Origin of the sequence: Ralstonia mannitolilytica (assembly GCF_000954135.1) — a bacterium.
Taxonomy (GTDB): Bacteria; Pseudomonadota; Gammaproteobacteria; order Burkholderiales; family Burkholderiaceae; genus Ralstonia; species Ralstonia mannitolilytica.
In genome coordinates this window covers 678,670-1,140,042 of the sequence record NZ_CP010800.1, presented here as the reverse complement: position 1 = coordinate 1,140,042, position 461,373 = coordinate 678,670, and the positions used below count along the sequence as shown (strand labels likewise).

The 461,373-nt window shown below is 67.0% G+C and carries 386 protein-coding genes, 8 pseudogenes and 2 riboswitches (1 of these 396 only partly in view); of the genes and pseudogenes, 191 read left to right on the top strand and 203 right to left on the bottom strand.

Features of this window, described 5'->3' with window-relative positions; translation table 11 throughout:
- The 4 genes in view from TK49_RS21685 to TK49_RS21670 are tightly spaced (at most 48 nt apart) and all read right to left on the bottom strand, a layout consistent with a single transcriptional unit that may run on beyond the window.
- On the bottom strand, positions 1–445 hold the 5' end (the start) of the coding sequence (locus TK49_RS21685) for an FHA domain-containing protein (protein ID WP_082076377.1). The gene continues 749 nt to the left of window position 1, outside the view; 445 of the gene's 1,194 nt are visible here — the first part of the coding sequence; its start codon is at positions 443–445; its stop codon lies beyond the left edge, outside the window.
- Positions 408–2,285: a type III secretion system outer membrane ring subunit SctC gene (sctC, locus tag TK49_RS21680; protein WP_394372241.1), complete on the bottom strand. Its 1,878-nt coding sequence runs from the start codon at positions 2,283–2,285 to the stop codon at positions 408–410. Before sctC ends, TK49_RS21685 begins: the two co-directional genes overlap by 38 nt.
- Before the next feature lie 48 nt (positions 2,286–2,333).
- Complete coding sequence (gene sctS, locus TK49_RS21675; RefSeq protein WP_045220490.1) at positions 2,334–2,609, bottom strand: type III secretion system export apparatus subunit SctS; 276 nt, start codon at positions 2,607–2,609, stop codon at positions 2,334–2,336.
- Between the two features lie 32 nt (positions 2,610–2,641).
- Positions 2,642–4,597, bottom strand: a complete 1,956-nt coding sequence (locus tag TK49_RS21670; protein WP_052698646.1) for an FHIPEP family type III secretion protein — start codon at positions 4,595–4,597, stop codon at positions 2,642–2,644.
- A 286-nt stretch (positions 4,598–4,883) separates the two neighbouring features.
- On the opposite strand from TK49_RS21670, the gene TK49_RS21665 reads away from it, so the two are divergent.
- Genes TK49_RS21665 through TK49_RS21650 form a run of 4 tightly spaced genes read left to right on the top strand, consistent with a single transcriptional unit; the run spans position 4,884 to position 8,293 of the window.
- Positions 4,884–5,729: a helix-turn-helix transcriptional regulator gene (locus TK49_RS21665; RefSeq protein WP_157774029.1), complete on the top strand. Its 846-nt coding sequence runs from the start codon at positions 4,884–4,886 to the stop codon at positions 5,727–5,729.
- Positions 5,726–6,805 (top strand): FliM/FliN family flagellar motor switch protein, encoded by a 1,080-nt coding sequence (locus TK49_RS21660; RefSeq protein ID WP_045219944.1) that lies wholly within the window; start codon positions 5,726–5,728, stop codon positions 6,803–6,805. The genes TK49_RS21665 and TK49_RS21660 overlap by 4 nt, the downstream gene beginning before the upstream one ends.
- Positions 6,806–6,855: 50 nt before the next feature.
- Positions 6,856–7,515: a type III secretion system export apparatus subunit SctR gene (gene sctR, locus TK49_RS21655; protein ID WP_045220485.1), complete on the top strand. Its 660-nt coding sequence runs from the start codon at positions 6,856–6,858 to the stop codon at positions 7,513–7,515.
- Positions 7,516–7,525: 10 nt separating this feature from the next.
- Positions 7,526–8,293 (top strand): lytic transglycosylase domain-containing protein, encoded by a 768-nt coding sequence (locus TK49_RS21650; RefSeq protein ID WP_045219942.1) that lies wholly within the window; start codon positions 7,526–7,528, stop codon positions 8,291–8,293.
- A 25-nt stretch (positions 8,294–8,318) separates the two neighbouring features.
- Here the strand turns inward: TK49_RS21650 and TK49_RS21645 are convergent, their stop codons facing one another.
- Positions 8,319–9,323, bottom strand: a complete 1,005-nt coding sequence (locus TK49_RS21645) for a helix-turn-helix transcriptional regulator (RefSeq protein WP_164491324.1) — start codon at positions 9,321–9,323, stop codon at positions 8,319–8,321.
- 518 nt (positions 9,324–9,841) lie between these two features.
- On the opposite strand from TK49_RS21645, the gene modB reads away from it, so the two are divergent.
- Together modB and TK49_RS21635 are read left to right on the top strand one after the other, a co-directional pair.
- Positions 9,842–10,528 carry a molybdate ABC transporter permease subunit gene (gene modB, locus TK49_RS21640; RefSeq protein WP_045219937.1) on the top strand — a complete coding sequence of 229 codons (687 nt, stop codon included), beginning with the start codon at positions 9,842–9,844 and terminating at the stop codon, positions 10,526–10,528.
- Positions 10,525–11,274 carry a sulfate/molybdate ABC transporter ATP-binding protein gene (locus TK49_RS21635; protein WP_045219935.1) on the top strand — a complete coding sequence of 250 codons (750 nt, stop codon included), beginning with the start codon at positions 10,525–10,527 and terminating at the stop codon, positions 11,272–11,274. Before modB ends, TK49_RS21635 begins: the two co-directional genes overlap by 4 nt.
- Here TK49_RS21635 and TK49_RS21630 read toward each other — a convergent pair.
- The 4 genes from TK49_RS21630 to TK49_RS21615 form a co-directional block, all read right to left on the bottom strand.
- A complete protein-coding gene (locus tag TK49_RS21630) occupies positions 11,271–11,771 on the bottom strand; it encodes a flavodoxin family protein (RefSeq protein ID WP_045219932.1) in 501 nt (166 codons plus the stop codon). The genes TK49_RS21635 and TK49_RS21630 overlap by 4 nt on opposite strands.
- A gap of 6 nt (positions 11,772–11,777) precedes the next feature.
- A complete protein-coding gene (locus TK49_RS21625) occupies positions 11,778–12,587 on the bottom strand; it encodes a TOBE domain-containing protein (protein ID WP_045219930.1) in 810 nt (269 codons plus the stop codon).
- Between the two features lie 78 nt (positions 12,588–12,665).
- A complete protein-coding gene (locus tag TK49_RS21620) occupies positions 12,666–13,169 on the bottom strand; it encodes a DUF6622 family protein (RefSeq protein WP_045219928.1) in 504 nt (167 codons plus the stop codon).
- Positions 13,170–13,276: 107 nt separating this feature from the next.
- Entirely contained in the window at positions 13,277–16,030 is a 2,754-nt protein-coding gene (locus tag TK49_RS21615) for a sensor domain-containing protein (RefSeq protein WP_045219926.1), read from the bottom strand.
- Between the two features lie 693 nt (positions 16,031–16,723).
- On the opposite strand from TK49_RS21615, the gene TK49_RS21610 reads away from it, so the two are divergent.
- From TK49_RS21610 to TK49_RS21600, 3 genes are all read left to right on the top strand, one after another.
- Positions 16,724–17,089: a hypothetical protein gene (locus TK49_RS21610; protein ID WP_045220483.1), complete on the top strand. Its 366-nt coding sequence runs from the start codon at positions 16,724–16,726 to the stop codon at positions 17,087–17,089.
- Positions 17,090–17,177: 88 nt separating this feature from the next.
- Positions 17,178–18,047 (top strand): AraC family transcriptional regulator, encoded by an 870-nt coding sequence (locus tag TK49_RS21605; protein WP_045219923.1) that lies wholly within the window; start codon positions 17,178–17,180, stop codon positions 18,045–18,047.
- 123 nt (positions 18,048–18,170) lie between these two features.
- Complete coding sequence (locus TK49_RS21600; RefSeq protein ID WP_045219921.1) at positions 18,171–18,611, top strand: universal stress protein; 441 nt, start codon at positions 18,171–18,173, stop codon at positions 18,609–18,611.
- Positions 18,612–18,634: 23 nt separating this feature from the next.
- Here the strand turns inward: TK49_RS21600 and kdpE are convergent, their stop codons facing one another.
- The 3 genes from kdpE to TK49_RS21585 form a co-directional block, all read right to left on the bottom strand.
- On the bottom strand, positions 18,635–19,330 hold the full coding sequence (gene kdpE / locus TK49_RS21595) for a two-component system response regulator KdpE (RefSeq protein ID WP_045219919.1): 696 nt from the start codon (positions 19,328–19,330) through the stop codon (positions 18,635–18,637).
- Positions 19,331–19,363: 33 nt separating this feature from the next.
- On the bottom strand, positions 19,364–22,216 hold the full coding sequence (locus TK49_RS21590) for a sensor histidine kinase (protein ID WP_082076373.1): 2,853 nt from the start codon (positions 22,214–22,216) through the stop codon (positions 19,364–19,366).
- A 162-nt stretch (positions 22,217–22,378) separates the two neighbouring features.
- Positions 22,379–23,674 carry an ISL3 family transposase gene (locus tag TK49_RS21585; RefSeq protein ID WP_045219915.1) on the bottom strand — a complete coding sequence of 432 codons (1,296 nt, stop codon included), beginning with the start codon at positions 23,672–23,674 and terminating at the stop codon, positions 22,379–22,381.
- A gap of 581 nt (positions 23,675–24,255) precedes the next feature.
- Between TK49_RS21585 and TK49_RS21580 the strand changes: the two genes are divergently transcribed.
- The 8 genes from TK49_RS21580 (at position 24,256) to kdpC (ending at position 32,587) form a co-directional block, all read left to right on the top strand.
- The gene (locus TK49_RS21580; RefSeq protein ID WP_045219912.1) at positions 24,256–24,729 is read left to right on the top strand and encodes a hypothetical protein; all 474 of its coding nucleotides are present in this window, start codon (positions 24,256–24,258) and stop codon (positions 24,727–24,729) included.
- Between the two features lie 13 nt (positions 24,730–24,742).
- Complete coding sequence (locus TK49_RS21575) at positions 24,743–26,041, top strand: DUF6402 family protein (RefSeq protein ID WP_240480030.1); 1,299 nt, start codon at positions 24,743–24,745, stop codon at positions 26,039–26,041.
- An 808-nt stretch (positions 26,042–26,849) separates the two neighbouring features.
- Positions 26,850–27,647, top strand: a complete 798-nt coding sequence (locus TK49_RS21570; RefSeq protein ID WP_045219910.1) for a TorF family putative porin — start codon at positions 26,850–26,852, stop codon at positions 27,645–27,647.
- Positions 27,648–27,678: 31 nt separating this feature from the next.
- Positions 27,679–27,804 carry a hypothetical protein gene (locus TK49_RS25120; RefSeq protein WP_004628489.1) on the top strand — a complete coding sequence of 42 codons (126 nt, stop codon included), beginning with the start codon at positions 27,679–27,681 and terminating at the stop codon, positions 27,802–27,804.
- Positions 27,801–27,890: a K(+)-transporting ATPase subunit F gene (gene kdpF, locus TK49_RS21560; RefSeq protein ID WP_004628487.1), complete on the top strand. Its 90-nt coding sequence runs from the start codon at positions 27,801–27,803 to the stop codon at positions 27,888–27,890. The genes TK49_RS25120 and kdpF overlap by 4 nt, the downstream gene beginning before the upstream one ends.
- Positions 27,891–27,909: 19 nt before the next feature.
- Complete coding sequence (gene kdpA / locus TK49_RS21555; RefSeq protein WP_045219908.1) at positions 27,910–29,682, top strand: potassium-transporting ATPase subunit KdpA; 1,773 nt, start codon at positions 27,910–27,912, stop codon at positions 29,680–29,682.
- Between the two features lie 40 nt (positions 29,683–29,722).
- Positions 29,723–31,948, top strand: a complete 2,226-nt coding sequence (gene kdpB / locus TK49_RS21550) for a potassium-transporting ATPase subunit KdpB (RefSeq protein WP_045219906.1) — start codon at positions 29,723–29,725, stop codon at positions 31,946–31,948.
- Between the two features lie 15 nt (positions 31,949–31,963).
- On the top strand, positions 31,964–32,587 hold the full coding sequence (kdpC, locus tag TK49_RS21545; protein ID WP_045219905.1) for a potassium-transporting ATPase subunit KdpC: 624 nt from the start codon (positions 31,964–31,966) through the stop codon (positions 32,585–32,587).
- A gap of 18 nt (positions 32,588–32,605) precedes the next feature.
- On the opposite strand, the gene TK49_RS21540 is transcribed toward kdpC, so the two are convergent.
- From TK49_RS21540 to TK49_RS21530, 3 genes and pseudogenes are all read right to left on the bottom strand, one after another.
- Positions 32,606–33,136 carry a Spy/CpxP family protein refolding chaperone gene (locus tag TK49_RS21540; RefSeq protein WP_045219903.1) on the bottom strand — a complete coding sequence of 177 codons (531 nt, stop codon included), beginning with the start codon at positions 33,134–33,136 and terminating at the stop codon, positions 32,606–32,608.
- 106 nt (positions 33,137–33,242) lie between these two features.
- Positions 33,243–33,902, bottom strand: coding sequence for a response regulator (locus tag TK49_RS21535; protein ID WP_045219901.1), 660 nt, complete (start codon positions 33,900–33,902; stop codon positions 33,243–33,245).
- A pseudogene (locus TK49_RS21530) lies at positions 33,889–35,410 on the bottom strand (ATP-binding protein); the annotation flags it as partial. The gene TK49_RS21535 and the pseudogene TK49_RS21530, both read right to left, overlap by 14 nt.
- Positions 35,411–35,672: 262 nt before the next feature.
- On the opposite strand from TK49_RS21530, the gene TK49_RS21525 reads away from it, so the two are divergent.
- Positions 35,673–36,440, top strand: a complete 768-nt coding sequence (locus TK49_RS21525; RefSeq protein ID WP_045220480.1) for an AraC family transcriptional regulator — start codon at positions 35,673–35,675, stop codon at positions 36,438–36,440.
- An 86-nt stretch (positions 36,441–36,526) separates the two neighbouring features.
- Positions 36,527–37,444: a DMT family transporter gene (locus tag TK49_RS21520; protein WP_045219897.1), complete on the top strand. Its 918-nt coding sequence runs from the start codon at positions 36,527–36,529 to the stop codon at positions 37,442–37,444.
- Here the strand turns inward: TK49_RS21520 and TK49_RS21515 are convergent.
- Complete coding sequence (locus TK49_RS21515; RefSeq protein WP_045219894.1) at positions 37,441–39,021, bottom strand: TerC family protein; 1,581 nt, start codon at positions 39,019–39,021, stop codon at positions 37,441–37,443. The genes TK49_RS21520 and TK49_RS21515 overlap by 4 nt on opposite strands.
- A 107-nt stretch (positions 39,022–39,128) precedes the next feature.
- On the bottom strand, positions 39,129–40,451 hold the full coding sequence (locus tag TK49_RS21510) for a cytochrome-c peroxidase (RefSeq protein WP_045219892.1): 1,323 nt from the start codon (positions 40,449–40,451) through the stop codon (positions 39,129–39,131).
- Positions 40,452–40,725: 274 nt separating this feature from the next.
- Here TK49_RS21510 and acpA point away from each other — a divergent pair, with 274 nt between their 5' ends.
- Positions 40,726–42,879, top strand: coding sequence for an acid phosphatase (gene acpA / locus TK49_RS21505; RefSeq protein WP_045219890.1), 2,154 nt, complete (start codon positions 40,726–40,728; stop codon positions 42,877–42,879).
- 60 nt (positions 42,880–42,939) lie between these two features.
- Here the strand turns inward: acpA and TK49_RS21500 are convergent, their stop codons facing one another.
- Entirely contained in the window at positions 42,940–43,188 is a 249-nt protein-coding gene (locus TK49_RS21500) for a dodecin (RefSeq protein WP_045219888.1), read from the bottom strand.
- 333 nt (positions 43,189–43,521) lie between these two features.
- Between TK49_RS21500 and TK49_RS21495 the strand changes: the two genes are divergently transcribed.
- Positions 43,522–43,791, top strand: coding sequence for a hypothetical protein (locus TK49_RS21495; protein WP_045219886.1), 270 nt, complete (start codon positions 43,522–43,524; stop codon positions 43,789–43,791).
- A gap of 28 nt (positions 43,792–43,819) precedes the next feature.
- On the opposite strand, the gene TK49_RS21490 is transcribed toward TK49_RS21495, so the two are convergent.
- Positions 43,820–44,170, bottom strand: a complete 351-nt coding sequence (locus tag TK49_RS21490; RefSeq protein WP_045219884.1) for a DUF3175 domain-containing protein — start codon at positions 44,168–44,170, stop codon at positions 43,820–43,822.
- 143 nt (positions 44,171–44,313) lie between these two features.
- Here TK49_RS21490 and TK49_RS21485 point away from each other — a divergent pair, with 143 nt between their 5' ends.
- The 3 genes from TK49_RS21485 to TK49_RS21475 all read left to right on the top strand — a co-directional run bounded on the left by TK49_RS21485 (position 44,314) and on the right by TK49_RS21475 (position 50,513).
- Positions 44,314–45,597: an MFS transporter gene (locus TK49_RS21485; RefSeq protein ID WP_045219882.1), complete on the top strand. Its 1,284-nt coding sequence runs from the start codon at positions 44,314–44,316 to the stop codon at positions 45,595–45,597.
- 148 nt (positions 45,598–45,745) lie between these two features.
- A complete protein-coding gene (locus tag TK49_RS21480; protein ID WP_082062944.1) occupies positions 45,746–47,779 on the top strand; it encodes a hybrid sensor histidine kinase/response regulator in 2,034 nt (677 codons plus the stop codon).
- A 301-nt stretch (positions 47,780–48,080) separates the two neighbouring features.
- Positions 48,081–50,513, top strand: coding sequence for a penicillin acylase family protein (locus TK49_RS21475; protein WP_045219880.1), 2,433 nt, complete (start codon positions 48,081–48,083; stop codon positions 50,511–50,513).
- Positions 50,514–50,841: 328 nt separating this feature from the next.
- On the opposite strand, the gene TK49_RS21470 is transcribed toward TK49_RS21475, so the two are convergent.
- Positions 50,842–51,768: a sugar kinase gene (locus tag TK49_RS21470; RefSeq protein ID WP_045219877.1), complete on the bottom strand. Its 927-nt coding sequence runs from the start codon at positions 51,766–51,768 to the stop codon at positions 50,842–50,844.
- 13 nt (positions 51,769–51,781) lie between these two features.
- Positions 51,782–53,071 (bottom strand): amino acid deaminase, encoded by a 1,290-nt coding sequence (locus TK49_RS21465; protein WP_045219875.1) that lies wholly within the window; start codon positions 53,069–53,071, stop codon positions 51,782–51,784.
- A 138-nt stretch (positions 53,072–53,209) separates the two neighbouring features.
- On the opposite strand from TK49_RS21465, the gene TK49_RS21460 reads away from it, so the two are divergent.
- The 5 genes from TK49_RS21460 to TK49_RS21440 all read left to right on the top strand — a co-directional run bounded on the left by TK49_RS21460 (position 53,210) and on the right by TK49_RS21440 (position 58,093).
- Positions 53,210–54,079, top strand: coding sequence for a MurR/RpiR family transcriptional regulator (locus TK49_RS21460; protein WP_045219873.1), 870 nt, complete (start codon positions 53,210–53,212; stop codon positions 54,077–54,079).
- A 1-nt stretch (position 54,080) separates the two neighbouring features.
- Positions 54,081–55,565, top strand: a complete 1,485-nt coding sequence (locus TK49_RS21455; RefSeq protein WP_045220476.1) for a D-aminoacylase — start codon at positions 54,081–54,083, stop codon at positions 55,563–55,565.
- A 38-nt stretch (positions 55,566–55,603) separates the two neighbouring features.
- The gene (locus tag TK49_RS21450) at positions 55,604–55,990 is read left to right on the top strand and encodes a RidA family protein (RefSeq protein ID WP_045219871.1); all 387 of its coding nucleotides are present in this window, start codon (positions 55,604–55,606) and stop codon (positions 55,988–55,990) included.
- Positions 55,991–56,077: 87 nt separating this feature from the next.
- Positions 56,078–57,430: a GntT/GntP/DsdX family permease gene (locus tag TK49_RS21445; RefSeq protein ID WP_045219869.1), complete on the top strand. Its 1,353-nt coding sequence runs from the start codon at positions 56,078–56,080 to the stop codon at positions 57,428–57,430.
- Positions 57,431–57,466: 36 nt separating this feature from the next.
- Complete coding sequence (locus tag TK49_RS21440) at positions 57,467–58,093, top strand: bifunctional 4-hydroxy-2-oxoglutarate aldolase/2-dehydro-3-deoxy-phosphogluconate aldolase (RefSeq protein WP_045219867.1); 627 nt, start codon at positions 57,467–57,469, stop codon at positions 58,091–58,093.
- 34 nt (positions 58,094–58,127) lie between these two features.
- On the opposite strand, the gene ribB is transcribed toward TK49_RS21440, so the two are convergent.
- Both ribB and TK49_RS21430 read right to left on the bottom strand, forming a co-directional pair.
- The gene (ribB, locus tag TK49_RS21435) at positions 58,128–58,853 is read right to left on the bottom strand and encodes a 3,4-dihydroxy-2-butanone-4-phosphate synthase (protein WP_045219865.1); all 726 of its coding nucleotides are present in this window, start codon (positions 58,851–58,853) and stop codon (positions 58,128–58,130) included.
- Between the two features lie 121 nt (positions 58,854–58,974).
- Positions 58,975–59,136: riboswitch (FMN riboswitch) on the bottom strand.
- A 92-nt stretch (positions 59,137–59,228) separates the two neighbouring features.
- Positions 59,229–60,452 (bottom strand): Zn-dependent hydrolase, encoded by a 1,224-nt coding sequence (locus TK49_RS21430; RefSeq protein WP_238587586.1) that lies wholly within the window; start codon positions 60,450–60,452, stop codon positions 59,229–59,231.
- 429 nt (positions 60,453–60,881) lie between these two features.
- Between TK49_RS21430 and TK49_RS21425 the strand changes: the two genes are divergently transcribed.
- From TK49_RS21425 to TK49_RS21415, 3 genes are read left to right on the top strand one after another with little or no spacing between them, the layout of a single operon-like run.
- Positions 60,882–62,165, top strand: a complete 1,284-nt coding sequence (locus TK49_RS21425) for an MFS transporter (RefSeq protein WP_394372244.1) — start codon at positions 60,882–60,884, stop codon at positions 62,163–62,165.
- 23 nt (positions 62,166–62,188) lie between these two features.
- The gene (locus TK49_RS21420; RefSeq protein ID WP_045220474.1) at positions 62,189–62,989 is read left to right on the top strand and encodes a class II aldolase/adducin family protein; all 801 of its coding nucleotides are present in this window, start codon (positions 62,189–62,191) and stop codon (positions 62,987–62,989) included.
- 4 nt (positions 62,990–62,993) lie between these two features.
- On the top strand, positions 62,994–63,920 hold the full coding sequence (locus tag TK49_RS21415) for a 2-hydroxyacid dehydrogenase (RefSeq protein ID WP_045219859.1): 927 nt from the start codon (positions 62,994–62,996) through the stop codon (positions 63,918–63,920).
- On the opposite strand, the gene TK49_RS21410 is transcribed toward TK49_RS21415, so the two are convergent.
- Complete coding sequence (locus tag TK49_RS21410) at positions 63,914–64,873, bottom strand: LysR family transcriptional regulator (RefSeq protein WP_045219856.1); 960 nt, start codon at positions 64,871–64,873, stop codon at positions 63,914–63,916. The genes TK49_RS21415 and TK49_RS21410 overlap by 7 nt on opposite strands.
- Positions 64,874–65,033: 160 nt before the next feature.
- On the opposite strand from TK49_RS21410, the gene TK49_RS21405 reads away from it, so the two are divergent.
- Positions 65,034–66,689: an ArnT family glycosyltransferase gene (locus TK49_RS21405; protein WP_052698637.1), complete on the top strand. Its 1,656-nt coding sequence runs from the start codon at positions 65,034–65,036 to the stop codon at positions 66,687–66,689.
- Between the two features lie 229 nt (positions 66,690–66,918).
- On the opposite strand, the gene TK49_RS21400 is transcribed toward TK49_RS21405, so the two are convergent.
- The 3 genes from TK49_RS21400 to TK49_RS21390 form a co-directional block, all read right to left on the bottom strand.
- Positions 66,919–67,356, bottom strand: a complete 438-nt coding sequence (locus TK49_RS21400) for a putative hemolysin (RefSeq protein ID WP_045219851.1) — start codon at positions 67,354–67,356, stop codon at positions 66,919–66,921.
- 187 nt (positions 67,357–67,543) lie between these two features.
- Complete coding sequence (locus TK49_RS21395; RefSeq protein WP_045219849.1) at positions 67,544–68,830, bottom strand: ATP-binding protein; 1,287 nt, start codon at positions 68,828–68,830, stop codon at positions 67,544–67,546.
- Positions 68,814–69,554, bottom strand: a complete 741-nt coding sequence (locus TK49_RS21390) for a response regulator (RefSeq protein WP_045219847.1) — start codon at positions 69,552–69,554, stop codon at positions 68,814–68,816. The genes TK49_RS21395 and TK49_RS21390 overlap by 17 nt, the downstream gene beginning before the upstream one ends.
- A 242-nt stretch (positions 69,555–69,796) precedes the next feature.
- On the opposite strand from TK49_RS21390, the gene TK49_RS21385 reads away from it, so the two are divergent.
- From TK49_RS21385 to TK49_RS21365, 5 genes are all read left to right on the top strand, one after another.
- Positions 69,797–71,182: an MdtA/MuxA family multidrug efflux RND transporter periplasmic adaptor subunit gene (locus tag TK49_RS21385; protein ID WP_045219845.1), complete on the top strand. Its 1,386-nt coding sequence runs from the start codon at positions 69,797–69,799 to the stop codon at positions 71,180–71,182.
- Positions 71,183–71,229: 47 nt separating this feature from the next.
- Positions 71,230–74,364, top strand: a complete 3,135-nt coding sequence (locus TK49_RS21380; RefSeq protein WP_045219843.1) for an MdtB/MuxB family multidrug efflux RND transporter permease subunit — start codon at positions 71,230–71,232, stop codon at positions 74,362–74,364.
- A complete protein-coding gene (locus TK49_RS21375; protein WP_045219841.1) occupies positions 74,361–77,462 on the top strand; it encodes a multidrug efflux RND transporter permease subunit in 3,102 nt (1,033 codons plus the stop codon). Before TK49_RS21380 ends, TK49_RS21375 begins: the two co-directional genes overlap by 4 nt.
- Position 77,463: 1 nt before the next feature.
- On the top strand, positions 77,464–78,972 hold the full coding sequence (locus TK49_RS21370; RefSeq protein ID WP_045219839.1) for an efflux transporter outer membrane subunit: 1,509 nt from the start codon (positions 77,464–77,466) through the stop codon (positions 78,970–78,972).
- A 305-nt stretch (positions 78,973–79,277) separates the two neighbouring features.
- A complete protein-coding gene (locus TK49_RS21365; RefSeq protein WP_045219837.1) occupies positions 79,278–79,841 on the top strand; it encodes an acyloxyacyl hydrolase in 564 nt (187 codons plus the stop codon).
- Between the two features lie 64 nt (positions 79,842–79,905).
- On the opposite strand, the gene TK49_RS21360 is transcribed toward TK49_RS21365, so the two are convergent.
- On the bottom strand, positions 79,906–81,273 hold the full coding sequence (locus TK49_RS21360; RefSeq protein WP_045219835.1) for a sensor domain-containing diguanylate cyclase: 1,368 nt from the start codon (positions 81,271–81,273) through the stop codon (positions 79,906–79,908).
- A gap of 644 nt (positions 81,274–81,917) precedes the next feature.
- Here TK49_RS21360 and TK49_RS21355 point away from each other — a divergent pair.
- Entirely contained in the window at positions 81,918–82,400 is a 483-nt protein-coding gene (locus tag TK49_RS21355; protein WP_045219834.1) for a hypothetical protein, read from the top strand.
- Here TK49_RS21355 and TK49_RS21350 read toward each other — a convergent pair.
- Entirely contained in the window at positions 82,397–82,915 is a 519-nt protein-coding gene (locus TK49_RS21350) for a GtrA family protein (RefSeq protein WP_045219832.1), read from the bottom strand. The genes TK49_RS21355 and TK49_RS21350 overlap by 4 nt on opposite strands.
- 127 nt (positions 82,916–83,042) lie before the next feature.
- On the opposite strand from TK49_RS21350, the gene TK49_RS21345 reads away from it, so the two are divergent.
- Both TK49_RS21345 and TK49_RS21340 read left to right on the top strand, forming a co-directional pair.
- A complete protein-coding gene (locus TK49_RS21345) occupies positions 83,043–83,948 on the top strand; it encodes a flagellar brake protein (RefSeq protein WP_045219830.1) in 906 nt (301 codons plus the stop codon).
- Between the two features lie 224 nt (positions 83,949–84,172).
- Positions 84,173–85,585 (top strand): bifunctional diguanylate cyclase/phosphodiesterase, encoded by a 1,413-nt coding sequence (locus tag TK49_RS21340; RefSeq protein WP_045219828.1) that lies wholly within the window; start codon positions 84,173–84,175, stop codon positions 85,583–85,585.
- A 9-nt stretch (positions 85,586–85,594) separates the two neighbouring features.
- On the opposite strand, the gene TK49_RS21335 is transcribed toward TK49_RS21340, so the two are convergent.
- Positions 85,595–87,169: a methyl-accepting chemotaxis protein gene (locus tag TK49_RS21335; RefSeq protein WP_045219826.1), complete on the bottom strand. Its 1,575-nt coding sequence runs from the start codon at positions 87,167–87,169 to the stop codon at positions 85,595–85,597.
- A 297-nt stretch (positions 87,170–87,466) separates the two neighbouring features.
- Here TK49_RS21335 and TK49_RS21330 point away from each other — a divergent pair, with 297 nt between their 5' ends.
- On the top strand, positions 87,467–87,607 hold the full coding sequence (locus tag TK49_RS21330) for an entericidin A/B family lipoprotein (protein WP_045219824.1): 141 nt from the start codon (positions 87,467–87,469) through the stop codon (positions 87,605–87,607).
- Positions 87,608–87,709: 102 nt separating this feature from the next.
- On the opposite strand, the gene TK49_RS21325 is transcribed toward TK49_RS21330, so the two are convergent.
- On the bottom strand, positions 87,710–89,431 hold the full coding sequence (locus TK49_RS21325; protein ID WP_045219822.1) for a phospholipase D family protein: 1,722 nt from the start codon (positions 89,429–89,431) through the stop codon (positions 87,710–87,712).
- 185 nt (positions 89,432–89,616) lie between these two features.
- On the opposite strand from TK49_RS21325, the gene cls reads away from it, so the two are divergent.
- Together cls and TK49_RS21315 are read left to right on the top strand one after the other, a co-directional pair.
- On the top strand, positions 89,617–91,050 hold the full coding sequence (gene cls / locus TK49_RS21320) for a cardiolipin synthase (RefSeq protein ID WP_045219820.1): 1,434 nt from the start codon (positions 89,617–89,619) through the stop codon (positions 91,048–91,050).
- Positions 91,051–91,140: 90 nt separating this feature from the next.
- A complete protein-coding gene (locus TK49_RS21315) occupies positions 91,141–92,409 on the top strand; it encodes an MFS transporter (protein ID WP_045219818.1) in 1,269 nt (422 codons plus the stop codon).
- 12 nt (positions 92,410–92,421) lie between these two features.
- On the opposite strand, the gene TK49_RS21310 is transcribed toward TK49_RS21315, so the two are convergent.
- On the bottom strand, positions 92,422–93,789 hold the full coding sequence (locus TK49_RS21310; protein ID WP_045220472.1) for an MATE family efflux transporter: 1,368 nt from the start codon (positions 93,787–93,789) through the stop codon (positions 92,422–92,424).
- A 71-nt stretch (positions 93,790–93,860) separates the two neighbouring features.
- On the bottom strand, positions 93,861–94,472 hold the full coding sequence (locus TK49_RS21305) for a DUF2239 family protein (protein ID WP_045219815.1): 612 nt from the start codon (positions 94,470–94,472) through the stop codon (positions 93,861–93,863).
- Positions 94,473–94,757: 285 nt separating this feature from the next.
- Between TK49_RS21305 and TK49_RS21300 the strand changes: the two genes are divergently transcribed.
- The 3 genes from TK49_RS21300 to TK49_RS21290 all read left to right on the top strand — a co-directional run bounded on the left by TK49_RS21300 (position 94,758) and on the right by TK49_RS21290 (position 101,414).
- Entirely contained in the window at positions 94,758–97,340 is a 2,583-nt protein-coding gene (locus TK49_RS21300) for a type VI secretion system Vgr family protein (protein WP_045220470.1), read from the top strand.
- An 11-nt stretch (positions 97,341–97,351) separates the two neighbouring features.
- Positions 97,352–99,862, top strand: coding sequence for a T6SS effector phospholipase Tle3 domain-containing protein (locus TK49_RS21295; protein WP_052698636.1), 2,511 nt, complete (start codon positions 97,352–97,354; stop codon positions 99,860–99,862).
- 85 nt (positions 99,863–99,947) lie between these two features.
- Entirely contained in the window at positions 99,948–101,414 is a 1,467-nt protein-coding gene (locus tag TK49_RS21290) for a hypothetical protein (RefSeq protein WP_052698635.1), read from the top strand.
- Between the two features lie 259 nt (positions 101,415–101,673).
- Here TK49_RS21290 and TK49_RS21285 read toward each other — a convergent pair whose 3' ends face one another.
- The 8 genes from TK49_RS21285 to TK49_RS21250 all read right to left on the bottom strand — a co-directional run bounded on the left by TK49_RS21285 (position 101,674) and on the right by TK49_RS21250 (position 112,881).
- On the bottom strand, positions 101,674–104,409 hold the full coding sequence (locus tag TK49_RS21285) for a nitrate reductase (RefSeq protein WP_045219811.1): 2,736 nt from the start codon (positions 104,407–104,409) through the stop codon (positions 101,674–101,676).
- 303 nt (positions 104,410–104,712) lie between these two features.
- Complete coding sequence (locus tag TK49_RS21280) at positions 104,713–105,933, bottom strand: NAD(P)/FAD-dependent oxidoreductase (protein WP_052698634.1); 1,221 nt, start codon at positions 105,931–105,933, stop codon at positions 104,713–104,715.
- Complete coding sequence (nirD, locus tag TK49_RS21275) at positions 105,930–106,268, bottom strand: nitrite reductase small subunit NirD (RefSeq protein ID WP_045219809.1); 339 nt, start codon at positions 106,266–106,268, stop codon at positions 105,930–105,932. Before nirD ends, TK49_RS21280 begins: the two co-directional genes overlap by 4 nt.
- Before the next feature lie 14 nt (positions 106,269–106,282).
- The gene (gene nirB, locus TK49_RS21270; RefSeq protein WP_082076371.1) at positions 106,283–108,838 is read right to left on the bottom strand and encodes a nitrite reductase large subunit NirB; all 2,556 of its coding nucleotides are present in this window, start codon (positions 108,836–108,838) and stop codon (positions 106,283–106,285) included.
- Positions 108,839–108,852: 14 nt separating this feature from the next.
- Positions 108,853–110,175, bottom strand: a complete 1,323-nt coding sequence (locus tag TK49_RS21265; protein WP_045219807.1) for an MFS transporter — start codon at positions 110,173–110,175, stop codon at positions 108,853–108,855.
- Between the two features lie 331 nt (positions 110,176–110,506).
- Positions 110,507–110,797 carry a hypothetical protein gene (locus tag TK49_RS21260; RefSeq protein ID WP_045219805.1) on the bottom strand — a complete coding sequence of 97 codons (291 nt, stop codon included), beginning with the start codon at positions 110,795–110,797 and terminating at the stop codon, positions 110,507–110,509.
- 165 nt (positions 110,798–110,962) lie between these two features.
- Positions 110,963–111,217, bottom strand: a complete 255-nt coding sequence (locus tag TK49_RS21255) for a GlsB/YeaQ/YmgE family stress response membrane protein (protein WP_045220460.1) — start codon at positions 111,215–111,217, stop codon at positions 110,963–110,965.
- A gap of 119 nt (positions 111,218–111,336) precedes the next feature.
- Positions 111,337–112,881, bottom strand: coding sequence for a methyl-accepting chemotaxis protein (locus tag TK49_RS21250; RefSeq protein ID WP_045219803.1), 1,545 nt, complete (start codon positions 112,879–112,881; stop codon positions 111,337–111,339).
- 459 nt (positions 112,882–113,340) lie between these two features.
- Between TK49_RS21250 and TK49_RS21245 the strand changes: the two genes are divergently transcribed.
- The 3 genes from TK49_RS21245 to TK49_RS21235 are packed head-to-tail and all read left to right on the top strand — an operon-like array spanning position 113,341 to position 116,329.
- Positions 113,341–113,901, top strand: a complete 561-nt coding sequence (locus TK49_RS21245) for a GbsR/MarR family transcriptional regulator (protein WP_045219801.1) — start codon at positions 113,341–113,343, stop codon at positions 113,899–113,901.
- A gap of 26 nt (positions 113,902–113,927) precedes the next feature.
- Positions 113,928–115,301: a cytochrome ubiquinol oxidase subunit I gene (locus tag TK49_RS21240; protein WP_045219799.1), complete on the top strand. Its 1,374-nt coding sequence runs from the start codon at positions 113,928–113,930 to the stop codon at positions 115,299–115,301.
- Entirely contained in the window at positions 115,298–116,329 is a 1,032-nt protein-coding gene (locus tag TK49_RS21235; protein ID WP_045219797.1) for a cytochrome d ubiquinol oxidase subunit II, read from the top strand. Before TK49_RS21240 ends, TK49_RS21235 begins: the two co-directional genes overlap by 4 nt.
- Positions 116,330–116,520: 191 nt before the next feature.
- Here TK49_RS21235 and TK49_RS21230 read toward each other — a convergent pair whose 3' ends face one another.
- On the bottom strand, positions 116,521–117,642 hold the full coding sequence (locus TK49_RS21230; protein ID WP_045219795.1) for a helix-turn-helix transcriptional regulator: 1,122 nt from the start codon (positions 117,640–117,642) through the stop codon (positions 116,521–116,523).
- Between the two features lie 286 nt (positions 117,643–117,928).
- On the bottom strand, positions 117,929–119,581 hold the full coding sequence (locus tag TK49_RS21225) for a hypothetical protein (protein WP_045219793.1): 1,653 nt from the start codon (positions 119,579–119,581) through the stop codon (positions 117,929–117,931).
- 212 nt (positions 119,582–119,793) lie between these two features.
- Between TK49_RS21225 and TK49_RS21220 the strand changes: the two genes are divergently transcribed.
- Positions 119,794–120,225 carry a PGDYG domain-containing protein gene (locus TK49_RS21220; protein ID WP_045220458.1) on the top strand — a complete coding sequence of 144 codons (432 nt, stop codon included), beginning with the start codon at positions 119,794–119,796 and terminating at the stop codon, positions 120,223–120,225.
- A gap of 9 nt (positions 120,226–120,234) precedes the next feature.
- Here TK49_RS21220 and TK49_RS21215 read toward each other — a convergent pair whose 3' ends face one another.
- Positions 120,235–121,149, bottom strand: a complete 915-nt coding sequence (locus TK49_RS21215) for a hypothetical protein (RefSeq protein WP_045219791.1) — start codon at positions 121,147–121,149, stop codon at positions 120,235–120,237.
- 157 nt (positions 121,150–121,306) lie between these two features.
- On the opposite strand from TK49_RS21215, the gene TK49_RS21210 reads away from it, so the two are divergent.
- A complete protein-coding gene (locus TK49_RS21210) occupies positions 121,307–122,212 on the top strand; it encodes an oxygenase MpaB family protein (RefSeq protein WP_373994666.1) in 906 nt (301 codons plus the stop codon).
- A gap of 63 nt (positions 122,213–122,275) precedes the next feature.
- Here TK49_RS21210 and TK49_RS21205 read toward each other — a convergent pair whose 3' ends face one another.
- Positions 122,276–123,847: an MDR family MFS transporter gene (locus TK49_RS21205; RefSeq protein ID WP_045219789.1), complete on the bottom strand. Its 1,572-nt coding sequence runs from the start codon at positions 123,845–123,847 to the stop codon at positions 122,276–122,278.
- Positions 123,848–123,937: 90 nt separating this feature from the next.
- A complete protein-coding gene (locus TK49_RS21200; RefSeq protein ID WP_045219788.1) occupies positions 123,938–124,882 on the bottom strand; it encodes a LysR family transcriptional regulator in 945 nt (314 codons plus the stop codon).
- Positions 124,883–125,018: 136 nt separating this feature from the next.
- Here TK49_RS21200 and TK49_RS21195 point away from each other — a divergent pair, with 136 nt between their 5' ends.
- Both TK49_RS21195 and TK49_RS25115 read left to right on the top strand, forming a co-directional pair.
- Positions 125,019–125,633, top strand: coding sequence for an FMN-dependent NADH-azoreductase (locus TK49_RS21195; RefSeq protein ID WP_045219785.1), 615 nt, complete (start codon positions 125,019–125,021; stop codon positions 125,631–125,633).
- Positions 125,634–126,323: 690 nt separating this feature from the next.
- Positions 126,324–126,455, top strand: a complete 132-nt coding sequence (locus TK49_RS25115) for a hypothetical protein (RefSeq protein WP_045219783.1) — start codon at positions 126,324–126,326, stop codon at positions 126,453–126,455.
- A 19-nt stretch (positions 126,456–126,474) separates the two neighbouring features.
- Here the strand turns inward: TK49_RS25115 and TK49_RS21180 are convergent.
- The 3 genes and pseudogenes from TK49_RS21180 to TK49_RS21170 form a co-directional block, all read right to left on the bottom strand.
- Positions 126,475–128,052 (bottom strand): annotated as a pseudogene (locus TK49_RS21180) (S10 family peptidase); the annotation flags it as partial.
- Positions 128,053–128,076: 24 nt separating this feature from the next.
- On the bottom strand, positions 128,077–129,666 hold the full coding sequence (locus TK49_RS21175; protein ID WP_045219780.1) for a S53 family peptidase: 1,590 nt from the start codon (positions 129,664–129,666) through the stop codon (positions 128,077–128,079).
- Positions 129,667–129,773: 107 nt separating this feature from the next.
- Entirely contained in the window at positions 129,774–130,823 is a 1,050-nt protein-coding gene (locus TK49_RS21170) for a serine hydrolase family protein (protein ID WP_045219778.1), read from the bottom strand.
- Positions 130,824–131,222: 399 nt separating this feature from the next.
- Between TK49_RS21170 and TK49_RS24315 the strand changes: the two genes are divergently transcribed.
- Entirely contained in the window at positions 131,223–131,429 is a 207-nt protein-coding gene (locus TK49_RS24315) for a hypothetical protein (RefSeq protein ID WP_082062929.1), read from the top strand.
- A 271-nt stretch (positions 131,430–131,700) separates the two neighbouring features.
- Complete coding sequence (locus TK49_RS21165; RefSeq protein ID WP_045219776.1) at positions 131,701–132,042, top strand: DUF1488 family protein; 342 nt, start codon at positions 131,701–131,703, stop codon at positions 132,040–132,042.
- Positions 132,043–132,110: 68 nt separating this feature from the next.
- On the opposite strand, the gene TK49_RS21160 is transcribed toward TK49_RS21165, so the two are convergent.
- The 3 genes from TK49_RS21160 to TK49_RS21150 form a co-directional block, all read right to left on the bottom strand.
- A complete protein-coding gene (locus TK49_RS21160; RefSeq protein WP_045219773.1) occupies positions 132,111–133,799 on the bottom strand; it encodes an AMP-binding protein in 1,689 nt (562 codons plus the stop codon).
- 128 nt (positions 133,800–133,927) lie between these two features.
- Positions 133,928–134,437: a hypothetical protein gene (locus TK49_RS21155; protein ID WP_045220450.1), complete on the bottom strand. Its 510-nt coding sequence runs from the start codon at positions 134,435–134,437 to the stop codon at positions 133,928–133,930.
- Between the two features lie 141 nt (positions 134,438–134,578).
- On the bottom strand, positions 134,579–135,463 hold the full coding sequence (locus TK49_RS21150) for a LysR substrate-binding domain-containing protein (protein ID WP_045219771.1): 885 nt from the start codon (positions 135,461–135,463) through the stop codon (positions 134,579–134,581).
- Between the two features lie 130 nt (positions 135,464–135,593).
- Between TK49_RS21150 and TK49_RS21145 the strand changes: the two genes are divergently transcribed.
- Complete coding sequence (locus TK49_RS21145; RefSeq protein ID WP_045219769.1) at positions 135,594–136,352, top strand: sulfite exporter TauE/SafE family protein; 759 nt, start codon at positions 135,594–135,596, stop codon at positions 136,350–136,352.
- 571 nt (positions 136,353–136,923) lie between these two features.
- Here TK49_RS21145 and TK49_RS21140 read toward each other — a convergent pair.
- The 4 genes from TK49_RS21140 to TK49_RS21125 all read right to left on the bottom strand — a co-directional run bounded on the left by TK49_RS21140 (position 136,924) and on the right by TK49_RS21125 (position 141,484).
- Complete coding sequence (locus TK49_RS21140; protein WP_045219767.1) at positions 136,924–137,430, bottom strand: TlpA family protein disulfide reductase; 507 nt, start codon at positions 137,428–137,430, stop codon at positions 136,924–136,926.
- The gene (locus TK49_RS21135) at positions 137,427–138,692 is read right to left on the bottom strand and encodes an exo-alpha-sialidase (protein WP_394372239.1); all 1,266 of its coding nucleotides are present in this window, start codon (positions 138,690–138,692) and stop codon (positions 137,427–137,429) included. The genes TK49_RS21140 and TK49_RS21135 overlap by 4 nt, the downstream gene beginning before the upstream one ends.
- Positions 138,680–140,995, bottom strand: a complete 2,316-nt coding sequence (locus TK49_RS21130; RefSeq protein ID WP_045219764.1) for a TonB-dependent receptor — start codon at positions 140,993–140,995, stop codon at positions 138,680–138,682. The genes TK49_RS21135 and TK49_RS21130 overlap by 13 nt, the downstream gene beginning before the upstream one ends.
- A gap of 84 nt (positions 140,996–141,079) precedes the next feature.
- On the bottom strand, positions 141,080–141,484 hold the full coding sequence (locus tag TK49_RS21125; RefSeq protein WP_045219762.1) for a DUF2946 family protein: 405 nt from the start codon (positions 141,482–141,484) through the stop codon (positions 141,080–141,082).
- 174 nt (positions 141,485–141,658) lie between these two features.
- On the opposite strand from TK49_RS21125, the gene TK49_RS21120 reads away from it, so the two are divergent.
- Positions 141,659–142,840: an ATP-binding protein gene (locus TK49_RS21120; protein WP_045219760.1), complete on the top strand. Its 1,182-nt coding sequence runs from the start codon at positions 141,659–141,661 to the stop codon at positions 142,838–142,840.
- An 82-nt stretch (positions 142,841–142,922) separates the two neighbouring features.
- Positions 142,923–143,930: a TraB/GumN family protein gene (locus tag TK49_RS21115; RefSeq protein WP_052698633.1), complete on the top strand. Its 1,008-nt coding sequence runs from the start codon at positions 142,923–142,925 to the stop codon at positions 143,928–143,930.
- Positions 143,931–143,951: 21 nt separating this feature from the next.
- On the opposite strand, the gene TK49_RS21110 is transcribed toward TK49_RS21115, so the two are convergent.
- Positions 143,952–144,902: a sugar-binding transcriptional regulator gene (locus TK49_RS21110; RefSeq protein ID WP_045219758.1), complete on the bottom strand. Its 951-nt coding sequence runs from the start codon at positions 144,900–144,902 to the stop codon at positions 143,952–143,954.
- 193 nt (positions 144,903–145,095) lie between these two features.
- Here TK49_RS21110 and TK49_RS21105 point away from each other — a divergent pair, with 193 nt between their 5' ends.
- The 11 genes from TK49_RS21105 to TK49_RS21055 all read left to right on the top strand — a co-directional run bounded on the left by TK49_RS21105 (position 145,096) and on the right by TK49_RS21055 (position 157,093).
- Positions 145,096–146,454, top strand: a complete 1,359-nt coding sequence (locus tag TK49_RS21105) for an ABC transporter substrate-binding protein (protein ID WP_052698632.1) — start codon at positions 145,096–145,098, stop codon at positions 146,452–146,454.
- Positions 146,455–146,482: 28 nt separating this feature from the next.
- Complete coding sequence (locus TK49_RS21100; RefSeq protein ID WP_082076369.1) at positions 146,483–147,436, top strand: carbohydrate ABC transporter permease; 954 nt, start codon at positions 146,483–146,485, stop codon at positions 147,434–147,436.
- A complete protein-coding gene (locus TK49_RS21095) occupies positions 147,433–148,254 on the top strand; it encodes a carbohydrate ABC transporter permease (protein WP_045219756.1) in 822 nt (273 codons plus the stop codon). The genes TK49_RS21100 and TK49_RS21095 overlap by 4 nt, the downstream gene beginning before the upstream one ends.
- 2 nt (positions 148,255–148,256) lie before the next feature.
- Positions 148,257–148,958, top strand: coding sequence for an HAD family hydrolase (locus tag TK49_RS21090; RefSeq protein ID WP_045219754.1), 702 nt, complete (start codon positions 148,257–148,259; stop codon positions 148,956–148,958).
- Positions 148,959–149,012: 54 nt separating this feature from the next.
- Positions 149,013–150,113, top strand: coding sequence for an ABC transporter ATP-binding protein (locus TK49_RS21085; RefSeq protein ID WP_045219752.1), 1,101 nt, complete (start codon positions 149,013–149,015; stop codon positions 150,111–150,113).
- 25 nt (positions 150,114–150,138) lie between these two features.
- Positions 150,139–151,539 carry a D-arabinitol 4-dehydrogenase gene (gene dalD / locus TK49_RS21080; protein WP_045220444.1) on the top strand — a complete coding sequence of 467 codons (1,401 nt, stop codon included), beginning with the start codon at positions 150,139–150,141 and terminating at the stop codon, positions 151,537–151,539.
- A 56-nt stretch (positions 151,540–151,595) separates the two neighbouring features.
- Positions 151,596–153,095 (top strand): xylulokinase, encoded by a 1,500-nt coding sequence (xylB, locus tag TK49_RS21075; protein WP_045219749.1) that lies wholly within the window; start codon positions 151,596–151,598, stop codon positions 153,093–153,095.
- Entirely contained in the window at positions 153,092–154,051 is a 960-nt protein-coding gene (locus tag TK49_RS21070) for a carbohydrate kinase family protein (protein WP_045219747.1), read from the top strand. The genes xylB (TK49_RS21075) and TK49_RS21070 overlap by 4 nt, the downstream gene beginning before the upstream one ends.
- Before the next feature lie 24 nt (positions 154,052–154,075).
- Complete coding sequence (locus TK49_RS21065) at positions 154,076–154,408, top strand: YnfA family protein (RefSeq protein WP_045219746.1); 333 nt, start codon at positions 154,076–154,078, stop codon at positions 154,406–154,408.
- A 155-nt stretch (positions 154,409–154,563) separates the two neighbouring features.
- Complete coding sequence (locus TK49_RS21060) at positions 154,564–154,872, top strand: hypothetical protein (protein WP_045219744.1); 309 nt, start codon at positions 154,564–154,566, stop codon at positions 154,870–154,872.
- Between the two features lie 70 nt (positions 154,873–154,942).
- Entirely contained in the window at positions 154,943–157,093 is a 2,151-nt protein-coding gene (locus TK49_RS21055; RefSeq protein WP_045219741.1) for an ATP-dependent helicase, read from the top strand.
- 10 nt (positions 157,094–157,103) lie between these two features.
- Here TK49_RS21055 and mdtD read toward each other — a convergent pair whose 3' ends face one another.
- Positions 157,104–158,525 carry a multidrug transporter subunit MdtD gene (mdtD, locus tag TK49_RS21050; protein WP_045220443.1) on the bottom strand — a complete coding sequence of 474 codons (1,422 nt, stop codon included), beginning with the start codon at positions 158,523–158,525 and terminating at the stop codon, positions 157,104–157,106.
- A gap of 167 nt (positions 158,526–158,692) precedes the next feature.
- On the opposite strand from mdtD, the gene fumC reads away from it, so the two are divergent.
- Positions 158,693–160,078, top strand: coding sequence for a class II fumarate hydratase (fumC, locus tag TK49_RS21045; RefSeq protein ID WP_045219739.1), 1,386 nt, complete (start codon positions 158,693–158,695; stop codon positions 160,076–160,078).
- Positions 160,079–160,178: 100 nt separating this feature from the next.
- A complete protein-coding gene (locus TK49_RS21040) occupies positions 160,179–161,225 on the top strand; it encodes a sensor domain-containing diguanylate cyclase (protein WP_045219737.1) in 1,047 nt (348 codons plus the stop codon).
- A gap of 1 nt (position 161,226) precedes the next feature.
- Here TK49_RS21040 and speD read toward each other — a convergent pair whose 3' ends face one another.
- The 5 genes from speD to TK49_RS21015 form a co-directional block, all read right to left on the bottom strand.
- Positions 161,227–161,652, bottom strand: a complete 426-nt coding sequence (gene speD / locus TK49_RS21035; RefSeq protein WP_045219735.1) for an adenosylmethionine decarboxylase — start codon at positions 161,650–161,652, stop codon at positions 161,227–161,229.
- A complete protein-coding gene (locus TK49_RS21030; protein ID WP_027679205.1) occupies positions 161,649–161,837 on the bottom strand; it encodes a hypothetical protein in 189 nt (62 codons plus the stop codon). The genes speD and TK49_RS21030 overlap by 4 nt, the downstream gene beginning before the upstream one ends.
- Complete coding sequence (locus TK49_RS21025; RefSeq protein WP_045219734.1) at positions 161,834–163,282, bottom strand: DUF4178 domain-containing protein; 1,449 nt, start codon at positions 163,280–163,282, stop codon at positions 161,834–161,836. The genes TK49_RS21030 and TK49_RS21025 overlap by 4 nt, the downstream gene beginning before the upstream one ends.
- Before the next feature lie 88 nt (positions 163,283–163,370).
- The gene (locus TK49_RS21020) at positions 163,371–164,414 is read right to left on the bottom strand and encodes an SPFH domain-containing protein (RefSeq protein ID WP_045219733.1); all 1,044 of its coding nucleotides are present in this window, start codon (positions 164,412–164,414) and stop codon (positions 163,371–163,373) included.
- A gap of 49 nt (positions 164,415–164,463) precedes the next feature.
- Complete coding sequence (locus TK49_RS21015) at positions 164,464–164,862, bottom strand: DUF350 domain-containing protein (protein WP_009240530.1); 399 nt, start codon at positions 164,860–164,862, stop codon at positions 164,464–164,466.
- 177 nt (positions 164,863–165,039) lie between these two features.
- On the opposite strand from TK49_RS21015, the gene TK49_RS21010 reads away from it, so the two are divergent.
- Both TK49_RS21010 and TK49_RS21005 read left to right on the top strand, forming a co-directional pair.
- Positions 165,040–166,617, top strand: coding sequence for a polyamine aminopropyltransferase (locus TK49_RS21010; RefSeq protein ID WP_045219732.1), 1,578 nt, complete (start codon positions 165,040–165,042; stop codon positions 166,615–166,617).
- The gene (locus tag TK49_RS21005; RefSeq protein ID WP_045219731.1) at positions 166,617–168,239 is read left to right on the top strand and encodes an NAD(P)-binding protein; all 1,623 of its coding nucleotides are present in this window, start codon (positions 166,617–166,619) and stop codon (positions 168,237–168,239) included. Before TK49_RS21010 ends, TK49_RS21005 begins: the two co-directional genes overlap by 1 nt.
- 22 nt (positions 168,240–168,261) lie before the next feature.
- On the opposite strand, the gene TK49_RS21000 is transcribed toward TK49_RS21005, so the two are convergent.
- A complete protein-coding gene (locus tag TK49_RS21000) occupies positions 168,262–168,534 on the bottom strand; it encodes a hypothetical protein (RefSeq protein WP_045219730.1) in 273 nt (90 codons plus the stop codon).
- A gap of 429 nt (positions 168,535–168,963) precedes the next feature.
- Positions 168,964–169,674, bottom strand: a complete 711-nt coding sequence (locus TK49_RS20995; protein WP_045219729.1) for a dienelactone hydrolase family protein — start codon at positions 169,672–169,674, stop codon at positions 168,964–168,966.
- 136 nt (positions 169,675–169,810) lie between these two features.
- On the opposite strand from TK49_RS20995, the gene TK49_RS20990 reads away from it, so the two are divergent.
- Entirely contained in the window at positions 169,811–170,173 is a 363-nt protein-coding gene (locus TK49_RS20990; RefSeq protein WP_045220440.1) for a DUF1304 domain-containing protein, read from the top strand.
- A 54-nt stretch (positions 170,174–170,227) separates the two neighbouring features.
- Here TK49_RS20990 and TK49_RS25040 read toward each other — a convergent pair.
- The 4 genes and pseudogenes from TK49_RS25040 to TK49_RS20975 form a co-directional block, all read right to left on the bottom strand.
- Positions 170,228–170,743, bottom strand: a pseudogene (locus tag TK49_RS25040) (BON domain-containing protein); the annotation flags it as partial.
- A 90-nt stretch (positions 170,744–170,833) separates the two neighbouring features.
- Positions 170,834–171,997 (bottom strand): alkane 1-monooxygenase, encoded by a 1,164-nt coding sequence (locus tag TK49_RS20985; protein ID WP_045219728.1) that lies wholly within the window; start codon positions 171,995–171,997, stop codon positions 170,834–170,836.
- Positions 171,998–172,262: 265 nt separating this feature from the next.
- Positions 172,263–173,066 carry an alpha/beta fold hydrolase gene (locus TK49_RS20980; RefSeq protein ID WP_045219727.1) on the bottom strand — a complete coding sequence of 268 codons (804 nt, stop codon included), beginning with the start codon at positions 173,064–173,066 and terminating at the stop codon, positions 172,263–172,265.
- A 21-nt stretch (positions 173,067–173,087) separates the two neighbouring features.
- Entirely contained in the window at positions 173,088–174,188 is a 1,101-nt protein-coding gene (locus tag TK49_RS20975; protein WP_045219726.1) for a branched-chain amino acid aminotransferase, read from the bottom strand.
- A gap of 241 nt (positions 174,189–174,429) precedes the next feature.
- Here TK49_RS20975 and TK49_RS20970 point away from each other — a divergent pair, with 241 nt between their 5' ends.
- Positions 174,430–174,855: a hypothetical protein gene (locus TK49_RS20970; protein WP_045219725.1), complete on the top strand. Its 426-nt coding sequence runs from the start codon at positions 174,430–174,432 to the stop codon at positions 174,853–174,855.
- Between the two features lie 101 nt (positions 174,856–174,956).
- On the opposite strand, the gene TK49_RS20965 is transcribed toward TK49_RS20970, so the two are convergent.
- Positions 174,957–175,484, bottom strand: a complete 528-nt coding sequence (locus TK49_RS20965) for an Lrp/AsnC family transcriptional regulator (protein ID WP_045219724.1) — start codon at positions 175,482–175,484, stop codon at positions 174,957–174,959.
- Positions 175,485–175,622: 138 nt separating this feature from the next.
- On the opposite strand from TK49_RS20965, the gene TK49_RS20960 reads away from it, so the two are divergent.
- Positions 175,623–176,639: a 1-aminocyclopropane-1-carboxylate deaminase gene (locus TK49_RS20960; protein ID WP_045219723.1), complete on the top strand. Its 1,017-nt coding sequence runs from the start codon at positions 175,623–175,625 to the stop codon at positions 176,637–176,639.
- An 8-nt stretch (positions 176,640–176,647) separates the two neighbouring features.
- Here the strand turns inward: TK49_RS20960 and TK49_RS20955 are convergent, their stop codons facing one another.
- The 5 genes from TK49_RS20955 to TK49_RS20935 all read right to left on the bottom strand — a co-directional run bounded on the left by TK49_RS20955 (position 176,648) and on the right by TK49_RS20935 (position 182,506).
- On the bottom strand, positions 176,648–177,460 hold the full coding sequence (locus tag TK49_RS20955; RefSeq protein ID WP_045219722.1) for an arylamine N-acetyltransferase family protein: 813 nt from the start codon (positions 177,458–177,460) through the stop codon (positions 176,648–176,650).
- 259 nt (positions 177,461–177,719) lie between these two features.
- Complete coding sequence (yjfF, locus tag TK49_RS20950) at positions 177,720–178,793, bottom strand: galactofuranose ABC transporter, permease protein YjfF (protein WP_045219721.1); 1,074 nt, start codon at positions 178,791–178,793, stop codon at positions 177,720–177,722.
- Positions 178,790–179,836 carry an ABC transporter permease gene (locus TK49_RS20945; protein WP_082062925.1) on the bottom strand — a complete coding sequence of 349 codons (1,047 nt, stop codon included), beginning with the start codon at positions 179,834–179,836 and terminating at the stop codon, positions 178,790–178,792. The genes yjfF and TK49_RS20945 overlap by 4 nt, the downstream gene beginning before the upstream one ends.
- Positions 179,833–181,422, bottom strand: coding sequence for a sugar ABC transporter ATP-binding protein (locus TK49_RS20940; protein ID WP_045219720.1), 1,590 nt, complete (start codon positions 181,420–181,422; stop codon positions 179,833–179,835). Before TK49_RS20940 ends, TK49_RS20945 begins: the two co-directional genes overlap by 4 nt.
- 97 nt (positions 181,423–181,519) lie before the next feature.
- On the bottom strand, positions 181,520–182,506 hold the full coding sequence (locus tag TK49_RS20935) for an ABC transporter substrate-binding protein (protein WP_045219719.1): 987 nt from the start codon (positions 182,504–182,506) through the stop codon (positions 181,520–181,522).
- A 326-nt stretch (positions 182,507–182,832) separates the two neighbouring features.
- Between TK49_RS20935 and TK49_RS20930 the strand changes: the two genes are divergently transcribed.
- The 9 genes from TK49_RS20930 to TK49_RS20890 all read left to right on the top strand — a co-directional run bounded on the left by TK49_RS20930 (position 182,833) and on the right by TK49_RS20890 (position 191,108).
- Positions 182,833–183,621 carry a GntR family transcriptional regulator gene (locus TK49_RS20930; protein WP_045219718.1) on the top strand — a complete coding sequence of 263 codons (789 nt, stop codon included), beginning with the start codon at positions 182,833–182,835 and terminating at the stop codon, positions 183,619–183,621.
- Complete coding sequence (locus TK49_RS20925) at positions 183,618–185,342, top strand: fumarate reductase/succinate dehydrogenase flavoprotein subunit (protein ID WP_045219717.1); 1,725 nt, start codon at positions 183,618–183,620, stop codon at positions 185,340–185,342. Before TK49_RS20930 ends, TK49_RS20925 begins: the two co-directional genes overlap by 4 nt.
- A 9-nt stretch (positions 185,343–185,351) precedes the next feature.
- Positions 185,352–185,597, top strand: coding sequence for a 4Fe-4S dicluster domain-containing protein (locus tag TK49_RS20920; RefSeq protein WP_045219716.1), 246 nt, complete (start codon positions 185,352–185,354; stop codon positions 185,595–185,597).
- A 7-nt stretch (positions 185,598–185,604) separates the two neighbouring features.
- Positions 185,605–186,564 carry a HEAT repeat domain-containing protein gene (locus tag TK49_RS20915; protein ID WP_045219715.1) on the top strand — a complete coding sequence of 320 codons (960 nt, stop codon included), beginning with the start codon at positions 185,605–185,607 and terminating at the stop codon, positions 186,562–186,564.
- Positions 186,551–186,844, top strand: a complete 294-nt coding sequence (locus TK49_RS20910; RefSeq protein WP_045219714.1) for a DUF971 domain-containing protein — start codon at positions 186,551–186,553, stop codon at positions 186,842–186,844. Before TK49_RS20915 ends, TK49_RS20910 begins: the two co-directional genes overlap by 14 nt.
- Positions 186,845–186,941: 97 nt before the next feature.
- Complete coding sequence (locus tag TK49_RS20905) at positions 186,942–187,934, top strand: sulfonate ABC transporter substrate-binding protein (RefSeq protein ID WP_045219713.1); 993 nt, start codon at positions 186,942–186,944, stop codon at positions 187,932–187,934.
- Between the two features lie 323 nt (positions 187,935–188,257).
- Positions 188,258–188,815 (top strand): YggT family protein, encoded by a 558-nt coding sequence (locus TK49_RS20900; RefSeq protein WP_045219712.1) that lies wholly within the window; start codon positions 188,258–188,260, stop codon positions 188,813–188,815.
- Between the two features lie 71 nt (positions 188,816–188,886).
- On the top strand, positions 188,887–189,069 hold the full coding sequence (locus TK49_RS20895; RefSeq protein WP_045219711.1) for a glycine zipper 2TM domain-containing protein: 183 nt from the start codon (positions 188,887–188,889) through the stop codon (positions 189,067–189,069).
- A 254-nt stretch (positions 189,070–189,323) separates the two neighbouring features.
- Complete coding sequence (locus TK49_RS20890; protein ID WP_045219710.1) at positions 189,324–191,108, top strand: IlvD/Edd family dehydratase; 1,785 nt, start codon at positions 189,324–189,326, stop codon at positions 191,106–191,108.
- 21 nt (positions 191,109–191,129) lie between these two features.
- Here the strand turns inward: TK49_RS20890 and TK49_RS20885 are convergent.
- Positions 191,130–192,145, bottom strand: a pseudogene (locus TK49_RS20885) (LacI family DNA-binding transcriptional regulator).
- 85 nt (positions 192,146–192,230) lie between these two features.
- A complete protein-coding gene (locus TK49_RS20880) occupies positions 192,231–192,986 on the bottom strand; it encodes an IclR family transcriptional regulator (RefSeq protein ID WP_045219709.1) in 756 nt (251 codons plus the stop codon).
- Positions 192,987–193,125: 139 nt separating this feature from the next.
- On the opposite strand from TK49_RS20880, the gene TK49_RS20875 reads away from it, so the two are divergent.
- Positions 193,126–194,310 carry a fumarylacetoacetate hydrolase family protein gene (locus tag TK49_RS20875; RefSeq protein WP_045219708.1) on the top strand — a complete coding sequence of 395 codons (1,185 nt, stop codon included), beginning with the start codon at positions 193,126–193,128 and terminating at the stop codon, positions 194,308–194,310.
- Here the strand turns inward: TK49_RS20875 and TK49_RS20870 are convergent.
- The 5 genes from TK49_RS20870 to xylF all read right to left on the bottom strand — a co-directional run bounded on the left by TK49_RS20870 (position 194,301) and on the right by xylF (position 199,909).
- Entirely contained in the window at positions 194,301–195,206 is a 906-nt protein-coding gene (locus tag TK49_RS20870; RefSeq protein ID WP_045219707.1) for an SMP-30/gluconolactonase/LRE family protein, read from the bottom strand. The genes TK49_RS20875 and TK49_RS20870 overlap by 10 nt on opposite strands.
- Positions 195,203–195,970, bottom strand: coding sequence for a D-xylose 1-dehydrogenase (gene xylB / locus TK49_RS20865; RefSeq protein ID WP_045219706.1), 768 nt, complete (start codon positions 195,968–195,970; stop codon positions 195,203–195,205). Before xylB (TK49_RS20865) ends, TK49_RS20870 begins: the two co-directional genes overlap by 4 nt.
- Positions 195,971–196,016: 46 nt before the next feature.
- Positions 196,017–197,219: a sugar ABC transporter permease gene (locus TK49_RS20860; protein WP_045219705.1), complete on the bottom strand. Its 1,203-nt coding sequence runs from the start codon at positions 197,217–197,219 to the stop codon at positions 196,017–196,019.
- The gene (gene xylG, locus TK49_RS20855) at positions 197,216–198,799 is read right to left on the bottom strand and encodes a D-xylose ABC transporter ATP-binding protein (protein ID WP_045219704.1); all 1,584 of its coding nucleotides are present in this window, start codon (positions 198,797–198,799) and stop codon (positions 197,216–197,218) included. The genes TK49_RS20860 and xylG overlap by 4 nt, the downstream gene beginning before the upstream one ends.
- A gap of 81 nt (positions 198,800–198,880) precedes the next feature.
- Entirely contained in the window at positions 198,881–199,909 is a 1,029-nt protein-coding gene (gene xylF / locus TK49_RS20850; RefSeq protein WP_027679277.1) for a D-xylose ABC transporter substrate-binding protein, read from the bottom strand.
- 270 nt (positions 199,910–200,179) lie between these two features.
- Between xylF and TK49_RS20845 the strand changes: the two genes are divergently transcribed.
- Together TK49_RS20845 and TK49_RS20840 are read left to right on the top strand one after the other, a co-directional pair.
- Positions 200,180–201,403: a XylR family transcriptional regulator gene (locus TK49_RS20845; protein ID WP_045219703.1), complete on the top strand. Its 1,224-nt coding sequence runs from the start codon at positions 200,180–200,182 to the stop codon at positions 201,401–201,403.
- Positions 201,400–202,482, top strand: coding sequence for an aldose epimerase family protein (locus TK49_RS20840; protein WP_045219700.1), 1,083 nt, complete (start codon positions 201,400–201,402; stop codon positions 202,480–202,482). Before TK49_RS20845 ends, TK49_RS20840 begins: the two co-directional genes overlap by 4 nt.
- 27 nt (positions 202,483–202,509) lie before the next feature.
- Here TK49_RS20840 and TK49_RS20835 read toward each other — a convergent pair whose 3' ends face one another.
- The 6 genes from TK49_RS20835 to TK49_RS20810 all read right to left on the bottom strand — a co-directional run bounded on the left by TK49_RS20835 (position 202,510) and on the right by TK49_RS20810 (position 209,452).
- On the bottom strand, positions 202,510–203,925 hold the full coding sequence (locus TK49_RS20835) for a nucleobase:cation symporter-2 family protein (protein ID WP_045219698.1): 1,416 nt from the start codon (positions 203,923–203,925) through the stop codon (positions 202,510–202,512).
- A gap of 267 nt (positions 203,926–204,192) precedes the next feature.
- Positions 204,193–204,744: a DUF2894 domain-containing protein gene (locus tag TK49_RS20830; protein WP_045219696.1), complete on the bottom strand. Its 552-nt coding sequence runs from the start codon at positions 204,742–204,744 to the stop codon at positions 204,193–204,195.
- A complete protein-coding gene (locus tag TK49_RS20825; RefSeq protein ID WP_045219694.1) occupies positions 204,731–205,384 on the bottom strand; it encodes an OmpA family protein in 654 nt (217 codons plus the stop codon). The genes TK49_RS20830 and TK49_RS20825 overlap by 14 nt, the downstream gene beginning before the upstream one ends.
- Positions 205,381–207,480 (bottom strand): DUF802 domain-containing protein, encoded by a 2,100-nt coding sequence (locus TK49_RS20820; RefSeq protein WP_045219691.1) that lies wholly within the window; start codon positions 207,478–207,480, stop codon positions 205,381–205,383. Before TK49_RS20820 ends, TK49_RS20825 begins: the two co-directional genes overlap by 4 nt.
- A 9-nt stretch (positions 207,481–207,489) precedes the next feature.
- Complete coding sequence (locus TK49_RS20815; RefSeq protein WP_045219689.1) at positions 207,490–208,245, bottom strand: DUF3348 domain-containing protein; 756 nt, start codon at positions 208,243–208,245, stop codon at positions 207,490–207,492.
- A gap of 88 nt (positions 208,246–208,333) precedes the next feature.
- The gene (locus TK49_RS20810) at positions 208,334–209,452 is read right to left on the bottom strand and encodes a 3-deoxy-7-phosphoheptulonate synthase (RefSeq protein ID WP_045219687.1); all 1,119 of its coding nucleotides are present in this window, start codon (positions 209,450–209,452) and stop codon (positions 208,334–208,336) included.
- A 195-nt stretch (positions 209,453–209,647) separates the two neighbouring features.
- Between TK49_RS20810 and TK49_RS20805 the strand changes: the two genes are divergently transcribed.
- Positions 209,648–210,742, top strand: coding sequence for an MBL fold metallo-hydrolase (locus TK49_RS20805; RefSeq protein ID WP_045219685.1), 1,095 nt, complete (start codon positions 209,648–209,650; stop codon positions 210,740–210,742).
- An 18-nt stretch (positions 210,743–210,760) separates the two neighbouring features.
- Here TK49_RS20805 and TK49_RS20800 read toward each other — a convergent pair whose 3' ends face one another.
- Genes TK49_RS20800 through flhA form a run of 4 tightly spaced genes read right to left on the bottom strand, consistent with a single transcriptional unit; the run spans position 210,761 to position 216,213 of the window.
- Positions 210,761–211,522 (bottom strand): RNA polymerase sigma factor FliA, encoded by a 762-nt coding sequence (locus TK49_RS20800; RefSeq protein ID WP_045219683.1) that lies wholly within the window; start codon positions 211,520–211,522, stop codon positions 210,761–210,763.
- 8 nt (positions 211,523–211,530) lie between these two features.
- Positions 211,531–212,289, bottom strand: a complete 759-nt coding sequence (locus tag TK49_RS20795; RefSeq protein WP_045219681.1) for a MinD/ParA family ATP-binding protein — start codon at positions 212,287–212,289, stop codon at positions 211,531–211,533.
- A gap of 13 nt (positions 212,290–212,302) precedes the next feature.
- Positions 212,303–214,126, bottom strand: a complete 1,824-nt coding sequence (flhF, locus tag TK49_RS20790) for a flagellar biosynthesis GTPase FlhF (protein WP_045219679.1) — start codon at positions 214,124–214,126, stop codon at positions 212,303–212,305.
- On the bottom strand, positions 214,123–216,213 hold the full coding sequence (gene flhA, locus TK49_RS20785; protein WP_045219676.1) for a flagellar biosynthesis protein FlhA: 2,091 nt from the start codon (positions 216,211–216,213) through the stop codon (positions 214,123–214,125). The genes flhF and flhA overlap by 4 nt, the downstream gene beginning before the upstream one ends.
- A 464-nt stretch (positions 216,214–216,677) precedes the next feature.
- On the opposite strand from flhA, the gene TK49_RS20780 reads away from it, so the two are divergent.
- Entirely contained in the window at positions 216,678–217,370 is a 693-nt protein-coding gene (locus TK49_RS20780; RefSeq protein WP_238587576.1) for a YitT family protein, read from the top strand.
- A gap of 58 nt (positions 217,371–217,428) precedes the next feature.
- On the opposite strand, the gene flhB is transcribed toward TK49_RS20780, so the two are convergent.
- On the bottom strand, positions 217,429–218,604 hold the full coding sequence (gene flhB / locus TK49_RS20775) for a flagellar biosynthesis protein FlhB (protein WP_045219673.1): 1,176 nt from the start codon (positions 218,602–218,604) through the stop codon (positions 217,429–217,431).
- Positions 218,605–218,925: 321 nt separating this feature from the next.
- Between flhB and TK49_RS20770 the strand changes: the two genes are divergently transcribed.
- Both TK49_RS20770 and TK49_RS20765 read left to right on the top strand, forming a co-directional pair.
- Positions 218,926–220,899, top strand: a complete 1,974-nt coding sequence (locus TK49_RS20770; RefSeq protein ID WP_045220436.1) for an arylsulfatase — start codon at positions 218,926–218,928, stop codon at positions 220,897–220,899.
- A 35-nt stretch (positions 220,900–220,934) separates the two neighbouring features.
- Positions 220,935–222,002 (top strand): formylglycine-generating enzyme family protein, encoded by a 1,068-nt coding sequence (locus TK49_RS20765; RefSeq protein ID WP_045220435.1) that lies wholly within the window; start codon positions 220,935–220,937, stop codon positions 222,000–222,002.
- A 99-nt stretch (positions 222,003–222,101) separates the two neighbouring features.
- Here the strand turns inward: TK49_RS20765 and cheZ are convergent, their stop codons facing one another.
- The 21 genes from cheZ to TK49_RS20660 all read right to left on the bottom strand — a co-directional run bounded on the left by cheZ (position 222,102) and on the right by TK49_RS20660 (position 243,752).
- Entirely contained in the window at positions 222,102–222,761 is a 660-nt protein-coding gene (gene cheZ, locus TK49_RS20760) for a protein phosphatase CheZ (RefSeq protein ID WP_045219671.1), read from the bottom strand.
- Entirely contained in the window at positions 222,761–223,165 is a 405-nt protein-coding gene (cheY, locus tag TK49_RS20755) for a chemotaxis response regulator CheY (protein WP_045219669.1), read from the bottom strand. Before cheY ends, cheZ begins: the two co-directional genes overlap by 1 nt.
- A 171-nt stretch (positions 223,166–223,336) precedes the next feature.
- Positions 223,337–224,452: a protein-glutamate methylesterase/protein-glutamine glutaminase gene (locus TK49_RS20750; RefSeq protein ID WP_045219667.1), complete on the bottom strand. Its 1,116-nt coding sequence runs from the start codon at positions 224,450–224,452 to the stop codon at positions 223,337–223,339.
- A gap of 49 nt (positions 224,453–224,501) precedes the next feature.
- Positions 224,502–225,119 carry a chemoreceptor glutamine deamidase CheD gene (gene cheD, locus TK49_RS20745; protein WP_045220432.1) on the bottom strand — a complete coding sequence of 206 codons (618 nt, stop codon included), beginning with the start codon at positions 225,117–225,119 and terminating at the stop codon, positions 224,502–224,504.
- A gap of 77 nt (positions 225,120–225,196) precedes the next feature.
- On the bottom strand, positions 225,197–226,078 hold the full coding sequence (locus TK49_RS20740; protein ID WP_045219665.1) for a CheR family methyltransferase: 882 nt from the start codon (positions 226,076–226,078) through the stop codon (positions 225,197–225,199).
- Positions 226,079–226,185: 107 nt separating this feature from the next.
- On the bottom strand, positions 226,186–228,096 hold the full coding sequence (locus TK49_RS20735) for a methyl-accepting chemotaxis protein (protein WP_045219664.1): 1,911 nt from the start codon (positions 228,094–228,096) through the stop codon (positions 226,186–226,188).
- Between the two features lie 225 nt (positions 228,097–228,321).
- Entirely contained in the window at positions 228,322–230,169 is a 1,848-nt protein-coding gene (locus TK49_RS20730; protein WP_045219662.1) for a methyl-accepting chemotaxis protein, read from the bottom strand.
- Positions 230,170–230,291: 122 nt separating this feature from the next.
- Positions 230,292–230,783 carry a chemotaxis protein CheW gene (locus tag TK49_RS20725; protein ID WP_045219660.1) on the bottom strand — a complete coding sequence of 164 codons (492 nt, stop codon included), beginning with the start codon at positions 230,781–230,783 and terminating at the stop codon, positions 230,292–230,294.
- A 78-nt stretch (positions 230,784–230,861) separates the two neighbouring features.
- Complete coding sequence (gene cheA, locus TK49_RS20720) at positions 230,862–233,018, bottom strand: chemotaxis protein CheA (protein ID WP_045219658.1); 2,157 nt, start codon at positions 233,016–233,018, stop codon at positions 230,862–230,864.
- Between the two features lie 18 nt (positions 233,019–233,036).
- Complete coding sequence (locus TK49_RS20715) at positions 233,037–233,450, bottom strand: response regulator (protein WP_045219656.1); 414 nt, start codon at positions 233,448–233,450, stop codon at positions 233,037–233,039.
- Positions 233,447–234,421: a flagellar motor protein MotB gene (gene motB / locus TK49_RS20710; protein ID WP_045219654.1), complete on the bottom strand. Its 975-nt coding sequence runs from the start codon at positions 234,419–234,421 to the stop codon at positions 233,447–233,449. The genes TK49_RS20715 and motB overlap by 4 nt, the downstream gene beginning before the upstream one ends.
- A gap of 77 nt (positions 234,422–234,498) precedes the next feature.
- A complete protein-coding gene (motA, locus tag TK49_RS20705; protein WP_045219652.1) occupies positions 234,499–235,359 on the bottom strand; it encodes a flagellar motor stator protein MotA in 861 nt (286 codons plus the stop codon).
- Positions 235,360–235,902: 543 nt separating this feature from the next.
- Entirely contained in the window at positions 235,903–236,463 is a 561-nt protein-coding gene (gene flhC, locus TK49_RS20700) for a flagellar transcriptional regulator FlhC (RefSeq protein WP_045219651.1), read from the bottom strand.
- A 76-nt stretch (positions 236,464–236,539) separates the two neighbouring features.
- Positions 236,540–236,857, bottom strand: coding sequence for a flagellar transcriptional regulator FlhD (gene flhD / locus TK49_RS20695; protein WP_045219649.1), 318 nt, complete (start codon positions 236,855–236,857; stop codon positions 236,540–236,542).
- A 781-nt stretch (positions 236,858–237,638) separates the two neighbouring features.
- The gene (locus TK49_RS20690; RefSeq protein ID WP_240480025.1) at positions 237,639–238,157 is read right to left on the bottom strand and encodes an SMP-30/gluconolactonase/LRE family protein; all 519 of its coding nucleotides are present in this window, start codon (positions 238,155–238,157) and stop codon (positions 237,639–237,641) included.
- Positions 238,154–239,008: a citryl-CoA lyase gene (locus TK49_RS20685; RefSeq protein ID WP_045219646.1), complete on the bottom strand. Its 855-nt coding sequence runs from the start codon at positions 239,006–239,008 to the stop codon at positions 238,154–238,156. The genes TK49_RS20690 and TK49_RS20685 overlap by 4 nt, the downstream gene beginning before the upstream one ends.
- A gap of 2 nt (positions 239,009–239,010) precedes the next feature.
- Complete coding sequence (locus tag TK49_RS20680; RefSeq protein WP_045219644.1) at positions 239,011–240,198, bottom strand: CaiB/BaiF CoA transferase family protein; 1,188 nt, start codon at positions 240,196–240,198, stop codon at positions 239,011–239,013.
- 71 nt (positions 240,199–240,269) lie between these two features.
- Positions 240,270–241,064 (bottom strand): IclR family transcriptional regulator, encoded by a 795-nt coding sequence (locus TK49_RS20675; RefSeq protein WP_045219642.1) that lies wholly within the window; start codon positions 241,062–241,064, stop codon positions 240,270–240,272.
- 20 nt (positions 241,065–241,084) lie between these two features.
- On the bottom strand, positions 241,085–242,089 hold the full coding sequence (locus TK49_RS20670; protein ID WP_045219640.1) for an ABC transporter substrate-binding protein: 1,005 nt from the start codon (positions 242,087–242,089) through the stop codon (positions 241,085–241,087).
- A 27-nt stretch (positions 242,090–242,116) separates the two neighbouring features.
- Positions 242,117–242,947: an ABC transporter permease gene (locus TK49_RS20665; protein ID WP_082076365.1), complete on the bottom strand. Its 831-nt coding sequence runs from the start codon at positions 242,945–242,947 to the stop codon at positions 242,117–242,119.
- Positions 242,931–243,752 (bottom strand): ABC transporter ATP-binding protein, encoded by an 822-nt coding sequence (locus tag TK49_RS20660; RefSeq protein WP_045219636.1) that lies wholly within the window; start codon positions 243,750–243,752, stop codon positions 242,931–242,933. Before TK49_RS20660 ends, TK49_RS20665 begins: the two co-directional genes overlap by 17 nt.
- A gap of 116 nt (positions 243,753–243,868) precedes the next feature.
- On the opposite strand from TK49_RS20660, the gene TK49_RS20655 reads away from it, so the two are divergent.
- Positions 243,869–244,495, top strand: coding sequence for a FlxA-like family protein (locus TK49_RS20655; RefSeq protein WP_240480021.1), 627 nt, complete (start codon positions 243,869–243,871; stop codon positions 244,493–244,495).
- 49 nt (positions 244,496–244,544) lie between these two features.
- Here the strand turns inward: TK49_RS20655 and TK49_RS20650 are convergent, their stop codons facing one another.
- From TK49_RS20650 to TK49_RS20605, 12 genes are all read right to left on the bottom strand, one after another.
- The gene (locus TK49_RS20650) at positions 244,545–245,249 is read right to left on the bottom strand and encodes a GNAT family N-acetyltransferase (RefSeq protein ID WP_045219634.1); all 705 of its coding nucleotides are present in this window, start codon (positions 245,247–245,249) and stop codon (positions 244,545–244,547) included.
- Positions 245,250–245,280: 31 nt separating this feature from the next.
- Entirely contained in the window at positions 245,281–245,568 is a 288-nt protein-coding gene (locus TK49_RS24645) for a hypothetical protein (RefSeq protein WP_157774028.1), read from the bottom strand.
- The gene (locus TK49_RS25110) at positions 245,561–245,683 is read right to left on the bottom strand and encodes a hypothetical protein (protein ID WP_257983912.1); all 123 of its coding nucleotides are present in this window, start codon (positions 245,681–245,683) and stop codon (positions 245,561–245,563) included. Before TK49_RS25110 ends, TK49_RS24645 begins: the two co-directional genes overlap by 8 nt.
- 100 nt (positions 245,684–245,783) lie before the next feature.
- Positions 245,784–246,338: an NADPH-dependent FMN reductase gene (locus TK49_RS20645; RefSeq protein WP_045219631.1), complete on the bottom strand. Its 555-nt coding sequence runs from the start codon at positions 246,336–246,338 to the stop codon at positions 245,784–245,786.
- Between the two features lie 44 nt (positions 246,339–246,382).
- A complete protein-coding gene (locus TK49_RS20640) occupies positions 246,383–247,600 on the bottom strand; it encodes a cation:proton antiporter domain-containing protein (protein ID WP_082062920.1) in 1,218 nt (405 codons plus the stop codon).
- A gap of 244 nt (positions 247,601–247,844) precedes the next feature.
- Positions 247,845–249,095 (bottom strand): phenylacetate--CoA ligase family protein, encoded by a 1,251-nt coding sequence (locus tag TK49_RS20635; RefSeq protein ID WP_045219629.1) that lies wholly within the window; start codon positions 249,093–249,095, stop codon positions 247,845–247,847.
- A gap of 51 nt (positions 249,096–249,146) precedes the next feature.
- A complete protein-coding gene (locus TK49_RS20630; RefSeq protein WP_045219627.1) occupies positions 249,147–249,962 on the bottom strand; it encodes an ABC transporter ATP-binding protein in 816 nt (271 codons plus the stop codon).
- 84 nt (positions 249,963–250,046) lie between these two features.
- The gene (locus tag TK49_RS20625) at positions 250,047–251,384 is read right to left on the bottom strand and encodes an ABC transporter substrate-binding protein (RefSeq protein ID WP_045219625.1); all 1,338 of its coding nucleotides are present in this window, start codon (positions 251,382–251,384) and stop codon (positions 250,047–250,049) included.
- A gap of 55 nt (positions 251,385–251,439) precedes the next feature.
- On the bottom strand, positions 251,440–252,516 hold the full coding sequence (locus TK49_RS20620; protein ID WP_045219623.1) for a branched-chain amino acid ABC transporter permease: 1,077 nt from the start codon (positions 252,514–252,516) through the stop codon (positions 251,440–251,442).
- A 30-nt stretch (positions 252,517–252,546) separates the two neighbouring features.
- The gene (locus TK49_RS20615; protein ID WP_045219620.1) at positions 252,547–253,461 is read right to left on the bottom strand and encodes a branched-chain amino acid ABC transporter permease; all 915 of its coding nucleotides are present in this window, start codon (positions 253,459–253,461) and stop codon (positions 252,547–252,549) included.
- Between the two features lie 30 nt (positions 253,462–253,491).
- Positions 253,492–254,358 carry an ABC transporter ATP-binding protein gene (locus TK49_RS20610; protein ID WP_045219618.1) on the bottom strand — a complete coding sequence of 289 codons (867 nt, stop codon included), beginning with the start codon at positions 254,356–254,358 and terminating at the stop codon, positions 253,492–253,494.
- Between the two features lie 28 nt (positions 254,359–254,386).
- Positions 254,387–256,348, bottom strand: coding sequence for an AMP-dependent synthetase/ligase (locus TK49_RS20605; RefSeq protein ID WP_045219616.1), 1,962 nt, complete (start codon positions 256,346–256,348; stop codon positions 254,387–254,389).
- A 240-nt stretch (positions 256,349–256,588) separates the two neighbouring features.
- On the opposite strand from TK49_RS20605, the gene TK49_RS20600 reads away from it, so the two are divergent.
- The 10 genes from TK49_RS20600 to TK49_RS20555 all read left to right on the top strand — a co-directional run bounded on the left by TK49_RS20600 (position 256,589) and on the right by TK49_RS20555 (position 265,722).
- Positions 256,589–257,257 (top strand): Crp/Fnr family transcriptional regulator, encoded by a 669-nt coding sequence (locus TK49_RS20600; RefSeq protein ID WP_045219614.1) that lies wholly within the window; start codon positions 256,589–256,591, stop codon positions 257,255–257,257.
- 67 nt (positions 257,258–257,324) lie between these two features.
- On the top strand, positions 257,325–257,957 hold the full coding sequence (locus tag TK49_RS20595; protein ID WP_045219612.1) for a 2-hydroxychromene-2-carboxylate isomerase: 633 nt from the start codon (positions 257,325–257,327) through the stop codon (positions 257,955–257,957).
- Entirely contained in the window at positions 257,950–258,654 is a 705-nt protein-coding gene (locus TK49_RS20590; protein ID WP_082062919.1) for a Crp/Fnr family transcriptional regulator, read from the top strand. The genes TK49_RS20595 and TK49_RS20590 overlap by 8 nt, the downstream gene beginning before the upstream one ends.
- 158 nt (positions 258,655–258,812) lie before the next feature.
- Positions 258,813–259,799, top strand: a complete 987-nt coding sequence (locus tag TK49_RS20585) for a 3-oxoacyl-[acyl-carrier-protein] synthase III C-terminal domain-containing protein (protein ID WP_045219610.1) — start codon at positions 258,813–258,815, stop codon at positions 259,797–259,799.
- Entirely contained in the window at positions 259,796–260,809 is a 1,014-nt protein-coding gene (locus TK49_RS20580; RefSeq protein ID WP_045219609.1) for an NAD-dependent epimerase/dehydratase family protein, read from the top strand. Before TK49_RS20585 ends, TK49_RS20580 begins: the two co-directional genes overlap by 4 nt.
- Positions 260,787–261,593, top strand: coding sequence for an MBL fold metallo-hydrolase (locus tag TK49_RS20575; protein WP_045219607.1), 807 nt, complete (start codon positions 260,787–260,789; stop codon positions 261,591–261,593). The genes TK49_RS20580 and TK49_RS20575 overlap by 23 nt, the downstream gene beginning before the upstream one ends.
- Positions 261,590–262,900, top strand: coding sequence for a F390 synthetase-related protein (locus TK49_RS20570; protein ID WP_082076364.1), 1,311 nt, complete (start codon positions 261,590–261,592; stop codon positions 262,898–262,900). Before TK49_RS20575 ends, TK49_RS20570 begins: the two co-directional genes overlap by 4 nt.
- Complete coding sequence (locus TK49_RS20565) at positions 262,897–263,520, top strand: phosphatase PAP2 family protein (protein ID WP_045219604.1); 624 nt, start codon at positions 262,897–262,899, stop codon at positions 263,518–263,520. The genes TK49_RS20570 and TK49_RS20565 overlap by 4 nt, the downstream gene beginning before the upstream one ends.
- A complete protein-coding gene (locus tag TK49_RS20560; RefSeq protein ID WP_045219602.1) occupies positions 263,517–264,647 on the top strand; it encodes a sterol desaturase family protein in 1,131 nt (376 codons plus the stop codon). Before TK49_RS20565 ends, TK49_RS20560 begins: the two co-directional genes overlap by 4 nt.
- The gene (locus TK49_RS20555; protein ID WP_045219601.1) at positions 264,631–265,722 is read left to right on the top strand and encodes an acyl-CoA desaturase; all 1,092 of its coding nucleotides are present in this window, start codon (positions 264,631–264,633) and stop codon (positions 265,720–265,722) included. Before TK49_RS20560 ends, TK49_RS20555 begins: the two co-directional genes overlap by 17 nt.
- 24 nt (positions 265,723–265,746) lie before the next feature.
- On the opposite strand, the pseudogene TK49_RS20550 reads toward TK49_RS20555, so the two are convergent.
- The 3 genes and pseudogenes from TK49_RS20550 to TK49_RS20540 all read right to left on the bottom strand — a co-directional run bounded on the left by TK49_RS20550 (position 265,747) and on the right by TK49_RS20540 (position 269,271).
- A pseudogene (locus tag TK49_RS20550) lies at positions 265,747–266,483 on the bottom strand (alpha/beta fold hydrolase).
- A gap of 201 nt (positions 266,484–266,684) precedes the next feature.
- Positions 266,685–267,902 (bottom strand): acyl-CoA dehydrogenase family protein, encoded by a 1,218-nt coding sequence (locus TK49_RS20545; protein WP_045219599.1) that lies wholly within the window; start codon positions 267,900–267,902, stop codon positions 266,685–266,687.
- 22 nt (positions 267,903–267,924) lie between these two features.
- On the bottom strand, positions 267,925–269,271 hold the full coding sequence (locus tag TK49_RS20540; RefSeq protein ID WP_045219597.1) for an LLM class flavin-dependent oxidoreductase: 1,347 nt from the start codon (positions 269,269–269,271) through the stop codon (positions 267,925–267,927).
- Between the two features lie 195 nt (positions 269,272–269,466).
- On the opposite strand from TK49_RS20540, the gene TK49_RS20535 reads away from it, so the two are divergent.
- Genes TK49_RS20535 through TK49_RS20525 form a run of 3 tightly spaced genes read left to right on the top strand, consistent with a single transcriptional unit; the run spans position 269,467 to position 271,794 of the window.
- Positions 269,467–270,279: a MetQ/NlpA family ABC transporter substrate-binding protein gene (locus tag TK49_RS20535; RefSeq protein ID WP_045219596.1), complete on the top strand. Its 813-nt coding sequence runs from the start codon at positions 269,467–269,469 to the stop codon at positions 270,277–270,279.
- Between the two features lie 11 nt (positions 270,280–270,290).
- Positions 270,291–271,157 (top strand): methionine ABC transporter ATP-binding protein, encoded by an 867-nt coding sequence (locus tag TK49_RS20530; protein ID WP_082076363.1) that lies wholly within the window; start codon positions 270,291–270,293, stop codon positions 271,155–271,157.
- Positions 271,150–271,794: a methionine ABC transporter permease gene (locus TK49_RS20525; protein ID WP_045219594.1), complete on the top strand. Its 645-nt coding sequence runs from the start codon at positions 271,150–271,152 to the stop codon at positions 271,792–271,794. The genes TK49_RS20530 and TK49_RS20525 overlap by 8 nt, the downstream gene beginning before the upstream one ends.
- 28 nt (positions 271,795–271,822) lie before the next feature.
- On the opposite strand, the gene TK49_RS20520 is transcribed toward TK49_RS20525, so the two are convergent.
- The 4 genes from TK49_RS20520 to TK49_RS20505 are packed head-to-tail and all read right to left on the bottom strand — an operon-like array spanning position 271,823 to position 275,553.
- The gene (locus TK49_RS20520) at positions 271,823–272,773 is read right to left on the bottom strand and encodes a type 2 periplasmic-binding domain-containing protein (protein WP_157774027.1); all 951 of its coding nucleotides are present in this window, start codon (positions 272,771–272,773) and stop codon (positions 271,823–271,825) included.
- A 19-nt stretch (positions 272,774–272,792) separates the two neighbouring features.
- Positions 272,793–273,581 (bottom strand): ABC transporter permease, encoded by a 789-nt coding sequence (locus tag TK49_RS20515; protein ID WP_045219592.1) that lies wholly within the window; start codon positions 273,579–273,581, stop codon positions 272,793–272,795.
- A complete protein-coding gene (locus tag TK49_RS20510) occupies positions 273,578–274,492 on the bottom strand; it encodes an ABC transporter ATP-binding protein (RefSeq protein WP_045219590.1) in 915 nt (304 codons plus the stop codon). The genes TK49_RS20515 and TK49_RS20510 overlap by 4 nt, the downstream gene beginning before the upstream one ends.
- An 11-nt stretch (positions 274,493–274,503) precedes the next feature.
- Positions 274,504–275,553 carry an ABC transporter substrate-binding protein gene (locus TK49_RS20505; RefSeq protein ID WP_082062915.1) on the bottom strand — a complete coding sequence of 350 codons (1,050 nt, stop codon included), beginning with the start codon at positions 275,551–275,553 and terminating at the stop codon, positions 274,504–274,506.
- Positions 275,554–275,781: 228 nt separating this feature from the next.
- Between TK49_RS20505 and TK49_RS20500 the strand changes: the two genes are divergently transcribed.
- The 6 genes from TK49_RS20500 (at position 275,782) to TK49_RS20475 (ending at position 280,348) form a co-directional block, all read left to right on the top strand.
- Positions 275,782–276,504, top strand: a complete 723-nt coding sequence (locus TK49_RS20500; protein WP_027679354.1) for a GntR family transcriptional regulator — start codon at positions 275,782–275,784, stop codon at positions 276,502–276,504.
- Positions 276,505–276,557: 53 nt separating this feature from the next.
- Positions 276,558–277,352 (top strand): ABC transporter ATP-binding protein, encoded by a 795-nt coding sequence (locus TK49_RS20495; RefSeq protein ID WP_012430126.1) that lies wholly within the window; start codon positions 276,558–276,560, stop codon positions 277,350–277,352.
- Entirely contained in the window at positions 277,342–278,238 is an 897-nt protein-coding gene (locus tag TK49_RS20490; RefSeq protein ID WP_027679355.1) for an ABC transporter permease, read from the top strand. Before TK49_RS20495 ends, TK49_RS20490 begins: the two co-directional genes overlap by 11 nt.
- Positions 278,239–278,537: 299 nt before the next feature.
- On the top strand, positions 278,538–279,566 hold the full coding sequence (locus tag TK49_RS20485; protein WP_045219577.1) for an ABC transporter substrate-binding protein: 1,029 nt from the start codon (positions 278,538–278,540) through the stop codon (positions 279,564–279,566).
- Positions 279,567–279,601: 35 nt separating this feature from the next.
- A complete protein-coding gene (locus TK49_RS20480; protein WP_045219575.1) occupies positions 279,602–280,000 on the top strand; it encodes a DUF488 domain-containing protein in 399 nt (132 codons plus the stop codon).
- Positions 280,001–280,129: 129 nt separating this feature from the next.
- A complete protein-coding gene (locus tag TK49_RS20475) occupies positions 280,130–280,348 on the top strand; it encodes a DUF1059 domain-containing protein (protein WP_045219573.1) in 219 nt (72 codons plus the stop codon).
- 13 nt (positions 280,349–280,361) lie between these two features.
- Here the strand turns inward: TK49_RS20475 and TK49_RS20470 are convergent, their stop codons facing one another.
- Positions 280,362–281,003 (bottom strand): helix-turn-helix transcriptional regulator, encoded by a 642-nt coding sequence (locus TK49_RS20470; protein ID WP_045219571.1) that lies wholly within the window; start codon positions 281,001–281,003, stop codon positions 280,362–280,364.
- Positions 281,004–281,116: 113 nt separating this feature from the next.
- Entirely contained in the window at positions 281,117–281,554 is a 438-nt protein-coding gene (locus tag TK49_RS20465) for a multidrug/biocide efflux PACE transporter (protein WP_045219569.1), read from the bottom strand.
- Between the two features lie 114 nt (positions 281,555–281,668).
- Between TK49_RS20465 and TK49_RS20460 the strand changes: the two genes are divergently transcribed.
- Complete coding sequence (locus tag TK49_RS20460; protein ID WP_045219567.1) at positions 281,669–282,553, top strand: LysR family transcriptional regulator; 885 nt, start codon at positions 281,669–281,671, stop codon at positions 282,551–282,553.
- Positions 282,554–282,557: 4 nt separating this feature from the next.
- Here TK49_RS20460 and TK49_RS20455 read toward each other — a convergent pair whose 3' ends face one another.
- The 4 genes from TK49_RS20455 to TK49_RS20440 form a co-directional block, all read right to left on the bottom strand.
- On the bottom strand, positions 282,558–283,442 hold the full coding sequence (locus TK49_RS20455; protein ID WP_045220411.1) for a flagellar brake protein: 885 nt from the start codon (positions 283,440–283,442) through the stop codon (positions 282,558–282,560).
- Positions 283,443–283,589: 147 nt separating this feature from the next.
- Complete coding sequence (locus TK49_RS20450) at positions 283,590–283,988, bottom strand: RidA family protein (RefSeq protein ID WP_045219565.1); 399 nt, start codon at positions 283,986–283,988, stop codon at positions 283,590–283,592.
- A complete protein-coding gene (locus TK49_RS20445; protein ID WP_045219563.1) occupies positions 283,985–284,953 on the bottom strand; it encodes a threo-3-hydroxy-L-aspartate ammonia-lyase in 969 nt (322 codons plus the stop codon). Before TK49_RS20445 ends, TK49_RS20450 begins: the two co-directional genes overlap by 4 nt.
- Positions 284,950–285,600, bottom strand: a complete 651-nt coding sequence (locus TK49_RS20440; RefSeq protein ID WP_045219562.1) for a helix-turn-helix transcriptional regulator — start codon at positions 285,598–285,600, stop codon at positions 284,950–284,952. Before TK49_RS20440 ends, TK49_RS20445 begins: the two co-directional genes overlap by 4 nt.
- A gap of 214 nt (positions 285,601–285,814) precedes the next feature.
- On the opposite strand from TK49_RS20440, the gene TK49_RS20435 reads away from it, so the two are divergent.
- Together TK49_RS20435 and TK49_RS20430 are read left to right on the top strand one after the other, a co-directional pair.
- Complete coding sequence (locus tag TK49_RS20435; protein ID WP_045219559.1) at positions 285,815–286,357, top strand: alanine-rich signal peptide protein; 543 nt, start codon at positions 285,815–285,817, stop codon at positions 286,355–286,357.
- Between the two features lie 75 nt (positions 286,358–286,432).
- Positions 286,433–288,136 (top strand): SulP family inorganic anion transporter, encoded by a 1,704-nt coding sequence (locus TK49_RS20430; protein ID WP_045219557.1) that lies wholly within the window; start codon positions 286,433–286,435, stop codon positions 288,134–288,136.
- Positions 288,137–288,171: 35 nt separating this feature from the next.
- Here the strand turns inward: TK49_RS20430 and TK49_RS20425 are convergent, their stop codons facing one another.
- The 3 genes from TK49_RS20425 to TK49_RS20415 form a co-directional block, all read right to left on the bottom strand.
- Complete coding sequence (locus TK49_RS20425; protein ID WP_045219555.1) at positions 288,172–289,950, bottom strand: virulence factor family protein; 1,779 nt, start codon at positions 289,948–289,950, stop codon at positions 288,172–288,174.
- Positions 289,947–292,619: a bifunctional lysylphosphatidylglycerol flippase/synthetase MprF gene (gene mprF / locus TK49_RS20420; RefSeq protein ID WP_045219553.1), complete on the bottom strand. Its 2,673-nt coding sequence runs from the start codon at positions 292,617–292,619 to the stop codon at positions 289,947–289,949. The genes TK49_RS20425 and mprF overlap by 4 nt, the downstream gene beginning before the upstream one ends.
- 324 nt (positions 292,620–292,943) lie before the next feature.
- Positions 292,944–293,132, bottom strand: a complete 189-nt coding sequence (locus TK49_RS20415) for a hypothetical protein (protein ID WP_045219551.1) — start codon at positions 293,130–293,132, stop codon at positions 292,944–292,946.
- 256 nt (positions 293,133–293,388) lie between these two features.
- Between TK49_RS20415 and TK49_RS20410 the strand changes: the two genes are divergently transcribed.
- From TK49_RS20410 to TK49_RS20390, 6 genes are all read left to right on the top strand, one after another.
- Positions 293,389–294,906 (top strand): sensor domain-containing diguanylate cyclase, encoded by a 1,518-nt coding sequence (locus TK49_RS20410; protein ID WP_045219549.1) that lies wholly within the window; start codon positions 293,389–293,391, stop codon positions 294,904–294,906.
- An 88-nt stretch (positions 294,907–294,994) separates the two neighbouring features.
- A complete protein-coding gene (locus TK49_RS25035) occupies positions 294,995–295,432 on the top strand; it encodes an AraC-like ligand-binding domain-containing protein (RefSeq protein WP_240480020.1) in 438 nt (145 codons plus the stop codon).
- A gap of 2 nt (positions 295,433–295,434) precedes the next feature.
- Positions 295,435–296,010, top strand: a complete 576-nt coding sequence (locus tag TK49_RS25030; RefSeq protein ID WP_240480018.1) for a helix-turn-helix transcriptional regulator — start codon at positions 295,435–295,437, stop codon at positions 296,008–296,010.
- 322 nt (positions 296,011–296,332) lie between these two features.
- On the top strand, positions 296,333–298,243 hold the full coding sequence (locus TK49_RS20400) for a S8 family serine peptidase (protein WP_233902559.1): 1,911 nt from the start codon (positions 296,333–296,335) through the stop codon (positions 298,241–298,243).
- Between the two features lie 40 nt (positions 298,244–298,283).
- Positions 298,284–298,751 (top strand): hypothetical protein, encoded by a 468-nt coding sequence (locus TK49_RS20395; RefSeq protein WP_045219545.1) that lies wholly within the window; start codon positions 298,284–298,286, stop codon positions 298,749–298,751.
- Between the two features lie 98 nt (positions 298,752–298,849).
- Positions 298,850–300,226: an amino acid permease gene (locus tag TK49_RS20390; protein WP_045219543.1), complete on the top strand. Its 1,377-nt coding sequence runs from the start codon at positions 298,850–298,852 to the stop codon at positions 300,224–300,226.
- A 21-nt stretch (positions 300,227–300,247) separates the two neighbouring features.
- Here TK49_RS20390 and TK49_RS20385 read toward each other — a convergent pair whose 3' ends face one another.
- A complete protein-coding gene (locus tag TK49_RS20385) occupies positions 300,248–301,555 on the bottom strand; it encodes an O-acetylhomoserine aminocarboxypropyltransferase/cysteine synthase family protein (RefSeq protein WP_045219541.1) in 1,308 nt (435 codons plus the stop codon).
- A gap of 183 nt (positions 301,556–301,738) precedes the next feature.
- On the opposite strand from TK49_RS20385, the gene TK49_RS20380 reads away from it, so the two are divergent.
- Positions 301,739–303,283, top strand: a complete 1,545-nt coding sequence (locus tag TK49_RS20380) for an FAD-dependent oxidoreductase (RefSeq protein WP_045219540.1) — start codon at positions 301,739–301,741, stop codon at positions 303,281–303,283.
- A gap of 12 nt (positions 303,284–303,295) precedes the next feature.
- On the opposite strand, the gene TK49_RS20375 is transcribed toward TK49_RS20380, so the two are convergent.
- The gene (locus tag TK49_RS20375) at positions 303,296–303,673 is read right to left on the bottom strand and encodes an ABC transporter substrate-binding protein (protein ID WP_115044478.1); all 378 of its coding nucleotides are present in this window, start codon (positions 303,671–303,673) and stop codon (positions 303,296–303,298) included.
- Between the two features lie 84 nt (positions 303,674–303,757).
- The gene (locus TK49_RS20370; RefSeq protein ID WP_045219534.1) at positions 303,758–305,053 is read right to left on the bottom strand and encodes an Nramp family divalent metal transporter; all 1,296 of its coding nucleotides are present in this window, start codon (positions 305,051–305,053) and stop codon (positions 303,758–303,760) included.
- A gap of 167 nt (positions 305,054–305,220) precedes the next feature.
- On the opposite strand from TK49_RS20370, the gene TK49_RS20365 reads away from it, so the two are divergent.
- The 3 genes from TK49_RS20365 to TK49_RS20360 all read left to right on the top strand — a co-directional run bounded on the left by TK49_RS20365 (position 305,221) and on the right by TK49_RS20360 (position 306,628).
- A complete protein-coding gene (locus TK49_RS20365; protein ID WP_045219532.1) occupies positions 305,221–306,114 on the top strand; it encodes a manganese catalase family protein in 894 nt (297 codons plus the stop codon).
- A gap of 71 nt (positions 306,115–306,185) precedes the next feature.
- A complete protein-coding gene (locus TK49_RS24640; protein WP_157774026.1) occupies positions 306,186–306,347 on the top strand; it encodes a hypothetical protein in 162 nt (53 codons plus the stop codon).
- Positions 306,348–306,352: 5 nt separating this feature from the next.
- Complete coding sequence (locus TK49_RS20360; protein WP_157774025.1) at positions 306,353–306,628, top strand: DUF6566 family protein; 276 nt, start codon at positions 306,353–306,355, stop codon at positions 306,626–306,628.
- 202 nt (positions 306,629–306,830) lie between these two features.
- Here TK49_RS20360 and TK49_RS20355 read toward each other — a convergent pair whose 3' ends face one another.
- Entirely contained in the window at positions 306,831–307,343 is a 513-nt protein-coding gene (locus tag TK49_RS20355) for a ferritin-like domain-containing protein (RefSeq protein WP_045219528.1), read from the bottom strand.
- 148 nt (positions 307,344–307,491) lie between these two features.
- On the opposite strand from TK49_RS20355, the gene TK49_RS20350 reads away from it, so the two are divergent.
- Positions 307,492–307,680 carry a hypothetical protein gene (locus TK49_RS20350; protein ID WP_045219526.1) on the top strand — a complete coding sequence of 63 codons (189 nt, stop codon included), beginning with the start codon at positions 307,492–307,494 and terminating at the stop codon, positions 307,678–307,680.
- A 78-nt stretch (positions 307,681–307,758) separates the two neighbouring features.
- Positions 307,759–309,702, top strand: a complete 1,944-nt coding sequence (locus tag TK49_RS20345) for a S9 family peptidase (RefSeq protein ID WP_045219525.1) — start codon at positions 307,759–307,761, stop codon at positions 309,700–309,702.
- A 408-nt stretch (positions 309,703–310,110) separates the two neighbouring features.
- Here the strand turns inward: TK49_RS20345 and TK49_RS20335 are convergent, their stop codons facing one another.
- The gene (locus TK49_RS20335; RefSeq protein ID WP_045219522.1) at positions 310,111–310,326 is read right to left on the bottom strand and encodes a helix-turn-helix domain-containing protein; all 216 of its coding nucleotides are present in this window, start codon (positions 310,324–310,326) and stop codon (positions 310,111–310,113) included.
- A 162-nt stretch (positions 310,327–310,488) separates the two neighbouring features.
- Between TK49_RS20335 and TK49_RS20330 the strand changes: the two genes are divergently transcribed.
- The gene (locus tag TK49_RS20330; protein WP_045219521.1) at positions 310,489–311,982 is read left to right on the top strand and encodes an acyl-CoA synthetase; all 1,494 of its coding nucleotides are present in this window, start codon (positions 310,489–310,491) and stop codon (positions 311,980–311,982) included.
- A gap of 27 nt (positions 311,983–312,009) precedes the next feature.
- Here TK49_RS20330 and TK49_RS20325 read toward each other — a convergent pair whose 3' ends face one another.
- From TK49_RS20325 to TK49_RS20295, 7 genes are all read right to left on the bottom strand, one after another.
- Positions 312,010–313,779, bottom strand: a complete 1,770-nt coding sequence (locus TK49_RS20325) for a phospholipase D-like domain-containing protein (protein WP_045219519.1) — start codon at positions 313,777–313,779, stop codon at positions 312,010–312,012.
- A gap of 361 nt (positions 313,780–314,140) precedes the next feature.
- The gene (locus TK49_RS20320) at positions 314,141–315,292 is read right to left on the bottom strand and encodes an enoyl-CoA hydratase/isomerase family protein (protein WP_045219517.1); all 1,152 of its coding nucleotides are present in this window, start codon (positions 315,290–315,292) and stop codon (positions 314,141–314,143) included.
- A complete protein-coding gene (locus TK49_RS20315; RefSeq protein ID WP_045219514.1) occupies positions 315,289–316,086 on the bottom strand; it encodes an enoyl-CoA hydratase in 798 nt (265 codons plus the stop codon). Before TK49_RS20315 ends, TK49_RS20320 begins: the two co-directional genes overlap by 4 nt.
- On the bottom strand, positions 316,086–316,979 hold the full coding sequence (gene mmsB / locus TK49_RS20310) for a 3-hydroxyisobutyrate dehydrogenase (protein ID WP_045219511.1): 894 nt from the start codon (positions 316,977–316,979) through the stop codon (positions 316,086–316,088). Before mmsB ends, TK49_RS20315 begins: the two co-directional genes overlap by 1 nt.
- Before the next feature lie 19 nt (positions 316,980–316,998).
- Positions 316,999–318,546, bottom strand: coding sequence for a CoA-acylating methylmalonate-semialdehyde dehydrogenase (locus TK49_RS20305; protein ID WP_027679403.1), 1,548 nt, complete (start codon positions 318,544–318,546; stop codon positions 316,999–317,001).
- Between the two features lie 72 nt (positions 318,547–318,618).
- The gene (locus tag TK49_RS20300; protein WP_045219509.1) at positions 318,619–320,313 is read right to left on the bottom strand and encodes an AMP-binding protein; all 1,695 of its coding nucleotides are present in this window, start codon (positions 320,311–320,313) and stop codon (positions 318,619–318,621) included.
- Between the two features lie 61 nt (positions 320,314–320,374).
- Positions 320,375–321,508, bottom strand: a complete 1,134-nt coding sequence (locus tag TK49_RS20295) for an acyl-CoA dehydrogenase (RefSeq protein ID WP_045219507.1) — start codon at positions 321,506–321,508, stop codon at positions 320,375–320,377.
- Positions 321,509–321,679: 171 nt separating this feature from the next.
- On the opposite strand from TK49_RS20295, the gene TK49_RS20290 reads away from it, so the two are divergent.
- Entirely contained in the window at positions 321,680–322,696 is a 1,017-nt protein-coding gene (locus TK49_RS20290) for an AraC family transcriptional regulator (protein ID WP_181817438.1), read from the top strand.
- Here TK49_RS20290 and TK49_RS20285 read toward each other — a convergent pair.
- The 3 genes from TK49_RS20285 to TK49_RS20275 are packed head-to-tail and all read right to left on the bottom strand — an operon-like array spanning position 322,672 to position 326,278.
- Positions 322,672–323,601 carry a LysR family transcriptional regulator gene (locus TK49_RS20285; protein WP_045219505.1) on the bottom strand — a complete coding sequence of 310 codons (930 nt, stop codon included), beginning with the start codon at positions 323,599–323,601 and terminating at the stop codon, positions 322,672–322,674. The two genes, TK49_RS20290 and TK49_RS20285, sit on opposite strands and share 25 nt — an antisense overlap.
- Before the next feature lie 8 nt (positions 323,602–323,609).
- Positions 323,610–325,817: a xanthine dehydrogenase family protein molybdopterin-binding subunit gene (locus TK49_RS20280; protein ID WP_045219503.1), complete on the bottom strand. Its 2,208-nt coding sequence runs from the start codon at positions 325,815–325,817 to the stop codon at positions 323,610–323,612.
- A complete protein-coding gene (locus tag TK49_RS20275) occupies positions 325,814–326,278 on the bottom strand; it encodes a (2Fe-2S)-binding protein (RefSeq protein WP_045219501.1) in 465 nt (154 codons plus the stop codon). Before TK49_RS20275 ends, TK49_RS20280 begins: the two co-directional genes overlap by 4 nt.
- 134 nt (positions 326,279–326,412) lie before the next feature.
- On the opposite strand from TK49_RS20275, the gene TK49_RS20270 reads away from it, so the two are divergent.
- From TK49_RS20270 to TK49_RS20235, 8 genes are all read left to right on the top strand, one after another.
- Complete coding sequence (locus TK49_RS20270) at positions 326,413–327,306, top strand: LysR family transcriptional regulator (protein WP_045219499.1); 894 nt, start codon at positions 326,413–326,415, stop codon at positions 327,304–327,306.
- 264 nt (positions 327,307–327,570) lie between these two features.
- Positions 327,571–328,482: an amidohydrolase family protein gene (locus tag TK49_RS20265; protein WP_045219497.1), complete on the top strand. Its 912-nt coding sequence runs from the start codon at positions 327,571–327,573 to the stop codon at positions 328,480–328,482.
- Positions 328,483–328,511: 29 nt separating this feature from the next.
- Positions 328,512–329,435: an amidohydrolase family protein gene (locus tag TK49_RS20260; protein WP_027679411.1), complete on the top strand. Its 924-nt coding sequence runs from the start codon at positions 328,512–328,514 to the stop codon at positions 329,433–329,435.
- Positions 329,436–329,498: 63 nt separating this feature from the next.
- Positions 329,499–330,890, top strand: coding sequence for a UbiD family decarboxylase (locus tag TK49_RS20255; protein ID WP_045219495.1), 1,392 nt, complete (start codon positions 329,499–329,501; stop codon positions 330,888–330,890).
- Positions 330,887–331,528 (top strand): UbiX family flavin prenyltransferase, encoded by a 642-nt coding sequence (locus TK49_RS20250; RefSeq protein WP_197742997.1) that lies wholly within the window; start codon positions 330,887–330,889, stop codon positions 331,526–331,528. Before TK49_RS20255 ends, TK49_RS20250 begins: the two co-directional genes overlap by 4 nt.
- Entirely contained in the window at positions 331,525–332,637 is a 1,113-nt protein-coding gene (locus TK49_RS20245) for a CobW family GTP-binding protein (RefSeq protein ID WP_045219491.1), read from the top strand. The genes TK49_RS20250 and TK49_RS20245 overlap by 4 nt, the downstream gene beginning before the upstream one ends.
- A 79-nt stretch (positions 332,638–332,716) precedes the next feature.
- Positions 332,717–334,060, top strand: coding sequence for a nucleobase:cation symporter-2 family protein (locus TK49_RS20240; protein WP_045219489.1), 1,344 nt, complete (start codon positions 332,717–332,719; stop codon positions 334,058–334,060).
- A gap of 19 nt (positions 334,061–334,079) precedes the next feature.
- Complete coding sequence (locus TK49_RS20235) at positions 334,080–335,468, top strand: amidohydrolase family protein (protein ID WP_045220407.1); 1,389 nt, start codon at positions 334,080–334,082, stop codon at positions 335,466–335,468.
- Between the two features lie 4 nt (positions 335,469–335,472).
- Here the strand turns inward: TK49_RS20235 and TK49_RS20230 are convergent, their stop codons facing one another.
- The 4 genes from TK49_RS20230 to cphA (TK49_RS20215) all read right to left on the bottom strand — a co-directional run bounded on the left by TK49_RS20230 (position 335,473) and on the right by cphA (TK49_RS20215) (position 341,945).
- Positions 335,473–335,985, bottom strand: coding sequence for a GNAT family N-acetyltransferase (locus TK49_RS20230; protein ID WP_045219487.1), 513 nt, complete (start codon positions 335,983–335,985; stop codon positions 335,473–335,475).
- Positions 335,982–336,563, bottom strand: coding sequence for a flavin reductase family protein (locus TK49_RS20225; RefSeq protein ID WP_045219485.1), 582 nt, complete (start codon positions 336,561–336,563; stop codon positions 335,982–335,984). The genes TK49_RS20230 and TK49_RS20225 overlap by 4 nt, the downstream gene beginning before the upstream one ends.
- 126 nt (positions 336,564–336,689) lie before the next feature.
- Entirely contained in the window at positions 336,690–339,257 is a 2,568-nt protein-coding gene (gene cphA / locus TK49_RS20220; RefSeq protein WP_045219483.1) for a cyanophycin synthetase, read from the bottom strand.
- 27 nt (positions 339,258–339,284) lie between these two features.
- Positions 339,285–341,945: a cyanophycin synthetase gene (gene cphA, locus TK49_RS20215; RefSeq protein WP_045219481.1), complete on the bottom strand. Its 2,661-nt coding sequence runs from the start codon at positions 341,943–341,945 to the stop codon at positions 339,285–339,287.
- Between the two features lie 293 nt (positions 341,946–342,238).
- Between cphA (TK49_RS20215) and TK49_RS20210 the strand changes: the two genes are divergently transcribed.
- A complete protein-coding gene (locus TK49_RS20210; protein WP_045219479.1) occupies positions 342,239–344,536 on the top strand; it encodes a cyanophycin metabolism-associated ABC transporter in 2,298 nt (765 codons plus the stop codon).
- Positions 344,537–344,577: 41 nt separating this feature from the next.
- The gene (locus TK49_RS20205) at positions 344,578–345,048 is read left to right on the top strand and encodes a cyanophycin metabolism-associated DUF1854 family protein (protein ID WP_045219477.1); all 471 of its coding nucleotides are present in this window, start codon (positions 344,578–344,580) and stop codon (positions 345,046–345,048) included.
- Positions 345,049–345,060: 12 nt separating this feature from the next.
- On the opposite strand, the gene TK49_RS20200 is transcribed toward TK49_RS20205, so the two are convergent.
- Complete coding sequence (locus TK49_RS20200) at positions 345,061–346,272, bottom strand: serine hydrolase domain-containing protein (RefSeq protein WP_240480016.1); 1,212 nt, start codon at positions 346,270–346,272, stop codon at positions 345,061–345,063.
- 150 nt (positions 346,273–346,422) lie between these two features.
- Here TK49_RS20200 and TK49_RS20195 point away from each other — a divergent pair, with 150 nt between their 5' ends.
- The gene (locus TK49_RS20195; RefSeq protein WP_045219474.1) at positions 346,423–348,036 is read left to right on the top strand and encodes an OpgD/OpgG family glucan biosynthesis protein; all 1,614 of its coding nucleotides are present in this window, start codon (positions 346,423–346,425) and stop codon (positions 348,034–348,036) included.
- Positions 348,037–348,092: 56 nt separating this feature from the next.
- On the opposite strand, the gene TK49_RS20190 is transcribed toward TK49_RS20195, so the two are convergent.
- Both TK49_RS20190 and TK49_RS20185 read right to left on the bottom strand, forming a co-directional pair.
- On the bottom strand, positions 348,093–348,515 hold the full coding sequence (locus tag TK49_RS20190) for a hypothetical protein (protein WP_233902557.1): 423 nt from the start codon (positions 348,513–348,515) through the stop codon (positions 348,093–348,095).
- A gap of 176 nt (positions 348,516–348,691) precedes the next feature.
- A complete protein-coding gene (locus tag TK49_RS20185) occupies positions 348,692–349,507 on the bottom strand; it encodes an OXA-60 family carbapenem-hydrolyzing class D beta-lactamase OXA-444 (RefSeq protein ID WP_045219469.1) in 816 nt (271 codons plus the stop codon).
- Between the two features lie 183 nt (positions 349,508–349,690).
- Between TK49_RS20185 and TK49_RS20180 the strand changes: the two genes are divergently transcribed.
- Positions 349,691–351,292 carry a hypothetical protein gene (locus TK49_RS20180; RefSeq protein WP_045219465.1) on the top strand — a complete coding sequence of 534 codons (1,602 nt, stop codon included), beginning with the start codon at positions 349,691–349,693 and terminating at the stop codon, positions 351,290–351,292.
- Between the two features lie 7 nt (positions 351,293–351,299).
- On the opposite strand, the gene TK49_RS20175 is transcribed toward TK49_RS20180, so the two are convergent.
- From TK49_RS20175 to TK49_RS20165, 3 genes are read right to left on the bottom strand one after another with little or no spacing between them, the layout of a single operon-like run.
- Entirely contained in the window at positions 351,300–351,923 is a 624-nt protein-coding gene (locus TK49_RS20175) for an FMN-dependent NADH-azoreductase (protein ID WP_045219463.1), read from the bottom strand.
- A complete protein-coding gene (locus tag TK49_RS20170) occupies positions 351,920–352,381 on the bottom strand; it encodes a GNAT family N-acetyltransferase (RefSeq protein WP_045219461.1) in 462 nt (153 codons plus the stop codon). The genes TK49_RS20175 and TK49_RS20170 overlap by 4 nt, the downstream gene beginning before the upstream one ends.
- Positions 352,378–352,872 carry a carboxymuconolactone decarboxylase family protein gene (locus tag TK49_RS20165; protein WP_045219459.1) on the bottom strand — a complete coding sequence of 165 codons (495 nt, stop codon included), beginning with the start codon at positions 352,870–352,872 and terminating at the stop codon, positions 352,378–352,380. Before TK49_RS20165 ends, TK49_RS20170 begins: the two co-directional genes overlap by 4 nt.
- Before the next feature lie 79 nt (positions 352,873–352,951).
- Here TK49_RS20165 and TK49_RS20160 point away from each other — a divergent pair, with 79 nt between their 5' ends.
- From TK49_RS20160 to TK49_RS20150, 3 genes are all read left to right on the top strand, one after another.
- On the top strand, positions 352,952–353,458 hold the full coding sequence (locus TK49_RS20160) for a MarR family winged helix-turn-helix transcriptional regulator (RefSeq protein WP_045219457.1): 507 nt from the start codon (positions 352,952–352,954) through the stop codon (positions 353,456–353,458).
- A 105-nt stretch (positions 353,459–353,563) separates the two neighbouring features.
- Positions 353,564–354,232: a PadR family transcriptional regulator gene (locus tag TK49_RS20155; protein WP_045219455.1), complete on the top strand. Its 669-nt coding sequence runs from the start codon at positions 353,564–353,566 to the stop codon at positions 354,230–354,232.
- A 27-nt stretch (positions 354,233–354,259) separates the two neighbouring features.
- Positions 354,260–355,081 carry a siderophore-interacting protein gene (locus TK49_RS20150; RefSeq protein WP_045219453.1) on the top strand — a complete coding sequence of 274 codons (822 nt, stop codon included), beginning with the start codon at positions 354,260–354,262 and terminating at the stop codon, positions 355,079–355,081.
- A gap of 18 nt (positions 355,082–355,099) precedes the next feature.
- Here TK49_RS20150 and TK49_RS20145 read toward each other — a convergent pair whose 3' ends face one another.
- Positions 355,100–355,357: a hypothetical protein gene (locus tag TK49_RS20145; RefSeq protein WP_045219451.1), complete on the bottom strand. Its 258-nt coding sequence runs from the start codon at positions 355,355–355,357 to the stop codon at positions 355,100–355,102.
- Positions 355,358–355,565: 208 nt separating this feature from the next.
- On the opposite strand from TK49_RS20145, the gene TK49_RS20140 reads away from it, so the two are divergent.
- Positions 355,566–357,155, top strand: a complete 1,590-nt coding sequence (locus TK49_RS20140; protein ID WP_045219449.1) for a methyl-accepting chemotaxis protein — start codon at positions 355,566–355,568, stop codon at positions 357,153–357,155.
- A 17-nt stretch (positions 357,156–357,172) separates the two neighbouring features.
- Here the strand turns inward: TK49_RS20140 and TK49_RS20135 are convergent, their stop codons facing one another.
- The gene (locus TK49_RS20135; protein ID WP_045219447.1) at positions 357,173–360,715 is read right to left on the bottom strand and encodes an EAL domain-containing protein; all 3,543 of its coding nucleotides are present in this window, start codon (positions 360,713–360,715) and stop codon (positions 357,173–357,175) included.
- 293 nt (positions 360,716–361,008) lie between these two features.
- Positions 361,009–361,155, bottom strand: a complete 147-nt coding sequence (locus TK49_RS24635; RefSeq protein WP_157774024.1) for a hypothetical protein — start codon at positions 361,153–361,155, stop codon at positions 361,009–361,011.
- Between the two features lie 79 nt (positions 361,156–361,234).
- Between TK49_RS24635 and TK49_RS20130 the strand changes: the two genes are divergently transcribed.
- From TK49_RS20130 to TK49_RS20110, 5 genes are all read left to right on the top strand, one after another.
- On the top strand, positions 361,235–363,091 hold the full coding sequence (locus TK49_RS20130) for an ABC transporter ATP-binding protein (RefSeq protein ID WP_045219445.1): 1,857 nt from the start codon (positions 361,235–361,237) through the stop codon (positions 363,089–363,091).
- A gap of 381 nt (positions 363,092–363,472) precedes the next feature.
- Positions 363,473–363,784, top strand: a complete 312-nt coding sequence (locus tag TK49_RS20125) for a FeoA family protein (RefSeq protein ID WP_045219442.1) — start codon at positions 363,473–363,475, stop codon at positions 363,782–363,784.
- Positions 363,785–363,830: 46 nt separating this feature from the next.
- Positions 363,831–365,696, top strand: a complete 1,866-nt coding sequence (gene feoB, locus TK49_RS20120) for a ferrous iron transport protein B (RefSeq protein ID WP_045219440.1) — start codon at positions 363,831–363,833, stop codon at positions 365,694–365,696.
- Positions 365,693–366,013: a DUF6587 family protein gene (locus TK49_RS20115; RefSeq protein ID WP_045219438.1), complete on the top strand. Its 321-nt coding sequence runs from the start codon at positions 365,693–365,695 to the stop codon at positions 366,011–366,013. The genes feoB and TK49_RS20115 overlap by 4 nt, the downstream gene beginning before the upstream one ends.
- Before the next feature lie 108 nt (positions 366,014–366,121).
- Positions 366,122–366,427, top strand: coding sequence for a hypothetical protein (locus TK49_RS20110; RefSeq protein WP_045219436.1), 306 nt, complete (start codon positions 366,122–366,124; stop codon positions 366,425–366,427).
- Positions 366,428–366,431: 4 nt separating this feature from the next.
- Here TK49_RS20110 and TK49_RS20105 read toward each other — a convergent pair whose 3' ends face one another.
- The 5 genes and pseudogenes from TK49_RS20105 to TK49_RS20085 form a co-directional block, all read right to left on the bottom strand.
- On the bottom strand, positions 366,432–366,677 hold the full coding sequence (locus tag TK49_RS20105; RefSeq protein ID WP_045219434.1) for a hypothetical protein: 246 nt from the start codon (positions 366,675–366,677) through the stop codon (positions 366,432–366,434).
- Between the two features lie 98 nt (positions 366,678–366,775).
- The gene (gene fur, locus TK49_RS20100; protein WP_045219432.1) at positions 366,776–367,213 is read right to left on the bottom strand and encodes a ferric iron uptake transcriptional regulator; all 438 of its coding nucleotides are present in this window, start codon (positions 367,211–367,213) and stop codon (positions 366,776–366,778) included.
- A 440-nt stretch (positions 367,214–367,653) separates the two neighbouring features.
- Entirely contained in the window at positions 367,654–368,880 is a 1,227-nt protein-coding gene (locus TK49_RS20095; RefSeq protein WP_045219430.1) for a CynX/NimT family MFS transporter, read from the bottom strand.
- Positions 368,877–369,272 (bottom strand): annotated as a pseudogene (locus tag TK49_RS20090) (nucleoside deaminase); the annotation flags it as partial. The gene TK49_RS20095 and the pseudogene TK49_RS20090, both read right to left, overlap by 4 nt.
- A gap of 76 nt (positions 369,273–369,348) precedes the next feature.
- Positions 369,349–370,013 (bottom strand): annotated as a pseudogene (locus TK49_RS20085) (ankyrin repeat domain-containing protein).
- 99 nt (positions 370,014–370,112) lie between these two features.
- On the opposite strand from TK49_RS20085, the gene TK49_RS20080 reads away from it, so the two are divergent.
- Positions 370,113–371,000 carry a LysR family transcriptional regulator gene (locus TK49_RS20080; RefSeq protein WP_045219425.1) on the top strand — a complete coding sequence of 296 codons (888 nt, stop codon included), beginning with the start codon at positions 370,113–370,115 and terminating at the stop codon, positions 370,998–371,000.
- A gap of 64 nt (positions 371,001–371,064) precedes the next feature.
- Here the strand turns inward: TK49_RS20080 and ahpF are convergent, their stop codons facing one another.
- Both ahpF and ahpC read right to left on the bottom strand, forming a co-directional pair.
- Positions 371,065–372,639: an alkyl hydroperoxide reductase subunit F gene (gene ahpF, locus TK49_RS20075; protein ID WP_045219423.1), complete on the bottom strand. Its 1,575-nt coding sequence runs from the start codon at positions 372,637–372,639 to the stop codon at positions 371,065–371,067.
- Between the two features lie 124 nt (positions 372,640–372,763).
- On the bottom strand, positions 372,764–373,327 hold the full coding sequence (ahpC, locus tag TK49_RS20070) for an alkyl hydroperoxide reductase subunit C (protein ID WP_045219422.1): 564 nt from the start codon (positions 373,325–373,327) through the stop codon (positions 372,764–372,766).
- Positions 373,328–373,727: 400 nt separating this feature from the next.
- Here ahpC and glgA point away from each other — a divergent pair, with 400 nt between their 5' ends.
- The 12 genes from glgA (at position 373,728) to TK49_RS20010 (ending at position 399,061) form a co-directional block, all read left to right on the top strand.
- Positions 373,728–375,359 (top strand): glycogen synthase GlgA, encoded by a 1,632-nt coding sequence (glgA, locus tag TK49_RS20065; RefSeq protein WP_045219420.1) that lies wholly within the window; start codon positions 373,728–373,730, stop codon positions 375,357–375,359.
- A 30-nt stretch (positions 375,360–375,389) separates the two neighbouring features.
- Entirely contained in the window at positions 375,390–378,971 is a 3,582-nt protein-coding gene (locus TK49_RS20060) for a maltotransferase domain-containing protein (protein WP_052698630.1), read from the top strand.
- Positions 378,968–382,453 carry a maltose alpha-D-glucosyltransferase gene (gene treS / locus TK49_RS20055; RefSeq protein WP_045219418.1) on the top strand — a complete coding sequence of 1,162 codons (3,486 nt, stop codon included), beginning with the start codon at positions 378,968–378,970 and terminating at the stop codon, positions 382,451–382,453. The genes TK49_RS20060 and treS overlap by 4 nt, the downstream gene beginning before the upstream one ends.
- A complete protein-coding gene (glgB, locus tag TK49_RS20050) occupies positions 382,450–384,753 on the top strand; it encodes a 1,4-alpha-glucan branching protein GlgB (protein ID WP_045219416.1) in 2,304 nt (767 codons plus the stop codon). Before treS ends, glgB begins: the two co-directional genes overlap by 4 nt.
- Positions 384,754–385,036: 283 nt before the next feature.
- Entirely contained in the window at positions 385,037–387,322 is a 2,286-nt protein-coding gene (gene glgX, locus TK49_RS20045) for a glycogen debranching protein GlgX (protein ID WP_045219414.1), read from the top strand.
- Positions 387,319–389,160 carry a malto-oligosyltrehalose trehalohydrolase gene (gene treZ / locus TK49_RS20040; protein WP_045219412.1) on the top strand — a complete coding sequence of 614 codons (1,842 nt, stop codon included), beginning with the start codon at positions 387,319–387,321 and terminating at the stop codon, positions 389,158–389,160. The genes glgX and treZ overlap by 4 nt, the downstream gene beginning before the upstream one ends.
- A 16-nt stretch (positions 389,161–389,176) precedes the next feature.
- A complete protein-coding gene (gene malQ / locus TK49_RS20035) occupies positions 389,177–391,462 on the top strand; it encodes a 4-alpha-glucanotransferase (RefSeq protein WP_045219409.1) in 2,286 nt (761 codons plus the stop codon).
- The gene (gene treY, locus TK49_RS20030) at positions 391,459–394,272 is read left to right on the top strand and encodes a malto-oligosyltrehalose synthase (protein WP_045219407.1); all 2,814 of its coding nucleotides are present in this window, start codon (positions 391,459–391,461) and stop codon (positions 394,270–394,272) included. Before malQ ends, treY begins: the two co-directional genes overlap by 4 nt.
- Before the next feature lie 131 nt (positions 394,273–394,403).
- Positions 394,404–395,651, top strand: coding sequence for an MFS transporter (locus tag TK49_RS20025; protein ID WP_045219404.1), 1,248 nt, complete (start codon positions 394,404–394,406; stop codon positions 395,649–395,651).
- Positions 395,652–395,706: 55 nt separating this feature from the next.
- A complete protein-coding gene (locus TK49_RS20020) occupies positions 395,707–396,612 on the top strand; it encodes an amidohydrolase family protein (RefSeq protein ID WP_045219402.1) in 906 nt (301 codons plus the stop codon).
- A gap of 97 nt (positions 396,613–396,709) precedes the next feature.
- A complete protein-coding gene (locus TK49_RS20015) occupies positions 396,710–397,462 on the top strand; it encodes a class I SAM-dependent methyltransferase (RefSeq protein WP_045219400.1) in 753 nt (250 codons plus the stop codon).
- A gap of 207 nt (positions 397,463–397,669) precedes the next feature.
- On the top strand, positions 397,670–399,061 hold the full coding sequence (locus tag TK49_RS20010; RefSeq protein ID WP_045219397.1) for a sensor histidine kinase: 1,392 nt from the start codon (positions 397,670–397,672) through the stop codon (positions 399,059–399,061).
- A 6-nt stretch (positions 399,062–399,067) separates the two neighbouring features.
- On the opposite strand, the gene TK49_RS20005 is transcribed toward TK49_RS20010, so the two are convergent.
- Both TK49_RS20005 and TK49_RS20000 read right to left on the bottom strand, forming a co-directional pair.
- Positions 399,068–399,523 (bottom strand): acyl-CoA thioesterase, encoded by a 456-nt coding sequence (locus TK49_RS20005; RefSeq protein ID WP_082062937.1) that lies wholly within the window; start codon positions 399,521–399,523, stop codon positions 399,068–399,070.
- Positions 399,524–399,694: 171 nt separating this feature from the next.
- Complete coding sequence (locus tag TK49_RS20000) at positions 399,695–401,344, bottom strand: diguanylate cyclase domain-containing protein (RefSeq protein WP_045219393.1); 1,650 nt, start codon at positions 401,342–401,344, stop codon at positions 399,695–399,697.
- A 359-nt stretch (positions 401,345–401,703) separates the two neighbouring features.
- Between TK49_RS20000 and TK49_RS19995 the strand changes: the two genes are divergently transcribed.
- From TK49_RS19995 to TK49_RS19975, 5 genes are read left to right on the top strand one after another with little or no spacing between them, the layout of a single operon-like run.
- Positions 401,704–402,510 carry an ABC transporter substrate-binding protein gene (locus TK49_RS19995; RefSeq protein ID WP_373271729.1) on the top strand — a complete coding sequence of 269 codons (807 nt, stop codon included), beginning with the start codon at positions 401,704–401,706 and terminating at the stop codon, positions 402,508–402,510.
- A 53-nt stretch (positions 402,511–402,563) separates the two neighbouring features.
- Positions 402,564–403,274, top strand: coding sequence for an amino acid ABC transporter permease (locus tag TK49_RS19990; protein WP_082076382.1), 711 nt, complete (start codon positions 402,564–402,566; stop codon positions 403,272–403,274).
- Positions 403,271–404,044 carry an amino acid ABC transporter permease gene (locus TK49_RS19985; protein WP_045220401.1) on the top strand — a complete coding sequence of 258 codons (774 nt, stop codon included), beginning with the start codon at positions 403,271–403,273 and terminating at the stop codon, positions 404,042–404,044. Before TK49_RS19990 ends, TK49_RS19985 begins: the two co-directional genes overlap by 4 nt.
- 46 nt (positions 404,045–404,090) lie before the next feature.
- Positions 404,091–405,569, top strand: coding sequence for an AMP nucleosidase (locus tag TK49_RS19980; RefSeq protein ID WP_045219389.1), 1,479 nt, complete (start codon positions 404,091–404,093; stop codon positions 405,567–405,569).
- A 21-nt stretch (positions 405,570–405,590) separates the two neighbouring features.
- Positions 405,591–407,159 carry a M20/M25/M40 family metallo-hydrolase gene (locus TK49_RS19975; RefSeq protein WP_082076362.1) on the top strand — a complete coding sequence of 523 codons (1,569 nt, stop codon included), beginning with the start codon at positions 405,591–405,593 and terminating at the stop codon, positions 407,157–407,159.
- A gap of 150 nt (positions 407,160–407,309) precedes the next feature.
- Here the strand turns inward: TK49_RS19975 and TK49_RS19970 are convergent, their stop codons facing one another.
- The 8 genes from TK49_RS19970 to TK49_RS19935 form a co-directional block, all read right to left on the bottom strand.
- A complete protein-coding gene (locus TK49_RS19970) occupies positions 407,310–407,531 on the bottom strand; it encodes a hypothetical protein (protein WP_045219387.1) in 222 nt (73 codons plus the stop codon).
- A 118-nt stretch (positions 407,532–407,649) separates the two neighbouring features.
- A complete protein-coding gene (locus TK49_RS19965; RefSeq protein ID WP_045220397.1) occupies positions 407,650–408,441 on the bottom strand; it encodes a phytanoyl-CoA dioxygenase family protein in 792 nt (263 codons plus the stop codon).
- Positions 408,442–408,570: 129 nt separating this feature from the next.
- The gene (locus TK49_RS19960) at positions 408,571–408,939 is read right to left on the bottom strand and encodes a copper-binding protein (protein WP_045219385.1); all 369 of its coding nucleotides are present in this window, start codon (positions 408,937–408,939) and stop codon (positions 408,571–408,573) included.
- A 35-nt stretch (positions 408,940–408,974) separates the two neighbouring features.
- On the bottom strand, positions 408,975–409,463 hold the full coding sequence (locus TK49_RS19955) for a cupredoxin domain-containing protein (RefSeq protein ID WP_045219383.1): 489 nt from the start codon (positions 409,461–409,463) through the stop codon (positions 408,975–408,977).
- Between the two features lie 47 nt (positions 409,464–409,510).
- The gene (locus tag TK49_RS19950) at positions 409,511–410,809 is read right to left on the bottom strand and encodes a copper oxidase (RefSeq protein ID WP_045219381.1); all 1,299 of its coding nucleotides are present in this window, start codon (positions 410,807–410,809) and stop codon (positions 409,511–409,513) included.
- Between the two features lie 2 nt (positions 410,810–410,811).
- Positions 410,812–412,221, bottom strand: a complete 1,410-nt coding sequence (locus TK49_RS19945) for a TolC family protein (RefSeq protein ID WP_045219379.1) — start codon at positions 412,219–412,221, stop codon at positions 410,812–410,814.
- Between the two features lie 9 nt (positions 412,222–412,230).
- Complete coding sequence (locus tag TK49_RS19940; protein ID WP_045219378.1) at positions 412,231–412,572, bottom strand: hypothetical protein; 342 nt, start codon at positions 412,570–412,572, stop codon at positions 412,231–412,233.
- A 96-nt stretch (positions 412,573–412,668) separates the two neighbouring features.
- Positions 412,669–413,052 carry a hypothetical protein gene (locus tag TK49_RS19935; RefSeq protein ID WP_045219376.1) on the bottom strand — a complete coding sequence of 128 codons (384 nt, stop codon included), beginning with the start codon at positions 413,050–413,052 and terminating at the stop codon, positions 412,669–412,671.
- Between the two features lie 169 nt (positions 413,053–413,221).
- On the opposite strand from TK49_RS19935, the gene TK49_RS19930 reads away from it, so the two are divergent.
- Positions 413,222–413,734, top strand: a complete 513-nt coding sequence (locus tag TK49_RS19930; RefSeq protein ID WP_045220394.1) for an acyl-CoA thioesterase — start codon at positions 413,222–413,224, stop codon at positions 413,732–413,734.
- A gap of 155 nt (positions 413,735–413,889) precedes the next feature.
- On the opposite strand, the gene TK49_RS19925 is transcribed toward TK49_RS19930, so the two are convergent.
- The 3 genes from TK49_RS19925 to TK49_RS19915 all read right to left on the bottom strand — a co-directional run bounded on the left by TK49_RS19925 (position 413,890) and on the right by TK49_RS19915 (position 415,980).
- Positions 413,890–414,294: a carboxymuconolactone decarboxylase family protein gene (locus tag TK49_RS19925; RefSeq protein WP_045220392.1), complete on the bottom strand. Its 405-nt coding sequence runs from the start codon at positions 414,292–414,294 to the stop codon at positions 413,890–413,892.
- A 29-nt stretch (positions 414,295–414,323) separates the two neighbouring features.
- Positions 414,324–415,109, bottom strand: a complete 786-nt coding sequence (locus TK49_RS19920; RefSeq protein WP_045219374.1) for a sulfite exporter TauE/SafE family protein — start codon at positions 415,107–415,109, stop codon at positions 414,324–414,326.
- A 94-nt stretch (positions 415,110–415,203) separates the two neighbouring features.
- Positions 415,204–415,980: an NAD(P)H-dependent oxidoreductase gene (locus tag TK49_RS19915; RefSeq protein ID WP_045219372.1), complete on the bottom strand. Its 777-nt coding sequence runs from the start codon at positions 415,978–415,980 to the stop codon at positions 415,204–415,206.
- Between the two features lie 85 nt (positions 415,981–416,065).
- On the opposite strand from TK49_RS19915, the gene TK49_RS19910 reads away from it, so the two are divergent.
- The 3 genes from TK49_RS19910 (at position 416,066) to TK49_RS19900 (ending at position 419,324) form a co-directional block, all read left to right on the top strand.
- A complete protein-coding gene (locus tag TK49_RS19910; RefSeq protein ID WP_045219370.1) occupies positions 416,066–416,959 on the top strand; it encodes a LysR family transcriptional regulator in 894 nt (297 codons plus the stop codon).
- A gap of 161 nt (positions 416,960–417,120) precedes the next feature.
- Positions 417,121–417,202, top strand: a riboswitch (cyclic di-GMP riboswitch).
- A gap of 178 nt (positions 417,203–417,380) precedes the next feature.
- Positions 417,381–418,118, top strand: a complete 738-nt coding sequence (locus TK49_RS19905; protein ID WP_233902566.1) for a spherulation-specific family 4 protein — start codon at positions 417,381–417,383, stop codon at positions 418,116–418,118.
- Between the two features lie 123 nt (positions 418,119–418,241).
- Positions 418,242–419,324, top strand: coding sequence for a calcium:cation antiporter (locus TK49_RS19900; protein WP_045219365.1), 1,083 nt, complete (start codon positions 418,242–418,244; stop codon positions 419,322–419,324).
- 69 nt (positions 419,325–419,393) lie between these two features.
- Here the strand turns inward: TK49_RS19900 and TK49_RS19895 are convergent, their stop codons facing one another.
- Both TK49_RS19895 and TK49_RS19890 read right to left on the bottom strand, forming a co-directional pair.
- Positions 419,394–420,773: an FAD-containing oxidoreductase gene (locus tag TK49_RS19895; RefSeq protein ID WP_045219362.1), complete on the bottom strand. Its 1,380-nt coding sequence runs from the start codon at positions 420,771–420,773 to the stop codon at positions 419,394–419,396.
- Between the two features lie 176 nt (positions 420,774–420,949).
- Positions 420,950–421,378, bottom strand: coding sequence for a hypothetical protein (locus TK49_RS19890; RefSeq protein ID WP_045219360.1), 429 nt, complete (start codon positions 421,376–421,378; stop codon positions 420,950–420,952).
- Between the two features lie 316 nt (positions 421,379–421,694).
- Here TK49_RS19890 and TK49_RS19885 point away from each other — a divergent pair, with 316 nt between their 5' ends.
- A complete protein-coding gene (locus tag TK49_RS19885; RefSeq protein WP_045219358.1) occupies positions 421,695–422,204 on the top strand; it encodes a DUF1697 domain-containing protein in 510 nt (169 codons plus the stop codon).
- 27 nt (positions 422,205–422,231) lie between these two features.
- Here the strand turns inward: TK49_RS19885 and TK49_RS19880 are convergent, their stop codons facing one another.
- Both TK49_RS19880 and TK49_RS19875 read right to left on the bottom strand, forming a co-directional pair.
- Positions 422,232–423,080: a c-type cytochrome gene (locus TK49_RS19880; RefSeq protein WP_045219356.1), complete on the bottom strand. Its 849-nt coding sequence runs from the start codon at positions 423,078–423,080 to the stop codon at positions 422,232–422,234.
- A gap of 62 nt (positions 423,081–423,142) precedes the next feature.
- Entirely contained in the window at positions 423,143–424,480 is a 1,338-nt protein-coding gene (locus tag TK49_RS19875; protein ID WP_045219355.1) for an aminotransferase-like domain-containing protein, read from the bottom strand.
- Between the two features lie 83 nt (positions 424,481–424,563).
- Here TK49_RS19875 and TK49_RS19870 point away from each other — a divergent pair, with 83 nt between their 5' ends.
- Positions 424,564–425,166, top strand: a complete 603-nt coding sequence (locus tag TK49_RS19870; protein ID WP_045219352.1) for a DJ-1/PfpI family protein — start codon at positions 424,564–424,566, stop codon at positions 425,164–425,166.
- 72 nt (positions 425,167–425,238) lie between these two features.
- Positions 425,239–425,694 carry a lysozyme inhibitor LprI family protein gene (locus tag TK49_RS19865; RefSeq protein WP_045219350.1) on the top strand — a complete coding sequence of 152 codons (456 nt, stop codon included), beginning with the start codon at positions 425,239–425,241 and terminating at the stop codon, positions 425,692–425,694.
- Positions 425,695–425,709: 15 nt separating this feature from the next.
- Here the strand turns inward: TK49_RS19865 and TK49_RS19860 are convergent, their stop codons facing one another.
- On the bottom strand, positions 425,710–426,501 hold the full coding sequence (locus TK49_RS19860; protein ID WP_045219348.1) for a 5'-methylthioadenosine/adenosylhomocysteine nucleosidase: 792 nt from the start codon (positions 426,499–426,501) through the stop codon (positions 425,710–425,712).
- Positions 426,498–427,262, bottom strand: coding sequence for a DJ-1/PfpI family protein (locus TK49_RS19855; protein WP_082076361.1), 765 nt, complete (start codon positions 427,260–427,262; stop codon positions 426,498–426,500). The genes TK49_RS19860 and TK49_RS19855 overlap by 4 nt, the downstream gene beginning before the upstream one ends.
- Before the next feature lie 93 nt (positions 427,263–427,355).
- Here TK49_RS19855 and TK49_RS19850 point away from each other — a divergent pair, with 93 nt between their 5' ends.
- The 4 genes from TK49_RS19850 to TK49_RS19835 all read left to right on the top strand — a co-directional run bounded on the left by TK49_RS19850 (position 427,356) and on the right by TK49_RS19835 (position 430,357).
- Positions 427,356–428,291: a GlxA family transcriptional regulator gene (locus TK49_RS19850; RefSeq protein ID WP_045219346.1), complete on the top strand. Its 936-nt coding sequence runs from the start codon at positions 427,356–427,358 to the stop codon at positions 428,289–428,291.
- Positions 428,292–428,401: 110 nt separating this feature from the next.
- A complete protein-coding gene (locus tag TK49_RS24630) occupies positions 428,402–428,560 on the top strand; it encodes a hypothetical protein (protein ID WP_157774023.1) in 159 nt (52 codons plus the stop codon).
- Positions 428,561–428,564: 4 nt separating this feature from the next.
- A complete protein-coding gene (locus TK49_RS23785) occupies positions 428,565–429,485 on the top strand; it encodes an SIR2 family protein (RefSeq protein WP_052698629.1) in 921 nt (306 codons plus the stop codon).
- Complete coding sequence (locus tag TK49_RS19835; RefSeq protein WP_045219342.1) at positions 429,482–430,357, top strand: DUF72 domain-containing protein; 876 nt, start codon at positions 429,482–429,484, stop codon at positions 430,355–430,357. The genes TK49_RS23785 and TK49_RS19835 overlap by 4 nt, the downstream gene beginning before the upstream one ends.
- A gap of 28 nt (positions 430,358–430,385) precedes the next feature.
- Here TK49_RS19835 and TK49_RS19830 read toward each other — a convergent pair.
- Positions 430,386–430,601: pseudogene (locus TK49_RS19830) on the bottom strand (ATP-binding protein); the annotation flags it as partial.
- Positions 430,602–430,681: 80 nt separating this feature from the next.
- Complete coding sequence (locus TK49_RS19825; protein ID WP_045219338.1) at positions 430,682–431,494, bottom strand: enoyl-CoA hydratase; 813 nt, start codon at positions 431,492–431,494, stop codon at positions 430,682–430,684.
- A 245-nt stretch (positions 431,495–431,739) separates the two neighbouring features.
- On the opposite strand from TK49_RS19825, the gene TK49_RS19820 reads away from it, so the two are divergent.
- The 9 genes from TK49_RS19820 (at position 431,740) to TK49_RS19780 (ending at position 441,079) form a co-directional block, all read left to right on the top strand.
- On the top strand, positions 431,740–432,648 hold the full coding sequence (locus tag TK49_RS19820; protein ID WP_045219336.1) for an MASE4 domain-containing protein: 909 nt from the start codon (positions 431,740–431,742) through the stop codon (positions 432,646–432,648).
- 406 nt (positions 432,649–433,054) lie between these two features.
- Positions 433,055–433,573 (top strand): putative Ig domain-containing protein, encoded by a 519-nt coding sequence (locus tag TK49_RS19815; protein WP_158656335.1) that lies wholly within the window; start codon positions 433,055–433,057, stop codon positions 433,571–433,573.
- A 281-nt stretch (positions 433,574–433,854) separates the two neighbouring features.
- Positions 433,855–434,418: an FMN reductase gene (gene msuE / locus TK49_RS19810; RefSeq protein WP_045219332.1), complete on the top strand. Its 564-nt coding sequence runs from the start codon at positions 433,855–433,857 to the stop codon at positions 434,416–434,418.
- A 152-nt stretch (positions 434,419–434,570) separates the two neighbouring features.
- Positions 434,571–435,842, top strand: coding sequence for an SfnB family sulfur acquisition oxidoreductase (locus TK49_RS19805; RefSeq protein ID WP_045219330.1), 1,272 nt, complete (start codon positions 434,571–434,573; stop codon positions 435,840–435,842).
- Between the two features lies 1 nt (position 435,843).
- On the top strand, positions 435,844–437,094 hold the full coding sequence (locus TK49_RS19800) for an SfnB family sulfur acquisition oxidoreductase (RefSeq protein WP_045219328.1): 1,251 nt from the start codon (positions 435,844–435,846) through the stop codon (positions 437,092–437,094).
- A complete protein-coding gene (locus TK49_RS19795) occupies positions 437,094–438,449 on the top strand; it encodes an LLM class flavin-dependent oxidoreductase (RefSeq protein ID WP_045219326.1) in 1,356 nt (451 codons plus the stop codon). Before TK49_RS19800 ends, TK49_RS19795 begins: the two co-directional genes overlap by 1 nt.
- 30 nt (positions 438,450–438,479) lie before the next feature.
- Positions 438,480–439,295 carry a MetQ/NlpA family ABC transporter substrate-binding protein gene (locus TK49_RS19790; protein WP_045219324.1) on the top strand — a complete coding sequence of 272 codons (816 nt, stop codon included), beginning with the start codon at positions 438,480–438,482 and terminating at the stop codon, positions 439,293–439,295.
- A gap of 4 nt (positions 439,296–439,299) precedes the next feature.
- Positions 439,300–440,445, top strand: a complete 1,146-nt coding sequence (locus TK49_RS19785) for a methionine ABC transporter ATP-binding protein (protein WP_045219321.1) — start codon at positions 439,300–439,302, stop codon at positions 440,443–440,445.
- A complete protein-coding gene (locus tag TK49_RS19780; protein WP_045219319.1) occupies positions 440,426–441,079 on the top strand; it encodes a methionine ABC transporter permease in 654 nt (217 codons plus the stop codon). The genes TK49_RS19785 and TK49_RS19780 overlap by 20 nt, the downstream gene beginning before the upstream one ends.
- 12 nt (positions 441,080–441,091) lie before the next feature.
- On the opposite strand, the gene TK49_RS19775 is transcribed toward TK49_RS19780, so the two are convergent.
- Complete coding sequence (locus TK49_RS19775) at positions 441,092–452,413, bottom strand: LWXIA domain-containing protein (protein ID WP_045219317.1); 11,322 nt, start codon at positions 452,411–452,413, stop codon at positions 441,092–441,094.
- A gap of 624 nt (positions 452,414–453,037) precedes the next feature.
- Here TK49_RS19775 and TK49_RS19770 point away from each other — a divergent pair.
- On the top strand, positions 453,038–453,709 hold the full coding sequence (locus tag TK49_RS19770; protein ID WP_240480077.1) for a hypothetical protein: 672 nt from the start codon (positions 453,038–453,040) through the stop codon (positions 453,707–453,709).
- On the opposite strand, the gene TK49_RS19765 is transcribed toward TK49_RS19770, so the two are convergent.
- A complete protein-coding gene (locus TK49_RS19765; protein WP_045219315.1) occupies positions 453,710–455,881 on the bottom strand; it encodes a PTS sugar transporter subunit IIC/EAL domain-containing protein in 2,172 nt (723 codons plus the stop codon). It abuts the gene before it with no gap.
- Between the two features lie 263 nt (positions 455,882–456,144).
- Between TK49_RS19765 and TK49_RS19760 the strand changes: the two genes are divergently transcribed.
- Positions 456,145–457,221 (top strand): FUSC family protein, encoded by a 1,077-nt coding sequence (locus TK49_RS19760; RefSeq protein WP_045219312.1) that lies wholly within the window; start codon positions 456,145–456,147, stop codon positions 457,219–457,221.
- A gap of 357 nt (positions 457,222–457,578) precedes the next feature.
- On the opposite strand, the gene TK49_RS19755 is transcribed toward TK49_RS19760, so the two are convergent.
- Genes TK49_RS19755 through TK49_RS19745 form a run of 3 tightly spaced genes read right to left on the bottom strand, consistent with a single transcriptional unit; the run spans position 457,579 to position 460,935 of the window.
- A complete protein-coding gene (locus TK49_RS19755) occupies positions 457,579–458,829 on the bottom strand; it encodes an EAL and HDOD domain-containing protein (RefSeq protein ID WP_157774022.1) in 1,251 nt (416 codons plus the stop codon).
- A gap of 11 nt (positions 458,830–458,840) precedes the next feature.
- The gene (locus TK49_RS19750) at positions 458,841–459,356 is read right to left on the bottom strand and encodes a GAF domain-containing protein (protein ID WP_052698627.1); all 516 of its coding nucleotides are present in this window, start codon (positions 459,354–459,356) and stop codon (positions 458,841–458,843) included.
- A gap of 25 nt (positions 459,357–459,381) precedes the next feature.
- A complete protein-coding gene (locus TK49_RS19745) occupies positions 459,382–460,935 on the bottom strand; it encodes a methyl-accepting chemotaxis protein (protein ID WP_045219310.1) in 1,554 nt (517 codons plus the stop codon).
- Positions 460,936–461,373: the final 438 nt, after the last annotated feature.

Here is a 461,373-nt window from a genome sequence, read left to right as displayed (position 1 = left end):
AGAAGCGCGACAGCCACACCGCGGCAGCCATCGGCAGCCACGACGGCACGCGTTCGGCCAGTGCGGTGGTGCCCGCGCCTTCCACGGCCGCCGTCGGCATGCGGATCGTGCCGACCTTCTCGATGCCGACGCGGATGTCGCCCATGGCAATCACATCGCCGGGCACCACGCTGCGGCGCGTCTGCCCGAACGGCTGGCCGTTGAGCGTAGGCGTCGCCTCGTCGAGCCGGCGCGCCGACACCGCGATGCCGCCCACCTCGAACATCAGCTCGCGCGGCGCGACGCTGCTGTCGGGCACGATGATGTCGCACGTGGGCGCGGCGCCGACCACGTTGGCGCCCATGCGCAACGGCATCGATCTGCCGTACAGCGGCCCGCTCAGGAAGCACAGCTTCCAGGGCGACTTGTCAGCGTGCGGCGAGGGTGGAACGGCTGTCGGGTTCATGCAATCGAGACACAGGCGGCGTGGGCAGCGTGCCCGGCACGGCAGGCGCCGGAGCGATGGGCGACGGGCCCGGTTTCCAATCGGTCGCACCTGGCACCGGCACCCCGACGCCGGGAATCGACACCGCCGGCACGTCGTTCGGACTGGTGCTGGCGGCGGTGAGGATGCGCGGAGTCAGCAGGTAGAAGCGCTCCATGTGCTGGCCGGTCTTGTTGGTGTACTTGAACAGGTTGCCGATGAAGGGCACGTCCGACAGGAACGGAATGCCCGACTTGGTGTTGTTCACGCTGTCGGAGTTGAAGCCGGCAATCAGCAGGCTCTTGCCCTCCTCGATCATCGCCTTGGTGACGATGGAGCGCTCCTGCACCACCGGCAGTTGCGAGACGCGGTCGTTGGTGAGATTGCCGTCGTCGATGTCGATCGACATCATCACGCTCATCTGCCCGCCCTCGTTGACGATGAGGGGCGTGACCTTCACGCTCGTGCCCGTCGTGATGCCGTACAGCGATGCATCCTGGAAGCCCGACACGGGCACGTAGAAGTGGATGAGGTTCTCGAGGATGGCCTCGGTGTTGTCGAGCGCCAGCACCTTCGGCTTGGCCTGCAGCTGCGCATTGCCGGTCTGCGTGAGTGCGTTGATGCGCGCCAGCAGGTAGTTGCGCAGGCTGCCCCCGATCGATGCCGTAAGCGCCAGCCCCACCGGCGTGGTGGCGCCGGTCTGGCCCTCTTCCGTGGTGCCGAGGTTGAACGTCAGCGGCGGGTTGTTGCCGTTGCCGTACTGGAAATCGCCGTGCTTGGTGTGCAGGCGCCAATCCACGCCGAGGCTGTCGAGCGAATCGGTGCTGATGTCGATGATCGTGAGGTTGATCTCCACCAGCCGCGGCTTGGTGTCGAGCGAGGCGATCAGCCGCTCGTACTGCGCCATGTGCTCGGGCACGTCGCGGATGAGCACAGCGTTGATGCCGGCATCCGCCTCGATGCGGGGGAGGTCCGCCGGTGTGCCGCTGCTTGCCGGTGCCGGGGCTTGTGCTCCATAACCGGAGTCGCCTTGCGCGCCGGCCAGCGGAATCTCGATGCGCGGGACATTGATGCTGTCACCGGAGCTGAGCTTCATCTGCCGCGTCGGCCCCGTCAGTCGCATCGCGCGCGTGGGCGACGTGCCCGGGCTGCTGGCACCCGGGTTGGGGGCGCCGAGCAGGCGGCGCAGCATGGTCGCGATGCCGGGGATCGTCACCGGCTTGCCGGAACGGTTGATCTCCACGTCGCCCGCCCAGGCGTACTTGAGCGGAAACGCGCGGATTTCCGCGCGGTCCATGCCGCGCGACGGGTCTGCAATCGATGCAATGGCCTGGCGCACGAGCTCCACGTAGCGCTTCGGGCCCGAGGCGTAGACGGTGTTCTCCCTGTCGCTCACCACCAGCGGAAAGCGCTGGTCCGTGATCTGCATGGCGCGCAGGATCTGCGCGAGCTCGGGGCCGCTGCCCTTCGGGATCGGGAAGACCTGCGTTTGCGCATCATCGGCGCGGTCCACATAGATGAGCGAGCCGTCGTAGTACCACGTCAGCCCGTAGGTGGCGCACACGGTATTGAGCGTGTTGGCCGGCGGGCCAGAGAACTTGCCGCTGATGGTGCCTTCCACCTTGGGGTCCACCACGGCCGTCACGCCTTGCGAGGCGGCCAGCTCGCGGATGAAGTCGCTCACCTTCTTGCCCTCGGCCACCAGCGTGTACGACCGGTTGCGCCAGCGCAGCTCGGCCGCCTGCACCACAGCGGCGGTCGTCAGCAGCCACAGGCACACCGCCGACGCACTCCACCTCAGGAATCGATAGCGTTTGTTCACGCGTGTTCTCGCTCGGATATGTTGTTCATCGGCGCGCTCTCTCTGGGCTCAGAACGGCGCCGCACCGCCGTAAAACACCTGCTCCAGTGCCATGCGGGCAAAACGCAGCACCTCGCGCCCACCCCAGCCCGCCAGCACCACGATGGTGACCATCACCGCGATCAGCCGCACCGAAAGCCCGATGCTCTGGTCCTGGATCTGCGTCACGGCCTGCGCGATGGCAATCAGCAACGCCGACACCGTCGCTACCGCCACCACCGGCAAGGACACCAGCAGCACCAGCAGCAGCCCCTGGCGCGTGGCTTCGAGAAGGGTGGCGCTCATGTTCATCCGCTTGTCTCCTTCGCCCTGCGTGGTCAGGCCGGGTTGGTGACCCAGCCGACGGTGTTGAGCTCGATGGCCTCGTCGATCTCCTGGTACGACAGCACCGGCAGATCGCCAAACACGGGCTGCAGCATCGTCTTCACATAGCGCCGGCAGTTGAGCGAGACCATCACCGCCAGCGGGCGGCCGTTGCGGTCCTTCTCCAGCGGCCGCGTGCCGCCGAGGATCTTCACCACCTGGTCGGTGATCGCCTGCTTGACGTCGCGCGTGAGGCTCAGCACGCTGCCCTGCTTGGTGTGCACGACGGCCTGCTCGATGCGCTCCTGCAGCGACTGCTCGAACAGCACCACGTCAAGCACGCGGCTGGTGCCGCAGAACTGCTCGGTGATCTGGCGGTGCAGATCCACGCGCACGAGTTCCACCAGGCCGATCACGTCTTCGGGCTCCTTGGGCGACCACGTGATCAGGCTCTCGAAAATGGCGCGCAGGTTGCGGATCGACACGCCCTCCTGCACCAGCCGGCGCAGGACTTCGGTAATGCGCTGCGGCGGCACCAGGCGCGTGAGTTCCGCCACCAGCTCGCCGTGCTCGCGACGCATGATCTGGATGAGGTTCTGCGTCTCCTGGATGCCGATGAGCGACGCGGCGTTGCGCTCGATGAGCGTCTCCACCTCGGCGGCCAGGCGCGCTTCGCCGGGCAGCGCGCTGGCAGGGATGGCATCGCGCCCGGGCAGCGTCCCCTCGGCGGCCGGCACGTCCTGCACGAGCAGCGCGTAGCCGCGGGCCGGCAGAGCGGCATCCCAGTTCAGCTGCACGCGCGGAAACACGGCGCCGAGCTTGCGCTGCACGCGCGATTTGGCCTCCGCCAGGCGCGTCTGCAATGCAACGAGGTCGATTTCGCCCCGCAGGTCTTCGGCCAGACGCACGGCAATGGGCGCCGCAATGCCTTCCATGGGCGAGCCGGTTCCGGGCTCGTCCAGCCGCCGCGTATCGGTGCCCAGCACCAATAAATCCAGCGGCGGCGCTTGCCGGCGCTGCCGCATGCGCAGGAACGCCGCCCCGGCCGTGCCCACGGCCAGCAGCAGGAACGACCACTTGGGAAAGCCGGGCACCAGCAGGAATGCGAGCAGCACGCCGCTGGCCATCAGCATGCCGCGCGGGTGGGCCGTGATCTGCGCACCGATCTGCTGGCCGAGGTGCCGCGCATCGCGGTCGCGCGTGGCCACCCGGGTGGTGACGATGCCGGCGGCAATCGACACCAGCAGCGACGGAATCTGCGAGGCCATGCCATCGCCCACCGTCAGGATCGCGTACCGGTGCAGCGCGTCGCCGATCGACATGCCGTGCATCAACGCGCCCACGGCAATGCCGGCCAGGATGTTGATGACGGCGATGATGATGCCGGCAATGGCGTCGCCCTTGACGAATTTCATCGCGCCATCCATCGCGCCGTGCAGCTGCGACTCCTGCTCCAGCGCCTCGCGGCGGCGCTTGGCCTCATCCGACGTGATGATGCCGGCGCGCAGGTCCGCATCGATGCTCATCTGCTTGCCGGGCATCGCATCGAGCGAGAACCGCGCACCGACTTCCGCCACACGCTCAGAGCCCTTCGCGATCACGATGAACTGCACCACCGCAATCACGAGGAACACCACGCCGCCCACCACGAAGTTGTTGCCCACCACCAGCTTGCCGAAGGTGTCGATCACGTGGCCTGCATTAGCCTGCAGCAGGATCAGCTTGCACGAGGCGATGTTCAGCGACAGGCGGAACAGCGTCGTGAACAGCAGCACCGCCGGAAACGACGAGAACGCCAGCGCCGACGGCAGATAGATCGACACGCACAGCAGCACGATGCTGGCCGCCAGGTTGAGCGAGATCAGCCCGTCGAGCACAACGGTCGGCAGCGGCAGCACGAACAGCGCCACCACCGCCACCACGAACACGGCGATTGCAATGTCGTAGTTCACCAGCCGCGCCCAGCGCATGCCGGTGAGCGGAATGTCCAACGCTGCAGCAAGATTCCGAGGCTTTGCCATGGGGCGCCTTCGGGCCGTCGGCCCACGATTCTTCGTAGATGGCAGACGCGGCTGCGTCCGCTTTCCCTTGCGGAAAGTGTAGAAGTGGGAGGCAACCCGGCTCAACGCTGAAACTCGTAGTCGTGCAGCCAAACTCCCACGAAGTTCCGGGGGCGACTACGTTTTTCTGTAGTTCATCGCAACGCATGCGTGCCACTACATTAACTGCATCCATGTGCCACGCGAGGGGCGACGGTTGACTGCTTCCAATGTGGGTGCCGGCGATGCCCGCGCGCCAATCCTGTTTGGCGAAGAACACATCGTGGTGGACCCGGATGCCATCCGCGTCGGTCCATCGCATCCCGAGGCCTTCTCGGAAACCGCGCATGACCTGCGCACTGCGCATGGCCCGCAGGAACGTCAGTTGCTGCTGCGCGCCGCGCTGCGCAGCATCGGCTTCGACTGGCTGTGCTACTACCGCGTGACGCGCATCGGTGAATCGATTACGCGCGTGCTGTACTTCCGCGCATATTCCCCGCCCAGCTGGCCCAAGCGCTACGTAGACGAGCGCTATTACGAAGTCGACCCGCGCCTGGCCTTCGCACTGCGCTACGAATGGCCGCTGGTGTGGGACCTCACCGACCTGGGCGCCACGCCCACCGCACCGGCCGATGCCGAGCGTCTGCACCGCCTGCTGCAGGATGCCGAGCGCGCCGGCCTGCGCAGCGGCATCAGCTTTGGTGTGCTGAGCCCGCTCAGCCTCGAGCACAGCGTCATCTGCTTCGGCTCCGGCAACAATGCCAAGGGCTGGATTGCCGACAACGTGGTCGGCCAGGCGTATGCCGTGGGGCTTGGGTTGCACGAATTCCTCATGCAGCACGCCAAGCCGCTCCACGACGACACGCACGCCCGCGCCCTCACGCAGGTGCAGCGGCAGATTCTGGAGTTCATCACCAGCGGCCTGTCGGACAAGGCGATTGCCGAGCAGCTGAACATGTCGCCGCACAACGTCGACTACCACCTGCGCCAGCTCAAGAAGAAGTACGGCGCGCAGAACCGCGTGCAGCTTGCCTACATGGCCGGCCGCATGCTCATGACATGAACACACTGGACGCGCGCATGCTCTCGGCCGTCGATGCCGCGCTGGCGCGCGCGCTTTCGCGCCTCTACCTGGCGCGTGCGGCGTTGCCGTTTGCCGTGGGCGGAATCGCCTACGAAGCGCGCTGCGAAGCCCACGCGGTGCAAACCATGGCACAGGCGTACCGCTTCACGCTGGGCGACGCGCCGGGCTGGCTGCTGGTGGACGCCGCCGCAGAGCGCGCGTGGCTCGCCGACGCGGCGGACGCGCACGTGCCGCAAGCGCTGCGCTGCGCCGTACTGGCCGATGCGCTGGCCGCGCTCGCCCACCTGGTCGAGCAGCACAGCGGGCGCGCCCTCGCATGGCTGCCCGATCGCGCGCCGCCCGACGTGAGGCTTGAACGGCCCGACGTGCTGCAGCTCGTCATCACCCGCCGCGATGCCGCCCCGGCCGAGGACGGCACCACGCCATGGCAGGCGCGCGTCGGGCTGGTGTTCGATTCGCCGCAGATCCTGCCCGCGCTGTGCCCGCCCGACCTGGCGCCGGAGCCCATCCCGGTGGCGGTCTTCATGGGCGCACAGGTCGGCTTGCGCTTCGAGCTGGGCGCCACCTTCCTGTCGCGCCGGGATCTGGCCGGCATTGCGCTGGGCGACATCGTGCGCATCGAGAAATGGCTGCCCGCCGGCGACGCGCTGCGCTGCGTGGCGCGCGTGCGGGGCCGATTGCACCTGCTCGTGTTCGGCCACGTGCATGGCAACCGCATCGTCGTGGATAACGTGGAGGAGAAACCAATGACCACCGAAACCCCAGCCGCCGCCTCTGCCACGGAGCCCGCGGCCCGACCGCTCCCGACCGACAGCCTCGACGACATCGAACTCGTCACCACGTTCGAGCTGGAAGAGCGGCGCGTGTCGCTGGCCGAGCTGCGTGCGCTGCGGCCCGGCACGGTGATGGAACTGTCGCAGCCGCTGAACCAGGCCGTCATCCGCATCCTCGCCAACGGCACGCCGGTGGGCGAAGGCCATCTGATTGCGGTCGGCAACCGCCTGGGCGTGCGGGTCTCGCGCTTCATCGGGCAACCTTCGACGGCGCAGGGTTGAGCCAGCGCCCCGCCGACCAGAACAACGCATCCACAACACTCGACACGCCCATGGGAAACCTGCCCAATCCCGTCGCGATGATTGCCGTGGTGGCGGCACTGGGGATCGCGCCCTTTGCCGCGCTCATGGTCACGAGCTATACCAAGCTCGTCGTCGTGTTCGGCCTGCTGCGCTCGGCGCTGGGCATCCAGCAGGTGCCGCCCAACATCGTGCTCAACGGCATCGCGCTGATCCTGACGGTGTTCATCATGGCGCCCGTCGGCATGGAGATGGTCGACAACCTGCGCGGTCGCAACTTCAACCTCAGCAGCCAGATCAGCGTGGACGACGTGATCGCCATCCTCGATGCCGCACAGCCGCCGGTGAAGAAGTTCCTGCAGGCCCACACGCTGGAGTCGGAGCGCAATTTCTTCGTCAAGTCGGCCACCAGCATCTGGCCCAAGGAGCGTGCGGCCGAACTCAAGAACGATGACCTGACCGTGCTGGTGCCGAGCTTCACGCTCACCGAGCTGATCAAGGCGTTCCAGGTCGGCTTCGTCCTGTACATCGTCTTCGTGGTGGTGGACCTGATCGTCGCCAACCTGCTGCTGGCGCTGGGCATGCAGATGATCGCGCCGACCACCATCTCGGTGCCTTTCAAGCTGCTGCTGTTCGTGATGCTCGACGGGTGGTCGGTGCTGGTGCACGGGCTCGTGCTGTCTTATCGATGAGGGGGCGACCATGCGCGTAACCGCGTTGCTCGTGTGTGCCATCGTATTTGCCGGCGCAGCAGCCCCACCCGCGATGGCCGGCCCGCGGATCGATGCGCAGTCGTTCGCCAAGCTGGCCGCGACGTGCGCGCCCCACGTCGACCGCCTCACGCTGGAAGCCCTCGTGCGCACGGAATCGGCCTACAACCCGTATGCGATTGGCGTGGTGGGGGGCCGGCTGGTGCGCCAACCGGCCACACTGGAAGAAGCGTTGGCCACGGCGCGTGCGCTCGAGCGGCAGGGCTACAACTTCAGCGTCGGACTCGGGCAGGTCAACCGCTACAACCTCGCGCGCTTTGGCGAGACGCTCGACACCGCGTTCGACGCATGCCGCAACCTGCGCGCCGGGGGCACCATCCTCGCCGAGTGCTTTGCTCGCTCGCTGCCGCGCTACGGCGATCCGCAGCAGGCCCTGCGCGCCGCACTGTCGTGCTACTACAGCGGCAATTTCGAAACCGGCTTCCGCCACGGCTATGTGCAGAAGGTGGTTGCCAACGCGGGGCAGGTACCGGCCCTCGCGCCGGAGGCCGGCGCAGGCCGCGTGGAGCCGATTCCGGTGGTGCCGGCCGGTGGCAATGGCCCGGCACCCCGGCCCGCTCGCGCCGCACGGGCCGCTACGCAGCCGAACGTGCTGTCGGGCAGCGCCTGCACCGGGCAAAATGCGCGGCAGGTCATGATCGTTGCGTGCAACCGGGCCGATGGCAGCGCGTGCCTGCGTTGCGTGGCCCTGCCGCGTTGAACACCTCGCGCGGCAGCGGCGCCGTTCAAATCAGGTTGAGGCGGCCCGCGATATAGGCCAGCTGCGCGCGATTCGTGGCGCCATAGCGGCGGCGGACCAGGCGCAGGTGGTAATCCACGTTGTGCGCGGTGGTGTGCAGCTTGATGGCGATTTCCTTGTCGCTCATGCCCGCGGCCAGGCACGTGAGGATGCGCCGCTGCATGGCCGACAGCGGTGCCTCTTCGCTGCACTGCCGCGTGTGGCGCGCGAACGTTTGCATCGGCCCGCGCCAGACTTGGTGCAGCGCCATGCCAAACAGGATGGATTGCCCGATCACGCTGTCGCTGATCCAGTCACGCCCCGCATGCGACGACGTGAGACTGACCACCGCGTGGCCCGTGCCGTCGCCCGCGCCGAGGCTGAACATCACGCCGCTGCGCAAGCCATGCTCGTCCATTGCCTGCAGAAGCGTGCGCAGCGCGGGCTCCATGCGCGGCTGGCTGCGCGCCAGCGAGGCCAGGTCCCACACGAGCGGCATGCCGGTCGCGAACACCGCCGAGAGGCGCGGATCGACGGCAAACAGGCGCTCATCGCAATAGCGCTGCATGAAGCGCGGCGCCACGTAGTTCTTGAGCATGGCCACCGTGGGCGGCGCGTTCTCATGCCGCTCGGTCAGGGCGTAGGTGAGCGAGGCAAAGCCCATCAGCCCCATCAGCCCCGACACGATGCGCGCGCGTTCGGCCACGCCGCGCGCCGCCTGCAGTTCTGCAGCCAGGCGCAGGCGGCCGGGCTGCGCCGGTGCCGGGTCGAACGTCAGCGCGTGTTCGTCCACCGGCACAACCTCGGTGCCAGGCGGCAACGGCACGAAGAAGCGGTCGCCGTTGGCGGCGTCGTCGGCAGCAACACGGGAAGTGAGCGGATCGGCGTGCCCAGGTCGGGGCGCGGTGCGCTCGTGGGCGGGGAATGCGTCGAGGTCGATCCGGACGGAAGCGCCCGGGTGGGCGCAGACGCGGGCCTGCGCGCCATCCGCGTCCTGGAGCGTGGTGCGCATGTCCAGCAGGGGCGCCAGCTCTTCGGCGCGGGGAAAACGTACTGCCTGCAAACCATCTGAGCGATGTGCGGCGGCCATTGCCGTCCTCCGGTCATGTTGGAAACACCTGCTCGGCCGCCCGATCTTCGCCGGTCGTGGCCAAGGCTGTTTCCCCCCCGGGGGATGACTCATGCTGTGCGGTGACCCGTCTGCACCGCCGGGCGCGGATCGTGAAAAGCGACGTCCGGCCTACGTTTTGGCGCATTGTTGCAAAGCGGCGGCAACATTGTCCAACAAAACTTTTTAGTGCCCTACCATCGAAGGGGCTTATGTCGCGATGCAGCGAACGACACCCCTGCCACCGCGCGGTGCGAGGTGGCGCCATGCGCTGGGCGGCATGCCGGGCATCACGGTGTCAGGATTGACCTGGCGTTATATCCAACTCTATATTGCGTGTCATTCACCCAATCTGTCGCGAGGCGCCAACGAGGCAACAGGGTCCCCCTGCCGGCCGATGCCGCCTTCGTCGCGCTGCGCCCATGTCTGACTCCATCTGGACGCCTCTGCTGCTCTCCCTCAAGGTGGCCGGCTGGGCTACTGCCCTGAACCTCATCCTCGGCGTGGCCGCGGCCTACGCACTGGCGCGCACGCGCAGCCGGCTGCGCGATGTCGTCGATTCCATCCTGACGCTGCCGCTGGTGCTGCCGCCCACGGTGCTCGGCTATTACCTGCTGGTGCTGCTGGGCCGGCGCGGCACGATCGGCGGATGGCTCGACAGCCTTGGCGTCCAGCTCGTCTTTACGTGGCAGGGGGCGGTGATCGCGGCGACGGTGGTGGCGTTTCCGCTGGTCATGAAATCGGCGCGCGCCGCATTCGAAGGCGTGGATCACCAGCTGGAAAACGCAGCCCGCGTGCTGGGCCTGCCCGACGCGGCCGTGTTCTTTCGCGTCACGCTGCCGATGGCTGCGCGCGGGATCGCCGCCGGCGTGCTGCTGGCCTTTGCCCGCGCATTGGGCGAGTTTGGCGCCACGCTCATGATTGCCGGCAACCTGCCGGGCCGCACGCAGACGCTGTCCGTCGCCATCTACGAAGCCGTGCAGGCCGGTGACGACGCCACCGCCAACACGCTGGTGCTGATCGTCTCGCTGACGTGCATCGTGGTGCTGGTCGTGGCGAGCCGCCTGCTGCAGGGTCGCGCGCCGGGCCTGCAGGAGCAGCCGGCATGAGCGCCGTCATGGTCGACCTCGCGATACAGAAGACACTGGCCAGCGCGGCGCGCGTGTTCTCGCTCGACGTGGCCGTGCGCTCGGAGAGCCGCCGCGTGGTGCTGTACGGCCCGTCCGGCGCCGGGAAGAGCCTGACGTTGCGCGCCATCGCGGGCCTGATGACGCCCGATCGCGGCCGCATCGTGCTCAACGGCCGCACGCTGTTCGACCATGCAGACGGGGTGCATGTCAGCGCGCGGGACCGCGGCGTCGGCTATCTGTTCCAGGATTACGCGCTCTTCAACCATCTGACCGTGGCGCAGAACATCGCGTTCGGGCTGCAGCGCGGATGGTTCAATCCGCCCCGCCGCACACGGGACCCGCGCGTGCTGCAGTGGATCGACGCCTTCGAGCTGAGCGCCGTGGCCGCCAATTACCCGTCGCAGATCTCCGGCGGCCAGCGTCAGCGCGTGGCATTGGCCCGTGCGCTCATCGCCGAGCCTTCGATGCTGCTGCTCGACGAGCCGTTCGCGGCGCTGGATCCGGCCCTGCGCACCCGCATGCGCTCGGAGCTGTCCGCGCTGCAGGCCCGGCTGGACGTGCCCATGCTGATGATCACGCACGACCCCGCCGATGTGGAGATCTTTGGCGACCATGTGTTCGAGCTGCGCGACGGCCGTGTCGTGGCCGATGCGGTGCGCGCGCCGGGTGCGCCGCCTGTCTCACCGTATCCGCATCTGACGGTGGTGGCCGGCGGCCCGGTCTAGAACACGCCCAGCGCCAGCCCCGCCGACATCGCCTCGCCGAGCGCACGGCAGCGCTCGAGCTCGTCCGCCGCGAGGTGTTTGGGCGCCAGGATCGCCTCGGGCGTCTGCGCGCGTGTGCAGACCACGATCGGTTCAGCCACGCGCTTGAGCCGCCAGCCGGTGGCAATGCGTTCGATCTGCCGCACCGCGTTCTGCCCGTCGCTGCCGGCACAGACCAGGCACGCATACGGGCGGCCATTGATGCGGTCCAGCGCGGGGTAATAGCAGCGGTCAAAGAAATCCTTGAGCTGTCCGCTGATGGACGCGAGATTCTCCGGCGTCCCAAAGAGATAGCCGTCTGCGCCGAGCACGTCGTCGGGGCCGGCCTGCGCCGCGTGCAGCAGCCGCACCGCCACGCTGCCGTCCGCCTCGGCGCCGGCCTGGGCGGCTTCGGCCATCTGGCGCGTGCCGCCCGTCATCGAGTGGTAGACGATCAACAGGGTCCTGGGCGCAGCCATGGCGGCCTACCCCAGCCCCAGCATCACGCTCGACGCCTCGAACACCGCCACGGTTTCCACGCCCTCGGCCAGCGCCAGCGTTTCGACGGCCGTGCGCGAGAGCATCGCCACCAGCACGGTCTGCGCCGACGCAGCGCCTGCATCCTGCAAGCGCAGCCGCACTTCCGACTGCACCGCGCCCTCGCGGATCTCCGTGACGACACACGGCAGCTGGTTCTCGGCGGAGACGCGCCACTCGCCGGACGCGCGCAGCAGCATCACGGCCGGCGCCTTGATGAGCGCGACAGCCTGCACGCCGGGCGCGAGCCCCAGTGTCTGCGTGCTTTCCTGCGTGATGGTCGCCACGACCGCCTGGCCGCCCGGCAGGCGCAGCGTCACCACATCGTTGACCGCGCCCGACACGACGGACGCCACCGTGCCGAACAGCGCATTGCGTGCACTCGTGCGCAACATGAGGCGGCGCAGCAGCGTCGCATCTTCGCTGGCGGCGTGTGCAGCGGCATCCAGGCGTTCGACAAAGCGGCGGTGCTCGGTCTCGAGCACACGGAAGCTCTCGATCAACCGCAGCGCGCGCGGTGTCAGCACACTGCCGCCGCCGCCCTTGCCGCCGGTGGTGCGCACGACGAGCGGCTCGCCGGCGAGGTTGTTCATCGTGTCGATGGCATCCCACGCAGCCTTGTACGACAGGCCCACCGCCTTGGCCGCCGCGGTAATCGAGCCCGTCTGCCCGATGGCATCAAGCAAGGCGATGCGGCCGTGGCCGCCCCAGTTGTTGTCACCGGCGCGCAGCCAGATGGTGCCGTCGAGTTCCAGCATGTCGTCTCGTAGGGAATCGCGATTTGCAACATGCGGATGTTAGCGCCGATTGCGAGCCGATCGGCGGCGGCGCAGGTCTCAGGCAGCCACCAGACGCGGCGTACGCACGTGCAGCAGCACCGAGCGCGAGAGCAGCAGCCCGCCCAGGAAGCCGAACAGCGCACTGAACGCCGCCATGAAATTGCCTGAGTGGGAAACCTCCGGGTGCATCGCGAGCATCACGTTGTAGGCATAGCGGGTGGCGAAGAGCCCGACAATCACCACCATCGGCACCCAGCTGCCGGGCACGCGCACGGTGCCGGGCATCTCAGACACCGCGCCGTCGGGCGGCGACAGATACGTGAGCAGACATGCCATCAAGACCGCCACCACCCACATCGTGAGCGCAAGCGGGCTGCCGTGGCTTGCCGTCGCCACGCCGTAGAACGAATACGCGGCAATCAGCAGCGGCAGGACGATCAGGCGGCGGCGCGACACAACGCGCGGCTGCGTCTGGCGCAGGCCGATGGCGATGAGGCCGGCAAACAGCACGAACACCCAGGCGGGCGTATGCGACACGATCGAAGCGATGGATCCGGGCATGGCAGTCTCCGTGTTGGAATGACGCCAGCTTAGGTGCCGGCCCGCGCACGCGGGAGCGTTTTGCGACAAACGGCAGAAAGCCGGCCGCGAATGGTCGAAGCCCCGGATCAGCCCAGCGCAGCCCGCACGCCGGCATCCACCACCGACAGGTGCGCCCGCAGCAGCCGGTCAAAGCCCTCGGCCGTGACGGGCTTGCCGATGTAGTAGCCCTGGATCTCCTGGCACCCCGCCTTGGCGAGAAACTCCACCTGGTCGGCATCTTCCACGCCTTCGGCCGTGACGGTCATGCCCAGCGCCCGCGCCATGGCGACGATGGCCTCCGTCAGTGCCACCGAATCCGGGTCGCCCGGAATGCCGGTGATGAACGACCGGTCGATCTTCACGTTGCTGATCGGGAAGCGCTGCAGGTACGACAGCGACGAGTACCCCGTGCCGAAATCGTCGATGGAGATGCGGATGCCCTGCGCCGTGAGGGCGTCGAACATCTGTCGGATCTCGTCGGCGCCGCCCATCAGCAGGCTTTCCGTAATCTCGACTTCGAGCGCGGTGGGCGGCAGGCCGGTGTCGGCCAGCGTCTGCTCGATCATCGGCACGACCTCGCCCGCCTGGAACTGGCGCGCCGACAGGTTGACCGCCATGCGGAAGTCGTAGCCGAGCGCCTCGTACCAGATCACGGCCTGCTCGCACGCGCGGCGCAGCACCCATTCGCCGATCGGCACGATAAGGCCGGTCTCCTCCGCCACCGGAATGAACTCCACCGGCGAGATCGCCCCAAGCTTGGCGCTGTTCCAGCGCAGCAGGGCCTCCGCGCCCACGATGCGGTGGCTGGCGAGGTCGTACTTCGGTTGATAGACGAGCTGCAGCTCGTTGTTGTCGCGCGCGTCGCGCAGGGCGTTTTCGAGCAGGTAGCGGCGCTGCAGGCGCGCATTGAGCTCCGCCGTGTAGAACTGCGCGCGGTTGCGGCCGTTCTGCTTGGCGCGGTACATGGCGGCGTCGGCCGAGCGCAGCAGGTCGGAGCCCGAGATGCCGTCATGCGGATACAGCGCCACGCCGATCGACACGCCCAGGTAATAGCGCCCGTTGACGGTGTCGAACGGCTCGCGCATGGCCTGCAGGAGCCGTTCGGCCAGCAATGCGATGCGTTTGCCTTCGACACGCTGGTCGATGAGGATGACGAACTCGTCCCCCCCCAGGCGGGCGATCACGTCGCCGGGGCCGATGCAGTCGGTCAGCCGGGCAGCGGCGCTCTGCAGCAGCGTGTCGCCGCAGGCATGGCCGGCGGTGTCGTTCACGCTCTTGAAGCGGTCCAGGTCGAGAAAGAACAGCGCCAGTTCGCGGCTCTCGTCGCGCGCGCGTTCGATGGCGCCTTCGAGGTGGCTGATGAAGAAGCTGCGGTTGGTCAGGCCCGTGAGCGCATCGTGCGCGGCCAGGTGGCGCAGGCGCTGTTCCGCGCGCTTGATGTCGGTAATGTCGGCAAACGATAGCATCACGCTGCTGGGCAGCGGATCGCCATGCCGGCGGATCGGGATGACATTCTGGCGCAGCCACACCAGCTCACCCGTTTTGAGCAGCACGCCGTAGACGTGGCCCAGCATCGGCTCGCCGCTGCGCAGAACCTGCGCCGACGGCATCATGGTCGGCTCGACGTCGTTGCCGTCTTCGTCCATGACGCGCTGGATCGCATCGAGCCGGTTGCGGCCGACGAGTTGCCCCGGACGCACGCGCAGGATGCGCTCCGCACTGGCGTTGGCGGCCAGCACCACCCCGTCCAGCGACTGGATCACCACGCCTTCATGCAGGTTCGAGATGGCCAGCCGGTAGCGCTCCTCGCTTTCGGCAAGGCCCCGCTCGATGCTGTCTTTCTGAATGGCGACGCCGGCCAGGTGGGTGACGTCGTCCAGGAAATGCTGCTCTTCTTCCACCGGCAGGCACGGCTGTCGATAGAACAACGCCAGCACGCCCAGCTTGTCGCCGCGCGACGATCGAATGGGCAAGGCCCACGCCGCGGCAAAGCCGGCCGCCAGCGCCGCCGTGCGCTCGTGTTGCCAGCGCGGGTCGGCGGCGATGTTGTCGATGAGGACCGTGTCGCCGAGGTAGGCGGCGCAGCCGCACGCGCCGGCCTCGGGGCCGACGGGGGTATTCTCCAGCGTGGCCGCATAGGCCGCGGGCAGCGTGGGGGCCGCAGCCACGCGCAGCGTCGCAGTCTCGGCATCGAGCAGGAGCACGGCCGCCATGGCGTTCGGATAGACCTGTTCGACGTACAGGCACAGATGGCGCAGCACGCTCGACAGCGTTGCATTGGAGGCGAGTTGGGCGAGCACGGCGTTCTCGGAGGCAAGCAGGCGGCGCGCCTGCAGCGCCTCGGCACGAGCCTGCACGGCGTGCCGCTCCAGCGCATGCCGGGACACGGCTTCCCGGAGCACGAGCATGACGGCGGGCTGGCCTTCGTGCTCGCAGGCGGCCGCCTCGCTGGCGACCAGCACGTGGGTGTAATCGGCGCGCACCAGGCGATGCTCCACCGGCTGGGCGGGCGCACTGCGGCTCACCATGCCGGCCAGGCGTGGGATCGTCTGGGCAACGTCGTCGGGGTGGATCAACGCCGCCACCTGGGCGCCCACGAGCTGCACGGGATCCTGCGCCCCCATCAGGCGGGCGGCAGCCGGGTTCGCGCGCACGACACGCCCGTCCACCGTCAGCAGCACGGCATCGGACGACAGCCGCGCCAGCGCATCGAAATCGGTATCGGCCCGGCTTCGCGCGCCTGCCGCAACGGCGGCCGCTTCCCGATGCGGCGCGGCCCCGGGGCCGGGTGCGGCATCATCAGCAGGGGCCCCGGCATCGGCCGGCAGGAAACGGGTCATGGAAATTGCGATGGTTCTGGCAACGACAGCAACGGAATCACGAAAGACACGGCAAGCACAAGGCCGGCGCCTCGACCCTATCCACAACGGCGCGCTGGCCAAAAACTGAAGAGTGTCGCGTGATACCCATGACACGCGTGTGGCTGCACCGCCCACATTGGCGCAACCAAAGAAAAACCCGCGCTCAGTTGACGAGGCGCGGGTTGAAATCTCTGGACCGTGTCGATCTGTTCCAGAGAGGAGAACCGACCCATGAAGCGAGCGGCGCGTCGTGGCACCGCATCGCCTCCATGTTTTGAATCATAGTGTGCCGCTCCAAAAAACAAAGGGAGGAAAAGACGGGGTATCCCGTCCCATTTTTATTTTCGGTTGACCCATTTTCCTGTCACTGCTCGAACCCCTGTGCTGCTGGTCCCGTCCGCACGTGCGGGCCTTGTTGCTGGCCCGTCTGGCGATGCCGACAACGTCGAGAAAATCTCCCCGGCATATTGGGTGGATCAACGCGGCGCCGAGAATGTTCCGCACCGGCCGATTATGTTGCGTGGGCCTCGCATCTTGCCGCGGCAAACGCGCGCCCACGTGACCGATGAGGCAGATTGCCGCGTCAAGTTTCGCGCCCATGTGCCGTTACTGCATGAGAGCCCGCCTGCCCGTGATCCCGCAGGCGCATTGGATGCCCGTGTCTTGACCGTCATGCCATCTCTGTCCCGCCCATCCCGTTCCTCGCCCGTGGCGTTGCGCCCGCCCGTGCGGCTGCTGATTGCCGTGGCGGTGCTGGCCGCGCTCGTGGCCCTGCCGCGCGCGCACGCTGCCCCAACCCCGCCGGCGGCATCGTCCGCCAGTGTGCCGGCTGCGCCGTCCGCAACGTCCGCCAAGGGCAAGCCGCCGACCTGCCAGGCCATCATGCAGCGCCTGTCGGGCAGCCTTGCCGGCACACCGAGCACCGCCGACAAGCCCGGCGCCGTGCTGGTCGACGTGGACAAGGCCGGCGTCACCATGGCGTGCAGCCATTCCGACGCCGTGGCCATCCCCGTGCCGGGCGCGGGCAAGCCGAGGTAGCGCCGCTCTGGCTTCCGCGCGGCGGCGTGATCGTTGGTAACATCGCCGCGTGCACCCCGCTCCCACCCCCGCCTCGCCAGACCCACGCATGACCGCAGACGCCAGCGTCTTCGGCACGCTCGCACGCGGCTCGCGCGCCTCGCTGGAACGTGTCGCCAACCTGGGCGATGGCGTGACCGCCGCCATCTGGCGCAACGAACACGACGAGGCGCGCTACACGCAGCCGGGGCACCACACGCTGTCGGTCTATCTGCAAGGCGGCTACACCACGCACCGGCAGGACCTGCCCAACCTCTTTGGTGCGCCGGGGCGCGTGTGCATGCTGCCGGCCGAGCATGAGTCGGCATGGGTGATCGAACAGCCCATGCGCTTCGTCCATCTGTATTTCGCGCCCGAGGCGCTGGCCGGGCACGCCGTCCGCCTGCTCGACGCCGAGCCGCGCCTGTTCACCCTGCACGACCGCACCTTCATCGAAGACGTGCACCTCGCACAGGCCTGCGCCCGCATCGCCAAACTCGACTGGACCGACCTCGACGACCGCATGCGCGCCAACGCGCTGGCCAACGACACGCTGTCGTACCTGGTGCAGACGCAGGGCCGCACACGCGCGCTTGCCGTGCGCGGCGGGCTTGCGCCGCACGTGTGTCGCCGCCTTGCCGCCCGCATCGAGGCCGAACTGCATCTGGCGCCCTCGCTCGGTGAGCTTGCGGCGGAGGCCAACCTGTCGGCCTTTCATTTCGCGCGGATGTTCCGCGCGTCGTTCGGGGCGGCGCCGCATGACTGGGTGATGCAGCAGCGCATGACCCGCGCGCAGACACTGCTGCGCACGACCGCCCTGCCGCTGGCAACCATTGCCGAGCGCTGCGGCTTTGCCAGCGCGAGCCATTTCAGCCGGCGCTTCTCCATGCAACTGGGTGCATCGCCGTCACGCTATCGGCAGGCCTGGCAGGGCCGATAGGCAGCCCGCCGTGGGGCCCGCACACGCAGGATTGGCGGGACGTCGCAGCCCCTAGCGTTTTCCACGATAGAGGCGCCCGCACGGGCGCAGTAACGTGAACATGGGTTCCCCATGGAGACCGCCATGTTTGCCCATATCCTCCTGCCGACCGACGGCTCCGAGCAATGCCGCAAGGCCATCGACGGTGCCCTCAAGCTCGCGCGCGCCACGGGCTGCCGGCTCACCGCCTACACGTGCATCGAAGAATTTCCCAACATGGCCTACTCGGCCGGCGTGGGGGAATGCCCGCACGCGCACTACATGGAACAGGTGCAGGGCTACGCCAAGGATTGCATCGAGCGCATCGCCGAGCGTGCCCGTGAAGAAGGCATCGACTTCGACACCGACGTGTCGCAGTTTCCCGAGCCCTACCTCGGCATTCTCGACGCGGCAAAGCGGCATGGGTGCGACGTCATCTTCATGGCCTCGCACGGGCACCGCAGCCTGATGGGCCGCCTGCTGATCGGCAACGAGACGCGCAAGGTGCTCACCTATGCGCACGTGCCGGTGGTGGTGTATCGCTGAATGCGTGTGACGTGGGCGGGCGGCTAGCCGGCAAAGCGGTAGCCCACGCCCGTCTCCGTGAGCAGGTGCACGGGCTGCGCCGGGTCGGCTTCGAGCTTCTGCCGCAAGTGCCCCATGTAGACGCGCAGGTACTGGCTGCTCTGCGCCTGCGAAGGGCCCCACACCTGGCGCAGCAGTTCGCGGTGCGTCATCACCTTGCCCCGGTTGGCGAGCAGCACGGCCAGCAGGCGGTATTCGATGGGCGTCAGGTGCACGGTCTGGCCGGCGCGCGTGACGAGCCGGTTGGCGAGGTCGACCACCACATCGCCGAACGCCAGTTGCGACGTGCCCTGCGCATTGGCCTTGGCGTGCCGGCGCAGCAGCACGCGCAGGCGCGCAACCAGTTCGCCCACGCCAAACGGCTTGGTGAGGTAGTCGTCGGCACCGGCATCGAGCGCGACGATCTTGTCGCCTTCATCGGCGCGGGCCGAGAGCACCAGCACCGGCACCTCCGTCCACGTGCGCACTTCGCGGATCAGCGTCACGCCGTCGCCATCGGGCAAGCCGAGATCGAGGATGACGAGATCGGGCTTGCGCGTGCCGGCCTCGATCAGCCCGCGCTTGAGCGTTTCCGCCTCGTGCACGGTGCAGCCCTCGGCTTCCAGCGTGGTGCGCACGAACCGGCGGATATGGGGCTCGTCTTCAACGATCAGCACCGTGGGCGAAAACTCGAATGGCATGTGTGCCGCCTCTCTTACGTACTTGCTTGATGCCTAGGCCAGCTCGGCCGTCTCAGGCTCGATCCGGGGCGGATTGCCGCGCGGCAGCGCCACCACGAAGCGTGCGCCCGCCTGGGCGCTGGCCCCATCGGCGCGCTGCGCGGCTTCCACCCAGATCCGCCCGCCATGCGCTTGCACGATGGCCTCGCATACCGCCAGCCCCAGCCCCACACCAGCCAACGCCGACTCGCGCTCGCCGCGCGTGAACTTCTCGAAGATCCGCCGTTCCTTGCCGGGCGGCACGCCGGGGCCATCGTCTTCCACCGTCAGGCGCAGTTCATCGCCGTGCACCTGCGCGCCAATGCGGATTTCCGTGCCGGCGGGCGTGTACTTCGCGGCGTTCTCCAGCAGGTTGCAGACGACACGCTCCATCAGCACGGCGTCGCATTCCAGCAGCGGCAGCGCAGACAGGTTCGCCACCACCACGCGATGCTGCGCCAGCGCGCCGCGCATGGCGGCCAGCGCCCCGCCCACGATTTCCTCGACCGACTGCCATTCCTTGCGCATGGCGACATCGCGGCTTTGCAGGCGCGCCATGTCGAGCAGGTTGATCACCATGGTATGCATGCGCTGTGCCTGCTCGCGCATTGCCTGCACGGTGTCGGCCACCGGCGGCGCCAGCGGTGGATGGCTGCGCTGCAGCGTTTCCGCCATGCCGATGAGGCTGGTGAGCGGCGTGCGCAAATCATGCGACACCGCCGCCAGCAACGAACTGCGCAACCGCTCGGATTCCATCTGCAGCAACGCCTGCTGCGCCACGTCCACATAGTGCAGCCGCTCGACCGCAATCGCGATGAGCGTGCAGAACGCGTCCACCTGCCGGCGCACGGCCGGCTGGGCAAACGCGCGCCATGTGCGGGGCTCCACCGCCAGCACGCCGCGCACCTGCATCGGCGCCTTGAGCGGCAGATACAGGACGGAGCTGCCAGGCAAGGTATCGGTGCCGGTGCCGGCCGGCTGGCCGTGGTCGAACACCCATTGCGCCAGTACGCGGTCCACCGCATCGCCGTGCTCGGTCACGCTGCGCTCGCCGGTCTCGGATACCGGCGGCAACAGGCGCCCCTCTGCGCAGACAAAGAAGAACGCCGCATTGGCATCGAACGCGGCACGCAGGAAGCGGCTGCCGATCGCCACGATCTGCTCGTTCATGAGCGCGGCGGACAGCTCGCGTGCCAGCTCGTAGAGCGTGCGCGCCTCCGTCTCGCGCGCGACCGCCAGGTGCGCCTGCTCGCGCAGGCCGGCGGTCAACTGGCCGATCACCAACCCCACCGCCAGCAGCACCACGAACGTCACGAGGTACTGCACGTCGCTCACGGCAAACGAGAAGCGCGGCGGCACGAAGAAAAAGTCGAAGGCCGCCACCGCCAGCACCGAGGCAAACGCCGCGGGCCCGCGCCCGTGTCGCAACGCCACACCCACCACGGCCGCCAGGAACAGCATGGCGATGTTGACGAGATCGAACCACGGCCGCGTGAGCGCCGACAGCGCCGTCGCGCCGGCGCACCAGATGGCGGCCCAAGCGTAGTCTTTTCGACGTGCACCGTCGGTGCCAGCGGCATCGGCATCGGCGCGGCCGCTGTCGTGGCGCGGTTTGACGTCGACGCGCGTGGTGTCTGCCGCCACGCGGATCACGTCGATCTCCGGGCAGCCGGCGGCCAGCGCATCGGCAAAGCTGCGTCGCCCGAACAACCACCCCTGCGCGCCCAGGAACGGCGACAACGCAAGCGCCAGCAGCGCCCGGCCGCGCGCCGGCCACGAAGCACCGCCACGGCGCCAATCCGCCGGCGCGCGGCCCAGCACCACCTTGGTGAGATTGTGCCGGCGCACGTAAGCCACCACGGCCTGCACCATGTCGCTGCCGGCCAATGCCTCGGTGCGCGCGCCGAGCTGTTCGGCCAGCCGCATCGCCGCCTGCAGGCGCGCCTGTGCGGCGTCGGACGGCGGCGCCAGACGCGGCGTGGCGATGGTTACGACATGCCAGTCGCAATCGAGCTGCCCCGCCAGACGGCGCGCACTGCGCACGACCTGCTCGGCGTCGTCGCCGCTGCCAATGCAGGCCAGCACCGCCTCGCGCGTGCGCCACACCGGCTGCACGGATTCCTGCGTGCGCCACGCCCGCACATCGTTGTCCACGCGGTCCGCCGTGCGGCGCAACGCCAGTTCACGCAGCGCGATCAGGTTGCCCTTGCGGAAGAAGTTGCGGGCGGCGTGCCGGGCCTGTTCCGGCAGATAGACCTTGCCTTCGTGCAGCCGGCGCAGCAGTTCATCGGCGGGCAGATCGACGAGGATGACCTCGTCCGCCCCATCGAACACCGTGTCCGGCACGGTCTCCCACACGCGGATGCCGGTGATGCCGCCCACCGCCTCGTTCAGGCTGTCGAGGTGCTGCACGTTGACCGTCGTCCACACGTCGATGCCGGCCGCCTGCAGCTCCTGGATGTCTTGCCAGCGCTTGGGATGGCGGCTGCCGGGCGCGTTGGAATGCGCGAGTTCGTCCACCAGGATCAGCGCGGGCCGGCGCGCCAGGGCGCCATCGAGGTCGAATTCCCTGAGCACGCGCTCGCGGTAGGGCACGTCCTTCATCGGCAGCCGTTCGATGCCGTCGATAAGGGCTTCGGTCTCAGCCCGGCCGTGGGTTTCGACCACGCCCAGCACCACGTCCACCCCCTGCGCGCGCACCGCCCGCGCGGCGGTCAGCATGGCAAACGTCTTGCCCACGCCCGCCGACGCGCCAAAGTAGACGCGCAGCTTGCCCATGGCAGCACGTGCGCCCGCTTCCTGCACGCGTTGCAACAGGGCATCGGGGTCGGGGCGCGGCGCAGGATTGCGCGGGGTGGCGTCAGGCATGGTGGGCTGGGTGGCCCGTTGTGGCGGGTGTTGCGGATTGTGCCATGGGCGGATGGACGGCCCGGGTGTGGGGTGTGGCGGGCGGTGGGGAGCTTAGAGAGGGTGGTGTAAAAACGGCGTAAAAATCAGGCTCCATGTCGTTTCGTGTGGAAAGCAACACTGTCACTGGGGCATCGCCGGCGCGAACGGGCTGGCCGGCAGGTGCTTGAGCTTGGACATGCGCAGGTAGGCAATGGCGATGAAGTTCTGGCTCGTCCTGAAGCCGCGCGCGGCGCGCTTGGCCTGCTGCAGCAGCCCGTTCATCGCCTCGACGAAGGCGTTGCTGCGGTGATCGACCATGCCGCGCACCACCGCGTCGAACCGCTCCTTGAGCGTGGCGGCCAGCTTCTTGAACGGCTCGAGCCGACAGCGCCGTGCCCAGCTCAGCCAGGCCCTGAGGTCGGATGCGGCCTGTTCGATGCTGTTGTGCGCTGTGGCCCGCGCGTACACCGCGCGCAGCGCCATCTTCAGCCGCCACGCCCGCGCGCTCTTGAGCGTCGAGCGCTGCAGCCAGTGCATGGCATCGAGCTGGCGGGCGCTCCAGGTGCTGGGGTTGCGCCGCATGCCCCACAGCAGCTGCCTGAGCGTCTTGCGGCCGCCAGCGCCCAGCGCGGCTCGCACCGCCTGCGCGTCGGTGGCCATCTCCGCGCGGCGCACCTGGTCCATCGCCTCGATGGCCATCGAGACGACGTGAAAGCGGTCGTAGCTGATCTGCGCCTCGGGCAGCGCCAGCGCCACGCCCTTGGCGTAGGCCGCGCTCATGTCCATGCACACGTGCCGCACCTGGGCGGGATCGCCGCCATGGGCCTTCAGATCCTCGGCGAACTCCACCACCGTGCGGTGCTCGCGCCCCTCGGTGGCGAACAGCAGCCGCTTGCGATCCAGGTCGTGCACGACGGTGATGTAGTGCTGCCCGCGCCGCAGGCTGGTCTCGTCGATGCCCACCGTGCGCACGCCGGAGAAGTCTTCCAGCGCACGCGCCTGCTCGACGTAGAACTCGATGCGCCGCCACAGCCGCTTGTCCTTGCAGCGCAGCAACTCGGCGGCCTGGCGCACCGGCAGGTCCAGGCACAAGGTCAGCGCCAGCGCTTCGAACGCCGCGGTGAAGCCCGAGCCCGGACGCGCCCAGGGCACGGCCACCTGCGTGGTCTTGCCGCAGGCACCGCAGGCCACGCGCGGCACGTCGCAGTGCAGCCAGGCCTCGAACTGGAAGAAGTCCAGGTGCCGCCAGGATCGGCGCAGCCGGTCGTGCACCGGTTGCGTGGCCGCACCGCATGCCGGGCAGGCGAGCCTGCTGGTGTGGCAGCCGATCTCGAAGTCGATACGCCGCTTGGCGGTGTCGAGCCTGACGTCATCGACGACCCACGGCGGCTGCAAGCCCAGCGCGCTGGTGAACAGAGCTTCTACGGCAATGCCCATGGACTCATCCTCCTGATCAAACACGCCTCGTGGACATGTGCACAGGCCGGCCAGCGGCCTGCACACATGCCCACCGGGCTCGACGACCAGGAGTCATTGTGAGTGTTGTGTTCCACACGAAATGACGAAGGACCTAAAATCAGAGATATCGACGCGCGGAGGGTTTAGCCGATGCCTCGGACCGCCGCCGCAGCGCCGCTGAACAGCAAGCGAGGCGTTGATGACCGCATGCATGAGGCTCAGAACCCCACTTGCGGCGTTGAGAACCCTGTGTTTGAGGTTCAGAACCTGATGAAAAACGTTCGGAACGCCATGGTGTGAGGTTCCGAACGCCAAGCATGGGGTTCAGAACCTCATGCCTGCCGTTCGGAACGCTAACCGCGGGGTTCCAAACGCCACGTGTGGCGTTCCGAACCCGGGGGCCTCAGGTTCTGAACCGCATCCGCGGCGTTCCGGACGACATCCACATAGGTGTTTTCTGAAAAATGAGGGGCAGCATTGCAGATGGGCCGCGCAGCATCCACTCTCGCGCAGTCATGCCCTTCCGGCATGACGTTGCCAACCCGTAACAGAGGAATGCGATGTCGCAGAATTTGATCTCATTTCAGCTCAGCCCAACCGATCTGGCCGCCGTGGATGGCGCGCTGAAAACCCTGGAGGACAAGCTTGGTGGGCTGATCGACCTCACGGTCGAACAGCGGCGGTTTCTGACCAAGATGGGCGATAAATCTGAAGCGTTTGCCCGCAAGGCCGTCGAAGTGCTGGGCGCTAACCCCAACGTGCTGCCCGCCAACTTCAACATTGCTGAACTGCGTCGTGATCTGGCTGCGTTTGACCTGTTGCGCAGCCGTCTGACGCGCCTGGACCGCATTCATGAACGGATGACGGACTCGCAACTGGCGTTGGGTAGTGATGTGATGAATGCCGCGTTGGAGGGGTATGCCTTCCTCAAGGTGGCTGGCCATGGTGAGGGACTGGATGCGGCGCGGAAGGCGTTGTCGGTGCGGTTTGCCAAGGGGCCGAGGAAGAAGGAGGCAGCAGCAGCGGTCGAGTGACATTTCGTGCGCGATGAAAACCGCCGCAAGGCGGTTTTCTGCTAAATCCAAACAAGAAATACAAACAGAGACACGCCAGATGAGTACGTCAGACGAAAAGATGCAGTACCTGGAAAAAAGCATCCTGTGGAATCCGTGGTGGGTGCTCTCAAAGAACACTTGCACGGCGCTTGATGCAGAGGAATTTTCCTTGTCCATGGCAAAACCTGCGCCACCCCTGCGGGATCAGCCACCCCCACCACCGCCCCCACCCAAGCCGCCAGAACCAAAGCAGCCGCCGAAAGGCTTGATCGAGAGTTTTTATGACTTCAAGGATTGGCTTAATACACCGCCACCCCCGAAACCCAAAAAGGCTGCCACCAAGCCAGAAGTCAAAAAGCCCAGAGTGGCGCCGTTCGATATCCAGCAAATTCCAGATGCGATGGAGCGTATCGGCTGCCCGATGGCAGCGAAGCTACAAAGGAAGTGGTTTGCTGGTGAACTTAACTACATCACAAGCGATAAAGGCGAAAAACTTGGCCTAAATCAAGATGGGAAACAATTTCCACCAAGCATGATTGACACAACCATGTTTAAGATGGATTGGATTCTTAAATTTGAGCGAGCAAAAGAAAAATATGACGAACTTGTTAGGCGGCGCATATTTTCCGAAAACGCAAAAAAGACGCTTGTAAGCAAGGTTGTAAAAAGCGAGCCATCCCCATACATTGTTGATGTGTGGGATCTTTGCGGGAGGGATATGCAAAAACTCCATAATCATTGGCAATATCAGTTCATTGACGTTGACGCCAACGGAGGAGAGCAATTTGCGATGCTATTTAGAGGCGTCCAATGGAAGAGTGGTCGGTTCATGGACGATCTATATGGTGCGCTTGGCGCATTCGCCTTCTACTTGGCACTGGGAAGATATCGCTATACAACATACGTCACATATGAAAGGCGGCAGCGCGGGAGGCTCGAAATACATGAGGTTTTCGCGTATATGCGTGACATCTTCACATTTTACGACCGCCCTAGCGACGGGGGCAGTCAGTATTTAGGTCATTGGAACAAGGGCGGATTTATTGTTGTTCCAGCCGCCTTTGCTGCTGGAAGGATAACCAAGTCTCGCTGGGCCAGATTTCCTGTTGCAAAAAATGGGGCGCTTCAAGACTGGACAGTATATTATCCGGTCAGCAACGATGACTACAGGAATTGGCAAATCGAGCACAAACAGGGAGAAGATTTGATATTATACTCCGACATGAGAAAAATATATTTTCATCGCCCTATTATTATTGATTTTGACTTGCTAACGGGCGAGATTTCGTGAAATTGATACTGAAGGTTATTCTTTCCTTAATTGCGATAATTTGCGCGTCGCAATATTTCATGAGTGTTCGGCATCGGGAGCAAGCCTATGATTGCGAGCAGGAGAAAAGTTATTTCAATTATTATATTGGAGAAATATGTTATTTGCCTTATAGGAATGGCACGCTTTTTAGACTTTATAATGAAAAAACGCATGAACTTCTCGCGGAAAGGACGTATAGCGATCTGAGTCCGCAAATTGTATTTAGCAATGACCGGGTTATTTACAGTATTGATGCGGAGAAGCAAGATGCATATGTGCCATTGCCGCCCACATGGCTAGACCGCCTGAGAGCCAAGCTCCCGTGAGCAAACTCTGCATCGAATGGGGCCGCTACGGCGAGGTGTATGAGTAACGCCGACAACACCGGCAGGCTGACGCCGCCGCGTGGGGAGCGCGAGGAACGGGGAAGAGCGTGAGGCAAAGGCGGGGATGGGGGGCCTCAGCCTGAGCGGCACATGATCTGCACGGAGAGAGCCGCGACATGCGGCTCCTGTTGGTCGATGAGAATGCCTGCCGTGTTTTACGTCTGGACTGCTGCGCCCCGGCAGCAATGGCTCGCAAGGAAGCTCTCGCTAGCCGTTCAGCGATTTTTACACCCCGTTTACACCCCTCCCTCCAACCTTTACCCCGTTTTTACCCCCCTTTCCCTACTGTTGCACTGCACGCAGGCCCTGTGACGGGAGCCTGCCTGCACGCCGCATCCGGCCCCAGTTGACGCGCACCTGCGCCGGGCCGGGCGGCACCTAAAACAACAAGGGAAAGGTCCATGCAAGCCAAGGTTTCTTCGCACGCCACCGTCATGGGTGGCGTTGTCTTCTGTGCCGCAGCACTGTCGAGCGCGGCCGCTTTTGCGCAGTCCACTGACGCTGCGCCGGCCCCGGCCGCAGCACCCGCCAGCCCGTTGACGGCCAACGTCACGCTGGCCAGCCAATACCGCTATCGCGGTCTCATGCAGACCAACAACAAGCCGGCCATTCAGGGCGGTGTGGATTACGCGCTGCCCAACGGCTTCTACGTGGGCAACTGGAACTCGTCGATCAGCTGGCTTGGGGATTCCAACCCCAACGTCTCTGCCCCCATCGAGATGGATTTCTACGGCGGCTACAAGACCGAGCTGATGAAGGACGTGCCCATTGATGTGGGCGTGCTGCAGTACTACTACCCGGGCAGCTACCCCGACGGCTACACCCGCCCGCACACCACCGAAGGTTATGCACAGATCGGCTACGGGCCGGTCTCGTTCAAGTACTCGCATGCGTTCTCCAACCTGTTCGGTTTTGCGGATAGCCACCACAGCCAGTACTTCGATCTGTCGGGCAACTTCGACACCGGTTTCTGGGGCCTCACGCTGAACCTGCACGTGGGCTATCAGCAGGTGCCGCATCAGGTGGTGCGCACGTCGTATGCCGACTGGAAGGTGGGCGTGACGAAGGACTTCGGCAGCGGTTGGACGGCATCGCTTGCGTACATCGACACCAACGCTGCGCGCGCCGCGTACACCAACACGCGCGGCAACTACATGGGCAAGGCCACCGCGCTGCTGGCGGTGACCAAGACGTTCTGACCAACACGACCTGAAGGAAAGGGGAGCGCATATGGACCTCGTTTATCTCGCCGGCCTTGCGGTGCTGGCCCTGGCAGTGGGCGGCTTGCTCGCCCTCTCCGGCCGGCTTGCCACCAAAGACCAACCGACCACGCACGCGATGGAGAAACAGCAATGACCTGGCTCTATGTGCTGTCCGGGGCCATCACGGTGGTCCTGCTCGTCTACTTGTTCGTCGCCCTCTTGTGGCCCGAACGCTTCTAACAACACTGCGAGGCACACCATGAATGCGTTCCTCCTCCAGCTGGCGATCTACCTGGTCGTGCTGCTGGTTCTGGCCAGACCGCTGGGCGCGTATATGACCGGCGTGTTTGGCGACAAGCCTTCGCGCACCCATTGGCTTGGCCCCGTCGAGCGGCTGTTCTATCGCGTGGCCGGCGTCAACCCGCAGGCCGAGATGGGCTGGAAGCACTACGCGCTGGCCGTCATCGTCGTCAACGTGCTGGGCGCGCTGGCGGTGTATGCGCTGCAGCGCGTGCAGCAGTGGCTGCCGCTCAACCCACAGGGCTTTGGTGCCATCACGCCGGATTCGTCCTTCAACACGGCCATCAGCTTTGTGAGCAACACCAACTGGCAAGGCTATTCGGGCGAAAGCACGATGAGCTATCTCACGCAGATGCTCGGCCTGGCGGTGCAGAACTTCCTGTCTGCGGCCACCGGCATTGCGGTGGTGATTGCGCTCATCCGCGGCTTTGCGCGCCACTCGGCCAACACCATCGGCAACTTCTGGGTCGACTTCACGCGTGCCACGGTCTACGTGCTGCTGCCGCTGTCGATTCTGGTGTCGGTGTTCTTCGTGAGCCAGGGCGTGATCCAGAACTTCGATGGCTACAAGGAAGTGACCACCGTCACCGCCACCACGTACGACAACCCGAAGATGGACGCCAGCGGCCAGCCGCTCAAGGACGCACAAGGCAACCCCGTCACCGAGAAAGCCACCACGCAAACGCAGACCCTGCCGATGGGCCCGGTCGCGTCGCAAGAGGCGATCAAGATGCTCGGCACCAACGGTGGCGGCTTCTTCAACGCCAACTCCGCCCACCCGTACGAGAACCCCAACGCGCTGACCAACTTCGTGCAGATGCTGGCGATCTTCATCATCCCGGCGGCGCTGTGCTTTACGTTTGGCGGCATGGTGGGCGATGGCCGGCAAGGCTGGGCCGTGCTTGCGGCGATGACGGTGCTGTTTGCCGTGCTGGCCGTCTTCCTGGCATGGGCTGAGCTGCATGCCAACCCGATGCTCGCGAACCTCGGCATCGACCAGGCCGTGGGCAACATGGAAGGCAAGGAAACGCGCTTCGGCATCGTGGCCTCGTCGCTGTTTGCCACCATCACGACGGCAGCGTCGTGCGGGGCGGTGAATGCCATGCATGACTCGCTGACCGCGCTGGGCGGCTTCGTGCCGATGTTCCTGATGCAGCTGGGCGAAGTGGTGTTTGGCGGTGTGGGCTCGGGCCTGTACGGCATGCTGGTGTACGCCATCCTGGCCGTGTTCATTGCGGGCCTGATGATCGGCCGTACGCCGGAATACCTCGGCAAGAAGATCGAGGTGTTCGAGATGAAGATGACGTCCATCGCCATCCTCGTCACGCCGCTGCTGGTGCTGGTGGGCACGGCCATCGCCGTGGTCGTCACGCAGGGCAAGGCCGGCATCTTCAACCCCGGCACGCACGGCTTCTCTGAGGTGCTGTACGCCTTCTCATCGGCGGCCAACAACAACGGCAGCGCGTTTGCGGGCCTGTCTGCCAACACGCCGTTCTACAACATCGCGCTGGGCATTGCGATGTGGCTGGGCCGCTTCTGGATCATCGTGCCGGTGCTGGCGATGGCAGGCACGTTTGCCGCCAAGAAGCGCCTGCCCGTGACGGCCGGCACGCTGCCCACGCACGGCCCGCTGTTTGTGGTGCTGCTGATCGGCTCGGTGCTGCTGGTGGGCGCGCTCACGTACATCCCGGCGCTCGCACTGGGTCCGATTGCAGAACACCTCGCCCGCTAAGCGCACGGCGAGTCGTCTACCCAATATCAACAGGTGCCTTATGGCTATCCGTTATCCCGAATCCGAACCGGCTGTGCGTACGGTCAAGCACAAGCTTGAGCCGAGCGCCGGTACTGGTACTGCTGCAGCCGCCGAGCCGCAGGCACGCAGCACGCATACGACGCACACCACGCTGTCCGCCAAGGATGTGCGCAAGCTGTCGATGTTCTCGTCGGCGCTGGTCAAGCCCGCCATTGTCGACAGCTTCCGCAAGCTGTCGCCGCGCGCGCAGGCCAAGAACCCGGTGATGTTTGTCGTCTACGTCGGCAGCATCCTCACCACGATCCTGTGGATCATGGCGCTGCGCGGCCAGGCCGAAGCGCCGGCGGGCTTCATCCTCGCCGTGTCGGTGTGGCTGTGGTTCACGGTGTTGTTCGCCAACTTTGCCGAAGCGCTGGCCGAGGGCCGCAGCAAGCAGCAGGCCGCATCGCTGCGCGGCATCAAGACCACGGTGCAGGCCAAGGTGCTGGCAGACCCGCACCGCCGTGATCGTACGGAAGCACGCGCCGCCACCGCGCTGCGCCGTGGCGACATCGTGCTCATCGAAGCCGGCGACATGGTGCCCGGCGACGGCGAGGTCATCGAAGGCGTGGCCTCGGTGGACGAAAGCGCCATCACCGGCGAATCGGCACCGGTCATCCGCGAATCGGGCGGAGACTTCTCGTCCGTGACGGGCGGCACGCGCGTGCTGTCGGACTGGATCATCGTGCGCATCACCGCCAACCCCGGCGAGAGCTTCCTCGATCGGATGATCTCGATGGTGGAAGGCGCCAAGCGCCAGAAGACGCCCAACGAGCTGGCGCTGACGATCCTGCTGGTGAGCCTGACCATCATCCTGATGCTGGCGACCGTCACGCTGCTGCCGTACTCGATCTTCTCGGTGGACGCGATGAAGGCCGGTTCGCCGATCACGATTACCGTGCTCGTCGCGCTGCTGGTGTGTCTGATCCCGACCACCATCGGTGGTCTGCTCTCCGCCATTGGCGTGGCGGGCATGAGCCGCATGATGCAGGCCAACGTGATCGCCACCTCGGGCCGCGCCGTGGAAGCGGCCGGCGACGTGGATGTGCTGCTGCTCGACAAGACCGGCACGATCACGCACGGCAACCGCCAGGCTTCGCGCTTCATTCCCGCGCCTGGCGTGACCGCCAAGCAGTTGGCCGAGGCCGCATGGCTGTCGTCGCTGGCCGATGAAACGCCGGAAGGCCGCAGCATCGTCACGCTCGCGCGCAACCTGGGCGAGGCGTCCATCGATGAAGCCGCGCTGGCGAAGACGCAGCCGGTGTACGTCGCCTTCTCTGCGCAAACGCGCATGAGCGGTATCAACGTCTCCCATGCAGGCGACGCGCGCCAGATCCGCAAGGGCGCGGCCGATGCGATTCGCACGCATGTGACGCTGCTGGCCGGCAAGTTTCCCGATGCCGTGTCGACGGCCGTGGATGACGTGGCACGCGCAGGCGGCACGCCGCTGGTGGTGTCCGACAACGACCGCGTGCTCGGCGTGGTGGAACTGAAGGACATCGTGAAGGCCGGCATCCGCGAGCGCTTTGCCGAGCTGCGCCAGATGGGCATCAAGACGGTGATGATCACCGGCGACAACCGCCTGACCGCCGCGTCCATCGCCGCTGAAGCCGGCGTCGACGACTTCATCGCCGAAGCCACGCCCGAGACCAAGCTTGCGCTCATCCGCGAACAGCAGGCACAAGGCCGCCTCGTTGCCATGACCGGTGACGGCACCAACGATGCGCCCGCCCTGGCACAGGCCGACGTGGCCGTCGCCATGAACAGTGGCACGCAGGCTGCCAAGGAGGCCGGCAACATGGTCGACCTGGATTCCAGCCCGACCAAGCTGATCCAGATTGTCGAGATCGGCAAGCAGATGCTGATGACGCGCGGCTCGCTCACCACGTTCTCGATCGCCAACGATGTGGCGAAGTACTTCGCCATCATCCCGGCCGCGTTTGCGACGACGTATCCGCAGCTCGCCGCGCTGAACGTGATGCACCTGGCAACGCCGGCATCAGCCGTGATGAGCGCCGTGATCTTCAACGCGCTGATCATCGTGTTCCTGATCCCGCTGGCGCTCAAGGGCGTGAAGTACCGCGCGCTGGGCGCCGCCACGCTGCTGCGCCGCAATCTCTTGATCTACGGCCTGGGCGGCCTGCTGCTGCCCTTCCCGGGCATCAAGATCATCGACATGTTCCTGGCCGCGATGGGCTGGGTTTAAGGAAGGAGTGCATTCATGGCAACCACAACTCAAGCGCGTCAACCTGTTCAGGCCGATGTGCCGCAACAAGGTGGGCTGCTGCGTGCGGCGCTGGTGGTGTTCGTCGGGCTGTCGCTCATTACCGGGGTGCTGTATCCGGTGGTGGTGACGGGTGTCGGCAAGGCGCTGTTTCCGGCGCAGGCCGGGGGCTCGATCATCGAGCGTGGCGGCAAGGCTGTCGGGTCTTCGTTGATCGGGCAGAACTTTGACACCCCGGAGTATTTCTGGGGGCGGATCTCGGCGACTGCGCCGAATCCGTATAACGCGCAGGCATCAAGCGGATCGAACCTTGGGCCGAGCAATCCGGCGTTGACGGAGGCGGCCAAGGCCCGCATTGCGGCGCTCAAGGAAGCGGACCCGACGAACACTGCGCCGATTCCTGCTGATCTTGTGACCGCTTCTGCGAGTGGGCTGGACCCGGACATCAGCCCGGCGGCGGCGGCGTATCAACTGGAGCGGGTGGCGCGGGCGCGGCACATGTCGCCGGACCTGGTGAGGAAGGTGGTCGCCGAGCATACCAAGGGGCCGGTGCTTGGTGTGTTTGGGGAGCCTACCGTGAATGTGCTGGAACTCAACCTGGCGCTGGACGATCTGCGGTAGGCGCCCCCGATGTGCCGGCTACATCACCGGCAAGGGCTCCAGCCCGCCCTCGCCGTGTTCGAGTTCGGCCACGCGCTGCGCCTCGCGCTCGCCGATCTGCTTGCGCTGCTCCGGCGTGAGCACCTGCATGATCTTGGCACCCGCCTGTGCACGCAGTTGCGCTTCGCGGGCCACCGCCCTGCCGAGCGTCTCGGTCAGCGCGCGGGCACGCGCTTCGTCATACTGGCCGGACACGACCATCTGGTGCAATTCGCGGTGAGCCTGCGCGATGGCCTTGCGCTGTTCGCGCGCTTCCGGCATCTGCGCATATTCGATGGCGAAGACCTTGTCGCGCTGCGCTTCGGTCAGCTTCAGGCCACGCAGGAGCGGAATGCCGCCACGGTACGGGCCCATTTCCATGCCTGGGCCGCGGCCCATCATGCCGGGACCATGCGGCGGCATCGGCGACAGCGGAACCGCACCGGGTGCGGCGGTCTGCGCCAGCGCGGCGCACGAGAGCAAGAGCCCGGCGGCAAGCGCGGGCAGGCGGCGGGAAGTCACAACGGTCATGAATGAGGCTCCTGAAGGGTTCATCGGCCGGGCGCGCCGGCCATGCGCCCACTGTAGGCACTGAAGTTGCACCAACGGTGGGCAAACCGAGGAGTTTTCTTGAACCTCAGGCGTCGAGCCGGTAGCCCACACCGTAGACCGAATGGATGAGATCGGTGCCGGGGCTGGCCTGCTCCATCTTGCGGCGCAGGTTCTTGACATGCGTGTCGACCGTGCGATCGGTCACGATGCGGTGGTCGTCGTAGATCTGCTCGAGCAGGTTGGCGCGCGACAGGATGCGCCCGGGTGCGGCCGCGAGCGCCGACAGCAGACGAAACTCCACCGGCGTGAGATCGAGCCGCTGGCCGCGCAGCGTGGCGGTATAGGCGGTGCTGTCGATCACCAGGGCGCTGTCAGGCACGCCGCCCGCACGCTGCACCCGCCGCAGGATGGTCTTGATGCGCGCCACGAGTTCGCGCGGGCTGAAGGGCTTGCAGACGTAGTCGTCGGCGCCGAGCTCCAGGCCGAGGAGACGATCGATCTCCTCCACGCGCGCCGTCACCATGACGATCGGCACCTCGCTGAAGCCGCGCACCTCGCGGCAGATCTGCAGGCCGTCCTTGCCAGGCAGCATCAGGTCGAGCAACACGAGCTCGGGCGTGGTCTCGCGGATGCGCTGCACGGCGTCCGTGCCGTCGGGCAGACACTCGGTCTCGTAGTGGGCGGCGCGCAGGTAGTCGGTCATCAGCGCGGCCAGCTTCGGTTCGTCTTCGATGATGAGGATCATGGTCGGCTAGCGTGTCATGGCTGGGCGAGCAGCGGCAGGCGAATCGCAATCCACAGCCCGCCCAGCGGCGAAGGTTTGGCTTCAATGGTGCCGCCGTGCGCGGCAACGATGGTCTGGCACAGGCTGAGCCCAAGCCCGGCCCCGCCGTGCGCCCGGCTGCGCGACGCATCGGCACGGAACAGCCGATCGAACACGCGCGGCAACATCGCCTCGGGCACGCCCGGCGCGCTGTCCTGCACGTCGACCTGCTGCCACGCGCCGTCCTGGTGGACGCGCACACGCAGCGTGCCGCCATCGTCGGTATAGCGCAGCGTGTTCTCGAGCAGGTTGTGCATGACCTGGCGCAGGCGCTGCGCGTCGCCGCGGACCATCGTTGCATGCGTCGGCCCCTGCGGCACGTCGATCTGCAGGGCGATGCCCTTTTCCATCAGGCGCGGCGTGAAGCCCTGCACCGCGCTGCACACCGTGTCGGCCAGGTCCAGCGGCTCCATGTGGAATGCGAGCGCGCCCACGTCGGCCAGCGAGAGCTCGTACAAGTCGTCGATGAGCTTGCTGAGTATGGAAACCTCGGCCTGCAAAGACGCAAGCGACGTGGCCGTCAGCGGACGCACGCCGTCTTCCAGCGCTTCGAGTTCGCCCCGCAGGACGGCCAGCGGCGTACGCAGCTCGTGCGAGATGTCGGCGGTCAACTGGCGCCGCATCTTCTGGTTGGCCTCGAGCGACGCAGCGAGGTGGTTGAAATCCGCCGCCAGCCCGCCGAGTTCGTCGCGCGAATGGACGTCGACACGGGTGGCGTAGTCGCCGTCTGCCATGCGGCGTGCTGCGTCGGTCAGGCGGCGCATCGGGGCCAGCAACCCGCGCGCGAGCAGCACGGCCACCAGCGCCGCCAGCAGGACGGACAGGCCCGCGATGATCCACGTGGCACGCAGTTGCTGGGCCTGGAAAGCCTGGTCGGCGCCCTCAGGCACGCGCACACGCGGCGGCATGGCCAGCCAGCCGATCGTCTGGCCGTTGTGATGCAGCTCGTGCCAGCGCGCGTTCGGGCCAAGCGGTGGGCCATCGCCAATGACGACGTTGCGCGCGGCGTCCAGCAGCCAGATGGGCGAATGCGGCATCGGGGGCGGCTCGCCCGGCAGACGCGGTGGGCCCGGCGGCAGCGGCATGTCCGGCTCGAGGCCGGGCGGCGGCTCGAAGCGGTAGCCCGCCGAGGGTTCGAAGCGATCGGCGCCCATGCCGCTTGCCCGCGCACGTGCGCCCTCGCGGCGCAGCAGGCGGAACCACGCGGCGCGGTCGCTGCGCAGGAAATCCCAGTTGCCGTGCTGCGCGTAGGCGGCCTCGACGCCGTGCGCGATGGCGGCCATGCGCTCGGCCTCGCGGGCATTCACGTAGTCGAGAAAATTGGCGTCAAAGCGCCAGCGCACCGCCGCGCCCATGGCAAGCGCAACCACGATGCTCAGCGTGAACAGCGCAACGAACAGCTTGGAGGTGATACCGAAAGACAGGCGCATGAATCAATCAGGGCGGCTTGGCGCACCGCCGGCGGGAGCGGCTTGCGCAGTGCCCGGCAGGTGGGCCGCGCTCATCTTACCGGGCGTGCCAGCAGCCGTACGCGAGCATAGCAACGGCACGCGGCCAGAAAGTGAGCGAAATGCGAAGAAAGCGTATGCTGCTGCCACTTGGCGCCCCCGCGCGCCCACACGCTCTTCACCCACGGAGCCGCCTTTGCCGCGCCAGACGCCCCGCCCCGCGTTCTTCATGCCGCGCTGCGCCATGCCCGGCGTGGAGGCCGTCGCCGCAGACACGCCGCACAGCTTTCCGCGCCACACGCACGGGCAGTTCGGCATCGGCATCATCGAGCGCGGCGCGCAGAAATCGTTCAGCGGGCGCGGCATGGTGGAAGCCGGCGCCGGCGACGTCATCACCGTCAACCCGGCCGAGGTGCACGACGGCACACCGATCGGCGATACCGGACGGGCGTGGCGCATGCTCTACCTTGACGCCGACGTGGTGGCGGACCTTGCCAGCGACCTGCACGCCAGCGTGCCCGGCGCGGCGGAGTTCAGCCGCCCCGTCATCCGCGACGCCCGGCTGGCCCGCCAGGCGCGCCTGCTGTTTGCGCAAATGACGGCCTCGGGCGGGCGCGGCGATGCGCTGCTGCGCGAGCAACTGCTGCTGGCCGTCCTTGCCGATGCGCTGCACGCCCGCACCCATCGTGCCGACGATGCGCCCGATGCCATCCGCGCCGCGCGCAGCCGCATCGACGATGACCCGGCCGCCGCCGTCTCGCTGCACGATCTTGCCGCCGAGACCGGGCTGAGCCGATTCCAGGTCCTGCGCGGATTCGCACGCGTGACGGGCCTGACCCCGCACGCATATCAGCTGCAGCGGCGCGTGGCGCTGGCCCGCCGCCTCATCGCGCAAGGGCTGCCGCTGGCCGAGGTGGCCGCCGCCTGCGGCTTTGCCGACCAGAGCCACATGACGCGGCAGTTCGTGCGCAAGTACGGGGTCTCGCCCGGCATGGTGGCGGCGGCGCGCTAGGGCACACACCGCCGCGCTGCAATTTCGTTCAAGACGGCCGCCCAGCGCGGGGGCATCCTGCGGCTTTCATCTGCGCGGGGTGCGACATGTCGAAGCGGCTCGAAGGCTATCTCTATCTGGCGCTGGCGATGGTGCTGGTGGGCAGCACCGTGGCGGCCAGCAAGATCATCGCGGCGGGCCTGCCACCCTTCACGGCAACGGCGCTGCGTTTTGCGCTCGCGCTGCCGCTGTTTCTTCTCATCATGCGGGTCATGCGCACGCGCTGGCCGGTGCTCGCGCGGCGCGACTGGGCGCTGCTGGTGTTGCAGGCCGCAGCAGGCAGCGTCGGCTACACGACGCTGTTGATCTCGGGGCTGCGCTACACCTCCGCGGCAGATGCCGGCGTGATCATCGGCACGCTGCCTGTCATGTCTGCGCTCATTGCGATCCTGCTGCTGGGCGAGCGGCCGGGCCGCGCCGTCCTGGGCGCCATCGCACTGGCCACGGCCGGTGTGCTTGCCATCGCGTTCCAGCCGGGCAGCGACGCCGCGCACCCGCTGCTGGGCAATCTGCTGGTGCTCGGCGCCGTGCTATGCGAGGGGCTTTTCATCCTGCTCAACAAGCGGCTGCGTACGCCGGTGCCGCCACTGGCGCTGTCCGCCACGATGAGTGCGTTCGGCTTGCTGACGGCACTGCTGCCTGCACTGGGGGAATCGCCCTGGCAACTGCACGCATCGACGCAGGCAGCGCAGGCGCTGGTGGCCGTTGCCTACTATGCGGTCGTGCCGACGGTCGGCGGTTTCGTGGTGTGGTATGCCGGCGCAGCGCGCGTGAGTGGTGCAGAGGCAGCGCTGTTCACTGCGCTGGCGCCCGTCGCGGCGGTGGCGTTTGCGGCGGTGCTGCTTGGCGAATCCGTCAGCGTGCGCCAGGTGGGCGGCATTGCGTGCGTGCTGGCGGCGGTGGCGAGCCTCGCGCTGACACGCAGGCCCGCGCCTGCCGCATCGCCACCCGAAGAAGCCGTTTAGGCTTCGGCCTCTGGCGCCGTCACGTCTTCCATGCGCTCGATGCGCACGCGCACGATGCGGCGGCTGCCAGCTTCGAGGATGACGAACCGCAGGTCGTGGCGCACCAGTGTGTCGCCCACCTCGGGCAGGCGGTCCCACTGGTTGAAGAGGTAGCCGCCCAGGCTTGTCGCGCCGCCGCCTTCGTCGAGCAGCCAGTCGACTTGCAGCACGTCTTCGAGCTGGCGCAAGTCGGCCTCGCCGGCCACCTCCCAGCAGCCGTCGCTCACCTCGACCACGCCGGGGCGTTCGTCTTCGTCGGGAAACTCGCCGGCAATCGCTTCCAGCACGTCGATGGGTGTGACCACGCCCTGCACGACGTCAAGCGGGTCGGTCACGACGAGCATGCGCCCACGCGCACGTTTGAGCTGGTCCATCAGGCGCAGGATGCCCATGTTGTCGGACACCTTGAGCGCGGGCTTGACGGTGCGCTCGACGTCGATGGTGCCGCGTGTGTCGAGATCGCCCATCAGGTCTTTGGCGCGCGCCACGCCCACGAGGTCATCCAGCCCGCCGCGGCAGACCGGGAACTGGTTGTGCGGCACCGACAGCAGCAGCTTGCGCGTGACGGCCGCATCGGCCTCCAGGTCCACCCACGAAATATCGTGGCGCGGCGTCATGATGGAACGCACCGAACGCTCGGCCAGATCGAGCACGCCGCTGACCATGCTGCGCTCTTCCGGGCGGAACACGGCCTGCGGCTCGGGGTGGCCATCCTCGTGCGGCACTGCTTCATGCGATTCGGCATCCGCTGGCGTGCCGGGGCGGTCGCCCAGCAGGCTCAGCACGGCATCGGCGGTGCGCTCGCGCAGGGGGCGGCGGCGCTCGTAGCGCACGGTATTGCGCTGGGCCACCTGGTTGAAGAACTCGATCAGGATCGAGAAGCCGATGGCCGCATACAGATACCCCTTCGGAATATGAAAGCCCAGGCCCTCGGCCACCAGCGAGAAGCCAATCATCAGCAGGAAGCTCAGGCACAGCACCACCACCGTGCGGTGGGCGTTGACGAAGTGCGTCAGCGGGCGTGATGCAAACAGCATGGCGCCCATGGCGATGACCACCGCGGCCATCATCACCGGCAGGTCGTTGACCATGCCCACGGCCGTGATGACGGAGTCGATGGAGAACACCGCATCCAGGATCACCACCTGCGCGATCACGTTCCAGAACTTGCCATGGCCTGTGCCGTGGCTTTCGTCATGCGGCTGGCCGTCAAGGCGCTCGTGCAGCTCAGACGTGGCCTTGAACAGCAGGAAGAACCCGCCGAGCAGCAGGATGATCGACCGCCCGGACAGTTCCACCGGCCCCAGCGTGAGCAGCGGCCTGGTCAGTCCGATGAGCCACGACATGGTGGCCAGCAGCACCATGCGCATCACGAGCGCCAGGCCGAGGCCGATCATGCGCGCGCGGTCACGCTGCGCGGGCGGCAGCTTGTTGACCAGGATGGCGATGAAAACGAGGTTGTCGATGCCGAGAACGATCTCGAGCACCACGAGGGTGAACAGCCCGATCCAGACGGACGGGTCAGCAAGCCAGGTCATAGAGGGCAATCAAGACTGCGGGAAGACGATCTGCCGATGATAACCGGAGCGCACGCCCGGGCAGCCGCGCGTACGCTCCGGGGCGTTGCAACAAACGGGCCGCAGGCTCAGCGCCGGGCAACGTGTGGCGGTCGGTAGCCGTCGGTGAGGGTCTTGAGGAAGGCGACGATGTCGCGCACGTCGGCCTCGGACAGCGCCGACCTGTCGCCCGGCTTGCCGCCGAACGGCGGCTCCATGTTGACGTTGGCGTGGTACCGGGGCGGCAGGTCGTCGAACTTGTCGACCGTGCCGTCGGCCTTGCGCGGGTACCACTTCTGCGGCTGGGTATCGCGCTGGGCGTAGAAGCGCACCGCATCTTCGAGCGAGTGGATCGCGCCGTTGTGGAAGAACGTCTTGCGCAGCGCCACGTTGCGCAGCGATGGCGTGCGGAAGCGGCCGCAGTACTCGGCGTGATCCTTGAGGTCGGTGCGGTCGGGGCCGCACAGGCCGAGGTCGAAGAACGCCGGGTCCGCGTTGGCTTCGAGCTTGCGGTTGCGTGGCACGCCCACGGCAATGTGGCCGAAATCGGTGAAGGCCGGGAACGCGCCGTCCTGCTTGATCGCGCTGACGTGGCATGACGCGCAGTTGCCCTTGGCCGGATCGGAGAACGCCCGCAGGCCCCGCATTTCCTGCGGCGACAGCTTGACCTGGCGGCGCAGGAACGCGTCGTACTTGCTGTCGTACGGGTAGAACTCCGATGGCGTCTGCTGGAACACCTCCAGCGCCATCAGCGCGGCGCGGAAGGCCGTGTCTTCGTTGTCGAGGATGTCGTTGCCGAACACCTGGCGGAACGCCAGCGCATGGCTGCCATTGCGCAGCTTGGCCACCACGCTGGCCGGGGTGCCGTTCGCCATCTCGTGCGCGGAAAGCAGCGGAATGCGCGCCTGCTCGTGCGTGGACGACACGCGGCCGTCCCAGGTGTAGCCGCCGGTCGGGCCCTGGTCTTCTGAGTCGTTGCCGTCGTTCTCGAAGAAGTGCTCGCTAAACGGCGGCACGCTCTGCAGATAGCGCAGCGACGGCGCGGCGCGCACGCCGGTCTTGTCCATGCCGGGGCCGCCCAGCTGCACCGAGAGGTCATTCGGGGGGCCATAGGCGTGCGCCGGGCTATGGCAGCTCGCGCACGAGAGCTTGCCCGAGGCCGACATGGCCGGATCGAAGAACAGCGCCTTGCCCAGTGCCGCCATGGCCGGCACCGACGGGCGGCGCGTCGCCATCATCGTGTAGAAGGCCTTTTCGTACGCAGGGACGGACTTGGCCGCGGGTGCCGACGCACCGGCCGGCGCCGCGGCATGCGCCACCGCCGGTTCGCCGCGCCCGCAAGCGGCCAGCCCCAGCGCGAGCGCCGAAGCGGCAATCGCGCGAACAGTGGACAACGGCAGAAGACGAGGCATCGACGATGGGCGCAATGATGGAAGCCTTGCAACTTAGCACGGCCACCATGACACTTTGATGTCGTCAAACGCGCGTCACGTCAGTCCTTGGAGAGGTCCCATGGTGGCAAATGTCTTCAAACGTTCGGCGGTGCCCCTGCTCCTCCTGACGATGGTGTTCCTGCTGAGCTCGGCCCAGATCCGCTCCGCGCCTGCGTTTGCATCATCAACTTGTCACACACGAGGCACAGACTCCCGCTCGCTTTCGTCCCCCACACAACAATCAAGGGAAATCATGAGCCGAGCATTCCGTCTTTTGCCTCACCTTCCGCTCGCCGCGCTGGTGGCAGCCAGCATGACTGCCTGCGGCGGCAGCGATTCGAACAGCAGCGCCTCCACGCAATCGACCTCCGGCGTGGTGACCGGCAGCTACTTCGAGAACGCCAAGGTCTGTATCGACGCCAACAACAACGGCAAGTGCGACGCCGGTGAAACCAGCACGCGCACCGACAAGAACGGTGCGTACACGCTGGCCGGCACCGGTGCCATCACCGTGGAAATCGGCACGGATGCCAAGCGCAATGATCCGGACAAGAACACGAGCACGCCGGTCACGCAGCCGCTGGTGTTCCGCGCGCCGGCCGGCGCCAACGCTGTCGTGAGCGCCATCTCGACCGAACTTGCCGCGCTGATGGACAGCAACGGCGGCGACATCAATGCCGCCAAGACCGCGCTGGCCGCGCGCCTGGGCGTGACGGTCGACAAGCTGCTGGAAGACCACAACAAGGAAACCGACGCAGCCACCAAGACCGCGCTGCAGGCCGAGATCGACCAGGCCATCGCACTGATCGCCGATGCCGTGGCTAGCGGCGGCGACGTCGGCAAGACAATCCGCGACGGCGTGAGCAAGCGCATGGCGCTCGCTGACAACGTCAAGACCATCGTCGTCATCTACGCCGAGAACCGCGGCTTCGACAACCTGTACGGCCTGTTCCCGGGCGCCAACGGCATCCCCGGCGTGAACCCGACGTCCACCGGCACGGCTGTCGCGCAGAAGGACTTCGATGGCTCGGTGCTGCCGAGCCTGCCGCCCACCTGGGGCGGCCTGACCGCCGCCGGCCAGAGCGTGACCCTCACGCAGGCGCAGACCACCGGCTGGCCGAACAAGATGTTCCAGATCGACGATCCCAATGGCGTGAACGGCACGGGCGTCGTGGTGCCGCAGAGCGTGACCACGCGCGACCTCGTGCACCGCTTCTACAACAACCAGATGCAGATCAACGGCGGCAAGAACGACAAGTTCGCCGCGTACTCCGACGCGGGCGGCCTCTCGATGGGCTACTACGACGGCAGCAAGATGGCCATGTGGAAGATCGCCCAGCAATACACGCTCGCCGACAACTTCTTCATGGGCGCATTCGGGGGCTCGTTCCTGAACCACCAGTACCTGATCTGCGCCTGCGCGCCGATCTATCCGAACGCGAAGTCCTCGCCGGCGGCGGGCAGCATCTCGAAGGTCACGGTCAATGCCGACGGTGTGCCGGTGCTTGACGCGGGAACGGGCAACCCGAGCTCCGTGCTGTCGGGCAAGGCGGTCTACGCCAACGACAGCACGCTCACGGCCGACGATGGTTCGGGCGTGTTCTACGCCGTCAACACCATGCAGCCGCCGTTCCAGCCGTCGGGCAACGGCGTGGCCAGCGGCAATGCGACCTACGCAGACCCCACCAAGGCCTCGACGATGCCGGTGCAGTCCACCACCAACATCGGTGACCTGCTGAGCGCCAAGGGCGTGGACTGGGCCTGGTATGCCGGCGCGTGGAACGCCGCCATCGCCGACGCGCCGAACGCCACGCGCAGCGTGATCTACGCTGGCACCACGCAGTTCCAGCCGCACCACCAGCCGTTCAACTACTTCAGCCGCTTCGACCCGGCCACCGCCAGCGGTGCCGCCGAGCGCGCCGCGCACCTGAAGGATTACGACGCCGCCTTCCTGGCCGATGCCGCCGCCGGCAAGCTGCCCGCCGTCACGTTCTACAAGCCGCAGGGCAACCTGAACCAGCACGCCGGTTACGCCAACGTGGCCGACGGCGACGCCCACATCGCCAACGTGATTGCGCAGCTGCAGAAGAGCCCGCAATGGAAGAACATGGTGATCGTCGTGACGTATGACGAAAACGGCGGTTTCTACGACCACGCCACGGTGCCGAAGGCTGACCGCTGGGGCCCGGGCACCCGCATCCCGGCGATCATCGTCTCGCCGTTCGCCAAGAAGGGCTTCGTGGACCACACGCAGTACGACACGGCCTCGGTGCTGCGCCTGATCACGCACCGCTTTGCCCTGCCGACGCTGCCCGGCCTGAAGCAGCGCGACGACGCCCTCGTCGCCAACGGCAACAAACCGATGGGCGACCTGACCAACGCGCTCGATTTTTCGCAGGCGCAATAACGCCGGGCGCATCGGGAAAGGCGGCCGCGGACATGCGCGGCCGCCTTTCTTTCTTGGGCGCTATTTCCCTTTCTTCTTCCCGGCGGGCTTCTCGCTTTCCAGCGCCTCAAGCCGCATGCCGACCTTGAGCGTCACCTGCCAGTGCGCGATCTTCCCGTCGACCAGATGCCCGCGCGTCTCCAGCACCTCAAACCAGTCCAGATGGTTGAGCGTCTCGCCCGCCCGCGCGATGGCATTGCGGATGGCTGCATCGCTGGATTCGGGTGACGAGCCCACCAGCTCGATCATCTTGTAGGTATGAGAACCCATATCGCCTCCTTGTTGGCATGGTTGGACGCCGGCAGAACGCCCCGCACACGATATGCGCCGCGTCATTGACCAGCATGGCACCTGCGCCTCGCGCCTGATAGCCCGGATTTGCACGGGGCCCAAAAATCTTGGCGGTTAATTGCGTATTTGGCCGATTTACGAAAATGACAAATTTCGTCAGCGAAGCGACGCATGGCGTCAAGCCGAGCGTCGGTCCGACAGCCGATCCGGCGATGAAGTGCCACTTTTGGGGCGACACGGACTGCAGGGGCGCCAAACCCGGCTGGTACGGAACCTGCGTTGCGCCCCATACCTTCCTGAAGAGAAAGCGCCGTGCGCCGCCCCGAACAACCGACCCCAGCCAGCCCTGCGCCGCTGTCCATGCCGGCGCCCCATCCGGAAACCGTCCGGCTGGTGGCCGAGACCATCGGCTTCCATATCGAACGCGGCGGCCGCCGCATCGACGCGACCTACTCGGCGCGCAACGGCATCGTGACCGTGAATTACCGCGGCAAGACGCTGTCGACCTATTCGCCACAGGGTGACCCCGAGAGCTACCGGACCGTGGCGCGCCAGCTGCTGAGCGTCATGCTCGCCCTCTGACCCGCCATCCGCAGGGGCGCCGCCGCGCTCAATGCCGCGCCTTGGCAGCGCCGCGCGTGGGCCGGCCGAACTCGGCGCGCAGGCTGTCCTTGGCACGCTCCAGGATTTGCCGCCGCCCCGCACTGAGGTTGTGCCCCGCACGATTGATATAGAACGTCAGCATCGACATGGCCGACTGGAACGCCGTCCCTTTGCGCCGCCTGCTGTGCTCGGCCGATGCCTTGAGCGACGCGGCAATGCGCGATGGGCTGCGCGACTTGAAGATGTCGGGTTCAAGATCCAGTGCGTCGCTCGTCTCCATCACGTGGTGTGACCAGCGATGCGGCGCGCCCTTGCCCGGCTTGGCATCGGATTTCGGCTTGGCGTGCGATGTGGCCATGATGAAATCTCCCGTAATGATGTATGGGCAGTTTCGCAAGCCACGTACCTGTACGAGACGCTGCGGGCCGCCGACTTCCGTTACGATGACGGGCGTTCCGCTCACCCTTTCAGCAAGTCGCCGGGTTCCGGCGCGCATTCAACGTGTCTGGCGACGCCGGTCTTTCCCCCGCTTCTTCCGCGCCCCCTCCCGCGACAGCGCTGTCGCACGCGCCCTTCTCCTACCCCGCCTTCCGCCTGTTCTGGTTTGCCAGGCTGTCCACGACCTTTGCGTACCAGATGTTTGGCGTGGCTGTGGGCTGGCAGATCTACGACCTCACACGCAGCGCCTATGTGCTTGGGCTGGTGGGTCTGGCCCAGTTCCTGCCCTCAGTGGTGCTGGTGCTGGCGTCGGGCCATATCGCCGACCGCTACGACCGGCGCCGCGTCGTGCGCGCGTGCCAGGCCGTCGAGGCGCTGGTGGCGCTGTCGCTCTCGGTGATGGCGGCAATGGGGCACGCGAGCATCCAGCCCATCTTTCTGTGCGTGGTCGTCATCGGGGCGATGCGGGCCTTCGAGACGCCCACCCTGCAGGCGCTGCTGCCCTCGCTGGTGCCGCCCGAGGTGCTGCCGCGCGCGGTGGCGCTGTCAAGTTCAGCAGGCCAGACGGGCATCATCCTGGGGCCGGCGGTGGGCGGGTTCCTGTACGTGGCCGGCGCGCCGGTGGTCTATGCCACCGCGGCGGGGCTCTTCCTGCTGGCGCACGTGCTGATCGCGTGGGTGCGCATGGCGCGGGCGGCGCCGGTCAGCACGCCGGTGAGCCTGGAGTCGCTGTTTGCGGGCATCGTCTTCATCAAGGGGCGGCCCGTGGTGCTGGGCGCAATCTCGCTGGATCTGTTTGCGGTGCTGCTGGGCGGCGCCACGGCGCTGCTGCCGATCTACGCGCGCGACATCCTCGGCACGGGCGCGTGGGGGCTGGGGCTGCTGCGTTCGGCGCCGGCGGTGGGGGCGCTGGGGATGGCGCTCTTTCTCGCGCATCGTCCGCTGGACCGGCACGTGGGCCGCGTGATGTTTGCGGCCGTGGCGATATTTGGCATGGCGACGCTCGTGTTCGGGGTATCGCGCTGGCTGCCGCTGTCGATGCTGGCGCTGGTGGTGCTGGGCGCATCGGACATGATCAGCGTGGTGATCCGGACCTCCCTGGTGCAGCTCGATACGCCCGATGCGATGCGGGGCCGCGTGAGCGCGGTCAACTCGGTGTTCGTGGGAGCATCGAACCAGCTCGGCGAGTTCGAATCGGGCATGGTGGCCGGTCTGCTTGGGCCGGTGGCCTCGGTGGTGCTCGGTGGGCTGGGCACGCTGCTGGTGGTGGCGATCTGGATGCGGCTGTTTCCGGACCTCGTCCGGCGGGACAGGATGCGCGACCCGCACCCCTCGTCGGAAGGGTGATTGCAGCCGGGAGGCTATTGCCACGCACGAATCGGCGGCCGTCTTGCACGCGTGTCAGTGAAAATCCGATGGCAGCCACGCCGGCCAGTTCGTATGCTGAGTCACCTTTGCCCGCCCTGTCTGGTCGCGTCGGATACCGCGCCCGATCATGAAGTCCATTCCGCCTCGTCCATCCCGTCCGTCCGATACGCATACCGCTGAACCGCCCCGACCGGCAGACCCGGGCCCGTTCAGCAGCAGCGGCCTGAAGGCCGCGCCGGCCATCCGCCCATCGGCATGGCTGGTGGCCATCGGCGCAGCCGTGCTGGGCACGGCGGTGCGGGTCGCGCTCGAGGCGACCATGGGGATCCACCTGCCGTTCTACCTGGCGTTTCCGGTCGTGACCATCGCCGCATGGTACGGCGGCTTCTGGCCGGGCATGCTGGCCATCGGCGCCTACGGGACGCTGTTCCTGGCGGTAGCCGCCGTGCAGACCTGGGCCGGGCCGCCGCCGCCGACAACCGCGCAGGTGCTGGTCTTCAGTGTGGGCGCGCTGCTCATCTGCGTGCTCTGCGAGCAGTTGCGGCGTGCGCGCGCCGGCGCGGAACGCCGCGCGCTGGCCGAAACGCAGCAGCGCCTGTCACAGCAGCGCCTGGTGGCAGCGCTGCAGGCGTCGCCGATCTCGCTGTACGACGTCGACAACACGATGCACTTCACCTGGGTGCATAACGCCGTGTTCGGCCTGAAGCCGGAGCAATTGCTCGGGCGCACCGTGCGGGAAGTCTTCGGCCGTCGGGCCGCCGCGCGGCTGACCGAGGCCGGCCAGCGCGTGATTGCCACCGGCACGCCCACGCGCGTGGAGTTCGCCTTCCGCCGCCGGCACACGCAGCGCGTGGTCTACGACGTGGTTGTGACGCCGCTGCGCGACGATACCGGCGAGATCATCGGCCTGACCAACGCCGTCATCGACATCAGCGAGCGCCGCCAGGCCGAGGAGCGCCGCGCCCAGCTGCTCGAAGCCGAATCGCGGGCGCGGGAAGAAGCCGAACGGGCCAGCCGCCTGAAGGACGACTTTCTCGCGACCGTCAGCCACGAGCTGCGCACGCCGCTCAATGCGGTGCTGGGCTGGGCGCAGTTGCTGAACATGCGCCCGTACGAAGAGGGCTTGTTCAAGCGCGGCATCGAGGCCATCGAGCGCAGCGCGCGCACGCAGGTCCACCTTATCGACGATCTGCTCGACATGTCGGCCATCCTCTCGGGCAAGGTGCCGCTCGACATTGGTCCCGTCGATCTCGCCGACGTGCTGGAGCGCGCGCGAGAGACCATTGAGCCCATGGCGCGCCAGAAACAGATCACCATGGAGAGCGACTACCTGCCCGTGCCGCTGCTGCAGGGCGATGCGGGGCGGCTCAAGCAGGTGTTCTGGAACCTGCTGGCCAATGCCGTCAAGTTCACGCCCGAGGGCGGGCATATCAGGCTCTCGGTGCACCCGGCGCCGGAGGGTGTCGTGGCAACCGTGCGCGATACGGGCATCGGCATCGAGCCGGCGTTCCTGCCGCACATCTTTGACCGCTTCCAGCAGGCAGACCTGTCGAGCACGCGCCGCCACGGCGGGCTGGGGCTGGGCCTGGCGATTGCCAAGCAGCTCGTCGAGCTTCACCACGGCCGCATCACCGCCGCCAGCAGCGGTGCAAACCGTGGCACCACCATGGCCGTCACGCTGCCGCTGCACGCCGCGCAGCCCGGCGAGCAGGAAAATCGCGCGCCCGGCGTGGTGGCCGGCACGGGCATGCCGACGCTGGAGGGCATCCGCGTGCTGGCCGTGGACGACAACCCTGAGTCGCTTGGCGTGATTGCGCTGATGCTCGAGCGCTACGGCGCCGAGGTGACGACGGTCTCCAGCGGCGCGGCAGCACTCGACGCACTGAAGGCCGCGGCCGGCAACCACCCGTTCGACGCACTGGTCAGCGACCTCGCCATGCCGGGCATGGACGGCCTGCAGCTCATCCACGCCGTGCGCGCCAGCGGCATGACAGAGCTGCCCGCCATTGCCGTCACGGCGTTTGCCGATCCGATCCGCCTGAAGGCGGCCAAAGAGGCCGGCTACCAATCCGTCATTACCAAGCCCATCTTCCCGGGCGAGCTGGGCCACGTGCTGGCCGCCAACGTGCATCGCAAGGCCGGGCCCCCGACGTTGGCCTAGCGGTCACGCATGGCCGCGCCTGCGCCGCGCGCAAACCATGCCTTGACGGAATGGTTGACCGAACAAAAGTCATTGGCGCGCGTGATGGTGCATCCGCATACTTGTTGGTCTGTGCCGGTCGGTGGGCATCTCTCCCCTAGCAGTGCCCAGCACCCAGTTCACCGATCGGCCAGGCTGCCTTCCGAATCAGCCGCCGTCCGCCGCCGTGCAGCTGTCTGCCGTACCCATAAGAACGCCTGAACGCCGCCGCCCGCCTTGGGTTGCGCCGGCATTCCGGGCACAGAGAGGAGACCGCATCGCCATGCCCATCCGTTCCCTTCCCGTTCTGCTGTCTGCCGTTGCGCTTGGCGTGGCCACGCAGGTCGTCGCCAAGGAGTCGCCAACCCCCGCTGCCGCGCAGACGATCGCCGTGCCCGGCCTGTCCAAGCCCGCCGACATCCTGATCGACCGCTGGGGCGTGCCGCACATCTACGCCAAGAGCGAAGACGACGGCTTCTTCGCGCAGGGCTTCAATGCCGCGCGCGACCGCCTGTTCCAGATCGATCTGTGGCGCCGCCGCGGCCTGGGGCAGCTCTCGGAAGTGTTCGGCCCCGCCTATGTGGAACAGGATCGCGCCACGCGGCTGTTTCTCTATCGCGGCGACATGCAGACCGAATGGAACCGCTACAGCCCCGATGCGCAGCGCATCGCCACGCGCTTCGTCGCCGGCATCAACGCCTATGTCGACTGGCTGACCAGGCATCCGGAGCAGATGCCGTTCGAGTTCCGCAAGCTGAACTACACGCCCGCGCACTGGGCGCCCGAAGACGTGGTGCGCATCCGCAGCCACGGCCTGACGCGCAATCTGCAGTCGGAAGTGGCGCGCGCCAACGTGGCCTGCAAGGCCAACCTCGCCGACGACACGATCCGCTTCGGCCTGCAGCCGGCGTGGCAAACCCAGATGCCGGAGGGCCTGGACCCGTGCCTGCCGAAGGATCTGCTCAAGGTCTTCACGCTCGCCACGCAAGGCGTGAAGCTCGCGCCGGAATCGCTCAAGGGCGTGGACACTGACGGCACGCGGGTCGCCGCTGCGGCCAACCTCGAAGAGGCCATGGAGGGCAGCAACAACTGGGTGATCGCGCCGGGCAAGTCCACCACTGGCCGCGCCGTGATGGCCAACGACCCGCACCGCGCGTATTCCGCACCGGGCCTGCGCTACATCGCCCACGTCAGCACGCCGACGCTCGACATCATCGGCGCGGGCGAGCCGTCATTGCCGGCCGTGTCGATCGGCCACAACGGCCACGTCGCCTTCGGCCTCACGATCTTCAACATCGACCAGGAAGACCTCTACGTCTACGAGCTGAACCCGGCCAACCACACCGAGTACCGCTACAAGGACGGCTGGGAGCCGTTCAAGGTGCTGCACGAAACCGTGAAGGTGCGCGGCGGCGAGTCGCGCCCCATCGACCTCACCTTCACGCGCCACGGCCCCGTCATCTATATCGATGCCGAGAAGCACCGCGCGTATGCCGTGCGCTCGGCGTGGCTGTCGCCGGGCATGTCGCCGTATTTCGGCTCGGTCGGCTACATGCGCGCCCGCACGTTCGCACAGTTCAAGCAGGCGATGATGAACTGGGGCGCCCCCACCGAAAACCAGGTCTATGCCGACACGAAGGGCAACATCGGCTGGGTGCCGGGCGGCCTCGCCCCGATCCGCCCGAACTGGGACGGTCTGCTGCCCGTTCCCGGCGACGGCCGCTACGAATGGGCCGGATTCTGGCGCGGCGATCAGCTGCCCAGCACCTACAACCCGAAATCCGGCTACTTCACCTCGTCCAACGAGATGAACCTCCCGCCCGATTACCCGTACCGCGAACGCAAGCTCGGCTTCGAGTGGACCAACGGCTCGCGTCACGCGCGCATTGACGAAGTGCTGGCCAAGCTCGAGAAGGTATCGCTGGAAGACTCCATGCGCCTGCAGAACGACATGGTGTCGATCCCGGCACGCCGCCTCGTCGCGCTGCTGGCCCCGCTGTCGTCCAGCGATGCCGACACGCAGGCCGCGTTGAACCTCCTCAAGGGCTGGGACGCGACCATGCTGGCGGATTCTGCGCAGGCCGCGCTGCACGAGGTCTGGTTCACGCATCACCTGGGCCGCGCGTTCAAGAACGCGGTGCTCTCCAAGGCCGCCGAGGACGCCATGGGCGCGCCCGATACCGCCGTGATGCTCGACACGCTCGAACACCCCCAAGGCGCCGACCACAGGTTCGGCGAAGACCCGCAGCAAGCGGCCGCCAAGCGCGACGCCGTCCTGCTGGCCAGCCTGAAGGACGCATGGGCCGATATGGTCAAGCGCCAGGGCGCGAACCCGCAGGCATGGAACTGGGGCCAGCTGCACCACAACCTGAACGCCCATCCGTTCGCCGCCATCGTCGACGAAGCCACGCGTGCCAAGCTCAACGTCGGGCCCACACCCGAAGGCGGCAGCGCTTACACGCCCAACCAATCGACGTATCGCGCGAGCGACTTCCTGCAGACCAACGGCCCATCGTTCCGCACGGTGGTGGATGTCGGCAACTGGGACAACTCCCGCGCCGTCAACCTCCCCGGCCAGTCCGGCAATCCCGACAGCACGCACTACCGCGACCTCGCACCGCTGTGGCTCAAGGGCGAGTACTTCCCGCTGTTGTATTCGCGCAAGGCAGTGGAAGCCGCGACCGAGTCGCGCGTCCACCTGGTGCCGGGGAAGTAAGGACACGATGCGCAAGCAAAAACGCCACCGCAAATACGCGGTGGCGTTTTTTTCCAACAGCTGAAACATCGACGCTAGCAACCGATCCACGATGGTGTGGCCGTACCCTGCCCTAGATGGCGCCTTGGATTTTTGTCGCGGGGAGGAAAAAGGAAGGAGCCCTGTTTGAGCGCAGCGAGTTTGGCTCCTTCCCCTCCCCGTGACACAAATCCAAGGGGAAGTCGCCATCTCGGCCGCGCCTTTCTTTGCTTACTTTCTTTGGCAAGACAAAGAAAGTGAGTCAGCCCCGGCAGGGGATGAAACACAAAAGCCCACCCACAACGCCCATTCAAGCCGGCTGAGCCGAGGCCAACGCCGCCCGCACAACCTCCCCCCGCGGAATCGGCGCCACAGCGCTATACCCCGTCGTAGAAATCGCAGCCGCCACATTGGCATACCGCGCCGCCTCTGCAGGCGGATCTCCGGCAACAATCCGCGCCACAAACGCACCACCAAAACAGTCCCCCGCGCCGGTCGCATCGACGGCATTGACCGTATGACGCGGCACCAGCGTACGGGACTGCGGTGAGGCCACGTAGCACCCTTCCGCCCCCATCTTCAGCGCGACCAGCTTCACGCCCCAGCCAAGCAGCGTATCGACAATGCCATCACGGTCATGGCAATCGAGCAGCACCGTCACGTCGTCCCAGCTCGGCAGGCACAGGTCGCAGGTCTGCATCGCCTCGCGCATGACGGCCCGGGCACGGGCCAGCGGCCACAGACGCAAGCGCAGGTTCGTGTCGAACGACACCATCACGCCCGACGCCCGCGCATGCGCCATCGCCGCCAGACCGGCATCGCACGCGGTGTCGCTGATCGCGAGGCTGATGCCCGACAGGTGAAACGCCTTGGCCGCCGCAATCGCCTGCAGCGGCAGTTGCGCCGTCTGGAACCGGCTCGCCGCGGACCCCGCGCGCAGGTAATCGAAATGATGGCCGCGCGCATCGTGCGAGACAAAGTACAGGCCCGTGGGCGCCTGCGCGTCGGTGAGCACGTAGGTGTGATCGACGCCTTCGTCCTGCCACAGCGCGCGCAGCGCCTGGCCAAAGCGGTCGGCACCGACCGCGCTGATGTAGCCCGTGCGCGCGCCCTGCCGTGCCGCCGCAATGCAGAAGTTGGACGTATCGCCGCCAAAGCCGAACGTCCACGACGTGCTGCCGGGGTCCGCCTGGTTGAACTCGATCAGCGCTTCGCCGTAAGCGAGGATGTCTGCCATCGCCGCGTCCGACTCAGAAATAGGTCTGCACCACGTCGACGACGTTGTACGCATCGTCCACCACGGAGATCTGGCGCCACTTGTCGAACGTCAGGCACGGGTGCGAGATGTCGAAGGCGATCATGTCGCCGACCTTGATGTCGTCGCCAGCGGCGATCTTCAGGTAGGCGTGCTGGTCCATCATGCCGGTGACTTCCCAGTGCGCGGGCGTGGCGGAGGGCGCCAGCGAGGCGTCATCACGCCCCGGGCGGTAATGCAGCACCGGCAGCGGCAGACCGGCGTCGAATGCGGCGTCGCGCTTGCCCATCGCGATGATGGCGCGCCCGGGTTCGGGCACCGATTGCACATAGGCCCACAGTTGCAGCGCGGGCAGCAGGCTCGAGCGCATCTTGTGCGCGATGGGGTTGTTGGCGTCGATGCGCGCCTGCGCGGCCTTGTAGATGCCCACGTCGTGCGTGAGGTAGCAGCCCGGACGCAGCACCACATCCAGGGGCTGCCCGATGTCCGCCTTGGCAAACTCCTCGGCCACCACGTCGTACCACGCCGAGCCCGCGCCGGTCAGCACGGCAGGCGTGCGTTGCAGGCGGCCCGCGCGGGCCAGGTCGCCGAGCGTCTTGACGGCGCGTTGCAGGAAGGCGCGGATATCGGCTTCCTCCTTGATCACGCCCTCATACACTTCCACGCCGGCCAGCTTGACGCCGCCATTGGCGCGCGTGAGCGCGTCGAGCACGGATTGCAGCTGCGCATCGTCGCGCACGCCCGTGCGGCCGCCTTGCACGCCGAGCTCGATCAGCACCTGGATCGGCCGCCCGGCCTTGCCGAAGAACGTGGCAAGCTGCTCGACCTGGTCCGCCGCATCGACGAGGCAGAAGAACTCGAACGACGGATCGGCCAGCAGTTCCGCGAGGATGGCCATGTTGCGCTTGCCCACCAGCTGGTTGGCCATCAGCACGCGGCGCACACCGTGCGCGTAGGCCGCGCGCGTCTGATGCGCGGTCGCCAGCGTAATGCCCCACGCACCGCCGGCGAGCTGACGCTGGAACAGGCGCGGCGCCATGGTCGTCTTGCCATGCGGCGCGAGCTTGGCGCCGTACTCGTTCACGAAGCGCTGCATCCACGCCAGGTTGTGCTCGATGCGCGATTGCGAAAGCACCGCCGCCGGCAGACTCAGATCTTCCTTGAGGACATTCCAGCCTTGCGCAGCAATCTGCTCCGGCGCACAAGCGGCGTCCAGCGCACCCAGACCCTTGTCCAGCGGATCGACGACGGGGGTGGCATCTCCTTGGTACTTTGTATCACTCATGGGAATCGACTCGCGTTCCTGTGGGGGTAAACATCGGGTTGACACAATGATAGCGGCGAAATTATTCTCCGGGCCAGCCTGTTACAAAGTACCAAATCTAGTCGACTGCCGCTATCCGGACGGACCCGGGAGCCCCGAATGCGCGAACCCATGGACATCGTCACCCGCCTCTCCCAGCGTGCCGCCGAGTTGCGTCCCGCCGAGCGGAAGGTCGCGCAGACCGTCCTGAGCGACATTGCCGAAGCGGCGGCCGGCAGCATCCAGACGCTGGCCGAACGGGCCGGCGTGAGTGAGGCCAGCGTCACCCGATTTGCCAAGGCGATGGGCTGCCGCGACGTGCGGGAACTCAAGCTCAAGCTAGCCCAGGCGGCGGCAGTCGGCCAGCGGTTTCTGGATGGCGGCGCCGATCGCCCACCCTCCAGCGCCGACGGCATCCTGGCGGACATTTCGAACGTACTGGAAGCGAACCGCGCGCTGGTACGCCCCGAGGCGTTCCGCGCCGCCGCCGAGGCGCTGGCCGCGGCCCGCATGATCGCGGTGTTCGGCATGGGCGGCGGCTCGACCACCATGGCCGACGAGATGCGCTACCGCCTCGCGCGCCTGGGGCGGCCCGTCACCACCTATCATGATTCGATGCTGCAGCGGATGGTCGCGGCCACGCTGAGCCCCGAAGACGTTGTGGTCGTGTTCTCGGTGACGGGCCATGTGCCCGAGGTGATCGACAGCGTGAACATCTCGCGCGAGTACGGCGCAAAGGTCGTGGCCATCACCGCCATCGGTTCGCCACTGGCCGCGCTGGCCGATGTCTTGCTGCCGATCCAGGCCATGGAAACCGATTTCATCTTCAAGCCGTCGTCATCGCGCTACGCCATGATGATGATGATCGACCTGCTGGCCACCGAAGTCGCGCTGCAGCAGGCCGATCGCAGCAAGGAACTCTTACGGCGCATCAAGTACGTGCTCGATGCGCATCGCGGCGGCGGCAACCGCCAGCCGCTTGGAGATTGACATGGAGCAGTACGACACCGTCATCCGCCAGGTCCGCATCGTGGACGGCAGCGGCCACGAGCCCGAGGCCACGCTGTTCGACGTGGCCATCACCGATGGGCGCATCGCCGCCATCGCCACGTCGGACTCCACCGCCTGGCTGGGCGACAAGGAAATCGCCGGCGACGGCCGCGTGCTCGCTCCCGGCTTCATCGACGTGCACACGCACGACGACACCAACGTCATCCGCACGCCCGACATGCTGCCCAAGGTGTCGCAGGGCATTACCACGGTCATCGTCGGCAACTGCGGCATCAGCGCGTCGCCGGCCACGCTCAAGGGCGATCCGCCTGACCCGATGAACCTGCTCGGGCCGGCCAGCGCGTTCGCGTATCCGACCTTTGCGTCGTACGTGGAAGCCGTGGAACGCGCGCAGCCGGCGGTGAACGTGGCCGCGCTCGTTGGCCATACGGCGCTGCGCAACAACCACCTGGACCGCCTCGACCGGCCCGCCACCGCCGATGAGGTGGCAGGCATGCGCGCGCAGCTGCGCGAGGCGCTCGACAACGGCGCGCTCGGGCTTTCCACGGGACTGGCCTACGCCAACGCCTTCGCATCGACCACCGAAGAAGTGATGGGCCTGGCCGAGCCGCTCGCCGAGGCCGGCGCCATCTACACCACGCATCTGCGCACGGAGTTTGCGGCGATCCTCGACGCGATGGACGAGGCCTACCGCGTCGGCAAGCATGCGCGTGTGCCCATCGTGATCTCGCACCTGAAATGCGCAGGCGCTGCCAACTGGGGCCGCGCCGGCGAGGTGCTGGCCTCGATCGAAAGCGCGCAGCGCTACCAGCCGGTCGGCTGCGACTGCTATCCGTACACCGCGAGCTCGTCCACGCTCGACCTGAAGCAGGTGACCGACGAATTCGACATCTTCATCACGTGGTCGGAGCCGCATCCGGGCATGGCCGGGCAGACGCTCAAGGACATCGCCGCGGCATGGGGCACCGACCTGATGGAGGCCGCGCGCCGCCTGCAGCCGGCCGGCGCGGTCTATCACAACATGTCGGCGCAGGATCTCGACCGCATCATCACGCACCCGGCCACCGTCATCGGCTCCGACGGCCTGCCGAACGATCCGAAACCGCATCCGCGCCTGTGGGGCGCCTTCCCGCGCGTGCTCGGCTACTACAGCCGTGAGCGCAAGCTGCTGTCGCTGGCGGCAGCCGTGCGCAAGATGACGGGCCAGTCCGCCGAGCGCTTCGGCCTGGCCGAACGCGGCCTGGTGCGCGAAGGCTACTGGGCCGACCTCGTCCTGTTCGACCCGGACACGGTGCGCGACGTCGCCACCTTTACCGACCCGCAGCAGCCCGCGGCGGGCATTGTGGCGGTGTGGGTCAACGGCCATCTGTCGTATCGCGAAGGCGCCGTGCAGCCGCGCCGCGCCGGACGCTTCCTCAGGCGCGCGCTGCGTGCGCACGCCGCGCCCGCCACGGAAGCCCACTGACACTGCATCCAAGTTTTGTTTGAAAGAAGGAAGGAACCATGACGATTACGCGAATTGGCGTTGAAGGCGGCACCGGCACCGGTGGCCAGCACCTGCCCTTTGCCCGTGCGGCCGGCGCGGATGGCTGGCTCTTCGTCTCGGGCCAGACGCCCATGGTGAACGGCGAAGTGGTCGGCAACGGCATCGTCGAGCAATCGCACCAGACCCTCAAGAACCTGCTGGCCATCCTGGCCGAGGCCGGCTACGGCCCCGAGCACGTCGTGCGCTGCGGCGTGTGGCTGGATGATCCGCGCGACTTCCAGTCGTTCAACAAGGTGTTCAAGGAGTACTTTGGCGCCAACCCGCCGGCCCGCTCGTGCGTGGTGTCGAGCATGGTGATCGACTGCAAGGTCGAGGTCGACTGCGTGGCCTACAAGAAGCCCTGACAGAAGAAGCGAACCTTCAAAACGGGCGCCCTGCACAACGGGGCGCCTCACAACAAGAGCCGTGAAATCCCCTGAGGAGGAAACCCGATGGTCATGATGCAAGGCAACTCGCTGTTGCTGACCGCCGCACTGGCGGTGGTGGCGCTCATTTACCTGATCGCCGTCCAGAAACTGAACCCGTTCGTCACGCTGATCGTCGTCTCGCTTGTGCTGGGCGTGGTGGTCGGCATGCCGATGGGCAACATCGTCAAGGCGTTTGAAACCGGCGTGGGCAACACGCTCGGCCACATTGCCCTGGTGGTGGGCCTCGGCACGATGCTCGGCAAGATGATGGCCGAGTCCGGTGGCGCCGAGCGCATCGCCAAGACGCTCATCCAGGCGTTTGGCGAGAAGAACGCGCACTGGGCGATGATGGTGGTGGCGTTCATCATCGGTTTGCCGGTGTTCTTCGAAGTCGGCTTCGTGCTGCTGATCCCGATCGCCTTCAACGTGGCCAAGCGCACGGGCACGCCGATCCTGATGGTGGGCCTGCCGATGGTGGCGGGCCTGTCGGTGGTGCACGGTCTGATCCCGCCGCATCCGGCAGCGCTGCTGGCCGTGACGGCATATCAGGCAGACATCGGCAAGACCATCCTGTACGCGCTCATCGTCGGCCTGCCGACTGCCATCCTGGCCGGTCCGGTATGGGCGATGCTGGTGTCGCGCTACGTGAAGCCGGTGGAGGACAACCCCCTCGCCGCGCAATTCGTTGAAGCCGATCAGACGCGCGAGCTGCCGGGTTTCGGCATCACGCTGTTCACGATCCTGCTGCCGGTGGTGCTGATGCTGATCGGCAGCTGGGCCGATCTCTTCACCACGCCCAAGACGCTGGCCAACGACATCCTGAAGCTGGCCGGCAACTCCGTCATGGCGCTGCTCATTGCCGCGCTGGTGAGCTTCTACACGTTCGGCAAGGCGCGCGGCTTCAACCGCGACACCATCCTCAAGTTCACCAACGAGTGTCTGGCTCCCATCGCCACGATCACGCTGGTGGTGGGCGCAGGCGGCGGCTTCGGCCAGATCCTGCGCGACTCGGGTGTGTCGAAGGCGATCGTCGGCGTGGCCATGGGTGCGAACCTGTCGCCGCTGCTGCTGGGCTGGGTGGTGGCGGTGATGATCCGCATCGCCACGGGTTCGGCCACGGTCGCCATGACGACCGCCTGCGGCATCGTCGCCCCGATCGCCGCAGCTTCGGGCGCCGCCGTGCGGCCAGAGCTGATGGTGCTGGCCACCGGCGCCGGTTCGCTGATCCTGTCGCACGTCAACGATGGCGGCTTCTGGCTGGTGAAGGAGTACTTCAACCTGACCGTGCCGCAGACCTTCAAGACGTGGACGGTGCTGGAAACGATCATCTCGATCGTCGCGCTGCTGCTGACGCTGGCGCTGTCGACCGTGATCTGAGTCTGTTCTGTTGATGTGTTGATCTAGGAGAACGTTGTGGGTATCGATTCCGTCGTCAAGGCCGGCCCGGTGATCCCGGTGCTGCAGTTCCAATCCGTCGATGAAGGCGTCAAGGTGTGCCGCGCGCTGTACGAGGGCGGCATCCGCACGTTCGAGATCACCATGCGCACGCCGGTGGCCCTCGACACCATTGCGGCGGTGGCCAAGGACCTGGGCAGCGATGCCATCATCGGGGCCGGCACGCTCACGCGGCCCGAGCACTTTCAGCAGGCCAAGGACGCCGGCGCCGTGTTTGCCGTATCGCCTGGCGTCACGCCGATGCTGGCCGTGGCTCAAGCGAAGGCCGAGCTCGACTGGCTGCCCGGCATCGCCACGCCGTCCGAGCTGATCCTGGCGCTCGAGTTCGGGCTGACCACGCTGAAGTTCTTCCCGGCCGAAGCCGCCGGCGGCATCCCGATGCTCAAGTCGATCTACGGGCCGTTTGGCGATGTGCGTTTCTGCCCGACCGGCGGGATCACGCCGCAAAGCGCGCCAGACTATCTCGCATTGCCAAACGTGGTGTGCGTGGGCGGCTCGTGGATGGTTCCCAAGGACAAGGTCGCTGCCGGCGACTGGGCGGGCATCACGGCGCTGGCCAGGGAAGCGGCCACGCTCAAGCGGTAATCACGTCACCTCTCTCGCGCGGCCGGCTTTGGCGTCAAACGAAGCTGACCGCGCGCTCCATCTGCTCCCGATACTGGACGATGTCTTCGATGGTCAGCACCGGCAGGTTGTGCTGATCGGCGAAGCGCACCGCGTCATCACGGCGCGCCATGGTGCCGTCGGGCAGCATCAACTCACATAGCACGGCCGCCGGCTGCAAGCCGGCCAGGCGTGCCAGGTCGACCGAGCCCTCGGTATGACCGCGCCGCGTCAACACCCCACCGTCCTTTGCCACCAGCGGGAACACGTGCCCCGGGCTGACAACGGATTGCGTATCGGCATCCGCCGCAATGGCCGCGCGGATGGTCGTGATGCGGTCCGCCGCCGACACGCCGGTGCTCACGCCGGTACGCGCCTCGATCGACACCGTGAACGCCGTGCCGTACTGGCTGCGGTTCTCTTCCACCATTGGCCGCAGGCCCAGTGCGGCCGCCTTCTCGGCCGTCAGGCACAGGCACACGATGCCGCTGCATTCGCGGATCAGCATCGCCATGCTGGCCTGCGTAAGCTTGTCAGCGGCGACGATGAGGTCCGCCTCGTTCTCGCGGTCGGCATCGTCGAGCACGACAACCGGTACGCCCAGGCGCACCGCGTCGAGCGCGGCCGCCATGCGCGCCGGCATGTCGGCCGGGTCGAAGCGCGCTTCGACGGCATCAAGGGTCGCATGACCGGCAGGCAATGCGGGCGGATGAATGACGGGGGATTGCTGAGTGGACAACATGGAAACGCTCCTCGCTGAGATTGGCGACAAGACGTTCCAGGGCAAGCAGACAAACACGCCCGTGCAACGGCAACGCCCGGCAAAGCCGAAGCGCGCCCCGTCGGCGGGAGCATGTCGTTCCGCACATCTTCTTCCATCCGGACTCTGACCGTCGGCCCCGGCATCTCACCGGATCTGCTGACCCCGATATGCAGGCGCATACCGGGCGCTCGCGGGCTCACGGGCGCAAACACACTGCCCGCATACCGCCGGTGGGGAATTCCACCCCGCCCTGAAGACGTACTGAACCGGCAGGATTGCCGGCAGGCGCCATCCTACCGCAACAAGGTGCAGGACCTCCACCCTACTGATGAGTCGGACAAAGCGCAGCACGCGTCATCCGGCCCGCGCCAGCATGGCGTGCAACAGCACGTCGGCGCCGCGCGTGACGTCTTCGGGCAGGGCGTCCTCGGCTTCGTTGTGGCTCAGGCCGTTGACGCACGGGATGAAGATCATCGCCGTCGGGCAATGCCTGGCGATGTGAATGGCATCGTGCCCCGCGCCGCTCACGATGCGCTGATGCGGGTAGTCGAGCCGCTCCACCGCATCGGCGACGGCCTTGACGCACGCGGCATCGAACGGCGTGGCCGGGCTCACCCAATGCTGGTCGATCCGCACTGCCAGGCCGCGGCGCGCGGCGATCTCGGCAAAGCGCTCGCGCAGCGCGGCTTCCATCTGTGCGATGCGCGCGTCCTCGTGATGGCGCAAGTCCACCGCGAAGGCAAGGTCGGCGGCGATGGTGTTGCGCGAGGCGTTGCGGATGCCGATCTCGCCGATGGTCACGAGGCCGTGCGGCGCAAAGGCGTCGACCAGGACTTCGAGCGAACACGCCATCTCGGCAGCGGCAAACATCGCGTCGCGGCGAAAACGCATCGGCGTCGTCCCGGCATGCGCGGCCTGGCCCTGCACGCGCACGTCGAGCCAGCGGATGGCCTGCCCGCCCGTGACGACGCCAATCGGCACGCCGTTCTCCTCCAGGATCGGGCCCTGCTCGATATGCGCCTCGAAATACGCATCGAACGGCTCGCCCGGGACCGCGCGATCGCCTGCATAGCCTGTCGCATCCAGCGCCTCGGCGACGGAAACGCCCTGTACATCGCGCGAGGCCAGTGCCTGCTCCAGCGGCATCACGCCCGCAAACGCGGCGGAACCCAGCATGGCCGGCGTAAAGCGCGCGCCCTCCTCGTTCGTCCACACGGCGATCTCGATCGGCTTATCGGTTTCGATGCCCGCATCGTTGAGCGTGCGCACGACTTCCAGCGCGGCCAGCACGCCATACACGCCGTCGAAGCGGCCGCCTTCGGGCTGCGTGTCGAGATGGCTGCCGCTTGCCACCGGGCGAGCATCGGCGCGCTTGCCCGCCCGGCGCGCAAAGAGGTTGCCGATGCGGTCGGTGCTGAGCGTCATGCCGGCGTCCTGGCACCAGCGTGCAAACAGGGCGCGGCCCGCCGCATCGTCTTCCGTCAGCGCCAGGCGCCGCACGCCGCCCTTGGGCGTGCCGCCCACCGCTGCCATTTCCATCAGGCTCGACCACAGCCGCGCCCCGTTGACCTTCAGCATGTCTGCATTCCTCTGCATGCGCGCCGACCGGCTCGGCGCATTCAGGCGTCTTTATCTGGCAATCGCAAAATGCGCGTCAAATTGCGAATGTTTATCCGGGCTATAAGCGGGGCAAATATTCCCACCAACGCACCGATGCGAAACGCACGGGGGTGCTGCCCGACCGCACCGCCGTAGCGCAGATATCCCCGCCCGCGCCCCACTCCGATGCATAAGCCCGGCTAATACGGGGAATCAAAAATGCGAATTTGCCGGCATCCGCATCGGTGCGCATAAATGGCGGCGTCGGCTGACGACCGACAACCCGCTCTCGTGGCACAGACCGATGCACGAACATCGGCGGCGCGGCGGCGGGCCACGCCCAAAAGAGGAGGACGCCCCATGTCAGCATCACAGCCATCCACGGCCGCCACGGCCACGCACCAGCCCGTGCGCGCGGCCATGGCCGCCTTCATCGGCACGGCGGTCGAGTTCTACGACTACTACACCTATGCCACCGCCGCCGCGCTCGTCCTGGGTGAGGTGTTCTTCCCGAGCAGCAACCGTTTCCTGAGCACGATGGCGTCGTTTGCGACGTTCTTTGTGGGCTTCATTGCGCGGCCGCTTTCCGGCGCCGTGTTCGGCCACCTGGGAGATCGCATCGGCCGCAAGAAGATGCTGCTCGTGACAATGCTCCTGATGGGCATTGCCACCACGGGCATCGGCCTGCTGCCCGGCTACGCGACCATCGGCATCTGGGCGCCGATCCTGCTGGTGCTGCTGCGCGTGCTGCAGGGCATTGCGGTGGGCGGCGAATGGGGCGGCGCGGTGCTGATGGCGAGCGAGCACGCGCCAAAAGCGAAGCGCGTGTTCTTCGCATCGTTCCCGCAGATGGGCAGCCCGGCCGGGTTGATCCTGTCGCTGCTGTCGTTCCGGCTGGTGTCATCGCTCGACCACGACAGCTTCGTCACGTGGGGCTGGCGCCTGCCGTTCCTCGCGAGCTTCGTGCTGCTGCTCGTGGGCGTGGCGATCCGCATGGGCGTCAAGGAATCGCCCGAGTTCGAGCGCATGCAGAAGAACAACGAAGTGCTGAAGAACCCGGTGGGCGAAGTGCTGCGCACGGCGTGGCGCCCGATCGCGCTGGCGGCGATGGCCACGACGATCGGCTCGGCCGGCTTCTTCTTCACCAACACGTTCATGATTTCGTACGTCACCACGTATCTCGGCATGTCTAAGGCGCTGATTCTCGACTGCCTGTTCATCGTGACGATCCTGCAGTTGCTGTCGCAGCCGGTGTCGGCGCTGCTGGCACAGCGCTACGGCGACACGCGCTTCCTCACGTGGGCCGCGTTCGTCTCGATGTTCACGCCGTATCCGATGTTCCTGCTGGTGAGTACGCAGAACCCGGTGGCGATGGTGGCGGGCATCACGCTGGCAGTCGTCACGCTTTCTTCCGTGTATGCCGTGATTGCGGGCTTCATGACGCCGGCCTTCCCGGCGCGCGTGCGCTACTCCGGCATCTCGATCGCGTACCAGCTCTGCACCATGATCGCCGGCGGGACGACACCGCTGATCGGCACGATGCTCGCCGAGCGCTACAAGGGCGAATGGCTGCCGCTCGCGCTGTTCTTCACGGTGCTCTCCGCCATCTCGCTGGCCGGCATCATCGGCCTGGGCCGTTATCGCGACGGCAGGCAGCCCGCAGAAGAAGCCGCGGCGCTCGCCACGAATTGATGTCCACCTCCAATCGCATTTCCATGGAAGCCCAACACGGTTCGCTGCACACGCGCCGCCCGGCGGCGTTTTCCGAAGAGGAATGGCAGATCCGCACGGATCTTGCCGCGCTGTATCGGCTGGTCGATCACTTCCGCATGACTGACATGATCGACACGCACATCACCGCGCGCCTGCCCGATGAAAACGGCCGTCCGACGTTCCTCATCAACCGCTACGGCGTGCTGTTCGGCGAGATGCGCGCATCCGACCTCGTCAAGATCGATCTGGACGGCAACGTCGTCGACGCGCGGGCCGACGCCAATCCTGAACACTACGCCGTCAACGCGGCGGGCTTCACGATCCATTCGGCGGTTCATGCTGCGCGCGACGATCTGCATTTCGTGGTGCACACGCATACGGCGGCGGGCATCGCGGTGTCGGCACAGGAGCATGGGCTGCTGCCGATCAGCCAGCATGCGCTGAAGTTCTACGGCAAGCTCGCGTATCACGATTACGAAGGCATCGCGCTGGACCTGGGCGAGCGCCAACGCCTGGTGCGCGACTTCGGTCCGCACAAGGCGATGATCCTGCGCAACCACGGCCTGCTCGCGGGCGGTGCAACGGCGGCCGACGCATTACACGAGATCTACTTCCTGGAGCGCGCATGCCAGGCGCAGATCCAGGCGCTGGCCGGCGGCACGCCGCTGCGCTTCCCTCCAGAGGACATCCGGCAGCGCACGGCAGCACAGTTCAACCGCGAAGAATCGCCCGTCATCGCGCGGCGTGCATGGCTCGCTGCGCTGCGGCTGATCGACACCTCGCGCTCGGACTACCGGAGCTGAGCGCATGACCACGCTTGCCCTCGTCAGCCGCGACTACGACATGTCGCACCTGGTGCCGTCCATCCTGCGCGCAGCGCCCGAGCTGGACGTGCGCAGGTACGGCGAACCGGGTGCGCAAGAGGCGGAGGTCGCGGTCTGCTGGAACCCGCCGCCAGGAGCAATCGCCGCCATGCCGCGCGTGCGGCTTGTGCACAGCATCGCAGCCGGCGTCGACAACATCCTCGCCGATCCGACCCTGCCCGCCGTGCCGTTGTGTCGCGTGGTGGACCCGCAGCACGCGCGCGGCATGGCGGAGTTCGTCACGTGGGGCGTGCTGCATTTCCATCGCCAGCTGGACCGCGTGCTCGCCAACCAGCGCAGCGCCACGTGGTACCGGCCTGAGCAGCAGGCTCCGTCGACCTGCACCGTGGGCGTGATGGGCCTGGGCGAGATCGGCGCGCACGTGGCCGCAGAACTGCATCGCCTGGGCTTCAGCGTGCGCGGCTGGGCGCGGCAATCGCGTGAGCTGCCCGGCATCGGCGTGTACTGCGGTGAAGCTGGCCTGCCGATGTTTCTCGAAGGCGTCGACATCCTGGTCTGCCTGCTGCCGCTGACCGACGCCACACGCCGCCTGCTGAACGGCAACACCTTCGCGCGGCTCAGGCGCGGTGCCAAGTTGATCCACGTCGGGCGTGGCGAGCACCTTGTCGCCGCGGACCTGCTCGAAGCGCTGCACGGCGGCCAGCTCGGCGGCGCGATCGTGGACGTCTTTCCCAGCGAGCCGCTGCCGGCGGACGACCCGCTCTGGCGTGCACCGAACCTGATCGTCACGCCGCACATGGCGTCGGTCGCCAGTGCGGACACCATCGGCCTGCAGGTCGCGCAGAACGTGCGGCGCCTGCTCAAGGGCGAGGCGCTTGCCAACGTGGTCGACGTTTCGCGCGGTTACTGATGGCCGGCCGTTTCGGGATAGCGCGCATCGATGAAGCGGTGCAGCGCTTCCAGAAACGCTGCTTCGGCCGCGCTGAACTTGCGCTCGACCAGCCATAGCAGGTGCATGTCGACATCGGCCACGCCGCCTTCGGGCGGCAGGCGCTGCAGCCGGCCCTGCTCCACATCGTCCTGCGCCACGTGCTCGGGCAGGCAGCCGATGCCGAAGCCCGCCACGATCAGCCGCCGCACTTCCCACATGCTCGATGACGAGCCGACCACCGGGCCGGTCAGCCCCATTTCGTCGCGAAAGAACGTGAGCATCGACAGCGGATCGCCGAGCTTGTCGCCGGTGAAGGAGACGAACTTCTCGCCGGCCAGATCGGCGATCTGCACATCCGGCTTGCCGAACAGCGGGTGGTACTGCCCGCAGAACAAGGCGTAGCGCTGGCGCAGGAACAGCCTGTGCGCGATCTTCCTGGGTAGCGCGCGCTTGGGCGACAGGCCCAGCGTGGCGGTACGCAGCTCCAGGCTGCGCACGACATCGGCGCTGCGCATCTCCTGGCATTCGAGCTCGATGCGCGGGTAGTCGCGATGAAAGCGCCCGAGAAAGGCGTCGTATTCCGGGAAATCCAGCCCGCTGACGATGGCCACGCGCACCATGCCGGCAATCCCTTGCCCGCCCTCGCCGGTGGCCTGCGACAGCCGCGAGATGGTGCCGTAGACCTCTTCCGCGATCTGCCGCACTTCCTCGCCCGCGCGCGTGACGTCGATGGGGTTGGCCTGGCGGTCGATCAACTGCAGGCCGAGCTGGTCTTCGAGCCGCTTGAGCGCCTGGCTGACCGCCGGCTGCGTCAGGTGCAGGCGCGTGGCGGCGCGGCTGATGCTGCGTTCGCGCGCAATGGCGAGAAAGGTGCGCAGCAGATTCCAGTCGAGGCGGTCATTCAGGTAGGTATCGAGCTTGGCCTTGCTCATGCGATGGTCTGCGGTGGGGTCAAGTAGAGGGGCGCCAGGCCAATGCAAGCCATGTGCCATGCGGCATCGACTAAAATCCTAGCCTTTCCGACCGTGCCCGCGAAGTCTACCCCTCAGCATGGAATCCCGCATGGACCTCTCCCGACGCCGTTCCCCGTGGATGACGTTGATCATCGTTGCGCTCATTGCGGCATTTCTTGCGCTATGGATGGACGACCTCTTCCAGCGCTCCACGCTGTTCCGGCCCGATGAAGGCCGCTATGCGGAGATCCCGCGCGAGATGGTGGTTTCCGGCGATTGGGTCACGCCGCGGCTGAACGATCTCAAGTATTTCGAGAAGCCGCCCCTGCAGTACTGGACGACCGCGGCCACGTTCGAGACCTTCGGCGTCAGTGCCTGGGGAGCGCGGCTGTGGCCGATCCTGTTCGGCCTGGGCGGCATCGTCATGACGGCCTGGACGCTGGCGGCGTACCGCGGCGGCCGCGCGGCGGCAACGGGCGCGGCCATTCTCGCTTCGTCACTGCTGTACGTGCTGTTCGGGCAGGTCATCACGCTCGATATGGGCGTGGGCTTCTTCCTGACCGTGGGGGCGTGCGGGTTTGCGCTGGCGCAGCGCCCAGACGCATCGCGCCGCGCAAGACTCGGGTGGATGCTCGTGGTGTGGCTCGCGCTGGCCGGTGCCACGCTCACGAAGGGGCTGATCGGGCTGGTGCTGCCGGGCCTCATCGGCGCCGCGTATCTGCTGATGACGCGTGACTGGGCGCTGATCCGCCGCATGCACTGGCTGCCGGGCCTGGCGCTGTATCTGCTCGCCACGGTGCCGTGGTTCGTGCTCGTGCAGCAGCGCAATCCGGAGTTCTTCGACTTCTTCTTCGTCCACGAGCATTTCCAGCGCTTTCTGACCAACGAGCATCATCGCACCGGCAAGTGGTGGTACTTCGTCGCCGTGGGGGCAGCCGGCCTGCTGCCCTGGACGCCGCTCCTGTTTGCCGCCGCCGGCCGGCGCATCGGGCGCGTGGCCGATCTCTTGGTCGGCACGCATCGGTTTGACCTGATGCGCTGGTCGATGGCGTGGGCTGCGATGATCTTCCTGTTCTTCTCGGCGTCCAGCTCGAAACTGCCCGGCTATATCGTGCCGGCCTTTCCCGCCCTGGCGATCGTGCTGGCGCTGACCCTGGAAAAGATGCCGACGCGCACCCTTGCCTGGGCACTGGGCGTGAACCTGCTGATCGCCATCGGGCTGTGGCTGGCGGTGCCCGTGATCGGTGCCAAAGGCGGTGCCAAGATGCCCCCGGAACAGGTGGCGCAGGCCATGCCCGTGTTGCGCACGGTGCTGGCAATGCTGGGCGCCGGCACGGTCGCCGCGCTGGTGGCCCTGCGCTGGCAACGGCGCACGCTGGCGGTGATCGTACTGTCGCTCTCGGCGCTGTTCTGCTGGGACCGCGTGCTCAACGCCAGCGAGATCTTCCGCGATGCGCTATCCGCCCGCGACGTCATCGAGAAGACGCTGAATGCCACCGGCCCGATTCCGCCGGAAACGCCGTTCTACTCGGTGGAGTGGCTGGACCAGACCGCCATCTACTACCTGGGCCGACCGATGACGCTGGTGGCTGGCTTCGACGAACTCGAGATGGGCGCGGGCCTGGAGCCCGACAAGGTCGTCGCCACCACCGCTGAGTGGATCCGGCGCTGGACGGAAGGCCCGCCCGCCTACGCCTTCATGCGCCGCGTCACGTGGCAACACCTGCAGGAAGCCGGCGTACCGATGCGCCTGGTGGCGGAATCCGCAGACAAGGTCGTGGTAGCGCGGCGTTGAGACGATTTGGCGTCACGGGCCGCGCGGCGCCCGTGCATGGCGGCGTACCCGAAACTGGCTGAGCTCGCCGGCGGCCAGTCCGCAGGACTGTCAAGCTCGCACCCGTGGTGCATATGGCAGCGCACAGACCGCATCGCCGCCAAGCCCGGCACAGCCCACGCTGATTGCGTCGCCACATGGCAGAAGGGCCGCATCCCGCGGCCCTTTCTCTGACAGCCAATGACTTGGCTTACCACGTACAGCTGCCCCGCAGGAATGCCCACTGCTCGCACTCGTCCCCACGCGGGCTCACGCAGGTGCCCACCTCGGCCCCGCCGGCCCGGGTGGAGAACTCGAGTTCACCACCGCGCTGCAGGCAGTACGTCGACGCCGGATTCGGCATGCCGACCGCGGCTTGCGGCGGTGCGGCGCTCTCGGGCGCTGCCGGGTACGCAGGTGACGGCGGCGGCGGCGCGATCGGCTGCGCGGACGGCGCCGGGGGCAGCGTGGCGGCCGGTGCAGGTGGTGCAGGTGGGGGCGCCGGCTCGATGACGGTACGCGGCGGCTGCCACGGAGGCATCGGCGACGAGCAGGCTGCCAGGCCCACGGCCAAGACACAGGCGGCAATGGCGGCGGCGGCCCTGCGGCCCTGACGAGGATCCTTGACGAGGCAGACTGCACAATCCATGCGTTTTCCTCCATGAGTTCTGGTGGAACACACGCGACAAGCATGCTTGTCGCGCCAAGAGCCGCTCACAAAACCCGGTGAAGCGGCTCTGGCAGGCGGGCAACGCTGGCACGGCAGCGGCACAACGACGCCAGGCGGGTCTTGGTAGCGGCCCTTAGGATAGCTTAGGAAATCGCCCAGCCATGTGTCAGGCAGTCGCAGCCGCGTCTGGAAACCGCATGGTCACGCGGAAGCCGGGTGAAGGCGCATCGGCCGCAACCGGGCCGATCGTGAGCTCCCCGCCGAGGTGGCGCACGAGCCGGTCGACGATTGCCAGGCCCAGACCGCAATGAGCATTGCCGCCGCGCGCCGGGTCCAGGCGAACGAACGGGCGCGTGACGCGTTCCACGTCGGCGGCCGGAATGCCGGCACCATGGTCTTCCACCGTCAGCGTAAAACCGGCCTCGGTGGGGGCGGTGCGCACGTTGACCGGCTCGGCGCCATAGGCGAACGCGTTGTCGAGCAGGTTGACGACGATGCGCTGCAGATGCGTGGGCTTGAGCCGGAAGCGCTCTCCGGCCTGCAGGTCCAGCGCAACGTGCTTGCCCTGCTCGGCAAACGGCTGCACGAGCCCCCGCAGATGGCGATCGACCGAGACCTCGCGCGCCTCGGTGTCACCGCTTTGCGCGTAGGCGAGGAACTGCTCGACGATGGCCGACATCGATTCGACGTCGCGCTCGATGCCGGCGCCGGCCTTCTGGTCGACCAGCATCTCGGCGCGCAGCCGCAGGCGGGACAACGGCGTCTTCAGGTCGTGCGCGATGCCGGCCAGCATGGTGTTGCGCTCTTCATCGGCGGCGGACAGATCGGCGGCCATGTGGTTGAACTGATCGGTCAGCTGGCGCAGCTCGTATGGCCCGCGCTCCTTGAGCGGGGGCACGTAGCGGCGCCGGGCCAGCGCGCCGGCCGCGTCGGCCAGGGCACGCACGGGGCGCTGGATCTGCCACGCGGCGAACAGCGAGAATGCGATGGCAATGGCAAGCACCACCATCACGCCCGGCACCACGGCGGAGATCGTCGGCGGGGCATGCACCCACACGAGCGGCATGGCGATCCACTTGGTGCGCTGCGGAAAGCGCACGAACACGCGCGGGGTGGCGGCCGCCTCCAGCCGCAGCTCCGTGCCAGCCGGCAGGCGGCGTGCAAGCTGCCGCGCGAGCTCGGCCGACTTGTCTGACGTGGACAACGCCTCGCCGGCGGGCGCTTCCGTCGTTTCGGTCACGAGGTCGGGGAGGGTTACGTGCAGGCGGCCGTCCGCCACCGCCTGGAAGGCCTGCAGCTGGAAGGCCATCTGATCGACCGACGCCTGGAACTGCCGCTCGCGGCGTTCCGCGCGCAGCACGCCCAGCCACGAGAAATGGCTGAGCACCAGCACAACCACGATCAACACGGCCAGGCGGCCGAAGAGCGTGTCGAACCTAGCCTTGTACTTCATTGGCCCCTTCCCGTTCTTCCCGCTCGTCCGGCACGAAGGTATAGCCGCGCCCGCGCACCGTCTGGATATAGCGCGGGCGCTGGGCGTCTTCGTCGAGCACCCGGCGCAGGCGCCAGATCTGCACGTCGATGCCGCGGTCCGACACACCGCTGCCCGGCCCGTACATCAGCTCGACGATGTGCTCGCGCGTGAGCACTTGCATGGGGTGCGTGATCAGCAGCTTGAGCAGCGCAAATTCGGTATCGCTGATGGACAGCGCTCGCTCGCCGCGAAACAGCGTGCGCATGCGGAAGTTGAGCTTGAACGGCCCGAAGCTGAAGCTGTCGCGATCTTCCGGCGCCGAAGCCGGCACGGCGTGGCGGCGCCGCAGCACGGCGTTGATGCGGGCCAGCAGCTCGCGCGGCGAGAACGGCTTGCCGAGGTAGTCGTCCGCGCCGATCTCCAGGCCGATGATGCGGTCGATCTCGTCGCTGCGGGCGGTGAGCAGGATGACGGGCACATCGTCGTTGCGGGCCCGCAGATCGCGCAGGGCCGAGAGGCCATCGACCTTGGGCATCATCAGATCAAGTACGACCAGCGCCGGGCGCTCGCGCTCGAGGCGCGCGGCCAGGCCGTCACCGTCATGCAGCACCGACACGGCAAAGCCCTGCTGGGTCAGGTATTCGCGCAGCAGGTCGCGCAGTTCGACGTCGTCATCGACGACCAGGATCTTGGTGCCGCTCATCTTTCTGGGGGACGCTGGAAGGTGTGCTCATGATAGCGACTGCGGCCGCAGCGTCGCCCGCGCATGTCTTCCATATTGTTTCTCGCAGTAACAGCCCGCTCGGTTTGTAATGGGCCGTAATACAACCGGCGGTGCGGCTAATTCTGCGCAAAGACGATGCCTTTAAGCTGCGGGCTGACTGGTACGGGCGCCCAGTATCATGTGCGCTCGTCCCCATATTGCCAAGAAACAGGAACGCCAACATGTCCGACGCCCAGGACCAGAAACCCGGCTCACCGGATGCCGCACGCCCCACGCACGACGGGTCGCCGGGGCCCGATGCCGTCTCGCCAACGCTGCTGCCGCCGTCCCGTGAAGGCGGCAAGCGCCGGCGCTGGGCCATCTGGGTCGTGGTGATCATCCTGGCGCTCGTCGGCTATGCGATCTACCACGCGATGCACCGCAACAGCGGCGGCCCGGGCGGCGCCGGCGGCCGCGGGGGACGCGCCGCCATGGCTGGCAAGCCAATGCCGGTGATGGTCGCAGCGGCCACGCGGGGCGACATCAACGTGGTGCTTTCGGCGCTGGGCAACGTCACTCCGGTGAACAACGTGACCGTCAAGACGCGCGTGGACGGCCAGCTCGTGCGCCTGGCCTTTACCGAGGGCCAGACCGTCAAGGCCGGCGACCTGCTGGCGGAAATCGACCCGCGCACCTACCAGGCACAGCTCGCACAGGCCGAGGGCCAGCTCGCACGCGACCAGGCGCTGCTGCAGAACGCCCGGCTCGACCTGCAGCGTTACCAGACGCTGCTCGCGCAGGATTCGATCGCCAAGCAGCAGGTCGATACGCAGGCGGCGCTGGTGCGGCAATACGAAGGCACGGTCAAGCTGGACCAGGGCAACGTCGACAACGCGCGCGTGCAGCTTTCGTACACGCGCATCACCGCGCCGGCGTCGGGCCGCGTCGGCCTGCGTCAGGTGGACCCGGGCAACATCGTGCATGCGTCGGACACCAACGGCATCGTCGTCATCACGCAGGTCGATCCGATCAGCGTCATCTACACCATCCCGGAAGACAGCCTGCCGAAGGTCATGCCGCGCCTGCAGTCGGGCGACAAACTGCCGGTGGAAGCCTGGGACCGCGCCCAGACCACGGTGCTCGCACACGGCACGCTCATGACGGTGGACAACACCATCGACAACACCACCGGCACGGTCAAGCTGCGCGCCCAGTTCCCGAACCAGAACGCGATGCTGTTCCCGAACCAGTTCGTGAACGTGCGCATGCGCGTGGATACGCTGCGCGACCAGGTGATCGTGCCGGGCGCGGCCATCCAGCGCGGCACGCAGGGCACGTTCGTCTACGTGGTCGGCGAAGACAGCAAGGTGACGCTGCGTGTGGTGAAGCTGGGCGTGACGGAGGGCGAACGTGTATCGGTGGCGCAGGGCCTGAAGGCGGGCGAGCGCGTGGTCGTCGACGGCGCCGACAAGCTGCGCGACGGCGCGCCGGTGGAGGTGATCCAGCCCGGCGCCGGCCCGGCCAGCGCGCCGGCGGCCGGACAGGACGGCCAGCAGGGCCGCCGCCATCGCCGCGGCCAGGGCGGCGCATCGGCACCCGCTGCCAGCGCGCCGGCAGCCAAGCCGTAAACCGTGCACCGCGTGTATCCGCCTGACGACGTCTTCTCCGAGCTGGCATGAACCCCTCCCGAATCTTCATCCTCCGGCCCGTGGCGACCACCCTGCTGATGGTGGCCATCCTGCTGTCGGGCCTGGTGGCGTACCGGATGCTGCCGCTCTCCGCCCTGCCCGAGGTCGACTACCCGACCATCCAGGTGACGACGCTATACCCCGGCGCCAGCCCGGACGTGACGACGTCGTCCATCACGGCGCCGCTGGAGCGCCAGTTCGGCCAGATGCCGGGGCTCAAGCAGATGACGTCGTCGAGCTCGGGCGGCGCGTCGGTGATCACGCTGCAATTCGACCTGTCGCTTTCGCTCGACATCGCCGAGCAGGAAGTGCAGGCGGCCATCAACGCGGCCGGCAACCTGCTGCCGAACGACCTGCCGATGCCGCCGATCTACAGCAAGGTCAATCCGGCCGATGCGCCGATCCTCACGCTGGCGATCACCTCCAGGACGATGCCGTTGCCCAAGCTCGAAGACCTGGTCGACACGCGCATCGCGCAGAAGCTCTCTCAGCTGCCGGGCATCGGGCTCGTCAGCATCAGCGGCGGCCAGCGGCCGGCTGTGCGCATCCAGGCGAATACGTCGGCGCTTGCCGCGCTCGGGCTGTCGATCGACGACATCCGCACCGCCATCGGCACCGCCAACGTGAACGGCGCGAAGGGCAGCTTCGACGGCCCGATGCGCGCCTCCACCATCGACGCCAACGACCAGCTCCGCTCCGCCGCCGAGTACGGCAAGATGATCGTCGCCTACAAGAACGGCGCGCCCATCCGCCTGACCGACGTGGCACAGATCGTCGACGGCGCCGAGAACACCAAGCTCGCGGCGTGGGCCAACACCACACCGGCCATCATCCTGAACGTGCAGCGCCAGCCCGGCGCCAACGTGATCGAGGTTGTCAACCGCGCCAAGGCACTGCTGCCCACACTCAAGGACACCCTGCCCGGCAACGTGGAGGTGTCGCTGCTGACCGACCGCACCACCACCATCCGGGCATCCGTCTCCGACGTGCAGTTCGAGCTGATGCTGGCCATCGCGCTGGTGGTGATGGTGATCTTCCTGTTCCTGCGCAATGTGCCGGCCACGGTCATTCCGGCGGTGGCGGTGCCGCTGTCCCTGGTGGGCACGTTCGGCGTGATGTACCTGGCCGGCTTCTCGATCAACAACCTGACGCTGATGGCGCTGACCATTGCCACGGGCTTCGTGGTGGACGACGCCATCGTCATGATCGAGAACATCGCCCGCTACATCGAAGACGGCGATCCGCCCATGGAAGCCGCGCTCAAGGGTGCCAAGCAGATCGGCTTCACCATCATCTCGCTCACGTTCTCGCTGATTGCCGTGCTGATTCCGCTGCTGTTCATGGGTGACGTGGTCGGGCGCCTGTTCCGCGAGTTCGCGATCACGCTGGCGGTGTCGATCCTGATTTCGGCCGTGGTGTCGCTCACGCTCACGCCGATGATGTGCGCACGGTTGCTCAGGCACATTCCCGAGGCCGAGCAGTCGCGCTTCTACCACGCCGCGGGAGCGTTCTTCGACCGCGTCATCGCACGATACGGGCGCATGCTCGAGTGGGTGCTGGATCGCCAGAAGACCACGCTGCTGGTGGCGATCGGCACCTTGGTGCTGACGGGCCTGCTGTATGTGGTGGTGCCCAAGGGCTTCTTTCCGGTGCAGGACACGGGCGTGATCCAGGGCATTTCGGATGCCTCGCAGTCGATCTCGTTCTCGGCGATGGCCGAGCGCCAGCAGAAGCTCGCCGAGGTGGTGCTGAAAGACCCGGCGGTGGAGAGCCTCTCGTCGTTCATCGGCGTGGATGGGGTCAACACCACGCTCAACAGCGGCCGCATGCTGATCAACCTGAAGCCGAAGGATGAGCGCGACGCCAACGCCAGCGAGGTCATCCAGCGGCTGCAGCCCGAACTCGCCAAGGTGGCCGGCATCCAGCTGTACATGCAGCCGGTGCAGGATCTGACGATCGAAGACCGCGTGAGCCGCACGCAGTACCAGTTCACGGTAGAAGATCCGGACCCGAACAACCTGTCGAAATGGGTGCCCAGGCTGGTGGAACGCCTGCAGCAGACGCGCGAGCTGCGCGACGTGGCGAGCGACCTGCAGGACAACGGCCTGCGGGCCTACGTGCAGGTCGACCGCGACAAGGCGGCCGTCTACGGCATCACGATGGCCACGATCGACAGTGCGCTCTACAGCGCGTACGGCCAGCGCCTGGTGTCGACGATCTTCACGCAATCGAACCAGTACCGCGTGGTGCTGGAGGCCGATCCGAAGATGCAGCTCGGCCCGCATTCGCTATACGACCTGCATGTGCCGTCCAGCAGCGGGCAGCAGGTGCCGCTGGGCGCCTTTGCCACGGTGGTGGAGCAGCCCGGCTCGCTGGTGGTGAACCATCAGGGCCAGTTCCCGGCCGCGACGATCTCCTTCAACCTCGCGCCCGGTTCATCGCTGGGCGCGGCGGTGGACACCATCAACGCGGTGGAGCAGGAGCTCGGCCTGCCGGCCAGCATGCAGACGAGCTTCCAGGGTGCGGCACTGGCATTCCGTGCGTCGCTGTCCAACCAGTTGTGGCTGATCCTGGCGGCGGTGATCACGATGTACATCGTGCTGGGCGTGCTGTACGAGAGCACGATCCACCCGGTGACGATCCTGTCCACGCTGCCCTCAGCGGGGGTGGGCGCGCTGCTTTCCCTGCTGCTGTCGGGCAAGGACCTGGGCATCATCGCGATCATCGGCATCGTGCTGCTGATCGGGATCGTCAAGAAGAACGCGATCATGATGATCGACTTCGCGCTGGAGGCCGAGCGCGAGCAAGGCATGACCCCGCGCGATGCGATCTACCAGGCGTGCCTGCTGCGCTTCCGGCCGATTCTCATGACGACGATGGCGGCCCTGCTCGGCGCGCTGCCGCTGATGCTCGGCACGGGCGTCGGTTCGGAGCTGCGCCAGCCGCTGGGGATCACGATGGTGGGCGGCCTGCTGGTCAGCCAGGTGCTGACGCTCTTTACCACGCCCGTCATCTACCTGGCGTTCGACCGCCTCGGCCATCGCCTGCGTGACTGGCGCGCGCGCCGCTCGCCGGGCAGCCACGGCGCACCGGATGCGAACCGACCTGGCGGGCAACCATGAACCTGTCCGCCACCTTCATCGCGCGGCCGGTTGCCACGGCGCTGCTGACCATCGGCGTGGCCCTCGCCGGCATGGCGGCGTTCCGCCTGCTGCCGGTGTCGCCCCTGCCGCAGGTGGATTTTCCGACCATCTCCGTCAGCGCGTCGCTGCCCGGCGCCAGCCCCGAGACGATGGCTGCCACCGTGGCCACGCCGCTGGAGCGCTCGCTGGGCCGCATCGCGGGCATCACGGAGATGACGTCGTCGAGCTCGCTGGGCTCGTCGCGCATCACGCTGCAGTTCGACCTGTCGCGCGATATCGACGGCGCCGCGCGCGACGTGCAGGCTGCCATCAATGCCTCGCGCAGCCTGCTGCCTTCGGGGCTACCGAGCAATCCAACCTATCGCAAGGTCAACCCGGCCGATGCGCCGATCATGATCCTGGGGTTGACATCCGACACCATGTCGCGCGGCCAGCTGTACGACGCGGCGTCGACGATCCTTGCGCAGAAGCTCTCGCAGATCAACGGCGTGGGCCAGGTCAACATCGGCGGCGCATCGCTGCCGGCGGTGCGTGTGGAGCTGAACCCGACGGCGCTGAACAAGTACGGCATCTCGATGGAGACCGTGCGCACCGTCATCGCCAGCACCAACGCAAACAAGCCCAAGGGCATGCTGGAATCGGGCGACCGCGTGTGGACGATCTACGCCAACGACCAGGCGAAGAAGGCCGCCGAATACCGGCCACTCGTCATCGCCTGGCGCAACGGCTCGCCGGTGCGGCTGTCGGACGTGGCCGAAGTGACCGACAGCGTGCAGGACATCCGCAACTATGGCTCGGCCAACGGCAAGCCGTCGGTGCTGCTCATCATCAGCCGGCAGCCGGGCGCCAACATCATCGACACGGTCGATCGCATCAACGACGTGCTGCCCTATCTGCGCAACACCATCCCCGCGCAGATCAACCTCGACGTGATGATGGACCGCACGCCCACCATCCGCGCCTCGCTCAAGGATGTGGAACGCACGCTGGTGCTCTCGATCGCGCTGGTGATCATGGTGGTGTTCCTGTTCCTGCGCAACCTGCGGGCCACGCTCATCCCGAGCGTGGCGGTGCCGGTCTCGCTCATCGGCACGTTCGGGGTGATGTACCTGTGCGGCTACAGCCTCGACAACCTGTCGCTCATGGCGCTGACCGTCGCGACAGGCTTTGTGGTGGACGACGCCATCGTGGTACTGGAGAACGTCTCGCGCCATATCGAGAACGGCATGCGGCCCATGCAGGCAGCGCTCAAGGGCGCACGCGAGGTGGGCTTCACGGTGGTCTCGATGAGCTTCTCGCTGATCGCCGTGTTCATCCCGCTGCTGATGATGGGCGGCATCGTCGGGCGGCTGTTCCGCGAATTTGCCGTCACGCTGTCGGTGGCCATCCTGGTGTCGCTGGTGATCTCGCTCACCACCACGCCGATGATGTGCGCACGCCTGCTCAAGCCCGCCGCCGAGCAGGAGCACGGCTGGTTCCACCGCAAGACCGAAGGCTTCTTCACGTTCCTGCTCGACATGTACCGCAGCTCGCTCGCGTGGGCGCTGCGCCATCGCTGGCTGACGCTGCTGATCCTGCTTGCCACGGTGTGCCTGAACGTGTACCTGTACATCATCGTGCCGAAGGGATTCTTCCCCCAGCAGGACACGGGCCGTGTGATGGGCTTCATCCAGGCGGACCAGGCCATCTCGTTCCAGGCCATGCGCACCAAGCTGACGGATTTCATCCACATCGTCCAGCAGGACCCGGCGGTGGAAAACGTGGTCGGCTTCACGGGCGGCTCGCAGCGCAACAGCGGCTCGATGTTCATCCAGCTCAAGCCGCTGGCCGAGCGCAAGATTTCCGCCGACCAGGTCATCAACCGCCTGCGCGGCAAGCTTGCGCGCGAGCCCGGGGCGAGCCTCTTCCTGCAGGCGGTGCAGGACATCCGCGTTGGGGGGCGCGCCAGCAACGCGCAGTATCAGTACACGCTGCAGGCCGACAACCTCGATGAGTTGCGCACATGGGAGCCGAAGATCAAGCAGGCGCTCTCGCAGGTGAAGTCGCTCGCCGATGTGAACACCGACGCCCAGGACAAGGGCCTGCAGACGTCGCTGGTCATCGACCGTGACAAGGCCAAGGCGCTCGGCATCAACCCGAGCGATGTCGACAACGCACTGAACAACGCCTTCGGCCAGCGCCAGATCTCGACGATCTACAATCCGCTCAACCAGTACCGCGTGGTGATAGAAGCCGCGCCGCAGTACTGGCAGAACCCCGACGGCCTGCGCGACATCTACCTCATCACCTCGACCGGCGCGCAGGTGCCGCTGTCGACCTTCTCGCATTACGAGCCGACCAACACGCCACTGGCGGTCAACCACCAGGGCCAGTTCGCGGCCAGCACGATCTCGTTCAACCTGGCGCCGGGCGCGTCGCTGTCGGGCGCCACGCGCGACATCCAGGACGCCATGAACCGCATCGGCGTGCCGATCACGGTGCACGGCAGTTTCCAGGGCACCGCCAAGGCGTTCCAGGATTCGCTCTCAAGCCAGCCGGTGCTGATCCTGTTTGCGCTCATCACGATCTACATCGTGCTGGGCGTCCTGTACGAGAGCTACGTGCACCCGATCACCATCCTCTCGACGCTGCCTTCGGCCGGTGTGGGGGCGCTGCTGGCGCTGATCATTACGGACACGGATTTCTCGATCATCGCGCTGATCGGCGTGATCCTGCTCATCGGCATCGTGAAGAAGAACGCGATCATGATGATCGACTTCGCGCTGGAGGCCGAGCGCAGCCAGGGCATGAGCCCCGCGGACGCCATCTTCCACGCCTGCGTGCTGCGCTTCCGGCCGATCCTGATGACGACGATGGCCGCGCTGCTGGGCGCCCTGCCCCTGGCGCTGGGCCACGGCGACGGTGCGGAGTTGCGCACGCCGCTGGGCATCTCCATCGTGGGCGGGCTGCTGGTCAGCCAGATCCTCACGCTCTACACCACGCCGGTCGTCTACCTGGCGCTCGACCGGCTGCGCCTGCGCCGTGCCGGGCGCAGCAAGGACGCACCGTTGCCCGCACTGGATTCGCAAGGAAGCTGATATGAAAAGAGGCCACCAAGCCCTCCGCACCCCGTTGCTCGCGCTGGCTGCGTGCGCGCTTGTCTCTGCCTGCGCGGTGGGCCCCGACTACAAGCGCCCCGACGCGGAAGTCCCGCAGCAATACAAGGAAGCCGGCGACTGGAAGGTCGCCAGCCCCAACGACGCCATCGCGCGCGGCAAGTGGTGGGAGATCTTCAACGACCCGCAGCTGAATGCGCTGGAAGAACAGGTGGCCGCCGCCAACCAGAACATCCTCGTGGCCGAAGCGCAGTACCGGCAGGCCCAGGCGCTGGTGCAATCGGCGCGAGCCTCGTTCTTCCCAACGCTGGGCGCCAGCGCGTCGGCCACGCGCAGCCGCTCGGTGCGCACAACGGTGAACCCGGACGGCAGCCTGTCGACCGGCAACCCGAGCCTGCTGAACTCGCAGAGCCTGTCGCTGGACGCAAGCTGGGAGCTGGACCTGTGGGGCCGCATCCGCCGATCGGTGGAGTCCAACAGGGCCAGCGCCGAAGCGAGCGCAGGCGACCTGGCTTCTGCGCTGCTCTCGGCCCAGGCCACGCTTGCGCAGAATTATTTTCAATTGCGTGTCACGGATACCCAGAAGGCGGTGCTGCAACGCACGGTGGCCGACTACGAACGGTTCCTGAAGCTCACGCAAAACCAGTACGCCGTGGGCGTCGCGCAGCGCTCGGACGTGCTGACCGCGCAGACGCAACTGAAGCAGGCGCAGGCGCTGCTGCTCGATGCCGAGGTCACGCGCGCGCAGCTCGAGCACGCCATCGCCGTGCTGATCGGCAAGCCGCCCGCGGAGTTCTCGCTGGCGCCGACGACTGCGGCCACCGTGTACGACCTGCCCGCACTGCCTGACATTCCGCTGGAGATTCCGTCGGCCGTGCTGGAGCGCCGGCCCGACATTGCCGCGGCCGAGCGCCGCATGGCTGCGGCCAATGCGCAGATCGGCGTAGCCAAGGCCGCCTACTTCCCCACACTGACGCTGGGGGCATCTGCTGGGCTGGCCGCCAACACGCTGTCGCGCCTGGCCACGCTGCCGAGCCGCGTCTGGTCGATCGGGCCCTCGCTGGCGGCGACGCTGTTCGATGCGGGGGCGCGTTCGGCGGCCGTCGACAAGGCCGGCGCGGCCTACGACGCGGCTGTCGCGACGTATCGGCAAACCGTGCTGGGCGCCTTCCAGGACGTGGAGGACAACCTCGCCGCGCTGCGCTGGCAGGCCCGCGAGTTCGACGCCCAGGCCGATGCCGTCAAGGCGGCGCAGGAAGCCGCGCAGCTCGACCTGAACCGCTACCGCGCCGGCACGATCAGCTTCCTGGAGGTGATCACCGCGCAAGCCACGGCCTACAACGCCGAGCGCACGCTGCTCACGCTGCAAGGCAAGCGCTATTCGGCCGCGGTGCTGCTGGTCAAGGCGCTCGGCGGCGGCTGGCACGGCGAAGTGCCCGTGGTCGGCCAGGCGGCGATGCGGCCCGCTGCCTCGGCACCAGCCGCGCAGTAACGCGCTCCGTGTTCCCGGTGGCCGACGATATTTCGCCGCCGGCAATATCCCCTTGTGCGTAAGCACGCACGCAGTCCGATCGTTCCCCCTATAATCGTCGGAATTTGCTTCAGGCTGCCCTGATCGCGTGGGCATGCCGTGCGGGGCCGGGCGCGCAAATTGCTTCGCCCGGTGCCTTGCAGGTGTGTCGCCGTGCCATCCTGACCGTCTGTTTGCCTGCCGCCATGTCCGCCGCGCGCGTGGTTGGCCGACCCTGTTGCCTGGACCCACGCGCGCGGCTCAATTGATTTCTGGCGCTCTCTCTGATGATCCGATCCGCAATTTCCCGCCCCGCCAAGCTGCTGGCCGCCGCGCTCGGCGCCGCTACGCTCTTCGCCGCCGTGCCTGCCCAGGCCGACCCGTCCGTGCGCGTGATCTACGGCAAGGACAACCGCCACGGCATCGAGAAGTACGGCGTCGATATCGATTTCGACTCCGGTTTCCACTGGGGCAACCCGCAAGGCTGGTTCGTGAACCTGGACTGGGAGGTCGCGCTCGGCCAATGGCGCTCGACGCAGGGCACCAACCGCCAGAACCTGACCGAATTCGGCGTGACGCCGCTGTTCCGCATCGAAAAGCGCGGCAGCTCGTGGGTGCCGTTCGTGGAAGTGGGCATCGGCCCGCGCCTGCTGTCGCACACGCGCACGTCGGATGAGCACAACTTCAGCACGGCCTTCCAGTTCTCCGACATGATCGGCGTGGGCGTCGCCTTTGGCAGCAAGCAGCAGTTCCAGGTCGGCTATCGCTTCGAGCACCTGTCGAACGCCTCGATCAAGCGTCCGAACCCGGGGACGGACCTGAACGAGCTGTACCTGCGCTACACGTTCTGAACGGCTTCACCCCGAAGAAGACGGCCTGCCATTGCGGCGGGCCGTTTTGTTTTGCGCGCCGTGCTCAGCGCGCGCCGGCCTCGCCGTCGACATCGCGATCGCGATCACGGCCGCGCTCGCGCGATCGCATGCCCATCAGCCGCTCGTAATTGAGCGAGGCATGAAAGCCGAAGCCATTGCCGCCCGCGCGCTTGACTTCGTACATGGCCGCATCGGCATTGCGGATCAGCGTCTGCGCGTCGCGGCCGTCTGCGGGGTACAGCGCCACACCGGCGCTCACGCCCATCGACAGCACGTGGCCCTCCACGCGAAACGGCGTCTGCAACTGCTCGATCAGGCGTTCAATCGTCTGCGTGACGTCCTGCCGCGTGGCGCAATGCGTGAGGATAGCCACGAATTCGTCGCCGCCCAGGCGCGCCACCGTATCCGACGCACGCAGGGCGCTGCGCAGGCGCATTGCCGTGGCCTTGAGCACGAGGTCTCCCACGGCGTGGCCGTATTCGTCGTTGACGGGCTTGAACCGGTCCAGGTCGATGAAGACCACGGCCACCTGGCTGCGTGCGCGGCGTGCGGCCTGGATGGCAACGAACAGCCGGTCGCGCAGCAGGCGCGCGTTGGGAAGGTCGGTCAGCGGGTCATGCAGCGCCAGATGGTGCGCCTGGTCGAGTGCGGCGCGCCGCTTGGTGACGTCGAGCAGCGTGCCGCTCACACGCGTGGCCACGCCGCGCGCATCGCGCTCGGTCACGCGGCCGCGCGCCGCCACCCAGATCCACTGGCCGTGGCGGGCCCGCATGCGCTGCTCGACTTCAAAACTGTCTGCATCGCCACGCAGGTGCCGGTAAATGCGGCGCACGCTCAGCACGGCGTCCTGCGGATGCACCATCGCAAACCATGCATCCGGATCGGTGGGAAGGTCGGCCGGCTCGTAGCCCAGCATGTCGGCGGTGCGGCGGTTGAACGAGACGTGTCGCGCGCGCGTGGACCAGTCGAACGTACCCAGCCCCGCGCCGTCGAGCACATAGGCAAGACGCTGCTCCGATGCCCGCAGCGCCTCCAGCGCCAGGCGCCGCGCCGTCACATCCTGAAGCTGCACGATGAGGTGGCTGCCGCCGCTCCCGGTGTCGGTGCGCGCCACGGCGAGATCGGCCTGCACCCAGACGGTGCTGCCGTCCTGGCGCACCAGGCGGGTTTCCATCGAAAGCGCCTCGCGCTCGCCCGCGAGCAGCGCCTGCACACCGCGCCGCGTCCGCTCTGCATGGTCCGGATGGCAGAGGTCGAACAGCGCGCGCGAGCGCAGTGCCTGCGCTTCGTGGCCCGTCAGCGCGCACAGCGCACGATTGACGTCGAGGAAGCGACCCTCCGGCGCGCACAGGCCGATCCCTATCGGCGAATGTTCGATCGCAGCCTTGTACAAGTGGTGGTCCTCAAGCATGGCGATGCAGTTTCGCGAATGCGGCAGTCCAGGGAGCGACTGGCGTGATGGCCGTCCCGTCGCCGGGCTCCACGGTGCAATGGTTTGCGTGGGCTGGATGCGGCGGTGGTCGGCGGAGGTCCCCGTAACCGGTCTCGTAGTCTGCCGGGCCCGTTGACGGCTGGCGGTGGACAGACCTGTCGCGCGCAACCCATGCGCGCGAATCGAGGCGGACTATAGAAGCCGCGAGTTAACGGGGCAATCCCTTCCCGCGAGGGGCACAGATGCAGCATGCCCTCGAGTACAAGTCGACGCGAAGGAAACGCGCCCCGCGTCATCCCCGTCAGCGTTTTGTTGATGCCGATTGTCGGCAGGCGCCCGGCGGTCCCAGACGTGCGGCAACTGTACACCGCCGGCTCATCGGGCGGCAGCTAACCTTTCGGCTAGGTACGCAGACCCCCACGGTGGCAGCCGTTTGCCGCAGGCCGCGCCGCGCACACGGCTATGCGGATGTCTGCAGTTCGAAACAAGGCCACGGACGCTCCTCCGGACGCACGAAACGCTGCCACGACCGGCTGACTCCGTTACTATTCTTGAAAATCGCCTCGGGGGGGCGAGTCCAACACGGCGAGCCGCGGCACCAACACGCGGTTGCAGGAGGTCGTATGGAATTGAGCTTCGTTGCCCCCGGCACGCAAACGCACCGCTATGCCCTCAAGCTGGCGGGTCTGCCCGAAAGCACCCCGCCCGTCGATCCGGCCTGGATCGACGATGCCCTGACCGCCGCCGTGCGCGTGTTCGATGCACATCGCGTCCATTTTGCCGACGCCTATTTCGCCTACCGCGCGCGTGATGCGGCGCAGCGTTCCCACCGAACGGAGCACGGCCCCGCGCGCAGGCGGGTCGGCGGAGACCTGCACGACGACACACCGCTGCTCGCGGATACGTTTGCGATCGCGCAACTGGCGGCGCTCGTCTCGCTGGAAGCGGCAGGCCTGGCCGATGTGATCGACGTGCATCTCGTGGTGGAGCGTTTGCCCGATGACGACGGGCCCGGTACGCCCGCGACCCGCATCGATGACGTCATGTTGGCCACCGGCAGCCCGGCGATCCGGCCGACGGCCCGCCGCCCCGCCAGCCAGCACTAGGCATCCGGCTGCCTGCCGCGCGCGCGCCGCGGCGCGATGACCGGCTGCGGCTCGGTTGGCGCACCCACCGCCGCCGCATCGCGGAAAGTCCAGTGCCGGTGCACAAGAAAATTGAAGATCGCGGTGATGGCGGAGGCGAAGACCTGCGCGATGAGGTAGTACAGGCCGAGCCCCAGCCCGATCGCCATGATGGTGGCGTTGCAGCCCAGCGCCAGGAACGCGACGATCCCAAAGCGCACCATGGCGCCCATGTGGCCGCGCGTGCTGTTGAACACGGCCTGCCGGCTGATGAAGTAGTTCAATGTGGCGCCGAGCACGCTTCCCGTCACCGACGCCCGCCACGGCGAGACGCCTGCCTGCACGAGCCCGAAGAGCACCACGTAGTGGACCAATGTCGCGCCGAAGCCGATCACGACGTAGCGTGTGAACTGCTCCACCGCTGCCCAGAAATGCCGTCGATGGCCCATCGCCGCGCCAGCCCCATTCACGTTGGAATCGCCATTGTGCTCGATCATGAGGGCGCCGCCGCAACCCGCGTGCCATACCGGCCGCCGGCACCGCAAGTGCGCTTAAAGTTGTGCAAGATTTGGCCGTATAGACACGTGGGGCGCCGCGCTACCGCGGGCTCCACGCTGTCTTGCCATGCTCGAACTTCAACCTCTCGACATTCCGCTAGCGATTCCCCTGCCGTGGCCGATGCTGGACGCCGACGGACAGCTGCTCGTCCCGAAGGGAGACGTCATCCATTCGCCGGAAGAGATCGAGCTGCTCTTCACGCTGCATCGCCCGCATCGCCAGGCCGAGGGCGCGCCGGCGGCCGCGCCTGCATTTCCGAACACGGCGTTTCCGAACACGCTCTTCCCGGACATGGGCGGCGACACCGAGGCCGAGCGTACGGTCGCCATGGAACTGCTGGGGCTGCGCCCCGGCGGCATGCTCACCGTGCGCCTCACGGCCGGCGCCGGCCACACCAAGGGCGCCGCACGCGTCATGGGTTACAGCCCTCAGCGCCACCTCCTGATCACCATGCCCACCGACAACGGCCGCACCGTCATGCCGGTCAAGGACGAGCTGGTGGAAATCCACGCGTTTTCGGGCGAAGGCATTGCGAGCTTCGAATGCACAGTGATGGCGGTATGCCGGATTCCGTTCGAGTACGTCGTGCTCTCGCCGCCGCGGCGCATCAAGAACCGCGCGTTGCGCAAATCGCTGCGCGTGCGCGCCAACGTGGTCGGCAAGATGCTCGTCAGCGGCGAGCCGCCGCGCATGATCCATATTTCCGACATCAGCACGACGGGCGCCTCGTTCCGTTCAGCGCACCGGTTGCACGTGAGTGGGGCGCCGGCGCGGCTGCGCTTCCGGGTGAAGACGCGTGACTATCACTCCGAGCTGGTGGCGGCCGCGCTCATCCGCAGCGAAAAGCCCGCAGACCTGCCCAATGTCTATCAATACGGCGTGGAGTTCATCGAGCTCGTCGCCGCGCAGAAGATGCTGCTGCAGTGCTTCATCTACGAGCAGTTGCTGTGGGGCGGCCAGCGCATGGTCTGAGCAAAGCGGCGCGATGTACACACGATTTGGATCAGCATTAAGCAACGTTAAAACGTTAAAAACACGCGTGAGGTTGGCGCGACAGCAGACGATGGACTGGCCCCCGAGCCGCGCTTTGGGCTTATGATCGCCGCAGGCCCGCTTGTCAGCCGCGACACAATCGCCAAAGCACAATCGGGCGCACGCATTTCCGCATCAAAGGTATTTGCAGGACGGCCCTATCTATGAATCGCGCAAGGTCTGCGCCATTGGGTCTGGACCCCATCTCCGGATTGCCGGACCGCGAACGATTCGTTCAATCGCTGGCAGCCATGCCGCGACCCGCACGCCGGGACGCGGTCGGCGCGTTGCTGCTGATCGGCTTTGACCATTTTGCCGAGGCGACGGCCACGCTCGGGCCGCTGGCCGCACGCGCGGTCATCGTGGAATGCGCAGCGCGCCTGCAGGCCTTGTGCCCGCCGGGGGCACAAGGCGCGCCGGTGGTTGGTCGCGTGGGTGCAGAAACGTTTGCCATTGCCTCGGCCGAGTTCGACTCCGCGCAGGACGTGCACGACCTCGCACGGCGCATCTCGGCAGCGCTCGCGCGGCCCTTCATCACACACGGCTATGAACTCGTGTGCTCGTGCAGCATCGGCATGACGCTGTTCGACAGCACGCCATACGATGCGGCGCGCCTGATCGAACAGGCTGACCGCGCCCTCTACGGGGTTCAGCACGGCAGGCAACAAAGCCCCGCCCTCTACCCGCCGGCCGCAACGGCACAGCGCGGCAGCAACGACGCAGCCGCACCTGGCCGGCACGACCCCATGGCCGAACGCCCGCGGCTGGCAGCCCATGTCCGCCACGCGTTGGCTCGGCGCCAGTTCAGCCTGAACCTGCAGCCGCAGCTGAGCCTCGCCGACGGGAGCATCGTCGGCTATGAATTCCTGCTGCGCTGGATCTCGCCCGAGCTGGGCGGCGTGCCACCGGCGGATTTCCTGCCGATCCTGGAGCAGACCGGCGACATTCGCGAGGTGGGCCGCTGGGTACTCGACAACGCCGCGCAGATGCTCGCCGGCCTGCAACGCGAAGAGTCCGAGCGTGCACCGCACAGTGGCGCCCGGCGCCAGCCCGAGGTGCATGCGGCGGTCAACCTGTCGGCGGCGCAGTTGCTCGACCCGCAGTTGAGCGACGTCGTCCGCGACATTGCCGCGCGCCATGCGGTGCCGACCGGGCGGCTGGTCTTCGAGATTTCAGAACACGCGCTGCAGCCCGGTGCCAGCGCGGCGCGCGATGCCGTCGCGGCACTGCATGCGTGCGGTGCACGCGTGGCCGTCGAAGACTTCGGCGCCACGAGCTACAGCCTGGCGTGCCTTGAAACCTTCCGCCCCGACCAGGTCAAGCTCGATCAGGCCGTCGTGAGCGCCGTGGCCAATGCCGGTGATCACGCTGCCCTGCATCAGCTGGTGGCGGCCGCCCACGCCGCCGGCGTGCCCGTCACGGCCACGCGCGTGGAAACGGCTGCCCAGCTCGACGCGCTGCGCGCATGCCGTTGCGACGTGCTCCAGGGCTACCTGCTCTCACAGCCATTTCCGGCACGCTGGATCGACGATACACAAGACGTGATCGCCGAACGCGCGCGCGACCTCCTGCCCTGAACGCGGCCCCTACGCTTGCGCGTGGTCGACGCGGAAGACGGCCACCGCGCTGCGCAGCGCCTCCGCCTGTTCTTCGAGGGACTCTGCAGCGGCCGCGGCCTGCTCGACCAGCGCCGCATTCTGCTGGGTCACCTGGTCCATCTGCGTGACGGCCTGGTTGACCTGCTCGATCCCGCTGCTCTGCTCTTCCGACGCCGCGCTGATCTCGCCCATGATGTCGGTCACGCGCTTGACGGCGACGACCACCTCGTCGATCACGCTGCCGGCCTCGGCCACCAGCGTGGTGCCGTTCTGCACGCGGCCGACCGAATCGCTGATGAGCTCCTTGATCTCCTTGGCCGCCGTCGCGCTGCGCTGCGCGAGGCTGCGCACCTCGCCGGCCACGACGGCAAAGCCGCGGCCCTGCTCTCCGGCGCGGGCGGCCTCCACGGCAGCGTTCAACGCAAGGATGTTGGTCTGGAAGGCAATGCCCTCGATCACGCCGATGATGTCGGCGATCCGGCGGCTGCTCTCGTCGATACCGGCCATGGTCTCCACGACGCGGCCGACGACCTCCCCGCCCTTGGCGGCGATGCCTGACGCATTGACCGCCAGCGCGCTGGCCTGACGCGCGTTATCGGCGTTCTGTTTGACGATGCTGGTCAGCTCTTCCATGCTCGACGCCGTTTCTTCCAGCGACGAGGCCTGCTGTTCGGTCCGCTGCGACAGGTCGGCATTGCCCGCGGCGATCTGCTTGGTGGCGCTCGCAATGGAGTCCGACCCCGTCCGCACCTGCCCGATGATCCGCTGCAGGCTTGCCTGCATCTGCGACACGGCGTGCATCAGGCGCGCGGTCTCATCGCGGCGGCCGGCGGCGGTCTGCCCTTCCACGCGCGTGGCAAGGTCGCCTGCGGCCATGCGCTCGAACACCTGGATGGCGCGCTCCAACGGGCGCACCACGGTGCGACCCAGCACGCCGCGCGCCACCACCGAGAGCAACAGCGCGGCCGCCAGCAGCCCGCCCGAAATCCAGATGCTCATGGTGTAGCGCGACTGCGAGCGGTCGAACCGCGCCTGGCCATAGGCAAACCTCGCCTTGACCAGCGGGGCGAGCGCCACGTCATAGGCCTTGAACAGTTGCGGCACCTGCGTCGTGTTCAGATCTCGGTAAGTGGTGAGGTCGCTGCGCTCAAGCGCGGCGATGGCGGGCTCCAGCGCGGTCTTGACGAACCTGCTGCGCGCGGCATCGGCCGCCTGCAGCTGGGCGCGGTCAGCCTCGGGCACGGGCAGCTTCATGAATTCGGCCCAGGCGGCGTTGGCCGAATCGACCATGCCGTGCGCATCGGCAAGCAGCTTCTTGAGCTCCTCCGGGGACGAAACCGAATCGAAGTTCGTCAGGTGAATGCGCGCCCACAGCAGATTGATCGTGTCCTTGGCCAGCAGGTCCAGCCCCTTGGCGTCTTCCAGATACACCGCGCGCAGATCGGCGTTGGTCGCCCGCCCGGACGCGATGCCGGCCGCGCCCACCACTGCAATCATCAAAGCAAATGCGGCCACCAGGATCGTCAGCCGCGTCCGAATGCTCGTATCCATCCACTTCCACATATGTCGTTTCCCTTGCTTGGTTCGGCCGTCCGGTACTGTCGTGCTCCCCTGCCTGCAGCACGGCGTGGGCGATCCGGGTTCACTCCTGAAAGGTTCTAACGGCAGCGTCGGACAGAAATGGAGGGCCGGCGCCTGAATGTCTCGGATGTGGCGGCCGTGATACCCGGACTGTAAAAAAGATGCCCCGGGCGCACCCCGCCGGCGTGGGGTGGCTCTAGAATGCACGTTGCGCCATCCCGTGGGATGGCAATCACGCGAAACCGTGCGGTATGCCGCACTGCTCTCAAGGGGATCGAGATGAAGACACTGATCGCACTGCTGGCCCTGGGCTGCGTTGTCCTGGCGGGCTGCAACACGATGGCCGGCATGGGCAAGGACATCCAAACGGGCGGCCAGAAGCTGGAAAGCGCTGCCGATAGCACCAAGCAGAAGATGTAATGGGGCCAACCCCGAAGGCCAATCCCGCCTGAATAAGAAAACGCCGCGCATTGCGGCGTTTTTCTTTGGCCACGCCCCGCATCGGTTGACCGGGCGGTGGGCCTAAAGCAATTCCTCCGGCGTAAACGGCGCCAGCATCTGGATCCATGCCCGACGCCCGAAACCCACGTCGGGCTCGTGGTCGACGGAGACCTCCTTGCCGTTCTGGTGAGTGGTCCACCGCAGATGGCCGTCCACCTGGGTCACGCGGTAGGCACTGTCGCCGATGGAGTCGTCGAACAGCTTGGCGACCGCCTGCGCGAGCACCGGGCTGCGGATGATCAACCCGGTCTCGGTATTGAGTGCAATGGAGCGCGGGTCGATGTTCATCGAGCCGACGAACAGCGTGTTGCGGTCGATGATGATCGACTTCACATGCAGGCTCGCCTGGGACGAACGGAACGAACCGACCGCCTTCGGGCGATCGCCGAGCGTCGGGCGCAGTTCGTACAGCTCGACGCCGCTGTCGAGCAGCGCGCTGCGGTATTTCGCATAGCCCACGTGGACGATGGGCGCATCGGTGGCGGCCAGGGAGTTGGTCAGCACGCGCAGCCGCACGCCGCGCTCCCGCAGATGCCGGATCACGTCCACGCCGGCTTTGCCGGGTACGAAATACGGCGAGATCAGGGCCACCTCGCTCTTCGCTTCGTCAATGAGGTGCAGCAGGGTCTGGGCGAGGCGCTCGCCGCCCGGTTCCACCTTTTCGCCGGAAACCTTGGCCGGGCGATCGACAATGACCTGCGCCGGCACCCACTCCAGGCGCAGCCGGCGGCGCGCGATCTGATCGGCCAGGAACCAGTCCCGCAGCGCAGGGCGAAGGGGCAGCGGCTCAGTCGGCGTCGGGTGGGCCAGATCCGTCTCGTTGCGCATGCGCTGCTGCTCGACGTCGGCCACGCTGCGTGCGGATTCCTGCGGACCCGAGCCGAAATCGAGGGGCGCAGTCGGTACGTCGATATGCCGCGGCGGGCCTTCCGGTGTGCGGGCGGCCGGCACGGGCGGCGGATAGTTGCCGTCCTTCTGCTCGGGCGGATGCGCGTTGCTGGGTTCGGGCGCCAGCGCCTGGACCGGATAGGCGAATTCGCTGTTCCAGTACGAATCGAACGCAGCCGACAACTGCCGCACCGCAGGCCCCGCCGCCAGCACGTCGAGGTCGACGAAGTTCGTGTTCTTGTCCTGCGTGAAATACTCCGCGCCGAGATTGCGGCCGCCCGTGACCGCCAGCGCGTTGTCGGCAATGAAGGCCTTGTTGTGCATGCGACGGTTGACACGGCGGAACTCGGCCGCGCCGCTCAGGTAGCGCGTCACGTTCGACATGCGCCCGCCCGGAAACGGGTTGAACAGCCGCACGTCGATGTTCTTGTGCGAGGAGAACTTCAGGAACGCCACGTCGCGCCCGTCGCTGTGCAGATCGTCGACCAGCATGCGCACGCGCACGCCGCGCTCGGCGGCGGCGAGCACATGGCGCATCAGCTCACGCACGCTGTTGTCGCTTTCGATGATGAAGTACTGCAGATCCAGCGTGCGCTCGGCACGGTCGGCCAGCGTGAGCAGCGTGGCGTAGGCCTCCTCGCCCGAGGCGATCAACCGGAACCCCGACACGTCGGGCGACGGCGCATTGGCCTGCACGAGGCGCCCCAGCGAGGTGGCGGGCGCCGGGGCGGCCAGCGCCGTCGTCACGGGCCGGTCGACATGGTCTGGCAGGCTTGCACAGGCGGCCAGCAGCACGACGAGCCAGGCGAACCAGCCGCGCGAATGCTGCACAAGGAGTCTCGGAAGCGGTTGCATGATCGTCCTGATGGTTGTCGTCGCTGCTCGACAGGACGGCAACGGCACATCAGCAAGCGGCATGCCGGCCGTCCCCGATGCGGCGAGCCTACGCCAACCGGGCGGGGCGGAAATATCCGTGTTTGTCCGACGCCACCTGGGCCATGTCAAAATGACTCAGGGTGGGCTTTACTCTGCTGCTTCTGATGCTGACCAATACCACGGCGTTCGCCGCCTTCATTTTTGTCATGCACTGCGTGGGCGTGCTCGCCGCCGTGCACGCGGTGCTGACGGTGCGCACATCGCAGGGCGCCATTGCGTGGGCCATTTCGCTGGTCACGCTGCCCGAGTTCACGCTGATTCCGTATCTGATCTTCGGACGTAGCACGTTCGCCGGCTACGTGGATGCGCGGCGCTTCAACAATGCGCGCATGCGCGAGATCACCCTGTCGGACGACTGGCGCCGCCTGCGCGACCATGAATCGTGCGTGGTCGTGCCGCAACATGCCTGCATGCAGGCCCTGCCCCGGCTCACGGGCATGCCGTGCCTGTCGCACAACCGGGTGCGGCTGCTCGTCAACGGCGCGGAGACGTTCGAAGCCATCTTCGCGGCCATCGCCCAGGCGCAGCGGGTGCTGATCGTGCAGTTCTTCATCGTGCATGACGACGCGCTCGGCCGCCGCCTGGCCGAACTGCTTGTCGAACGGGCCCGCGCCGGCGTGCGCGTGTACTTCCTGTTCGATCGCATCGGCTGCCATGCCCTGCCCCGCCACTACGTGCAGCGGCTGACGGAGGGCGGCGTGCTCGCCAAGCCGTTCTCCACGCACGCCGGGTTCGTCAACCGGTTCCAGCTCAACTTCCGCAACCACCGCAAGCTCGTGGTGGTGGACGGTGAACGCGCGTACGTGGGCGGCCACAACGTCGGTATCGAATACCTGGGCGAGAAGCCGCCGCTGGCGCCGTGGCGCGACACGCATATCGAGATAGTCGGCGCGGCCGTGATGGACCTGCAGCTGACTTTTGCCGAAGACTGGTACTGGGCCGCGCGCGAAGTGCCGCAGCTGATCGTGCCTGAGCTGCGCCCCGATGAGGACATGGTCTGCCAGGTCGTCGCCAGCGGCCCGGCCGACAAACAGGAAACCTGCTCGCTGTTCTTCATGGAGGCCATCCAGTCGGCGCGCAAGCGGTTGTGGATCACCACGCCGTACTTCATTCCCGACGAGGCGGTGTTTGCCGCGCTGCGCCTGGCCGTATTGCGTGGCGTGGACGTGCGCATCCTCATCCCGTCGCGGCCGGACCACCGCGTGGTGTTCCTGGCCTCCACCCTGTATGCATACCAGGCCATCCGCGCGGGCGTGAAGATCTACCGCTACCTGCCGGGCTTCCTGCACCAGAAAGTCGTGCTCATCGACGACGATGCCGCCGCCGTGGGCAGCGCGAACCTCGACAACCGCTCGTTCCGCCTGAACTTCGAGCTCATGATCATGACGGCCGACGCGCGCTTCGCCAACGACGTGGCCCAGATGCTCGAAGCCGATTTCGGCCAGGCCACGCGCGTCGGCCGCGACGAATACGAGCACGCGCATCCGCTGCGCCGCGTGATCATGCACGTCGCCAAGCTGTTCGCGCCGATCCTGTAGCCCCCCCCGGCCGAATTTGGCAGCAAGAAGCGGAGCGCATCCCCGCGTCGACATCCGTAGCCTGAAGCGAACGTCTTCAGGAGAAGCGCGATGTCCGAGTCCTTTGCCAAGCCGCTGCCGGCGGGCTTCAACCGGCTGGCCGGTTCGAACCTGGCGGCACAATCCGCCGAGCAGATTGCGCTGGCCGCCATGCCGATGGTGGCGGTGCTCGCGCTGCACGCCGACGCCAGTACGGCGAGCTGGCTGCAAGTGGCCCTGACGCTGCCGTTCGTGCTGTTTGCCATTCCGATTGGCATGCTGGCCGACCGCTGGCCAAAACGCGCGCTGATGGCCAGCGCAGAAGCAGTGCGGGCGATGGCGTTGCTTGCAGTCGCCGGGCTGCTGGCGGCCGGGCTGCTGAATCTGCCGATGCTCGGCTTGCTCGGGTTTGTCGCGGTGTGCGGCACGGTGGTGTTCAGCGTGGCGGCGCCCGCGCTGATGCCATCGCTCGTGCCATCCGCCATGCTCTCACGCGCCAACGGGCGCATCGAACTTGCCCGCACGGTGGCGTTTGCCTGCGGGCCGGCGATCGGCGGCGCGCTGATCGGTTGGACGGGGGCCACGGCGGCGTTCCTGCTGGCCGCAGGACTATCTGCGGTGGCGGCCGTGCTGCTGCGGGGTGTGGCGTCGCCTGCGCCGGACGCACGGCGTGCATCGCATCCGCTGCAGGACATCGCGGAAGGCGCGCGCTTTGTGTTCCGTCATCCGTTGCTGCGCCCGGTGTTTGCCACGCAGTTCCTCTTCACCACGGCCATCTTCATGGTGTTTGCGATCTTCGTGCCATATGCCGCGCATCGGCTCGGGCTGTCGGCGCAGGCGATCGGATTCACACTGGCGATGTACGGCGCCGGCATGGTGGTCGGCGCGCTGCTGGCCGCGCGCATCCTGGCGCGCTGGCGTTTCGGCCATGTCGTGGCAACGGGCCCGGTCTGCGGGTTGGCCGGCGGCGTGTTGCTCGCGGCCACGCTGTGGCAGCCGTGGCCCGCACTGGCCCACGCGGGGTTCTTCCTGCTGGGCTGTGGGCCGATCCTGTGGGTGGTCAGCACAACGACGCTGCGGCAGACCGTGACGCCGCCCGCGCTGCTGGCACGCGTCTCGGCGGTGAACGTGATGTCGTATGGGGCGCGGCCGCTGGGCGCTGCGCTGGCCGCGTGGCTGGCGGCGCGGGCCGGCATGGGCGCTTGCCTGGTGGCGGCACTTGCGGGCTTCGCGCTGCAGTTGCTGTGCATCCTGCAGTCGCCCGCGGTGCGGCTGTTGCGTCAGCCGACGGCCGCCGATGCGGACATGGCGTTCGGGCCGACGCGCGGCGAGCCAGCCTGAACGCCCATCGCTTTACACCATGCGGCGAATGCCAAACCGCTGCGCGCGGCGGCGCCAAACGAACCCGTAGTACGCGCCCTGCATGACGAACATGGCGATGAACGCCGCCGGATACGCTGCCCAGATGCCGTCCGTGCCGATGTGGCGGCTCAACGCCCAGGCCACCGGCACCTCTACCGCCACGATGGCCAGGATCGAGATGGCCGTGGGCGCCATCACGGTGCCGCTTGCACGCATCACACCTGAGAAGACACTCGCCATGCCGAAGATGACCGAGCTCCACAGCGAGATATGCAGCAGGCTCTGCGCGAGGTCCATCACTTCGGTATTCGTGGTGAACCATCCGATGACGGCGCGCGAGAACAGCAGCGCCATCACCACCATCAGCCCCGTGACCGCCACGTTCAGCCACAGCCCGGTGCGCGTGATGGCATCGAGCCGTTCGGTGTTGCCGGAGCCGATGGCCTGTGCCCCGAGGATCGACGCCGTGATCGCAATCGACATGGCCGGAAACTGCACGTAGCTGATGATCTGCGTGCCGGCCCCGTAAGCCGCCGTGGCATCGGAGCCGAAGCCGTTGACGAGCGATAGCAGGGCCAGCTCCGCAATCGAGATCACCACGAGCTGGATGCCCGTCGGCACGCCGATCTTCAGCACCGTGCGCAACACGGCAAAGTCGATCCACAGATGGCGCGCCAGGGCGGCATCCGGCGCGAGCGGATGATTGCGCCGGCGCAGGAAGAACCCAAGCCACGCGAGCGCCACCAGGAACGCAATCGTCGTCGCCACGGCGCCGCTGGCAACGCCAAGTTGCGGCAGGCCAAACCAGCCACGGATGAACGACGGCGTCAGGACCAGCCCGATGGCCGTGGACAGCAGCAGCGTGCGCAACGGCGTGCGCGTGTCACCCACGCCGCGCATCATGGCCGTGGCGAGCAGGAAGACGAACAGCCCCGGCATGGCATACAGCATGACGCTGGCATAGAGCGTCGCGTCGCCCAGGATGTCGGCCGGCGTGCCAAGCCGGCGCAGCAGCGCATGCGCGAACGGCCCACCCAGCAGCGCCACCACCGCGCCGGCGACCAGCCCCACCGACAGCGTGGTGCCCGCCACGGTCTTTACCGCGTCAGGCTTCTTCGCGCCCCACGCCTGCCCGATCAGCACCGCCGCGCCCGAGCCCAGCCCGATGACAAACGCGATGAAGAAAAACAGGATCGGGAAGAACGCCGATACCGCCGCCAACGCCTTCACGCCCAGCATGTGGCCGACGTACACGTTGTTTAGCGTGCCCGACAGCGATTGCAGGATGTTCGCCACGATGAGCGGCCCCAGAAATGCAACGAAGGTCCGCCACAGCGGGCGCGCATTCGCCGCGGGCACGGGCGCCACGGGCGACTGCTGGCCGCTCGCGGGCGTGCCCTCGTCGGTGGCGCGGGGGCCGTTCTGACTGGTCATGCTGCCTCCTCGTGTGAAGCCCATGCAGCCTGCGCCAGCTGGCGCGCGAAATCCCGCACGTCGGCCGGCCACGGCTGGGTGAGTGATTGGAATGCGCCCGCGTCGAGCGCGAACAGCGCGCGTGTGGCCTCTTCAAAGCCTGGCGCATTGCCGGCCATGGCCGACATGAAGCGATAGGCAGCTTCCTGCGCGATGCGGCGGCGATCCACCCCTTCGGTAGCGCGGCGAGCGTCTTCCACGAGCTTGCGCAGCGTCACCGACGCCCCGCCCGGCTGGGCGGCAAGCCAGGCCCAGTGGCGCGGCAGCAAGGTCACCTCGCGGGCAATCACGCCCAGCCTTGGGCGGCCAGGGCCGCGTGGGCGACTTTCGGATTCGCCGGGTTCGGCGGCTGGGGCGGCCTGATCCAGGCGCGCAAGCACGTCTTCAACGGTGCCGCGCAGGTCGAGTTCCACCGGCTGTGCGCTGGTGTTGTCGAACACCAGCACCTGCGATTCGGGGTGCGCGTCGAGATGAATCTTGACGGCCCGGGCGACGTCGCGGACGGGCCCGCCGGCCAAGCGCTGCGTGCCGGCAAATGCCGTGCACATCACAGCTGGAGTGGGATGCATGAACTGGCTCCATAAAAACATTGGAACCAATTCTATCCGGGTTAAATGACATCAGCAATATCCCCCGGGTAAAAAGTGGATTTAGGCGCGAGCAGGTGTCCGTACACGGGTAGACCACCGCCGGCCAATGCACCGGCCAGATCCGAGCATTGCGTCAAGTTTCGTCAATTCCGTTCCGGTAGCGCGACAGAGCCATGAGCATGTCCCCTCTTGACCTCTACTGGGAGACCGCTCGTGAGTCAAAACCTCGCTCGCATCAACCGCCCCGCGAACGCACGCAACGCCATCCCTCGACCCGGTCCGCACCGCACAGTCAAAGCCACGAGTGCCGCGATTCCGGAATTGCTCGGAGTGCCGCAGTTGGAGTTCGTGCGCGTGAGTGGGCGGGAAGCCCTGAGCGAGCTGTTCACCTACACGGTCGACCTGCGCCCTGTCTCCATGGCCGCCGCTCAGGCGATGCTCGAATCGGATTTGGACGACGCCATCGGCCTGGAGATGACCTTATCCATTGAACTGGACGGCATCGGCACTGGCCTGCTGGGCGGCATTGGCGCCGGTGAGCGCCACATCACCGGCCTCATCACCGGCGCCGAGGTGATCGGCGGCATCTCCGACAACCGCCTTTACCGCTACACCCTGCGCCCTTGGCTCTGGCTCGCCACCCAGACCGCCGACTACAAATCGTTCCAGAACAAAAGCGTCATCGACATCCTCGATGAAGTGTTGGCCGACTACACCTTCAGCGTCGACAAACGCCTGGACGAAAGCGTCTTCCCCAAACTCGAATGGGAAGTCCAGCACGGCGAGACCGACGCCCACTTCATCCAGCGCCTAACCGAAGAATGGGGCATCACCTACTTCTTCGAGCACGACGGCGGCCACCACCGCCTCGTCCTCGTGTCCGAATCGGGTGCCTGGCGTAAATTCCCCAGCCCCGCATATCACACCCTGCCGATCTACCCACAGGGCTTCAAGGTCGACGAAGAACATCTCACCCGGTTTGAACCCATCAACCGCGTGCGCACGGGCAAGGTCACCCTCAAGGACTACGACCCGCGCCAGCCCAAGGCCGATCTGACCACCGGCGACAGCCTGCCGCGCGACACTCGGTTCTCCGAGTTCGAACGCTACGAATACGAACCGGGTACCTACACAAGCCGAGACATCGGCAGCCAGCGCGCCCGCATCCGCATGGAGGAGCGCCGTGCCAAGGGACGCCGCGTGCGTGGTGCTGGCGCACTACGTGGCATTGCCGCGGGCTGTACCTACCAGATCGCCAACCACGACAAGGACGACCTCAACCGGGAATTCCTCGTCATCAGCACCGAATTGGAGCTCGAAGACGTTGGCGTTCAATCTGGCAGCACCCAGCGCTACGCCTGCCACGTCCGCTTTGAAGCCCACCCGACCGATGAAGTCTTCCGCCCGCCGCTGACCACTGCAAAGCCGCGCGTCAAGGGCATCCAGCGTGCCGTCGTCACCGGTCCCGAGAATCAGGAAGTCTGGACCAACGACTTTGGCTGCGTCAAAGTCCAGTTCGAATGGGACCGCTACGGCCAGTACAACGAACATTCCTCGCCGTGGATCCGCGTCGCCAATGGTTGGTCCGGGGACCAGTTTGGCGCCATGCATGTCCCGCGCATCGGGCAGGAAGTCTTGGTCGACTTCCTCAACGGTGACCCGAATACGCCGATCATCATCGGGCGGGTGCCGAACCAGCTCAATCTGCCGCCGTGGCAGCTTCCCGGCCAGCATGCGCTGTCTGGCATTGCCAGCAAGGAACTGTTCGGGAAGCGGCGCAACCACCTGCTGATGGACGACACGCAGGGCCAGATCCAGGCGCAGCTGTCATCGGACCACCAGGCCAGCCAGCTCAACCTGGGCTATCTGACAGGTGTGCCCGGCCACCCCGGGCGCAAGGACCAACGAGGTGAGGGTTTCGAGCTGCGCACCGATGGGCATGGGGCTATCCGGGGTGCCAAAGGTCTGTTCCTCACCACCGAAGGACAGGTTGCTGCCGTGGGCGGCCACCTCGACCGGCAAGCGTTCATTCGCTGCATGGAGGCTGCGCTCGAAGCGGCGAAATCCCTGGGCGACTACAGCAGCCAGCATGAGGCCCTGAAAACCGACGCCGATCCGCAATCCACTCTCACGAAAGCCATTGAGGAGTGGGATGCCGGGGCCAACAACCACAAGGACCAGCCGGGCCAGGGTGGTCAACCCGTGCTAGGCGCCTACGCTCCGGCAGGTATCGGCTTGGCCACGCCCGAGAGCCTGACCAGCTATGCCGGCCAGCACATCGACACCGTCTCCAAGCTGAACCAGCAGCAAACGGCGGGGCAGCAATACGTCGTCAACGCCGGCACCGGCATCAGCCTGTTTGCCCACAGCGGTGAATGGAAGGGCATCGCCCATCAGGGGCAACTCGTGTTGCAGGCGCAGCAGAAGAGCATCACTGCCAATGCCAGGCAGGACGTGGTCGTTACTGCCACGGATGGCTCCGTCCTCCTCAATGCCAAGACGGGTATCACGCTCATGAGCGGCAACGCGGGGATCCGGATTGCGGATGGAAAGGTTGAGGCCTTTGGGCCCTCGCTCATCCACCTGCATACAGGCAACTTTGATGTGCCAGGGGCACAGGGCATTGATGGAGCGCTGCCGCAGTTTGAGTCGGGCGACACCAAGCGCAGCTTTGCGCTGGTGCGCGAGATCGATGGCGAACCGATTTCCAGCACCGCATACACCTTGACCACTGCCGATGGCAGCGTGGTTGGCAAGGGTGTTGCCGCGAATGGCGTCACCCCGGAATCAACCTTGCAGCAGATCGAGCACCTGCAAGCCGCCTTCAAGCTTCCCAAACTGTTCTGAGCACCTGCACCGTGAGCACACAAGAATTCAGCCTTTTCGAAACGAACGTCATCGCCCGCGCCCGCGACATCACGTTGCCCGGTGGCGGTGTGTGCAAAGCCCCGTTCAACGCGCTGCCCGGCATCATCATCTTCGTGCATGGCGTCAATTCCACTGGCGAGTGGTTTGATTCCACCGAAGCAGGGCTGTGTCAGGGCTTGAATGAACGCCTGCACCGCAGCGAGTTCGGCCAGGCCCAGGAGACCAGCCTTGCCGGTTTGCTACGTGCTGCGCGGTACGCGCCCGAACTCACCCCTGACGGCTACCTCGCACGTACCAAGAGCGACACTGGCGTGCCAGCCAGCGAGTTCGTCAGTGACGAAGCTGCCAGCCCGGTGATCCGCTTCCGGTGGGGATTTGCTGCCAACCAATCCGACTTGAAAAAGGTCGGCCCTAACATCCTGCTCGACGAAGACAACGCCTGGGGCGGCGGCCCGTTTGCGAACGGTTGCACGGCGCTGCCCGACATGTGGGGCAGCGGTACCGCCACCGACCTGCTGATGGGGCTGACCGTACAAGACCTCAACACCGAGAGCAGTCGCCTGGTCTTCGACTGCCCGCCCCGGCACTACCAGGCGCACGCTGCGTGGCGTCTCGCCGCCCTCGTCGCCGAGGCACGCAAGCGGCATCGGAATGAATACGACGGCGCGAAGGAATGCCCCATCACCATCGTCTGTCACAGCCAGGGCAACATGGTCGGCCTTGCCTCGGCCTTCATCGGCAAGGCAAAGTTCGACGGCGACGGCGTGGCCGATACCTACATCCTCGCCAACCCGCCTTATGGCGTCTTGCCCAACTTCTTTGACAACTTCGGGCAATACGATGAAGTCACCGGAGAGGGACGCGTCACCGTCTTGGCGCGGCGCAAGACGCTGGACTCGTTCTTTGGCATCGTCAACGAACGCAAGGGCAAGACCGGCAACCTTGCCAGCCCCGCCTGTGTTGATCTTTACCTGAGCAATAAAAAGGCGCCGTGGAGCCACGCGCAAGACCAGAAGACCTACCCGACACACGGCAACGTCTTTCTCTACGCCAACCCGCATGACCAGGTGATTGGCGTCGCTTCGGTCATGGGCATGGGGTGGCTGGGCTTGCCGCAGGCCGTACTCGCCGGCAAGGACGATGACGCGGGCGACAAGCCCCACGTTTTCAAACACGCACACGGCGTGCTCTACCAACGCATCTGGGCCCAGGGCAATCCGCTCAAGTACAAGACCGAACCCTTCAAGGTGGGTGTCGCCCCTGGTAATGATTTCGTCTACTACGACAAATACCACCCCGAACGGGCCGACACCATTCAAGGCAAGAGCGGCGCCTTCTGGCTGCGCACACCGCTCAACGCCCACGTCCACTTCACTCGGCCCTGGAAAGACAATCGGCGCAGCATCCCCTCCAAGATCGGTGCCACCCTCATTGGGGGTGTCATCACCCTTGGCGGAATTCTCGTCAAAGTGCTCACCCTGGGTCAGAAGGGCGATATCCCCGTCAACGCCGATCCACCCGACGGCTGGAAGGTCAATATCAACGCCCACGCCGTGCCCAACCCGGTGGTGCCCATTGCCCACCACCTGTACCACCCGCAAGCCGACGCCACCGGCCAGCAGCCCAAGGACGACGGGCAAGCACGGCTGGACGGCGGAACGCCCGCCAGTGGCAAGGTGGCAGGCGTTTTCAACCAAGGCCCGGAATCGCACACCGACGCACTCAACCGCGGTGCCAAGACCAATGACGTCTATGACCAATACCGCGTACAGGGCCAGGGCGGTGTTGGGGACGAAGCCGCACTGCGCTACGAGCACAACGCCAGCGTGCGCCAACTTGCGCGCGGCGTGGAAGGCAACCCCTTTGACAACGCCATTGACCAGATGCGCCGCGGCGGCGACCTTTCGGGCGAAAAGCATGCCGCCTTCAGGCAGTTCGATCAGAACGTGCGCGAAGACTTCTTGAAGCAGGCCGTCAACCTGAACGCCACCAACCACTCCACCATTCTCACCAACCCCGAGCACGCCAGGAGGGTGCTGGCCTACGACGTCAACGTTGGGCTGAACGTGCTGCCCGTGCGTCAGATGAACTGGCTGCGGCAGTTTGCGGATTGGCGGTATGGGGATCCGAAGGATCCGGTGATGGCGGAGTGGTGTCCGTATTACCGGACCGGGCGATTGCCTCAAAACATGAGGCTAGAAAAGCATGAGGACTACCAACCTGAAGTCCCCGCAACACTCGGCATCGACTCGGAGCGCAACAACAGCGGCGGTTTCATCCAAAGCTACCGCGAACCGCAACCCGAGCCATTGATGCCACGCGAGCGCAGCCCGGGCGAGGAGTTGCGCGACGCGCGACGTGCCGAACTGCTGAGGCAGCGGCAGCGCCCGAGTGAGATCGATCGAGTCTTTGGATTGGACGATGCGCCGCAGCCCGAACCGCATGGGGCAAGTCGCTCTGAAATTGACCGTGTCTTTGGATTGGATACCCCCGATGAATGACCTTCAACCAAACCGCCCACGCCGGGCGACGCTCGCCGGCCTGTTGGCCGCCACCCTACTGTTCACTGCCTGTACTGGAACCTCCATGTCGTCGCAATCCCGATACTTCCGCTTGCCCACCCCCTATCCGCTGCCAGCCAAGGCGCCAGCGGAAACCGGCCCCGACGCGCCCGCCGCCTATGTGCTGGGCGTACTCTGGCGCAGCCCCCTGATGTGGATCGACTACCCCACGCACTGGAACCTGCTGTGGACGCAGGGCATGGCCGAGCGCAACCCCAATGACACCGACAGTCCCGAACTCAAGCTGGGCGACCCGACGGGTGTGCTGGTGCGTCCCGTGCGCGTGGTGTGGAAGACGGACAACCCGAACCCGGTCTATTGGCGGACCATGGTTGAGTTGATCCGCGACCCGCTGTACCCCCTGGGCTATCACTACGCGGTGGACCGAAATTATTTCTATTCCATCCAGCACGGCACCAACCGGCCGGACTTTGCTGACGTCAAGGTGTTTGCGGGCATGCCCCGCGCATGGATCGATACGCCGACCTATATCAAGGAGGAGCGGTATCGCAATGGCAGTGACCGCCTTTCCCGTCACTTCCGCTTGGGTATGCCCGCGCCATCGATCCTGGCCGAGAACGAAGCCCATGCCGAAGCACGAATGCCGTATTTCTTCACCAAGATGTACATCAATCGTGGCGAGCCGCAGCGAGGCCTTGGTGCCGACCAAGAAATGACCATCGGCCTGCCCACCTTCACCCTGCTGGCCGCGCGTCGCCTGTTCACCAGCGAGATTTTCAGCGAAGCCGAGGCGATGAGCCTGAAGCTCTATCCCCAAACCAAAGTCCCCGACGTGACGGTCATGGCCGGCGATGAAACGGTCGGCTTCTATGACCTGAAAGAGGCCATCGCCTACCTAAACGCCAACCCGCGCAAGACGGTGTGGGTCTACACCATGGATGCCCCCGGCTACCCCAAGGGCGGGCGCACCGACGAGAACTTGGTCCTGCTTATCCTCGGCCACCCGAATGCCGATTGGGGTTACACACCGCTGTCGGCCCTCTACATCCCGCAGCAACACGCAGGCGGCATCGGCGCCAAGGCGGCCACGCCGGGCGGCGCCTGGAGTGCGCTCATGCAAACCATGCAGGCGCAAGCCCCGTCAGATCATCCCGTTGGCCGCGTCTATCACGACGTCGACAAGCATGCCGCCAACGTCAACACGTTGACGAGACCGCTGCGCGCCGCCGTGCATCAACAGTGGCCGGACCTGGACCAGATCAAGGATGTGCAAAGCGTTGCGGAACACGCCATCGGCGGGCTGCGCGCCGCCAGCGCGGGGCTGAACATCGCTCGCGCCACAGCGTATGCAGACCACACCGGCAACAGCGCCGTCGTGACCAGCGCTGCGAATCCGAATGACGCATGGAGCGTGCTGGTGGCGCCGCCACCCGGCTGGGTCAAGCGCGATCCGCCCACGCAGTGGCCACGCGCCGGTGGGCGGACCAATGCGTATCTGCCGTGGTTTGGGCAATGGACAGGCAGCAAATAGGTCCTCTTGTGGACTTGCCTTTCCGCCAGCCAGATAAGAGCACGGAGATGGCGACATCTGCCGTGCTTAACCGGGAGGTCCACCACGCACGCGCCCCCCGGGGCGACTTCGACCGCCCCCCAATGCAGTGAATATCGGCAACTGCAGTATTCGCGGACCTTCAGTTCACGGTCCGCACCTTACGTGTGCAAATTGCACGTGCGAGCCGTTGTTCTAACGATGGTGTCAACATGGCGCAAAACCTGGCCGTCAAGCACAGTCACGCGGCCTGCTGCACCCGCGCCTCCACCAGCAGCCGCTTGAGTTCCGGCACGCACGAGCCGCAATTTCCCCCGGCCTTCAGGCAGGCCGTGATCTCTCCGGTCGATTGCAGGCCCTTGTCCCGAATGGCGTCGCAGATGGTGTTGCGGCCCACGCCAAAGCACGAGCACACCGTGGGCCCGACGTCCGCGCCGGCCTCAATCGGCTGGCCGAGCAGGACGCCGGCGCGGTCGAGATCTTCCAGGCGCGCCTGCGCGAACAACCCGGCCAACCAGTTGCGCGACGGCAGATCGGGGCGCGGCGACAGAAACACACACCCCTCGATGCGGTCATCCACGACGTGCACGGCACGGTAGACGCGCGCGGTGGTGTCTTCGTATTCGAGCCAGTCGGCATGCGGGTCGGTCACGCCGAGCAGCTTGCGTGCCCAGTCATGAACGTTGCCGAGTTGCTGGCGCCCGGCCAGTTCATAACGCACGAACTGCTTGCCCTGGATGCGCGTCCACCACGTGGCGTCGTCGGTGTCGAGCGCGCGGCGCGACAGCACGAAGCCGTGCCACGCCACGTCGAACGGCTCGACCATCACGGGCGTGTGCTTGAACTCGGGCTCGCCCGACACGGGGTCGACGACCGGGTTCACCACCGCGCCCACGCGAGCGTCCGACGCAAACTGGCCATTCCAGTGGATCGGCACGAACACGCTGCCGCGCGCGATGCCACCCGTCATGCGCACGCGCGCCACCACGCTGCCCCAGCGGGACGACACACGCGCGAGACTGCCCTCGCGCACGCCGGCCAGCAGCGCATCGTGCGGGTGCAGATCGACGAACGGTTCGGGAATGTGGTCGGCCAGCCTGGGCGCGCGGCCGGTGCGCGTCATGGTGTGCCACTGGTCACGCACGCGGCCGGTGTTGAGGACGAGCGGGTATTCGCCATCGGCTGCATGCGCGGGGGCGCGTGCCGGCGTCGGCACAAAGCGTGCGCGGCCATCGGCGTAGGCGAAACGGCCGTCGCTGAAGAGACGCGCTTCGCCACTGCCGGGCGCGGTCACCGGCCATTGCACGGGCGACATGCTGTCGTAGGCATCGGCATCGAGCCCCGTCAATCCGCCGAGGTGGAAAGCACGAGGCACACCGCCCGCCGTGTTGGCATAGGCCGAGAGGCGCGCGTGTTCGTCGAACACATCGCGCGGGCTGGTGAAGTCGAAGCCGTCGTAGCCCATGCGGCGCGCCACGTCGGCGATGATGTCCCAGTCTGCGCGGGCCTCGCCGGGCGCTGGCAGGAAGGCGCGCTGGCGCGAGATGCGGCGCTCGGAGTTCGTCACGGTGCCGTCCTTCTCGCCCCAGCCGAGCGCGGGCAGCACGATGTCGGCCAGCACCGTGGTGTCGGTGGCTTCCACAATGTCGGAGGCGACCACGAGTTCGCACTTGGCCAGCGCGCGGCGCACCTGGTCGGCGTCGGGCAGGCTGACCACCGGGTTGGTGCCCATGATCCACACGGCCTTCACGTGCCCGTCTTCGATGGCCTGGAAGAGGTCCACCGCCTTGAGGCCCGCCTTGTCGGCCATGCGCGGTGCGTTCCAGAACGTCTGGACGAGTTCACGATGCGTGGGCTCGTTCAGTTCCAGGTGCGCGGCCAGCATGTTCGCCAGGCCGCCCACCTCACGCCCGCCCATCGCGTTCGGCTGGCCGGTAATCGAGAACGGCCCCATGCCGGCGCGCCCGATGCGGCCCGTGAGCAGATGGCAATTGATGATGCTGTTGACCTTGTCGGTGCCCGCGCTGGACTGGTTGACGCCCATGGAGAACGCCGTGATGGTGCGCTCCGTGTCGGCAAACCAGTTGTAGAACGTGAGCAGGTCGTCGAGCTTGAGCTTGCATGCCTTGGCCACCGCTTCCACGTCTTCGCTGTGCGTGCCGGCAGCTTGCAGCGCGGCGTCGGGGCCGTTGGTGTGCAGGGTGACGAAGTGGCGGTCAACCACGCCGCGGCGGGAAAGGAACGACAGCAGGCCGTTGAAGAGCCACACGTCGGTGCCCGGCCTGATGGGCAGATGCAGGTCTGCCAGCTCGCACGTGGCGGTGTGGCGCGGGTCGACCACCACGACTTTCAGCTGCGGCCGCGCCTCTTTTGCACGCACGATGCGCTGGAACAGGATCGGATGGCACCACGCGGTGTTGGAGCCCACCAGCACGATGAGGTCTGCGGCTTCGAGATCGTCGTAGCAGACCGGGACGAGGTCTTCGCCAAACGCGCGCTTGTGCCCCGCCACGGCCGAGGACATGCACAGGCGCGAGTTGGTGTCGATGTTGGCCGTGCCGATGAAGCCCTTCATCAGCTTGTTGGCGACGTAGTAGTCCTCGGTCAGCAGCTGGCCGGAGACGTACAGCGCAACGGCATCGGGGCCGTGTTCATCGATGATGCGGCGAAAGCCCTGGGCGACGGTGTCGAGCGCGGCGTCCCATGAGACGCGCTGCAGCGGGGCAATGGGCGCACCCAGGTCGTGCGAACGTTCGCGGATGGCGGGATACAGGAGGCGGCCTTCGAGGCTGACGGTTTCTCCCAGCGCGGAGCCCTTCACGCACAGGCGCCCTGCGTTGGCGGGGTGCGTTGGATCGCCTTGAATGTCGACGCTGCCATCCGCTTGCGGGGTTGCCAGCACGCCGCAGCCGACGCCGCAGTAGGGGCAGGTGGTGCGCACGGCGGCCGTTATTGGGTGAATGGGGATGGTTGTCATCGTCGTCTCTGTGTTGCTCTGCGTGATTGGTGCATCCCTGGTTTCATCCCCTGCCGGGGCTGACTCACTTTTCTTTGTCTTGCCAAAGAAAGTCAGCATAAGAAAGGCGCGCCCGAGATGGCGACTTCCCCTTGGATTTTTGTAACCGGGCGGAGACGGGGAAAACTCGCTGCGCTCAGACAGTTCCCCGTCTTGTTTCCGCCCGCTTACAAAAATCCAAGGCGCCATCAAGGGCAGGAACGTCAAAGGCCACACCGGCGGCGTACGAAGGGTGATGCCGGTTTCGTATCTTGCCGGTGTTCATTACGCCGCTTCCGCTTCGCACAGCGCGCGGCCAAACAACAGGCGCTGGCGGATCGACGCGATAGGCACCTCGCGTTGGATCAGGTCGAAGTACCACGGGCCGTCGGCGACATCGCCGTACAGGACTGCGCCGACGATACGGTCTTCCTTCAGCACCAGGCGCTTGTAGACGCCGCGGCGCGGGTCGCGCAGCACGATGTCTTCGGTGCCGTCGCCGCCGATGAAATCGCCCGCCGAATACAAGTCCACGCCGGTGACCTTCAGCTTGGTGGCCGTGGCCTGCTGGACATAGCGGCGGTGGCCGGCCCCCGCCAGGTGTGCGGCACATACGCGGGCCTGGTCCCAGATAGGCGCCACCAGGCCGAACGTGGCGCTACGGTGCTGCACGCATTCCCCCACGGCGTAGATGCGCGGGTCGTAGGTCTGCAGGGTGTCGTCCACGATGATGGCGCGTTCGCAACGCAGGCCGGCCGCCTTGGCAAGCTCGATGTTCGGGCGCACGCCGGCCGTCATGACCACGAGGTCGGCCGGGATCTGCGTGCCGTCCTTGAAGCGCACGGCGGTCACGCGGTCGGTGCCGAGCAGCTCCGCCGTGTGCGCGCCGAGCAGGAAGCGCAGGCCCCTGGCTTCCAGTGCCTTCTGCAGCAGCTGCGCGGCGGGCTTGTCGAGCTGGCGCTCCATCAGCGTGTCGGGCAGGTGCACGACCGTCACATCCATGCCCTGGCGCATCAGACCGTTGGCGGCTTCCAGCCCCAACAGCCCGCCGCCGATGACGACGGCATGCCGATGGTTGCGCGCTGCCTCCAGCATCGTCTCCACGTCCTGGATGTCGCGAAAGGCGATCACGCCCGGCAGCAGGTGCCCCGGCACCGGCAGGATGAACGGCCGCGAGCCGGTGGCGATCAGCAGACGGTCGTAGCGGACCTCCACGCCGTCGCGCGAGCGCAGCGTGCGGCGCGGGCGGTCGATGCTCACCACCGGATCGCCCGCATGCAGCGTGATGTGGTTCTGCGCGTACCACTCACGCGTGTTCAGCATGATGTCGTCGACCTGCTTCTCACCCGCCAGCACAGGAGATAGCAGGATACGGTTGTAGTTGCCGTGCGGCTCTTCGCCGAAGACGGTGATGTCGTACAGGTCGGGCGCCAGCTTGAGCAGCTCTTCGACCGTGCGCATGCCGGCCATGCCGTTGCCGATGACGACGAGCTTGGGGCGAGTCATCGCGCCACCCACACCGTTCCGCCTTCCACCTTGGCTGCGTAGGCCTGCACCGAGTTGGCCGGCGCTTCGAGGCACTCGCCCGTTGCCAGATCGAAGTGCTGCTTGTAGATCGGCGAGGCCACGACGATGCGGTCGCCGAGGTTGCCGACGAGCCCGCGCGAGAGCACGGCCGCGTCGGAGTTCGGGTCGTAGTTGCCGATGGCATAGACCGGCTGCGGTGCACTGCCCGCAACGTGGAAGACGGCGACCTGCTCGCCGTCCACGAGCGCGCACACGCCGGTGTTGGGCACGATGTCGTCCAGCGGGCAAACAGGAATCCAGCGCGATGCTTGCATGTCGGGCTCCTCTCTCAAGCGGCTTCTGCAACAACCGGAATGCGCACGGGACGTGTCTTCGCGCGCTCCTCCACCGTGGCCGGGCGGATCTGCCCGCGTTCCTCGACAAAGACGACGTTCGCGTCCTTCGCGTCGCTGTTGACGAAGTGGCGGAAGCGCTTGCGCACATCGGGGTTCGTCACGGCGGTCTTCCATTCGTCCTGGTAGGTGTCGACGACGTGCTGCATCTCGGCTTCGAGTTCGGCCGCAATCCCGAGCTTGTCGTTGACGATGACGTCCTTCAGGTAGTCGAGGCCGCCTTCGAGGTTGTCGCGCCACGTGCTCGTGCGTTGGAGGCGGTCCGCTGTGCGCACGTAGAACATCAGGAAGCGGTCGACATACTTGATGAGCGTGTCCTGGTCGAGGTCGGCCGCCAGCAGTTCGGCGTGGCGCGGCTTCATGCCGCCGTTGCCGCATACGTAGAGGTTCCATCCCTTTTCCGTAGCGATGATGCCGACATCCTTGCCTTGCGCCTCCGCGCATTCACGCGTGCAGCCCGACACGCCAAACTTCAGCTTGTGCGGCGAGCGCAGGCCCTTGTAGCGATTCTCCAGCGCAATCGCAAAACCGACCGAGTCGCCCACGCCGTAGCGGCACCACGTCGAACCCACGCACGACTTCACCGTGCGCAGCGACTTGCCATACGCGTGGCCCGACTCGAACCCGGCCGCAATGAGCTCTTCCCAGATCAGCGGCAGCTGCTCCAGGCGCGCGCCGAACAGGTCGACACGCTGGCCGCCGGTGATCTTGGTGTACAGGCCGTATTTCTTGGCGACTTGGCCCACGGCGATCAGGCCATCGGCGGTGACCTCGCCACCCGGCATGCGCGGCACGACGGAATACGTCCCGTCTTTCTGGATGTTGGCGAGGAAGTAGTCGTTGGAATCCTGCAGGCTGGCGTGCTCCTTCTTGAGCACGAAGTCGTTCCAGCACGAGGCCAGGATGCTCGCCACCGTCGGCTTGCAGATGTCGCAGCCCAAACCGTGGCCGTGCGCCTGCAGCAGCGCGTCGAAGGTCTGGAATCGGCCCACGCGCACGAGGTGATACAGCTCCTGGCGCGAGTACGGGAAGTGTTCGCACAGGTGGTTGTTGACGGCCAGGCCCTGCTTCTTCATCTCGGCCTTCATCACCTGCGTCATGAGCGGCACGCAGCCGCCGCACGAGGTGCCGGCCTTCGTTGCGTCCTTGAGCGCGCCCACGGTGGTGGCGCCGGCGCACACGGCCTGGCACAGCGCGCCCTTCGATACGTCGTTGCACGAGCAGATCTGCGCGCTGTCCGGCAGCGCATCCACGCCCATGGCCGGGCGCGCGTTGCCATCGGCCTGCGGCAGGATCAGGAATTCCGGCGCCTCAGGCAACGGAATGCGGTTGAGCATCATCTGCAGCAGCGTGCCGTATTCCGATGCGTCGCCCACCAGCACGCCGCCGAGCAGGTACTTGCCGTCTTCCGACAGCACGAGCTTCTTGTAGATCTGCTTGCGCTCATCCGTGAACAGCACGCTGCGGCTGCCCGGCGTCAGGCCTTGCGCGTCGCCCAGGCTGGCGACGTCCACGCCCATCAGCTTGAGCTTGGTGCTCATGTCCGCGCCGTTGAACGTCGCTTCGTCGTCGGCCGCGAGGATCTGCCTGGCCGTGATGCGCGCCATTTCATAACCCGGTGCCACCAGGCCATAGACCTTGCCGCCCCACAGCGCGCATTCGCCAATCGCGTATACGTCCGGCGCGGACGTGCGGCATTCTGAGTCGATCACGATGCCGCCTCGCTCGCCCACTTCGAGGCCGCAGGCACGCGCCAGTTCATCGCGGGGGCGGATGCCGGCCGAGAAGACGACCATGTCGGCTTCCAGGTGAGTGCCATCGGCAAAGTTCAGGCGGTGCGTGCAGGTTTCGCCGTCGACGATCTCGACCGTGTTCTTTTGCGTATGCACCGTCACGCCCAGGTCTTCGATCTTCCGGCGCAGCATGCGGCCGCCACCGTCGTCCACCTGCATCGCCATCAGGCGGCCGGCAAACTCGACCACGTGTGTTTGCAGTTGCATGTCGCGCAGGGCCTTGGCGCATTCCAGGCCGAGCAGGCCGCCGCCGATCACCACGCCGGTCTTGGCGCGCTGCCCGCATTCGGCCATCGCCTCGAGGTCTTCGATGGTGCGGTAGACGAAGCAGTCCTTGCGGTCGCGGCCCGGCACGGGCGGCACGAACGGCGACGAGCCCGACGCAATCACGAGCTTGTCGTAAGGCAGCACCTCGCCGGTGGAAGCCGTCACCGTCTTGGCGATCGTGTCGATGGCCGTGGCGCGGGCATTGAGCTTGAGCACCACGTCATCGCGATCAAAGAAGCCGGGTGCCACCAGCGAGAGGTCTTCCGCCGTCTTGCCGGTAAAGAACTCAGAGAGGTGCACGCGGTCGTATGCGGGGCGCGGCTCTTCGCACAGCACCGTCACCTCCAGATGGTGCCCGGGCGCCTGCAGCAGGCTCTCCAGAAACTTGTGGCCCACCATTCCGTGGCCAATGACGACGATCTTCATGGTCATGGTGATGTCCTCTTTCAGGCGTTGCCGGCAGCGGCCAGCGTGTTGTCGTAGAGCGCTTGTTCACGCGCCTTGTGTTCTGCCGAGAAGCGTACCGCGATGGCGCAGATGGCCGACAGCCCCACCAGCACGCCGAGCATCGACAGCGTGGCCTGCGTATCCGCCATGCCTTTCAGCAGGAAGCCCGCCGCCACCGCGCCCGCGTTGCCGCCCGCGCCGATGATGCCGGCCACACCGCCCAGCGCACGGCGATCGATGAAGGGCACCAGCGCATACGTCGCACCGCACGCCATATGCGTGAACAGGCCGAAGCCGAGCATCGCCAGAATCGCCACCGGCACGCTGCCGGCATGGGCAAAACCGAACAGGCCGAGGCCCTCGCCCAGCATCAGCAGGCACAGCAGTTGTGTGCGCGCATCCAGGCCGCGCCTGGCTGCCACGCGGTCCGACACGATGCCGCCCAGCGCGCGCGCAAACAGCGCAAGCAAGCCGAAGCTGGCCGCGGCCATCCCGGCTGCCGACAGCGACAGGCCAAAGTGATCGACGTAGTAAGTGGCGGCGATGTTGTGGATGAAGATCTCCACGCCGAAGCACGCGCCGTAGGTGATGAAGAGCAGCCACACGCGGTAGTTGCCCGCGGCCGCGACGAAGCTGCCCCAGCCGCCCTTCTTGCCGCCGTCGATGGTCTTGCCGGCGGCACGCAGTTCTGCGTAATTGCCCTCGGGGCAGTCCTGCGTATAGCGCCAGTACAGCGCCGCCACGATCAGCATCGCTACGCCCGGCACCACCATGGCCAAACGCCAGCCCATGCTCTGCGTCACGCCCATCATCACGATGGCGGTGAGCAGCAGCGGCATCGTGCCCTGCGCCACGCCACCGCCCGCATTGCCCCAGCCCGCTGCCGCAGCGTTGGCTGTGCCGACCACGTTGGGCGCGAACATGACCGACGTGTGGTATTGCGTGATCACGAAGCTCGCGCCGATCGCGCCGATCGCCAGGCGAAAGAAGAGAAACGCCTCGTAGCTCTGCGCCAGCGCCACACCGAGCACCGGAATTGCCCCCACCACCAGCAGGCCGGTATAGGTCTTGCGCGGGCCGAAGCGGTCGCACAGCGGGCCGACGAGCAAGCGCACGAGGATCGTCACCGCCACCGCGGCGATGTTGATGTTGGCGATCTGCCCGGGCGTGAGGTGGAATTCGCCCTTGAGCACCGGCATGAGCGGCGCGCAGGCGAACCACGCATAGAAGCACACGAAGAACGCGAGCCACGTCAGATGAAAGGCGCGCATCTGTGGCGTACGCAGACTGAACAGATCGATTCGGGTGGCTTTGCCGGTCATGTCGAATCCCGCATCCAAAAAAAGAAAGGCGTCCGAGAACCAGGCCGCATTGGCCGGGTTCTGGGACGCCGTTGTCCAAGTGACCCTGGGCAGCAGGGCCTTCACCACGAAGAGAGCGAATCGCCATTGACCCGCGCAATGGTGCTATGCAACAGGTATGCCAGGCGAGCGAAGCCTTGTGAGATAAAGCTCTGCGGGAAATGTGCGCCCAGCGCGCAGCGCTGCATGCCTCAAGCGCGAGCACCGCGCCGCACGCTTTCGGTGCAGCGGCGGCTTGGGATGGTGCGGCACAGCAAATGCGTGGGGCGCGTCAGGTGATGCGCCGTGGGGCTCAGTAGCCGTGCGTCACGATGGAGAGGACAGACAGATCCGGGTGCGTGCCGTCGACGATGCTGCGCGCGACGTGCACCGCCTCGTCAACGGCGTCTTCCACGGTGCGGAAGCTGTCGTCGCCGTCGGCATGGAACGGCACGACATGGCCGGGCAGCGACGCATCTGCGCCGGGGTGGCAGACGTAGCCGGTATAGGTGTAGCGGGCAGGATCGGTGCGCGCGGGAGACAGCGCGACGTGTATCTCGAACCCTTCGTAGAGTTCGACGGGCGAAGTGAGCAGATCAGACATGGCGGTCTCGCTTGTGACGTTTGCCTGCCGCACCGACGCTTGTGGCGCGGCTTGGTGTCTTGTACCCACCAGTCTAGGTGATGTGCCGCGCGGTGGAATCCGGCGGTTTGGATGACATCGGCCGCGCACGCGCGAGTGCCCGGCCGATGCCGCATTGCCGTGCGGCTACGCGCGTTTGATGAACCGCAACAGGAACAACAGCACCAGCGCGCCCGCCACCGCCGTGGCAATGGAGCCCACCCACCCGACGCCAAACGAAATGCCCAGCGCCCCTGCGAGCCATCCGCCAACAAACGCGCCGACGATGCCGACGACGATGTCGGCGAGCAGGCCAAAGCCGCCGCCCTTCGTGATCCAGCCGGCCAGCCAACCCGCGACCGCGCCGATGATCAGCCATGCAAACAAACCGTGTGAGGCCATCTTGCCGCTCCCGAAAATGTGCGTTTCGACGTACTGCTGCCTGGGCATAGTAGGGCGAACACCGCACAATCGCCACGTCCGTCCCACACGGTTTTTGCAATTGCCGGCGCGGGCCGATTTCAGCGGAACACGTTCACCGCCTCCACCAGGCGCGTCGCTTGCACACGCAGGCTTTCGGCAGCGGCAGCACTCTGCCCCACGAGCGTCGCGTTTTCCTGCGTGACCTGGTCAAGGTGGCTGACCGCCTGGCTGACCTGCGTGATCCCTTCGGTCTGCTGCGCGGTAGCCAGGCTGATGTCGGCGATCATGGCCGAGACCCGCTTCACCTGCGCAACGATGTCCTCCATGGTCTTGCCCGCCTGGTCGACCAGCTGGGAGCCCGATTCCACCTTGTCGACGCTGGAGCCGATCAGTGCCTTGATCTCCTTGGCCGCGCCAGCACTGCGCTGCGCGAGCGCACGCACTTCGCCCGCCACCACCGCAAAACCGCGCCCCTGTTCACCCGCCCGGGCAGCCTCTACCGCGGCGTTGAGGGCCAGGATGTTGGTCTGGAACGCAATGCTGTCGATCACGCCGATGATGTCGGCGATCTGCCTGGCACTCTGCGAGATCGAACTCATCGTGGCCACCACCTCTTCCATTGCGCGGCCGCCGTTGAGCGCGGCCTGGGTGGCCGTGCCGGACAGCGTATTCGCCTGACCGGCCGTTTCGGCATTGCTCGCCACCGTGGCCGTCATCTGCGTCATCGAACTCGAGGTTTGCTCCAGGCTGGCGGCCGCCTGCTCGGTGCGCGTGTTGATATCGCCATTGCCTCTGGCGATCTCCTGGCTGGCCGCCTGCACGTTGACCACCTGCTCGGCCACGTCGTCAATCAGCCATCGGAACATCAGACCAAGCTGGCTGACGGAGCGCAGCGTCATGCCGATCTCGTCCACGCGGTCTGCGATGGCGACTTTCCGGCTTTCGCCCGATGCCACGCTCAGTGCCAGCGCCTGCAGCTTTTCGAGCGGCGTGGCGATCTGCACCTTCAGCGACCACGCAGCGACCAGCAGCGCCACCGCCAATGCCGCCGCGAAGCCGCCGAGGGCGACGCCAGACAGGCCGGACGCCCACGCGGCCCCCAGCAGTGCGGGCAGCAGCATCAGGAACGTCAGCCGGATGCGCCAGCGCACCGGCATCACCTGGAATACGGAGCGCCAGGCCATCAGGCCGGTGCGCACGATCAGTCCTTTGTGAAACTTGCGCGTGCCTGCCTGTCCGGTCCGAAAATCCTTGTAGAGGGTTTCGGCGGCGGCAATTTCATCGCGGGTCGGCTTGGTGCGCACGGACATGTAACCCGTCGTGCGGCCGTTGCGCACCACGGGTGTCGCGTTGGCACGCACCCAATAATGGTCGCCATTCTTGCGGCGATTCTTGACCAGCGCCGTCCATGGCTGGCCCGACTTCAACGTCGCCCACATGTCCGCAAACGCTTCTGGGGGCATATCGGGGTGCCGCACGATATTGTGCGGCTGGCCCTCGATTTCCTCGCGGGAAAATCCGCTCGCCTCCACAAAGGCAGCATTCGCGTAAGTGATGTAGCTCTGGGTGTCGGTCGTCGACATGAGCGTGGCGTTTTCCGGGAACTCGTATTCACGCTGGGTGACAGGTTCATTGACACGCATGGGGGGCTCCTCTGGCGATTTTGCTTAGCAACGAGGTTTTCGGCAGAAAACCCGATTTATTAAGGACGAGACAGCCCTTCGTACGCAGAGTGTGAGACGAAGTCCTCGATTAAACTGCCCGAGCAGATACTGCTCAACGAAAACGATTTTTGCCTGCCGCTCAGGGCGGCCCAGCGCGAAAATCCTTGGGTATCTCCGTTTTCCGCAGGGAGCGCCGTCGCGTCATATATCAACATGCAAAACCAATTAATCCCTTGTTTGCGTTATTTTTCCCGTGTCAAGGGGAGAATAGAAGGCGCCTCCTAATCTGCACGCGTTTGCTTGTGAGCAACATTCACATCGCCACTTGAACGCCCCGCGTTGCGCTTCGTGCCGCCCCGCGACAGCACGTCACATTGCACCGCCAGGCCGGGCAGCTAAACTTTCACAAATTCCTGAAATTTGAGAAAAATCAAAACGATGCAACTCTCCCCCTTGAAACAGCGCTTCGTCTTGCATTTTGGCGAGATGGGCAGCCGCTGGGGCATCAACCGCACGGTCGGGCAGATCTACGCCCTGCTCTACGCGGCGCGCGAGCCGATCAACGCGGACGAGATTGCCGAGGCATTGGGTTTCTCACGCTCCAACGTGAGCATCGGGCTGAAGGAACTCGAAGCGTGGAAGCTGGTGCGGCTGTCGCACAGGCCGGGCGACCGGCGCGAGTACTTCGCCGCCCCCGACGACATCTGGACCATCTTCCGCACGCTGGCCGAAGAACGCCGCAAGCGCGAGATCGACCCCACGCTCTCGCTGCTGCGCGACGTGATGCTCGAATCCCCCACCGACCCGGACGACCGCCACGCCCAGGCCCGTATGAAGGAGATGTATCAGCTCATCACCCTCATGACCAACTGGTTTGATGACGTGCAGAAGCTGGACGCCGGCTCCCTGCAGCAGCTCATGAAGATGGGCGCCAAGGTGCACAAGCTGCTGGAGATGAAGGACAGGCTTGCCGTTGTGGTTGGCGGCAAATCGAAGTAGCACGCCCCCAAAAAGAAAGAAGAACCATGTCATTTGATCCGGTTGTACTGGCGCGCATCCAGTTCGGCGCCAACATCACGTTCCACATCCTCTTTCCCACCATCAGCGTCGCGCTCGCATGGGTGCTGCTGTTCTTCAAGCTGCGCTATCGCAAGACGGGGGATGAAGCCTGGATGGCCGCGTACCGCCTGTGGGTGAAGGTCTTTGCGCTCACGTTCGCGCTGGGCGTGGTGTCCGGCGTGACGATGAGCTTTCAGTTCGGCACCAACTGGCCGGGCTATATGAACACCGTGGGCAATATCGCCGGGCCGCTGCTGGCCTATGAAGTGCTGACGGCATTCTTTCTGGAGGCAAGCTTCCTCGGCATCATGCTGTTCGGCACAAGGCGCGTGAGCCAGCGAATCCATACGTTTGCGACGTTCCTGGTCGCGCTAGGTACGACCATCTCGGTGTTCTGGATCATCGCGCTCAACTCGTGGATGCAGACGCCGGCCGGTTACGTGATGATCGATGGCCGCGCGCATCCGGAAAGCTGGCTGGCGATCATCTTCAACCCGTCGTTCCCGTATCGGTTCACCCACATGCTGCTGGCCTCGGGGCTGACGGTCGCGTTCCTGCTGGCGGGGTTGTCCGCTTACCGCTGGCTGCGCAACGATCGGGGTGCCGACGTGCGCGCCACGCTGAAGACGGGCGTGATGATGGCGGCTGTGCTGATCCCGTTGCAGATTGCCGCCGGCGATGCGCACGGCCTGAACGTGCTCGAGCATCAACCCGCCAAGCTCGCCGCGATGGAGGGCATCTGGCAAACCGAGCGCGGCGTGCCCGCCGTGCTGTTCGGCGTGCCGGACCCGGCCACACGCAGCAACCGCTTCGAGATCGCGGTGCCCAAGCTGGCGTCGCTGTACCTGACGCACTCGTTCGATGGCGAGGTGAAGGGGCTCGATCAGTTCGACCAGCATCCGCCCGTGCTGCCGGTGTTCTTCGCCTTCCGCCTCATGGTGGGCGTGGGCTTGCTGATGCTGGCGGTATCGTGGGTGAGCGCCTGGCGCCTGCGCGGCAACGCAGCGCTGCCGCAATGGCTCGCCCGCACGCTCGTGGCCATGACGTTCTCCGGCTGGGTGGCCGTGGTCGCTGGCTGGTACGTCACGGAAATCGGCCGCCAGCCGTGGCTCGTCTACGGCGTGCTGACCACCGCGCAGGCCGCGTCGGCCGTGCCCGCACGCATGATCGGCAGCACGCTCGCCATGTATCTCGCGCTGTACGCATTCCTGATCGCCTCGTACGTCGGCGTCGTGTTCTATCTGGCCCGCAAGGCGAGTGGCACCATCGACCCGACCGATGCCGACATCCCGGGCCAGCGCACGCCTAATCTCTCCCCTTCCCTCGCGAGCCGCGCATGAGCACGATTCCCGACCTCACTCAACCCGCCGGCTGGCTGCCGGTGGTCTTCATGGCCCTGATGGGAATTGCCGTGCTGGCCTACGTCGTTCTTGACGGCTACGACCTGGGCGTCGGCATCCTGCTGCGCCGCGCCGACGATGCAGACAAGGACACCATGATCGCCTCCATCGGCCCCTTCTGGGACGCCAACGAAACCTGGCTCGTGCTCGGCATCGGCCTGCTGCTGGTGGCATTTCCGGCAGCGCACGGCGAAATCCTCGGCGCGCTCTATCTGCCCGTCGCCCTGATGCTGTTCGGGCTGATCCTGCGCGGCGTGGCGTTCGACTTTCGCGTCAAGGCACGCGCGCACCACAAGCCGTGGTGGAACCGCGCGTTCTATGCCGGGTCCGTCATCGCCACCGCCTCACAGGGCCTGATGCTGGGCCTGTATATCACGGGCTTTCGGTACGACGCTGCCAACGTCGTCTTTGCGATCTGCACGGCGGCAGGGTTGATCGCGGGGTACCTGCTGCTGGGCGCGACGTGGCTGATCATGAAAACCGAAGGTGCGCTGCAGCTGCGCGCGGTGCAATGGGCGCGCGGCACCTTGTGGTTCACGGCGCTGGGCGTGGCAGCGGTATCGGCGGCGACGCCGTGGGTCAGCACACGTGTGTTCGACAAGTGGTTCGCATTGCCCAACATGATCCTGCTGACGCCCGTACCGCTGGTTACCGTCGCGCTGTTCGGCCTGATCGACTGGGTGCTGCGCCGACTGCCGCAGCAGATTGCCAAGGGCGATGAGCACCTCGCATGGGCGCCTTTCGTCGGCACCGCCGCGATCTTCCTGCTGGCCTTCAACGGCCTGGCCTACAGCTTGTTCCCATACCTGGTGGTGGACCGGCTCGACATCTGGCAAGCCGCCAGCGCGCCAGAGTCGCTCGAGTTCATGCTGGTGGGTGTGGCAATCGTGCTGCCGACCATCGTGGCGTACACGATCTACTCGTACAAAGTGTTCCACGGCAAGGCGACGGAGCTGCGGTATGACTGAGATGGATGGCGCGGCCGGCTGCGCGTTGCGCGACGATGCGGCGCTCCGGGCTTGTCGCATGCATCGTCGTCGTCAATACGCGGACGCAACCGGCCGCATCGTCAGTGACGAACGCGGCTTCTTCGCCCGGTCTTCGCAGCCTGCGATGACCACGCACGTCGCCCAAGCGGCAGGCCGAAGGCGGCACCTCGCTATTGCGCCACCGGCTTGTTCTGCGACAACACCCACAGCATCGCCCCTACTGCTTCGGCCTGCGAGCGCGAGGCGGTTTTCTCGTAGATCGAGCGCAACTGCGTGCGCACCGTCGACACGGCAACGCCGGCACTGGCAGCGTACTCGTCAGGGGAGCGCCCCACGATCAATGCCTCCGCGACGGCAGCCTCAGCCGCCGACAAGCCAAACGCCTGCCGTAGCTGCGCCGCCGTGACAGGACTGGCGGCACCGCGGCGGCGCACGGTGACCATCATGGCAGCGTCGCCGAACGCGGCATGCGCGGCATGGGCGGGCAAGAGCGAAATGCCGAGAAAGAGCTCATGCGCTGCACCCAGCGAGGGGCGCACCGCAACACTCTCGCCTTTGCGGGATTTCGCCACGCGCGACAGCGCGCGCTGCAAGCCATCGTCGTCTGCGGCAAACGCGGCCCGCAGGCGGCCGTGCTCGAGCCCCAAGCAAGTCGACGCGCGCAGGAGCGCCTCGGCCTGGGCGTTGGCGAACAGCACACGCTGGTCACGCCCGAGTGCGAATACCGCCAAGCCGAGCTGCTCCATCAATTCCGCACCGAGCGCCGCGTCGCGATGGAGCACGCGCGTGTCCTGCCAGAGGTTGATCGTGCGCTGCAGATGGCCGGTCATGCTGGCCGCATTGGCCCGATCGGTGTCGGAGAACGGCGTGCGCCCCTTTGCCCGCAGCATGCCGAGCAGGATGTCGCTGCCGCCCGGACGCGCCAGACGCACACCCATCAGGTAACGGAATCCCGACGGTATCTGGAAGTCCTGATAGAACTCGCTGCGCTCTACATAGGCCTCGGACACAAAGTCCTGGCAGAAGGCGAACTCACCGAGCCTGGCGCGCTCGACATGCTCGCGGCGCGGGTCGAGCGCACCGTAGTACTGGTCGTAGCGGGCGATCACCTCGTCCCACCCGCGGTCGGGCGAATAGGTGGACAGATGCGGCGCATTGCGCGCGGCATCCCAGCTGAACATGTGGAAGACGTTGGCGCCCAGCGCCTCGGTCACCTCATGGAACACCTCCAGGAAACCGTCGCGTGTGACCGCAGCTTCGTACAGATCACCAATCAGCTGGTCCTTGAGCAAGCTCCCTCCCCCGAAGGATGGTCACCGAGACCACGATGCACGCTGCGCTGCGCCCAGCGGGCGGACGCGCATGCTGTTTGCGCAAAGCTAGCACGCTCGCCCGAAGACCGGCATCACTCTTTTTGGGGGGCATTCAAACGAACGATGCGGTCGGCACTGTGCCGACGCGAAGCGCCACGACCGTCGCGCTTCTTGCTGCGCCCATGCGCCACCGCAGAATGCATCGGCACCGGCCATGAAGGACCGGTGCCGACAGCATCGGAGGCGGGGCAGCGCGCGCTCGCTGTTACTGCGCGGCCGGCTTGTTCACCGAGACATTGACCTGATACGTGCTCGGTGTGACAAACGGCGAGCCGTTCCATGCCAGCGTCAGTCCGCCCAACGGCAGTTGCCAGACCTCGCGGCACGTGGTCGCGGCTCCGGAGGTGTTGGTACAGGCATTCTGAGCGCGGTGGCGCAGACCATTGAAAGGATCGTTGTAGGCGATCTGGTCGGTGTGGTTGTCCGCAAAGGTGCGAGTGACGGTGGAGCCGTTCACAGCCGTGATGGTGTGGCTGTCTTCCGAGACGGCACTGAGTCCGGCGCCCGATACCGTGCTTTGCCAGAAGCTGCTCACGGTGTTGAGTGCCGGCACAGCGAGCGTCGTCTGCGGAGCGAAGATGCCCACGCCTCCGCCCTGGCCCGGCAGCATCGTGGCGATCCACACGATATTGCCTTGCGCATTCTGGAAGCCATAGGCGTGGAAATCCACGCCGATCGCCGGATCGCCATCGTCCACCCAGTCGGCGCCACCGTCTGCCGTGGCGACGAGGTGACCATAAGGCGATTTGGTATCCACCTCGCATGCGGAGCCCACCGAGCAGTCCGTGGCAGCCGTGGTCACGCCCTTCGCATAGTTGTGCGTACCGTAGGCGCCCCGGGCAGGGCCGCTCAGGGCAGCGTAGTTATAGAGGCCGTTGATCGCGCTCGGATCGAGTGTCTGCTTGGGCATCGAAATGGACAGCGTGCCCCCGGCGCCCGTGCCGTTCGTCCACACTGCCAAGCCGGATCGGGCGACCAGCACGCGCGTCGATCCCGTATCGTTGAGCACGAAATCGCAGGCCGTCGAGCCGGCGGTGAGTTGATAGCTCGCCCCGCCCATCGCGACGGTCAGCTTGGTGGCGTCGATGCTGACGACTTGTGCAGAGCCATCGGAGAACTTGATCAACCGATGGTCCCCGCTCTTGAGCGCCGGACACGTCGGATTGGCCGGCGCCAGCACCGTGCCCACGGTGGAACCTGCGGCGTCGGCGGAAGTGCCGCTGGTGCTGGCAACCGCCGTGCTGAGATCCACGAGGGTGACACCGGCCTTGGCCAGCGTCGACTGCAGTTGGTCGAGCACCCCGTCGTAGCCCTGGCCGCTGCCGGCGCTGATCGTGCCGCCCAGGAAGTCGCCGACGCTCGACGCATCGAAACCCGAGTTCTGCAACACCTTGACGAGCGCCGACTGTGCCGCGGTGACGTCGCTGGCGCTCACCACCGTGGTCGGTGTGAATCCCGCTACGTACTTTGCGGGATCCTGGCCGGCCAGCTGGGCGAGCAGCAGCTCAGTCAGGGGCGTGACGTTCGCCGTCGCACCGCCGGTGACGGATCCCGAGCCCGCGATGAGCGAGTGCAGCACCGTCTTGCCGTCGCCGCTGGTGGCGGTCAGCACGCATGGCAAGGTCGCCCCGCTCACCGGCGCCGAATAGCTGCCATCCGCACGCGTCGTGGCGGTGCCCGACCCGGATGAACAGACGACGTTCACCGTTGCACCCGACAAGGCGGCGCCGGTGGCCGCCACGCCCGTGATGGTCTGCGACTGCGGCGCTGGGTTCTGCGCCGGCGCAGAGTCCCCCCCGCCGCCACAGGCTGACAAGACGAGCACCGCAGTACTCAGTGCGACCGGTGTGAGCTTCATGGTTCCCTCCCTGGAGTCGTTCCGTTGTGTTGTGGAATCGATTCTCCGGAAGCCCACCCTCGCATTCATCCTTCAAATGGAGGAAGACGAGGACCACTGAACCGTGGCGTTCGAACTCGGCGCAGCGGCCATCCGACCACGCCGTAGCCGCTCATTTGCGCTACGCTTACGGCCTTCGCACGCCCGCGCCCATCGCTTTTTCCTGCCGCTTCATGCCTACCCTGCAACACGTCGACCTGCGCACGGACCCCGCCGCCCGCGCCTTCATCAAGGACGAGACCGTCCACGTCGACTTTGCCACCGAACCCGGCGAGCTGATGAGCCTCGAAGGCCCCAACCGCTACGCCGCCGGCGATGCACTGATCACGGGCTCGACGGGAGACCGCTGGGTCGTCTCTCGCGCGCGCTTCGACGCGAAATACGTCTGCACCGATGCAGCCGCGGTGCACGGCCAGCCGGGCGCCTACCGCAACCGCCCGAGCGTGGTGCTCGCCAAGCAGATGCACGGGCCGTTCTCGATGGCCCGCTCCGAAGCCGGCGACGTCCTGCACGGCCAGGCCGGCGACTGGATCCTGCAATACGCCCCCGGCGATTACGGCGTCGTGCAGGCGCAGCGCTTCGCCAAGGTGTATCGGCCAGCCTGATCGGCCGCGCTATTGCGCCGTCCGCTGGCGCTCCACCTCGCTGCGCTTCATCCGCAGGTATGCCTGCTGGTCGATCTCGTGCAACTGGCGGGGGTATTGTTCCGTCGCGTTGAACCACGTCGTCAGGCGTTGCTGCAGGCGCTGCTCGGGCGGTGCCGCCAGCGCCTTCAGGTAGGCATCGATCGCTAGGTAGTAGCGCATCGTGTTGCGCTCGAGCAAGCCGCGCACACCGCCCACGTACTGCGGCTCGGCGGCGGACGATTCCGCCGTCTTCGTGAAGCCCACCTTGTCGCTGCCGACGGTTCCCAGGTAGGTTCGCATCGCCAGCCGGCCGGCCGTGCCGTAGCCATACGAATAGGTCAGATGCAGGAAGGTGCGATTGCCCCCGGCCGGCGAGGGAATGGCCTCCAGCATGATGTGGTAGTCCCGCGTGCTGAAGGGCCCCGAAGCGGCGTTGAGTTCGACACGGAAATACGCCGCACTGTTGGCCAGTGGGCGGTAGCTGAACGCCAACCGGTAGCTGCTTGACAGGCTCTGCTCCACCTTGCGCCCCAGGTTCACGTCGAGCACGTTGCCGTTGGGCCCGGGCATCGCATGGCAATACTTGATGTTCAGATGCAGGATCAGCACGTCGCACCAGTTGGCCGGGCCCTGCGCCGGATCGCCGAGGGTGCCGCTGACGGTTGCAAACGGGTAATCGACCACGCTGTAGATGTCGCCCTTGAGCCTGTCGGATGTCTCGGTCGATTCGAGCACTAGGGGGCGGCGGAACGCGTTGTCGGCCAGCTGGCTCGCAACACTCTCATATTTGTCGCGCAGGCTTTGTGCGTTGTCGGCGGCACGCGCGGCGGGGCTCAGGCTCAGGACGGCAAGCAGCACGATGCGGCCGAGCCAGGCCGCATGTTGACGGGGCGTCATATCCATGGCGTTCTCGTAGGTCGTTCTTCATTCTAGGCAGCACGCACACGTGTCCCGCAACAAACGGTCCAGCCGCGCCGCCGCCATGCGGCGTTCCGCCATCCGCGCCAGGCGTGCGGCCCGGTAAAATTGCAGGCATCCTCCCGCCTCGCCCTTCGGCACCATGCCCCCGCTGCCCTCTCCGTTCACGGCGCTTCGCGAACGCATCGCCAACCAGGTCCGCGGCCTGACCCGTGCCACGGGCGGCCTGTCGCTCGACATCGGCTCCCCGCCGGGCGATCCGGGGCTGTTCGGGCCGGATGCGGTCTGCTGGCAGGTCCACGCCGATTTTCCGGCCATGATGGCGGGCGGCATCAGTGCGCTGCTGCTGCAGGCCTTGCATCCGCGCGCCCTCGCCGGCGTGTGGGATCACTCCAACTTTCGTGAAGACCTGCAAGGCCGCCTCGGCCGCACCGCGCAGTTCGTGGCAGGCACCACCTACGGCAGCCGCCACGACGCGCTGGCGCTCATTGCGCGCGTCAAAGACATCCATCAACGCGTACAGGGCATCGCGCCGGATGGCCGGCCCTACTCCGCCAATGATCCCGACCTGCTCACGTGGGTCCATGTGGCCGAAATGTCGAGCTTCCTGGCCGGCTATCTGCGTTACGTCGACAGCCAGCTGAGCCCCGCGCGGCAGGATCGGTATTTTGAGGAAACCGCGCTGGTGGCTGAGCTGCTCGGCGCGCGCGATGTGCCGAAATCGCGCGCGGCCGTCCATGCCTACCTGAACGCGATGCGCGCCGAGCTCGTGGCCAGCGACCGCACGCGAACGGTGGTGGAAGTCCTGATGACGTGGCAGGCGCCACGCCCGGGGCTGCGGCCCGCCGTGCGGCTGTTTCTGGACGCCGGCATCCAGCTGCTGCCGCCGTGGGCCATGCAGATGCTCGACCTGAAGCGGCCGCCTCTGCAGGCGGCGCTTGCAGCGGCGGCCATGCGGACTGTCGCGCCGACGCTGCGCTGGGCCTTGTCAGAAGGCAGTGTCGCGCGGCGTGCACGGCTGCGTGCGCTCGCGCCGGCTACGACCTGACCGCGCGCACGCCCCGCTGACAACGCTAGCGAAGCGCCACCCCGCCGCTTTCATCGGCCGCGCCTACTCGATCGCTTCGGCCACCGACACCTTGCCGCGCAAGGCCTTTTCCTTGAGCCGCCCGACCAGCAAAGGCGAGATCACCGAGACGGCCGCCGCAAAAAAGAACAGGTGCCGGAACGCGCTTTCGCCGGCGCGCTGCAGCGCCTGCGCATCGGCGCCGGTGCTGGCCAGCGCGGCGTGGAACAGGTCCATGAGCACATCGCCGCCGGCGCCCACCTCGGCCTGCGGCGCGGCCTGGCGGAGCAGCGCGATCAGCACCGACGTCAGCACCGCCACCCCGACCGCACCGCCGAGCAGGCGCGAGAACGCGGTCAGCGCCGTCGCCAGCCCCACCGTCTGCGGCGGCACGGCGTTCTGCGTGGCCACCAGGCCGGTCGGGAACTGCACGCCGATGGCCAGGCCCAGCACGATCATCGCCAGGGTCAGTGCCGCCACGTTGTGCGGGTCCAGCAGGCCCAGGGCGGCGAGGGCAAACGGCACCACGCATGCGCCGCCCAGCATGAGCGGCTTGTAGCGGCCGCTGTGCGTCATCCACTTGCCGGCCACGAAGGCGCCGAATGGGATCGACAGCGTCAGCGGCACGAGGCGCAGCGCCGCGGCATCGGGGCTGGCGCCCGCCACCATCTGGAAGCGCAGCGGCATCAGCACCGACGTGGCGATCAGCTGGAAGAAGCACAGAAACAGCGCGAGACAGCAGATCGTGACCGTACGCACGCGGAACATCGACAGCGGAATGATGGGCTCCGCCGCGCGGTTTTCCTGCCAGACGAAGGCGCCCAGCAACACCACCGCCCCCGCCAGCAGGCCGAGATTGTCCGGCTGCGCCAGCGGCACGCCCTGACCCACACGCGTGATCATCAGCAGCAGCGCGGTCAGGCCGAGCGCAAACAGCACCACACCCGGCACGTCGATGGGGCGGCGCTGGTGCGCGACCGGCAGGTGGCGCAGCGTGCGGCGCACGACGAACAGCGCGACGATGCCCAGCGGCAGGTTGATCCAGAAGATCCAGCGCCACGAGAGGTAATGCGTGAGGTAGCCGCCGATCACGGGGCCCGCGAGGCTCGCCATGGCCCACATGCCGCTCACGTAGCCCTGGTACCGGCCGCGCTCGCGCAGTGGCACCACGTCGGCGATCGTCGCCTGCGCCACCGAGATCAATCCGCCGCCGCCCAGCCCTTGCAGCACGCGCGCCAGCAACAGCATCGGCATGCTGCTGGCCATCGCGCACGCCACCGACGCCAGCACGAACAGGACGATGGCGGTGGTCAGCATGGCCCGGCGGCCGTACAGGTCGCTCAACTTGCCGTAGATGGGCGTGACCACGGTCGACGCGACCAGGTACGCCGAAACAACCCACGCCATCAGCGCAAAGCCGTTGAATTCGCCAGCGATGACGGGCAGCGCCACGGCCACGATCGTCTGCTCCAGCGCGCCCAGCAGAATGGCCAGCATGAGGCCACCCATAACGGCCATCACCGGGATCTCGGGCGCCGGCCGCGCGCCAAGCGGGTCACTCAGCGATGCGACGGCGGTGTCTGGCTGGGGCGGTTCGATGCTGGGGCGCGAGGACATGGGAGCGTGCGCGAACGCCGTCACAGACGTCCACACAAATGGCTGGAGCGAAACCGCCGATGATACTGCTGATCGGTAATCGTTGCAGGGTCAACGATTTGGCTGGCGGGCGATGTCTTCATAGCAGCGGCTGACCCGCGCCGTCACATCGGGCAGCTCTTCAGCCAGGAATTCGATAAAGGCGCGCACAGCCGGCACCAGGCCCCGGCGTGACGGGAACACTGCATGAAACTGGTGCGCCGGCAGCCGGTAGTTGGGCAGCAGCACCACCAGCCGCCCGTCGCGGATCGCGTCTGCGCACAGATTGAAGGGCAGCTGCGCGATGCCCACGCCCTCCAGGGCGGTCTGCCCCATGAGGTAGAGGTCATCCGTCACCAGCGCAGGGGTGAACTCGATGTCGACGGAGCCGCCCTCGGGTGTGGTCAGGCGCCAGCGTGCGCGCTCGCCGGGGCGGCCAAAGCCAACGCCTGCAGCGCCGCGCATCGATTCCGGCGTGTCGAACGGCCCATGCTCGGCCACGAAGGCCGGACTGGCCACCAACACCTGGTCGCTCACCCCGAAACTGCGCACGACCAGATTGGAATCCTCCAGCGTCGAGCGCACGCGCAACGCCACGTCATAGCCCTCGCCGATCACGTCGACGCGGCGGTTGGTGACGTCGAGTTCCAGGCGTACGTCGGGCTGCGCGCGCAGGAACTTGGACAGCACCGGCGCGATGAAGACGTGCGCCACGCCCACCGGGCAGCTCACGCGCAGCCGGCCAGACGGCTTTTCGCCCGCGTGCTCGGCCACCTCGAAGGCGGCGCGCGCCGCCTGAGTCATCGCCTCGCAATGCTGGTAGAACGCCGAGCCGACGTCGGTCACGTGGACCGCCCGCGTGGAGCGCTGCAGCAGCCGCACGCCGAGGCGCGTCTCCAGATCGGCCACCCGCCGGCTCACGCGCGATTTGGGGATGCCAAGCGCGCGCGCCGCGCCGGAAAAGCTGCCATGCGTGACTACGCTGGCAAACAGGACAAGGTCGTTCAGGTCTTCCATGGCGGCTCCGGGGCGCATCGCGGTAATCCGCGCATTGTCCCACTGATGGAACGATGTGTGTCGATTCGCACCACTAGTGGGACTCGCCGCACCGCACTATCTTTGCGTCAACCCACCTTTTTCTTGGAGAGACGCCATGCAAGTCCTTCACATCGATTCCAGCATCCTCGGCGACGCCTCGGCCTCGCGCATCCTGACCGCCGCCATCGTCGACGAACTGCGCCGCGTCAACCCCGATGCCACCGTGACCCACCGCGACCTGGCCGTCGAAGCGATTCCGCACCTGGACGGCGCCATCGCCGCGGGCTTCCGCGCCACGGGTGCCAATGATTTCGACGAAGCCACCCGCGCCGAGCACGCCCGCTCCGAAGCGCTGGTCAATGAACTGCTGGCCAGCGACGTGATCGTGGTCGGCGCGCCGATGTACAACTTCTCGGTGCCGAGCCAACTCAAGGCATGGATCGACCGCGTGGCGCAAGCCGGCCGCACGTTCAAGTACACCGAGAATGGCCCGGTCGGCCTGGCGGGCGGCAAGAGGGTGATCGTCGCCTCGACGCGCGGCGGCATGTACTCCGCTGGCCCCGCAGCGGCCATGGACTTTCAGGAGGCGTACCTGAAGACCGTGTTCGGCTTCTTGGGCATCACCGATGTGCAGTTCGTGCGCGCCGAGCGGCTGGGGATGGGCGCCGATGCGCGTACGCAAGCGATGGAAGCCGCCCATGCAGCCCTGCGCGACGTCGTCGCCGCCTGATTCGCTCCACGCAATACCAGACGGGCGCCTGCAGCCATGCAGCGCCCGTTTTTTATGGGCGCACGGAAACGGCGGACACCGGAACGATCGGCCGGCGGGCCGGTCTGCGCATCACTCGTCGCGATGCTCGCGGGCCTGGTGCATGGCCTCGAGCAGACGGCGCGTACGCAGCTTGCGCCACATGACCGGCAGACAATCGCGGTGGCGACCAGGCACGGCGCAACCCAGGCAATGGTGGATTCCAGAAAAGTCGTCATGATGCGTTCCCCCCGACACATGTTGCCAATGCGCGATAAGGGTGGCGCGCATCGTGTAGTCCCCGCAGGGCTTTGCCTCCATTGCTGAAAGCGCCCTGACATCTATATGGACGGCTATCGGCGCGGGGCGGAAAACCTGAATGCCCAACGTTTGCCGTTTGCTCTATTTCCGACCTATCCCGACGATCTGTCAATAGCGTGCCGATAAGTTTGTAGAACATTGTGGCGCTGCGCTGACACACGCACCGGCGCCGCACAATCGCTGCGCAAAGGTAACGGCGGATTACGTCGGCACCGGGCCCACGCGTGGCGCACACGCGGCGGGCCGGCAAATCGGTAGGCGGGCGCCGCAGTTTTGCTTACAAACGGTAAAGCGCGGTTGCGAGGCGTTTCCATACAGTCGAGGCAGGTCAAGACAACCACGGAGCTCATCATGAAACGCACCATCGCCCTGCTCATGCTTGCCGCCGCCGCTGCTTCCGCGCTGAGCGCGTGTGTGGTGGTGCCGGCAGGCGGCTATTACTACGACCGCCCGCACTACCGCCCGTATTACCGCGGTTACTGAGCGGCAGCCCGCCCGCCGCTCAGGCTTTGCGCATCTGCAGCATGCGGATGCGCGCCATGGCCTGGTGATCCGCCGTGGCGGTGTCGTACAGACGCGCGAGATCCGCCTTCAAGGCCGTGCGGGAGCCGCCATCCAGGTACACCATATGCCCCGACGGGTAGAACCCCGCCGACAGGTTCTTGCGTACGTCGGCATCCAGTAGCGGCATGGCCTTCAGGTCGAGCATGGTCTGGTAGAACGGCGTCACGAAATCGTAGTAGCCGTTGGCGGAGAACACCTTCAGGTCGACGTTCAGGCTCATCGTCGCCGCCAGGTCGCCGGCGGTATAGAGCGCGACGTTGCCGTTGGCATCGAGCCCCTTCTGTGCCCCGGTCGGGTCGATGTGCCCGAAATCCCAGTGCCGGAACGCCTGGTCATTCAGATCCGTGAAGGCGGAGTTCGAAGTGAACTTCAGGTCTTGGTTCAGGTAGGTGTTCCACATGGTGGTGTAGACGCCCGATACCGCCGTCATGGTCGGGTCGTTGCCACCGGAGTTCGGATCGACACTCGCGGCGATGCCGGTGTGGATGCCCGTCACACGGCCGTCGTAGGCGCCCACGGACAGGCCCTTGTCTGCCAGCAGCGTCGTCAGGAACAGCGACGTGCCGGCGCCGTCGTACGCAGCCACGTCCAGGCGCCAGCCCTGCAGCGTCGCCGCATCGATGCCGGTGTAGGCGGCGAGCGTCTTCACCACGGCCGGATCAGCATGCGCGGGCTTGGCGAGCGCCTTTTCGTAATCGGTGCTGGCAAACACGGCGGCCGCTTCGGCAAAGTCGCCGACGTCGGCCGGCAGCGCCCCACCGCTGGGGGATTTTGCGCGCTTGTGGAACCACGCGTCGGCTGCGCACGTGGGCAGGAGCCCGACCGGGTTCCCCGCCTGCGTGTAATCCAGAATCGACGACTGCAGCGTGATGCCGTTCAGGTCGATGCCATCTTCGTGCAGCACGTACGACAGCACGCACGAACGTGCCGTGCCATACGATTCGCCGAACAGGAACTTGGGCGAATTCCACCGCCCGTTGGCCGTCAGCCAGCGCTTGATGAACTGCGCGATGCTGCGCGCGTCCTGGTCCACGCCCCAGAAATCGACATTGCGCTTGGGCGCGATGGCCGTGGAATACCCCGTGCCTACCGGATTGATGAACACCAGGTCAGACCGGTCGAGCAGGCTGTCGGGGTTGTCTTCCATGCGGTACGGCGCAGGGGGCGTAAACGACGGCATCGACGTCACGATGCGCCGTGGCGCAAACGACCCCAGCAGCACGAACACTGCCGACGAGCCCGGCCCGCCGTTATAGAAGAACGTCACGGGCCGCGTGTCCTTGCTCCCCGGCGACGCGGCCGGCGTATCGGCCAGGAACGCCACATGGAACATCTTCGCCACGGGCTGCGAGCTGCTCGGGTCCACGATGACGAGATGGCCGGCATGCGCGGTGTAAGGGATGTTGCGTCCGCCGATGCGCACGGTGTGGTGCGTGACCGCCATGCCCTCGCTGGTGTCGGTCACGCTGTCGTCGGGGCCGTTGCCATAGGCGGTCGGGTCGAAGAAAGGCTGATCTTTGGTCGTCATGTTCGCCTCTGTCTAGAAGAGATCGGCGATCGCGTCGCCCTTGGGGCTGCCCAGGCCAGTGCAGGCATCCCACCCTGGCGCAGCGGCAAAGCTGCCGTTGTTGCCCTGCCGGATATCATTGAAGGCGCCCGGGTTCTGATACAGCCGTACGTGCGGATACCCGACCGGCCCGCGCTTGCTGGCATTGATGCGCGCCACAAGCGCCGCCCAGAGCGGCGCGACGGCGCTGGTGCCGCCTACGACGCCCGTCTCTCCGTCGACCCGCACGACGTAGCCGGTGAGCGGGTCGGCATTGCCCGCCACGTCGGGCACGCCGCGCCGTTCCAGCGGCACGCTCTTGCCATGCGTCTGCGGGGCACTCAGCCCGCGCTGCCAAGCCGGCAACGCAAACACGCTGCTCACACCGCCGCCCCCGGCACCGCCCTGCGCACCATCGTTCCAGACGGTTTCCTCGGCGATGCGGCCATCGGTGGCATGCAGGCTGGTCCCTCCGCACGCCAATGCGTAGGGGCTTGAGGCAGGAAAGTCAACGTGATCCGCGTGATCGGACAAGCCGTCGCTGGAGCCGTTGTCACCAGAAGCAACGCACACCGTGACGCCCATCGTGGCCGCGCTTTGCAGCGCCGCGTTCACGGCCTGCATGGCCTGCGGCGTCCAGCGGCTCTCCGGCGCGCCCCAGCTGATGGACACGACCGACGGCCGCAGCGTGGTGTCGTGGACGGCCGCGTTGATGGCCTGCAGAAAGCCCGCATCGGTGTTGGGCGCGAAGTACACCGCCAGCGTGGCACCCGGTGCAGCGCCGCCCGCCACTTCAATGTCGAGCATGACCTCGCCGTCGGGGCCGTTGGGATCGCCGGTCGGGCGGTTGGCGCCCTGCCCGACCGGCACGGCGGTCACCTTCGGCATCGGCACGCCGAGTTCATGGAAATACGCGCGCAGGTCTTCCTCCCGATAGCCGCCGCCCAGTTCGATCAGCGCAATGCATTGGCCCGCACCGTCGCCCTGCGGAAAACCGTAGAGCCTTGCCAGCTGCACCGGCGTATACGACGCCATGGGCGCGGCGCGTGCGGCCCGCAAGGACACCGGCGCGGGCGGCAGCGGCATGAAGCGGAAATGTGGATCGGCCTGCGGACGGGAATCGAGCCCCAGCACCGCGACGACCACATCCTGGAGGCTCTCGGGCAGCCGCAGCGGCCCGGACCGCCCCCGGTACTCGCACGTGCCGTGCATCACGCGGTGCAGGTGCGTGTCGAACGCGCCGCAGAACTGCTGGACCGAGCCTTCCAGCGTGACCGTCGCGGCTGCCGGATCGACCTGTGCCACGTGCAGGCCATGGTCGCGCGCGAAGGCACGCACGGCATCGACGTCGCCCGCAGAGGGGCCAAACTGCGCGGCCCATTCTTCACGCGTGAGCGGAGCGGGCGGCGGCGTGCCGGCCGCGTGGGATTGCGCAAAGCCGGACAGGTGCGCCTCCAGCGCGGCCTGATTGGGGCGGCGCAATTGCACCAGCACCCGAAGCTGCTCCGCGGGCGGCGCATCGCCCAGGATGCGTGCGTCTTGCGGGATCGTCCGTTCGCTGCCGCGCAGGGGTTGCCGAGCCATCGCCTTCTCCATGCAGATAGGTGGCCCGTGCGTCGCAACTGGCGTGCCGCCTGGCACGCCGCTGCAGGGCCATCGTCTTCAAGGTAGGCGATACCCTGCCCGGCTGATCAGTCGGCCGGTTCGGTGTTGGCGGACGTGTCTGCGGGAGGATGCTGCGGCCGCCCCTCGGCGAAGGCGCGGCGCATGAGCGCACCACAGGCGGTGCTGCGCACGTAGGCGCGGGGCGCGAGCGTTTCCCGCACGAGCATGCCGTAGTGGCGCTTGTCCGCAGTGATCCACGGATAGAAGCCGAACGCGCCGGCCGAACTGAAGGCGCCGTCGCCGCCGGGGTGGTCTTCGATCCAGTAGTTGAGCGCGTAGTGCCACGGGAGCGAGGCCGGCGTACTGACGGCGGTGGGGCACGTCCCCGGTTCGGTACATACCGCATGCTGGCCCAGCATCCTGCCGAGCCGGTATTCGCCGCGAATCAGCCGACGCAGGAACTGCCCATACGCGGCCGGCGTGCCAATCATGCCCCCCGCCGGCTCCGGCGCCAGATAGCGGATGCCAAGCGGCAGGCCCGCGTCACGCAGGCCGGGCGTGTTCGCCAGCTGGCGGTCGAGCTCATCGGTGAGCGCGGCGGCATCGGCACGGCCAAATCCGAGGTCGATCAGCAGCTTCTGGTCGTGGCCGCCGTTGTAGCTGAAGCGGCCGACATGGCCGGGCGTGAAGGTGCTGTTGCGTCCGCGATCAAAGCAGCTCTGCACGGTGTCGTTGCGGTTGCATTGAAGCGGGTTGAGGCCGTCGTAACCGGAGCGCATCGTCAGCGCGTCGATCTCGGCCTTGGTGAGCTTGCCCTGGGCACGCTCGACCACGTAGGCACCGAACACCCATTTGGATGCCGATGCGAGCCGCACCGTCTTGTCGGCGCCGATGCGCTGCCCATGCTGGCCGTGCATCAGCACGCCGCCGGCGTCGCCGATTTCCCAGTAGTAGTCGCCCAGATGCTGGCAACTGCTGGCACGCGCCAGCGTGGATTCCACGGCGGCCCGCCGCGTCGCCAGGCTGGGCGGTTCAGCGTGCGCCGTCGTCGTGACCACGGCCGCGAGGGCAGCGGTCAATCGTAGAACGTGCCCTACGTGCGCCCTTGCCTTCCGGGCGCGTCTTGCTTGCGTCATGTCGATGTCCTGCTTGTTCGGTATGCCACGGCTTTTGGGCCGCACTGTACCGTACGGCACGCATTTCTTCCGTGTTGGCCTCGCGCGGGCCTGGGGTAAAAACCCGAGGTGCCGACGGGCAGCCCGGACTCTACCGGCCTGGCTGCATGCACATTGAAAAATCTGCGGGCAGGCGTTTGAAACGTAAGCGTTTGCGTATCGATTAACTGACTTTAGCACCGGAAAAATCGCTCGATATTTCATCCCCCAAATTGTCCTAGGCCACCCGTTTATGAGCCAAATGGACGAGAAGAATCATGCCAAGGCGCACTAGCGTTCTGCACCGACTGTTCCTAGAATGCAACCGAAGAGAAAAGCAGAATTAAATAAAACTAAATACACGAGGCGAGGTTCCGGGTCATGAGCGCAATCAAACGGGGAACGGCAGGGTGGACATCCCGCCTGGGTTGGGAGCGCCATGCTGCCGACTGGCAGGTCATTCCGACACGGCGGCGCCTGTTCCTGACACGCCTTCCGGCAACGCGTATTCCGACGATTTTGCTGTGGCTGGCCGCGGTTTCGATCGCCTTGGGCCTCGGCCACATTGTTTTGCACCGATGGTGGTGACCATAACGTCATTGAAGACGAATTTGTACGGGGAAGGTCACAGCGCGAGAGCAATCCGCAGTCAAACACCGAACTGACAGACCGTATAACGGCGCCGAGGGATAGTCTGACCCGCTTCACTGGGTCTACCGCATCCGGATCGATTCTGCATCCGGAGCATCGTCATCCCTCCATTCGGAACCCAGGCTCCCGCACGTGATCACTGCGCCGCGAAAGCGGCATGTAGGACACGTTGGCCGATTGGCGTGTCCGGTCAATTGGGGGGAGCATCATGAACATCTCGTTCACCGGCAAGACATTCAGGTCCGTAGGCGACCTGTTTTTCCAAGCCATCGTCGACGGCAAGGCCGTCAGTTGTTTTGTCACATCCGAAGCGCTATCGCTGTGCGACTGCGCGCACCAGAAAGCGACCGCCGAGGAGGTGTATCGCAACTACCGTGACTGGATCGAGCAGGCGGCGTCGGATCTGATCCGCGCCGGCGCTCTGGCCCCGGTCATCGTGCGCGGGCGCGACCTGGCGGCCTCCCGCGCGTCGCTGCCGCATGGCGGCGTACCGTCCTATGACCTGGACCGCGCGCGCCAATTGCGCCTGGTTCCCCGATCATCGCGCTGAAGCAAACGGCGCGGGTGCGGCGGAACGTGCGGTCGGGGGCGCGCGTTCCGCCAAGTGCCCAAGTCTGGTCAGTCGGCGGGAAAATCCTCTTCCCAGTATTCGTGAACGTTGCGTGCTGCTTCCGGGCGGCCGGCTTCACGCATGCGCAGCTCGACGCGGCGGATCTTGCCCGAAATGGTCTTGGGCAGATCGGCAAACTCGATGCGCCGCACGCGCTTGTATGACGCCAGCCGGTTGCGGCAAAACCGCAGGATGTCGCGCGCAAGCTCCGGGCCGGCTTCGTGGCCCGTGCGCAGGACGAGGAACGCCTTGGGCACGGCGAGCCGCACGGGGTCGGGGCTCGGCACCACGGCGGCCTCGGCGATGGCGGGGTGTTCGATCAGCACGCTTTCCAGCTCGAACGGGCTCACGCGATAGTCCGAGGCCTTGAACACGTCATCGGCGCGGCCAACGTAGGTGAGATAACCGCTGGCGTCGCGCGCGGCGATGTCGGAGGTGTGATACACGCCGTCCCGCATGGCCTCTGCCGTTTTGCCGGCGTTGCCGGCATAGCCTTCCATCAGCCCGGTCGGCCGGGGGTCCAGCTCAATGCAGATTTCGCCCTCTTCCGCCTCGTTGCCGTCGGGGTCGCGCAGCGTGATGCGGTAGCCGGGCAGCGGCCTGCCCATGGAACCGGGCCTGACCGGCTGACCCGGGCTGTTGCCGATCTGGCAGGTCGTCTCGGTCTGGCCGTAGCCATCGCGGATGGTGATGCCCCACGCCGCGCGCACGCGCTCGATCACCTCGGGGTTCAGCGGCTCGCCCGCGCCGACGAGCTCGCGCAGCGCGGGCTTCCAGGCCGCCAGATCCTCCTGGATCAGCATGCGCCATACCGTCGGCGGCGCACACAGCGTGGTGACCTTCGCGCGGCAAAGCGTATCGAGCGCAGCCTTGGGGTCGAAGCGTGCGTAGTTGTAGATGAAGACGGTGGCGCCTGCATTCCACGGCGCGAAGAAGCAGCTCCACGCGTGCTTGGCCCAGCCGGGCGAACTGATGTTCCAATGCACATCGCCGGGGCGCAGGCCGATCCAGTACAGCGTGGACAAATGTCCGACCGGGTAGCTCGCATGCGTGTGCATGACGAGCTTGGGCTTGGACGTGGTGCCCGATGTGAAATACAGCAGCAGCGGGTCGCTGGCCTGCGTTGGCGCGTCGGGGCCGAACCCGGCCGGTGCGCCGTACGCGTCTTCAAACCGGTGCCAGCCTGCCAGCGGCCTGTCGGCCCCGACCGCGATGCGCGTGAACGTGCCCGATACCGCATCGAGCTTGGCACAATCGGCTGCGCCCACCACCACGTGCCGCACATCGCCCATGGCAATGCGTTCGCGCAGGTCTTCGGCGGTGAGCAGCGTGGTGGCGGGAATGATGACGGCGCCAAGCTTGATGCTGGCGAGCATCACGTCCCACAACGGGGGCACGTTGCCGAGCATGAGCAGCACGCGGTCACCGCGCTGCACGCCGAGTGCGCGCAAGTGGTTGGCCACGCGAGACGAACGTTCGGCCATCTGCGCGAATGACAGGCGCGTCTCGTTGCCCTGATCGTCGACGACCCAGAGGGCGATGGCCTCGTTGCCGCGCGCCATGGTGTCGAAATAGTCGAGCGCCCAGTTGAAGCGGTCCAGCTCCGGCCATGCGAAATCGCGTACGGCGGTGTCGTAATCCTCACGGTGCGCGAGCAGAAAGTCGCGGCACCGCAGGAAGGCGTCCAGCGATGTCATGCGTGTCTCCCGTGGTTTGGCTGCACGCGCCTCGTCCGGGCGCGACCAAAACACACCTGCAACCGACATCGCCACTTATAGGAGGATTTTCCGCGCCAGACCAGCCCGGACTCACCCGAGCCGCCGCGTCATCGCGGGCGTGGCGGAAAACGCAGCGTCCGGCCGCCGCCCAGGCTCAGCCACGCCCATGCCGCTGCCGCGGCCACGGCACCGAGTACGGCCGTCCATTGTGCGCATACGAGCATCAGCTCGATCGTGCTGGCAATGTCGGGCAGGATGTGCGGCCACGCGGGCCCGAGCCAGCCGCTGGCCTCGAACCAGCCGCCGCGGCCCGCCCCTGTCGCCAGCTCTGCGGCCAGCGCCGCCGCATTGAGCGCCGCAAACGCCATGCCGCCATGCGACAGCGCGCGGCTGAACACCGGCAGTTCATACAGCGGTTTGAGATATTGGATATGCCGCGTGAGCGACCACGCGCATACCATGAGCAGCGCGATGCTGACGGAAGCAAGGAACGCCGGGCTGCGCAGGCAGACACCGCAGGCGATCCACGCCAGCGCGTTGATTTCGTGGCGGCGATAGATGCGCAGCGCGCGTGCCGCATGCAGCAGGCCAATCGGGGGAACACCGGCAGACGCCATCGTGTACTCCATCAGCAGGCAGGTTGGTGCGGCGCCGCATCGCATGGCCGTGGGCCGCTACTGCGTGCAGTGTACCGATGGCCCGGAACGTGTGCGAGCGCCCGCCGCGCGCTTCCACCGAATGGCGGACGCGCACCGGTGTCACGCCTCGCGCAAATGCCCGATCAGCTGGCGCGCGAATGCGGGCAGGTCGTCGAAGCGGCGCACGCAGATGCGCAGCAGGCGCGTCGCCCAGGCATCGGTCAGCCGCACGCGCCGGATGCCCATCGAGCGCTGCAACCGGATGGCCGCATGCTCGGGGATGACGCCCACGCCCACATTGCGCTCCACCATGCGGCAGACGGCATCGAAGCTGCGCAAGCGTACGCGGTACTTGAGCCGGAAGCCTGCGCGCGCCGCGTGGCCGGCCAGGTAGGCCTGCAAGGCGTTGTCGCCGGTCAGGCCGACGAAATCCTCCTGCAAGGTTTCAACGAAGGCCAGCTCGCGGCGCTTGGCGAGCGGGTGGTTGCGCGCGGTGACGAGCACCAGCCTGTCATGCCGAAACGGAAAGGTTTCCAGCCCGGACAGGTCCACCGCGTCATTGACGATCCCGACATCGGCCCGCCCCTGCGCGATCGCCTCGACGATCTCGTGGCTCACGAGCTCCTCCAGGTCGATGTCGACCTCCGGGTGCGCCGCCAGGAACGCGCTGAGCGCCTCGGGCAGGAACTCCGTCATGGCGGCGGTGTTGGACAGCAGCCGCACGTAGCCCTTCAGGCCACGCGCATACTCGCCGAGCTCGCCGCGCATGCGGTCCATCTGCTGCAGCACGACGCGGGCGTGGTGCATGAGCGTGCGGCCGGCCGCCGTGGTCTCGACGCCGCGGCGGTTGCGCGTGAGCAGCGGCACGCCGAGCGCGTCTTCCATGCCGCGGATGCGCGCACTGGCCGAGGCCAGCGTGAGATGCGCGCGCGCGGCGCCGGCGGTGATGCTGCCGGCCTCGGCGGTGTACAGGAAGAGTCGCAGATCGGTCAGGTCGAAGCGCACGGCAAGTCTCAGGAGAGGCATCAGCCTCAGTGTCAGCCTGAGGCTCGGTCAATGTATCGCAGATTGTCTCGTGGCTGCCAGTGGCAGAAACTGAGCCATCCTCCAGAACGACAACGAGACCCTGCGCCCCATGGAATCTGCCCCGCTGCTACTCTTTGGCGCCGGCCTGCTTGCCGGCATGATGAATGCGCTGGCCGGCGGCGGCTCGTTCCTCACCCTGCCGGCGCTGATGTTTGCAGGTGTGCCGTCGGTCTTCGCCAATGCGTCGAGCACGGTGGCGCTGCTGCCCGGCGCGGCGACATCGGCATGGGCCTATCGCTCCGACTACCGTGGCTTCCAGCACGTGCCTATGCGGGCCATGGTGGCGGTCAGCCTGGCGGGCGGCCTGCTCGGCGCGCTGTTGCTGATGAACACCTCGTCGCGCGCGTTCGACTTCATCGTGCCGTGGCTGCTGCTGGTGGGGTCGCTCGCGTTTACCTTCGGCAGGCAGGCGGGTGCGTGGCTGCGCCGGCGCGTACACATCGGCCGCACGACGCTGCTGGTCGCACAAGGCGGCCTGGCCATCTACGGCGGCTACTTTGGCGGCGCGGTCGGCATCATGATGATGGCGGTGTGGGCACTGTTCGGCCACGACGACATCAGAGCATTGAACGCCTCGCGTACGTTGCTGGTGGGGGCGACCAACCTCGTCGCCGTGCTGTGCTTTGCGCTGGCCAGGATGGTGTGGTGGCCGCAGACGCTCATCATGCTGGTGGCCGCCGCGCTCGGTGGCTACCTCGGCGCGCACGTGGGCAAGCGTTTGCCGGCACCCGTGGTTCGGGCACTGATTTCGACCTTCGGCTTTTCGATGACGGCGCTGCTGTTCTGGCGCGCCTGGTCGCACGCTTGAGGAGCACTGCCATGCCGCACGCGCCACGGCATCCGAATCACCGCACAACCGCGCCACGCGCCTGCCGCGATGTGGCCCCCTTGCATGCGCCCCGCTACGCCGCGCGGGGTGCCTGGCATGGGCACGCGGGCGAGCCAGCGCCGCGCAAGCCCGACAGCGTCGGCGCACAGACGGTGTTTTACCTCGCACGCGGTGTGGCGGTCCTGCTCGCTGCAACCGCGCTTGGCCTGGGCGCGGCGTCCGAGGGAGCCGGCCCGACATCGGCGCCATCCTCGGCTTCATCGCAGACCCCAGCGCGTTGAACGCGCGGCGTCGCTGGCGCCACGGCGCAGATGAGGATGTGTTCACATACCCAACGCGCGGACCGTTCCATGCGCACACGCGAGGCAAAGAAAAAGCCCGCGGGCCGGGGGGCGGGCGGGCTTAACATCTTCAGCCTTTGACGACGAAAGATGGTCGGGTGTGCTTTGTGAACGAGCAATGCGCCGGAATTCACAAAGCGTCGCCATTATAAAAAGGGCGCCCACCCCGCCATACCCCAACAACGAGGGGGGTCTGCGCCATTTCCTGGTCAATCCCTGAGCGCGGCATCCAAGGCCTGCGGCGTGAGCAAGCCGCTCGATGCATGACGCTTGCCGTCGGGGCGCAGGATGATCGTGCGCGGCATCTCGCCCTGCCAGCCGGGGTCGAGTGCGGCACGCAGGCGCTCCGGTATGTCCTCCGCATTCGCGTACTGCGGCACATGGGCAAGGCCGATCTTGCTGTCGCGGGCCAGGGGCGCGAGCGCGCGGTTCAGCATCTCGGCCTGTTCGAGGCCGTCCATGGCGACCATCACCACATCGACGTTGCGCCCGGCAGCGCGCCGCCACTGGGCGATGCGGGCGATGTTCTCGCGGCAGTAGCTGCAGTCGAGCGACCAGATCTCGACGATGCGCGGCCGCGCTTGCGGCGTCTGCAACAAGGCCGGCACATCGCGTGCATGCAACGGCCGGAACTGCAGCGCTTCGGCGGCCTGCACCGCAACGGCTGCGGCCCACAGCGCCATTCCCAACGCCAACGATCGGTACCGTACGGTCATTGCGATGCCTCCTGGGTTGCGGTGGCCGGAACCACGCCCGCCACGTCGATCAGCCGGTAGCCCTCGACCTGCGTGCGCCACGACAGGTAGACGTGCCCGTTGCCCGCGAGCAGTTGCGGGTGGTCGCTTCCGCCAGCGGCGTCGGCCACGTTTACGGGCATCGTCCAATGCGCGCCGCCGTCGGTGGACTTGCGCAGCACGATCTGCATGCGGTCGCCGGCAAATTGCTTCCACGCGAGCCACAGCGCGCCGTCTGCGGCCAGCAGCGCCGGATGCGATGCCTGCGCACCCGCCTGTGCCGAACCGGCAAATGGCCACGCGCCGCCGATCGGTTTGCCGTCAGCGGCAAGACGGCTGTAGAACAAACCCGGCTTGCCGTTCACCACGGAAAACCACGCCATGTGCCGCACACCGTCGGGCGTGACGGCCAGCGCGGGGCCGTGGTGCGGGCACGCATCCACACGCCAGTCCGAGAACGTCGCGCGCGTGATGACCGGCGGCGTGTTACCGATTGGCAATGTCGTCAGCGCATGGTCGCGGATCTGCCCGGCAAACACGTTGCGCCACAGCGCCAGCATGTGCCCGTCGGCGTCCGGCACCAGCGCGATGCGGCAGCACTCGCAGGTCTGGTCGATGACCTTGCGTTCGGGCGCGAACGTGGCGCCGCGGTCGGTCGAGACCGTGTAGTAGACCGCCGCCCCGTCATACGGCTGCCGGGCGGCCTGCGCACGCAGCAGGTCGCGCTTGTCGATCCACGTGACGAAGATGCGGCCCGCGCTGTCCACCGCCATCGAGTCGAAGCGATGCGTGATGGGCTGGCGATCATGGTGCACCGTGACCGGCACGCTCCATGTCCTGCCGCCGTCCAGCGAGCGCGAGAAGCGCACGAAACCCGTGTACGGCGCATCGAGCGGCCGCGACCAGCTCACATACAGCGCGCCGTCCGGGCTCGCGATGACCTTCGGGCGGTTCTCGCCGTCGGTATAGATCGGCTCGGGTTGCGGGTTCACGCGCTGCGGCCTGGAAAGCGTCCTGCCGAGGTCATCGGACGAGGCCACCACGACATGCTGCCCTTCCGCCCACGCCACCCACAGGCGACCGGCCTTGTCAAACGCGGCCGTGGTCGCGAGTTGCGGCTTGGCGGCCGCCTTGCCGGCCATCGCACCGTGGTCGTGGCCTTCGTGCGCGCCGGCCGCCATCGCGGCCAGGGCCAGGAAGAGGCCGGCCGCCCAGCGCGGGATCGAGTGCATTACAGACGCCATTTCAGTTGTCCATAGAACGTGCGCGACGGATACGGGTGGTACACGAAGTACCGCCGATCGGTCAGGTTGTCGACGCCCAGCGCCAGCGTGAAATGCCTGTCGATACGGTAGCTGGCTTTGAGGTCGACGGTGAAGAAACTGCTGGTGCCGCCGTAGACATTCGGCAGCACATCGGTGTTGTCGAGCGTGCCGTACTGCCGGCCGGAATAGCGCACGCCCGCGCCCAGTGTCCAGTCGGGCGTCGCATGCCAGCTGGCAAACAGGTTGGCGCGCACACGCGGCATGCGCGGCCACGTCTTGTCGACATACGTGGGGTTGGCTGCGTCGGCCAGCGTCTTCGATTGCGTGAACGCGACATTGGCTTCCACATCGACGCCGCGCACACCAAGGTCTTGCAGCACGTTCTGCCCGGAATACGCAAGCTCGATGCCGCGCGTGCGCACGCGGTCGACGTTCTGCACATTCGTCACATTCGGCGTGACGAGGATGTTGGTCTGCGTATAGATGCTGTCGCGCACGTCGCTCTGGAAGAGGCTCGTGCGCAGCATGCCGTACGGCACGGCCTGCTCGACGGTGAAGTCGAAGTCGTTCGCGCGTTCGGGCTTGAGGTTCGGGTCGTTGTTGACGATGGTGTTGCCGCTGATGGTGCCCTGGAACAGCTCGGCGACCGTCGGGAAACGCACCGCCCGGCCGTATGAGAGCCGCAGCAGCGTGTCTTGCGTGGCCTGCCATTGGAGGGCCGCCTTGGGCGAGAACGCGTCTTCGGTGCGGCTGGCATAGCCGAGCGTGGTGCTGCCGTTGCCGAGCTGGCCGTTGTAGGCGCGCCAGTTCTCGTAGCGCAGGCCCAGCGTGGCGAGCCAGCGCGGCGCAAAGGCCCAGGCGTCCTGCAGGAAGACGGCCTGCGTCCGGGTATCGCCCTGGTAGCCGGATTTCAGCGTGGACACCGTTTCGGCCGACCAGTTCGTCGCATTGAAGGTCTGGTTGCGCAGGTGGTACTGGTCGTAGTGGTAGCCGGTCGTGAACGTATGGCCCGCCACCATGGGCGACGTGGCCTTGACGTCGAGGTTGGACCAGCCCGTGCCGTCGCCGTAGAACACCGTGCCGGGCCCGCCGCCCGCCGCCGTGTTGGACGCCCGCAGGATGTCGCGCGTGACGTTGTAGGCCGACGCATTGGTGTCGATCTTCCAGCCGCCGAGCCTGCCCTTCACACCCAGCCCGTAGAGCCAGTTTTCCTGGTCGCCGTTCTGCGGGGCGAAGGCGTTCTGCGCAATGGTGTAGCGCGTGCCGTTGATCAGCACATTGCCGCCGGTGACCGGATTGCCGGCGGCATCGCGAAGGAAGCTGACGGCCTGGTCGCTGAAGTGGTTCTCCCAGTGGCCGAGCATGAACGACGCTTCGAGGCTGTCGCTGAAGACATAGCCGAGGCGCACCGTTTCCTGCAGTTGCTGTGTGCGCTCGAGCATCTGCGGGCCGAGAATCACACGCGGCTGGCCGTTGGGGCCGCGGTCCGTCATGGCGCCCGTGACAGGCACCGGCACGCCCGCCGACGCATTGAACGCGGAATTGGGCGTGGCGTACTGCATCGGCTGGCTGTCGTTCTCGAGCCGGTCCACCGACACCGCATACCAGAACCTGCCGATGCGGTCGCCCAGCGAAGCGCTCTCGTGGTTGCCGGTGACGGTGCGCGAGAAGCCGTACGCATCGTTGTAGTGCTGGCTCATCACCTGCGTCTGGGCGGCGGCCTCGAAGGTCTCGGGGCGGCGCAGCGTCAGCGCGATGGTCGTGCCCATCGAATTGCCGGGCAGCAGCGCCGAGAACGGCCCGTACAGGATGTCGACCCGCGCCAGGTCGTCCGGCCCGATCATCGACCAGCGCGGCGGATAGCTGTAGCTCGAGCCCAGCAGGTTCGAGAGCAGGATGCCGTCGGCGTACAGCAGGCCGCGCGCGCTCTGCAACTCGTTGAAATCGCGCCCCGCGAAGATGGAGTTGCGGTCGCCAATGAAGCGGCGGCGCACCATCACGTTGGGCTGGTATTTGACGGCGTCTTCGGTGGTGACGACGTTGCGGTCGGCCAGTTGATCGGCCGTGACGCTCTGCACGACGGCCGGCGTGCTGGGGGCAAAGGGCGCGCGGGCGGTGCTGGCGCGCACGACGGTGGGCGCGAGTTCCTGCGTCGCGGGCGCGGGCGTCGCCTCGTCCGCGGCAAAGGCGGACAGCGGCGCCGCTGCGCTCAGGGCCAGCGCTGCACGGCACGCCAGCGTGCGCCGGGGCCGCGCGGCGGCAATGCGCTTGTGGGATGACATCGGGGTGGTCTCCGGGGTTGCGATGGCGCCGGCCATGCGTGGGCCAGGCGCACAGGCGCCGCGAGACTCACTCCCGCGGGCGCGTCAGTTCGACAACGGCGAAGACAGCGGAGGCGCGCGCGAATCGGCTACGCGCAGCGCACTGCGCGCGTACACGGGTGCCGGGCTGGCCGGCTGCCGCACGCGATAGACGAAATGCGCGGTAGGAACATCCAGCGCCGGCGCGGCCGCCAGCGCAAACCCGGCGGCAAAGCCCGGGCAATACAGGCAATGCGCCACGCCGTGGTGCGCGGCAGCGTCGTCGGCGCGGGCGCCATCGCCTGGCAGGTCGACGGCAATCTCGACCGTGCTGCCATGCGCAGCCGTGGCGCTGCAAAGCTCGACGGCGAGCGTGCCGGTCTGCGCCGCGCGGGCAGACGCGAGCACCGGCGACAGTACGTTCAGTACGGTCGCAAGCCAGACGAGGAAGAGCCAGCGGCGATGGAGCATGGGGATGGCGAGGGAATCCGGCGAGTATAGCGCTGCACAACAATTCACGTTTGTCCTGCGACGTCCTGCCGCGCAACGCGTGTTTTCCCGGCAAGCCGACTGAATTAGCCTTAATTATTGGATTGACTATAATTTATACCGACTTACATAATCAGGTCTAAAACGGGGCACCCGATGGATTCAGACACCGACACCGGCCGCTTCAACTTCCACCGCCAGGACCTTGCCAACACGCTGTGCGACAGCCTGGAAGGCAAGGGCCTGGCCGACGCGCGCTCCGGCCTGTTCTTGGCTGCGCCCCGGCGCACCGGCAAAAGCACGTTCCTGCGCGAAGACCTGGTGCCCGAGGTCGAGCGCCGCAAGTGGATCGCCATCTACGTCGATTTGTGGGCCGACCGCGCCCGCGACCCGGGCCTGCTCATTGCCGACGCCATCAAATCGAAGCTGGCCGAGTTCGACGGGCCCATCGCCAAGCTCGCCAAGCAGGCCGGCATGGAAAAGGTAGACGTGCTGCGCACCTTCACGTTCAACCTCGGCAAGATCGGCCTGCCGCCGGGAATCACGCTGGCCGATGCGCTCGATGTGCTGTACAAGGCAGCGCGCCGGCCCATCGTGCTGATCATCGACGAGGCGCAGCACGCGCTGTCCACCGAGGCGGGCACCAATGCCATGTTCGCGCTCAAGGCCGCGCGCGACCAGATGAACCAGGGGGTGGCGGAGCCGCGCCTGTTCCTCGTCTTTACGGGGTCGAACCGTGACAAGCTGGCCAACCTGCTGCTCAACCGCACGCAGCCGTTCTTCGGCTCGCGCGTGACGAATTTCCCGCTGCTGGGGCGGCCGTATGTGTCGGCGTACACCGCGTGGGTCAACCAGCACCTCGCGCCCAACAACCAGTTCAAGGAAGACGACATGTTCGCCGCCTTCCAGCTGGTCGGACACCGGCCCGAGATGCTCAAGGGCATCGTCAGCGAAATTGCGCTCGAGCTCGGCGAGGCGGCCAACCTGGGCGAGCTGCTCAAGCGCGGCGCCCAGGGCATCCGGGACCGCATCTGGGGCGAGATCGAAAGCGATTACGCTGCGCTGACCGAGATCCAGCGCGCCGTGCTGGCCGTGCTGATCGAGCGCGGGCCGGGCTATTCGCCGTTCTCCGAAGAATCGATGAAGGCGTATGCCGCAAAGCTGGGCCACAGCGAGTTCTCGACCGCGACGGTGCAGGCCGCGCTCGATGCGTTGCGCGACAAGAACCTCATCTGGAAGGAATCGCGCGGCGCCTATGCGCTCGAAGACGAAAGCCTGGCGCTGTGGTTTCGCGAGACACGCGCCGCACACGCCGTGCCGCCGCGCTTGAGCGAGTAGGTCGACCGTCGCGACGATTGAACGATCGCCCCGCCCGCTACACTGCAACGACCACCACAACAACATTTCGGGGAGCCGCCACATGCCACGCAACCGCACCACATGGCGCGCGCTCGCGGCCGCGTTCTGCCTGCTGACGGGCATCGGCAGCGCAGCCGCGCAGGATGCACCGGCATCCGCCGCCGCACACTGCCCGCCGCCCGCCTCGAGCTTCATCCCCAAGGACGGCTGGGCCGCCGCCGCCCAGCGCGCCACCGACCACGGACTGCTCTGGCGCATTGAAAGGAACGGCCACACATCGTGGCTCTACGGCACCATCCACGTCGCGCGCGCAGACTGGATGCTGCCCGGCCCCGCCATCCGGGAGGCGCTCCAGCAGGTGGACGCCGTCGCGCTGGAACTCGACCTGCTCGACAAGGACACCGCCGGCAAGGCGCCCGCCGCGCGCAATACCAGCGAAGACCGGCAACTCCTTGCGGGGCGCCGCGGAGAACGCTTCAACAAGCTGCTCGCCGCCGCATGCCTGCCCGACACGGCCCTCACGCAGATCCGCAAGTTCCAGCCGACCATGCAGCTGGCATCGCTGGCGGTGCTGGGCGTCCGAACCGACGGCCTGTATCCGGATTTCGGCATCGACCTCTTCCTGACCACCTACGCAAAAAGCCGGCGCCTGCCCGTCGTGCCACTCGAAACCCTCGCCCAGCAGGTGCGCGTGCTCAACGAAATCGTGCCGAAGAACGAGCTCGCACAGCAGTTCGATACGGTGCTCGACGCGATTGAATCGGGCGAGGCGCGCACGCAGACGTTGACGCTCGCCAACGCATGGGCCGACAGCGACATCGGTACGCTCGAGCGCTATCCGCAGTGGTGCGACTGCCTGAAAACGCGCTCCGACAAGCGCGCGTTCCAGCGCCTGGTCACGAACCGAAACCGCGCCATGGCCGAGAACATTGCCAAGGTGCACGCCAGCGGCCAGCGGGTGTTCGGCGCCGTCGGGGCCCTGCACATGATCGGCCCCAAGGGCATTCCGGCACTGCTGGCGGCACGCGGGTTTACGGTCACGCCCGTGCTGCCGCCGCCAACGCGCTGAAAGGTCTGCGCGGGTACGGGTTCAATCCAGTTCAAGAATCCGCTGCGCGCAGGCTTCGTCGGTCACCAGGCCAGTCAGCCACCCGCCGCGCAGGGCGGCCGCAATCGCGCCCGCCTTGGCAACGCCCCCCGCCATGGCGATCACCGGGTGCGCGGGCATCGGCTGCAGCGGCAAGCTCGTGATGCGCGTTTGCAGCGGCAGGTCGAGCAGGCGCCCTTGCGCATCGATCGGCCGGCCGATCAGTTCGCCAGCGGCACCGTGCGCGAGCAGGTCGTCGACGTCTTGCGCAGTGATGAAGCCGTCGACCTGCAATGCGCACCCCGGCCCGATCGTGCCGACGCCGATGAAGGTGACATCCGCCTGCGCGGCCAGGTCTGCGACCACGCCGTAGAGGCGGTGCTGGCACCACTGGCGCGTGTCTTCCGCACTGTCGGCCACCAGCGGCGCGGGCAGCAGGTAGTAGCGGCTGCGGGTTTTCTCAGCGGCAGCCAGCGCAACGTCGTAACGATTGGACGAGCCGTCCGCGGCAATCGCCCCCACCATCGAGACGATGCGGTGCTGCGGGCGGTCGAGATCCGGCAGCTGATCGATGGCGGCGCGCAACGTGCGTCCCGAGCCGACGCTGACCACGCGCGGCGCCTCGGCCAGCAGGTGGCGCTCCATGGTCTCGGCAGCCGCCACGGCAATCATGCGCTGTACCGCTTCCGCGCTGTCGGCGGCGGTCGGCACCACGTGGCAGGCCTCCAGCCGGAAGCGGCTGCGCAGGCTTTCCGCCAGTTCCAGGCACGCTGACACAGGGTGCGTCACGCGGACCTTCACCAGCCCATGCTCCACCGCGTAGGCGATCAACCGCTGGGCGATCTGGCGCGACACCCCGAGTTGCTCGGCGATGTCCTGCTGCGTGTGGTTGCCCACGTAGTACAGCCACGCCGCGCGAGCGGCCTGATCTCGTTTCTCTTGCTGCTTGGACACGCAGCGTCTCCTCTGGCTAGAACCTTGGCGATACGGTGCACTGTATCGCGCTTTTGCTCCACGAACGAGCATTTGCTTGACAAGTGCGATACCGCATCCGATTATTTGCTCACAACACGGACAATTGCTCAATTCAGACCTTTTGTCCAGGCGATGCGGCCGCATCGCCACATTCCAAAAAGGAGACGACTGCATGTTCCGCACGTTCTTGCGCGGGATGGCCCGCCCATCTCATGTCTTCAGGCTGGCTGTCTTCGCGGCCCTCCCCGCATTCCACACGTTCTGTGCAGCCGCGGTGCACGCCGCGCCCACCACGCTCACGATCGCCACGATCAACAACCCCGACATGATCGTGCTGCAAAAGCTCTCCAGCCAGTTCGAGCAGGCCCACCCCGACATCAAGCTGCGCTGGGTCACGCTCGAAGAAGGCGTGCTGCGCCAGCGCGTGACCACCGACATCGCGACGGGCAGCGGCCAGTTCGATCTGATGACGATCGGCGGCTACGAAGCGCCGCTGTGGGCAAAGAAGGGCTGGCTCGTCCCGCTGGACATGCCCGCCGGCTACGACACGACCGACCTGCTGCCCACCGTGCGCGAGGGCCTGTCGCAAGACGGCAAGCTGTACGCCGTGCCGTTCTATGCCGAAAGTTCGATGACGTACTACCGGCGTGACCTCTTCAACGCCGCCGGCCTGAAGATGCCCGAGCAGCCGACGTATGACGACATCGCCAGATTTGCCGCCAAGCTGCATGACCCGGCCAGGGGCGTCTACGGCATCTGCCTGCGCGGGCGCGCGGGCTGGGGCGAGAACATCGCCCTCGTGTCCACCATGGTCAATACGTTCGGCGGCCGCTGGTTCGACGAGAAGTGGCAGCCGACCATCGACACGCCGCAGTGGAAGCAGGCGGTCAACACCTATGTCGACCTGCTGAAGAAATACGGCCCGCCCGGCGCCAGCAGCAACGGCTTCAACGAAAACCTCGTGCTGTTCTCGGGCGGCAAGTGCGGCATGTGGATCGACGCCACCGTCGCGGCCGGCATGGTCAGCAGCGCGAAGGATTCCAAGGTGGCCGACAAGGTGGGCTTTGCCAACGCGCCGATCGCCAGCACGCCGAAGGGCTCGCACTGGCTGTGGATCTGGGCGCTGGCGGTGCCCAAGTCGTCGAAATCACCCGAAGCCGCCAAGACGTTCGCGGCGTGGGCGACTTCGAAGGACTACATCCGCGCGGTCGCCAAGGCACAGGGCTGGGGCGAGGTGCCGCCCGGCACGCGCGCATCGACGTATGACGACCCGGCTTACCAGAAGGCCGCGCCGTTCTCAGGCTTCGTGCGCCACGCCATCGAGACGGCCAACCCGAACGATCCATCCGCGCAGAAGGTTCCGTACACCGGCGTGCAGTTCGTGACCATTCCGGAGTTCCAGTCGCTGGGCACGGTGGTGGGGCAGGCGATTGCGGGCGCGCTCGCCGGCAAGACGACCGTGGAGGATGCGCTGCGGACGTCGCAATCGCAGGCGCAGCGCGCCATGCGCCAAGGCGGCTATCTGAAGTAATGCAGCGGCGGCTGCGCCCGGAGGTCTCATGGAACACGCATTGGAATCGCACGTGAACGGCGTCGGCGGCACGCCGTCACCGGTGTCGGCGCCGGCACAGCCGCAGCGCACGCGGCGCTGGCTGCCGACGCTGCTGGTCTCGCCATCGGTGCTGGTGCTGCTGCTGTGGATGATCGTGCCGCTGGCGATGACGCTGTATTTCTCCGTCAGCCGCTACAACCTGCTCAACCCCGACCAGACCGGCCTGGCAGGGCTCGACAACTACCGCTTCCTGGTCGAAGACCCCGCCTTCTGGCCCGCCATCGCCAACACGCTGGTGCTGATCGGGTCGGTGCTGGTCATCAGTGTGGTGGCGGGCACGTTGCTGGCAGTGCTGTTCGATCAGCCGTTTGCGGGGCGCGGTGTGGCCCGCATTCTCGTCATCAGCCCGTTCTTCGTCATGCCGACCGTGGCGGCGCTCATCTGGAAGAACATGATGCTGCACCCGGTGTACGGCCTGGCCGCCTGGGTGGCGCGGCTGTTCGGCGCCGAGCCGGTGGACTGGCTGGCGACGCATCCGATGCTCTCGATCATCATCATCGTGGCGTGGCAGTGGACGCCGTTTGCGTTCCTGATCCTGCTGACGGCGCTGCAATCGCTCGATCCAGAGCAGAAGGAAGCCGCGCAGCTCGACGGCGCGAGCCCCGTGCGCATCTTCTGGCACATCGTGCTGCCGCACCTCAAGCGTGCGATTGCCGTGGTCGTGATGATCGAGACCATCTTCCTGCTCTCCATCTTTGCCGAGATCCACACCACCACAGCAGGCGGCCCCGGCACCGCCACCACCAACCTTGCGTACTTCGTCTACAGCCTCGGCCTGCAGCAGTTCGACATCGGCATCGCGTCGGCCGGCGGCATCGTGGCCGTGGTGCTGGCAAACGTCGTGGCGTTCTTCCTCGTGCGCATGCTGGCCCGCAACCTGAAAGGAGTGCACGAGCAATGAGCACGCTGACTTCCACCTGGCGCACCCGGCTGGCTGGCGTACTGGCTTGGACGATCGCCCTGGCGCTGTTCTTCCCTATCGCCTGGGCAGCGCTGACGGCCTTCAAGACCGAGCAGGACGCCTATACGCCCACGCTGTTGTTCACGCCCACGCTCGACAGCTTCCGCGAGGTGCTGGAGCGCGCGCACTACCCGAGCTTCCTCGGCAACTCGCTGGCGGTATCGGCCATCTCCACGCTGCTGGCCCTGGCGATTGCCATCCCGGCGGGCTATGCGATGGCGTTCTTCCCGAACAGGCGCACGCAGCAGGTGCTGCTGTGGATGCTCTCCACCAAGATGATGCCGGCCGTGGGCGTACTGCTGCCGGTGTACCTGCTGGCAAAGACGGCGTGGCTGCTAGATTCCATCACGGCGCTCGTCATTGTCTACACGCTCGCCAACCTGCCGATTGCCGTCTGGATGGTCTTCACCTACTGCAACGACGTGCCGCGCGAGATTTTCGAGGCCGCGCGCATGGACGGCGCCAACCTCTGGCAGGAACTCGTCTACGTGCTGCTGCCGACGATGCTGCCGGGGCTCGCCTCCACCGCGCTGCTTTTGCTGATCCTGTCGTGGAACGAAGCCTTCTGGAGCCTGAACCTGACCAGCATCGACGCGGCGCCGCTCACCGTGTTCATCGCGTCGTACTCGAACCCTGAAGGCCTGTTCTGGGCCAAGCTCTCCGCCGCGTCTGTGCTGGCGATTGCGCCGATCCTCGTGCTGGGCTGGCTGGCGCAGCGGCAACTCGTGCGTGGCCTGACGTTCGGAGCCGTGAAGTGACGATGACGCAGACCGACGTGCGCGCCCCCGCCTACCTGATCTGCGACTGCGACGGTGTGCTGATCGACAGCGAATCCGTGGCGCTGCGCGCGCTGATCCGCACGCTCGGTCCGCACGTGCCGCACCTCTCGCCGGCCGCGCTCGAGGAGATGCTCGAACCGCGCCTGGGCATGAACACGGTGGCACTGCTCGACGAGCTGCAAGGCAGCATCGGCCTGAGGCTCTCGGATGCTGAGCTGGCAAGCGTCCTTGCAGACGTCGAGCACGACTGCGCCACGCAATCGCAGCCGGTGCCTGGCATCGCCAAGCTGCTCGCCACCGTGCCGCAGCCCAAGGCAGTGGCAAGCAACAGCAGCCGCCCGCGCATTGAAGCCAGCCTCGTGCGCGCCGGCCTGCGCGACGTGTTCGGCGAGCACATCTACAGCGCCTACGAAATGCCCCAACCCAAGCCGGCGCCGGACGTGTACCTCGCGGCGTGCGCAGGCCTCGGTGCAGCACCCGTGCATTGCCTGGCCATCGAAGACAGCGACACCGGGGTGCGCGCCGCCCGCGCCGCCGGCCTGACGGTGTTCGGCTTTGCCGGCGTTGCACACGCGCCGGCCGTTGCCACGCAGCGCCTGCTGGCCGCGGGCGCACGCTACGTCTTTACCGACATGCGCGCCCTGGCCGACGCCCTGACGTCGACACTCGCCACGCCCGCCTGAGCCACATATCGCATACCGAAGATCGAAGATCGAGTACGCCCAAGGAGACGCCCCATGGCCAGCCTCACTCTGCGCAATCTGCAAAAGCGCTACGAACAGAACACCGTCCTGCACAACATCAACCTCGACATTGCCGACGGTGAATTCGTCGTCTTCGTCGGGCCCTCGGGCTGCGGCAAGTCCACCCTGCTGCGCACGATTGCCGGCCTGGAGGACATCGACGGCGGCGACCTGCTGATCGGCGATACGCGCGTCAACGACGTGGTACCGGCCAAGCGCGGCATTGCGATGGTGTTTCAGTCGTACGCGCTGTATCCGCACATGAGCGTGTACGACAACATGGCCTTCGGTCTGAAGCTCTCGGGGATGAAGCGCGAGGCCATCGACGCCGCCGTGCGCCGCGCCGCCGAGGTACTGCACATCGACGCGCTGCTCGATCGCAAGCCACGGCAGCTCTCCGGGGGTCAGCGCCAGCGCGTTGCCATCGGCCGGGCCATCACGCGAGAGCCCAAGGTCTTCCTGTTCGACGAGCCGCTCTCCAACCTCGATGCCGCGCTGCGCGTGAAGATGCGCCTGGAGTTTGCGCGCCTGCACGATGCACTCAAGACGACCATGATCTACGTCACGCACGACCAGGTCGAAGCCATGACGCTGGCCGACAAGATCGTCGTGCTGCGCGATGGCCGTATCGAGCAGGTCGGCTCGCCGCAGACCCTCTATCACCATCCGGCCAGCGAGTTCGTCGCGGGCTTCATCGGCTCGCCAAAGATGAACTTCCTGCGCGGCAACGTCGTGCGTGCCGATGCGTCGGGCGTGGACGTGGCGCTTGCGGGCGGCCAGCAGCGTGTGGCGGTGTCGCCAGGCGCGTTGCGCGCGGGCGATGCCGTCACGCTGGGCGTTCGGCCGGAGCATCTGCATCTTGATGCGGCCGGCGCGATGCGGGCGTCGGTCACGCACATCGAATCCCTGGGCGATGTGGCGTACCTGCATGCCGACTGCGAGGCCGCGCCCGACGGCCTCGTGCTGCGCGTGCCGGAGTCGACCAGGCTGGCGCACGGCAGCGCCATCAGCGTGGCTGCGGATGCCGCGCACTGCCATCTGTTCGATGCCGAGGGCCGCGCGCTGCCGCGCCTGCAAACCCAACTGGCCGCCTGACCTGCAACGCTCCACGCCCACGCTCATGCCTTCTTCCAACGCTTCTTCCACCTGGCTGCACCTGGGGGCCGGCTCGTTCCATCGCGCGCATCAGGCGTGGTACCTGCATCGCCTGCGCGAGGCCGGGGATGCCCCATGGCGTCTTGCCCTGGCCAACATCCGCAACGATGCCGCAACGCTGCTGCACGACCTGGCCGCGCAGCACGGCGCTTACACGCTGGAGACGGTGGACACCGCCGGCCGTCGCGCGTACGAGCGCGTCACGTCCATCGATACCATCGTGCCCTGGGATGCCGACCTCGCTGCGGTGTGCGAAATCGGGGGCGCGCCCGAGACACGCGTGATCTCCTTCACGGTCACGGAAGGCGGCTACTACCTCGACCAGCAGCACCAGCTCGACACCACGCAGCCCGACATTGCGACTGACCTGCGCGGCGGCGCCTGCACGCTGTACGGCGCGCTCGCACGCGTGCTGCGCCAGCGCATGCGCCGCGGCGGCGCACCGGTCACCCTGCTCAACTGCGACAACCTGCGCCACAACGGCGAGCGCGTCGCGCACGGCCTGCGCCAGTTCCTCACGCTGCACGGCGACGACGATCTCGTTGCATGGCTGGACACCCACGCCAGCACGCCCAATACCATGGTCGACCGGATCACCCCACGCCCGACCGATATCCTGCGCGAGCGCGTGGCCGCGCACACCGGCTGGCAAGACCGGTGCCCCGTCATGGCCGAGACCTTCGTGCAATGGGTGGTCGAGGACGATTTCCGCGCTGGCCGGCCCGCGCTGGAACGCGTGGGGGTGAAGTTCGTGAGCACCGTGCTGCCGTATGAGGAGGCGAAGATCCGCGTGCTCAACGCCAGCCATAGCTGCATCGCGTGGGCCGGCACGCTGCTGGGCCTGCGCACCATCGACGAAAGCGTGGCCGTACCGTCCATCCGCCGCATGGCGTGGGACTACGTCACGCACGACGTCATCCCCTGCCTGACACCGAGCCCCGTCGACCTGGCTGCCTACCGCGACACCGTGCTCGACCGCTTTGCCAATCCGCACATCGGTGACACGAACCAGCGCGTGGCGGCCGACGGCTTCTCGAAGATTCCCGGCTTCATCACGCCGACGCTGGTGGAGTCGCTCGCGCGCGGTCATGCGCCGCTCGCCACGGCGATGCTGCCGGCGCTGTTCTTCGTGTTTCTGGAGCGATGGGGCGCCGGTGCGCTGCCGTATGCCTACCAGGACGGCCAGTTCGACCCTGCCGCCGCCCGCGCCATGCTCGATGCGCCCGACCCCGTCGCCGTGTACTGCCAGAACGCCGCACTGTGGGGCAGCCTCGCTGGAACGCCACCGCTCACAGGCCTCGTCCGCGATGCGGTGGGGCGTGTGCGCGCGTGGCTCGGGATCGAGCAGGCTGCCACCGCCGGTTGACGACGAACGGATACGCGCGACAATCGACGCCTCACACAACCGGACCCGGCGGCCCCATGTACCTCGGCATCGATCTCGGCACCTCCGAAGTCAAAGTGCTGCTGCTGGACGCAGCGGGCAGCATCGTCGGCACGGCCGGCGAAGCGCTGACCGTGTCGCGGCCGCAGGTTGGCTGGGCAGAGCAATCGCCTGACGACTGGTGGCAGGCCACGTGCGCGGCCATCGGCAAATTGCGCAGCGTGGCGCCGCGTGCGTTTGCCGCCACGCGTGCGATCGGGCTGTCGGGCCAGATGCACGGTGCCGTGCTGCTCGATGCGCGCAACCGCGTCTTGCGGCCGGCCATCCTGTGGAACGACACGCGCAGCACCGCCGAATGTCTCGAGCTGACACGCCGCGTGCCCAGCCTGCACGCCATTGCCGGCAACCTGGCGATGCCCGGGTTCACTGCGCCCAAGCTGCTGTGGAGCGCGCGTCATGAGCCGGCGGTCTTCGACGCCATCGACTGCGTGCTGTTGCCCAAGGACTATCTGCGCCTGCGCCTGACGGGCGAGCGCGCGTCAGACCCGTCGGATGCCGGCGGCACGCTGTGGCTGGACGTGGCGCGGCGCACCTGGTCTGACGAACTGCTGGCCGCGACGGGGCTGTCGCGCCGGCACATGCCGCGGCTCGTGGAAGGCAGCGCCGCCAGTGGCACGTTGCTGCCCGAGGTGGCCGATGCGTGGGGCCTGGCGCCTGACGTCATCGTGGCCGGCGGCGGTGGCGACGGCGCGGCCAGCGCCGTGGGCATCGGCGCGACGCAGCCGGGCGACGGCTTCCTGTCGCTGGGCACGTCGGGTGTGATCTTCGTGGTCAACGACCGCTTCCACCCCAACCCCGCACAGGCCGTCCATGCCTTCTGTCACGCGCTGCCCGAACGCTGGCACCAGATGAGCGTGATGCTTTCCGCCGCAAGCTGCCTGCGCTGGTTCTGCCGGCTGACCAGCGTGCACGAAGCCACGCTGCTCGAAGAGATTGCCGCGCTGCCCGAACCCGCGCGCGAATCCGCGCCGTTCTTCCTGCCTTACCTGTCGGGCGAGCGCACGCCGCACAACGATGCACTCGCGCAGGGGCATTTCCACAACCTCACGCACGCCAGCGACCGCGCCGCGCTCGGCTACGCCGTGATCGAAGGCGTGGCCTTCGGCATGGCCGACGGCCTGGATGCATTGCGCGCGGCCGGCACGCAGGTCGCATCGCTGTCATTTGTGGGCGGTGGCTCGCGCAGCCCGTTCTGGGCGCAACTGCTGGCCGACACGCTCAGTACCGAACTGACAACGCACGTGGGCAGCGAAGCAGGCGGGGCGCTCGGCGCCGCCCGCCTGGGCTGGATGGCCGATGGCGGCATTGAAGCCACCGCCTGCGCCAAGCCGCCCGTGCTGGCCACGTATCGGCCCGACGCCGCGCGCCATGCGCGCCTTGCGCAGCGGCTGTCGGCATTCCGCGCGCTGTATCGACGCGCATCGCCGCCGGCCACCGCGCCCGCTCCACAAACCGCTGCCCTGCCCTTGCCTGCATGACCGCCCCCGCGTCGCCCGCCCAACCGCTGCCCCGCCTCGTCGTCTTTGGCGAGGCGCTGACCGACTTTCTGCATCAAGGCAACGGCCAGTGGCTTGCCCGGCCCGGCGGCGCATGCTGGAACGTCGCGCGGGTGGCGGCACGCCTGGGCGCGCCCACCGGCTACGCAGGCGCCATCAGCAACGACGTATTCGGCGATGCGCTGTTCTCCGATTCGCGAGCCGCCGGGCTCGACCTGCGCTTCCTGCAGCGCGTGGACCGCGCTCCGCTGCTGGCGATGGTCACCTCCACGCAGCCACCGCACTACTTCTTCGTGGGCGACGACAGCGCAGACCTGCATTTCGATGTGCAGGCCCTGCCGGCCGGCTGGCAGGCCGCCGTGGAGGTCGCGCATTTCGGCTGCATCAGTCTGGCGCGCGAACCGCTGGGCAGCCGCCTCGTGGCACTGGCCGAAACGCTGGCCGCGCAAGGCACGCGCATCACCTTCGATCCCAACTGGCGCGTGACGATGGCCGCTGCGCACTACGCACCGCTGCTCCGGCGCATGGCAGCCATTGCGTCGGTCATCAAGGTATCGGACGAGGATTTGCACCAGCTGTTTCCCAGCCATGCCGATCCGCTCAGCGTGCTGCGTGCGCTTGCGCCGCAAGCCGACATCCTGCTCACGCTCGGTGCGAAGGGCATGGTGTGGGTGCAACGCGGCCACGGCGATGTCCGCATCGCGCAGGAGGCGTTCACCGTGCCGGTGGTCGACACGGTCGGATGCGGCGATGCCGCCATGGGCGGCTGGCTCGCCAGCCTGCTGCGCTGCCCCGACGCGCCCGTGCAGACGCATCTGCGCCAGGCTGCGGCTGCGGCGGCCTTGACGGCTTCGCGCGCAGGCGCCTATGCCGGCACGCAAGCCGAGGTGGAAGCCCTGCTGCAGGCGCATGCTGCCATGCCACAATCGGCGGTCTGATATCGGATCGCCCCGGGGCTTGTTTTGGAACTGCTTCGCATTGCTGTGCTGTTTGCCGCCACCGCCGTGGCGGAAATCGTCGGCTGCTACCTGCCATGGCTGGTCCTGCGCCAAGGCAAGCCGATGTGGTGGCTGCTGCCCGCAGCCGCGTCGCTGGCGCTGTTTGCGTGGCTGCTGACGCTGCACCCGACGGCAGCCGGCCGCACGTATGCCGCCTACGGCGGTGTGTACATTGCCGTGGCGCTGGTCTGGCTGCGCGCGGTCGATGGCGTCACGCTCACGCGTTGGGACATCGTCGGCGCAGCCATTGCGTTGGTGGGGATGGCGGTGATTGCGCTGCAGCCCCGGGGCAGCTGATCGTTGGCCGCAAGGCGCGCGATCTTTACGCTTCGCTGACCGCAATGGAACTGTCAGCCACCGCAGTACCCGACCGAAGCATCATCGCAGCCGGCGATTGCGCTCGGCGCTCACTCGCCGCCCCCTTCCAACCGTTTCTTACTGCGGAGGCCAGAATGCCTGCCAACCTCGTCAAACACCTTCCTGTGGCCCCGATGCTGATGGCGGCTGCCACGAGCGCGTCGGCGCTGACCACATCGCCCCACACCTTCCGCGAGTCGGACTTGCAGGCGATGCTGGCCCAAAGCCAGCCGGCGCAGCCTGCTCAGCGTGTGCAACAGGCACCGCGCGCACCATTGACCGTCGGCGTGAGCGATCCCGAGACCAGGCTCGTCCTGCCGTGGTTCCTGGCCGAGCTGGTCGACGCGGTGAACCAGCACACCGCACCGCAAGACGTGGCGAAGAAGCTGCGCAAGGGCATCTGACGCAGGCTTTCCCGGGAGCGGCGCGCGCGGTGCTGTATATTCATACAGTTATTTTTTGTGACGCCCCACCGTGCTTGCCGCCTCCCCCGCCCCTGACACCACCAGCGCCCCGGCCACGCCGGGCTATCTGGCCCAACTGAACGACCAGCAGCGCCAGGCGGTCGAGTTCGGCATTTCGGGGCCAGACGCGGCGGAGACCGGCCCGCTGCTCGTATTGGCCGGGGCAGGCTCGGGCAAGACCCACACGCTGGGCTGGCGCGTGGCACATCTCGTGGCCAACGGGGCGGACCCGCAACGCATCCTGCTGCTGACGTTCTCGCGCCGGGCGGCGAGCGAGCTGTCCAGCCGCGCCGGCCATCTGCTCGCCCGCGCCATGCACGGTGAACGCACCAACGGTGGGCTCAACGCGGCGGGCGCCTCCTACCAGACGACCCTGCCGTGGGCTGGCACCTTCCACGGCATCGGCGCGCGCCTGCTGCGCGAATACGCCGAGCGCGTCGGCCTGGCACCCGATTTCACCATCCACGATCGCAGCGACTCGGCCGACCTGCTCAACGTCGTGCGCCACGAGCTGAACCTGTCGACCAAGGAGCGCCGCTTCCCGCTCAAGCAGACGTGCCTGGCCATCTACTCGCGCGCCATCAACGCCGAAAGCCCGCTGAACGCCGTGCTCAAACACCACTTTCCGTGGTGCGCGATGTGGGAGGCGCAGCTGCGCACGCTCTTCGACGCATATGTCGAGGCCAAGCAGGCCCAGCACGTGCTCGACTACGACGACCTGCTGCTCTACTGGCACGCGATGGTGTCCGACGCGGACCTTGCTGCCGAGATCGGTGCGCGCTTCGACCACATCCTCGTCGACGAATACCAGGACACGAACCGGCTGCAGTCGTCCATCCTGCGGGCGCTGCGCCCGGACGGCCGCGGCGTGACGGTGGTGGGCGACGACGCGCAATCGATCTACGCATTCCGCGCGGCCACGGTGCGCAACATCCTCGACTTCCCGCGCCATTTTTCGCGCCCGGCGCGCACGGTGCTGCTGGAGCGCAATTACCGCTCGACCCAGCCGATCCTGGACGCATCCAATGGTGTGATGCGCTTTGCCACCGAACGCTTTGCCAAGACGCTGTGGACCGATCGGGCGTCGACGCATCGGCCGCGGCTGATCTCGGTGCGCGACGAGGCCGAACAGGCGCGCTGCGTGGCCGAGCAGGTGCTGCGTCACCGGGAAGGCGGGCTGACGCTGAAATCGCAGGCCGTGCTGTTCCGCACCGCGAGCCACAGCGCGCCGCTCGAGATCGAACTCACGCGCCGCAACATCCCGTTCGTGAAATACGGCGGCCTGAAGTTTCTGGAGGCGGCGCATGTGAAGGACGTGCTCTCGGTGCTGCGCTGGGCCGAGAACCCGCGCAACCGCATCGCCGGCTTTCGCGTGATCCAACTGCTGCCGGGCGCCGGCCCCGCCACGGCCGCGCGCGTGCTCGATGCGATGGCCGAAGCGGTGGACCCCATTGCCGCGCTCCTGGCCTACGAACCGCCCGCACGCCTCGCCGGCGACTGGGCCACGCTCATGGCGCTGATGCAGACCCTGCGCGCGCCCAAGGACAGCCTGGCCTGGGCCAGCGAACTCGAAGCCGTCGGCGCGTGGTACGCCCCGCACATGGAACGCCTGCACGACGATGCCGCCGTGCGCCAGGGCGACCTGGACCAGCTCGCGCGCATGGCCGCCACGTACGCCACGCGCGAACGCTTCCTGACCGAGATGACCCTCGACCCGCCCGAACTGACCAGCGATGAATCGGGCGAACCGTACCGCGACGAGGACTACCTGATCCTGTCGACGATCCACTCGTCGAAGGGCCAGGAATGGAAGGCGGTGTATGTGCTGAACGCCGTGGACGGCTGCATGCCCGCCGACCTGGGCGCCGGCTCGCACGAAGAGCTGGAGGAAGAGCGCCGCCTGCTCTACGTGGCGATGACGCGTGCGCGCGAGCATCTCGACATCCTCGTACCGCAGCGCTTCTACGTGACGCAGCAAACACCCAATGGCGATCGGCACATCTACGCGTCGCGCACGCGCTTCATTCCGCCGGCGCTGCTGCCGCTGTTCGAAGCCTGCGCCTGGCCGGAACCGGAGCCCGGCGCCGATCCGGCAGCCGAAGCCCGCGCCGCCGCCAAGGTAGACCTGACCAAGAAGATGCGCGGCTACTGGCAGAAGTAGGCGGCCTGCCTCAGTCGACGATCTCGGGCCGCTTGACCACCTGCGTGGACTCGAAGCGCGAGAGCTGCGCGAAGATCCACGCGGCCGCCGCCGTCATCACGCCCACGCACAGGAAGGTCTTGTGGAAAGCGGCCAGTGTGTCGTGTCCTTCCGGCCCGGCCGTGAAATCGGTAAAGCCCGTGAGCAGCGCGCCCGCCGCCGCCACCCCGAGGCTCATCGACAGCATCATCACCATGGACAGCATGCTGTTGCCCGCGCTCGCCAGCGGCCCGTTCAGGTCCTTGAGCGTGAGCGTGTTCATGGCGGTGAACTGCATCGAGTTGAACGTGCCGAACAGTGCCAGCTGGACGATGCGCAGCCACAGCGGCTTGTCCGGCGTCATCAATGCAAAGCTGGCCATCATCAGGCCGACCATGAGCGTGTTGGCAAACAGCATGCGGCGATAGCCGTAATGCTTGATCGCCCAGGTACCCAGGGGCTTGGCCGCCATGCCGGCCGCAGCCACAGGCACCATCATCAGGCCCGCCTGCAACGGCGAATACCCCAGGCTCACCTGCAGCAGCAGCGGGATCAGGAACGGCATGCCGCCGCTGCCGATGCGCGCAAACAGGTTGCCCAGGATGCCGATGGAAAAACTCGGGATCCCGAACAGCGTGCGCGGAAACAGCGGCCCCACCACACGCCCAGCGTGCAGCCAGTACGCCGTGAGCGCCGCCAGCCCGAAGATCAGCAGCACCAGCACCGTGGCATGCTGGAAGCCCAGCTCCGACAGCCCGTCGAGCGAGAACGACACCGCCGCCATGCCGAAGGCCAGCATCAGGTAGCCCGACCAATCGAAGCGGCTGTCGTCGTCGGCCCGCACGTCCGGCATCACCTTGAGCGTGACCAGCGCGCCCACTACCCCGACCGGTATGTTGATGAGGAAGATCCAGTGCCACGACACGGCCTGCACCAGCCAGCCGCCGAGCGTCGGGCCGATCAGCGGGCCGATCAGCCCCGGGATCGTGACGAAGCTCATGGCGGGCAGAAACTGCTCGCGCGGCACCACGCGCAGCACCGTCAGCCGCCCGACCGGCATCAGCAGCGCACCGCCCACGCCCTGCACCACGCGCGAGGCAATCAGCATGGTCAGGCTGCGCGACTCGGCGCACAGCAATGACCCGATCGTGAACAGGAAGATGGCCACGAAGAACATGCGGCGCGTGCCGAACCGGTCGGCCAGCCAGCCCGACGCGGGCATCAGCATGGCCGTCGTCAGCGTGTAGGCGATGATGACCGACTGCATCTTCAGCGGGCTTTCCGACAGACTGCGCGCCATGGCGGGCAGCGCCGTGTTGACGATGGTGGAATCCAGCGTCTGCATGAACAGCCCGATGGCCACCAGCCAGAGCAGCGGTTGAAGCGACTTGTCGACGGAAACGGAAGTGGACATGGGCGGGTCGGTACGTGCGGCGCAACCGCCATTGTGGCGCGCCTGGGATGCGCCCGCAAACGATGTTCCCGGCCGGCGCGACCCCTCGTCCATCCGCCCTGTCGCCAACAAGGGCTCTGGAGCCTGCCTATACTGGAGCGTTCGTCCCAGTCACCTTCCTCCTTGCCATGACCACCCGAACCGAACGCGACACCTTTGGCCCGATTGAAGTCCCGGCCGATCACCTGTGGGGCGCCCAGACACAGCGCTCGCTGCAGAATTTCGACATCGCGGGCGACCGCATGCCGCGCGAGCTGATCGACGCGCTCGCCCGCATCAAACGTGCCAGCGCGGCCGTCAACCAGCGCCTCGGGCTGCTGCCCGCCGACAAGGCCAACGCCATCATTTCCGCTGCCGACGAAGTCATTGCCGGCAAGCATCCGAACGAATTTCCGCTCGTGGTGTGGCAAACCGGTTCGGGCACGCAGACCAACATGAACATGAACGAGGTGCTCGCCAACCGCGCCAGCGAACTGCTCGGCGGCGACCGCGGCGAAGGCCGCCTCGTTCACCCGAACGATGACGTGAACCGCAGCCAGTCGTCGAATGACGTGTTCCCGACCGCAATGCATGTGGCCGCCGTGACGGCCATCACGCATCACCTGATCCCGTCGCTGCGCACGCTGCGTGAAACGCTCGCCCGGAAGGCGGCGGATTTCGACGACATCATCAAGATCGGCCGCACGCACCTGCAGGACGCCACGCCGCTGACGCTCGGGCAGGAATTCTCCGGTTATGTGGCCCAGTTGCAGCACAACGAAACGCACCTGAACGCCACGCTGCCGCACCTGTGCGAGCTGGCACTGGGCGGCACGGCGGTGGGTACCGGCCTGAACGCGCCGGCCGGCTATGCAGAGCAGGTGGCCGAAGAGCTGGCGCAACTGACCGGCCTGCCGTTCGTCACGTCGCCAAACAAGTTCGAGACCATGGCGTCGGCCGACGGCCTCGTATTCGCGCACGGTGCGCTGAAGACGCTGGCCGCCAGCCTCACCAAGATCGCCAACGATGTCCGGTGGTTGGCCAGCGGCCCGCGCAGCGGCCTGGGCGAACTTTCCATCCCCGAGAACGAGCCGGGCTCCTCCATCATGCCGGGCAAGGTCAACCCCACGCAGAGCGAAGCGTTGACGATGCTGTGCGCGCAGGTGTTCGGCAACGATGTCGCCATCAACGTCGGTGGCGCCTCGGGCAACTTCGAGCTGAACGTGTTCCGCCCGATGATCGCCTACAACTTCCTGCACAGCGTGCGCCTGCTGGCCGACGGTATGCGCAGCTTCAATGACCACTGCGCCGTGGGCATCGAACCGAACCGCGACCGTATCGACGAGCTGGTGCAGCGCTCCCTGATGCTGGTGACGGCGCTCAACCCGCATATCGGCTACGACAAATCGGCGCAGATCGCCAAGAAGGCGCACAAGGAAGGCACCAGCCTGCGCGAAGCCGCCCTGGCGCTCGGCTATGTCACGCCCGAGCAGTTCGATGCGTGGGTGCGGCCAGAGAACATGGTGGGCCGCTAAATCATCCGACACGGGCCCACAGCCTGCGACGCGTGGCGTATCCTTCCTCCTTTTCCATTGCCCGTTTCAAGCGCGCCGGCCCGGCCGGCGCCCCTTGCGCATGAAACCCGCTCCCATCCCGAAGAACGAACCCGAACGTCTTGCCTCGCTGCAAGACATGCTGCTGCTCTCTACACCCGACGAGGAGTTGTTCGACCGCGTCACGCGCACGACCAAGCGCGTGTTTGACGCCCCGATCGTGCTCGTGTCGCTCATCGACGCCCAGCGTCAATGGTTCAAATCGTGCATCGGCCTGAGCGTGCGTGAGACGCCGCGCGACATCTCGTTCTGCGGCCATGCCGTGGCCGAAGAGCAGATGCTGGTCATTCCCGACACCCAGGCCGACCCGCGCTTTGCCGACAACCCGCTCGTGACCGGCGCGCCGCATATCCGCTTCTATGCGGGGCGGCCGGTCAAGAATCTGGCCGGCTATGCCGTCGGTACGCTCTGCGTGATCGACCAGAAGCCGCGGCCATTTGAACAGGCCGAGCGGGAACTGCTCAATGACCTGGCCAGCTGGGTGGAATCGGGTTTTCGCGAGCGCGAGCTGAGCGAAACGCAGCGCTCCATCCTGACCGAGCTGCAGGTGGCACGCCACGAGAGCCTGACCGACCCGATGCTGAGCATCTGGAACCGGCGCGCTGCGATGGAGCTGCTCACGCGCGAATGCGGCCACGCCATGCTGCACGGGCAACCGCTTTCCTTGCTGGTGGTGGATGTGGACCACTTCAAGCGCGTGAACGATACCTACGGCCACCCCGCCGGCGATGCCGTCCTGGTTGAGATCGCACGCGCCATGCGTGTGAATTCGCGCCCCGCCGACGCGGTGGGCCGCTACGGCGGCGAGGAATTCCTGGTGGTGCTGCCGGATACGACCACACTGCAGGCCGCCGGCATTGCCGAACGACTTCGCAGCGCGGTGGAATCGCTGGAGATCGCCACGCCAGAAGCCAACATCCGCTGCACCATCAGCGTGGGTCTGGCAAGCTGCGAGCCGGGGAAGAACGCGTGCACGCCCACAGACCTCATCATGCGTGCCGATGCCGCCCTGCTGGCGGCCAAACGGCTGGGGCGCAATCGCGTGATATTCGACGGCCAGCCGGTGTAACTCAGTTTGACGCGGGCGCTGTCCCGCGACGAACGATGCGCACATCAACCCGTTGCGGTGCCAACGCGCGCTCGAACACCGCGCGCGCGGCATGCGTCGTGCCGGTGCCGCACATGAATGCGTCGATGGCGGCAAAGCCGTGCTCGGGCCAGGTGTGAATCGAAAGGTGCGACTCAGCGAGCAGCAACACGCCTGTCACGCCGCCCTGCTCGCCGACGGGCAAACCCGTGCGCACGGAATCGAAGCGATGCAGGTGCGCATGCAGGATGGTCGCGCCGAGCGCATCGGCCGCATCGCGCAGCGCGGTTTCGAGCGCCGCCGCATCGCGCAGCAGCGCCGGTGCCACGCCGTAAAGATCGAGCAGAAGATGCTCGCCCACGGCGGCGGAGGCCTCCTCCGCAGACAGCGCTGCGTCGGTACGCGTCACTTGTGGCCCCCGCTGAAACCGCCGCCATAGCCGCTACCGCCCGAAGAACCGCCCCAATAGGACGACCCGCCCGTGCTACTGCTGCCGTACGACGGCGTGCGCGGCGCGGCAAAGCCGGCCTTCCAGTCCATATACGTCGCGCCGATCACCACGGCCACGGCATAGAGAACGAACCAGTTCTTCATTCCCCGCCCCCGATCTTGGCGACCAGCCACGCCGGCACCAGCAACAGCAGCGCCGCGAAGAACGTGATACCGAACACCGAGCCCGGCGCCATGAAAAACGGCACGAGGTTCAGCAGACCAAGCAGCACGCAGGCGACCACCGCCACCGTCATGTAGTTCGACGACGATGCCTTGACGGGCTCGGCGACCACCTTGCCGAACCACGCCTTGATCTGCGCGGCGCTGACCGGCGTGCTCTTGGACCACGTCAGCTCATGCGCGTCGCTCTCCGCCGCGAGGCTTTCCTCGCCTGCGGTGTATTCGACTACGCGCGTCTGGTCACCCGATCGGACACGCCAGTTGAAGGCGCCAGCGGCATACGTCACGCGCGAGGTGTAATCCTCATCGCGGGCGTAGACCTTGCCTTCAAGCACCGCGGTGCGGCCGTCGCGCTGGGTGGGCCAGCGGTCGAGCACGTTGGCGCGGAACCAGCCGTCATCGGTTTCGACCATCCAGCTGAAACCGCGCTTGGGCGTGTACAGCAGATATTCGAACCATTCGCCGCCACCGTCGACCACCGTGCGACGCATCACGCCGATCACCTGCCACTGCAGGCCGTCGATGAGCGCCTTGTCGCCCAGTTCGAGCGTGGTGGCGACCTGCGGCACCGACCGTGCGCGCGCAATGATGTCGCCGCGCGGCGTGGCCGCATCGATGGCCGCGCCGCAGCCGGGGCAGAGCACATGGCCGGTCACGCCGGGGCTGAACGGGATCGATGTGCCGCACTGCGGGCAATCGAGATTCGTGAGCTTGCCCGGGACGCGGCCAGCGGTTTCCTTGATCTCGGCGTCGGTGCGCAGAAGCTGGCACTTGAGCACGTCGAGCGTGGTGGCTTCACCCACGTAGAGCGTTGGCGCCGTACCGTCGGAGTAGTCCAGCGTGATGAAAGCGTCTTCTCTGCGGCCATCGGCCACGCGTGCATGCCAGCCTTCGCCCACGCGGAACGGCAATTCGCCCTGGCCCCCGGTGCAATCGGCTTCACGCACATCGGACAGCACGTACTGCTTGCCCTCGGCGTCGTACAGCTGCCCCGGACGCAGCGCCTCGAACGCGACCGCATTGGCGGGCGTGCCGCGCGCGAACGTCATCGTGATCTGCCCGGACGCTTCGGCCAGCCAGCCGTCGGTGCCGTCGTCGAACAGCACGTACCACTCGTTCCAGAAGCCCGCGTCGTAGCGCAGCTGGATGCGGCCGACGACGGTGAACGCCTTGTTCTTGTAGCGCCCGGTGGTGCCGATCTGCACGCGTGCGTAGTCCTCGAGCACGGCAGACATCTTGCCGATGTCGGAAAGCGTCTCGCCGTCGCGCAGGAGCGTGCTTTTGCAGAAGCTGCACACCGCCATGACGGCCGCGGCAGACTTCAGTTCCACCGGCGCGCCACACGCCGGGCAGTTGGCATGAAACATGGTCAGGTCGTTCGATTGCGCAAAAGATTGCGCAGAAAAACGGGCGGCTTGCGATGCCGCCCGGTCATCCGATCAGCGGGGCCGGGGCTCAGCCTCCGGTCAGCGCCTTGAGCACAGCAGCCTTGCCGGCGTCAAAGTCGGCTTGCGTGATGAGGCCCTTGTCGAGCAGTTCCTTGAGCTTGGCCAGGCGCGCGGTGGGATCATCCGCTGCAGGAGCCGCGGGTGCGGCGGCAGCGGCAGGTTGAGCCACCGCACCGCCGGCGTTGCCCTGCACCGCCGTGCGCAGGCTGTCGGCCATCGCCTGGCCCATCGCCAAGCCGGCTGCCAGGCCGGCGCCCGTGCCCGCGATGCCGCCCTCGTTGCGTGCGGCCAGCGGCAGCGATTCGGCCGTCTGGTATTGCGTGAAGCGCTGCATGTCGCCGGTCATGTCCATGCTGATGCGGCGGTCCAGCGCGGCCTGCAGTTCGTCCGGCAGCGTGACGCTGGACACCTGGAAGCTGTCGAGCGCCAGGCCGTACTGCGTGAACTGCGGCAGCAGCGCCTCGCGCACCTTGTTCGACATCAGCATCTGGTTGGCGGCCAGGTCCAGGAACGGCACACCGGATTCGCCAAACGCCGTGGCCATCGCACCCATGATGACGGGGGCAAGTTGCGCCTCGACTTCATCCACGGTGTAGATGTCGCGCGTGCCGCTCACCTGCTGATAGAACAACTTCGGGTCGGCCACGTGGTAGGCGTACACGCCAAACGCGCGCAGGCGGATCATGCCGAAATCCTTGTCGCGCACCGTCACGGGCTGCGGCGTGCCCCAGCGGCGGCCGAGCTGCTGGCGGGTGCTGAAGAAGTAGACGTCGGACTTGAATGGGGACTCGAACAGCTTGTCCCAGTTCTTGAGATACGTGAGAACGGGCAGCGTCTGCGTGGTCAGCTTGAAGGTGCCCGCGCTGAATACGTCGGCGATCTGGCCTTCGTTGACGAACATCGCCATCTGCGAGTCGCGCACGACCAGGGTGCCGCCGTTCTGGATTTCCATGTCCTGCATCGGATAGCGCCAGGCGAGCACGCCGTCTTCGCTTTCCGTCCATTGCAGGATGTCGATGAACTGCTTCTTGATGAAACTGGACAGGCTCACAGCAAACTCCTTCGCGATGATTCGCGGGGCAGGAACAATCAGGACAAGGTCACGACAGGCATGCCGCGTTGATCACGCCAACGGCCAGCGCGCTCACGCCAAACAGCATACCGGCGGCGATGTTGTTGTGCTCGATCTGCAGCCGGTAGTCCGGCATCAGACGCGTGAGCACCAGGAAGACGATCAGCTGCACCACCGACGCCATCACCGCCCAGAACAGGAACGGCACCAGGCCATCGGCATGCGTGATGCTCGACGCGATGGTCAGCACGAAGCCGAGCAACGCCCCGGCCAGCGACAGCGCCGCGGCGATATTGCCTTCGCGGATCAGCTTGAACTCGTCATACGGCGTCAGGCGCAGGTAGACGAAGAAGAAGCCGGAAAACACCACGGCGCCCGCCAGCAGGTGCGAGGCATAGGCGATCACGGAAGCGGTCATGTCAGGCATGGAAAGGGGCCGTGCAGTACTTGGGTGGCGCCACTATAGCGGCTGATGCGCCGCTTGCGTACCCCCCGATGCGGCCCTGCACCGGTCGGCTCGCAGGCCGGGAAAAAAGGCGGCACAATCGCGCTCGCCTTGGCATCCGCCGTTTGTTAACGCCCGTTCATTTTCCATCTTCGCAGCATGTCGACGCCGCAGCCTGACGCCACATACGAACCCAAGCAGCCAGCCGGCAGCGGCAATGCCCTGCTGGTCCTCGCCGTCTTCGTGGTGGCCTCGTGCGGGCTGGCGTACGAATTGATTGCCGGGGCATTGGCTTCGTATCTGCTGGGCGATTCCATTCTGCAGTTCTCTTCCATCATCGGCGCCTATCTGTTTGCCATGGGCATCGGCTCATGGCTCTCGCGCTACGTGGCGGACGACGCGCTGCTCGCCCGCTTTGTCGATCTGGAATTGCTGGTCGGTCTGTTTGGCGGCGTGTCCGCTGCTGCGCTGTTTGCGTTGTTTGCGCTGGAATCGGCGCCGTTCCGGCTGGTGCTGTACGCGCTTGTCACGGTGATCGGCGTGCTGGTCGGCATGGAGATCCCGCTGGTGATGCGCATGCTGCATCGTCGGCAGGCCAAGTTTTCCGATCTCGTCAGCCGCGTGCTGACGTTCGACTACCTCGGTGCGCTGGCGGTGTCGCTGTTGTTTCCGCTGGTGCTGGCGCCGCGCCTGGGGCTGGTGCGTACCGGCTTCCTCTTCGGCCTGTTCAATACGGCGATTGCGGTCTGGACCCTGTGGCACTTCCGCACCGAGCTGGCGCTCACGGCGCGCATGCGCACGGCGATGGCGTGGCGCGCCGGCGCAGTGACAGCGGCATTGCTTGCGGGCTTTGGCGCATCGGACAAACTCACGCATTGGTCGGAACGCGCGCTCTTCGGCGACGAGATCATCCACGCGATTTCCTCGCCGTATCAACGGCTGGTGGTGACGCGCTGGAAAGACGACCTGCGCCTGTACATCAACGGCAACCTGCAGTTTTCCTCGCGCGACGAATACCGCTATCACGAAGCGCTGGTGCTGCCCGCATTGGAATCCGTGCGCGGTGCGCGGCGCGTGCTGGTGCTGGGCGGCGGCGACGGCCTCGCGCTGCGGCAGATCCTGAAGTACCCGCAAATCGAGCACGTGACGCTGGTCGACCTGGACCCGCGCATGACGAACCTGTTCTCGCACGCCGAGGCACTGGTCGCGCTCAATCAGCATGCGTTCAGCGACCCGCGCTTGACCGTGGTCAACGCCGATGCGGCGCAATGGATGCAGACGGCCACCGACATGTTCGACGTGGCCATCGTCGATTTTCCGGACCCGTCCAACTTCAGCATCGGCAAGCTGTATTCGGTGCCGTTCTATCGGCTGCTGTCGCGCCATGTGGTGGATACAGGCCTGGTCGTCATTCAGGCCACGTCGCCCTATTTCGCGCCGCGTTCGTACTGGTGTGTGGATGCGACGCTGAAGGAAGCCGGCTATCGCACGTGGCCTTATCACGCGCTGGTGCCGTCGTTTGGCGAATGGGGCTTCATCCTGGCCGCACCGGGCCGCGCAGATTTCAAACCGCCTACGTCGTACCGCGTGCCGACGCGCTTCCTGGACGCCGACACCACGCACCAGATGTTCAGCTTCGCGCCCGACATGCCGCGCCCGCAGGTAGAACCGAACCGGCTGAACAACCAATCGCTGGTGCGGTATTTCGAAGAAGACTGGCACGGCGTGCTGCGCTGATGGCAACGCGACGCAGCTTTCTTGTGGGTGCAGCTGCGGCCGGTGTGGCTGCGGCCGGGGCCGGTTCGTGGGCAGGCTTTCGCGCCTTTACCGAAATCACGCCCAACGTGCACATGCCCGGCCAGGCTGCGGGCCATCGGCTGCGCGACCTGCGCGCGCTGCCGACACCATCGGAAACGCGGCGCGTGGGCGTTGCCATTTGCGGCAGCGGCATCGGCGGATTGAGCTGTGCGTGGCGGCTGGCAAAAAGCGGCCGGCGCGACGCGGTGGTCGTGGAAGGCCCGGAGCGCCATGGCAATGCCGCTGGCGGCGCCTTCGGTACGCAGCGCTTCCCGACCGGTGCGCATTACCTGCCGCTGCCGTCGATGGAATCGACGCACGTGCGCGAGATGCTGGCCGACTTTGGCGTGATCGAGCGCGACCCGTTTGCGCTGCGCCCGACGTACGACGAACGCGTGCTCGTTCACGCGCCCGATGAACGCCTGTGGCTCGGCAATCGCTGGCAAGACGGTTTCGTGCCGCATGAAGGCATTACCGAAGCGGAACGCGCCGAGCACACACGGTTCTTCGCCCACATCGACCGGCTGCGCCAGACCATCGGCGCCGACGGCCGCCGCGTCTTTGTCGTGCCGACGGCGCTCTCGTCCGCAGACCCGGCGTGGCGCGCGCTCGACGCACTCACCTTCCGCGACTGGCTGCACCGCGAGGGCTACCGCGCCGCCACGCTGCACTGGTATGCCGACTACTGCTGCCGCGACGATTACGGCGTCACCGCCGATCACGTTTCCGCCTGGGCCGGCATTGCCTATTTCGCCAGCCGAGGCGGCATGGCCAGCAATGCCGAACAAGGCACCGTGCTCACGTGGCCAGAGGGCCTGGACTGGATGGCGGAGCGGCTGTTCGAAGCCGCCGGCCTGAATGAACCCGGCCGCCTGCTGCCGGGCAGCGTCGCGCGCATCGGCACCACAACCGAGGCCGGCGCCCGCGTCTTCGCCGATGTGCTGCAAGCGGATGGCCGCGTCGTTCGGCTGCTGGCCGATCACGTGGTCAGCGCGATGCCGCTGCACGTTGCCAAACACATCGTCGACGGCTTTGACGTGCCCGCCGCCGAGTTGCCCGAAACCGCGCCGTGGCTGCTTGCCAACCTGCTCATCGACGGCTTCCCGCCCGAACACGACGACACGCCGCTGGCGTGGGACAACGTGGTGTATCGCGGTACGGGGTTGGGTTATGTGGTGGCCAATCACCAGGACATCCGTGTCGGGCCACCCGCGCAGAGCGTGTTCACCGCCTACGTGGCGCTGTCGGACATGACGCCAAAGGCGGCACGTGAATGGCTGCTGAAGGCATCGCCGCAAGCGCTGCTCGATCGCGCGCTGGCCGATCTGGATACCGTGTACGGCATCCGCCTGCGTACCCAGATCCGCCGGGCCGACCTGACACTGCGCGGCCATGCAATGGCGATTCCCACGCCCGGCTTCCTCTCCCGACCCGGCATTGCGCGCTTGCGTGAAAGCGCCGGGCCGATCCACTACGCACATGCGGACCTGTCCGGCTATTCGGTTTTTGAAGAAGCGGCGTGGTGGGGGGATCGCGCGGCGCGGCGCATTCTGGGCGGCTGATTGCGGCGCTGCCGCTGGGCTTCTAAGGCAACCGCTCGACCTCGGCCATCAATTCCCACGTGGCCGGATCGATATCGCTACGCTCAAGTGCCAGCGACACGTATGCGCCGATCATGTCGACAAACCCGCGCGCAAATGCGGGCGGATATGCGCCGCCCGTGTACTCCATCAGTTGCTGCCGCAAGAGACGTGGCCGATGCTGCCCGAACTCGCGCACGTAGGCCTGCGTTCGGCAGAGGAAGGCTCGTGCTTCCAGCGCACCATCAAGGTAGACGCGGCGTTTGGTGAGTGTCATTGGCGGCTCCCGAATCGCAACGGAACGAGGCACAGCCAAGGTGGAGACGGAAAAGACGCGGGGCGACGCCCGCTGAATACAACAGTCATGGAGCCTCCTACGGATTGCAAAAGGCCCGACTAGTCGCTGCTAAACGAGGGTGGCGGGCCCGACGACAGGGTTCGCAGACCGGCCCGTAGGACGCCGGCAGACCTTTCGGTCTCCCTGCCCGGCCCGCCAAAGTACAAGCGTGCGCGAGCGCGGACGTGAAAAAGCCGCACAAGGCGGCCGTCCGGCCATACGGGAAAAGATAGGCTGCGAAACCCAGCTACCGTTGGTGCGGCAGCGCCGTGAATTATAGCGGCGGCAACAGCGCAGCCCACATGCGAAATTGCAGCATTTCGTGATCGCGCCGTACCGCCAAACCCGCCGTCCTGTGTGCGCTTACCCTTAACGCGGCCAGAGCGTGCGGCCGAAGAACGTCAGCGCGCGGTCCCAGGCGTGTTGCGCCCACACCGGGTCGTATTGCGTGATGGCGATGCGGTTTTCGCCCACGGCCGTTTCATTGGCGAATGCGTGATGCGCGAGATAACGATGGAAATCGACATCGACGCCGGCATCAACGAGCTTCTTTTCCAGCGCATCGACGCCTTCGATCTTGAAGGCGGTGTCCTGCGTGCCCCAGTGGCCCTGCACCGGCACCTTGATCTTCGAGGCGTCGATGTATTCGAGCGGAGGATAGCCGTACCACACCACGCCGGCGTCGGCCTCGGGCACGTTGCTCAGCGTCAGGAGCGTCAGCGCGCCGCCCATGCAGTAGCCCGTCACGCCGACGCGTGCGCAGGTCTGCTTGAGGTATTGCACGGCGCCGCGCACATCCTGCGTGGCCGCGTCGCCAAAGTTGAGGTTGGTCATCAGGTGGTGGGCTTCTTCTTCCTCCACCGTCATCTTGCCGCGGTAGAGATCGGGCACCAGCGCCACGTAACCGGCACGCGCAAGGCGGTCGGCCACGCCGCGAATCTGGTCGTTCAGTCCCCACCACTCCTGGATGACGACGATGCCCGGGGCGCCCTCCGCCTTGGCCGGCTTGGCCAGGTAGCCCTGGACATCCTGCCCGTCCGGGCGCTTGAACGAAATCATGGATCCTTGCGTTGCGGTCATGCGATGGCTCCTCTTTGAAACGCGTGCAGAGAAAACGCACAGAATAGCCCGTCACGATGAAGTTTTCAGCGCCCGGCCGTAGAAGTCATCGGGGCAACCTTTTATGATGCGTGATCCGCCATCCACACTGCCCGTCATGATGAAAACACTTGCCCTGATCGCCTACCTCGTGGTCCTGCTGATCCACGTCTACATCGTCGTGCTGGAAATGGTGCTGTGGAAGACGCGCGGCCCCAAGGTGTTCGGCATCACGCCGGAGAAGGCGGCAGAGACGGCGGCGATGGCGTCCAACCAGGGCCTGTACAACGGCTTCCTTGTGGCGGCGCTGGTCATCGGGCTGGTGGCGCCGGACCCGGCCGTCAATGCATCGTTCGCAGTGTTCGGGCTGCTGTGCGTGGCCGTGGCGGGCGTCTGGGGCGCCATCACGGTCAACCGCCGGATTCTCCTGGCGCAGACCGTGCCGGCCGTGGCGGCGCTGGCGCTGGGGTGGTTTGCATAGCGCTTCCGCTGAGGGCTTCGCGGGCGGCGGCCCAGGCGCCTTCGCGCTGCCCGAGGCGGGCGTCCCGCTTCGGAACAGCGCATACGGCACGCCGCGCCCAGGATGCGCCGTCGTCTCGTTGATGAAGCGCTCGACATCGGGCACCTCGCGCAACGCCGCCATGAATGGCGCCAGCGAATACCCCGGCGCCACGCAGCCCTGCACCAGCATCCAGCGTTGCCAGACCGTCACCCATAACGTGGTGTGCTGCCGCCAGCCCGGCACATTGGCTGATATCCATTGCAGGCGCCGCTTGGCCGTCTCGGCAATCTCGTCGTCGTAGGCAAAGGCGTTGGGCAGGCGGCAGCGGCCCTCGATCCAGCAATGGTTGCCGTGCTCGATGCGGTGGTGGGAATCACGCTTCCATTCCGCCTCGGTGATGCGCGGGCCGGCCGGTTCCGGGCAGTTGGCCACGCCAGACGATATCTGGAAGAACGGATCGTTGCCGCGGTTCTGCAAGGTGTCGTCGGCGTGCGCGGCCAGCGCGCAGCATGCCCATGCGAATACGATGCCGCCGGCGCGGATGTCCATGGCGCCCTCCCTCTCGAGCCCCGGGGCGTGCCCGGTTGCTGCAAAGGATAGACGCTGCGAGGCGGCGCGGCCAGCGCGCCGCGACGGCGCTTATGCGCGTGCCGGATACTGCGCCAGCACCTTGTCGCGGATCGACGGCTTGATGTTCGCCAGCGACATGTTGCCGTTGTAGTGCGCCACCACGCGCGGGTTCATCACCCGGAACCACAGCGGCGGCACATAGGCGATCAGGATCATCGCGGCATAGCCGGCTGGCAGCTGCGGCGAATGCTCGAAGTGCCGCAGCGCCTGGAATGAGCGCGTCGGGTTGGCGTGGTGATCGGCATGCCGCTGCAGTTGATACAGGAACAGGTTCGTCACGACATGGTTGCTGTTCCAGGAATGCTGCGGCGTGCACCGCTCGTAGCGGCCGCTGGGCAACTGCTGGCGGCACAGGCCGTAGTGCTCCAGGTAGTTCACCACCTCCAGCAACGACGCCCCGTAGATCGCCTGGATGATCAGGAACGGCACTACCTTGACGCCCACGAACGCGATGCACACGCCCCACAGCAGCGCCGTCATCGCCCAGGCGTTGAGCACATCGTTACGCCACGACCACACCGAGTGGCCATGCTGCTCCAGCCGACGTTTCTCCAGTGCCCATGCCGATTTGACGCTGCCCACCACCGTACGCGGCAGAAATTCCCAGAACGATTCGCCATAGCGCGCGCTTGCCGGATCGGCCGGCGTCGCCACGCGCACGTGGTGCCCGCGGTTGTGCTCGACATAGAAGTGCCCGTAGGCCACGGGCGCGAGCGTGATCTTCGCCAGCCAGCGCTCGAAGCGGTCGGTCTTGTGACCCAGCTCGTGCGCGGTATTGATCGAGATGCCCGTCACCACACCCACCGAAAACGCGAACGCGATGTAGTCGTACCAGGTGAGCTCGTACGTGCGCAGCACCCACATCGCCACGGCAAAGCTCACGTAGAGCACGGTCGTGGCCAGGTAGACGATGCGGCGGTAGTAGCGCTGCTGCTCCAGCGCCGGGACGACGTCTTCCGGCGGGTTGTCCGGGTCGTCACCGATCAGGAAATCGAGCAGCGGGATGATCGTGAAGACGATGAACGGGCCGGCCCACCACAGCGGATGCCACCCCGTTGCCAGCGCCGAGACGGCCGCAACGATGGGCAGCGTGATGGTCAGTGCGCCGAGCATCCACAGATAGCGCTTGCCGTCGGTCCATTCGAGGGACGCGGCCATGCCGGGTGTTGCCATTGTCTTCCTCCTGGTTGCCCCGCTTGATGGCTTGGCTTGTGTGCACACATGCGTGCGCCGCCGGGGTCGTGCCCGACGCCTGTTTTATAGGCGCGCAAGAAGAACGTTCCAACGTCCGGATCTAGGCACAGCCTTCCAAACGAAAAGGCCGCCGGCCGGCCGCATGCCGGCTGGGGAAGCGGTGGTGCTTGAAACTGCGGGTTTTCTGACGGTCGTTCGTTTTTGGTGCGCCGCAGGAGAGCAACCGCGCAGGAAATGGCGTGCGTTACACGCGCTCGGCGAGAAAGCTGCTGACGGCTTCCAGCACCGCTGCTTCCTGCTCGCGATGCGGCACATGACCGCAACGCGGCAGCAGTTTCAGTGTGGCGGGCGCGCCGGCCAGCGTGACGATGCGCTCGGGCTGCGCGGTGGAGCCGTACTCGTCTTCCGTGCCATGCAGCGCCAGCACGGGGCAGCGCACCCCGAGCAGCGCATCGTCCAGGCACCACGACGCAAACGCCGGCGACAGCCACGTGCTGACCCACGCGTGCAGCACCCATTCGGCCTTGTCGCCGTGATACTTCTCCAGGCGCGCCATCTGGCCCGGGGCCGCAAATTGCGCCTGTGCCACGCGGATGCCTTCGCGCGTGCGTTCTTCGACAAAGGCCTGCGCCGATTCGGTGACCAGCCCCACGCAACGATCGGGATAGGCCGCAGCGACCGACACCGCCATGCCGCCGCCCACGCTGTGGCCAAAGACGATGAAACGCTGCACGCCAAGCTGGTCGATGAGCGCGGCAAAACCGCCGCGCGCTTCGTCGCCGATGAAGCCGGCGCCAAGCCGGCCGGCAAACGCATCGGAACGGCCGAAGCCGAGCCGGTCATACGCAATCACCGCATGTCCGGTGGCCAGCGCCAGGCGCTGCGGAAAATCGCGCCACAGTTCGACACAGCCGAGCGAATCGTGCAGCAGCACGATGGGCGGCGGGGCTGCGTCGTCAGTGACGTCGCCCCACTGCTTGGCATACAGGCGGCCGTCGGGTGTGTCGACCCACACCTCAGCGGCATCGAGAGACAGCGACTCCGTCATCGTTGCGCAGCGCCATCCCGTTCAGAACAGACGATCCATCCAGCCATGCGGGTCCGGCGCGCGGCCATTCTGCAGGTCGACCAGCGCGGCCTTCAGCTTGCTCGTCAACTCGCCGGCCCCGCCGTTGCCGATCGTGAAGTTGTGCTTGCGGCCCTTGACCTTGCCGATGGGCGTGACCACCGCCGCAGTGCCGCAGGCGAAGGCTTCGCGCAGGCGGCCGCTCTGGGCGTCGGCCTGCCATTGGTCGATGGAGTACGGCGCTTCGCGCACGGTCAGGCCCATGCCGCGCGCCAGCGTGATCAGCGAATCGCGCGTGATGCCCGGCAGGATCGTGCCGGTGAGCGGCGGCGTCTGCAGCGAACCATCGTCAAACACGAAGAACACGTTCATGCCGCCGAGTTCCTCGATCCACTTGCGTTCCACGGCATCGAGGAAGACCACCTGGTCGCAGCCTTCGCGCGCGGCTTCGGCCTGCGCGACGAGGCTCGCTGCATAGTTGCCGCCGCACTTTGCATCGCCCGTGCCGCCGGGCGCGGCACGCGTGTAGTTGTCCGACACCCAGATCGTGACCGCACCCGATGCGCCGCCCTTGAAGTACGCGCCGACCGGGCATGCGATCACGCAGAACAGGTATTCCGCCGACGGCTTCACGCCCAGCACGACTTCGGTCGCGATCATGAACGGCCGCAGGTACAGCGCCGAGCCCTCGCCCGACGGAATCCAGTCGCGATCGAGCTTCACCAGTTCGCGCACGGCTTGCAGGAACAGGTCTTCGGGCAGCGAAGGCATCGCCAGGCGCTTGGCCGAGTTCTGGAAACGGCGAGCGTTGGCTTCCGGGCGGAACAGCGCGCCGCCGCCATCCGGCAGCCGGTAGGCCTTCATGCCTTCGAAGATTTCCTGCGCGTAGTGCAGGACCAGCGTGGACGGATCGCACGGGATCGGGCCGCGCGCGCCGATCTTGGCATCGTGCCAGCCCTTGCCCTCGGTGTAGCGGATGGTGGCCATGTGGTCTGTGAACACGCGGCCAAAGGCCGGATTCTCCAGCAGGCTCGCGCGCGCATCCGGCGAAACACAGTTCGGGTTTTTCTCGATCGAAAGGGCCGATTCGGCAACGTTGTTCATACCGTCTCCAAGGTGTGCAAGGGGGCGCAGCCGCGCCCAAACCGCTATTTTGCGCCAACGGCGGCGCAATTGGGTTGCGTATTCGGCACCGGGGTCGCACCTCGGGTGCCTGACGCGGCTGCGTGACGCCCGCATGACATGACGGCGGAGGGCAGCGCAACGCGAAGTCCTATGGTAGGTTTGGCGGGATGATGCCCAGAGATCGATCCCCACTGATGCACTGTCGAGGCACGCGACGGACATGAGTGATACCAAGCACAACCCGTGGCGCACGGTGCGCATCGACAAGGCCGCGGCCAGCCGCGCCCTGCGCCTGAGCGTGCCGGCAGAAGCGCGCCCTGCGCCCGTGAGCCGGCAGGAATGGCTGCGGCAGAAGAAGGCGCAACTGCAGGCAGCCCGCGCGGCTGCCAAGCAACGGCGCGATGAACTGAGGGCCGAGATCCTGTCTGCCGCGCAAGACGTGGCCCGCGAAGAACGCGTGGCTGCGAGGCTGGAGGCCGATCGCCTGAAGGCCGAAACCAAGGCGGCCAGCATCCACGCGCAGGAAGACGCACGCGCCGCAGCGCAATTCGAACGCAAGAAGCCGGTCCGGCCCAAGCGCAAGGCACTGAGCCCCGGCAAGCGCAAGCTGATCTCGTACGCCGATCTGCTGCGCATGCGCGGGTAGTGGCGAGGCCACGGGGCAGCCTGCCCGGATGTGGACAGCAAGGCAGCGACCACCCGGTTGGCCGATTCACACGCTGAATCGGGTACGGGCGGTGCAGGCGCTCACACCACCACCTCCGTCCGGCTCACCACCTCCCGCAACCCCATAAACGACCGCACCTGGCGCACACCCGGCAAATACAGCAGCTGCTCCGCGTGCAGCCGCGTAAAACTCTCGGAATCGCGCGTGCGGATCAGCAGGAAGTAGTCGAACTCCCCCGTCACCAGGTGGCACTCCATGCAGCCGGAGATGGTCTGCGCGGCCTTTTCAAAAGCAGCGAAGGACTCCGGCGTGGAGCGGTCAAGCACCACGCCGATCAGTACCACCGTGCCTGCCCCCAGCGCCTTCGGATCGAGCAGCGCCACCATCCCACGGATGACGCCCGCGGCCTTGAGCCGCTCCACGCGGCGCAGGCACGCAGCGGGGCTCAGGTTCACGCGCCTGGCCAGCATGACGTTGCTGATGGACGCGTCTTTCTGCAAGGCGCGCAGGATGGCCTTGTCCGTGCGATCCAGCTCGGGCGCTACTGCGGCGGCGGACTTGGCGGAACCCGATGCCGCTTTCGGTCTTGCACGCAATTTTATTGCCATAAAGATCGTCTGAACACAATTTCAGATACCAGCGTACCCAATTCTGCGTGCCATGATGCGCCATGGCGTGAATCTTCACAACCCTGTTTCTCGCGTTCTTCCCTAGCATGGGGGCATCCATTCCACCGGAGTCCGCGCATGAATCTGCAACGCTTTCCCCGCCATCCGCTCACGTTCGGCCCGACGCCCATCCAGGCGTTGCCGCGCCTGTCAGCCCAGCTGGGCGGCAAGGTGGAGATCTACGCCAAGCGGGAAGACTGCAACAGCGGCCTCGCCTTCGGCGGCAACAAGACGCGCAAGCTGGAATACCTGATCCCCGAGGCGCTGGCACAGGGTTGCGACACGCTGGTCACCATCGGCGGCATCCAGTCGAACCACACGCGGCAGGTGGCGGCGGTGGCCGCGCACCTCGGCCTGCGCTGCGTGACGGTGCAAGAGAACTGGGTGAACTGGTTCGACAGCGTGTATGACCGCGTGGGCAACATCCAGATGTCGCGCATCATGGGGGCGGATGTGCGCCTCGTCGATGCGGGCTTCGGCATCGAGTTCAAACAGAGCTGGGAGCAGGCGCTCGAAGACGTGCGCCGCGCCGGCGGCAAGCCGTATGCGATCCCGGCCGGCGCATCAGATCATCCGCTCGGCGGGCTCGGCTTTGTTGGCTTTGCAGAGGAAGTGCGCGAGCAGGAGAAGGCGCTTGGCTTCCGGTTCGACTACATCATCGTGTGCTCGGTCACGGGCAGCACGCAGGCCGGCATGGTGGTGGGCTTCGCGGCGGATGGGCGCGCCGACCGCGTGATCGGCATCGATGCCTCGGCCAAGCCGGAGCAGACGCGCGAGCAGATCCTGCGCATTGCGCGCAACACTGCCGACAAGGTCGACCTCGGCCGCGACATGACAGACGCCGACGTGGTGCTCGACACACGCTACGCGTATCCGGAATACGGCGTGCCGTCGCAGGAGACGCTCGACGCCATCCGCCTGTGCGCCCGCGCGGAAGGCATGCTGACGGACCCGGTGTACGAGGGCAAATCGATGCAGGGCATGATCGACCTGATCCGCCGTGGCGAGATCCCGGCGGGCTCGCGCGTCTTGTATGCGCACCTGGGTGGCGTGCCGGCGCTCAACGGTTACAGCTTCCTGTTCCGCAACGGCTAGGCGGCAGCTCAGGCCCATTCCGGAATGCCGGGCACGCGCATGTGCTCGACTTCCGGAAGATCGATGCCGAAATACTCCACCAGCAGGCCACGCAGCGCGCGGCGGTCTTCCAGCTCGAACCGGTGCGGCGTGTCTGCGCGCCAGATGGTGGCGTCGCGGTTCATCACCGTCACGCGGCCTTCATCGGTCAGCGAGCGCATCAGGATGCGGTTCTTGAACGGCGAGGCCGGATACGTGGACGTGTAATGGTTCGCCATCTCGAAGTCGATGGGGTAGTCCTCTTCGAGCGTGGTCACCCAGGCATCGACCGGCGTATCGCTGCGCACCTGCGCGCGAAGTATCCAGCGGCCTTCGTCGCGCACCATCCAGTGCCGCTCGCCGTCGATGCTGGCTTCCTGGCCGTCGACGAGCGGTACCGGTACGCGCGGCGCCAGCGCCCCAAAGCCGGGGTCGACGACAAAGGTGCCTTCGGGCAGCGGAACCGTCAGGAACATGTGCGTGCGCGGCGCCTCCGCGCGCGGCGACAACAGGATCACGCGCGACGAATGGCGCACCGGTTGGAAACCGAGGCGCTCGAGCACGGCCGCAAACAGCGTCGCATGTTCGAAGCAGTAGCCGCCGCGACGCGCGCGCACGAGCTTGTCCTGCACGCTTTCGAGGTCGATCCGGATGCCCCGCCCCAGCAGCACGTCGAGATTCTCGAACGGGATGTACCGCATGTGCGCGCGCACCAGTTGCGCGAGCGTCTCGTAGGTCGGGCGCGTGTGGCCGCCCCAGCGGATGCGGTGGAAGTAGGCGTCCAGATCGAGGTGAACGGTCACGTGGTGTCTCCTTGTGCGGACGTCGGGATGGCCGGCTGCATCCGGGCGCCTGAAGATAGCAGGATCGGTTGCGTCCAGAGGCCTATGGAGCGGCCGGATGGCTTCGGACCCCAGATTGGGGCCAAAACCCATGCCGCGCAATGCCTCATCCATGATGGACCCACGCAGATGTGCAAGCGGCACGTGACCGGAGCCGTCAATGCCAGCGGCGCAGGGCACCATCTAGGTCTGCGGCGGCGATTGCGCGGCGTCCGCCGCGCTAGTTGAACGGGGGGATGGCGTGCGACTGCATCAGGACAGCAGGTGCGGGCGCGTCCTTGCGGGCCTCATCGGAGCGATGCGCCGGCCTGTGCGGGCCGGCGGGCGGCAGCGCGGTGCCCCGCTGCGCACGGCCCAGGAAGCGCTGCATCAGGCAGAACATGCACAGCAGCACGCCGATGGCAATGCGCGCCCACCACGAACTGAGCGTGCCGTCAAACGTAATCAGCGATTGGATGACCCCCAACAGCAGCACGCCGACGACGCTGCCGCTGATCAGCCCCACGCCGCCGGTCAGCAGCGTGCCACCCACCACCGTGGCCGCAATGGCATCCAGCTCCATGCCCTGCGCATGCAGCCCGTAGCCCGAGAGCATGTAGAACGTCACCAGCACCCCACCCAGTGCCGAACAGAACCCGCTGAGCCCATAGACGAGGATGCGCGTGCGCGCGACCGGCAGGCCCATCAGCAAGGCCGAGCGCTCGTTGCCGCCCAGCGCATACACCGTGCGGCCAAAGCGGCTGCAGTGCGCAAGCCACACGGCAGCCGCAAACACCGCCAGCGCAGTCACCACGCTGGGCGACACGTAGTTGCCGCCGCCCACGAAAATCTTGTGCTGCGAGAGCGCGGTGTAGGTGGGGTTCGTAATGCTGATCGAATCAATGCTGATGAGGTAGCACAGCCCGCGCGCCAGGAACATGCCGCCCAGCGTGACGATGAACGGCTGGATGCGGAACACCTGGATCAGCACGCCCATCATCAGGCCGAACAGCGTCCCTGCGACCAGCACCAGCGGCACCACGGCACCGATCGACCAGCCATGGTGCTCGACCAGCGCGGCGGAGATCATCGTGGTGAGCGCCACCACCGCCCCCACCGACAAGTCGATGCCGCCCGACAGGATGACGAACGTCATGCCGATGGCCACGACGATCAGGAAGGCGTTGTCGATGAACAGGTTCAGGAACACCTGCACGCTGAAGAACCCGGTGTACGTGACAGACCCGAAACCGAACAGCAGCGCGAACAGGAACAACGTCACATAGAACGGCAAGCGCCGTGGATTGATTCTCATGACTGCGCCCCCACGCGGCGTTGAAACACCATCGCCCGGAATGCCGCCGATTGCGCCAGGCACACGGCAAACACCACCACGGCCTTCACCACCAGGTTGACCTCCGGCGGCACGCCCATCGAGTAGATCGCATACGTGAGCGTCTGAATGATGAGCGCCCCGACCACGCTGCCCCACAGGCTGAACTTGCCGCCCGCGAGCGACGTGCCACCCAGCGTGACGGCCAGGATGGCGTCCAGCTCGAGCAGCAGGCCCGCGTTGTTGCCATCGGCGCTCTTCACGTTGGAACAGATGATGAGCCCTGCCACGCCGGCCATGGCACCGCAGAACCCGTAGATGCCGAACAGCAGCGCCTTGGTGTTCAGCCCCGCAAGCCGCGCCGCCACGGGGTTGATGCCAACCGCTTCGATGAACAGGCCCAACGCCGTGCGATGCATCAGCAGCAAAAGCAGGCACAGCACGGCGCCGGCGATGTACAGGCCGAACGGCAGCCCGAACAGGTAGCCATTGCCCACGAAGAAGAACGGCTCGTAGTAGACGGTGATGATCTGCCCGCCGGTGATGAGCTGCGCCACGCCCCGCCCGGCCACCATCAGGATCAGCGTGGCGATGATGGGCTGCATGCCGGCGCCGGCCACGAGCATGCCGTTCCACAGCCCGCACACCAGCGCGGCGCCCACCGCGGCCAGCAGCGCGAGCATCAGCGGCACCTTGGTCACATACACCGGCATGCCGTTCTGGACGACGAGCGTACCGCCGATGAGCGATGCCGCAATCGCGCCCGAGATGGCGACCACCGCACCGACCGAAATGTCGATGCCACCCACGGCAATCACCAGCGTCATGCCCAGCGACACGAGCATCAGCGGTGCCGCGCGGTTGAGGATGTCGATCACGCTGCCGTACAGGTGCCCGCCGCGGATCTCAAGGTGAAAGAAATGCGGGTTGAACCACGTGTTCAGCACGCACAGCAGGATCAGCGTCACGCAGGGCCAGAACAGCCGGTGGCCGGCGAGCGCGTGCATGCGGGAGCGTTGCGTCATGCTGCGCCTCCGGTGGTGGCAGACGCGCTGGGCGGCGCCTTGGCGGGCAGCTCACCGCCGGCAATCACGTGGCACAGGTTGTCTTCGGTCATGTCTTCGCCTGCCAGCTCGCCCACTTTCTTGCGGTCCCGCAGGATCGCCAGGCGGTGGCTCACGCGCAGCACCTCGGGCAGTTCGCTGGAGATGAACAGGATCGCCATGCCCTTGCGGCACTGCGCGGTCACGAGGTCCATGATGTCGAGCTTGGCGGCAATGTCGATGCCACGGGTCGGCTCGTCCAGGATCAGCATGGCCGGGTCGGTCGCCAGCCAGCGTGCGAGCACGGCTTTCTGCTGGTTGCCGCCCGAGAGCTGGCCGATGGGCTTCTCCGCATCCGGCGTCCTGATGCCGAGCTGGGCGATGTACTGGTCCGCAATCTCGCGCTGGCGCTTCCTGGGCAGATAGCGGAACAGGCCGCGCTTGGCCTGCACCGCGAGGATGATGTTCTCGCGGATCGACAGCTCGGCAATGATGCCTTCGGTCTTGCGGTCTTCCGGGCAGAAGCCGATGCCCTGGCGGATCGCGTCACGCGGCGAGCTGAACTGGCGGGACTGCCCTTGCACGTTGATCGAGCCTGCATCGTTGCGGTCTACGCCGAACAGCAGGCGCGCGGTCTCGGTGCGGCCCGAGCCGAGCAGCCCGCCCAGACCCAGCACCTGGCCCGGGCGCACATCCAGGTCGAGCGGCTGCACGACGCCGCGGCGGCCCATGCCGCGCGCGCTCAGGAATGCGGGCGCCGTGTCGTCCACGGGCGGCACCTCGGTACGCGCGAAGCGGCTGGCGTCGATGTCGCGCCCGACCATCTTGTTGATCAGTTGCAGTTGCGGCAGGTCACGCGCGGCGTACTCGCCTTCAAGCCGGCCATTTCGCAGCACGGTAATGCGGTCCGAAATGGCGTACGTCTGCTCCAGGAAATGCGTGACGAACAGCACGGCCATGCCGCGTGCCTTGAGCGTGCGAATGGCGGCAAACAGGCGCGCGACTTCGTCGTCGTCCAGGCTGGAGGTCGGTTCGTCGAGGATGAGGATGCGCGCTTCGGTGGAGAGCGCCCGCGCAATCGCCACCATCTGCTGGATGGCCACCGGGTACAGCGACAGCGGCAGGGTGACGTCGATGTGGATGTTCAGGTCGGCCAGCAGCGCCTGGGCAGCGCGGTTCGTGGCGCGCCAGTCGATGCTGCCCAGGCGCATGGGAAAGCGGCCGATGTGGATGTTCTCCGCCACCGTGAGGTTCGGGCAGAGGTTTACCTCCTGGTACACCGTGCTGATGCCCAGCTTCTGCGCTTCCAGCGGCGAGCCCGGCGCGATGGGCTGACCGCCGAGCAGGATCTCGCCCGCATCCGGCGCCTCCACGCCGGTCAGCACCTTGATGAGCGTCGATTTGCCGGCGCCGTTCTGCCCCATCAGGGCATGCACCTCGCCGGGAAACAGGCGGAAATCGACCCCGGCCAGCGCCTGCACGCCGGGAAAGTTCTTGGAGATGCCGCGCATGTGCAGCAGCGCGCCGCGTGCATCGTGCGCGGCGGTTTGGTCAACGTGGTCCGGCATGGGTGTCACCTGTTAACGTGGCGCAACCGGCATGGCGGAAGGCCTCCACCGTGCCGGTTGCGCCTGTTCAGCAAAGGGCTTGCGAACCCGCGCAGCCTCAGTACTTGCGGTTCGGAAACTCCTTGGCCGCCACTTCCATCGGGAAGATGCCTTCCTTGGTGACGATGCGCTTGGGCACCGGCTTGCCCGCCAGCACGGCGCGCGCGGTTTCCATCAACTGCGGCCCGAGCAGCGGGCTGCATTCCACCGTCACGTTCAGCTTGCCGGCCATCATGGCTTCGAACGCGCCCTTCACGCCGTCGATGGAAATGATGGTGATGTCCTTGCCCGGCTTCAGGCCTGCCTCTTCAATCGCCTGGATGGCGCCGATCGCCATGTCGTCGTTGTGTGCAAACAGCACGTTGATCTTCTTGCCCTCGGCCTTGAGAAAGGCTTCCATCACCTCCTTGCCCTTCGCGCGGGTGAAATCACCGGTTTGCGAGCGGATGATCTTGTAGCGCGGGTCGGTCTTGATGATCTCTTCGAAGCCGCGCTTGCGGTCGATGGCCGGCGCCGAGCCGACGGTGCCCTGCAACTCGACGATGTTCACGTCGCCCTTGCCCTTGTAGTTCTCCAGCAGCCAGCGGCCGGCCTTACGGCCTTCCTCCACGAAATCCGAGCCGATGAACGTGGTGTAGAGCGACGGGTCTTTGCTGTCGATGCCGCGGTCGGTCAGGATGACCGGGATCTTGGCGGCCTTGGCTTCCTGCAGCACGGTGTCCCAGCCCGATTCCACGACCGGCGAGAACGCGATCACGTCCACCTTCTGCGCGATGTACGAGCGGATCGCCTTGATCTGGTTTTCCTGCTTCTGCTGCGCGTCAGAGAACTTCAGGGTCACGCCGTTCGCCTTGGCGGCGGATTTGATCGACTCCGAATTGGCGGTGCGCCATTCGCTCTCGGCACCCACCTGGGCAAAGCCCATGGTGAAGGCCTTGTCCGCCGCGTGGGCTGCAGACCCGGCGCCGGTTGCCAACAGCACGCCGGCCGTGGCGAGAAAGGTCAACACGGTACGTCGGGCGCGATCAGCGCGCGTTGTTGCCATTGCGTCTCTCCTCTTATGGTGGAAGCAGCCCGTCACTGCCTGCGGCTGCGCACGTTTGTTTTTTCAGCGGCAACCCTGCCTGCGTTGCTGCCGTTCGTGCTGAGCCATGTTATGGACAGCGAGACATAACCGTCTAATGCTTTTTTCTGGCACGACGGATATCGGTTTTGATATCGATTGCCCGACTGCAGCATCGTGCAACGCACAAAACCCGGCAGGGTTTCGCTCGCAAAAACCGCAGAACCATATCGAAAAAGCTTCGTTCCCCTGCCAACGCCGGCTTTTTAGACTGGGCGCACCCACTTGTCATAACGAGTTCGCCCCCGATGACGACATCCCCATCCTCCCCTCGCCTGCCGGCCCCGCCGCTCTATGAGCGGATCAAGGGCGCGCTGCGCGAGGGCATTGTCAGCGGCCTGTACGCGCCGGCATCCCTGCTGTCCTCAGAGGCGGCGCTGGGTGCGCAGTTTGGCGCCAGCCGCATCACCGTGCGGCAGGCCCTGGCCGACCTGCAGAACGAAGGACTGATCTACCGCCGCCATGGCAAGGGCACGTTCGTGAGCCAGCCCAAGGCGTTCCAGAACGTGACGGCGCTGCAGGGCTTTGCCGAGGCGATGTCCGCGCAGGGCCATGCGATCCGCAACCGCGTGCTGAAGCTGCAGGCGGTGCCGGCCCCCGCCGACGTCGCGCAGGCGCTGCGCCTCGCACCCGGCGCGCCCGTCACCGAATTGCACCGCGTGCGGCTGCTGGATCAAGCGCCGGTGTCGCTCGAGGTGACGTGGCTGCCTGAAGCGCTCGGCCGCATCGTCGCCAGGGCCGACTTGGTGACGCGCGACGTGTTTCTCGTGCTGGAGCAGGACGCGGGCGTGGCGCTCGGGCATGCCACGCTGGCCATCGATGCGGCGCTCGCCGACCACGCGACCGCCTGCGCGCTCGACACGGGCGCCGGTGCGCCGCTGCTGCGCGTGGAGCGCCTGACGCACGACGCGCACGGCACGCCCATCGACTATGAACGCCTCAGCTTCCGTGGCGACGCCTTCCAGTACCGGCTTCGGCTGGACCGGCAGGTGGCCGCATCGGCGCAATCGGTCTTTTCTCTGCAAGGCACCGTATGAACACGTTGGAACTGGAGTACGACCTCGTCGTCGTGGGCGGCGGCACGGCCGGCCCGATGGCGGCCATCAAGGCAAAAGAACGCAACCCCGCGCTGCGTGTGCTGCTGATCGACAAGGCGCACGTGAAGCGCAGCGGCGCGATCTCCATGGGCATGGACGGGCTGAACAACGCCGTCATTCCCGGGCATGCCACGCCGGAGCAATACACGCGCGAGATCACGCTGGCCAATGACGGCATCGTCGATCAGTCGGCCGTGTATGCCTATGCGCAGCACAGCTTCGCCACCATCGAGCAGCTTGACCGCTGGGGCGTGAAGTTCGAGAAGGACGAAACCGGCGACTATGCCGTCAAGAAGGTCCATCACATGGGCAGCTACGTGCTGCCGATGCCAGAGGGGCACGACATCAAGAAGGTGCTGTATCGGCAGCTCAAGCGTGCCCGGGTGGAGATCACGAACCGCATCGTCGTCACGCGCGTGCTGACGGATGCCGATGGGGCCGCCTGCGGCGTGCTCGGCTTCGATTGCCGCACGGCGGATTTTCTCGTGGTGCGCGCAAAGGCCGTGGTGCTGAGCTGCGGCGCCGCCGGGCGGCTTGGCCTGCCGGCTTCCGGCTACCTGATGGGCACATACGAAAACCCCACCAACGCGGGCGATGGCTACGCGATGGCGTATCACGCGGGCGCGGAGCTTTCCAACCTGGAATGCTTCCAGATCAACCCGCTCATCAAGGACTACAACGGCCCCGCGTGCGCCTACGTGACCGGCCCGCTGGGCGGCTACACCGCCAACGCGCGCGGCGAGCGCTTCATCCAGTGCGACTACTGGAGTGGCCAGATGATGTGGGAGTTCTACCAGGAGCTGCAAGGCGGCAAGGGGCCAGTATTCCTCAAGCTCGACCACCTGGCCGAAGAAACCATCCAGACCATCGAGACCATCCTGCACACCAACGAGCGCCCCAGCCGAGGACGCTTCCACGCCGGGCGCGGCACCGATTACCGCACGCAGATGGTGGAGATGCACATCTCGGAGATCGGCTTCTGCAGCGGGCACAGCGCATCTGGCGTGTATGTGAATGCGCGCGCGGAAACCACCGTGCCGGGCCTTTACGCGGCGGGCGACATGGCCGCCGTGCCGCACAACTACATGCTCGGCGCGTTCACGTATGGCTGGTTTGCCGGCCAGAACGCAGCGGACTACATCGCCGGCCGGCAAAGCGACGCCCGTGTCGACGACGCGCAGATCCAACGCGAGCGCACGCGCATCTTTGCGCCGCTGCAACGCGATCACGGCCTCGCCCCCGCGCAGGTGGAATACAAGCTGCGCCGCATGGTGAACGATTACCTGCAGCCGCCCAAGGTCACGCGCAAGATGGAAATCGGCCTGCGGCGCTTCGCCGAGATTGCCGAAGACATCACGCACCTGCACGCACGCAATCCGCACGAGCTGATGCGCGCAATGGAAGTCAGCTTCATCCGGGACTGCGCCGAGATGGCCGCGCGCGCGTCGCTCTTTCGTACCGAAAGCCGCTGGGGCCTGTACCACCATCGCGTGGACTACCCCGAGCGCGACGACGCCAACTGGTTCTGCCACACGCGCCTCTACAAGGATGCGCGCGGCCACATGGCCAGCCGCAAGCAGGCCATCGAGCCGTACGTCATCCCGGTCGACGTGCACGGCACCGATTCGTACGCGCACCTGCGCATTCCGCAAGCCGCCTGAGCCATCGCCATGCCCCACACCCCACACGACATCGCCTCGCGCAGCAGCGCGCCGGTCACCATTGACGAAGCCCGGTGCATTGCCGACAAGGGCTGCACCGTCTGCGTCGACGTCTGCCCGCTCGACCTGCTCGCCATCGACCTGACCAAGGGCAAGGCCTTCATGCAGTTCGACGAGTGCTGGTACTGCATGCCCTGCGAGCAGGACTGCCCGACCGGCGCGGTCAAGGTCGACATCCCCTACTTGCTGCGTTGAGGCGCCGATGACGACAACGACCCTGGCGCGCCTGCACGATGCGGATGCCGCCACACGCCGCATCGCCCTGCTGCAACTGGCCGACGAGGAAGACGCCGACGCGCTGCCCGAGGTGACGGCGCTGCTTGCACACGACCCCGCGCCCGAAGTCCGGCTGGAAGCCGCGCGCATCATCGCCACGTGGGAACGGCCGGACACCGTCGCCGCGCTCGCCCGCGCGCTGGAAGACGCCGATGCCGCCGTGCGCGAGGCCGCGGCGCTCGGCCTCGGTGAACTGAAATCGGCGGACTCGGCCCCCGCGCTGCTGCCTTACGTGGACCACGCAAGCGCGTTCGTGCGCGCCGCCGCCCTGCGCGGGCTTCGTGAACTGCGCGTGCCCGAGAGCGACGCGCCGGCACTGCAAGCCTTGCAGGACGCGGATGCCGCCGTGCGCCGCGAAGCGGTGGCCGTGCTCGGCTGGCGCAAGCATGTGGCGGCGCTGCCGGCCTTGGCCGAGCGCGCCCGCCAGGACGACGACGCCGAGGTACGGCGTGCCGCAGTCGGCGCCCTCGGCCTTGCGGCGGACGCATCGGTCCTCCCCGCGCTGCTCGACGCATTGCGCGACACCGCGTGGCGCGTGCGCGAGGAAAGCGCCGGCACGCTCGGCAAGCTGCGTGCGCTGGCACCGAACGCACACGTCACGCAGACGCTGGTGGAGGCCTTGACCGATGACTACTGGCAAGTCCGCCTGCAAGCTGCACGCGCGCTCGGCCGCTGGCGCGCCGCGCATGCCGTGGAGGCGCTCGCTGCGCTGCTCGTCCACCCGATCAGCAATCTGCGCAAGGAGGCCGCGCTTGCGCTCGGGGAAACGGGCTCAGCCGCGGCCGTGCCCGCCCTGCGCCGTGCGGAAGGCGACGGCGATCCGGAAGTGGTGAAAGCCGTGCGCATCGCGCTGGCACAGCTCGAGGGCACCCGTGCAAGCCCCTGAACGCATCGACAACGACGTTGCCACACACACGCTGCGCGTGCACTGGCCCGGGGCGTCCGTCGCGCTCGACCACACTGCGCTGCGCCGGGCCTGCCGATGCGCCGAGTGCCAGTTCGAGCGCCACCAGGGCATGCCGATCCGCGCGCCGGCCGACGTGCGCATCACCAGCATTGAGCCCGTGGGCTACGGCGTGCAACTGGTGTTCAGCGATGGACATGCGCGCGGCGTCTATCCATGGGCCTATCTGGCGGAGCTTGCCGCTACCGCCGTGAAACGCTGACCCTGCCGGCGTCTATGCACATGCAATCTTGTTCGTTCCTTCGCACGCGCGCGGTCCGTAGCATCGGCCGCACGCCACCCAACTCGCTGGAGGAACCATGCAAACCCAATCGCACCACACCGCTGCATCGCCTGCGCGACGACGCTGGCTCGCCGCACTGCTGGGCGCCGGCCTCGCGCTGAGCGCCGGCTTCGCACATGCTGCAGACCCGGCTGGCACGGTCCGCATCGGCTTTCAGAAGGCAGGCCTGCTCGCCGTGCTCAAGGCGCAGGGCTCGCTCGACAAACCGTTGGCCGAACTCGGCTACAAGGTCGAGTGGAAAGAATTTCCCGCCGGGCCGCAACTGTTGGAGGCACTCAACACGGGAAGCATCGACTTCGGCTATACCGGCGCTCCACCGGCCGTGTTTGCGCAGGCGGCAGGTGCGCGCCTCGTCTACGTGGGGGCCGAGCCCGGCGGCAAGACGAACGAGGCGCTGTTCGTGCTCGACGGCTCACCCGCGCGCAGCGTGGCGGACCTGAAGGGCAAGCGCATTGCGCTGCAGAAGGGCTCAAGCTCGCACTACCTGCTCGTGCAGTTGCTCAAGCGCGCGAACCTGACGGTACAGGACGTGCAGCCGATCTATCTGCCGCCGGCCGAGGCACGTGCCGCCTTCGAAAGCGGCGCCGTCGACGCGTGGGTGGTGTGGGATCCGTATTACGCGCTGGCGCAAAAGGCATTGAAGACGCGCACGCTGGGCGATTTCAGCGAGTTGCCGGTGTTCAACTTCTACGAGGCCACCCCGGACTTCGTGAAGACGCATCCGCGCGCGGTGAATGCCATCCTGGCGCAGTTGCGCACCTCGGGCCTGTGGGTGAACCAGCACACCCAGGAAGCGGCAGCGCTGCTCTCGCCGAAGCTGGGCATCGAGCAACCCGTGGTGGAAACGTGGCTGCGGCGCGTGCCTTATGGCGTAACGCCGGTCACCCCGCAGATCGTGGCGTCACAGCAGCAGATCGCCGACCTGTTCCTGCAGCAGAAGCTGATCCCGAAAGCGGTGAACGTACAGGGCGCGGTCTGGCAGGCGAGCTTCCCGGTGGCGGGCTTGTAAGCGCGGCCGCCACGCAGCAGCGACGTCGGTCAGGAAGTCGTCAAGGCGCAGCCGAGCGGGCCGGCACAGGTCGAGCGCATCCGTGCCGGACGCCATCAAGGCTCGCCAGCGCAGGCCCGCTCTGCAGGCGGCACCGGACAGGGCTGTCTCAGAAGGGCCGGCCGCCGCGCCGGCATTCGCGTCCGGAGGATGGGCAGCAAGGCGATCATGACGCGGGTGTCGGCACGGGCGTTCCGCAAAGATCCCGTGCGACAATACCGCGCCCCCGGGGCGCCACCTTTGCCTCACGCTTTGGCCCACCTGACCATAGGAGATCCGGACGCATGTTCGGCGATATCACGCGTTTTCTGCTCGACACGATCTTCACGCTCTTTGGCGCGGCGCTGCTGCTGCGCGCCTGGACGCAGGCGGTGCGGCTGTCGCCGCGCAATCCGCTGTCGCAAGCCATCTTCCAGCTGACGGGGTGGCTCGTGCATCCGCTGCGCCGGGTGATTCCCGCCACTGGCTACATCGACTGGTCGTGCCTGGTGGCCGCCTATGCCACGGCGCTGGTGTATCTGCTTCTGCTGCTGGCCTCGGTGGGCCTGAGCCCGATGGCGTTTCTGCCGATGGGCTTTGTGGCGGCGCTCTTCACGGTGCTCAAGTGGGCCTTCAACGTGCTGGTGTGGGTGACGATCGCTTCGGCCGTGCTGTCCTGGGTTGGGCCGCACTCTCCCATGGGCGCCGTCCTCAACACGCTGGTCGATCCGCTGCTGCGCCCGATCCGCCGCGTGGTGCCGCCGCTGGGCGGGCTCGATCTCTCGCCGCTGATCCTGCTGGTGATTGCGCAGGTGATCGTGATCGCCCTGTCGCACCTGTCGCTGTCGCCGCTGTTCATGTGAGGGCGGCACGCGCTTTGCTCGCCTGCGGATATGCCGGCTGCTGCATCTGGCCGGCTTCTCCGGAGGGCATCATGAAGACATGGAAAACAGCACTGGTGTGCGCCCTGGCCGTGCTCGCGCCCACGCTGACCGGCTGTACGGCGGGCGGTGCGGTGGCAGGCGGCGTGGCCGGCCATGAGCTGACGCACAGCCCGGCGGGCACGATCGGCGGTGCGGCCGCGGGTGCCGTCATCGGGCACGAACTCAGCAAGTAAGCCTCGGCCAACCAGCGCACACGCGGGCTGCTGAGGAACGACGTGGCGCAGCAGGCAGCGTAACGGGTGCAGCGGGCACCGAGAGCACTGCGGCGCCACCCTCTGCGGTAATGGGGTCCCGCCGCTGATTGCCTGCGTCGTGATCCCGGTCTACCATTCGTTGTTACCGGTACCAATCAAGCGGCGGACGCTGGTGTATCGCCACGCCAACACCCCCGCAGAGGGAAGCCCGGCCACACAACGACGGAGACACCATGCCCACCCAAGCTCCACGCAGACTGCGCAGCCAGCTGTGGTTCGACGACCCGAGCCACGCCGACATGACCGCGCTCTACGTAGAACGCTTCATGAACTACGGCCTGACGCGCGAAGAGTTGCAGTCAGGCCGGCCGATCGTCGGGATCGCGCAGACGGGCAGCGACCTGGCGCCGTGCAACCGGCACCACATCGAGCTGGCGCAGCGTGTGAAGGCCGGCATACGCGACGCGGGCGGCATTCCGATGGAGTTTCCGGTTCACCCGCTGGCCGAGCAGAGTCGCCGCCCGACTGCTGCGCTCGATCGCAATCTCGCGTATCTCGGTCTGGTCGAGATCCTCCACGGCTTCCCGCTCGACGGTGTCGTGCTGACCACCGGGTGCGACAAGACCACGCCCGCCTGCCTGATGGCCGCCGCCACGGTGGACCTGCCGGCCATCGTCCTGTCTGGTGGGCCGATGCTGGACGGCTGGCACGAAGGCAAACGGGTCGGCTCCGGCACCGTCATCTGGCATGCGCGCAACCGGCTGGCTGCCGGCGACATCGACTACGAAGGCTTCATGGAGCTGACCACCGCGTCGTCGCCGTCGATCGGCCACTGCAACACGATGGGCACGGCGCTGTCGATGAACAGCCTGGCCGAAGCGCTGGGCATGTCGCTGCCCGGGTGCGCGAGCATTCCGGCGGCGTATCGCGAGCGCGGGCAGATGGCCTATGCCACGGGCAAGCGCATCGTCGACCTCGTGCGTGAAGACATCCGCCCTTCGACGATCATGACGCGCGCGGCATTCGAGAACGCCATCATGGTGGCTTCGGCGCTTGGCGCGTCGACCAACTGCCCGCCGCACCTCATCGCAATCGCGCGCCACATGGGCGTGGAACTCAGCCTCGAAGACTGGCAGCGCCACGGAGAATCGGTGCCGCTGCTGGTGAACTGCATGCCGGCCGGCGAATATCTGGGGGAGAGCTTCCACCGCTCGGGCGGCGTGCCCGCCGTGCTGCGCCAGCTCGACGCGGGCGGGTTGCTGCGGCGCGATTGCCGCACCGTCTCTGGCCGCACGATCGGCGCGATTGCCGATGCCGCGCCCGACGCCGACCGCGATGTCATCTTCCCTGTGGACGCGCCGCTCAAGCATCGGGCGGGCTTCATCGTGCTGTCGGGCAATTTCTTTGACAGCGCGATCATGAAGATGTCGGTGGTGGGCGAGGCATTCCGGCAGACCTACCTGAGCGAACCCGGCGCCGAAAACGTGTTCGAGGCACGCGCCATCGTCTTCGATGGGCCGGAGGACTATCACGCTCGCATCAACGATCCGGCACTCGAGATTGACGAGCGCTGCATCCTCGTCATCCGCGGCTGCGGAACGGTCGGTTATCCGGGCAGCGCGGAGGTCGTCAACATGGCGCCGCCGGCGGCGCTGGTCAAGCAGGGGATCGAATCGCTGCCGTGCATGGGCGATGGCCGGCAGAGCGGCACATCGGCGAGTCCGTCCATTTTGAACATGTCGCCCGAGGCGGCGGCGGGTGGCGGCCTGGCGCTCCTGCGCACGGGCGATCGCATCCGCGTGGACCTCAACGCCCGCAAGGTCGATGTGCTCGTCGACGCGGAAGAACTTGAGCGCCGGCGTGAAACCGCAACGTTCAGCGTGCCGCTGTCGCAAACGCCTTGGCAGGAAATCTATCGGCAGTTTGTCGGGCAGCTTTCGACGGGCGGATGCCTGGAGCCGGCAACCCTGTATCTGAACGTGATCGAGACGCGCGGCAATCCGCGGCACTCGCATTGACGCCGCGCATGAGGCCGCGCGCTATGCGCTCTCGCGTTCGACCACGCTGAAGTCGATGCGCGAGAGCTTGGGGCGCCCGTGGCCTCGCCAACGCCGAGCGCATCAAGCAAGACCTCGCCCGTGCGCAGGCCGATGCCATAGGCATCGACGGAAATCGTCGTGATGGTCGGATGGCAGCACCACGCGACTTCAAAGTTGCCGAAGCCCGCAACGGCAATGTCGCCGGGCACGGACATGCCGCGCCGGTGGCATTCCATGATGGCGCCGAATGCGGACATGTCGCTCACGCACATCACGGCATCGGTATCGGGCCACGCTTGCAGCAAAGCGGCCATCGCCGGGCCGCCGTGGCTCATCGTGATGGGCGATTCGCCCAGGCGGATCACGCGCGGCTCGCCCAGGCCAAGCGCCTTGATTCCGCTTAGGTATCCACGCATGCGGTCGGTGCCGCGCCGGTCCAGTTCGCTGGCGCCGCACAGGAAGCCGATGCGTCGGTAGCCCCGTTTGTGCAGGTGATGCACCATCGCGAGCGACGCCTTGGCGTTCGAGAACCCAACCGCCCTGTCGATCGGGCGCTGAGGCAGATCCCACATCTCGACGATCGGGATGCCGGCGCGCTCCAGCAACGCCCGCGTGCCGGCACTGTGGTGGCGACCGGTCAAGGCAATGCCACGCGGCTGATGGCGCAGCAGCGACTTCACCAGCGCCTCCTCCTGATCGAGGTGGTAGTCGGTATCACCCAGCAGCAGTTGCAGACCATGCGGCGCAAGCGCATCGCTCAGCCCGCGCACGGTATCGGCAAAGTTGGAACTGGCCAGCGAAGGCACCAGGGCGGCGACGAATTCCGATCGGCCGCTGGACAGCATCCCGGCTGCGGCCGTGGCAACGTAGCCGAGCGCGTCGATGGCCTCCTGCACGCGCGCGCGGGTTTCGGGCGACACGCTGCCGCCTGCCAGCACCCGTGACACGGTCATCTTCGACACGCCGGCAACGCGCGCAACATCGGCCATGCGAGGGGGTGTGGTGCCGCTGGTCATGAGAAACGCCTACGCGCCAAGGGAAAGAGGAAAGAAAAAAGAGGAGTGGCGATCATAGCGGAACCGGCCACGCAGCAGCCCGCCGCTATGCCTGCGCGAGCGCGCGGCCGATGCGGTCCGCCATGCCTGCAACACCGACGACGAGGCGCTTCTCCCGGCGGGCGTCCAATCGGCTGACCGGCACGCTGGAACTCACCGCAACGCGCTTGCCGAGCGGCGTCACACCTACAAACGCCGCAAAGCAGGCCAGCCCCGCCACCACCTCCTCGCGCTCCGTCGCCAGGCCCCGCATGCGAATGCGCTCAAGCTCATCGAGCAAATCGGCGCGGCGCGTGGTGGTTCGCTCCGTCATGGCGGCAAGACGCGCCGGCAGCAGCGCACACACCGCTTCGTCATCGAGGCTCGCCAGCAGCGCCTTGCCGAGCGCGCAGCAATGGGCCGGCAGCCGCAGGCCGACATCCGATACCAGGCGAACCGGCCGCGGCGCGTCCTCCCGGGCGATATAGACGACCTCCGTGCCGTCGAGCACGGCAAGCTGCACGACTTCGTTGTGCGTGGCAACGAAGGCGGCGGATTCGCGCCGGAACGCGGCCAGCAAGCTGTCGTGGCGGAAATAGGCGTTGCCCAGCTCAAACAACGTCAAGCCGATCAGGTAGCCGTCGGCCCGCTTTTCAATCCAGCGGCGCTTTTCAAGCGACTCCAGCAGCAGGTACAACGTGCTTCTGGACATGCCCGTCGCCTGCGCCAACGCAGCCGGCCGCACAGGAGACGTCGCCGCACAGAGTATCTCCAGCACGTCATGAATGCGCTTGAGCGCTGGCACCTCATAGTCTGTCTTCACTGGAAACCTGCCTTGTTCATGCGTGTCTAGATTGTCCAACAGGTTGGAAATTGCGTCACGCTGTTGGACACCCTGCATCGCCGTCTCTACGATCACGCGGGTTCCCTCGCAACAGGGGTGTCCTACTCACGGAGTGCACATGACCGACATCGCCAACTACTTGCCGCACGATCTTGAGCATGCAACGCTCGTCGGTCGGGTGTGGCGCACAACGGCCAACGGCGAGGGGCCATCCGTCGTGGTGGTACGCAACGGTGTCGTTTTCGATATCACGGAAGCCGTGCCCACCGTGTCGGACCTGTTCGAGCATCCTGACGCACTGGCCATCGCCCGGCAGGCACCCGGGGAAGACCTGGGCCGCGTCGAAGCGCTCGTCGAACGTTCCTTGGCCGCCGATCGTGCAGGCAACGCGCCCACCCTGCTCGCACCGAATGATCTGCAGGCGATCAAGGCCTGCGGCGTGACGTTCGCCGTCAGCCTGATCGAACGTGTGATCGAAGAACAGGCCGGCGGCGACCCGGCCAAGGCCCGCGACGTGCGCGAATCCATTGTCGGCGTGGTGGGCTCCGATCTCTCGAAGATCAAGCCCGGCTCCGATGCGGCCATGCGGCTCAAGGACGAACTGCAGCGCCGTGGCGCGTGGTCGCAATACATGGAAGTCGGTATCGGCCCCGATGCGGAAGTGTTTTCCAAATCGCAGCCGATGTCGGCAGTCGGGTTCGGCGCCGATGTGGGCCTGCATCCGGCCTCGCGGTGGAACAACCCGGAGCCGGAGATCGTGCTGGCAGTCAGCAGTGCCGGGCATGTCGTGGGAGCGGCGCTCGGCAACGACGTGAACCTGCGCGACATCGAGGGGCGCTCGGCGCTGCTGCTGGGCAAATGCAAGGACAACAACGGCTCCTGCGCCATCGGCCCGTTTGTGCGCCTGTTTGACGAGCACTTCACGATCGACACGATTCGTACGACGCAGGTATCGCTGCGCGTTGAGGGCGCCGACGACGGCTTCGTGCTCGACGGCGTGAGCCATATGAGCGAGATCAGCCGTGACCCGCTCGACCTCGTCGCGCAAACCTGTGGGCCGCACCATCAGTATCCGGACGGCTTCATGCTGTTCCTCGGCACGATGTTCTCGCCGATCAAGGACCGTGACGCGCCGGGCGCCGGCTTTACGCACCACCTCGGCGACCGCGTGACGATCAGCGCCCCGCCCCTCGGCGCACTGGTCAACACGGTCCGCCTGTCGACGGAGATCGCACCGTGGACGTTCGGTGTCCGCGCCCTGTATCGCAACCTGGCAGCGCGCGGGCTCGTCCGTCAGGATTGATCGGGCCTCGCTGCGGAAACGTCCACGGCACATTCCGTGGATGGCAGCCCCTTGACCGGCGCGCGAAACATAAACAAGCCGCCGCCAAGCGGCTCCTTCTGCAACGCCTCGTCCGTCAGGCCCTTTCGTGCGGTGGTGGCATAGACGGTCTGCAAATCATCGCCGCCGAACGCGAGCTTGGTGATGTTGGAACACGGAAAGGCGACGCGCCCGACGCATCGGCCGTCGGGTGAGAACCGCTCGATCCGGCCTCCGCCAAACAACGCGATCCACACGCACCCTTCTTCATCGACAGCCATGCCGTCGGGGTAGCCGGTGCCGTCGATGGCGGTGAAGACGCGCTTGCGTTCGAGGCTGCCGTCGTCACCGAGATCGAAGGCGTAGACCACACGCTGCAAGGTATCGGTGTGATACAGCGTGCGGCCGTCCGGGCTCGCGGTCGGGCCATTCGTGATGACGTAGCCTGAATCGCGCACGCTCAACCGGCCATCCCGACCGACGCGGTAGAGCTGTCCACTCGGCTCGCGCTCCCCATCGTCCATCGAGCCGAACCACAGCGCCCCGGTGCGATCGACATAGCCGTCGTTCAGGCGGTTTCCCGGCCGATCGGTCTCGACGGGCAGCATGCGGCTGAAGATGCCGCTTGCGAAATCGAACCGGTAGAGACCGCCCTGCACGCCGCAGACCAAACTGCCGTCAACGCAGGGCAGCGCAAAGCCGATCTGGCCGGGCGCGACCCAGCTGCGGCGCACATCGGTATCCGGGTCATAGCGATAGAGCCGCCGGCCGTTGATATCGACAAAGACCACGGAGCGTGACGCGGCGTGCCACACCGCGCCTTCACCCAGCGTGGCGCCAACGCGCCAGACGCATTCAGGAGTGATCGGCGTCATCATCCGCCGTACCACCCGGCGTCGACAAAGTACTCGCGCGCCGTGCAGCGCGCGGCGTCGTCCGACGCAAGAAACAGCGCCATGCGCGCCACGTGTTCCGGCTCGACGCGTTCATGCAGGCATTGCTCGCCCAGCAGCTTGGCCTCGCTTTCGGGGGATTGCCAGAGCGCCATCTGACGCGGCGTGCGCACCGCGCCGGGCACGATGCAATTGACGCGAATGCCGAACCCGCCAAGATCGCGCGCCAGGCCGCGCGTCAGCCCTTCAATGCCGGCCTTGGCCGTCATGTAGATGGCGAGGTCCGGCTGGGCGAGGTGCCACGAGATCGACCCGAGGTTCAGGATCACGCCGCGCCCCTGCTTCTTCATGCTGGGCAACACGGCTTGCGCGCAGAAAAACTGGTGGCGCAGGTTCACCTCGATGCGGTTGTCCCAATACGCCGGCGTCACGGTTCCGATCTGATGGCGGTCATCGTTCGCGGCGTTGTTGATCAGGACGTCGATGGGACCGGTGTCGGCCTCGATGTCCGCGAACGTGGCGTTCAGCGCGTCGATATCGCGCAAGTCGCAGTGGCGGAAGACGGGTGGATGTGCGCATTCGCCCAGCGACGCCGCCAGCGCTTCTGAGTCAGCCCGCGCGATATCCAGGAACGTGACGCGCGCCCCCTGTCTGGCAAAGCCTTCGACGATGGCCGCACCAATGCCGCTTCCCCCGCCGGTAATCACAACGTTCTTGTTAACGAGGCTCGGATAAATCGCATAAGACATAGGAGATTCCAGTGACAGCAAAGGAGATAAAACGTGTAGCGCACCCTCAGCGGCGGCCGGAGCGCGAGATGACATCGACCCAGACGGCCAGCACGAGGATCCCGCCCTTGACGATCATCTGCCAGTAGGCGTCGACGTCGAGCATCGACATGCCGTTATCGAGGCTGGCCATCACGAGCGCACCGACCAGCGCGCCGTAGACCGTGCCTGCGCCGCCGCGCATGGAAGTGCCGCCGATGAAGCAGGCCGCAATGGCATCCAGCTCACCCATGGTCCCGGCGGAGGGCGAACCGGCAGCAAGGCGCGCCGTATTGACGATGCCGGCAAACGCGCACATCAGGCCCATGAGCCCGAAGATGGCAAGCTTCACGCGATCGGTGTTGATGCCGGACAGGCGCGTGGCCTCGAGGTTTGAACCCACGGAATAGATACGGCGACCGAAAACCGTCTGGCTGGCGATCCAAGAAAAAATACCGAGCAACGCCAGCACGAGCAGAACGGGCACCGGAATGCCGCCATAGCTGTTGAGCGTGGCGACAAACGCGACGATGACCGCGCCCGCCACGACAAGCTTGGCGACGTCCTGCCAGAGCGGCGCAACGTCGAGTTCATAACGGCGATGTTCACGCCGCTGCCGGATCACCACGAAGATCAACAGGCAGAAGATCAGCACCGCCATCAGGTCGCCCACGCGGCGCGGCAGGTAGCCCTGGCCGATCAGCACGAAGCTGTCCGACACCGGCGCGATCGTCGAGCCATGCGTCAGGCCGAGCAGGATGCCGCGATACGCCAGCATGCCGCCCAGGCCGACAATGAATGACGGCACGCCCCGGTAGGTCGACCACCATCCGTTGAACAGGCCCATGCCCACGCCGAGCAGCAGCACGACGGGCACCGTCGCCGTGATCGGCCAGCCCAGTCCTTGATCCAGAATGGCCGCCACGCCGCCGAGCAAGCCGAGCAGCGATCCGACCGAAAGATCGATCTCGCCCGCGATGATGACGAACACCATCCCGCAGGCCAGCATCCCCGTGATCGACATCTGGCGCAGCAGGTTGGACAGATTGCGCGGCGAGGTGAATGCGCCGTTGGTCAGCATCGAAAAGAACAGCCAGATCGCGGCCACGGCAATCAGCAACGCCAGGATCTTGTAGCGTGCGAACAGTTGCCTCAGGCGCTGGCTTGCCTTGAACGTATTGCGCGAATCGCCGACCCCGCCGGCGGCTTGTGGGCTGGTTTGAGAAGTCATGCGTGACCTGCCTGATGGAAAGTGGGTGCGTGCCTGGGTGTGTGCCCGGGTGTATGCCGGACGGGCTGAATGGCGGCGGTCAAAATGTGTTCCTGCGTCAGTCCCTCGTTCACGAAGTCGCCGCGCAGTTCACCCTCGCCGATCACGAGCACGCGGTCTGAAATGCCAAGCACTTCGGGCAGCTCCGACGAAATCACGATGATGGCCATGCCACGCTTAGCCAAGTCACCGATCAGCTTGTAGATCTCGTACTTGGCGCCGACGTCCACGCCACGGGTTGGCTCATCCAGAATCAGGACGCGCGGCTCCGTGAGCAACATTCGGGTGAGGACCGCCTTCTGCTGATTGCCGCCCGACAGGCTGGCTATGGGAAGCATCGGATGCGCTGCACGCACGGCAAGCCGCCGCATCTCCTTGCGGATCGTGTCGAGTTCGGCCGCGCCGTCGATGCGACCGAGACGCGCAAAACGCTGAAGGACGGCCAGCGTGATGTTGTGCCCGACGCTCATCAGCGAGACGATGCCGTGACGTTTGCGGTCTTCCGGCACCATGGCGATGCCCGCACGAATGGCATCGAGCGGCGCGCGGATTTTCAACGGCTTTCCGTCCAGGACGAGGTCCGCCTCACTGGCACCTTCATACGCGCCAAACACGGCCTGCATCAGCTCGGTGCGCCCCGCACCAACCAGTCCCGCCACCCCAAGAATTTCGCCGCGCCGCACCGCGAAGGACACGCCGTCGACCCGCTTGCGCGCCGGGTTGTTGACGTCGTAGCACGTCACATTGCGCGCCTCGAACACCACCTCGCCGATGGCATGCGGTTCACGCGGGAACAGCTGCGTAATTTCGCGCCCGACCATCTGCGCGATGATGCGGTCGGTGGTGAGGGCGTCCATCGGCGCAGTCGACACATGGCGGCCGTCGCGGATGACGGTAACCGTGTCGCACACCGCCTCCACCTCGTCGAGCTTGTGCGAGATGTAGACACACGCAATGCCGCGCGCTTTCAGGTCGCGCACGATGTCGAGCAGGATGCGCGTCTCCGCCGCCGTCAGCGATGACGACGGCTCATCCAGGATCAGCAGCTTGGCGCGCTTGTTGAGCGCCTTGGCAATTTCAATCAGCTGCTGGTGGCCGCCGCCGTAGTGCATCACGGGCAGCGCCACGTTGATGCCCTGGATGTTCAGGTCGCGAAGCAGCTTGTCTGCGCCCTGGTACATGGCCGCGTAGTTCATGCGACCGCCTGGCAGCGTGATTTCGTTGCCGAGGTAGATGTTCTCGGCCACCGACAATTCCGGCACCAGCATCAGTTCCTGATGGATGATGACGATGCCGGCGCGCTCGGTGTCGCGAATACCGCTCGCGTGCAGCGGCCGCCCCTCCCAAAGGATTTCGCCATCCCAGGTGCCGCTCGGGTAGACGCCCGAAAGCACCTTCATGAGCGTCGACTTTCCGGCGCCGTTCTCGCCGCACAGGCCAACACACTCGCCCGGCTTCACGACCAGGTTGATACCGTCCAGCGCCTTCACACCGTCGAACGTCTTGACGATGCCGCGCATCTGCAACAGAGATTCAGACATGCCCCGTCCTTGAGGTACGAACGCGGCCGGCGATGCAGCGTTGGCGCATCGCCGGCACAAAGCGGCCCTGACTGCGGGACCTTACTGGCCGCCGATCTGCGCCTGCGTGTAGAAGCCGTCTTTCACCACCAGGTTGACGTTGTCCTTCGTGAGCTGGGTGGGCTGCAGCAGCACCGTGTCGACCTTCTTCTTGCCGTTGTCGTACTGCGCGTTGTACTTCGGCTTGTCGCCCTTGGCGAGCGCCACCGAAAGCTGCGCGGCCTCGGTGGCAATCAGCTTGAGCGGCTTGTAGACCGTCATCGTCTGCGTGCCGGCAATCACGCGCTTGACGGCGGCAAGGTCGGCATCCTGCCCCGACACCGGCACCTTGCCGGCCAGCTTCTGCGCAGCCAGCGCCTGGATCGCGCCACCGGCCGTGCCGTCGTTGGAGGCAACCACGGCATCGATCTTGTTGTTGTTCGCGGTCAGCGCGTTCTCAACGATACCCAGCGCCGCAGAAGCGCTCCACTCCGGCACCCATTGCGAGCCGACGACCTTGATGTCGCCGCGGTCGATGGCCGGCTGCAGCACCTTCAACTGGCCCTGCCGCAGCATCTTCGCGTTGTTGTCCGTGGGCGCGCCGCCCAGCAGGAAGTAATTGCCCTTCGGGCGCACGTTGTAGACGCCCTGCGCTTGCAGCTCGCCCACCTTCTCGTTGTCGAACGAAATGTAGGCATCAACGTCGGCATCGAGAATCAGGCGGTCATACGACACCACCTTGATGCCGGCCTTCTTGGCTTCGGCCACCACGTTGGTCAGCGCCTTGGAGTTGAACGGCACGATGACGATCACGTCGACACCGCGCGAGATCAGGTTCTCGATCTGCGAGATCTGGCGTTGCTCGCTGGCGTCCGCCGATTGCACCGACACCTTGGCACCCAGCTTTTCGGCCGCTGCGACAAAGTAATCGCGGTCGCGCGACCAGCGCTCCACGCGCAGGTCGTCGATACAGAAGCCAATTTCCGGATGCGCCTTGCTCGCGTGCGCCAGGGGCGCCGCCATCGACAGGCTGGCGAGCACTGCACCGCAAAAGGCGGCCCTCAGAACACAACGGCGTTGGTTCGATTTCATGTCTCACTCCATCTTCTTTTGTTGGTGGGTACCGACGTGGCGTCTGCTGCGCCGCAATAGATTTCGGCCGGCTCGACGGCAGTCGCATGGTGCATGCGCCGCCTTGGCACCGGCAATTACGAAATTGCCCAACCGCCCTAACATTTCTTGCCACCCGGCGGGCATCGTCTGACAGCGCCGCATGCAGCCCATAGAATGTGCGGGCGAGCGGCACGCCCCAGCACCGCCGCCGTATGGCAACCCCTGCCACCGCGAGCGCCCCAACAGCCCATGCATCGTCAATTGCCCGATCCATCGCAGCACGCGCGGATTCATCGCATTGCGCTGCTGTTCAACGCCAACAAGGTGTACGACCGCGAAATCATCGCGGGCATTGGCGACTACATGCGCTCCACCCGCGTGACGTGGGACCTGTTTCTGGAAGAGGACTTCCGCTGCCGCCTGCCCGGCATCGAGCGCTTTGACGGCGACGGCATCATTGCGGATTTCGACGACCCCGCCGTCGCCGAAGCACTGCGCGGTTGCCCGCTACCGGTGGTGGCCGTCGGCTCTTCGTATGAGGACCCGGCGCACTACCCCGCAAAGGAGCCTTATGTCGCCACGGACAACGGAAAGCTGGTCGCGCTGGCCTACCGGCACCTGATCGAAGCCGGCCTGCAGCACTTTGCGCTGTACAGCCTGCCCCAGGCGCCGGAGAACCGCTGGGCACAGCAGCGCGAACTGGCCTTTACGCGCTTGCGCCGGCAGGACAATCCCGCCGCGCCCGTTGATCAGGAGATTTACCGGGGCCTGTCGACCAGCGCACCGACCTGGCATCAGGCGATCAGCCAGTTGATCGAATGGCTGCGCGGCTTGCCCAAGCCCATCGGCATCATCGCCGTGACGGATGCGCGGGCGCGGCATCTGCTGCAAGCCTGCATGACGGCAGGGTTCGCCGTGCCGGAAGAGATCGCCATCATTGGCATCGACAACGATCCGCTCACGCGCACGCTGAGCCGGATCCCGCTGTCGTCGGTCATTCAGGGCACCGTGGAGATGGGGCGCACCGCCGCACATCTGCTGCACCAGATGCTGGGCGGCGCGCGCCTGGCAGGTCGGCAGATTCTCGTGCCACCCGTGGGCATCAATGTGCTGGCGTCGTCCCGCCATCAGCCGCTTGCCAGCCCGTATGTCATGCGGGCGCGGCACTTCATTCGGCAATACGCCTGCCAAGGAATCAAGACCGAGCAGGTCGCGGACTACGTCGGTATCTCGCGGTCATCGCTCGAAGAACACTTTCGTCGTGAATTGCATTGCACCGTGCACCAGGAAATCCTTCGCCACAAGCTCGACGCGGCCAAGCACATGCTGGCCAGCCGTGATGTCGCTACCGCCGAGGTGGCGGTGCGCTGCGGCTTTACCTCCCCGCAATACATGCATGCCGTATTCCGCCGCGAGCTGGATTGCACGCCGCGCGAATACCAGGAACGCGCCACCACGGAGAGCCAATCATGAGCATCGCGCCCGCGCTCTCCGCACACGCGCCGCTCGACGGCGCCATCTCGTCAGCAACGTGGGGGCACTTGCCGGACGGCGAGCCGGTTCGGCTGTTCACGCTGCGCAATACCTCGGGCATGCGCGTTTCGATCAGCGATCTGGGGGCGACGCTCGTCTCCTGGCAGGCGCCGGATCGCAGCGGGCGCCTGGGCGAGATTCTTCTCAACCATGCGACGCCTGCGGCCTACCTTGAATCGGGAGGCTATCTTGGCGGCTTGATCGGACGCTGGGCCAACCGGATTGCCGGCGCGCGCTTTACGCTCGACGGCATCGACTACGCGCTCGACCGCAACGAGGGCGGCAACCTGCTGCACGGCGGCGCGAGCGGCTTTCATCGGGCGCTATGGGACGCCGAGGACCAGGACGGCGCACTGGTCATGCGGCTCACGTCTCCGGAAGGCGATGCCGGATTCCCCGGCAATGTCGCCGTGCAGGTCCGCTATGCGCTGGACGACGACGGCACGCTGTCGATCGACTACGAAGCCCGCACCGACGCGCCCACGCCAATCAACCTGACCAGCCACGGGTATTTCAACCTGAGCGGCAGACCCGGCACCGACATCCGGGGCCACATCCTGTCGATCGATGCCGATGCCTTCCTGGAAGTCGATGCCAAGCTGATCCCGACGCGAGCGATGAGTGTCGCGGGCACGGCATTCGACTTTCGGCAGGGGGCACCCATTGGCGCGCGGCTGGACTGGCCCAACGCGCAATTGGCGCAGGCGGGCGGATTCGACCACTGCTTCGTGTTGCGCAATACGGCACCGGACGATCGCCCGCATGTGCGCCCGGTCGCGCGGCTGTATGAACCCGGCAGCGGCCGCGAATTGACCGTGCTGACCGATCAGCGCGGGCTTCAGTTCTATTCGGGCCACATGCTGTCGGGCACGCACGCCCAACGCAGCGGCTTGTGTCTGGAAGCGAGCGCGTTTCCGAACCAGGTCAACATGCCCGATGCAGAAGCGGTCATGCTGCGCCCGGGCCAGGTCTACCGGCAGCACACCGCATACCGCGTCTCGGTTGCCGGAGAAACCTGAACCGCGTTCAAGCGCGGCGTTGGATGTTCAATGCGCGGCTGCGGCCGCACCGTGCATGACTTCGTGCGAGCCGCGGATGCCGTTGAACCAGGCATTCAGCACCACGGCCACCAGCGTGCCCATCACGATGCCGCTGTGGGTGATGGGGCGCGTCCAGTCCGGGAAGTGATGGAAGAAGGCCGGCGCCAGCGTCGGCATCATGCCAAAGCCGACCGACACCGCGATGATCAGCAGGTTGTGGCGCTGCTGCTGGAAATCCACCATGCCCAGCATGCGGATGCCGGCCGCGGCCACCATGCCGAACATCACGATGCCCGCCCCGCCGAGCACGTATTGCGGCACCGATGCCACCACGTACGACAGCTTCGGAAACAGCCCCAGCACGATCAGCAGCACCCCGCCGGCCGCCGCCACATAGCGCGAGCGCACGCCCGTGATCGACACCAGCCCGATGTTCTGCGAGAACGACGTATGCGGGAACGTGTTGAACACCCCCGCCACCACCGTCGCCAGACCATCGGCACGCAGGCCGTTGGTCAGTTCATTGCGCGAGATGGGCTTGCCGACCACGTGCGCCAGCGCGAGGAACATGCCGGTCGACTCCACCAGCGTGATCACGATCACGATGCACATCGAGATGATGGCCGACAGCTCGAACTTCGGCATGCCGAAATGGAACGGCGTCACCAGCGTCATCAGCGGCGCCGCGCCGGCATCGGCCAGCGACACCTTGCCGAACGCCGCCGCCACCAGCGTGCCCGTCACGATGCCCAGCAGCACGGCGATGTTGCACAGCAATGCGTTGCCGAACTTGGTCAGCAGCAGGATCGTCACCAGCACAAGCGCGGCAATGGCCAGGCCGAACGGATCGCCAAACGCGGGGTTCGGCACCATGTGTTTCACGCCGTCCACCACCTGCGGAATCATCTGCTGGCCGCCTGCGGCCCAGTTGATCCCCACGCTCAGCAGCGAAAAGCCGATCAGCATGATGACGGTGCCCGTCACCACACGCGGGAAGAGGCCCAGCAGCCGCCCCATCAGCGGCGCAACGGCAATGCCGAACACGCCCGAGACGATCGACGCCCCGAAGATGCCTGGCAGCCCCATGCCCGGCTCCACGCCAATGGCGATCATCGGCGCCACCGCGGCAAACGTGACACCCATCATCACCGGCAGGCGGATCCCGAAAATCAGAAAGCCGAGCGACTGGATGAGCGTGCCGACACCGGCGGCAAACAGGTCGCAATTGACGAGATAGGACAGTTCACCCTTCGACAGGCCGAGCGCATTGCCGACAATCAGCGGCACCGCAATGGCGCCGGCGTACATCACCAGCAGGTGTTGCAGCCCGAGCGCGAACAGGCGCGGCAGTGGAAGGAACTCGTTGACGGGATCGACGTGGGTCGACGCGGAAGCCGAGGATTGGCCTGAGGATGGGCGCATTGTCTGTCTCCGGGGGCCGCTCCCGTGTTCGTGCCGGAAGCGTGCTTGGGGCAGGCGGCGGGGGCTCCGTCTGCCAGTATTCGAGCGGCGTGATGCCGCGTATTGGCCGGAATCTTGGGCCGCTGCTATTTTTATGTCAACAATTACCGCCGTTTTTTGTGTACATATTTTGCGTTCCGGAATGCGGGTGCACGCCACGCATCACGCGCTGGCCCGCCAGGGGCATCGACGTCAGGAAGAAGGAACGTGACGGCGGCCGACGACCCGCTAGCGCGACTTGCTACGTGCGCCCTTTCTCGCCCCAGGCGTCCGGCCTGCGTCGCCCGGCGTGGTGGCCGTGTCGCCGCCCATCTGCTCGAGCCACGACAGTGCATCGATGTAGCCGAGAAACTGCCGCAGGTACTCGGGCGAAACGGTGCGCATCAACGACAGCGAACGGTGCACCAGGCTCAGCGAATTCAACGGGCCGGCATTCACGGGCACCTTGTCCAGCGACTCGCGCACCTGTTTTTCGGCGCTGAGGCGCGACCAGAGCGCGCGGACCTCTTCGAGCATGTCGAGCGGCGGGTGGCCGCTGCGGCCGCCGCGATGGTGCTCGATGTCGCCCAGCAGCGCCGCCAGCGGGCTGGGCCCTGCGCCAGAGGGCGGCGCTGGCTGCGGGGGCTCGGCATCGACCGGGCAGGCGGCCTGCAGCTCGGCCAGGCGTTCATGGAGCAAGCGGCGCACTTCGCCCGTCTGCCCTGCCGCGCGCCGCCGCAACGCCTCGATGCGTTGCATCTGCATCGCGTTCGGCCCGACGAGGTGTTCAGTGTTGCGCATGGGGTGCGCCATTGGATGCGGCCGAACGCGGTACGGGAGCAATCTCTACGCGCCGGTTCTTTGCGCGCCCCGCGTCGTCGGCGTTCGAGCTCACGGGATGCTGCGAGCCGAACGCGGCGGCAAAGACCGATGACGCGGCGATGCCCTCGTCAATGAGGGCGCGCGTGACCGTCAGCGCGCGCTTGGCCGACAGCTCCCAATTGTCCGCAAAGAGGCGGTTGCCTGCGCGCACCTGCTGGTCGTCGGCAAAGCCGCTCACCATCAGGATTTCGTCGCGCGACTCAAGGTACGCCGCCAGCGGCCCCGCCAGGCTCTTGAGCAAGGCCCGGCCCTCGGGCTGCAACTGGTCGGAGTTCAGGGCGAACAGCACGCTGCCGTTGATGCCGATGCGCCCATTGACCAGCGTCACCCGCCCCGCCGCCAGCGGGCCAGCCAATGCCTGCTCCAGGGTCTTTCGGCGCTGTGCCTCGGCCTCGCGCTGCCTGACCTCGCGCTCCAGCTTCGACGACAACTCGAGCTGCACCCCGATCACGCCCACCAGAATCAGCACAAAGGCGCCCAGCAATACCGACATCAGGTCGCCGAACGCGGCCCAGACGGGCGCGGTCGCTTCCACGCCGCCGTCGATCTCGTCGCTCATGCCGCCTCGGCTCCGGCACGCGCGCGCTGGCTGCCCAGGCGCTGCAGGTCTTCCATGATCTGCTTTTGCGACAGCATGCTCAGGTCGATCACCTCCCTGGCCTGCGCCACGTAGTAAGCGAGTTGCTCATCGCTGCGGGTGAGCGACTTCTCCAGCGCGGCTTCGATACGCTGCAGGTGCGCGACCAGCGTGTCGTTCGACTCGCCGAAGCGCTGCACGGCCGCCCCGAAGGCGTCGCCCAGGCTGGCCACCTCGATGGCGCTGCCCGTTACCTGCGCGGCCACGGCACCGAGCTTGCCGGTCTCGGCTTCCACGCGGTCCGTGAACTGCGTGCCCACGCGCTCGAGCAGCCCGGCCGATGTCGCGACCAGCGCATCGACGGCCGAGCGCTGCTGCGTCGATGCATGGTTGACGGCATCGAACAGCGTTTCCAGCGTCGACAGCAGGCGCGTGCGCTCTTCGAGCATCGCGGTGTCGCGCGCCATGCTCTCCGAGAGCTTCTGGCGCAATTCGGCCACCACCTCGGCAGCGGCCTTGGGCGCCTCCGACGCGGCCTGCACGAGCCGGGAGATTTCGGCGATCGTCTCGCGCGCATGGGCCTGCGTTTGCGCGGAGATGTCGCGTGCGGTCTGCTCCAGCGCGTCGCAGATGGCCTGCTGGCGACGTGCGGTGTCGGCCCCCGCCTGCTCCCACGCCTCGCGCAGTGTCGCGGCGGTCGAGCCCAGCGTGTCGGCCCACGTGGCAAGCCGCTCTTGGTCGCGCGCCTCGAGTTGCGTCTGCCATGTCGCGTGCGAGCGATCCACCGCCTGCAGCAGCGCTGCCGCGTGCTGCTCGAACGTGGCAGCCGCCTGCTCGAGGGCATGCTGGTGCCGGCTGGCCTGCTCGGCCTGCGTGCGCGCCTGCTGCGCGAGAGCATCGTTCCACGTGCCGGACAGCTGTGCCGCCGTGGTTTCCAGGCGGGCCGAGACGCTGTCGACCCACGCGCCCGAGCGCTGCTCGAACGTCTCGACCAGCCGATCCACGGATGCGCCCATGTGACCGGCCAGCGCTTCGCTGGCGCGCTGATGGTCGCGCAAGGCATTGGCCCAGAGCGTGGAGACGGCCTCCGTCGTCGCCTCGAAACGGTGCGACGCCTCGTCCAGCTGGCGCTGGAGTGCCTGCGTCACGGCCCCGTGCAACGATGCGGTTTCGCGTGCGAGCCCCGCCATGGTCGATTCGACCACCGGCTGCAGCACCGAGCCTGCCGCGCGGGCGCTCTCGGCGGCGCTGTCCTTCAACGATTGCCCCACCGACGAGGCGAGGTCGCGATAGGCCGCCTCGGCCCGCTCGAGAAATGCCTGCTGATTGGCGATCTGCCGCTCGCTGCTGGCGGCGCCCTGCTGTTCGAGCGCTGCCATCATCGCCTGCAGCCGGTCGACCAGCGCGGGCATCACGTCGGCTTGCCGTTGCAGCAGCTTGAACGTTTCTTCCCGCTGATGGGCATGCGAATACATGCGCAGCGTCGTCGCGATCCGCGCGTCGAGCGCCTGCACGGCCTGCTGCCGCTCGCGCCGGCACAGCGCAGCGAGCAGGCCCAGCATGGCCGATGTGGCCACGCCGGCAATCGACGTCCCGAACGAGAAGCCGAGCCCCTTGATCGGCGCAGCGAGCGATGCGCGAATGGCCTGCAGATCCGTCGCGCTCTCGAGCGCGGCGCCGGTGCCCTTGAGCGTCACGACCATGCCGAGCAGGGTGCCGAGCATGCCGAGCAGCACCAGCAGCCCGACCAGGTACGGCGTAAGCGCGGGCGCCGGCAGCGCAGCGCGTTCGCCCTCAACGCGCAGGCGCACGGCGTTGCGCAGGCTTTGCGGCAGCTGTTCGAGCCAGCCGCCGAGCGTGGCCGGCGGCGCCGACAAGCCGTCCACGGCCGTCGCCAGCGTTGCGGTGGCCTGCTGGTAACGACGCAACTCGAGCGCCCCCGCCACGTAGACGCCGCCGATGATGAGCGTGACGATCAATGCCAGCGGATTCGCGCCGACAATGTAGCCGACGGCAATCCACCCCAAGGCGGCGAGCCCGGCGATAAAGACGAAGAGATTCAGGTGTTGTCTGGACATGGTGTCCGCTTAGCAGGATCGAAGGGCCGCGAGCAGCCCGTCGACCGGTTGAAAACGCACATCGAGCTCGGCCAGGAGCACGCTCTGCATGTCTTTGCGGAACGCCTCCAGCCACGCGCGCGATGGTGTCGGTGGGGCGGCAGAGGCCCCGTCTGGCCGCTCAGCCGCTTCTGCCGCTCCGCCCGCCTCCGCGGCAGCGCGCAGCCGCTCGAAGTGCGGGCCAAGCAACGTCGGCACGGTGCCCAGCAGTGTGCGTTCGCGTGCGCCCAGGGCCTGCTCCATGCTGGCGTCCAGCACTGCAAGACGGGCCAGGTCAGGCGTCGAGGCGGCCAGCACGCGGCGCAGGCGGCCACGCAGGCCGCCGATCTCCAGCTCCATGCGGTCCTGCATCAGGACGTAGCGCTGGCGGAAATCCGCATAGTCGGCGGTGGCCACGGCGGTGCCCAGCACCGGCTGGCGCCCCAGTGCGCCGGTGCGTGGCTCGGGGGCACACGTGGAAGCGATGGCCTTGGCGAGCGCCGCGCGCACGCGCGAGCACATGCCGTCCGCATCGGCCGGGCCAATGCGGCTGCCGCTGGAGGCGAGCGCCGGAGGGCTCGCCGTCAGCGCGGTCGAAAGCGTGATGGCATCGGTCCAGCTCAGCCATTGACTGAGCCGGTCGGAAAGCGGCTGCGCCGATTCGCGCACATCGACGTCCGTCAGCCGGGCAAGTAAGCGGATCAGCGCAGGGCCGCTGAGCGCGGTGCGATGCTGGGCGTGCGCCATGCTGTGAGGGCCAAAAAAAGGCAGCAGTTTACACTGCCGCCCGCACCGCTCCAGCCGGTCGTCGGGATAACGCGGCCCGGGCGGCGAATCAGCCGCGCCGGCGTGCCTGCACGGCTGCGGCGAGCGTGTCCAGCAGCGGCTCGGTCTGCGCCCAGCCGAGGCACGCGTCGGTAATCGACACACCGCGCTGCAGCGGCACGCCGGGCTTCAGATCCTGGCGGCCTTCCTCGAGGTGGCTTTCGATCATGACGCCGAGGATGCGGCGCTCGCCGGCCGCCAACTGCCGCGCGACGTCCTGCCCCACGTCGATCTGGCGCACGTGCGATTTGCCCGAGTTCGCGTGCGAGCAGTCGACCATCACGTGCTCGCGCAGCCCTGCCTGGCGCAGGATCGCGCAGGCGTCTTCGATGGCGGCCGCGTCGTAGTTCGGCCCCTTCTTGCCGCCGCGCAGGATCACGTGCGCATCGCGGTTGCCGCGCGTCTCGAAAATGGCGGCCATGCCCATCTTCGTCATGCCCATGAACGAATGCGACGAGCGCGCCGCCAGGATCGCATCGGCCGCGATCTGCACGCCGCCGTCGGTGCCGTTCTTGAAGCCGATCGGGCAGCTCAGACCCGAGGCCAGCTGGCGGTGGCTCTGGCTTTCGGTGGTCCGCGCGCCGATCGCGCCCCAGGCGACCAGGTCGGCGATGTACTGCGGGCTCAGCAGGTCGAGGAATTCCGTGGCGACCGGCAGCCCCAGCGCGTTGACCTCGAGCAGCAGCTCCCGCGCACGGCGCAGCCCCTCGTTGATGCGGAAGCTGCCGTCGAGCCTCGGATCATTGATGTAGCCCTTCCAGCCGACGGTGGTGCGCGGCTTTTCAAAGTACACGCGCATGACGATGAGCAGATCGTCTTGCAGGCGTTGCGCAGCGGCGTGCAGCCGATGGGCATATTCCATCGCCTGATCGTGATCGTGGATCGAGCACGGGCCGACCACCGCGATGAGCCGGTCGTCCTGCCCGTTCAGTGCGGCGGTGATGGCCGTCCGGCTCGCCTCGACGTGGGCCTGCACTTCGGGCGACACGGGCAGCTCGTCGAGCAGCAGTGCCGGCGAGATCAGCGGGCGCACGGCGCCAATGCGCACATCGTCGATACGGGTCGTATCCTGCGTTGCGTCGGCCACGCCGACTTCCTGGTCATGTTGGGGGTTATCGATACGCATCATGGCAAGCAAGGGTGGAAGCTCTCAGCAGCCCGCATGTTGCTACAACTGCGCTGAAAAAGGGGGACAAAGCGCAATCCGGCAGACCGGAGTACCCTTGCGAAGCCGCCAAACGTCCTGATCTGGGCGGAATCCGCGTTCTCCCGCAAGCTAGAGCCGCAGCATCGCGCCCCGACCGGTGCCCGGCGTCATGGTGAAATGAAGAACCCCTATTACGATCCCGCCAAACCCCATCACACGCCGGACGGCTTTCGCAACCGCTACGCACACCCTCGCCCGGGCGGCGATTTCTGGCAATGGCAGCGCGAGCGCCGCCGCCTCGGCCTGCCCAAGCCCCCCACGCGCGACCTGTCCTGCGTTGCACCGAACCTGGCGGCCATCCACCAGCCGCCGGCCGTACCGCAGCTCACGTGGATCGGCCATGAAACGCTGCTGCTGCAGATCGGGGGCCTCAACGTGCTGACCGATCCGGTGTTCTCCAACCGGGCGTCGCCGCTGCCGTTTGCCGGACCGCGCCGGCACCAGCCGCCGGGCCTGTCGCTCAGTCAGTTGCCGCATATCGACCTGGTGCTGATCTCGCACAACCACTACGACCACCTCGACAAGGCCAGCGTGCGAGCCTTGATGCGGCAGCCGGGCGGCGCGCCGATGTTCTTCGTGCCGCCGGGGGTCGAGCGCTGGTTTGCACGCAACGTGCGCGGCACGCGCCTTGCCGGAAAGGGCGCGGACCACGGCGCCAACGTGCGCGCCTTCGACTGGGACGACGAAGCGCGCTTCGGCCCCTTCACCGCGCAGTTCTGCGCCGTGCAGCATTGGTCCGCACGCGGCCTGTACGACCGCAACCAGACGCTCTGGGGCAGCTGGGCGCTGCTGCATCCGCAACTGCGCTTCTGGTTTTCGGGCGACCTCGGATACTCGCAGGACACGCGCGACATCGGCGCCCGCTTCGGCCACTTCGACGTGGCGGCGATTGCCGTGGGCGCCTACGAGCCGCGGTGGTTCATGAAGGCCCAGCACATCGACCCGAGCGAAGCCGTGCAGGTCATGCACGATGTCGGGGCGCGGCAGGCCGTGGGCATCCACTGGGGCACGTTCGAGCTGACGGACGAACCGCTGGACCAGCCCATCACCGACCTGGCAAACGCCCTGAAGGCCGCGGACGTGCCGGCCGAGCGCTTCCTGCTCTTCCGCCATGGCGAGACCCGCGTGTGGGACGCCGCCGCCGAACGCCTCGTCGCCGAGCTGCCGCAAATGAAAACGCGGCCGCGAAATGACTCGCTGGCCGCGCAATAGAACGCTGTCCGGTGCCGATCAGGTCGGGGTCGGCAGCCACGCGCGATCGCGCAGCCGCGCACGGATCCGGGCAATCGCCTGGCTGTGGATCTGGCACACGCGCGACTCCGACACGCCCATCACGGCGCCGATTTCGCGCAGGTTCAGGTCCTGCTCGTAATACAGGCTCATCATCAGCTTCTCGCGCTCGGGCAGCGCCTCGATGGCGGCCACCACCGACTCGCGCAAGTCGTGGTCCAGCAACTGGTCCAGCGGCGTGGCGTCGTTTTCGGCGGCGCGGTTCTCGATGAAGGCGTCGGCGTCTTCGCGGTCGAAGTCTTCGTAATACAGCAGCTGGCTGCCCTGCAGGTCGACAAGCTGCTTCTGGTAGTCGGCCAGCGACATGCCGAGCGCCGTGGCGATCTCGGTTTCGGTGGGCGCGCGGCCCTTCTGCTGCTGCAGTTTCTGAATGGCCTGTTCGATCGTGCGCGCGTTGCGGCGCAACCCGCGCGGCAGCCAGTCGGAGCCGCGCAGCTCATCGAGGATGGCGCCGCGAATGCGCTGGGCCGCGTAGAACTCGAACTGCACGCCCTGCGTTTCTTCATAGCGCGACAGCGCATCGAGCAAACCCATCATGCCGGCCTGGATGAGGTCGTCGAGCTCGACGCTGGCGGGCAGCTTCACCATCATCTGGTTGGCAATGCGACGTACCAGCGGTGCGTACGTGGCCATCTCGTCGGACTTGGTCTTGCGACCGGTTGCGGTGTACATATCCATGCCTGCCTTTGGCGCTTCGTTCATGGTGCGCCTCAATAAACCAGCTCGGCCGCGCGCGTTGCGGCGCGTGGCGTTGCCGTCGGTGCCGAACTCGACATCGTCTGTGCCTGCGCCGACACCATCACCTGCGACGGCGACCCTGCCGCGCCGGCTTGGGGCTGGGCCTCGGCGCTGGCCCAGCTCAGCATCTCCTCGGCCAGCTGGCGGAAGGCCATGGCCGAGGGGGATGCGGGAAACGCGCTCGCCACGGGCTTGCCGAGCGAGAGCGCCAGTTCGATATGCCGGTCTTCCGGCAGATAACCGGCGAAATCAATGCGGGTGTTCAGGTACTGGCCCACGGTGTTGGCGAGGTTGCGGAACACGCGCACCGCAGAATCGACCGAATGCGCGCCGCACACCAGGGTGCGGATGCCCGCGCTGCCCTGCAGCACCGCGGTTTTCTTGAGCAGCGTGTAGGCGCTCTTGATGCCTTCCGCGCCGTCGGAGAACGCCAGCAGCACGTCGTCGCACGCCTCGGCCACGGTGGCCAGCGCGCGCGTACCGAAATGCGCGGCCACCAGCGTCACGTCTGCCGTGTCGTCGTGCTCCTCGAGCACACCGGCCACGGCCACGACGGTCTGGGCACTGACCACCGCAGCGTCGCGACCCAGGGCCGACAACGCAATGCGCAGGTTGTCGACGATGTCATCGACCTGCTCCTGCGCGCCGATCAGCAGCACGCGCCGGCTGGCAGCCTGCCCCAGCATGCGGCGCAGCCCGGCGGCCTGGTCCTTGACGAATGGGGTCGTCATCGTGCCCCCTTGCTCATGCGAAGTCGAACGCGGCCAGACCGGGCTCGCGGCCGAGCTGGCCACGCGCGGCGGCCTGCGCCACCAGCAGCGATTCGTCCGAATCGAGCGCAAACGACGACTGCTCCGCCCCCGCGCGGAAACTGCGATGGATCAGCAGCTTCTTGTTGGGCGCGGCAATGTCTTCCGGCACGCGCTGGCCGTACGACACGTAGTGCAGCGGCAGGCGGCGGCGGATCATCACGTCCATCGCGTGGCCGACCGAAGCGGCCTCGTCGATCTTCGTCAGGATGCAGCCGGCCAGGTTGGCGTCGCCGGTGTGGGCGTTGCGGTAGGCGCTGACCACCTCGTCGAGCGTCTTGCCGTTGCTCGTGGCGTTCAGCAGCAGCAGCCGCTTGATCGACGGGCCCACGGCATGCAGCATCGCCATCTGTTCCGACACGGCGCGGTCGCGCTGGCTCATACCTATGGTGTCGATCAGCACGACGTGCTTCTCGCGCAGGTCGTTCAGCGCAAGGCTCAGGTCCTGCGCGTCCTTCACGGCATGCACCGTGACGCCCAGGATCTTGCCGTAGATGCGCAGCTGCTCGTGGCCGCCGATCCGGTAGCTGTCGGTCGAGAGCAGGGCCACGCGCGACGCGCCATGGCGCAGCACGAAGCGCGCGGCCAGCTTGGCGGTGGTGGTGGTCTTGCCCACACCGGTCGGGCCCATCAGGGCAAACACGCCGCCCTGGTCGAGCAGGCTGTTTTCGTCCTGCACCACGGCGAGGTTCTTTTCGATCGCGCGCTGCACGAAGTCCAGCGCACCTTCATAGGTGTCGTGCTGCGGCATGTTCTCGAGCACGTAGCGCGTGAGCTGCGCCGAGAACCCCGCGTTCAGCATGGTCTGGAACAGGCGCGTACGCACCGGGTCGCCCAGCTTCACACCCAGCGAGGCGAGGCTGGACATGGCGTCGTTCAGCGTGCTCTTGAGCGTGTCGATCTCGCTGACCATGCGGCGCGTCATGGCGTCGCTCTCCGCCTTCAGGTCGGCCTTCAGGTCGGCGCGCAGGTCGATCGCCGAGCGCTGCAGGCGCATGTCTTCGAGGGGCGCTTCGGGCTTGGCCATCGTGTCTTCCATGCGGACGAAGATGTCGTCGGTCGATTGCCGCGCGTGCACCTTCTGCTCGGCGCGCGTGGCACGGGCCTGCGCCTCGACGCGCTCGGCAAAGCTGCGCAGCGCGGGCTTGCGTTCTTCCTGCGCGCGCGGCAACTCGTCGTCTTCCGCGGCGGCGCGGCGGGCAATGAACTGCGCGGTGCTGGCCTGCGCGTGTGCGGCGCTTTCGTTGGCGCGGTCCAGCGACAGACCGGCGAGCATGCGTGTGGAAGCCACGAGCGGGTCTTCGGCCGAAGCCTGTGCGGGCGTCAGGGCGACGTCGTCATCGACGCGCGTCTGCAGCGTGCTGCCGGCGGCCTTGGCGGCGGCAGCCGGTACGGCATCGTCCTGCGCGGCACGGCGCGATGCGATGAAGCGGTTGCGCAGGCGGGCCAGTGCGCTCGGTGCGGGCGTGTCGGTCTGCGCGCTGTGTTCCGCGGGTGCGGCAACAGCGGCCACGGCGGCTTCAGCGGCAGGTGCCGGCTCCGGGATCGGCGCCGGGGCCACCGGACGGCGCTGGGCGGCCCTTGGCGCGGTCGAATGCGGATCGACCAGCGCATCGAGATGCGTGTCGGATGCGGCAATGACCTCGATACCGCCAGGCACGGCGCGGTTCGACAGGATCAGCGCATCGTCGCCCAATTGGTCTCGGACCTTGCGCAACACGTCGCGCGACGTCAGTCCGGTAAATCGATGCATTTTCATGCGCGGCCTCCAAGCATGGCGACAACCTTAATCGTGCGGTGATCGGGAATTTCGGCGTGCGAGAGCACGCGCAGCCCCGGCGCGGCCCGCTTGAAGAGGCGGGCAAGCATCGGGCGCAGCGCGGGCGGCACGAGCAGGACGCCCGTCTGGCCCATCTGTTCGTATTGGCGCGACGAATCGGCGGCCGCCTGCATGAGCGAGTCAGCCAGTTGCGGTTCGATCGGGCCGGCATTCGAGCCAACGACGCTTTGCAGCAAGATGTTCTCCAGATTCGGGTCGAGCGTGACGACCTGCATTTCGGTCTTGTTCGGAAAGAGCTGCTGGGCAATCGCCCGGCCAAGGGCCACGCGCACGGCGGCGGTGAGTTCGGCGGGGTCTTGCGTCCTGCCTCCGTGTTCCGCCAGCGTCTCGACGATGGTGCGGATGTCGCGGATGTGCAGGCCTTCGTCCAGCAGGTTCTGCAGCACCTTCTGCACGGTCGCGACGGGCAACAGCTTGGGCACAACGTCTTCGACCAGCTTCGGTGCTTCCTTGGCCAAATGATCGAGCAACTGCTGCACTTCCAAACGGCCGAGAAGCTCGGTGCTATGGGTGTAAATCAACTGATTGACGTGCGTGGCGATGACCGTGCTGCAATCGACCACCGTATAGCCCTCGGCCTGGGCGCGGTCGCGCACGTCGGCGGTGATCCACAGGGCCGGCAGGCCGAAGGTCGGGTCGACCGTGGGCGTTCCGGGCAGTTGCGTACCGAGGCGCCCGTCCTGGCCACCCGGGTTGATGGCGAGGAACTTGCCCTGCTGCACCTCGCCCTGGCCGATCTCGACGCCCTTGAGCGTGATGCGGTACGACGAGGGCCCCAGCTCCAGGTTGTCGCGAATGTGCACCACCGGCGCCAGGAAGCCCATGTCCTGCGTGAACTTCTTGCGGATGCCCTTGATCCGGCGCAGCAGCTCGCCGTCCTGGCTCTTGTCGACGAGCGGGATCAGGCGGTAGCCGATCTCGAGGCCCAGCACGTCGACCCACGAGACGTCGTCCCAGCTCGCTTCGGGCGTATCGACGGGGGCAATGGCCTGCAGCACCGGCTCGACTTCAGGCACCGCGCGCTTCTTCTTCAGGTACCAGCCGAGGTAGCCCAGCGCACCGCCGAACAGGATGAACGGGAAATGCGGCATGCCTGGCACCAGACCGAGCAGGCCGAGCACGCCGGCGGTCGTCATCAGCACCGTCGGCATGGCGAACAGCTCGCTGGACAGTTGCTGGCCGACGTCCTTGTCGGTCGACACGCGGCTGACCATGATGCCCGCCGCGGTGGAGATCACCAGCGCGGGAATCTGCGCGACCAGCCCGTCGCCGATGGTGAGCAGCGTGTAGTTGGTGGCGGCGTGGCCGATGTCCATGTTGTGCTGGAGCACGCCCACGGCCAGGCCACCGACGATGTTGATGAGCAGGATGGCGATGCCCGCCACCGAATCGCCGCGCACGAACTTGCTGGCACCGTCCATGGAGCCGAAGAATTCGGCTTCCTGGGCGATGGCCGTGCGGCGGCGGCGCGCCTCGTCTTCTCGGATGAGGCCGGCGTTCAGGTCGGCGTCGATGGCCATCTGCTTGCCCGGCATCGCGTCGAGCGTGAAGCGCGCGCTGACCTCGGCGATGCGGCCCGCGCCCTTGCTGATCACCATGAAGTTGATGATCACCAGGATGACGAACAGCACGATGCCGACGGTGTAGTTGCCACCCACCAGGAAGTGGCCGAACGCCTCGATCACCTTGCCGGCGGCGTCGGGGCCGGTGTGACCTTCCATCAGCACCACGCGGGTGGAGGCCACGTTCAGCGACAGCCGCATCAGCGTCGTGATCAGCAGGATGCTGGGGAACGACGAGAAATCCAGCGGCTTGAGCGTGTGCATGCTGATGAGCAGCACGATGATGGACAGCGCGATGTTGAACGTGAACAGCAGGTCCAGCACGAACGGCGGCAGCGGCAACACCATCATCGCCAGGATCAGGATGATCAGCACCGGGCCGGCGGCGGAGCGGTAGTCGCCCTGGCGCAGGAAGCTTTGGACTCGGAGCAAGGCGGCGTTCATCGTGGGGGGACAGGCAGCGGGGGGCTTTTGCGATGGCTGCCATCTTGCCGCCCGCACCGCCAAACCGAAGAAGCGAGAAAGCCGCCCAAAAGGCGGCTTTTCTCTGAAATACCCTCCCACCGGGGGGTGCGCTTTGCCCCCTTCACGCCGCCAGGGGGGCCTGGAGGTGCGTCGTACCAGACTTTCATACAGAATCGCGTACTCAACCAGGCTGTACCAATCCCGTCCCTCAACCGCACCCCTTTCGATACCCTCGCGCTGCAGCAGCGGCCTGGTCGTATGCGCCATGCAGCCCGGGGCGCTGGGTATGGGACTTGCAAATCATCCTGAAACGCCGCCCACAAGACCCGGTTCCAGGCATCACCGCACGAAGGTGGTGCAGTGTCCGGTGCGTGGATGCACCAACCCGATCATAGGCAAGGTTCAATGAAGCACCCCACCTCTGGATTACCGGACATCCATGATTGTTTGCCGGACTGGCCGTTCATCCGATGAGCGGCGCCATGGACCATCAGCTTCATCACGCAAGCAGCGCCGTTGCAGCAAGCCCGCCCCATGCCGCCCAGCACACGATGCTCGAAGACGTCTACGGCATGGCCGTCGGCATGATGTTCATCGTGACGGGGGTGGTGCTGCTCAGCGCAGCCGGACTCGTGACCGGTGGCATTGCAGGGATCGCGTTGCTCGTGTCGTACGTGGCGCCGATGTCGGTCGGCACCATTTTCACGTTGGTCAACGTGCCGTTTTTCGTGTTCGCCTATTTCGTCATGGGCCCGCGTTTTGCCATCAAGTCGACGCTGGCCAGTTGCGGGATCACCCTCCTGCTTGCAGTGACGCGGCAGGCGTTACACATCGATTTTGAGAGCCCGCTGTTTGCGGCGGTGGTGGGCGGAACGCTCAACGGCATGGGGGTGTTGGCGCTGGCCCGGCATGGCTCCGGCGTGGGCGGCACGGGCGTTCTGACGCTCTGGCTGCAGCGCACGCGGGGAATCAATGCGGGGATCGTGCAGGTGGCCATCGACTCGATGATTCTGCTGACATCGCTCCTGGTCATTCCGACCGGCCGTGTGGGCTGGTCGGCCCTGAGCGCGGTTGCCATGAGCGCGATGGTGATCGCATGGCACCGCCCAGGCCGATATAACGTCGTGGTGCGGTAGCGGCAGGCGGGGCCTCACCGACGAAAGCGTCAGCATCAACGTTGGGATTGCCGATCCGTCAGGCGTTGCCGGTGACGTCGTCATCGGCGTCGTCCGGGCCGGGCTGCGGCCCCGGGTCCATATCGGCGGGCACCGGCAGATCGGTCGGGCGCACGGGCGCACGGCCACCGACCTGATGCATGCGGCGCAGCTGATAGACGTACGCCAGCACCTCGGCCACGGCGGCGTACAGCGCCTGCGGAATCTGCTGGCCGATCTCGGTATGCCGGTACAACGCCCGCGCCAGCGGCGGGGCTTCCAGAATCGGGACCTTGTGCTCGGTGCCGAGCTCGCGGATCTTGGCGGCCACCAGGTCGGCGCCCTTGGCCAGCACGCGCGGCGCGCCGCCCTCCTGCTCGGAATAGCGCAGCGCCACGGCGTAGTGCGTCGGGTTGGTGACGATCACGTCGGCCTTGGGCACGTCAGCCATCATGCGGCGCTGGGCGACCTGGCGCTGCATCGCGCGGATGCGGCCCTTGACATGCGGGTCGCCCTCCGACTCGCGGTGCTCCTTGCGCACCTCCTCCTTGGTCATGCGGTGCTTGCGGGCGTATTGCCACAGCGCCAGCGGCACATCGACGGCCGCCACCAGCAGCATCACGCCCGCCATGCAGAGGAACGCCACACCCGCCACATGCATCGTCTCCTGCATGGCGGTGCGCAGATTCTGCTGCGGCAGCTCGATGAAGGCCCCGCGGTAATACGTGATGAGCCACCAGCCCACACCCGCCACGAGCGCCAGCTTGATCAGCAGCCGGGGCAGCTCCAGCAGCCCCTCCACCGAAAACATGCGCGTGAGGCCGTGCAGCTTGAACAGCCGCGTGATGTCCGGTGCCAGCGGCTTGAACGAGATTGCCCCGCGTGTGAGCGCCAGCGGCGTCAGAGCCGCCAGGACAAGCAGAAGCAGCAGCCCGCCCAGCACCACGGCCAGCGGCGTGAACTGCGCCGCCACGTACGTCCACTGGTCTTGGGTGCGGGTGTAGTCGTAACGATGGAACTCCAGGCACCGCGCCAGGAACGACGAGGCCGCCCGCACGATCGCGTCGCCCATGACCCACAGGCCGCCAGCGCCCACGGCCAGCAGGGCGAACGAACCCAGTTCCCGCGATCTGGGAACGTCGCCTTCCTCGCGCGCCTGCTCGAGGCGCCTCGGAGAGGCGGGTTCGGTTTTTTCGAGATCGCTTTCTTCGGACATGCCGGCGCGCGAGGGGTAAACGGAATGAAGTACACAGCACCGGCCTGATGACCGACCGCTGCATTATTCCGGCACCCGCGCCTGGCAGAAGCGTGGAAAAGAGAGCCCGGGAGCGTTTTTTTCGATGAAATGGCCCGGGCTGCAGCGCAAACGTCGTCCATTCAGAGCTGACGTGGGGTTCGCAATGGCGCGGCAACGGCCTGCCGACCGGCAAGACGCCTCTCCGTCATATCGACCTGCGGAAAACTTCGTCGCCTTATGCAGGGGGCGTCCATAGCATGACCCGTTCTCCAAACCAGAATGCAGAACGGACCCACCGTCATGTCGCCCGATCGAGCCAACTCCCCTGCCTTGCCCCTGCGCCAGCGCATGCTGGCGGCCCTGCTCGCCACCGCCCTTGCCACACTCAGTGCGTGCGGCAGCGATTCGCCGCCCGGCACGTCCACAGCCGGCACCGACAACAGCACACCGGACACGCCGGCCCGCAAGCCGAACATCCTGTACATCATGGCCGACGACCTCGGCTATTCCGACATCCATGCCATGGGCGGCGAGATCGACACGCCCAACCTCGACGCGCTGGTGCAGTCGGGCCGGCTGCTGACCAACCACCACGCGGGCACCGTCTGCGCCATCACGCGCGCGATGCTCATTTCGGGCACCGACCACCACCTGGTGGGCGAAGGCACCATGGGTGCGCCCAACGATGAGCGCGCCGGGCTGCCCGGCTACGAGGGCTATCTGAACGACCGCGCGCTGTCGGTCGCGCAACTGCTGAAGGACGGCGGTTATCACACCTACATGGCCGGCAAGTGGCACCTGGGCAACGGCATTGCGGGCAGCGCCGCCAACCTGGGCAAGACGCCCGACCAGTGGGGTTTCGAGCGCTCGTATGCGCTGCTGCCGGGTGCGGCCAGCAACCACTTCGGCCATGAAACCGCCAACGCCAGGAACTACACGGAAGACGGCGCCTATGTGCAACCGGGCCAGCCAGGGCAACCGGGCGGCGTGGGCGGCAGCCCGGCGGTGTTCTATTCGACGGACTTCTACACGCAGAAGCTGATCAGCTACATCGACTCGCACAAGGGCGACGGCAAGCCGTTCTTTGCCTATGCGGCCTACACCTCGCCGCACTGGCCGCTGCAGGTGCCGGACCCGTGGCTGCACAAATATGCCGGCCGCTATGACGCGGGCTACGACGTCATCCGCGATGCGCGCATCGCGCGTCAGAAGGCACTGGGCATCATTCCGGCCGATTTCACGCCGTTTGCCGGGCTGCCCGGCACGACCACGCGTTCGGCCGCATCGCCCAACAACGGCACCGCCAATGCGCGCTACATCAACGCCAACCACGGCCCCGCGCAGGGCTATACCGACTACGGCCCCGGCTACGTCAACAAGAAGTGGAGCGACCTCACGCCGCTGGAGCGCAAGGCGCAGGCGCGCTACATGGAGATCTACGCCGGCATGGTCGAAAACCTCGACTACAACATCGGCCTGTTGATCCAGCACCTGAAAGACATTGGCGAGTACGACAACACCTTCATCATGTTCCAGTCGGACAACGGCGCTGAAGGCTGGCCGATCGACTCCGGCGCCGACCCGAAGGCCACCGATGAAGCCAACGCCACCGAGCCGGTCTACTCCAGGCTCGGCACCGATAACGGCCTGGCCAACGCGCAGCGCCTGCAATACGGCCTGCGCTGGGCCGAGGTGAGCGCCACGCCGTTCAACCTGGTCAAGGGCCATGCGGCCGAAGGCGGTGTCTCCGTGCCAGCCATCGTGCGCCTGCCGGGCCAGACCCAGGCGCTGCCGCCCATCACGCGCTTCACGCATGTGACCGACAACACCGCCACCTTCCTGGCCGTGGCCGGTATTGCGCCGCCCAGTACACCCGCGCAGCCGGCCGTGGACGGCAACGGTGTGGACCAGAACAAGGGCAAGGTGCAATACGGCGGCCGCGCGGTGTATCCGGTGACGGGCGTGTCGCTGCTGGCGTCGATCCGGCAATCTGCCGATGCGGGGCCCATCCACACGCAGCCCTTTGGCGACGAGTCGTACGGCCGCGCCTATCTGCGCAGCGCAGACGGCCGCTGGAAGGCGCTGTGGACCGAACCGCCGCTGGGTGCGGCCGACGGCCACTGGCAGCTCTTCGACATTGCCAGCGACCGCGGCGAGACCAACGATGTCTCTGCGCAGCACCCTGACGTGGCCGCCACGCTGTACCAGCAATGGCATGACTACATGCGCAGCGTTGGCGGTGTGGAGCCGCTGCGCCCACGCGGGTTTTACTGATGGGCGCCGTGGTAGAGAAGCGCAGGCGCAGGGGCTTGCGCTGGTTGTTGGCCGGTGCGCCGCTGGCCGCGGTGACCGCCGTTGCGTTGCACCCGGCCGGCGGCAACATGGCGGCCCGCGCCGCGAACGTGGTCACCGCGCACACCGCCCCACGCCTGCCGCTGGGCACCCCCGACGCCTGTGCCCGCTACGCCGGGTTGCCGCCCGGCTGGCGGCACGACACGCGGGCCGGCATGGTGCACGTGAGCAGCGGCAGCTTCACCTTCGGCACCACGCTCGGCTATCCGGACGAACGCCCCGCGCAGCGTGATGGCACCGCCGCCCAGACGCGCGTGCGCGGCTTCTGGATCGACCAGACGGAGGTGACCAACGCCCAGTTCGCTGCCTTCGTGGCCGCCACCGGCTATGTGACCGACGCCGAGCGCCAGGGCGGCGCGGTGGTGTTTCACGTGCCCGATTCGGCAGAGATGCAGACACGCCCCTATGCATGGTGGCGCTGGGTCAAGGGCGCGGACTGGCGCCACCCGACAGGCGCCGACAGCAGGCTTGCCGATGCCGACAACCAGCCCGTGACACGTGTCACCCAGGCCGATGCACTGGCCTACGCCCGCTGGCTGGGCCACGACCTGCCGACGGAAGCCGAGTGGGAATACGCCGGCAAGGCCGGCCGAGACGGCGCCGATCTTGAAAAAGCTCCGCGCGATGGCAACGGCAAACCCGGCGCCAATTACTGGCAGGGCATCTTTCCCGTGCTGGACACCGCGGAGGACGGCCGCGCAGGCATCGGCCCGGTCGGCTGCTATGCCGCCAACGGCTTCGCGCTGTACGACATGATCGGCAACGTATGGGAATGGACGCGCGACGCCTATACCGGCCCGCATCAGTCTCACGCCAATGGCGACACGCGCGCCGTGGCAGCGCTGGACCAGCCGCAACGCTTTGGGCAGGGCAACAGCCAGCCGAACCGGCCGGTGGTGATCAAGGGCGGCTCGTTCCTCTGCTCGCCGGACTTTTGCGTGCGCTACCGGGCCTCTGCACGCGAGGCGCAGGAAGCCGATCTGCCAGCCGCGCACATCGGGTTCCGGACCATCCTGCGGGATTGAAGGCAGCGGTATTTGCCGTATTGAACGAGGAAAACAAAAAACAAAACGGGCGTTGCGCACATCGTCGCAACGCCCGTTTTGTTGTGTCCGGCGCCAGGTTCAGAAGCCCAGGCTTTCCAGCAGATCGTCCACCTGCTCCTGGTTGGCAACCACATCCGGATGGTCCGGGTTGATCTGCGGACCGTTGAGCAGCGTCGGCGCCACTTCCACGCGCAGGTGTTCCGGCGCGTTGTCGAGCAGGATGCTGACGAGCTGGCTTTCAATGAGCTGCACCACGTCCAGCACCTTCTTGATGACCTGTCCGGTCAGGTCCTGGAAGTCCTGGGCCATCAGGATTTCCATGAGCTGGTGGTTGGTGTCGCGCGTCTTCTGCGGGACGCTGCGCAGGAAGCCGTTGGTCTGGCCGACGAGCTCGCGGATCTCATCATCGCCAAGCTGGCGGTCCATCCACGACTGCCAGCGGTTGACCAGCGCCTCGGCGTCGGACTCGAGTGCGTCCTGCACCGGGCGGGCCGCGTCGATGGCGTTGAGCACGCGGGTAGCCGCCTGCTCCGTCATGTTGGCAATGTAATTGAGGCGGTCACGCGCGTCGGGAATGGCCGAAGCAGCGCGCTCCACGCCCTTGTCCAGGCCCAGCTCGCGCATGCTCTCGCGCAGCATGCGCGTGAGATGGCCAATGCGCTGCAGCATCTCGGGCATGTCGCCGTGGTCGGCACCCTGTGCGGCGCTCGCCTGGGCGCCGTCGTGCATCTCGCTCATCAGGCCCCCGCTTTTTCCAGTTTCTCGAAGATCTTGCCCAGCTTTTCGTCCAGCGTGGCGGCCGTGAACGGCTTGACCACGTAGCCGCTGGCGCCGGCCTGCGCGGCGGCGATGATGTTTTCCTTCTTGGCTTCGGCCGTCACCATCAGCACCGGCAGCTTGCTGATGGACGGGTTGGCATCCGCGCGGATGCTCTGCAGCATCTGCAGACCGTCCATGTTCGGCATGTTCCAGTCCGAGATCACGAAATCGAACCGGCCTTCCTTGACCTTGGCCAGGCCGGCCGCGCCATCTTCGGCTTCGTCGACGTTGGCAAAACCGAGTTCCTTGAGCAGGTTACGCACGATCCGGCGCATCGTCGGAAAGTCATCGACGACGAGGAATCGGAACTGGCTCTTGTCCATGGACACAATCTCCACTTACTAAAATTTTGGGGGGTTCGGGCTTCCTTGGCTGTCTTATCGGCGCTCCTGGCCGATTCTTGAGCGCCGCCGATGCAACGACCCGGTTCGCGGCCCATGGCGGGCGGCCCCACGGGCCGCACCGAAGGCGCGGCCAGCCTGAGAGCCGGCCGGCTACACCCGCGTCACGCGGCCATGGGCGGACAGCCGGGCCAGCACGTGCGGGCCGATCTGCGACAGCGGCAGCACCTCGTGCACGCCGCCGTGCGCCACGGCTTCCTTGGGCATGCCGTAGACCACGCACGAGGCCTCGTCCTGGGCCACGTTGTAGGCGCCGGCGTTGCGCATCTCCAGCATGCCTGCCGCGCCGTCCTTGCCCATGCCGGTGAGGATCACGCCCAGGGCATTGGCCCCTGCGTTGCGCGCGGCGGACCGGAACAGCACGTCCACCGCCGGCCGGTGGCGGTTCACGGGCGGGCCCTGGTCCAACTCGGTGACGTAGTTGGCGCCGCTGCGGCCGAGCGACAGGTGCATGTCGCCCGGGGCGATGTAGGCGTGGCCGGGCAGCACGCGCTCGCCGTGCACGGCCTCCTTCACGCGGATGCGGCACAGGCCGTCCAGCCGCTTGGCGAACGAGGTGGTGAAGCCGGCCGGCATGTGCTGCACGATCAGGATGCCGGGGCAGTCTGGCGGCATTTCCAACAGGAAATCCTTGATCGCCTCGGTGCCGCCGGTGGAGGCGCCCACGATGATGAGCTTCTCCGTCGACGAGAAATGGGTACGCGCCGGGGCCGGGGTGGCTGGGGCGTGCTCGGCCCGCACGTGCGTGCCCTGCGGCGCAGCCGTTGCGGCAACGGGGGCGGCAGTGCGCGGACGCAGCCGTGCCCGGGCGGCCGCGCGGATCTTGTCGGCGATCTGGTCGGCGTATTCGTTCATGCCGTCGCGCATGCCGAGCTTGGGCTTGGCGACAAAATCCACCGCGCCGAGCTCCAGCGCACGCAGCGTGGCTTCAGAGCCGCGCTCCGTGAGCGACGAGATCATCACCACCGGCGTCGGGCGCAGGCGCATGAGCTTTTCCAGGAAGTCGAGCCCGTCCATCTTGGGCATTTCGACGTCCAGCGTGAGCACGTCCGGGTTGGTCTGCTTGATGAGGTCGCGCGCGATGATGGGGTCTGGCGCCACGCCCACCACTTCCATGTCGGGCTGCGCGTTGATGATCTCCTTCAGGATGCTGCGGATCAGTGCCGAATCGTCGATACACAGCACCTGAATCTTGCGTTTGTCGTTCATATGGAGAGCAAGGATCAGGAATGATGGGGATACGGGAACGGGAACGGGATTACGTAAACAGTTGCAGGCGCGAAGGCGGCTTGGCCGCGATGGATTTCGACAGCTTGCTGGCGTACTGCGCTTCGCCATCGAGCTCGGCCGCGGAACTTTGCGAGCGCAGCTTGCGCACCATGATCTGTCCGGTGGAAGGCACGAAGTAGACCTTGCGCGGATACACGTCAAAGAGATCCTTGGCCGCCACGGGCAAGCCTTCGTTGCGCAGGAACTCGAGGACGAACTTGCCGTTGCGCTCGCCCACGTCGAGCGTGCTCATGCCGGCCAGAACGGCCGCGCCGCCAAACACCTTGATCTCCAGGTGTTCGCGCCGGGCGCCGGCCTTGTAGAGCTGGTTGAGCAGGACTTCCATGGCGTGCGTGCCGTAGCGCATCGATGGTGACAGGATCGACTCGGCCTCGTTGCGCGAGGGCAGCATGAAATGGTTCATGCCCCCGATGCCGAGGATCTTGTCGCGCACGCAGGCCGTCACGCAGGAGCCGAGCACGGTCACCAGCATCAGGTCTTCCGTGGTGACGTAGTACTCGCCGGGCAGCACCTTCATCGCGCGGCGGCTGAAGGTGGTGTCGTAATACGCGTGCGTGCTGGCGGCCGACTGCGCGAGCGTGGCCATCGCGCCCGCCGTCATGCCGCTGTCGCTGCGCACGGTGTCAGCCGGGGCACGCGGGGTGGCCTTTTTGCCGAATTCGATCATCGCGCGCCCGCCATCTTCGCGCGCACGTCGGGCGCGATCTCATAGACCGTCTTGCCGCGCAGCGACCACGCCTTGCTGATCTGCAGAAAGCTCTCCGAATGGCCCGCAAAGAGCAGGCCGTCGGGCTTCATGACGTCGATGAAGTGCTCCAGGATCTTGGCCTGCGTGGGCTTATCGAAATAGATCATCACGTTGCGGCAGAAGATCACGTCGAACTTCTGCGTGAGCGGCCAGTCGCGGTCGAGCAGGTTGATCTGACGGAAGTCGATCATGGCCTGCAGCTCGGGCCGCACGCGCGCATAGCCTTCGTGCTTGCCGGTGCCGCGTAGGAAGTACTTCTTCAGCCGCTCGGTGGACAGCGCCGCGACGCGCTCCATCGGGTAGATGCCGGCACGCGCGCGGGCCAGCGCGTTCGTGTCCACGTCGGAGGCGATCACGCTCACCTGCCCCGGATGCATCGAGCCGAAGGTCTCGGCCAGGGTGATGGCGATCGAGTACGGCTCTTCCCCGGTGGACGAGGCCGAGCACCACACCGTGAACGGCGTGCGCTTGGCCTTGGCGTGCTCGGCCAGGATCGGGAAGTGGTGCTGCTCGCGGAAGAACGCGGTCAGGTTGGTGGTGAGCGCGTTGGTGAAGGCCTCCCACTCGTCGGGCAGGTGGCCGTTCTCCAGGGCGTCGAGATAATCGCGGAACGAGCCGAGGTTGACCACGCGCAGGCGGCGGGCCAGGCGGCTGTAGACCATCTCGCTCTTGCGGTCGGACAGCGAAATGCCCGCGCGCCGATAGATCAGGCCACGGATGCGGGCGAAATCCTCCGCCGTGAACGAAAACTCACGCGACGCGAGCGTCGGCGAAACCGGCGCCAAGGTGTGTGCCATAGCCATTGATAACTACCCCGTAATTGCGGGTCTGGCGCCCGCTATCCATGCTCGGCGGGCGTCACGACCGTGGCCGCCACGCCAGGTTTGCTGCTGCAGAGCCGGCGTCAGAACGTGCTCCAGTCATCATCATCGGCAGAACCGGCCGCCAGCTTGAGGGCGGGCCCTGCCGATGCGGCCGAAACCGCCGCCACTGCGACGGGATGGGCCGGCACATGTGCTTCGTTGGCCGCTTTTTCTGTGCGTGCGGTGGTCGCCACCGGCGCAGACGGTGCATTCTCCGGCGTCTGCGCGGGCGCGACCGGCGCTGCAGCAGCCTTGCGCGAGCCCTGAGCGCGCGCTACGGCCGGCACGACGTCGTGTCTGGGCGGGTGCGTCTGGCTGCGCGGGGCCGGGCTGGCCGGCGCACGAGCCGCTTCGGCAGCGGGTGCAGCCGCCTCGGCAGACGCATCGGTGCGGAACGCCGCCACGGCGTCGCGCAGCAGTTGCGCCTGCTCTTCCAGCGACAGGGCAGCGGCCGCGGCCTCTTCCACCAGCGCGGCGTTCTGCTGCGTGACCTCGTCCATCTGGTTCACGGCCTGGTTGACCTGCTCGATGCCGCTGCTCTGTTCGTCCGAGGCGGCCGAGATCTCGCCCATGATGTCGGTCACGCGCTTGACGGCCACCACGACTTCTTCGATCACCTCGCCGGCCTCCGCCACCAGCGCCGAGCCGTTGCGCACGCGGCCCACCGAATCGCCAATCAGCGCCTTGATCTCCTTGGCCGCCGTGGCCGAACGCTGCGCGAGGCTGCGCACCTCGCCCGCCACCACGGCAAACCCGCGCCCCTGCTCGCCCGCACGCGCAGCTTCCACTGCCGCATTCAGCGCCAGGATGTTGGTCTGGAAGGCAATGCCTTCGATCACCCCGATGATGTCGGCGATCTTCTTGCTGCTTTCATTGATGCCCGCCATGGTCTCCACCACGCGGCCCACGACTTCGCCGCCCTTGACGGCGATATCCGACGCATTGCCCGCCAGCTGGCTCGCCTGCCGGGCGTTGTCGGCGTTCTGCTTCACGATGCTCGTGAGCTCTTCCATGCTCGATGCCGTTTCTTCCAGCGAGCTGGCCTGCTCTTCCGTACGCTGCGACAGATCGGCGTTGCCGGCGGCGATCTGTTGGGTGGCGCTGGCAATGGAATCGGCGGAGCGCTTGATGTTGCTGATGGTGCTGGTCAACTGCTGCTGCATCTGGGCCATGGCGAAGAGCATGCTGTCGCGGTCGCCCGGGCGGGTCTGCACATGCACGGCGAGGTCGCCGGCGGCGATGCGGCGCGCGATGTCGGCCGCGTATGACGGCTCGCCACCCAGCTGGCGCGACAGGCGGCGCGCAATCACGAGCCCCAGCACGATGCCCAGCAGCGCACCGGCGCACGCCAGGACGACCATCACGAGCCGCGAGCGCTGGGCATCGTCCCGCGCCTTGACGGTGGACGCCGCAGACACCTCCTCCACGCGCTTGACCATCTTGTCGAGCGTCTTCTCGAACGCAGCGGTGTCGTCGAGCAGGCCGACGTTCTCGGCCGTGACGCGGCTGTCGAACTGCGTCGGGTCCAGGCCCTGCTTGTCCATCAGCGCAACGAAGTCGTTCATGCGCTTGCTCCACACGGGGTAGACGGCATCCACCTCGCGGATCATCTTCTTGCCCTCGTCAGAGGTGAACAGCGGACGCACGTTGTCCACGCCCTCCTTCAGGCGCTGCATGCTGTCGGCGATCTGGCCGCTGAGCGTCTTGCGCTCGCTGAGCGTGGTGGCGATCAGCAGTGCCGTCTGCGCACGGCTGGCATGGGCGAGGCTGTTGGCCGCACCGCCCATCTGCGTGATGGCGCGCATCTGCTTCTGGGCCAGCTCTTCGCTGGCTTTCGTCAACTGCGTGATCGTATAGATGCCCAACCCGCCAATGGCCGCACCCATTGCGGCCACGATCAGGAATCCGCCGGTGAGGACCGTGGACACCGGCAAGCGCTTGATCCAACCCATGTTTGTCTACCCCTCTCTTTCTGTATGCCCCTGTAACCGCTATCGGCCCCCAGGGGACGGCTCTTTAGAACCGCCTAGGGCGCATGCCCCTTCAGAGGGGGATCACCCCGTCTTTGCGACATGACCTGCCCAGGCAAAAAAAAACCTGCCCCGAGGGGCAGGCTGCACACCACAAACACGCACGAGAGAGCTTTCGCGAGCAGCGAAGATCTCGTGCATACATGGTTAAAAGGTTTCCCAGTCGCTGTCGTCGCCGCCTGCGGCGACCAGCTTCGGTGTTTGCAACTTGGGCGCTGGCGCGGCCGCCTTTGCCACAGGGGCGGCGGCTGCGCTGCGCGTGCCTTGTTGTACGGTTGCAGGCGCTGCCGCCACGGCCGCAGCGGTGGCTCGGGCCGGAGCCGCGGCAGTCGGCGTCGGGCGCGCCGCGCGAACACGGGCGGCCTTGGCCTGCGGTTCGGCCCTGGCCACCGCGGTTGCGGCAACGCGCGATTCGGGGTGGCCCGCAGGTGGCGTTGCGGCCGGCGTACCCGCTTGCGTGCGGAAGGCCGCCACGGCCTGGCGCAGCCCATCGGCCTGCTCCTGCAGCGACATGGCGGCAGCAGCCGCCTGCTCGACCAGCGCGGCGTTCTGCTGCGTGGTCTCGTCCATCTGGTTCACGGCCTGGTTGACCTGCTCGATGCCGGTGCTCTGCTCGTCCGACGCCGAGCTGATCTCGCCCATGATGTCGGTCACGCGCTTGACGGCAACGACCACCTCGTCGATCACGCTGCCCGCTTCGGCCACCAGCATGGAGCCGTTTTCGACACGGCCCACCGAATCGCTGATCAGTTCCTTGATCTCCTTGGCCGCCGTGGCCGAACGCTGCGCGAGGCTGCGCACCTCGCCCGCCACCACGGCAAACCCGCGTCCCTGCTCGCCCGCACGCGCAGCTTCCACTGCCGCATTCAGCGCCAGGATGTTGGTCTGGAAGGCAATGCCTTCGATCACCCCGATGATGTCGGCGATCTTCTTGCTGCTTTCATTGATGCCCGCCATGGTCTCCACCACGCGGCCCACGACTTCGCCGCCCTTGACGGCGATATCCGACGCATTGCCCGCCAGCTGGCTCGCCTGCCGGGCGTTGTCGGCGTTCTGCTTCACGATGCTCGTGAGCTCTTCCATGCTCGACGCGGTTTCCTCGAGCGCGGAAGCCTGCTGCTCGGTGCGCTGCGACAGATCGGCGTTGCCGCTGGCGATCTGCTGCGTGGCGCTGGCGATCGAGTCGGAGCCCGCGCGCACCTGGCCCACCATCCTCTGCAGGCTTTCCTGCATGCGTTGCAGGGCCAGCAGCAAGCGGCCGGTTTCATCGGCGCGGTCCACATGGATCGTGTGGGTGAGGTCGCCCTGGGTAATGTGCTCGGCCTGCTCGATGGCCTGCATCAGCGGCACCGTGATGGACCGGCGCAGCGCCCATGTCATCAGCCCACCGGCCACGATGCCGCCCAGCAGCAGCGCCGAAGTCAGCGCGCTCAGGTTGTCGTGCTCACGCTGCGTGGCCTCGTAGCTCGCGCGGGCGACATCCACCTGCATGCGGTTGAGGGCGATCACCGTATCGCCCAGCGGGCGGTACAGCGCGGGCATGACGTCCATGACGGTCTTGCTGATGCGCGCCTCGTCATGCGCCTGCACCGCCTGCAGCAGAACCTCCACGCCATCGCGCAGGAAGGCGGCGCGCTGGCTTTCGGCCTGCTCGGCCAGCTTGCGCTCGTCGGCCGCGACCGGCAGCGCGCGATAGCGCTTCCAGGCGGCGTCCGACTTGTCGAGGAACATCCTCGCGCGCTCGATCGTCTTGTCGATCCCTGGCGCATTGGGCGCCATGGCGGCCCGGTCCAGCACGATGCGCAGGCTCAGCAGGTTGGCATCGGACTCCGCCAATGCGACGGCCCCCGCCAGTTGAACGGAGTACGTTTCCTGCACACGGGTATTGGCGTGCCGCATGCCAATGAGGCCCGTCACACCAACGATGACGGCGAGCACTCCCACACCCGCCATCATCAGCCCCAACCGGAGCCGGATGGTCATTCTGCTGAACATGCTTTCCTCCCCTTGAGGCGCTGCACCTGTTGTGGCGGTGTCTTGTCGCCTGCCGGGCCTCCCCGGCCCGGACCGATCGGCCGCGGGCACGCAACGCGCCCCGGCCGGATTCATGTTGCCGATCAGGCCGCTTCGGCCTCGTCGCACAGTGCCATGTCGGCCGACATGAGCAGTCGCTCGATGTCCACCAGGATCAGCATGCGTTCATCGATCGAGCCCAGGCCGCGGATGTACTCCGTGTCCAGCGCCCCCGAAAACTCCGGCGCCGGCTTGATCTGCTGACTTTGCAGCGTCAGCACGTCGGACACGCCATCCACCACGATGCCGACCACGCGGTCCTTCAGGTTCAGGATGATGACGACGGTGTACTGGTTGTACTCCACGCGCTCGAGCTGGAACTTGATGCGCAGGTCCACGATCGGGACGATGATGCCGCGCAGGTTGATCACGCCCTTGATGAAGTCCGGTGCGTTGGCAATGCGCGTGACAGTCTCGTAGCCGCGGATTTCCTGCACCTTCAGGATGTCGATGCCGTATTCCTCGCGGCCCAGCGTGAAGGCCAGGTACTCTTCCCCGCCGGTGTCTTCTCCGATCGCGTGTTCCTTGACTTCCATTGCGGCTCCCCTTGGCCCGTCGGGCCACTAGATTGAATTCGATGTGGGTGGCTGATGCATGCAGCCTGGCGTGGACGCTTATGCCGCGGCCATGGCCTCGGTCGAGAAACGCCCGCCCTGTGCTTCGCCCATCTCCTGCTTTTCGGCAGTAACGGCACGCATGGCGTTTTCTGAATGTCCGGCGCGGGTCTCGCGCATCAGCGCCGACACGTCGACGATCAACGCCACGCTGCCGTCGCCCAGGATCGTCGCGCCAGAGATGCCCGGTACCTTGCGGTAGTTGGTCTCCAGGTTCTTGACCACCACCTGCTGCTGGCCGACCAGCTCGTCGATCTGCAGGGCGATCTTCTTGCCCTCCGAATCGAGGATGACGACGATGCCTTCCGACGGATCGGGAATCGACGGCGTGATGCGGAAGCGCTCGTACAGCGGCACCAGCGTCAGGTATTCGTTGCGCACCTTCAGCAGCCGCCCGCCGCCTGGCACAGCCTTGATGTCTTCGGGGCGCGGCTGCAGCGATTCGGCCACGCACGACAGCGGGAGGATGAACACCTCGTCGCCGGTCTTGACCGACATGCCGTCCAGGATCGCCAGCGTGAGCGGCAGCACGATGCGGATCGTCGTACCCTTGCCCTTCTGCGACTGGATCTCGACATAGCCGCCCATCGACTGGATGTTCTGCTTGACGACGTCCATGCCCACACCGCGGCCGGACACGTCCGTCACCTGGTCGGCGGTGGAGAAGCCCGGCGCGAAGATGAGCTGGTTGATCTCGTCGTCGGTCATGTTGTCCGACACGGGCAGGCCCCGCTCGCGCGCCTTCTTGAGGATCTTGTCGCGGTTCAGGCCCTGGCCGTCGTCGCTCACCTCGATGACGATGTTGCCGCCCTGGTGCGCCGCGGACAGCAGCAGCTGGCCGGTCGCATCCTTGCCAGCCGCGACGCGGGCTTCCGGCGATTCGATGCCGTGGTCCAGGCTGTTGCGCACCAGGTGCGTAAGCGGATCGATGATGCGTTCGATCAGGCCCTTGTCCAGTTCGGTCGACTTGCCGAACGTCGACAGCTCGACCTGCTTGCCGAGCTTGTGCGCCAGGTCGCGCACCAGGCGCGGGAAGCGGTTGAACACGTAGTCCATCGGCATCATGCGGATGGACATGGCGGCTTCCTGCAGGTCGCGTGCGTTGCGTGTGAGCTGCGACAGGCCGGCAAACAGGCGCTCGTTCAACACCGGGTCGAACGACGACGCAGTCTGCGCGAGCATGGCTTGCGTAATCACGAGCTCGCCAACCAGGTTGATGAGCTGGTCAACCTTCTCCACCCCCACGCGGATCGACGTTTCCGCCGCCACGGCCGGCTTTTCGGCTGCGACGGGGCGCGTCGGCACCGGTGCGGCAGCAGCCGGCGCGGGCACCGCCTCGTTGGCGGCCGGCGCATGCACGGCGGTCTGGGCTGCGGCCGGCGTCGGCGCGGCAACGGCGGCTTCGGCCACCGGTGCAACGGCAGCCGGCGCGGCGTCACCAGCGTGCGGCGTGATGACGATCTGATCGGCGTCGATGATGAAGCAGCTCACCGCGATGATGTCGTCGGGCGTGCACGTGCTCTGCAGCACGATGTCGCTGTTGCGGCCGCTGCGCACGTGGCGCAGCACGGTGCCCAGGTGCTTGAGTTCGGTGACGATGAGCTCGCAGTCTTCATTCGAGACGTCGATGAGCTTGATGTCCAGCCCGCCGTCGATGGCGCCCACGGGCGCAGCCACCGGTGCCTCGGCCGCCACCGGCCCGGGTTCGGGGGCCGCCACCGGGGCCGGCGCGGCGGCCACAGGAGCGGGCGCAGCCGGCGCGGCGGCGTCGTCGGCAGTCAGGCTGTTGAGCTTGGCCACCATGTATTCGAGCGTGGCCGTATCGATGGGGTGCTCTTGCCGGTAGGCATCAAGTTGGCTTTTCAACACGTCTTTCGTTTCCAGGAAGGCATCGACCATGTTCTCGCGCAGTTGCAGGGTGCCGGTGCGTGCGCGGTCCAGAATTGACTCCAGCACATGCGTGAGTTCGGTCATGTGCGTGAAACCGAAGGTGGCCGCACCGCCCTTGATGGAATGCGCGCAGCGGAAGATGGCGTTCAGATCATCAGAAGAAGGATTCGCGAGATCGAGATCGAGCAGTAGCCGCTCCATGTCGACGAGCAGCTCTTCCGCTTCTTCGAAGAAGGCGCCGAAAAACTGGCTGAGATCGAGGTTCATGTTGGTCGTCTCGGTCGATTAATGGGCCGACGCAGACCGGTGGGTCTGCGCATGCCATTCGAACAGTTGCATGACAGAATCGGTGAGGCCCTCGGGGTCGAACGGCTTGGGCAGGAAGCCGGTCGCGCCGGCCGCCCGGGCCTGTTCGCGGATCGTGCCGTCGGCCTCTGTGGTGAGCATCAGGATGGGCGTGTCGGCGTAGGCCGGCAGCGCGCGCAGTGCACGGATGAGCGTCAGGCCGTCCATCGAGGGCATGACCTGGTCGGTGATCACGAGGTGATGCGCGCTGCCGGCGTGCTCGCGCACAACGTCGAGCGCCGCGCTGCCGTCGGCGGCCTCCGTCACGGCAAAGCCGCATTCGCGCAGGCACGCGGCAATCATGCGGCGGATCGACGTGGAGTCGTCCACCACCAGGATATGTTTCTCGCTCATTGCGTCTTTCTCCCCTCGGCGCTTGCTGGCTTGGCCGGCGACATCGCATCGGCCACACCCGTGGCGCGTGCGGCGGCGTCGGTCAGCGTGTCCTTGCCGTCGTTGCGAAGGTCGGCCACCGGCTCGACCCCACCCGAGCGCACGGCCTCGGCCGCACGGCTGTTCAACACGACGATGCTGATGCGGCGGTTGATCGGGTTGTAGATATTGGTCTTGTCCAGGGGCACCGATGCCTCCAGGCCCACCACGCGGCTGACCTTCTCGGGCTTCATGCCGCCCGCGATCAGTTCCCGGCGCGAAGCGTTGGCGCGGTCGGCAGAGAGCTCCCAGTTGCTGTAGCCGTGCTGCGTGGCGTATTGCGTGGCATCGGTGTGGCCCGACAGGCTGATCGGGTTGGGCACGTCGTTCAGCGCCGAGCCCAGCTCCCGCAGGATCGTGCGCATGTACGGCTGCACCTCGGCGCTGGCGTTGGCGAACATCGGCCGGTTCTGCTGGTCGACGATCTGGATGCGCAGCCCCTCGCTGGTCATGTCGATCAGCAGCTGGTGCTTGAACTGACTCATCACCGGGTTGGTCTCGACCATCTCGGCGATCTTCTGCTTGAGCTTGTTGAGCACCGCATCATCGGATTCGTCGCGGATGTTGCGCTGGCGCTGCACCGTGGGGCTGGGGCTCGGGTTGGGCTGCGGCATGTTCTGCTTGATGGCCGGACTGCCGTTCAGGATGCTGGACTGGTCGCCCGAACCGGCACCGCCGAACAGCGCCACCTTCAGCGGCGTGCGGAAGTACGTTTCCACCGAGGACAACTCGGCCTTGGTCACGGAGCTCAGCAGCCACATCAGGAGGAAGAACGCCATCATTGCGGTCACGAAATCGGCGTAGGCGATCTTCCACGCGCCACCGTGGTGCGCGTGTCCGCCTTTTTTGTTGCGCCGAATGACAATGAAGGTCGGCGTGCTGGACTTGCTCATGGTCCGTTCCCGTCGGTGTGTACTGCGTCGTTATCCGGCGCGGCTCATCGGCTGCGCTTCGTGGTCATGGGTTCCCGCTACGCCGTCTTGGCACCGCGCACGTGGTCTTCCAGCTCCGCAAACGAGGGGCGCTCGGTCGAGAACAGCACCTTGCGGCCGAATTCCACGGCGATCGCCGGGGCGTAGCCGTTCATGCTGGCAAGCAGCGTCACCTTGATGCACTGGAACAACTTGGTCGATTCTTCGGCGCGCTGCTCGAGCAGCGAACCGAGCGGCCCGATGAAGCCGTACGCCAGCAGGATCCCGAGGAACGTACCGACCAGCGCGGAGGCGATCAGCTTGCCGAGTTCCGCCGGCGGCAGGCCGACCGAACCCATGGTGTGCACCACACCCATCACGGCGGCCACGATGCCGAAGGCCGGCATGGCGTCGCCCACCTTGGTGATGATGCGGGCCGGTTGTTCGGCCTCGTGGTGGTGGGTGTCGATTTCCTGATCCATCAGTGCTTCGATCTGGAACGGATTCAGGTTGCCGCCCACCATCAGGCGCAGGTAATCGCAGATGAAATCGAGCGCGTGGTGATCGGCCTGGATGGCCGGGTAGTTCGCGAACAGCGCGCTTTCGTGCGGGGCTTCGATGTCGGCCTCAATGGACATCATCCCTTCGCGGCGGATCTTGGACAGCACCACGTACAGCAGCGCCATCACTTCCATATAGAGCGCTTTGGTGTATTTCGAGCCCTTGAACAGGCCCGGAAGGGCCTTGAGCGTGGCGCTGATGGCTTTCTTGTCGTTGCCGACGACGAACGCACCGCAGCCGGCGCCGAAAATGATCAGCAGCTCCGTCGGCTGGAACAGGGGGCCCAGATGGCCTCCGGCCAGCATGTAGCCGCCAAACACCGAGGCGAGAATCACGATGTAACCGATGGCGACTAGCACGGGGTGAACTCCTGAATGGGATCCTGCGATCAATACAAGGGGAATAACGGCATGGCACGGGTTAACTGAAGGCTCGCGCAGGCTTTTGCAGCCCCCGCAGGTCCGGAACACCGCGCCGCGCACCCCTTACCCACCATGAACGGCAGCAAAACGGGCGGCTTGAGCATCACCCTCCCAAAGGCGGCCGCGCGCCCATGAGAAAAGGGGCGGAAATCGCTTTCCGTCCCCTCTTCTTCGGGTAACCGTGGCGCGCAGGCGGCACCGGGTGCGCCCAACGCGTTCGTCGGGCGCCGTCAACCGGTGGGGCCGTGCCGATACGGAAGGAGGCACATGCACGACGGGACGCACAAAAAAAAACCGGTCTGCAGTTGCCTGCGACCGGCGTACCCCCTTCCCCTTTTTTGACTGTCTGAGCCCCTGTGCTGCTCGTGCGCGGGTTGTGTTCGATATGTGTCGTACTGCGTGCCGGACTGGCCGGCGCTTCCCGTTTCCCGTCTTTCCCGTCCGGCGTTCCCGGCCGTCCGTGTTTCCGTCCCTACCGCGTCAGGCTTCGATCGTCTTCTCTGCGACCGCATCGGCCTGGCCAGCCACGCGCTTCTTCTTCCCGGCGCGCGACGGCGGCTGGCACACACCGCACACGAAATCATGGTGCAGGTCGTCTGCGTGGGCCACGAAATGGCCGGTGCAGCGCTTGCACTTCACGGTGTGCAGCATCTTCCCCTCGAAGAACTTCAGCATCATCCACGCACGGGTGATCGACAGCACCTCTTCCTGCTCATGGACGTAGATGTGTTCCTGGTACAGCTTGTAGGCCGAGATCAGGCGGCGCACCCCGGTGCTGCGGCTGTTCTCGCCCAGAAAGCGATAGATGTTCAGGAAAATCGACGAATGGATGTTCGGCGACCACGTCAGGAACCAGTCCGCCGAGAACGGCAGCATGCCCTTGGGCGGCGATTCCCCCCGGATTTCCTTGTACAGCTTGACCAGGCGCTCACGGCTGAGCGTGGTCTCCTGTTCCAGCAGTTGCAGACGCGCACCGAGCGAAATCAATTCCGCTGCTAGGTGGATCTGCTCGACTTCATTCATGACGCTGGTGTGTCGCATGGCACTGCTCCCGCTACGCTTGCTACTCATCCAAAGTGCAATCCCTGAACCCGGCGGAAAACCCGCCGCAAACAGTTCAGTTGATCTGCTCAACCGCCTGACGCGCCAGCAGGATCGACATTTGCGATTGCTGCAGGCCCTTGTCACGGTGCGGCTGGGTCACCAGACCCAGGATGGCGTGATCGTCGAAGCGGAAGCGGCACAGCAGCACGTTGGTGCTGGCCAGCTTGACGATCTGCGCGGGCGACATCGTCAGCAGGATGTCAGCCAGTTCTTCGGAGATGCCGAGGCGAAAAAGCGCGGCATCGCGATCCTTGGCCAGCATCTGCTGGGCAAGCATCAGGTAGGTGAGATTCAGCTCGCTGATCTCGGAAACAATGTCTTGCGTATCCATGTTGTCCCGTCGTGTGCAGTAAAAGTACAGCGTGCATCCGACCCCGCACGGTGCTGTCCGGTAGCACAGACTTCGTCTGCACCTACCCTCGCCGGACATGCCCCGATCCCCACAGACCGGATGCTTCTGGCGGTCGGCGCCGTTGCCGGCACTTTCCGCCCCTTCTTACTCACGTCAATCAAGACATGGTGAAGTTGTTTTGTGTTGAACACATTGTGGGTTTCAGTTGAGGGTAAGTAAAGAAGGGTAGCCCCCTACATCAGGGGGGTAAGTTCTCCGACAAACTTGTAGGCCATTTTCCTACAAATGTGTTAACAAACATTGCACGAGAAGCGTTTGTGGGCCGACGGACCCGGGATAGACAATGTGCTAAAGCGGACGTTTGACACGTATTTACCCCAATCTTTGTCTCAAAAAAGCAATATTGTTGCGCTTGTGAACCCTCATTCGACAAAGAAGACGTGGCAGTTTTGCGACTGTGAGCATGGGATGCCCGGTTAACGGTTTGTAGGACACTTCTTACTGCTTCCTACACGCCATGTAGGACAGTTCCGACCGGCAACAGGCAGCTTTGTAGGATCGCTCCTACAGTACGAACCTAACTTTGTAGGACAGCTCCTACCCTTCTGTATTACCTATAGATACATGTCTCTCATATTGAGACAGAACCGGCCGGTGCACTTTGTCAGGTGCGGAATCGACGGTATGGGGAAGGCGCTGCGTGATCTGCGCCGCGCACCCATGGGCCGGGCGTGCCCCCTCGGCGCGCGGAAGATGACCGTCAGGCGAGTTCGAGCCCGCGCCAGCCGGCCTGGAGGACGGTGCCGGTTGCCGACTCCGTGATGACGATGCCCTGACCATCGGGGGTCAGCGCGACGTTGGTGGTGGAGCGCCCGCGGCACGATGCGATGCGGGCCAGCGGCTCGCCGTGGGGCGACAGCGCGAACACCGCGCCCAGCGAGGCATGCGCGACGAGCAGATTGCCGACCGGGTCCATCGCCATGCCGTCCGGGCCACTGGTGCCATGGAACTGCGCGAAGCGGCCGACCTTGCTGGTGCTGCCGTCGGCAAGCAGCGGCAGGCGCCAGACGGCGTTGTCGCGGGTCATGGCGACAAACAGGGCGGATTCGTCCGGTGTCAGTGCCAAGCCATTCGGGCTGGGCCCGTTCGAGAGCAGGCAGTCGAGGCGTCCATCGGCGCGCAGGCGGTACACGCGGCCGGTCGGGACGGGCCGGCGCAGGGCGGCCGGCATTTCGGCAAGGACGGTGGTCTCGACCGGGGGCCAGTTGCAATACGTCATGACGCAGTCGCCGCGTCGGTCTGCGGCAGATGCCGCGTGGACGCGCCGGTATAGCGGTAGGGCAACTGGCGCGGCATCGGGCCCTTGTTGCGCTCGTCGCGGCCCGACTGCTCCCACGCATGCGCCAGGATGCCCACCGCGCGCGACAGGCAGAACACCCCGCGCGCCAACGGTGCGGCAAACCCGAGCTCGGCATAGATGACGGCAGTCGCCCCATCGATGTTCATCGGGATCGGCCGGCCCTTGCGCGCAGCCAGCAGCGCCGCGATGGCCCGGCCGATGGCGGCATAACGACCGCCGACCACGTTGTCTTGCGCGGCCTCGTCCACCAGTGCGAGCAGACGCACCGCTCGCGGGTCCACCGGATGGAAGCGATGCCCGAAGCCCGGCAGGTACTTGCCGTGCGCGGCGATGAACGCATCGACGCCCGCCGCCGTGCCCACCTCCAGCGAGGCGCCGTCGAACATGCGCGCCTCGATATCGTGGAACAGCTCGACCGCCTGCTGCCCCGCTCCGCCGTGCACGTCGTCCAGCGCGTTCAACGCAGACGCCATCGCGCCGTTGAGCGGCAGGCCGCAGCTTGTCGCCATCTTCGCGATCGCAATGGATGGCGCATGCGGGCCGTGATCGACCGACGCCACCAGCGCCGCTTCCAGCAAGGCCGCCTGCCCCTTGGCCGGCAGCTCGCCGCGCAGCATCAGCCAGATCATTTCGGCAAAGCCGATCTGGCCGATCAGCTCCTGGATCGGGTAGCCGCGTACGTGGATGCGGCCGGGTTCGATGTCGATGATGTCGGTGCGCCAGTAATCGGCGGCGAGGCCGGCGGCGTCCTGTGTCGGTGCGGTCGTCATGATTAGATGGCGCCTTCGGCGCGCAAGGCTTCGATTTGGTCGTGGCGGTAACCGAGCCTGGCAAGCCAGTCGTCGGTATGGGCGGAGAGCGATGGCGCCGGTGTCTGCGGGCACGGATCTTCGCCCGAGAGGCGGAAGCCCGCGCGCGTCACGTGCTGCCCGGCCTCCGGGAACGAGGTGACGAAGCCGCGGCCCGTCACCTGTTCGTGCGCCAGCACGCCAGGCACGTCGAGCACCAGCCCGGCCGGCACGCCGGCTTCGATCAGCAGCGGCTCCCATTCGGCGGCCGGGCGCGCGGCCAATGCCGTTTCCAGCGCGTCGTTGAGTTGCTGGCGATGTTCCTTGCGTGCATGGCGCTCGGCAAAGCGCGGGTCGGTGGCCAGTTCCGGATGCCCCACCACGCGGCACAGCGCGGCAAACTGCTTGTCTTCGTTGGCGGCGATGTTGATCAGCCCATCGCCCGTGGTGAATGTGCCCGACGGCGCGGCGGTGAAATTCTGGTTGCCCATCGGCTGCGGCGTCACACCGGCGTTCAGGTAGTTGGAGACGACCCAGCCCATGGTGGCGAGCGTCGATTCCAGCATCGACACGTCCACCATGCAGCCCTGCCCCGTACGCTGCGCGCCGAGCAGGCATGCGGTGACGGCCAGCGCCGCCGTGATGCCGCCCACCGTGTCGCTGATCGGGTAACCGACGCGCAGCGGCGCCGATGCGTCGTCGCCGGTGACGCTCATCACGCCGGACATGCCCTGGATGATCTGGTCGTATGCGGGTCTGCCGCTGAGCGGGCCGTCCTTGCCGAAGCCCGAGATGGCGCAGTAGACGAGACGCGGGTTGACCTCGCGCAGCACGTCGTAGCCGAGTTCCAGGCGGTCCATCACGCCGGGGCGGTAGTTCTCGATCAGCGCGTCGGCCTGCGCCACCAGCTTGAGCAGGATCGCGCGCCCCTCGGGGTGCTTCAGGTTGACGGTGACGGACTGCTTGCCCGCATTGACGGCGACAAACGAGGCGCCCATCTTGCGGCGCGCCTGCTCAGGATCGGCGCCCAGACGGCGGGCGAGATCGCCATTGCCCGGCACCTCGATCTTGATGACTTCAGCGCCGAGCAAACCCAGCTGATAGCCGCAGAACGGCCCGGCCAGCACGTTCGACAAGTCGAGCACGCGCAAACCCGCGAGAGGCAAAGCCATGAAAACAACTCCTGCTACACAGTCGGCTCCGCCCCTCGCCCCGCTCAGGAGGTGGGGCGTCTTGGCGGAGCCTAGGTTTTAGAGATCAGTTGGGCAGCGAGACGCAGCGGCGCGGGGTCGCCACCCAGCGTGGACGTGATTTGCGCGGCGTGCTCCAGCACCGTCACGCGCCACGATTGCAGCAGCGCCCCGTCGATGCGCGACGCCGGACCGGCAAGGCACAGCGCACCCCGCAGCGCCTGCTGCACGCCAAACACCGGCACCGACAGGCCCACCGTTTCCCGATCGCGCTCGCCGATCGACACGTAGTAGTGATCGCGCCGGATCGCGTCGTACGTGGCGCCTTGCATGCCGGAGAACGCACACAGCACGCGCCCGCCGGAGCCGCGCTCCAGCGGCAGCACGTCACCCTCGCGCACGTGATCGCGGATGGCGTGGCTCGAATCGACGCGATGCAGGCAGACACGCACATCGCGCTCGCGGATGTAGAACGACACCGCCTCGCCGGTGGCCTCGGCCAGCGCGCGCATGTGCGGCAGCACCACGTCGCCCAGGCGCATGCTGCGCTGGTAGAGCGCGCCGAGCATCAACGGCGCGGCACCGATCTGGTACCGGCCGTCTTCCAGGCGAAACAGCATGCGGTGCTGGATGAGCGAGCCGGCAAGCCGCAGGATCGTGCTCTTGTACAGCCCGGTGCGCGCGGCCAGCTCGGCCAGCGTCAGCGCGTAATCGCCGGGGCGGAACGCAAACAGGATCGAGAACGCGCGGTCCAGCGCAGCCACCCCCGACTGCCCCGGCGTGGCGGCATCGCCCTCGTTGGCGGCGGGCGTGATCTCGTTCTGGGTGGTTTGGCGCTCTGCGGTCATGGCGGGTTGGGCGAGACGGTTCACTTGACCGTCTTCAGGGCTTGGTCGACGAAGCGGTTAGTGTACGTTTTCGCCAGGTCGATCCTGGCGTTGCGGATCTTTTCGTCGTAGCTGGAAAGCACCGTCAGCGCCACCTTGGCATCGGCATCGGTCATCAGGCCGTCCTTGGAGAAGATCGGCTTGGAGTGGCGCAGCGCATCGACAAACACGTCGCGCCCGCCCACCTGCTGCTCCTTGGGCATCTTGTCGGCGATGGCCTCGGGCGTGCTGGCGTCGATCCATTTGAGCGTGCGGATGAAGGCGTTCACCAGACGCTGCACGGTCTCCGGATTCTTCGTCATGAAGTCGCGCGTCACGTACAGCGTGGCGGTCGGGTAGCGGCCGCCGAACACGGCGTTGGAGCCGGCATCGGTGCGCGTATCGACGAGGAACTTGGCGGCGCGGCGCTTCTCCAGCAGGCTCGCCACGGGGTCGAAGTTGACGAGCGCGTCGATCTCCTTGCGATCCAGCGCCACCATGCCCGGCGCGCCGGAACCCACGGCGATGTACGACACGTCGTTCACCTGCAGCCCGCTCTTGATGGCGTAATAGCGGGCAAACAGATCGGTGGACGAGCCCGGTGCGGTGATGCCGATCTTCTTGCCCTTCAGATCCTTGCCGCTCTTGATATCCAGGTCGGGCCGCACGGCCAGCACGATGCCGGGCGTAACGTTGAGCAGCGCGACCGACACAATGTCCTTGCCCTGCGCCTGAATGTGGATGGTGTGGTCATAGAAGCCCACCACCGCATCGGTCGATCCGGCAATCAGCGCCTGCAGTGCCTTGCTGCCGCCGGCCTGGAAGTTCTCCACCTTCACGTTGAGCCCTTCCTTCTGGAAGTTGCCCAGCGACTGCGTAAGCGGCACCGGCATGTAGTTCAGGATCATCGAGCCGACTGACAGGCTCACGTCCTTCTTCTCCGGCTCGGCGGCGTTGGCTGCCGTGCAGACGGCCGCACACAACAGGGCCGAAATCCATCGCTTCATGGTTGTCTCCCTCATTGTGCTTGGGGCTCAGGCGCCCGTTTCGGGGTCGACCTTCGGGCGCCACACCAGCAACTTGCCTTCGAGCGCATCGACGCTGCGGTCCAGCGCAATCACGAAGGCCGACAGCACGACGATTCCCGAGAACACGCCGGTGGCATCGAACACGCCTTCGGCCTGCGCAATCAGGTGGCCCAGGCCAGCGGACGAGCCGAGGTACTCCGCCACGATCGCGCCCATCACGGCCATGCCGACGGAAGCGCGCAGGCTCGAGAGAATCCAGCTGGTGGCCGACGGCACATAGACGTGGCGCAGCAGGCTGATGCGGCTGGCCTTGAGCAGCCGCGCGTTGGCCAGGATGACGGGGTTCACCTCGCGCACGCCCTGGTACGTATTGAAGAACGTGATGAACAACACCATCGTCGCGCCCAGCGCCACCTTGGAGGTCAGCCCCAGACCGAACCACATCACGAAGATGGGCGCGAGCAGGATGCGCGGGATCGCATTGAAGACCTTGATGAACGGGTCCAGCACCTCGGCCGCGAGCTTGGACAAGCCGAGCCACAACCCCAGGCTGATACCGAGCAGCGTGCCGATGCCGAACGAGAGAATCGTCTCGGCCAGGGTGATGGCCAGATGCGTGTAGATGTCGCCGGCGGTGAACCACTCCCAGATGCGCGCGACGATCGACGACGGCATCGAGAAATAGAACGGATCGACCACGCCCGCGCGGCCGAGGCCCTCCCACGAGCCGAACATCAACACCACCACGGCCAGCTGGAACAGGCGGATCCTGGTCTTGTGCGCGAGACCGGCGCGCTGCGTGCCCACGGTAGGCATCGTGTTAGTGCTGGACGGCATGGCTCTTCTCCACTTCGGTGCCGAGGATCGACCAGATCTCGCGATACAGGCGGATGAACGCGTCGGACATGTTGATTTCAGACACGTTGCGCGGACGCGGCAGCGTGATTTCGACATCGCCAACCGGCCGGCTGGCGGGCCCGGCGGACATGACGACCACGCGGTCGGCCAGGGCAATGGCCTCCTCCAGGTCGTGCGTGATGAACAGCAGCGATTTGCGGTCTTCCTGCCAGAGGCGCAGCAGCTCGCTCTGCATGAGGTGGCGCGTGTGCACATCGAGCGCCGAGAACGGCTCGTCCATCAGCACGATCTTGGGCGAGAGGATCAGCGTCTGCGCCATGCTGATGCGCTTCTTCTGCCCGCCCGAGAGCTGATGCGGATAGCGCGCCTCGAAGCCGGCCAGGCCGACCTTCTTCATCCACGGACGGGCGCGCTCGCGGGCCTCGTCCACCGGCATGCCCTGGAACACCAGGCCGAGCGCGACGTTGTCGAGCGCCGTCTTCCAGGGCAGCAGCGAGTCCTGCTGCATCATGAACCCAGCGCTGCCGTTCAGGCCTGTCAGCGGCTCGCCAAACACGTTCACCGTGCCGCCGGCCGGCTTGAGCAGCCCCGTCACGGCGTTGAGCAACGTGCTCTTGCCGCACCCGGTGGGCCCCACCACCGCCACGAATTCCCCCTCGCCGATCGACAGGTCTACGCCCTGCACCGCCGTAAAACTGCCAAACCGCACTGACACCTGATTGAGCTGCACCGCCGGCAAACCGGGAGGCAGCCGGCCATTCGCGGCCGGATGGGAAGAAAGCATGGGCGTCTCCTTGAATGCGTTGCCTCTTTGTCGTTCTGTTGTACAGAATCCTGTTCTATTTTACGCAGCATCTTGAGCCGGGATAACAGACGTAAACCCGTAGAAGCCGGGGCAGCATGGCGAACGTCGCCAAGTATCCAACGAGTCTTCTCGCTTTTTGTTTCTTTAGTCGGAATTTAATTCTATCTGCCAGAACGCAGCAGCAGCAAAGAAAGTCGCCGCGACCGCTAAAGTTTTCGCTCGGCCATCCGATCAAGGGCGTACTGATCAGCGAGATGGCAATGCAACTCACTTCCTCGTCCGTTTCTGGCACTGTGGCCACCGGCGCTTCGGGCGGCGGGAGCGGCTCGGCCAATGAAATCGAACGGCTGCAACGGCAGCTCAAGAACCTGCAGAAGTCGATGGCAGACCTGGCCGGGCAGGGATTGCCGGCCGAGCAGAAGAAGCAGCAGATGCAGATGCTGAGCCAGCAGATTCAGATCGTGCAGGCGCAGATCGCCCGCCTTCAGGCCCAGAAAGGGCTGGAGCAGGCCGAGACGCGGTTGGAAACGCGCAAGTCCGCGGACACCGGCAGTGCCGAGGTGGCCACCAAGGCGCGCACGACAGACAAGGTCACCGGCACATCGAGCGTGACCGACGCCCGCTTGCAGGCCCGCCGCGTGGAACAGGCCCAGCCCGCGCATCCGGCCAGCGCCGAAGCGCTCACCCCGGCCGAGCCGCCGCTGGTTTCCCTGCGCGCCTGACGCTGGAACGGCCCTCGCGCGCCGCGCAGAGCCCGCAGCGCGCTATGGACTAAGCACGCAGCGCACTGAGCGACATGCGCTGCCGCCCCTGCGCATCGAAATTCTCGGGCGAGAGCCACCGCTCGAAGGCCGTCCGCAGCTGCGGCCAATCGGCATCGATGATGGAAAACCACGCCGTATCGCGGCTGCGCCCCTTGTAGACGACCGCCTGGCGGAAGATCCCCTCAAACTGGAAGCCGAGCCGCAGTGCAGCCTGACGCGACGGCGCATTCAGGCTGTCGCACTTCCATTCGTAACGGCGATAGCCCAGGTCTTCAAAGACGTGCTTCATGAGCAGGAACTGCGCTTCCGTCGACGCGGGGGTGCGTTGCAGCAACGGCGAAAACGTCACGGCACCGACCTCCACCACGCCGTGCTCGGGCGTGATGCGCATCAATGCCAGCGTGCCGACGGCGCGATCCGTCTGCGCGTCGATCACGGCGTACTGCAGTGGATCCCGCTTGGCCGCAATGCGCTCCACATAGGCACGGTGGGATGCGGCGTCGGCAAACGGCCCTTCCATCAGGTACGTCCAGTGGCGGTCGTCGGGCGCCTGGCGGGCGGCTTCGAACAGCGCATCGGCATGGCGCACGGCGTCGAGCGGCTCCAGGCGGCAGTACCGCCCAGGCAGCGGCGTGTGCGGCGGCAGCGGACGCGCGGTCCAGTCGGGCATCGGCGTGCCGATGGGCTGTTGGTAGGCGTTCAGGGTGGTCATGCGCGCAGCGAGGGGGTGGACAGGATCCGCATTACCGTACCGAATCTCGTGGCTCCATGAAAAGAGCCATGGCGAACGCCATCTGAGGAGCCACGCCGCAACAGAGCGCCAACATCGCATCGCCGGAAACGCCCTCGGACCCAGCCAATTGTTGCGTCGCAGCAACGGCCAGGACACAGCGCGGCAGGGCCCCGACATGCGCAGGCCGCACCACGCCAGCGCTGAAATTTGTTGTTACCTTTGGAACAGTCTGTTCACCCGTCGCGATATTGTTCTTCCGCATTGCAACACCTACACTGCGTAACAGTTGTTCAGACATCGATTGCCTGAACAAGCAATGCAAGTGCTGTAAGGAGAACGATGATGAAATGGTTGGATATCGGCGCCGTCATGGCCGCCTGGATCGCAAGCTGCGTCGCAGCAGGCTGGCTCATCAGCGCCGCCGCTTTCCTGGCCTGATCCGGGCCCTCGAAGCAACACGGCCGGGCGGGATATCGCTGCCCGCCCGGCCCTGAACCCCAGTCGATCGATGCGTCAGGCGCGCTTGGCGCCTGCCCACTGAACGAATCGGTCGACGAATCCCTGCAGGAACTGGCGCGTCCGCGCATCCACCACCCCGCCCTGCGCGTCGAAGGGTTCTCCGGCAAAGTGGAAGAACACCTCCGGCAGGGGCAAGACCTGCACCCCCAACGCCGACAACACGTTGCGCAACTGTGCTTGCGACAGGGCCGTCCCGATGGCGCCCGGCGACGCCCCCGCAACGCCGGCCAGCTTGCCGCCCCACACACTCTGGCCATACGGCCGCGAACCCCAGTCGATCGCGTTCTTGAGCACGCCCGGGATGCCGCGGTTGTATTCCGGCGTGACGAACAGGATGGCGTCCACACCCGCCACGGCCGCCTTGAAGCGCTGCACGGGCTCGGGCAGGTTGCTGTCCAGATCCTGGTTGTAGAGCGGCAGCTCACCGATCTCGATGAACTGCGCCTGCGCGCCCGAAGGCAGAAGGCCGACCAGCGCCTGCGCCAGTTGGCGATTGAACGACGCCTTGCGCAGGCTGCCGACGATCACCCCGATAGTCAGATGGCTCATGAACACTCCTCGTTGGCAAAAACGGTTGGGGACGGCCTTGAAACTCAATCGGCCCCAGCGGGCTCGGCGGCGACCTCGCGCTTGATGCGGTCGATCAGGGCAAACATGAGCGGATTGAGCAGGATCGACAGGATCGCCGCCGCAAGCAGCAACCCGCGCGCGCGCACCGGCAGGATCTCCAGGCCGATGCCCAGCCCGATCAGGATGAACGAAAACTCGCCGATCTGCGCGAGGCTCGCCGAGATCGTGAGCGCCGTGCGGTTGCCGTGCCCGAACGCCCGCACCACCGCAAACGCTGCCAGCGACTTGCCCATCACCACGATCAGGACCGTGCCCAGCACCGCCCACGTGTCTTCGACGAGCACGCGGGGGTCGAACAGCATGCCCACCGACACAAAGAACAGCACCGCAAACGCATCGCGCAGCGGCAGCGACTCCTCGGCCGCGCGCTGGCTGAACTCCGATTCGGCCAGGACCATGCCTGCAAAGAACGCGCCCAGAGCGAACGACACGCCAAACAGCACGGTCGCCCCATACGCCACGCCCAGCGCCGTAGCGAGCACGCCCAAGCGGAACAGCTCACGGCTGCCTGTCATGACGATGCGCTCGAGCATCCACGGAATCACGCGGCGGCCGACCACCAGCATCAGCGCCGCGAATGCCACCACCTTGGAGAGCGTGATCGCGAGCACCTTGGCGATGTCCCACGCGCTGACCGACGTGCTGCCCGCGCCGCCAAGCGCGCCGGCCAGCGCCGGCAACAGCACGAGCGTGACCACCATCACGAGGTCTTCCACGATCAGCCAGCCGACGGCGATATGGCCCTCGTGCGAGTGGTCCAGGCCGCGGTCTTCCAGCGCCTTGAGCAGCACCACGGTACTCGCCACCGACAGCGCCAGCCCGAACACCAGCCCCGGCCCCCAGTCCCATCCGAGCAGCCACGCCAGCCCCATGCCCATGAGCGTGGCCAGCGCAATCTGCCCGATGGCGCCCGGAATGGCGATGGCCTTGACGGCCAGCAGCTCCTTCATCGAGAAGTGCAGCCCCACGCCGAACATCAGCAGGATCACGCCCAGCTCCGCCAGCTGCGGGGCAAGGCTCTGGTCGGCCACGAAGCCCGGGGTAAAGGGGCCGGCCACCACGCCCGCCATGAGGTAGCCCACCAGCGGCGGCAGGCGCAGCCGCTGCGCGATGGTGCCGAAGATGAAGGCCAGCACAAGGCCGCCGATGATGGTGGAGATGAGCGGGGTCTCTACGTGCATGCGTTGCTGTGACGTCGGGGCGGATCGAGGATGGGGGAGACAGCGGCGCGGCGGAGCCGGCCAAGATGCGACAGCGCGCACGCCGGTTTGTTCGGCCAGCGTCACACGGAGGACGAATATACGGGATTTCGCTTAGCGGGCCGTACCGCACGCATGGGCAGGCGCAAGAGCGGTGCCAACGCCGCCGGCACCGTCAACGGATGGCAGTTGCCGGCACGCGGCCGGCAATGCACGCCAGATGCGCTCAGGCGTAGTCGCGTGCGTCTTCGATCAGCTTGCCGTCTTGCGGTAGCGAGCCTGCCGCCACGAAGCGCACCTCGCCGCGCAGCCGCGTCACCTCGCGCAGCGAGCAGGCCACGGCTTCACGCAGGCCGGCATCATCGCCAGTGGCGTCGCAGTGCAGCGTCATGACGTCGACGCCCGGCGTGCCCGACACCACAAGCCGTGCGGCGCGGATCTCCGGATGCCGGCGCACCACCTCCGCCACCTGCCCGGGATGCACGAACATGCCCTTGACCTTGGTGGTCTGGTCGGCGCGGCCCAGCCAGCCCTTGAGGCGGATGTTCGTGCGCCCGCATGGGCTGGCCTGCCGCGAAGAGCCAGCCACGATGGCCGACAGGTCGCCGGTGCCGAAGCGGATCAGCGGATAGTCTCCATTGCCGAGCACGGTGACCACCACTTCACCCACCTCCCCCTCCGGCATCGGCTGCGTGCCCCCCGGCTCGACGATCTCCACCAGCACGTTCTCGTCGACGACCCAGCCGTCGCTGCCGTCGGCCTCATAGGCGATGAGGCCCAGGTCGGCCGAACCGTACATCTGGTGCACCACCACGCCTTGCGCAGCGAGCCATTCGCGCAGCGACGGCGGCAGCGCCTCGCCCGAGACGACGGCCTTGGTGAGGCTTGCACAGGGCTGGCCTGCCTCGGCGCTCTTCTCGAGCAGGATGCGCAGGAACGACGGCGTGCCCACGTACGCAGTGGGCTTGAGCATCGACAAGGCCTGCACCTGCATCTCGGTCTGGCCGACGCCGGCCGGAAACACACAGCAGCCCAGCCGGTGCGCGCCGGATTCCATCATCAGCCCCGCCGGCGTGAAGTGATACGAAAACGTGTTGTAGACGAGGTCCCCCGCGCGGAATCCGGCGGCAAACAGCGCCCGCGCCGTGCGCCACCAGTCGGGCCCGTGACCATCGGGCTCATGGATGGGCCCGGGCGACTGAAACACGTGGCGCAGGCCGCCCAGCGGCGTGGCGTTCAGTCCGCCCAGCGGCGGCGACAACTTCTGCATGCCCGCCAGTTCCGATTTGCGCGTGACCGGCAACGCCGCCAGCGCCGCGCGCGACGTCACGGCCTGCGGGTCGACATCGCGCAACCGCTGCGCAAAGTACGGCGCATTCGTCTGCGCATGCGCGATCTGCTTGGACAGCGCGGCAAACAGCGCCTGTTCGCGCAGTTCAGGCGCGCGCGTCTCGAGGGCATCGAAATGTTCCGGCATGGTGGGCAGGCGGTTGGAGGTGTTCGGGAAGACGGGCGGGTTCGGGTCGCTTCAGGCCAGCCAGCGCTTGCGCCGGCGGTAGCTCTTGATGTCGCGGAAGGACTGGCGCGCGCCTGCCTCGTCATCATTGGCGGCCACGCCCAGGTAGAACTCCTTGACGTCTTCGTTGTTGCGCAGCGCTTCGGCCGTGCCGTCCATCACCACGCGGCCGTTCTCGAGGATGTAGCCGTAGTCGGCATGGCGCAGCGCCACCATGGTGTTCTGCTCAGCGAGCAGGAAGCTGACCTTCTCGCGCTGGTTGAGATCGCGCACGATCTCGAAGATCTCTTCGACGATCTGCGGCGCCAGCCCCATCGACGGCTCGTCGAGCAGGATCATCTGCGGCGCCGCCATCATGGCGCGGCCGATGGCGCACATCTGCTGCTCGCCGCCCGAGGTGTAGCCGGCCTGCGACTTGCGCCGCGTCTTCAGACGGGGGAAGTACGCGTAGATGCGTTCGAGCGCGTCTCGGGTCTGGGCGCGCGAGAAGTGACGCGTGTACGCGCCGGTCAGCAGGTTCTCTTCGATCGTCAGATGCGCGAAGCAGTGGCGCCCTTCCATGACCTGGATCACGCCGCGCCGCACGAGGTCATTGGGCGTGAGCTGATCGACGCGGCTGCCGCGGTACTCGATCGATCCCTTGGTCACGTCGCCGCGTTCGGCATGCAGCAGGTTCGAGATGGCTTTGAGCGTGGTCGTCTTGCCGGCGCCATTGGCGCCCAGCAGCGCGACGATGCCCCCCTCGGGCACCGCAAGCGAAACGCCCTTGAGTACCAGGATGACGTGGTCGTAGATGACCTCGATGTTGTTGACAGTCAGCAGGCTCATGGTGCGGTGCAAAGTGGGTCGAAAAGAGGGTGCAGTCAGGCCGCGCCTCGCCCCACGCCGGCGGACGAGGCGGCCGGTGCGGGTTCAGGATTTCACGCACGCCGGCGTGATGCCCTTCTCCTTCGCGTACTGCGCGGCGGTCGCCTTGAACAGCGGATGGACGAGGCCCTTGTTGCCCTCCACCCAGTCAGACACCACGACCCACTTGCTGCCGTCCCACTGCTGGATCTTCACCTTGCCCGAGCCCTCGTGGTTGCTGCAGCTGGTCTGGATTTCCGGCAGCAGACCCGTGGCCCCGAGCTGCTGCAGGCGCGCGCTGCCCAGGTTCAGGTTCTCGAATGCCCAGCGCATCTGCTCGCCGTTCATGACCTTGCCCTTGCCGAACTTCGCCTGCGCCACGCGGATGGCCTCCACCGTCACCACGGCCGCAGACACGCCGCGGTTGTACAGCACGGAGCCCACCTTCGACGCGTTCTGCATGTTGCCCTTGCCGGCGCCGTACACCACCTTGTCGATGTCGGCGATGAGCGGCACGTTCTTGCCGGCCACGTTCCAGGTTGCGCTCAGGTACCCCTTGGCGGCTTCACCGGCCGGGATGGTGTCTTCCTCCGACCCGGCCCACCAGGAGCCGACCATCTTGTCGCGCGGGTACCCGACCTTCTGCGCGGCCTTCAGCGCGGTCTGGTTCATCACGCCCCAGCCCCAGAAGATGACGTAGTCGGGGTTCTCCTGGCGGATCTTCAGCCACTGCGCCCCCTGCTCGTTGCCGGGGTGCGCCACCGGGATCTCCACCAGGTTGAACTTGCCGAGCTTGGCCTCCGCCTCGAGCGCGACGATCGGCTCCTTGCCATAGGCCGAGTCGTGATACAGGTAGACGATCTTCTTGCCCGCCAGCGACCCCTTGTTCTTGTCCGCGAGGTACTTGACGATGGCCGAGGCCTGCATCTGGTACGTCGTCACGAGCGGAAACGCATACGGAAACACCGAGCCATCCACGGCATCGGTGCGCCCGTAGCCCATCATGACCAGCGGCACCTTGTCGGCGGCGGTCTTGTCGACCAGCGCATACGAAATGCCGGTGGACATGACGTGATACGCCGTCCCGTGCGAGGCGCTGCTGCGCGCCTTCAGGCGCTCGTAGCACTCCACGCCTTTGGCGTTGTTGTATTCGGTCTCGCACTCTTCCCACGCGAGCTTGACGCCGTTGACGCCCCCCTCCTTGAGATTGACGTAGGTCAGGTAGTCGACAAACCCGCCGTACCACGACTGCCCGTTGGTGCCATAGGGCCCGACACGATAGCTCGGGATCGCGATGAACTGCTCGGCGGTCTGCGCCTGCACGGGCGCCGCCAGCGACACCAGTGCGGCCGCCATTCCGAGCGCCGCGGCACTGCGTTGCAGTTTGCTAACCAGCATGTTCATGACCTTCTCCTTCACCTTGGCAGGTGGATTTCGTTTTGGTGGTGACTACGTGATCTCAATGCGGGAATGGCCACAGGCGCAGCTTCTCCTTGCCGATCTGCCACAGCCGCGCCAGCCCGTGCGGCTCGACGATCAGGAAGAAGATGATCAGCGCGCCAAACACCATCAGCTGGATGTGCGACACCGTCGCGTTGGTGAACGGCAGATGCAGCAGTGCGGCCAGCGGCGGCAGCACGTTGTCCAGGAAGATCGGCAACAGCAGGATGAACGCCGCCCCGAGGAACGAGCCCAGGATCGACCCCACGCCGCCGATGATGATCATGAACAGCACGCGGAACGACAGGTCGAGCGAGAAGCCGTCGGGCTCGACCGAGCCGAGATAGCAGAACGCATACAGCGCCCCCGCCACGCCGCAGTAGAACGAGCTCACGGCAAAGGCCGCGAGCTTGGTTCGCATGAGCGGAATGCCGATCACCTCGGCCGCCACGTCCATGTCGCGCACCGACATCCACGCGCGGCCGGTGGAGGAGCGCACGAGGTTCTTCGCCACCATGGCCATCACCGCAACGATGCCGAGCACGAACAGATACCGCTTGACCGGTGTATCGATGGGCACGCCAAACAGGTCGAGCCGCTGCGCCGTGATCACGCCCGAGGAGCTGTTGTTCGAGAACCAGGGAAACTTCGTGAGCACCCACACCACGAAGAACTGCGCAGCCAGCGTGGCCACCGCCAGGTAGAAGCCCTTGATGCGCAGCGACGGCAGGCCGAAGGCCACGCCCACGAGCGCCGCGCTCAAGCCTGCCAGTACGAACGTCAGCAGCACCGGCATTCCCTCCACGCGCAGCTGGAAGTTGTATGCGGCATACGCGCCCACCGCCATGAACGCCGCCGTACCGAGCGACAGCTGGCCCGCATATCCCGTAAGGATGTTGAGCCCCAGCGCCGCGAGCGAAAAGATCAGGAACGGGATCAGGATGGCCGAGAACCAATACTCCGAGCCCACCAGCGGAATTCCCACAAAGGCCACCGCCAGCAGCACGGCCACGCCGATGCGGTCCTGCCGGATCGGGAAGACCTGGCTGTCGGCCTCATAGCTGGTCTTGAACTGGCCGGCTTCGCGATAGAACATGCGCGTCTCCTGAAAAGCGCAACGTGGGCGTCAAACGCGGTCGATATGCCGCTCGCCGAACAGCCCTTCCGGGCGGACCAGCAGGAACAGCAGCGCGAACACATACGGGAACCATCCCTCGATGCCGCCGAAATTGCCGCCGAACATCGACTGGAACACCGGCGGGACATAGATCTCGGCGAGTTTTTCGGATGCGCCGATGATCAGCCCGCCGACAATCGCGCCCGGCACGGAAGTAAAGCCTCCCAGGATCAGCACGGGCAGCGCCTTGAGCGCGGTCAGCGTGAGCGCGAACTGCACGCCATTGCGCGAACCCCACAGCATGCCGGCCACCAGCGCCACGAACCCTGCCACGCCCCACACGATCGCCCAGATGTGCTGCAGCGGAATGCCCAGCGACAGCGCGGCCTGGTGGTCATCCGCCACGGCGCGCAGCGCACGCCCCACCCGTGTGTACTGGAAGAACAGCGCGAGCACCCCGACCAGCAAGCCCGCGATCAGCGCCGAGGTCAGGTCGAACTTCGACACGACCATGTTCAGATGCGTGAGGATCGCCTCGATCGGTTCGTCGACGATGCCCAGATCGATGGGGCGAACCTCGTTGCCGAACAGCATCGGCCCGAGACCCTCCAGGAAGAACGACAGGCCGATGGTCGCCATGAACAGCGTAATGGGTGGCTGGTTCACCAGCTTGCGCAGCACCAGGCGTTCGGTTGCCATGCCCACCACGATCATGATGCCGAACGCGCCGATGGCAGCCGCCCAGATCGGCAAGCCCTTGTCCATCAGCCCGACCACGGCCAGCGCCGCAAAGTAGACCATCGCGCCCTGCGCAAAATTGAATACGCCGGAAGCCTTGTAGATGAGCACGAAGCCCAGCGCCACCAGCGAATACATCAGCCCGGACAACAGCCCGCCCACCAGCACTTCAAGGAAGAAACTCATGTCGTGTGCTCCTGCTGCACGCTTCGGTTGTCAGGCGTGGGACTGCCCAAGATAGGCGCGGATGACCTCGGGGTTGGCCTTGACCTCGTCGGGCGTGCCGTCGCCGATCTTCTTGCCGTAGTCGAGCACCACCACGCGGTCGGAGATGTCCATCACCACGCCCATGTCATGCTCGATCAGCACGATGGTGGTCCCGAACTGCCGGTTGACGTCGAGGATGAAGCGGCACATGTCCTGCTTTTCTTCCACGTTCATGCCGGCCATCGGCTCGTCGAGCAGCAACATCGACGGCTCGGCCGCCAGCGCACGGCCCAGCTCCACGCGCTTCTGCAGGCCGTACGGCAGGCGCCCCACCGGCGTCTTGCGGATCGCCTGGATCTCCAGGAAGTCGATCACCTCTTCGACCTTGCGGCGGTGGCGCATCTCTTCGCGGCGCGCGGGGCCGAACCACACGGCATTGGCGAACAGGTTGCTGCGGAACAGCGTGTTGCGCCCCGTCATGATGTTGTCGAGCACCGTCATGCCCTTGAACAGCGCGATGTTCTGGAACGTGCGCGCAATGCCCTGCCGTGCCATGGCGGTCGGGTTCATGCGGCGGCGCTCCTCGCCGCGGAACACGATGCGGCCCTGCTGCGGGTGGTAGACACCGTTGATGACGTTCAGCATGGAGCTCTTGCCCGCGCCGTTCGGCCCGATGATCGCCCGGATCTCGTGCGCGCGAATGTCGAACGAGATATCGGTCAGCGCCTTCACCCCGCCAAACGACAGCGAGATGTGCTGCAGGTCGAGCAGCACGTCGCCTTGCAGCGGGCCGAGACCCGCCTGCGCCCGGCCCCCCGGCAGCCCGATGCCCGCGCCGGTCTGCCTCGCCACGCCTTGCCATGCCATTTGCGTCATGTTGTTCCCCGTGCGGCGGTCTGTTGATCTATGCCGCCTTGCGCTGGACCGGCGGCACGATCTTCGCGTCCACCAGCTTCAGCGTTGCGCTGACACTCCCCTCGCGGCCGTCTTCAAACCGGACGCGCGTCTCGATGAACTGCTCCTGCCTGCCCGCATACAGCGCGTCGATCAGCACGGCGTACTTCTCGGCGATGTAGCGGCGGCGCACCTTGCGCGTGCGCGTCAGCTCGTCGTCGTCCGGGTCCAGCTCCTTGTGCAGGATCAGGAAACGCGCGATCTGCGAACCCGACAGCATCGGGTCCTCCGCCAGGTCGGCATTCACCTGCGCCACGCACTCGGCAATCATCTCGATCACCTGCGGCTGCCCGGCCAGGTCGATATAGCCGGCGTACGGCAGATGGCGGCGCTCGGCCCAGTTGCCCACGGCCTCGAAGTCGATGTTGATGAACACGCAGACCCGGTCGCGATCGGCGCCAAAGGCCACGGCTTCCTTGATGTACGGGAAGAACTTGAGCTTGTTCTCGATGTACTTGGGCGCGAACATCGAACCGTCGGCCAGCCTGCCGACATCCTTGGCGCGATCGATGATCCGCAGGTGGCCGTCGGCGTCGATGAGGCCCGCGTCGCCGGTCATGAAATAGCCGTCGGCGTCGATTGCCTCGCGCGTGGCGTCGTCGCGCTTGTAGTAGCCCTTGAGCAGGCCCACGCCGCGCACCAGCACCTCGCCGCTGTCGGCAATGCGGATCTCCATGCCCGGCGCGGCCGGCCCCACGGAATCGAACTTGACCTGGCCATCGGGCTGCAGGCAGACATAGGCGCAGGTCTCCGTCTGGCCGTAGAACTGCTTCACGTTCACGCCGATGGAGCGGTAGAAGCGGAACAGGTCCGGCCCGATCGCCTCGCCGGCGGTATACGCCACGCGGATGCGGCTCATGCCGAGCACGTTGCGCAGCGGCCCATAGATCAGCAGTTCGCCCAGCGCATAGCGCGCGCGGTCCAGCGCAGCGACGGGCTGCCCGTCGAGAATCTGCGTACCGCAGCGCCGTGCCACGCGCATCGCCCAGTCGAACAGCCTGCGCTTGATCCAGCCCGCGTCTTCCATGCGGATCATCACCTGCGTGAGCAGGCCTTCGTAGATGCGCGGCGGCGCGAAGTAGTAAGTCGGGCCGATCTCGCGCAGGTCGGTCATCACCGTCTCGCGCGACTCGGGGCAGTTGACGGTAAAGCCGGCCACCATGGCCTGCGCATACGAAAACAGGTTGTCGCCCACCCACGCCATCGGCAGGTAGGACAGCACGTCGTCATCGGCATGCAGGCCGTCAAAGGCGCAGCCGCGCGTGGCCACGGCAATCAGGCTGCGGTGTGCGTGGCACACCCCCTTGGGCTTGCCGGTGGTGCCGGAGGTGTAGAGGATGATGGCCGTGTCATCGGGCGCGCCGGCCCCCACGGCCGCCTCGTAGAAGCCCGGATGCGTGCGGTCGAACTCGCGGCCGATCTCCTGGATGCGCTCATACGACATCAGCTCGGCATCGTCGTAGTCGCGCAGGCCGCGCGGGTCTTCGTAGACGATCCATTGCAGCGGACGCGCCTGCGCCGCGAGTTGCGGCTGCAGCTCGAGCAGCTTGTCGACCTGCTCCTGGTCTTCGGCAATGGCAAACGCGATCTCGGCATCGGCCAGCACATGCAGCATTTCCGCGGCCACCGCATCCTGGTAGAGCGGGATGGGCACGCCGCCCAGCGCCTGGGCGGCCGTCATCGCCCAGTACAGGCGCGGACGGTTGTCGCCGACCACGGCCAGGTTCATGCCGCGCTCGAAGCCCAGCGCCGCCAGGCCGCAAGCAAGCGCGCGCACTTCCTGCGCCACCTGCGCCCACGTCGTGGTCTGCCAGATGCCGAGATCCTTCTCGCGATAGGCCGGGTGGCCTGGCCTGCTCTGGGCGTGCGCCAGCAGCAGTCGCGGAAAAGTCGTCGCCGACGAATCCTGCATGCGTGTCTCCTGTCCCTTTCGCCTCCCTGACCGGGAGGCCGCTTCTGCTGCTGGTGTCCAGGCTCGGGTGTCCAACCACCCGTTCGTGTATGCCGCCCGTCTTCGCAGGCTGATTTTCCGCACGAGCGTTCGTTCTGGTGCCCGGCCTCAATCGTGACGGTAAGATAGTCCACGCCTTTTTGGCCGGATGTCGCGCCGGTGACAATTCCGGGTTAATCCCTACAGGAACTCCCAAAACCCATGCCGAATGACTTCATCGACCACTGCGCGTGGGCAGCGGACCTGAGCGCGGAACAACGCGAGCGCGTACGGCAGGCCACCTACGTGCGCGAATACGGCCCGGGCGACTACATCAGCCACAAGGGTGAGCGCGCCGAGGAGTGGATGGGCGTGGTCGACGGGCTGGTCAAGATCACCACGGTGTCGCCATCCGGCAAGTCCGTCACGTTTACCGGGGTGCCGACCGGCGGCTGGTTCGGCGAAGGCGCCGTGCTCAAGCACGAAGTGCGCAAGTACGACGTGATGGCGCTGCGCCGCTCCCGCATCGCCTTCATCCCGCGCGAGACCTTCCAATGGCTGCTCGACACGAGCCTGCCCTTCACCCGCTTCCTCCTGATGCAGCTGAACGAGCGGCTCGGCCAGTTCATTGCGGCGGTCGAGTACGAACGGCTGCTCGACATTGATTCGCGCGTGGCACGAGCCGTGTCGTCGCTGTTCAACGAGCTGCTGTATCCGCGGCTGGGCAACACGCTCGAGATCTCGCAGGAAGAGATCGGGCTGCTGGCGGGCATCTCGCGCCAGCGCGCCAACCAGGCCCTGAAGGTGCTCGAACAGCAGGGGCTGGTCAGGGTGGATTACGGTGTGATCGAGGTGCGCGACCTCGTCGGCCTCAGGCAGTACGGCGAGTAGCCACCCTCTGCACAAACGCCTGCACCGTGCGACACTCACCGCCAACACCGCACCGGAGGAGACCCGCATGCCCGCCAAGACTGTCGACTGGTTCTTCGATGTCATCTCGCCATTTGCCTACCTGCAGCTCGAGCAGTTCGACAAGCTGCCCTCGGACATCGTCATCGCGCCGCGCCCCGTGGTGCTCGGCGCCATCCTGAATCACTGGGGCCAGAAAGGCCCGGCAGAGATCGGCGCCAAGCGCGTGTTCACATATCGGCATGCGCTGTTCCGTGCGCAGCAGCTGGGCATTCCGTTTCGCATGCCGCCGGCCCATCCGTTCAACCCCATCAAGGCCTTGCGGCTGACCATCGCCATGGGCGGTTCACTGGAAGCCGTGCGCGCCGTGTTCCGGCACATCTGGCGCGACGGGCACGATGTCGGGTCGACCGAAGGCTTTGCAGCGCTGTGCGAGGCCGTCGGCTTTGCACAAGGGGTGTCCGCCGTCGAGCAGCCGTCCGTCAAGGAGGCACTGCGGCACCACACCGATGCCGCCATCGCGCTGGGCGTGTTCGGCGTGCCGACACTTGCGGCCGACGGCGAGCTGTTCTGGGGCGAGGACGCGACGGCCCTGTTCCTCCGGTGCCAATCGACCGACTGGCTCTCCACCCCGGAAGTCCACCGCATCAGCACGCTGCCGGTGGGCGTGCAGCGTGCGTGAGCCGCAGGACGCCGCGCGCCCGGGCATCAACCGCGCGCGGCTGGCCCACATTGCGGCGTGGTCGATCGACCTGCCCGCCGACGAAGCCGAGCGCGCCAGCACCGGCATCATCGAGCGCACCTACGAGCGCGGCAGCTGCATCTGCGCGAAAGACACGGTGCTGGACTCCTGGACGGGCGTGGTCAGCGGCCTGGTGAAGATCGGCACGGTGTCACCGGAGGGGCGCAACGTCACCTTTACGGGGGTCACGGCCGGCGGCTGGTTCGGCGAGGGCTCCTTGCTCAAGAACGAGCCGCGCCGCTACGACATCATCGCGCTGCGCGACACGCGCATGGCCTTCATGAACCGCGCGACGTTCCAGTGGCTCGTGCAGAACAGCGTCGCGTTCAACCGCTTCCTGGTGCGGCAGCTCAACGAGCGGCTCGGCCACTTCATGGCGCTGCTCGAGTACGACCGCATGCTCGATACCACGCCGCGGCTCGCGCGCTGCATTGCCTCGCTGTTCAACCCGGTCCTCTACCCCAGCGCCGGCGACCACCTCGAGATCACGCAGGAAGAGCTCGGCCTGCTCTCTGGCATGACGCGCCAGGCAGCCAACCAGTCGCTCAAGGCCCTGGAGAGGGACGGTGTGGTGCGGCTGGAATATGGCGGGGTGACGGTCGTCGACCTCGACCGGCTGCGCAGCTACGGCGCCTGAACGTCACCACTATTAACGAATTTTCATCTCGCCGGGCGCGGTCCTCCCGCTAGAATCGCGGCGCAACAAAACAAGATCACTAAGCTGCGGCATGCGCCCCGCGCGCGCGGCAGCCGGAAGAGGGAACAGGGCCGCGCACCCCGTGCGTGCCCGCATCTATGCTGCCGATTCATCTGCTTTCCACCGGCAAGGCGTTGCCGGAGCAACAAGTCACGTCCGCTGAACTGGATGCCCGCCTCGGGCATCGGGCGGGGTACGTGCGCAAGAAGTCCGGCATCGACGTTCGCCACCATGCCACGCTGGCCGAGCGCCAGTCGGAACTCGCCGGCGCTGCCGTGCGCGATGCACTGCGCCGCGCCGATGTTCCGGCTGCGTCCATCGACCTGCTGATCTCCGCCTCGGGCGTGCAAGAACAGGCGCTGCCCAACACGGCCGCGCACATCCTCGAGCCCGCCGGGCTGCCGGCCGGCACGCCTGCGTTTGATGTCAATGCGAGTTGTCTGAGCTTCGTGACGGCGCTGCATGTGGCGGGCAGCCTCCTGACGACGGGCGCGTACAAGCGCATCGCCGTGGTGGCGTCCGACCTCGCCTCGCGCGGCATCGACTGGGACGACGCCGAGACCGCATTGATCTTTGGCGACGGCGCAGCGGCGGTCATCGTTGAAGCGGCACCGTCGCAATCCGGCGCGGGCATCCACGCCTACCGCATGGAGACGTACCCCGCCGGCAAAACCTATTGCGAAATCCGCGCGGGCGGCACGCGCCGCAACCCGCGCACCGGTGCGCAACCGACCGATTACCTGTTTCACATGGATGGCAAGCGCGTATTCAAGCTCGCCGCGCAACTGATGGACGGTTTCCTCGATCGGCTGTTCGCGGGCAGCCAATACACGCTGGGCGACATGCATGTCGTCGTGCCGCACCAGGCGAGCCACCTGGGGATGCAGCATCTGCGCAAGCGGTTGGGCGTGCCTGAAGCCAGCGTGGTCGATATCTACGCGCAGCACGGCAACCAGGTAGCCGCGTCGATTCCCACCGCGCTGCATGAAGCGGTGACGACCCAACGCATCGAGCCCGGCAAACCGGTGCTGCTGGTCGGCACGGCGGCCGGCCTGACGCTCGGCGGCATGGTGCTGACGCTATGACGACGCTGGTGACGGGCGCCACCGGTGGGCTCGGCCGCAACGCGGTCGACGCGCTGCTCGCGCAAGGCGCCCGCGTGCGCGCGACGGGGCGCGATGCCACGCAACGCGACGCCTTTGCCGCCCGTGGCGCAGACTATGTGCCGGCCGATCTGGCACAGCTGACAGCGGCCACGCTGGATGCGCTGCTCGACGGTGTCGACACGGTCTGGCATTGCGCGGCGCTGTCATCGCCGTGGGGTGCGTATGCAGACTTCTACGCGGCCAATGTGCGCGCCACGGCGGCGCTCGCCGAAGGTGCCGTCAAGCGTGGCGTCCGCCGCTTCGTGCATATCTCCACACCGTCGATCTATTTCGACTACCAGCATCACGCCGATCTGCCCGAGAACTATCGTCCTGCGCGCTTCGCCAATCATTACGCGGCGACGAAGATGCTGGCAGAAGCGGCCATCCTGCAGCAGGTCGCCACGCAGCACCGCACGCACTTCGTCATCCTGCGGCCGCGCGGGCTGTTCGGCCCGCACGATCGCGTGGTCCTGCCGCGCATCCTGCACTTGCTGGAGCTGCGCGGCGGCGTGCTGCCCCTGCCCCGTGGCGGCGCGGCGCGCATGGATCTGACCTATCTGGAAAACGTGGTGCATGCCATGCAGTGCGCCACCACAGCGAGCGTGCCTTCCGGCGCCGCCTACAACATCACCAACCATGCGCCTGCCACGCTGCGCGATCTGCTCGATCAACTGCTAGGGCAGCAGCTCGGCCTGCGTTATCGCATCCGCGCGGTGCCGTATCCGGCCATGGCATTGGCCGCACGCGTCATGGAAGCCGGCAGCGCCGTCACGCACCGCGAGCCGCTGCTCACGCGCTACAGCGCCGCGGCCCTCCACTACGACATGACGCTCGCCAACGACCGCGCGCGCATCGAACTCGGCTACGTGCCGCCCATCGACATGGCCGAAGGCATCCGCCGCACGGCTCACTGGTTACGTGAACATGGCAACGTTGTCCGTTTTTGAAGCCGGGTACTGCACGCATACCGCGTGTGTGGCGCTGCGCGGCGCGGGACTGCGCACCTGCGCGTTTCCCGCACGCGCCTGGCTGATCGAAGCCGCCGGGCGGCGCTGGCTGTGGGACACGGGCTACGCCTCGCATTTTCATGACCACACGCGCAGTGGCCTGTTTGCGATCTATCGCAAGGTCACGCCCGTGTATTTCGACACGTCGGAATCCATGGCGGTGCAGCTTGCGCAACAGGGCGTGCGCCCGGCTGATCTGGATGGATTGATCGTCTCGCATTTCCACGGCGACCACGTTGCCGGCCTGCGCGACTTTCCGGGCGTGCCGGTCATCTGCTCCGGCGAGGGATGGATGCACCTGCGCGCGCTGCGTGGCGTTTCCGCGTTGCGGCGCGCTTTCGTGCCGGGGCTGATTCCCGAAGATTTTGAAACGCGCACGCGCTTTGTCGAACAGTTCGAGCAAGTCGCGCTGCCGCCGGAGCTGGCGCCATTCACGTCCGCCTGGGCCTTGCCCGACAGCAACGGCGACGTGCTGCTCGTGCCGCTGCCCGGCCACGCCGCGGGGCACCTTGGCGCGTTCGTGCGCACGCAGGAAGGCTGGGTGCTGCTGGCCGCCGACGCCGCCTGGTCGCCGCTGAGCTATCGGGAGCTGCGTGGGCCGTCGGTATTGGCGTACTCGATCATGGAAGACCGCCATGCCTACTTCGACACGCTGCGCAAGCTGCACGCGCTCAATGCGGGCGGCCACGTGCGCATCCTGCTCACACACGAGGGGGCGTTGTGACGGCGTTGCACCGCCTGCTGTGGTCGTACTGGCAAACGCGCTGGCTGCGGCTGCCTGATCGCGCCGCGCTGGAAGCGCACCAGCAGCGGCAGATCTCGCGCTTCACGCAACGCGTGCTGACCCGCAGCCCGTATTTCCGCCCGTTCGCATCGAAGCCGATGCACGAATGGCCGTTGATGGACAAGGCCACGATGATGGGCAATTTCGACGCCATGAACACCGCCGGCCTGCGCCTGAACGACGTGCTGGCCTGCGCGCAACAGGCCGAGCAGTCACGCGATTTCCGGCCGACGGTCGGTGCGTATTCAGTGGGCTTGTCGTCAGGCACCTCCGGCGGACGCGGCGTATTCGTTGTCAGCCCGACCGAGCGTGCGCAGTGGGCCGGCATCCTGCTCGCCAAGCTGCTGCCGCGCGGGCTGTTGCACGGCGAGCGCGTCGCGCTGTTCCTGCGCGCGAACAGCAATCTGTACACCGCCGTGCGCAACCCGTGGCTGACGTTCTCGTTCTTTGATCTGTTTGCGCCGTTCGAATCGCACCGCGCGCCGCTGGAAGCATTGCAGCCGACCATCATCGTGGGGCCGGCGCAGGTGCTGCGTGCGCTTGCCATGGAGAAGCTTGCCGGCCGGCTCGACATCGCGCCCGTGCAGGTGCTGTCCGGCGCCGAAGTGCTGGAACCGATGGACCGCGCACTGCTTGCACAGGCCTTTGGCAACGTCGGTGAGGTCTATCAGGCCACCGAAGGCTTTCTGGGCGCGACCTGCCCGCACGGCACGCTGCACCTGAACGAAGCGCACGTGCACATCGAGCCGCAATGGCTGGACGCGCGCCGCTTCGTCCCCGTCATTACCGATTTCACACGCCGCACGCAGCCCATCGTGCGCTACCGGCTCGATGACATCCTCATCCGCCGCGACCCGGCGCTGGGCGCCTGCCCCTGCGGCAACCCGGCGATGGCCATCGAGCGTATCGAAGGCCGCTGCGACGATACGCTGGTCCTGCCCGCGCTGGGCGGCGGCACCGTCACGCTGTTTGCCGACGTGTGTTCGCGGGCGCTGGCACAGGCGCTGCCGCTGCACGCGGATTACCGCCTGGTGCAGACCGATGCGAACACGCTCGCGTTGTCCATTCACCCGGCCGACGCCGACATTGCACGCGCGTGCCGGGCGCACCTGACCGATGTCTTCGCCTGCCAAGGTGTCGATGCATCGCGCGTGACGTGGCACGCCACGCCCGAGCGCATCGCCACCGATTTCACCACCAAGCGCCGCCGCATCGTCCGGCTCGCGGCGCCGGGAGCGTCACGATGAGCCCGCTTGCCACGCGCCTGCGTCATATGGCCTTGGGCTGGTGTTCGGTGGGCCTCGTCTATGGTCTCTGCGGAGCGCTGCAAGGCGTTGGCACGATCGTGCCCGAGACTGCACTGGACCGCGCCATTCCGTTCAGCACGTCGGGCATCTGGCTGTACGTGTCGTTCTTCGTGCTGATTCCGCTGGCGTATCTGCGGGCCGACGTGTCGCGGCTGCCTTGGCTGGAACGCGCCATGCAGATGAGCGCGCTCGTGAGCGGTGCGGTGTTCATGCTGTGGCCGACCACGCTGCACTACCCGCCGCTGGCGGATGCATCGTTGCCCGGCAGCGTGCAGCGCATGCTGATCGCGATGGATTCGAGCCAGAACTGCCTGCCCTCTCTGCATGGGGCGCTCACGCTGCTCTCGGTGTGGGCGCTGGCGGATTCGCGCAGGCCGATGCGCACGGCGCTCGCCGCAGCCTGGGGACTCGGCATCCTGTACGCCACGATCCAGACGCGCCGGCACGTCGCACTTGACCTGTCGGCAGGCGTAGCCGTGGGTGTGCTGTGCGGCGCGGCTGTCCGTCTATGGTTGGCGCGGCGCGCGTCAACGCTCTCCATCGAACCGGTGTCCACATGAATGCCTTTGCCCTGCCGCTTGCATTGATGCTCGGCTGCGTGCTGCTGGAACTCGCTGCCCTCAAGTGGTGGCGCGGCCAGCCGCTGCCGTGGCGCGACGTCATCCTCAACCTCAACTCCGGCCACGTGCTGATGTGGCTGTGCCGCGGCGTGGAAGTCGCGGGCTTCACGTGGCTATATGCCCATGCCAGCCTGCATTGGGTGGATGGCTGGCACCCGGTTGCGGGTTGGGCCTTCGCGTTTGTCGCATGGGATCTCGGCTTCTACTGGCTGCACCGCATGCACCACAAGCTCGGCTTTCTGTGGGCGATCCACGCCGTACATCACGAGGGCGAGCATTTCAACCTCTCGCTGGGCGTGCGCAACGCGTGGCTGTCGTCGCTGACATCGCTGCCGTTCTTCGTGCCGCTGGCGCTGATCGGCGTCACGCCGGAAATGTTCGTGGCGGTGTCGGGCCTGCATTACTCGGTGCAGTTCTACAACCACTGCGGACTGGTCGGGCGCTCGGGCGTGTTGGACCGCTTGATGGTCACGCCCGCCAACCACCGCGTGCATCACGGCTGCAACCCGGAATACATCGACCGCAACTTCGGCGGCACGCTGCTGCTGTGGGACAAGCTGTTCGGCACCTATCAGCGCGCGCTGGCCGACGTGCCGATCCGCTATGGCGTGCACAAGCCCACCCACAGCGACAACCCGTTCTGGGCCAACGTGGTGCCGGCATTGCAATGGCTGGGGCTGCATACGCCGCATCTGCAACGCGATACGCGCACCACGCCCGCCGGCTGGATCGCCACCGGCGGTGTGCTGCTGTTTGGCGTGGTGATCGACTATGTGCGCACCGACGGCCTGTGGCCCGGTCACTGGCAAGCGGTCTGGTTCGCGCTCATCCTGCTCCTCACGCTGGCGCTGGGCGGTTTGTCGGATGGGCGAGGCTGGGGACGCTGGCTTTGGCCGCTGCTGGCGCTTGCGCTGCCCGTGCTGATGATCGGCATATGCGGCGCGGGCGATGCATTGTCCGACACGTTGGCCTTTGCGCTCGGGTTGCATGGTCTTGCTTGCGGCCTGTGGCACGCGCTGCGGACCGAATCGCCGCTCTCTTCTTCGCCGCATGCCGAATCTCGCTAAGCTCCGCTACGCTTCGCCGCGCGCCTCCTCGCTGGCCGAAGATTTGCGCCGTGCCGCGCACGATCATCTGCAGGCGCACGGCGACCATCGCTTTGCCGATGTGCAGTTCATTGCCAAGGGCGCCTCCCTCGTTGCGGTATCCGCGCTGCTGTATGGCGCCATGGTCACGGCCACGCATGCGACGGCTTTCGTGCTCGCCTACATGGCCTTTCCGTTCATCGCGATGCTGCTGGCCATGAACGTGCTGCACGACGGCGCGCATCGGGCGCTCTCCCCCTGGGCATGGCTGGACCGCCTCATGACGCGTGTGACCGCCATCCCGCTCGGCATCGAACCGGCCTACTGGACGGTGCGCCACGTGCACTATCACCACGCGCATGCCAACGTGGAGCACTACGACCTCGACACCGCTGCAAACCGCTTCCTGCGGCAGACGCCCTTTCAGCCGTGGTATCCGCAGTTTCGCTATCAGCATCGCTACTGGCCGCTGATTGCTGCACTGTCGCTGCCCTACATCAACTGGATCTACGACTGGTCGGATCGCCTTGGCCTCACGCCGCTGGCGGCGGATCGCGTGCTGCCCGGCCTGCGCGGCTGGATGACGTTCCTGTCTGCGAAGGCGTTGCACTTGCTCATTGCGGTGGCGGTGCCGGCCTGGATGGCACATCGGCTCGGCCTCGGCTGGGGCTGGGTGGCGTTCGGCTACTTCGCGGGGCAGATGCTGGCGTCATGCGTGCTGGTCGCGTTGATCCTGGGCACGCACTGGGCGGACGTGACGTTCTATCTGCCGCCCGAATCGGGCCAGCTGCCGCACACGTGGCACGAGCATGCGTTCCACACCGCGTGCGACTGGCAACCGCAACCGGCGTGGATCGGCTACTGGCTCGGGGGCCTGAACTGGCACCTCACGCATCACCTCTTCCCGACGTATAGCCACCGGCACTATCCGGCGCTGGCTGCACGCGTGGCGGAGGTGGCGCGCGCCCATGGGCTTGACTACCGCGCGCTCACCTACCGCGAGTTGCTGACCGCGCAGCAGACCTTCCTGCGCGCCATGGGTCAACGCCCGAACTGACGCGCAGGCAACACGCGCGCGGCCTCAGTTGCGCGCCTCAACCGCGTGCACCGCATCCAGAATCACCTTTGCCACATCTTGCGGCCGCGACTGCTGCGGCACGTGGCTCGTCGGCAGTGTCGTCACCTTGGCGCCAATCTTCCTGGCCATGGCGCGTTCCAGATCCGGCTGGATCATACAGTCGTGCGCGCTGACGATGAACCACGACGGCTTGCTTTGCCATGCCGCCACCGTGGTGCGCTCGCCAAATGCCGTGGCCTTGATGGGACCTTGCGTCGCGGCCATCACGCGTGCCTGCGCGGCGGGCACATCCTGCGCAAAGTCGCTCGCCAGCGCCGCAGCGGGCAGTGACAGATAGCCGTTGGCGTCGGCGACGAGCTTGCCGATGCCCGGCGCGGGCGCGTAGTCCTTGCCCACCTCTTCCGTCGACTGGCCAGCGTCCGGCGCAAACGCCGCCACGTACACGAGGCCGGCCACCTTGCTGTCAGCACCGGCTTCGGTGATGACCGTGCCGCCCCATGAATGCCCCACCAGCACGGCCTTGCCCGGCTGGTTGCCGACGGCGCGGCGCGTGGCGGCCACGTCGTCGGCCAGCGAGTTCAGCCCGTTCTGCACCGCCTGCACCTTCACGCCCTTGGCCTGCAGCAGCGGGATCACCTTGGCCCAGTCGGATCCATCGGCAAGGCGCCGTGCACGATCACGACGGAAGGTGGATCGGCGTCGGCCACCGTGGCGGCCAGCAGGGGCGCACTGACGGCCATGCCAAGTGCCAGCACTGCGATGGAGACGGCCTTGAAGCGTCATCACGGCCGGCATGGCCGCCACGGCCATCACTGTCTGCGCGGCGGTGATGCCGGCCATGAGCGGCGCATCACCGCCCAGCGCGGCGCGTCATGATGTACGACGCAGAGGCGGTGGGCAGCGCCTTGAACAGTGCAGCCGGGGCAGCACCGGCTCAATGGTCAGAAAACGCGGCCTTCCTTCAGGTGCTGCGTTTCGCCATTGAGGTGGTAATCCCCCACCACCCGCGCCTTGTGCAGCAACGGGTTGTGGCTGAAGATCGTCCGCAGGTTGCGCCAGTGACGGTCAAGGTTGTGCGCGCGCGCCGTCATGGATGCACCGCCCGCTTCAAAGAGCTGCTGCGCGGCATGCAGCGCCAGCTTGCCGACAACCAGCTGCGTTTGCGCCGTGGCCAGCGCGCCTTCCAGCACCAGCGCGTCGGCGTTTTCCGCTTCATCGCGGATCGCGTCGGCGGATCGATCCAGCACGCGCGCGTTCTCGCGCACCAGGGCATCGATGGCATGGCTGTGTGCGGCAATGTCGCCCACCACCTGCTGGATGAAGTGGTCCTCCCGCGCGGACGGCGCCGGGCTGTGCAACACCGGTCGCCCATGGTTGACCACATACCGCCGCGCGTCGGCCGCCACATTGCGCACAATGCCTGCCGCCACGGCCACCAGATGCAACTGGCGCAGCGCACCGGTATGGCGCCCCACCAGCGAGCTGCTGACGCGCGAGGCAACCTCGTCTGCGCGCACCTGCACGTGCTCGAACACGATGCTGCCGCTGGCCGTCATGCGCTGGCCCATCCCGTCCCAGTCGTCGATCACCTTCACGCCCTCGCGCGTGACCGGAATGATGATCTGCACGTTGCCGCCTGCGTCATCGTTGACATTGAAGCGGCCGTAATCGGCGAACGCCGTGCCGGTGGTGTAGTACTTGCGGCCGCTGAGGCGGTAGTCGGCGCCGTCGCGCTGGAGGGTCGTGGTGACCTCCCCCGGGCGCGACGTGCCGCGCTCGGTTGAACCGCCGCCAAAGAGGGCGCCCTCCAGCAGCCGATCCAACTGCGTCCGGTGAAACGCATCGAGCGGCGACAGACGGATGACCTCGGTCAGGTCGTAATGAATGCGCAGCGCATGCGCGACGTTCGATTCGTGAGCGGCCAGCGTGCTGATCGTCTCGAACAGGTCGACGAGCGAGCCGCCCAGACCGCCCCACTCCACGGGAATGCGCAGCAAACCCAGGCCCGACGCGCGAAAGTGCGCAAAAGCTTCGTACGGCAGCACGCGCCGCACTTCGCGTGCAGCGGCATCTGTCCCGATGCGCTGGGCCAGGTCAGGCAGCTCGGCAAGGGCTTCCTGCAGGCGGTCGGGGAGATGAAGATCGCGTGGCGTGTTCATAAGATCAGCACGATGAAAGCGGCTATGCAGCCGCGCGATTGGTCGGGCGACCGACAGGCCGCGCGAGGCCGAAATGCTCGCGCAGCGTGTGTCCGGCGTATTCGGTTCGAAACAGCCCGCGCTGCTGCAGGATGGGCACCACGCCATCGACGAAGTCCTGCAGCCCGCCCGGCAAGGCGTCGGGCATGAGATTGAAGCCGTCGGCCGCGCTGTGGCGGAACCAGTGCTCGATGTCGTCGGCGATCTGCTCGGGCGTGCCCACCAGCACGCGATGCCCGCCACCGCCGGCCAGTTCGCGAATCAGTTCGCGTACCGTCAATTGCTGGCTGCGCGCCAATGCCAGTGTGGCGTTGAAAAACGTGTGATTGCCATTGCCGTTGTTGGGCAACGGCAAATCGTCCGGCAGGCGTGCGTCGAGTTGCAGGCGCTCGACCGGCACACCGAGCGTGCCGGCCAGCCGCGTGAGGCTGTAATCCCATGGGATCAGGTCGACCAATGCATCACGCCGCGCGCGGGCCTGCGCCTGCGTGGCACCGATGATGGTGGTCAAACCGGGCAACACACGAATCGCCTCCGGCCCTCGCCCCAAAGCCCGAGCGCGTGCCTTGAGTCCGCGCGCATAGGCCAGCGCTTCTTCAAAGCCTTGCGATGCGGAGAACACGGCCTCCGCGTGGCGCGCAGCCAGCTCGCGGCCATCGGCCGAACCGCCCGCCTGCACAAGCACCGGACAGCCCTGCGGAGAACGCGGCAGGTTCAAGGGGCCCTGCACACGAAAGAACTCGCCACGATGGGCGATGGGATGCACCTTCCGCACATCGACAAAGCTGCCGCCGGCCTTGTCGCCAACAAAGGCATCGTCTTCCCAACTGTTCCAGAGATCCTTGACGACGCTCGTGAATTCATCGGCGCGGGCATAGCGCTCGGTGTGGTCGGGCACGGTGTCCCGGCCGAAATTGCGTGCCGACGGCAGATCGGCGGTGGTGACCACGTTCCAGCCCGCGCGGCCGCCGCTCACATGGTCGAGCGTGGCAAAGCGCCGGGCGATGTTGAAAGGCTCGTTGTAGCTGGTCGATGCCGTGCCGATCAGGCCGATGTGCGTGGTGGCCGCTGCGATGCTGGCCAGCAGCACGGTAGGTTCCAGCGCGGTGATCGGCCTGAAGTGGATCTGATCGACGATGGCGGCGTTGTCTGCCAGGAACACGGCATCGAACTTGGCCGCCTCGGCAATCCGCGCCACCTTCACGTAGTGCTGCACGTCGGCAAAGGCGTACGGATCGCTCTCGGCCAGTCTCCAGGCCGACGGTACAAAGCCGGAGTGCAGGATGTTGACGTTCAGGTGCAATTGACGCGGTGCCTGCGTGTCGCTCACGGGAGACCTCGGCGCTTGGACAAGCGCTCACCATACCGGCCATGCCGTGTCGCTCCAACGAAGCAATCGTTGCTTCGATATGCGGATTCACGGCGGTGAACATGCTGCGAATTTGCTACTTCGGTTTTGTTCGTGGACCAGCACTGCACGCCGCTTCTAGACTGGGCCACGTCTTCACCACACACGAGCCACCCCATGAAACGACGCCCTTTCTTTTACGCCCTCCTGGCCGCTGCAACTGCCCTGACGCTGGGCGCCGGCTCCGTGCTGGCGGCAGACAAACCGATCAAGGTCGGTGTGCGCGGCGGTGTTGATGAAGAAATCTGGGAGGTCGTCACCCGCGTGGCCGAAAAGCAGGGGCTGAAGGTCCAGCCCATCGTCATCACCGGTACCGCAAGCCCCAACGAGGCTCTCAACAACGGTGATCTCGACGCCAATGCGTTCCAGCACATCCCTTTCCTGCGCGACCAGATCAAGCAACGCGGCTACAAGCTGGTGACGGTAGGCAACACGCTGATCTCGCCCATCGCCTTCTACTCGCGCAAATACAAATCGCTCGAAGCCCTGCCGGTGGGCGCCCGCATCGGCCTGCCCAACGACCCGAGCAACCAGACGCGTGCGCTTGTCATCCTGCGCGATCATGGCCTGATCAAACTGCGCGACGGCTTCGATCCCTTTACCGGCACGGCCACGCTGGCCGACGTGACGGCCAACCCGAAGAAGCTGGAGTGGGTGGAGAGTGCATCGGTGGTGCTTTCGCGCTCGCTGCCCGACGTCGACACGGCGGCCATCGTCAACACCTTTGCCTACCAGGCCGGATTGATTGCCACGCGTGACGGCATCGCGGTGGAGAAGAAGGAACGCAATCCGTACGTCAACGTGATCGTGGTCCGGGAACAGGACAAGAGCGCGCCGTGGGTGGTGCCGCTGGTGAAGGCGTATCAGTCTGAAGAAGTGCGACAGTTCATCCTGAGCAAATACCAGGGCTCGGTCATCCCGGCGTTCTGAGGCAGCCGATCATGCCCCCGCTCGCGCCGCACCTCACTGCATTGCCGAACACGGCAGCCCCGGCCATGCCGCACATTGCGTTCGAACGCATCAGCAAGACCTATCCCGGCGCCAGCACGCTCGCGCTCGACAGCATTTCGTTCACTATCGCGCGCGGCGAGGTGTTCGGCATCATCGGCCGCAGCGGCGCGGGGAAATCCACGCTGCTGCGCACGGTCAACATGCTGGAACGCCCCGACGCGGGCACGATCCGCATCGACGACATCGATGTCGGCCGCCTTGACGAAGACGGCCTGGTCGCGCTCCGCCGGCGCGTCGGCATGATCTTCCAGCACTTCAACCTGTTGTCGGCCAAGACCGTTTTCGAGAACGTTGCGCTGCCGCTTCGTGTGGCGGGTGTGCCGCGCGAAGCCATCGGGCCTCGTGTTATGGAGCTACTCGATCTGGTCGGCCTGTCCGAAAAGGCCGGCGTGTATCCGGCGAAGCTCTCCGGTGGGCAAAAGCAGCGCGTCGGCATTGCCCGCGCGCTGGTGCATCGCCCGGAGATCCTGTTGTGCGACGAAGCGACGTCTGCGCTGGACCCTGAAACGACCGAACAGATTCTCCTGCTGCTTGGCGACATCAACCGGCGCCTGGGGCTGACCGTCGTGCTGGTCACGCATGACATGGCGGTGATCCGCGACGCCTGCGATCGCGTCCTGGTGCTCGATCAAGGCCGCATTGCCGAGCACGGCACGGTCGATCAGGTGTTCGCCGATCCGCATGCAGACGCCACGCTGGCACTGCTGCGTCCGCTGCGCCAACGCTCTGGCATGACGCCCACCAAACCTGTTGTCCTCTTGGCCGATCCGCCGGGTCGCGCTTACGCCCATGCTTGAAAAATACCTGCGCGCATTCGGCGAAACGCTCTTGATGGTCAGCAGCGCATGCCTGGTGGTATTCGTCGTCGGCCTGGCGTTGGCCATCGTGCTCACCACGTCGGCGCCGGGCGGCTTGCGGCCCCGGCCGCGCCTGCACCGCGTGCTGTCGGTACTGGTCAATACGTTCCGCTCGATCCCTTTCATCATCCTGCTGGTGGCGATGCTGCCCGTCACCCGGCTCATTGTCGGCACGACCATGGGCACGTGGGCGGCCGTGGTGCCGTTGAGCGCCCATCTGATTCCGTTCTTTGCGCGTGTATCGCAGGTAGGCCTGAACGAGGTCGATCGCGGCCTGGTGGAGGCCGCGCGCGCCATGGGCTGCCGCCGCTGGCACATCGTGCGGCACGTGCTGCTGCCCGAGGCGCTGCCCGCGCTCATCGGCGGCGCCACCGTGACGGTCATCGCCATGATCGGCGCTTCGGCCATGGCAGGTGCGGTGGGCGCCGGCGGGCTGGGCGATCTTGCTATCCGCTACGGTTATGAGCGTTACGAAACCGCCGTCATGTTCAACGTCATCGCCATCCTCATCGTGCTGGTGACGGCCGTGCAGCTGGGCGGCGAGCGGCTGGCGCGCCAGTTCGATCACCGCCACTGACGGCGCCCACCGAGGCCTGCCGATACCGTCAGTTGTGGCAGACCAGCCCATCCTGCAACCGGCTCACCTCGAAGGCAATGTCGCCGGCGCGCTGTGTGCTGGCGCGGGCCAGCGCACCGCCGGTCTTCCAGACGCGCACTGCACGGTCCACATAGTTGGCAGACACGGCATCGCGGGTGCGCAGGGCGATCTGCGCCGCAGTGTTGTCCGGGGCGATGTCGTCTTCCAGCGTGCGGTAGAAGCGCCATTCCGGCAATTGCACCAGCCGTGCCAGCGCTTGCGCATCGTCTGCCAACGCCTGGCACTCGCCCGAAAGGAATCCCCAGATGGCACGGACCGCCGACGGATACTGCCGGGGAATGGCGCCATCACGCGCAGCCAATCCGCTGGCATACGGACTGCCCTGTGCAACGCAGACCGTGCGTGCGCGCAGATCGGCGGCGAAGCGATACGGAGTGTTGCGCAGCACCACCAGCGCGCCCTGCCCGCCGGTATACGCCGTGGGCACAGGCTGCCACGCAGCAGGCGCCGGTTGGCTGCCGGCGACGACCAGGTCGATATGCGCGTCGTGAGGCACTAGGCCGTCTGCCGGCAGGTTGACCAGCCGCAATTGCAATTGCAGGTGCTGCGCCAGCGTGGCTGCGAATTCGGCATCAAAGTGATCGGGCTCCATCGGTGCGGTCACCCCGGGCGGCGCCGGCCGCGCATAGGCGCGCACTGCCACGACCAACTCACCATTACGTTGCGCATCGCGCAGCACCGGGCCCAGCGGCAATGCGGCCCAGTCCGGCTCCGCTTGACGCTGTGCCAGCCAGGCCTGCATCGGCAAGGGCAAGCGCTCGGGCCAATGCGGAACGTGGGGCATCAGCGCCGGCGCACCGAACCAGGCCAGCGCGCCTGTCGCTGCAATGCCCAGCGCAACGAGCCAGGGCCTGCGCAGGCGCCATGCCTGCGCAATCGGCGCGGTCAGGATTGGCACGCGCCATGTGGGCGCACGCTCAGGCATTGAGCGTCAGGCCCTTGCGCCAGCGGGTCAGGCGCCGCTCGATCGATGCCAGGATGGTGTTCAGCACCAGCCCCAGCACGGCCAGCAGAAGAATGCCCGCATACATCGTCGGGATCTGGAACACCTCCTGCGAATTCAGCGTCAGGAAGCCCAGCCCGGAATGCGCACCGATCATCTCCGCTGCCACCAACGCCGTCACGCAATACGTACCGGCCAGGCGGATGCCGGTGAAGATCGACGGCGTGGCCGCCGGCAACACCACCTTGCGGAACACGAACAGGTTCGACGCGCCCATGGAGCGCGCCGAGTGGATCAGCAACTTGTCGACCTGCCGCACCCCGCCGATCGTGCTCAGCAGCACCGGCCAGAACGACGCCCAGAAGATGATGGCCACCTTGGACAGCTCGCCGATCCCCAGAAAGAGGATGAACACCGGAAACAGCGCAAATGCGGAGGTCTGCCGAAACAGCTGGAGGATGGGATCGACAATCGCCTCGAAGCGCGTGAACCAGCCCATCAGCAAGCCCAGCGTCACACCCAGCGCGATGGCCAGCAGCAGACCCCACAAGGAACGCTGCAGACTCGCGGCCACGTGCTTGAGCAGCGCCCCGCTATGCGCGAGCTGCCAGATCGCCTCGGCCACTTGCGACGGCGGGCTCAGGTAGGCATCGCTCACGATGCCCAGGCGCGGCACCAGCTCCCATAGCAGCAAAAATCCTACGATGCCGGCCACCCCCCATGCGTGATCGCCAAGACGGACGGTCAACTTGCGCGTGCTCATCGTGCGGCCTCCGCAACGGCAATCTGGCCACGGACATCGTGCCCTGCGGCGTGCAGCACGGCTTCACCTTCCGCGCGCTCGCGCGGATCGGCAGTGGCGCCCAGCGGCCGGGGCGCGGCGCCCGGGTTGGCAAACTGCACTTCGTCCTTAAGGATGTCCCACGCCTGCTGGCGCAGCGCGACGAACGCCTCTGAATTGCGCAGTTCCGGCAGGCGCGGGCGCGGCAACGGCACCTCGAGGATCTGCTTGACGGTACCGGGCCGGCGCGTCATCACGGCGATGCGGTCCGACAAAAATATGGCCTCATCCAGGCTGTGCGTGATGAAGACGATGGTCTTGCGGTACTGCTCCCAGATGCGCAGCAGTTCGCCCTGCAGGATCTCGCGCGTTTGCGCGTCGAGCGCGGCAAACGGTTCGTCCATCAGCAGTACATCAGGCTTGTAGGCCAGCGAGCGCGCGATCGCCACACGCTGCTTCATGCCGCCCGAAATCTCGTGCGGATAGCGGGCACCCGCGCCCGTCAGGCCCACCAGCTCCAGATGCTCCTGCGCGATGCGGCGGCGTTCCGCCTTGGGCACGCCACGAATCTCCAGACCGACTTCGATGTTCTCCAGCACCGTGCGCCACGGAAACAGCGCGTAGCCCTGGAACACCACGCCTTGCTGCGGGTTGATGCCCGTGAGGGGCTGGCCGTCGATACGGATACTGCCGCCGGTGCGGTCGGTGAGCCCCGCCAGGATGCTGAGAAACGTCGACTTGCCGCACCCGGACGGCCCCAACACCGAAAGAAACTCGCCGTCGCGAATGTCCAGGTCGAAGTCTCGCAAAACGGCCACGTCTTCCCGTTGCCCTGCATCGTTGCGTACGCTGTAATCCATGCGCACACCGCGCGCCACGATCTTGCTGCTCATCGTCGTGTCCTTCAGGCCTTGACGTACGGGTTGAACTCGTTGGTGTAGATATCGCGCGCGGCCACCTTGCCCTTCGCAAGCTTTCCCTCGCGTTCGAGCACGTCGATGTAGTACTGAATGGGCGGCTCGGTGATCACCAGGTCCTCTACATACGCATAGCGATCGACAAACTGCAGATCGAGCTTGATGCGCTGCGAGACCAGCTTGCGTGCATCCTCCGGGTTGGCGTTGACCCAGTTGCCCGCCTTGGCCAGCGCCGTCACCACGTCGCGCACTGCTTCGGGCTGTTCCCGGATGAACTTGCCGTGCGCGCTGTACGGCGCCATGCCGCCCAGGCCGCCGTCGAGGTCGTAGTCGCTCCACAGGCGCACGAGGTTTTGCGCATGATCGGCGCGGCCCGAGAATGGCGCATGGATGATCGCCAGATCGGTGTTGCCTGTGGCCAGTGTCTGCTCGGCCTGGTCATCGGGAATCACAACGAAATTGATCTTGTTGACGTCCACACCCTTCTGCCGCAGGAACGTCTTGGTCACAAACTCGGCGCACGCGCCAAAACTGTTGAAACCGACCGTCTTGCCTTCCAGGTCTTTCGGCTGGCGAATCCCGGAATCCTTGCGCACGAAGTACTTCATGTGGGGCGCTTCTTCCAGCGTCTTGCCGCCGGCGGCCACCACCTTGATATCGGCGCCGCTGGCATAGGCCGAGATGACCAGGGGCACCATGCGCGAGCCGAAGTCGATCTCGCCCGTACCGACCAGCGGAATGATCTGCGGCGCCGCCACCTTGCCGATGTAATTCGGCCGCGTGTTGGTGCCGTCGAAGTAGCCAAGCTGGTCGGCCAGGTAGATCAGGTCGAACGCCGGGTTGTCCGGATATTTGAAACTCACCTTGTCACCGGCTTTCTTGATGACGGCCGGGCCACTGCCCGCCTTGGCGTTCTGCTGACCATCGCTGCGCGAACATGCTGTCAGGCCCAGGCCGGTGCTGCCCAATGCGGCCAGCGTTGCAAGGTGTTTCAACGCCCGGCGGCGCGACGTGAGAGAGAAGGCATTGGATGACATCAGGCGTTCCGCAAAGGTGGAGTGTCTGCAAGCGCCCACAGCATGGGCGCAGCCTAGTATTGGATAGGCCATCCCGCACGACAACGAAGCTTTTCGCGCATCCATATCGGTTGCGCGCTGCGCCCGACATCCCGGCCCGGGCCACGGGTTTTCCTCTAATGCCGGCGGCCCTCAAGCTCCCTACAATGACGAGTCATATAGATGAATAGTTGACCACTTTCGATACCCATGCCCGCCGATCTCCGCCTGCCCCGCTATCAGCAATTGCGCGACGATCTGGCCGCGCAGATCGCCCAGCAGCACTGGCGCCCGGGCGACGCCATCCCCACCGAGGCCGAGCTGGCCAAGACGTACAACGTGGCGGTCGGCACGGTCCGCAAAGCCGTCGATGTGTTGGTGGCGGAGGGCCTGCTCGAACGCTTCCAGGGCCGGGGCACCTTCGTGCGGCGCGCCAGCTTTGCCAGCTCCTTGTTCCGGTTCTTCCGCTTCCAGAGTGAAAGCGGCGAACGGCGCATTCCTGAGAGCCGCATCCTCAAGCGCGATGTGCTGGATGCGCCGTCTGCCCCCGCTGCGGGCCTGCAGATTGAGACGGGCGCCCCCGTCATTCGCCTGACCCGACTGCGTCTGCTGGATGGCGCGCCCATGCTGGCCGAAGAAATCTGGCTGCCGTACGACCGCTTTGCGCCGCTCGCCACGTTGGAACTCGAGGCGTTTGGCGACCTGCTGTATCCGCTGTACGAATCGCACTGCGGGCAGATCATTGCCAGCGCTGAGGAAACGCTCACCGCCGAGGCCGTCAACGCAACGTATGCGCGGCTGTTGCGCATCCAGGCCGGCGATCCGGTGATGGTCATCGAACGCGTTGCGCGGGGCTACGACCGGGTGCCGCTCGAATGGCGGCGCTCGCGCGGCGCGGCGGCGCACTTCCGCTACCACGTGGATATCCGCTAGCGCCGCATACGCCGCAACCCAGTCCGAAAAAAACCCACACAGGAGACAACATCATGCAGGCCAACTCACCGACCGCGCCGCCGCTGCTGGACGTGCGCGGCGTCACGCTGCAGTACAAGACACGCCAGCATCTGGTGACAGCCACCTACCGCGTCGACTTCCAGGTCTATCCCGGCGAGCGCTACATCCTGCTCGGGCCGTCGGGCTGCGGTAAATCGACATTGCTGAAAGCCATCGGCGGCTATCTCACGCCCACCGAGGGCGAGATCCGCCTGAAGGGGCAACCCGTGACCAAGCCCGGGCCGGATCGCATGATGGTGTTCCAGGAGTTCGACCAGCTCCTGCCGTGGAAAACGGTGAAAGAGAACGTGCTGTTCCCGCTGCTCTCCACGGGCAAGCTGGGCGCGCGTGAAGCCGAAGAACGCGCGCTGCACTACATCAACAAGGTCAACCTCACCAAGTTTGCCGACCATCACCCGCACATGCTGTCAGGCGGGATGAAGCAACGCGTGGCCATTGCGCGCGGCATGGCGATGGAGCCCGACGTGCTGCTGATGGACGAGCCGTTCGCCGCGCTCGACGCGCTCACACGCCGCAAGATGCAGGACGAGCTGCTGCAGCTGTGGGACGAAACGCGCTTCACCGTGCTGTTCGTCACGCACTCGATTCCGGAGGCGATCCGCTGCGGCAGCCGCATCCTGATCCTGTCCCCGCATCCGGGCCAGGTCCGCGCAGAGCTGCCGAGCCTCGCGCGCGGCGATGATGACCCGGAGCGCTTCAAAGCGCTCGAAGCCGAGATCCACGACATGCTGTTCGCCCGCGCAGTGGAGGAAACCCATGCAGACTGAAACGCTTTCCATGCCAGCGGCCACCGACATCAGCAACCGCGCGCCCGTCTACAGCACGCCCGTGGCGTTCGAGCGCATCGGCGTGGTGGAAAAACCGCTCTCCATTGCCGAGCGTTTGTACGAACAGGCATGGCTGCGCAAGCTCGTCATCCTCGTCGTGCTCGCACTCGTGTGGGAAGGCGGTGCGCGCTGGCTCGACAACCCGCTTCTGCTGCCCACCTTCTCTGACACGGTGCAGGCTTTGTGGGCTGGGTTAGCGAGCGGCACGCTGTTCGCTCGCATCGGGACGTCGATGCAAACGCTGCTGGCAGGCTACGCGCTCGGCTTGGCGTTGTCCTGCGCGCTGGTCGTGCTCGGCATCAGCAACCGGCTCGGGCAGGACTTCCTGGAAACGCTCACCGCCATGTTCAACCCGCTGCCGGCCATTGCGCTGCTGCCGATCGCACTCGTGTGGTTCGGCCTCGGCAACGGCAGCCTGATCTTCGTGATCGTGCATTCGGTAGTGTGGGCGGTGTCGCTCAACACGCATGCCGGTTTCCTGTCGGTATCGAACACGCTGCGCATGGTGGGCCGCAACTACGGGCTCTCCGGCATGGGATACCTGACCAAGATCCTGATCCCGGCCGCGTTCCCCTCCATCCTCACCGGCCTGAAAATCGGCTGGGCCTTCGCATGGCGCACGTTGATCGCCTCCGAACTGGTGTTTGGCGTCAGCTCCGGCCAGGGCGGCCTGGGCTGGTACATCTACGAGAACAAGAATCAGTTGCAGATTCCGGAAGTATTCGCCGGCCTGCTGACGGTGATCATCATCGGCCTGCTGGTAGAGAACCTAGTATTCCGCACGCTCGAAGCCCGCACCGTCAAACGCTGGGGCATGCAGAACTGAACATGGGCGCAACGCCAGCGCCCAGACGGTGTGGCCGTACCCTGCCCTAGATGGCGCCTTGGATTTTTGTCGCGGGGAGGAAAAAGAAGGGAGGCTGTCTGAGCGCAGCGAGTTTGCCTCCCCTCCCTCCCCGTGACACAAATCCAAGGGGAAGTCGCCATCTCGGGCGCGCCTTTCTTTGCTTACTTTCTTTGGCAAGACAAAGAAAGTAAGTCGCCCCCGGCAGGGGGTGAAACAAGGGACACACCACCAACAAACATAAAGCCCAACAGACCAACAGACCAACAAGGAGACAACACATGCAGCACCCCCGCCGCACCATCCTCCGCCTGACAGTCGCCGCCGCGCTGGCCACATCGCTCCTGGCCGGCGCCATCACCACCGCCCACGCAGAAGCCACCGAAGTCCGCATCTCCCACGGCTACGGCATCCTCTACCTCCCCATCATGGTCATGGCCAGCGAGCACCTGCTGGAGAAGCAAGCCAAGGCCGCCGGCCTGGGCGACGTGAAGGTCAGCTACCGCGTGCTCGACGGCGGCAACGTCATCAACGACGCCATGCTCTCCGGCGCGCTCGACATTGCCTCGCTGGGCGTGCCTGGCTTCCTCACGCTGTGGGACAAAACCCGCGGCAGCGCGATGGAAGTGCGCGGCCTGTCGTCGCTCAGCTCGTCGTCGATGTACCTGATGACGCGCAACCCCAACGTCAAAACGCTGGCGGATTTCTCCGACAAGGACCGCATCGCCGTGCCCGGCATCAAGACCTCGCTGCCCGCCGTGGTGCTGCAAATGGCCGCCGCCAAGACCTTCGGCGACAAGCAGTTCAACAAGCTCGACCCGATCACCGTGCCGCTGCCGCACCCTGACGCCACCGCCGTCATGCTGGCCGGCGGCAGCCAGATCAACAGCCACATGGCCTCGCCACCGTTCTCGTACACCGAGGCCGCTGCCCCGGGCCTGCACCGCGTGTTCAACACGGTCGACGTGCTCGGCAACATCACGCTGGACATGACCTACACGAGCAAGAAGTTCTACGAGGCCAACCCGAAACTGTCGGCGGCGTTCGTGGCGGCGCTGGATGAAGCCAACGCATTCATCGCCAAGGACAAGACCAAGGCGGCGCAGATCTACATCGCCCAGTCGAAGGTGAAGAGTTCGCCGGAAGAGGTGAAGAAGATCCTGGACGATCCGGACTCGCGCTTCACGACCACGCCGGTGGGCGTCGCACACTATGCTGAGTTCATGCAGCGCGTGGGCACGCTCAAGAACAGGCCGGCGTCGTGGAAGGATCTGTTCTTCCCAACGGTGCAGAGCCGGCAGGGTTCGTAAGCACGCCGCGCGCAGCATCCACACGGAGACATTTCATGGCACTACGCATCGTCCGGCTCGGCGAGCCGCGTCACCCCGACGAAGGCTTGCGCATCGGCACCGTACGGCGCCCGCCGCGCGGCGTGCCCAAGGAAGCATTCGCCAGCCGCGATTTCTATGACGTGTGGATGCCGCTGCTTTCGCCCACGCCCGAACTGGTCAAGCAAGCCCAGGCCGCGCAAGCCCAGCACGATGAAAAAGCCTGGCACACCTTCGTGCGCCACTTCCGCACCGAAATGCGCGACGGCGATGCCGCCCGCCTGCTCGACATGCTGGCCGCGCTATCGCATCAGACCAACCTGTCGGTGGGCTGCTATTGCGAGGACGAAGCCCATTGCCACCGTTCCGTGCTGCGCGTGCTGCTGCAGGAGCGCGGCGCCAGAGTGGTCGGCTGAGCCGGGCGCCTCAGCGCTGTCCTACCCCGCTCGGGTGACGACACTGCCCCCCGGCGAACCTATAACGAACGTACGCGCGACGCCCGTTTCGGCATCGCGCGGCCATCGTTTAGTTTCAGGAGTACCGCCATGGGCCGCCGCTACATCGACTGCCGGGCCTTCCCCAGCGAGACCAACTGCTCGGTCGCCATCAGCGCCGACAGCGACGCCGAGCTGCTCGAAGCCGCCGTGCAACACGCCGTTTCCGTGCACAAGCATGCCGACACGCCCGAGCTGCGGGCGCAGCTTCAAACGCTGTTCAAGGACGGCACACCCAGCGCCGAAGCGCCCCAGGTGGCAGCAGCCTGACCGCGCAGCCGCGTCAGCGGCGGGCGGATGCCGCGAGCATCAATCGCACCACATCGCATTGACTGTGCGTGTTCGTCTTGCGATAGACGTGCTTGAGGTGCGTGCGCACCGTGTCGAGCGAGATGCCGAGCTTGCGGGCAATGCTTGCCGGATCGGCGCCGTGTGCCAGCAGGTCGGCCACATCCGCCTCCCGGCGGGTGAGGTGGAAGAGACCTGTCAGCCAGGCGTTGGCCGGCTGCACCGGCGCCACGCCTGCGCGGGCGGCCGCGCGCTGCCAGCACAGCGGCAGCGCCTGTGCCACATGCGGCAGCAGAGCGAGCGGCCCCGCCCGGTACCCCGCGCGCGCTCGCTGCCCCCGCGGCCGATCCTCGAACCACACCATGCCGCGCACTTCGGCGTCGGCAATCGGCCAGCCGGTCACGCCGTCGCCGTGCCTGGCGTGCAGCAGCAGCCTGGCCATGCAGACACCCTGCGACGCCGCCCAATGCCACCGCCCATCAACGCGCCAGCGCACCATGGCTGCGGCATGACGTGCACCGCACACATCGCGCACTACGTCCATCATACCCACGGCATCGCCCGCGCACGCCGCCACGTAGCATTGGCGCAGCACGATTGCCGAGGCATGAGACGGCATGGCAACAAAGCGCGGCATGGATGCAATACGGGCGCAGCGGCCTGGCCGGTGCGCCCGTCGAAAAAAGGAACTTCATTATAGGAAGCACGCTTTGCGCGTGCTGCCATTTTTGCCCTAGGCCAATCCGCCCATCAGGCAAGGACACGGCGCGCCATCCAGCGTGCGCGCAGGTGATCGTAGGCGAGGTTGAAGAAGAACGTGTACGGCAGAAACAGCAGCATGATGCCGATGTCGAGCACGAACGCTTCCCACAGACCGACGTCGAGCCACCAGGCAGCCAGCGGCACCAGCATCAGGACCAGCCCGCCTTCGAACAGGCAGGCATGGACCACCCGCAGGATCACGGTGCGCGAGAGCCTGTAGCGACGCTCCACGCGCTCGAAGATGGCGTTGAACACCATGTTCCACACCATCGCCACTGCCGCAAACATGAGCGTCATCACGCCCATTTCGGCCAACGGCAAATCCATCAGCCAGCTAAACAGCGGCGCGCAGATCAGCATGGCAACCAACTCGAACGTCAGCGCATGGACAAGGCGCTCGGCCGGCGTTTTCTGTATGACTTGCATTGCATATACCTCCAAAGAACAGGGGTATTTTCATCGGTACGAGCCGTATGATCCAGTTCTTTGATATCGGTTTTTCCGATATTATGGGCGCTATGCCGCTCGCCGGAGGACTCAATGCGTCATTCACCCGAAGCCTTGCTCGCCTTTGCCGAAGCCGCCACGCTCGGTTCCTTTTCCGCCGCCGCCCGCAAATTGGGCAAGCGGCAGTCCACGATCAGCGAGGCGATCGCCAATCTCGAAATCGACCTGGGCCTGACGCTGTTTGACCGCAGCACGCGCCAGCCCACGCTGACGGAGGCGGGCCGCGCCATGTTCACGCAGGTGCGCCGCGTGCTCGAGGCCAGCGAGCAGATGGACCGGCTCGCCGCGCAGATGGCTGGTGGGCTGGAGGCACGCCTCACGCTGGTGGTGTCCGATACCTATCAGTCCGACCGCTATGAGCAGACGCTCGCCACGCTCGAGCAGCGCTACCCCGAACTTGAACTCGAATGCCTGATCGCCGAGCACGAAGACGTGGTCGACATCATCCAGCTGGGCCGTGCCCAGATCGGCCTGGTGGCCGCGCAGGCGGCATATCCGGCCGATATTGGATGGGCAACCATTGCGGAACAATCGGAGATCGGATTGTTCGTGGGGCTGCAGCACCCACTCGCCCGATACGGCGACGAGGAAGTGCCGCACGCCATACTCCGTGAGGCGCGCGAGCTGCGGCTGAACACGTTCGTCGATCCGACGGGCCCGCGAACCGACGCTGTGCCCGTGCGCAGCCTGCGCCGCTGGTCGGCGCCGAGCTACCTGATGCTGCTGGAAATGGCGGTGCTGGGCTTCGGCTGGACGGAACTGCCGCGCTGGCTGGTGGACCACTTTGCCGCCGACCGCCTGCACGAAATCCGCGCACGGGGCTGGCCCCGCCAGGTGCAGGTCGATGCAGTATGGTCGCGCAACCGTACGCTGGGCCAGGCAGGGGCGTGGCTGCTCGAAACCATGCTGTCGGGCTGATCCGTCAAAGCGGCTCGTCCAGCCGTTCGATGATCAGCCGGGACAGACGCGCCGTCTGCTCCTTGGTCAGCGTGAATTCCACGCCGAACGATGGAAACGCCGTCGTGCCTTCTTGCACCGACGACGTACCGGCCACGCGCCCCACCAGAGCGAAATCCTCCTGCTGCCCGTCGACGTAGGCGCTGAAGTCCAACGCAATGCGGTCGCCCGACCGAAACGTCGGGGCGGCACTCTGCACAAGGGCTCCGTTCAGGCAGATATCGCGCAGCACGGCGACGCGGTCCGTCGGCGCCGGGCACTGCCCTTCGGGACGCACCGTCGCACCAATGCGCACCTGCACCCGCCGCGCACGCCGCAACGGCATCTTTTGGACCTTGGCGGGCATGGACAACACGAGATAAGGCACCGGGAACTGGCCCGTCGCGACCACGCTGCACATCATGGTGATGACCGCGCGGCCCGAGAAGCCGCGCACCATCAGCACGTCGCGCGCTCCGGGCCGCAACGTGCGCTTGGCATCGGCAGGCTGCGTGATGAAGAGCGCCTCGCCTTCCACGTAGCCGATCAACCGGCACGGCAGAGGCCCGCGCAACGGCGCCGACTTCTCGTGGACTTGCAGCACGGTTCCGATGCTCAGCCCCGTGGCGCCCAGGCGCGGCCTGCCTTCCGGCGGTTCCTTGGGAGGCTCGGTGCCGGCGGTGTCCTGGGTGTCGACCTGCGTCAACGCCAGCACGGGCCCATGCTGGAACAGGAGCCGCACATCGTCGGGGTCGTGCACGACAACGCCGGCGGGCAACAGCAGACGGCCAGCGGGGTCGCCCATGATGAAAGGCAACGGTTGCCCGATCGGTACATCGTCCTGCGTGAGTTGCCGTGCGGCTTGGATCATGTCTTGGGGCGAGTCGTCTGTCGTGGCCACGGGCAAAAATGCCCGGGCAGGAACCTCCGGCATCTTGCAACAATGGCCGGTAAACCGACGGACATCAACCCCCCTCACGCGGCCTCATGCTGACGCCCGTCAACGGCAAGCGTTTTGTCATCCGGCCAGCGCCGTCGCCTCGATCTCCACGGCCAGGCCGTAGTGCAGCGTCGGCACCGGCACCACCGCACGCGCCGGGCGCACGTCCCCGATCCACGTACGGTACAGCGCATCGAAAGCCGGCCAGTGCGTTTCCATGTCGGTCACGTATACGCGCACCTGCACGAGGCGCGAGCGGCTGGTGCCCGACGCGGCCAGCACGGCGTCGAGGTTGGACAACACTTGCCGCACCTGCGTCTCGAACGGCGCGTCGACGAGTTTTTCACCGGCCGGCGTCACGGGAATCTGGCCGGCCACGAAGACGAAGCCGTTGGCGCACACCGCGTGCGAGTAGTGCCCGGCGGGCGGGCGCAGCGCCGGCGCGTTGAGATAGCGCGCCTCGGTCGTGTCGCTCATGCGTGCTCCAGAACGAGCCTGGCGAAGTGCTGCAGGTCGACATTGCCCCCCGAGATGACGATGCCGACGCGCCTGCCGCGCACATCGACCTTGCCTTGCAGCGCCGCCGCGGCAGCCAGGCAGCCCGTAGGCTCGACCACCGACTTCATGCGGCCCGCAAAGAAGCGCATGGTGGCGACGAGTTCTGCATCGCTGACCGTGACGATGTCGTCGACGAGTTGCCGGATCACGGCAAACGTGTAGCGGCCCAGATGCTGGGTCTGCGCGCCGTCGGCCAGCGTCTTGGGCGTGTCGATATGGACGATCTCGCCACGGCGCAGGCTCTGCTGGCCATCGTTGCCGGCTTCGGGCTCCACGCCGATGATCTTGCAGGCGGGGTTCAGTGCGCGTGCGGCCGTGGCACACCCCGAGAGCAGTCCGCCGCCGCCCAACGGGGTGAGCAGCACGTCGAGCGGGCCGACTTCTTCGATCAGTTCCTTGGCCGCCGTGCCCTGCCCGGCCATCACGTGCGGATGGTCGTACGGCGGGATCAGCGTGAGGCCGTGTTCCTCGGCCAGCTTGCGGCCGATGGCCTCGCGGTCTTCGGTGTAGCGGTCGTAGAACACGACTTCACCGCCGTAGCCGCGCGTGGCTTCCACCTTGATGACAGGCGCATCCTTCGGCATGACGATCACCGCGCGCATGCCGAGCAGCCGCGCCGACAAGGCAATGGCCTGCGCATGGTTGCCCGACGAGAACGTGATCACGCCCGCCTTGCGCTGCTCGGGCGTGAACTGCAGCAGCGCGTTGTATGCGCCGCGAAACTTGAAAGCACCCATGCGCTGGAAGTTCTCGGCCTTGAAGAACAGCTCTGCGCCGGTCTGCGCGTTGGCGGTGCACGAGGTCAGCACGGGCGTCTTGTGCGCCACGCCTTGCAGGCGGGCATGCGCGGCAGCAATGTCGTCGTACGAAAGGGGCAGGCTCATGCAATGTCCTCGGAGTTTTCGGGCAGGTAGGTGTAGACGGTAGAGCGCGCCACGCCGAGCGTCTGCGCGACTTCAGACAACGCGCGGCGCAGGTTCAGCAGGCCGCTGGCGGCCAGTTCTCGCATGGCCTCGCGGCGCTGGTCGAGCGTCATCGCCATGGGTGTGGTGTTGCGCGCGACGGCAAAGCGTTCGAGTGCGGCACGCACTTCTTCCACGCGGCGGGGCGCGAGCGACTCGGCCACCGGCGGCGCTGCCACGTCAATGCGCACCAGTTGCGTGAGGCCGGCCGTCACGGCGCCGAGCATCGACACGTCCATGTTCAGGCAGATGGCGGCCACGTACTCGCCGCGGCTGTTCTTCAGCCCGATCGACGTGCTCTTGGCCGGCCGCCCATCGGGAAACCGGTTGGCGTAGTTTTCGATGACTTCCGGGAAGCCGGGATCGGCCATGCGCGCCAGGCCCATTTCCGTCGCGGCGTCGCCCACCCGGCGGCCCGAAAGATTGTTGGCGATGGCGACCACGGAATGGTCGGGATCGGTCAGGTCGTGCAGCACGACCTCCACCAGCGGCGCCAGCGTCTTGCCCAGCGCCTCGACGATCTTGCGCCCCTCGCGCAGGAGGAGGCGGTTTTCTTCAGCAGCCCTCATGGGTGTTGACGATACGTTATTTGTTGACATTTCGTCAATGGAAAGAGGCTCTGGCGCGCGCCGTCGGCCACCTCGCGCCACCGCTGAACTGTTACGCAATGGTCAACGTTGCAGCCTTTGTCTTCTGACAAACCCTCGGTGTGGTCAACGCGTGCCCTTGGCCGGCGTTAATCGGTCACGCACGTATCCCGTGTGCCTCGTTGAGGGTCTCGTTATGAAACTGTCTGCGTTGATGTTTTCGATGGGTGCGCTGGTGATGGGATCGGCGTTTGCGCAGGGCACCGCGGCGCCGGCCGCGCCCGCCGCCGCGGCACCTGCTGGCGTGCACGCAGTCTGCAAGGACGGCACGCCTTATAGCGGGGCGACCCTCAAGGGTGCCTGCCGCGGTCATGGCGGCGTCGACAAGAAGGCCAGCGCCGCGAGCGCCTCGACGGCACCTGCTCCGGCTCCGGCCCCTGCACCGGCCAAGCCGGCTGCTGCCGCGCCCGCTGCACCTGCTGCAGCACCCGCCCCGACGCCCGCGCCCGCGCCGGCCAAACCCGTTGCCGCTGCACCCGCCAAGCCGGCTGCCGCAGCGCCAGCCACCGTGGCTGCCGGTGGCGGCCCCGACAAGGTCTGGGCCAACGCCACCACCAAGGTCTACCACTGCGCGGGCGACCGTTACTACGGCAAGACCAAGCAGGGCCAGTACATGACCGAAGCCGACGCCAAGGCCCAGGGCATGCGACCGAGCCGAGGCAAGGGCTGCGCCAAGTAAGCGCCGCCGCCTGCTGCTGACACCGCACGCCGCGCCCGCCTGGTCGCGGCGTCTTCCTTTTCTGCCCTGCATCGCATGCCTTCACACCAGGAACATTCCGCCACCGCGCTGCAGCACGCAGAGAACTTCGCGCCGCTGGCCGCGCCCCCGCAGACGCCGCAGCGCCGCGTGCTGGGCGATGTGGTCGCCGGCCTGTCGATTGCGGGCCTGCTGCTGCCCGAAGCCGTCGCCTATGCGGGCATCGCGAGCCTGCCGCCGCAGGCAGGGCTGATCGCGCTGCTGTGCGGCCTCGTCGTCTACGCGCTGCTCGGCACAAGCCGGTTTGCCATCGTCTCGGCCACATCGTCGTCTGCGGCGGTGCTGTTCGCGACGGTGCTCTCGGAGCCCGGCACGAACGGCGCGACGGCACTCACGATGGCGGCGGCGCTCGTCATCGCGACGGGCGTGTTGTTCATCCTGGCCGGGCTGGCACGGCTGGGCGGCATGTCGGACTTCATCGCGCGGCCGGTGCTGCGCGGCTTCACGTTCGGGCTGGCACTGACCATCGCCATCAAGCAGTTGCCGAAGATCCTGGCGGTGCCCGTGCACCACAGCGACACCCTCCGCGTGGTACTGGACCTGCTCGGCAGCACGGGAAGCGCCAACCGCTACAGCGCGGCGCTCGGCGCGGTGGCACTTGTACTGCTCTTCGGGCTCGGGCGCTGGGGGCGCATTCCGGCCACGCTGGTCGTCATCGTGCTCGCCATCGCAGTGGGCTATGGCGTCGACTGGCACGCTTATGGCATTGCCGTGGTGGGCCAGATCGACCTGCAGAACGTGAGCTTCGGCGTGCCGAGCCTGGGCCGCGTGCAATGGATGCAGAGTGCGGAGCTCGGCTTTGCGCTCATGCTGATCCTGTATGCCGAGTCGTACGGCTCGATCCGGAACTTCGCGCTCAAACACGGCGACAGCATGTCGGCCAACCGCGACCTCGTCGCGCTGGGCTGCGCGAATCTGCTGTCGGGCCTGCTGCACGGCATGCCGGTCGGCGCCGGGTATTCCGCCACGTCGGCCAACGAGGCGGCGGGCGCGCAGTCACGGCTGGCCGGGCTGTGCGCGGCGGCCGTGGTGGCGCTGATCGTCTGGCTGTTCCTTGCGCAGCTCGCACGGATTCCCGAGCCGGTGCTGGCCGCGATCGTGATCTTTGCCGTCAGCCATTCGCTGCACCCGGGCGTGTTCAAGCCGTACTGGACATGGCACCGCGATCGCCTCGTCGTCATCGCCGCGCTGCTGGCCGTGCTGGTGCTTGGCGTGCTGCACGGGCTGCTGGCGGCGATCGGCGTGAGCCTGCTGCTGACGCTGCGCCAGCTCTCCGAGCCCAACGTGAGCGTGCTCGGACGCCTGCGCGACAGCCATGATTTCGTCGATGTGTCCCTGCACGCCGACGCGAAGCCGCTGCCTGGCGTACTGATCGTCCGGCCGGAGGTGCCGCTGTTCTTCGCCAATACCGAACGCGTGCTCGGCAACGTGCGGGCGATGCTGCAGCAGCCGTACGACGTGCCCTTGCGCACGATCATGCTGAGCCTCGAAGAAACGCCCGACGTCGATGGCTCGGCCATCGAGGCCTTGCGCATCTTTGCGGCGGAATGCGCGGCGCGCGGCCTGCAGCTGATGCTGGTGCGGCTCAAGCCGCATGCGCTGGCCGCCCTGCTGCGCGCCACCGACGAAACGCTGCGCCCGGCGATGCTGCACGAATTGAGCGTCGATGAGTGCGTGCAGTCCCTGGCCGCCGGCGGTTGACACGCACGAGGCGCGGCGGCCACGACTGCCATCGGTCAGCGCGCGACGGCCCCGCCGCCGCCCGCGCGTGCCCCTTCGAGGATGATCCGCGCCAGCTTGGCGTAGTCGCCATCGAAGTGATGGCCGCCGGGCAGCCTGACGAGCTGAACCTGCTTCGGGTCCAGGGCGGGGCAATTGCTGTCCTTCTCGTCCTTGCCGTAGATGCACATGCCGAGGCCCGTGGGCAGCTTCTGCGCCTCGGGCAGGATCAGCAGGCCCGACGAGCTGCTCGACACCCAGTTGGTCATGTGGAATTCGAAGTCGGCGCGCTTGCCCAGGCCCATCATCACCGCCAGCGCAACGTGGTCGCGCGAGGCGGCCGGCATGCGGTTGACGATGAACGGCAGCACGTCGGCGCCTTGCGAATAGCCGATCAGCAACGCCCTCGGCTTCTTCCACCGCGCGGCGTAGAAGCGCACGAGGCGGTCCATGTCCGCGGCAGCGGAGGCCGGTGTGCGCGGCGTCCAGAAATAGCGCAGCGAATCGACGCCGACCACCGGCACGCCCGATTTGGACAACGCGGCCGCGACCTCCTTGTCCAGGCCGGCCCAGCCGCCGTCGCCGGAGAGCAGCACCGCGAACAGGTCGGACGACGTGCCGGGCTGCGCGGCGACCTCGATGATCGGCAAGTCCGACACCGCGGCAGGCGGCGGCGCAGCGGGTGGCTTGCGCTGCGCCACGAGCTTGGCGAAGGCGGCCTTGAACAGCTCGTTCGCGGTGATGGGCTGAGCGTTCGCGCCCGACACGGACGCCGGCAGCGCCACCGACTGCGCGCCCGAGATCGTGTTGATGAAGGCTTGTGTGGCATGCGCATCGCACAGCGGGCCGGAGCGGCGCGCAAACGGCGTGAGCGTGTCGGATTGCAGCACGACCCACGGCGCCGACAGCTTGGTCGCTGGCAACAGCACCACGCCGGCGTTCTCGGGCGGCTTGGTGCGCTTGGCGGTGGTCCGGCTCTCGCTCTGGCGGCGGCTGAAATGGATGCCCTCGCCCTTGCACAGCGGCTTGCGCAGTTCGAGCACTGGGCAGAACTCGATCGACATGGCTGCCGCGAAGATGTTGGGGCGCGCCTGGGCGATCATGGCGTACGCCAGCGCACCGCCTTCGTTGTCGCCGACGAGGATGGGCGGGAAATAGCCCGGCACCTTCTCGTACGCCTGCAGGAAGCGGCTGAAGTTTTCGAGATCCCCGTCGGGGAACGCGCAATCGCCAAAGTCGGCCTCGAGGCTGGAGAACAACGCGGGCGTGGAGAGCCCCGCCACCAACGCACCCTGGTCGGCCAATGCCTGGGCCATGCGCGAGGCCGTGGTCGTCCAGCCCAGATCGCCCGAAAGCATCAGCACGACCGAGCGGATTTCGCCCCTGGGCTTGTAGACCGGCACATCGCGAAAGCGCCCGTGGGTGACGAACTCGACGGCGCCGGGCGCGGCAGCCGAGGTGGCCGGCGACACGACCGGCAGCGACAGCACGCCGCCGTTGGCTGCCTTGTTGGCCGCGACGGCGGCGGGGCTCATCTGCACGCGCGGCGGCATGTCGCCCTGCGGTGGCGCGGCTGTCACGCCGCTGGCGCCGGTCATCCCGACCGGCGGCACGAGCACCGGGCCCTGCACCGGCGCGGGCTTCGGTGCGGTGGCGGCCGCCCACGCATTGGGCACCACGGCGCACGCGGCCGCCAGCGCCATGCAGGCCGTGCCCACGCGGGCCGCCAGACGCCAGCCCCTGGGCTGCACTCCCCGATGCCGCGCCTCTTGCGGGCGCGGTGCTTGCCGACTCATTTGGAGATCACTCCCTTCAAGCCGCCGCCGATCAGCGCGGCGACGTCCGTCAATGTAAACAGCGGCGCGAGGCCGCCGCGTGCGAGCAGGTAGCGGGCTTCCCATACCGGCTCGAACTTGTCCTTGAAATTGCGCAACCCGCGGAAATTGTAGAAGCGCGCGCCATGGCGGAACATCATCCGTCCGAACCGGTGCCAGCGCGGCGCAAGCTGGTGCTCGACCATGCCGGACATGGGCGCCATCCCTAGTCCAAAGCGCTGATACCCCTCGGCCTGGAAGTGGAGAATGACCTTGCCGAACAGGAAATCCATCGTGCCCGGCGGCACGTTGCTGCGGTAGCGCATCAGGTCGACGCTGGCCTCGATGCGCAGCACGTCGGGGCACATCAGCGTGGCAAAGGCCAGGATGGCGCCTTCGCGTCGCACCACCGCCACGGGCTGGCGGAGGATGTAACGGTCTTCAAACGCGCCGAGCGAGAACCCCTTCTCGCGCGCGTTCTGGTTGCGCAGCCACTCGTCGGAGATGGCGCGCAGCTCCTCCAGGATGGCCGGCACGCCTTGGGGCGGCACGATCTCGAACGACAGCCCTTCGCGCTCGCCGCGCGTCACGCCGTGGCGCAGGTTGGCGCGGCGGGATCCCTTCAGGCTGAATTCCGGCAGGGACACGTATGCCTCCTCGCCGAGCTTGTACGCGCGCAGGCCGGCATCAAGGTACAGCGGCAGCGTCTGCGGGCGCGTCTTGTAGAACGCCGCGCGGCCGCCGTGCGCATCGGCCATTTCGATGAAGCGCCAGATCAGCTCGGGCCACTCCTGCTGCGCGCCCACCGGGTCGGACAGCGCCACCCACGAGCGCCCCTGCCGGGCATACATGATGAAAGCCTTGCCGGACGGCGAGAACAGCAGGCTCTTGTCGCCCATCAGCGCGAGCACGGCGTCGGCGGCGGGTTGGGCGCGGATGATCTCGGCGGCGCGGGCAAGGTCTTCTTCGGTGGGCAGGGCCGTCTCGCCGGGCTCGCTGCGGAACAGTTGCCACAGGCCGAAGCCGAGGCCCGTCACGGCCACCGCCATGAGCGCGCGGATGGAGCGCGGCGCATCGCCATCGAAGGTGAACTGCCACCAGAGCTGGTTGGCGTAGGCGACTTCGCGGTAGGCAAAGAAGAGGATCCACACGCACGCCGCGAACACGCATGCCATGGCGATGAGCCAGCCGGCCTCCAGCCGCTGCGAGAACAGCGACGACGGCCGGTCGAACTGCCGGCGCGAGATGACCAGCAGCACCGCCAGCGTCACGAGCACCGCCATCTCCGACACGGCGATGCCCTTGGGCAGCGCCAGCACGCCCGCCAGCAGCGACAGCACCAGCGCCGCCCACCACGCCGCGTCGAGCCGATGCAGCAGCCCCCGCGCGACAAACAGCATGACGAGCCCCGCCACGCTGCCGATCATGTGCGACGCCTCCACCAGGAACAGCGGCACGTGCATGCGCAGGAGATCTTCGGCCTCGTCGGTGGCAGGGGTGACGCCGGAGACGAGCAGCATCACGCCCGAGACCATCGTCAGCGCCGCCAGCAGCCCCGGCGATAGCTTGACCGCCGCGCGCCCGAACGGGGCAAACGGCGCACCCGCACCGGTGCCCGAGCGCAGCTCGAAGACGCCGAGCATGGCGGTGGCCAGCACCAGCGGCATCAGGAAGTAGATCGCCCGGTAGTAGAGCAGCGCAGCCAGGATCTCGGCCGGCGCCGCCTGGTCGCCGCACCCCAGCAGGATCACGGCCTCGAACACCCCCAGGCCGCCCGGGCTCTGGCTCAATACGCCCAGCGTGACGGCCAGCGCGTAGAAGGCTACGAACGTGGGCAGATCGACGGCGCCGGCCGGCATCAGGAACCACAGCGCCGCCGCCGCCGCGCTCAGGTCCGCCGCCGAGATCACGAACTGCCGCGCCGCGAGCCCGGGCGGCGGCAAGCGGATTTCCCAGCGGCCGACCAGCGTGACGTGCCGCTGCCGCAGGCACAACGCCAGCAGCACGACCACGCCAGCCAGAACGAGCAGCGCCACCGCTTCGAGCAGCGACGCCGGCAGATGCGTGATGGCGGCGATATGCGGTGCGCCCCACAGCAGCCCCACCGCGCCGAAGGCCGTGGTGGACACGCCCAGCGCGCTGGCATCGAACGCCACGGCAGCGGTCACGCGGTCGGCGTCGACACCGGCCGCTGTGTACAGGCGCGTGCGCACCGACCCCGCCGTCAGCGAACCGAGCCCGATCGTGTTGCCGAGCGCATAGGCAATGAACGAGGTGGCAGCGACCGTGCCTGGCGCCAGCTGCGCGCCGACATACCGCAAGCCCGATGCGTCGTACCGCGTCAGGGCGGCATAGCTGAGCGCCGTGGCCAAGGCGGCCAGCAACAGGCGCGAGAACGGCATGGCATGCAGCGCAGCCACCATGTCGGCGTAATGCACGTGGTCGAGCAGCGCATACAGGCTGTCGAAGACGAGCGCGCCCAGGACGAGCACGATGCCGATGACGGACCAGCCGCCCAGGCCGAAACCGGAATCGGCGCGGGAGGCGCTGGCGGATGGGTCGAGCGCGGCGTCTGCGCCGTCACGGGCGGAACGCTTGGGCGACGGTCTGCGCGAGGGGGGACTGGCGTCGTTGGACGCGGCGTCAGGCATGGTGAAACACGAAATCCTGCTGGCTTGAAGGGTGCGCCACGTCATGCACGCGGCTGAGCACGGCGCCGGTGGCGCACCGGATGGGATGCGGGTACGCGCAAACGGGAGGTATCGGCGCGCGCCGGGCCGGAATCTGGCGGCCCTGCGGCTTGCGCCTCAAGAAGCGTCCCCAACCTGTGTTGAGCCCCCGTTGTTGCCGGGCGCGGTCGGTTGTCTTGCGGCCGCCGGCGCGCCGGTCATGTCGCGCGTGCGCGATCCGAACGTCATCTCTGATGTCACGTAATACGGACGAAGTGGCGATTGCGTTGACACATATTGCGCATTTTATGGCCTGGGCGCCTGTGCCGGCACTTCCGGCGGGACATCGGGCTTGCCGGTATCGACCGACACGGGGTCGCTCGCGGGAAAGGTTTCTTCGATGCCCTCGTCGAGCAGTGCCTCTTCGTGCGTATCCGCGACGGGCGGATGCGGGTTGGCGGGCGCGGGCGTGGGCGAGGCGCGGTCGTCTGGCATGGCGTTCTCCAAGGGTGCGGATCCAGCATAGGCAAAGGTGGTGATGAAGTGGGCGGCCCGCCCCATCGAAGCGGTGCGGTGCGGCGCGCCCGGCACATCCCCCAAGGGGTTAGCAAGTGCTGCACCTGCGCGACGCGGCGGCGTAGGAGCGCGTACGCAAACGTTTTCGCTGCGCAAAAGGTTCTACAACCTATTGCCTAGGAAGGTGGAGTCCGGTACACAATCGTCCGTCTCATCACTAATTCACGATTCGCGCATGCCTCTCCAGCGCGCTACGGCGGCCCTTCTGCGACGCCCTCCCCTGCTGATCGCCGGGGCGTCGGTGCTGTCGCTCGTGGTGACTGGGTTGACGGCACTGTCGCTGTGGGAGATGCGCGTCGACGCGCTGGCGCGCGCGCGGGACAGCGCAGACAACCTCGCACTGATCCTGCAGCGCGACATCGCGCGCAACATCGAAGTGTACGACCTGTCGCTGCAGGCCGTCATCGACACGGTCCATGATCCCGTCATCAGCGCGCTGCCGGCCAACGTGCGGCAGCTGGTGCTGTTTGACCGGTCCACCAACGCACAGGACATGGGCTCGCTGCTGGTCACGAACGCGGCGGGCGACGTGGTCGTCGATTCGCGCGCGGTGCCGCCCCGGCGCATCTACCTCGGCGATCGCGACTACTTCCAGGTGCAGCGGGGCTCCCCGAACATGGGGCTCTATATCAGCGAGCCGTTCAAGCCGCGCGTGAGCGGCCTGGAGACGTCGATCGGCCTGAGCCGGCGCCTGAACGGTCCCCACGGGGAGTTCAACGGCATCGTGGTCGGCACGCTGCGCCTGAACTACTTCCGCCGGCTCTTCGACGGCATCAACCTCGGCCCGCACGCGGCCGTGACGCTGGTGCGCACCGACGGCACGCTGCTCATGCGCCGCCCGTACGACGAACAACTCATCGGCCGCAGCGTTGCCGGTGCCACCGCGTTTCAGAAGCGCCTGCTGGCACCCGAGGGCTCCTACATCGACGTCGGCGGCATTGACAACATCGAACGGCTCTACAGCTTCCGCCATATCGGAGACCACCCGCTGATCGTCACGGTCGGGCTGGCCACCGAAGACATCTACGCCGAATGGTGGCAGCGCGCCTGGGTGATCGGCGGCATTGTGCTGATCCTCGACGCGGTGTTCATGGTGCTGTCTGTGCTCTTTGCGCGGCAGCTGCGCAAGCGCCTCGAGATGGAGCAGCAGCTGCAGCTCATGGCCAACACCGACAGCCTGACCGGCCTCGGCACGCGCCGCGCGCTCGATGCCGCGCTGGAAATGGAATGGCTGCGGTCCAACCGGCACCGCACGCCGATGTCGGTCCTGATGATCGACGTGGACGACTTCAAGCGCTACAACGACCGCTACGGCCACGCCGCCGGCGACACCGCGCTGCGCACCGTCGCGCGCTGCGTGAACGACAGCATCAAGCGGCCCGGCGACTTTGCCGGCCGGTACGGCGGCGAAGAGTTCTGCGCCGTGCTGCCCAATACGGACCTCAGCGGCGCCGTGCGCGTGGCTGAAGCCATTCGGGCCGCTGTCTTGGCGGCCGACGAGCCCAACGCGGGAAGTGCGTACGGCAAGCTGACGGTGAGCATCGGCGTGGCCGTGCATTCGGGCGTTGCCGCCGAAGACGACACGCTGGAAGACCTTGTTCGGCTGGCCGATGGACGGCTGTATGAAGCCAAGGCCGCAGGCCGCAACGTGGTCATGCCCAGACCGGAGCGGCCAAGGCTGGCGGTGGTGTAGGCGAGCGTGCGGCGTAAACCCTCCTTTTGGAGCATGCCGTCATCGGCCACGACTTCTGCACAATGCCGGGGGCTTTGAGGAAACCGCCGTGAGCAAACCACCGCATTCGCACTTCGATACATCTGCGCTTGCGCGCGAGCATCAATTCGCCGCGTGGCGGGACGCGATCAACGTGCTGTTCGACACGCGCTCTGCCGTGCCGCGCGCGGAGGGGTTCCGGGCCAGCGTCGATGCCTATCTGTGCGGGGAGACCGGCGTGGGCATGCTCAGCGCACAGGCACAACACTACGACCGCTCCCGCTCCAAGCTCGGGCGCGACGGCGTGGATGTCTACGTTCTGCAGTATTACCTGGAAGGCAGTTGCGGACAGCGCGATGGCGACAGCGGCAGCGCCACGCGCCCGGGCGATCTGTTCATCGTCGACGCTGCGCAGCCGCTCGCCACCAGCACGACCGACAGCCGCTTTCTGAGCCTGGCCGTGCCACGGCGCCTGCTGCACCGCTGCTGCGCGCACCCGACGAACTGAGCATGCGCGTGCTGCGCGGCGACGCCCCGATGGTCGGGCTGCTGCGCGATCACCTGTGTTCGCTCTATCAGTCGATGGGGAAGTTGAGCGACGCCGAAGCACAGGCCGTCATCCCGGGCACCCTGCAACTGGCGGCGGCCGCCATCAACTGCCAGGTGACGGAAGCCAGTGCGCCGGCCGTGAGGGAAAGCCTCTTTGCGTCGATCTGCCGACACATGCAGCACAACTTGTCGGATCTGACGCTTTCGCCCGAAGGCGTGGCCGTGCAGTTTGGCATCTCGCGTGCCACGCTCTACCGGCTGTTCGAGCGCGAAGGCGGCTTCTTCAACTACCTGCGCATGCAGCGCCTGCGACAGTGCCACGCGATCCTGGCCGACCGATCGCAGACACACCGTTCGGTGGCCGAAATCGCGCAGACCTACGGTTTTTCCGACGCTTCGAACTTTGCACGTGCATACCGTCGTGCGACCAGCATGTCCCCGCGTGAGACGCGCATGCTGGCCGTCGAAGGGCGCGCCGCCGCCATGCCGTTCGTGCAGCACAAGGACTGGCGCACCTGGGTCATGCAGATGCGCTGATGCGCGCAGCGCCCCCCCTTCCCGCACGCGTTTTTTCCTTCCTCCTCCCGCGCTTGCCGCTCCTGGGCTGAGACGCGCTGACAGGTTCGCGCGACAGCGGAACCGGTTAGCGGCGGCATGCGCCTTCTTCGTTGAAGCGCGCCCGTCGTGCATGCGAGCATCCGGCCCGACCTGACGAGCGCCGATGCGCTTGCGGCGGGCACGGACGATGTGCCCTCTCTTCGTCGAACAGGTCAAAGCGGTGCGGGCATCCCGCGCTTCGCACAACTCACAACGACAAAACGGGGGTCTCGTGAAAGACATAACGGGAAAAACGCTTGCCTTGACGCTGTTCGCCACCGTGGCCCTGGCCGCGTGCGGCGGCGGAGATTCCGGCAGCAACACGGCCAGCAATGGCGGCGGCAACAACGGCGGCAACACGCCGCCCGCATCCACCTGCGCAGAAACTGGCGTCGATGCCAAGTACGCCTGCCAGACCGGCAGCACCGAGCCGCTGTACGCCTACCAGTGGGCGCTCAGGCAGGCGAACAGCTTCTTTGCGGCGTTCGGTCTCGTCGCCGACGGCACGACCGACATTGATGTGGAAGACGTACACCGGGCCGGCGTCAAGGGCCAGGGCGTGAACGTGCTCGTGCTGGACGACGGCATCGATGTGCACAACGAAGACCTGTTCGCCAATGCCAACTCGGACATGACGCACAACTTCGACGATGGCTCGAACGATCCGACACCGGCAGACAATCCCGCGAACATCAAGGACGCGCACGGCACCAACGTGGCCGGCATCATCGCCGCGGCGCAGAACGGCAAGGGTGTGATGGGGATCGCGCCGCGGGCGACGTTGGGCGGTGCACGCTACCTGCGCGCGGCGAACCCCGACATTAACGCCGCCTATGGCGGCGCGGCCTGGTCGAAGAACGGCCACATCATCAATGCGTCGTACGGTGCGAACCCGCAGGCGCCCCTGGAGTACGACACGCCCACCTCGGCACAGACCGCGGTTCGCGCGTTCCCGAACCTGCGCGGCGGCCGTGGAATGGTGATGCTCAAGGCAGCGGGCAACGAGTATGACGCGATCGTGGTTCCAGGGCAGCCGGAGCGGACGTGCCCTGCCGCCGGAGGCGTTCCTGGGCTCGTCAGTTGCGAGAATCCGGCCAATGACCCCGAAGCGCTTGAGCCGGGCGTGATCCTGGTGGGCGCTGCCAATGCGCGTGGCGTCAAAGCGAGCTATTCAAACGCCGGATCGGTCAACTGGATCACGGGCCTGGGCGGCGAGTCCGGCAACGGCGGCAAGTACGGCGAGGTCGGGTCCGGGCCGAAGATCTTCTCCACCGACCTCAGCGGCTGCGCGCGCGGCTACAGCCGTGCCAATACAGACGAGCTGGATGACTTTGCGATGGCGGGCACGGCCACCAATCTGAAAGACAACCCGAAATGCGACTACTCGAGCATGAACGGCACGTCTGCGGCAACGCCCACGGTGTCCGGCGTGGTTGCGCTGATGCTCTCGGCCAATCCGAATCTGACCTGGCGCGATGTGCGTGAAATTCTGCGGGCCACCGCACGCAAGATCGACCCGGACTACGGCAATCGCGACGGCCGCAATGCCAAGATCGACCTGACGAGCAACACCACCACGGCCGACACGAGCACGAGCCTGGTTGACGGCGCCACCACCGCACGCCTGGACTACGGCTGGCAGACCAACGCCGCTGGCTATGCGTATTCGACGTGGTACGGCTTTGGATTGATCGACGCATCCGCCGCCGTGAAGATGGCCAAAGCCACAACAACGTATAAGCCGGCTGCCTTGTCGGTGCCGGATTTCGCGGCGGCGTTCGCCAACGTCAACCAGCTGAACTACGGTGCGGTGCAAAAGCTCGGCCAGTTCAACGTGTCGGGCACTGACAAGGTCGATGCCTTGCAGTTGCGGGTGTCGGGCTCCGTCTGCATTGGTAGCGTCGGCTTCTTTGTGAAATCGCCGTCGGGCACGGTGTCGGCGTTGTCCCTCCCGTACAACGGCTACTACAACAACGGCGTCAATGCCGTGAACAAGTACGGCCTTGGCAGCTACGCCTTCTACGGCGAAAACGCAGCCGGCACGTGGGAGGTCTATGCCGTCAGCGGCGTACCGACCAACGCCTGCTCGACGTACCAGCCCCAGGGCGGCACCCACACCGTGACCCTGGCCACGCCCCTGGCCGTGGAATACCGCGTGATTGCCGCCAAGTGAGCCCGTTCGGAGAACATTCAACATGATCCATGCAACTTTTATGAAAACCGCGTCGCTGGCGGTGCTCCTCTCGATGGGCGCCGCCTGCCAGGCCGCGGACCTGGCGGTCGGCAAGCACCTCAGCACGCAGGAACTTGCGCAGTACGCAAGTGCACCGACGGTGCAGATCGAAACGCAGTCGTTCAAGGTGCTTTCCAGCGGCACGCGTACCAAGGCCGCGGGCGCTGCGTCGGCAGCCGTCACGCAAGTCGCCAACGAGCGCGGCGTAGTTGGCGAGAGCCGCAACGAAGTGGTGGTCTCGCAGGTGTCAGTCGACAGCGTGCGCCAGGCAGTCGGCACCCTGCCCGCAACACCCGTGTCGGCGGAGTATTACGGACACCTGAACATCAGCACGCTGCGCTTTGCGTCGTTCCAGGAGGCCGTGAACGCGCGTGCGCAGCTCAAGAAGACGCTGCCGCAGGCGCGGGTAGACATTCCGATCCAGTACGCCAAGCCCGTGGCGCGCTGAGCGCCGCCGCCCCGTTGTACAAGACGCCCCGCCTCCGCGCGGGGCGTTTTGCATGGGGCGGCGTATCATCCGGGCCTTTCCCCAGTCAGGACAACACCATGACCAAGGCCACCGGCAGCTTCGAAGCGCTGGCCGCACGCGAAGGCGGCCTGCAGCACCGCCTCTCTTCCGCGCAACTCACCATGATCGCCATCGGCAGCGCGATCGGCACCGGCTTGTTCCTCGGCAGCGGTGCAGCCATTCAACTGGCCGGCCCGGGCGTGATCGCCAGTTACGCCATCGGGGCGTTCATCGCGCTGCTCCTCATGGGCTGCCTTGCCGAAATGGTCGTGGCGCATCCGACCACCGGCTCCTTCGGCGCCTACGCCGAGCACTACGTGAGCCCGCTGGCCGGCTTCCTCGTGCGCTATGCGTATTGGGCGGCCGTCGTCTTCGTCATCGGTGCAGAAGTGACCGCGGTCGCGGTGTACATGGCGTACTGGTTTCCGGGCGTGCCGGCGTGGGTGTGGATCGTCGGGTTCTCGGCCGTGCTGGTGTGGATCAATGCCAGCAGCGTCGACGTGTTTGGCGTGGCCGAATACTGGTGCTCGATGATCAAGGTGGTGGCCATCGTCGCGTTTCTGGCGGTGGCGAGCTACGCCATCTATCGTGCACCCGACGGCGGCCCGATCGGCTTTCACAACTACGTGAGCGCGGGCGGCTTCCTGCCGCACGGCTGGAATGGCGTGTGGTTCGGCGCGGTGGTCAGCATCTTCAGCTTCTTCGGTATCGAGCTGATTGCCGTGGCCGCCGGCGAGGCACGCGAGCCCGAAGCCGCCGCCACCAGTGCCTTCCGCTCAACGCTGTTCCGGCTGGTGTTCTTCTACCTCTGCACGCTCGCGCTGATGCTGGCCGTGGTGCCGTGGCAGCAGGCCGGCACGGGCAAAAGCCCCTTCGTGCGCGTGATGGAAATCCTCGGTATTGCCGGGGGTGCGGGCGTGATGAACTTCGTGGTGCTGACCGCAGCGCTGTCGTCGATGAACGCGCAGCTGTATGTATCGACGCGCATGCTGTTCAGCCTCGCGCGGGGCGGGCAGGCGCCTCAGGCGTTGGGCGCGGTAAGCCAGCGCGGCGTGCCGCTGCGCGCGCTGGCGGTGTCCAGCTCCGGTGCGGCATTGGCGGCGGTGCTGAGCGTGGTGCTGCCGGGGCACTCGTTCCTGCTGATGATGTCGCTGGCGATGTTCGGTGCGCTGTTTACGTGGCTCGTCATCTTTGTGACGCACTTGCGCTTCCGGCGGGCCGCCGAGCGCGAGGGTCGCGCATTGCGCTTTCGCATGTGGGGTTTTCCGGTGCTGACCACGCTTGGCGCGATCGCCATGGCGGTCATCATCGTGAGCACCGCTTGGATGCCCGATTTCCGGATGACGCTGGTGGTGGGTGTGCCGTTTCTGGTGCTGCTGGCGGTGGTGTTCGGGTGGGTGCGCGGCCGGCAGTGAACGCCTGACCGCGCCCCGGCTTCAGGCGCGCGCCAGCGCCTGATCCAGATCGGCCAGCAGATCATCGATATGCTCGATGCCGATCGACAGCCGGATCGTCTCCTGCCGCACACCGGCCTTGGCAAGCTCTGCCTCGGACAGCTGCCGGTGCGTGGTCGATGCCGGATGCGTCGCCAGCGACTTGGCGTCGCCAATGTTCACCAGCCGCGTGAACAACTGCAGCGCATCCTGAAAACGCGCCCCGGCAGCAAAACCGCCCTTCACGCCAAACGTGAGCAGCCCCGGCGCCTTGCCTGACAGGTATTTGTGCACGAGCCCGTGGTCGGGGTGATCGTCCAGGCTGGCGTGGTTGACCCACTCCACCTTGGCATGCCCGCGCAGATGCCGGGCGATCTGTGCTGCGTTCTGTGTGATGCGGTCGATGCGCAGGCCCAGCGTTTCGATGCCCTGCAGGATCAGGAACGCGTTGAACGGCGACAGCGCCGCGCCGGTATTGCGCAGCGGCACCACGCGGGCGCGGCCGATATACGCGGCCTCGCCCAACGCTTCGGTATAGACCACGCCGTGGTAGCTCACGTCCGGCTCGTTCAGCCGCTTGAAGCGTGCCTTGTGCTTCGCCCACGGAAACTTGCCCGAATCGACGATCGCGCCGCCCAGGCTCGTGCCGTGGCCGCCCAGGTACTTCGTCAGCGAATGCACGACGATGTCGGCGCCATGTTCGAAGGGGCGCGCCAGGTACGGGGTCGGCACCGTGTTGTCGACGATGAGCGGCACGCCGTGGCGGTGCGCGATCTCCGCCAGCGCGGCAATGTCGGTGATGTTGCCGAGCGGGTTGCCGACGGTCTCGGCAAAGATGGCCTTGGTGCGGTCGTCGATCAGCGCTTCGAATGAAGCGGGGTCGCGCGGATCGGCAAACCGCGTGGTGATGCCCGACAGCGGCAGCGTGTGCGCAAAGAGGTTGTAGGTGCCGCCGTACAACGTGCTGGCCGAAACGATGTTGTCGCCCGCTTCCGCAATCGTCTGGATCGCATACGTGACAGCCGCCTGCCCCGACGCCAGCGCGAGCGCCCCGATGCCGCCTTCGAGCGCGGCGATGCGCTTTTCCAGCACATCGTTGGTCGGGTTCATGATGCGCGAGTAGATGTTGCCCGGCACCTTCAGGTCGAACAGATCGGCGCCGTGCTGCGTGTCGTCAAACGCAAAGGCCACCGTCTGGTAGATCGGCACGGCCACCGCACGGGTGGTCGGGTCGGCGCTGTAGCCGCCGTGCACGGCAACGGTGTCGAGTTTCCAGGCGGGGGCGATCGTGCTCAGGGATGGCTGCGTCATGCTTGCGTCTCCGGAAGGTCGTTCCGGCGAGCATATGGGCAGGCCCGCGGCGTGCGAACGACCGTTTTCGTCTTTGCTTATTCGCTGTGCCCGCCCCGGGGAGTGATCCACGCACGACGCCGTGTGCCGCCAGCGGCACGAATCTCGCTGCACGCAGGGCACACGTTCCGACGGAGCACGACAATGGCAAACCATGGCGGCACCACGACTTCTTACTGGGCGGCAAACACCGAACTGGCCAGCGCGCCGCTGCAGGGCGATGCGACCTGCGATGCCTGCGTGATTGGCGCCGGCATGGCCGGGCTGTCGGTCGCCTATGAACTGGCCGCAGCCGGCGCATCGGTCATCGTGCTGGACGCCGACACGGCAGGCGCCGGTGAAACGGGCCGCACCACGGCGCATCTCATGACGGCGTTCGACGACCGCTACTTCCACATCGAGGACCACCTCGGCCGCGAGGCCGCGCACATGATCGCGCAAAGCCACGCCGCCGCCATCGACCGGATCGAGACGATCTGCACGGCGGAATCCATCGCCTGCGGTTTCGAGCGGGTGGACGGCTACCTCTTTGTCGAATCGCCCGAGGATGAGGACGTTCTGGCCAAGGAGTTCGAAGCGGCACATCGCGCCGGGCTCGTGGATGTCGAGCGCGTGAGCGCCGTGCAGACGGGCAAGGCGGTGCTGCGCTCGGCGCTGCGGTTTCCGCGGCAGGGCCAGTTGCATCCGTTGAAGTATCTTGGCGGCCTCATCGAGGCCATCCGCCGTCGCGGCGGCCAGGTGTACGGCAAGACGCGCGCGACCGGCGTCGAAGACGGCAGCCCCGCCCGCGTGCTTACCGCCGATGGCCACCGCATACGCGCGGGCAGCGTCGTGGTGGCGACCAACACGCCGTTCATCGACCGGTTTGCGATCCACACCAAACAGGCGGCCTACCGCACGTTCGTGGTCGCCATGAAGGTGCGCCGGGGCGACATGCCGAACTGCCAGTTCTGGGATACGCCCGACCCCTACCATTACGTGCGCATCGCCGGGGACCTCGACGCCGATCACCAGTTGCTCATCAGCGGGGGCGAAGATCACAAGGTCGGGCAGGCCGACGATGCCGACGCGCGCTTTGCCCGGCTCGTCCGCTGGACGCAGCAGCGCTTCCCGGTGGTGGACGACCCGCTGTACCGCTGGTCGGGCCAGGTCATGGAGCCGGTGGATGGCGTCGCCTTCATCGGGCGGAACCCGGGCGACGCGCATGTCTACGTGGTCACCGGCGACTCCGGCAACGGCATCACGCACGGCGCCATTGCCGGCATGTTGATCTGCGACCTCGTGCGCGGCCGCGACAATGCCTGGGCCGCGCTGTATGACCCGTCGCGCAGGTCGCTGTCGGCCGCGCTCGAATATGCCCGCGAGAACGCCAACGTCGCCGCGCGATATGCCGATTGGCTGGGCGGCGCCGCCGCCACGGCGTTGGACGCCATCCCGCTGGGCGAAGGCCATGTCGTCAAGGCGATCGGCCGGCATGTCGCCGCCTTCCGCAGCCAGGACGGCGTGCTGCACACCTTCGATGCCGCGTGCCCGCACCTGAAGTGCATGGTGCATTGGAACAGTCTGGAGAAGAGCTTCGACTGCCCCTGCCACGGCTCGCGCTTCGGCCCGGACGGCGCCGTGCTGCATGGGCCGGCCAACGTGGGGCTCAAGCGCATCGACGTGGGCAGCGACACAGAGCAGCGCTGAGCGGCTTCCGCGCTATTTCTCGTCCATCGCGCACGTCGACTCGGCCAGCGTGTGGAATGCCTGCTCCCCGGGAATCGTCTGTACGGGCTTGTAGTAGTCCCTCGGCCGCACCGACTCCGACGGCTTCTTGACCCCGAACAGGCAGATGTCGTGGAGCATCATGCCGTCGGCGCGCACGTAGCCGCCCTGGGTGTACATGTCGTCGATCATCATCGACCTGAGCTTGGCCATCACGCGGTCGGCGTCGTCCGTGCCCGCAGCCTGCACGGCGTTGAGACACGTGAGCATGGCGGAATAGTCGACCGCCTGCAGCAGGTAGGACGAAAAGTCCGGGGCGCCGAGCGGATGCTTCCTGCCACCCACCACCCTGCCGCCGCCCGCTGCGACCACGCGGGCGATGCGCCCCGAACGGCCCCGCCGGAGGAGCACACTGTCAAGCAGAGGCCGACAGTGGTGCGTTGAGGCGCTCGGCGCTCAGAAGACGCTGTTGATGACCACGACCGCATTCAGCGCCGTCACCAGCACCGTGGCCACGGTGGTCAGCACCACGACGCCGCGGCCGGCCACGTGCGGGCCCATCACATCGGGCCGACCCGTGAGCCAGACCAGCGCCGCCATCGGAAACGGCACCGCCATGCTCAGCACCACCTGGCTGAGCACCAGCGCCCGCGTCGCGTCCACCCCCGCCCCGATGACGATGAACGCCGGCACCATGGTGATCAGCCGCCGCAGCCAGACTGGAATGCGCACGTGCAGGAAGCCCTGCAGCACGATCTGCCCCGCCAGCGTGCCGACCACCGAACTGGACAGCCCCGAGGCGATCAACCCCACCACGAACACGACCGCCGCCGCCGCACCGAACAGCGGCATGAGCGTGACGTAGGCCGTTTCGATGCTGGCCACGTCGGCATGTGCGTCGTGAAACGCGCTGGCCGCTACCAGCACCATCGCCAGGTTGATGCAGCCGGCCACCGCCAGCGCCACCACCACCTCCACGTTGGAATAGCGCACCAGTTGCGCAGTCTCGCGCGCACTGCGCGGGCGCACGCGCGTATCGGTCAACCCCGAGTGCAGGAAGAGCGCATGCGGCATCACCGTCGCGCCCACGATGCCCGCCGCCAGCATCAGCGCATCCGGCGGCATGGCAGACGGCATCACGGCCTGGCGCAGCGCCGCCCCCCACGCAATGGGCAACATCCACACCTGGATGATGTAAGAGATACCGATCACGCCGACCAGCGCCCCGATCAGCAGCTCGATGCTGCGAAAGCCGCGCGCCTGCAATGTCAGCAGCAGATAGGTCGCGACGCCGGCCACCACCATCGCGTGCAGCAGCGGCATGCCGGTCAGCAATGCGATGCCCACGGCGGCGCCGACGAACTCCGCCAGGTCGGTCGCCATGGCGGCCAGCTCGCTGATGAGCCACATCGCCAGGGCGGCGGGCGCGGGCAAATGCGCGCGGCACAGCTGCGCCAGGTTCTGCCCCGTGACGATGCCCAGCCGCGCCGACAGCGCCTGGAACAGCATCGCCACCACGTTGGCTGCCACCACCACCCACAGCAGCTGGTAGCCATAGCCGGCGCCAGCCTGGATGCCGGTCGCGATATTGCCCGGGTCGGTATACGCCACCGACACCACGATGGCCGGCCCCATGAGGGGCGCCAGCACGCGCCAGCCTCGGCGCCGCCCTTCGAGCACGTCGTGCACCTGCGCGACCACGCAGGCAGAGGCAGAAGGCTTGTCGTGCACGAGGGGGAGACTGTTGTCCATGGGCGCAATGGGAGGGAGGGGCGTGGCGCTGCGGGTATCCGCAATCGGCGTTCCCGGGCCGACCGGCAGCGGCATACACAAAGGCCGCGCGCGATGGAACAGCCGTTGCGGACAGACCTTCGCCACTCCGGCATACGCACACCTGAACACGCTCTCAGGAGAATCCCATGTTCATGCACAACAAGCGATTGCAGTACACCGTGCGGGTCAGCGAAACCGACCCGGGCCTCGCCAACCTGCTACTTGAGCAGTTTGGCGGCCCTCAAGGTGAGTTGGCCGCGGCCATGCGTTACTTCACGCAGGCGGTGGCCGAAGAGGATCCGGGCCGCAAAGACATGCTCTACGACATCGCCACCGAAGAGCTGAGCCATCTGGAAGTGATCGGCACCATAGTGGCCATGCTCAATCGCGGGGCCAAGGGTGAGCTGGCCGAAGCCGTGGACGAACAGGCCGAGCTGTACCGCAAGCTCAACGGCGCTGGCAACGACAGCCATGTCACGCAGGTGCTCTATGGCGGCGGTCCGGCGCTGACCAACTCCGGCGGCGTGCCCTGGACGGCCGCGTACATCGACTCCATCGGCGAGCCCACCGCAGACTTGCGCTCGAACATCGCCGCGGAGGCACGCGCAAAGATCATCTACGAGCGCCTGATGAACGTGACCGACGACCCCGGCGTGCGCGAGGCGCTCGGCTTCCTGATGACACGCGAGATTGCGCACCAGAAGTCGTTTGAGAAGGCGCTGTATTCCATCTCGGGCAACTTCCCTCCGGGCAAGCTGCCGCCGGTGCCGGAGTTCAGCGATGCGTACTTCAAGATGTCGCGCGGGGCACCGGTGGTGCAAGCGCCATGGAACAGCGGCACGGGCCTGGAGCTTGTCGAAGAGCCGCCCATCCCGGCCGACCCAGGCGGCGACGGCAGTGCCTCGGTCCAGTTGAGCGACGTTGAACTCGCCACGCTGCAGGCGATGAAGGAGCGCCAGGCCTCCGACACCGCCACCGACCCGCGCACCGGCGCCGAACTGGGCGAGATGGGCGCGCAGGACGAAGAAGGTACCGCGTAATCCGCAACCCGCAACTCGAGCCGGCCCTTCCGTTCCGGCGTGGTGCGGAGGGGCCTTTCAGGAGAGCACGCATGGAAACCCAGGAACTGCTGACCATCGTCGTGACCACACTCGCAGCCATTGCAGCCTATTCGCTGGTGCGCGACCCGGCCGCCATACCCGGCGCCGTCGCCTCGCAAGCGGCCGTGCCGCGTTCGCGGCCGGCCCCCATGCTGGTGGACCTGGGATGGTGATGCACATGGCTTCCCCCGCCTCCGACAACAATGCAGCGCCGCGCATGTCCGACCTTCCCGATGCGCGCGTGGAATACGCCGGCTATACGATCCTCGTGTACGCGATCCAGAACGAACAGGGCGTGTGGCTGCCGCTGGTGACGGTGCTCCAGGGCGCAGAGCGCATCGAGATGCCGCAGCTCACGCAGGCGTGGCGCGGCTGGCTGACCCGCGGTGAAGCCGTGCGCGACGGCCTCGAGCAGGCGCATCTGCTGCTGAGCGGCGACCGGCATCAGCCGTGAACCCCCTCGGCGCCGCGCCGCTCGCGGGCCGGGCCTCGAATCGGCCGGACCCGCTCCATTGCGACACCGCCGGCTGGGAATGCAGCCGCTTGCCCGCGCGGCTGCCCCCGGCGCGCTAGATCAGGGCGCCATAGGCGAGCGCCACCACGCATAGCAGCGCCACGAAGATCCAGCGGATGTCGGCCATCGGAGCGACCCGCGCTCAGCGCTTGGCCTCGAGCCCAGGCGTCTGTGCGCGGGTCAGGAAGGCCTGGGTCACTTCAGGCAGATGCTGCGACAGCCATTCGGCCATGGCGCGCTCCTGCGGCAGGATCGCGTCGCAGACGCGCACGGTCTCGGTGTCGCCGCAGTGCTGGGCCGCCGCGCGCAGCGTCGTATACGCCGCGATCTCCATGTGTTCGAACACATAGCCTGCCATCGAACCCTTGACGACTTCGTCCGAGACGAACATGCCGCTCAGGCCCTGCCCGAATGCGGTGATGCGCGCGGCCATGTCCTTGATGGCCGACGTGCTGCCGCCGAGCCGGTCGATGCACGACTTCACCATGCGCTGCTGCTCCCGCGTCTCTTCGATGTGCTGATCGATGCGTGCCTTGAGCTGCGGGTAATGCTCGAGCCGCGACGATTGGGAGCGCAGCATGTGTTCGGCCTGTTCTTCCATGGCGTGCGCGTCGCGCAACCAGTCGAGCAGATGGTCTTTGGCGGAGGTGGTCATAGGAACTCCTGTGTCGAGTGGAGCCAACGACAACGCAATGCACGGGCCTGGCCGCTCTGCAAGAGGCGGCGTGCGTCCGGCGAGCGGCACACGCATTGCTGCATCGTGCATGCAGGACTTGTTGCCTGCACCAACGACGGAGCAAATGATGTCCAACCAGAAGCGTAGCGAAGACAAGAGCAGTCAGACGTCCCGAAACGAAAACCGCCGCGACGAGGAACGCCGCGAGGGCGGCTCGGCGGAAAACCGGCGCGAGGAAGACCGCGAGCGCGAAAGCCGGCGCGATGAAGAACAGCGCCGCGAGCGCCGCGACGAAGAGCAGCGTCGCCAGGAGTAAGCCCGCAACATCCTCCGGCCCGGGCCTCGCCGATGCGTTGCGGGGCCCTTTTTTTTGCCCCGCCCAGTGAGACCTGCCATGACGCGCCCCTTCTCCGTTGACGACATCCTCCACCATGTGCGCATCACCGGCCTGGCTGCGTGCCCGGCACAGCGCGCGGTCTATTGCGTGGAATCGATCGACGCCCATGCCGACGCATACCGATCGTCTCTCTGGATCGCCGGCAACGAAGACGAACCGCCGTGGCAGCTCACCAGCGGCACCGCGCTCGACAGCGCCCCGCAATGGGCGCCCGATGCGCGCACCATCGCCTTTCTTTCCGACCGCGACGGCGGACCGCCGCAGATTTACACGATCCGCCCGCACGGCGGCGAGGCGCGCCGGCTCACGAACCTGCCCAATGGCGTGCAGACCTTCGCCTGGGCGCCCGATGGAAGGTCGCTGCTGGCCATCGCGCTCGCGCACGTCGACCCGCCGGACACGACGCACGGCAAGCGTTGTGCAGAAGGTGTGCAGGTCATCACGGAAGTGCCGTACAAGCTGGACGGTGTCGGCTTCACGCTCGATGAACGTACGCACCTGTTTACCGTCGATGCCGGCAGCGGCGCGCACCGGCAGCTCACACAGGGGCGCTACGAAGTCCGGCACGCAACGTGGAGTGCCGATGGCGAATCGCTGTACTACACACGCACGCGCGAAGGCAGGATGGCGCACCGCACCGACATCTGGACCCTGCGCCGCGACGGCACGGATGCGCGCCAGCTCACGCACGAAGTGGCCATCGTGCAAGACCCGGTGCCCTCGCCGGATGGCAAGCGCATCGCCTTTGCGGGCAGCGAGTGCGGCGGAGATTCCCAGACGCGGCTGTGGTGCCTCGACCTCGGCACGGGCAGCGTCAGCGGGCTCGGCAGCGCGGACATCGAAGTGGTTTCCGGCAAATCGCTGCACTGGTCTGCCGCGTCCGATGCCGTGGAGACCATCGCCGCCCGCAACGGCCTGCAGGAGGTGGCGCGCATCGACGCGGCGTCCGGACGCACCGAGACGGTGTTGTCCGGCCTCAGGCACATCTCGGCCATGAGTCGCGCGGGCGACACGCTGTACTTCGTGGCCGAGTCGATCGGCGAGCCCGGGCAGCTGCACGTCTGGGACGCCGGCAGCGGTGAAGAGCGCCAACTCACGGCACTCAACGCATGGTGGTACGAGCGCTGCCTGCCCGAGGTGCGCTACGAACCCTTTGTGGTGAAGAGCGATGCGGGCGGTGAGGAGACGGTCTGGGCCTGGGTCATCCGCAGTGCGCAGCCGCACACACCGGGGCCGTTGCTGATCGACTTTCATGGCGGGCCGGCGAGCTACGTGCTGCTGTCGTTCGCATCACACCCGTACTGGAACATCCTGTGGTCGCACGGGTGGACGATCGTGGCCGTCAACGCCGTGGGTTCGAGCAGCTTCGGCCGCGCATTCAGCGACAGGCTGCGCGGCCGGTGGGGTGAGCTGGACCTGCCGCAGCACCTCGCGGTGGCTGATACGCTGCACGCGAGTGGCGTGCACAACGGCATGCTCGCGGCTGCCGGCAAATCGTATGGCGGCTATCTCGCCGCATGGGGGGCGTGCACGACGGACCGGTTCCGCGCTGCGATCGTCTCCGCGCCGGTGGCCGACCTGCGCAGCCATTTCGGCACATCCGATTCGGGCCCGTATGCCGACCCCTACGCGCTGGACGGCAGCCCATGGGACGCGCCGCAGACGTACAACCGCCTGTCGCCGGTTGCGTGTGCAGCGAATACCGTGACGCCGATGCTGCTTCTGCAAGGCATGGACGACGAGCGCTGCCCGCGCGGGCAAGCCGAGCAGCTCTTCACCGCGCTCGCCGCCACCGACGCAGCCCCGGCGGAACTGGTGCTCTACCCTGGCGGCGGGCACCACTTCTTCGAGGACGGCCGCCCGTCGTACCGCATCGACGCGGCAGCACGCACGGTGGACTGGCTCACCCAGTGGCTCGCGCTGGAGCCGCCCCACCGCTGATGCGCGGCCGGATGCGTGCTATGTCTTCCACCCTTCGGCCGACATCCGCCCGAGGAGGATGCCGGCGCTCAACGCCATCCCAAGCGATATGAAACCCTCCGGCAGCCCAGAGGCGGTCCATCCCGTCGGCGCGCCGTCTGTGGGAATGAACCGGAATTCGCTGTGCCATCTGCCGTCTTCGCCCCGATCTGCGCGCACTTCCACGCGCCCCTTGTTCGCGCTCACTGTGGTCTGCATGCTCTTCTCCGTTGCCATCGCCGGTCTCCGCCTCGCATTCGGATGGCCCTTCCGTGAATGACCATACGAACGGCCGAAACGGGTGTCCAGCGTCTTATGCGCGACTCTGCGCAATAGTGATACGGGCGTTGGCTCTTACCGATGTGACGCCGGACGCAGGAGAGGAATTTGCTACGTGCGGCGTCCGTGCTCAAAGAGCGGCTCGCCGGCCTGCGTGAGCTCCAGGCCGCGCGTGCAACGGCGCTGCCACTGCGCGCCGGTTTCGCGCGCCAATGCCTTCAGGCGGCTGCTCAGGTTCGAGCGCGTCATGGCGGGCTTTTGCGCGGCGGAGGTAAAACTGCGCGCCTCCACGATCTCGACCAACAGGTGGATGAGCTTGAGCTCCATGGCGGGGTAGGAGCAGCAGCTCGGCGTTGTTCAATGGCATTCACCAGTGTGCGCAATCCCAAGCAGATTGTTCAGCGCCGTCCAATCCGGCATGCTGCGTAGATTCGAACCACAGCCAGACCGAGGCACCGAGACCTCGCGCCCGTCACCACGGAGACACGCATGACCGCCCACCTGATCTTCGACGATCGCCCCACCGACGCCGATACGCTGCTCGCGCGCGGCGCCGCCCTTGCCGGCGGTCTGCGCCGCTTGGGCGTGCAGGAGGGCGACGTGATCGGCGTGCTGCTGCGCAATGCACCGGCCTACATCGACGTGATGCACGCCTGCCGCATCGCGGGATGCTACTTCTGCCCGATCAACTGGCACTTCACGCCGGCCGAGGTGGAATTCCTCGTGCGCGATTCGGGCGCCAAGGTATTGATCGGCCATCGCGATCTCGTCGACGCGGCGGAACCGCTGCTGCCGGCCCATGTGCAGCTGCTGCGCGTGGACGCCGAAGGCACCGACCGTGCCGACGGCTATGCCAACTGGCTTGCGCTGCAGACGCCGTACGACGGGCCGCTGGTATCGCCGCGCGGGCACATGGCCTATACCTCGGGCACTACCGGGCGGCCCAAGGGCGTGGTGCGTCAGGCCGTGCCGCTCGACCAGCTCGACGCGCATCTGCAGAAGGCCCGTGCCGTGGTGGCGGCCACGTTCGGTATCGTGCCGGGCTGCCGTGCGCTGGTGCCGGCGCCGCTCTATCACAGCGCACCCAGCCTCTTCGCTCAGCAAGCCGCGCAGATGGCGGAGCTGCTGGTGGTGAACGCGCGTTTCGATGCGCGCCGCGTGCTCGAGCAGATCGAGCGCTACCGCATCGACACCGTCTACCTCGTGCCGATCATGTATGTGCGCCTGCTCAAGTTGACGGACGAAGAACGCAGCCGCTACGACCTGTCTTCGCTGCGCTTCGTGGCGTCCACCGGTGCACCGTGCGCGCCGGAGATCAAACGCAAGATGATCGACTGGCTCGGCCCCGTCATCTATGAAACCTACGCCTCGAGCGAGACCGGCATGATCACGGTGATGGACCCGCGCGACGCCGCCACCCGCCCCGGCAGCGCGGGCCGCCCGGTGTGCGACGCCGAGGTGCGCATCCTGCGCGAAGACGGCACGCCATGCGCGACGGGCGAGATCGGCCTGATCTACAGCCGCCAGCCCGCCTACCCCGATTTCACCTACCGCGGCAACGACGAGGCGCGCCGCAAGATCGAGCGCGACGGCCTCGTCACGCTCGGCGACATGGGCTATCTCGATGCCGACGGCTACCTGTATGTGTGCGACCGCGCATCGGACATGGTCATCTCGGGCGGCGTGAACATCTACCCGGCCGAGATCGAACATGCGCTGCTGCGCCACCCCGATGTGGTCGACTGCGCCGTCTTTGGCGTGCCGTGCGATGAATACGGCGAGCGCCTCGTCGCGGTGGTGCAGACTGAACGCAAAGACCCGCAGGCCGAACCCGTGATCGAATGGCTGCGCGGGCAGATTGCAGGCTTCAAGATCCCGCGCCAGATTGAATTCACCACAGCACTGCCGCGCGACGACAACGGCAAGATCGCCAAGCGCCGGCTGCGCGATGCGTGGTGGGGCGACCGGCAGCGACGCGTTTAAGGCTGCACGCACCGCCGCCGGCATCGGTCACGCGACCAGCGCCTCCTGCGCTGTGCCCGACTTGGCGAACAGCGTGCGCTCGGTGAACTTGATGTTCTGCGAATCGTAGTACGGGTCGGCCCATGCGCCGGTCGGCTTCAGCACCAGCGGCTTGTCGGCCGTGGCCTTCGATTCCCCCGCGCGGAAGCGGTAGTGGTCGAACAGGCGGATGGCCTCGATCGCATAGGCCGTGACGATGGCCGGGTCATAGATGGCGATCAGGCTGTCGCCGTTCTGCTCTTCGCCGCCCTTTGACAGGTTGGACGAGCCGCAGAACACGACCGGCTCATCGCCATTGAAATCGCACACGACAAACTTGTGGTGGATGTGCTGGCCGGTGCCGGCATCCACTTCCTGCTTGAACGGCGCAGGCGCTTCGTCCTTCAAATACGCGAACGACACGGTTTGCGACGGCACATCGCGGCCGGGCGCAAAGGCATCGACACCACCCGGCTTGTCGATCACGCCCAGCGAGAGCAGCCCAGCCTTGTGCGGCACCACCTGTTCGAGCGTGGTCAGCATCTCGCCGCCGCCATCGGTGGCCATCACCGCAAACAGCACGGACGACAGCGCGCCCTTCACGCGGTCGGCCGCCTCCGTCAGCAACGCATCGGTCTGATGCGGCGAGAAGCCGAAGCGCGCACGCGGCGTGCTGCCTTGCGGCACCGCCTGCCAGCTGGCGGCCAGCGCGTCGGCGCGGAAGGCTGCGGCCACCTTGCGGCTGCCGGCGGCGTCTTCACCGTATTGACCGATCCATCCCCACAGACGCTCGAACACCTGCGCATACAGCTGCGCGGCGTCTTGCTCGAACACGAGCACGCTGTTGGCCTGCACATACAACCCGCGCAGCGAGAAGTTGGCAGAACCGGCCAGCACGCGCACCGGCTTGCCGGCCGCATCACGCAGCAAGATGGCCTTGTGGTGCTGGAACCGCGCCAGGTGCGTGCGACGGACATCGGCGCCGGCTTGCCGGAAGTATTCGGCAGCCTGCGTCTCAAACGCGTTGTCGGTGCCGTGGCCCGTCGGGCTGGCGCCGGTGCCGACGTAGTTGTCCTGAATCACGCGGACCTTGCGACCGTTCTGCGCAAGCCACGCAAGCGCACGGATGATGTCGGGCTCGTCCAGGTCATAGGCCAGCACGTCGATGCCGTAACCCTCGGACGCATGGCACTGGTTCAGCAGATCGATGATGAGACGGCGGCCGGTGGCGCCCAGGTAGGCGTACTTGTTCTGATACGGCTGCGTGTCGTACAGCAGCGGCGATTTTGTCTGCGCGCGCTTGTCCGGCGCCAGCGCGGTGTTGCCGCCGTAGTGATCGATGAACGCCTGCGACGACACATACCCACGCACCATGCCCACGGTGGCCCAATCGCTCATCGGCTGCTGCAGCGTGACGGTGACGGTGCGCGTGGCGCGCGTCTCCAATTGCACCGGGTTCGTCGACGCAAAGTAGCGCGCGTGCACGGTGTAACTCAGCTGCGCAGCGGCATGCGGCGGAAAGTGGACCCAGTGGAATGACTGAAACGGCGCGTCGATGGAATCGGCATAGTGGCCGGCCTTCAGCGGCGCATCTGCATGGATGGGCGTGTCGAAGGTGAGCCGGTTGGGCACCCAGTAAGGCGCTCCGCCCTGCGGCGTGCACTGGATGGCAAAACCGGCCAGATCGGCGCGATCGGCATCGGCCACATCAAACGCGAACAGCACGGCGCTGTCGCCCTGATACACCTTCACCTGAAATGAATCGACGGATGTCGCCATGGGAGCCTCCTGGGGTGGCAGAGCATCCGTCCAGTTAGCACCGCGATTGTGACAACCATCTGACGCCGGGCACCGAAACCCAACTGCCATGCGGGTTGGCAGGCCGTGACTTCAACGCGGTTTCAATCCGATCTGCGGATTCGCCCAGCAGGTGCGAGACGGCGGGGCAAAAAACGCGCAAAAAAAAAACGCAGCGGAAGCCGCTGCGTACGATGAGAACGTGAGGGGTGACCTCTCCTCGCCCGTGTAAGTTACACGTAAGCGATGACAGAAATTTGTCACGAAACCGACTTATTGTCCTGGGCGGTCTGCAGGAAATAACGCATCCGCTGCTTTTGCGGCATGCCGGTCACATGCCGGTTCAACCAAGCCCCGCCAACGGGTGCACCTCCGCCCGCCAGGGCGACGTCAGAAAATGCCGCACCCGCTCGGGCCGCACCTGCGGCAGCGTGGCCGGCGCCCAGCCGGGCCGGTGATCCTTATCCACCAGATGCGCGCGCACGCCTTCGCAGAAATCGCCTTCCTGGATTCCGCGCGCAACGATGCCCAGTTCCATTTGGAAGCATTCCGCCAGTGACAACTGCCGGCCCCGCAGCAGCGCTTCGCGCGTGACATGCAGCATCGTCGGCGAATGCGTGGTCATGGCGTCAAGCGTCGCCTGCAGCCACTGGCGCGGCTCGCGTGCCGGTTCGCGTTCGAGGCTCTCTCGCAGCGTGGCCACAATGCGATCCACCGAAGACCGCCGGTCGAAATAGCGCAACACCCACGGCATCGCCTGTGCAAGCGGCGCGTGCGGAACGATGTTGCACGGCGGCTCGAATACGCGGCGCAGCGCCTGCATGAGGTCGCCATCGTGCGGCATGCGCTGCAGGCGGTCTTCGAACGAGGCGAGCCATTCGGCAGGCACGCACACATCGGCCAGGTGGCAATGCAGCGCATCGGCGCCGGTCAGCGTCACGCCGGTCAGGCCGACATACAGCTCAAGCTCGGGCGACATCACGCTCAAAAAGCGCGTGGCGCCCACGTCGGGCAGAAAACCGATCCGCGTTTCCGGCATCGCCATCTTCGTGCGCTCGGTCACGACGCGCAGCCGTGCGGCCTGCCCGAGGCCCATGCCGCCGCCCATGGTGATGCCATCCATCAGCGCAACGATGGGCTTCGGGAACTGGTGCAGCGCGTAGTCGAGCCGGTATTCGTCGACGAAGAATTGCAGCCAGCCGTCGTCGCCGTCCATGCGGCCCTGTTGCGCAAGCTGATAGAGCGCGCGCACATCGCCGCCGGCGCAGAAGCCCTTCTGGCCCGCGCCGCGCAGCACCAGCGCGGCGATGCCGTCGTCATGGCGGCATTGCTCCAGCAGCGTGGCCAACTGGCGCACCATGCCGTGCGACAGCGCATTCAGCGCAGACGGCCGGTTCAAGGTGATGACGGCCACGCGGTTCACCACGCGCATCAACACCTCGGGCTCGGCAGCGGCGGCCTGGGGCGTCGCCGCCTGCAGTTGGACGGCACTCATTGCAGCGTCTCCGATTCGTGTGAGGAATGCCAGCGCGGCGCGCGCTTCTCCAGAAAGGCATTCACGCCCTCGCGCTGGTCCGGGTGGTCGAACAGATCGACAAAGCGCTCGCGCTCCACGGCCAGCGCCGCGCTGCGCGGCACGCCATTGCGCGCCTGATGGATGAGCTGCTTGCTGAAGGTGACGGCCTGCGGGCTCAACGTCGTCACCCGCATCGCCATGGCGATGGCGGCTTCGCGTGCAGCGCCCGTTTCCACCACCTCTTCCACCAGGCCAATGCGCAGGGCGGTCTGCGCATCGACGCGCTCGCCGGTCAGGATCATGCGCTTGGCCCAGCCTTCACCCACGAGCCAGGGCAGCGTCTGCGTGCCGCAACCGCAGCACAGCAGGCCGACGGCCGTCTCCGGCACGGCCAGCTTGGCATGGGCCTCGGCGATGCGGATGTCGCATGCCAGCGCGCACTCCAGGCCACCGCCCATCGCAAAGCCGTTGATGGCAGCGATCACCACCGGGCGCGCATTCTGCAGCGCTTCGAACGCGGCACCGAAACGTGCAGCGGCCTCGCGCGCGACATCGCGATCGCCATCGGCAAAGGTGTTGAGGTCGGCGCCCGCGCTGAAGAACTTCGGCCCATCGCCGGTGACGACGATGGCGCGTACGCGTGCATCGGCGCTCAATCGCTCGACGGTGCCTTGCAGCTGCAGCAGACCTTCCGGGGTGAACGCGTTGGCCGGCGGACGCTTGAGCGTCAGCACTGCGACGGTGCCCTCATGCAGCGTTTCCAGTTCGATCATCACGCCGCTCCGTCTTTCCGATACAGCTTGATGACGGCGGAGAAATCCAGCTTGCCATCGCCCTTGCTGCTCACGGTTTGATAGAGCTGCTGCGCCAACGCGCCCAGGTAGACAGGCTGACGGACGGACTTTGCTGCGTCGCCCGCCAGGCCCAGATCCTTGAGCATCAGGTCGGTACCGAATCCGCCCGTGTAGCCGCGCGACGACGGCGCGGTCTCGATCACGCCGGGGAACGGGTTGTAAGTATCCGAACTCCAGCACCGGCCCGTCGACGTGTTGATGATGCCGCCCAGCACCTTCGGGTCGATGCCCAGCGCCTCGCCCAGCGACATGGCTTCGGCCACGCCGGCCATGGTGATGCCGAGCACGAGGTTGTTGCAGATCTTCGCGCCCTGGCCCGCGCCGGTGTCGCCGCAATGCACGAGGTTCTTGCCCATGGCGGACAGCACCGGACGCACCTGCTCGAACGCCTGTGCGGTGCCACCGACCATGAACGTCAGCGTGCCGGCTGCCGCGCCGCCCGTGCCGCCCGAGACCGGCGCATCGACAAAGGTGTTGCCGTGCTCGGCCGCCAGCGCGGCAAACGCCTTCACGCTGGCCGGGTCGATGGTGCTCGAATCGATGATGGGCACGCCCTTGGCGATACCCGCCAGCACGCCGTCTTCCGCCGTCAGCACGTGGCGTACATGCGCGGCGGCGGGCAGCATGGTGATCACGGTTTCCGCGCCCGTCGCGGCGTCCTTGGGAGATACAGCGGCCATGGCACCGGCTTCCACCAGCGCGCCCACGGCCTGCGTATTCAGATCAAAGACGGTCAGCGCGTGGCCCGCCTTGAGCAGGTTGCGCGCCATCGGGGCACCCATGTTGCCCAGGCCGATGAATGCGATTTTCATGTCAACGCTCCCGGTGCGGTCAGCGCAGGCTGATGGTGGTATTCACGCCGCCGGCATCGACCGCGTCGTCAAACCAGCGCGCCGTGACCGTCTTCGTTTGCGTGTAGAACTGCACGACCTGCTTGCCGTACGGGCCCAGGTCACCCAGCTTGGAGCCGCGCGAGCCGGTAAAGCTGAAGTACGGCACTGGCACCGGAATGGGAATGTTGATACCGACCTGCCCCACGTCGATCTCGCTCTGGAACTTGCGCGCCGCCGCACCGCTCTGCGTGAACAGGCCCACGCCGTTGCCGAACGGGTTGGCATTGACCAGCGCAATCGCATCGTCCAGCGTAGGCGCGGTCAGCACCAGCAGCACGGGCCCGAAGATTTCGTTGGTGTAAATGTCCATATCGGTCTTCACGTCGGTAAAGACCGTGGGGCCGATGAAGTTGCCGTCTTCGTAACCCGCGACGCGCACATTGCGGCCGTCGAGCGCCAGCGTGGCGCCCTGCTGCACGCCCGATTCGATCAGCCCGAGAATGCGTTGCTTGGCGGCGCGTGACACGACGGGGCCGACATCGGTACCCGGCTCGACACCGGCATTCACCTTGAGCGTTTTTGCCTTGGCGATCAGATCCGGCACCCACTGCTGCGCAGCGCCCACCAGCACGACGACGGAGGTCGCCATGCAGCGTTGCCCCGCTGCGCCGAAGGCCGCACCCACCAGCGCATTGATGGCCTGCTCGCGATTTGCGTCCGGCAGCACCACGGCGTGGTTCTTCGCGCCCATCATCGATTGCACACGCTTGCCGTGCTCGCTGCCGAGGCGATACACATGCGTGCCGACCGCGGTGGACCCGACAAACGAAATCGCCTTCACATGTTCGTGCGTGCACAGCGCATCCACCACATCCTTGCCGCCGTGCACGACGTTCAGCACGCCCGGCGGCACCCCGGCTTCCAGCGCCAGCTCAACGAGCTGCATGGTCGACAGCGGATCCTGCTCCGACGGCTTGAGCACGAACGTGTTGCCGCACACGATGGCCATCGGAAACATCCACAGCGGAATCATGGCCGGGAAGTTGAACGGCGTGATGCCCGCGCACACGCCAATCGGCTGGCGCAGCGTGTAGGTGTCGACCGCGCCCGCCACGTTCTCCAGGAATTCGCCCTGCTGCAGCGAGCCCACGGAGCACGCGTGCTCCACCACCTCCAGCCCGCGGAAGATGTCGCCTTCTGCATCGGGCAGCGTCTTGCCCTGCTCGGCCGTCAGCGTGCGGGCAATGCGCGGCGAGTGCTCGCGAATCAGCGCCTGGAACTTCAGCATGATGCGCATGCGCGCGCCGACCGGCGTGTTCTTCCACGTGGCAAACGCAGCGTGTGCGGAGCGGATGGCCGCGTCCACTTCGCCGGCCGTGGCAAAGGGCACGCGCGCCAGCACTTCCTGCGTGGCGGGGTTCACGATGTCGCGCCACTCCTTCGACTGCGATTCAACAAATTCGCCGCCGATCAGCAGCTTGACGGTGGGCGGGGTGTCCTGCTGTGCAGCAGGCTTGGCGGAAGCGAGGGAAGCAACGGCGCTCATGGGAGTCTCCTGGCGATTCGGTATCGGTTGCGGTTGCGGTGGCGGTAATGGGTTCAATGCGGGACGGGCACATCAGGCGAAGTCTTCTTCCCAGTACTCGCCGGGCAGGCGAGCCGGTTGCGGCGTACGTTCAAGCTCCAGCCGACGCAGTTCCACGCGGCGGATCTTTCCGGAGATGGTCTTGGGCAGCTCGCTGAACTGCAGCCGGCGGATGCGCTTGTAGGGCGCCAGCTTTTCGCGCGAGAACAGGAACACCGCGCGCGCCAGCTCGGGGCCAGCCTCATAGCCCTGACGCACCGTCACGAACGCCTTGGGCACGGACAGCCGCAGCGGATCGGAACTCGGCACCACGGCGGCCTCGGCAATGGCCTCGTGCTCGATCAGCACGCTTTCCAGCTCGAAGGGGCTCAGCCGATAGTCGGACGACTTGAACACGTCGTCGGTGCGACCCACGTAGACGAAGTAGCCGTCGTCGCGCCGCATCGCAACGTCGGACGTGTGGTAATAGCCGTTGCGCATGGCCTCGGCCGTGGCTTTGGCGTTGTTGGCGTAGCCCTGCATCAGGCCGAGCGGGCGGTGCGAGAGCGGCAGCACGATTTCGCCTTCGCTGGCGGGCTGATCGTCGTGGTCGACCAGTTCCACGCGGTAGCCGGGCAGCGGGCGCCCGACCGAGCCCGGCACGACCGGCTGGCCCGGCGTGTTGCCGATCTGGCAGGTGGTCTCGGTCTGGCCGAAGCCGTCGCGAATGGTCACGCCCCAGGCGCTGCGCACACGCTCGATGATCTCGGGGTTCAGCGGCTCGCCCGCACCGACGATCTCGCGCAGCTTGACGGCGTAGGACGCCAGCGGCTCCTGCACCAGCATGCGCCACACGGTGGGCGGCGCGCACAGCGTGGTCACGTTGAAGCGCACCAGCACGTCCAGCGTGTCCTTCGGCACGAAGCGGGCGTAGTTGTAAACGAACACGCAGGCCTGCGCATTCCACGGGGCAAAGAAACAGCTCCACGCGTGTTTCGCCCACCCGGGTGAGCTGATGTTCCAGTGGATGTCGCCGGGTTGCAGGCCGATCCAGTACATCGTCGACAGGTGGCCGACCGGATAGCTCTGGTGCGTGTGCTCGACCAGCTTCGGCTTGGACGTGGTGCCCGAGGTGAAGTACAGCAGCAACGGATCGGTCGCCTTGGTCGGCCCCTCGGGCACGAACTGGGCGGGCGCCTCGTACGCTGCTGCCAGGTCGATCCAGCCTTCGCGCTGCGCGCCCACGGCGATGCGCTTGACGCTTGCATCCACACTGTCGAACTTGTGCAGCTCCGCCGCGTCGACAACCACGCAGTGCGCGCCGCCCAGTTCAACGCGGTCGCGCACGTCATCCGGCGAAAGCTGCGTCGTGGCCGGCAGCACCACCGCACCGAGCTTCATCGCCGCAAGCATCACGTCCCACAGTTCGACACGGTTCGGCAGCATCAGCAGCAGACGGTCACCCCGCACGATGCCAAGCCCACGCAGGAAGTTCGCCATGCGCGACGAGCGCTCCGACATCTGCGCAAACGACAGCTTCAACCCTTCGCCATGCGCGTCATCGACGATCCACAGCGCCGGGTTGTCGTTGCCGCGCGCCATCACATCGAAGTAGTCGAGCGCCCAGTTGAACGTGTCCAGCGTCGGCCACGCAAACTCGCGATACGCCCGGTCGTAGTCGGTGCGATGGCGCAGCAGAAAATCGCGCGCTTCCACAAAACCCTGTGCTGCAGATACCGGTTCGTTCATCGTCGTCTCCTGGTCGGCGCGTTTGCGCTCTTTCGTATGCGGTCGATGTGCGCGGGGCGTGCTACACGTGCCGCGCGATCACCATCCGCTGGACTTCGCTGGTGCCTTCGTAGATCTGGGTGATGCGTGCATCGCGATAGTGGCGCTCGACGGCGTAGTCGGCCAGGTAGCCATAGCCGCCATGGATCTGGATGGCGTTGGAGCAGATCTCCTCCGCCAGTTCCGATGCGTAGAGCTTGGCCTGGGAGGCTTCCGACAGGCACGGTTTGTCTGCGCTGCGCAGGCGCGCCGCGTGGTGGACGAGCAGGCGCGCCGCATTCAGGCGCGTGGCCATGTCGGCCAGCATGTTGGCGATGGTCTGGTGCTCGCGCAGCGCCTTGCCGAACTGGATGCGCTCATTCGCGTAGTTGCGCGCCGCATCGAACGCGGCGCGCGCAATGCCCACGGCCTGCGCGGCAATGCCGATGCGCCCGCCTTCCAGGTTCGACAATGCGATCTTCAAGCCCTCGCCACGTTCACCCAGCAGGTTCTCTTCGGGCACGGCGCAGTCTTCCAGCGTGATCGGGCAGGTGTCAGACGCGCGAATGCCGAGCTTGTGTTCGGGCCGCCCAACGTGAAAGCCCGGCGTGTCCGTCGGCACGATGAAGGCGGAGATGCCGCGCTTGCCCGCCTCAGGGTCCGTCACGGCAAAGACGATGGCGATGTTGGCGCGTGCGCCGTTGGTGACGAACTGCTTGTTGCCGTTGAGCACCCACTTGCCGTCGCGCAGCACCGCACGCGTGCGCAGGTTGTTGGCCTCGGAGCCGGCATGCGGCTCGGTCAGGCAGAACGCGCCAATCGCGCGGCCGGTGGCCAGATCCGGCAGGTAACGCGCCTTCTGTGCCTCGGTGCCGAACTTGAGGATCGGCCCGCAGCCCACCGAGTTGTGCACGCTCATCATGGTCGCGCTGGCAGCGCAACCGGCGGCCACCTCCTCCAGCGCGAGCGCATAGGCCACGTAGTCCGTGTACGAACCGCCCCACTCCGCGGGCACGATCATGCCTAGCAGGCCCAACTCACCCATCTCGCGCACCACCTCGTCGGGCAAGGCGCCGTCACGGTCCCACTGCGCGGCGTTGGGCGCCAGGCGCTCGGTGGCAAAATCGCGCGCGGCGTCCTGGATCATCCGCTGCTCTTCGGTATAGAGGTCGTCCATCGCTTGGCTCTTGCTTGTTTGCTGACCGGTGCCGCGTGACGCTGCCTGTGCAGGCGCCTTACACTGTGCAGCCCGCGGCGCTCGGGTTCGATGGGGAAAAAGTGTAGGCACGCGGCTGGGCGGCTTCGATGCCCGTCACGATCAACTTGCGTGAGCGGATTTGCCATACCGATGAAAAACAACGAAAAAGGAACCGTCTCTGTCAGCCTCGTCAACGAGGCCGTGACGCGCGCCCGCGCGCATGGCGTGGACATGCAGCCCATCATGGCCGCCGCGGGCATCACGCCGCAGATGCTGGCGCAGCCGCGCAGCCGCGTGTCATCGGCGCAGTACGGTGCGCTGTGGGCCGGCATTGCGCAGGCCATGGACGACGAGTTCTTCGGGCAGGATGCGCACCCCATGCGCTGGGGCAGCTTCGTGGCGATGACGCAGGCGGCGCTGACCGCCCGCACGGGCCGGCAGGCGCTCGCCCGGGCCACGGGTTTTCTGCGCCTGGTGCTGGACGATCTGCATGTGCGCGTTGAAGAAGACGATCAGCGTGTGCGTCTCGTCTTTGTGCACCGCAAGGGCACGCGGGTGCCGCCCATGTTCACCTACGCCACGTGGCTCATCATGGTCTACGGGCTGGTGTGCTGGCTCGTGGGGCGGCGCATTCCGTTCATTGCCGCGCGCTTCCGTTGTGCGGCGCCGCAGGATGCGCAGGAATATCGCCTGATGTTCTGCGACGACATGGTGTTCAGGCACGATGCGTCGTACGTCGACCTGTCGCCCGATTTTCTGGACCTGCCGGTCATTCAGACGGCCGCGTCGAGCAAGACGTTCCTGCGCGACGCGCCGGGCAACTTCATCGTCAAGTACCGCAACCCCGATTCCTTCGCCGCGCGCGTGCGCAAGACGCTGCGCAATCTGCCCGTGGCGAGCTGGCCCGCGTCAGACGCAATGGCGCTCAAACTGAACGTGGCCGAGGCCACCATGCGGCGGCGCCTGAAGCTCGAGGGCCACACGTATCAATCCATCAAGGACGACCTGCGGCGTGACATCGCCATTGGCCTGCTGCAGGACACGCGGCGCACGATTGCGGACATTGCCGCCGCGGTCGGTTTTGCGGAACCGAGCGCCTTTCACCGGGCGTTCCGCAAATGGACGGGCATGCGACCGACCGACTATCGGCCGGCCCGCGCGGGCTGAGGCTGCGCGGCGACGGCGTCCCCGGCCGTGCCGCTCACTTCCCGCAGCGTCTCCAGAAACGCCTTGAGCACCGGCGAGTGATCGTCCACACGATAGTGGACGTACAGCGGCACAGCAGGCAGCGCCGGCTCCAGCGGGCGGAAGACCACGCCGGGCGGCGCCAGGTTCGCCGTGGAGCCTGGCAGCAGCGCCACACCAAAGCCCGCGCTCACCAGCGCCAACAGCGTCTGCACTTCGGTCACCTGTTGGCGCACGAGCGGCGCAAAGCCGGCCTGGATGCACAGATGCAGCAGGTGATCGGCAAAGCGCGATCGCTTGGATTCGAACGCAACGAACGGCTCGCCGGCAAAGTCGCCGAGGGCCAGGCTTGTGTGGCCGGCCAGGCGGTGCGTGGCGGGTAACGCCATCACGATCGGCTCGTGCTGCAGCAGTTCGCTGCGCACGGCGGGGTCTTCCTGCCCCAGCCGGAAGATGCATGCATCGATGCGGCGCTCCTTGAGCGCGGCCACCTGCGCGGCGGGCGTCATCTCCTGCAGGCGCCATTCGACGCCGGGGTAGCGCTCGCGAAACTGGCGTAGCGCTTCGGGCAGCAATCCCACCATCACCGAGCTGATCATGCCGATTTCCAGCTCGCCCACCTGGCCGCGGCCCGCCTGCCGGGTGAGGTCCAGCGCGCGGTTGAGCTGGGCGAACACCAACGGCGCCTGCTCCTTGAGCGTGCGTCCGGCGGCCGTCAGTTCCACGCGATGATGACTGCGCACAAACAGCGGCGTGCCGATCTCGTCTTCCAGCAGCCGGATCTGCTGGCTCAGCGGCGGCTGCGACATGAACAGGCGCGCCGCCGCCCGGCCGAAGTGCAGCTCGTCGGCCAGCACCGAGAAGTAACGCAGCAGGCGGATGTCCACGGTATGCCCTACGCCTTCAGACCGAAGTTGAACGGCGTTTCGCGCTGGCGCTTGCCGGTCAACCGGAAGATGGCATTGGCGATGGCGGGCGCCACCGGCGGGTTGGCCAGCTCGCCCACACCACCGGGCTTGTCGCGGTTGCCATCGACGATGACGATGTCGATGGCGGGCATGTCCGACATGCGCATCAGGGGGTAGTCGTGGAAGTTGCTCTGCTGCACCGCGCCGCCCTGGATGTCGATGCGATCGAACAGCGCATGGCCGAGGCCCCACATCAGCCCGCCGTACAGCTGCTCCTCCACGCCCGTGCGCGAGACCGCAAGGCCAACGTCGGCCACGCAGGTGAGCTTTTCGACGACGACGCGGCCGTCCTTGCGCGCCACCTGCGCCACCACGGCGATATAGCTGTCGTACGCCTGATGCGTGGCGACGCCCAGTGCGCGTCCGCGAGCAGCCCGTCCCCACCCGGCACGCTGTGCGGCGGCGCGCAGCACGTCGACATGCCGGGGCCGGTCGGCCATGTGAGCGATACGGAAATCAACCGGATCGCGCCTGGCCGCCACAGCGAGCTCATCGATGAAGCTCTCGGTGGCGAAGACGTTGGGGATGAAGCTGACGGCGCGGTACCAGCCCGTCGGGATGCCCGTTTCGTGCCGCACCCAGCCGATGTCCATGTGGTTGGCGCGGTATGGAAAATCCCACTTCGAGAGGGCCTCGGTGGTGCTGTAGTCCATGCGATCGGGGCGGTCGAAGTAGCCCGGCTCCCACTGTTCCGGCGATGCGGGCGACACCGCGCGGATGCGCAGCGCATCGAGCCGGCCCTGCGCATCAAGCGCGCCTTCGAGGCGGTGATACGTGGCGGGGTGGCCGTACAGCGCGCGCATCTCGTCTTCGCGGCTATTCATCAGCTTGACGGGCACGCCCGTCTTCTTGGCAAGATAGCTGACTTCGAACAACCAGTATTTGCTCTCGCGCGCGCCAAAGCTGCCACCCGACACCATCTCGTGCAGCACCACCTTGTCGCGCGGCACGCCGCAGATCACCTCGGCAGCTTCCATCGCGGTGGATGGCACCTGGATGCCACCCCAGTATTGAATGGCACCGTCCTTAAACCACGCGGTGATGTTGACGGGTTCCAGCGGATTCTGCTGCTTGTACGGCATGCGATACGCCGCATCGATGCGCTTGGCGCCGTGGGCCATCGCCACGTCCGTGTTGCCGGTCTGCACGGTGTGCACCACGCGCGCCTTGCCGCTGGCAAGCCATGCGGCCTGGTGCTGCGCGACCTGGCCGCTGTCGAAATCGGCGAAGGCGCTGTCGTCCCACTCGACCTTGAGCGCCGCGCGGCCCTTGTTGGCGGCCCAGTAGTCGTCGGCCAGCACGGCCACGCCTTCCTGGTTACCGCCAAGCACATCGGCGCGCATCGGGATGGTCATGACCTGGCGCACGCCGCGCACCTTCAACGCCTCGGCGCTGTCGATGCGGCGCACACGTGCACCGGGCATGGGCGCACGCTGCACGACCGCCACCAGCATGCCGGGCAACGACACATCGATGCCGTACTGGAACCGGCCCGTCGCCTTGGCCAGCGCATCGCGCTTATGCCGAAGCTTGCCGATGTACTTGAAGTCCGCTGGATCCTTCAACGTCACGTTGGCAGGCGCAGGCAGACGGCCCGCCGCATCGGCCAGTTCGCCGTAGGTGGCCTTGCGGCCGTCGGCATTGCAGATGACGGTGCCGTCGGCGGTGCTGCAAGCGGCCACGGGCACGCCCCAACGTTGCGCCGCCGCGCTGATGAGCATCGCGCGCGCCGTGGCGCCGGCTTGCCGCAGGCGCGCATATTCGAGCGACACGCTGGTGCTGCCGCCGGTGGAATACACCTTCCAGACCGGATGGATGTAGTCCTGGAAGAACGGATCTTCCGGCGTGACGACGGCAATGCGCATCGGGTCCACATCCAGCTCTTCGGCCACGCAGGCGGCCAGCGCAGTTTGCGTGCCGGTGCCCGAATCGTGCTTGTGGACGACGATCTTGACGGTGTTGTCGGCCAGCACGCGCACCCAGGCATTGGGTTCGAATTCCCCCGCGGCGCCATCCTTGCCGGCGGCCAGTGCATCGGGCAAGCGAAAGCCGACCGCCAGCCCCGCCGTCAGCAGCGCGCTCTGCTGCAGGAAGCGGCGGCGCGACGGCGCATGCAAGTCACGCGGCGCGTTCATGCCTTGCCTCGCTCGTCGGCGGCGCGCTTGATGGCCTGGCGGATGCGCCCGTAGGTGCCGCAGCGGCAGATGTTGCCGGCCATGGCATTCGTGATGGCCTCGTCGTTGACAGGCGTGCCTGCCGCCAACAACGCAGCGGCCGACATGATCTGCCCCGATTGGCAGTAGCCGCATTGCGGCACGTCTTCGGCCACCCAGGCGCGTTGCAGCGGGTGCGTGCCGTCTTTCGACAGGCCTTCGATGGTGGTCACGCTGTGCCCGGCCGCGGCCGATGCCGGCGTGATGCACGCGCGGATCGGTGCGCCATCCAGATGGACGGTGCAGGCCCCGCAAAAGCCGCCGCCGCAGCCAAACTTGGTGCCCGTCAGCCTCAGCCGATCGCGCAGCACCCAGAGCAGGGGCATGTCGGCATCGGCGTCATCCAGCGCATGGGGCGCGCCATTGACCATAATCTCGGTCATCATTGTCTCCTCCAGAATCGGGCCGTCTTGTGCGGCCGCGCCTGGCTGCAATATGAAGCCGCGCACCGGCACCCCGCCAGCGACGATTTCTGCCAGCCCGTGTAAGTCGAACTAACAGCTCACCGACCGCCGCCATGTACAAGCGTTATCCGTCGATCCAGTCGATGCATGCCTTCCTGCAGGCGGCGCGCACCGGCAGCTTTACCAAGGCCGCGCAGCAGCTGGACCTGACGCACAGCGCGATCAGCCAGCAGATCCGCTCGCTGGAGGAGTTCATCGGCCAGCCGCTGTTTGTGCGCGAGGCGGGCGGCATCGTGCTGACCGATGCGGGCCAGCTCTTTGCCAGCATGCTCACCGACGGCTTCGGGCAGGTGGACCGGGCGCTGTCTTCGGTGCGCAACCGGCACGTGCCGCAAACGCTCATCGTCGATGTCGACAGCGAACTGGCGCAGGGCTGGCTCAATGCGAGGCTGCCGCAATTGCTCGCGGCCCTGCCCGGCTACCAGGTGATGTTCCTGTCGACCCCGCGCGGCGAGCGGCCCTCGTTCGAGCGCGTGGATGTCTCGCTGCGCTACGGCTATGGCGAATGGGATGACTGCGAGATGGCGCTCGTCTGTGGCGACCACGTCACCGCTGTGGCGGCGCCCGCGCTGCTGGAGCGGCATGGCGTGCAGGCGCCGCTGGCGCCGTCGGCCGCGATGACGCTGCCGCTGCTGGGCTACACGCGGCGCTCGTGGATTCCATGGCTGGACGCCGCCGCGCTGGAGCCGCTGGAGCCCGCCGTGGTGGCCGCGTTCGACAACGCCGCCAACATGGTCGCGGCCGCCGAAGCCGGCGTCGGCGTGGCGCTGGTGCGTGGGCTGCTGGCGGCCGATGCACTGCAACACGGGCGCCTCGTGCGGCTGACCGATGTCGCCATCCCGGCGCACTACAACCTGTATGCCGTCTGGCAGCGCGGCCAGGGTGAGCGCGCACAGGCGGTGGTGAACGCAGTGCAGCAACTCGCGCGCGACACGCTCGGCGCCTGAGCGCCCGCCGCCTGCCGACCGACTTGCCGACCGACTTGCCGACCGACTTGCCGATATCGGCAGCGTATCAAGACCGCCGCCAAATAGTATTGGCCGGCCCCCGGCCCTGACTCCGATACTGCGCCCCAAGCAGCACGCATCCGGCATCACGCGATCCGGCGAGGGGAAGGCACACGCCTAGCAAAGAGCGCCGCGCTGCAGGACGTGCCTGCCCTCACCGGGAAGCCATCACGCGCTTCCTCCCAGTCATCAGGAGATCCAACGATGATCATCGACATCAGCTGCTACCCCACCGACCTGGTGGACCTCGCGTGGTGGCACGACGGCGACCCCTTTACCGGCGAGCGCCTGCTCGAAATGATGGACGGCCCTTACATGATCAACGGCAAGCCGCGCCGTATCGACAAGGCCTTCATCCAGCCGCCGCAGGGCAACACCATCTACACGTGGACGGACGGCGAGCTTTCGGGCCGCGAGTCCATCGACGCCTACATGGCGTACACGCTCAAGATGGTGCAGACCTATCCCGACCGCTTCATCGGGTGCTTCGTCTACAACCCGCGCTGCGGCGTGCAGAACGGCGTGGAGGCCATCGAGCGCTACGTCAAGGAGCACGGTTTCAAGATGGTCCAGATGCAGGCCAACATGCACGCCTACCGGCCGGACCGCGCGCTGGACTGGGTGATGCCCGCGTTCGAGAAATGCGCCGAGCTGGGCGTGCCCGTCAAGCTGCATACGGGCGACGGCCCCTACAGCATTCCGTCGGAATGGATTCCGATGATCAAGCGCTTCCCGAACGTCGATTTCATCATGGCGCACTTCGGCGTGCAGACCGGCGGCGTCTACGTGTTCGAGCCGATGCAGTGGGCGATGGAGCTGCCCAACGTGTATTGCGAATCGGGCTGGTGCCTGCAGTCGCGCATCGTCGAATTTGCCAAGGTGCTGCCCAAGCACAAGATCCTGTTCGGCACCGACACGCCGCCCAACGAGCCCGGCATGTGGCTGCGTCTGCTGGAAGTCTTGTGCATGGACCCGCCGCAGGGCCTGAACCTTGATGAAGACACGCTCGAGGATTACCTGGGCAACAACATCGCCCGCATGATCGGCCTGGAGCCGACCCGTCCGCCCAAGACCGTGGCCGAAGCCGAAGCGCAGCTCGCGCTGGCTACCGCCTGAGCCACCGCAGACCGCACGGAGCGCAACACATGATTATCGATACCCATCTGCACCCAACCAACCTCGTCGACGAGGCCTGGCGCCACACCGGCACGCCGTTCAACGGCGAGCGCATGATCCAGCTGATGGACGGCCCGTACATGATCAACGGCAAGCCCCGCCGCATCGACATGGGCTTCATCCAGCCACCGCCGGGCAACACCGGCTACCGCGACGGCAACCGCCGCGGCCGCGAAGGCATTCGCGACTACATGGCGTACATCGCCGAACTGACGCAGAAGTACCCCGACCGCTTCATCGGCAACTTCACCTACAACCCGCGCTGGGGCCCGGAGAACGGCGCGGCGGAGCTGGAATTCCACATCAAGGAATACGGCTTCAAGATGGTCAAGCTGCACGCCAACATGCACGGCTATCGGCCCGACCGCGCGCTCGACTGGCTGCGCCCCGCGATGAAGGTCTGCGCCAAGTACAACATCGTGGTGCTGATCCACACCGGCGACGGCCCGTACACCATCCCGACGATGTTCTACCCGATCATCCGCGAGTTCCCGATGGTGAACTTCATCATCGGCCACTTCGGTATCCAGACCGGCGGCAACTACTCGTTCGAAGCGTTCTGGATGGCAATGGACACGCCCAACGTGTACTGCGAATCCGGCTGGTGCTTCCAGTCGCGCATCGTCGAGTTTGCGAAGCAGTTGCCGCGCGACAAGATCGTCTTCGGGACCGACTCGCCGCCCAACGAGCCCGGCATGTGGCTGCGCGAGCTGGAGGTGTTGTGCTCGGCGCCGCCGCAGGGGCTGGGCATCGATGAGGACCACCTCGAAGACTATCTGGGCAACAACATTGCGCGACTGGTCGGCATCGAGCCCACCAAGCCGCCCAAGGACCTGGCCGAGGCGGAGCTTCGCCTGAAGTCGACCTACGTCCAGACAGCAGAAGCGGCCTGAGCGCCGATCCCGCGGGCGCCGTGCCTCTGTGGTGTTCGGCGCCCGCCTCTAGCGAGGTGTGCCATGAGCATGACCCGGCTTGGCGAAGGCCAGGATTTCCACGTCTTCGCCAATCTCTACCGCGAGCTGTATCCCGAAGATGTGCTGACGGTGCGCCACGGCATCTCCGCCGACCAGGACGTCACCGCCGTCATCGATCAGCTTGCTGCGCGCAACCAGACCCCCATGCTGGTCTGCGAGCAGGTCAGCGGCCTGCAGGTACCGCTGGTCACCAACGTCTTTGCCTCGCGCTCACGGCTGGCACGGTTGTTCGACGTGTTGCCGCATCAACTGCACGATGCCTTCCAGGCACGCGCCAATGCGCCCATCGCACCGCGCGTGGTCTCGCACGGCCGCATCACCGACGAGGTGATCGAAGGCGACGCGGTCGACGTTGCGCTGCTGCCGATGATCAAGCACTTCGAGAGCGACCGCGCGCCCTACATCACCAACGCCATCATCGTGGCCGAGGACCCGGTGACGGGCGTGGCCAACATGAGCTATCACCGCTCGATGCGCCACGCACGCAACGCACTGGCGACGAGCCTGCACTCGCGCGGCCACCTGTGGCGCATGCTGCAGACCGCGCGCGAACGCGGCGACGTGCTGCGCGTGGCGATGGTGGTAGGCGCGCATCCGCTGTTCATGCTGGCCGCCGCCGCCCGCCTGCCCTTTGGCGCTGACGAACGCGCCGTGGCGGGTGGCCTGCTCGGCGCGCCGCTCGACATCGTCCGCACGCCGCGCTACGGCATCGGCGTGCCGGCGGCAGCGGAGTTCGTACTCGAAGGCACCATCGACCCCGCCGCCTATGCAGAAGAAGGCCCGTTCGGTGAATTCACCGGCTATTCGTCCGACCGCTCCACCAACAATGTGCTGCGCATCGATGCCCTGATGCGTCGGCGCGACGCGTGGCTGGTCGACGTGGTGGGCGGCCCGTACGCCGAGCATCTGACGCTGGCCCGCCTGCCGCGCGAAGCCGAGATGAGCGAAAAGCTCAAGGCGCGCTTCCCATCGGTGACGGCGCTGCACTATCCAAACTCGGGCACGCACTTCCATTGCTACGTGGCGCTCAACCCGACGCGCGATGGCGAGGCGCGGCAGGTCATGCTGGCGCTGCTCGGCTGGGATCCGTACCTCAAGACTGTGATTGCCGTGGATTCCGATATCGACCTGCAGCAGGACGAGCAGGTGCTGTGGGCCATGGCCACGCACTTCCAGCCGCACCAGGATGTGTTCATGGTCGATGGCCTGCCCGGCAGCCCGCTCGATCCGTCATCGTCCGTGCACGGCACGACTTCGCGCATGGGCATCGACGCCACGCGCGGCGCCGGCTTCGAAGGCATCCGCGCACGCATCGATCCGCAGGCGATTGCCCGCGCGGGCGACATCCTCCGTCAGGCCGGAGTGCGTCCATGAGCGCGCGCCACCCTCGCGCTCCCGCCCGGCCGCGCATGGTGGTCGGCATCAGCGGTGCATCGGGCTTCGTCTACGGCGTGCGGCTGCTCGAACTGCTGCGCGCGCTCGATGTGGAGACGCACCTCGTCGTCACACGTTCTGCGCTGCTGACGATGGCGCACGAAACGCCGTACAAGCTGGCCGACGTGATCGATCGCGCTACGCATTACCACCGTGCGGACGACATGGCCGCCGGCATTGCCAGCGGCTCGTTCCGCGCGCTGGGCATGATCGTGGCGCCGTGCTCGATGAAGTCTTTGGCGGAAATTGCCACGGGCGTCTCGTCGACGCTGCTGACACGCGCGGCAGACGTCACGCTCAAGGAGCGCCGTCCGCTCGTACTGATGGCGCGCGAGACGCCATTCACGCTCGCACACCTGCGCAACATGCAGGCCGTCACGGAGATGGGCGCCATCGTCGCGCCGCCCGTACCGGCCTTCTATGCGCGCCCCAATACGTTGGACGACATGATCGACCACACCCTCGGCCGCGTGCTCGACCTGTTCGGGCTCGATGCCGGCACCGCCCTGCGCTGGGGCGAAGAAGCCTTACCTGCCTTAGTCCGTACCCCACCCACGCTCGACAAGGAGACAACATGAAACCCCAAGCCTCGGCCCACGCCACGCTTCCCGGCCCGAACACCAAGATTCCGGTCACCATCCTCACCGGCTTTCTCGGCGCCGGCAAAACCACGCTGCTGAACTTCATCCTGCGCGAAAACCACGGCCGCAAGATCGCCGTGATCGAAAACGAATTTGGTGAAGTCGGCATCGACGGCGGCCTCGTCATGGCGTCGGAAAACGAAGAGATCTACGAGATGGTCAACGGCTGCGTGTGTTGCACGGCCGAGGTCCGCGAAGACCTCGTGCGCATCGTGCGCCAGCTCGTCGCGCGGCCCGAGCGACTGGACCACATCCTGGTGGAAACCAGCGGCCTGGCCGATCCGTATCCGGTGGCGCAGTCGTTCTTCATCGACGACCCGATTGCAGAACATGTCGAGCTTGACGCCATCGTGACCATGGTCGACGCCAAGCACATCGCCGCGCATCTGGACGACCTGCAGCTGGACGGTGTCGACAACCAGGCCGTCGACCAGATCGTCTGCGCCGACCGCATCGTCATCAACAAGGTGGACCTTGTGGGCCGCGACGACATCGACGCGCTGCGCGGGCGCATCCGCGGCTTGAACGCCACGGCCGACATCGTCACCTCCAGCTACGCCCAGGTCGATCTGAACAAGATCATCGGGGTCGGCGCGTTCGAGGCGACGCAGAAGCTGCTGGAGATCGGCGCAGACGCCGGCCACGGCGAGCATGACGCGCACGACCATGAACATGACCACGAACATGAACATGTACATGCTCACGCCGGCGCTCAGGAGCATGACCATGAGCACGACCACCAGCACGATCCGAGCGTCTCGTCAGTGGGTTTTGACGTGCCGGCCGACGTGGATCTCGTGCGCTTCCACACGTGGATCGACACCCTGCGCACCGAGCAGGCGGAAACGCTGTTCCGCATGAAGGGCATCCTGGCGGTGAAAGGTCAGCCGCAGCGCTACGTGCTGCAGGGCGTGCACAGCCTCATCGACTTTCGCGCAACGCAGCCGTGGGGCAGCGAAGCGCGCAGCAGCAAGATCGTCTTCATCGGCCGCGACCTCGATCGTGCGGCCCTGCAGGACGGTTTCAACGCGTGTCTGGCGGCGTGAGCATGCCATGACATGACATCCCCCTGACCCGAGGGCGGCTCCTGGCACGCCCCGGGCATGACAACGATAGGAGACAACCATGACAACAGCCGTACACCCGGTCGACCAGATTCTGTCGACCCGACAGATGTTGACGTTGGGCTTGCAGCATATGGCGGTGTCGTACATCGGCGCCATCGCGGTACCGATGATCATCGCGTCGGCGCTCAAGATGTCGCAGGCGGACACCATTGTGCTCATCAGCACCACGTTGTTCTGCTCGGGCATCGCCACGCTGTTACAGACCATCGGGTTCTGGAAGTTCGGGGTGCGGCTGCCGATCCTGCAGGGGGTGGCGTTCAGCAGCGTGGGGCCGGTGATCGCCATCGGCACCAACCCTGCCGTAGGTTTCGCGGGCGTGTGCGGTGCGGTCATTGCGGCCGGGCTGTTTACGCTGCTCGCCGCACCGCTGGTGGGGCGGCTGCGGCGATTTTTTCCACCGGTGGTCACGGGCTGCATCGTGACCGTCATCGGCCTGCAGCTCTTTCCCGTCGCCTATGACTGGGTGGGCGGCGGACGCAACGCTGCCAACTTCGGTGCGCCATCGTTTCTGCTGGTGGCCGCGGTGGTGGTCGCCACCATCCTCCTCATCAACCGCTTCGGCAGCCCGCTGCTGCGCAACCTCGCTGTGCTGGTGGGCATGATCGTCGGCACGTTGCTGGGCTGCGCCATGGGCATGGGCAACTTCCACGGCGTGGCAGACGCGCCATGGGTCACGCTGCCGGTGCCGTTCCACTTTGGGGTGCCTGTATTCGCCGTGGTCCCCGCGCTGACGATGATCGTGGTGATGATCGTGCAGATGGTGGAGTCGATGGGCTTGTTCCTGGCCATCGGCGACATCGTCGAAAAGCCGATCGAAGAAGAGGAAGCCATCAACGGCCTGCGCGCCAACGGGCTGGCCAGCGCCATCGCCGGCATGTTCGCCGCATTCCCCTTTATCGCCTTCATGGAAAACGTCGGGCTCGTGGTGCTCACCGGCGTGCGCAGCCGCTGGGTGGTGGCCGTGAGCGGCGTGCTGATGTGCCTCGTGGCGCTGGTGCCCAAGGCGGGCGCCGTGATTGCGGCCACGCCGACAGCCGCATTGGGCGGCGCGGGCATCGCCATGTTTGGCGTGGTGGCCGCTGCGGGCATCCAGACCCTGGCGCGCGTCGACTACGAGCACAACCGCTACAACGTGCTCATCGTCGGCTTCACGATTGCCGCCGCGCTGGTACCGGTGCTGGCGCCGACGCTGTTCAAGCAGTTGCCCGACTGGTCGCAGCCGTTCCTCCACAGCGGTGTGGTCATCGCCTGCCTGGTGTCGGTGGCGCTGAACCTGCTGCTCAACGGTACCGAAGAAGCGCACGTGCCCGCGTCGGTCGTGCGCACGGCGGGCCGCGCCTGATTTTCCAATGGACCTCTCCATGCACAACACGCCTCAAGACATCCTCATCCGCCGCCCCTTGGCCGTCATGACCGGCCTGCGTGGTGACGCAGCACGCGCCGGTGCGGTCGACATCCGCATCGCCGGCGGCCGCATCGCCGAGATGGGCCCCGACCTCATGCCCCGCCCCGGCGAGCGCGTCATCGACGCCAGCGACTGCATCGTCTACCCGGGCTGGATCAACACGCATCACCACCTGTTCCAGAACCTGCTCAAGGCCGTGCCGGAAGGCATGAACCAGGATCTGCAAGGGTGGCTGGCCAGCGTGCCGTATCCGCGCCTGCCGCTGTTCACGCCGGAGCTGATGCGCACGGCTGCGCGTCTGGGCATGGCGGAGCTGCTGCTGTCGGGCGCCACCACCTGCGCCGATCACCACTACCTCTATCACGCAGGCGGCGGCACCGAATCAGGCGACATGCTGTTCGACGTGGCCGATGAATTCGGCATGCGCCTCGTGCTCTGCCGCGGCGGCGCCATCGAATCGGCCAGCAGCCACCCGGGCTTCTCGAAGACGGCATTGCAGCCCGAAACGCTCGACCAGATGCTGGCCGACATCGAGCGGCTCAAGCACCGCTATCACGACGACGCCCCCGACGCGATGCGCCGCGTGGTGGTGGCGCCGACCACACCGACGTTCTCGTTGCCGCCGGCATTGCTGGTCGAGCTGGCACGTGCCGCGCGCGGGATGCACCTGCGCATGCATACGCATTTGTCGGAAACCGACAATTACGTGCGCTTCTGCCGCGAGAAATACAACTGTCTGCCCGTGGAGTTCGTGGCCGAGCACGAGTGGCTGGGCCCGGACGTCTGGTTTGCCCACCTCGTGCACCTGCAGCCGTCGGAGATTCGCATGCTGGCGCAGACGGGCAGCGGCATCGCGCACTGCCCGGTCAGCAACAGCCGGCTGGGCAGCGGCATCGCACCGGTGCCGCAACTGGCGGCGGCCGGCGTGCCGGTGTCATTGGGCGTGGACGGCGTGGCGTCCAACGAATCGGGCAGCATGACCGGCGAGGTCAACACCGCGTGGCTCATCCACCGTGCCACGCAAGGTGCCGGCGCCACCACCGCCGAAGACGTCATTCACTGGGCGACCGCAGGCGGTGCGCGCGTGCTCGGCTTGAGTGAGGTCGGCACGCTGCAGGTCGGGCAAGCCGCCGATCTGGTGCTCTACGACATCAACCACCCGCGCTTCTACGGCTTCCACGACCCCGCGCTCGCGCCCGTGGTTGCCGGCGAGCCCATCACCGTGCGCACCAGCATCATCGGCGGGCGGGTTGTGGTGGACGAAGGTGTGGTGTGCGGGCTCGATGTGGCGAGCATCCGCGCCGAAGCCGGCCGGGGCGTGGCCGACCTGATGACGTGCGCTTGACGGTTCAGACGTCCAGCCGCAGCGCCATGTGTTCTTCGTCGTAGAAGCGGTCACCGACACGCATGGCGCGGCGCTCGACGCCGAAGGTCTCGAAACCCGCGTTGCGATACAGCGTTTGCGCACGCGGGTTCTCGGCATTGACACACAGGTGGATCTGCAACACGCGCGCCGCACGCGCATGCGCAATGGCGGCGTCGAGCAGACGTCCCGCAATACCGCCTCGCCGATGCGCCGGGTCAACAAACACGCCCCACAGCACGGCCTTGTGGGAAACCTGCGCCAGCGGCTCCCGACGCAGTCCGGCAATGCCAATCAGCTCCGGCCCCGCAAATGCACCGAACACGATCTGATGCTCGGTCGCCCGGATGCGGTTGGAGGTTTCCTCCAGCGTGCGGCCCGACTCTTCATCGTGCGTCGGCCAGATAGCGGTCGGCGAATCCTCAATGGCTTTCAGGCGCAGGGCCTTGAACGCTGCCGCATCCTCATCGATCAACGGGCGGATGGCGATGTCGCTCATGGCTGTTTGGCCTCCACGGTAAATGCATCGCCGGTTTCGAAGAACGCGCCGCCCGCGAGGTAATGCACGGTCTTGCTGCCCGCATCGGTAAAGTGCCAGCGGCCGTTGCTGAACAGCGCCGGGTCCGCCCAGGCGGCGGTCACTTCAGCGATGAAGAGGTCGTAACGCTTCTCGTTGTGCGGTTCGGGAATGACCCGGCATTCCAGCCACCCTGCGCAGCCTGCGACGAGCGGCACGTCGATCGTGCGGGCCGGCACCGTGGCTAGGCCGAGCGCATCGAACTTGTCGCCGTCCCGGCCGGACAGCGTACCCACCGTGAGCGTGGTCTCGGCAATTGCGCGGGTGGGGATGTTGAGCGCGAATACGCCCGAAGCTTCGATCAGTTCACGCGTGAGCGTGCGGCTGTCCACGACGACCACGACCTTGGGCGGATCGAAGTCGAGCGGCATCGCCCACGCGGCGGCCATGATGTTGCGCACGCCGTTGTGGGCGGTGGTAACCAACGTGGTCGGACCGTGGTTGAGTAGGCGGTAGGACTTGGCCAGTTCCACTGGGGCCAGGGGGATGGGGGTGGACATGATGGTGAGGATGTGTTTGGTGTGTTGGGAGTGGTTTTTGCCTTGTTCTTTTGTTGGTGGTGCCTCCCCCAGGGACAAAAAAACCATCCCAACAAAAACCCCAGCAAACTTCACTGGGGTTCCAATTCACTCAGCAACACGCTTGGCAATATGCTCCAACGCCTCCTCCACCTGATCAATCAAGATCAGGCAAAGGTCGCCAGGCTGCAACCGCCCGAGCGCCGTATCGATCGCAAGAAATTCTCCGCGGATCTCTTCAACGTAGCGGGTGCGCTGCGCACCCTCCAGGCCCTCGCGCAGTAGCGCCAGCACTTCCCCATCCGCACGCCCGCGCTGGCACTGGTCTTCATACAGCACCACGTCATCAAACACGCCGCCGAGAATCTGCGTCTGCTTGCGGATGTCTTCGTCGCGCCGGTCCCCCGCGCCGCTGATCACCACCACCCGCCGCTTGGCCGGCATCGTGGCCACCGCGTTGCACAGCGCCTGGATGGCATCTGGGTTGTGGCCGTAATCGGCGATCAGGGTGGCGCCCTTGTAGTCGAACAGGTTGAAGCGGCCCGGTGCCGTGGCGGCGTCGTTCACGAACGTGGCCAGGCCGCGCCGGATGATCGCCCAGTCGATCCCGAGCGCCCACGCGGCGGCGATCGACGACATTGCGTTCTCGACCTGGAAGCCGATCGTGCCGTTGCGCGTGAGCGGGATGTCCGCCAGGGCGATGCGCGTTTCGCTTGCGCCTTCGGCAGCGACGATCTCCGCGCCATCGACGAACACCACGCGCTTGCCCTGCGCACGGTGCAGCGCCATGGTCGGCAGGCTGGGGTCGTGCGCGAAGAACGTCACGGAGCCCGGGCAGCCGTCGGCCATGCGGGCGACCATCGGGTCGGCGGCGTTGAGCACGGCCATGCCGCGCGGCGCCACGTTGCGCACGATCACGCTCTTGAGCACCGCCAGGTCTTCGACGGTGCTGATGTAGTTCAGCCCGAGGTGGTCGCCTTCGCCTACATTGGTCACCACGGCCACGTCGCAGCAGTCAAAGGCCAGACCCTCGCGCAGCAGCCCGCCGCGCGCGGTTTCGAACACGGCGGCATCCACGTCCGGATGCAGCAGCACATTGCGGGCGCTGCGCGGGCCGGAGCAATCGCCGGTGTCGATGCGCTGGCCCTGGATGTAGACGCCGTCGGTACCCGTCATGCCCATACGCAGGCCGCTGCAGGCCAGCAGATGCGTGATCAGGCGGACCGTCGTGGTCTTGCCGTTGGTACCCGACACCGCCACCACGGGGATGCGGCCATCGTCGCCGTCGGCAAACATCGTCGAGATGATGGCCTCACCAACGGCGCGGCCCTTGCCGTAGGAAGGCTGCAGGTGCATGCGCAGACCCGGTGCGGCGTTGACTTCGACGATGCCGCCCGCCTGGTCCTCGAACGGCTTGAGCATCGTCTCGCACACAGCGTCCACGCCGCAGATGTCGAGGCCGACCATCTGCGCCGCGGCCACCGCACGCGCGGCGATGGCGGGGTGGACGTCGTCGGTCACGTCGGTCGCGGTGCCGCCGGTGGACAGGTTCGCGTTGTTGCGCAACACCACGCGCGTGCCCTTGGGGGGCACGGAATCGGCGGTCAGGCCCTGCTTGGCCAGCGTGGCCAGGGCGATGTCGTCAAAGCGGATCTTCGTGAGCGACGTGGCATGGCCTTCGCCACGGCGCGGGTCGCGGTTCACCTCGTCGACGAGCTCGCGCACCGTGTGCTTGCCGTCGCCGATGACCTGCGGCGGATCGCGGCGCGCGGCGGCCACCAGCTGCTTGCCCACGACGAGCAGGCGGAAATCATGGCCGGGGATGTAGCGCTCGACGATCACGTCGGAGGAAATCTCGGCGGCCACTTCGTAGGCCGTCATCACTTCCTCGCGGGTGCGGATGCGCACGGCCACACCCTTGCCCTGGTTGCCGTCGCGCGGCTTGACGACCACGGGGCCGTCGATCTCCTGCGCGGCGGCCCAGGCTTCCTCGGCGCTGCCCACCGAGCGGCCCAGCGGTACGGGCACGCCGGCCGCATGCAGCAGCGTCTTCGTCAGTTCCTTGTCCTGCGCAATCGATTCCGCCACGGCGCTCGTCATGTCGGTTTCTGCGGCCTGGATGCGGCGCTGCTTGCTGCCCCAGCCGAACTGCACCATCGAGCCCCGCGTGAGGCGCCGGTACGGAATGCCCCGCGCCACGGCGGCCTGGACGATGGAGCCGGTGCTCGGTCCGAGGCGCACGTCTTCATCGAGATCGCGCAGGCGGTGCAGCGCGTCGTCCAGGTCGAACGGCTGGTCGTCGCGCGCGGCCAGGCAGAGCTGGCCGGCCAGTTCAAACGCCAGCCGGCCGACTTCCTCTTCGCTGTACTCCACCACCACCTGGTACGTGCCCGGCTCGAGCGTGGGCTCGGTATGACTGAACGTGACCGGGCAGCCGGCGGCCGCCTGCAGGCCCAGTGCCGCCGCTTCGAGCGCATGCGCCATCGACGGCGCGCCGGCTTCGTCATGGGGGCGCAGCGGCCCGATGGCCGGAAACCGTGCGCGCAACCGGTCTTCAAAGCCCGGCAGCTCGGCCAGCAGGTGCGATTGGTCCGAGCACGCCACGATGGCTTCGATGGCCGTGTGACGACACCAGAGATTCGGGCCGCGCAGGGCCCGGATGCGAGAGACTTCCATACCGTCGATTTCGTTGTGCTTGGGGCTTCAGGCTGCGCGTTCGGCGCGGCCCATCCACTGGTGGACTTGCTCGACCGTGCCCTCGATCGCGCATTCGTCGCATTGCAGGACCAGCAGATCGCCGGCCTTCAATTGCGACAGCGCGGCTTCCACCGCCTCGCGTCGTTCGCCGCCTTCCACGACGATCTCCGCGACGCGGCCGCCTTGCTGCAGGCCTTGCTTGAGCAGCGCGCGCGCGTGGCTGCCGAAGCGCGCATCGTCATGCCTGACGCTCGTGTCTTCACACAGCAGCACGCGGTCGAACGTCTTGCCGATGACCGCGCCCTGCGCCAGCAGGTCTTCGTCGCGGCGCTTCAGGCCTGCGCCGAACACCAGTGTGCGCCGCTGCGCCGGGAAGTTGTCGAGCGCTGCCGCCAGCGCCTCGAGCGCCGACGTGTTGTGCGCATCGTCCACGACGATCGTGGCGCCGTTGTGCTGGATGAGGGTGAAGCGGCCCGGCACGTCGACCTGGCCCACGTCAAACGTGACGATGCCGGCGCGGATCAGGTCGTTGGAAATGCCCAGCGCCCAGCCCGTCGCCACGGCAGCCAGCACGTTTTCCACCTGGAACGGCACGCGTGCGCCGTATGTCAGCGGAATGGCCGACACGTCGACCAGCGCGGTCTCGGTCGCGCCAGCGGCGAGCACCACCTTGCCGTCACGCACGAACACGGCCCGTTTGCCGGCCGCACGGTGCGCCGCCAGGGCCGGCAGGTCGGCAGACAGCGCGAAGAAGATCACATCGCCGTCGCACAGCCCGGCCATCTCGACCAGGCGCGCGTCGGCTGCATTCAGTACGGCCACGCCGTTCCTGAGCACCACGTCCACCTGCGTCCGCAGCACGCTGTACATGCGGTCTTCGTCTTCGATGTAGAAGTCGCCCAGGTGGTCGGGCTTGCCGAAGTTGGTGACCACGCCGACCTGGCAGCGGTCATACGGCAGACCCTGCGAGAGGATCATGCCGCTATCGTTTTCGAACACCGCGGCTTCGACCGCACGGTTCATCAGGATGCGGTGGCAGGCGTCCCACGCGGCACGGTCGCCGCGGCCACCGGCTTCGACGCGTCGGCGATCCAGGTACAGGCCGTCGCTGCAGCCCAGGCCCGTGTGCTTGCCGGAGAGCTGCAGCAGTTGCGCGACCATCTTCGCCACGACCGTCTTGCCGTTGGTGCCAGTAATGCCCACGACCGGAATGCGACCGTCGTCCTGCACGCCGTCCTCGTCTGAGAACAGGTGATCGACGATGGCGCGGCCCACGGGGCGCGGCGTGCCCTCGGCAGGGCGGATGTGCATCAGCAGCCCGGGCCCGGCGTTGACCTCCACAATGGCGCCGCGCTGCTCGTCGAGTGGGCGGGAGATGTCTTCGGCCACCAGGTCCACGCCCGCGATGTCCAGGCCGACGACGCGCGCGGCAAGCGCGGCATGCGCGGCCACGCTCGGGTGCACGCGGTCGGTCACGTCGAAGGCGACGTTGCCGTTGCGCTGGATGAGCACGCTGCGACCTGCGGGCGGCACGGCGCTGCCATCGGCATAGCCTTGGCGCTTGAGCTCGAGGCGCGCGGCCGAATCGAGCCGCACGAAGTTCAGCGGATGGTCTTCCGTGCTGCCGCGGCGCGGGTCGGAGTTGATCTGCGATTCGATCAGTTCTTCGATGGTCGACTTGCCATCGCCCACCACCGACGCCGTCTCGCCCATCGCCGCCGCGGCCACACGCCCGCCCACCACCAGCAGGCGGTGCTCGTTGCCCGGGATGAAGCGCTCGACGATCACGCCGCTGCCTTCTTCCATGGCTACCGCATAGGCGGTTTCCACTTCTTCGCGCGTGGTCAGGTTGGTGAATACGCCGCGGCCATGGTTGCCGTCATACGGCTTGACGACCACGGGCACGCCGATATCTTCGGCGGCATCCCAGGCGTCTTCGGCGCTGTCGACCATGCGGCCCTCGGGCACAGGCACGCCGCACGATTGCAGCAGGCTCTTGGTGAGATCCTTGTCGCGCGAAATGGACTCGGCAATGGCGCTGGTGCGGTCGGTCTCCGCCGTCCAGATGCGGCGCTGGCGCGCGCCGTAGCCCAGCTGCACGAGGTTGCCGTCCGACAGGCGGATCGACGGGATGTTGCGGTCGTCCGCTGCGTCGACGATGCAGGCGGTACTCGGGCCGAGGCAGCGCTCGTCGACCATCTCGCGCAGCTGCCCGACCGCCGCATCGACGTCATACGGGCGGTCTTCGATGGCCGCCATCACCAGATCGCGCGCCGCCGCCAGGGCAGCGCGCGTCACCTCTTCGTGCCAGGCGCGCACGATCACCTTGTAGACGCCGCGCACGGGCGTTTCGCGGGCCTTGCCGAAACCGCCGGGCATGCCGGCCAGGTTCTGCAGCTCCAGCGTGACGTGTTCGAGGATGTGACCCGGCCACGTGCCTTCCTTCAGGCGCATCAGGAAGCCGCCGCGCACGCCGGGGCTGCAGCGGTGTTCGATCAGCGTGGGGAGCCACGTCGACAGGCGCTCGTAGAAACCCGGAATCGTGTTGGAGGGGAAATCCTCCAGTTCACCAATGTCGACCCATGCCTCGAGCACCGGCCGATATGTCCACATATTCGGGCCGCGCAGCGACATGACATCGAGAATCTCAATGTCCTTCTTCTTCATCAAATTTGCTTGAGGCAGTGGGCGGTGCGCCCGTGAAATTGGCCCGTGGAATCGAACCGTTACCTTTCAATAACGTTACAACGGCTTCGGCGTTGACCTCTTGAGCGCGGCGCGCGTTGTGCAACGCAACAATCCCGCCCGGGCAGCTCCCCTATGTATACTTGCGAACAAAAATTTGCGGACCGGCAGACGCGCGGCTCCGCACTCTTGCTCTGATTTATGTTCGTCCTTTCTCCGTTTTGGGCCGTTTTTCGGGTCGTCGGGACGCGCTTTTTGAATTCTCTGCGCCGATCATGACCCAGTCCTCCCCGTCGTCCACCCTGGCTCCTGCCTCAGCTTCCGCCCCCTGGAGCGCCGAACTGCTCACGAGTCTGGCGCCAGAAGAGGCCGTCCTGGCCGGGCTGCAGCTGGATCTGGACGAAAGGCTGCATTTTACCCAAGGCTGGCTGGTCGTTACGAACCGCCGCCTGATCGGGCGGGCGCCCGGCGCCCCTGGCCCGCAAAGCTGGGACATCGCGCCCGGCATGGTGCTGTCGCACACCGACCACGCCGGCGTGGGCACGCTGGAGCTGACTGACGGCCAGCGCCGTCTCGCCGCCTGGCGCTATACGCTGGGCCACAATGCCGAAGCCCTGCGCCTGGCCGACACGTTCGATGCCCAGCGCGCAGCGCTGACCGAAGGCGCGCAGGCCGCGCGGCCCGACACCGACGTCTGCCCGACCTGCAAGGCGCCGCTGCCGCCCGGCGAAGACACGTGCCCGCAATGCAGCCGCGAGCTGGAGCAGCCGCCCTCCACCTGGGCGCTGCTGCGGCTGTGGCGCTTCGCGCGCCCCTACCGCTGGGAGTTGCTGGCGGGCTTCGCCCTGCTGCTGCTGGGCACCGGCGCAACGCTCGTCCCGCCGTACCTGACCATGCCGCTGATGGACAACGTGCTGATCCCGTATCAGAACGGCAAGCCGGTCGACTACGGTCTGGTCACGCTCTACCTGTCGGGCCTGTTCGGCGCGGCGCTGGTGGCGTGGGCGCTGGGGTGGGCGCGCACGTACCTGCTGGCGCGCGTGTCGGAGCGCATCAGCGCCGACCTGCGCACGACCACCTACGAGCACCTGCTCAAGCTCTCGCTCGAATACTTCGGCGGCAAGCGCACCGGCGACCTGATGGCGCGCATCGGCTCCGAAAGCGACCGCATCAGCGTATTCCTGTCGCTGCACCTGCTCGACTTCGCCACCGACGTGCTGATGATTGCGATGACGGCGGTGATTCTCGTCTCCATCGACCCGTGGCTGGCGCTCGTCACGCTGGTGCCGCTGCCCTTCATCGCGTGGATGATCCACCTGGTGCGCGATCGCCTGCGCCACGGCTTCGAGAAGATCGACCGCATCTGGTCTGAGATCACCAACGTCCTGGCCGATACGATTCCGGGCATCCGCGTGGTCAAGGCGTTTGCGCAGGAAAGGCGCGAAGTGGCGCGGTTTCGCGAAGCCAACAAGCACAACCTGACGATCAACGACCGCGTCAATGCGGTGTGGTCGCTGTTCACGCCCACGGTCACGCTGCTGACCGAGGTCGGGCTGCTGGTGGTATGGATCTTCGGCATCTACCAGGTCAGCCACAACGCCATCACCGTGGGCGTGCTGGTGGCGTTCCTGACGTATATCAGCCGGTTCTATACGCGGCTCGATTCGATGAGCCGCATCGTGTCGGTCACGCAGAAGGCCGCGGCGGGCGCCAAGCGCATCTTCGACATTCTCGACCACGTGTCCAGCGTGCCGGAGCCGGCCAAACCCGTGCACATCGAGCAGGTGAACGGCGCGATCGAGTTGCGCGACCTGGGCTTCCGCTACGGCAACCGCGCGGTCATCCGCGGCCTGAACCTGTCGATCCGGCCGGGCGAGATGATCGGCCTGGTGGGACACAGCGGGTCGGGCAAGAGCACGCTGGTCAACCTCATCTGCCGGTTCTACGACGTGTCCGAAGGTGCGATCCGCGTGGACGGCGTCGACATCCGTTCGCTGCCCATTTCGGAATTCCGCCGCAACATCGGCCTCGTGCTGCAGGAGCCGTTCCTGTTCTTCGGCACGATTGCCGACAACATCGCCTACGGCAAGCCCGATGCCACGCGCGAGGAGATCATCGCCGCCGCGCGCGCCGCGCATGCGCACGAGTTCATCCTGCGCCTGCCGCACGGCTACGACTCCCTGGTGGGCGAGCGCGGCCAGGCACTGTCGGGCGGGGAGCGCCAGCGCATCTCGATTGCGCGGGCTCTGCTCATCAACCCGCGCATCCTGATCATGGACGAGGCCACGTCTTCGGTGGACACGACCACCGAGAAGGAAATCCAGAAGGCGCTCGACAACCTCGTGCAGGGCCGCACGACGATCGCCATCGCGCACCGCCTGTCGACGCTGCGCAAGGCCGATCGCCTGGTCGTCATGGACCGCGGCCAGATCGTCGAAGTCGGCAGCCACGACGAGTTGCTCGCACGCGAAGGCGCGTACTTCAGGCTCTACCAGGCGCAGGCGCGCAACGTCGATGCCGACACCGACATGACGAGCGACGGCGAGCGCGTGGACGCCGCCGAGCCGGCCTGACCGACGTGCGCGCGCAGCCAACCTCTTCTCCGGACAGTGCGATGCAAACGCCCGATTTCACCCTCAGCCGCAACAGCCTCGGCAAGCTCGTCATGACGCTGGTCGACGGCACCTCGCATGCGGGCGTGGTGCCCGTGCGCGCCTTCCCGATCTCCGCCGCCGGCGAGGGCCTGAGCCTGATGAGCGCCGACGGCAAGGAACTGGCCTGGATCGCCAACCTCGACACCCTGCCCGCCGCCATGCGCGCGCTGATCGAGGCGGAACTCGCCGCGCGCGAATTCATGCCCGAGATCCGCAAGATCGTCGGCGTATCGACCTACGCCACCCCGAGCACGTGGACAGTGCAGACCGATCGCGGCCACACCGATCTCGTGCTGCGCGGCGAAGAAGACATCCGCCGCCTGAGCGGCACCACGCTGTTGATATCCGACAGCCACGGGATCCACTACCTGATCCGCGACCATTTCGCGCTCGACAAGCACAGCCGCAAGATCCTCGACCGCTTCCTCTGAACCGCTGCGCGCTCAGCTGCGCGCGGGCGCCAGTGCGGCCACCACGCTTTTGAGCAACGTTTCGGCCTGCGTGCCGATCGCACGCTCGTTGTAATCGCCCGCGGTGGTAACGACGACCATGTCCAGCGCGGGGATGACCCACAGGCGCTGTCCGCCATTGCCGATGCCGCCGATCCACGCCTGCTCCGTGCCCTTCACGGGCACAGCGCCGAGCCACCACTGGTAGCCGTATCGCAGGTTCGGTGCGATGCCCGTGTCGACGTGCGGGCGGGTGGATTCGGCAATCCAATCGGCCGGAACCACCTGCCGGCCATGCCATTCGCCATGCTGCAGCACGAGCTGGCCGATGCGCGCGAGGTCGCGCGGGCGCAAGCGCAGGCCGGCAAATGCCAGCGCACGGCCGCGGTAGTCGTCCACCCATTCCCAGTCGGTGATGCCCAGCGGCTCGAAGAGCTGCTGGCGCGCGTACTCCGGCAACGGCATGCCCACGCGCTGTGCAAGCAAATGCGCAAGCACCGCGGTATTGCCGCCGTTGTAATTGAACTGCGTGCCGGCCGCGGCCGCCATGGGGCGGTCGAATACATAGCGCACCTGGGAGGTGTGCCAGAACAGCCCGAACTCGTCATTGTTGAACACGCTCGTGGCGCGCCATTCGTTCCACGCCAGGCCGCTCGACATGGACAGCATCTGCCCGAGCGTGATGCCCTCGCGGCCGTCGCGGTTCAGCTTGGGCATGTCGCGAGCCAGTTCGGGAAACAGCGGCAGCGCGGGCGTATCGGGCGGCGGCACCCTGCCCTGCCCCTGCGCGATGCCCCACAACAGGCTCGTCACCGATTTGCTGATCGACCGGATGTCGTGGAGCGTGTTTGCGTCAAAGGTGCGCGTGGTGCGGAACAGATCCTTGACGCGCTCGTCCTTGCCCGTCCGGTACAGTTCGGCAACCAATCGGCCGCCGCGCACGACGAGCAGGCTGTGGAAGTTGACGTCGCCGCCGGCCACTTCGCGCAGTACGGTGCAGAGCCGGTCGGCATCGAAGCCGGCAGCGCCGGGGCTGGCCGCGATCTGCCAGCCGTCGGCCAACGGCGCGGGGGCATCGCATGGCGCTGCGGCGCCGGCCGTGCGCGCAGCGCAAGCCAATGCGAGCAGGAGCACGCCGCGCGCGCCAAGTCCTCTCCGGATCATCGCCACCCCCCATGCGTCAATGTGATCCGAAGTATCCACCACCAGGGGCTCCGCGCCGTCCAGATTGCGACGAGCGGTCGAATTCCGGGTGCATCGGCCCCCGGACCCTCCGCCGTTCGCATGGCGCGGCGGAACCCTGCCGCGCGTTACCATGTCGGACTGTTCCGATTCCAAGTTATGTCATAGGCACCTATGGTCACGCGTCGAACTCTTCTTGCCTCCGCTTCGCTCACCGCCACGCTCGCCGCGCTCGGCATCACGCCCGAAGCCCTGGCGGCCAGCCGCGTCAAACTGGGCGATGCCGCACCATTTTCTTTTGATTCCCTGATCGAGCGCGCCCGCGCAATGGCGGGCCAGCCGTACGCGCCGCCTCCCACCGCACCGGCCGACATCCTGTCGAAGATCGACTACGAGGCGCACGGCAAGATCAAGTTCGACACCGCGCATGCGCTCTTTGCCGACGGCCCCGGCCAGTTTCCGGTGACGTTCTTCCACCTCGGCACGTTTTTCCGCGCGCCGGTGCGCATGCACGTGGTCGAAAAAGGCGCCGCGCGCGAAATCGTCTACGACGAGTCGTACTTCGACATGCCCGCCGACAGCCCTGCGCGCAAACTGCCGCGCGGCAGCGGCTTTGCCGGTTTCCGCTTCCAGGAAAGCCGCCTGGGCGACCAGAAAAAACTCGACTGGAAGAAGAACGACTGGGTCGCCTTCCTGGGCGCGTCGTACTTCCGCGCCATCGGCGAGCTGTATCAGTACGGACTTTCCGCACGCGGCATCGCGCTCGACGTGGCGCAGGCCGGCAAGCCGGAGGAGTTTCCCAATTTCACGCACGTGTGGTTCGACACGCCGGCAGACAACCACGCCGATTCCGTGACGATCTACACGCTGCTCGACGGCCCGAGCATCACGGGTGCGTACCGCTTCGTGATGCACCGCACGAAGGGCGTGGTAATGGACATCGATACCGCGCTCTTCCTGCGCAAGGACGTCGAGCGCTTCGGCATCGCACCGGCCACGTCGATGTACTGGTTCTCGGAAACCGCCAAGGGCACCGCCACCGACTGGCGCCCGGAAGTGCACGACTCCGACGGCCTGGCCCTCTGGACCGGCAACGGCGAACGCATCTGGCGCCCGCTGAACGATCCGCCGCGCACGATGGCGTCTGCCTTTGGCGACAACAACCCGCGCGGCTTCGGCCTGCTCCAGCGGGACCGCGACTTCAACAACTACCAGGACGGCGTGCACTACGAGCGCCGCCCGAGCCTGTGGGTGGAACCGCTGGAGGGCTGGGGCGAAGGTGCCGTGCAGCTGGTCGAGATCCCGACCGACGACGAAATCCACGACAACATCGTCGCCATGTGGGTGCCGAAGGCGCCGGCGCGCGCGGGCAACCAGTACCGCTTGCGGTACCGCCTGCACTGGCTGGCCGATGAGCCGTACCCGACGCAACTGGCACGCTGCGTGGCCACGCGCCTGGGCAACGGCGGCCAGCCTGGCCAGCCGCGTCCGCGCGGGGTGCGCAAGTTCATGGTGGAGTTCAAGGGCGGCCCGCTGGAAAAGCTGCCGTTCGGTGTGAAGCCGGAGGCGGTGCTGAGCACCTCGCGCGGCACGTTCTCGTACGTGTTTACCGAAGCAGTGCCGAACGGCGTGCCGGGCCACTGGCGCGCACAGTTCGACCTCACGGTCGACGGCAAGGAGCCCGTGGACATGCGTCTGTTCCTGCGTGTCGACGGCAAGCCGCTGTCCGAGACGTGGTTGTACCAATATCACCCGTTCCAGTCACCGGTGGGGCCGGTGGCGGCGTAGTCGCCGCCACCGCGGTCACCAAACAAGGCGGGACGTTCCCGCCTGGTTTGTTCTTGTTACTGGTAGGACAGCGTCACCACCGCCAGCGCCGGTTCCGCCCCCCGCGCGCGCGACACGGTGAGCGTGCCGTTGTTTGCCGTCAGCAAGGTGGCCTTGAAGCCGCCGTATTGGACCAGGACGTCTGGCTTGTCTCGCGCGTCGCCCACCCGCAAAGGCCTGAGCGACGATGCCGCCCGCGCTTGCACCGACACGTCGACCGGCACCACCCGCACCGCCGCCGAGTGCAAGTCCAGCACCACCCGATCGCCGGACGCAGACGAACGCGCCCGTAGCGCCTCGCCCGCGCCCGTCGCCTGCAGCGCAGGCTGCACGCGGAACCCGGCCTCGACGATGGCCCCCGTGAAGTAGATCACGCCGTCCTGGCTGCCGCCGGCAAGCGCGCTGCCCGCTCCGATGGCCGTCACCGTGGCGACGGCCATTGCCTTGCACTCCCTCAACATAAAACCCCCGATGCCCGACCCTTGGGCGATGTGTGGCGTCTGCCGTCTTGCAGGCGACTGCCTCAATAGTTTTTGACGATTTTCATCGTCCTCGGGATTCCATCCCAGTGGGGATTGTGGGCATCCCGGATTGCGGGTCGGACGGAGAGCGCGTCTCAGAGTACCGGCCACACGTCCAGCGCCTGCATCAACTGCTTGCCCAGCGGAATGCGCTTGGCCATGTCGCCCTCGCGCGGCATGTCGATGTTCAGCGCAAAGGCATAGACGCGTCCGGCACGCTCGACCCAGCCGACCCACCAGCCGATCTCCGGCTGGTATTCCGTGGCGACGCCGGTCTTGGCGTACAGCGCGGCATCCCCTTGCTGCTCGATCAGCAGCATGCGGTGAACCATGTCCCACGTGCGCGGCTTCACCGGCAACTGCTTGAGCGCCATGCGGCTGGTGAAGCGCGCCTCTTCAAGCGCCGAGATTTCGAGCGGACCGCGCAGCCAGAACTGGTCGATCACGCTGCCAAGCTGGCGATTGCCATAGTCGAACGCATCGACATACGCCTGCATGCGCTCCAAGCCGACGCGGCGCGCCACTTCCTGGTAGATCGGCACGGCCGACAGGCGGATCGCCTCGGGCAGCGCCATGTCGTGCTCCCACTGCTTGTAGGGCTGCGGCTTGCCGCCGTATGGCAGCACTTCATGATCGTCACGCACCGCGCCCGTGTCGAAGGCGATGAGGCTGTTCGGGATCTTGAAAGTTGAGGCCGGATGAATGCGCCGCGCGGCGCGGGCCGGGTCAACGACGTAGGTGCGGTCGGCGCTGATATCCATCAGGACGAAGGTACCGGAGACGCCGGCCTCGTCGAACACGCGCTTGAGATCGTTGCGCACGATGAGTTCGGCGTGGGCGGTGGCGGCGCTCATCGCCATGGCGCACACCGTGGCGGCAAGCACGAGAGGTTTCGACCAACGAGAGAACATGCAATGACTCCTTGAACGTTGTGGGTGGCTGCCGGCAGTCTCGACCGTACCGGCGCTGCGCATCGTAGGGAGTGCACGGCGCGCTGGCCAGCGCGCGACGCACGCGGCACGTCACGCGCGTAACGCCTGTAACGGCGGGCATGGCGCACAATGACACCCCGTTCTGCTTCGCCTGGCCTGTGCATGACGCCGCCCACCTTGCCCTCCCTCCATGTCGAACTGACCACCCCCCAAACCGTCGACGGCCGGCGTGCGCCGTTCCAGAGCCTGTGGCTGCTGGTGCGGCTGGCGTATGCACATCGGCTGTCGCCGGAGCAGCCCGTGGTGCGCCTGGCCGACCTGCGCGGCGCCGTATCGGACGCCAGCACGCAGCGCATGATGATCAGCCGCGCATTCCGCGACTGGCAGAACTGGGGAATCCAGGCCGGCTGGGGCGAACAGCGCGACCGCGAGCCGCGCTTTCTCAACGCCGACAAGCGCAGTCAGGGCCCGTTCTGGCTCACGCCCGAAGATGCGGCCCGCGTGCTGTGCCTCGTCGAAGGGCGGATTGCCGACGATGCCGACATACGCGCATTCCTCGGCATCACGGTACCGGAGGGCGGCGCGGACCACCTCGCAGACGCCCACCCCAGCGTGTTGTCCGGCCCGGCGGCGGGCACGCCCAACCCGGCGTTCTGGCATGCCTTCCTGACGGCGCGCCACGCCATGCGCGAGGGCCGCCTGCTGCATGCGCTCGGTGCCGGTGCAACGGCGTCCGACACCGAGCGCGGCGGCGCCCTGCTCGCGTTGCGCCACGCCAGCGATGCCGCCGACAACGACTTCCAGCGCGCCCTCGTCACCCTCGGCGAAGCGATGGCCGCGCGCCGCCTGGGGGATTCCACCCGTGCCAGCGCTCTGCTCTCGCAGTTGCGCGCGCACCGCCGCCAGCGCCACGTGCTGGGCAACGACTACCTCGCGGCCATGGAGCGCATCGTCACCGCATGGTGCGCGTATGACCGTCGCGACCTCGACCTCGCTGCCGGCCTGTTGGCCCGGCTGGCAGAAGCCGAGCCCGGTCGCAGCTTGCTGCGCTATCACCCGCAGATCCGCTTTGAGTGGAACAACCTGAGCGCCCTGATCGAGCGCGCCCGCCTGCTCTACGCCGAAGCCGGCAGCATTGCCCCGGCCGCGCAAACCCAGGCTGCGCAGCGCATCGTCGCGCAGTTCGAGACCGCGCTGGCCGCCGCGCTCGAGAGCCAGGCGGCAGATGCCGTACAGCAGGTCGCCGCCAACCTCGGCATGACGTGCTGGCTGCTGCGGGACGCGCTAAGCACCGCCCCCGACGCCGACGGAACGGTCGATGCCGTGCGCTGGCTCGCGATGAGCGAGTGGCAGGCGTTGCGCAACGGCGGGCCGCTGCAATCGGCGTGGAATGCCATCGCGCTGATGCGCATCGCCCGTGCAGACGCGCGTGACGCCCCGCTGACACTCGCCGACCTCCGCACGCAGGCTGGCCCGTTTGCCGAAGCCTTCGACACGCGCTACTGGCCGCCACGCTGGACCGACGTGGCCGCGCTGCGCCTGCGCGAGCATGACAGCGGCCGGCACCGCTATGGCCATGTGCAAGTCAGCGGGCTGCTGCTGGAACTGGCATGGTTTGCCCATGCCGATGGCGACCACGTTGCCGCCCGCACCGCCATGGATCGCCTGTCGCAAGCGATGCTGGATCTCGCGCCGCACGATCGGGCTTACTTCGTGCAGGCGCTCAAGGGGCTCGCATGCCGAACGTGCACCCGCTCCACATGAAGACGCCTCAGGCCACCAGCGTCATCAGCAGCAGCCGGTCCGCCAGCTCTTGGCGAAAACGATCGAATGCGTGCGGGGCAACGTCGGGCCGGCCCATGTTCTGCAGCCGTATCCCTTCCACCTGCCGGATGCCCATGGTCGCAAACACATAGCGCAGATATGGCATCAGGAAGTCGGTCTGGGCGTGGGCGCCGTCAAAGTTGCCGCCCGATGCCGACACCACGAGCACGGGGCGGTCCGCCAGCATGCCGACCTTCCCTTGCGGCGAGCCGCGGAACGTACGTCCGGGCCGCACCACGAGGTCGATCCACGCCTTGAGCACCGACGGCACGGTGTAGTTGTGCACCGGCGTGGAGATCAGTACCGCATCGGCCGCTTCGAGTTCGGCGATCAGCGTTTCAGACAGGACCAGTTCCGCGCGATGGGCGTCGGTGCGGTTGGCGTCAGGCATGAGGCTGGCCTCGACGAAGCCGGCATCGGGATGCGGCAGCGGCGTCGCAGCCAGGTCGCGCTCGATGATGTGCAGGCCGCTGGCCGCCTCGGCGAGCTGCCCGAGCACGAGTTGCGCGCCGCGCCGGCTGTGCGAGCGTGCTTCGCGCGGGCTCACTGCCACATGCAGCAACGTCGTCATTGCATGCCTCCGAACTGCGCCTTGACGCCGGTGTTGAATCCGAAGCGCAAGGCGCCGGCCAGCAGGCCGTTTCGATAATAGAAGCGGTGCCCGAGCACGTTGGACAGGGGCGTGTCCAGCACGAGCCGCGTGCAGCCCATGCGCGCTGCCTCGGCCTTGAGGTGGTCCATCAGCACGTTGCCGAGGCCGCTGCTGCGCAGGCGGTTGTCGGTCACCAGATCGTCGACATACAGGAATGGCCCGTAGACGAGGTTCTCCTGCAGCCGGTAGCCAGCCAAGGCGACAGGCTCACCGCCGCGCCAGACGGCGATGAGGCGATAGCCGTCTTCCACCTGGCGGCGCCAGCGCGCGACGAGTTCATCGGCGTCAGCCAGGTGCGGCCGCAGCTGGTGCATGACGGCAAAGCAGGCGCGCACCGCCGCTTCGCCTTCAACGGGGCGGATGGCTTCCATGGTCATGCCTCGGCCGGCGCGGGGGCCGGCACCTGCGGCGCAAAGCGCATCGCAATGGCGATGCGGTTCCACGCCTGGATGTTGGCGATGGCCGCCGTGAGGAAGGCGACCTCCATCCGGGAGAAATGCTGGCGCACGGCTTCGTATTCGTGGTCTTCCACGCCATGGTCGGCCGCCCTGGCCAGCGTGGTCAGCGCTTCCGTCCAGGCCAGCGCGGCACGCTCGCGCGGCGTGAAGACCGCTGGCGTATCGCGCCACACGGCCGCCAGGTCCAGCTTGGCCGAAGCCACGCCGAGCTTGCGCGCGAGGTTCAGGTGGAACTGCACGCAGAACGCGCAGCCGTTGATTTGCGAGGCGCGCAGCTTGACGAGCTCCGTCAGCGGTTTCTCCAGACCCGACGCGTCCACCGCCTTGCCCAGCGCCTGCAATGCCGGCGCCACGCCGACGGCGGTGTCGACAAACTCGGCGTAATCCATGCGGGGAGAGAGATCTTCCATGCCTGACTCCTGGTTGAGGGTTGATTGGAGCGTTGGTGGTAATATCAGTGCTCGAACATCTTATTCGAACTCTGACATCATGGGCAAGCGCACCACCTCCGCCAACGTGGGCAACGACACCTCTTCCCCCGCCATCCCCCCGCTTGGCCAGGGCAAGCGCGGCGAGCAAGGCTATCTTGGCTATCTGCTGCGGCAGGCCAGCGCGGCACATCGCCTGCGCATGGAGCGCGCCATGGCCGACGTCGGCGTGACGCTCCCGCAATTCCTGGTGCTGACGATGATCCGCGCGTACCCCGGCATCTCCAACGCCGACCTCGCCCGCCTGGCGCTGCTCACGCCGCAGACGGTGAGCGTGATCGTCGCCAACCTGGAACGCAGCGGCGCCATCGCGCGGCGGCCGCACGCGGTACACGGCCGCATCCAGCACATCGACGTCACACCGGAAGGCCTCGCGCTGCTGGACGCGTGCCGCAAGCGCTCAGGCGGCATCGAACGGGAACTGCTGGCGGGCTTTTCACCCGAAGAAGAACAGGTCGTACGGCGCTGGCTCGTGCATGTGGCCATGCTGGGCGGCGACAACGACTAGGCGGGCTCCGTTTTTTTCTGTCATCGCCCTTGACTTCTGCAGGGCGGCCACTATCATCCGATGTATCTTACGATATATCTGATGATGTACTGCAGGAGAGCGACGATGCACGGATGGTTCGGACGCCACCACAAGCTGTGGCTGGAAAAGCATTTCATGATGGGTCGCCACGGTCATGGCCGCGGCGGTTTCGGGCGTGGCATGGGCGGCTTCGGCGGCCCCGGCGGCTATGGTGAAGGCGATGATGAGGGCGGCAGTCCCTGGCGTGGCCGCCGATTGAGTTCGGCCGACCTGCAGCTCGTGCTGCTGGCGCTGCTCAAGGACGCGCCGCGCCATGGCTACGAACTGATCAAGGCCGTCGAAGAGCATTCGCTCGGTTTCTATACGCCGAGCCCCGGCATGGTCTACCCGGCGCTGTCGTACCTGGAAGACCACGGCTTTGCGTCGGTCACCGCCGAGGGCAACAAGAAGCGCTACGGCATCACGCCCGAAGGAGAGGCGTGGCTGGCCGAGCGGCAGCACAGTGCCGACGCCATCCTGGCGCAGTTGCGCGCCATGGGCGAACGCGTCAAGCGCATGAACGAGGCCATGGCCTTCGACCGCGAAACCGACAATGCGGCCGAATGGGCCGACGCGGGCCACGACCCGCTGCGCACCGCGCGCTGGCGCCTGAAGTTTGCGCTCATGGAAAAACGCTTCGCCTCGCGCGAAGAACAGCAGCGCGTGGCCGACATCCTGCTACGCGCCCTCAAGGAAATCACCGGAGAGCGCTAAGCCGCCCTTCCTTTTCCGCAGCCATCTATGTTTGCCTTCTATCGCACACAAGGTCTCATGTCGCAGCTGCTCAGTTCCACTCCGCCCGCCACGCGCCGCATGCGCGTTCGCGCCATCCACACGCTGTCGCCACGCATGCGGCGCGTCGTCTTTACCGGCACACACCCCACCGAGCTTGCAGATCTCGCCAATGCCCCGCCGGGCGCGGCGATCAAGCTGATGTTTCCGCAGGGCACAGCCGGCGCGACGCGCACGCTCGGGCGCGCCTACACCGTGCGCCACTATCACGCCGAGCGCGGTGAACTCGACATCGATTTCGTGGTGCATGACGAGACACCGGTCGCACGGCACGGCCCCGCCGCGCGCTGGCTCGAGCGCGCGGCACCCGGCGACGAAGTCGAGTTTGCCGGCCCCAAGCGCGGGTTCGTTGCCGACCCGAGCGCGCCGTGGACATTGCTGATCGGCGACGAAACCGCCCTGCCGGCCATCTTCGCCATCCTGGAGCACCTGCCCGAACCGGCGCAGGTGCAGACCTACATCGCCATCGGCGACGCCCGCGCACGGTTGCCGCTGGACGGCCCCTTCGCGGCACACCCGCGCAGCCGCAACATCCATTGGGTGGAAAGCGACACCGCGCATGCGGGCGCCATGATGGTCGGCGCACTGACGGCGCAGCCCATGCCTGCCGGCACGCCGCAGGTGTTCCTGGCCGGCGAATCGTCGTTGCTCAAGCAGGTGCGCACGCTGCTGGAAGGCGCGTGGGCCGTGCCGCGCGAGGTCATCGACGCCAAGGGATACTGGACGGCGGGCCTGTCGCGCGAAGAACGCAAGGCGCAGGAAGCACGCTGACGCGTACCGGCCGCGCCTTCAGGTCGCGGCTTTTGCGCCCGGGTTTGGCGCCACGCCGATGACCCACTCGCGCAGCAGCCGCTGACCGTGCAGCAGCGCCGCGTCCATCGCCTCGCGCGGCGAACCGAACGTGCAGCCCGGGCGCACGGGCTGCGAACCTGTCAGCGACTGGCCCTCCGCGCTGCGAAACACCACGTCGATACGTGCCTCCCAGCCGCGCACACCGGCCGGCGTCACGCGCGGGACGATCTCGACGTCCCCGGAAATCTTGTTCACCTCGTTCCTCCATTCCCCGCGCCCTGACGGGCGCATCGCGGTTTTTTCATAGCAACGGCCGTGCCCGTTTCAGGTGAGTGCGCATGTACTTGATCCAGGTCAAACTGCGTCGCCGCCGCCACCTTTAGGGCAGCGGCAGTGTGCCGTTGCAAGGGAGGACATCCCATTTTTCCCTCCCATTGCTCCGCGCCCCGAAGCGCCGCATCCCATGCGCAAGAACCTGCCCGTCACCCAGGCCGAAACCGCCCTCACCCCAACGGACTACCTGATCTCCCGGACCGACCTCAAAGGCCGCATCGTGTTCGCCAACCCGGCGTTCGTGCGTGTCAGCGGCTTTGCACACGAAGAGCTGATCGGCGCGCCGCACAACCTCGTGCGCCACCCTGACATGCCCGAAGCCGCCTTTGCCGATCTGTGGGCCACGCTGCAAGCCGGCAAGCCGTGGCGCGGTCTCGTCAAGAACCGACGCAAGGACGGCGGCTTCTACTGGGTGCTGGCCAACGTGACGCCGGTGTTCCAGAACGGCGCGATCGTCGGCTACACGTCGGTGCGCTCCATGGCCACGCCTGCGCAGGTGGCCCGTGCCGAACGCGCCTACGCGGCCATCAACGCGGGCGACCGGTCGTACACCGTGCGTGCAGGGCACATCCAGCGCACGGGCTGGCGGCGTGCGCTGAACCTGTTCCAGCGCGACAGCCTGCGCTTCAAGGTGATCGGGCTGCAAACCCTGATCGCCATTGCGATCCTGATCGGTACGCTGTGGGCGCACATCGCGCTGGAAGCGGCCGACCTGCACGGCACGCCGTGGCTTGTGCTGAGCCGCGACTGGCTGTGGCTGACCGGCGTGGGTTGCGCGGGGTTGGCGACGCTGTCCGGCATGCTGCTGGCCCGCACGCTGATCGGCCCACTTGAAGAAGCGGCCACGCTGGCCACACGCCTGGCGGCCGGCGATCTCACCTCGGCGGTGGACGTGCGCGCCACGGGCGAACTTGGCGAAGTGATGCGCGCCATGGGCACGATGCGCGCAAGCCTGTCGTCCATCGTGCGCGACATCCAGGATGGCGCCGCCAACGTTGCGCACAGCACGCTGCAGATCTCGGCCGGCAACCATGACCTGTCGTCGCGCACCGAGCAGCAGGCGGCGGCACTCGAGCAGACCGCGTCGAGCATGGATGAGCTCACCTCGATGGTGGCCGCCAATGCCGACCACGCCCGCGAGGCCACCGCGCTGGCCGAGCAGGCCTCCACGGTCGCGGCCGACGGCGGCCAGCTCGTGCAGCGCGTGGTGCAGACCATGGACGCCATCCGCGCCGACAGCCAGCGCGTGACCGAGATCATCGCCACCATCGAGAGCATCGCGTTCCAGACCAACATCCTGGCGCTCAATGCCGCCGTGGAAGCCGCACGCGCCGGCGAGGAAGGCCGCGGCTTTGCCGTGGTGGCCGGCGAGGTGCGCAGCCTTGCCCAGCGCAGCGCCCAGGCCGCGGCGCAGAGCAAGGAGATCATTCGCGCGTCCGACCAGTCCGTGCGCGATGGTGTGGAGCTGGTGCACCAGGCCGGCGCCACGATGACGCAGATCGTGCAGTCGGTGCAGACCGTCACGCAGCTCATGTCGGAAATCTCGGCCAGTTCGCGCGAGCAGAGCAGCGGTATCGCGCAGATCAACGCGGCAGTCTCGCAGCTCGACGGGGTGACGCAGCAGAACGCCACGCTGGTGGAAGAGGCGGCGGCGGCAGCCTCCATGCTGGCGCGCCAGTCCGAAGCGCTGAAGCATGCCGTGGCAGTGTTCCGCGCATGACGCCGTGGCGGCGGCGCCTACAGGGCGAATCGCGTATCGCGCTCGAGCAGCGCCGTCACCGCATCGGGCAGCAGCGGCTCGCTGAAGTAATAGCCCTGCAGCACGTCGCACTGGTGTGAGGCCAGGAAGGCCGACTGCGCCGGGTCCTCCACGCCTTCGGCGCACACCTTCACGCCGAGGTTGTGCGCCAGCACCACCACCGTCGTGCAGATGGCCGCATCGTTGGAGTCGCGATCGATGTCCTTGACAAAGGCGCGGTCGATCTTGATGAGGTCGATCGGCAGGCGCTTGAGGTAGGCCAGGCTCGAATACCCGGTCCCGAAATCGTCGATGGCGATGCGCACGCCCAGTTGCCGGATCGCGGTGAGGTCTTCGATCGTACGCTCGGTGCCCTCCATCAGCATCGACTCGGTCACCTCCAGCTCCAGGAAACCGGAGCTCAGGCCATACTCGCGCTGCAGCCTGAGCAGCGTCGGCAGCACGGTGCCCCGCTTGAACTGCAGCGGCGACACGTTCACGGCCACGGTCAGCCCGTCGGCCAGGCCGCGTGCGTGCCATTCCGCGCGCTGCTGGCGCGCCGCTTCGCTCAGCACCCAGTTGCCGATCTCGACAATCAGGCCGCTCTCTTCGGCCACCGGAATGAACGCAGCCGGCGGCAGCAGCCCGCGCGTCGGGTGGACCCAGCGGATCAGTGCTTCAAGACCGCATACGCGACCGGTCCGGGTGTCGACTTGCGGCTGATACAGCAGCCGGAACTGGCCGTGCTCCAGTGCGGCCCGGATCTGGTGCTCGAGGTTCAGGCGGTACGACACGCCAATGTCCATCTCGGGCGCGAAGAACTCCAGCCGGTTGCGACCGTTCTGCTTGGCCGCGTACATCGCCATTTCTGCGTGGCGGATCAGCGTGTCGGCATCGGGGCCGTGGGCAGGATATTCCGCCACCCCGATACTGGCGGTGACGAACACCTCGTGGCCTTCCGCCCGGATGGGTTCGGCAAACAGGTCGAAGCCGAAATCCACGCCGCGCGAACCGGCATGCGAAATCACCAGCGCAAAGACATCGCCGCCAAAGCGCGCGACGGTGTCCACCGAATCGGCGGCGTCGCGCAGGCGCTCGGCCACGCGGCGCAGGACTTCGTCGCCCAGCAGGTGGCCCAGGCTGTCATTGACAACCTTGAAGCGATCGATGTTGACGAGCGCCACGTAGAACCGGCTGCGCTGGCGCGCCGCCATCTCGACCGCCTGCTGCACGCGGTCGGCCAGCAACGTGCGGTTGGGCAGGCCGGTGAGCGGATCGATCGTGGCGTGCTGCGCAAGGCGCGCGCGCGTCATCTCCTGCTCGGTCACGTCGTCCTGAATGCCGACGTAGTGCGTCACCACACCCTGCGTATCACGCACGGGCGAGAGCAGGAAATTGTTCAGGAACGCGTGCCCGTCCTTGCGGAAGTTGCGCAGCAGCACGCGGATCTCGCTGGCGTCGCGCAACGCCGCGCGGACTTCATTGAGCGCCGGCTGCCCTGGCTCGGACGAATGCAGGAAGCGGCAATTGCGGCCGAGCACCTCTTCAGCGCGATAGCCGGTCATCCGCTCGAAGCCCGGGTTCACATAGACGACGGGAAGGTCCGGCTGCTGGGCATCGGCCACGGTGATGCCGGACGGCACCGATTCGACCACACGGCGCAGCAGACGCAGCTGCTCGTCGGATTCGCGTCGCTCGGTGATGTCCTGCATGGTGCCGAACAGCGCGACGACTTCGCCCTGCTCGTTGCGCTCGATGTTGCCTCGCGAGAGCACCCAGCGGCGCTCGCCATCGCGGCGGATCATCTCCAGTTCCAGCGAGTACGGCTGGCCTTCGGTAACGGCGCGGCTCGCGGCCTCGCGCAGGCGGTGGTAGCTGTCTGCGGTGAAAAACTGCGCCTGCTGCGCAAAGGTCGGGGGTGCGCCAGGCGGGGTTCCCGTCAGCACGTACATGCCTGAAGACCACGTGGTGGAGTCGCGCAGCACGTCCCAGCGCCAGCTGCCGAGCTGGGCGATCTGCTCGGCCACGCGCAGGTTCGCCTCGCTTGCGCGCAGCTCCTGCTCGATGGCGGAGCGCTGCGAGATGTCCGTCACGCCGCCCACCATGCGCAGGGCGCGGCCATCTTCTGCGCGATACAGGCTCGCCCGAATTTCCACCGTGCGCGTGGTGCGATTGGCGTCGATCACTCGGCAGACCTGGTGCCAGCTGTCGCGATCGGAATTCAGTGCCGCGCGCAGTGCAGCGCCAAACGCCTCGACATCGTCCGGATGCACGAACTGCTGGAACGTCAGCGTGCGCGAAACGCCGTCCCCCTCGCTGGGCCCGAGCAGCGCATCGCTGCCGAGCAGGCGGTGCAGGCTGGCATTGGCCCACGACTCTCCGGTGGCGATATCCCAGTCGAAGATCCAGTCGTTGGTGGCGCGCGCCACGCGCTGGAAGCGCTCGGTCAGGCGGTGAACGGTGGCGTCGTGGCGCGCGATAGCGGCGCGCATCTCGTTGAAGGTGCGCTCGAGCAGCGAGAGCTCATCGCGCGCATCGCCATGCTCGGTGACCCGCGCCGAGAAGTCGCCGCGCGTGTAATGGCGCGCCGCGTCGACGAGCGCATCGATGCGGGGCATCACGAGCCGGCGCATCGCGCCCTGGATCAGCGCAAGCAGCAGCGCCACCATCAGCAGGATCGCGCCGCCGCCGGCCAGCGTGATGTTGCGCTGCTGGCGGACGATATCGCTGGCATCCAACCCGCGCACGACGTGCAGGCGGCCGGCGGCTGCGTGCGGCGGCACCGCCATGGCGGCATAGGCGCGCGGCACACCGTCGGCGTCGTTGGTCAGCAGGGGCCTGCCGGCTGGACCAGGCATGACGGACAGCGTCTCGCGCACAACCGGCGGCATGCCCGCGTGCGCGGGTTCGCCCAGGTGCGAGAGCACGTTGCCGGCTGCATCGACGAGGTAGACCGGTGCGCCCGGCTCGCCGTCCACGGCGGCGGCCATCAGTGCACGCTGGTGCACCGCCGCGTAGGCCACGCCACGTACCTTGCCGTCGCTTCCGACCAGCGCACGGGCGGTGACCAGAACGGGCTGGTGCGATACATGCCCCGTCACAAACGGCGACAGCGCCGGCTTGCCGCTGGCCAGCACGTCTCGCACGTACTGGCGGTCGGACACATCGAGACCAAGCCTGGACGCATCGGGCGCGCAAACGACCTTGCCGTTCGCATCGACGATGCCCAGTCCGGCGAGCGTGTCCTGATTGCGGAAGACGCGGCTGACGAAGCGGCTGCATTCCGTGGCTTCCATGCGCAGCGCCGAATCGTCGGCCACCAGCACGGAAAGCAGCGCGTCGGCATTGGACAGCACCATGCCTACACGCGCGGCGGCGGCTTCGGTCTCGTGGGTCAGGCGCTGGGCGAGATGGTCATTGAGCCGGTCACGGTAGAGCGCCACGCCGGCCGTCGCCACGATGATGGCCGGCAATGCGGCCACCGCGGCCAGAGCGAGCAAGCGGCCGCGCAGCGTGGTGGGAAAAAAAGCGTGCTTCGGCACTTGAATGACCGGTAGAGCCTGATATGGAGAGAGTGTGCACCCTGCATTGGCACGATGCGCGGCTCAACGACCGTTCGAGCGCACGATGCCGATGCGGCATCGTGCCGAAAAACGGTTGACGCAGTGCGGAGGCATTTTGCTTGCAATTCCTATCGCACGCAACTTGTGGATAGCCAGCACACAACTGTGCCCCAGCGCCGCAAGGCGGGGCCAAACAAGCCCCGTGCCCGTACCGCCGGCAGCCAGGCCCTGTACTGGGCAGCGGCGGCATCAGGCGGCTGGCCGCAGAATCGTTAAAACCGTGCGGCGACCGATGGGTCAACGTGCGCGTCGATGGCCCACCGGATCTTGAACACGATGCGCTCGGCGGTCGATGCGGCGCCTGCGACAGCCTCGCTGGCGGCCGTGCTGACGGGCGGCTGCCGAGCAGCGTCCGACACGGAAACCGGGAACGAGTTACCCTTTCCCCCGATCTCCGGCACAGTCTGCCGCGTTTTTCCCCTGCCTTCGGAGGCTCCTTTGCTCCGCGCGTTCGAACACCTGCTCGACCCCTTCCCGCCCGATGAGCCGCCGCTGCCGCCCAAGGGCCTGGCCGCCTTCCTGTGGGCCTGCACCCGCGGCACGCGCCGCTACATCGCGGCACTGGCGTTGCTCAGTGCCGGCGTGTCGGTCTATGAGGCGTGGCTGTTTTCGTTTCTTGGGCAGGTGGTCGACCTGCTGTCGGCATGGCAGGCCGGGCACGAAGCCGCCGCGCAGGCGCAGCGCGTGCTGTGGGGCATCGGCATCGTGCTGGTGGTCAGCGTCGGCCTGGTGGCGCTGCGCACGATGGTGCAGCATCAGGTGCTGGCCATCAATCTTCCGCTGCGGCTGCGGTGGGATTTCCACCGCCTCATGCTCCGCCAGAGCCTGTCGTTCTTTTCGGACGAGTTTGCCGGGCGGGTGACCACCAAGGTCATGCAGACGGCGCTGGCCGTGCGCGAGGTGCTGTTCACCTTCATCGAGATCGTGCTCGCCATCGGCGTGTACTTCATCACCATCATTGCGCTGGCGGGCGGTTTCGATCTGCGCCTGATGCTGCCGTTCATCGCCTGGGTGGTGCTGTTCGGGCTGGCCATGCGCTACTTCGTGCCGCGTCTTGGCAAGGTCGGGCAGGAGCAGGCCCATGCGCGCTCGTCCATGACCGGGCGCGTGACCGACGCCTACACCAACATCACCACCGTCAAGCTGTTCTCGCACACGCGCCGCGAAGCCCATTTCGCCCGAGCGGCCATGGAGGATTTCAAGGACACCGGTTTTCGCCAGATGCGGCTGGTGAGCCAGTTCGAGATCGTCAACCAGACGCTCGTGGTGGCGCTGATCGCGGCGGCGGCCGGTTATGCGCTGTGGCTCTGGCGGGCGGGCGAAGTCGGCACCGGCGCGGTGGCGGCCGTGACGGCCATGGCCCTGCGGGTCAACGGCATGTCGCACTGGATCATGTGGCAAATGGCTTCGTTGTTCGAGAACATCGGTACTGTGCAGGACGGCATGGCCACACTCACGCGCGTGGCAAAGGTGCAGGACGCACCCGGCGCGCCCGCGCTCCATGTCACGCGCGGCGAGGTGGAATTCGACAACGTCAGCTTCAACTACAACGGCGAACGCCAGGTGATCGACGGCCTGAGCCTGAAGGTGCGCCCCGGCGAGAAAATCGGCCTGGTCGGCCGCTCGGGCGCCGGCAAATCGACGCTGATCAACCTGCTGCTGCGCTTCTACGACGTCGACAGCGGCCACATCCGCATCGACGGCCAGGACATCGCCCAGGTGACGCAGGACAGCCTGCGCAGCGCGATCGGCATGGTCACGCAGGACACATCGCTGCTGCATCGGTCCATCCGCGACAACATCGCCTACGGCCGGCCGGACGCCACCGACGCGGAGATCCGCAACGCCGCCATCCACGCGCAGGCCGAGGAGTTCATCCGCCAGCTCAGCGACCCGCACGGCCGGACGGGTTACGACACTCTGGTCGGCGAGCGCGGTGTGAAGCTCTCGGGCGGCCAGCGCCAACGCATCGCCATCGCGCGCGTCATGCTGAAGAACGCGCCGATCCTGCTGCTCGACGAAGCCACCAGCGCGCTGGATTCGGAAGTCGAGGCCGCCATCCAGGAAAGCCTGGACGTGATGATGGAGGGCAAGACGGTGATCGCCATCGCGCACCGGCTGTCGACCATCGCTGCCATGGACAGGCTGATCGTCATGGACCAGGGGCGCATCATCGAAGAGGGCACGCACGCTGCCCTGCTGGCCCGGAACGGCACCTACGCGCGGCTCTGGCGCCACCAGAGCGGCGGCTTCCTCGGGGAGGAGCAGGATGAGATGTCCGACGCCATCCAGTAGCGCGCGGCCAATATGACGGCGGCGAGCCGGGCCAAGCGGCAGCGGCCATGAAAAAAGCCACCGGATAGCGGTATCCGGTGGCCTCAAGAATACGCTTTGAACGGGGAAGTTCAGCGCGTTTGAAGCATAGGCAATGGCCCTCACCCGCGCCAATACCTAGGATTGGGTAATTTGGAAAAAACCCTGCCTGCGCAGCGGTTTTGCGCCACACATCGGTCCGTGTGTGTGCCTTCGGCGCAACGCCGCCACCCCACGTGGATATCCACCCCGGCGACCGGGTGCCGCAGTCCCGCCACAGTCCGGTTGCGATATAATGAAAACGATTCGCATTTACGTGGCTCTCGCAGCTGCCTTCCAGTTATCACGTTAACGATACGCACGATGCGGCTTTCCGAGCTCTCCCGCCGGGCGACGGCGGTGGTGGATCACGTTGAAGACCGTGAGCCCGCCGATCCCATCAGCCAACGCCTGCGCGAACTCGGCTTCGTGACGGGCGAACCGGTGCGCGTGGTGGCCGTGGGACCGTTCGGCGGCGACCCGCTGGTCGTGCAGGTCGGCTTCACGCGTTTTGCGCTGCGCCGCCAGGAGGCCGATCGCGTGCGCCTGCGCACCGAGGCCGCCGCGCAGCCCGCCACCCCATCGATCACCGCCGCCGAGACGGCGCCGCCCGCCAAGGTGCGCGAGGCGGCCTGAGCCGCCCGCGACCGGCCGCGCCCGCCGCCCGCTTTTATCCGGCTTCATGCAGATGCACGCTTCCTCCTCCTCTTCTTCCTCGACCGCATTGCGCGTTGCGCTGGTGGGCAACCCGAATTGCGGCAAGACCGCGCTGTTCAACCTGCTGACGGGCAGCCGCCAGAAGGTGGCCAACTACGCGGGCGTGACGGTCGAGCGAAAGGAAGGCCGCTTCACCGCGCCCTCGGGCAGGCACGTGCAGATTCTCGATCTGCCGGGGGCCTACAGCCTGGTCGCCACCAGCCCGGATGAGGCCATCACGCGCGACATCTGTCTGGGCACGTTCCGCGGTGAAGCGCGCCCCGATCTGCTGGTCTGCGTGGTCGACGCCACGAACCTCCGTCTGCACCTGCGCTTCGTGCTGGAACTGCAGCGCCTTGGCCTGCCGATGGTGCTGGCCCTGAACATGGTGGATGCGGCGGAGCGCCGCGGCATCCGCATCGACCGCGCCAGGCTGGAAGCGGCGCTCGGTGTGCCGGTCGTGCAGACGGTGGCCATCAAGCGCAATGGCGCGGCCGAACTCGTCGCGCACATCGATCACGAGCAGTTGCCGGCGGCGCCGGTGGGGCTGCCCGCCGACGCCGACCCGCACGTCGAGGTCAAGCGCCTGCTGGACGCCGCCGTCAGCATGCCGCGCAGCACGGCCGAGCTGGACGACCGGCTCGACCGCATCGTGCTGCATCCGGTGCTGGGCCTGGCGCTGCTCGCCGTGCTGATGTTCCTCATGTTCCAGGCGGTGTTCTCGTGGGCACAACCGCTCATGGAAGGCATCCAGCGCGCGGTGGAAGCCGTGGGCGCGTGGGTCGGCACGGTCATGCCAGACGGCATGCTCAAGAGCCTGCTCGTCGACGGCATCATCGCCGGCACGGGCAGCGTGCTGGTATTCCTGCCGCAGATCCTGATCCTGTTCCTCTTCATCCTGTCGCTCGAGGAATCGGGCTACCTGCCGCGGGCTGCATTTCTGCTCGATCGGCTGATGGCGGGCGCGGGATTGTCGGGCCGGTCGTTCATTCCCCTGCTCTCGAGCTTTGCATGCGCGATCCCGGGGGTGATGGCGACACGGACGATCCAGGACCCGCGCGACCGTCTGGTGACGATCCTCGTCGCGCCGCTGATGACGTGCTCGGCCCGGCTGCCGGTGTATGCACTGCTGATTGGCGCGTTCATTCCGGTGCGCCAGGTGTGGGGCGTGTTCAACCTGCAGGGGCTGGTGCTGTTCGGGCTGTACATGGCCGGCATCGTCTCGGCGCTGATCGTCGCCTACGTGCTGAAGTACCTCAAGCGCGACCGCAGCGAGCATCCGCTCATTCTTGAGCTGCCGTCCTACCGGCTGCCCAGCGTGCGCAACCTGGCGGTGGGGCTGATCGAGCGTGCGCGCATCTTCCTGCGCCGCATCGGCACGGTCATCCTCAAGATGATGGTGCTGCTGTGGTTCCTGTCCACGTTCCCGTCGCCGCCGGCCGGCGCAACGGGTCCGGCCATCGACTACAGCTTTGCCGGCTACATCGGCCGCGCGATGGAAGTTGTGTTCGCGCCGATCGGCTTTACGTGGGAGATGTGCATCGCGCTCATTCCCGGCATGGCCGCGCGCGAAGTTGCCGTGAGCGCCCTGGCGACGGTGTACTCGCTTTCGGCCACGCACGAAGATGCGGCCGCGCAGCTGGCCCCGGTCATCGCGCAGCAATGGTCGCTGGCCACGGCGCTGGCGTTCCTCGCGTGGTTCGTCTACGCGCCGCAGTGCATCTCGACGCTGGCCACCATCCGCCGCGAGACCAACTCCTGGAAGGTGATGGCGGGCACGGCGGGCTATCTGTTTGCGCTGGCCTATCTGGCCGCGTTTGCCACCTACCAGATCGCACGGGTGCTGACATGAGCGTGTATCACGTGGTCGAAACCGGCGTCGTCGCCACCGTCGTGGCGCTCAGTGCGCTGTCATTGACGGGCCGATATGCGGCGGACATGCGTGCCCGCACGATGGCGCGTATGGCTGGCTGGTGTGACCGTCCGTCGAGGCCGGCATGGATGCGTGCGTTCGGCCAGCGCTTGCTGACCCCCGGCGAGGCACCATCGTGCCATTCGGACCCGCTCTCGGGCAGCGCGTGCGGCAGTGGCTGCAGCGGCTGTGCCTCGGGCGAATCATCATCGCAAGCCACCGTCGAACAGCCGATCCGCTTCGTACGCCGCAAATAGCTGGCGTCGACGCCACATCACAACACAACGGGCCCGAATCACGCGGGCCCGTTGTGTTTTTGGAAAGCGCAGGCGTAGACTGGTCCAAACCTGAACGGGGGACGCGTCATGACCGAAGAACTGCTGGTCCAGTTGATTGCGGAAGTCGAGAAGGAAGACCCGGTGGATTTCGCCAACCTGCCCTTCGACGAGCAGATGTTGCGCAACCTGGTCTGCAGGCTGGTGTCGCGCCAGCTGACGCAAATGGAAGATGCCCACTTCAGCCAGGACGAGGTGATCGTCTCGCTCACGGCCAGCATCGCCAAGCTTGTGCTGGAAAACCTCGTGTTGAATGCGCGCCTGCTGGCACAGCAGGGTCACACCGAGACCGCGCGCGAACTGCTCGACCGGATCGCCCGGCAGGCAAGGGGATAGCGGCTCAGCGCGCGACGTTGTACTGCGTGCGCGCCCGCATCAGCAAGCGCTTGGCAACGGACAGGCCGCGGATAGCCGCTTCATCGTCGTCGGTGCGGACATCGAACTCGGCGCTCCAGTTGCAGCCGGTATGGTCGGGGCGATGGATGCACATCGCGCGCAACTCGCATTGCGCGCATTCCGGATGTTGCTGAACGCAGCGGGCCAGCAAGGTCTTGAGTTCGTCTTCGGACTTCAAACGGCGTCGCATCGGCATCTCCTGGGTAACACGGTCTGTTGGAACCGCTGCCGCCAGATGAGTTTCGCCACGATCGCCCCGATGATGTTTCAGGGCGTTACCGCGTCACATCAGTGTGAAGTGCCTGCCGGCGGCTGGCAGGCCGGACACACGCCATACAGCGCCAGCGCGTGGTCGCGCAGCACGAAGCCGCGCTCGTTGGCGACGCGCTCTTGCCGGGCCTCGATGGCATCGTCGTGAAACTCCTCGACACGGCCGCACGACATGCAGATGAGGTGGTCGTGATGCGCGCCCTCATTGACTTCGTAGACCGCATGACCCGCCTCGAACGTGTGGCGCAGCAGCACGCCGGCATCCACCAGCTGGTTGAGCACGCGATACACGGTCGAGATACCGATGTCGAGCTCCGATGTGAGCAACTGGCGGTAGACATCTTCCGCGCTCAGGTGGCGGCCGTGCTCCGTACCGGCAGCGAGGATTTCCAGGATCTTGACGCGCGGCGACGTGGCTTTGAGCCCGGCCCGGCGCAGGTCGGTCGAGTTTGGCATGGCGTTGGGGGCGTGAATGAGGTACGACCGGGGGGCGGTACTGCAGGCAGAACCAGAAACGGCGGGATCGCAATCCTTCACGCGCAGTCGCTGCGTTCTGAAAAAAAACGGCATGGCTGGCAGCCCGGGAAAGACGCAGTCGGGAAAGCGGGGTCTGAGTGCTTTCCCGACTGTCGGGCGGCTTGCTACGGCCAAACGCTCTGTGTGTCAGAGCGGTCCCCACAAAAGATCGGTTGCCGGGTGCGCCCACCTGATGGAGCACGGCGCACGCGGCGGAATTCGGCTCGACGCGCCGTGCGATGGAGAGGCCGTAGAGACCTTTCCACCGACTGCAGCGCCGTCGATGGACACACTATAAATGCGAATGATTCGCATTTCAAGAATTTTTTGGCGGCCGCGGAAGGCCATGCGCCGGGTGGGGTCACCCGGTCGCGCGCAAGTTACACCGGCCCGATTGCGCGGGCATAGCCTGTCGGCGAGAAGCGCAGCGTGGTGGCCATCGAGACGACGATGACGCCGATCAGCAGCAGCCACGGCGTCTGGAAGCTTCCCGTAGCCGCGCGCAGCCAGCCGACGACGTAAGGAATGATGCCCGTGATGATGAAGCCGATGCCCTGCACGAACGCGGCGAGGTAGCCGGCGGCACGCGCGTCGGGCAGATGATCGAGCGTGAGCGCCAGGCACAGCGAGAACATCGAGCCCAGCCCGCCCCCGATGAGCGCCACCCACAGCGTGGTCCCCGCCGTTGGAGCGAGCAGCAAGCCCAGCATCCCCCCAAGTTGCAGGACCAGCATCGCCAACAGCCACGGGCGGCGGTCTGGCCAGCGCCGCGCCAGCACCGGCGCCGTGAAGGCACCCAACACCTGGAACATCGTCATCACGCCGATCAGGCCGCCGGCATCCTGCGCGCTCCAGCCCAGTTGACGATAGAACATCGGCAGCCACGCGATCATGCTGGTGTAGCCGCCGTTGGTCACGCCAAAGTAGACGGCCAGCAGCCATGCGCGGCGATTGCCGAAGAAGTTCAGCACCGGCCCGCGCTGCACGGCGGCAGCTGCCTCGCGGGGCCGCGCCGTCGTCCACAGCATCAAGGCGGCCAGCGCAGGCACGGCCCACACCCCCAAACCGACGTGCCAGTCGGCAAGGTGGGCGATGCGCGGGCTCAGCGTGGCGGCAAGACCGCCGCCGGCCATCAGCGACGCGGAATACAAACCCAGCGCCATCGGCACGCGCCGCGGGAACCATCGTTTGACGATGCCGGGCACGAGGGCCTGCACGATGGCGACGCCGGTGCCGGCCAGCGCTGCGCTGGCGATCAGCGACAGGCCATCACCCGCCCACAGGCGCCACGCGCATGCGCCTGCAATGGCGAGCAGGCTGCATGCCACGCCGCGATGTTCGGGCAGCCAGCGCGCGAGCCACGGCAGGAACAACGCCACGCTGCCCATGCACAGCACCGGGATCACGGTCAGCAGCGACGCACCCTGCAGGCCGAGGCCCGTGCCTGAGCGAATCTCCGCCAGCAGCGGGCCGATGGTCGTGAGGATCGGCCGCAGGTTCAGCCCGAGCGCAATCACCACCGCCATGCCGATCCATCCGGCATCGGCCCACGCGGATGACGCGGCCGATGCGGCCGAGGCCGCGCCCCGTACGGCCGCGTCACTCATGCCTGGCGCGCCTGCCACGCGTCGTAAAGCCCGTGCTCACCCGCAGGTTTCAGCGGGCGCAACTGCAGCTCGCCTGCGTCCGGGGCACGGCGGATCTCGGCGTACATGGCGGCGGTCGACATGCCGAACGCCTCGCCGTCTTCGTTCGAGTACGCAAAGTACGCCGCGCGGATACCGCAGCGGTGCATGGCCGCAAAGCACATCGGGCACGGATGGCCGCTTGCGTACATCACCGCGCCGGTCAGGTCGGACGTGGCCAGCGCGTGGCTGCCCTGGCGAATCGCCTGCATTTCGGCATGCGCGGTTGGGTCGTTGGTCGTGTGCACCTCGTTGACGGCGCGCGCGACGATCTCGCCGTTGCGTACCAGCACCGCGCCAAACGGCAGGCCACCTTCGTTGACGTTGGCGCGGGCCAGCGCGACGGCCTCGCGTATGTGTTGTTCATGGGTCATGGGTTTCTCCAAAAAGTCATCGGGCGCTGGCAGGGACCAGCATGTCGGCGATCGCCTTCTGGCCGCGCGCGCGTGCATGCTCCAGGGGGTCACGCCCCGGCCGTCGGCGAGGTTGACGTTGGCGCCGCGCTCGAACAGCAGACGCACGATTTGCTGATGACGTGGGCCGCCGTCGCCGAACAGGATGGCTTCGAGCAGGCCCGTCCAGCCAAGGTTGTCGACGTGGTTCACGTCGATGCCGGCGTCGAGCAGCGCCCTGACGACCGCCACGTGGCCGCGCTCGCACGCCGGGATCAGTGCGGTGCCGCCGTAGCGGTTGGTGCTCTTGAGGTTGGCGCCGTGTGCGAGCGTCATGCGCAGGATGTCGAGCCGCCCTTCCGCGCCAGCCAGCAAATAGGCGCTATCGAGCCGCGTGTTCTGCGCGTTGACGTTGGCGCCGGCGTCGATCAGCACGCGCGCCGTGTCGACGTGGTTGCCTTGCGTGGCCAGCAGCAGCGTGTTGCCGCCACCGTCGCGCACGTCCACGGGCACGCCCTGCTTCAATTGCTCGAGCACCTTGGCAGTGTCGCCCTGTGCCGCGGCCTTGAGCAGCCATGCGGGCTCGCCGGCTGCCGCGCCGCCTGCGGCCGCGCCCCATGCGCAAGCCAGGACGATCCATCGCTTCCAGACATGCAACGCCATGCTGCAGCCTCGCGCATGTAGTCAACAAGCGGACGATTATGGTTGCGCCCCTACATATGTTCAAATTAAATAGTTGAATCGCACCCAGTGGGTTTCCAAATGATCGATCTGGTCTTGCTGCGCAGCTTTGTCACCGTGGTGGATACGGGCAACTTCACGCGCGCAGCCGAACACCTGCACCTGACGCAGTCGACCGTCAGCCAGCAGATCCTGCGGCTCGAGCAGCAACTGGACTGCCGCCTGCTGGACCGCAGCCAACGCCAGGTGCTGCCCACGGAAGAGGGCGACCGCCTGCTCGGCTACGCCCGGCGGCTGCTGCGGCTGGCCGACGAAGCCAGTGAGGCGCTGAGCCCCGAGCACACCGAGGGGGTGCTGCGCCTGGGCGTGCCGGAAGACCTCGGCAGCGGTGCGTTGATGCCGCTGATTGCCAGCTTTGCGCGCGAACGCCCGCGGCTGCGCCTCGAAGTGGAAAGCGGCCTCTCGCATCACCTGCTGCGCCAGTACCGCAATGGCGATCTGGACTTGCTGCTCGTCAAGCAATGGGGCACCGACAGCGACTGCCATGCACGCTGGGCCGAGCCGATCTGCTGGATTGACAGCGCCGAGCGGCCGCACATGCTGCTGCCCGGGCCATCGCAACCGTCGCTGCCGCTGGTGGCGTTTCCGGTAGGCGCGCTGTATCGGCAGGAGATGCTGCACGCGCTGGAATCGATCGGGCAGGCGTGGCGCATCACGTATTCGAGCCCGAGCCTGGCAAGCCTGTGCGCGGCCGTCAGCGCGGGCCTGGGCGTAAGCCTGCTGCCGGCCAGCTGCGTGCAGCCCGGGCACCGCGTGCTCGGTGCGGCGGATGGCTTTCCGGAAATCGGCGGGCTGGAACTTGCGCTGTTTGCGCGGCCCGACCTCGACAGCGCGGGCCGCGTGCTGCGCGATCGCCTGGTCGACATGTGCAGCGCACGCGCACAGGCGTTGCTCTGCGCCGCAGGCTGAACGCCAAAGAAAAAGCCGGACCCGCTTGTCGCAAGGTCCGGCTTCGTACGGCTTGGGCGCAGGCTTATGCCGCCTCGGCCAGCGGCACGCGGATGAGGTGGTCGAATGCCGACAGCGCGGCCTTCGCACCATCGCCGGTGGCGATGATGATCTGCTTGTACGGCGTCGTGGTCGCATCGCCTGCGGCAAACACGCCTTCCGCGCTGGTCTGGCCGCGCGCATCGACGACGATCTCGCCAAAGCGGTTGCGCTCCACCGCGCCATCCAGCCATTCGGTGTTGGGCACCAGGCCGATCTGCACGAACACGCCTTCGAGCGCGATCTCATGCTCGGCGCCGTCCACGCGGCTCTTGTAACGCAGGCCGTTGACCTTCTGGCCGTCACCCGTGATCTCGGTGGTCTGCGCGTTGGTGACGATGGTCGCGTTCGGCAGGCTTTGCAGCTTGCGCACCAGCACGGCGTCCGCCTTCAGCTCGCCGGCAAACTCGAGCAGCGTGACGTGGCTGACCAGGCCGGCCAGGTCGATGGCCGCCTCCACGCCGGAGTTGCCGCCGCCGATGACGGCCACGCGCTTGCCCTTGAACAGCGGGCCATCGCAGTGCGGGCAGTACGCCACGCCCTTGTTCTTGTATTCCTGCTCGCCCGGCACGTTGACGTTGCGCCAGCGCGCGCCGGTCGACAGGATGACCGAACGGCCCTTGAGCACCGCGCCGTTGGCCAGCGTCACCTTGGCAAAGCCGCCCGGCTTGTCCGCAGGGGTCAGCTTGACCGCGCGTTGTGCGTTCATGATGTCGACCTCGTACTGACGCACGTGCTGCTCCAGCGCGGCGGCAAACTTCGGCCCTTCGGTCTCCTGCACGGAGATGAAGTTCTCGATGCCCAGCGTGTCGAGCACCTGGCCGCCAAAGCGCTCGGCCACCACACCGGTGCGCACGCCCTTGCGCGCCGCATACACGGCCGCAGCGGCACCCGCCGGGCCACCGCCGACGATCAGCACGTCAAACGCTTCCTTGGCAGCCAGCTTCTCAGCGTCACGCGCGACGGCGCCGGTGTCGATCTTGGCCAGGATCTCTTCCACGCCCATGCGGCCCGTGCCGAACATCTCGCCGTTCAGGAACACGGTCGGCACGGCCATGATCTGGCGCGCCTCGATCTCGCCCTGATACAGCGCGCCGTCGATGGCGACGTGCTGGATGCGCGGGTTGATGACCGACATCACGTTCAGCGCCTGGACCACGTCCGGGCAGTTCTGGCACGTGAGCGACATGTACGTCTCGAAGCGGAAATCGCCTTCGATGTTGCGGATCTGCTCGATGACGTCGGCATCGAGCTTGGGCGCATAGCCTCCCACCTGCAGCAGCGCCAGCACGAGCGAGGTGAACTCGTGGCCAGTCGGCACGGCCGCAAAGCGCACGCTCACGTCGGCGCCGGTGCGGCGGATCAGGAACGACGGCGCGCGCTCGGCGGCATCGCGTTGTTCGGTGAGCGAGATCATGCCGGACTGCTCGGCCACGTCGCGCAGCAGCTCCATCATGTCGCGGGAGCCCTCGCTGTCATCGACGTTGGCGACCAGCTCAATGGGCTGCACGAGGCGTTCGAGGTAGGCCTTCAGTTGGGCCTTGACATCAGCATCCAGCATGACGACTTCCTTTTTGTTCGTTGAATCCGTGACAGGGCGCGGCACATGCCTGCGCCCTTAAGCAAACGGCCGGCAGAGCCGGCCGTTTTTTCTGCTGCATTCCTGCAGCAAACAGCCTCACAACTCAGATCTTGCCGACCAGGTCCAGCGACGGCTTGATCGTCTTCGCGCCTTCGTTCCACTTGGCCGGGCACACTTCGCCCGGGTGGCTGGCGACGAACTGGGCAGCCTTGAGCTTGCGCAGGGTTTCCTTCACGTCGCGGGCGATGGCGTTGTCATGCACTTCCATCGTCTTGATCACGCCTTGCGGGTCGATCACGAAGGTGCCGCGCAGGGCCAGGCCTTCTTCGGGGATGTGCACGCCGAAGGCGTTGGTCAGTTGGTGCGTCGGGTCGCCCACCAGCGGGAACTGAGCCTTACCCACGGCCGGCGAGGTTTCGTGCCACACCTTGTGCGAGAAATGCGTGTCGGTCGTCACGATGTAGACCTCGGCGCCGGCCTTCTGGAACTCGGCGTAGTTGTCGGCGGCGTCTTCCACTTCGGTCGGGCAGTTGAAGGTGAATGCGGCCGGCATGAAGATCAGCACGGACCACTTGCCCTTGAGCGACTCTTCCGTGACTTCGATGAACTTGCCGTTGTGGAACGCTTGGGCCTTGAACGGTTGGACTTGAGTATTGATCAGCGACATAGTGGTTTTCAGTAGGTTGCTTGGTTGACAACGGGAGTGATCGTATCGCCGTTCCGTCAATTGCACAAGTTGATTGATCTTATTTTTTCGATTGTTTTTTTCTATTAAAAGACAACCATGGCACCCGGACTCGTTGGCCCTCCGCGCCCCAGCGCGGTTGCCATGGCATGGAGGAAATTACACAACGCATACGCAGGTTGCACACGCTGCACGTGCCGGCTCCGCGGCACGTTTCATGCACCGCAAGGCGCCGCGCGGAGCGGATCGCAGCCTTGTCAGCGTCTGTCTGACTGGCATAGGTCTTGCGCGAAGGGGGAGATCGCAAACCTCCGTCACGCACCGGAGCCGTGCCATTGCTCATGCAGTTGGCCGATCCGGCGATGGCGGTTCCCCCGGGAGCATGACCTTGTCGCTGAACGTCCTTTTTGTCGCTTCGGAAGCTGTGCCGCTGGCCAAGACCGGCGGGCTTGCAGATATGGTCGGCGCATGCGCCGTCGCGCTGCGCCGGGCCGGTCTGCAGGTGACCGCGATGCTGCCGGGCTATCCCGACGCCATCGCCCAACTGCAGCAACCCCGCACGCTATGTGAATGGACCGACCTGCCCGGGGGGCCCGCGCGGCTGCTCAGCGGGCACGTGGGTCCGCATGCGATTCCGGTGCTGCTGTTCGATGCGCCGGCGCTGTTCGGGCGGCTGGGCAATCCGTATCTGGACCACCACGGCGAGCCGTACGACGACAACGCCTTGCGCTTTGCTGCATTCAGCCATGCAGCAGCGCGGGTGGCCGCGGGCGTGCAGGGCGCGGGGCGCTTCGACGTCGTGCAGGCGCACGACTGGCATACCGGGCTCGTGCCGCTGCTCGTCAAGCGCGCGGGCGCGCGGGCCAGGACGGTCTTTACCGTGCACAACCTGGCCTTCCAGGGCAATTTCCCGATGAGCGTGGTGCCGCAGATCGGCGTGCCGGCCGATGCGGCGCACGAGGCCGAGTTCTGGGGACAGTTCAGCTTCCTGAAGGCGGGCCTGCTGTGGGCCGACCGCATCACCACCGTAAGCCACGCCTATGCGCGCGAAATCCTGACCGAGGCGGCCGGCTGCGGCATGGAAGACCTGCTGCGCGCGCGCCAGCAAGACCTCGTCGCCATCCTCAACGGCATCGACAACGAGGTGTGGAACCCGTCGAAGGACCCCCTGCTGCCGCAGCCGTTCGCGGCATCGAACCTCACCGGCAAGCACACCGCCAAGCGCGTGCTGCAGCAGCGCTTCGGCTTGCCGGAGGATGCGCAGGCGCCCCTGCTCGCCGTGGGCAGCCGCCTGACGCATCAGAAGATGGCCGATGTGACGCTCCAGGCGTTGCCGCAGCTGCTCGAATCGAACCCGCGCCTGCAGGTGGCGGTGCTCGGCTGCGGCGAACACCAGTACGAGAGCGGCATGGCCGAACTCGCGGCACGCTACCCGCGCCAGATGGCCGCGAAGATCGGCTACACCGAGGCCCATGCCCACCTGCTGCACGCGGGCGCCGACATCCTGCTGCACGGCAGCCGCTTCGAGCCATGCGGCCTGACGCCGCTGTACTCCATGCGCTACGGCACGGTGCCGGTGGCCTCCCGCGTGGGCGGCCTGATCGACACCATCACAGACCTTGGGTCGCCGGAGGCGGCGCTGCATGGCGCCACGGGTTTCCTGTTCGACGGCGAGACGGCCGACGCGATGGTGGCGGCGGTGGACCGTGCGCTGCGCGTCTTCGCACAACCGCAAGCGTGGCGCGTCCTGCAATACAACGGCATGACGACTGACTTCGGCTGGTCGCAGCCCGCACGCGAGTACGTCGCGCTGTATCGCACGCTGGCGCCCGCGGCCACGCCCATGCCGTCGGTGGCGCTGGCGCAGGCCCCCGCCACGCCGGAGCCGCTGCCGACCCATCGCGCCGATGCGCCCGCGCGCGCGCCGGCACGGCGGCGTTCGACGGGCTTGTCCGATGAGGTCCGCGCCCACGCGGTGGCACGCGCAGCCAGCACCGAAAAGATTCGCGCCTGATCGTATCGGCGCCCCGCCCCGGTTTCACGCATGCCCCAGACCAAGAAGCCCAACACCACCGCACCACGCAAGAACACCGCAGCGCTCAAGGCCGCCAAGCCCCCGGGCAGCGAAGCCCGGGCGGTGGCCCGGACGGCGGACCGGCCTCGCACCGCGCCGCCGCTTTACGCGCCTGCCATCTGCTATCTGCATCCGCTGCAGCTGGGGCGGCTGGACCGCTGGGAAGGCGTGCTCGACCGCATTGCGTCGCTGGGGTTCGACCACGTGTTGATGGCCCCGCCGTTCCAGACCGGCGCGGCGGGCAACGTGTTCGTCACGCGTGACCACGCGCAGTTGCATGACGCGCTGGGCGGCGGCCCGGCCGATGCCGCACTGGCGACGCTGGCGCAGGCGTGCCGCGCGCGCGGCCTGACGCTGCTGCTCGATCTCGTGATCGACCGTGTGGCGACCGATGCGCCCTTGCGCGCCGACCACCCCGACTGGTTCGCCAGCCACGCAGAAGACGGCGACGCGCTGGACCCGCGCCTGCCGCCCTCGCACCTCGAGGTGGCCTGCTTCCGCCACGACAACCCGCACTACGGCGACGCCATCCTCGCGTGGTGGACGCAACAGCTGCGTGCGTGGGCCGCGCTCGGCATCGGCGGCTTCCGCTGCGAAGCACCGGCGCGCCTGCCCGCCCAGCGATGGCAGGCGCTGATGGCCGACACCCGTGCCGCGGCCCCGCCAGACCCAGGCCTGCGCTTCCTGGCCTGGACGCCCGGCATGGACGCCGCAGCCGTTGACGCCTTGGCCGGTGCCGGCTTTGATGCCACGTTTTCGTCGCTGCGCTGGTGGGATTTCCGCGCCAGCTGGATGGTGGAAGAACACGCACGGCTGGCGGCCGTGGCACCGCCCATCGCCACCGTGGAAGCGCCGTTCGGCACGCGCTACGGCCAGGCATTCGGCGACGCGATGGTGCGCGAACGCGCGTATCGCCGCATCCTGCATGTGGCCGACACGCTCGATGCGGGCTGGCTGATGCCGCTCGGCTTCGAGCGCGGCGCGCTGCTGCCCATGCTGGCCGACCGCGGCGATCCGTCCGATCAGCAATGGATCGACGCGCACGCTGCCTTCGACCTGAGCGATGCCGTGCGCGACGTCAATGCGACCATCCGTGCGGCGCGCGATGCCGGCACCGTGGCGCCGCACGCCGAGCTGCGCATGCTCACCGGGCCCGATGCGCCGGCCACGGCCATGCTGCGTGCCGACGGGCCCGACCTGCGCGCCGGCGATGCAGCCACCCTCGTCGTCATCAACCCCGACCTGCACATGGGCGTCTCGGTGCACGCAGACCACTTCCTGCCCGGCGTGGCAGGCGGTTTCACCCGTGGCGTGGCGCTGGACCTGCTCACCGAACCCATCGGCAGTTGCGACGACGCACTGCGCCCGAAGGCCCGGCCCCTGGCCGAGATCGACCTGCTGCCCGGCGACGTGCAGGTCTGGCGTGTGTTCCGCAGCGCGCCCGTACGCTATCCGGCGGCAGAGAAGACCGCGAAGCGCGCGCGCATGAAAGGCGACGATGCAAAGGCACCGGTCAACGCTGCCATTGCGGCGCCGCGCATCGGGATCGAACACGTGCAGCCGGCCGTCGACGATGGCCGCTTTGCCGTCAAGCGCCTGGTGGGCGATGACATCGTCGTCGAAGCCGATGTGCTGATGGACGGGCACGACCAGCTCGCGGTGCAGCTGCTGTGGCGCGCGCAGGATGAAGACACCTGGCAGCAGGTGCCGATGGTGCCGCTTGGCAATGACCGCTGGCGCGGCGTGTTCCGGCCCGAACGGCTCGGGCGGCACGTGTATGCGGTGGCTGCGTGGCGCGATGCGTTCGGTACGTACCGGTCGGAGCTCGAGAAGAAGCACGCGGCCGGGGTGGACGTCACGCTGGAGCTGGAAGAAGGCACGCGGCTCGTCGCGCAGGCGGCCGAGCATGCGCCCGCCGATGCGCCCGCCGGGGCGCTGCACAAGCTGGCGCAACTGCTCGCAGATGCCGATCCGGCGCATCGCCTCAAGCTGCTGCTGGATCCGCCCACCGCACACGTGATGGCACAGGCCTCGCACTATCGGCCGTTCTACGTGGAGACCGCGCCGTACCCGCTCGAGGTCGAACGCGGCGGCGCTGCGTTTGCGAGCTGGTACGAACTCTTTCCGCGTTCCGCCTCGGGCGACGAGCACCGGCACGGCACCTTCGACGACGTCATCCGCCGGCTCGGCGCCATTCGCGGCATGGGCTTCGACGTGCTGTACTTCCCGCCCATCCACCCGATCGGCCGCACCAACCGCAAGGGCCGCAACAACAGCCTGCAGGCCGCGCCGGACGACCCGGGCAGCCCATACGCCATCGGCGCGGAGGAAGGCGGGCACGATGCCATCCATCCGCAGCTCGGCACGCTGGAAGACTTCCGCCGCCTGCGCGACGCGGCCCGTGAGAAGGGCCTCGAGCTGGCGCTGGACTTCGCCATTCAATGCTCACCCGACCACCCGTGGCTGCGCGAACACCCGGGCTGGTTTGCGTGGCGGCCCGACGGCAGCATCAAGTACGCAGAGAACCCACCCAAGAAATACGAAGACATCGTCAACGTCGACTTCTACGCGAATGACGCCAAACCCGCGCTGTGGCTGGCGCTGCGCGACGTGGTGATGTTCTGGGCCGACGAAGGCATTCGCCTGTTCCGCGTCGACAACCCGCACACCAAGCCGCTGCCGTTCTGGGAATGGATGATCGCAGAGGTGCGCGCGCGCTACCCCGACGCGGTGTTCCTCTCCGAGGCGTTTACGCGGCCGAAGGTGATGTACCGGCTCGCCAAGGTCGGGTTCTCGCAGTCGTACACGTACTTCACGTGGCGGCACACCAAGCAGGAGTTCATCGATTACCTGACCGAGCTCACGCGCACGCCGGTGCGGGAATACTTCCGCCCCCATTTCTTCGTCAACACACCGGACATCAACCCGGTGTTCCTGCAGACCTCCGGCCGGCCGGGCTTCCTCATTCGTGCCGCGCTGGCGGCCACGCTGTCTGGCCTCTGGGGCGTCTACAACGGCTTCGAGCTGTGCGAGGGGCGCGCGATACCGGGCAAGGAGGAATACCTCGACTCCGAGAAGTATCAGCTGCGCGCGTGGGACCACAACCGCCCCGGCAACATCGTCAAGGAGATCGCGCTGCTCAACCGCATCCGCCGCGCCAACCCGGCCCTGCACTCGCACCTGGGCGTGACGTTCCAGCCGGCATCGGGCGAGCACATCCTGTTCTTCAGCAAATCGACGCCGCCCGTGCTGCCGACCAACCCGGCGGAACTCGCCAATGCGCTGCAGCATGGGCAGCAGGACCGCTTTGGCGACAACACGCTGTTCGTGGCCATCAACCTCGACCCGCACCACGCACATGAGTCCGACATCGAACTGCCGCTGTGGCAATGGGGCCTGCCCGATCACGGCGCCCTGATGGCCGAGAACCTCGTCACCGGCCACCGCACGGTGTGGCGCGGCAAGTGGCAGCACATCCGCCTGGAGCCCGAGCAGCCGTTTGCGATCTGGCGCGTACGTCCGGCACTGCCCTCGGAGGAACAACCGTCATGACGCGCAACCCGACCGCGCTGCTGGTGGACGATCCGCTCTGGTACAAGGACGCCGTCATCTATCAACTGCACGTCAAGTCGTTCTGCGATTCGAACAACGACGGCGTGGGCGACTTCCCCGGCCTGATCTCCAAGCTCGACTACATTGCCGAGCTTGGCGTGGACGTGATCTGGCTGCTGCCGTTCTACCCATCGCCGCGCCGCGACGACGGCTACGACATTGCGGAATACCGCGGCGTGCATCCGGACTACGGCACGATGGCCGACGTGCGGCGCTTCATTGCCGAGGCGCATGCGCGCGGCTTGCGGGTCATCACCGAACTCGTCATCAACCACACGTCGGACCAGCACCCGTGGTTCCAGCGCGCGCGACGCGCCAAGCCGGGCTCGGCGCTGCGCGATTTCTACGTCTGGTCGGACAACGACAAGAAGTACGCCGGCACGCGCATCATCTTCATCGACACCGAGCCGTCCAACTGGACGTGGGATCCGGTGGCCAATGCGTACTACTGGCACCGCTTCTATTCGCACCAGCCCGATCTCAACTTCGACAACCCGCGCGTGCTCAAGGCCGTGCTGGGGGTGATGAAGTTCTGGCTGAACCTCGGTGTGGACGGCCTGCGGCTGGATGCGGTGCCCTACCTCGTCGAGCGCGAAGGCACGTCCAACGAGAACCTGCCCGAGACACACGCCGTGCTGCGCAAGATCCGCGCGGCAATGGATGCGGAATTCAAGAACCGCCTGCTGCTGGCCGAAGCCAACCAGTGGCCGGAAGACACGCAGGAGTACTTCGGCAACGGCGACGAATGCCACATGGCGTTCCACTTCCCGCTGATGCCGCGCATGTACATGGCGATCGCGCGTGAAGACCGCTTCCCGATCACCGACATCATGCGGCAGACGCCCGAGGTGCCGCCCAACTGCCAGTGGGCGATCTTCCTGCGCAACCACGACGAGCTCACGCTCGAGATGGTGACCGACGCCGAGCGCGACTACCTGTGGGAGGTCTACGCCAGCGACCGCCGCGCGCGCCTGAACCTCGGCATCCGCCGGCGCCTCGCGCCGCTGCTCGAGCGCGACCGCCGCCGCGTGGAGCTGATGAACAGCCTGCTGTTCTCGATGCCCGGCACGCCCGTCATGTACTACGGCGACGAGATCGGCATGGGCGACAACATCCACCTGGGCGACCGCGACGGCGTGCGCACGCCCATGCAGTGGTCGCCCGACCGCAACGGCGGTTTCTCGCGCGCCGACCCCGAGCAGCTCGTGCTGCCGGCCATCATGGGCTCGCTGTACGGCTATGAATCGGTGAACGTGGAAGCGCAGAGCCGCGATGCGCATTCGCTGCTGAACTGGACACGCCGGCTGCTCGCCACGCGCAAGCGGCATCGCGTGTTCGGGCGCGGCTCGATCCAGTTCCTGCAGCCGGCCAACCGGAAGGTGCTGGCGTATATCCGCGCGCTCGAAGGGGAGGCGCCGATCCTGTGCGTGGCGAACCTGTCGCGCGCTTCACAAGCGGTGGAGCTCGATCTTTCGGCATTTGCGCAGCGCGTGCCGGTAGAGCTGATCGGCGGCACGGCGTTCCCGCCGATCGGGCAACTGTCGTACCTGCTCACGCTTCCGCCGTATGCGTTCTACTGGCTGGAGCTGCGCGAGAACGAGCCCGGCCCCACATGGGCGCAACCGGCCGCCGAGCAGTTGCCCGAGTTCACCACGCTGGTGTTGCGCGCGGGGCTGGATACGCTGGCCGACACGCGCCAGCGAGAAGCACACCGCCAGCTGATCGAGCGCGAGATCCTGCCGACGTACCTGCCCAAGCGCCGCTGGTTTGCCGCCAAGGACAGCGTGCTGCGCAGTGCAAAGTTCGCGTGGGGTGCGACGGTGCCGGTCGATGCAGCGTCCACGAACCGTCCGCTGGCCGGCGCGACACGGCCCGAGGTGTTCTTCAACGAAGTGGCCGTCACGCTGGGCGGGCCCGACGGCTCGGAGCGCGTCGAGCGCTACCTGCTGCCGCTGTCGATCGCCTGGGAATCGGCCACGCTGCCCGCGCTGCCGATCCAGCTTGCGCTTGCGCGCGTGCGGCGCGGCCGCCATGTCGGCTACCTGACCGACGCCTTCACCACCGAGACGTTCGCGCGAGCGCTGCTGACCAACCTCGTGCGCGGCACCACGCTCGAAGCCAACGACGGCGCGGTGCGCTTCGAGCCGGAGCCGAACATCGCCGAGCTGGACCAGCCGCCCGAAAGCACCGAGACCGGTGCGACGCCACTCGCGGCGCTGCCGCTGTCGCCGGATGCGCCCATCCATTGGCTGGCTGCCGAGCAGTCGAACAGCTCGCTGGTGATCGGCGAATCGGTGATCGTCAAGCTGATCCGCCGCATCGCCCCGGGCGTGCACCCCGAGGTCGAGATGACGCGGCACCTCACGCGCGTCGGTTACGCCAACACGGCGGCGCTGATCGGCGAAATCGCGCACGTGAGCGCCGACGGAGAGCGCGCCACGCTGGCCGTCATGCAGAGCTTCGTCCCGAACCAGGGCGACGCCTGGACGTGGGCGCTCGACTACCTGCGGCGCACCATCGACGAGTTGGCGGTCGTCACGGAAGGCGTGACGCGGGGCGACGGCGAATCCTCTCCGGTGGCCGTGACGGAAGCGCGCACCGACACCGACGAGGCGCTGGCCGGATACGTCGCTTTCATGGGCACGATCGGCACGCGACTGGGCGAGTTGCATGCCGCTCTCGCCGCCCCCACTGAAGATCCGAACTTCGGGGCGCGCCTTGCCGACCCCGACGACGCCAACTACTGGACGGCCCGCGTGCACGAGCACCTGACGCGGGCGCTGGACCACCTGGCGGCGTGGCAGCAACAGAACGCGCCGCATGCAGACGTGCAATGGCTGCTGTCTGAACGGCAGGCGCTGCTGGACGCCGCCAGCGAGCGCGCGCAGGCGGGCATCGGCGCCAGGCTGTCGCGCATCCACGGAGATTTCCACCTGGGTCAGGTGCTCGTCGCGCAGGGCGACGCCTTCCTGATCGACTTTGAAGGCGAGCCGTCGCGCCCGGTGGAAGAGCGCCGCCGCAAGACCAGCCCGCTGCGTGACGTGGCCGGCCTCATGCGTTCGCTCGACTACGTGGTCGGCGCCATGCGGCAAGGCCCCGAGCACGTGGCCGGGCCCGCACAGGAACGGCGCGACCACCTGCTGGAGCTGTTCCGCTCCGCGTCTACCGAGCGCTTTCTGGAAGCCTATGCGGCGGCCATCCGCGGGCCCGACCTGAACACCCTCCACGCGCCCGTGGTGGACCTCGATCTGCTCGACCTGTTCCTGCTGGAAAAGGCCGCGTACGAGGTGAACTACGAAGCGGCCAACCGGCCGGCCTGGCTACCGATTCCGCTCGCCGGCCTCACGCGCGTGGCACGCCGCCTGCTGCATGCCGAACCACCCCAACCTGCTGCGGAAGACTCGACCGGAGGCCCACCGTGACCGCGCTGGACTTTGCCAACCCGCCCAAGGCGGCCGCGCCCGAGCCGGCCGTCGTGCTGCCGCCAGGCGTCGATCAGGCGCAGGTGGACGCGCTCACGCACGGCCGCCTGGGCGATCCGTTCTCCGTCCTGGGGCCGCATCGCGTGGACGGCAGCGAGGGCCCGCGGTGGGTCGTGCGCGCCTTCTACCCCGGCGCGCGCCGCGTGCAGACCATCGATTCACGCGGCCAGACGATCACCGAGATGACACAGGTCGGGCGCACGGGCCTCTTCCACGGGCCGCTGCAGGCCGATGCACAGGACGTGTACGGCCACCCCGAGGCCTATCGGCTGCGCATCATCTGGCCCGCCGGCACCGGCCACGAGGCCGTGCAGGAGACCGAAGACCCGTATGCCTTCGGCCTGCTGCTCGGCGACGACGACCTGCGGCAGATCAACGAGGGCACGCACTGGCGCCTCGCCGACTGCCTGGGCGCACACGCGGTGAAGATGGACGGCATGACGGGCGTGCGCTTTGCCGTGTGGGCCCCCAACGCGCAACGCGTGTCCGTGGTGGGCGACTTCAACCAGTGGGACGGCCGCCGCCACCCGATGCGGCTGCGCCACGAGGCCGGCGTGTGGGAGCTGTTCCTGCCCAGCGGCCTTGGTATCGGCCCCGGTGCGCGCTACAAGTTCGAGCTGATCGGCGCCGACGGCCACCTCGTGGTCAAGGCAGACCCCGTTGCGCGCCAGACCGAGCCGCCGCCGGCCACGGCGTCCGTGGTGGCGGACCCGTCGGCATTCCGCTGGGGCGACGATGCATGGATGCAGACGCGCGCCGAGCGCCAGCAGCCCGAGGCGCCCATCGCCATCTACGAGGTGCACGCCGGTTCCTGGCTGCGTGACCTGGAAGACGGCCGCCGCAGCCTGCACTGGGACGAACTGGCCGATCGGCTGATCCCGTACGTAAGCGCCCTCGGCTTCACGCACATCGAACTGCTGCCGGTGGCCGAGCACCCTTTTGGCGGCAGCTGGGGCTACCAGCCGCTCGGGCTCTTTGCGCCATCTGCGCGCTTCGGCGCGCCGGAGGCGTTCGCGCGCTTCGTGGATCGATGCCATCAGGCCAACCTCGGCGTCATCGTCGACTGGGTGCCCGCGCACTTCCCCACCGACTCGCATGGCCTTGCCCGCTTTGACGGCACCGCCCTCTACGAGCACCAGGACCCGCGCGAAGGGTTTCACCAGGACTGGAACACGCTCATCTACAACTTCGGCCGCAATGAAGTGCGCGGCTTCCTGATCGCCAGCGCGCTCGAGTGGCTGGAGCGCTTCCACATCGACGGCCTGCGCGTGGATGCCGTGGCGTCGATGCTGTATCGCGACTACTCACGCCGCGCCGGCGAATGGGTACCCAACCGCTACGGCGGCCGCGAAAACCTCGAAGCCGTGGCCTTCCTGCAGCAGATGAACACGCTGGTGCACGAACGCTGCCCCGGCGCCATCACGATCGCGGAGGAATCCACCGCGTGGCCCGGCGTGACCGCGCCCGTCGAGTTCAACGGCCTGGGCTTCGACTACAAGTGGAACATGGGCTGGATGCACGACACGCTGCACTACATGCAGCGCGACCCGGTGTACCGCCAGCACCATCACGACGGCATGACGTTCGGGCTCGTCTATGCATTCTCCGAACGTTTCATCCTGCCGATCTCGCACGACGAGGTCGTCCACGGCAAGGGTTCGCTGCTCGGCAAGATGCCCGGCGACGAATGGCAGCGCCTGGCCAACCTGCGCGCCTACCTCGCCTTCATGTGGATGCACCCCGGCAAGAAGCTGCTGTTCATGGGATGCGAGTTTGGGCAGGTGGGCGAATGGAATCACGATGCCTCGCCCGAATGGCACCTGCTGGACGACCCGAGACACCGCGGCGTACAGCGGCTCGTGCACGACCTCAACGCGCTGTACCGCAGCGAACCTTCACTGCATGCGCGCGACTGCGCGCCGGAGGGCTTCAACTGGGTGATCGGCGATGACCGCACCAACAGCGTGTTCGCGTTCCTGCGGCTGGACGGCGATGGGCGGCCGATGCTGGTGGTGGCCAACATGACGCCCGTGCCGCGCGAAGGCTACCGGATCGGCGTGCCGCCGGCAGACGGCGCCGTGCAGTGGCGCGAGGTGCTGAACACCGATGCCGCCGTGTATGGCGGAAGCGACCTCGGGAATGGCGGCGCGGTGGATGTGGACCATGTCGGGTCGCATGGGCAGGGGCAGTCGCTGGTGTTGAGGTTGCCGCCGTTGGGGGTCGTGGTGTTTAAGGTTTGAGGTTTTCGGGTTGTTGGTTTTGGTCGGGGTTGGGGTTGGGGGTTTTTGTTGTTGGGGCATTTCTGTTTCCCCCCCTGCCGCGGCTGACTCACTGTCTTTGTCTTGCCAAAGAGAAGCAGGTCGGCCACAGCAGGGGACGATACGAGGCATGCACCACAAGCACCCGCCCCGGCAAGGGCGAGAACCAAGGGACGCACCACAAAAAAAATAGCTCCACTCAACCAGAGCAATCCAAAGGGGACAAAACCACCAGGCAAAAAACAACGCCTCACGCACTCAACCAATGCTCCGCCTACCAAGCACGCTAGCCCCCGGCAAACCCTTCCCCTTAGGCGCCCACTGGGATGGCCTTGGCATCAACTTCGCTGTCTTCTCGGCCAATGCGAGCAAGATCGAACTCTGTCTGTTCGACCCCACCGGCCGCAAGGAGCTGACCCGCTTCGCCCTGCCCGAATGCACGGACGAGGTCTGGCACGGCTATCTGCCCGGCGTGGAGGCCGGTCTCGTCTACGGCTACCGCGCCTATGGCCCCTGGGAGCCGCATCACGGCCATCGCTTCAATCCGCACAAGCTGCTGCTCGATCCGTACGCGCGCCGGCTGGTGGGCGGCTTGCGCTGGTCCGATGCGCTCTTCGGCTATCGGCTGAACTCCAACCGCGGCGATCTCTCTTTCGACCGCCGCGACAGCGCACCCGCCATGCCCAAGGCCGTGGTGACCGACGAATCGTTCAACTGGGGCAACGACGTGCGGCCGAACACGCCGTGGTCGCGCACGATCATCTACGAAGCGCACGTGCGCGGGGTGTCGATGCTGCGCGACGACCTGCTGCCGCCCGAGCGCGGCACCTTCAGTGCGCTGGGCGACAGCGTGTTCATCGAGCATCTGCAGAAGCTCGGCGTGACGGCCATCGAGCTGCTGCCCATCCATGCGTTCCTGCAGGACCAGTTCCTGGTGGAGCGCGGGCTGCGCAACTACTGGGGTTACAACACGCTGAGCTTCTTCGCGCCCGAGCCGGCCTACCTGTCGACGCCGTCGCTGCACGAGCTGAAGGTGGCGATCCGGCGGCTGCATGCGGCGGGCATCGAGGTGTTTCTCGACGTGGTCTACAACCACACCTGCGAGGGCAACGAGCTGGGGCCGACGCTGTCGTTCCGCGGGCTCGACAACGCGAGCTATTACCGCCTCGTCCCCGGCCAGGAGCGCTACTACATCAACGACACCGGCTGCGGCAATACGCTGAACCTGTCGCACCCGCGCGTGCTGCAGATGGTGATGGACTCGCTGCGCTACTGGGTCAACGCGTTCCACGTGGATGGCTTCCGCTTCGACCTCGGCGTCACGCTCGGGCGCGAGGGCAGCGGGTTCGACCCGGGCGCGGGCTTCTTCGATGCCATCCGCCAGGACCCGGTGCTGTCGACGGTCAAGCTCATTGCCGAGCCGTGGGACGTGGGCCCCGACGGCTACCAGGTCGGCAACCATCCGCCGGGCTTTGCGGAGTGGAATGACCGCTTTCGCGACGGCATCCGCCGTTTCTGGCGCGGCGATTCCGGCCAGCGCCCCGATCTGGCCGCGCGCCTGACCGGCAGCGGCGACCTGTTCGACCGGCGGCACCGCAGGCCGTGGGCGTCGGTCAACTACGTCGCCTCGCACGACGGCTTCACGCTGCGCGACCTCGTCACCTATGCCGAAAAGCACAACGAGGCCAACGGCGAAGACAATCGCGACGGCCACAACGACAACTGCAGCGCCAACTGGGGCACCGAAGGCCCTACCGAGGACGCCGCCATCGTCGAGACGCGCGAACGCGTCATGCGCGCGATGCTCGCCACGGTGTTCTTCTCCAACGGCACGCCGATGCTGCTGGCAGGCGACGAATTCGGCCGCACGCAGGCGGGCAACAACAACGCGTATTGCCAGGACAACCCCGTGTCGTGGCTCGACTGGTCATTGCTGCAGACAGACGCGGGGCAGGCGCTGGCGCGCTATACCGCGCGGCTGATCGCGCTGCGCAAGGCCAGCCCCGCCCTGCGCTGGCCCCACTATGTGCACGGCAACACCGAGATCCTGCCCGGCGTGCAGGACATCGCCTGGTTCGACGAACGCGGCCAGATGCTCTCGCCCGAGGCCTGGAACGACAGCGAAGCCCGCGCACTGACGCTGCGCCGCGCCTGCATCGAAACCATCGACGGCCAAGGCGAGGAACAACGCCCGCACGTGGCGCTGCTGCTCATCAACGGCGCTGCCACCGACCTGACCTTCACGCTGCCGGAACCGGCCATGGACTGGCTGCTGGCCCTCGACAGCGCGGCGCCGGAGCGTGACGCCCGCCCGCACGCCGGCAGCACGCTGCAGGTGGCCGGGCGCAGCGTGGTGCTGCTGCTCGCCACGCAGCTCGCCAGCATCGCGCAGATTGCCGGCCACCCCGAAGCCGACGCCCGTGGCGAAACCGTCGGGCATGTTCCCGAAGCCGGCAGCAGCGCACCGAGCGAAGCGCCGGCGCAGCCGGCCGAAGACGAGCGCACCACGCCCACCGCCGGCAACGCACCCACCGGAGACGCCACACCATGAACGAACCTGCCCCGCGGTTTGCGCACGACATGCCGTTCGGCGCCGCCGTCCTGCCCGACGGCACCACGCGCTTCCGGCTCTGGGCGCCCGATGCGGCCAACGTGTGGATCGACGTCCAGAACATCGACGGCAACGTGGCCTTTCCCATGGAGGCCGAACCCGGCGGCTGGTATGCGGCCGTGGTGCCCGTGGGCGCCGGCACGTGCTACCACTATCGCGTCACCAACCGCGAGGGCGTGACGCTCTCGGTGCCCGACCCGGCCTCGCGCGCGCAGTGGCAGGATCTGCCCGGTCCCAGCCTCGTCGTCGATCCGCAAGGCTACCGCTGGCAGCACCCCGAATGGCAGGGCCGCCCGTGGCATGAAACGGTGCTGTATGAACTGCACGTCGGCGCGCTGGGCGGCTTCAACGGCGTGCGTGCGCGGCTGCCGGAACTTGCGCGGCTGGGCATCACGGCCATCGAGCTGATGCCGGTGGCGGAGTTTCCCGGCGCGCGCAACTGGGGCTACGACGGCGTGCTGCCCTTCGCGCCGGAGGCCAGCTACGGCACGCCGGACGATCTCAAGGCACTGATCGATACCGCGCATGGGCTCGGCATGATGGTCTTCCTCGACGTGGTCTACAACCACTTCGGGCCCGACGGCAACTATCTGCACCACTACGCGCGGCGCTTCTTCCGCGACGACGTCCAGACCCCGTGGGGCGCGGCCATCGATTTCCGCGTGCCCGAGGTGCGCGAATTCTTCATCCAGAACGCGCTGATGTGGCTGATGGAGTATCGCTTCGACGGGCTGCGGCTCGATGCGGTGCACGCCATCACCGAGCGCGACTGGCTGGGCGAGCTGGCCGGCCGCGTCCGGACGGCGACGGAGCCCGGCCGCCATGTGCACCTGGTGCTCGAGAACGAGCACAATGCCGCCTCGCTGCTGCGCGATACCGAGCGCCACGGCGATTTCGAAGCGCAGTGGAACGACGACGGCCACAACGTGCTGCACGTGCTGCTCACCGGCGAGCGCGAAGCGTACTACGCCGCCTACGCCGACGCCCCCGCCCAGCATCTCGCACGCGTGCTGCAGGAAGGCTTCTGCTACCAGGGCGAGCCGTCGCCGATCCACGACAACGTGCCGCGCGGCGAGCCCAGCGCCCATCTGCCGCCCACGGCCTTCGTGCTGTTCCTGCAGAACCACGACCAGATCGGCAACCGCGCCTTCGGCGAGCGCCTGACCCACCTCGCCAACGCCGATGCCCTGCATGCGGCGCAGGTGTTGCTGCTGCTGTGTCCGCAGATCCCGATGCTGTTCATGGGCGAGGAATGGGGCAGCCTGTGCCCGTTCCTGTACTTCACCAGCCACCACGGCACCCTGGCCGAAGCGGTACGGGACGGACGCCGCCGCGAGTTCGCCAAGTTCGCCGCCTTTGCCGACCCGCAGCAGCGCGAGCGCATTCCGGACCCGAACGACGAGCGCACGTATCTTGCGTCGTGCCCCGGCAAGGCCGATGAGAGCCATCCCGAATCGCTGGGCTGGCTCAACCGTACGCGCCAGTTGCTGACGCTGCGCAACGGGCAGATCATTCCGCGCCTGCCCGGCACGCGCGCGCTCGATGCGGTGCCGCTGGGCAAGGCGGGCGCCATCGCACGGTGGCGCCTGGGCGACGGCAGCGTGCTGACAATCGTGCTGAACCTGGCCGACCAGGCCGTCGCCGTGCCGACGGTGCTGGCGGGCAACCCGGCCGATCTGCTGCATGAATCGCGCGAAGGCGCGGCCGCCGCCCTCGCCGGCCATCGCATGCCGGAACGCGCGTGCGTGGCCCTGCTGCAGGCACCGTCGCACAGCTGAACCTGTTCAACGCACCATGGATCGCACCCCCCACGCACCCCGTTCACCGTTCACGCCGCTGCAGCAGCTGGCCAGCGATGCCGGCCTGATGGTCGACTGGGAAGACGCGGCCAGCCGCCCGATGCGCGTGGCCGACGACGTGCTGCGCGCCGTGCTGCAGGCGCTGGGCCTGTCCGCCGGCACACCAGCCGAGGTGGAAGAGAGCCGCGCGCGCCTGCGCGCCGAGACGGACGCATCCGCCATCCCGCCGCTCGTCACCGGCGTGGTGGGCCAGCCGATCGTTGTGCCCACGTCAGCCGCCCACGCGGCACGACTCGGTGGGCAGACATACCGCATCGATTTCGAGCACGAGGGCCGCACAGAAGGCAAGCTGGGCGTGAGCGCCGACACGCAGCACGCCACGCTGCGGATCGCGCCCGTGCAGGTGGCGGGGTACCACCGCCTGTGCATCGATACCGGGGCCGGCGCCGCCATGGAAGCGACGCTCGCCATTGCGCCGCCACGCTGCTACGGCGTGGCCGACGCGCTCGGGCAGCACGATCGGGCGGCAGACCGGCGGCTGTGGGGCGCCTCCGCCCAGCTCTATGGGCTGCGATGCGGCGGCGAACACGCGGCGTGCAGCGCAGGCCTGGGCGACTACACCGCTGCCGGCACGCTGGCGCGCCATCTCGCCCGGCATGGGGCGGATGCGCTGGCGCTCAGCCCGGTGCATGCGATGTTCACGGCCGACCCGCATCGCTACTCGCCGTATTCGCCGTCGAGCCGCCTGTTCCTGAACGCGTGGATGATCGACCCTGCCGCACTCTTTGGCGAGCAAGCCGTGCGCCAGACGGTGATCGACTGCAACCTCGTCGACGACTACGCCCGCCTGGAAGCCACCCCGCTCATCGACTGGCCGGCCAGCGGACACGCCCGCATGACGGTGCTGCGGGCATTGCATCGGCGCATGCGGCAGCCGGCGTCGGGCGACCATGCCGCACAGGCCCTGCTGGAGGACTACCGCGCGCACTGCGCCGCGGCCGGCCGCAGCCTGCTCGATCATGCGCACTTTGAAACGCTCCACGCGCACCTGGGCCCGGCGCACTGGAAGCAATGGCCCGTGCAATACCAGCACCCGGCGTACCTGGCCGTCGAGTCGTTTGCGCGCCAGCACCAGGAAGCGGTGGATTTCCATCTCTTCCTGCAATGGGCCGCGTCCCGGCAGCTGGCCGCGGCGCAGCGTGCCGCCGAAGAGGCCGGCATGGCCATTGGCCTGATCGCCGATCTGGCCGTGGGCACGGACAGCGCGGGCAGCCACGCGTGGGCCTGCCAGAAGGACTTGCTGATCGGCGTGACGGTTGGTGCGCCGCCGGACGTATTCAATGCGCACGGCCAGGGCTGGGGTCTGACCACGTTCAGCCCGCGCGCGATGCGCTCGCAGGGCTTTGCCGCGTTCATCGACATGCTGCGCGCGGTGATGGCCGTGCCCGGCGGTGTGCGCATCGACCACGTGCTCGGCCTCATGCGGCTGTGGGTGATTCCGGACGGCGCACGCCCGCTCGACGGCGTCTACCTGCGGTATCCGCTGCAAGACCTGCTGCGGCTCGTGGCGCTGGAATCGTGGCGCAACCGCTGCATCGTCATCGGCGAAGACCTGGGCACCGTCCCCGCCGGCCTGAGGGACCAGCTCGCCGACGAGGGCCTGCTCGGCATGCGCATCCTCTGGTTCGAGCGCGACTACACGCGCGAAGACGCACCCTTCCGCGCGCCGGGCACCTGGGCACCGGCATCGGTGGCGATGACGAGCACGCACGACCTTCCGCCGCTGGCCGGCTGGTGGGTCGGCAACGATCTGCGCTGGCAGGGCAAGCTCGGCCTGCTGCCGATCGGCATGAGCGAGCGCGAGGCGAAGGCGCGCCGCATGGAAGACCGCGCGGCGCTGGTGGCCGCGTTTGCGGAATACAACCGCGGGGCTTCCGCCGATGACCGCACGCCCGTGATCGAGGTAGCGCCCTTGCTCGCTGCGCTGGAACAGGCACGCGCGGCCGACGACGACACCGAGGCCGAAACGATCCTCCAGGCCACGGCGCAGGACTTCGTAACGGCCGCCGGCATCTTCACAAGCGCCGCGCCGACGCCGCTGGCCCTCGTTCCGCTGGAAGACCTGCTCGGCCTCGTCGAGCAGCCGAACCTGCCCAGCACGGTGGACACGCATCCCAACTGGCGCCGCCGCCTGCCCGGTCCGCTGGACGCACTGCTGGACGGGCCTGCCGTGCAGGCACGCATGTCGGCGCTGGCAACCGCACGCAACGAGACGCCATGACCACGCCCACCGCAGCGCCGACACCGCAAGCCTTCCCCCGCGCCACCGTGCGGTTGCAATTGCACCAGGGCTTCACGTTCGACGACGCGCGGGCGCTGCTCGACGACTTTGCCGCGCTCGGCGTCTCGCATCTGTACACGTCGCCCATCACCACCGCGCAGCCGGGCTCGATGCACGGCTACGACGTGACCGACCCGACGCGCGTGAACCCTGAACTCGGCGGTGAAGCCGCGCTCGAGCAACTGGTCGAGGCACTGCATACGCGCGGCATGGGGCTGATCGTCGACATCGTGCCCAACCACATGGGCGTGGGCGGTGCGCACAACGCGTGGTGGCTCGACGTGCTCGAATCGGGGCCCGACAGCGCCTACGCCAACTTCTTCGATATCGACTGGCAACCCGCCAACCCGGCGCTGCGCAACAAGGTGCTCGCGCCCTTCCTCGGCGAGCCCTATGCCGATGCGCTTGCCGGCGGCCGGCTCACGCTCGAGTACGACCGCACCGCCGCGCGGCTGGCGGTGGCGTATTACGACCACCGGTTCCCGATCGCCCTGGATGATTACGCCGCGCTGCTGCGCACCGGCAACGCAGACACCGCCATGCACGCGGTGGCGGATCGCTTTGCCGCCGTCGGCACGCCGCGCTCCGTGCGCACGCGCCGCGAGCGCGCCGAAGAGGCCCGCGAAGCGCTGCGCCACCTTGCCGCCACCGAAGCCGGCGCCGCGCACATCGCCGAAGCGGTGCGCGCGATCAACGCACGGCCCGATCAGCTCGATGCGCTGATGGCGCGCCAGCACTGGCGCCTGAGCTACTGGCGCACCGCCAACGACGAGATCAACTGGCGCCGCTTCTTCGACATCAGCTCGCTGGCCGGCCTGCGCATGGAGCGCCCGGAGGTGTTCGAAGCCACGCATGCGCTGCTGTTCCGGCTCTATCGCCAGGGCTGGATCGACGGCGTGCGCATCGACCACGTGGACGGGCTGGCCGACCCGGCCGCCTATTGCCGGCAACTGCGCCGGCGCCTGGAGGCCGAACACGCCGCCCGCCCTGCCGACCGGCGCACGGGGCAGCCGTGGATCGTCGTCGAGAAGATCCTGGCGCACGACGAAGCCATGCGCACCGACTGGGGCGTGGACGGCACCAGCGGCTACGACTTCATGAACCAGGTCGGCGCGCTGCTGCACGACGCACGCGGCGAACATGCGCTGACCTTGGGCTGGCTCGAATGGATCGACGCACCGCCGTCGGAGGCGCCGTTCTCGGCCACGGCGCTGCGTGCGCGGCGGCAGATCCTGCACGAGCACTTTGCGGCGGAACTCGATGCCGCAGCCACCGCGCTGCACGCCGTGGCGCAGCAGCGGCGCGACAGCCACGACATCACGTGGCATGCGATCCGCCGCGCGCTGGCCGAGCTGGTCATCCATTTTCCGGTGTACCGCACGTATGCGCATGCGCAGGGGCGCGACGCGCAGGACACGGCCATCGTGCGCACCGCCATGGCCGGGGCCGCCGCGCGGCTGCGCCGCTTGGACCAGCCGGTGCTCGATTGGCTCGATGCCTGGCTCGGCGCGCAGCCGGCAGGGCCGGACCGGTTGCGGCAGCTGGCACTGAGGCGGTGCCAGCAGTTGTCATCGCCCGTGGCGGCCAAGGCGGTGGAGGACACGGCCTGCTACCGCTACGGGCGGCTGCTTTCCCGCAACGAGGTCGGCGCAGACCCCGGAGCATTCGCCATGAGCGCGGCTGCCTTCCACGCCGCCATGCAGGTGCGCGCCCACACTTGGCCGCGTGCGATGCTGACCACCGCCACGCATGACCACAAGCGCGGCGAAGACGTGCGGGCACGGCTGGCCGTGCTGTCGGAGCGGCCGGCGCAGTGGCTCGCCGCGGCGCGCCAGTGGCGCAGCGAACACGCGCGGTGGGTGCAGCCCTTGGCCAGCGGCCCGGCGCCTTCGCCCTCCGCGCAATGGATGCTGTACCAGACGCTGGTGGGCGTATGGCCCGCGGCATTGGACTGGCGCGACGCCGATGCCGTCCACACCCTGGCCGAGCGCGTCGCGCTCTGGCAGGAGAAGGCGCAACGCGAAGCCAAGCAGCGCACGGACTGGTTTGCCCCCGATGCCGAGTACGAGGCGGCCAGCCGCGCATTCGTCTTCACGCTGCTCACGGGCGAGGCCGCGGCCACGTTCCTGCCATCGCTCGCCGCGTTCGTGGAGAGCCTGGCGCCCGCCGCGGCCGTCAACGGGCTCGCCCAGACGCTGCTGCGCGCGACCGCGCCCGGCGTGCCCGACCTGTATCAGGGCGCCGACTTCTGGGACACGAGCCTCGTCGATCCCGACAACCGGCGGCCGGTGGATTATGCGGCGCGGCATCGCGCGTTGCGGGCGCTGCATGCGCATGCCGGACACAGCCTCGCCTCGCTGCTCGGCCACTGGACGGACGGCCGCATCAAGCAGGCCGTACTGGCCCGGGCCCTGGCGCTGCGCGCCGCCCTGCCTGCGGTATTCAGCTCGGGCGACTACCAGCCGCTGGCCGTGACGGGCAGCGGCGCGGAGCACGTGCTGGCATTCGCGCGGCAGCATGAAGGGCAGGCGATCGTCGTGATCGTGCCCCTGCACGCGTCCGCGCTGCTGGGCCACGCCGCCACACCGGCCTTTCCCTCCGGCGCCTGGCGTGACACCACGGTCTGCCTGCCGGCGGCGCTCGCCCACGCCACCCTGCATAGCGCGTTCGACGGCCAGATCCTGCGCACGCCGCGCCTGGCGCTGGGACAGGTGCTGGCGCAGTTGCCGGTCGCCCTGCTGCACACCTGACGCACCACGCCTCTTCACGGGTTAACACCGACTGCGTCGGCCCTTCGCGCGTCTTACAATTCATCTATTCATATAGATGACTAGAGCAATGTGTGATGAGCACATCGCTTGCGTCGCCCGGAGGAGACCGCATGTTCGGCTGGTTCAAAGAAATTTCGAAAGGGGAAAAGCGCACCTTCTGGGCGTGCTTCGGCGGCTGGGCGCTCGATGCGCTGGACGTGCAGATGTTCAGCCTCGTCATCCCCACCATCATCGCGGCATGGCACATCGGCAAGGCGGAGGCCGGGCTGGTGTCGGGCGTCACGCTCGTCGCATCTGCACTGGGCGGCTGGATTGCCGGCGCGCTGACCGACCGCTTTGGGCGCGTGCGCACGCTGCAGATCACGGTGCTGTGGTTTTCCATTGCCACGTTTGCCTCGGCATTTGCACAGAACTTTGAGCAGTTCCTGGTGCTCAAGGCCCTGCAGGGCTTCGGCTTCGGCGGCGAATGGGCAGCGGGCGCCGTGCTGATGGCGGAGAGCATCCGCGCCAGCCATCGCGGCAAGGCCATGGGCACCGTACAGAGCGCGTGGGCCGTGGGCTGGGGCGGCGCCGTGCTGCTGTATGCGCTCACGTACTCGCTGGTGGAGCCCGACCTTGCGTGGCGCGTGATGTTTGCGGCGGGCTTGCTGCCGGCGCTGCTCATCATCTACATCCGCCGCGGCGTGCAGGAGCCCGTGCCGGCCGTCAAGCCAAGCGCGAGTGCATCGGACATGCCGGTCTCGCGCTTTCCGCTGCTCGACATCTTCCGTCCGCAGGTGCTGCGCATGACGCTCATCGGCGGGCTGCTCGGCGTGGGCGCGCACGGCGGCTACTACGCGCTGATGACGTGGCTGCCGACGTACCTGAAGACCGAACGCCACCTGTCGGTGCTGGGCACCGGCGGCTACCTGGCGGTCATCATCTTTGCGTTCTGGTGCGGCTGCGTGGCCAGCGCGTGGCTGCTCGACGTCATCGGCCGGCGCGGCAACATCCTGCTGTTCTCGTGCTGCTGCGTGGTCACGGTGCTCGTGTACCTGCTCGTGCCGCTCTCCGATGGCGCCATGCTGGTGCTCGGCTTTCCGCTGGGCTTCTTCGCGGCGGGCATCCCGGCCAGCATGGGCGCGCTGTTCAACGAGCTGTATCCGCACGGCGTGCGCGGCACGGGCGTGGGCTTCTGCTACAACTTCGGCCGCGTCGTGTCGGCCGCGTTCCCGGTGCTGGTGGGCAAGATGAGCGCGTCGATGTCGCTGGGCACGGCCATCGGCATCGACGCAGCCATCGCGTACTCGATCGTCGCGCTGGCGGTGCTGATGCTGCCCGAAACACGCGGCCGCGACCTGGCCGCCGTGACCGCCTGATCCGTCCGTTCCGCTTTGCCATGACGACCCGCACAACACCACACCAGGAGACTCCATGCCATCGCGCCGCACCTTCAACACCGGGTTGCTCGCCATGCTAGGTTCCACTGCCCTTGCGGGCTGCGCAAGCACCGGCATGCGCGAGACCACGCGCATCACGGCCATCGACACACACGCGCACGTGTTCGAGCGCGGCCTGCCGCTGGCCAACGCGCGCCGCTATGCACCTGCGTATGACGCGCCGCTGTCGGCGTATCTTGCGCAGCTCGATGCGCACGGCGTGTCGCACGGTGTGCTGATCCAGCCCAGCTTCCTGGGCACCGACAACAGCTACATGCTGGCCGCCCTCAGGCAGGCCCCGCAGCGGCTGCGCGGCGTGGCGGTCATCGACCCGACCGCGCCTGACACCTTCCTCACGCAGCTGAACGCCGAGGGCATCGTCGGCATCCGGCTGAACCTCATCGGCGCGCCGGACCCGCAGTTGAAATCGCCCGTGTGGCAGGCCGCGCTGGGCCGCCTGCACGCGCTCGGGTGGCACGTCGAACTGCACGTGGAAGCCCGCCGCCTGCCTGCGCTGCTGCAGCCGCTGCTGGAAGCGCAGGTCAATGTGGTGGTGGACCACTTCGGCCGGCCGGACCCCGCGCTCGGCGTGGACGACCCTGGCTTCGCGGCATTGCTCGCCGCCGGCCGCACGCGCCGCGTCTGGGTGAAGATTTCCGGCGCCTACCGGAACGGCGCCAACCCGCGCGGCGAGGCCATCGCACAAGCCGCCATGCCCCGCCTGAAAGACGCGCTGGGCCTGGACCGCCTCGTCTGGGGCAGCGACTGGCCGCACACGCAATTCGAATCGCAGATCGATTACGACAAGGCATGGGCCTTCGCCAGCGTGTTGCTGCCGAGCGCGGCGGACCGCCAACAGGTGTTGGTGGATACGCCGGCGCAGCTGTTCCGCTTCGCCTGAACCCGCGATACCGGCCTTCGCCAACCACGAATTTCGCCGCGCGGACCGCGCTCCTACACTGGCCGCTCCTCGTCCCCACCTCAAGAAAGGAGCCGCCATGCAGCAGCATCGACTCGTCGACCGGCAATTCGGCCAGGTCGCCCAGGCCTACTTCACCAGCGCCGTGCACGCACAGGGCGCCGACCTCGACGCGCTGGCCGCGCTGGCGCAGTCCATCCCGCAGGCCAAGGTGCTCGACCTCGGCTGCGGCGGCGGGCATGTGAGCTTCGCCATGGCACCGCACGTGGCCACGATGGTGGCGGTCGACCTGTCTGAAGCCATGCTGGCCGTGGTGGCCGCCGAAGCCGCACGCCGCGGCCTCCGGCAGTTGCACACGCAAGCCGCGCGCGCGGAGGCGCTGCCGTTCGACGATGCCGCCTTCGACATCGTCGCCACGCGTTTTTCTGCCCACCACTGGTACGACGTGCGCCGCGGGCTGGCCGAGGCGCGGCGCGTGCTCAAACCCGGCGGCAAGCTCGTCGTCGTCGATATCGTCGCGCCGGAGGTGCCGCTGCTCGACACGCTGCTGCAGACGGCGGAAGTGCTGCGCGATGCGTCGCACGTACGGGACTACCGCGTCTCGGAATGGCAGGCGATGCTGGCCGAAGCCGGCTTCCATCCGGGCACGCCGCGCACCTGGAAGCTGACGATGGCGTTCGACACCTGGATCGCGCGCATCCGCACGCCGCAGGTGCGCGCCGACGCCATCCGCCACCTGTTGGACCACGCCGCCGACGAGGCACGTGTCTACTTTGCCGTGGCGCCCGATCATTCGTTTGCGATTGACGCAATGATGATCGAGGCCACCTGAGCCGTCTCATCCTTTTTGCCCCCCCCTCTTTGGAGGGAGTGCCGCGCGAAGCTCGCGGCGAAGCGCTTTTTCAGGTTTCGCTTAATCCTGAATGAAAAAGAAGTGAAATCGGAACATGTGTGGGCCAGGCGAGATTGCCCTTACCCTTGAAGGTCGTCCGCGCATCGTCGGCAATACCGCCATTGGCCGCGACCAGCTTCCGATTCCATGTACGCACTCCTTCCGGCATTCGTCTCGTCGCTGTTTCTGTTCTACGGCATCTATGTGCTCGGTACGCGCGGCCGCACGCGGGCGAGTCTGGCGTTTTTCGGCATGGCGGTGCTGACCAGCCTGTGGCAAGGCTTGTGGGCGTTTCTGTTTCAGACTGCCGATAGCAGCGTCGCGACCCTGCTCACAAAACTGGGGTGGGTCGCGATCCTGGTCGTGCCGACGGCGTTCTACCATTTCATCGCCGAAATCTCCGAACGCGCCGAAGAGCAGCGGTGGATCGTCGCCTCCTATGCGGTCGATGGCGTGCTGATCGTTTTGCTGCTCACCACGGATTGGGTGATTGCAGGCGTATGGCACTTTCCGTTTGGGTTCTACCCCAAGGCCGGTCCGCTCGAGGCAGTACACATCAGCCAGACCGTGCTGCTCGCGCTGCGCAGTGCATGGCTGCTGTATGCAGCACAACAGCACACCACAGCGGAAAAACGCAAACGATTGTGGGTCTGTTTGCTGGGCCTCGGTCTTTACACGCTTTCTGCCGCCGACTACGCGGTGAACTACGGCTTGATGTTCTACCCGCCGGGTGTACTGTTCATTGCCGCAAGCCTGGGCATCATTGCTGTTGGCGTGGTGAAGTTCGATCTGATGCACCCGTACGCGTTGGCGGCCACGGTAGCGCATGAAGTGCGCACGCCTTTGACGACAATCCGCTTGCAAGCGAGTGAGATCGCCCGCGCGTGGCCTGAGCTGTTCCACGGCTACCAGCTCGCCGTGCACCATGGCCTGTGCAGCGACCGCGAGCCGCTGTCTCCGGCGGTACTGGAACGTGTTTCCAAGCTGGCACAGGCCATCAGCGCGGAGGTGTCCAGCGCCCACAGCGTCATCGAGATGGCATTGGCTTCCGTCACGCTGGAGCGTCTGGACCGGCGTACCTTCAGCGCTCACTCGCTGCGGGAGTGCGTCACCATGGCACTGGAACAGTACCCGTTTCGCCCCGGTGAACGGGAGCGGATCAAAGTCAGCGAGTTTGATCCGAACTGGCGATTCATCGGCTCGGAAACGCTGCTCATGTACGTGCTGTTCAACCTGATCAAGAACGCGCTGCACGCCATCCAGCTCGCACGCAAGGGCCAGATCGTCATCTCCGCGCGGGACGATGGGGACGCCTACGTGCTGGAGGTCCGGGACGACGCAACCGGAATTCCACCAAGGGTGTTGCGCCGCATCTTCGATCCGTTCTTCTCCACCAAGCATCACGGCAAGGGCGCAGGTGTGGGGCTGACCTTCTGCCGCCGCGTCATGCATGCATTTGGCGGCCATATTGAATGTGAGTCCGTGGTTGGGGAATACACGCTGTTCTCCATGCGGTTTCCCCAACCGTCAGTGCATTAGCGCAATTTACGCGACAACGGGCGTGCGCGGCCTCAGTTCATACTCCTTGGCGCGCTCCATGATGTGTGTTGGCAGCCGCTGAATCGTGCGATCCGCACCTGCAATCACAATCTGCTGATAACCCAGCGACACCAGTTGCCCTGCCGACTCGAACCGGAAAAGCAGATAGGCCGAGCACGGCCGGACCTGGAACGTATTCAGGTAGCAATCGATGCGCTGGAACGGGAATGTCTCTTCAACGAACTCCTGGTGCGCTCGCTTGGTAATGAAGATGACGTTCCCTCCCACGAGGTTTGCATCGACACACTCGTAAAACCATCGTTCGCGCGCCACGCCCTGCCACTCGAAATACCGGGCAAAGTACGTGTTTGCGAAGGCGTTGGAATCCTTCAAATACACATCGAACGTGTGGTGAAACGTCAGGTCGGCCGAGAATGCGGCAGATTGCGTGCCCGCGCGCATGTACTGGGAAATCACCGACTCAATCGGATTGCCTGCTGGCATTTGTGTACTCCATGAACGGAAAGCTGCTGGCGGCAGCCGCGCATGTGAAGTCAATCCCTCACATGCATCCATTCTTCCGATGCCAGCATCACTCCGTCACGATCCGATGCAATCGCCTTCCCGGCCTCGTCATTCCCCCCCTGCCACGCTGCGCAGCCCCACCCCTGCCACATCGAGCCGGAACGTATTCCGCCCGCCGCGCTTGGCTGCGTACAGCGCCGCGTCTGCCCGCTCGAACAGCCCATCGAGGCGCTCGGCGTCGGGCGTGAGCGTCACCGCGCCGGCTGACAGCGTCACGTACGGCGCAACCGGCGATGCGGCATGCGGCTGCGCCTGCTCCGCGACCTTTGCGACGGCGCGGGCCACCGCCTGGCGCGCCTCGTCCCGCGTCAGGTCGAAGAGCATGGCGACAAACTCCTCGCCGCCCACGCGCGCGATGAAATCGTCGGGGTGGCGGCACGCCTTGCCCAGCACGTCGGCCACCATGCGCAGGCACTCGTCGCCCTGCAGGTGGCCGTAGGTGTCGTTGTATTGCTTGAAGCAGTCGATGTCGAAGAGCGCCAGCGTGACCGAGCGGCGATCGCGGCGCGCATGTTCGAGCAGGCGCGGGGCCTGCGTCTCGAAGAAGCGGCGGTTGTGCAGATGCGTCAGCGCATCGCGGTTGACGTCGTTCTCGAGCACGCTCAGCTTGGCCTGCGTGCGCTGCAGTTCGCCGCGCAGAGCGTCCTGCGCGCTGGCCATGCCGGCACGCTGCAGTTGTTCGGCCGTCACGTCGCGCAGCAGCAGGAAAACGCCGACGCGCCTGCCCCGCGCGTCGCTCAGGCCATCCAGGGTGATCTCCAGCGTGCGGCCCGCGTCCGGCAGCCAGACCTGGTGACGGTTGGGCACGCGCGTGCGATCGAACTCACGCAGCAGCGCGGGGGTCTCCAGCTCCGCCGGCGGCATCGCGTATAGCCGCGCCGTGGGCAACAGGTGCCGTGCGGCGGCGTTCATGCTGGCGATCGTGCCGTCTGGCGCGAGGACGAGACAGCCATCGCGCATGGCGTCGAGGATCTTGCCGCGCGCATAGGCAGCGGTATCTCGCAGGCGCGGCAGCAGCACCAGGCCGCCCACGAGCGCCGCGCTGGCGGCAAAGGTGGCGGGCGTGAGGTCGCCGCCCAGGGCAACCGTCCAGCGCTGCAGGTAGGCCAGATGCGCAACGAGCGGCAGCAACTGCCCGATCACGAGCGCAAGGCGCACACGCGTGCCGGATGCCCCATGCAGCACCGTCGCGGTGGCGCCGGCAGGAAGCGTCAGCAGCACGAGGCTGGCCGCGAGCAGCGCATAGTTGTACGCCGTGGCGATCCAGAACATCGGCCCATGGTCGAACACGGCGCGCTGCACACCGCCCATGACGACGAACCGCGCATCGAGCCACACGAGGTGGTGCAGCTCATTGGTCGCCACCAGCCCCATGAAGCCGGCGCCTACCAGCAGCGCCAGCACCGAGCCCGCGCGCACGAGCGGCAAGGCGTTCAGTTCTGGCCGCGTCAGCCCGATCACCATGCGCAGCCACGCCGCCGGCACGATCATGATGCCGAGGTAGGCCACCTTGGCCCAGCCCACGCGCGCGGGCATGTCCAACGTGACGACTTCCATGAGCCGTGCGCCGCTCCATAGCGCGGTGCCGAGGACGAGCAGCATGAACGAGGCAACCTCGGCGTCGTCGCGGCGTGACCATGACAGGCCGATCAGCGCGATCGAGACGAGGGCAGCACAAGCCAGTGCGGCGATCAGCATGATCCGCACTCCCCGCGCCCACGGCGATACCGGCGGTAGGCCCGGCCAGCCGGTCGATCCACGTTGCACTCCCCGTTCGGTGTTGTTCTTTTCCCAGGGAATCGATGGCGAAACAGCTCGCCAGATGCCCTGTCAAGCATTATCGGCGGCAAATGTAAAAACTGAAGGGCCAGCCGCATCCCCAGACGCCGCCGTGGTTCACCGCGCATATCGATCTGCCAACGAATTCGTTTGCACGGCCGGGCGTCGGCCCTACGCTTGGACCCCTCAAAATCTTCAGGGGAGTTGTCATGCAGGCAGGCTTTTCAGGGCGGCTGTTGTTGCGGGGACTGACGCGCGCATCCCGGCAGGCGGTGGGCATGGTGATCGGGGCGGCGCTGGCGGTCGCGGTACTGCACGCGCCGGCCGCCCGCGCCGACCGGCTGGACGACATCCGACGCGCGGGCGTGCTGCGCGTGGGCGTGTTCGATGCCAACCCGCCCTTCGGCTATGCCGACGCCAGGACTGGCCAGCCCGTCGGCCTCGATGTCGATTACGCGCAGGAGATCGCCAGGAAGCTGGGCGTGAAGCTGGAACTGCGCGCCACCAACCCGGCCAACCGCGTACCGCTGCTCACCTCGGGCAAGGTCGACATCGTGGCGGCCAACTTCACCATTACGGACGAGCGCAAGAAGCAGATCGATTTCAGCACGCCGTACTTCGCCAGCGGCCTGCAGTTCATCGCGAGGAAGGGTTTCCTCAAGCAACCGGAGGACCTGAAGAAAGACGGCATCCGCCTGGGCGTCGACAAGGGCACCACGCAGGAGACCACGCTGCGCGACGGCTATCCGAACGCCCGCGTGATCGCGTATGACGATTCGCCGCTCGCGCTCACCGCGCTGCGCAGCGGCGCCATCCAGGCGTTTGCGCAGGACGGTGCGAAGCTCGGCGCGCTGCTCGCGACGCTGCCCAACCGCAACGAACTCGAGATCTCGCCGTTCGTGCTGACACGCGAGTACATGGGCATCGGCATTCCCAAAGGCGAAGCGCGGCTGACCGCCACCATCGACCAGATCCTGCTCGGCCTCGAGAAGGACGGCACCGCCGCCCGCATCTACGACCGCTGGTTCGGCCCGAAGAGCGCGGCACCGCTTGCGCGCGACTTCGTCATCGGCAGTACGAAGTGAGCTTGAGCCTGCCAGCCTTCCTCCAGCCCCTGCCGCCGCGTTATCTCGGCTGGATGCTGGAGGGCTTTGGCATGACGCTGCTGGTGTCGGCGGCCGCCATCGCGGGGGGATTGATCATCGGCCTGCTGCTGACGGGGCTGCGGGCCAGCACCCTGCCGTGGCTGCATCTGCCGGCACGCGCGCTGGTGGCCTTCGTGCGCAAGACGCCGCTGCTGGTGCAGTTGTTCTTCTGGTATTTCGGAGCCGCGCAGCTGCTCGGCGAGCACGTGATCGGCGCCATCACGGGCTGGAACGGGATCGCGCTGGGCAATTGGCGGCTGCCTGCGCCATCGTTTGAATTCCTGGCGGCGGCGTTCGGCATTGCGCTGTATGCGGGCGCATTCTTCTCGGAGGAGTTGCGCGCCGGCCTGCGCGCCGTGCCGCAGGGGCAGCGGGAGGCCGCCCTGTCGCTCGGCTTTACGCCGCGCGCCGCCTTCCTGCGCGTGGTGCTGCCGCAGGCGTTGCGCGTGTCGGCCCTGCCGCTGCTCGGGCAGTGCGCCAACACCATCAAGAACACGTCGCTGGCCATGGGCATCGGGCTGGCGGAGCTTTCGTACAGCGCGCGGCAGGTGGAAACCGACACGCTGCTCGCGTTCCAGGCCTTTGCCGTGGCGACGGTGCTGTATGCCGCCGCGATCCTGCTGCTGCAATGGGCTGCGCCGATGCTGCTGCACCGACTCGGATGGGCGCGTGCCTCGGCAACGCCGGCCGGCGCCCCCGCATGACGATCGACGCCGTGCTGCTGCACCTGCGCTACCTGCTGGTGGGCCCGTACCCGAACGGGACACTCGCGGGCGCCGCACTCACCCTCTGGATGGCCTTGTGGGCCTGCCTGGCCGCCACGGCGGCAGGCGTGGGCGCCGCGCTGCTGCTGGACCGGCTCGATGCCGCCCCCGGCCTCGCCAGGCTGGCGCGCCTGCTGCGCGGTCTGCTGGCAACGCTGCGCGCCGTTCCGGTGCTCATGCTGATGTTCTGGGCGTACTTCCTGATCCCGATGGCGCTGGGTGTGGCGGTGCCTGAGACCGCCACGGTGGTCACCGCACTCGCCGCCGTGGGCGCGGCCTACATTGCACAAAGCATGGCAGCCGGGCTGCACGCCGTCGGCACGGGACAGCGCAACGCGGCGCTGGCGCTGGGCATGCGACCGACGCAGGCGCTGCTCACGATCGTGCTGCCGCAGGCGTGGCGCATCATGCTGCCGTCGCTCGCCAACCAGTGGGTGTCGACGGTCAAGGACACGTCGCTGGCCTACATCGTGGGTGTGGTCGAGCTGTCCACCGCCGCGAGCCAGGTCAACAGCCGCACGGTAGCCTATCCGGCCGAGGTGTTCGGCGCGGTGGCGGTGCTGTACTTCCTGCTGTGCAGCGGCATCGAGGCGCTGCCCAATGGGCTGCGCGCGGACACGGGCAAGGCCGTCGCGCACCGCTCCCCCATGTCGACCTGGCAGCGCTTTTTGCGCTGGCGCGCGCGTCCGGCATCCGACGCCGTCACCTAGGCAACGCCGCTATCTCAGGTTCACAAAACGCCGGTATCATCGAAACATGACCGATACCCGCGCCACTCACCTCTATCCCGCGCAAGACTTGGCCATCTGCACCGATGCCAACACCGCCGTCGAGCGCATCACCGCCATCTACGAACGCTCGGCGCAGGCCGTCCGCGATCGCTTCCACGCATTTGCGCGAGGCGAAGACTGCAGCGAGGCCGCTGCCGCGTGCTACCCGTACCTGGGCATCACCGTCGACCCGAAAACGCTGGTGAGCGATGCGCGCCCGGCGTGGGGCACGGTGGCATATCCGGGCGTCTATGGCACGACGCTCACGCGGCCGGATCTCTTCCGCGATTACTACCGCGTGCAGATCGAGCGCCTGCTGCACTACCACAACAGCCCGGTGGTCGTGGGCGTGAGCAACCGGCCAATTCCGCTGCCCTTCGTGGTGGAGGCCTCCACCGTCGACATCACGCCCGAACAGGCGCGCGCGCTCGGCAGCGCGTTCACGCTGCCCGATCTGTCGATGATCGATGACTCCATCGCCAACGGCACCTACCGGCCGATGGGCGACGAGCCGCAGCCGCTGTCGATGTTCACCGCCGAGCGCGTCGACCTGGCGCTGCAGCGCCTGTACCACTACACCGCCACGCACCCCAAACACTTCCAGCGCTTCGTGCTGTTCACGAACTACCAGCGCTACGTCGATGAATTTGCCGCGCTGGGCCGCAAGCTCATGGAAGACGGCAACGACGAGGGCTACATCCGCTTTGTCGAACCCGGCGACACCGAGCACGACCTCGGCATGCCCGCGCCCGACGACGCGCACCGCATCAAGGGCCTGCCGCAGATGCCGGCCTACCACCTCGTGCGCGAAGACAAGCTGGGCGTGACGCTGGTGAACATCGGCGTGGGCCCGTCCAACGCCAAGACCATCACCGACCACCTGGCCGTGCTGCGTCCGCACTGCTGGATGATGATCGGCCACTGCGGCGGGCTGCGCCGCTCGCAGCAGCTCGGCGATTACGTGCTCGCCCACGCGTATGTGCGCGACGACCACGTGCTCGACCAGGATCTGCCGCCGTGGGTGCCCGTGCCGCCCATCGCAGAGATCCAGGTGGCGCTGCAAGAGGCGGTGGCGCGCATCACTGGGCTCTCGGGCGCCGACATGAAATCGCGCATGCGCACCGGTACGGTCGTGTCCACCGACGACCGCAACTGGGAGCTGAAGTACCAGGCGCTGTACACGCGCTTCAACCAGTCGCGCGCGATCGCCATCGACATGGAAAGCGCCACGATTGCCGCCAACGGCTTCCGCCTGCGCGTGCCCTACGGCACCCTGCTCTGTGTATCGGACAAGCCGCTTCATGGCGAGCTGAAACTGCGCGGCATGGCCAACCTGTTCTACCGCCAGCGCGTGAGCCAGCATCTGGACATCGGCATGGAAGCCGTGCGCCTGCTGCGCGCCACCGGCGTCGAAGCGCTGCACTCGCGCAAGCTGCGCAGCTTCGACGAGCCAGCGTTTCGCTGACCCACCCCCGCCCCTACGAACATGCCGGCACCGCACGCCGCCTCGCAAACGCTGTCACACAAGAACCTGCAGCGCCGCACGTGGCTTGCCGCGCTGCTGCTGGGCGCTGCCGGTGCGGCCAGCGCGGCCGACCTGTCCACCGCGGACGCCGAACGCTATGCGCAGGGCACCTACCGTGAATACTTCGAGGTGCTCTCCCTGCCCAACGACGCCATCGCGCCGGAGGACATCCGCAAGAACGTCGACTGGCTCGAGCAGGCGTTCCGCAAGCGCGGCTTCACGACACGGCAGCTCGCAAACGACGGCAAGCCGATGCTCTTCGCCGAGCTGCCGAATGCGGACCCCGCGCGCAAGACCGTGCTGTTCTACATGCACCTCGACGGGCAGCCGGTGATTCCCGCGCAGTGGGCGCAGAAGAGCCCGTGGACGCCCGTACTCAAGCGCAAGACGGCGCAGGGCGGCTGGGAAGAGATCGACCCGGCGCAACTGTTCAACGGGCCGCTCGACCCCGAGTGGCGCGTGTTCGGCCGGGCATCCGCCGACGACAAGGGCCCGATCATGATGATGCTGGCCGCCATCGATGCGCTGAAGGCCCAGGGCGCGCAGCCGGCGGTGAACGTCAAGGTCATCCTCGACAGCGAGGAAGAGAAAGGCTCGCCGTCGATCAGCAAGATCATGCAGGCCAACCGTGACCTGCTGCGCTGCGACGCCATCGTCATCCACGATGGCCCGATGCACGCGACCAACCTCCCGACGCTGATTTTCGGCAACCGCGGTGCGGCCGAAGCGCGGCTCACCGTCTACGGCGGCAAGGTGCCGCTGCACAGCGGGCACTACGGCAACTACGCGCCCAACCCTGCGCAGCGCCTGGCAACGCTGCTGGCATCGATGAAGAGCGACGATGGCCGCGTCACCATCCCGGGCTACTACGACCACGTGAAGATCAGCGAGGCCGACCGCCAGATCATGGCGGCCGTGCCGGATGACGAAGCCGCGCTCAACAAGCGCCTGGGCATTGCGCACGCCGACAAGGTCGGCGCCAACTACCAGGAGGCGATGCAGTACCCCTCATTGAACGTGCGCGGCATGGGCGCCGCGGCGGTGGGCGACAAGGTGGCCAACATCGTGCCCGACAAGGCCGTCGCCGAACTCGACCTGCGGACCACACCCGACTCCACCGCAGACTACCTCGGCAAGCTGATCGAGCAGCACATCGTCCGCCAGGGCTATCACCTTGTGAAGAATGCGCCGACGGACGAGGAACGCAGCGGCTATGACAAGCTCGCAAGCTTCTGGTACCAGAGCGAAGGCGCGGACGCCGCCGGCTCGCCAATCGATTCCGCCGTGGGAAAGTGGGCCTATCAGTCGCTGGCGGACACGTTTGGCGCCAAGCCCGCGCCGGTGCGCATCCGCATGATGGGCGGGACGGTGCCCACCGCGGAAATCGTGCGCGTGCTGCAGGTGCCCTTCGCGATCGTTCCGCTGGTGAACGCGGACAACAATCAGCACGCCGCGAATGAAAACCTGCGCATGGGCAACTACGTAAGCGGTGTGCGCACCATCCATAGCCTGATGACGCATCCGCTGTGACGGCAGCGCGCCACGCGGCGCGCCAACGAGGAAGGTGCCGGGCGCACCTCGCAAACGATCCGCCGGGTGCACGCGGCAGGCGCTACCGGAGATCGCACCCCGTACAAAGAAAACACCCGCCGGGGTGGCGGGCGTTTGCGGTTCCTGGCGCTAGTGCGGCAAGCTGGACAGGCGGTGTTCTGCCAGCAGCACACTCGCGCTCAATGCGAGCTGGGGCGAGATGAAGCCCTCGGGCATCTCGACATCTTCCCAGTCACACACGACATGGCCGGCCCGGCAGACCTGAAAACGCGCCGTCCAACGACGGTCATCGCGCTGCAGCGGATCGATGAAGATGACATGCGCTCCGTGTGTCACTTCCTGAATCGGCATGGTGTTTCCCCCGCTCATGATTGTTGAGCATTCACCATAGCAAAGGCATGTGACATAAATCTGTCCGCCGCCCACCTACAAATGGGTGAGGCCGGGTGATGCATCGAGCGTAGGCCGCTCAGCCGACCAGCGGATCAGGCCGCGCAGACGAGCGCGTACCGGGCAGCGGGTGGTTGCCGGGCCCGTAATACGTGAACACCGCCGAGAACTTGACCTGCCCCGTCTGGTTCGCGCGTGCAGCGTGGAAGGTGTTGCAATGAAAGAGCAGCACGTCTCCCGGCAGAAGGGGCACCGGGCGGGCGGTGTCGATGAGCTCCCGATTCTCCGGCAAGTCCTGGCGCAGGAACAGTTTTTCGTCGAAACGCTCGGCGGGCAGGTTCAGCGTGTGGCTGCCCGGGATCACCCAGAGGCAGCCGTTGTCGACCGTTTCTTCCACCAGCGCCAGCCACGACGACACCAGCTCGTTGCGTGCAAACGACCAGTAGCGGCTGTCACGATGCCAGTGCGTGGCCGTGCCGAATGCCGGATGCTTGGTCATCACGCAGTTGTGATGCGCGAGCGAAAGATGCACGGGGCTTCCGATCAGCTGCGCAATCGCGCCGGCCACGCGCCGGTCGCGGGCCCACTCGGTGTAGGGCGTGCCCCGTGAATCGGCATCGAGCAGGCGGCGCACGGTCTGGCCGCCTTCGGCTTCGCGCGAAGCGGGCGCGCCGGCATAGCCGACATCGGTTTCCAGCTCCAACGGGGGCACCGCGTTGGCCAGCGCCTCCTGGGCCGCCGCGAGCAAGGCCGCGCATTCCTGCTGGCTCGCAAGACCGCGCAGCACGACGTAGCCGTGTTTCTGGAAGAAGGCTTGCTGCTCGTCGGAGAGCGGTTGTGGATGGGAAGTCGTGGAAGCGGGCGCGGTCATGGCGAAACGAACGTACGAATACGGCAATCGATATGCGGCGAAAGATGGTGAGTGTAGCGCGCCACCCCGTCGCTTGCAGGCCGGCCGCGGTACCAGACCGCGCGCGGCCTGCGCAGGATCAAACCAGCTTCAGTCCACTTCCAGTGCTGTCACCGTCAGCACGCCGTTGATCTTCTCGGCGACAAAGCGGACCTTGCTGCCCGGCCGCACCTTGGACAGCATGACCGGGTCCTGCACGCGGAAGACCATCGTCATGGGCTCCATGCCGAGGTTCACGAGCGGGCCATGCTGGATGGTCAGCTTGCCGGCAGCAGCATCGACCTTCCTGATTTCGCCTTCGGACATGGGTACGGCCGTCGTGGCCGCGGGCGCGGAAGCGGAAGCGGAAGCGGAAGCGGAAGCGGAAGCGGAAGCGGAAGCGGAAGCGGCATCCTCGGCTGCGTGAACGAACGGCGCGCCGAGGAGCAGCGCGGCCAGCATCAGGGCATAACGAATCATGTCGGCCTCTTCGTCGAATGAAAGGGTTGGAGAGATCAGGACTGGCGGCCGCGCACGCGCACGGCGCCGCGCATACCGGCCTCGAAATGGCCGGGCTGCAGACAGCCAAACTCGACCGAGCCGGGGCGCGTGAAGTGCCACACGATTTCGCCGCGCTGGCCTGGGTCTACGGTGACGGCGTTGGCGTCGGCATGCTCCATCTCGGGGTGCCGACGCATCTGCTCGGCGTGGGCGACGAGGTCGGCCGGCGTGCCCAGCGTCATCTCGTGCCGTACCTGGCCGCTGTTGACGACTTCGAAGCGGATGGTCTCGCCGCGCTCCACGGTAATCCGCGCGGGCGTGAAGCGCATGGTGTCGGTCATGTCGACGCGCACCGTGCGCGTGATGCGGGCGGCGTCCCCGGGTTCACCGATGGCGGCATCGCCATGGTCGTGTCCGCCGGCGTGATCGCCAGATGCGTGCGCGATGGCGGCCATCGACATCAGCGCGGCCAGGAAGGTGGAACGGATCAGATTGCGTTGCATGTTTGGTCTCGGTCTACGTTTCGTATGGGATGTGGATTCAGCGTCGATCAGTCGTCGATGCCGGTGCCGGTGTATTCGTACGCGACGGTGCCCTTCGGGTGCTTGTACCAACCGGGGTCGGCATAGCTGTTGCGCGGCAGATCGCGGCGCACCTTCATCACGGTGAACATGCCGCCCATTTCGATGGCGCCGAACGGGCCCTGCCCCGTCATCATGGGCAGCGTGTTGTCGGGCAGCGGCATTTCCATCTCGCCCATGTCGGCCATGCCGGCCTGGCCCATGCCCATGTAGTCGGGCACCAGCGCGTTCATCTTCTTGGCGAGGTCTTTCTGCTGCACGCCAATCATGGTCGGCACGTTGTGCCCCATGGCGTTCATCGTGTGGTGCGACTTGTGGCAGTGGAAGGCCCAGTCGCCGGGGTTGTCGGCAATGAACTCGATGGCGCGCATCTGGCCCACGGCAATGTCCGTCGTCACCTCCGGCCAACGCGCGCCGGGCTGGACCCAGCCGCCATCGGTGCCCGCCACTTCGAACGTATGGCCGTGCAGATGCATCGGGTGGTTCGTCATGGTGAGGTTGCCCATGCGGATGCGCACGCGGTCGCCCAGACGCACGGGCAACGGGTCGATGCCGGGAAAGACGCGGCTGTTCCACGTCCACATGTTGAAGTTGGTCATCTCGGCCACGCGCGGCGTGTAAGAGCCGGGGTCGATGTCATACGCGGCGAGCAGGAAGACGAAGTCGCGGTCGACGCGATGCTGCGCCGGGTCTTTCGGATGCACGACGATAAAGCCCATCATGCCCATCGCCATCTGCACCATCTCGTCGGAATGCGGGTGGTACATGAAGGTGCCGGACTTCTTCATCTCAAACTCATAGACGAAGGTCTTGCCGGTTGGAATGTGCGGCTGCGACAGGCCACCCACGCCGTCCATGCCGGCGGGCAGGATCATGCCGTGCCAGTGCACCGTGGTGTGCTCGGGCAGCTTGTTGGTCACGAAGATGCGCACACGATCGCCTTCCACGCATTCGATCGTCGGGCCGGGGCTCTGGCCGTTGTAGCCCCAGAGATGGCCCGTCATACCGGGTGCGAATTCGCGCTCGACGGGCTCGGCCACGAGGTGGAACTCCTTCCAGCCGCCGCGCATGCGCCACGGCAGCGTCCAGCCGTTGAGCGTGACGACGGGGTTGTAGGGCCGGCCGTTGGGCGGCGCAAGCGGCGGCTGCGTGGCGGGCTTCGATTGCAGCGGTGCTTCGGGCAGCGAGGCCGCGCCGGCGCGCGAGACCATCGCTGCGCCCAGCATGGCCGCGCCCGTGCCACCGAGAAATTGACGTCGGGAAACCATGTTCAATGTCCTTGAGGAGAGTTCGGCGCTGTGGTGGCCGCATTCGCTTCAGCCGGCGGCAGCTTGCCGCCCAGCGCCATCTGCAAGTCGGTCTGTGCAATCCAGTAACCGCGCAGCGCGTCGATGTAGCCGTTCACGGCATTCACCTGCTCGCGCGCATCGGCCAGCAGTTCGAACACGCTCACGAGCATGCCGTTGTAGCGCAGCAGCATCTCGTCGGAGATGCGCTTGCGCACAGGCACGACCTCGTCGCGGTAGTGGCGCGTGAGGTCATATGCCGTCTGGTAGCGCACGTACGATTCACGCACTTCCGAACGCGCGCGCACGGCGGTGTCGGCAAGCTGGTCGGCCGCCTGCATGTAGATCGACTGCGCGCGCGCCACGCGGGCACCGCCCCAGTCGAACAGCGGGATCTCGATGCTGATCTCGTAGCCCGTTTCACGTGGCTCGTTCGATTTGCTGTTGCGCACGTAGCCGAGATCCAGCACGTTGATGAAGCGCGTGGCCTGCGTGAGCCCCAGCGACGATGCCAACCCCTCGACCTGCAACTTGCCCGCCAGGATATCGAGCCGGTTGCGCAACGCATAGGCCTCGATCTGCTGCAGTTCAGGGCGATCCTTCGGCAGGTCGGGCAGCCGTTCCGGCAGCTTGAAGCCGGTATCTGCGCCCCACACACCCAGCAGGCGGATCAACGCCTCGCGCTCGGCCTGCGCCTGCTGCCGCGAACGGGCCAAGGTGGCGGTGGCCTCTGCATAGAAAGCGTGCTCACGCGCGCGATCCAGCTTGCTGAAGTTGCCGGCAGACGCCAGGCGCTTGGCGAACTCGGCCCCGGCTTCGGCAGCTTGCTGAACCTGCTCTGCATAGCGTGCAGATTGCTCCGCAGCGACGGCATTGACGTATGCGCGGCGTGTCTCTGCGGCCACCTGCAGCATCTGGTTGGCGACCAGCAGCTTGGTCTGCTCGAAGTAACGGCCTTCGATGCGCGTGGCCATCGGCAGCGTCAGCAGGTTCAGGAACGACAGCGAGAACGTGCGCTCGATCGACACGTCGTCGCCGCTGCGCGTGCGCTTGAAACTGAAGCCGGGATTCGGCAGGCGGCTGGCCTGCACGAGCGCGGCTTCCGATAGCCCCAGCTCCGCATACGAAGCCTGCAGGCCACGGTTGTTCAGCAGCGCGATCTGTACGGCGCTGTCCATCGTCAGCGGCTGGGCCAGCAGCTCGCGCGTGCGTTGCGCGGCGCTGTCGCGTGCTTCCGGTGAACGTTGCCAGGTGGCGTCCTTGCCCAGCCGGTCGCGCGCCACATCGGCAACGGTCTTGAAGCCGCTGTCTTGCGTGACGGTGGCGCAGCCGCTCAGCAGCAGCGTGCCCGCCAGCGCGCACAGGGCGAGTCGGCGGTTGGAGAGTTTGAGCATGGCGCCGCCTCAGTGGTGGTGCATGCCGGGCATGGGCTCGCCGGCAGGCTTGTTGGAGGAGGCGGCCGGCGCGCTCGCGGGCATGCTGTGCGCTGCGTGGCCGCCATGCGCGGCCGCGCCCGGCTCAGGGCTCACGGCTGCGTTGGTCTCGCGCCAGGGCGCAGGACCGGTATCGCGATAGGCGTGGTAACTGTCGAATGTGCGCGGCACGGCGACGGCCGGCACAGCGGCGTCCGCGTTCAGCGGATCAGGCGGAGATGCCGCCGGCGCAGATGCGGCGCCCTGCGCGACTGCCCATGGCGGCGCCAGCGCCAGCAGCGCGGCGGCCACGAACCATCGTGTGAAAAGCATGAGAAACCTCGTTCAGGCGTGATGACGTACGGCCGCATGCGGTGCATGGAGCCGTCAAACCAGAGGCCAGCCCGTTCTATGGACGGACTGGTGGCGTCAAACGCGAATCGAGGGTGGACGTTGCAACGCTTCAGGAATGAAGCTGCGGAAGAAAACAGCGCGGCCGCGCGGCGCATCGGCCGGCAGCTCGAGGAGCGGCACGCCAAGGCTGGCAGCCAGGGGAATGACCGAGCCGAGCGAGCACGCGGCACAGACCGGGCAGGTCTTGCAGTGCGACGGGACGGGCATCTTCGTACCCGCCTCTTCGTGGTCATGGCAGCCATCGGCCATGAAAGCACCGTCGTCGGAAGGCATTGCCGCGGCAGCGACAACCTCGTCCACCGCACCGGCGCGCGCCATCATGGTGGTCGCGGCCAGGCCCTGCAGGGGCAGTGCCAGGACGACCAGCCAAAGCAGAAGGCGTGTCAGGAAGCGGTGCATGGAAGAAACGGTGCGGCCAGGAAGGCAGGGCACGAAAGCCGATAGTGTAGCGCGATGCCATCAAATGACGCGCAATGCAGCACAAGCTGAGGCGGACACGGCACAATGGCGGGCCATTGCGTACCCATTTCTGCGCGCCGCTTTTCTCATCGTTCCGCTTCGACGCTCCATGAACACCCTATCCCACCAGCTCAGCATGACCGTGCTGATGACGCCCGACATGGCCAATTTTTCCGGCAATGTGCATGGCGGCCACATTCTCAAGCTGCTCGACCAGGTCGCCTACGCGTGTGCCAGCCGCTATGCCGGGCGCTACGTGGTGACGCTGTCCGTGGATCAGGTGGTGTTCCGCCAGCCGATCCACGTGGGCGAGCTGGTGACGTTCCTGGCGTCGGTGAACTACACGGGCCGCACGTCGATGGAGATCGGCATCAAGGTGGTGACCGAGAACATCCGCAACCAGGTCGTGCGCCACACCAACAGCTGCTACTTCACCATGGTGGCCGTGGACGACAACGGCAAACCCGCCGACGTGCCGCCGCTGGTGCCTGCCAACGCGGAAGAAAAGGAACGCTTCGAAGCGGCCCAGCAACGCCGTGCGCTGCGCCAGGAAATGGAAGCCCGACACAAGGCCATCAAGGCCGCGTATGGCACCCCGGGTACATCGGATACCGTCAGCTAGAACAACACGGCGCCAACGCTGCCTGCCTGCGCCGTTGGCAAGCCAGTGCCCACCGCGTTGTATCGCCATCCGGCAACGTTATCCACAGGCTTACCCACTGTTTCTGTGGATAACGCGCCGGCCCGGCGTTTGCGCAAAGTACGCGGCTGTGTCTGTCAGCGGTCTTCTTCGATCGTGATGCCCAGCTCGTTGAGCACCTCGCGCGCCGACCGGAACGCCTCGATGGCCGCCGGCGCTCCCGCATAGAGGGCGCTGTGCAGCAGCACTTCGCGGATCTCCACGGCTGTCGCCCCGTTGTTGATGGCGCCGCGCACGTGGCCTTTCAGTTCCGTGCTGCGGCCAAGCGCAGCGAGCATGGCGCAGGTGCACAGGCTGCGCGTCTTGAGGTCGATGCCGCCCGGCACATCGCGCAGCCACGTGCTGCCCCACGCGTGCTCGTTGAGCCAATCCTGCAACGGCGCTGAAAACGCATCGAGCCCGCTCATCGCGCGTTCCACAAACGCCTCGCCCATCACCTGTGCGCGCCGCGCACGCCCTGCTGCCTTGTCCTGTTCTGCCACGATGCTTGCTCCTTGCTCAAAAATGCGCATTACACCGGCTTGACGCACAACATCATCAACGCCGTGCCGAGCAGCACAGCGCAGAACGCAAGCCGCAGTCGGCGCGCAGAAAACCGGTACGCCAGCGCCACGCCCCACGACACGCTCAGCATTCCGCCCACGGCGAGCGGAATGCCCGTGCCCCAGTCCACGTGGCCCGCATGCGCATAGGTGCCCAGCGCGATGAGCGAGCCCGGCACCACCAGCGCCAGCGCCATGCCTTGTGCACGCGTTTGCGGCATGTCGAAGAACGTCACGAGCGCGGGCACCACCACCAGCCCGCCGCCCACCGTAAAGATGCCCGACATGGCGCCGCTGGCCAGGCCCATCAGCGGCAGCGCAGCGGCAGGCATGGCGTGCTGCGTGGCAGCGGCGGCATCGTATGCGTGGCCCGGATTCTCTCTGGGCTGCGAGCCGAAGTACACCGCCAGCGCGATCAGGAACACGGCAAACGCCGTATGCAGCAGGTGGGCATCCAACCCCGCTGCAAAGCGGGCCGCCACGTACGTCGCCACCATCGAGAACACGCAGATCAGGGCCACGGACCGCAACTGCACCGGATGCCGCTGGTGGTACCGCAGGAAACCGATCAGCACATTGGGCGCGATCATCACGAGCGCGGTGCCCTGGGCCAGGTGCTGGTCCATGCCGTACAGATAGCCGAGCACCGGAATGGCGATCAGCCCGCCGCCGATGCCGAGCAAGCCGCCCGCCACGCCCAGGCCCATGCCAAGCAGCAGATTGATGAGGCCGGTGGTAACCGCGTGGAACGTCATGCCCGGATGCGATGCGCAGGAGAAACGAACACGGCGGCGCGCCATGCTCAGCACAGCGCGCCGCCGGAAATGGGAACGGGAAATTGTAGTCGCCCTAGGCGATGTGCGCGGCAAAACCGGATGCGGCTGGCGCGATGTCGGGCCGCAGCGTGAGGGCCGGGATCTCGTAATCGCCGGCGTTCTGCTTGCGGAAGGGAATCGGCGCAGCGCTGAACAGGGTGTCAAGCCGACGGCCGAGCGCGTCGGTCAGCCGCGCAAAGCGGGCCGCATCCATCCGTCCCGTGCGGTAGGCCACGAACGGCGGCAGGACATCAAAGCCGGGGTAGTACAGGATGCCGTGCTGGATCGGGAACAGGAGGTCGTCGATCGGGCCGTTGATGCCGCGCGCGCTGTAGTGCGATTCCCAGCCGCCCGTGGTGACGACGAGCATGGCCCGCTTGCCGACCAGCGTACCTTCGCCGTAGCGGTCGCCCCAGTGGGTGTCGGAGTGCTCGCCCACGCCATAGGCGAATCCGTACGCATACACGCGCTCGACCCAGCCCTTGAGGATGGCCGGCATGGAAAACCACCACAGCGGAAACTGCAGGATCACAGCGTCGGCCCAACGCAACCTGGCTTGCTCGGCCGCAATGTCCGGGGCCTGGAAGCCGTTTTCAAACGCGTACTTCGAATCGAGCGACGGATCAAAGCGCGGACCGACCGGCGCAACGGTACTGTCGCTGGCATCGAGCACGGCCTTCCATTGCATGGCGTACAGATCGGAGACCTGTACCGTGTGCCCGGCGGCCTCGAGACGGTGAACGGCAAAGTCCTTCAGCGCGCCGTTGAGCGACCTCGGTTCAGGATGCGCATAGACGATCAGAACATTCATGGTGGGAACTCCTCGATGAGAGGGCCACAGAATGCGCGCCGCGCAGGTATATTGGAAATGAATTGTCAGTATTCCAGGTATCACCATGAATAATCTCAGGCGACTGGACCTCAACCTGCTGGTGACGCTCGACGTGCTGCTGACCGAGCTCAACGTCACCCGGGCGGCGCAGCGGCTCAACTTCTCGCAGCCGTCGGTGAGCGTGCACCTGGCCAAGCTGCGCGAGATCCTGGGCGATCCGCTGCTGCTGCCCGGCCCGCGCGGCATGCGGCCCACCGCGCGTGCCGTGGCGCTGCGCGAACCGTTGCGGCAAGCCCTCGAAGCGCTGGAACAGGCGGTGGCCCCGGCCAGGCCGTTCGACCCGGCGCAGGCGAGCAACACCTGGCGCGTGGCCGCCACCGACTACGGCGAATCGACCATCGTCCTGCCTGCGCTCAACGCCCTGCGCGCGAGCGCACCCGGCACGCGGCTGGCCGTCCTGGAGCTGGTGCCGCCACGCATCGAAAAGCAGGCCGAGCAAGGCGACATCGACCTCGCCTTCCACACCACGGACGGCGCTCCACCGGGCTTGCGCCGGCGCGCGCTCTTTACCGAACGCTACGTGCTTGTGGGCCGCGCCGGACACCCCCGCCTGAAGCGGCGACCGACGCTGGCGCAGTTCTGCGCGCTGGACCACGTGATCGTGTCGCCCGACGGCGGAGGGTTCTCCGGCGTCACCGATGACGTGCTCCAGGCCGCCGGCGCCGCGCGGCGCGTCGTCCTGTCGGTGCCGCACTTCCTGTTCGTGATGACGGCGGTTGCCGGCAGCGACCTCGTCGCCATGCTGCCGGAGCGGCTGGTGCGCGGGGCGAGCGCCTTGCAGGTGGTTGAACCTCCCGTGGAGGTGCCCGGGTATGAGATGTCGATGCTATGGCACGAACGCGTGCACCGCGACCCGGCGCATCAGTGGCTGCGCGACGCGATTGCTGGCGCGATGTAGCGACGCGTCACGACCTGATCGTCAGCAGCAAGGCTCGGCCGCAGCCGTGCCCGCGTCGGTTTCCGGCAACGTTCCGGCCTCACACGACGATGCCGGCGCATTCTCCGTTTGCCGGGCACGCGCACCGTCGGTAGAGTCTTCGTCCAATGGGCCACGGCCCAGAGATGGTTCGGCAAAACCGGAGCGATCCGGCGACGCAAAACTACAGGGACTCCCAACGGGGGGAGTCAGCCAGCTGCCCGTTGGTGGAAACAACGGCGGGCCAATTGCAGCACGCACGCGCGGCGTGCTCACGAGGCAAACCATGAAAACGACACACTGGAAGGAACCCGCTGCCGCAGTGCAGGCGGGCCGCAAGCAGGACCGCACGCCCGGCCGGGGAAGCAGGCTCGCACGCAGGGTGTGCGCCGCGTTCGCGCTGATGGGCGGCGCACTGGCGGCTGCGCCGCATGCCAACGCCGAAGGGCTGCTCGTCCCGGCCTACATCTACCCATCGGGCCGCGGTGCAACGCAATGGAACACGCTCGCCGCCAACGCGAGCGCCGTCCCGACCACCGTGATCCTCAACCCCGACAGCGGCCCGGGCACCACGCAGGACCCGAACTACGTCGCGGCCGTCGCCAAGGTGCGTGCGGCGGGCGGCAAGGTCATCGGCTATGTCTACACCTCGTATGGGCAGCGGCCGCTGTCGGACGTGGTGCAGGACATCAATGCCTATCAGGCGCTGTACCAGGTGGACGGCTTCTTCATCGACGAGATGACGGCCGACGGCACGACCGCCAACGTGCAGTTCTATCAGTCGGTCTACAACTACATCAAGGGCCTGTCGGCCAACTACACGGTCACGGGCAACCCGGGCACCAACGTGCCCGAAATCTACGCCAGCCTGCCGGTGGCCGACCAGATCGTCGTCTTTGAAGACAACGCCAGGCACTACGCCAGCTATGCCCCGCAAGCGTGGCAGGCCAGCTACCCGACGAGCCGGTTCGCACACATCGTGTACGCGGCGTCGGCCACGCAGATGCAGAACTTCGTCCAGCACGCATCGAGCAAGGGCGCCGGCAGCGTGTACATCACCTCGAAAACGCTGCCGAATCCGTACGGCGCGCTGCCCAGCTACTGGAGCCAGGAGGTGGCCGCCGTGGCCGCCGCCAAGTAAGGCGCGGACGATCGACACGCCGGGCGCTGACGAGGCGCGCCCGGCACATGCTTTATATTGGGCCACACGCCAATCCATTCCCGCGCTGCCCGCCAGCGTCGAGGCAACAACAAGGAGAACATCGTGGCCCTCTCTTCCAACAAGCTGCCGCTGTGGACCATCGCCGCCCCGCCCATCGCGTGGGTGGTGCTGGTCGCCGGCACGTTGACCACCGCCCCCGGCTGGCTGATCGCGCTGATGGCGCTTGCACTGGCCGGCGCCGTCTTCGCCGCCGTGCACCATGCCGAGGTGGTCGCGCACAAGGTCGGTGAGCCGTTCGGCACGTTGGTCCTGGCCATTGCGGTGACGGTGATCGAGGTGGCGCTGATCGTCTCCGTCATGCTGTCTTCCGGGCCGGAAAAGGCAGGGCTGGCGCGCGACACCGTCTTTGCCGCCGTCATGATCATCTGCAACGGCATCGTGGGCCTGTGTCTGTTCGTGGGCGGCCTGCGCCACCGCGAACAGGCCTTCCAGGCGCCGGGTGCCAATGCCGCGCTCGCCGTGCTGGCCGCGCTCGTCACGCTGACGATGGTGCTGCCCAATTACACAAGTTCCACGCCGGGCCCGGTGCTCACGCCCTCGCAGCTCGGCTTTGCCGGCGTCACGTCGCTGGTGCTGTATGGCTGCTTCGTGATCGTGCAGACCATCCGCCACCGCGACTACTTCCTGGCCGAAGGCTCCAACGAAGACGTGCACGCGCCGCCACCGCCGGCCCGCGTGGCCATGCTGAGCGGGGTGCTGCTGATGGTGTCGCTGGTGGCCGTCGTGGGGCTTGCGAAGGTATTGTCGCCGTCGGTGGAGGCCGCGCTCGTGAACGCCGGTGCGCCGCCGGCCGCGGTCGGTATCGTCATCGCCGCACTGGTGCTGCTGCCCGAAGGGTTGGCCGCCCTGCGCGCCGCCAACGCAGACCGCATCCAGACCAGCCTGAACCTGGCGTTGGGTTCGGCGCTGGCGAGCATCGGGCTGACCATTCCCACGGTCGCCGCGGTGTTCATCTGGATTGGCCGTCCGCTCGAACTGGGCCTGGGCCCCAAGGAAATGGTCCTGCTGTTCCTCACGCTCATCGTGTCGTCGCTCACCCTCGGCAAGGGACGCACGACGATCCTGCAAGGCGTGGTGCACCTGGCGATCTTCGCGGCGTACCTGTTTCTTTCGATTGTGCCCTGACGCGCGGGCCCGCAGCCAGCATGTCGGGGTGCCCAGCGGCACCCCTTTTTGTTTGGCACGCTTTGCGCTTTACTCGGCGGGCTCCATCCCCTGCAGCAAGGTCGGGATCAGCTCGCACACCGTCGGGTGGATGTGCATGGCGCGGCTGATGGTCTTGTACGGCGCCTTCGCGGCCATCACGTCGAGAATCGAATGCACGGCCTCGTCGCCGCCCACGCCGAGGATGCATGCACCGAGAATCTCGTGCGTCTGCGCATCGGCCACCACGCGCATGAAGCCCAGGCTCTCGCCCTTCTCCACGGCGCGGCCCACACGCGTCATCGGGCGGTTGCCAACCAGCAGCCTGCGCCCCGACTTCCTCGCCTCGGCGAGCGACATGCCCACGCGCGCCAGCGGCGGGTCGATGTACATGGCGTACGCCTGGATGCGGTCTGAGACCTTGCGCGGGTCGCTGTCGAGCAGGTTGGCCGCCACGATCTCGTAGTCGTTGTACGACGTGTGCGTGAACGCGCCGCGTCCGTTGCAATCGCCCATGGCCCAGATGCCCGGCACATTCGTGCGCAACTGCTCATCGACGCGGATGTTGCCGCGGTCGTCGATTTCCACGCCGGCCTTGTCCAGGCCAAGGTCATCGGTATTGGGCACGCGCCCGACCGCCATCAGCAGATGCGAGCCCGACACTTCACGCCCGCCGCCTGCGCAATCCAGCCCGACCACGACGCCGGCGCCGTTGCGCCGCACGCTCAGGCAGTTGGCGTTCACCCGCACGTCGATGCCCTCGCCCGCCAGAATCTCGTGCACGGCCTCGGAGACGTCTTCATCTTCGCGCGCGATGAGGCGCGGGCCTTTCTCGACGATCGTCACGCGCGAGCCGAAGCGGCGAAACATCTGGCCGAACTCCAGCCCGACGTAGCTTCCGCCGATCACGATCAGGTGCTCGGGCAGGAAGTCGACGTCCATCATGGTCGAGTTGGTGAGATAGGGCACCTGGTCGAGCCCCGGCATCGGCGGCACCAGCGCACGACCGCCAACGTTGATGAAGATGCGCTGGGCTTCCAGCAGCTCGCCGCCCACGCGCACCGTCTTCGGGCTTTCAAAGCGGGCGTGGCCCTGGAACACGGTGCCGTGCTCGAGGCCGCGCACCCATTGCTCGACGTTGCGGTTGGAGCGCCCGGCGATGTCGTCCTTGCGGGCCTTCACGCGCTGCATGTCCACCCTGACGTGGCCGTCGATGGCCACACCGTAGTCGGCCGCGCGCCGCGCCATGTGCGCCACGTACGCGCTGGCGACCATGGCCTTGGTGGGAATGCATCCGGTATTGACGCAGGTGCCGCCAAAGCGGCCGCGCTCGATGATGGCAACCTTCATGCCGGCCGCTGACAGCCGCGCGGCCAGCGGTGGGCCCGCCTGGCCCGTGCCGATGATGATGGCGTCAAAGCGTTGCGTCATGGCGCTCTCCTTCTTAGCGTGCCGGGGCGGCCGTCCCGATAGGATAGGTCGGCCACGCGGCTACGGTGGGTCCGACAGCCCGCCGGGCAGTCGGCGCCGCCCGTCGTCCGAAGGAGAGCAAGAAAGCGACCGGGGCGCCTCACGCTCACGCGCTGGCGCCCCGGCGTCACATCAGATCAATGACGGTGACGGTGCTTGCCGTGGCGGTGGCGGCCGTGGTCGTCGTGGTCGTGATACGAATTGCGCTGAACGTTGCCGCCCAGCGCCGCGCCGGCACCGCCGCCCAGGCCCGCGCCGACGATGCCGCCCGCGCGGCCACCCATGGCGTTGCCCGCGGCAGCACCCACGCCGCCCCCAAGTGCGCCGCCCACGATGGCGCCCTTGCGCTCGCGGCCATTGGCCGTCAGCGCGCCGCCGGCGCCGCCGCCGATGGCACCGCCGATGACGGAGCCGGTCTGGCCGCCGAGGGCGCCGCCCACTGCGGCACCACCGGCACCGCCGAGCGCCCCGCCGAGGGCGTTCGTCAGATCATCTGCGGCTGCAGGCAAGGCCGTCAGGCCGGCAAGCGCGGCCACTGCCAGGGCGGGTGCAATCTTCTTCAACATGAGGTTCTCCTGATTCGTCTATGCGGATGCGGTAGGCGCTGGCGCGCCCCGACCCGGGCTCGATGGGTTCGCGGCGCAGCATACAAGGCACACCCCCGCCGGGGTTAAACAGGCCGGTCAATCTCGTAACAGAATGTTGCAAACACGGCGTCGCGCTATCCTCGCGTCGTGGCCGCCCACAAGTGCTGACACGGCCGGCAAAGCTGCCTGCCCAAGCGCCCGCCGCGTGCGCGCACTGCGGCGAGGAGGCGCAACGTCCAGCGGGTGAGGATCGCGCTTCTAAGCCATTCAAAAGACAACCGGAACAGGAGACCCCATGCCCGCCTACATCGCCCTGCTGCGCGCCGTCAACGTGGGCGGCACCGGCAAGCTGCCCATGGCCGAACTGCGTGCGATGTGCGAATCGATCGGCCTGACCCACGTGCGCACCTACATTGCGAGCGGCAACGTGGTCTTTCAGAGCCGCCTGTCGGCGGCCTCGATCAAGGCCAAGCTCGAGCGCTGCCTGGAGGACTACGCCGGCAAACCCGTAGGGGTGGTGGTGCGCACGGGGGACGAACTCGCCGCGGTGCTCGAAGCCAATCCGTTCAAGACGGCCGCGCCAAGCCGGACGGTCGCCATCTTTCTCGATGCGCCGCCGCCTGCCGACGCGCTCAACGCCGCCACCGGCCGCCAGGCAGAAGAGATGGCGCTCGGCACGCGCGAGATCTACGTGCACTACGGCAGCGGCATGGCCGATTCCAAGCTGAAGATCCCGGCCGCCAAGGCCGGCACGGCGCGCAACATGAACACCATCGCCACGCTGGTGAAATGGGCGACGGAATAGCCATGCAGGCAGCCGTGCCGCGCGCCGTCACTGCGCGGCGGCCTTGTGCTGCGCCATATGGTGGAAATACGCGAGCAGATCGCTGAGCTGCGCGTTGGACAGCGTCTTCTCGTCGATGGCGGACATGCGTGCATTGGGCCACCAGCGCAGCGATTGCGGATCGCGGATGAGGTGGCGCAGCTTCTCGTCGCCGAGGTATTCGACGGGGCTGTACGGCACGTTCAGATCCGGCCCGAGCGTCGCATCGCCGGCGCGGTTGAGCGTGTGGCACGAAAAGCAGACACGCTGGAACGTGGCAAAGCCCCGCATGACGGGGCCATCGGCGGGCTGCCCGGCGGCGGGGCGGATGGCCGCGAAGCGCTCGCCCGGCAATGCGGCAATGTCGATGCGCACGATGCTGTAGGTCCACAGGCTTTCATTGACGAGCGAGGACTTGGCCGGCGGCGCCGTCCAGATCAGCCGGAACGGGCCGATGCCCTGGCCCTTGAGCGTGGGCCACGGCGCGTTGGGGTCTTCCACGGCCAGCCATGCGCGCGGGCCGTCGGCGCGGTCGGCCAGCAGCAGGCGCGTCGGCAGGTGCGAGACATAACCGTCGCTGGCGGCCGTGGTGGCGCTGGCGTCGGGGCTGATCGACTGCCCGCGGAACAGCTCGGTCACGGGCAGCGCCTTGAAGGTCAGGCGGCGCTTGAGGTTCTGGTCTTCCACGGTGACATCGCGCAGGTGCGGATCGTGCAGCAGCGCGTCGCGCGACAACGTACGCGATTGCCCGCCTACATTGAGCGTGAGCGCGGCGCCATCGTCGGCGTGTGCCGTGCCGCCAAGCATGGCGCAGGCGCCGAGCACCCATCCCGCCATCGTCATCAGCCAGTGCTTCATGGAGTCTCCTTGAGAGCGTTGCGACGCAAGTGTAGGCAAGCTCACGCCGTTTGGCATGGCCCTCATCGGTATTGCTGTTCAAGCACGCGCTGCCTCACGGTCTGCAGGGCAGCCTCCAGCCGCTGCGGGGCGACCGAGCCCAGCGCCAGCCGCAACGCATGCGGCACCGGCTTGGACGTCGCAAACGGCTCGGCGGTGGAGACCGAAATGCCGTCTTCCTGCAGGCACGCCGCCACGCGATCGGCGCGAACTTCGGGCGGCAGGGCAAGCCAGACGAAATACGACACCGGATGCGCAACCAGCGTCAGCCCCGCCAGCGCCTTGCGGGCCAGCGCCTGGCGCGCGGCGGCGTCCCGGCGCTTGTCGGCCTCGAGGCGGGCGACCGTGCCGTCTTGGAGCCAGGCGCACGCGAGGTTCGTCACGATGGCCGGCGTATTCCACGTCGTGGCCCGGATGGCCCGCTCGAGCGACGGCACCCACGCGGCCGGCGCCGCCATCCACCCCAAACGCAGCCCCGTGGCCACGCTCTTCGACAGGCCGGACACGTACACCGTCGATTCGGGCGCCAGCGCGGCCAGCGGCGCGGGCGCGTCGCCGGCAAGGAATGCGTAGGCGGCATCTTCAATCGCAATCAACCCATGCCGGCGCACGCTGGCCGCGAGGCGGCGGCGCCAGCCCAGGCCGCTCACCCAGCCGAGCGGGTTGTGCAGCGTGGGCATGACGTAGACGGCCCGCACGCGGCGACGCGCGCATAGCCGCTCCAGCGCATCGAGGTCGAGCCCCTGCCCGGCCGCAGGAAGCGGCGCGAGCTCCAAATGCAGCATCTGCGCAAGGACCTTGAAGCCGGGATACGTCAGCGCATCGACGGCGACCACGTCGCCGGGTTTGAGCAGACCCATGGCCGCGACCGCCAGGCCGTGCTGCGCGCCGTCCACGATCAGCACCTGCTCGGCCGCCACGGCGAGGCCGCGCCCGGCCAGATGCCGCGCCACGCAGGCGCGCTCATGCGCGCGTCCGCCGTGCGGCGCGTAGCGCAGCAGCGCCTCCAGATCGCCGCTGGCCGCCAGGTCGCGCAATGCGCGGCTCAGCAGCCGGGCCTGCCCGGGCACCGACGGGTAGTTGAAGTTCAGGTCGACCACGCCGGCGGCCACGGCCTGCTGGTCGATGCCCAGACCGCGCGGCAGCGTGCTCTCGCGCACGAAGGTGCCCCGTCCGACCTCGCCGCTCACCAGCCCCATCGCTTCGAGCTCGGCATACACGCGCGTGGCCGTGACCAGCGCCACGCCATGCCGCTGGGCAAGTTGCCGGTGCGTGGGCAGGCGCGTGCCCGGCGGCAGGCGGCCGCTGCGGATCTGCTCGGCGAGCCGTTCCACCAGCGGCTGATAACGGGCTTGGGTCATGGCAGTGTACTTAGGACAATTTTTTGATTGTATTGCCGGCAGCCCCTAGCATGCTCAAACCCCCAACCCTGCGCTGCTTCGCCATGCACATCGCCATCCTGACTTTCGACGGGTTCAACGAACTCGATTCGCTCATCGCCCTGGGCGTGCTCAACAGCATCCGGAAGCCGGGCTGGCACGTGAGCCTGTGCTGCCCGCAGGCGGAAGTCACGTCGATGAACGGCGTGACCGTGCGCGCGCAGTCGATGCTCGAAGAGGCGCGCACCGCCGACGCCGTGCTGGTGGGCAGCGGCGTCCGCACGCGCGAGGTGGTGGCCGATGCGGCGTTGATGGCGCGTCTGGGGCTCGATCCCGCCCGCCAGCTGATCGGCGCGCAGTGCTCGGGCACGTTGGTGCTCGCCAGGCTCGGCCTGCTGGGCAGCGTGCCGGCCTGCACCGACCTGACCACCAAGCCGTGGGTGCAGGAAGCCGGCGTGGAGGTGCTCAACCAGGCGTTCTACGCCCGCGGCAACGTTGCCACGGCGGGCGGGTGTTTGGCGTCGCCGTATCTGGCCGCGTGGGTGATCGCTCGCACGGAAGGCATGGAGGCGGCCGCCGCCGCGCTGCACTATGTCGCGCCGGTCGGCGAGAAAGAGGCGTATGTCGACAACGCCATGCGCCACCTCGGACCCCACCTGCCTGGCTGATGCCCGGCGCGGCACGACGGCGATAGACTGACCAGCCCTTCACCCTCGCAGGCCTTGCTCAGGAGTCACATCTTGAACACGCTGACGACACTGAAGACGCTGGCGCTGCCCATCGCGCTGGCGGTGCTGGCCCACAGCACCGGCGCCCTGGCGGCGGAAAGCCTGGCCAACGGCATCAAGCGCCGCGCGCCGCAAGGCATCACCACGCGGATGTACGCCTGCGTCGACAAGGCGGGCGAGAACGCCGACGCCATCGGCGCCTGCCTGTCTGCCGAGAAGGCGGCGCAGGACGAACGCCTGGCCACGGTCTACAAGGCGCTGCTCGGCAAGCTCGATGGCAGCGCCAGGGACGCGCTCGTGAACTCGCAACAGGCGTGGCAGGACTTCCATGCCAAGAGCGCCGCCCTGGAGACGAGGCTCTATGGCAAGAGCCCGTTGAACGACCTGCAGCGTCTCGAGAACGCGATCTTCCGCCTGAGCGAACGCGCGAATGCGCTGGACAAATACCTGGCCGCAAAGGGCCAATGACGCTGCGGGCCGTGCTCAGGCGGCGTGCATCGCCGAGAGCCAGTTGCGCAGGATCGCCACGCTATAGCGCGAATCGACCTGTGCGATGAACTGCGCAAAGTCCACGCTCGCCGTGTCGTCCGCGCGGTCGGAAATCGTGCGGATGGCCGCAAACGGCACGCCCCACTCGTGGCAGACCTGGGCGACGGCGGCGCCTTCCATCTCCACGGCCAGCGCGTCGGGCAACGCATGGCGCAGCACGGCGCTTTCGGCCGACGTGCAGACGAAGCGATCGCCGCTGACGATGAGGCCGGAGTGCACCTGCGGCGCCGCAATGCCAAAGGCCTGCATCACCGCGGGCCCCAGCAGCGCATGCGGATCTGCGAGCGCGGCGCATGCGCTTTGCCGCAGGGCATCGGCCAGCGCCGCGTCGGCGGCAAAGCGGGCCACGCCCATCAGCGGAATTTCCCAGCGCGGGAACAGCGGCGAGGCATCGACGTCGTGCTGCAGCAGCTCGGACGACACCACCACATCGCCCACCGCCACCCCCGGTGCCAGGGCCCCGGCCACACCGGCAAACACCACCGCCCGCACCCCGAAATGCGTGATCAGCACCGCCGCCGTGGTGGCCGCCGCCACCTTGCCGACGCGTGAGAGCACCACCACCACGGGCTGCCCCTCAAACGCACCCGTCCAGAAGTCCCGATTGCCGATGCGCACGCGCTGCGCGTCGGACAACAGCGTCAACAGCTCGCTGATCTCCTCGTGCAGGGCGGCGACGATGCCGATGGGGCCATTGGCGTGAGGCTGGGCGGAAGGCGCGTTCATGCGGTGGCAGGGCCGGCGTGCGGCGATGGCGTCGAAAACCCGCCATTGTCGCCGCAATCGGCCGGCACCCGCATTGACATTGCCTGCGCCGCCTTCTGCACGGCCGCGTAGCGATCGGCGCGCAGGCGGTTCAGGCGCTCCGTCACGGCGTGCAGGACCGGGGCGGCGGCACGTTCGGGGCGGCCGCAGTCGAACGGCGGTGCGGGGGCGTACTCGATGCCGAGCTGCACGGCCTGGGCGTGGTCGGTGCCGGCAATGTCGGCCATGACGGTGAGCGCCATGTCGATGCCCGCCGTCACCCCGCCGCCGGTGATGAGGTTGCCGTCGCGCACGACGCGGGCTTCGTCGACGGTCGCTTCAAACGTGGGCAGCAGGTCGCGCCAGGCCCAGTGGCATGCCGCGCGCTTGCCGCGCAGCAGCCCCGCCGCACCCAGCACGAGCGAGCCCGTGCACACCGAGGTGACATAGCGGGCGCCATCGGCCAGGCGGCGCACCTGCCGCACGAACTCAGCGTCGCCCATGGCTTCAATGACGCCGAAGCCGCCCGGCACGCAGATGAGATCGGCATGTCCGATGCCGGCCAGCCGCTGCACGTTCGAGATCGTGAGGCCGCCGTCGGCATGGATCTCTCCGCCGCGTGCCGAGGCGACGATGCATTGCGCGCCGGGCAGACGCCAGAACACTTCGTGCGGGCCGGTGAAGTCCAGCTGCGTCACGCGGTCGTACAGTGCAAAGACAACGATGAACGGGGATGCGGTCATGGTCCGGTTCTCCGGGGTTTCGGGTGGTTGACGCCTCGTAGCATCGCGCTCTATCGTGTTGGCAGCAATGTCGTGTATCCCACTTTTTCTGCCATGACCCATCGTATTGCCGTGCTGGTCTTTCCCGACTTCCAGGTGCTCGACGCCGCGGGGCCCGTGGCCGCATTCGAGGTCGCAAGCCGCTATCGGGACGACCACTACGCGGTGCGCACGGTGGCCGCCCAGCCGGGCCTGGTGCGCAGTTCTTCCGGCGCAAGCTGGGCGGCCGAGCCGCTGCCCCCGGCCAGCCAGGTCGATACGCTGCTCGTGGCCGGCGGCGACGGCGTGGATGCCGCCATGGCCGATGCACGCACGCGCCGCTTCGTGCAGCGCTGCGCGGCCCGCGGTGCGCGTGTGGCCAGCGTGTGCTCGGGCAGCCTGCTGCTGGCGGCCACCGGCTTGCTGGACGGCCGGCGCGCCACCACGCACTGGGGCCGCAGCACGCAGTTCGCACGCGAGTTTCCGCAGGTGCATCTCGAGGCCGACCACATCTACGTCAACGACGGCCGCTTCTGGACGAGCGCCGGCATCAGCGCAGGCATCGACCTGGCCCTCGCCCTCATCGCCGAAGACCTGGGCGAGCGGCTGGCGCGGGCCGTGGCGCGGCAGCTCGTGGTGTATTACCGGCGGCCCGGCGGGCAATCGCAGTTCTCCGCGCTCAACGAGATGGACTCGGCGCGCGGCCGCTTCAAGCCGCTGCTCGACCATGTCCGCCGCAACCTGGCCGATGCCCACCGCGTCGACGACCTGGCCGGCCGCGCCTGCATGAGCCCGCGCCATTTCGCCCGCGCATTCCAGGCCGAGACCGGCCTCACGCCCGCCAAGGCGGTGGAAAAACTGCGCGTGGAAGCGGCCCGGGCGGCACTCGAGAGCGGCGCGGCCTCGATGCAGCGCGTTGCCACGGAGTGCGGTTTTGGCGATACCGAGCGCATGCGGCGCAGTTTCCAGCGCCTGCTGGGCATGCCGCCGTCGGCATTGCGGGCCCGGTAACACGGCCCAAACCCGCGCCGTTGTGCGATTGGCCTGTCGCAGGCCTGAACCTTGCGTCTGCGCATGCGCGCCGCCCGACCGAGGCGGCAGACATCGAAGAGGAGACGCACATGCCAATCCGCGAATTGCTGACCATCGTGGGGGTCTCGCTGGCCGTCATCACGGCATATTCGCTCGCCCGCGACCTGACGGATGATCCGGTGGGCGCCATCACGCCGCATGACAGCATCGTCCAGACCTATGCGCGCATGAACGGGCCGCACGAGTAAGCGGATGGCGCGCAAACGCCGCCGCAACGCCACGCTGATCGACTGGCCGCCACGGCTGGTGGAAGACATCGCCCGACGCCGGGCGGTGCTCTTCTTCGGCTCGGGCATTTCGGCCAACGCGCGTTCGGCCGACGGTTCGCGGCGCCCGCCCACGTGGGCCGAACTGCTGTGCGAGGCCGCCAACACCATCGCGGCGGATAGCCCGCAACTGGCCGAGGAAGTGCGCGCGTTCGTCGGGCGCGGCGACGTGCTCACCGCCGCCGAGATCGTGCGCCGCACGCTCGGCCAGCGGCGGCTGACCACCCTGCTGCGCCGCCAGCTCGTTGCGCCGGACTTTGCGCCCGCGCCCGTGCACGAAGCGTTGCTGGCGCTGGACTTCCGCATCACGCTCACGCCCAACTTCGATACGCTGTATGAAACGCTGGCCACGGCGCGCGGCATGCCGCCCCTGGCCGTGTGCGACTACAGCGACCCGACCGTCGCCGCGCGCTTGCGCGAAGACCGCAACCTCATCATCAAGACGCATGGCTCGATGACGCAGCCGGCCTCGCTGATCTTCTCGCGCTGCGATTACGTCCGTGCACGGGCACGCTACCGCGCCTTCTACGACCTGGTGGAGGCGCTGCTGCGTACGCATACTTTCCTGTTTGTGGGCTGCGGCATCGACGATTCCGACATGCGCGCGCTGCTCGAGACATACGGCGCCGAGCACCCCGAGGCAGAACGCCACTACTTCGTCGCGGCGGCCGACACGTTCTCCGACCTGACGGCCAGCGTGCTGGAAGACGCGCTGAACCTGCACGTGCTGCGCTATCAGGCACCCGCGGCCGACCACGCCGCGCTGCTGAACGCGCTGCAGGCGCTGGGCGCCGCCGTGGAGGCTGCGCGTGCCGCCATGCGGCCCGGCCGGCGGCGCGCGCCATGACGATCCGCATCGGCATCTCGGGGTGGCGCTATGCCGGCTGGCGCGGCGTGTTCTATCCGGAAGACCTGGCGCAGCGGCGCGAGCTCGAATACGCCTCGCAGCAGTTCAGCACCATCGAGATCAACGGATCGCACTACTCGCTGCAATCCATCGGCAGCTGGCGCGCCTGGTACGACACCGTGCCCGACGACTTCGTCTTTGCCGTCAAGGGCCCGCGCTACCTCACGCACATGCTGCGCTTTCGCGACGAGACGGCGGTGCCGGCCATCGCCAACTTCTTTGCCTCCGGCGTGCTGGCGCTTCGACACAAGCTCGGGCCGTTCCTGTGGCAGTTTCCGCCCAACTATCGCTTTGATTCGCAGCGGTTCGAGCGCTTTCTGTCGCTGCTGCCGCACGACACCGCCGCGGCGCGCGCCCTGGCCCGGCAGCACGATGCGCGCGTCAAGGCGCCCTGGTTTGCCGCACGCGGGCAACAAGCGCTGCGCCATGCTGTGGAAGTCCGCCATGCAAGCTTCTGCACGCCCGAGTTCGTCGCGCTGCTGCGCCGGCACGGTGCTGCGTTGGTGGTCTCGCACGCCATCGCGGAGTGGCCATATCTCGAAGATGTGACGAGCGATTTCGTCTACCTGCGCCTGCACGGCGCCGATGCGCTGTACACCGGCGCCTATTCCGATGCGGCGCTCGACCGCTGGGCCGAACGCATCGACCTGTGGGCGAGCAGACGCGAACCGGCCGATGCACAACGCGCAGGCAGTGCGGCGCGGCCGCGGCGCGCGGGCCGGGACGTGTACTGCTATTTCGATAACGACGTGAAAGTGCAGGCGCCCGCGGATGCGCGGCGGTTGCGGGAGCGCCTGGCCCTGGCAACGTGAGGCGGACGCTGCCCTACCGCCCGTGGCGTTATCCGAGCCGCACGGCTGCGACCAGGCCGCCGCCCTCGCGGTTGGACAGCTTGAGCACACCGCCCGCCGCCTCCGCCAATTGCTGCGCAATCGCCAACCCGAGCCCCGTACCGCCAGACTCCCGGCTGCGTGAATTCTCCAGCCGCACGAACGGCTGCAGCCCCGCACCCAGCTTGTCTTCGGGGATGCCCGGCCCGCGGTCGCCGACCTCCATCACCCGGCCTCGCCGTCGCGGCGCACGCAACACTCGCAAGCCGCAGCGACCGGCATGACACGTGACGAGCGCGCCCGCCCTCACGACTTCCAACGGGCGGGCCGCTTCTGGAGGAAGGCGTCGATGCCCTCGGCGGCGTCTTCTTCCATCATGTTGCGGGCCATGACGTCACCGGCGTACGCATAGGCGTCGGCCAGCGGCATCTGGCGCTGGCGGTAGAACATCGCCTTGCCGTAGCGGATGGCCGCCGGGCTCTTCGAGACGATCTCCGCCACCTTGCGGGCCACGGCATCGTCCAGCTCCGCATCGGGCACAGCCTCGTTGACGAGGCCCCAGTCCGCCGCCGTGGCGGCATCAATGAAGCGACCCGTCACCAGCATGTCGAACGCGCGCTTGGGCAGCACGTTGCGCGACAGCGCCACCGCAGGCGTCGAGCAGAACAGCCCCACGTTGATGCCCGACACCGCAAACCGCGCCGCCTCGGAAGCGATGGCCAGGTCGCAGCTGCCGACCAGCTGGCACCCCGCCGCCGTCGCAATGCCATGCACGCGCGCAATGACGGGCACCGGCAGGGCCTGGATCGCCTGCATCACCACGCTGCAGCGGGCAAACAGCGCCTGGTAGTACGCCAGTTCAGGCGTGCCGCGCATCTCGCGCAGGTCATGGCCCGCGCAGAAGGCCCTGCCCTCGCCGCCGAGCACCACGCAGCGCACGCGGGCATCGGCGGCAATGTCGGCAAGCGCCTCATGCAGCGCATCGAGCATCGCCTCGGACAGGGCATTGAACTGCTGCGGCCGGTTCAGCCGCAGCGTGACGACGCCGTCGCGGTCGTCGCGCAGGACGGGCGGCTCGGTGGTGGTGGCAGCGGCGGAGGCGGTGGGGTGGCGTTCCATATGCGGTCCTTGTGGCGATGACCTGCGGGAAGAGCAGTCTATCGCCACCACGGGCGCCCCGCACTTGGGCATTGCCCGTGGCCGCCATGAAAGGTTCGCTCACTTCGCGTTGACATCGGCGGCGCGGGTGACTATCACCGGTTCTATAAGACATCGGCAGCGGCGCCGTGCCGCGCCGCACAAACCGGACGGGTGACACGGTCACCGCAAAAAGGGGGTCCATCTTGGTATCGGAAACGGTACACATGCCGCGCGGCCTGCTGCTGAGCCTGTCGCCCGGGCGGCGCACGTACTGGATGGCCCAGGCCGTGGCGCTGCTGTCGCTGGTCGTGCTGGTGTCGGCCTTGCCGTTCGCCAAGGTGCAGCTGCCGCGGCTTCCGCTGTTCGTGCCGATTTACGAATCGGCGCTCATCCTCAATGACCTCATCACCGCTGCGCTGCTGTTCGGCCAGTTCGCCATCACGCGATCGCGCGCCATGCTGGCACTCGCCTGCGGCTACCTGTTCACGGCCGCCACGGCGGTGGGGCATCTGCTGTCGTTCCCGGGCCTGTTTTCCGCGAGCGGCCTGCTCGGCGCAGGGCCGCAAAGCACGGCGTGGATCTACATGTTCTGGCATGCCGGCTTCCCGCTGTTCGTCATGGCGTATGCGGTGCTCAAAACGCGCGAAGAGCGCGAACCCGACCGCTTTGCCGGCCATGTCCTGACGCGCAGAACGGCGCTCGGCACCGTCGCTGCCGTGCTGGGCGCATCGGCCGCCTGCGTGGCGCTTGCCACCGCCGGCGAGCCAGTGCTGCCCGCCATCATGGCCGCCAACCGCTACACCCCCACCATGGCCATCGTGTCGGGCGCCACCTGGTGCTGCTGCATGCTGGCGCTGGCCGTGCTCTGGCGCAGCCGCCCGCACCTCACGCTCGACGTCTGGCTGATGGTGGTGCTGTGCGTGTGGATCTGCGACGTGGCGCTCAGCACCGTCTTCAACGGCGGGCGGTATGACCTGGGCTTCTACGCCGGCCGCGTGTTCGGCCTGATGGGTGCGAGCTTCGTGCTCTTGCTGCTGCTGATTGAGAACACCGTGTTGTATTCCCGCCTGACGGCTGCCCGGACGGAACTGAGGCGGCTGGCGGCGGATGATCGGCAAGACGGGCGCGGCTGAGGCGCTGTTCAGGGCACCGGCCCAGCGTCCTGCCGGAGGCGCATCAGCTTCTTCGCCCAAGCGGGCACGCAACTCGCACGACGCCGCGACGGCGCACCAGAGAGCTACCCCTCCCTCGGGCGTCTTGTCCGCGCGACAACCCTTCTCTTAGTATCGAGCGCCGCATGCTTTCCGAGCATGCGCCGCACCCAGGGGGGATGCGGATGCCCCAACTGAACGGGATTCAGCGCGGGCAAATGCGCAGACAACACATCCGACAAAACACATGCAGAAAAAGATCGAAAGGACCGCGTTGGCGCTCGGCTTAAGCGCCATGGTGACTGCTTGCGGAGGTGGCGATGGCGCCGTCAGCAGCGGCGATTTGCATGTCGCCTATGGATGCAGCATGCCGGGCGGCACGATCCCCATGACTTTCACTGACTACAGCGCCAAGGCCACGGTGCAGGGCCTCAACGGCAACACCCCGCATTTCTCGATCGTTTCTGGCCAATTGCCGGCGGGCCTGACACTCAACGGCGATACGGGGGACATCAGCGGCACCGTCACGGCATCTGCCGGCATGTACAACGTGACGATCCGCCTGACGGTCTCTGGCTACTCGGGCTCTCTGGACACGACCTGCCCCATCCAAGTCGCCAACTACACGCTCCGGTACTTCGGCGACAACTACACCAGCGTCGGAAAGTCCTCGACCCTTGCACCGTCGCGGCCATCCACCAGCAAGCCGTTCGGCGAGGCGTACACCATCAGCAACGCCGCAGCCCTGCCGCCGGGCATGTCGTTCGACAGCGCCACGGGAAGAATCACCGGCACGCCCACGACCGCCGGGAACTATGGGTACACCACGGTCACGCAGTACATCACGTTCCAGGGCGTGGTCTACACCTTTTCGGACCCGTATGTCGGGGTCAACGTATCGATGTAACAGCTCGCTGTGCCGCAATCGGACGGCACAACGTCTCATCCCTGCCATCACTCCCTTCTTCCCGGCCCGGCGCGTCGCCGGCAGGTGGCACCCCCGCAGCGTCACCACAACGGCCTAAACCAACGAACGGTTGCATAGATGCTTATGCAGACCGTTTGCCTATGGATAGAAAAAACGCGTCGTTCATTCGGCTGCTGCGCCACGGTATCGTTTGATCACCGTCTTTCGCTCTTCGCATCTGCGCAACAGCGAAAGTGCCATCGCATTTCGGGAGCCGAGTCGTGTCCACCCCCCTGAAGATCGTTGCCGTCAATGGCAGCACACAACAGCCGTCGCGCACATTCGCGCTGGTACGCGCGCTGATCGCCGAGCTCGAGGCACGGCTTCACGTCGACGCGCACATCGTCAACCTCGTCGACATTGCGCGCCCGCTGGGCTCCGCGCTCTGGCGCACGGAACTGCCGCAGGAAATCGAAGCCGAGCTGCAGGCCGTGGAAGGTGCGGACCTGCTGATTGCGGCGTCGCCGGTGTATCGCGGGGCGTATCCGGGGCACTTCAAGCACGTGTTCGACCTGGTGGGCCAGGAGGCACTCGTCGACAAGCCCGTGCTGCTCGCCGCCACCGGCGGCAGCGACCGCCATGCGCTCGTGCTCGAACATCACCTGCGGCCGCTGTTCAGTTTCCTGCAGGCACTGACGCTGCCGATCGGCGTGTATGCGGCCACCGCAGACTTTGACGGCTACGCCGTGCGCAGCCCCGCGCTGCAAGACCGCATCCGGCTCGCGGCAGACCGCGCTGCATCGCACTTTGCCGCGCACCGCCGCGTGACCCTGAAAGCCGCCTAGCGGCGCATCGCATCGCCTTGGCAACGGGTGCGGGCCGATTCCGCCTGCGCCCATCCGGACGGCAGCCGGCATCCCGGCGTGCCGGCGGGCCGATGCGTTTCCGGCGCGTGCGGCGCGCACGCCGCGCGCCCCGCCCACCTTGCTGACTTGCCATGACCAACCTATCTGACGTGCAAGCCTTGCGCCCGCCGACCCACGTGCCGGCACGCGAGCCCGCACTGCCCGACCCCACCAAGGTGCGCCGCCTGCGCGACGCCGCCGAGGCCATCGATGCAGCCCATGCGCTCGCCGGCGAATTCCGCCAGGGCGCTTCCGCCCGCGACCGGGAGCGCCGGCTGCCCTGGGACGAACTGGACCGCTGGTCGGCCAGCGGCCTGGGCGGCATCACGGTGCCGAAGGCCTACGGCGGCGCCGAGGTGTCGTACGCGACGCTGGCCGAGGTGTTCGCCATTCTGAGCGCAGCCGATGCGTCGCTGGGCCAGATCCCGCAGAACCACTTCGGCTTGCTGGGCGTGCTGCGTGAAGCCGGCTCGGAGGACCAGAAGCGTCGTTTTTACGCCGAAGTCCTGGCCGGGCAGCGCCTCGGCAACGCCGGCCCCGAGCGGCGTTCCGCTGCCAGCCGCACCATCCTCGAGGGCACCACGCGCCTGCGCCGCACGCCGCAAGGGCTGCGGCTGAGCGGCACGCGGTATTACTCGACCGGCGCGTTGTTTGCGCACCGCGTGCCCACGCGCGCGCTCGACGACGAAGGCCGCGCCGTGCAGGTGTGGGTGCCGCGCAATGCCGCCGGCCTGACGGTGGTGGACGACTGGTCTTCGTTCGGCCAGCGGACCACCGCCAGCGGCACCGTCATCTTCGACAACGTGGCCGTCTCCGAAGACGACGTGCTGCCCATCTGGCAGCTCGCCGCGCGGCCCAGCCTGTACGGGCCGAATTCGCAGCTGATCCAGGCCGCCATCGACCTTGGCATTGCACAGGCCGCGTTTGACGACACGCTGGCGTTTGTGCGCGAACATGCGCGGCCGTGGACAGACGCCAAGGTCGAACGCGCCGCCGACGACCCGTACATCATTGCCGACGTCGGCCGTCTGGCCATCGACATCGAAGCCGCGCGCGCCGTCCTGCAGGAAGCCGCGCAAACGCTCGATGCCATCGCCGCGCAGCCCATCACCGATGCCGGCAGCGCCCGCGCCTCCGTTGCCGTGGCCGAAGCCAAGGTGCTGACCACCGAGGTGGCGCTGCAGGCCAGCGAAAAGCTGTTCGAACTCGCGGGCTCCTCCGCCACGCGCGCCCGGCACAACCTCGACCGCCACTGGCGCAACGCACGCACCCACACGCTGCACGACCCCGTGCGCTGGAAGCTGCACCTGATCGGCAACTACCAGCTCAACCAGGCCTTCCCGCCCCGGCACTCCTGGAACTGACATGTCACTGCTTTTCACCCCGCCACCCGAGGACGGCCGCGTGCCGCCGGCCCCTGCCCCGCAGCAAACCCCGCACGTAGTGCGCGACGATGCCGAGGCCATCGAGATCGCCCACCGGCTCGCGGCCGTTTTCGCACCCGACGCCGCGTTGCGCGACCGCGAGCGCCGCCTGCCATGGGCCGAACTGGAAGCGTTCAGCGCCAGCGGCCTGTGGGGCATCACCGTGCCGCGCGAGTACGGCGGCGCCGGCGTGTCCAACACCACGCTGGCCGAGGTGATCGCCATCATCGCCGCGGCCGACGGCTCGCTGGGGCAGATTCCGCAGAACCACTTCTACGCGCTGGAAGTGCTGCGCGTGGGCGGCACCGCGGCGCAGAAGGCGTTCTTCTATGCGCGGGCGCTGGCCGGTGAGCGCTTCGGCAATGCGCTGGCCGAGATCGGCCACAAGGATTTCCGCCGGCGCACGCGCCTCACCCAGGACGGCGACGGCTTTCGCATCGACGGCAAGAAGTTCTACTGCACCGGCGCGCTGTATGCGCACTGGATCCCCACCCTGGTGGTGGCCGAGGATGCGGGCCAGGAGGTCACGTGGCTGGCCTTCGTGCCACGAGCGGCCGCCGGCGTGACCGTGACCGACGACTGGGACGGCTTCGGCCAGCGCGTCACCGGCAGCGGTTCGGTCGGCTTCGACAACGTGCGGGTGGAGGCGGAATGGGTCGTCCCCTTCCTCGCCTCGTTCGAGCGGCCGACGACCATCGGGCCGGTCGCGCAGCTCATGCACGCGGCCATCGACCTCGGTATCGGGCGCGGTGCGCTGGCCGCGACGCTGCCGTTCCTGCGCGACCATGCGCGGCCCTGGATCGACGCCCGCGTGGAGCGCGCCACCGACGACCCGCTGACGCTGCATCACCTCGGCGAAGTGCACGTGCGCCTGCGGGCCGCCGAGGCCCTCGTGCGCCGCGCCGGCCGCATCACCGATGCCGCGCAGCAGGCGCCCGATGAACGCACGGTGGCCGAGGCGTCGGTCGCGGTGGCGGCCGCCCGGGCGCTGACCACCACGGCATCGCTGCTGGCGGGCACGCGCCTGTTCGAACTCGGCGGCACGTCGGCCACGCTTGACCACCGCGGGCTGGACCGCTTCTGGCGCAACGCGCGCACGCACACGCTGCACGACCCCGTGCGATGGAAGTACCACGCGGTCGGCAACTTCCACCTCAACCACACGCTGCCGCCGCGGCACGGAGCAATCTGATGGCGGGCAAGCGCATCCTGCTCAACGCGTTCAACATGAACTGCGTCGGGCACATCAACCACGGCCTGTGGACGCACCCGCGCGACCGCTCGGCCGACTACAACACGCTGGAATACTGGACCGACCAGGCCCGCACGCTCGAACGCGGCCTGTTCGACGGGCTGTTCATCGCCGACATCGTGGGCGTGTATGACGTCTATCGCGGCAATGTCGATGTCACGCTGCAGGAATCGATCCAGTTGCCGGTCAACGATCCGCTGCTGCTGGTATCGGCCATGGCGGCCGTGACGCAGCATCTGGGCTTTGGCGTCACTGTCAACCTGACGTACGAGCCGCCTTACCTGCTTGCCCGGCGTTTCTCGACGCTGGACCACCTCACGCGCGGGCGCATCGGCTGGAACATCGTCACCGGCTACCTGGACAGCGCAGCCCGCGCCATGGGCCTCGACAAACAGTTTGCCCACGACGAACGCTACGACCGCGCCGACGAATACCTCGAGGTGCTCTACAAGCTCTGGGAAGGCAGCTGGGACGACGACGCCGTGCGGCGGGACAAGGCCGCCCGCGTGTTTGCCGATCCGGGCAGGGTGCGCAAGGTCCAGCACAGCGGCCGCTACTACAAGGTGGACGGCTATCACCTCGCTGAGCCGTCGCCGCAGCGCACGCCGGTGCTGTTCCAGGCAGGCAGCTCGGGCCGCGGGCAGCGGTTTGCCGCGCGCCATGCCGAGTGCGTGTTCATCTCACCGCCGAACAAGGAAGCCGCGCGCCAGACCGTGGCCGCGCTGCGCGAGCAGCTCTTGGCGGCCGGCCGGCGCCCCGACGACATCAAGGTCTTCATGGGCGCCGCCGTGGTCACCGGACGCACCGAGGCCGAAGCCCATGCCAAGCATGCGGACTACCGCGCCTACGCCAGCCGTGAAGCCGGCCTTGCGCACTTTGCCGCCAGCACCGGTGTCGATTTCTCGCGCCACGGCCTGGACGACCCCATCGACTACGGCGGCGGCAACGCCATCGAATCGGCCACCACCACCGCCGCCCGGCATGGCTGGACGCGCCGCAAGCTGCTCGAGCTGTTCGAGCTCGGCGGACGCTACCCCGCCATCGTCGGCGACCCGGGGCAGGTGGCCGACACGCTCATCGAATGGATCGACGAGACGGGCATCGACGGCTTCAACCTGAGCCGCACCGTGGTGCCCGAGAGTTATGAGGATTTCGTCGACCTCGTGGTGCCGGTGCTGCAGGAGCGCGGCCGCTACAAGACCGCGTATGGCGAAGGAACGCTGCGCCACAAGCTCTTTGCCGAAGGAGACCGCCTGCCCGCACGCCACGCCGCCGCCGGATTCCGCCACCTCTGACCGCCTTCTTCCGACACATCCCAACCGACCATGAAGCTCTCGCGCCTGCTCCCTACCCTGTTTGCCGCCCTCGTTCCGGTGCTGATGTCCGCCGCGCATGCCGCGCCGCTGCGCATCGGGGTCACGCCCGGGGCGCTTGCCGATTCCGTTGAAGTGGCCGCCGCCGAGGCGCGCAAGCAGGGGCTCGATGTGAAGGTCGTCGAACTGACCGACTGGACCACGCCCAACGTCGCACTCGCCTCCGGCGATCTCGATCTCAATTACTTCCAGCACCAGGCCTTCCTGGACAACGCCATCAAGGAACGCGGCTATGCGTTCAAGAGCGTGGGCATTGGCGTGCTCGGCAACATCGGCCTGTATTCGAGCAAGATCAAGCGCCTGTCCGACCTGAAGGACGGGGCGCGCGTGGCCGTCGCCAACGACCCCGTCAATCAGGGCCGCGGGCTGCTGTTGCTGCAGAAGGCCGGCCTCATCAAGCTGCGCGACGGCGTCGGGGCGCGCGGCACGCTCAACGACGTGATCGCCAACCCGAAGAAGCTGAAGTTCGTCGAGATCGAAGGGCCGCAGCTCGTGCGCGCGCTGGACGACGTGGATCTCGCCCAGGGCTATCCCGCGCACTTCGTCAACGCCGGCAAGCCGGACGTGGCGAGCGCCGGCCTGCTGTATTCCGGCATCGACGACGAGTACTTCGCCATCCGCTTCGTCGCGCGCAACGACAACGCCAACGACCCGCGCATTGCGCGCTTCATCAAGCTGTACCAGGACTCGCCCGCGGTACGCCAGCAGGTGCGCACGTCCTACGCCAACGACGACAAGCTCTTCACCCTGCCCTGGGTCAAACGGTGATGCCATGACCACGCTCGCTTCCAACCCCGCACACGCCTGGCCGGGCGCCCCGGCCGACCCCGCGGCGCACGCGCGGCACGCCGACGCAGCCATCGCTGCGCCGGGTGCCGGCACGATCCGCTTTCGCAACGTCGGCAAAACGTACCGCGCAGCCGCCGGTGACGTGCATGCGCTGCAAGGCATCGACCTCGACATTCCGGCCGGGGGCATCTTCGGCATCATCGGCCGCAGCGGCGCCGGCAAGTCGAGCCTGCTGCGCACCATCAACGGGCTGGAGAAGCCGACCAGCGGCCAGGTGCTGGTCGACGGCGTGGACGTCGGGACGCTCGGCACCGCCGCGCTGGTGGCGCTGCGCCGGCGCATCGGCATGATCTTCCAGCACTTCAACCTGCTCTCGGCCAAGACCGTGTGGGAAAACGTCGCGCTGCCGCTGAGGGTTGCGGGCGTGCCGCCAGCGGAAATCGCCGAGCGCGTGGACACCCTGCTGACGCTCGTGGGGCTGGAGGGCAAGCAGCATGTGTATCCGGGGCGCCTGTCGGGCGGGCAGAAGCAGCGTGTGGGCATCGCCCGTGCGCTCGTGCATCGGCCGGAGATCCTGCTGTGCGACGAGGCGACCTCCGCGCTCGATCCGGAAACCACCGACGCCATCCTTGCCCTGCTGCGCGACATCAACCGGCGCCTGGGCCTGACCATCGTGCTCATCACGCACGAGATGGGCGTGATCCGCGATATCTGCGACAACGTGCTGGTGCTCGAAGCGGGCCGCATTGCCGAGCAGGGCCCCGTGTGGCGCGTGTTCGGCGATCCGCAGCACGACGCCACGCGCGCCCTGCTCGCACCGCTGCGCGGCGGCCTGCCCGAAGACGTGGCCTTGCGCCTGGAGCCCGCGCCGCCTGCCCGCGCACCGTTCGAGCAGCTGATCGAACTCGCCTACACCGGCGTGGCGCCCGTGCCGGACCTCGCGCACATCGCCCAGGCGCTGCGCCATCCCACCCGCCTGCTGCGGGCGGATCTCGACCGCATCCAGGGCCGCACGCAGGGGCGCCTGCTCGTCGCCGCAGCGGGCAGCACGCTGTCGCACGACGCGCTCGTCGCGTTGCAGCTGTCCCAACACACCCGGAGCCTTGGCTATGTCGCCGCTCACGATTGACCGCATCTGGCAGGGCCTGCTCGACACGTTGACGATGGTGTCGGCGTCTGCACTGATCGCCGTGCTGGCGGGCATCCCGCTGGCGCTGATCCTGGTGCTCACGGCGCCGGGCAGCGCGCTGGAATCACCGCGCGTGCATCGCGTGCTGGGTGCCGTCATCAACGGCTTCCGGGCCACGCCGTTCATCATCCTGCTCGTCGCGCTGCTGCCGTTCACGCGGCTCGTGGTCGGCGCCACCATCGGCGTGTGGGCAGCGGTGGTGCCGCTGTCGATCAGCGCCACGCCGTTCTTCGCGCGCATTGCCGAGATCAGCCTGCGCGAGGTGGACCGCGGGCTGGTGGAAGCCGCGCAGGCCATGGGCTGCACGCGCCGCCACATCGTCTGGCACGTGCTGCTGCCCGAGGCGCTGCCCGGCATCATCGGCGGCTTCACGCTGACCATCGTCTCGCTGATCGGGGCGTCGGCCATGGCGGGTGCCGTGGGCGCCGGCGGCCTGGGCGACATCGCCATCCGCTACGGCTACCAGCGGTTCGACACGACCGTCATGGCGGTGGTCATCGTGCTGCTCATCGGGCTGGTCAGCCTCGTGCAGTGGGTCGGCGACCGGTCGGTGCGGCGGCTGAAGGCCCGATGACGGCAACGCGGCTCAGGGCACGATCACGACCGGCTCGTCAGGGTGGATCAGCCCGACATTGCGATGCGCGAACTGCGGGTTGAGCTGCAGCAGCTGCGCCAGGGCGGCCTCGACCTGCTGCTCGTGCGACATCGCCTGGCGCTGCGCATCGGAGACGTGTGCCTCGTGCAGCAGCGGCGTGCGATACCGGTCTGCAATGCCGTTGAGTGTGTCGCCCGGCTGCACCACGTATTCGGAATGCGTGGGCTGCGGGGTGGCCGATGTGCCGGGCGGCTGGCTGGTTGAGGGCGCACTCGCGCTGGCCGATGGCGAAGGCGAGCTGGACGGCGAGACGGTTGGCGACGGCGACACCGAAGGCGATGCCGATGCACTCGGTGTTGCGCTCGGTGCCGCGCCAGGCGACTGCGTGACAGCCGGTGTGCCGGGCGGACGCTTGTTCTTGTCGTCCTGCATGAACAGCGGCTTGATCAGGTTGAATGCATACGCCGAGAGCGGCAGCAGCGCGATGGCGATCTTGTGCTTGCTCACAAACTCCGACGCGTTCGGGAAGTGCGAGCTGAAGCGCGAGAGGCCGAGCGCGCCCGACGACAGCAGCATCGGCACGCCCTTGAGGTAGTCGCCACCCATCATCTGCGCGGCGCCGAGCAGCATGCCGCCGGTGGCGGCCAGCGTGTCCGCCGAGATATCGAGCCCGCGCACCGTGCGGCTGCGCTGCTCAATGTCGATGTTGCGGCCGCGCCCGAGCAGCACGCCGGTGGTGTACGCGATCGACGCCACCGTGCCGCCCGTGGGCAGCACGTACCAGATGGCCGAATCGTGGGCCAGTGTCCAGGCCTTGGTCGCCATGGCGTGTGCATACGAGGCCAGCCCCGCGCTGTAACCGCCGATGGCGAGCTGCCGGCCCCAATAGCCGAGCTTGGTGCGCGGGTGGCCCAGGTGCACCTGCTGCAGCCCGGTGCCGCTGAAGATGGCCTGGATCTGTTTGACCAGGTCGGCCGACACGGCCTGGGTAGCCTCGGTGGCCTGCGTGCGCGTGATTTCGCGATTGCCCAGGCGCTGGTAGATGTTGTGCACGCTCCAGTTGGCTTCGGCCACGAAGGTGCGCAGCCGCGTTTCGATGTCGGCCAAGTCGGCCGGCACGGTCTTCTCCGACGTGTGGTCCGGCAGTGCCTTGACGAGCCGGTCGACCATCGTCTGCGTGGCTTCGCTGAAGACGCGCGGATCGGCCCGCTCGATGGTCGCCATCGTCGCCTGATGCAGCACCTGCGCCGAGCGTCCGACCCGCAGCAGCAGCATGGAGGGGTTGCTGGCCAGCGAAACCGTGTTGGCCCCGGTGCCCGGGATGCCGATCAGCACCGCACCGGCGCCCCCTGCCAAGGAGGCACCCACGGTCATCACTTCGCGCGCACGCGTGCCGAGCTTGGGCTTGGCGCCTTCCACGCCCAGCGCATTGAGTTCCGCGGATGCCTGTTCCGGCTTGAGCAGCACCTTGCGCGCGGTCTGCGTGGTCTGGACACGCCCCGCGCTCTGCGGCTCGCCGGACGCGTCCACCGACAGGGCCTTCTCGTTTTCCACCATCTGCCTCCAGGTGGGCAGCGGTGTGGCCGGGTCGCGGGCCGATGCCGGCAGCGCCTTGGCGCCCGCGGGGCGCGCAGCCACGCCCATCTCGTCCGTCCATTGCTTGGCAAACTGACTGGCGAGTTCCTCCTTCGGACTCAGGCGCCCCTTGGCGTCCCACAGCGGTTTGGCAAAGGCGATCTCGGTGGCGCGGGCACGATTGACGAGTGCGGTCGTGTTGCCGTTGAAGACGCGGTCGATGATCGCGTTGACCTGGCTGTCCGAGAGGTTGTACTTCTGCCTGCCAAGCCGCGCGATCTCGGCCAGCAGCACCTGGTTCTGCGCGTCGTACTGGCTCTTGGACGGGCGTTCGAACACACGCGTGAGGGCATCGTCGCCATGCAGCCGGCCCTGGGTGGGCGCGCCGTCCTGCTCGAAGCGCAGCACCATGTCGGCGACGGCGGTGTTCAGCCGTTCGTTGGCGATGGCATCAGCACCATTGGTGGCGTACGACACGCCCATGTGCACCCAGGGCAGCGTGGGCCGCTCCAGCACCTGTTCGACGAGCTTGGCATTGCCGCCGCCTGGCACCGGCTCGAGCACCGTATCCCAGCCGTGGAAGCTGACCATCACGTGGGGCGCCGGCGCATCGGCATGGGTGGCGCCCCACTTCTCCAGCATCGAGAACAGCCGCACGTGGTTGTCGTACGCGTCATTGGTGCGTGCGGTGAAGTGGTTGTTGGTGCCGATCAGCGGCCGCGACGGCGCGAACTCCAGCCGGATGACCACGCCGGTCTGCGACGACAGGTCGAGCCATTTGTCGAGATGCGACTGATGCAGATCGTCGAGGAACAGCTTCTTCTGGTCGGCGCCGCTGCCGGACTTGATCTGCGCGTTGGCATGGTCGATCGTCGCGTTGTTCACGTCGATCTGCTTGGCGGCCTGCACAAAGCTCGGGTCCTGGCGCTTGCCCACGGCAGCGCGCAGCGAATACGGGTCCACCACGAGCGAGATCACCGGCATGGCGCCGCCGGTTTTCTTGATGAACGCCAGCGCCTTGGCGGGATCGTCGCGCAGTCGGTATGCCCGGCCCATCGGCGCCAGCCGCGCCTGGAGCGGGAATTCCGAGCGCAAAAACGTGTTGACCATGTGCCGGTCTGCCGTGGCCGCCGCCGAGAACCGCTGTGCCATGCGCTTGCCCGCAAACGGCACGCGGCGCGACACGGTGTTGGCAGCAACGTCGCGCGCCACGCGCAGCTTGAGCTTGAGCTTGCGCCACAGCTGCGCATCGGCCATCACCACTTCGGGCGCATGGTCCTTGACGGGCTTGAATTCGACATTGCTGGCGTAGGGATCGTCCTTCTTGCCGGCCAGCAGTTCAACCTCGTCCAGAGGCCGCGTCAGGTTGCCCAGCTTGGGCGCGTCGGGCGGCAGCGCCACCGTGGTGGTGCTGGAGAGCACCGGCTGGTACACGCCAATCTCCAGACCGCTGCCGCTGCGCTGCCATGCCTCGAACTGGTCGGGCGGCAGGCGCGTGAGCAGGAAGTGGGTATCCGCGCCAAAGCTGTCGTGCCCGATCGCCAATTCCTTGGCCGGGGTGCCGTTGTGCGGCGTGGCCGGCTTGTTCCAGGCGGCATACCACGTGAGCGAGTTGCCGGTATCGCCGTCCGGCTCCAGGCGGCCCGTGGGCGTATGGCGGGCCAGCTTGCCCGCGTGGTCGGCCGTCTCGTAGACGTAGATGTAGTGCGTGCCGGCTTCGAGCCAGCCTTGCTTCGCCAGGTCGCGCAGGTGGGCGATGTTCGGCCCACTGTAGTCGAGCGCATGGGCGTCGGACTCGGGCAGCATGCGCGCGTCGGCGTAGCCGAGAGCCGAGCCTTCCAGCGGCGTGCCGGTCGTGACGGGCGCCTCCAGCGTGCGCTGCCGCCATTGCAGAAGCTGCGCCGCGCGCCCACGCAGGAAGCCGCCGTTGGCCCGCCGGTTCAATGTGGTGGCGGCCTGTGCAATCTCGCCCGGCTTGAAGGCCGGCATGCCGTATTCGGCCTGCTTCCACAGCGTGCGCGGCTTGAGGAAGCCGCCCAGCTCCTTGACCGTCTCGGGCTGCATCGAGCTGACCACGAAGCGCACGCTGCGCGGCGCGCTGCGCAGCGTGCGCGCGCCGTGCGTCTGCTGCCGGGCAAAGGCGGCTTCGAGGCTGCGCCCGGGCACGGTGGCGCCGTCCATCGGCGCATCCACGTGGTACGTCCATGTGCCGTCGGTGCCGCGCCTGGCATAGCCTTTGGGCGCACCGCCCTTCCTGTCGATCACGTAGATGATGTCGCTGTCCTTCGCGGCGTCGGTGGCGTCTTTCACGCTCTTGTAGCGCTTGGCGTGCCCAAGCTGCTGTATATCGGCCACGACCTTCGCGTCGATCTTGTCGGCCGACGGTGACAGCACGTGCGAGCCGTCATCGCCATTGATGCGCGATGGCCCGCCAAATGCCTGCAACCGCTCGTACGACACGGGGCTGATGTAGAAGTCGACGTCCTTGCGTGCGCTGCGCATTGCCGAGTTGTCGCCGCGCACGGCGCGCTTGACGATCTTCGGCACGTTGCTGCCACGCACCGCCGTGGGCGGCGCGAAGGTGCCGTCGTCACGCACTTGCGTGGTGGCGACGATGACCGGCGTGCCGTCCGGCTGGCGGGTGTCCTTGAGTGCGATCAGGACGGTCTTGCTGCCGGCCTTGGTGGCCAGCTGGCTCAGCTTGGGCACCTCGGCGCCGGGCACGTGCCGCAGCGTGCGCAGGTCTTTCACGTCGAGCCATTCGGCGGCCTTCGCGGCGGCCTTCTGAGCGTTCGATGCCGCCGCCGAGGCCGGTGCCGGCATGTGCGGTGTGCCGGGCGCCGCGCCGTTCCAGCGCGAGGCGTAGTACTGCGCGTAAGTCTGGTCCGGCGCCGTGGACGTGCGCATGCTGCCCATGGTCTGCGCCAGGCGCAGGTAGGCCTCGGGGTTGTTGGCGTCCCATTGGGCATAGGCCTGTTCCAAGGGCTGCGGCATCTGCGCGCGGGCGCCGATGTCCACGCCCGTTGCGGCCAGCACCTCGTCGCGCACGTTGAACGCGTTGCCCTGCGCGCTGGCCTCGGCGGCGAGCGCGGTCTGCACGTAGCTGCCCTCGCTTTGGCCTTGCAGGCCCAGCAGATCGAGCTCGACCTTCACGGCGTGATCGGTCTCATGGCCCAGCGTGTAGACGAGCGCCCCGGCGTCGGGCGCGTTGGCATCGAGCGTGATGGTCTTGCGCTCGGCATCGACCGCAGAGCCGCGGTTGCTGCGCCCGAAGCGCACCGCCCAGCCGGCGTCGTGCAGCAGGCGCAACTGGCGCGTGAGCGTGTCGGAGGCGCCAATCAGGGCATGGGCGGCGGGCGGCAGCGGCGCGCCGCCAAACGCCATCGTCACGCGATCGCCCGGCGTGGTCTGGTAGGTGGCATCCTGCGGGCGGTACTGCGTGCCGGTGCCGCTGTAGTCGGGCGAGCCGGCCCGCCGGTCCACGGGGCCGCCGAGGTTTCGCGCCGGGTTGGCGGGGTCGACGCCGATCTCGGCAAAGCGCCGGCTGGTGGCCTTCTGCAGCGCGGCGCTGTAGTCGAACGGTACGCCGTATTGCGCGGCGGCCTGCTGCGCCAGCACGGTGTCGTGCTGCGCCAGGGAGATCGCATAGGCGCGGATGCTGCCAAAACTCTGTTCCGGGCCCGGCGTGCGGCCGATGTTGGAGGCGCCAAACTGCGTGTTGCCGGCGGCAAAACGGTCGATGGCACTGAGCAGCCGGTCCACCATCGCGGGCGTGGGCTCCGCCGCGGTGGACACGCCGCGCAACTGCGCCTGCGTCATCGACGGCACGGTGTCGTGGAAGTGGTCCGGATGCTGCTGCTGGTAATGCCGCAACGCCTCCACCACGCGATCGACAGCCGCGCGGTCGGTGGCATACACGACGATGTTGTCGGCGCGCGGGCCGGCGGCGTCGGGGCCGGCCGCCTTGGCTGCATAGACGCCCGGGAAGCGGCCGGGCTGATCCACCACGCCGCGCACCAGGAAGTCGAGCACGTCCAGCACGTGCGGCGTCTTGGCGTTGACATAGACGCGCTCGGTGACGGCGTTCGGGTCGACAAGGCCGTCCTCGCGCATGAAGTGATAGAACGTGGTGCGCGCGCGGCCTTCCGTCGGCATCGTGCTGTCAACGAAGGCGCCGTCGGCTTGCGACACGGTGTAGGCGCCTTCGGGGCGCTGCTCTGCCAGGGCGATCAGGCGCGGGAAATAGAACTCGCCCGGCATGGTGTCTTCCGGCCCCGTGACGCCGCCCGTGCGGGCGTACAGGCGGTACACGTCCTTGTTGCTCAACGCACCGTTGGCTGCGTCTGCCCCTTCCGCCTGCACGCGGGCCAGCAGCGCCTGCTGCGACTCGAGTGCCGATTCGGCGCCACGCGGGCCCCGCTCCGGCAGCACGCGCTGCGCCGGCGAGCTGCCCGGGGCGGGCGCCACGCCCGGCATGCGCACGCCCGATGCGGCCAGGTCGGCCACCGCGGCCGCGTAGGCGCGCCGTTGCGACGCGCCATGCTGGCGCGCCACGCCCATGCCGGCACCCATGAGCCCGGCCGAGGTGAAGAACTGCACCCAGTCTTCACCCGTCGCCTGCCCGTTGGATGCCGCCAGCGACTGCCCCTGGTGCAGCATCGCGGCAAGGTTGGTGTTGAGCGCGCCGGTGCCCATCAGCCGATACGCCAGCGCGCCGCCGCCCAGGAACTGCAGCCCCGCCAGCCGGCGCAGGCGTGCCGGCAGCCTGGCGAGCACGTCGGCCCGGTTGAGCAGCGGGATGGCCTCGTTCAAGCGCTGCAGGCGCATCGTGCCCAGCGTGAGATCGGCAGCGACACCCGGGTTGCGCGTGACGCCAAACACGGCATTCAGCCGTCGCGCCGCGTTGGCGGTGGCCGCGGGCGAGCCGTACAGCGCGCGGCTGAGCACGGCGTTGGTGAGGTTGTTCTGGAACGGCCGCAATGCCCAGCGATTGTCATTGAGCAGGCTGATGCGCGCGGCTTCTTCGGCGCTCGCGCCACGCGAGATGCGCACCGCGTTGATCGCCTCCATGAGATCGGCGTTGTAGGCGCCCACGCGCGCTCCAGCCACGGCCGTGCGGTTGATGAGCCCGCCGACACCGGCGGCGCCGCCCAGCACGTTGGCACCCAGGCCCACCCAGTTCCACGGGTCTTCACGGCCCTTGGCGGTGGAGAGCGCATTGATCGAGTGTGCCGCGCCTGCCACGGCCGTCACCGCAAAGTACGCATCGGCCAGGTTCGACAGCACCACGGCCCACAGCGCAGCGGTCTCGGGCTGCACGACGGTGGTGATGATCCCGGCCGCCACCGTCAGGCCGATCTCCAGGTCGGTCTTCAGGTGCTCCCAGTTGTACCAGTGATCGTCGGGCTTGTAGGTCTTCCAGTAACCGTCGCCGGTCATCAGGTTGCCGTTGGCATCGACCACCCAGTGCGGCTGCGCGATCAGCAGGCCGCGATCCAGCCCGCTGTGCGATTCCCAGTCGCCATAGCCGTTGCGCACGGTGGTATCGGCCGGGCCCACGTCGATATAGCGCCCGTCGGTGCCGATGCCCTCCATGATGGCCAGGCGCTTGGCGTCGCCCTTGCCCTCGCGGTTGTCCCACCACTGCATCGACAGCGAGGTGAGCACCACGGGCGTGGTGCCGCTGGGCGTGGTCACGCCTTCGCCGCGCATGAGCTGGCCGGCCACCTGTGCCAGCGTGGTCTTGTGGCCCTTGTGGTCGTAGACGACTTCGTTCCCGCTGTATTCCGCGAACTGGCCGTCGGCCATGGCTTGCTGCTCGCCGAGCGTGCGCGCCGTGTAGGTCGGGTCCAGCCCGTATGCCTGACCCACGGCGTTGTACACCTGGGCCTGGCTGGTGGTCGTGTGCATGCCGTCCTGCCAGGGCAGGCCGACGGTGTTGCCGCTGGCCGTGACACCGGCGGTGGTGCCTGAGCTCACGCCTGCGGTGTCGGGGGTCCAGTTCAGATCGTTCTGCAGCCGAGGGCTCGCATTGGTGGCGTGGGGCGCGGTGCTGACGGGCGCCGGCGGCCTGGAGGCCTCCTTGATGCCGGTCTCGCGCCGGATCTCCTTGCTGACCTCGTCGTCGATGTTGTCCCCGAGGATGTCCTGCGTGAGCTGCATCGGGACGTTGTCGTCCTTCACATCCGCCAGCCCGAAATCCTGCCCGGTGACCACGGCCATGCCACCGCCGCCGACGAAGTACGTGGTGTTCAGCCGCGAATCGACCGATTCCGTGCCCAGCCCGCCCTTGTCGATGGGCTTGAGCATCAGGCCTTCGATCTGCTTGCGCAGGTCGGTCATGTCCTGGTTGCGTGCACCGCCGGCGGCCGCGTAGATGCGCGACATGGCCTTCAGGTCGGTCACGTCCAGCTTGCCGCGGAACTGGCTGTGGTACAGCGCAGCAGCCAGGTCCGGCGCGACGCCGTTCATCTGGTCCGCTGCTGCGTTGGCCTGGTCTTTCTTGTCCTTGCCGAAGACCTGGGCGCCGCTCTGCTGAAACAGCGACTGCGTCTGCGGTGCCTGGATCGTGTCGTCCAGCAGTTGCGCGTAGAAGATCGTGCCCTTGTAGACATCGAGCGCCGTGCCCATGGCAGTGAGCCGGCCCTGCGGCGAATCCTTGCCGTCGTTGGCGGCCGTGCACATCATCGGCGCGTGGTCGAGGATGGATTGCAGCGCGCGCTGCTGCAGGCCCGAGACGCTCGCGTCGCCCATGACCTGGTCGAACAGCGGGTCGCCGGACTGCATGCCCGCGAGCAGACCGGTGAGCCGCCTGGCCGCCGCCGCGTCGCCCTTGCCTGGGCCGCCGTTGGTTTGCAGGGCGTGCGCGGCAATGTGCAGCGCCTGCTGCGCGCCCAGCGCCGTCTGCCATTGCTGGAAGCTCGTCAGCAACTGCTTGAACTCGGGCGAGTTCTTGCCGGTGCCGCGCGCCGCGTCCATCTCGGGCGCGATGCCGGCCATGGTGACGGCGTTCTGCGCCTTCCACAGGGTATCGACGTTGTCGGGGCTGAGCTGCCAGTCGCCATCCTCGGGCTTGCGGCCGGCGGCAACGTTCAGCGCCTTGTCGAGATCGTCGTGATACGCCTGCAGGGCGCGTGCGGCAGCGGCCTTGAGCTCTGCGTTGTCGGGCGCCTTGTCAGACTTGGCCTTGGCGTCCTGCCACGCCGCGTAGTCGGTTCGGGCCTGCGTGACCGCGCCGTCGAGCGCCTTCTGGTCGGGCTCGATGTCCTGCTTCATGATGCCGGCCGTCACGCGCAGCACGTCCGGGTCCAGCACGTTCAGCTTGGCAAGGTCCTTGGCCCCGGCCTCCACTGGGTCCTGCGTCGGGTCCTTGTAGTAGTCCTCCAGGTGCTGCTGCGCCGCCACGGTCAGTGCGGATTGCGTCAGCATCGCCTCGTTCTGTTCGTTGCCGCCGAGCCAGGCCCGCGTGGCGGCAATCGCCTCGGGCAGCGTCATGCCGCTGGCCACCAGCTGGCTCAGATGGGCGGTGGTGTCGGGCTGGGCGCCGTCGCGCTGCGTGTCCGGCGTCTTGGCATCGGGCGTCGCCGCCAGGTTGCCCTTGCGCAGGGCGTTCACGCCGTCCTGCAGATCCTGTTCGGTAAACAGCTGGGCGGCATCGACATCCTTGGTGGCCTGGTCGATCGGGTCGCTGGGGGGCTGCGCGGTCTTGTCGCCTGACTTGTCGCCGGTCTTGTCCTGCTGCCGCGCCAAGGTCACGGCCTGGGCACGTGCCAGCACCGCTGCCTGCGCCCACGTGCGGTTGCTGATGTCGGCGTTGGCCTTGTCGTTGCGGGCGGCATCGAGCGCCTTCTGCAGGCCGGCCGCATCGGCCGTGCCGCCGCCCAGCGCCTTGTTCAGCGCCGCCTGGGCCTTGGACAGGTGGGCCGCATCGTCCGGCCCCACCTGCACCGTCGTCGGCGACGGCTTCAGGCCGGTGTGCTTCTGCAGCGTTTTCGACAGCGCACCGTTCGGGTCTTCATCGATGATCGCCTGGTACGGCGCCATCGACGCATTGTTGGCCTTGGCCAGCCCCAGCGTGTCGAACGGTGTGTTGGGCGGCGTGTAGCCGTTTTCCTTGTAGCGGTCCAGGTCGGCCTGCGCATTGGAGAGGAAGGACCGCAGGCTGCCCATGACATGCGCCGCACCGTCGCTCTTGGGGCCGCCCAGTGCGTTGACGATGCGGCTGATGGGGCCGTAGTAGTCGTCGCGCTCGTCCAGCGTCTTCATGCTGGGGGCGTAGATCTCGGGGTCGCCCGCCTTGATCTTGCTGTCGATCTTGCCCTGCAGGTTTTGCGTGTAGAGCGCCTGTGCCAGCTCCGGCGAGGCGCGCTGCACGTCTTCGAGCAGTGCCGCGATGTCGCGCAGCTCACCCGGCGTGCCCACCTTGGCGATGTTGTCGTGCGTGATGCCGGCGTTCAGCACCGAGTGGACGAGGCCCTTGTACAGCGCCGTGTCCTTGTAGCGCGACAGCGCGTTGCCTTCGGCCACCAATGTGTCGTGCGGATCCTTGCCGCTGGCGTGGGTGATGTCCTGCAGCGCGCCAGCCTGGATGTCCTGCGTGCGTGCGTCGTCCATGACGCTCGTATAGAGCGGGGCGGTGTCGGCCACGCCGCGCAAGTGTTGCGTAAGCGCCTGCGCTGCCTTGAGGTTGCCGCCGGCGCCGCCCGAGGCACGCGCGGCCTGTGCGGCATCGACGATCTGGGCGGCTTGCAGGTCGTTCAGCACGCTGGCCGCCGAAGGTACGCCTTGCGCGCCGCTTGCGGCGCTATTGCGTTGCGCGACCAGGCGCTCGGCAAGCAGGCGCCGGTCGGTCTGCAGCGGATCGGCACGCCACTGGCTGTCGGGCTGCCCCGCAGCGGCGTTCAGTTCGTCGGAAAGCGCGGTGTGGTAGGCCTGCTTGTCGCGCGCCAGCGTGGCCGCGTCGGCATTGGCGGCCTTGTCCTTCTGCCAGGTCTCCAAGGCGGTCTGGGTCGCCCTGACGGTGTCGTCGAGGTTGGCGGCCGGCTTGAGCTCGACGTGCAGCGTCTTCACGACGTTGTCGATGGTCGGCTTGGAGAAAATGCCGAGCCAGACGTCCTGCTTGGCGGCATCCTGGATCGGGTCGGCGTCGGCCGGGACCTTGCCGTCTGCCACGGCTTTCTCGGCCGCGATAGTCAGGGCGGCTTCGCTCAGCACCGTCTCGTTCTGCTCGCTGCCGCCGAACTGGGCGCGCGCCGCGTTGACGGCTTCGGCCTCGGTCATGCCGCGGTCGAGCCCGGTCTGGATGGCGGTCCGCGCGTCTTGCAGCGTCACGGCCTGCGGGGGCGGCGCCTTGTCGGTGGTCAGCGGCTTGTCCGACAGCGCATGCGTGGCGCCATCCAGCGTGGTGTTGTCGAACACGTGCGTGAGGCCGACCTGGCTGGCGGCCTGCTCAAGCGCGTCCACCTTCGGTTGCGCTGTCGCATGCGCGGGGCCGTTGTGCGCGGCTTGCAGCAGGATGGCGGCCCGCGCAAGGGCCTCCCGGTTGATGCCGGGCTGCGTCTGCTGGATTTTCTCGACGGCGGCCCTCAGCGCCGCCGTGTCGTCGCAAGCCTTGCCCTGGAGCGCATTGCGCAGCGCCGTCTCCGCATCGGACACATCGCGCGCACTGGGCGCCGGCGGCGGTTGGATGGGCTTGGGCGGCGTCGGGATGCCGCCACCGCCGTCGATGGCTCTGAGCATTACGGTTCTCCTGGGCAGACTACGAGCACTCGCCCATGATTGCCGCGCTTGCCAAGTCCGCCTATCCGGAAAATTCGTAGAAAAACGCGCGATCCGCCCGGCTCCGTGCGGCGGACTACGGGATCCAGTAGCGATTTTTCGCGAAGTCGCGCCGACGCCGCTCGGCACCGCGCGTGGCTGACGCGGACTCATGCAGTTGCGCAAAACCGTCCGTCTGCCGCGCGCGGGTCTGGGCGACAGGACGCTGCAGGCCCTGTCCCACCCGGCCAACGCATGTCATGCCGATGGCGCGGTGGTGATGTCGCTGGTGTCACACACCATCGTCTTCAGCAGGTGGCGCGCATGCCGGATCGTCCATCTGCTCCCGCCGGTGAGGTCGCCCGTCGCTGCCCGCGAGCGTGCGGACGGCACAACGCCGCTGCCGGAAGCGTTGCGGATACGATCACGCGGCGGCCAGCGCAATCAACGGCGGACGCAATGCCGCCACGCCCCGAGCCTGGCGGCCCGCATCGGCGTGGCGCGCAGCAAACGCGAACCACCAGCGGGCCTGGCGAAGCGCTTGATGCCCGCCTGGCCTGCGCTTAGCATGCACGGCACTACAACAGATGTTTCAAGGGGCAAGAGTTGTCGCAGAAGATCATCTCTCTGGTCTTGGCCGGCGTTTGCAGCCTGAGCCAAGCGGCATTCGGGCAGACGGAACCGGAGGCGCTTCAGCTGGAAGTCGTCCAGATCGGGGCGCTCCAGGCGCCCGCACCTCAGGCCGAAGCCGTGCCAGCCGGAACGCAGCAGGCAGAAGGCCCCCAACGGGAAGCGCCCGCACCCGCGCCCGCGCCAACGGCGGCACCCGTCGTGAAGGTCGAACAAAGCTATTGGGCGGCCGAAGGCCTGAGCGCGCGCATGCGCAAGGCGCGTGCGATCACGCTGTACCTGATGGACCCCGCCGCGGTGTCGCTCAGGGCCGTGGATGAAGCCCAGCTCAAAGACGCGGGCTGCGAATACCGCACCGAAGACGCCGCGCTCATCGCCAGTTTTGCCGATGCGGTGGAAGCCACGAGCGTGCGCAGCAACTCGTTCACGCTGCAGTTCGAGCCGCGCGAAGCCGTCTACCTGGCGCTCGGCGACAGCGGGCTGAAGCTGCTGTTCGAGAAGCCCTACCCGAACCAGGCGGAACTGCTCGGGCAGATCAATGGTCAACCCGTCACGGCGAGCAAGGGCCTGGTGGAAGCGCTCTACCGATGGGCGGCCAGGCTCCCCCGCGTGCGCAAGTGCGAGCCGTTTGTCGGCCGGTATCGCTAGTCAGGCCGGCTGCACGAACGGCCGCAGGTTGGCACCGAGCACAAACTGCTCGCACACGTGCGCCGCCAGCGGCCGGCTGAAGAAGTACCCCTGAAACCGGTCGCAGCCGAGCGCAAACAGGCGCGTGAGCTGCCGCTCGGTCTCCACACCCTCCACCACCGTCGAGATGTTGAGGGTGCGGCTCAGGCCGGCAATGCTGCGCACGATGTGTTCGTTGACGCTGCCGGCCGTCACATCGGCCAATGAGCGGTCGATCTTCACGGTGTCCAGCGGCAGCTCGCGCAAGTAGTGCAGCGACGTGTGGCCCATCCCGAAATCATCGAGCGCCACCTTCACGCCGGCTTCGCGCAGCCGCTTCAGGTTGTCGATGGCATTGGCGCCGGGCAGCAGCACCGTCGATTCGGTGATCTCCAGTTCGAGCACGGCGGGCTGCAAACCCTCGCCGCGCAGCAGGTCGATCACGCGGTGATGGAAGTCATGGTCTTCCAGCTGGCGGGGGGACAGGTTCACGGCGACCACGAAATCGTCGGGCAACACGTTGCGCCACGCGGCGCGCTGCCGGCACGCGAGCGACAGGATGCGCAGGCCCAGGGCATCCATGCGGCCGATCTCGTCGGCCAGCGCCACGACCAGCGGCGGCGCCACGCGGCCCAGCACCGGGTGCTGCCAGCGCAGCAGCGCCTCGGCGCCGAACACGCGGCCCGTGCGGCAATCCAACTGCGGCTGGAACTCCAGGAAGATCTGCCCGGGCTTGCGGATCGCGTCTTCCAGGTCGCTCGCCAGCGCCACGGCCATGCGGCCCTCGTCGCCCGGCAGGTCGAGGCACCGCTTGCCCTTCAGGCTCACCTCGGGCGATTCCGCAATCTGCTGCAGCGACGCCAGCACAGCCTGCCGCCGCCGGCTCGACACCGCATCGGCCATGCGAACGAACGGCATGTAGATGAGCGTGCCCGCCGCCAGGCAGACGAGCTGGACCACCGCCCCCGCCCACGAACCCGTGACCGCGTAACCGCTGAAGAGCGCCGGCGTGGTCCACACAACGCTGTAGCCGGTCTTGGGCATCAGGTCGGCAACGATGGCCGCATAGGCGATCAGGATCTGCACCAGCGGCGTGAGGATGAACGGAATCGCATACACCGGGTTCAGCACGAGCGGCAGCCCGAAGAGCAGCGGCTCGTTCACGTTGAACAACGCCGGCAGCATGACGAGCAGCGCCATCTTGCGCCCGCGCAGCGTGCTGCTCGACAGCAGCAGCGCCACGATCAGGCTGAGCGTGCCGCCCGAGCCACCCATGCGCGCAAACACCGAGAAGAAGTCGTACGTGAAGATGAACCGGGCAGGCTCGCCCAGCGCCACCGCCGCCACGTTGGCATGTGCGGCCGGCTCCAGCACGTGCTGCTGCACCGCGTACAGCGCGTTGGGCCCATGCACACCCAACAGCCACAGCGCCTGCGCGGCGGTCTCGTAGCCGAGGCCAAACAGCAGGCGGTTGGCCACCCCGGAAACCGGTGCCGCCAGCAGCGAGTTCCAGATCGCCATGAGGCTCGGCCACCACGCCCACGTCAGCGCGACCTTCAGCGCCGCAAACGTGAGGATCGTCAGCATGCCGGCCGGCAAGACCGCCAGCACATCGCCCACCAGCAGATCGTTGCCGAGATGCGCCGATGGAATGCGCAGCCACCGCACGCTGCACAGCTTCAGAAACAGGCTCCCGCCCAGAGACGCCACCACCAGCGCCGCAAACAGCCCCTGCCCCAGCGACAGCGAGGCCATGACGCTGGCATTCGCAGCCGGCACGACGAGCGTAAAGAAGCACGACACCACCACGACCGCCGCCACGGCGGGGCTGACCACGCGATGCCCAACGCGCTGGTTGTGCATCTGCGCCAGGACATCGGCAAAGCCGTACAGCGCCACGAGCGAGCCAATGCCGAACGTGCCGGCCAGCACGCTGTTGCAGAAGACATCGAGCCGCGCACCGAACACGTCCACCAGGAACCCGCGCACGCCGGCCACCGGCGGATCGCGCAGCAGCAGCGTAAGGGCGCCCGCCATGATGAGCGGCAACGACAACGCCAGCCCGCGCCGGATGGCAATGAAATACGGCATGCGTTCCACCCGCTGTGCAGCGCTCAGCAACCGGAGCCAGGGCGATGGCGCATGCGTCGTCATACGGTCGGACCTTGTTTGTAGTGGATCGGGCCGATGCCACGAGCCGAAGGCGTGACGATCGGGCTACGCATCATAAACGGCAACGCCCGGGGCCGGCTGAAGCGCCTGCCCGCCAGAAATGCTCCCCCACGTGGCAAGGTTCGTGCAATGCCCAGGGGCAACCCCGATGGTTTCCGGCCCTTGCGCACCGCACCGGAACATCGGCACCAAGATGGCGCGCACACACTGCGCGGCGCGCCCTAGAATCTACAAGCCTTGCTCTCATGTCGATTTCCCTTCGTGCGCCCCGCACCTTGAAACTCCCGGCCCCGCTTCTCTCCCTGCTCCGGCTGCTGCGCGACCCGCATCGGCGCTATCGCCATGCGCGGCACATCCACGCCACGCGCGTCGGGCTCGGGGTGCTGCTGTCCATCGCCATCACGGCGGGCTTCGGCTGGCGGCATGGCGAATGGGCGACCATCTCGCTGCTCATCGTCATCGCGGGCCTGCAGCACCACGGCAACATCCGCAAGCGCGCGGCCGAGCGCGCCTGGGGCACGCTCATCGGCGCGGTGGCCGGGCTGTTGATCATCGTCCAGCAGACGTGGCTCGGGCATCTGCCGCTCACGTATGCGCTGGTGGCCGCCGCGTGCGGCATCTGCGCGTATCACGCCATCGGCAAGGGCGGGTACATCGCCTTGCTGGCGGCCATCACGCTCGTCATCGTGGTCGGCCATGGCGACAACAACCTGCTCGACGGCGCCTGGCGCACGCTCAACGTGCTGGTGGGGATTGCGATTGCGCTGCTGTTCTCGTTTGCGCTGCCGCTGTATGCCACGTATTCGTGGCGCTACCGGCTGGCCGATGCGCTGCGCGAATGCGCCCGCGTGTATGCCAGCCTCGGCCAGCCGGAAGGCGCGAAGGGAGAACGCAGCAAGCAGCTCGGCAAGCTGAACACGCTGCTGGTGCAGCTGCGCTCGCTCATGCCGTCGGTATCGAAAGAAATTGATGTGCCCCTTGAGCGCCTGGAGAACATCCAGCGCAGCCTGCGCATCTGCATCAGCACGCTGGAACTGCTCAACGCCACGCGCGGCGCGCCGGGCCAACCGAGCCCAGCCGCACTGCCCGCCGCCGGTGCCGGCGCCCGCCGCATTCGCGACACGCTGATCGGCATGTCGCGCGCGCTGCGGTTTGGCACGCTGGCGCGGCTGGCACGCCCCCGCGCCGCCGACTCCGCCGACGTCAGCCACACCCTCGGCACGCCCACCGTGGAGAGCACGCTGGCCGACGGTTTTGCCAACGAGATCGAGAACCTGCGGCGGCAACTGCTGGCGATTGCGCCGCAGTGGAATATCGGGTGAAGCGCGGGCCCGGCTCGGCGCCCCCCGCAACATGCCTTGGCGGCGGTCGCGACCATGGGCCACGACGCCCCCACCCGCTGCGCATCCTTGAAGGTCGCGCCGAAGATCGAGAAGCGCAGCGTGCCGCAACCGGTCTGCGGTGCGATGCACATGGCTGCGTTCGCCTCCAGCCCCGCATAGACAAGTGCGCCATGAGACCGACTGCAGCAGCGCCCCGAGCTTTTGGGCCAGTTCGGTGCGTTCCACAAAAGGCTGTGCCCCCCAAAAAAAACGCTCGCAACGTTGGCGAGCGCAAAGTCCGCACCGGTGGGGCCGATGGAACCGCGGGAATGTGTTACCGGGGGCCGAGGGGGAATATCAGGCCCGGACATCCAGTGCGACAGCGAGCGTCGCCTGGCAATGCAGCGCCATCACCGTGTGCTCGGACAGCCCGAGCTGCAGTAAGGGCGGCGGCGGGCTGCAGTCGAGATCCAGTGCTTCGGCCACGCCAAGAAACTGCCCGAGCACGCCATCGCGGGCGGCAATCGCCTTGCGTATCGCTTCGGGCACAGAAGTCTGGGCCATGAATTCGTCCTGCGTCTGCCCTGCCAGCACATGCAGAAGCGAATACACGCCGGTTTGATAGGCCGCGTCTGCCAACGCATCGTTGCCCAGCGAGACGGCCTTCGCCAAAAGCTCCATGAACCGCGCCCTGACCGCCACCATCCGAAAGAGCGGGTTGGTGGCGAGGTCCGTCTCTGCCGCGCCGACAAACAGCAGCAACTCCGCCCAACGGCCCAGCGTTTTCGTGCCGACCCGCATGATGGCGTCGCGAATCGTGATGGTGCTGCCGCGCCTGTCTCCGTAGGCGGCGGACTGCGCAAGCTTCATCAGCCGCGTCAGCAGGAGCGGGCTTTTCTTGACCACGCTTTCAAGCTGCGCAACCGATGGTGCCTGCGTCAACAGCTGCAGCAGCGTAAAGAGGCTGTTCGTCGATTCCGGCAACCGCCGCTGGGCCAAGACTTCCGGGCGTGCAAAGAAATAGCCCTGAAACAGGTCAAAGCCGAGCTCGCGCAACAACAGATGTTGCGCCGCTGTTTCCACCTTCTCCGCCAGCACCTTGAACTGGTAGCAACGTGCGGCGGCAAGAATGTCGTCAATGGCAGCCGGCGTTGCCGCCCCCACGTCCACCTTCACGACGTCAGCCAGTTCAAGCATCTGGCGCGGCACCAATGCGATGTCCGTCACGTCATCCAGAGCGAGGCGATAACCGTGCTTCTTCAGCACTCTGCACTCGGCAATCGTCGCCTCGTCAAACTGCACGGTCTCCAGCAGTTCGAGGGTAAAGCGCTGCGGAGGCAGCATCTCGAGCAGCGCGAGATGGATGCCTTGCTGGCCGATATTCACGTACCCGCACAGATCACCCAGAACCCGGTCGACGCCAAACTCGCTCACCGTGTTGAGAATGACGTTGCTTGTGGCCAGCGTTCCGTCGGAGAACTCCGCACCCGTATCGTGTGTGCCCCCCCGGAAAAGCAGTTCATAGGCCACCAATGCGCCCGACCGGTCCACGATCGCTTGCCGCCCGATCAACGCCTGGCTGCCCGCTCTCTCAGATTGATCCTCCACTGGCGCGCTCACTACGCCGCCATGGCCGACGCGCTGGCGTCCGCATCCGACGTGATGATGTGCGAGCAGAAGTGGGCGAGGTCTTGAAGGACAGCAATCTGTGCGGCATCGATGCGCCGGGGCACGACATCGAGCACACAGAACGTGCCCAGCGCGTAGCCGGATCGATCGAACAACGGTGCGCCCGCATAGAAGCGGATGAACGGGTGGCCCGTCACCAATGGGTTGTCCGCAAACAGCGGATCAGCCGCCGCGTCTTCCACGATGAACGGCTCTGTACCCTGGATGGCATAGGTGCAGAACGCCCATTCGCGGGGTGTCTCCCGTGCGTCCAATCCGTGGCGGGATTTGAACCACTGGCGCCGGTCGTCAACAATCGAAACCAGCGCCATCGGTACGCCCAACGCATGGCAGGCAAGCCGCGTGAGCCGGTCGAATTTGGGGTCGTCCGCGGTGTCGAGAATGCCGCAGGCCAACACCGCTTCTACGCGCGCGCTTTCACGTGCGTCTGCTGAATGGTCGGTCATTCGTGTCTCCTGGGGAGGCGGTCTCTTATGCGACCTGGAAGCTCTGCACCGACTGGGCGAGCGCCTTACCCTGTTCTTCAAGCGCTTGCGACGCGGCCGCAGCCTCCTCAACAAGCGCGGCATTGCGCTGTGTCATTTCGTCCATCTCTGACACGGCAATGTGAACCTGTGCGATGCCCTGGCTTTGCTCCGTGCACGCCGCTGCAATTTCTTCGATCAGCGTCGTCACGGTAGCGACGGAAGTCGTGACCGATTCCATCGTCTTGCCGGCGCGGTCGGCCACGATGGCGCCTTCCTTGACGTGCGCGCGCGACGATTCAATGAGTTCCTTGATTTCCTTGGCGGCCGTGGACGAGCGCTGCGCCAACGCGCGCACCTCGCTCGCCACCACGGCAAAGCCGCGCCCCTGCTCGCCAGCGCGCGCTGCTTCCACCGCTGCGTTCAAGGCGAGGATGTTGGTCTGGAAGGCAATGCCCTCGATGAGGCCCGTGATCTCGCCAATGCGCGCAGAGCCGTCGCTGATCTTGTTGATGACGCTGACCACATCGCCCACGTCTGCGCTGCCCTGTTGCGCGATGCTCGACGCGTTGGTTGCCAGCGCTGCCGCCTGCTGCGCGTGGGCCGCATTCTGTTGCACGGTGGTGGTCAGTTCTTCCATGCTGGAAGCCATCTCTTCAAGCGCGGAGGCCTGCTCTTCCGTTCGGCCTGACAGATCAACATTGCCGCTTGCAATCTGCGTGGAGCCTGCGGAAACGGAGTGCGCCGCTTCGCCAATCTGGCCGATGAGCGTGCCCAGCCCATCGCAGATCGTCTTCATGGAGGCCAGCACACTGCCCGGATGCGCATCCTCAAAGCCCGCCTTTGCGCGGAAATCACCGCCCGCGATGCGCGTTGCAGCGTCCGCCAGCGCCACCGGTTCTGCGCCGAGCTGGCGGAGCAGGCTGCGCGCAATGGCGAACCCGAGCACACTGGCCAACACCAGGCCAAACAGCCCCGCGCCAATGCCGACCCGCACGCCAGCCACCGCATAGGACCGCGCGTTCTCCACGGCTTCGCTTGAGCGCTTGACGACGAACTCGTCGTATGCGCGAACGGCCTCGACAAGCGCGGCGAGCAGCGGCACGCAATCGCGATTGATCTTGTCGATAGCGGCGTCGCGCTGCCCGGCACGGCCGAGTTTTACGATGTCAACGGCAACCGGGCCGTACTTGTTTTCCACCGCGCGGATGCTATCGACAAAGCGCCGGGTCTCATCCGTGGAGCTGGCGCTGGTCTTGGCTTCGTACTCCAGTTGCGCGAGCCGTTGCTGAACGTCGGCATGCGCTTTTTCAGCGGCGTCAGCTTCCTTCAATCGATCTTGTTCGTTGGACGCCAAGACCAAGTTGCGCACCGCAACGGCACGGGCCTCCACCGCCGCCCGGACTGCATGCGCGAGCATTGTTCTGCGGTACACGCCGCTTTCAAAATCTCCGAACTGCCCGCCAAGGGCATTCAGCTGATAACAACTGATGCCGGCCACCACGGCCACCAGGAATGCCAGCGCACCGAATGCGCTGATGAGTTTTGCCTTTACCGTCATGGAGCCCCCCGCTCAAAAGTGCTTCTGTATGAAGCTTGTTTTGCTGGAGCGTAAAGGGCTTCTGTGATGGTTGTTCGGGCAAAGTTGTCTACTCCGAAATAGTTAATCCTTGCGAAAACCGAGCACAACCAAAACGCGTACGCGCGTTTTGTTGCGCTCTATAACGATCTGCGGTGGGCGCTACGGCCGGGCCATCGTTTCCTGCACCCCTCTGGCGCGGGGGCCCAGTGCGGTTTTTTTGGCACAAAACCGGTGCAACGAGCAGCGGCGAGGGACTCTACCTACTCCATTTAAGGTAGCGCGCCAGCGATGAATTTTCCGTATCGGGCCCATAGAGAACGTTTTCGAGGCGCAACGTTGGGCTGCCTGGCGCACTTTCGGGCCGTCATGACAAATAGCGCGCGATATAACATTACGCGACGCTTACACGACGGCCGC

Coding starts and splice junctions, on each gene's coding strand:
- TK49_RS20575 (WP_045219607.1), top strand. CDS start 260,787: ATGGCAACGTTGTCCGTTTTTGAAGCCGGGTACTGCACGCATACCGCG.
- TK49_RS20245 (WP_045219491.1), top strand. CDS start 331,525: ATGAAACCCCAAGCCTCGGCCCACGCCACGCTTCCCGGCCCGAACACC.
- TK49_RS21455 (WP_045220476.1), top strand. CDS start 54,081: ATGGAGCAGTACGACACCGTCATCCGCCAGGTCCGCATCGTGGACGGC.
- ahpC (WP_045219422.1), bottom strand. CDS start 373,327: ATGTCGCTGATCAATACTCAAGTCCAACCGTTCAAGGCCCAAGCGTTC.
- TK49_RS19795 (WP_045219326.1), top strand. CDS start 437,094: ATGGCGGGCAAGCGCATCCTGCTCAACGCGTTCAACATGAACTGCGTC.
- feoB (WP_045219440.1), top strand. CDS start 363,831: ATGCAGATGCACGCTTCCTCCTCCTCTTCTTCCTCGACCGCATTGCGC.
- TK49_RS21525 (WP_045220480.1), top strand. CDS start 35,673: ATGCCCGGCGTGGAGGCCGTCGCCGCAGACACGCCGCACAGCTTTCCG.
- TK49_RS20495 (WP_012430126.1), top strand. CDS start 276,558: ATGCAGGCCAACTCACCGACCGCGCCGCCGCTGCTGGACGTGCGCGGC.
- TK49_RS21345 (WP_045219830.1), top strand. CDS start 83,043: ATGCTCGAACTTCAACCTCTCGACATTCCGCTAGCGATTCCCCTGCCG.
- TK49_RS21140 (WP_045219767.1), bottom strand. CDS start 137,430: ATGACCGTACGGTACCGATCGTTGGCGTTGGGAATGGCGCTGTGGGCC.
- xylG (WP_045219704.1), bottom strand. CDS start 198,799: ATGTCTGAATCTCTGTTGCAGATGCGCGGCATCGTCAAGACGTTCGAC.
- TK49_RS21210 (WP_373994666.1), top strand. CDS start 121,307: ATGCCCCCGCTGCCCTCTCCGTTCACGGCGCTTCGCGAACGCATCGCC.
- TK49_RS20000 (WP_045219393.1), bottom strand. CDS start 401,344: ATGCTGATCGCCGCACTGGCTTGTGCTGCCCTCGTCTCGATCGCGCTG.
- TK49_RS21580 (WP_045219912.1), top strand. CDS start 24,256: ATGTCGCAGAATTTGATCTCATTTCAGCTCAGCCCAACCGATCTGGCC.
- TK49_RS20160 (WP_045219457.1), top strand. CDS start 352,952: ATGGGCAAGCGCACCACCTCCGCCAACGTGGGCAACGACACCTCTTCC.
- TK49_RS20635 (WP_045219629.1), bottom strand. CDS start 249,095: ATGCCGGAACATTTCGATGCCCTCGAGACGCGCGCGCCTGAACTGCGC.
- TK49_RS20795 (WP_045219681.1), bottom strand. CDS start 212,289: ATGACGACCCCATTCGTCAAGGACCAGGCCGCCGGGCTGCGCCGCATG.
- kdpB (WP_045219906.1), top strand. CDS start 29,723: ATGGCTATCCGTTATCCCGAATCCGAACCGGCTGTGCGTACGGTCAAG.
- TK49_RS20930 (WP_045219718.1), top strand. CDS start 182,833: ATGACGACATCCCCATCCTCCCCTCGCCTGCCGGCCCCGCCGCTCTAT.
- TK49_RS19930 (WP_045220394.1), top strand. CDS start 413,222: ATGAACACCCTATCCCACCAGCTCAGCATGACCGTGCTGATGACGCCC.
- TK49_RS21175 (WP_045219780.1), bottom strand. CDS start 129,666: ATGGCTCGGCAACCCCTGCGCGGCAGCGAACGGACGATCCCGCAAGAC.
- flhB (WP_045219673.1), bottom strand. CDS start 218,604: ATGTCCGAAGAAAGCGATCTCGAAAAAACCGAACCCGCCTCTCCGAGG.
- cheZ (WP_045219671.1), bottom strand. CDS start 222,761: ATGAGCGAGATGCACGACGGCGCCCAGGCGAGCGCCGCACAGGGTGCC.
- TK49_RS21005 (WP_045219731.1), top strand. CDS start 166,617: ATGGCAACGCGACGCAGCTTTCTTGTGGGTGCAGCTGCGGCCGGTGTG.
- TK49_RS21450 (WP_045219871.1), top strand. CDS start 55,604: ATGACGATTACGCGAATTGGCGTTGAAGGCGGCACCGGCACCGGTGGC.
- TK49_RS20935 (WP_045219719.1), bottom strand. CDS start 182,506: ATGGCAACAACGCGCGCTGATCGCGCCCGACGTACCGTGTTGACCTTT.
- TK49_RS21430 (WP_238587586.1), bottom strand. CDS start 60,452: ATGCTGAAGGTCAACGGGGCGCGGCTGTGGTCGAGCCTGATGGAAATG.
- TK49_RS19790 (WP_045219324.1), top strand. CDS start 438,480: ATGAAGCTCTCGCGCCTGCTCCCTACCCTGTTTGCCGCCCTCGTTCCG.
- sctR (WP_045220485.1), top strand. CDS start 6,856: ATGGGAAACCTGCCCAATCCCGTCGCGATGATTGCCGTGGTGGCGGCA.
- TK49_RS20535 (WP_045219596.1), top strand. CDS start 269,467: ATGAAACGACGCCCTTTCTTTTACGCCCTCCTGGCCGCTGCAACTGCC.
- TK49_RS20250 (WP_197742997.1), top strand. CDS start 330,887: ATGAGCGCGCGCCACCCTCGCGCTCCCGCCCGGCCGCGCATGGTGGTC.
- TK49_RS20465 (WP_045219569.1), bottom strand. CDS start 281,554: ATGCAAGTCATACAGAAAACGCCGGCCGAGCGCCTTGTCCATGCGCTG.
- xylB (WP_045219706.1), bottom strand. CDS start 195,970: ATGTCTTATGCGATTTATCCGAGCCTCGTTAACAAGAACGTTGTGATT.
- TK49_RS21630 (WP_045219932.1), bottom strand. CDS start 11,771: ATGGCTGCGCCCAGGACCCTGTTGATCGTCTACCACTCGATGACGGGC.
- modB (WP_045219937.1), top strand. CDS start 9,842: ATGTCTGACTCCATCTGGACGCCTCTGCTGCTCTCCCTCAAGGTGGCC.
- TK49_RS21635 (WP_045219935.1), top strand. CDS start 10,525: ATGAGCGCCGTCATGGTCGACCTCGCGATACAGAAGACACTGGCCAGC.
- TK49_RS21465 (WP_045219875.1), bottom strand. CDS start 53,071: ATGAGTGATACAAAGTACCAAGGAGATGCCACCCCCGTCGTCGATCCG.
- TK49_RS20990 (WP_045220440.1), top strand. CDS start 169,811: ATGATGAAAACACTTGCCCTGATCGCCTACCTCGTGGTCCTGCTGATC.
- treZ (WP_045219412.1), top strand. CDS start 387,319: ATGAACGAACCTGCCCCGCGGTTTGCGCACGACATGCCGTTCGGCGCC.
- flhF (WP_045219679.1), bottom strand. CDS start 214,126: ATGAAAATGCATCGATTTACCGGACTGACGTCGCGCGACGTGTTGCGC.
- TK49_RS21575 (WP_240480030.1), top strand. CDS start 24,743: ATGAAAACCGCCGCAAGGCGGTTTTCTGCTAAATCCAAACAAGAAATA.
- TK49_RS20905 (WP_045219713.1), top strand. CDS start 186,942: ATGCAAACCCAATCGCACCACACCGCTGCATCGCCTGCGCGACGACGC.
- TK49_RS21540 (WP_045219903.1), bottom strand. CDS start 33,136: ATGACCGTTGTGACTTCCCGCCGCCTGCCCGCGCTTGCCGCCGGGCTC.
- TK49_RS21135 (WP_394372239.1), bottom strand. CDS start 138,692: ATGGCGTCTGTAATGCACTCGATCCCGCGCTGGGCGGCCGGCCTCTTC.
- TK49_RS21280 (WP_052698634.1), bottom strand. CDS start 105,933: ATGACTCGCCCCAAGCTCGTCGTCATCGGCAACGGCATGGCCGGCATG.
- TK49_RS20450 (WP_045219565.1), bottom strand. CDS start 283,988: ATGAGCGACACGACCGAGGCGCGCTATCTCAACGCGCCGGCGCTGCGC.
- TK49_RS20015 (WP_045219400.1), top strand. CDS start 396,710: ATGCAGCAGCATCGACTCGTCGACCGGCAATTCGGCCAGGTCGCCCAG.
- TK49_RS21240 (WP_045219799.1), top strand. CDS start 113,928: ATGTCATTTGATCCGGTTGTACTGGCGCGCATCCAGTTCGGCGCCAAC.
- TK49_RS21170 (WP_045219778.1), bottom strand. CDS start 130,823: ATGACGCAAGCAAGACGCGCCCGGAAGGCAAGGGCGCACGTAGGGCAC.
- TK49_RS19950 (WP_045219381.1), bottom strand. CDS start 410,809: ATGGTTTCCCGACGTCAATTTCTCGGTGGCACGGGCGCGGCCATGCTG.
- TK49_RS21370 (WP_045219839.1), top strand. CDS start 77,464: ATGAAAAGAGGCCACCAAGCCCTCCGCACCCCGTTGCTCGCGCTGGCT.
- TK49_RS21215 (WP_045219791.1), bottom strand. CDS start 121,149: ATGGATATGACGCCCCGTCAACATGCGGCCTGGCTCGGCCGCATCGTG.
- TK49_RS20670 (WP_045219640.1), bottom strand. CDS start 242,089: ATGAAGCGATGGATTTCGGCCCTGTTGTGTGCGGCCGTCTGCACGGCA.
- TK49_RS21645 (WP_164491324.1), bottom strand. CDS start 9,323: ATGCGCACCACGCTCCAGGACGCGGATGGCGCGCAGGCCCGCGTCTGC.
- TK49_RS21535 (WP_045219901.1), bottom strand. CDS start 33,902: ATGATCCTCATCATCGAAGACGAACCGAAGCTGGCCGCGCTGATGACC.
- TK49_RS20810 (WP_045219687.1), bottom strand. CDS start 209,452: ATGATGCGTATCGATAACCCCCAACATGACCAGGAAGTCGGCGTGGCC.
- TK49_RS20800 (WP_045219683.1), bottom strand. CDS start 211,522: ATGAACGAAGCGCCAAAGGCAGGCATGGATATGTACACCGCAACCGGT.
- TK49_RS20180 (WP_045219465.1), top strand. CDS start 349,691: ATGACGCCGCCCACCTTGCCCTCCCTCCATGTCGAACTGACCACCCCC.
- TK49_RS20965 (WP_045219724.1), bottom strand. CDS start 175,484: ATGGCAATAAAATTGCGTGCAAGACCGAAAGCGGCATCGGGTTCCGCC.
- TK49_RS20610 (WP_045219618.1), bottom strand. CDS start 254,358: ATGACGCAAATGGCATGGCAAGGCGTGGCGAGGCAGACCGGCGCGGGC.
- TK49_RS20875 (WP_045219708.1), top strand. CDS start 193,126: ATGACCGACATCGCCAACTACTTGCCGCACGATCTTGAGCATGCAACG.
- TK49_RS20315 (WP_045219514.1), bottom strand. CDS start 316,086: ATGATCGAACTGGAAACGCTGCATGAGGGCACCGTCGCAGTGCTGACG.
- TK49_RS21265 (WP_045219807.1), bottom strand. CDS start 110,175: ATGACCGGCAAAGCCACCCGAATCGATCTGTTCAGTCTGCGTACGCCA.
- TK49_RS21195 (WP_045219785.1), top strand. CDS start 125,019: ATGCAAGTCCTTCACATCGATTCCAGCATCCTCGGCGACGCCTCGGCC.
- TK49_RS20515 (WP_045219592.1), bottom strand. CDS start 273,581: ATGAGCACGCGCAAGTTGACCGTCCGTCTTGGCGATCACGCATGGGGG.
- TK49_RS20525 (WP_045219594.1), top strand. CDS start 271,150: ATGCTTGAAAAATACCTGCGCGCATTCGGCGAAACGCTCTTGATGGTC.
- TK49_RS21515 (WP_045219894.1), bottom strand. CDS start 39,021: ATGACCTGGCTTGCTGACCCGTCCGTCTGGATCGGGCTGTTCACCCTC.
- xylB (WP_045219749.1), top strand. CDS start 151,596: ATGTACCTCGGCATCGATCTCGGCACCTCCGAAGTCAAAGTGCTGCTG.
- yjfF (WP_045219721.1), bottom strand. CDS start 178,793: ATGAGAATCAATCCACGGCGCTTGCCGTTCTATGTGACGTTGTTCCTG.
- TK49_RS20345 (WP_045219525.1), top strand. CDS start 307,759: ATGACGCGCCCCTTCTCCGTTGACGACATCCTCCACCATGTGCGCATC.
- TK49_RS20240 (WP_045219489.1), top strand. CDS start 332,717: ATGACAACAGCCGTACACCCGGTCGACCAGATTCTGTCGACCCGACAG.
- kdpA (WP_045219908.1), top strand. CDS start 27,910: ATGAATGCGTTCCTCCTCCAGCTGGCGATCTACCTGGTCGTGCTGCTG.
- TK49_RS20595 (WP_045219612.1), top strand. CDS start 257,325: ATGCCCGCCAAGACTGTCGACTGGTTCTTCGATGTCATCTCGCCATTT.
- TK49_RS20830 (WP_045219696.1), bottom strand. CDS start 204,744: ATGCGCAACACTGAACACCTCGTCGGGCCGAACGCGATGCAGATGCAA.
- TK49_RS20650 (WP_045219634.1), bottom strand. CDS start 245,249: ATGACCACCCTGAACGCCTACCAACAGCCCATCGGCACGCCGATGCCC.
- dalD (WP_045220444.1), top strand. CDS start 150,139: ATGCCTTCTTCCAACGCTTCTTCCACCTGGCTGCACCTGGGGGCCGGC.
- TK49_RS19935 (WP_045219376.1), bottom strand. CDS start 413,052: ATGCACCGCTTCCTGACACGCCTTCTGCTTTGGCTGGTCGTCCTGGCA.
- TK49_RS20770 (WP_045220436.1), top strand. CDS start 218,926: ATGTCGCCCGATCGAGCCAACTCCCCTGCCTTGCCCCTGCGCCAGCGC.
- cls (WP_045219820.1), top strand. CDS start 89,617: ATGCTGACCAATACCACGGCGTTCGCCGCCTTCATTTTTGTCATGCAC.
- treY (WP_045219407.1), top strand. CDS start 391,459: ATGACCACGCCCACCGCAGCGCCGACACCGCAAGCCTTCCCCCGCGCC.
- TK49_RS20475 (WP_045219573.1), top strand. CDS start 280,130: ATGGGCCGCCGCTACATCGACTGCCGGGCCTTCCCCAGCGAGACCAAC.
- motB (WP_045219654.1), bottom strand. CDS start 234,421: ATGAGCAAGTCCAGCACGCCGACCTTCATTGTCATTCGGCGCAACAAA.
- TK49_RS21380 (WP_045219843.1), top strand. CDS start 71,230: ATGAACCCCTCCCGAATCTTCATCCTCCGGCCCGTGGCGACCACCCTG.
- TK49_RS20210 (WP_045219479.1), top strand. CDS start 342,239: ATGACCCAGTCCTCCCCGTCGTCCACCCTGGCTCCTGCCTCAGCTTCC.
- TK49_RS20680 (WP_045219644.1), bottom strand. CDS start 240,198: ATGGCTTTGCCTCTCGCGGGTTTGCGCGTGCTCGACTTGTCGAACGTG.
- TK49_RS20165 (WP_045219459.1), bottom strand. CDS start 352,872: ATGGAAGATCTCTCTCCCCGCATGGATTACGCCGAGTTTGTCGACACC.
- TK49_RS19940 (WP_045219378.1), bottom strand. CDS start 412,572: ATGCTTTTCACACGATGGTTCGTGGCCGCCGCGCTGCTGGCGCTGGCG.
- TK49_RS20230 (WP_045219487.1), bottom strand. CDS start 335,985: ATGAGCGACATCGCCATCCGCCCGTTGATCGATGAGGATGCGGCAGCG.
- TK49_RS21235 (WP_045219797.1), top strand. CDS start 115,298: ATGAGCACGATTCCCGACCTCACTCAACCCGCCGGCTGGCTGCCGGTG.
- TK49_RS21340 (WP_045219828.1), top strand. CDS start 84,173: ATGAATCGCGCAAGGTCTGCGCCATTGGGTCTGGACCCCATCTCCGGA.
- ribB (WP_045219865.1), bottom strand. CDS start 58,853: ATGTTGTCCACTCAGCAATCCCCCGTCATTCATCCGCCCGCATTGCCT.
- TK49_RS20485 (WP_045219577.1), top strand. CDS start 278,538: ATGCAGCACCCCCGCCGCACCATCCTCCGCCTGACAGTCGCCGCCGCG.
- TK49_RS20435 (WP_045219559.1), top strand. CDS start 285,815: ATGAAACTGTCTGCGTTGATGTTTTCGATGGGTGCGCTGGTGATGGGA.
- TK49_RS20260 (WP_027679411.1), top strand. CDS start 328,512: ATGATTATCGATACCCATCTGCACCCAACCAACCTCGTCGACGAGGCC.
- TK49_RS20870 (WP_045219707.1), bottom strand. CDS start 195,206: ATGATGACGCCGATCACTCCTGAATGCGTCTGGCGCGTTGGCGCCACG.
- TK49_RS21220 (WP_045220458.1), top strand. CDS start 119,794: ATGCCTACCCTGCAACACGTCGACCTGCGCACGGACCCCGCCGCCCGC.
- TK49_RS20825 (WP_045219694.1), bottom strand. CDS start 205,384: ATGAGCGACGAGATCGACGGCGGCGTGGAAGCGACCGCGCCCGTCTGG.
- TK49_RS20605 (WP_045219616.1), bottom strand. CDS start 256,348: ATGCAGGATTCGTCGGCGACGACTTTTCCGCGACTGCTGCTGGCGCAC.
- TK49_RS21415 (WP_045219859.1), top strand. CDS start 62,994: ATGACCACGCTTGCCCTCGTCAGCCGCGACTACGACATGTCGCACCTG.
- TK49_RS21250 (WP_045219803.1), bottom strand. CDS start 112,881: ATGCGTGTCAATGAACCTGTCACCCAGCGTGAATACGAGTTCCCGGAA.
- TK49_RS19970 (WP_045219387.1), bottom strand. CDS start 407,531: ATGCCGATTCAGGAAGTGACACACGGAGCGCATGTCATCTTCATCGAT.
- TK49_RS20105 (WP_045219434.1), bottom strand. CDS start 366,677: ATGCGACGCCGTTTGAAGTCCGAAGACGAACTCAAGACCTTGCTGGCC.
- TK49_RS19915 (WP_045219372.1), bottom strand. CDS start 415,980: ATGAATGTTCTGATCGTCTATGCGCATCCTGAACCGAGGTCGCTCAAC.
- TK49_RS21025 (WP_045219734.1), bottom strand. CDS start 163,282: ATGTTTCATGCCAACTGCCCGGCGTGTGGCGCGCCGGTGGAACTGAAG.
- TK49_RS20470 (WP_045219571.1), bottom strand. CDS start 281,003: ATGCCGCGCTTTGTTGCCATGCCGTCTCATGCCTCGGCAATCGTGCTG.
- TK49_RS20425 (WP_045219555.1), bottom strand. CDS start 289,950: ATGAGTCGGCAAGCACCGCGCCCGCAAGAGGCGCGGCATCGGGGAGTG.
- TK49_RS21620 (WP_045219928.1), bottom strand. CDS start 13,169: ATGCCCGGATCCATCGCTTCGATCGTGTCGCATACGCCCGCCTGGGTG.
- TK49_RS20915 (WP_045219715.1), top strand. CDS start 185,605: ATGACGACAACGACCCTGGCGCGCCTGCACGATGCGGATGCCGCCACA.
- TK49_RS20005 (WP_082062937.1), bottom strand. CDS start 399,523: ATGCGCGCGGGCACGCAATCTGCCGCATTCTCGGCCGACCTGACGTTT.
- TK49_RS20020 (WP_045219402.1), top strand. CDS start 395,707: ATGCCATCGCGCCGCACCTTCAACACCGGGTTGCTCGCCATGCTAGGT.
- TK49_RS20125 (WP_045219442.1), top strand. CDS start 363,473: ATGCGGCTTTCCGAGCTCTCCCGCCGGGCGACGGCGGTGGTGGATCAC.
- TK49_RS20455 (WP_045220411.1), bottom strand. CDS start 283,442: ATGATCCAAGCCGCACGGCAACTCACGCAGGACGATGTACCGATCGGG.
- TK49_RS20080 (WP_045219425.1), top strand. CDS start 370,113: ATGATCGATCTGGTCTTGCTGCGCAGCTTTGTCACCGTGGTGGATACG.
- TK49_RS20335 (WP_045219522.1), bottom strand. CDS start 310,326: ATGGAGCTCAAGCTCATCCACCTGTTGGTCGAGATCGTGGAGGCGCGC.
- TK49_RS19775 (WP_045219317.1), bottom strand. CDS start 452,413: ATGCTCAGAGCCATCGACGGCGGTGGCGGCATCCCGACGCCGCCCAAG.
- TK49_RS24645 (WP_157774028.1), bottom strand. CDS start 245,568: ATGTCTGAACAACTGTTACGCAGTGTAGGTGTTGCAATGCGGAAGAAC.
- TK49_RS20640 (WP_082062920.1), bottom strand. CDS start 247,600: ATGCACGTAGAGACCCCGCTCATCTCCACCATCATCGGCGGCCTTGTG.
- TK49_RS21460 (WP_045219873.1), top strand. CDS start 53,210: ATGCGCGAACCCATGGACATCGTCACCCGCCTCTCCCAGCGTGCCGCC.
- TK49_RS20715 (WP_045219656.1), bottom strand. CDS start 233,450: ATGAGCGAGAAACATATCCTGGTGGTGGACGACTCCACGTCGATCCGC.
- TK49_RS20735 (WP_045219664.1), bottom strand. CDS start 228,096: ATGGGTTGGATCAAGCGCTTGCCGGTGTCCACGGTCCTCACCGGCGGA.
- TK49_RS21400 (WP_045219851.1), bottom strand. CDS start 67,356: ATGGATTGTGCAGTCTGCCTCGTCAAGGATCCTCGTCAGGGCCGCAGG.
- TK49_RS21165 (WP_045219776.1), top strand. CDS start 131,701: ATGAACATCTCGTTCACCGGCAAGACATTCAGGTCCGTAGGCGACCTG.
- TK49_RS20530 (WP_082076363.1), top strand. CDS start 270,291: ATGCCCCCGCTCGCGCCGCACCTCACTGCATTGCCGAACACGGCAGCC.
- mmsB (WP_045219511.1), bottom strand. CDS start 316,979: ATGAAAATCGCATTCATCGGCCTGGGCAACATGGGTGCCCCGATGGCG.
- TK49_RS21405 (WP_052698637.1), top strand. CDS start 65,034: ATGACGTTGATCATCGTTGCGCTCATTGCGGCATTTCTTGCGCTATGG.
- TK49_RS21350 (WP_045219832.1), bottom strand. CDS start 82,915: ATGATCGAGCACAATGGCGATTCCAACGTGAATGGGGCTGGCGCGGCG.
- TK49_RS20565 (WP_045219604.1), top strand. CDS start 262,897: ATGAGCCCGCTTGCCACGCGCCTGCGTCATATGGCCTTGGGCTGGTGT.
- TK49_RS21305 (WP_045219815.1), bottom strand. CDS start 94,472: ATGCATCCCACTCCAGCTGTGATGTGCACGGCATTTGCCGGCACGCAG.
- TK49_RS20255 (WP_045219495.1), top strand. CDS start 329,499: ATGAGCATGACCCGGCTTGGCGAAGGCCAGGATTTCCACGTCTTCGCC.
- TK49_RS21625 (WP_045219930.1), bottom strand. CDS start 12,587: ATGCTGGAACTCGACGGCACCATCTGGCTGCGCGCCGGTGACAACAAC.
- TK49_RS20555 (WP_045219601.1), top strand. CDS start 264,631: ATGCCGAATCTCGCTAAGCTCCGCTACGCTTCGCCGCGCGCCTCCTCG.
- TK49_RS19850 (WP_045219346.1), top strand. CDS start 427,356: ATGACCCATCGTATTGCCGTGCTGGTCTTTCCCGACTTCCAGGTGCTC.
- TK49_RS21570 (WP_045219910.1), top strand. CDS start 26,850: ATGCAAGCCAAGGTTTCTTCGCACGCCACCGTCATGGGTGGCGTTGTC.
- TK49_RS20890 (WP_045219710.1), top strand. CDS start 189,324: ATGCCCACCCAAGCTCCACGCAGACTGCGCAGCCAGCTGTGGTTCGAC.
- TK49_RS20685 (WP_045219646.1), bottom strand. CDS start 239,008: ATGACGACCGCACCGACACAGGACGCCGCCGGCCTCGCCGCCGATTAC.
- TK49_RS21255 (WP_045220460.1), bottom strand. CDS start 111,217: ATGGCCTCACACGGTTTGTTTGCATGGCTGATCATCGGCGCGGTCGCG.
- TK49_RS19760 (WP_045219312.1), top strand. CDS start 456,145: ATGTCGATTTCCCTTCGTGCGCCCCGCACCTTGAAACTCCCGGCCCCG.
- TK49_RS20940 (WP_045219720.1), bottom strand. CDS start 181,422: ATGCCGGACCACGTTGACCAAACCGCCGCGCACGATGCACGCGGCGCG.
- TK49_RS19805 (WP_045219330.1), top strand. CDS start 434,571: ATGACCAACCTATCTGACGTGCAAGCCTTGCGCCCGCCGACCCACGTG.
- TK49_RS21070 (WP_045219747.1), top strand. CDS start 153,092: ATGACCGCCCCCGCGTCGCCCGCCCAACCGCTGCCCCGCCTCGTCGTC.
- TK49_RS20225 (WP_045219485.1), bottom strand. CDS start 336,563: ATGTCCACCCCCATCCCCCTGGCCCCAGTGGAACTGGCCAAGTCCTAC.
- TK49_RS20600 (WP_045219614.1), top strand. CDS start 256,589: ATGCCGAATGACTTCATCGACCACTGCGCGTGGGCAGCGGACCTGAGC.
- TK49_RS19855 (WP_082076361.1), bottom strand. CDS start 427,262: ATGACCGCATCCCCGTTCATCGTTGTCTTTGCACTGTACGACCGCGTG.
- TK49_RS20385 (WP_045219541.1), bottom strand. CDS start 301,555: ATGACGCAGCCATCCCTGAGCACGATCGCCCCCGCCTGGAAACTCGAC.
- TK49_RS20995 (WP_045219729.1), bottom strand. CDS start 169,674: ATGACCGCAACGCAAGGATCCATGATTTCGTTCAAGCGCCCGGACGGG.
- TK49_RS19980 (WP_045219389.1), top strand. CDS start 404,091: ATGACCGATACCCGCGCCACTCACCTCTATCCCGCGCAAGACTTGGCC.
- fumC (WP_045219739.1), top strand. CDS start 158,693: ATGACCACCCGAACCGAACGCGACACCTTTGGCCCGATTGAAGTCCCG.
- TK49_RS20625 (WP_045219625.1), bottom strand. CDS start 251,384: ATGAACATGCTGGTTAGCAAACTGCAACGCAGTGCCGCGGCGCTCGGA.
- TK49_RS19895 (WP_045219362.1), bottom strand. CDS start 420,773: ATGACGCAACGCTTTGACGCCATCATCATCGGCACGGGCCAGGCGGGC.
- TK49_RS19975 (WP_082076362.1), top strand. CDS start 405,591: ATGCCGGCACCGCACGCCGCCTCGCAAACGCTGTCACACAAGAACCTG.
- TK49_RS20010 (WP_045219397.1), top strand. CDS start 397,670: ATGTACGCACTCCTTCCGGCATTCGTCTCGTCGCTGTTTCTGTTCTAC.
- TK49_RS19750 (WP_052698627.1), bottom strand. CDS start 459,356: ATGACCGACCATTCAGCAGACGCACGTGAAAGCGCGCGCGTAGAAGCG.
- TK49_RS21325 (WP_045219822.1), bottom strand. CDS start 89,431: ATGCAACCGCTTCCGAGACTCCTTGTGCAGCATTCGCGCGGCTGGTTC.
- TK49_RS19885 (WP_045219358.1), top strand. CDS start 421,695: ATGCCCGCCTACATCGCCCTGCTGCGCGCCGTCAACGTGGGCGGCACC.
- TK49_RS20510 (WP_045219590.1), bottom strand. CDS start 274,492: ATGAGCAGCAAGATCGTGGCGCGCGGTGTGCGCATGGATTACAGCGTA.
- TK49_RS20925 (WP_045219717.1), top strand. CDS start 183,618: ATGAACACGTTGGAACTGGAGTACGACCTCGTCGTCGTGGGCGGCGGC.
- TK49_RS24630 (WP_157774023.1), top strand. CDS start 428,402: ATGCCAATCCGCGAATTGCTGACCATCGTGGGGGTCTCGCTGGCCGTC.
- TK49_RS19955 (WP_045219383.1), bottom strand. CDS start 409,463: ATGCAACGCAATCTGATCCGTTCCACCTTCCTGGCCGCGCTGATGTCG.
- TK49_RS20655 (WP_240480021.1), top strand. CDS start 243,869: ATGGCGAACGTCGCCAAGTATCCAACGAGTCTTCTCGCTTTTTGTTTC.
- TK49_RS20360 (WP_157774025.1), top strand. CDS start 306,353: ATGGCTTCCCCCGCCTCCGACAACAATGCAGCGCCGCGCATGTCCGAC.
- TK49_RS20320 (WP_045219517.1), bottom strand. CDS start 315,292: ATGAGTGCCGTCCAACTGCAGGCGGCGACGCCCCAGGCCGCCGCTGCC.
- TK49_RS20025 (WP_045219404.1), top strand. CDS start 394,404: ATGTTCGGCTGGTTCAAAGAAATTTCGAAAGGGGAAAAGCGCACCTTC.
- TK49_RS19990 (WP_082076382.1), top strand. CDS start 402,564: ATGCTGGAGGGCTTTGGCATGACGCTGCTGGTGTCGGCGGCCGCCATC.
- TK49_RS21390 (WP_045219847.1), bottom strand. CDS start 69,554: ATGAGCGGCACCAAGATCCTGGTCGTCGATGACGACGTCGAACTGCGC.
- nirD (WP_045219809.1), bottom strand. CDS start 106,268: ATGCAAGCATCGCGCTGGATTCCTGTTTGCCCGCTGGACGACATCGTG.
- TK49_RS20805 (WP_045219685.1), top strand. CDS start 209,648: ATGAAGAACCCCTATTACGATCCCGCCAAACCCCATCACACGCCGGAC.
- glgX (WP_045219414.1), top strand. CDS start 385,037: ATGCTCCGCCTACCAAGCACGCTAGCCCCCGGCAAACCCTTCCCCTTA.
- TK49_RS21395 (WP_045219849.1), bottom strand. CDS start 68,830: ATGAAGTACAAGGCTAGGTTCGACACGCTCTTCGGCCGCCTGGCCGTG.
- TK49_RS20615 (WP_045219620.1), bottom strand. CDS start 253,461: ATGAGTTTCTTCCTTGAAGTGCTGGTGGGCGGGCTGTTGTCCGGGCTG.
- TK49_RS19985 (WP_045220401.1), top strand. CDS start 403,271: ATGACGATCGACGCCGTGCTGCTGCACCTGCGCTACCTGCTGGTGGGC.
- TK49_RS19890 (WP_045219360.1), bottom strand. CDS start 421,378: ATGTTGAAGAAGATTGCACCCGCCCTGGCAGTGGCCGCGCTTGCCGGC.
- TK49_RS19765 (WP_045219315.1), bottom strand. CDS start 455,881: ATGACGACGCATGCGCCATCGCCCTGGCTCCGGTTGCTGAGCGCTGCA.
- glgA (WP_045219420.1), top strand. CDS start 373,728: ATGACCTTGTCGCTGAACGTCCTTTTTGTCGCTTCGGAAGCTGTGCCG.
- TK49_RS21260 (WP_045219805.1), bottom strand. CDS start 110,797: ATGTCTGATCTGCTCACTTCGCCCGTCGAACTCTACGAAGGGTTCGAG.
- TK49_RS21115 (WP_052698633.1), top strand. CDS start 142,923: ATGCCACGCAACCGCACCACATGGCGCGCGCTCGCGGCCGCGTTCTGC.
- TK49_RS21650 (WP_045219942.1), top strand. CDS start 7,526: ATGCGCGTAACCGCGTTGCTCGTGTGTGCCATCGTATTTGCCGGCGCA.
- TK49_RS25110 (WP_257983912.1), bottom strand. CDS start 245,683: ATGAGCCAGCCTGCTGCGACGCAGCTTGCGATCCAGGCGGCCATGACG.
- TK49_RS20480 (WP_045219575.1), top strand. CDS start 279,602: ATGGCACTACGCATCGTCCGGCTCGGCGAGCCGCGTCACCCCGACGAA.
- TK49_RS19910 (WP_045219370.1), top strand. CDS start 416,066: ATGAATAATCTCAGGCGACTGGACCTCAACCTGCTGGTGACGCTCGAC.
- cheA (WP_045219658.1), bottom strand. CDS start 233,018: ATGAACCTCGATCTCAGCCAGTTTTTCGGCGCCTTCTTCGAAGAAGCG.
- TK49_RS21520 (WP_045219897.1), top strand. CDS start 36,527: ATGTCGAAGCGGCTCGAAGGCTATCTCTATCTGGCGCTGGCGATGGTG.
- TK49_RS20725 (WP_045219660.1), bottom strand. CDS start 230,783: ATGGAAGTCAAGGAACACGCGATCGGAGAAGACACCGGCGGGGAAGAG.
- TK49_RS20205 (WP_045219477.1), top strand. CDS start 344,578: ATGCAAACGCCCGATTTCACCCTCAGCCGCAACAGCCTCGGCAAGCTC.
- mprF (WP_045219553.1), bottom strand. CDS start 292,619: ATGCCTGACGCCGCGTCCAACGACGCCAGTCCCCCCTCGCGCAGACCG.
- kdpF (WP_004628487.1), top strand. CDS start 27,801: ATGACCTGGCTCTATGTGCTGTCCGGGGCCATCACGGTGGTCCTGCTC.
- mdtD (WP_045220443.1), bottom strand. CDS start 158,525: ATGTCCACTTCCGTTTCCGTCGACAAGTCGCTTCAACCGCTGCTCTGG.
- TK49_RS21470 (WP_045219877.1), bottom strand. CDS start 51,768: ATGGCAGACATCCTCGCTTACGGCGAAGCGCTGATCGAGTTCAACCAG.
- TK49_RS20190 (WP_233902557.1), bottom strand. CDS start 348,515: ATGGCCGTCGCCACGGTGACGGCCATCGGAGCGGGCAGCGCGCTTGCC.
- TK49_RS24315 (WP_082062929.1), top strand. CDS start 131,223: ATGAGCGCAATCAAACGGGGAACGGCAGGGTGGACATCCCGCCTGGGT.
- TK49_RS20645 (WP_045219631.1), bottom strand. CDS start 246,338: ATGAGCCATCTGACTATCGGGGTGATCGTCGGCAGCCTGCGCAAGGCG.
- TK49_RS21225 (WP_045219793.1), bottom strand. CDS start 119,581: ATGAAGCTCACACCGGTCGCACTGAGTACTGCGGTGCTCGTCTTGTCA.
- TK49_RS20750 (WP_045219667.1), bottom strand. CDS start 224,452: ATGAACGACAAACGCAAGATTCAGGTGCTGTGTATCGACGATTCGGCA.
- TK49_RS20895 (WP_045219711.1), top strand. CDS start 188,887: ATGAAGACATGGAAAACAGCACTGGTGTGCGCCCTGGCCGTGCTCGCG.
- TK49_RS19995 (WP_373271729.1), top strand. CDS start 401,704: ATGGTGATCGGGGCGGCGCTGGCGGTCGCGGTACTGCACGCGCCGGCC.
- flhD (WP_045219649.1), bottom strand. CDS start 236,857: ATGGATACGCAAGACATTGTTTCCGAGATCAGCGAGCTGAATCTCACC.
- TK49_RS20365 (WP_045219532.1), top strand. CDS start 305,221: ATGTTCATGCACAACAAGCGATTGCAGTACACCGTGCGGGTCAGCGAA.
- TK49_RS19960 (WP_045219385.1), bottom strand. CDS start 408,939: ATGATTCGTTATGCCCTGATGCTGGCCGCGCTGCTCCTCGGCGCGCCG.
- TK49_RS20975 (WP_045219726.1), bottom strand. CDS start 174,188: ATGAACAACGTTGCCGAATCGGCCCTTTCGATCGAGAAAAACCCGAAC.
- ahpF (WP_045219423.1), bottom strand. CDS start 372,639: ATGCTGGATGCTGATGTCAAGGCCCAACTGAAGGCCTACCTCGAACGC.
- TK49_RS21085 (WP_045219752.1), top strand. CDS start 149,013: ATGGCCAGCCTCACTCTGCGCAATCTGCAAAAGCGCTACGAACAGAAC.
- TK49_RS21095 (WP_045219756.1), top strand. CDS start 147,433: ATGAGCACGCTGACTTCCACCTGGCGCACCCGGCTGGCTGGCGTACTG.
- TK49_RS21480 (WP_082062944.1), top strand. CDS start 45,746: ATGAAGTCCATTCCGCCTCGTCCATCCCGTCCGTCCGATACGCATACC.
- TK49_RS19785 (WP_045219321.1), top strand. CDS start 439,300: ATGACCACGCTCGCTTCCAACCCCGCACACGCCTGGCCGGGCGCCCCG.
- TK49_RS19905 (WP_233902566.1), top strand. CDS start 417,381: ATGGGCGGCGCACTGGCGGCTGCGCCGCATGCCAACGCCGAAGGGCTG.
- TK49_RS20175 (WP_045219463.1), bottom strand. CDS start 351,923: ATGACGACGTTGCTGCATGTGGCAGTGAGCCCGCGCGAAGCACGCTCG.
- TK49_RS21015 (WP_009240530.1), bottom strand. CDS start 164,862: ATGCCTGACATGACCGCTTCCGTGATCGCCTATGCCTCGCACCTGCTG.
- TK49_RS20305 (WP_027679403.1), bottom strand. CDS start 318,546: ATGAGCGCCGTTGCTTCCCTCGCTTCCGCCAAGCCTGCTGCACAGCAG.
- TK49_RS20585 (WP_045219610.1), top strand. CDS start 258,813: ATGCTGCCGATTCATCTGCTTTCCACCGGCAAGGCGTTGCCGGAGCAA.
- cheY (WP_045219669.1), bottom strand. CDS start 223,165: ATGGACAAGAGCCAGTTCCGATTCCTCGTCGTCGATGACTTTCCGACG.
- TK49_RS20580 (WP_045219609.1), top strand. CDS start 259,796: ATGACGACGCTGGTGACGGGCGCCACCGGTGGGCTCGGCCGCAACGCG.
- TK49_RS20985 (WP_045219728.1), bottom strand. CDS start 171,997: ATGGCAACACCCGGCATGGCCGCGTCCCTCGAATGGACCGACGGCAAG.
- TK49_RS21245 (WP_045219801.1), top strand. CDS start 113,341: ATGCAACTCTCCCCCTTGAAACAGCGCTTCGTCTTGCATTTTGGCGAG.
- TK49_RS20840 (WP_045219700.1), top strand. CDS start 201,400: ATGAGCATCGCGCCCGCGCTCTCCGCACACGCGCCGCTCGACGGCGCC.
- TK49_RS21490 (WP_045219884.1), bottom strand. CDS start 44,170: ATGGCCACATCGCACGCCAAGCCGAAATCCGATGCCAAGCCGGGCAAG.
- TK49_RS25030 (WP_240480018.1), top strand. CDS start 295,435: ATGCGCGTGCTGCGCGGCGACGCCCCGATGGTCGGGCTGCTGCGCGAT.
- TK49_RS21285 (WP_045219811.1), bottom strand. CDS start 104,409: ATGACAACCATCCCCATTCACCCAATAACGGCCGCCGTGCGCACCACC.
- TK49_RS19835 (WP_045219342.1), top strand. CDS start 429,482: ATGACGATCCGCATCGGCATCTCGGGGTGGCGCTATGCCGGCTGGCGC.
- TK49_RS20110 (WP_045219436.1), top strand. CDS start 366,122: ATGACCGAAGAACTGCTGGTCCAGTTGATTGCGGAAGTCGAGAAGGAA.
- TK49_RS19880 (WP_045219356.1), bottom strand. CDS start 423,080: ATGAAGCACTGGCTGATGACGATGGCGGGATGGGTGCTCGGCGCCTGC.
- TK49_RS21600 (WP_045219921.1), top strand. CDS start 18,171: ATGTTTGCCCATATCCTCCTGCCGACCGACGGCTCCGAGCAATGCCGC.
- kdpC (WP_045219905.1), top strand. CDS start 31,964: ATGGCAACCACAACTCAAGCGCGTCAACCTGTTCAGGCCGATGTGCCG.
- sctS (WP_045220490.1), bottom strand. CDS start 2,609: ATGAGCGCCACCCTTCTCGAAGCCACGCGCCAGGGGCTGCTGCTGGTG.
- TK49_RS20820 (WP_045219691.1), bottom strand. CDS start 207,480: ATGTCCAGACAACACCTGAATCTCTTCGTCTTTATCGCCGGGCTCGCC.
- TK49_RS19825 (WP_045219338.1), bottom strand. CDS start 431,494: ATGGAACGCCACCCCACCGCCTCCGCCGCTGCCACCACCACCGAGCCG.
- TK49_RS21510 (WP_045219892.1), bottom strand. CDS start 40,451: ATGCCTCGTCTTCTGCCGTTGTCCACTGTTCGCGCGATTGCCGCTTCG.
- TK49_RS21160 (WP_045219773.1), bottom strand. CDS start 133,799: ATGACATCGCTGGACGCCTTCCTGCGGTGCCGCGACTTTCTGCTCGCG.
- TK49_RS21040 (WP_045219737.1), top strand. CDS start 160,179: ATGAAACCCGCTCCCATCCCGAAGAACGAACCCGAACGTCTTGCCTCG.
- TK49_RS21585 (WP_045219915.1), bottom strand. CDS start 23,674: ATGGGCATTGCCGTAGAAGCTCTGTTCACCAGCGCGCTGGGCTTGCAG.
- TK49_RS20620 (WP_045219623.1), bottom strand. CDS start 252,516: ATGTTCTATCGCGAAGCCGGCCAGTTCAAGACCAGCTATGAGGCCGAC.
- cphA (WP_045219481.1), bottom strand. CDS start 341,945: ATGAAGAAGAAGGACATTGAGATTCTCGATGTCATGTCGCTGCGCGGC.
- TK49_RS21125 (WP_045219762.1), bottom strand. CDS start 141,484: ATGCTCCATCGCCGCTGGCTCTTCCTCGTCTGGCTTGCGACCGTACTG.
- TK49_RS20445 (WP_045219563.1), bottom strand. CDS start 284,953: ATGAGCCTGCCCCTTTCGTACGACGACATTGCTGCCGCGCATGCCCGC.
- TK49_RS20060 (WP_052698630.1), top strand. CDS start 375,390: ATGCCCCAGACCAAGAAGCCCAACACCACCGCACCACGCAAGAACACC.
- TK49_RS21030 (WP_027679205.1), bottom strand. CDS start 161,837: ATGAAGAACTGGTTCGTTCTCTATGCCGTGGCCGTGGTGATCGGCGCG.
- TK49_RS20410 (WP_045219549.1), top strand. CDS start 293,389: ATGCCTCTCCAGCGCGCTACGGCGGCCCTTCTGCGACGCCCTCCCCTG.
- TK49_RS20115 (WP_045219438.1), top strand. CDS start 365,693: ATGAGCGTGTATCACGTGGTCGAAACCGGCGTCGTCGCCACCGTCGTG.
- TK49_RS20170 (WP_045219461.1), bottom strand. CDS start 352,381: ATGACCATGGAAGCCATCCGCCCCGTTGAAGGCGAAGCGGCGGTGCGC.
- TK49_RS21410 (WP_045219856.1), bottom strand. CDS start 64,873: ATGAGCAAGGCCAAGCTCGATACCTACCTGAATGACCGCCTCGACTGG.
- TK49_RS20390 (WP_045219543.1), top strand. CDS start 298,850: ATGACCAAGGCCACCGGCAGCTTCGAAGCGCTGGCCGCACGCGAAGGC.
- TK49_RS20235 (WP_045220407.1), top strand. CDS start 334,080: ATGCACAACACGCCTCAAGACATCCTCATCCGCCGCCCCTTGGCCGTC.
- TK49_RS20900 (WP_045219712.1), top strand. CDS start 188,258: ATGTTCGGCGATATCACGCGTTTTCTGCTCGACACGATCTTCACGCTC.
- TK49_RS20370 (WP_045219534.1), bottom strand. CDS start 305,053: ATGGACAACAGTCTCCCCCTCGTGCACGACAAGCCTTCTGCCTCTGCC.
- TK49_RS20155 (WP_045219455.1), top strand. CDS start 353,564: ATGCACGGATGGTTCGGACGCCACCACAAGCTGTGGCTGGAAAAGCAT.
- TK49_RS21605 (WP_045219923.1), top strand. CDS start 17,178: ATGACCGCAGACGCCAGCGTCTTCGGCACGCTCGCACGCGGCTCGCGC.
- TK49_RS21420 (WP_045220474.1), top strand. CDS start 62,189: ATGGAAGCCCAACACGGTTCGCTGCACACGCGCCGCCCGGCGGCGTTT.
- TK49_RS20960 (WP_045219723.1), top strand. CDS start 175,623: ATGAATCTGCAACGCTTTCCCCGCCATCCGCTCACGTTCGGCCCGACG.
- TK49_RS21355 (WP_045219834.1), top strand. CDS start 81,918: ATGGAATTGAGCTTCGTTGCCCCCGGCACGCAAACGCACCGCTATGCC.
- TK49_RS21365 (WP_045219837.1), top strand. CDS start 79,278: ATGATCCGATCCGCAATTTCCCGCCCCGCCAAGCTGCTGGCCGCCGCG.
- TK49_RS20460 (WP_045219567.1), top strand. CDS start 281,669: ATGCGTCATTCACCCGAAGCCTTGCTCGCCTTTGCCGAAGCCGCCACG.
- TK49_RS20505 (WP_082062915.1), bottom strand. CDS start 275,553: ATGTCATCCAATGCCTTCTCTCTCACGTCGCGCCGCCGGGCGTTGAAA.
- TK49_RS21445 (WP_045219869.1), top strand. CDS start 56,078: ATGGTCATGATGCAAGGCAACTCGCTGTTGCTGACCGCCGCACTGGCG.
- TK49_RS20275 (WP_045219501.1), bottom strand. CDS start 326,278: ATGACCGAGATTATGGTCAATGGCGCGCCCCATGCGCTGGATGACGCC.
- TK49_RS20970 (WP_045219725.1), top strand. CDS start 174,430: ATGAGTGATACCAAGCACAACCCGTGGCGCACGGTGCGCATCGACAAG.
- TK49_RS20545 (WP_045219599.1), bottom strand. CDS start 267,902: ATGAACACGCCACGCGATCTTCATCTCCCCGACCGCCTGCAGGAAGCC.
- TK49_RS20690 (WP_240480025.1), bottom strand. CDS start 238,157: ATGACGTATTGCAACTGGCCCCCGGTCGAGACCACCGTCCTTGCCGAA.
- TK49_RS20350 (WP_045219526.1), top strand. CDS start 307,492: ATGTCCAACCAGAAGCGTAGCGAAGACAAGAGCAGTCAGACGTCCCGA.
- TK49_RS20500 (WP_027679354.1), top strand. CDS start 275,782: ATGCCCGCCGATCTCCGCCTGCCCCGCTATCAGCAATTGCGCGACGAT.
- TK49_RS21200 (WP_045219788.1), bottom strand. CDS start 124,882: ATGGAAGACCTGAACGACCTTGTCCTGTTTGCCAGCGTAGTCACGCAT.
- TK49_RS20490 (WP_027679355.1), top strand. CDS start 277,342: ATGCAGACTGAAACGCTTTCCATGCCAGCGGCCACCGACATCAGCAAC.
- TK49_RS19800 (WP_045219328.1), top strand. CDS start 435,844: ATGTCACTGCTTTTCACCCCGCCACCCGAGGACGGCCGCGTGCCGCCG.
- TK49_RS20280 (WP_045219503.1), bottom strand. CDS start 325,817: ATGAACGCGCCGCGTGACTTGCATGCGCCGTCGCGCCGCCGCTTCCTG.
- TK49_RS20815 (WP_045219689.1), bottom strand. CDS start 208,245: ATGGCGCACGCCCAGCATCGCACCGCGCTCAGCGGCCCTGCGCTGATC.
- TK49_RS20675 (WP_045219642.1), bottom strand. CDS start 241,064: ATGACCGCAGAGCGCCAAACCACCCAGAACGAGATCACGCCCGCCGCC.
- TK49_RS20185 (WP_045219469.1), bottom strand. CDS start 349,507: ATGTTCTCTCGTTGGTCGAAACCTCTCGTGCTTGCCGCCACGGTGTGC.
- TK49_RS20265 (WP_045219497.1), top strand. CDS start 327,571: ATGATCATCGACATCAGCTGCTACCCCACCGACCTGGTGGACCTCGCG.
- TK49_RS21205 (WP_045219789.1), bottom strand. CDS start 123,847: ATGTCCTCGCGCCCCAGCATCGAACCGCCCCAGCCAGACACCGCCGTC.
- TK49_RS21120 (WP_045219760.1), top strand. CDS start 141,659: ATGGATTCAGACACCGACACCGGCCGCTTCAACTTCCACCGCCAGGAC.
- nirB (WP_082076371.1), bottom strand. CDS start 108,838: ATGACCATGAAGATCGTCGTCATTGGCCACGGAATGGTGGGCCACAAG.
- TK49_RS20325 (WP_045219519.1), bottom strand. CDS start 313,779: ATGGCGACATCCGTCGATTCATTTCAGGTGAAGGTGTATCAGGGCGAC.
- TK49_RS19920 (WP_045219374.1), bottom strand. CDS start 415,109: ATGACGTTCCACGCGGTTACCACCGGCCTCATCAATCTGCTGCTTGGC.
- TK49_RS21360 (WP_045219835.1), bottom strand. CDS start 81,273: ATGCTTGAGGACCACCACTTGTACAAGGCTGCGATCGAACATTCGCCG.
- TK49_RS20665 (WP_082076365.1), bottom strand. CDS start 242,947: ATGCCGTCCAGCACTAACACGATGCCTACCGTGGGCACGCAGCGCGCC.
- TK49_RS20560 (WP_045219602.1), top strand. CDS start 263,517: ATGAATGCCTTTGCCCTGCCGCTTGCATTGATGCTCGGCTGCGTGCTG.
- TK49_RS21375 (WP_045219841.1), top strand. CDS start 74,361: ATGAACCTGTCCGCCACCTTCATCGCGCGGCCGGTTGCCACGGCGCTG.
- TK49_RS21145 (WP_045219769.1), top strand. CDS start 135,594: ATGGAATCTGCCCCGCTGCTACTCTTTGGCGCCGGCCTGCTTGCCGGC.
- TK49_RS21315 (WP_045219818.1), top strand. CDS start 91,141: ATGTCCGAGTCCTTTGCCAAGCCGCTGCCGGCGGGCTTCAACCGGCTG.
- TK49_RS21130 (WP_045219764.1), bottom strand. CDS start 140,995: ATGTCATCCCACAAGCGCATTGCCGCCGCGCGGCCCCGGCGCACGCTG.
- TK49_RS21000 (WP_045219730.1), bottom strand. CDS start 168,534: ATGACACTCACCAAACGCCGCGTCTACCTTGATGGTGCGCTGGAAGCA.
- TK49_RS19820 (WP_045219336.1), top strand. CDS start 431,740: ATGCCGCGCGGCCTGCTGCTGAGCCTGTCGCCCGGGCGGCGCACGTAC.
- TK49_RS21475 (WP_045219880.1), top strand. CDS start 48,081: ATGCCCATCCGTTCCCTTCCCGTTCTGCTGTCTGCCGTTGCGCTTGGC.
- acpA (WP_045219890.1), top strand. CDS start 40,726: ATGAGCCGAGCATTCCGTCTTTTGCCTCACCTTCCGCTCGCCGCGCTG.
- TK49_RS21090 (WP_045219754.1), top strand. CDS start 148,257: ATGACGCAGACCGACGTGCGCGCCCCCGCCTACCTGATCTGCGACTGC.
- TK49_RS20980 (WP_045219727.1), bottom strand. CDS start 173,066: ATGACGGAGTCGCTGTCTCTCGATGCCGCTGAGGTGTGGGTCGACACA.
- xylF (WP_027679277.1), bottom strand. CDS start 199,909: ATGAAATCGAACCAACGCCGTTGTGTTCTGAGGGCCGCCTTTTGCGGT.
- TK49_RS23785 (WP_052698629.1), top strand. CDS start 428,565: ATGGCGCGCAAACGCCGCCGCAACGCCACGCTGATCGACTGGCCGCCA.
- TK49_RS20270 (WP_045219499.1), top strand. CDS start 326,413: ATGTACAAGCGTTATCCGTCGATCCAGTCGATGCATGCCTTCCTGCAG.
- TK49_RS21610 (WP_045220483.1), top strand. CDS start 16,724: ATGCCATCTCTGTCCCGCCCATCCCGTTCCTCGCCCGTGGCGTTGCGC.
- TK49_RS20740 (WP_045219665.1), bottom strand. CDS start 226,078: ATGGCACACACCTTGGCGCCGGTTTCGCCGACGCTCGCGTCGCGTGAG.
- TK49_RS20730 (WP_045219662.1), bottom strand. CDS start 230,169: ATGTTCAGCAGAATGACCATCCGGCTCCGGTTGGGGCTGATGATGGCG.
- TK49_RS20150 (WP_045219453.1), top strand. CDS start 354,260: ATGTTTGCCTTCTATCGCACACAAGGTCTCATGTCGCAGCTGCTCAGT.
- TK49_RS21670 (WP_052698646.1), bottom strand. CDS start 4,597: ATGCGCTGGGCGCGGCTGGTGAACTACGACATTGCAATCGCCGTGTTC.
- TK49_RS21290 (WP_052698635.1), top strand. CDS start 99,948: ATGTCGTCGCAATCCCGATACTTCCGCTTGCCCACCCCCTATCCGCTG.
- TK49_RS19745 (WP_045219310.1), bottom strand. CDS start 460,935: ATGACGGTAAAGGCAAAACTCATCAGCGCATTCGGTGCGCTGGCATTC.
- TK49_RS20295 (WP_045219507.1), bottom strand. CDS start 321,508: ATGGACGACCTCTATACCGAAGAGCAGCGGATGATCCAGGACGCCGCG.
- TK49_RS25115 (WP_045219783.1), top strand. CDS start 126,324: ATGAAACGCACCATCGCCCTGCTCATGCTTGCCGCCGCCGCTGCTTCC.
- TK49_RS24640 (WP_157774026.1), top strand. CDS start 306,186: ATGGAAACCCAGGAACTGCTGACCATCGTCGTGACCACACTCGCAGCC.
- TK49_RS21155 (WP_045220450.1), bottom strand. CDS start 134,437: ATGGCGTCTGCCGGTGTTCCCCCGATTGGCCTGCTGCATGCGGCACGC.
- TK49_RS21335 (WP_045219826.1), bottom strand. CDS start 87,169: ATGTGGAAGTGGATGGATACGAGCATTCGGACGCGGCTGACGATCCTG.
- TK49_RS21660 (WP_045219944.1), top strand. CDS start 5,726: ATGAACACACTGGACGCGCGCATGCTCTCGGCCGTCGATGCCGCGCTG.
- TK49_RS21010 (WP_045219732.1), top strand. CDS start 165,040: ATGTCGACGCCGCAGCCTGACGCCACATACGAACCCAAGCAGCCAGCC.
- fur (WP_045219432.1), bottom strand. CDS start 367,213: ATGCCAAACTCGACCGACCTGCGCCGGGCCGGGCTCAAAGCCACGTCG.
- TK49_RS19780 (WP_045219319.1), top strand. CDS start 440,426: ATGTCGCCGCTCACGATTGACCGCATCTGGCAGGGCCTGCTCGACACG.
- TK49_RS21590 (WP_082076373.1), bottom strand. CDS start 22,216: ATGCCTGACGCCACCCCGCGCAATCCTGCGCCGCGCCCCGACCCCGAT.
- TK49_RS21060 (WP_045219744.1), top strand. CDS start 154,564: ATGCCTGCCAACCTCGTCAAACACCTTCCTGTGGCCCCGATGCTGATG.
- TK49_RS20835 (WP_045219698.1), bottom strand. CDS start 203,925: ATGCGCCCATCCTCAGGCCAATCCTCGGCTTCCGCGTCGACCCACGTC.
- TK49_RS21100 (WP_082076369.1), top strand. CDS start 146,483: ATGGAACACGCATTGGAATCGCACGTGAACGGCGTCGGCGGCACGCCG.
- malQ (WP_045219409.1), top strand. CDS start 389,177: ATGGATCGCACCCCCCACGCACCCCGTTCACCGTTCACGCCGCTGCAG.
- TK49_RS20860 (WP_045219705.1), bottom strand. CDS start 197,219: ATGACTTCTCAAACCAGCCCACAAGCCGCCGGCGGGGTCGGCGATTCG.
- TK49_RS19870 (WP_045219352.1), top strand. CDS start 424,564: ATGCACATCGCCATCCTGACTTTCGACGGGTTCAACGAACTCGATTCG.
- TK49_RS20095 (WP_045219430.1), bottom strand. CDS start 368,880: ATGAGTGACGCGGCCGTACGGGGCGCGGCCTCGGCCGCATCGGCCGCG.
- TK49_RS20845 (WP_045219703.1), top strand. CDS start 200,180: ATGCATCGTCAATTGCCCGATCCATCGCAGCACGCGCGGATTCATCGC.
- TK49_RS20945 (WP_082062925.1), bottom strand. CDS start 179,836: ATGACGCAACGCTCCCGCATGCACGCGCTCGCCGGCCACCGGCTGTTC.
- TK49_RS20660 (WP_045219636.1), bottom strand. CDS start 243,752: ATGCTTTCTTCCCATCCGGCCGCGAATGGCCGGCTGCCTCCCGGTTTG.
- TK49_RS19875 (WP_045219355.1), bottom strand. CDS start 424,480: ATGACCCAAGCCCGTTATCAGCCGCTGGTGGAACGGCTCGCCGAGCAG.
- TK49_RS19815 (WP_158656335.1), top strand. CDS start 433,055: ATGACTTTCACTGACTACAGCGCCAAGGCCACGGTGCAGGGCCTCAAC.
- TK49_RS20290 (WP_181817438.1), top strand. CDS start 321,680: ATGAAAAACAACGAAAAAGGAACCGTCTCTGTCAGCCTCGTCAACGAG.
- TK49_RS21615 (WP_045219926.1), bottom strand. CDS start 16,030: ATGACCCGTTTCCTGCCGGCCGATGCCGGGGCCCCTGCTGATGATGCC.
- TK49_RS25120 (WP_004628489.1), top strand. CDS start 27,679: ATGGACCTCGTTTATCTCGCCGGCCTTGCGGTGCTGGCCCTGGCAGTG.
- TK49_RS19965 (WP_045220397.1), bottom strand. CDS start 408,441: ATGACCGCGCCCGCTTCCACGACTTCCCATCCACAACCGCTCTCCGAC.
- TK49_RS20630 (WP_045219627.1), bottom strand. CDS start 249,962: ATGAGCCTGCTGACTGTCAACAACATCGAGGTCATCTACGACCACGTC.
- TK49_RS19945 (WP_045219379.1), bottom strand. CDS start 412,221: ATGCTCAAACTCTCCAACCGCCGACTCGCCCTGTGCGCGCTGGCGGGC.
- treS (WP_045219418.1), top strand. CDS start 378,968: ATGACGCGCAACCCGACCGCGCTGCTGGTGGACGATCCGCTCTGGTAC.
- TK49_RS19860 (WP_045219348.1), bottom strand. CDS start 426,501: ATGAACGCGCCTTCCGCCCAGCCTCACGCCAATGGCCCCATCGGCATC.
- TK49_RS20380 (WP_045219540.1), top strand. CDS start 301,739: ATGGCAAACCATGGCGGCACCACGACTTCTTACTGGGCGGCAAACACC.
- TK49_RS21105 (WP_052698632.1), top strand. CDS start 145,096: ATGTTCCGCACGTTCTTGCGCGGGATGGCCCGCCCATCTCATGTCTTC.
- flhA (WP_045219676.1), bottom strand. CDS start 216,213: ATGAACGCCGCCTTGCTCCGAGTCCAAAGCTTCCTGCGCCAGGGCGAC.
- TK49_RS20355 (WP_045219528.1), bottom strand. CDS start 307,343: ATGACCACCTCCGCCAAAGACCATCTGCTCGACTGGTTGCGCGACGCG.
- kdpE (WP_045219919.1), bottom strand. CDS start 19,330: ATGCCATTCGAGTTTTCGCCCACGGTGCTGATCGTTGAAGACGAGCCC.
- cheD (WP_045220432.1), bottom strand. CDS start 225,119: ATGGCCACGCTCGCGCAGTCGGCCGCCAGCACGCACGCGTATTACGAC.
- TK49_RS20415 (WP_045219551.1), bottom strand. CDS start 293,132: ATGCCAGACGACCGCGCCTCGCCCACGCCCGCGCCCGCCAACCCGCAT.
- flhC (WP_045219651.1), bottom strand. CDS start 236,463: ATGCGACACACCAGCGTCATGAATGAAGTCGAGCAGATCCACCTAGCA.
- TK49_RS20920 (WP_045219716.1), top strand. CDS start 185,352: ATGCCCCACACCCCACACGACATCGCCTCGCGCAGCAGCGCGCCGGTC.
- TK49_RS20440 (WP_045219562.1), bottom strand. CDS start 285,600: ATGAGGGCTGCTGAAGAAAACCGCCTCCTCCTGCGCGAGGGGCGCAAG.
- TK49_RS20330 (WP_045219521.1), top strand. CDS start 310,489: ATGACCGCCCACCTGATCTTCGACGATCGCCCCACCGACGCCGATACG.
- TK49_RS21500 (WP_045219888.1), bottom strand. CDS start 43,188: ATGGGTTCTCATACCTACAAGATGATCGAGCTGGTGGGCTCGTCACCC.
- cphA (WP_045219483.1), bottom strand. CDS start 339,257: ATGGAAGTCTCTCGCATCCGGGCCCTGCGCGGCCCGAATCTCTGGTGT.
- TK49_RS21330 (WP_045219824.1), top strand. CDS start 87,467: ATGAAGACACTGATCGCACTGCTGGCCCTGGGCTGCGTTGTCCTGGCG.
- TK49_RS20395 (WP_045219545.1), top strand. CDS start 298,284: ATGAAAACCGCGTCGCTGGCGGTGCTCCTCTCGATGGGCGCCGCCTGC.
- TK49_RS20430 (WP_045219557.1), top strand. CDS start 286,433: ATGCCTTCACACCAGGAACATTCCGCCACCGCGCTGCAGCACGCAGAG.
- TK49_RS20300 (WP_045219509.1), bottom strand. CDS start 320,313: ATGAACGAACCGGTATCTGCAGCACAGGGTTTTGTGGAAGCGCGCGAT.
- TK49_RS20140 (WP_045219449.1), top strand. CDS start 355,566: ATGCGCAAGAACCTGCCCGTCACCCAGGCCGAAACCGCCCTCACCCCA.
- TK49_RS20195 (WP_045219474.1), top strand. CDS start 346,423: ATGGTCACGCGTCGAACTCTTCTTGCCTCCGCTTCGCTCACCGCCACG.
- TK49_RS21385 (WP_045219845.1), top strand. CDS start 69,797: ATGTCCGACGCCCAGGACCAGAAACCCGGCTCACCGGATGCCGCACGC.